At 68.1% G+C, this 458208-nt stretch carries 435 protein-coding genes, 3 tRNA genes and 4 pseudogenes (1 of these 442 only partly in view); 246 read left to right on the top strand and 196 right to left on the bottom strand.

Features of this window, described 5'->3' with window-relative positions; all coding sequences use genetic code 11:
* Together GPX89_RS05735 and GPX89_RS05740 are read left to right on the top strand one after the other, a co-directional pair.
* A protein-coding gene (locus GPX89_RS05735) for an ABC transporter ATP-binding protein (RefSeq protein ID WP_157355461.1) crosses the window boundary here: on the top strand, positions 1-934 show its 3' portion. Its footprint begins 89 nt before the window's first position; 934 of the gene's 1023 nt are visible here — the last part of the coding sequence; its start codon lies off the left edge, out of view; the stop codon is at positions 932-934.
* Entirely contained in the window at positions 931-1755 is an 825-nt protein-coding gene (locus GPX89_RS05740) for an ABC transporter permease (protein WP_157355462.1), read from the top strand. Before GPX89_RS05735 ends, GPX89_RS05740 begins: the two co-directional genes overlap by 4 nt.
* Positions 1756-1840: 85 nt before the next feature.
* Here GPX89_RS05740 and GPX89_RS05745 read toward each other — a convergent pair whose 3' ends face one another.
* Entirely contained in the window at positions 1841-2272 is a 432-nt protein-coding gene (locus tag GPX89_RS05745; RefSeq protein WP_157355463.1) for an I66 family serine proteinase inhibitor, read from the bottom strand.
* 257 nt (positions 2273-2529) lie between these two features.
* Between GPX89_RS05745 and GPX89_RS05750 the strand changes: the two genes are divergently transcribed.
* Positions 2530-3243, top strand: coding sequence for a Uma2 family endonuclease (locus tag GPX89_RS05750; protein ID WP_328601536.1), 714 nt, complete (start codon positions 2530-2532; stop codon positions 3241-3243).
* Positions 3244-3283: 40 nt separating this feature from the next.
* Here the strand turns inward: GPX89_RS05750 and GPX89_RS05755 are convergent, their stop codons facing one another.
* Both GPX89_RS05755 and yaaA read right to left on the bottom strand, forming a co-directional pair.
* On the bottom strand, positions 3284-3676 hold the full coding sequence (locus tag GPX89_RS05755; RefSeq protein ID WP_328601537.1) for an ankyrin repeat domain-containing protein: 393 nt from the start codon (positions 3674-3676) through the stop codon (positions 3284-3286).
* 74 nt (positions 3677-3750) lie between these two features.
* Complete coding sequence (gene yaaA / locus GPX89_RS05760) at positions 3751-4497, bottom strand: peroxide stress protein YaaA (RefSeq protein ID WP_328601538.1); 747 nt, start codon at positions 4495-4497, stop codon at positions 3751-3753.
* A 58-nt stretch (positions 4498-4555) separates the two neighbouring features.
* Here yaaA and GPX89_RS05765 point away from each other — a divergent pair, with 58 nt between their 5' ends.
* Positions 4556-6304, top strand: a complete 1749-nt coding sequence (locus tag GPX89_RS05765; protein WP_328601539.1) for a proline--tRNA ligase — start codon at positions 4556-4558, stop codon at positions 6302-6304.
* 57 nt (positions 6305-6361) lie between these two features.
* On the opposite strand, the gene GPX89_RS05770 is transcribed toward GPX89_RS05765, so the two are convergent.
* A complete protein-coding gene (locus GPX89_RS05770) occupies positions 6362-6565 on the bottom strand; it encodes a hypothetical protein (protein WP_157355466.1) in 204 nt (67 codons plus the stop codon).
* Complete coding sequence (locus tag GPX89_RS05775) at positions 6546-6710, bottom strand: hypothetical protein (RefSeq protein ID WP_198347267.1); 165 nt, start codon at positions 6708-6710, stop codon at positions 6546-6548. Before GPX89_RS05775 ends, GPX89_RS05770 begins: the two co-directional genes overlap by 20 nt.
* A 366-nt stretch (positions 6711-7076) precedes the next feature.
* Here GPX89_RS05775 and GPX89_RS05780 point away from each other — a divergent pair, with 366 nt between their 5' ends.
* The 3 genes from GPX89_RS05780 to GPX89_RS05790 all read left to right on the top strand — a co-directional run bounded on the left by GPX89_RS05780 (position 7077) and on the right by GPX89_RS05790 (position 8656).
* Positions 7077-7979, top strand: coding sequence for a DUF5753 domain-containing protein (locus tag GPX89_RS05780; RefSeq protein ID WP_157355470.1), 903 nt, complete (start codon positions 7077-7079; stop codon positions 7977-7979).
* Positions 7976-8167 (top strand): DUF397 domain-containing protein, encoded by a 192-nt coding sequence (locus GPX89_RS05785; RefSeq protein ID WP_157355472.1) that lies wholly within the window; start codon positions 7976-7978, stop codon positions 8165-8167. The genes GPX89_RS05780 and GPX89_RS05785 overlap by 4 nt, the downstream gene beginning before the upstream one ends.
* Positions 8168-8332: 165 nt before the next feature.
* On the top strand, positions 8333-8656 hold the full coding sequence (locus GPX89_RS05790; RefSeq protein ID WP_157355475.1) for a hypothetical protein: 324 nt from the start codon (positions 8333-8335) through the stop codon (positions 8654-8656).
* 156 nt (positions 8657-8812) lie between these two features.
* Here the strand turns inward: GPX89_RS05790 and GPX89_RS05795 are convergent, their stop codons facing one another.
* Complete coding sequence (locus GPX89_RS05795) at positions 8813-9256, bottom strand: hypothetical protein (RefSeq protein ID WP_157355477.1); 444 nt, start codon at positions 9254-9256, stop codon at positions 8813-8815.
* A gap of 328 nt (positions 9257-9584) precedes the next feature.
* Between GPX89_RS05795 and GPX89_RS05800 the strand changes: the two genes are divergently transcribed.
* Genes GPX89_RS05800 through GPX89_RS05810 form a run of 3 tightly spaced genes read left to right on the top strand, consistent with a single transcriptional unit; the run spans position 9585 to position 10469 of the window.
* A complete protein-coding gene (locus GPX89_RS05800; protein WP_157355479.1) occupies positions 9585-9782 on the top strand; it encodes a hypothetical protein in 198 nt (65 codons plus the stop codon).
* 16 nt (positions 9783-9798) lie between these two features.
* Entirely contained in the window at positions 9799-9969 is a 171-nt protein-coding gene (locus tag GPX89_RS05805; protein ID WP_157355481.1) for a hypothetical protein, read from the top strand.
* Positions 9966-10469, top strand: coding sequence for an Rv0361 family membrane protein (locus tag GPX89_RS05810; RefSeq protein ID WP_157355483.1), 504 nt, complete (start codon positions 9966-9968; stop codon positions 10467-10469). The genes GPX89_RS05805 and GPX89_RS05810 overlap by 4 nt, the downstream gene beginning before the upstream one ends.
* On the opposite strand, the gene GPX89_RS05815 is transcribed toward GPX89_RS05810, so the two are convergent.
* Positions 10466-11746, bottom strand: coding sequence for a DUF2786 domain-containing protein (locus GPX89_RS05815; protein WP_157355485.1), 1281 nt, complete (start codon positions 11744-11746; stop codon positions 10466-10468). The two genes, GPX89_RS05810 and GPX89_RS05815, sit on opposite strands and share 4 nt — an antisense overlap.
* Before the next feature lie 162 nt (positions 11747-11908).
* Here GPX89_RS05815 and GPX89_RS05820 point away from each other — a divergent pair, with 162 nt between their 5' ends.
* Both GPX89_RS05820 and GPX89_RS05825 read left to right on the top strand, forming a co-directional pair.
* Positions 11909-12343, top strand: a complete 435-nt coding sequence (locus tag GPX89_RS05820) for a VOC family protein (RefSeq protein ID WP_157355487.1) — start codon at positions 11909-11911, stop codon at positions 12341-12343.
* 73 nt (positions 12344-12416) lie between these two features.
* Positions 12417-13028 (top strand): HAD family hydrolase, encoded by a 612-nt coding sequence (locus GPX89_RS05825; protein ID WP_157355489.1) that lies wholly within the window; start codon positions 12417-12419, stop codon positions 13026-13028.
* Positions 13029-13091: 63 nt separating this feature from the next.
* On the opposite strand, the gene GPX89_RS05830 is transcribed toward GPX89_RS05825, so the two are convergent.
* The 4 genes from GPX89_RS05830 to GPX89_RS05845 form a co-directional block, all read right to left on the bottom strand.
* On the bottom strand, positions 13092-14630 hold the full coding sequence (locus GPX89_RS05830) for a three-helix bundle dimerization domain-containing protein (RefSeq protein ID WP_328601540.1): 1539 nt from the start codon (positions 14628-14630) through the stop codon (positions 13092-13094).
* Between the two features lie 92 nt (positions 14631-14722).
* Entirely contained in the window at positions 14723-15379 is a 657-nt protein-coding gene (locus GPX89_RS05835) for a Uma2 family endonuclease (protein WP_235946668.1), read from the bottom strand.
* A gap of 127 nt (positions 15380-15506) precedes the next feature.
* A complete protein-coding gene (locus GPX89_RS05840) occupies positions 15507-15941 on the bottom strand; it encodes a ferritin-like domain-containing protein (RefSeq protein WP_157355490.1) in 435 nt (144 codons plus the stop codon).
* Entirely contained in the window at positions 15938-16510 is a 573-nt protein-coding gene (locus GPX89_RS05845; RefSeq protein WP_328601541.1) for a hypothetical protein, read from the bottom strand. Before GPX89_RS05845 ends, GPX89_RS05840 begins: the two co-directional genes overlap by 4 nt.
* Positions 16511-16836: 326 nt before the next feature.
* Here GPX89_RS05845 and rimP point away from each other — a divergent pair, with 326 nt between their 5' ends.
* From rimP to GPX89_RS05880, 7 genes are all read left to right on the top strand, one after another.
* On the top strand, positions 16837-17451 hold the full coding sequence (gene rimP, locus GPX89_RS05850; protein ID WP_157355493.1) for a ribosome maturation factor RimP: 615 nt from the start codon (positions 16837-16839) through the stop codon (positions 17449-17451).
* Positions 17448-18497 carry a transcription termination factor NusA gene (nusA, locus tag GPX89_RS05855; protein WP_157355495.1) on the top strand — a complete coding sequence of 350 codons (1050 nt, stop codon included), beginning with the start codon at positions 17448-17450 and terminating at the stop codon, positions 18495-18497. Before rimP ends, nusA begins: the two co-directional genes overlap by 4 nt.
* A 236-nt stretch (positions 18498-18733) precedes the next feature.
* Positions 18734-18958, top strand: a complete 225-nt coding sequence (locus GPX89_RS05860; RefSeq protein WP_407939359.1) for a YlxR family protein — start codon at positions 18734-18736, stop codon at positions 18956-18958.
* Between the two features lie 108 nt (positions 18959-19066).
* Positions 19067-22168 carry a translation initiation factor IF-2 gene (infB, locus tag GPX89_RS05865; RefSeq protein WP_328601542.1) on the top strand — a complete coding sequence of 1034 codons (3102 nt, stop codon included), beginning with the start codon at positions 19067-19069 and terminating at the stop codon, positions 22166-22168.
* A gap of 112 nt (positions 22169-22280) precedes the next feature.
* Positions 22281-22571, top strand: coding sequence for a DUF503 domain-containing protein (locus tag GPX89_RS05870; RefSeq protein WP_033087658.1), 291 nt, complete (start codon positions 22281-22283; stop codon positions 22569-22571).
* Between the two features lie 90 nt (positions 22572-22661).
* Complete coding sequence (gene rbfA, locus GPX89_RS05875; RefSeq protein ID WP_157355499.1) at positions 22662-23111, top strand: 30S ribosome-binding factor RbfA; 450 nt, start codon at positions 22662-22664, stop codon at positions 23109-23111.
* Between the two features lie 6 nt (positions 23112-23117).
* Entirely contained in the window at positions 23118-24110 is a 993-nt protein-coding gene (locus tag GPX89_RS05880) for a DHH family phosphoesterase (protein ID WP_328601543.1), read from the top strand.
* Positions 24111-24339: 229 nt separating this feature from the next.
* Here GPX89_RS05880 and GPX89_RS05885 read toward each other — a convergent pair whose 3' ends face one another.
* Positions 24340-25902, bottom strand: a complete 1563-nt coding sequence (locus GPX89_RS05885) for a DUF4139 domain-containing protein (protein ID WP_157355500.1) — start codon at positions 25900-25902, stop codon at positions 24340-24342.
* Positions 25903-26477: 575 nt separating this feature from the next.
* Here GPX89_RS05885 and GPX89_RS05890 point away from each other — a divergent pair.
* Positions 26478-27914 carry an MATE family efflux transporter gene (locus GPX89_RS05890; protein WP_157355501.1) on the top strand — a complete coding sequence of 479 codons (1437 nt, stop codon included), beginning with the start codon at positions 26478-26480 and terminating at the stop codon, positions 27912-27914.
* A gap of 21 nt (positions 27915-27935) precedes the next feature.
* On the opposite strand, the gene GPX89_RS05895 is transcribed toward GPX89_RS05890, so the two are convergent.
* Complete coding sequence (locus GPX89_RS05895; RefSeq protein WP_157355504.1) at positions 27936-29081, bottom strand: Rieske 2Fe-2S domain-containing protein; 1146 nt, start codon at positions 29079-29081, stop codon at positions 27936-27938.
* Between the two features lie 85 nt (positions 29082-29166).
* Positions 29167-29682: a nucleotide exchange factor GrpE gene (gene grpE, locus GPX89_RS05900; RefSeq protein ID WP_157355505.1), complete on the bottom strand. Its 516-nt coding sequence runs from the start codon at positions 29680-29682 to the stop codon at positions 29167-29169.
* A gap of 49 nt (positions 29683-29731) precedes the next feature.
* Between grpE and GPX89_RS05905 the strand changes: the two genes are divergently transcribed.
* From GPX89_RS05905 to GPX89_RS05920, 4 genes are all read left to right on the top strand, one after another.
* The gene (locus tag GPX89_RS05905; RefSeq protein WP_157355507.1) at positions 29732-31411 is read left to right on the top strand and encodes an Hsp70 family protein; all 1680 of its coding nucleotides are present in this window, start codon (positions 29732-29734) and stop codon (positions 31409-31411) included.
* Between the two features lie 29 nt (positions 31412-31440).
* On the top strand, positions 31441-33912 hold the full coding sequence (locus GPX89_RS05910; protein ID WP_157355508.1) for a hypothetical protein: 2472 nt from the start codon (positions 31441-31443) through the stop codon (positions 33910-33912).
* 109 nt (positions 33913-34021) lie between these two features.
* The gene (locus GPX89_RS05915; RefSeq protein ID WP_328601544.1) at positions 34022-34978 is read left to right on the top strand and encodes a metallophosphoesterase family protein; all 957 of its coding nucleotides are present in this window, start codon (positions 34022-34024) and stop codon (positions 34976-34978) included.
* Between the two features lie 142 nt (positions 34979-35120).
* On the top strand, positions 35121-36536 hold the full coding sequence (locus GPX89_RS05920) for a family 1 glycosylhydrolase (protein WP_157355509.1): 1416 nt from the start codon (positions 35121-35123) through the stop codon (positions 36534-36536).
* A gap of 116 nt (positions 36537-36652) precedes the next feature.
* Here the strand turns inward: GPX89_RS05920 and GPX89_RS05925 are convergent, their stop codons facing one another.
* The 5 genes from GPX89_RS05925 to npt form a co-directional block, all read right to left on the bottom strand.
* Positions 36653-37546 (bottom strand): LysR family transcriptional regulator, encoded by an 894-nt coding sequence (locus GPX89_RS05925; protein WP_157355511.1) that lies wholly within the window; start codon positions 37544-37546, stop codon positions 36653-36655.
* Between the two features lie 134 nt (positions 37547-37680).
* A tRNA-Met gene (locus tag GPX89_RS05930) sits at positions 37681-37754 on the bottom strand.
* Positions 37755-37801: 47 nt separating this feature from the next.
* Positions 37802-38197: an ester cyclase gene (locus tag GPX89_RS05935; protein ID WP_157355513.1), complete on the bottom strand. Its 396-nt coding sequence runs from the start codon at positions 38195-38197 to the stop codon at positions 37802-37804.
* 103 nt (positions 38198-38300) lie between these two features.
* Complete coding sequence (gene truB / locus GPX89_RS05940) at positions 38301-39284, bottom strand: tRNA pseudouridine(55) synthase TruB (protein ID WP_157355515.1); 984 nt, start codon at positions 39282-39284, stop codon at positions 38301-38303.
* Positions 39284-39958, bottom strand: coding sequence for a 4'-phosphopantetheinyl transferase Npt (gene npt, locus GPX89_RS05945; RefSeq protein ID WP_328601655.1), 675 nt, complete (start codon positions 39956-39958; stop codon positions 39284-39286). The genes truB and npt overlap by 1 nt, the downstream gene beginning before the upstream one ends.
* Before the next feature lie 191 nt (positions 39959-40149).
* Here npt and GPX89_RS05950 point away from each other — a divergent pair, with 191 nt between their 5' ends.
* Entirely contained in the window at positions 40150-40503 is a 354-nt protein-coding gene (locus GPX89_RS05950) for a DUF2834 domain-containing protein (protein ID WP_157355517.1), read from the top strand.
* A 34-nt stretch (positions 40504-40537) separates the two neighbouring features.
* The gene (locus GPX89_RS05955; protein WP_157355518.1) at positions 40538-40999 is read left to right on the top strand and encodes a phage tail protein; all 462 of its coding nucleotides are present in this window, start codon (positions 40538-40540) and stop codon (positions 40997-40999) included.
* A gap of 3 nt (positions 41000-41002) precedes the next feature.
* Here GPX89_RS05955 and GPX89_RS05960 read toward each other — a convergent pair whose 3' ends face one another.
* A complete protein-coding gene (locus GPX89_RS05960) occupies positions 41003-42088 on the bottom strand; it encodes a hypothetical protein (protein WP_157355520.1) in 1086 nt (361 codons plus the stop codon).
* Between the two features lie 98 nt (positions 42089-42186).
* Between GPX89_RS05960 and GPX89_RS05965 the strand changes: the two genes are divergently transcribed.
* Positions 42187-42921 carry an SDR family oxidoreductase gene (locus GPX89_RS05965; protein WP_157355522.1) on the top strand — a complete coding sequence of 245 codons (735 nt, stop codon included), beginning with the start codon at positions 42187-42189 and terminating at the stop codon, positions 42919-42921.
* A gap of 100 nt (positions 42922-43021) precedes the next feature.
* Entirely contained in the window at positions 43022-43921 is a 900-nt protein-coding gene (locus GPX89_RS05970; protein WP_157355524.1) for an alpha/beta fold hydrolase, read from the top strand.
* Between the two features lie 3 nt (positions 43922-43924).
* Here GPX89_RS05970 and GPX89_RS05975 read toward each other — a convergent pair whose 3' ends face one another.
* Positions 43925-44692 carry a metal-dependent transcriptional regulator gene (locus GPX89_RS05975; RefSeq protein ID WP_328601545.1) on the bottom strand — a complete coding sequence of 256 codons (768 nt, stop codon included), beginning with the start codon at positions 44690-44692 and terminating at the stop codon, positions 43925-43927.
* Between the two features lie 186 nt (positions 44693-44878).
* Between GPX89_RS05975 and GPX89_RS05980 the strand changes: the two genes are divergently transcribed.
* The 4 genes from GPX89_RS05980 to GPX89_RS05995 all read left to right on the top strand — a co-directional run bounded on the left by GPX89_RS05980 (position 44879) and on the right by GPX89_RS05995 (position 50410).
* Entirely contained in the window at positions 44879-45838 is a 960-nt protein-coding gene (locus GPX89_RS05980; protein WP_328601546.1) for a bifunctional riboflavin kinase/FAD synthetase, read from the top strand.
* 173 nt (positions 45839-46011) lie between these two features.
* Complete coding sequence (gene rpsO, locus GPX89_RS05985) at positions 46012-46281, top strand: 30S ribosomal protein S15 (RefSeq protein WP_328601547.1); 270 nt, start codon at positions 46012-46014, stop codon at positions 46279-46281.
* Positions 46282-46722: 441 nt separating this feature from the next.
* On the top strand, positions 46723-48984 hold the full coding sequence (locus tag GPX89_RS05990; RefSeq protein ID WP_157355528.1) for a polyribonucleotide nucleotidyltransferase: 2262 nt from the start codon (positions 46723-46725) through the stop codon (positions 48982-48984).
* Positions 48985-49069: 85 nt separating this feature from the next.
* Positions 49070-50410, top strand: a complete 1341-nt coding sequence (locus GPX89_RS05995) for a M16 family metallopeptidase (RefSeq protein ID WP_157387086.1) — start codon at positions 49070-49072, stop codon at positions 50408-50410.
* 49 nt (positions 50411-50459) lie between these two features.
* Here GPX89_RS05995 and GPX89_RS06000 read toward each other — a convergent pair whose 3' ends face one another.
* Positions 50460-51875, bottom strand: a complete 1416-nt coding sequence (locus GPX89_RS06000) for a DHA2 family efflux MFS transporter permease subunit (RefSeq protein ID WP_198347268.1) — start codon at positions 51873-51875, stop codon at positions 50460-50462.
* A 193-nt stretch (positions 51876-52068) separates the two neighbouring features.
* Between GPX89_RS06000 and GPX89_RS06005 the strand changes: the two genes are divergently transcribed.
* The 3 genes from GPX89_RS06005 to GPX89_RS06015 all read left to right on the top strand — a co-directional run bounded on the left by GPX89_RS06005 (position 52069) and on the right by GPX89_RS06015 (position 55201).
* Positions 52069-52635 carry a TetR/AcrR family transcriptional regulator gene (locus GPX89_RS06005; RefSeq protein ID WP_328601548.1) on the top strand — a complete coding sequence of 189 codons (567 nt, stop codon included), beginning with the start codon at positions 52069-52071 and terminating at the stop codon, positions 52633-52635.
* Positions 52636-52750: 115 nt separating this feature from the next.
* Complete coding sequence (locus GPX89_RS45320) at positions 52751-54442, top strand: serine/threonine-protein kinase (RefSeq protein WP_198347269.1); 1692 nt, start codon at positions 52751-52753, stop codon at positions 54440-54442.
* A 78-nt stretch (positions 54443-54520) separates the two neighbouring features.
* On the top strand, positions 54521-55201 hold the full coding sequence (locus GPX89_RS06015; RefSeq protein WP_328601549.1) for a pyridoxamine 5'-phosphate oxidase family protein: 681 nt from the start codon (positions 54521-54523) through the stop codon (positions 55199-55201).
* A 2-nt stretch (positions 55202-55203) separates the two neighbouring features.
* Here the strand turns inward: GPX89_RS06015 and GPX89_RS06020 are convergent, their stop codons facing one another.
* Positions 55204-55650, bottom strand: coding sequence for an ArsR/SmtB family transcription factor (locus GPX89_RS06020; protein WP_157355532.1), 447 nt, complete (start codon positions 55648-55650; stop codon positions 55204-55206).
* 92 nt (positions 55651-55742) lie between these two features.
* Here GPX89_RS06020 and GPX89_RS06025 point away from each other — a divergent pair, with 92 nt between their 5' ends.
* Complete coding sequence (locus GPX89_RS06025; RefSeq protein WP_157355534.1) at positions 55743-56951, top strand: MFS transporter; 1209 nt, start codon at positions 55743-55745, stop codon at positions 56949-56951.
* A gap of 195 nt (positions 56952-57146) precedes the next feature.
* Positions 57147-58556 (top strand): pentapeptide repeat-containing protein, encoded by a 1410-nt coding sequence (locus tag GPX89_RS06030; RefSeq protein ID WP_328601550.1) that lies wholly within the window; start codon positions 57147-57149, stop codon positions 58554-58556.
* Positions 58557-58669: 113 nt separating this feature from the next.
* Here GPX89_RS06030 and GPX89_RS06035 read toward each other — a convergent pair whose 3' ends face one another.
* A complete protein-coding gene (locus GPX89_RS06035; RefSeq protein WP_198347270.1) occupies positions 58670-59446 on the bottom strand; it encodes a VOC family protein in 777 nt (258 codons plus the stop codon).
* 136 nt (positions 59447-59582) lie between these two features.
* Here GPX89_RS06035 and GPX89_RS06040 point away from each other — a divergent pair, with 136 nt between their 5' ends.
* On the top strand, positions 59583-60368 hold the full coding sequence (locus GPX89_RS06040) for a hypothetical protein (protein ID WP_157355538.1): 786 nt from the start codon (positions 59583-59585) through the stop codon (positions 60366-60368).
* Here GPX89_RS06040 and GPX89_RS06045 read toward each other — a convergent pair whose 3' ends face one another.
* Positions 60369-61022 (bottom strand): class I SAM-dependent methyltransferase, encoded by a 654-nt coding sequence (locus GPX89_RS06045; RefSeq protein ID WP_157355539.1) that lies wholly within the window; start codon positions 61020-61022, stop codon positions 60369-60371.
* A 106-nt stretch (positions 61023-61128) separates the two neighbouring features.
* On the opposite strand from GPX89_RS06045, the gene GPX89_RS06050 reads away from it, so the two are divergent.
* Positions 61129-62244, top strand: a complete 1116-nt coding sequence (locus GPX89_RS06050; protein WP_157355541.1) for an alcohol dehydrogenase catalytic domain-containing protein — start codon at positions 61129-61131, stop codon at positions 62242-62244.
* A 12-nt stretch (positions 62245-62256) separates the two neighbouring features.
* Here the strand turns inward: GPX89_RS06050 and GPX89_RS06055 are convergent, their stop codons facing one another.
* From GPX89_RS06055 to GPX89_RS06065, 3 genes are all read right to left on the bottom strand, one after another.
* Positions 62257-63093, bottom strand: a complete 837-nt coding sequence (locus GPX89_RS06055; RefSeq protein WP_157355543.1) for an SDR family oxidoreductase — start codon at positions 63091-63093, stop codon at positions 62257-62259.
* 100 nt (positions 63094-63193) lie between these two features.
* A complete protein-coding gene (locus GPX89_RS06060) occupies positions 63194-64594 on the bottom strand; it encodes a glycoside hydrolase family 27 protein (protein ID WP_157355545.1) in 1401 nt (466 codons plus the stop codon).
* An 88-nt stretch (positions 64595-64682) separates the two neighbouring features.
* Positions 64683-66707, bottom strand: a complete 2025-nt coding sequence (locus tag GPX89_RS06065; protein WP_157355547.1) for a WD40 repeat domain-containing serine/threonine protein kinase — start codon at positions 66705-66707, stop codon at positions 64683-64685.
* Positions 66708-66913: 206 nt separating this feature from the next.
* Here GPX89_RS06065 and dapB point away from each other — a divergent pair, with 206 nt between their 5' ends.
* Genes dapB through GPX89_RS06080 form a run of 3 tightly spaced genes read left to right on the top strand, consistent with a single transcriptional unit; the run spans position 66914 to position 68857 of the window.
* A complete protein-coding gene (gene dapB, locus GPX89_RS06070) occupies positions 66914-67669 on the top strand; it encodes a 4-hydroxy-tetrahydrodipicolinate reductase (protein WP_407939330.1) in 756 nt (251 codons plus the stop codon).
* Entirely contained in the window at positions 67666-68154 is a 489-nt protein-coding gene (locus GPX89_RS06075) for a hypothetical protein (RefSeq protein ID WP_328601551.1), read from the top strand. Before dapB ends, GPX89_RS06075 begins: the two co-directional genes overlap by 4 nt.
* A gap of 55 nt (positions 68155-68209) precedes the next feature.
* Positions 68210-68857 carry an SRPBCC family protein gene (locus tag GPX89_RS06080; RefSeq protein WP_157355549.1) on the top strand — a complete coding sequence of 216 codons (648 nt, stop codon included), beginning with the start codon at positions 68210-68212 and terminating at the stop codon, positions 68855-68857.
* Positions 68858-69212: 355 nt separating this feature from the next.
* On the opposite strand, the gene puuE is transcribed toward GPX89_RS06080, so the two are convergent.
* The 6 genes from puuE to GPX89_RS06110 form a co-directional block, all read right to left on the bottom strand.
* Positions 69213-70133, bottom strand: a complete 921-nt coding sequence (gene puuE, locus GPX89_RS06085; protein ID WP_198347271.1) for an allantoinase PuuE — start codon at positions 70131-70133, stop codon at positions 69213-69215.
* Positions 70130-71161 (bottom strand): allantoicase, encoded by a 1032-nt coding sequence (alc, locus tag GPX89_RS06090; protein ID WP_157355551.1) that lies wholly within the window; start codon positions 71159-71161, stop codon positions 70130-70132. Before alc ends, puuE begins: the two co-directional genes overlap by 4 nt.
* Complete coding sequence (locus GPX89_RS06095) at positions 71158-72372, bottom strand: DUF6986 family protein (RefSeq protein ID WP_328601552.1); 1215 nt, start codon at positions 72370-72372, stop codon at positions 71158-71160. Before GPX89_RS06095 ends, alc begins: the two co-directional genes overlap by 4 nt.
* The gene (locus tag GPX89_RS06100) at positions 72369-73115 is read right to left on the bottom strand and encodes an aspartate/glutamate racemase family protein (RefSeq protein ID WP_157355553.1); all 747 of its coding nucleotides are present in this window, start codon (positions 73113-73115) and stop codon (positions 72369-72371) included. Before GPX89_RS06100 ends, GPX89_RS06095 begins: the two co-directional genes overlap by 4 nt.
* A gap of 75 nt (positions 73116-73190) precedes the next feature.
* Positions 73191-73925, bottom strand: coding sequence for a GntR family transcriptional regulator (locus GPX89_RS06105; protein WP_407939331.1), 735 nt, complete (start codon positions 73923-73925; stop codon positions 73191-73193).
* A gap of 88 nt (positions 73926-74013) precedes the next feature.
* Positions 74014-74460: a MarR family winged helix-turn-helix transcriptional regulator gene (locus GPX89_RS06110; protein ID WP_328601553.1), complete on the bottom strand. Its 447-nt coding sequence runs from the start codon at positions 74458-74460 to the stop codon at positions 74014-74016.
* Between the two features lie 86 nt (positions 74461-74546).
* Here GPX89_RS06110 and GPX89_RS06115 point away from each other — a divergent pair, with 86 nt between their 5' ends.
* Genes GPX89_RS06115 through GPX89_RS06125 form a run of 3 tightly spaced genes read left to right on the top strand, consistent with a single transcriptional unit; the run spans position 74547 to position 76974 of the window.
* Positions 74547-76040, top strand: a complete 1494-nt coding sequence (locus tag GPX89_RS06115; protein ID WP_235946669.1) for a DHA2 family efflux MFS transporter permease subunit — start codon at positions 74547-74549, stop codon at positions 76038-76040.
* Positions 76037-76612, top strand: a complete 576-nt coding sequence (locus GPX89_RS06120) for a DUF6817 domain-containing protein (RefSeq protein ID WP_198347272.1) — start codon at positions 76037-76039, stop codon at positions 76610-76612. Before GPX89_RS06115 ends, GPX89_RS06120 begins: the two co-directional genes overlap by 4 nt.
* Positions 76609-76974: a hypothetical protein gene (locus GPX89_RS06125; protein WP_157355557.1), complete on the top strand. Its 366-nt coding sequence runs from the start codon at positions 76609-76611 to the stop codon at positions 76972-76974. Before GPX89_RS06120 ends, GPX89_RS06125 begins: the two co-directional genes overlap by 4 nt.
* Here the strand turns inward: GPX89_RS06125 and GPX89_RS06130 are convergent.
* Positions 76910-77530, bottom strand: a complete 621-nt coding sequence (locus GPX89_RS06130; protein WP_198347273.1) for a hypothetical protein — start codon at positions 77528-77530, stop codon at positions 76910-76912. The genes GPX89_RS06125 and GPX89_RS06130 overlap by 65 nt on opposite strands.
* Before the next feature lie 139 nt (positions 77531-77669).
* Here GPX89_RS06130 and GPX89_RS06135 point away from each other — a divergent pair, with 139 nt between their 5' ends.
* From GPX89_RS06135 to GPX89_RS06150, 4 genes are all read left to right on the top strand, one after another.
* Positions 77670-78155 (top strand): DnaJ family domain-containing protein, encoded by a 486-nt coding sequence (locus GPX89_RS06135; protein WP_157355559.1) that lies wholly within the window; start codon positions 77670-77672, stop codon positions 78153-78155.
* Positions 78156-78264: 109 nt separating this feature from the next.
* The gene (locus GPX89_RS06140) at positions 78265-78645 is read left to right on the top strand and encodes an HIT family protein (RefSeq protein ID WP_198347274.1); all 381 of its coding nucleotides are present in this window, start codon (positions 78265-78267) and stop codon (positions 78643-78645) included.
* Positions 78642-79661, top strand: a complete 1020-nt coding sequence (locus tag GPX89_RS06145; protein ID WP_198347275.1) for a hypothetical protein — start codon at positions 78642-78644, stop codon at positions 79659-79661. The genes GPX89_RS06140 and GPX89_RS06145 overlap by 4 nt, the downstream gene beginning before the upstream one ends.
* Positions 79662-79734: 73 nt before the next feature.
* A complete protein-coding gene (locus tag GPX89_RS06150) occupies positions 79735-80412 on the top strand; it encodes a hypothetical protein (RefSeq protein ID WP_328601554.1) in 678 nt (225 codons plus the stop codon).
* Here GPX89_RS06150 and GPX89_RS06155 read toward each other — a convergent pair.
* Together GPX89_RS06155 and GPX89_RS06160 are read right to left on the bottom strand one after the other, a co-directional pair.
* Positions 80381-80947: a GNAT family N-acetyltransferase gene (locus tag GPX89_RS06155; protein ID WP_157355564.1), complete on the bottom strand. Its 567-nt coding sequence runs from the start codon at positions 80945-80947 to the stop codon at positions 80381-80383. The genes GPX89_RS06150 and GPX89_RS06155 overlap by 32 nt on opposite strands.
* Before the next feature lie 14 nt (positions 80948-80961).
* A complete protein-coding gene (locus GPX89_RS06160; protein ID WP_235946670.1) occupies positions 80962-82311 on the bottom strand; it encodes an MFS transporter in 1350 nt (449 codons plus the stop codon).
* Between the two features lie 193 nt (positions 82312-82504).
* Here GPX89_RS06160 and GPX89_RS06165 point away from each other — a divergent pair, with 193 nt between their 5' ends.
* The 4 genes from GPX89_RS06165 to GPX89_RS06180 all read left to right on the top strand — a co-directional run bounded on the left by GPX89_RS06165 (position 82505) and on the right by GPX89_RS06180 (position 86062).
* Positions 82505-82957: a flavodoxin family protein gene (locus GPX89_RS06165; RefSeq protein WP_328601555.1), complete on the top strand. Its 453-nt coding sequence runs from the start codon at positions 82505-82507 to the stop codon at positions 82955-82957.
* A 105-nt stretch (positions 82958-83062) separates the two neighbouring features.
* Positions 83063-83743, top strand: coding sequence for a response regulator transcription factor (locus tag GPX89_RS06170; protein ID WP_328601556.1), 681 nt, complete (start codon positions 83063-83065; stop codon positions 83741-83743).
* A complete protein-coding gene (locus GPX89_RS06175) occupies positions 83740-85029 on the top strand; it encodes a sensor histidine kinase (RefSeq protein ID WP_157355569.1) in 1290 nt (429 codons plus the stop codon). Before GPX89_RS06170 ends, GPX89_RS06175 begins: the two co-directional genes overlap by 4 nt.
* Positions 85016-86062, top strand: a complete 1047-nt coding sequence (locus tag GPX89_RS06180; RefSeq protein ID WP_157355572.1) for a hypothetical protein — start codon at positions 85016-85018, stop codon at positions 86060-86062. Before GPX89_RS06175 ends, GPX89_RS06180 begins: the two co-directional genes overlap by 14 nt.
* 9 nt (positions 86063-86071) lie before the next feature.
* On the opposite strand, the gene GPX89_RS06185 is transcribed toward GPX89_RS06180, so the two are convergent.
* Positions 86072-86539: a hypothetical protein gene (locus GPX89_RS06185; protein WP_157355575.1), complete on the bottom strand. Its 468-nt coding sequence runs from the start codon at positions 86537-86539 to the stop codon at positions 86072-86074.
* Between the two features lie 147 nt (positions 86540-86686).
* On the opposite strand from GPX89_RS06185, the gene dapA reads away from it, so the two are divergent.
* Both dapA and GPX89_RS06195 read left to right on the top strand, forming a co-directional pair.
* Positions 86687-87595: a 4-hydroxy-tetrahydrodipicolinate synthase gene (dapA, locus tag GPX89_RS06190; protein ID WP_157355578.1), complete on the top strand. Its 909-nt coding sequence runs from the start codon at positions 86687-86689 to the stop codon at positions 87593-87595.
* Entirely contained in the window at positions 87592-89670 is a 2079-nt protein-coding gene (locus GPX89_RS06195; RefSeq protein ID WP_157355581.1) for a ribonuclease J, read from the top strand. The genes dapA and GPX89_RS06195 overlap by 4 nt, the downstream gene beginning before the upstream one ends.
* Before the next feature lie 291 nt (positions 89671-89961).
* Here the strand turns inward: GPX89_RS06195 and GPX89_RS06200 are convergent, their stop codons facing one another.
* Together GPX89_RS06200 and GPX89_RS06205 are read right to left on the bottom strand one after the other, a co-directional pair.
* Positions 89962-90522 (bottom strand): hypothetical protein, encoded by a 561-nt coding sequence (locus GPX89_RS06200; protein ID WP_157355584.1) that lies wholly within the window; start codon positions 90520-90522, stop codon positions 89962-89964.
* 22 nt (positions 90523-90544) lie between these two features.
* Positions 90545-90934 (bottom strand): DUF4189 domain-containing protein, encoded by a 390-nt coding sequence (locus tag GPX89_RS06205; protein WP_235946671.1) that lies wholly within the window; start codon positions 90932-90934, stop codon positions 90545-90547.
* 183 nt (positions 90935-91117) lie between these two features.
* Between GPX89_RS06205 and GPX89_RS06210 the strand changes: the two genes are divergently transcribed.
* The 3 genes from GPX89_RS06210 (at position 91118) to GPX89_RS06220 (ending at position 97573) form a co-directional block, all read left to right on the top strand.
* Positions 91118-91735 carry a TIGR03085 family metal-binding protein gene (locus tag GPX89_RS06210; RefSeq protein ID WP_157355587.1) on the top strand — a complete coding sequence of 206 codons (618 nt, stop codon included), beginning with the start codon at positions 91118-91120 and terminating at the stop codon, positions 91733-91735.
* Positions 91736-91861: 126 nt separating this feature from the next.
* Positions 91862-94729, top strand: a complete 2868-nt coding sequence (locus GPX89_RS06215; protein ID WP_157355590.1) for an AfsR/SARP family transcriptional regulator — start codon at positions 91862-91864, stop codon at positions 94727-94729.
* Positions 94730-94960: 231 nt separating this feature from the next.
* Complete coding sequence (locus GPX89_RS06220; RefSeq protein WP_157355593.1) at positions 94961-97573, top strand: DNA translocase FtsK; 2613 nt, start codon at positions 94961-94963, stop codon at positions 97571-97573.
* A gap of 15 nt (positions 97574-97588) precedes the next feature.
* Here the strand turns inward: GPX89_RS06220 and GPX89_RS45775 are convergent, their stop codons facing one another.
* From GPX89_RS45775 to GPX89_RS06235, 3 genes are all read right to left on the bottom strand, one after another.
* Positions 97589-98569, bottom strand: a complete 981-nt coding sequence (locus GPX89_RS45775) for a helix-turn-helix transcriptional regulator (protein ID WP_328601557.1) — start codon at positions 98567-98569, stop codon at positions 97589-97591.
* A gap of 404 nt (positions 98570-98973) precedes the next feature.
* Complete coding sequence (locus tag GPX89_RS43730) at positions 98974-99321, bottom strand: ABC transporter permease family protein (RefSeq protein ID WP_198347276.1); 348 nt, start codon at positions 99319-99321, stop codon at positions 98974-98976.
* A 55-nt stretch (positions 99322-99376) separates the two neighbouring features.
* Positions 99377-100255 (bottom strand): ABC transporter ATP-binding protein, encoded by an 879-nt coding sequence (locus tag GPX89_RS06235; RefSeq protein ID WP_157355596.1) that lies wholly within the window; start codon positions 100253-100255, stop codon positions 99377-99379.
* Between the two features lie 227 nt (positions 100256-100482).
* On the opposite strand from GPX89_RS06235, the gene GPX89_RS06240 reads away from it, so the two are divergent.
* Both GPX89_RS06240 and GPX89_RS06245 read left to right on the top strand, forming a co-directional pair.
* Positions 100483-101703 carry an acyl-CoA dehydrogenase family protein gene (locus GPX89_RS06240; protein ID WP_157355599.1) on the top strand — a complete coding sequence of 407 codons (1221 nt, stop codon included), beginning with the start codon at positions 100483-100485 and terminating at the stop codon, positions 101701-101703.
* A 110-nt stretch (positions 101704-101813) separates the two neighbouring features.
* The gene (locus tag GPX89_RS06245; protein WP_157355602.1) at positions 101814-102254 is read left to right on the top strand and encodes a hypothetical protein; all 441 of its coding nucleotides are present in this window, start codon (positions 101814-101816) and stop codon (positions 102252-102254) included.
* 161 nt (positions 102255-102415) lie between these two features.
* Here GPX89_RS06245 and GPX89_RS06250 read toward each other — a convergent pair whose 3' ends face one another.
* Together GPX89_RS06250 and GPX89_RS06255 are read right to left on the bottom strand one after the other, a co-directional pair.
* Entirely contained in the window at positions 102416-102922 is a 507-nt protein-coding gene (locus GPX89_RS06250) for a nuclear transport factor 2 family protein (protein ID WP_198347277.1), read from the bottom strand.
* 1 nt (position 102923) lies between these two features.
* Positions 102924-103784, bottom strand: a complete 861-nt coding sequence (locus GPX89_RS06255) for an alpha/beta fold hydrolase (RefSeq protein WP_157355605.1) — start codon at positions 103782-103784, stop codon at positions 102924-102926.
* Positions 103785-103873: 89 nt separating this feature from the next.
* Here GPX89_RS06255 and GPX89_RS06260 point away from each other — a divergent pair, with 89 nt between their 5' ends.
* Positions 103874-104890, top strand: coding sequence for a hypothetical protein (locus tag GPX89_RS06260; RefSeq protein WP_157355608.1), 1017 nt, complete (start codon positions 103874-103876; stop codon positions 104888-104890).
* Between the two features lies 1 nt (position 104891).
* Here the strand turns inward: GPX89_RS06260 and GPX89_RS06265 are convergent, their stop codons facing one another.
* Positions 104892-105779 (bottom strand): DUF5995 family protein, encoded by an 888-nt coding sequence (locus tag GPX89_RS06265; protein ID WP_157355611.1) that lies wholly within the window; start codon positions 105777-105779, stop codon positions 104892-104894.
* 59 nt (positions 105780-105838) lie between these two features.
* Positions 105839-106117, bottom strand: a complete 279-nt coding sequence (locus tag GPX89_RS06270) for an alpha/beta hydrolase domain-containing protein (protein ID WP_235946919.1) — start codon at positions 106115-106117, stop codon at positions 105839-105841.
* A gap of 180 nt (positions 106118-106297) precedes the next feature.
* Here GPX89_RS06270 and GPX89_RS06275 point away from each other — a divergent pair, with 180 nt between their 5' ends.
* Positions 106298-107278: an AraC family transcriptional regulator ligand-binding domain-containing protein gene (locus GPX89_RS06275; RefSeq protein ID WP_328601558.1), complete on the top strand. Its 981-nt coding sequence runs from the start codon at positions 106298-106300 to the stop codon at positions 107276-107278.
* A 37-nt stretch (positions 107279-107315) separates the two neighbouring features.
* Here the strand turns inward: GPX89_RS06275 and GPX89_RS06280 are convergent, their stop codons facing one another.
* Entirely contained in the window at positions 107316-108002 is a 687-nt protein-coding gene (locus GPX89_RS06280; RefSeq protein ID WP_157355617.1) for an AraC family transcriptional regulator ligand-binding domain-containing protein, read from the bottom strand.
* Between the two features lie 492 nt (positions 108003-108494).
* On the opposite strand from GPX89_RS06280, the gene GPX89_RS06285 reads away from it, so the two are divergent.
* Complete coding sequence (locus GPX89_RS06285; RefSeq protein ID WP_157355619.1) at positions 108495-109547, top strand: terpene synthase family protein; 1053 nt, start codon at positions 108495-108497, stop codon at positions 109545-109547.
* 49 nt (positions 109548-109596) lie between these two features.
* Positions 109597-110973: a cytochrome P450 gene (locus GPX89_RS06290; RefSeq protein ID WP_157355621.1), complete on the top strand. Its 1377-nt coding sequence runs from the start codon at positions 109597-109599 to the stop codon at positions 110971-110973.
* On the opposite strand, the gene GPX89_RS06295 is transcribed toward GPX89_RS06290, so the two are convergent.
* Positions 110964-112049, bottom strand: a complete 1086-nt coding sequence (locus tag GPX89_RS06295; protein WP_328601559.1) for a serine hydrolase domain-containing protein — start codon at positions 112047-112049, stop codon at positions 110964-110966. The two genes, GPX89_RS06290 and GPX89_RS06295, sit on opposite strands and share 10 nt — an antisense overlap.
* 218 nt (positions 112050-112267) lie before the next feature.
* Between GPX89_RS06295 and GPX89_RS06300 the strand changes: the two genes are divergently transcribed.
* Positions 112268-112828, top strand: coding sequence for a substrate-binding domain-containing protein (locus GPX89_RS06300; RefSeq protein ID WP_328601560.1), 561 nt, complete (start codon positions 112268-112270; stop codon positions 112826-112828).
* Between the two features lie 21 nt (positions 112829-112849).
* The gene (locus tag GPX89_RS06305) at positions 112850-113056 is read left to right on the top strand and encodes a hypothetical protein (protein WP_157355627.1); all 207 of its coding nucleotides are present in this window, start codon (positions 112850-112852) and stop codon (positions 113054-113056) included.
* A 37-nt stretch (positions 113057-113093) separates the two neighbouring features.
* Here the strand turns inward: GPX89_RS06305 and GPX89_RS06310 are convergent, their stop codons facing one another.
* The 3 genes from GPX89_RS06310 to GPX89_RS06320 form a co-directional block, all read right to left on the bottom strand.
* Positions 113094-113921, bottom strand: a complete 828-nt coding sequence (locus tag GPX89_RS06310) for a COG4705 family protein (RefSeq protein WP_328601561.1) — start codon at positions 113919-113921, stop codon at positions 113094-113096.
* A gap of 48 nt (positions 113922-113969) precedes the next feature.
* A complete protein-coding gene (locus GPX89_RS06315) occupies positions 113970-114626 on the bottom strand; it encodes a hypothetical protein (RefSeq protein ID WP_157355629.1) in 657 nt (218 codons plus the stop codon).
* 78 nt (positions 114627-114704) lie between these two features.
* Positions 114705-115097, bottom strand: a complete 393-nt coding sequence (locus GPX89_RS06320; protein ID WP_157355631.1) for a hypothetical protein — start codon at positions 115095-115097, stop codon at positions 114705-114707.
* 72 nt (positions 115098-115169) lie between these two features.
* Between GPX89_RS06320 and GPX89_RS06325 the strand changes: the two genes are divergently transcribed.
* Positions 115170-115322 (top strand): hypothetical protein, encoded by a 153-nt coding sequence (locus GPX89_RS06325; protein WP_157355633.1) that lies wholly within the window; start codon positions 115170-115172, stop codon positions 115320-115322.
* Between the two features lie 49 nt (positions 115323-115371).
* Here the strand turns inward: GPX89_RS06325 and GPX89_RS06330 are convergent, their stop codons facing one another.
* The 7 genes and pseudogenes from GPX89_RS06330 to GPX89_RS06360 all read right to left on the bottom strand — a co-directional run bounded on the left by GPX89_RS06330 (position 115372) and on the right by GPX89_RS06360 (position 119653).
* Positions 115372-115635, bottom strand: a complete 264-nt coding sequence (locus GPX89_RS06330) for a GlsB/YeaQ/YmgE family stress response membrane protein (RefSeq protein ID WP_157355635.1) — start codon at positions 115633-115635, stop codon at positions 115372-115374.
* A gap of 337 nt (positions 115636-115972) precedes the next feature.
* Positions 115973-116896 (bottom strand): annotated as a pseudogene (gene mtnK / locus GPX89_RS06335) (S-methyl-5-thioribose kinase); the annotation flags it as partial.
* Between the two features lie 73 nt (positions 116897-116969).
* On the bottom strand, positions 116970-117629 hold the full coding sequence (locus tag GPX89_RS06340) for an ABC transporter permease (RefSeq protein WP_235946673.1): 660 nt from the start codon (positions 117627-117629) through the stop codon (positions 116970-116972).
* Positions 117630-117815: 186 nt separating this feature from the next.
* Positions 117816-117891 (bottom strand) — tRNA-Arg (locus GPX89_RS06345).
* A 69-nt stretch (positions 117892-117960) separates the two neighbouring features.
* Positions 117961-118034: transfer RNA gene (locus tag GPX89_RS06350), tRNA-Leu, on the bottom strand.
* A gap of 285 nt (positions 118035-118319) precedes the next feature.
* Positions 118320-118844, bottom strand: coding sequence for a hypothetical protein (locus GPX89_RS44345; RefSeq protein ID WP_235946675.1), 525 nt, complete (start codon positions 118842-118844; stop codon positions 118320-118322).
* A gap of 107 nt (positions 118845-118951) precedes the next feature.
* A complete protein-coding gene (locus tag GPX89_RS06360) occupies positions 118952-119653 on the bottom strand; it encodes an SDR family NAD(P)-dependent oxidoreductase (protein ID WP_157355637.1) in 702 nt (233 codons plus the stop codon).
* Between the two features lie 86 nt (positions 119654-119739).
* Between GPX89_RS06360 and GPX89_RS06365 the strand changes: the two genes are divergently transcribed.
* Positions 119740-120579, top strand: a complete 840-nt coding sequence (locus GPX89_RS06365) for a helix-turn-helix transcriptional regulator (protein WP_157355639.1) — start codon at positions 119740-119742, stop codon at positions 120577-120579.
* Between the two features lie 185 nt (positions 120580-120764).
* Here the strand turns inward: GPX89_RS06365 and GPX89_RS06370 are convergent, their stop codons facing one another.
* Complete coding sequence (locus GPX89_RS06370; RefSeq protein WP_157355641.1) at positions 120765-121724, bottom strand: adenylate/guanylate cyclase domain-containing protein; 960 nt, start codon at positions 121722-121724, stop codon at positions 120765-120767.
* A 314-nt stretch (positions 121725-122038) separates the two neighbouring features.
* Here GPX89_RS06370 and GPX89_RS06375 point away from each other — a divergent pair, with 314 nt between their 5' ends.
* Together GPX89_RS06375 and GPX89_RS06380 are read left to right on the top strand one after the other, a co-directional pair.
* On the top strand, positions 122039-123214 hold the full coding sequence (locus tag GPX89_RS06375; protein ID WP_157355643.1) for a hypothetical protein: 1176 nt from the start codon (positions 122039-122041) through the stop codon (positions 123212-123214).
* A complete protein-coding gene (locus GPX89_RS06380; protein ID WP_157355645.1) occupies positions 123211-123561 on the top strand; it encodes a hypothetical protein in 351 nt (116 codons plus the stop codon). The genes GPX89_RS06375 and GPX89_RS06380 overlap by 4 nt, the downstream gene beginning before the upstream one ends.
* Here the strand turns inward: GPX89_RS06380 and GPX89_RS06385 are convergent.
* Positions 123509-124510, bottom strand: a complete 1002-nt coding sequence (locus GPX89_RS06385; RefSeq protein WP_157355647.1) for a Gfo/Idh/MocA family protein — start codon at positions 124508-124510, stop codon at positions 123509-123511. The two genes, GPX89_RS06380 and GPX89_RS06385, sit on opposite strands and share 53 nt — an antisense overlap.
* A 55-nt stretch (positions 124511-124565) precedes the next feature.
* Complete coding sequence (locus GPX89_RS06390; protein ID WP_157355649.1) at positions 124566-124826, bottom strand: hypothetical protein; 261 nt, start codon at positions 124824-124826, stop codon at positions 124566-124568.
* A 159-nt stretch (positions 124827-124985) separates the two neighbouring features.
* Between GPX89_RS06390 and GPX89_RS06395 the strand changes: the two genes are divergently transcribed.
* Together GPX89_RS06395 and GPX89_RS06400 are read left to right on the top strand one after the other, a co-directional pair.
* Positions 124986-126419, top strand: coding sequence for a glycosyltransferase 87 family protein (locus GPX89_RS06395; protein WP_157355651.1), 1434 nt, complete (start codon positions 124986-124988; stop codon positions 126417-126419).
* Complete coding sequence (locus GPX89_RS06400; protein WP_157355653.1) at positions 126374-126859, top strand: FKBP-type peptidyl-prolyl cis-trans isomerase; 486 nt, start codon at positions 126374-126376, stop codon at positions 126857-126859. The genes GPX89_RS06395 and GPX89_RS06400 overlap by 46 nt, the downstream gene beginning before the upstream one ends.
* Positions 126860-126885: 26 nt before the next feature.
* Here GPX89_RS06400 and GPX89_RS06405 read toward each other — a convergent pair whose 3' ends face one another.
* The 3 genes from GPX89_RS06405 to GPX89_RS06415 all read right to left on the bottom strand — a co-directional run bounded on the left by GPX89_RS06405 (position 126886) and on the right by GPX89_RS06415 (position 129213).
* Positions 126886-127317 (bottom strand): TIGR03668 family PPOX class F420-dependent oxidoreductase, encoded by a 432-nt coding sequence (locus GPX89_RS06405; RefSeq protein ID WP_328601562.1) that lies wholly within the window; start codon positions 127315-127317, stop codon positions 126886-126888.
* 67 nt (positions 127318-127384) lie between these two features.
* On the bottom strand, positions 127385-128545 hold the full coding sequence (locus GPX89_RS06410) for an asparaginase (RefSeq protein ID WP_157355655.1): 1161 nt from the start codon (positions 128543-128545) through the stop codon (positions 127385-127387).
* Positions 128546-128622: 77 nt separating this feature from the next.
* Positions 128623-129213, bottom strand: coding sequence for a TetR/AcrR family transcriptional regulator (locus GPX89_RS06415; protein WP_157355657.1), 591 nt, complete (start codon positions 129211-129213; stop codon positions 128623-128625).
* A 104-nt stretch (positions 129214-129317) separates the two neighbouring features.
* Between GPX89_RS06415 and GPX89_RS06420 the strand changes: the two genes are divergently transcribed.
* Complete coding sequence (locus GPX89_RS06420) at positions 129318-130442, top strand: Gfo/Idh/MocA family protein (RefSeq protein WP_157355659.1); 1125 nt, start codon at positions 129318-129320, stop codon at positions 130440-130442.
* Between the two features lie 80 nt (positions 130443-130522).
* Here the strand turns inward: GPX89_RS06420 and GPX89_RS06425 are convergent, their stop codons facing one another.
* Positions 130523-130807, bottom strand: a complete 285-nt coding sequence (locus GPX89_RS06425; RefSeq protein WP_157355661.1) for a YciI family protein — start codon at positions 130805-130807, stop codon at positions 130523-130525.
* A 48-nt stretch (positions 130808-130855) separates the two neighbouring features.
* Entirely contained in the window at positions 130856-131398 is a 543-nt protein-coding gene (locus tag GPX89_RS06430; RefSeq protein ID WP_157355663.1) for an amino-acid N-acetyltransferase, read from the bottom strand.
* Positions 131399-131518: 120 nt separating this feature from the next.
* On the opposite strand from GPX89_RS06430, the gene pgsA reads away from it, so the two are divergent.
* From pgsA to GPX89_RS06495, 14 genes are all read left to right on the top strand, one after another.
* Entirely contained in the window at positions 131519-132196 is a 678-nt protein-coding gene (pgsA, locus tag GPX89_RS06435) for a CDP-diacylglycerol--glycerol-3-phosphate 3-phosphatidyltransferase (RefSeq protein ID WP_407939332.1), read from the top strand.
* A 52-nt stretch (positions 132197-132248) separates the two neighbouring features.
* Complete coding sequence (locus GPX89_RS06440) at positions 132249-132743, top strand: CinA family protein (RefSeq protein ID WP_328601657.1); 495 nt, start codon at positions 132249-132251, stop codon at positions 132741-132743.
* Positions 132744-132824: 81 nt separating this feature from the next.
* On the top strand, positions 132825-133292 hold the full coding sequence (locus GPX89_RS06445) for a helix-turn-helix domain-containing protein (protein WP_157355665.1): 468 nt from the start codon (positions 132825-132827) through the stop codon (positions 133290-133292).
* Positions 133293-133480: 188 nt separating this feature from the next.
* Positions 133481-134317: a PspA/IM30 family protein gene (locus tag GPX89_RS06450; protein WP_157355667.1), complete on the top strand. Its 837-nt coding sequence runs from the start codon at positions 133481-133483 to the stop codon at positions 134315-134317.
* Between the two features lie 1032 nt (positions 134318-135349).
* Positions 135350-136255 carry a phage shock envelope stress response protein PspM gene (gene pspM / locus GPX89_RS06455; protein WP_328601563.1) on the top strand — a complete coding sequence of 302 codons (906 nt, stop codon included), beginning with the start codon at positions 135350-135352 and terminating at the stop codon, positions 136253-136255.
* A gap of 234 nt (positions 136256-136489) precedes the next feature.
* Positions 136490-136666, top strand: coding sequence for a hypothetical protein (locus GPX89_RS43735; RefSeq protein ID WP_198347279.1), 177 nt, complete (start codon positions 136490-136492; stop codon positions 136664-136666).
* Positions 136667-136734: 68 nt separating this feature from the next.
* A complete protein-coding gene (locus GPX89_RS06460; RefSeq protein WP_157355669.1) occupies positions 136735-137679 on the top strand; it encodes an NADP-dependent oxidoreductase in 945 nt (314 codons plus the stop codon).
* A gap of 123 nt (positions 137680-137802) precedes the next feature.
* Positions 137803-138963, top strand: a complete 1161-nt coding sequence (locus GPX89_RS06465; protein ID WP_157355671.1) for a sugar ABC transporter substrate-binding protein — start codon at positions 137803-137805, stop codon at positions 138961-138963.
* Positions 138964-138986: 23 nt separating this feature from the next.
* On the top strand, positions 138987-139760 hold the full coding sequence (locus GPX89_RS06470) for an ATP-binding cassette domain-containing protein (protein ID WP_157355673.1): 774 nt from the start codon (positions 138987-138989) through the stop codon (positions 139758-139760).
* Positions 139761-139797: 37 nt separating this feature from the next.
* Entirely contained in the window at positions 139798-141225 is a 1428-nt protein-coding gene (locus GPX89_RS06475) for a sugar ABC transporter permease (protein WP_157355675.1), read from the top strand.
* Positions 141226-141314: 89 nt separating this feature from the next.
* On the top strand, positions 141315-142466 hold the full coding sequence (locus tag GPX89_RS06480) for an ROK family transcriptional regulator (RefSeq protein WP_157355677.1): 1152 nt from the start codon (positions 141315-141317) through the stop codon (positions 142464-142466).
* Between the two features lie 14 nt (positions 142467-142480).
* Positions 142481-143194, top strand: a complete 714-nt coding sequence (locus tag GPX89_RS06485) for a PIG-L deacetylase family protein (protein ID WP_157355679.1) — start codon at positions 142481-142483, stop codon at positions 143192-143194.
* Between the two features lie 279 nt (positions 143195-143473).
* Positions 143474-144622 carry a glycosyltransferase gene (locus GPX89_RS06490; RefSeq protein ID WP_328601564.1) on the top strand — a complete coding sequence of 383 codons (1149 nt, stop codon included), beginning with the start codon at positions 143474-143476 and terminating at the stop codon, positions 144620-144622.
* A 34-nt stretch (positions 144623-144656) separates the two neighbouring features.
* Entirely contained in the window at positions 144657-144848 is a 192-nt protein-coding gene (locus tag GPX89_RS06495) for a DUF3046 domain-containing protein (RefSeq protein WP_328601565.1), read from the top strand.
* Between the two features lie 17 nt (positions 144849-144865).
* Here the strand turns inward: GPX89_RS06495 and GPX89_RS06500 are convergent, their stop codons facing one another.
* Complete coding sequence (locus tag GPX89_RS06500; RefSeq protein ID WP_328601566.1) at positions 144866-145387, bottom strand: CGNR zinc finger domain-containing protein; 522 nt, start codon at positions 145385-145387, stop codon at positions 144866-144868.
* 154 nt (positions 145388-145541) lie between these two features.
* Between GPX89_RS06500 and GPX89_RS06505 the strand changes: the two genes are divergently transcribed.
* From GPX89_RS06505 to GPX89_RS06515, 3 genes are all read left to right on the top strand, one after another.
* Positions 145542-145994, top strand: coding sequence for a VOC family protein (locus GPX89_RS06505; protein ID WP_157355685.1), 453 nt, complete (start codon positions 145542-145544; stop codon positions 145992-145994).
* A 73-nt stretch (positions 145995-146067) separates the two neighbouring features.
* Complete coding sequence (locus GPX89_RS06510) at positions 146068-146988, top strand: pyridoxamine 5'-phosphate oxidase family protein (protein ID WP_157355687.1); 921 nt, start codon at positions 146068-146070, stop codon at positions 146986-146988.
* A gap of 26 nt (positions 146989-147014) precedes the next feature.
* Complete coding sequence (locus GPX89_RS06515; protein WP_328601567.1) at positions 147015-147470, top strand: nuclear transport factor 2 family protein; 456 nt, start codon at positions 147015-147017, stop codon at positions 147468-147470.
* Positions 147471-147562: 92 nt separating this feature from the next.
* Here GPX89_RS06515 and GPX89_RS06520 read toward each other — a convergent pair whose 3' ends face one another.
* Positions 147563-148981, bottom strand: coding sequence for an MFS transporter (locus GPX89_RS06520; RefSeq protein ID WP_157355689.1), 1419 nt, complete (start codon positions 148979-148981; stop codon positions 147563-147565).
* Positions 148982-149076: 95 nt separating this feature from the next.
* On the opposite strand from GPX89_RS06520, the gene GPX89_RS06525 reads away from it, so the two are divergent.
* The 5 genes and pseudogenes from GPX89_RS06525 to GPX89_RS06545 all read left to right on the top strand — a co-directional run bounded on the left by GPX89_RS06525 (position 149077) and on the right by GPX89_RS06545 (position 154889).
* A complete protein-coding gene (locus GPX89_RS06525; protein WP_157355691.1) occupies positions 149077-150099 on the top strand; it encodes an Lrp/AsnC family transcriptional regulator in 1023 nt (340 codons plus the stop codon).
* Between the two features lie 171 nt (positions 150100-150270).
* On the top strand, positions 150271-151305 hold the full coding sequence (recA, locus tag GPX89_RS06530) for a recombinase RecA (protein ID WP_157355693.1): 1035 nt from the start codon (positions 150271-150273) through the stop codon (positions 151303-151305).
* Positions 151306-152745: 1440 nt separating this feature from the next.
* Positions 152746-153237: pseudogene (gene recX / locus GPX89_RS44350) on the top strand (recombination regulator RecX); the annotation flags it as partial.
* Between the two features lie 561 nt (positions 153238-153798).
* Entirely contained in the window at positions 153799-154437 is a 639-nt protein-coding gene (locus GPX89_RS06540) for a hypothetical protein (RefSeq protein ID WP_157355695.1), read from the top strand.
* Positions 154438-154466: 29 nt separating this feature from the next.
* Positions 154467-154889 carry a pyridoxamine 5'-phosphate oxidase family protein gene (locus GPX89_RS06545; RefSeq protein ID WP_157355697.1) on the top strand — a complete coding sequence of 141 codons (423 nt, stop codon included), beginning with the start codon at positions 154467-154469 and terminating at the stop codon, positions 154887-154889.
* Positions 154890-154896: 7 nt separating this feature from the next.
* Here the strand turns inward: GPX89_RS06545 and GPX89_RS06550 are convergent, their stop codons facing one another.
* Positions 154897-155424, bottom strand: a complete 528-nt coding sequence (locus tag GPX89_RS06550) for a DoxX family protein (RefSeq protein WP_157355699.1) — start codon at positions 155422-155424, stop codon at positions 154897-154899.
* Between the two features lie 192 nt (positions 155425-155616).
* On the opposite strand from GPX89_RS06550, the gene GPX89_RS06555 reads away from it, so the two are divergent.
* Both GPX89_RS06555 and GPX89_RS06560 read left to right on the top strand, forming a co-directional pair.
* The gene (locus GPX89_RS06555; protein WP_198347280.1) at positions 155617-156321 is read left to right on the top strand and encodes a hypothetical protein; all 705 of its coding nucleotides are present in this window, start codon (positions 155617-155619) and stop codon (positions 156319-156321) included.
* The gene (locus GPX89_RS06560; RefSeq protein ID WP_328601568.1) at positions 156318-157133 is read left to right on the top strand and encodes a phytanoyl-CoA dioxygenase family protein; all 816 of its coding nucleotides are present in this window, start codon (positions 156318-156320) and stop codon (positions 157131-157133) included. Before GPX89_RS06555 ends, GPX89_RS06560 begins: the two co-directional genes overlap by 4 nt.
* Positions 157134-157302: 169 nt before the next feature.
* On the opposite strand, the gene GPX89_RS06565 is transcribed toward GPX89_RS06560, so the two are convergent.
* The 5 genes from GPX89_RS06565 to GPX89_RS06585 form a co-directional block, all read right to left on the bottom strand.
* Complete coding sequence (locus tag GPX89_RS06565; RefSeq protein WP_157355701.1) at positions 157303-157587, bottom strand: hypothetical protein; 285 nt, start codon at positions 157585-157587, stop codon at positions 157303-157305.
* Positions 157588-157696: 109 nt separating this feature from the next.
* Entirely contained in the window at positions 157697-158596 is a 900-nt protein-coding gene (locus GPX89_RS06570) for an amino acid ABC transporter permease (RefSeq protein WP_157355703.1), read from the bottom strand.
* Positions 158593-159273, bottom strand: coding sequence for an amino acid ABC transporter permease (locus GPX89_RS06575; RefSeq protein ID WP_328601569.1), 681 nt, complete (start codon positions 159271-159273; stop codon positions 158593-158595). Before GPX89_RS06575 ends, GPX89_RS06570 begins: the two co-directional genes overlap by 4 nt.
* 70 nt (positions 159274-159343) lie before the next feature.
* A complete protein-coding gene (locus tag GPX89_RS06580; protein ID WP_157355705.1) occupies positions 159344-160177 on the bottom strand; it encodes a glutamate ABC transporter substrate-binding protein in 834 nt (277 codons plus the stop codon).
* 52 nt (positions 160178-160229) lie between these two features.
* Positions 160230-160958 carry an amino acid ABC transporter ATP-binding protein gene (locus tag GPX89_RS06585; RefSeq protein ID WP_157387112.1) on the bottom strand — a complete coding sequence of 243 codons (729 nt, stop codon included), beginning with the start codon at positions 160956-160958 and terminating at the stop codon, positions 160230-160232.
* A gap of 189 nt (positions 160959-161147) precedes the next feature.
* Here GPX89_RS06585 and miaB point away from each other — a divergent pair, with 189 nt between their 5' ends.
* Together miaB and GPX89_RS06595 are read left to right on the top strand one after the other, a co-directional pair.
* On the top strand, positions 161148-162674 hold the full coding sequence (gene miaB / locus GPX89_RS06590) for a tRNA (N6-isopentenyl adenosine(37)-C2)-methylthiotransferase MiaB (RefSeq protein WP_328601570.1): 1527 nt from the start codon (positions 161148-161150) through the stop codon (positions 162672-162674).
* A 580-nt stretch (positions 162675-163254) separates the two neighbouring features.
* Positions 163255-163836, top strand: coding sequence for an Rv2732c family membrane protein (locus GPX89_RS06595; protein WP_157387114.1), 582 nt, complete (start codon positions 163255-163257; stop codon positions 163834-163836).
* A gap of 73 nt (positions 163837-163909) precedes the next feature.
* On the opposite strand, the gene GPX89_RS06600 is transcribed toward GPX89_RS06595, so the two are convergent.
* A complete protein-coding gene (locus tag GPX89_RS06600) occupies positions 163910-165316 on the bottom strand; it encodes an MFS transporter (RefSeq protein ID WP_157355707.1) in 1407 nt (468 codons plus the stop codon).
* A 120-nt stretch (positions 165317-165436) separates the two neighbouring features.
* Here GPX89_RS06600 and GPX89_RS06605 point away from each other — a divergent pair, with 120 nt between their 5' ends.
* Entirely contained in the window at positions 165437-166444 is a 1008-nt protein-coding gene (locus GPX89_RS06605; RefSeq protein ID WP_157355709.1) for a GlxA family transcriptional regulator, read from the top strand.
* Between the two features lie 7 nt (positions 166445-166451).
* Here the strand turns inward: GPX89_RS06605 and GPX89_RS06610 are convergent, their stop codons facing one another.
* Together GPX89_RS06610 and GPX89_RS06615 are read right to left on the bottom strand one after the other, a co-directional pair.
* A complete protein-coding gene (locus tag GPX89_RS06610) occupies positions 166452-167237 on the bottom strand; it encodes a phosphatase (protein WP_157355711.1) in 786 nt (261 codons plus the stop codon).
* Between the two features lie 214 nt (positions 167238-167451).
* The gene (locus tag GPX89_RS06615; RefSeq protein WP_157355713.1) at positions 167452-168966 is read right to left on the bottom strand and encodes a DUF349 domain-containing protein; all 1515 of its coding nucleotides are present in this window, start codon (positions 168964-168966) and stop codon (positions 167452-167454) included.
* A gap of 176 nt (positions 168967-169142) precedes the next feature.
* Here GPX89_RS06615 and GPX89_RS06620 point away from each other — a divergent pair, with 176 nt between their 5' ends.
* From GPX89_RS06620 to dapF, 4 genes are all read left to right on the top strand, one after another.
* Positions 169143-169940: a class III extradiol ring-cleavage dioxygenase family protein gene (locus GPX89_RS06620; protein ID WP_328601571.1), complete on the top strand. Its 798-nt coding sequence runs from the start codon at positions 169143-169145 to the stop codon at positions 169938-169940.
* On the top strand, positions 169937-170851 hold the full coding sequence (gene miaA, locus GPX89_RS06625; RefSeq protein WP_407939333.1) for a tRNA (adenosine(37)-N6)-dimethylallyltransferase MiaA: 915 nt from the start codon (positions 169937-169939) through the stop codon (positions 170849-170851). Before GPX89_RS06620 ends, miaA begins: the two co-directional genes overlap by 4 nt.
* Positions 170852-171289: 438 nt before the next feature.
* Positions 171290-172120, top strand: coding sequence for a TrmH family RNA methyltransferase (locus GPX89_RS06630; protein ID WP_328601573.1), 831 nt, complete (start codon positions 171290-171292; stop codon positions 172118-172120).
* A gap of 23 nt (positions 172121-172143) precedes the next feature.
* The gene (gene dapF / locus GPX89_RS06635) at positions 172144-173037 is read left to right on the top strand and encodes a diaminopimelate epimerase (RefSeq protein WP_328601658.1); all 894 of its coding nucleotides are present in this window, start codon (positions 172144-172146) and stop codon (positions 173035-173037) included.
* Between the two features lie 156 nt (positions 173038-173193).
* Here dapF and GPX89_RS06640 read toward each other — a convergent pair whose 3' ends face one another.
* Complete coding sequence (locus tag GPX89_RS06640; protein WP_157355717.1) at positions 173194-174312, bottom strand: alkene reductase; 1119 nt, start codon at positions 174310-174312, stop codon at positions 173194-173196.
* Positions 174313-174372: 60 nt separating this feature from the next.
* On the opposite strand from GPX89_RS06640, the gene GPX89_RS06645 reads away from it, so the two are divergent.
* The 5 genes from GPX89_RS06645 to GPX89_RS06665 all read left to right on the top strand — a co-directional run bounded on the left by GPX89_RS06645 (position 174373) and on the right by GPX89_RS06665 (position 178942).
* Positions 174373-174762, top strand: coding sequence for a MerR family transcriptional regulator (locus GPX89_RS06645; RefSeq protein ID WP_157355719.1), 390 nt, complete (start codon positions 174373-174375; stop codon positions 174760-174762).
* 101 nt (positions 174763-174863) lie between these two features.
* Positions 174864-176360, top strand: a complete 1497-nt coding sequence (hflX, locus tag GPX89_RS06650; RefSeq protein WP_157355721.1) for a GTPase HflX — start codon at positions 174864-174866, stop codon at positions 176358-176360.
* 649 nt (positions 176361-177009) lie between these two features.
* Positions 177010-177885, top strand: a complete 876-nt coding sequence (locus GPX89_RS06655) for a helix-turn-helix domain-containing protein (protein ID WP_157355723.1) — start codon at positions 177010-177012, stop codon at positions 177883-177885.
* Positions 177882-178076, top strand: a complete 195-nt coding sequence (locus tag GPX89_RS06660; protein WP_157355725.1) for a DUF397 domain-containing protein — start codon at positions 177882-177884, stop codon at positions 178074-178076. Before GPX89_RS06655 ends, GPX89_RS06660 begins: the two co-directional genes overlap by 4 nt.
* A gap of 152 nt (positions 178077-178228) precedes the next feature.
* The gene (locus tag GPX89_RS06665) at positions 178229-178942 is read left to right on the top strand and encodes an LmeA family phospholipid-binding protein (protein WP_157355727.1); all 714 of its coding nucleotides are present in this window, start codon (positions 178229-178231) and stop codon (positions 178940-178942) included.
* A gap of 1 nt (position 178943) precedes the next feature.
* Here GPX89_RS06665 and GPX89_RS06670 read toward each other — a convergent pair whose 3' ends face one another.
* Genes GPX89_RS06670 through GPX89_RS06680 form a run of 3 tightly spaced genes read right to left on the bottom strand, consistent with a single transcriptional unit; the run spans position 178944 to position 181748 of the window.
* A complete protein-coding gene (locus GPX89_RS06670; protein ID WP_157355729.1) occupies positions 178944-179768 on the bottom strand; it encodes an acyl-CoA thioesterase in 825 nt (274 codons plus the stop codon).
* Between the two features lie 21 nt (positions 179769-179789).
* Positions 179790-180380: a TetR/AcrR family transcriptional regulator gene (locus GPX89_RS06675; RefSeq protein WP_328601574.1), complete on the bottom strand. Its 591-nt coding sequence runs from the start codon at positions 180378-180380 to the stop codon at positions 179790-179792.
* 57 nt (positions 180381-180437) lie between these two features.
* Positions 180438-181748, bottom strand: a complete 1311-nt coding sequence (locus tag GPX89_RS06680; RefSeq protein ID WP_157355733.1) for an oxygenase MpaB family protein — start codon at positions 181746-181748, stop codon at positions 180438-180440.
* 93 nt (positions 181749-181841) lie between these two features.
* Here GPX89_RS06680 and GPX89_RS06685 point away from each other — a divergent pair, with 93 nt between their 5' ends.
* Positions 181842-182426 (top strand): TetR/AcrR family transcriptional regulator, encoded by a 585-nt coding sequence (locus tag GPX89_RS06685; protein WP_157355735.1) that lies wholly within the window; start codon positions 181842-181844, stop codon positions 182424-182426.
* On the opposite strand, the gene GPX89_RS06690 is transcribed toward GPX89_RS06685, so the two are convergent.
* Entirely contained in the window at positions 182417-183910 is a 1494-nt protein-coding gene (locus GPX89_RS06690) for an alpha/beta hydrolase domain-containing protein (protein WP_235946676.1), read from the bottom strand. The two genes, GPX89_RS06685 and GPX89_RS06690, sit on opposite strands and share 10 nt — an antisense overlap.
* A 365-nt stretch (positions 183911-184275) precedes the next feature.
* On the opposite strand from GPX89_RS06690, the gene GPX89_RS06695 reads away from it, so the two are divergent.
* The 6 genes from GPX89_RS06695 to GPX89_RS06720 all read left to right on the top strand — a co-directional run bounded on the left by GPX89_RS06695 (position 184276) and on the right by GPX89_RS06720 (position 192444).
* Positions 184276-185673 carry a HEAT repeat domain-containing protein gene (locus tag GPX89_RS06695; protein ID WP_157355737.1) on the top strand — a complete coding sequence of 466 codons (1398 nt, stop codon included), beginning with the start codon at positions 184276-184278 and terminating at the stop codon, positions 185671-185673.
* A gap of 144 nt (positions 185674-185817) precedes the next feature.
* On the top strand, positions 185818-187074 hold the full coding sequence (locus GPX89_RS06700; RefSeq protein ID WP_157387118.1) for a helix-turn-helix domain-containing protein: 1257 nt from the start codon (positions 185818-185820) through the stop codon (positions 187072-187074).
* Between the two features lie 37 nt (positions 187075-187111).
* Positions 187112-188785, top strand: coding sequence for an AMP-binding protein (locus GPX89_RS06705; RefSeq protein ID WP_157355739.1), 1674 nt, complete (start codon positions 187112-187114; stop codon positions 188783-188785).
* Between the two features lie 71 nt (positions 188786-188856).
* Entirely contained in the window at positions 188857-189705 is an 849-nt protein-coding gene (locus GPX89_RS06710; RefSeq protein ID WP_235946678.1) for a lysophospholipid acyltransferase family protein, read from the top strand.
* A gap of 179 nt (positions 189706-189884) precedes the next feature.
* Complete coding sequence (locus tag GPX89_RS06715) at positions 189885-191030, top strand: acyl-CoA dehydrogenase family protein (RefSeq protein WP_328601575.1); 1146 nt, start codon at positions 189885-189887, stop codon at positions 191028-191030.
* Between the two features lie 478 nt (positions 191031-191508).
* Positions 191509-192444 (top strand): alpha/beta fold hydrolase, encoded by a 936-nt coding sequence (locus GPX89_RS06720; RefSeq protein WP_157355743.1) that lies wholly within the window; start codon positions 191509-191511, stop codon positions 192442-192444.
* Here GPX89_RS06720 and GPX89_RS06725 read toward each other — a convergent pair.
* Positions 192421-193203 (bottom strand): RNA ligase family protein, encoded by a 783-nt coding sequence (locus GPX89_RS06725; RefSeq protein ID WP_157355745.1) that lies wholly within the window; start codon positions 193201-193203, stop codon positions 192421-192423. The genes GPX89_RS06720 and GPX89_RS06725 overlap by 24 nt on opposite strands.
* Positions 193204-193320: 117 nt before the next feature.
* Here GPX89_RS06725 and GPX89_RS06730 point away from each other — a divergent pair, with 117 nt between their 5' ends.
* Positions 193321-193875: a PadR family transcriptional regulator gene (locus GPX89_RS06730; RefSeq protein ID WP_157355747.1), complete on the top strand. Its 555-nt coding sequence runs from the start codon at positions 193321-193323 to the stop codon at positions 193873-193875.
* A 395-nt stretch (positions 193876-194270) separates the two neighbouring features.
* Positions 194271-196052, top strand: coding sequence for a sulfatase (locus GPX89_RS06735; protein ID WP_157355749.1), 1782 nt, complete (start codon positions 194271-194273; stop codon positions 196050-196052).
* A gap of 138 nt (positions 196053-196190) precedes the next feature.
* On the opposite strand, the gene GPX89_RS06740 is transcribed toward GPX89_RS06735, so the two are convergent.
* Entirely contained in the window at positions 196191-196514 is a 324-nt protein-coding gene (locus GPX89_RS06740; protein WP_157355751.1) for a DUF202 domain-containing protein, read from the bottom strand.
* Positions 196511-196855, bottom strand: coding sequence for a YidH family protein (locus GPX89_RS06745; RefSeq protein WP_157355753.1), 345 nt, complete (start codon positions 196853-196855; stop codon positions 196511-196513). Before GPX89_RS06745 ends, GPX89_RS06740 begins: the two co-directional genes overlap by 4 nt.
* A 97-nt stretch (positions 196856-196952) precedes the next feature.
* On the opposite strand from GPX89_RS06745, the gene GPX89_RS06750 reads away from it, so the two are divergent.
* From GPX89_RS06750 to GPX89_RS06805, 12 genes are all read left to right on the top strand, one after another.
* Positions 196953-197927: a formylglycine-generating enzyme family protein gene (locus GPX89_RS06750; RefSeq protein WP_328601576.1), complete on the top strand. Its 975-nt coding sequence runs from the start codon at positions 196953-196955 to the stop codon at positions 197925-197927.
* A gap of 57 nt (positions 197928-197984) precedes the next feature.
* A complete protein-coding gene (locus GPX89_RS06755; protein ID WP_157355755.1) occupies positions 197985-198551 on the top strand; it encodes a PadR family transcriptional regulator in 567 nt (188 codons plus the stop codon).
* A 68-nt stretch (positions 198552-198619) separates the two neighbouring features.
* The gene (locus tag GPX89_RS06760) at positions 198620-200185 is read left to right on the top strand and encodes a sulfatase family protein (RefSeq protein WP_157355757.1); all 1566 of its coding nucleotides are present in this window, start codon (positions 198620-198622) and stop codon (positions 200183-200185) included.
* Between the two features lie 17 nt (positions 200186-200202).
* Entirely contained in the window at positions 200203-200493 is a 291-nt protein-coding gene (locus tag GPX89_RS06765; RefSeq protein ID WP_157355759.1) for a hypothetical protein, read from the top strand.
* 58 nt (positions 200494-200551) lie between these two features.
* On the top strand, positions 200552-201952 hold the full coding sequence (locus tag GPX89_RS06770; RefSeq protein ID WP_157355761.1) for an MFS transporter: 1401 nt from the start codon (positions 200552-200554) through the stop codon (positions 201950-201952).
* Positions 201949-204399 carry a beta-glucosidase H gene (locus tag GPX89_RS06775; protein ID WP_157355763.1) on the top strand — a complete coding sequence of 817 codons (2451 nt, stop codon included), beginning with the start codon at positions 201949-201951 and terminating at the stop codon, positions 204397-204399. The genes GPX89_RS06770 and GPX89_RS06775 overlap by 4 nt, the downstream gene beginning before the upstream one ends.
* Before the next feature lie 307 nt (positions 204400-204706).
* Positions 204707-205417, top strand: a complete 711-nt coding sequence (locus GPX89_RS06780; protein WP_157355765.1) for a hypothetical protein — start codon at positions 204707-204709, stop codon at positions 205415-205417.
* A 26-nt stretch (positions 205418-205443) separates the two neighbouring features.
* Positions 205444-206190: a hypothetical protein gene (locus GPX89_RS06785; protein WP_157355766.1), complete on the top strand. Its 747-nt coding sequence runs from the start codon at positions 205444-205446 to the stop codon at positions 206188-206190.
* Positions 206191-206313: 123 nt separating this feature from the next.
* On the top strand, positions 206314-206931 hold the full coding sequence (locus GPX89_RS06790) for a TetR family transcriptional regulator (RefSeq protein WP_198347281.1): 618 nt from the start codon (positions 206314-206316) through the stop codon (positions 206929-206931).
* Positions 206932-207263: 332 nt separating this feature from the next.
* Positions 207264-208181 (top strand): universal stress protein, encoded by a 918-nt coding sequence (locus GPX89_RS06795; protein WP_157355768.1) that lies wholly within the window; start codon positions 207264-207266, stop codon positions 208179-208181.
* 110 nt (positions 208182-208291) lie between these two features.
* A complete protein-coding gene (locus GPX89_RS06800; protein WP_157355769.1) occupies positions 208292-209632 on the top strand; it encodes a phosphoribosyltransferase family protein in 1341 nt (446 codons plus the stop codon).
* Positions 209629-210051, top strand: coding sequence for an archease (locus GPX89_RS06805; RefSeq protein ID WP_157355770.1), 423 nt, complete (start codon positions 209629-209631; stop codon positions 210049-210051). The genes GPX89_RS06800 and GPX89_RS06805 overlap by 4 nt, the downstream gene beginning before the upstream one ends.
* A gap of 24 nt (positions 210052-210075) precedes the next feature.
* Here GPX89_RS06805 and GPX89_RS06810 read toward each other — a convergent pair whose 3' ends face one another.
* Positions 210076-210459, bottom strand: a complete 384-nt coding sequence (locus GPX89_RS06810; RefSeq protein WP_157355771.1) for a hypothetical protein — start codon at positions 210457-210459, stop codon at positions 210076-210078.
* A 124-nt stretch (positions 210460-210583) separates the two neighbouring features.
* On the opposite strand from GPX89_RS06810, the gene GPX89_RS06815 reads away from it, so the two are divergent.
* The 5 genes from GPX89_RS06815 to GPX89_RS06835 all read left to right on the top strand — a co-directional run bounded on the left by GPX89_RS06815 (position 210584) and on the right by GPX89_RS06835 (position 216213).
* On the top strand, positions 210584-211090 hold the full coding sequence (locus GPX89_RS06815) for a DUF6069 family protein (RefSeq protein ID WP_157355772.1): 507 nt from the start codon (positions 210584-210586) through the stop codon (positions 211088-211090).
* Positions 211091-211278: 188 nt separating this feature from the next.
* On the top strand, positions 211279-213300 hold the full coding sequence (locus tag GPX89_RS06820; RefSeq protein WP_157355773.1) for a phosphocholine-specific phospholipase C: 2022 nt from the start codon (positions 211279-211281) through the stop codon (positions 213298-213300).
* A 45-nt stretch (positions 213301-213345) separates the two neighbouring features.
* The gene (locus GPX89_RS06825) at positions 213346-214338 is read left to right on the top strand and encodes a hypothetical protein (protein ID WP_157355774.1); all 993 of its coding nucleotides are present in this window, start codon (positions 213346-213348) and stop codon (positions 214336-214338) included.
* 5 nt (positions 214339-214343) lie between these two features.
* The gene (locus tag GPX89_RS06830; RefSeq protein WP_157355775.1) at positions 214344-215111 is read left to right on the top strand and encodes a lytic transglycosylase domain-containing protein; all 768 of its coding nucleotides are present in this window, start codon (positions 214344-214346) and stop codon (positions 215109-215111) included.
* Between the two features lie 139 nt (positions 215112-215250).
* A complete protein-coding gene (locus GPX89_RS06835; protein WP_157355776.1) occupies positions 215251-216213 on the top strand; it encodes an oxidoreductase in 963 nt (320 codons plus the stop codon).
* Between the two features lie 3 nt (positions 216214-216216).
* On the opposite strand, the gene GPX89_RS06840 is transcribed toward GPX89_RS06835, so the two are convergent.
* Positions 216217-217605, bottom strand: coding sequence for a DoxX family protein (locus tag GPX89_RS06840; protein WP_157355777.1), 1389 nt, complete (start codon positions 217603-217605; stop codon positions 216217-216219).
* Positions 217606-217856: 251 nt separating this feature from the next.
* Between GPX89_RS06840 and GPX89_RS06845 the strand changes: the two genes are divergently transcribed.
* The 3 genes from GPX89_RS06845 to GPX89_RS06855 are packed head-to-tail and all read left to right on the top strand — an operon-like array spanning position 217857 to position 249411.
* Positions 217857-219575, top strand: a complete 1719-nt coding sequence (locus tag GPX89_RS06845) for a fatty acyl-AMP ligase (RefSeq protein WP_157355778.1) — start codon at positions 217857-217859, stop codon at positions 219573-219575.
* Positions 219572-220894: a MupA/Atu3671 family FMN-dependent luciferase-like monooxygenase gene (locus GPX89_RS06850; protein WP_328601577.1), complete on the top strand. Its 1323-nt coding sequence runs from the start codon at positions 219572-219574 to the stop codon at positions 220892-220894. The genes GPX89_RS06845 and GPX89_RS06850 overlap by 4 nt, the downstream gene beginning before the upstream one ends.
* A 32-nt stretch (positions 220895-220926) precedes the next feature.
* Positions 220927-249411 (top strand): non-ribosomal peptide synthase/polyketide synthase, encoded by a 28485-nt coding sequence (locus GPX89_RS06855; protein WP_198347282.1) that lies wholly within the window; start codon positions 220927-220929, stop codon positions 249409-249411.
* A gap of 29 nt (positions 249412-249440) precedes the next feature.
* On the opposite strand, the gene GPX89_RS06860 is transcribed toward GPX89_RS06855, so the two are convergent.
* Positions 249441-250505 (bottom strand): cobalamin-independent methionine synthase II family protein, encoded by a 1065-nt coding sequence (locus tag GPX89_RS06860; protein ID WP_157355780.1) that lies wholly within the window; start codon positions 250503-250505, stop codon positions 249441-249443.
* A gap of 206 nt (positions 250506-250711) precedes the next feature.
* On the opposite strand from GPX89_RS06860, the gene GPX89_RS06865 reads away from it, so the two are divergent.
* The gene (locus GPX89_RS06865; protein ID WP_157355781.1) at positions 250712-251017 is read left to right on the top strand and encodes a hypothetical protein; all 306 of its coding nucleotides are present in this window, start codon (positions 250712-250714) and stop codon (positions 251015-251017) included.
* Here GPX89_RS06865 and GPX89_RS06870 read toward each other — a convergent pair.
* From GPX89_RS06870 to GPX89_RS06925, 13 genes and pseudogenes are all read right to left on the bottom strand, one after another.
* A pseudogene (locus GPX89_RS06870) lies at positions 250938-251701 on the bottom strand (RNA polymerase sigma factor); the annotation flags it as partial. The gene GPX89_RS06865 and the pseudogene GPX89_RS06870 sit on opposite strands and share 80 nt — an antisense overlap.
* Positions 251702-251780: 79 nt before the next feature.
* The gene (locus tag GPX89_RS06875) at positions 251781-252320 is read right to left on the bottom strand and encodes a YciI family protein (RefSeq protein ID WP_157355783.1); all 540 of its coding nucleotides are present in this window, start codon (positions 252318-252320) and stop codon (positions 251781-251783) included.
* 104 nt (positions 252321-252424) lie between these two features.
* Complete coding sequence (locus tag GPX89_RS06880; RefSeq protein ID WP_157355784.1) at positions 252425-252796, bottom strand: hypothetical protein; 372 nt, start codon at positions 252794-252796, stop codon at positions 252425-252427.
* A 202-nt stretch (positions 252797-252998) separates the two neighbouring features.
* Positions 252999-253334: a DUF732 domain-containing protein gene (locus GPX89_RS06885; RefSeq protein ID WP_157355785.1), complete on the bottom strand. Its 336-nt coding sequence runs from the start codon at positions 253332-253334 to the stop codon at positions 252999-253001.
* 35 nt (positions 253335-253369) lie between these two features.
* Entirely contained in the window at positions 253370-254461 is a 1092-nt protein-coding gene (locus tag GPX89_RS06890) for a glycosyltransferase (protein WP_157355786.1), read from the bottom strand.
* 66 nt (positions 254462-254527) lie between these two features.
* A complete protein-coding gene (locus tag GPX89_RS06895) occupies positions 254528-255466 on the bottom strand; it encodes an alpha/beta hydrolase (RefSeq protein ID WP_328601578.1) in 939 nt (312 codons plus the stop codon).
* Between the two features lie 14 nt (positions 255467-255480).
* The gene (locus GPX89_RS06900; RefSeq protein WP_157355788.1) at positions 255481-256380 is read right to left on the bottom strand and encodes a PIG-L deacetylase family protein; all 900 of its coding nucleotides are present in this window, start codon (positions 256378-256380) and stop codon (positions 255481-255483) included.
* A 239-nt stretch (positions 256381-256619) separates the two neighbouring features.
* Positions 256620-257651, bottom strand: coding sequence for a hypothetical protein (locus GPX89_RS06905; RefSeq protein WP_157355789.1), 1032 nt, complete (start codon positions 257649-257651; stop codon positions 256620-256622).
* The gene (locus tag GPX89_RS06910; RefSeq protein ID WP_157355790.1) at positions 257648-258007 is read right to left on the bottom strand and encodes a RidA family protein; all 360 of its coding nucleotides are present in this window, start codon (positions 258005-258007) and stop codon (positions 257648-257650) included. Before GPX89_RS06910 ends, GPX89_RS06905 begins: the two co-directional genes overlap by 4 nt.
* Positions 258004-259098 carry an alpha-hydroxy acid oxidase gene (locus tag GPX89_RS06915; RefSeq protein WP_328601579.1) on the bottom strand — a complete coding sequence of 365 codons (1095 nt, stop codon included), beginning with the start codon at positions 259096-259098 and terminating at the stop codon, positions 258004-258006. Before GPX89_RS06915 ends, GPX89_RS06910 begins: the two co-directional genes overlap by 4 nt.
* Positions 259095-259226, bottom strand: coding sequence for a hypothetical protein (locus tag GPX89_RS45325; RefSeq protein ID WP_268893248.1), 132 nt, complete (start codon positions 259224-259226; stop codon positions 259095-259097). Before GPX89_RS45325 ends, GPX89_RS06915 begins: the two co-directional genes overlap by 4 nt.
* Entirely contained in the window at positions 259223-260659 is a 1437-nt protein-coding gene (locus GPX89_RS06920) for an amino acid permease (protein WP_157355791.1), read from the bottom strand. The genes GPX89_RS45325 and GPX89_RS06920 overlap by 4 nt, the downstream gene beginning before the upstream one ends.
* 222 nt (positions 260660-260881) lie before the next feature.
* Complete coding sequence (locus GPX89_RS06925; protein ID WP_157355792.1) at positions 260882-262051, bottom strand: MFS transporter; 1170 nt, start codon at positions 262049-262051, stop codon at positions 260882-260884.
* A gap of 119 nt (positions 262052-262170) precedes the next feature.
* Between GPX89_RS06925 and GPX89_RS06930 the strand changes: the two genes are divergently transcribed.
* Entirely contained in the window at positions 262171-262752 is a 582-nt protein-coding gene (locus tag GPX89_RS06930) for a TetR/AcrR family transcriptional regulator (protein ID WP_157355793.1), read from the top strand.
* A gap of 3 nt (positions 262753-262755) precedes the next feature.
* Here GPX89_RS06930 and chrA read toward each other — a convergent pair whose 3' ends face one another.
* Positions 262756-263931: a chromate efflux transporter gene (gene chrA / locus GPX89_RS06935; RefSeq protein ID WP_328601580.1), complete on the bottom strand. Its 1176-nt coding sequence runs from the start codon at positions 263929-263931 to the stop codon at positions 262756-262758.
* Positions 263932-264526: 595 nt separating this feature from the next.
* On the opposite strand from chrA, the gene GPX89_RS06940 reads away from it, so the two are divergent.
* From GPX89_RS06940 to GPX89_RS06950, 3 genes are read left to right on the top strand one after another with little or no spacing between them, the layout of a single operon-like run.
* A complete protein-coding gene (locus GPX89_RS06940) occupies positions 264527-264850 on the top strand; it encodes a hypothetical protein (RefSeq protein WP_157355794.1) in 324 nt (107 codons plus the stop codon).
* Positions 264847-265263, top strand: coding sequence for a hypothetical protein (locus GPX89_RS06945; protein WP_157355795.1), 417 nt, complete (start codon positions 264847-264849; stop codon positions 265261-265263). Before GPX89_RS06940 ends, GPX89_RS06945 begins: the two co-directional genes overlap by 4 nt.
* Positions 265256-265840: a TetR/AcrR family transcriptional regulator gene (locus GPX89_RS06950; RefSeq protein ID WP_157355796.1), complete on the top strand. Its 585-nt coding sequence runs from the start codon at positions 265256-265258 to the stop codon at positions 265838-265840. The genes GPX89_RS06945 and GPX89_RS06950 overlap by 8 nt, the downstream gene beginning before the upstream one ends.
* Before the next feature lie 22 nt (positions 265841-265862).
* On the opposite strand, the gene GPX89_RS06955 is transcribed toward GPX89_RS06950, so the two are convergent.
* On the bottom strand, positions 265863-266717 hold the full coding sequence (locus GPX89_RS06955; protein WP_157355797.1) for a serine hydrolase: 855 nt from the start codon (positions 266715-266717) through the stop codon (positions 265863-265865).
* A gap of 234 nt (positions 266718-266951) precedes the next feature.
* On the opposite strand from GPX89_RS06955, the gene GPX89_RS06960 reads away from it, so the two are divergent.
* Positions 266952-267515, top strand: coding sequence for a hypothetical protein (locus GPX89_RS06960; RefSeq protein WP_157355798.1), 564 nt, complete (start codon positions 266952-266954; stop codon positions 267513-267515).
* A gap of 93 nt (positions 267516-267608) precedes the next feature.
* Here the strand turns inward: GPX89_RS06960 and GPX89_RS06965 are convergent, their stop codons facing one another.
* Positions 267609-268019, bottom strand: a complete 411-nt coding sequence (locus GPX89_RS06965) for a DoxX family protein (RefSeq protein ID WP_407939336.1) — start codon at positions 268017-268019, stop codon at positions 267609-267611.
* A 132-nt stretch (positions 268020-268151) separates the two neighbouring features.
* On the opposite strand from GPX89_RS06965, the gene GPX89_RS06970 reads away from it, so the two are divergent.
* Complete coding sequence (locus GPX89_RS06970) at positions 268152-268811, top strand: hypothetical protein (RefSeq protein ID WP_157355800.1); 660 nt, start codon at positions 268152-268154, stop codon at positions 268809-268811.
* Positions 268812-268883: 72 nt separating this feature from the next.
* The gene (locus tag GPX89_RS06975; RefSeq protein WP_157355801.1) at positions 268884-269540 is read left to right on the top strand and encodes a hypothetical protein; all 657 of its coding nucleotides are present in this window, start codon (positions 268884-268886) and stop codon (positions 269538-269540) included.
* Positions 269541-269544: 4 nt separating this feature from the next.
* On the opposite strand, the gene GPX89_RS06980 is transcribed toward GPX89_RS06975, so the two are convergent.
* Both GPX89_RS06980 and GPX89_RS06985 read right to left on the bottom strand, forming a co-directional pair.
* Positions 269545-270594: an NADP-dependent oxidoreductase gene (locus GPX89_RS06980; RefSeq protein ID WP_235946679.1), complete on the bottom strand. Its 1050-nt coding sequence runs from the start codon at positions 270592-270594 to the stop codon at positions 269545-269547.
* Positions 270595-270615: 21 nt separating this feature from the next.
* Positions 270616-271299 (bottom strand): TetR/AcrR family transcriptional regulator, encoded by a 684-nt coding sequence (locus GPX89_RS06985; protein WP_157355802.1) that lies wholly within the window; start codon positions 271297-271299, stop codon positions 270616-270618.
* A 111-nt stretch (positions 271300-271410) separates the two neighbouring features.
* Between GPX89_RS06985 and GPX89_RS06990 the strand changes: the two genes are divergently transcribed.
* A complete protein-coding gene (locus tag GPX89_RS06990) occupies positions 271411-272385 on the top strand; it encodes an oxygenase MpaB family protein (protein WP_157355803.1) in 975 nt (324 codons plus the stop codon).
* A 350-nt stretch (positions 272386-272735) separates the two neighbouring features.
* Positions 272736-273158, top strand: coding sequence for a hypothetical protein (locus GPX89_RS06995; protein ID WP_157355804.1), 423 nt, complete (start codon positions 272736-272738; stop codon positions 273156-273158).
* 88 nt (positions 273159-273246) lie between these two features.
* Here the strand turns inward: GPX89_RS06995 and GPX89_RS07000 are convergent, their stop codons facing one another.
* Positions 273247-273987, bottom strand: coding sequence for a DUF899 domain-containing protein (locus GPX89_RS07000; RefSeq protein ID WP_157355805.1), 741 nt, complete (start codon positions 273985-273987; stop codon positions 273247-273249).
* 108 nt (positions 273988-274095) lie between these two features.
* Between GPX89_RS07000 and GPX89_RS07005 the strand changes: the two genes are divergently transcribed.
* Complete coding sequence (locus tag GPX89_RS07005) at positions 274096-274995, top strand: RNA polymerase sigma-70 factor (protein ID WP_328601581.1); 900 nt, start codon at positions 274096-274098, stop codon at positions 274993-274995.
* A 63-nt stretch (positions 274996-275058) separates the two neighbouring features.
* Positions 275059-275799, top strand: a complete 741-nt coding sequence (locus GPX89_RS07010; protein ID WP_157355806.1) for an SDR family NAD(P)-dependent oxidoreductase — start codon at positions 275059-275061, stop codon at positions 275797-275799.
* A 57-nt stretch (positions 275800-275856) separates the two neighbouring features.
* Here the strand turns inward: GPX89_RS07010 and GPX89_RS07015 are convergent, their stop codons facing one another.
* From GPX89_RS07015 to GPX89_RS07055, 9 genes are all read right to left on the bottom strand, one after another.
* On the bottom strand, positions 275857-277071 hold the full coding sequence (locus GPX89_RS07015; protein WP_157355807.1) for a L,D-transpeptidase: 1215 nt from the start codon (positions 277069-277071) through the stop codon (positions 275857-275859).
* A gap of 161 nt (positions 277072-277232) precedes the next feature.
* Complete coding sequence (locus tag GPX89_RS07020) at positions 277233-278186, bottom strand: metallophosphoesterase family protein (RefSeq protein ID WP_157355808.1); 954 nt, start codon at positions 278184-278186, stop codon at positions 277233-277235.
* Positions 278183-278674 carry a cupredoxin domain-containing protein gene (locus tag GPX89_RS07025; protein ID WP_235946681.1) on the bottom strand — a complete coding sequence of 164 codons (492 nt, stop codon included), beginning with the start codon at positions 278672-278674 and terminating at the stop codon, positions 278183-278185. The genes GPX89_RS07020 and GPX89_RS07025 overlap by 4 nt, the downstream gene beginning before the upstream one ends.
* A gap of 115 nt (positions 278675-278789) precedes the next feature.
* Entirely contained in the window at positions 278790-279488 is a 699-nt protein-coding gene (locus GPX89_RS07030) for a Rieske (2Fe-2S) protein (RefSeq protein WP_328601582.1), read from the bottom strand.
* Entirely contained in the window at positions 279485-280057 is a 573-nt protein-coding gene (locus GPX89_RS07035; RefSeq protein ID WP_157355809.1) for an RNA polymerase sigma factor, read from the bottom strand. The genes GPX89_RS07030 and GPX89_RS07035 overlap by 4 nt, the downstream gene beginning before the upstream one ends.
* Positions 280058-280161: 104 nt before the next feature.
* Complete coding sequence (locus GPX89_RS07040) at positions 280162-281313, bottom strand: TDT family transporter (RefSeq protein ID WP_157355810.1); 1152 nt, start codon at positions 281311-281313, stop codon at positions 280162-280164.
* A 106-nt stretch (positions 281314-281419) separates the two neighbouring features.
* Complete coding sequence (locus GPX89_RS07045; RefSeq protein ID WP_157355811.1) at positions 281420-282382, bottom strand: alpha/beta fold hydrolase; 963 nt, start codon at positions 282380-282382, stop codon at positions 281420-281422.
* 99 nt (positions 282383-282481) lie between these two features.
* On the bottom strand, positions 282482-283054 hold the full coding sequence (locus GPX89_RS07050; RefSeq protein WP_157355812.1) for a DJ-1/PfpI family protein: 573 nt from the start codon (positions 283052-283054) through the stop codon (positions 282482-282484).
* A 56-nt stretch (positions 283055-283110) separates the two neighbouring features.
* The gene (locus GPX89_RS07055) at positions 283111-284550 is read right to left on the bottom strand and encodes an ABC1 kinase family protein (protein ID WP_157355813.1); all 1440 of its coding nucleotides are present in this window, start codon (positions 284548-284550) and stop codon (positions 283111-283113) included.
* Positions 284551-284722: 172 nt separating this feature from the next.
* Between GPX89_RS07055 and GPX89_RS07060 the strand changes: the two genes are divergently transcribed.
* Positions 284723-285499, top strand: a complete 777-nt coding sequence (locus GPX89_RS07060) for a GntR family transcriptional regulator (protein WP_157355814.1) — start codon at positions 284723-284725, stop codon at positions 285497-285499.
* A 44-nt stretch (positions 285500-285543) separates the two neighbouring features.
* Here GPX89_RS07060 and GPX89_RS07065 read toward each other — a convergent pair whose 3' ends face one another.
* The gene (locus tag GPX89_RS07065) at positions 285544-286596 is read right to left on the bottom strand and encodes a LacI family DNA-binding transcriptional regulator (protein WP_198347283.1); all 1053 of its coding nucleotides are present in this window, start codon (positions 286594-286596) and stop codon (positions 285544-285546) included.
* A 142-nt stretch (positions 286597-286738) separates the two neighbouring features.
* On the opposite strand from GPX89_RS07065, the gene GPX89_RS07070 reads away from it, so the two are divergent.
* Genes GPX89_RS07070 through GPX89_RS07080 form a run of 3 tightly spaced genes read left to right on the top strand, consistent with a single transcriptional unit; the run spans position 286739 to position 290442 of the window.
* Complete coding sequence (locus tag GPX89_RS07070) at positions 286739-288097, top strand: MFS transporter (RefSeq protein WP_198347284.1); 1359 nt, start codon at positions 286739-286741, stop codon at positions 288095-288097.
* Positions 288098-288101: 4 nt separating this feature from the next.
* Positions 288102-289706 carry a metallophosphoesterase family protein gene (locus GPX89_RS07075; protein ID WP_157355816.1) on the top strand — a complete coding sequence of 535 codons (1605 nt, stop codon included), beginning with the start codon at positions 288102-288104 and terminating at the stop codon, positions 289704-289706.
* 43 nt (positions 289707-289749) lie between these two features.
* Positions 289750-290442: a hypothetical protein gene (locus GPX89_RS07080; protein WP_157355817.1), complete on the top strand. Its 693-nt coding sequence runs from the start codon at positions 289750-289752 to the stop codon at positions 290440-290442.
* 141 nt (positions 290443-290583) lie between these two features.
* On the opposite strand, the gene GPX89_RS07085 is transcribed toward GPX89_RS07080, so the two are convergent.
* Entirely contained in the window at positions 290584-291579 is a 996-nt protein-coding gene (locus tag GPX89_RS07085) for an SDR family NAD(P)-dependent oxidoreductase (RefSeq protein ID WP_157355818.1), read from the bottom strand.
* A 91-nt stretch (positions 291580-291670) separates the two neighbouring features.
* Here GPX89_RS07085 and GPX89_RS07090 point away from each other — a divergent pair, with 91 nt between their 5' ends.
* Positions 291671-292582 carry an SDR family NAD(P)-dependent oxidoreductase gene (locus GPX89_RS07090; protein ID WP_157355819.1) on the top strand — a complete coding sequence of 304 codons (912 nt, stop codon included), beginning with the start codon at positions 291671-291673 and terminating at the stop codon, positions 292580-292582.
* Here the strand turns inward: GPX89_RS07090 and GPX89_RS07095 are convergent.
* Together GPX89_RS07095 and GPX89_RS44155 are read right to left on the bottom strand one after the other, a co-directional pair.
* Positions 292576-293835: a KasA/KasB family beta-ketoacyl-ACP synthase gene (locus GPX89_RS07095; RefSeq protein ID WP_328601583.1), complete on the bottom strand. Its 1260-nt coding sequence runs from the start codon at positions 293833-293835 to the stop codon at positions 292576-292578. The genes GPX89_RS07090 and GPX89_RS07095 overlap by 7 nt on opposite strands.
* A gap of 95 nt (positions 293836-293930) precedes the next feature.
* Entirely contained in the window at positions 293931-294083 is a 153-nt protein-coding gene (locus GPX89_RS44155) for a hypothetical protein (RefSeq protein ID WP_207710591.1), read from the bottom strand.
* Between the two features lie 153 nt (positions 294084-294236).
* On the opposite strand from GPX89_RS44155, the gene GPX89_RS07100 reads away from it, so the two are divergent.
* The 3 genes from GPX89_RS07100 (at position 294237) to GPX89_RS07110 (ending at position 297755) form a co-directional block, all read left to right on the top strand.
* Entirely contained in the window at positions 294237-295217 is a 981-nt protein-coding gene (locus tag GPX89_RS07100) for an oxidoreductase (protein WP_157355820.1), read from the top strand.
* Positions 295218-295467: 250 nt separating this feature from the next.
* Positions 295468-296904 carry an ABC1 kinase family protein gene (locus tag GPX89_RS07105; RefSeq protein WP_157355821.1) on the top strand — a complete coding sequence of 479 codons (1437 nt, stop codon included), beginning with the start codon at positions 295468-295470 and terminating at the stop codon, positions 296902-296904.
* A gap of 131 nt (positions 296905-297035) precedes the next feature.
* Positions 297036-297755 carry a hypothetical protein gene (locus tag GPX89_RS07110; RefSeq protein ID WP_157355822.1) on the top strand — a complete coding sequence of 240 codons (720 nt, stop codon included), beginning with the start codon at positions 297036-297038 and terminating at the stop codon, positions 297753-297755.
* A gap of 110 nt (positions 297756-297865) precedes the next feature.
* On the opposite strand, the gene GPX89_RS07115 is transcribed toward GPX89_RS07110, so the two are convergent.
* Positions 297866-298270 (bottom strand): VOC family protein, encoded by a 405-nt coding sequence (locus GPX89_RS07115; protein WP_157355823.1) that lies wholly within the window; start codon positions 298268-298270, stop codon positions 297866-297868.
* Positions 298271-298310: 40 nt separating this feature from the next.
* A complete protein-coding gene (locus tag GPX89_RS07120; RefSeq protein ID WP_157355824.1) occupies positions 298311-298823 on the bottom strand; it encodes a mycothiol transferase in 513 nt (170 codons plus the stop codon).
* A 157-nt stretch (positions 298824-298980) separates the two neighbouring features.
* On the opposite strand from GPX89_RS07120, the gene GPX89_RS07125 reads away from it, so the two are divergent.
* On the top strand, positions 298981-300231 hold the full coding sequence (locus GPX89_RS07125; RefSeq protein ID WP_157355825.1) for an MFS transporter: 1251 nt from the start codon (positions 298981-298983) through the stop codon (positions 300229-300231).
* Between the two features lie 53 nt (positions 300232-300284).
* The gene (locus tag GPX89_RS07130; RefSeq protein WP_157355826.1) at positions 300285-300737 is read left to right on the top strand and encodes a PNPOx family protein; all 453 of its coding nucleotides are present in this window, start codon (positions 300285-300287) and stop codon (positions 300735-300737) included.
* Here GPX89_RS07130 and GPX89_RS07135 read toward each other — a convergent pair.
* Positions 300727-301002 (bottom strand): YggT family protein, encoded by a 276-nt coding sequence (locus GPX89_RS07135; protein WP_157355827.1) that lies wholly within the window; start codon positions 301000-301002, stop codon positions 300727-300729. The genes GPX89_RS07130 and GPX89_RS07135 overlap by 11 nt on opposite strands.
* 172 nt (positions 301003-301174) lie before the next feature.
* Here GPX89_RS07135 and GPX89_RS07140 point away from each other — a divergent pair, with 172 nt between their 5' ends.
* Complete coding sequence (locus GPX89_RS07140; protein WP_157355828.1) at positions 301175-301429, top strand: hypothetical protein; 255 nt, start codon at positions 301175-301177, stop codon at positions 301427-301429.
* 24 nt (positions 301430-301453) lie between these two features.
* On the opposite strand, the gene GPX89_RS07145 is transcribed toward GPX89_RS07140, so the two are convergent.
* On the bottom strand, positions 301454-302491 hold the full coding sequence (locus GPX89_RS07145; protein ID WP_157355829.1) for a lysylphosphatidylglycerol synthase transmembrane domain-containing protein: 1038 nt from the start codon (positions 302489-302491) through the stop codon (positions 301454-301456).
* Between the two features lie 327 nt (positions 302492-302818).
* Here GPX89_RS07145 and GPX89_RS07150 point away from each other — a divergent pair, with 327 nt between their 5' ends.
* The 5 genes from GPX89_RS07150 (at position 302819) to GPX89_RS07170 (ending at position 307572) form a co-directional block, all read left to right on the top strand.
* Positions 302819-303757 (top strand): acyl-ACP desaturase, encoded by a 939-nt coding sequence (locus tag GPX89_RS07150; protein WP_407939337.1) that lies wholly within the window; start codon positions 302819-302821, stop codon positions 303755-303757.
* A gap of 119 nt (positions 303758-303876) precedes the next feature.
* Positions 303877-304185, top strand: coding sequence for a hypothetical protein (locus GPX89_RS07155; RefSeq protein ID WP_157355831.1), 309 nt, complete (start codon positions 303877-303879; stop codon positions 304183-304185).
* A gap of 136 nt (positions 304186-304321) precedes the next feature.
* Complete coding sequence (locus GPX89_RS07160; protein ID WP_157355832.1) at positions 304322-305989, top strand: alpha/beta hydrolase; 1668 nt, start codon at positions 304322-304324, stop codon at positions 305987-305989.
* Between the two features lie 291 nt (positions 305990-306280).
* Positions 306281-307000, top strand: a complete 720-nt coding sequence (locus GPX89_RS07165) for a hypothetical protein (RefSeq protein WP_157355833.1) — start codon at positions 306281-306283, stop codon at positions 306998-307000.
* A gap of 107 nt (positions 307001-307107) precedes the next feature.
* Positions 307108-307572 carry a DUF2231 domain-containing protein gene (locus GPX89_RS07170; protein WP_157355834.1) on the top strand — a complete coding sequence of 155 codons (465 nt, stop codon included), beginning with the start codon at positions 307108-307110 and terminating at the stop codon, positions 307570-307572.
* A 102-nt stretch (positions 307573-307674) separates the two neighbouring features.
* Here the strand turns inward: GPX89_RS07170 and lexA are convergent, their stop codons facing one another.
* A complete protein-coding gene (gene lexA, locus GPX89_RS07175; RefSeq protein ID WP_407939338.1) occupies positions 307675-308454 on the bottom strand; it encodes a transcriptional repressor LexA in 780 nt (259 codons plus the stop codon).
* A gap of 471 nt (positions 308455-308925) precedes the next feature.
* On the opposite strand from lexA, the gene GPX89_RS07180 reads away from it, so the two are divergent.
* The 3 genes from GPX89_RS07180 to nrdR all read left to right on the top strand — a co-directional run bounded on the left by GPX89_RS07180 (position 308926) and on the right by nrdR (position 311076).
* Positions 308926-309138, top strand: a complete 213-nt coding sequence (locus GPX89_RS07180; RefSeq protein ID WP_157355835.1) for a hypothetical protein — start codon at positions 308926-308928, stop codon at positions 309136-309138.
* Between the two features lie 127 nt (positions 309139-309265).
* Entirely contained in the window at positions 309266-310489 is a 1224-nt protein-coding gene (locus GPX89_RS07185; protein WP_157355836.1) for a hypothetical protein, read from the top strand.
* Between the two features lie 110 nt (positions 310490-310599).
* A complete protein-coding gene (nrdR, locus tag GPX89_RS07190; RefSeq protein WP_157355837.1) occupies positions 310600-311076 on the top strand; it encodes a transcriptional regulator NrdR in 477 nt (158 codons plus the stop codon).
* Positions 311077-311239: 163 nt separating this feature from the next.
* Here nrdR and hrpA read toward each other — a convergent pair whose 3' ends face one another.
* The gene (gene hrpA, locus GPX89_RS07195) at positions 311240-315655 is read right to left on the bottom strand and encodes an ATP-dependent RNA helicase HrpA (protein WP_157355838.1); all 4416 of its coding nucleotides are present in this window, start codon (positions 315653-315655) and stop codon (positions 311240-311242) included.
* Between the two features lie 138 nt (positions 315656-315793).
* Between hrpA and GPX89_RS07200 the strand changes: the two genes are divergently transcribed.
* Positions 315794-316423, top strand: a complete 630-nt coding sequence (locus GPX89_RS07200) for a Pr6Pr family membrane protein (protein ID WP_198347285.1) — start codon at positions 315794-315796, stop codon at positions 316421-316423.
* Here the strand turns inward: GPX89_RS07200 and GPX89_RS07205 are convergent.
* The 3 genes from GPX89_RS07205 to GPX89_RS07215 all read right to left on the bottom strand — a co-directional run bounded on the left by GPX89_RS07205 (position 316415) and on the right by GPX89_RS07215 (position 320145).
* Positions 316415-316900, bottom strand: a complete 486-nt coding sequence (locus GPX89_RS07205) for a GNAT family N-acetyltransferase (protein ID WP_235946683.1) — start codon at positions 316898-316900, stop codon at positions 316415-316417. The genes GPX89_RS07200 and GPX89_RS07205 overlap by 9 nt on opposite strands.
* A gap of 313 nt (positions 316901-317213) precedes the next feature.
* The gene (locus GPX89_RS07210; RefSeq protein WP_157355839.1) at positions 317214-318512 is read right to left on the bottom strand and encodes a DUF1003 domain-containing protein; all 1299 of its coding nucleotides are present in this window, start codon (positions 318510-318512) and stop codon (positions 317214-317216) included.
* Positions 318513-318627: 115 nt separating this feature from the next.
* Positions 318628-320145, bottom strand: coding sequence for an APC family permease (locus GPX89_RS07215; RefSeq protein ID WP_157355840.1), 1518 nt, complete (start codon positions 320143-320145; stop codon positions 318628-318630).
* A 265-nt stretch (positions 320146-320410) separates the two neighbouring features.
* Between GPX89_RS07215 and GPX89_RS07220 the strand changes: the two genes are divergently transcribed.
* The 4 genes from GPX89_RS07220 (at position 320411) to GPX89_RS07235 (ending at position 325610) form a co-directional block, all read left to right on the top strand.
* The gene (locus GPX89_RS07220) at positions 320411-321871 is read left to right on the top strand and encodes an APC family permease (RefSeq protein WP_157355841.1); all 1461 of its coding nucleotides are present in this window, start codon (positions 320411-320413) and stop codon (positions 321869-321871) included.
* A gap of 5 nt (positions 321872-321876) precedes the next feature.
* Positions 321877-322605: an IclR family transcriptional regulator gene (locus GPX89_RS07225; protein ID WP_157355842.1), complete on the top strand. Its 729-nt coding sequence runs from the start codon at positions 321877-321879 to the stop codon at positions 322603-322605.
* 131 nt (positions 322606-322736) lie between these two features.
* Entirely contained in the window at positions 322737-323777 is a 1041-nt protein-coding gene (locus tag GPX89_RS07230) for an ATP-binding protein (RefSeq protein WP_198347286.1), read from the top strand.
* Positions 323778-323780: 3 nt separating this feature from the next.
* Positions 323781-325610, top strand: coding sequence for a vWA domain-containing protein (locus tag GPX89_RS07235; RefSeq protein ID WP_157355844.1), 1830 nt, complete (start codon positions 323781-323783; stop codon positions 325608-325610).
* Positions 325611-325615: 5 nt separating this feature from the next.
* On the opposite strand, the gene GPX89_RS07240 is transcribed toward GPX89_RS07235, so the two are convergent.
* Positions 325616-325804, bottom strand: a complete 189-nt coding sequence (locus GPX89_RS07240) for a hypothetical protein (RefSeq protein ID WP_157355845.1) — start codon at positions 325802-325804, stop codon at positions 325616-325618.
* Between the two features lie 196 nt (positions 325805-326000).
* Here GPX89_RS07240 and GPX89_RS45330 point away from each other — a divergent pair, with 196 nt between their 5' ends.
* Together GPX89_RS45330 and GPX89_RS07250 are read left to right on the top strand one after the other, a co-directional pair.
* Positions 326001-326609, top strand: a complete 609-nt coding sequence (locus GPX89_RS45330; protein WP_157355846.1) for a DUF5134 domain-containing protein — start codon at positions 326001-326003, stop codon at positions 326607-326609.
* A 147-nt stretch (positions 326610-326756) separates the two neighbouring features.
* Positions 326757-327983, top strand: coding sequence for an aminotransferase family protein (locus GPX89_RS07250; RefSeq protein ID WP_157355847.1), 1227 nt, complete (start codon positions 326757-326759; stop codon positions 327981-327983).
* Between the two features lie 98 nt (positions 327984-328081).
* On the opposite strand, the gene GPX89_RS07255 is transcribed toward GPX89_RS07250, so the two are convergent.
* Positions 328082-329644, bottom strand: coding sequence for an MFS transporter (locus tag GPX89_RS07255; RefSeq protein WP_328601584.1), 1563 nt, complete (start codon positions 329642-329644; stop codon positions 328082-328084).
* A gap of 126 nt (positions 329645-329770) precedes the next feature.
* On the opposite strand from GPX89_RS07255, the gene GPX89_RS07260 reads away from it, so the two are divergent.
* Positions 329771-330136 carry a VOC family protein gene (locus tag GPX89_RS07260; RefSeq protein WP_157355848.1) on the top strand — a complete coding sequence of 122 codons (366 nt, stop codon included), beginning with the start codon at positions 329771-329773 and terminating at the stop codon, positions 330134-330136.
* A 27-nt stretch (positions 330137-330163) separates the two neighbouring features.
* Here GPX89_RS07260 and GPX89_RS07265 read toward each other — a convergent pair whose 3' ends face one another.
* The 4 genes from GPX89_RS07265 to GPX89_RS07280 form a co-directional block, all read right to left on the bottom strand.
* Positions 330164-330862, bottom strand: a complete 699-nt coding sequence (locus GPX89_RS07265) for a PhzF family phenazine biosynthesis protein (RefSeq protein WP_157355849.1) — start codon at positions 330860-330862, stop codon at positions 330164-330166.
* A 21-nt stretch (positions 330863-330883) separates the two neighbouring features.
* The gene (locus GPX89_RS07270; protein WP_157355850.1) at positions 330884-331633 is read right to left on the bottom strand and encodes an HNH endonuclease family protein; all 750 of its coding nucleotides are present in this window, start codon (positions 331631-331633) and stop codon (positions 330884-330886) included.
* Positions 331634-331767: 134 nt separating this feature from the next.
* Positions 331768-332307, bottom strand: a complete 540-nt coding sequence (locus tag GPX89_RS07275; protein WP_328601585.1) for a carboxymuconolactone decarboxylase family protein — start codon at positions 332305-332307, stop codon at positions 331768-331770.
* Positions 332308-332348: 41 nt separating this feature from the next.
* Positions 332349-332936, bottom strand: a complete 588-nt coding sequence (locus tag GPX89_RS07280; RefSeq protein ID WP_157355851.1) for a peroxiredoxin — start codon at positions 332934-332936, stop codon at positions 332349-332351.
* Between the two features lie 105 nt (positions 332937-333041).
* On the opposite strand from GPX89_RS07280, the gene GPX89_RS07285 reads away from it, so the two are divergent.
* From GPX89_RS07285 to GPX89_RS07300, 4 genes are all read left to right on the top strand, one after another.
* The gene (locus tag GPX89_RS07285; RefSeq protein WP_328601586.1) at positions 333042-333950 is read left to right on the top strand and encodes a LysR substrate-binding domain-containing protein; all 909 of its coding nucleotides are present in this window, start codon (positions 333042-333044) and stop codon (positions 333948-333950) included.
* A gap of 103 nt (positions 333951-334053) precedes the next feature.
* Complete coding sequence (locus GPX89_RS07290) at positions 334054-334830, top strand: MBL fold metallo-hydrolase (RefSeq protein ID WP_157355852.1); 777 nt, start codon at positions 334054-334056, stop codon at positions 334828-334830.
* Positions 334827-335285 (top strand): gamma-glutamylcyclotransferase family protein, encoded by a 459-nt coding sequence (locus tag GPX89_RS07295; RefSeq protein ID WP_157355853.1) that lies wholly within the window; start codon positions 334827-334829, stop codon positions 335283-335285. The genes GPX89_RS07290 and GPX89_RS07295 overlap by 4 nt, the downstream gene beginning before the upstream one ends.
* A gap of 34 nt (positions 335286-335319) precedes the next feature.
* A complete protein-coding gene (locus GPX89_RS07300; protein ID WP_157355854.1) occupies positions 335320-336915 on the top strand; it encodes an acyl-CoA synthetase in 1596 nt (531 codons plus the stop codon).
* On the opposite strand, the gene GPX89_RS07305 is transcribed toward GPX89_RS07300, so the two are convergent.
* From GPX89_RS07305 to GPX89_RS45335, 3 genes are all read right to left on the bottom strand, one after another.
* Positions 336916-337353, bottom strand: a complete 438-nt coding sequence (locus GPX89_RS07305) for an RpiB/LacA/LacB family sugar-phosphate isomerase (RefSeq protein ID WP_157355855.1) — start codon at positions 337351-337353, stop codon at positions 336916-336918. It abuts the gene before it with no gap.
* Positions 337354-337371: 18 nt separating this feature from the next.
* The gene (locus GPX89_RS07310; RefSeq protein WP_157355856.1) at positions 337372-338274 is read right to left on the bottom strand and encodes a hypothetical protein; all 903 of its coding nucleotides are present in this window, start codon (positions 338272-338274) and stop codon (positions 337372-337374) included.
* 172 nt (positions 338275-338446) lie between these two features.
* Entirely contained in the window at positions 338447-339031 is a 585-nt protein-coding gene (locus GPX89_RS45335; RefSeq protein ID WP_157355857.1) for a TetR/AcrR family transcriptional regulator, read from the bottom strand.
* Positions 339032-339165: 134 nt separating this feature from the next.
* On the opposite strand from GPX89_RS45335, the gene GPX89_RS07320 reads away from it, so the two are divergent.
* Complete coding sequence (locus GPX89_RS07320; RefSeq protein WP_157355858.1) at positions 339166-340203, top strand: beta-ketoacyl-ACP synthase 3; 1038 nt, start codon at positions 339166-339168, stop codon at positions 340201-340203.
* A 104-nt stretch (positions 340204-340307) separates the two neighbouring features.
* Here the strand turns inward: GPX89_RS07320 and speD are convergent, their stop codons facing one another.
* From speD to GPX89_RS07340, 4 genes are all read right to left on the bottom strand, one after another.
* The gene (speD, locus tag GPX89_RS07325) at positions 340308-341522 is read right to left on the bottom strand and encodes an adenosylmethionine decarboxylase (RefSeq protein ID WP_328601659.1); all 1215 of its coding nucleotides are present in this window, start codon (positions 341520-341522) and stop codon (positions 340308-340310) included.
* Positions 341523-341534: 12 nt separating this feature from the next.
* On the bottom strand, positions 341535-342635 hold the full coding sequence (locus GPX89_RS07330) for a type III PLP-dependent enzyme (protein WP_157387136.1): 1101 nt from the start codon (positions 342633-342635) through the stop codon (positions 341535-341537).
* 227 nt (positions 342636-342862) lie between these two features.
* Positions 342863-345373, bottom strand: a complete 2511-nt coding sequence (locus GPX89_RS07335) for a DEAD/DEAH box helicase (RefSeq protein ID WP_328601587.1) — start codon at positions 345371-345373, stop codon at positions 342863-342865.
* 113 nt (positions 345374-345486) lie between these two features.
* On the bottom strand, positions 345487-346440 hold the full coding sequence (locus GPX89_RS07340) for a proteasome assembly chaperone family protein (RefSeq protein WP_157355861.1): 954 nt from the start codon (positions 346438-346440) through the stop codon (positions 345487-345489).
* A gap of 181 nt (positions 346441-346621) precedes the next feature.
* Between GPX89_RS07340 and GPX89_RS07345 the strand changes: the two genes are divergently transcribed.
* The gene (locus tag GPX89_RS07345; RefSeq protein WP_328601588.1) at positions 346622-347332 is read left to right on the top strand and encodes a sensor domain-containing protein; all 711 of its coding nucleotides are present in this window, start codon (positions 346622-346624) and stop codon (positions 347330-347332) included.
* A 52-nt stretch (positions 347333-347384) separates the two neighbouring features.
* Here GPX89_RS07345 and GPX89_RS43740 read toward each other — a convergent pair whose 3' ends face one another.
* Both GPX89_RS43740 and GPX89_RS07355 read right to left on the bottom strand, forming a co-directional pair.
* A complete protein-coding gene (locus GPX89_RS43740; protein ID WP_198347287.1) occupies positions 347385-347945 on the bottom strand; it encodes a hypothetical protein in 561 nt (186 codons plus the stop codon).
* Between the two features lie 123 nt (positions 347946-348068).
* Positions 348069-349019, bottom strand: a complete 951-nt coding sequence (locus tag GPX89_RS07355; RefSeq protein WP_157355862.1) for a helix-turn-helix transcriptional regulator — start codon at positions 349017-349019, stop codon at positions 348069-348071.
* Between the two features lie 94 nt (positions 349020-349113).
* On the opposite strand from GPX89_RS07355, the gene GPX89_RS07360 reads away from it, so the two are divergent.
* Positions 349114-349527, top strand: coding sequence for a VOC family protein (locus tag GPX89_RS07360; RefSeq protein WP_157355863.1), 414 nt, complete (start codon positions 349114-349116; stop codon positions 349525-349527).
* On the opposite strand, the gene GPX89_RS07365 is transcribed toward GPX89_RS07360, so the two are convergent.
* Complete coding sequence (locus GPX89_RS07365) at positions 349524-349961, bottom strand: hypothetical protein (RefSeq protein WP_157355864.1); 438 nt, start codon at positions 349959-349961, stop codon at positions 349524-349526. The genes GPX89_RS07360 and GPX89_RS07365 overlap by 4 nt on opposite strands.
* Before the next feature lie 269 nt (positions 349962-350230).
* On the opposite strand from GPX89_RS07365, the gene GPX89_RS07370 reads away from it, so the two are divergent.
* On the top strand, positions 350231-351565 hold the full coding sequence (locus tag GPX89_RS07370; protein ID WP_157355865.1) for a DUF4192 domain-containing protein: 1335 nt from the start codon (positions 350231-350233) through the stop codon (positions 351563-351565).
* Between the two features lie 7 nt (positions 351566-351572).
* On the opposite strand, the gene galE is transcribed toward GPX89_RS07370, so the two are convergent.
* Together galE and GPX89_RS07380 are read right to left on the bottom strand one after the other, a co-directional pair.
* On the bottom strand, positions 351573-352556 hold the full coding sequence (gene galE, locus GPX89_RS07375; RefSeq protein WP_328601589.1) for a UDP-glucose 4-epimerase GalE: 984 nt from the start codon (positions 352554-352556) through the stop codon (positions 351573-351575).
* A gap of 3 nt (positions 352557-352559) precedes the next feature.
* Complete coding sequence (locus tag GPX89_RS07380) at positions 352560-353246, bottom strand: metal-dependent transcriptional regulator (protein WP_328601590.1); 687 nt, start codon at positions 353244-353246, stop codon at positions 352560-352562.
* A 219-nt stretch (positions 353247-353465) separates the two neighbouring features.
* Here GPX89_RS07380 and GPX89_RS07385 point away from each other — a divergent pair, with 219 nt between their 5' ends.
* The 7 genes from GPX89_RS07385 (at position 353466) to GPX89_RS07415 (ending at position 362508) form a co-directional block, all read left to right on the top strand.
* Positions 353466-354704, top strand: a complete 1239-nt coding sequence (locus GPX89_RS07385; RefSeq protein ID WP_157355866.1) for an acetoin utilization protein AcuC — start codon at positions 353466-353468, stop codon at positions 354702-354704.
* A 169-nt stretch (positions 354705-354873) separates the two neighbouring features.
* The gene (locus GPX89_RS07390) at positions 354874-357588 is read left to right on the top strand and encodes a bifunctional acetate--CoA ligase family protein/GNAT family N-acetyltransferase (RefSeq protein WP_407939361.1); all 2715 of its coding nucleotides are present in this window, start codon (positions 354874-354876) and stop codon (positions 357586-357588) included.
* Positions 357589-357685: 97 nt separating this feature from the next.
* Positions 357686-360448, top strand: coding sequence for a phosphoenolpyruvate carboxylase (ppc, locus tag GPX89_RS07395; protein ID WP_328601591.1), 2763 nt, complete (start codon positions 357686-357688; stop codon positions 360446-360448).
* A 130-nt stretch (positions 360449-360578) separates the two neighbouring features.
* Positions 360579-361049: a hypothetical protein gene (locus GPX89_RS07400; RefSeq protein ID WP_157355867.1), complete on the top strand. Its 471-nt coding sequence runs from the start codon at positions 360579-360581 to the stop codon at positions 361047-361049.
* A gap of 59 nt (positions 361050-361108) precedes the next feature.
* Positions 361109-361465, top strand: a complete 357-nt coding sequence (locus GPX89_RS07405) for an ArsR/SmtB family transcription factor (protein WP_157355868.1) — start codon at positions 361109-361111, stop codon at positions 361463-361465.
* Positions 361465-361908, top strand: coding sequence for an SRPBCC family protein (locus tag GPX89_RS07410; RefSeq protein ID WP_157387142.1), 444 nt, complete (start codon positions 361465-361467; stop codon positions 361906-361908). Before GPX89_RS07405 ends, GPX89_RS07410 begins: the two co-directional genes overlap by 1 nt.
* Positions 361909-361971: 63 nt before the next feature.
* Positions 361972-362508, top strand: coding sequence for an SRPBCC family protein (locus GPX89_RS07415; protein WP_157355869.1), 537 nt, complete (start codon positions 361972-361974; stop codon positions 362506-362508).
* Here the strand turns inward: GPX89_RS07415 and GPX89_RS07420 are convergent.
* Positions 362505-363956, bottom strand: coding sequence for an MDR family MFS transporter (locus GPX89_RS07420; RefSeq protein WP_157355870.1), 1452 nt, complete (start codon positions 363954-363956; stop codon positions 362505-362507). The two genes, GPX89_RS07415 and GPX89_RS07420, sit on opposite strands and share 4 nt — an antisense overlap.
* Before the next feature lie 139 nt (positions 363957-364095).
* Here GPX89_RS07420 and GPX89_RS07425 point away from each other — a divergent pair, with 139 nt between their 5' ends.
* Positions 364096-364671: a TetR/AcrR family transcriptional regulator gene (locus GPX89_RS07425; protein WP_328601592.1), complete on the top strand. Its 576-nt coding sequence runs from the start codon at positions 364096-364098 to the stop codon at positions 364669-364671.
* Here GPX89_RS07425 and GPX89_RS07430 read toward each other — a convergent pair.
* Positions 364661-365512: an SDR family oxidoreductase gene (locus tag GPX89_RS07430; RefSeq protein WP_157355871.1), complete on the bottom strand. Its 852-nt coding sequence runs from the start codon at positions 365510-365512 to the stop codon at positions 364661-364663. The genes GPX89_RS07425 and GPX89_RS07430 overlap by 11 nt on opposite strands.
* Positions 365513-365598: 86 nt before the next feature.
* Between GPX89_RS07430 and GPX89_RS45780 the strand changes: the two genes are divergently transcribed.
* Complete coding sequence (locus tag GPX89_RS45780) at positions 365599-366411, top strand: helix-turn-helix domain-containing protein (RefSeq protein WP_198347288.1); 813 nt, start codon at positions 365599-365601, stop codon at positions 366409-366411.
* Positions 366412-366582: 171 nt separating this feature from the next.
* Here GPX89_RS45780 and GPX89_RS07440 read toward each other — a convergent pair whose 3' ends face one another.
* A complete protein-coding gene (locus tag GPX89_RS07440) occupies positions 366583-366978 on the bottom strand; it encodes a winged helix-turn-helix transcriptional regulator (RefSeq protein ID WP_157355872.1) in 396 nt (131 codons plus the stop codon).
* A gap of 74 nt (positions 366979-367052) precedes the next feature.
* On the opposite strand from GPX89_RS07440, the gene GPX89_RS07445 reads away from it, so the two are divergent.
* Entirely contained in the window at positions 367053-367886 is an 834-nt protein-coding gene (locus tag GPX89_RS07445; RefSeq protein WP_157386476.1) for an SDR family NAD(P)-dependent oxidoreductase, read from the top strand.
* Here GPX89_RS07445 and GPX89_RS07450 read toward each other — a convergent pair.
* The 3 genes from GPX89_RS07450 to GPX89_RS07460 all read right to left on the bottom strand — a co-directional run bounded on the left by GPX89_RS07450 (position 367879) and on the right by GPX89_RS07460 (position 371418).
* On the bottom strand, positions 367879-368253 hold the full coding sequence (locus GPX89_RS07450; RefSeq protein WP_157386477.1) for a hypothetical protein: 375 nt from the start codon (positions 368251-368253) through the stop codon (positions 367879-367881). The genes GPX89_RS07445 and GPX89_RS07450 overlap by 8 nt on opposite strands.
* 283 nt (positions 368254-368536) lie before the next feature.
* On the bottom strand, positions 368537-369505 hold the full coding sequence (locus GPX89_RS07455) for a sigma-70 family RNA polymerase sigma factor (RefSeq protein ID WP_157386478.1): 969 nt from the start codon (positions 369503-369505) through the stop codon (positions 368537-368539).
* A 395-nt stretch (positions 369506-369900) separates the two neighbouring features.
* Positions 369901-371418, bottom strand: a complete 1518-nt coding sequence (locus GPX89_RS07460; protein ID WP_157386479.1) for a DUF7782 domain-containing protein — start codon at positions 371416-371418, stop codon at positions 369901-369903.
* Between the two features lie 202 nt (positions 371419-371620).
* Here GPX89_RS07460 and GPX89_RS07465 point away from each other — a divergent pair, with 202 nt between their 5' ends.
* The 7 genes from GPX89_RS07465 to GPX89_RS07495 all read left to right on the top strand — a co-directional run bounded on the left by GPX89_RS07465 (position 371621) and on the right by GPX89_RS07495 (position 376263).
* Positions 371621-371956, top strand: coding sequence for a DUF485 domain-containing protein (locus GPX89_RS07465; RefSeq protein WP_235946685.1), 336 nt, complete (start codon positions 371621-371623; stop codon positions 371954-371956).
* A complete protein-coding gene (locus GPX89_RS07470; protein ID WP_157386481.1) occupies positions 371956-373566 on the top strand; it encodes a solute symporter family protein in 1611 nt (536 codons plus the stop codon). Before GPX89_RS07465 ends, GPX89_RS07470 begins: the two co-directional genes overlap by 1 nt.
* A 232-nt stretch (positions 373567-373798) precedes the next feature.
* Positions 373799-374110 (top strand): hypothetical protein, encoded by a 312-nt coding sequence (locus GPX89_RS07475; protein WP_235946687.1) that lies wholly within the window; start codon positions 373799-373801, stop codon positions 374108-374110.
* Positions 374107-374871 carry a F0F1 ATP synthase subunit A gene (atpB, locus tag GPX89_RS07480; protein WP_157386483.1) on the top strand — a complete coding sequence of 255 codons (765 nt, stop codon included), beginning with the start codon at positions 374107-374109 and terminating at the stop codon, positions 374869-374871. Before GPX89_RS07475 ends, atpB begins: the two co-directional genes overlap by 4 nt.
* Before the next feature lie 50 nt (positions 374872-374921).
* Positions 374922-375179, top strand: a complete 258-nt coding sequence (locus tag GPX89_RS07485) for a F0F1 ATP synthase subunit C (RefSeq protein WP_040810042.1) — start codon at positions 374922-374924, stop codon at positions 375177-375179.
* 8 nt (positions 375180-375187) lie between these two features.
* Positions 375188-375694: a F0F1 ATP synthase subunit B gene (locus GPX89_RS07490; protein WP_157386484.1), complete on the top strand. Its 507-nt coding sequence runs from the start codon at positions 375188-375190 to the stop codon at positions 375692-375694.
* Complete coding sequence (locus tag GPX89_RS07495; protein WP_157386485.1) at positions 375691-376263, top strand: F0F1 ATP synthase subunit B family protein; 573 nt, start codon at positions 375691-375693, stop codon at positions 376261-376263. Before GPX89_RS07490 ends, GPX89_RS07495 begins: the two co-directional genes overlap by 4 nt.
* A 111-nt stretch (positions 376264-376374) precedes the next feature.
* Here GPX89_RS07495 and GPX89_RS07500 read toward each other — a convergent pair whose 3' ends face one another.
* Entirely contained in the window at positions 376375-377118 is a 744-nt protein-coding gene (locus tag GPX89_RS07500; protein ID WP_157386486.1) for a VOC family protein, read from the bottom strand.
* Positions 377119-377137: 19 nt separating this feature from the next.
* Positions 377138-378103 carry a GlxA family transcriptional regulator gene (locus GPX89_RS07505; RefSeq protein WP_328601593.1) on the bottom strand — a complete coding sequence of 322 codons (966 nt, stop codon included), beginning with the start codon at positions 378101-378103 and terminating at the stop codon, positions 377138-377140.
* A 434-nt stretch (positions 378104-378537) separates the two neighbouring features.
* Between GPX89_RS07505 and GPX89_RS07510 the strand changes: the two genes are divergently transcribed.
* Positions 378538-379830 carry an MFS transporter gene (locus GPX89_RS07510; RefSeq protein WP_328601661.1) on the top strand — a complete coding sequence of 431 codons (1293 nt, stop codon included), beginning with the start codon at positions 378538-378540 and terminating at the stop codon, positions 379828-379830.
* A 64-nt stretch (positions 379831-379894) separates the two neighbouring features.
* Here GPX89_RS07510 and GPX89_RS07515 read toward each other — a convergent pair whose 3' ends face one another.
* The gene (locus GPX89_RS07515; RefSeq protein ID WP_235946951.1) at positions 379895-380248 is read right to left on the bottom strand and encodes a DUF3099 domain-containing protein; all 354 of its coding nucleotides are present in this window, start codon (positions 380246-380248) and stop codon (positions 379895-379897) included.
* A gap of 185 nt (positions 380249-380433) precedes the next feature.
* Here GPX89_RS07515 and GPX89_RS07520 point away from each other — a divergent pair, with 185 nt between their 5' ends.
* Positions 380434-380667, top strand: a complete 234-nt coding sequence (locus GPX89_RS07520; RefSeq protein WP_033088556.1) for a DUF3039 domain-containing protein — start codon at positions 380434-380436, stop codon at positions 380665-380667.
* Here GPX89_RS07520 and GPX89_RS07525 read toward each other — a convergent pair whose 3' ends face one another.
* From GPX89_RS07525 to GPX89_RS07535, 4 genes are all read right to left on the bottom strand, one after another.
* On the bottom strand, positions 380668-381858 hold the full coding sequence (locus GPX89_RS07525; protein WP_157386489.1) for a site-specific integrase: 1191 nt from the start codon (positions 381856-381858) through the stop codon (positions 380668-380670).
* A gap of 196 nt (positions 381859-382054) precedes the next feature.
* Positions 382055-382312, bottom strand: a complete 258-nt coding sequence (locus GPX89_RS07530; protein ID WP_157386490.1) for a helix-turn-helix domain-containing protein — start codon at positions 382310-382312, stop codon at positions 382055-382057.
* Positions 382313-382813: 501 nt separating this feature from the next.
* On the bottom strand, positions 382814-383071 hold the full coding sequence (locus GPX89_RS43745; RefSeq protein ID WP_235946688.1) for a site-specific integrase: 258 nt from the start codon (positions 383069-383071) through the stop codon (positions 382814-382816).
* A gap of 17 nt (positions 383072-383088) precedes the next feature.
* Positions 383089-383727 carry a tyrosine-type recombinase/integrase gene (locus GPX89_RS07535; RefSeq protein WP_198347290.1) on the bottom strand — a complete coding sequence of 213 codons (639 nt, stop codon included), beginning with the start codon at positions 383725-383727 and terminating at the stop codon, positions 383089-383091.
* 201 nt (positions 383728-383928) lie between these two features.
* Here GPX89_RS07535 and GPX89_RS07540 point away from each other — a divergent pair, with 201 nt between their 5' ends.
* Together GPX89_RS07540 and GPX89_RS07545 are read left to right on the top strand one after the other, a co-directional pair.
* The gene (locus GPX89_RS07540) at positions 383929-384111 is read left to right on the top strand and encodes a hypothetical protein (RefSeq protein ID WP_157386491.1); all 183 of its coding nucleotides are present in this window, start codon (positions 383929-383931) and stop codon (positions 384109-384111) included.
* A gap of 278 nt (positions 384112-384389) precedes the next feature.
* On the top strand, positions 384390-384758 hold the full coding sequence (locus GPX89_RS07545) for a hypothetical protein (RefSeq protein ID WP_157386492.1): 369 nt from the start codon (positions 384390-384392) through the stop codon (positions 384756-384758).
* Positions 384759-384814: 56 nt separating this feature from the next.
* Here GPX89_RS07545 and GPX89_RS07550 read toward each other — a convergent pair whose 3' ends face one another.
* Positions 384815-385975, bottom strand: a complete 1161-nt coding sequence (locus GPX89_RS07550) for an IS110 family RNA-guided transposase (protein WP_157386493.1) — start codon at positions 385973-385975, stop codon at positions 384815-384817.
* 546 nt (positions 385976-386521) lie between these two features.
* On the opposite strand from GPX89_RS07550, the gene GPX89_RS07555 reads away from it, so the two are divergent.
* Positions 386522-386737 (top strand): hypothetical protein, encoded by a 216-nt coding sequence (locus GPX89_RS07555; RefSeq protein WP_157386494.1) that lies wholly within the window; start codon positions 386522-386524, stop codon positions 386735-386737.
* Between the two features lie 267 nt (positions 386738-387004).
* Here GPX89_RS07555 and GPX89_RS07560 read toward each other — a convergent pair whose 3' ends face one another.
* Entirely contained in the window at positions 387005-388066 is a 1062-nt protein-coding gene (locus tag GPX89_RS07560; protein WP_157386495.1) for a hypothetical protein, read from the bottom strand.
* Positions 388067-388237: 171 nt separating this feature from the next.
* Here GPX89_RS07560 and GPX89_RS07565 point away from each other — a divergent pair, with 171 nt between their 5' ends.
* Positions 388238-388540 (top strand): hypothetical protein, encoded by a 303-nt coding sequence (locus GPX89_RS07565; RefSeq protein ID WP_157386496.1) that lies wholly within the window; start codon positions 388238-388240, stop codon positions 388538-388540.
* 428 nt (positions 388541-388968) lie between these two features.
* On the opposite strand, the gene GPX89_RS07570 is transcribed toward GPX89_RS07565, so the two are convergent.
* From GPX89_RS07570 to GPX89_RS07580, 3 genes are all read right to left on the bottom strand, one after another.
* Positions 388969-389166 carry a hypothetical protein gene (locus GPX89_RS07570; protein ID WP_157386497.1) on the bottom strand — a complete coding sequence of 66 codons (198 nt, stop codon included), beginning with the start codon at positions 389164-389166 and terminating at the stop codon, positions 388969-388971.
* Between the two features lie 434 nt (positions 389167-389600).
* The gene (locus GPX89_RS07575; RefSeq protein ID WP_157386498.1) at positions 389601-389885 is read right to left on the bottom strand and encodes a hypothetical protein; all 285 of its coding nucleotides are present in this window, start codon (positions 389883-389885) and stop codon (positions 389601-389603) included.
* A gap of 587 nt (positions 389886-390472) precedes the next feature.
* A complete protein-coding gene (locus GPX89_RS07580) occupies positions 390473-391129 on the bottom strand; it encodes a DUF6630 family protein (protein ID WP_157386499.1) in 657 nt (218 codons plus the stop codon).
* Positions 391130-391441: 312 nt separating this feature from the next.
* On the opposite strand from GPX89_RS07580, the gene GPX89_RS07585 reads away from it, so the two are divergent.
* Entirely contained in the window at positions 391442-392161 is a 720-nt protein-coding gene (locus GPX89_RS07585) for a response regulator (protein WP_157386500.1), read from the top strand.
* A 317-nt stretch (positions 392162-392478) separates the two neighbouring features.
* On the opposite strand, the gene GPX89_RS45340 is transcribed toward GPX89_RS07585, so the two are convergent.
* Positions 392479-392610, bottom strand: a complete 132-nt coding sequence (locus GPX89_RS45340; protein WP_268893250.1) for a hypothetical protein — start codon at positions 392608-392610, stop codon at positions 392479-392481.
* A 228-nt stretch (positions 392611-392838) separates the two neighbouring features.
* On the opposite strand from GPX89_RS45340, the gene GPX89_RS07590 reads away from it, so the two are divergent.
* Entirely contained in the window at positions 392839-393117 is a 279-nt protein-coding gene (locus GPX89_RS07590) for a hypothetical protein (RefSeq protein ID WP_198347291.1), read from the top strand.
* On the opposite strand, the gene GPX89_RS07595 is transcribed toward GPX89_RS07590, so the two are convergent.
* The 3 genes from GPX89_RS07595 to GPX89_RS07605 form a co-directional block, all read right to left on the bottom strand.
* The gene (locus GPX89_RS07595; protein ID WP_157386501.1) at positions 393103-393246 is read right to left on the bottom strand and encodes a hypothetical protein; all 144 of its coding nucleotides are present in this window, start codon (positions 393244-393246) and stop codon (positions 393103-393105) included. The two genes, GPX89_RS07590 and GPX89_RS07595, sit on opposite strands and share 15 nt — an antisense overlap.
* Positions 393247-394067: 821 nt before the next feature.
* Positions 394068-394433, bottom strand: a complete 366-nt coding sequence (locus tag GPX89_RS07600) for a hypothetical protein (protein WP_157386502.1) — start codon at positions 394431-394433, stop codon at positions 394068-394070.
* Positions 394434-394562: 129 nt separating this feature from the next.
* Entirely contained in the window at positions 394563-395783 is a 1221-nt protein-coding gene (locus tag GPX89_RS07605) for a GAF domain-containing protein (protein ID WP_157386503.1), read from the bottom strand.
* Between the two features lie 120 nt (positions 395784-395903).
* On the opposite strand from GPX89_RS07605, the gene GPX89_RS07610 reads away from it, so the two are divergent.
* The 15 genes from GPX89_RS07610 (at position 395904) to GPX89_RS07680 (ending at position 409549) form a co-directional block, all read left to right on the top strand.
* Positions 395904-396680 carry a hypothetical protein gene (locus GPX89_RS07610; RefSeq protein WP_157386504.1) on the top strand — a complete coding sequence of 259 codons (777 nt, stop codon included), beginning with the start codon at positions 395904-395906 and terminating at the stop codon, positions 396678-396680.
* A 9-nt stretch (positions 396681-396689) separates the two neighbouring features.
* A complete protein-coding gene (locus tag GPX89_RS07615) occupies positions 396690-397058 on the top strand; it encodes a nuclear transport factor 2 family protein (protein ID WP_157386505.1) in 369 nt (122 codons plus the stop codon).
* Between the two features lie 14 nt (positions 397059-397072).
* Entirely contained in the window at positions 397073-398527 is a 1455-nt protein-coding gene (locus tag GPX89_RS07620; RefSeq protein WP_157386506.1) for a purine-cytosine permease family protein, read from the top strand.
* Positions 398528-398921: 394 nt separating this feature from the next.
* Positions 398922-400070 carry a hypothetical protein gene (locus tag GPX89_RS07625; RefSeq protein WP_157386507.1) on the top strand — a complete coding sequence of 383 codons (1149 nt, stop codon included), beginning with the start codon at positions 398922-398924 and terminating at the stop codon, positions 400068-400070.
* A gap of 24 nt (positions 400071-400094) precedes the next feature.
* A complete protein-coding gene (locus GPX89_RS07630) occupies positions 400095-400799 on the top strand; it encodes a hypothetical protein (RefSeq protein WP_157386508.1) in 705 nt (234 codons plus the stop codon).
* 93 nt (positions 400800-400892) lie between these two features.
* Positions 400893-402677, top strand: coding sequence for a BTAD domain-containing putative transcriptional regulator (locus GPX89_RS07635; RefSeq protein WP_157386509.1), 1785 nt, complete (start codon positions 400893-400895; stop codon positions 402675-402677).
* 889 nt (positions 402678-403566) lie between these two features.
* The gene (locus GPX89_RS07640; protein ID WP_157386510.1) at positions 403567-403944 is read left to right on the top strand and encodes a hypothetical protein; all 378 of its coding nucleotides are present in this window, start codon (positions 403567-403569) and stop codon (positions 403942-403944) included.
* 91 nt (positions 403945-404035) lie between these two features.
* The gene (locus GPX89_RS07645; protein WP_157386511.1) at positions 404036-405259 is read left to right on the top strand and encodes an AAA family ATPase; all 1224 of its coding nucleotides are present in this window, start codon (positions 404036-404038) and stop codon (positions 405257-405259) included.
* Positions 405260-405340: 81 nt separating this feature from the next.
* Entirely contained in the window at positions 405341-407047 is a 1707-nt protein-coding gene (locus GPX89_RS07650; protein ID WP_235946689.1) for a vWA domain-containing protein, read from the top strand.
* A 66-nt stretch (positions 407048-407113) separates the two neighbouring features.
* The gene (locus GPX89_RS07655) at positions 407114-407449 is read left to right on the top strand and encodes a hypothetical protein (protein ID WP_157386512.1); all 336 of its coding nucleotides are present in this window, start codon (positions 407114-407116) and stop codon (positions 407447-407449) included.
* Between the two features lie 91 nt (positions 407450-407540).
* The gene (locus GPX89_RS07660; RefSeq protein ID WP_157386513.1) at positions 407541-407822 is read left to right on the top strand and encodes a hypothetical protein; all 282 of its coding nucleotides are present in this window, start codon (positions 407541-407543) and stop codon (positions 407820-407822) included.
* 18 nt (positions 407823-407840) lie between these two features.
* On the top strand, positions 407841-408089 hold the full coding sequence (locus GPX89_RS07665; RefSeq protein WP_157386514.1) for a hypothetical protein: 249 nt from the start codon (positions 407841-407843) through the stop codon (positions 408087-408089).
* 65 nt (positions 408090-408154) lie between these two features.
* Positions 408155-408415 (top strand): hypothetical protein, encoded by a 261-nt coding sequence (locus tag GPX89_RS07670; protein ID WP_157386515.1) that lies wholly within the window; start codon positions 408155-408157, stop codon positions 408413-408415.
* A gap of 131 nt (positions 408416-408546) precedes the next feature.
* On the top strand, positions 408547-408933 hold the full coding sequence (locus GPX89_RS07675) for a restriction system modified-DNA reader domain-containing protein (protein ID WP_157386516.1): 387 nt from the start codon (positions 408547-408549) through the stop codon (positions 408931-408933).
* A 109-nt stretch (positions 408934-409042) separates the two neighbouring features.
* Positions 409043-409549, top strand: coding sequence for a hypothetical protein (locus tag GPX89_RS07680; protein ID WP_157386517.1), 507 nt, complete (start codon positions 409043-409045; stop codon positions 409547-409549).
* A 115-nt stretch (positions 409550-409664) separates the two neighbouring features.
* On the opposite strand, the gene GPX89_RS07685 is transcribed toward GPX89_RS07680, so the two are convergent.
* The 11 genes from GPX89_RS07685 to GPX89_RS07735 form a co-directional block, all read right to left on the bottom strand.
* Positions 409665-411089, bottom strand: coding sequence for a cutinase family protein (locus tag GPX89_RS07685; RefSeq protein ID WP_157386518.1), 1425 nt, complete (start codon positions 411087-411089; stop codon positions 409665-409667).
* A gap of 201 nt (positions 411090-411290) precedes the next feature.
* Positions 411291-412121 (bottom strand): MarR family transcriptional regulator, encoded by an 831-nt coding sequence (locus tag GPX89_RS07690; protein WP_157386519.1) that lies wholly within the window; start codon positions 412119-412121, stop codon positions 411291-411293.
* 295 nt (positions 412122-412416) lie between these two features.
* Positions 412417-412635, bottom strand: coding sequence for a hypothetical protein (locus GPX89_RS07695; RefSeq protein WP_157386520.1), 219 nt, complete (start codon positions 412633-412635; stop codon positions 412417-412419).
* 35 nt (positions 412636-412670) lie between these two features.
* Positions 412671-413675 carry a C40 family peptidase gene (locus GPX89_RS07700; protein ID WP_235946690.1) on the bottom strand — a complete coding sequence of 335 codons (1005 nt, stop codon included), beginning with the start codon at positions 413673-413675 and terminating at the stop codon, positions 412671-412673.
* Positions 413672-414655: a replication-relaxation family protein gene (locus GPX89_RS07705; protein ID WP_157386521.1), complete on the bottom strand. Its 984-nt coding sequence runs from the start codon at positions 414653-414655 to the stop codon at positions 413672-413674. Before GPX89_RS07705 ends, GPX89_RS07700 begins: the two co-directional genes overlap by 4 nt.
* A gap of 66 nt (positions 414656-414721) precedes the next feature.
* Positions 414722-417238, bottom strand: coding sequence for a type IV secretory system conjugative DNA transfer family protein (locus GPX89_RS07710; protein WP_235946691.1), 2517 nt, complete (start codon positions 417236-417238; stop codon positions 414722-414724).
* A complete protein-coding gene (locus GPX89_RS07715) occupies positions 417238-417552 on the bottom strand; it encodes a hypothetical protein (protein WP_157386522.1) in 315 nt (104 codons plus the stop codon). The genes GPX89_RS07710 and GPX89_RS07715 overlap by 1 nt, the downstream gene beginning before the upstream one ends.
* Positions 417552-420572, bottom strand: a complete 3021-nt coding sequence (locus GPX89_RS07720) for a PrgI family protein (protein WP_157386523.1) — start codon at positions 420570-420572, stop codon at positions 417552-417554. Before GPX89_RS07720 ends, GPX89_RS07715 begins: the two co-directional genes overlap by 1 nt.
* Entirely contained in the window at positions 420569-422398 is a 1830-nt protein-coding gene (locus GPX89_RS07725; RefSeq protein ID WP_157386524.1) for a hypothetical protein, read from the bottom strand. The genes GPX89_RS07720 and GPX89_RS07725 overlap by 4 nt, the downstream gene beginning before the upstream one ends.
* A 1-nt stretch (position 422399) precedes the next feature.
* Positions 422400-422774 (bottom strand): pilin, encoded by a 375-nt coding sequence (locus GPX89_RS07730; RefSeq protein WP_198347292.1) that lies wholly within the window; start codon positions 422772-422774, stop codon positions 422400-422402.
* On the bottom strand, positions 422765-423688 hold the full coding sequence (locus GPX89_RS07735; RefSeq protein ID WP_157386525.1) for a hypothetical protein: 924 nt from the start codon (positions 423686-423688) through the stop codon (positions 422765-422767). The genes GPX89_RS07730 and GPX89_RS07735 overlap by 10 nt, the downstream gene beginning before the upstream one ends.
* Before the next feature lie 435 nt (positions 423689-424123).
* Here GPX89_RS07735 and GPX89_RS07740 point away from each other — a divergent pair, with 435 nt between their 5' ends.
* Positions 424124-424771 carry a hypothetical protein gene (locus tag GPX89_RS07740; RefSeq protein ID WP_157386526.1) on the top strand — a complete coding sequence of 216 codons (648 nt, stop codon included), beginning with the start codon at positions 424124-424126 and terminating at the stop codon, positions 424769-424771.
* Between the two features lie 30 nt (positions 424772-424801).
* Positions 424802-425680, top strand: coding sequence for a TRM11 family SAM-dependent methyltransferase (locus GPX89_RS07745; RefSeq protein ID WP_157386527.1), 879 nt, complete (start codon positions 424802-424804; stop codon positions 425678-425680).
* A 366-nt stretch (positions 425681-426046) separates the two neighbouring features.
* Here GPX89_RS07745 and GPX89_RS07750 read toward each other — a convergent pair whose 3' ends face one another.
* From GPX89_RS07750 to GPX89_RS07790, 9 genes are all read right to left on the bottom strand, one after another.
* Entirely contained in the window at positions 426047-426919 is an 873-nt protein-coding gene (locus GPX89_RS07750) for a BKACE family enzyme (RefSeq protein WP_157386528.1), read from the bottom strand.
* Between the two features lie 49 nt (positions 426920-426968).
* Positions 426969-427832, bottom strand: coding sequence for a class I SAM-dependent methyltransferase (locus GPX89_RS07755; RefSeq protein WP_157386529.1), 864 nt, complete (start codon positions 427830-427832; stop codon positions 426969-426971).
* A 157-nt stretch (positions 427833-427989) separates the two neighbouring features.
* Positions 427990-429888 (bottom strand): hypothetical protein, encoded by a 1899-nt coding sequence (locus GPX89_RS07760; RefSeq protein ID WP_157386530.1) that lies wholly within the window; start codon positions 429886-429888, stop codon positions 427990-427992.
* Positions 429889-430413: 525 nt separating this feature from the next.
* The gene (locus GPX89_RS07765; RefSeq protein WP_328601594.1) at positions 430414-430746 is read right to left on the bottom strand and encodes a helix-turn-helix domain-containing protein; all 333 of its coding nucleotides are present in this window, start codon (positions 430744-430746) and stop codon (positions 430414-430416) included.
* Positions 430743-431762, bottom strand: coding sequence for a tyrosine-type recombinase/integrase (locus GPX89_RS07770; RefSeq protein WP_157387153.1), 1020 nt, complete (start codon positions 431760-431762; stop codon positions 430743-430745). Before GPX89_RS07770 ends, GPX89_RS07765 begins: the two co-directional genes overlap by 4 nt.
* Before the next feature lie 683 nt (positions 431763-432445).
* Positions 432446-432910: a hypothetical protein gene (locus tag GPX89_RS07775; RefSeq protein WP_198347293.1), complete on the bottom strand. Its 465-nt coding sequence runs from the start codon at positions 432908-432910 to the stop codon at positions 432446-432448.
* Positions 432903-433184 carry a hypothetical protein gene (locus GPX89_RS07780; protein WP_157386532.1) on the bottom strand — a complete coding sequence of 94 codons (282 nt, stop codon included), beginning with the start codon at positions 433182-433184 and terminating at the stop codon, positions 432903-432905. Before GPX89_RS07780 ends, GPX89_RS07775 begins: the two co-directional genes overlap by 8 nt.
* Positions 433185-433506: 322 nt before the next feature.
* The gene (locus tag GPX89_RS07785) at positions 433507-433869 is read right to left on the bottom strand and encodes a hypothetical protein (RefSeq protein ID WP_157386533.1); all 363 of its coding nucleotides are present in this window, start codon (positions 433867-433869) and stop codon (positions 433507-433509) included.
* On the bottom strand, positions 433869-434156 hold the full coding sequence (locus GPX89_RS07790; protein ID WP_235946693.1) for a hypothetical protein: 288 nt from the start codon (positions 434154-434156) through the stop codon (positions 433869-433871). The genes GPX89_RS07785 and GPX89_RS07790 overlap by 1 nt, the downstream gene beginning before the upstream one ends.
* 164 nt (positions 434157-434320) lie before the next feature.
* Between GPX89_RS07790 and GPX89_RS07795 the strand changes: the two genes are divergently transcribed.
* Entirely contained in the window at positions 434321-435202 is an 882-nt protein-coding gene (locus tag GPX89_RS07795) for a Scr1 family TA system antitoxin-like transcriptional regulator (RefSeq protein ID WP_157386534.1), read from the top strand.
* Complete coding sequence (locus GPX89_RS07800) at positions 435199-435597, top strand: DUF397 domain-containing protein (protein WP_157386535.1); 399 nt, start codon at positions 435199-435201, stop codon at positions 435595-435597. The genes GPX89_RS07795 and GPX89_RS07800 overlap by 4 nt, the downstream gene beginning before the upstream one ends.
* A gap of 536 nt (positions 435598-436133) precedes the next feature.
* Here GPX89_RS07800 and GPX89_RS07805 read toward each other — a convergent pair.
* Both GPX89_RS07805 and GPX89_RS07810 read right to left on the bottom strand, forming a co-directional pair.
* Complete coding sequence (locus tag GPX89_RS07805; RefSeq protein ID WP_157386536.1) at positions 436134-436709, bottom strand: flavin reductase family protein; 576 nt, start codon at positions 436707-436709, stop codon at positions 436134-436136.
* Complete coding sequence (locus GPX89_RS07810) at positions 436699-438021, bottom strand: helix-turn-helix domain-containing protein (RefSeq protein WP_157386537.1); 1323 nt, start codon at positions 438019-438021, stop codon at positions 436699-436701. Before GPX89_RS07810 ends, GPX89_RS07805 begins: the two co-directional genes overlap by 11 nt.
* 173 nt (positions 438022-438194) lie before the next feature.
* Here GPX89_RS07810 and GPX89_RS07815 point away from each other — a divergent pair, with 173 nt between their 5' ends.
* Genes GPX89_RS07815 through GPX89_RS07830 form a run of 4 tightly spaced genes read left to right on the top strand, consistent with a single transcriptional unit; the run spans position 438195 to position 440146 of the window.
* Positions 438195-438371 carry a hypothetical protein gene (locus GPX89_RS07815; protein WP_157386538.1) on the top strand — a complete coding sequence of 59 codons (177 nt, stop codon included), beginning with the start codon at positions 438195-438197 and terminating at the stop codon, positions 438369-438371.
* 2 nt (positions 438372-438373) lie between these two features.
* Positions 438374-438964 carry a Clp protease N-terminal domain-containing protein gene (locus GPX89_RS07820; RefSeq protein ID WP_157386539.1) on the top strand — a complete coding sequence of 197 codons (591 nt, stop codon included), beginning with the start codon at positions 438374-438376 and terminating at the stop codon, positions 438962-438964.
* Positions 438961-439632 carry a phytanoyl-CoA dioxygenase family protein gene (locus GPX89_RS07825; RefSeq protein ID WP_157386540.1) on the top strand — a complete coding sequence of 224 codons (672 nt, stop codon included), beginning with the start codon at positions 438961-438963 and terminating at the stop codon, positions 439630-439632. Before GPX89_RS07820 ends, GPX89_RS07825 begins: the two co-directional genes overlap by 4 nt.
* Positions 439633-439687: 55 nt before the next feature.
* Positions 439688-440146 (top strand): hypothetical protein, encoded by a 459-nt coding sequence (locus tag GPX89_RS07830; protein ID WP_157386541.1) that lies wholly within the window; start codon positions 439688-439690, stop codon positions 440144-440146.
* On the opposite strand, the gene GPX89_RS07835 is transcribed toward GPX89_RS07830, so the two are convergent.
* On the bottom strand, positions 440134-441411 hold the full coding sequence (locus GPX89_RS07835) for an MFS transporter (protein WP_157386542.1): 1278 nt from the start codon (positions 441409-441411) through the stop codon (positions 440134-440136). The two genes, GPX89_RS07830 and GPX89_RS07835, sit on opposite strands and share 13 nt — an antisense overlap.
* Positions 441412-441961: 550 nt before the next feature.
* On the opposite strand from GPX89_RS07835, the gene GPX89_RS07840 reads away from it, so the two are divergent.
* Positions 441962-442114, top strand: coding sequence for a hypothetical protein (locus tag GPX89_RS07840; RefSeq protein ID WP_157386543.1), 153 nt, complete (start codon positions 441962-441964; stop codon positions 442112-442114).
* Between the two features lie 66 nt (positions 442115-442180).
* Here GPX89_RS07840 and GPX89_RS07845 read toward each other — a convergent pair whose 3' ends face one another.
* On the bottom strand, positions 442181-443221 hold the full coding sequence (locus tag GPX89_RS07845; RefSeq protein WP_157386544.1) for an Lrp/AsnC family transcriptional regulator: 1041 nt from the start codon (positions 443219-443221) through the stop codon (positions 442181-442183).
* Between the two features lie 201 nt (positions 443222-443422).
* On the opposite strand from GPX89_RS07845, the gene GPX89_RS07850 reads away from it, so the two are divergent.
* From GPX89_RS07850 to GPX89_RS46195, 8 genes and pseudogenes are all read left to right on the top strand, one after another.
* A complete protein-coding gene (locus GPX89_RS07850) occupies positions 443423-444277 on the top strand; it encodes an SDR family NAD(P)-dependent oxidoreductase (RefSeq protein ID WP_157386545.1) in 855 nt (284 codons plus the stop codon).
* Positions 444278-444544: 267 nt separating this feature from the next.
* Positions 444545-445960, top strand: a complete 1416-nt coding sequence (locus GPX89_RS07855) for an MmgE/PrpD family protein (protein WP_157386546.1) — start codon at positions 444545-444547, stop codon at positions 445958-445960.
* A 13-nt stretch (positions 445961-445973) separates the two neighbouring features.
* Complete coding sequence (locus tag GPX89_RS07860) at positions 445974-446849, top strand: isocitrate lyase/PEP mutase family protein (RefSeq protein ID WP_328601595.1); 876 nt, start codon at positions 445974-445976, stop codon at positions 446847-446849.
* A gap of 6 nt (positions 446850-446855) precedes the next feature.
* Positions 446856-448103: a 3-isopropylmalate dehydratase large subunit gene (locus GPX89_RS07865; RefSeq protein WP_157386547.1), complete on the top strand. Its 1248-nt coding sequence runs from the start codon at positions 446856-446858 to the stop codon at positions 448101-448103.
* Positions 448104-448111: 8 nt separating this feature from the next.
* Positions 448112-448657, top strand: a complete 546-nt coding sequence (locus GPX89_RS07870; protein WP_328601662.1) for a LeuD/DmdB family oxidoreductase small subunit — start codon at positions 448112-448114, stop codon at positions 448655-448657.
* Positions 448658-448851: 194 nt separating this feature from the next.
* A complete protein-coding gene (locus GPX89_RS07875; RefSeq protein WP_157386549.1) occupies positions 448852-449442 on the top strand; it encodes a YbhB/YbcL family Raf kinase inhibitor-like protein in 591 nt (196 codons plus the stop codon).
* A gap of 120 nt (positions 449443-449562) precedes the next feature.
* The gene (locus GPX89_RS07880) at positions 449563-450981 is read left to right on the top strand and encodes an MFS transporter (protein ID WP_157386550.1); all 1419 of its coding nucleotides are present in this window, start codon (positions 449563-449565) and stop codon (positions 450979-450981) included.
* A gap of 103 nt (positions 450982-451084) precedes the next feature.
* Positions 451085-451327: pseudogene (locus GPX89_RS46195) on the top strand (hypothetical protein); the annotation flags it as partial.
* Here GPX89_RS46195 and GPX89_RS07890 read toward each other — a convergent pair.
* A complete protein-coding gene (locus tag GPX89_RS07890; protein WP_235946694.1) occupies positions 451239-451820 on the bottom strand; it encodes a helix-turn-helix domain-containing protein in 582 nt (193 codons plus the stop codon). The pseudogene GPX89_RS46195 and the gene GPX89_RS07890 overlap by 89 nt on opposite strands.
* Positions 451821-452485: 665 nt before the next feature.
* Between GPX89_RS07890 and GPX89_RS07895 the strand changes: the two genes are divergently transcribed.
* The gene (locus tag GPX89_RS07895; RefSeq protein ID WP_157386551.1) at positions 452486-453652 is read left to right on the top strand and encodes a PucR family transcriptional regulator; all 1167 of its coding nucleotides are present in this window, start codon (positions 452486-452488) and stop codon (positions 453650-453652) included.
* A 46-nt stretch (positions 453653-453698) separates the two neighbouring features.
* On the opposite strand, the gene GPX89_RS07900 is transcribed toward GPX89_RS07895, so the two are convergent.
* Positions 453699-454505, bottom strand: a complete 807-nt coding sequence (locus tag GPX89_RS07900; RefSeq protein ID WP_157386552.1) for a tyrosine-protein phosphatase — start codon at positions 454503-454505, stop codon at positions 453699-453701.
* Positions 454506-454903: 398 nt separating this feature from the next.
* Between GPX89_RS07900 and GPX89_RS07905 the strand changes: the two genes are divergently transcribed.
* From GPX89_RS07905 to GPX89_RS07915, 3 genes are all read left to right on the top strand, one after another.
* A complete protein-coding gene (locus GPX89_RS07905; protein WP_157386553.1) occupies positions 454904-455095 on the top strand; it encodes a CsbD family protein in 192 nt (63 codons plus the stop codon).
* A 209-nt stretch (positions 455096-455304) separates the two neighbouring features.
* Entirely contained in the window at positions 455305-455925 is a 621-nt protein-coding gene (locus GPX89_RS07910) for a DUF1269 domain-containing protein (protein ID WP_157386554.1), read from the top strand.
* Positions 455926-456328: 403 nt separating this feature from the next.
* Entirely contained in the window at positions 456329-458161 is a 1833-nt protein-coding gene (locus tag GPX89_RS07915) for an oleate hydratase (RefSeq protein WP_157386555.1), read from the top strand.
* Positions 458162-458208 lie beyond the last annotated feature (47 nt).

The raw sequence follows: 458208 nt of genomic DNA on the forward strand, positions 1-458208 counted from the left end.
GGCGCTGGACGGCCTGAGCTTCAGCATCGCCGCCGGCACCGTCTACGGCATGCTCGGCCCCAACGGGGCGGGCAAGTCCACCACCACCAAGATCTGCACCACCTTGTCGCGGGCCGACTCCGGCACCGCGCGGGTGGCCGGATTCGACGTCACCACCGACGCGGGCGCCATCCGGCATCGCATCGGCTACGTCTCGCAGGGCTCCGGAGCCGATCCCCGCCAGACCCCGTTCGAGAACCTGGTCATGGCCGCGCGCCTGCACGGCCTGTCCCGGCACGACGCGGTGCTGCGCGCCGACGGGCTGCTGGATCAGTTCCAGCTCACCGACGCGCGAAACCGCAAGGTGTCCAAGCTGTCCGGCGGCATGCGGCGCAAGCTCGACGTCGCCGTCGGGCTGGTGCACACCCCGTCGGTGCTGTTCCTGGACGAGCCGACCACCGGTCTGGACCCGCAGGCCCGCGCCGAAATGTGGTCGGAGATCCGGCGATTGGCTACCGAGGCGGCGCTGACGGTGGTGCTCACCACCCACTATCTGGAGGAGGCCGACGAGCTGGCCGACCGCCTGGTCATCATCGACCACGGGCGCGCGGTCATCGAAGGCACACCGGCGCAACTGAAGTCGACGCTGGACGGTGACACCCTCACCGTCGAGCTCATCAATCCCGATATCGCCGCGGTCCGCGCGGTCGGCGAGTCCATCCCCACCCTGCGCAAGGTCCTCGTCGAGCAGGACGGCCCGAACGGCAGACTCGTCGCCCGCACCGACGACCCGTCCGGAATCGTGGGCCGGGTGATCGCCGAATTCGACGCCGCCGGTATCGGTTTCGGCGCGGTGTCGATCTCGCACCCCTCGCTCGACGACGTGTACCTGCACTACGCGGGCCGTTCCTACAAAGCCGACAACCACCGCGACCGAGTGGAGGTGGCGGCATGACCGCGACCGTGACCTACGACCTGCCCCCCACCCGCGAAATCCCCACGGCCGGTTGGGCGGTGGCGGCCGGGCAGGTCTACCGCCGCTGGATGGTCAACACCCTGCGCGAATCGTGGGGCGTGTTCGCCGCCCTGCTGCAGCCCATCGTCTGGATCATGCTGTTCGGCCAGGTCTTCGAATCCGTCGGTGAGATACCGGGATTCGGTGCGGCCAACTACATCACCTTCCTGGCCCCCGGCGTGCTCATGATGACCGTGCTCTACTCGGGCGTCTGGGCGGGCACCGGCTACATCGAGGACATCGACAACGGCGTCATGAATCAGCTGCTCACCGCGCCGATCTCGCGCAGCGCGGTGGTCGCGGGCCAACTCGGCGTACAGCTCACCATCGGCCTGGTGCAGTCCGCCCTGGTCCTGCTGATCGGATTCGCCGGTGGCGCACGCTTTCCCGGCGGCGTGGTCGGCATCCTGCTCGCCCTCGCCGCGGCCACCCTGCTGGCGGCCATCTTCTGCGCGGGCTCGGTAGCCCTGGCCCTCATCTCCCGCAGCCAGATCGCCCTCATCGGCATGTCCCAACTCATCATCCTGCCCCTGACCTTCCTGTCCTCGGGCATGATGTCCCCCGCCCTGATGCCGGGCTGGGTACAAGGGATCTCGAAGTTCAACCCGGTCACCTGGGCGGTCGACATCGGCCGCGCCGGTCTGGCCGGCACCGCCGACGCGGCCTCGGTGGCAGCCCATCTCGGCTACCTGGCCGCGCTGGCGGCCCTTGCCTTCGCCTGGGCGCTCTCGGCCTTCCGCACCTACCAGCGCACGCAGTAACCCCGAACCCCGAAAGTCCGGCCCGAGTGACGATTTCGTCGACGGACCGGACTTCCGCGCTACCTCGGCAGAGCGTCCCGGGTTTCTAGTCGACGATCAGAGGTTCGAGCAGCCACAGCTGCGTGGGCAGGTACTGCGGCGGCATGGATCGGGTAGTGATCACGGGGCGCAACGAGATCGTGGAACCAGGGGCGTCGGGTTCGGTCACCGTCCAGACGAGGGATGGGTCGGAGACCGACGCGATGGTGTATGCATTCTGGGCTTCGCGATATTCGATCGTCCAGTCCTGGTCTTGCTCCTGAGCGATGGTGGCGAGGAGCTGCCCGTCCGTGACACCGGTGTACGGGTAGGCGCCGACCATGATGCTGGTCACCTTGTCGTCCACTTGCCTGAGTGTGCAATCGGTTATCGGCGCGCCGATACGGGCGAGCTGATAAGCCGGACGGACCGGGCTGACGCCGACCGCCGCGCCTCCCTGCACGCTGCTGATCTTATATATTCCCGAGTTGATTGCCATGATGCTTCCGATCCTCGAACGAGAACGAATAACACTGTGTCACTTGGGAAAACACTGCGACCAGTCAAGGATAGAGTTCGGATGCGCGGTGTCGCCGAGGATCCGAAAAGCAGACCGGGACGTCTGTGAGTCCACCATCTGGCGTCCCGCCTGCCTCTGACCCGTGGCGGGGATCCACGGTCCTACCGGGCCGTGGGTCCATCCGGTGACCATCTGGATTCGAACTCCCTGAGACGAGTTGAACGAACACTCAGGGGATGTCGATGAGCTGCGAACGTTGGGCCGAAGCGGGCGGTGTGCCCGGTAACATGACCGATATGCCGACCCCGCCTGTCGAGCGACCTGACCTGCCGGAGTACATGACTTGGGAAGAGCTCGAGCAGCTGCCCGACGAGATCGCCGGGGAGATCGAGCTCTGGGAAGGTCGTGTGGTTTGGGTTCGTAAAGGACCGGCCGAGCATCAGGAATACTCGGTGGAGTTCCGGAACTCGTTGCGCCGATGTGCGCGAGAGGACATGGCGGGCGAGCCGGACCGCTGTTGGAGATCAGCCGTCGAGACCAATGTCTTCTTCGGTGCTACGGGCAAATCCGACTTCGTGACACCGGATTTTCTCGTTTATCGCTGTCTCGAGCGCGAATACGAACTCATCCGCGCATCCGATGTACTGATCGCGGGTGAAGTGTTGTCGCCATCGAACACCGAGCAGGACATCGACGCTAAGCGAGCCAAGTACGCCGGTGGTGGGATCCCCTGGTACTGGGAGGTCACCCTCGGTCGGAATCCTCGTCGCATTGCGAGTGTTCGAGTCTTCGGACTCGAAACCGGGCACGGCAATTTGCCCGAAGGTGTGGCACCGCTGCATTCCACGAACTACCTGATCGCAGATGAATGGTTCAGCGACGTTCATGTCGGCATCGACTTCGACTTCCCCTTCCCGATCCACATCCCCTGGTCCGAGCTCGATTTCTGAACCCACCGAGTCGGACCCGGAGTGCGCGAGTCGGTTCAGTTCAGTGATCGAAGAGCTTCAAATACTTGCTCTGCCCGAACATTTCGGCGGCGTCGCGGGCGGAGGGGCTTCCTGCGTTCGGGTCCGCGCCCGCTGCCAGCAGAGCCGCGACGATCTCGTCCGAGCCCTTGAAGACGGCTCCCGAGAGCGGGGTCTGGCCCTTGTCGTTGCCGAAGTTGGGGTCCGCCTTGCGTTCCAGGAGGGCGTTCACGGCCTCCGGGTGGGAGTAGTAGGCGGCGAGCATGAGCAGGGTGTCGCCGTTGTCGTTGGTGAGGTTCACCGGGACCCCGGCGTCGACGTAGGCGCCGAGGGTTGCCGCATCGCCGTTGCGGGCCAGATCGAAGATCTTGCTCGCCAGCTCGAGCACTTCCGGGTCCAGATCGTTGGGTTCCACCAGGCCACTCTATCCAGGTGGGGCGTCGGAGCCGACCGTGGATTTCGTATATCTGGAGGATCGGGCACAGAACGTCAGGACGTGATGATCAGCAGTTCGGTCGGCGAGGCGATCTCGGTGCGCAGGCCGGACTTTTCGGCGAGCTTGGCCAGGCCGTCGATGGTCGAGGGTTCGGTCCGCGAGAGCACCAGCGCGCGTGCCAGCAGTCCCTTGTGATGCTTGTTGAAGTGGCTCACCACGGTTCGCTTGCCGTCGGGACGCTCGGTGAGCACGGTCGCGGTCACCGCGCCCGGGACCCGGCCCAGGTTCATGTAGGTGCCCGAGCGCAGGTCCACCACCAGCTGCCCGGCTGCCTCCTCGCGCAGCGCCTCGGGCAGCACCGGCTTCCACAACGACTGCAGGGTCGGCAGGCCCGGCAGCTTCGAGCCGCCCGAAAGCCGGTAGGCCGGAATCGGATCGCCCGCGCGGACCACCCCGAACAGCGCCGAGCCGATGCCCAGCCGCGCTTCGGCCTTGGCGCGCTGCGCCTTGGTGAAGCCGGGCGCGTCGAGCGCGTCGTAGAGCACTCCCGTATAGCGATCCAGCGCCGGGCGTGTCGCGGAGGTCCGCAGGGCGGCATTGCGCGCGATCTCCGCGTCAGCCCCCTTGCCGAGCCCGAGCGCGGCCCGCGCGGCGTCGCTGTCGGCGGCCAGCTCGATCACCTCGGTGACGAGTTTGTCCCGCACCGCGCTGAGCTGCGGCATCGACAGCGAATCCAGATCCAGGGGACCGCCCGAACCGCCGTCGGACTTGGTTTCTGAGGGAGGCAGCAGCACCAGCACGAGCCAACACGGTAATGCCTTCGCGGCATCGGATGAGCAGCGGCTACTGTGTTGAGCCGTGATCACCCGCCTCTCCCACCTGTTCCTGCGCACCCTGCGCGACGATCCCGCCGACGCCGAGGTGCCCAGCCACAAGCTGCTGGTGCGTGCCGGATACGTGCGTCGCATCGCGCCCGGCGTCTACTCGTGGCTGCCGCTCGGCCTGCGCACGCTGCGCAAGGTCGAGGAGGTCGTCCGGTCGGAAATGAACGCCATCGGGGCGCAGGAGATCTCGCTGCCGGCGCTGCTGCCGCGCGAACCCTACGAGGCCACCAAACGCTGGACCGAATACGGCGACGCGCTGTTCCGCCTCAAGGACCGCAAGGGCCAGGACTACCTGCTCGGCCCGACCCACGAGGAGCTGTTCGCGCTCACCGTGAAGGGCGAGTACAACTCGTACAAGGATCTGCCGGTCACGCTCTACCAGATCCAGACCAAGTACCGCGACGAAGGCCGTCCCCGCGCGGGCATCCTGCGCGGTCGCGAGTTCATCATGAAGGACTCGTACTCGTTCGACCTCGACGAGGACGGGCTGAAGAAGAGCTACAACGCCCACCGCGAGGCGTACCAGAAGATCTTCGACCGGCTCGGCGTGAAGTACGTCATCGTCGCCGCCACCTCCGGCGCGATGGGCGGTTCGGCGTCGGAGGAGTTCCTGGCCGACAGCCCCGTCGGCGAGGACACCTACGTCATCTGCCGCGAATCCGGTTACGCCGCGAACGTGGAGGCCGTGGTAACCGCCGCCCCGCCGGAGATCGCCATCGAGGGGCAGGCCGACGCCGTCGTCCACGACACCCCGAACACCCCCACCATCGACTCGCTGGTCGAGTGGGCCAACGGTGCCAACGTGCTGGGCCGCGAGGCCACCGCCGCCGACACCCTGAAGAACATCCTCGTCAAGCTGGTCTACCCGGACGGCAAGACCGAGATCCTCGGCGTCGGCATCCCCGGTGACCGCGAGGTCGACGAGAAGCGCCTCGGCGCGTCGGTCGAACCCGCCGAGGTGGAGCTGCTCGACGACGCCGACTTCAAGGCCAACCCCTTCCTGGTGAAGGGCTACATCGGCCCGAAGGCGCTGCAGGCCAACGGCGTTCGCTACCTGGTCGACCCGCGCGTGGTCTCCGGCACCAGCTGGATCACCGGCGCGGACGAGCCCGGCAAGCACTACGTCGGCCTGGTCGCGGGCCGCGACTTCACCCCCGACGGCACCATCGAGGCCGCCGAGGTCCGCGACGGCGACCCCTCGCCCGACGGCCGCGGCGTCCTGGAAGCCGCGCGCGGCATCGAGATCGGCCACATCTTCCAGCTCGGCCAGAAGTACACCGACGCCTTCGACGTCGACGTCCTCGGCGAGAACGGCAAGCCCGTCCGCCTCACCATGGGCTCCTACGGCGTCGGCGTCTCCCGCATGGTGGCCGTCCTCGCCGAACAGAAGCACGATGAGAAGGGCCTGCGCTGGCCCCGCGAGGTCGCCCCGTTCGACGTCCACGTCGTCATCGCCAACAAGGACGAGGGCGCTCGCGCCGGCGCGGAACAGGTTGCCGCCGAACTCGATTCCCTCGGCTTCGAGGTGCTGCTGGACGACCGCACCGCCTCCCCGGGCGTCAAGTTCAAGGACGCCGAACTGTTGGGCATGCCCTACATCGTCGTCGTAGGCCGCGGCTGGGCCGAAGGCAAGATCGAACTCCGCGACCGCTTCGCCGGAACCGCCGAGGAACTCCCGGCCGACACCGCCGTGGCTTCGGTGGCAGCCAAGATCCGCGGCTGACCACTCCCCACCGAAAGACCCAGTGGCGCATCACCTTCGGGTGGTGCGCCACTTCTTTCACCGCACCCCCTGATCCGGCCCCCAGATGTTCCACCCGAGCCCCGGCCCCCGGACCATCTCCCTGACGGCCTTCTCGTAGTACTTCTTCGCCTCGCACTCCTCGACGCACCCCAGATGCCGATCGAGCCCACCCTTCGCCTCCGAGAGCGTGGCGGGACGCCGATAGGGTGCCCGATGACGATCACGGATCGCACGTCCCACAGCCTGCCTCCTCCCAACTTCCCGGAAACCGAATAACCTTCGCCGACAGGGTCTTTTCCGGATCGGTCTTGATGATCTGCCCGGCCGCCATCTTCCGTTCACACAACGCGGTCAGGCAGTCGTGATGCAGCACAAGCGATTCCATCGCCTCGGAGCATGTCATCGTCGGTTCCCCATCGCGGACATCGCAACTCTCGAGTCGTTCGTACATGTCCACGTTCAATTCACCGCCGATGCCTACCCGTGCTTCTCTTATACCGACCGGTATTTCGAATATCTTCGACCAGAATGGCGGCGAAAGTTATCACCGATGTGCCGGTCAATAGTGTCAAAGCCCAAGCATCCCAGGTCATTTCGACTCCTGTTGCTTTCGGTTCGTTTCCCTCCTGACTAATCATGCACCCAAGCTCGCGCATCAATCCGTGTATGGCGCACAGTCCTGCCAAATAAGCTTGAGGTGCATGACCAACATGTGCGTAGAGAACACTCCCCAGATAGCGAGGCTAACGAAATGGCCGGTCTGACGGTCTCGCGCATGGATTTTGGAAACTTCATGAAATCTGTGCGATCGAAAGCGCCCCGCACCGCCTTGTCGGCGGCGGCGGCCCACCTCGATGTCACGCGATTTGTCTTGATGCGTATGGAGGAAGGCGCGCCAACTAGGCTCACCAAGCCGCAAATCAAGGATTTGCTCGGTTATTACCACGCTTCACCGGAGGATCAGGCCAAGGCCCTCGCGTTGCTCGAAGAGGTTCGGGCGCAGGACAATGCGGCCAAGGTGCAGGGAAACTCGAAGGGGTTCTGGAAGCCCTACAGTGACCAGGTCGCACCGAACTTCGAGAAGCTCCTCCGGCTCGAAGGAGTAGCAGACCAGATCATCACGTACCAACCAGTCATCGTGCCGGGCCTGCTGCAAACGTCCGACTACCGGCGGGAGATCATTCGAGTCACCTTGCCGCGCTTGTCGGCGGTGGATGTGGAACGGCGGGTCGAGCTCACCCAGAAGCGGCAAACCCGGTTGAACGATGCAGGGTTTCGACTGGAGGCGTTCATCTCCGAAGCGGTCTTGTGGAACAGGCCCGGACTGCCGGAGGTCATGTCGGCCCAACTGCGGTGGCTCGCCGAAGTCGGCGATCGCGACAATGTCGAGATCAGAGCGCTCCCGTTCGCCATCGGCCCGCACCCGGGGCTGGTCATTCAGCAGTTCATCATGGTCCACCTGCCCAAGGGGCCGAGCGGGATGACCTTGCCGCCGGTCGTGTACGCCGAGGGTGCCATCGGCAGCGTCCTTCACGAGAACCAGGAGGAGATCGACGAATATCGTGAAGCGATCGCCGGTCTGCGCGCTGTAGCGTTGTCCCCGGAGAGCACCAAGGACTTGCTGGTGCGAATCGCGAAGGAGCACAACGCATGAGGAAGCCGATTATTAGCGAGTGGTACAAGTCGAGCTTCTCCGATGCCGGTAAGGAGTGCATCGAGGTGCGCCACGACCCCGCCGTCACCCTGGTCCGCGACACGAAGGATCGCGGCCGGGGTCCGATCCTGTCTTTCCCCGCCGAGGCGTGGACCGCGTTCCTCGCCAGCGACGTCTGGCGACGCTGACGACCGGCACCTGCCCACCCTCATCGAGGGGCACATCAGCGAGGGGTTTTTGTCTGAATTGTCCCCTCCACTGTTGTGCCACTCGATGAAATTGCGAGTAATCGCGAAAGTAACGGGTGGGGATTTGCCACGATGTTCCTGGCAACACCAATCCAGGAGGTCGGAATGCTATCTGCGAAGCGGCTTGCTGTTAGCGCTGCCGTTGCCGCCACCGCGTCCGTGGGCTCTCTGCTCGTCGGCGCCGGCACGGCTCACGCTGATGATGTCCCGGTGTGGCAGGCCAATTGCCACGTCTACAACATCTTCAATACGGGCGGAATGTCCCTTTGTGAACTCGGTGCCTGGCATCAGGTGAAACTCACCTGCATCGCCTGGCCCGTCCCGTTCACCTACTGGAAGTACGGCCCCATCCAATACGGCCAAAACCAATCCTGGGCCAGCTGCGACTCCTACAACGCCTTGGTCAACGTAGAAGTCATCCAGGCATAGACCCGCTCACCTCGCGGCAGGTCAGCGGAACCGGGGAAGGCTCCGCTGGCCTGCCGCCGCCCCCGAACAGCCATGCCGACGACCATGCATCCTGGCATGCAAACGTCGAGAGGGCATGTGCTCGAATGCATTCTGGTGGCGGGGATCGTGGTCGGGTCAGATTCCCAGCAGGCGGGCGCGGGCTTGTTGGTGTTCTTCGTGGGTGATTTTGCCTGCGCGGTACAGGTGTTCCAGTTCGTCCAGGCGTCGTTCTGTGCTGGGTGCGGGATCGAATGTCGCGCTGTTGGCTATGCGGGCCTGCCATTGCAGGTCCGCGGTGAGGGGATCGATCCCGAGTTCGCGTGCCGCTCGATAGCGGCGGACCGCCGTGTAGATGCCGAAGCTGACGATCGCGACCATGACCAGCACGACCACGGCCAAAAAGATCTGACCGCCGACCGGAATGCCGGGCGACGGATCGCTCACGTGCGGAAGCCCCGTGTCACCGACTCCCTGACCCTCGAGCGTGCAGCCGAGCTTCTCCGCGAGCGCCTGCTGCACCTCGGGTGGGGGTGGAGGCTCACCGGCAGGCTGTTCAAAGTTGCAGATAGGAGCGGTCACCCTGCGCAGCATACTTTCAGCAATCTCATGGAGTTAGCGGGGCCCGCGGATCGCCGGAACGAGATTCGGGAAAGTCGTGGACGCAAAGCGAGATGAGCTCGCGGCCGTTCGGGTGCACGGCATCTCATCGGTGGCTTCGATCGACGCTATGAATCTCGAATTATTGTCTGCTAGAGCGATTTTCATTCCAGTGCGGTCCCGACTCGGGCGGCGACCACTCCCTATTCGAATGTGATGCGTCCCACTGTCGCCTTTCGTGACCGGTAAGCGGCATGCCAATCTGGCGATAGTTGCCGACTGTTTGCTGATGGGTTGATGGGAGAAAGCTTTGGGGAGGGCACAATACACCGCGGCGTCCTGCGTCGCGGTGGTGAGCGCTGCGGTGCTGGTCGGCGCTTTCACCGATGCTCTCACCGAGATCTACGGTGGCCGCAAACTCGCGACAGGCTGGCCCAGCTACAAAGCCACAATCAATGGCAGCACCGCCCAGGTGGTCTTCAAATACAACGACCTGGAGGAGGTATGAAATTCGTGCGGTCATCGTGTACACGCTGGTGAGTCTGCCGCTGACCGTCAGCGTGATTCGCGGTGAACATTTCGATCTGCGCTGGACCAGCATTCTCGGCTGGCTCATGACGGTCCTGACCATCACCTGCTGGAGCTGGATCATCGTCACGGCAGTCCGGGACCGTCTCAGGAGCAGGCATCGATGAGCACAACGGGCGAGAAAGCCACTGATAATCCGTCTGAAGAATCGGAATCCGCGACGAGTTCCCGGTACCTCGTCGTGGCGCTCATCGCCGCCGTGATCGCGGTGTTCGCGATCGTCGCCGCCCGGCACGGATCCGATAGTTCGGCACAGTCCACGGACGAGGCAGCCGTGACATACGCGGTTCAGACCGTCGTGACCGCCGCCAACACCGGCGACAAGAAGACACTCGCCGACCGTACTTGTGGCGATGTCGGGTTACGAATGACAGCGGGGGACCGCCAGGTTGTCGTCGCCGGTCGTAAGGCCGCCGATCCGGACGCTTCCGTTCCGGTGATCACGGTCCGGGATTTCCACTACACGACCATCACCGGCGACGTCGCCACCACGTACGGACGGGTCCTGGGCAAACTGGGCGCCGCAGCGGGCGCTGAGAAGATCGCCTACTTCGCCCTCGCCCGCACCGGCGATACCTGGAAGCTCTGCACCGCTGAAATCCGCTAGGAATCGAGGTGGGCGCGGTCGGCGGCGGCGCGGCCCGCGTGCCAGCCCTCGGCGTCGGGGACGGAGATGCGGGAGGTTTTCACGCTGGGGAAGTAGGTGTCGACGGCGGTGTCGACCCGGAGTTGGTGTGAGGCCAGGACCGGTAGCAGTCGTTCCGGCTCGGGCGCTTTCGCGATCGTCTCGGCATTGGCGCGGGTGAGTCGCTCTCCGATGCGGGTGGCGTAGGCGATGAGGAAGGACTTGCGGAACGGGCGGGTGCGGGCCGAGTCGCGGGCGTCGCCGGTGGCGATCATGGCGCGGGTCGCCTGCACCAGCAGAGAAGTGGTGAGCAGCTCGGCGGCGTCGAGGTCGGCTTCGTCGCCGACGAGGGAGACGAAACCCCATTCGGCGGAGAAGATCGCGCGGCAGCGGTTGGCGTTCGCGACGGCGTCGACCAGCAGGGCCTTCGCGTCGACGTACGGCGTATCCAGCCAAAGTCGGCGCGCGGCAGGCAGATCCGGTGCGGCCGCGTCGGCCTCGAGCAGGACGCGATCGATCGCGTACTTGGTCATCAGCTCCTGCGCTTTGGCCGACAGCACCTCGGCTTCCTCCGGGAACGAGGTGGATTCGGCCTTCGCGAGCAGTCCGCGAATCCGGCCCAGCGCCTTCTCGTCGACAGCATGGTGTGCGGTGCGCGCGGGTCGCGCCGTGCCCGGCAGCGGCCGGATGAGTTCCATTCGCGGCAGCTGGAACAGCAGTGCCAGCGCCTCGATCACCGCGCTCACCGCCTCCTCGGCGATCAACAGCTGCTTGCCCGCCCACTGCGCGAGATGCGGATTCGCCTGCGCCCACCAGATTTTCGCGCCCAACTCGTCGAGCTGGGCCCGCCACGTCTCGTCCACGGTGTCCGCAGCGAACTGTCCCATGTACGCGGCCATCAGATCGATCAGATACGCGACCGCGAACTCACCGACCCGACGTCGCGCGGCCTGATGAATATCGGCGGGCAGCCAGCCGCTCTCGAACGCCGTCGTAATCGCCTGCCGCCCGGCCAGATACGCGCCACTCTCCAACGCCGGAGTGAAGCCGTCCCCGGCCAGTGCCGCAGCGAATCGCCGCACCGCCCGCGCATCACCCTTGGCTGCCTCCAACGCGCCCGTCAGAATCGCGTACCCGATCTGTTCGGGATTCGCGTCCCCCTCACCCAGCGCGGCGCGCACGGAGTCGAACCCGCCGCCCGAGTCGCGCTCCTGCCGCGCCCGCTGCGCGGCCGCCCGATGCCGCCGGTTCTTCCCCATCTCACCTCCACCGATACCCGAAGCCTTGAACGATAGAGGAGCATCGGAAACCGTCGAGGTCACACCCGGCGGTCGCGCGATCCGGCATCATCGATCGGTCCGCGGCACCGCAAGCCCGTCGCACCTCCCGAATCGCGTTGACTGCGCGTCTACGGTGGAGCAATGGCAACGGTCAGGCAGATTCAGGTCACCTTCGACTGCGCGAACCCCGAACGCGTCGCCCGATTCTGGTGCGAGGTGCTCGGCTACGTCATCCCACCGCCACCGCCCGGCTTCGCCGACTGGAACGAATTCGACAACTCGCTCCCGCCCGAGCGTCAGGGCTCGGCCTTCGCGTGCATCGACCCCACCGGCGTGGGCCCGCGCCTGTTCTTCCAGCGCGTCCCCGAAGGCAAGGTCGTGAAGAACCGCGTCCACCTCGACGTCCGTGTCGGCACCGGCCTCGTCGGCGCCGAGCGGGTAGCCGCCCTCGAAGCCGAATGCGCACGGCTGCTGGCCCTCGGCGCGACTCGCGTCCAGTTGCTGACCGCCGACGGTTTCAACGAGTCCTGCCTCGTCATGCAGGACGTCGAGGGCAACGAATTCTGCCTCGACTGAGCTCGGGTGTGAGCGCGGCGATCTCACCTAAGCTGATGGGTGATTTGTCTGATTTCGACGTGAGGAGGACAGCGTGATCGCTGCGGTGGTGATCGATCTCGACGGGACCTTGATCGAATCGACCGGGCTGTGGCACGCGGCGCTGCGCGCTTGCCCGCCGACCGTGACCGGTGAGATCGCGATCCGTGACCGGTGTACCGATTACCTCGTCGAGCGGGCGGGGACGCTGCGTCCCGTGCCGGGCGCCGAGGCGTTGGTCCGCGTGATCGCCGGATACGTTCCGGTGGTCGTCGCCACCACCGCCCCGGCCAGGTACGCGGCCGCGTTGACCGACCACCTGCCCGCGCTGTTCGACGCGGTGTCCAGCATCGTCGTCGGCGACCCGGCCGACGGGCGGACGCCCGCCGAACTGCTGGAAACCGCTGTGGAGTCACTCGGCATGGCGCCGCACGAGGTTGTCGCGCTGCTCAACTCCAGCTCCGGACTGCTCGCCGCCGACGCCCTGGGAATGCGAGCCATGGCGCTCGCCGACCCGCACCACCCGCTCTCGCCCGAGGTGGCGTCGGCGGGCATCCCGATCAGCCCCGGGCCGCACCATGCCGCGGTATCGCTGCTGCGCCTGTTCCGGACCGAAGGCTCGATCCCGTTGCGCTGGAAGCTCATTCGACAACTGCTGCCCGTGTAGCCCCTGGGATCGGCACAACTCCCGCTTCGCCTCCCGGCCGGGGCGCGGCCGTGGATCGAGTCCTCAGTTGTAGGACTTCGCGACCCCGTCGAGGAGGCGCTCGAGGGTGTCGTAGTCGGGCGGGGTGACCTGGTTGACGAGGTTCACATCCACCGGGACCTGGTGTGCCGAGGTGACATTCGTGAACAGGCTCACGTCGGTGGGGCGGAAGCCGTGTTCGGCGGCCAGGCGCTGCAGGTCCGGGTCGGTGGTGAGCAGCTTGCCGATCTGGTCGCCCTTGTCGTTCAACGGCACCACCGTGTGCTGGGACATGACGGTCGGCTGCGGGTACATCAGAACCATGTCGGGCTTGAGCTGGTTGTGGACGGCCGCGTCCACGTACTGGGCCTCGTAGATCCAGGCCATCGGGACCGTGCCCATGCCGTTGGACAGGTAGTCCTTGAACGGACCGTCACTGCTGGACTCGGTGAAGCCCTGCCGGGTGAACAGGCGCGAAACCCGCGACACCGCATAGTCTTCGGCCTTCTCACCGCGCACGATGGTGTTGTCATTGGCGACGTAGGCCGTCACCGCCAGGTACATGGCCGCCGAGTTGGAGGTGCGCGGGTCGGTCGTGGACACCAGCACGTTCTTGGGCACCTGGTAGGTGGAATTGCCCTCGAGTTGATTCCACTGGACCCCCTTCTCGGCCAGCGAAAGATACTTCCCGACATCGAGGGTGGTCGTCGCGCCCGGCTGCACGATCCCGGCCTGGGTCAGCAGATCCGCGATCGGCTTGAACGTGGCGACAGCCATGGGGGAGGAGAACGGCACGTACTTCCCGCTCACCCCCGCCTGCCGCTGAATCCGTTCCGCGGCAGCCGAACTCGACGGGAACGCGAAGTCGTACTTCTTCAGATCCACCGAGGTGGCGATCTGCCGCGACCCGGCGGGCTCCACCTCCACCTTGAACCCGTGCTCGGCCAGCGCGTCGGCCACCTTCGGATCGTCGAAGAACGCCGACTTCTCCGAGCCGACCACGCCGCGCACCGTCGTCAACGCGGGCGCGGCCGCCGTGCCCGACGGCGAATCCGACGGCCACACCGCCACGGTCACCGCCACCGCGAGCACCCCGGCCACCCCGGCCGCCGCCACCCCCAGCGTCCGCTTGTTCTCCACCAGCCGCGCGGGCACGAACCGGCCGGCCACGGCCGCGAAGACGCTCGTGGTGTCCGCCGACCGCACATCGGGCGAATCATTCTCGCCGCCTTCGCCATTCGGCCGCGGCTGGTCGACAACAGTCGACTTCGCCAACTCGACCGTCGTCGCGCTCTGCTTGGCCCGCGTCGGATCCAACTCCCGCCGCGCAATCCGCTCGACGAGAATCGGTACGAACTCCCGCACCGAATGCCCCTCGAACCGCTTGCGCACCGCCCCCACCACGGCCTCCACCCGCTCCGCCGGGTGCGCCTCGCCATAGTCGTCGACCAGGCGATTCGTCACCTCGCGTAGCGCCTTCTCCTCCCGGGCAGCCTTCTCTCCGGGGGCAGCGTTCACCGCCACAGCATCTCCCTCGACCTCACACCGAATTCCGTTGCGCAGCAGCAGAATGCGAAACGCCACGCCGCCGAGACCCTATGCCCCGAGAGTGCCCGCCCATGATCGCCAACGCAAACGTCAAGTGCGCCTTCGGCGAATTCCTGGTGACGTCTGGCTCAGAACTCGAGTTCGGCCCAGGGGATGTGAATCGGGAACGGGTGGTCGGCGTCGATCCCGGTCGTCGAGCCCTGTTCCCATTCGCCGGCGAGGATGTAGTTGGAGGGGTGCAGAGGTGCCACGCCGGGCGGCAGTTGGCCGTGGCCGAACTCCAGAACATAGGCGCGGACACTTGCGATGCGGCGTGGATTCCGTCCGAGGGACACTTCCCAGTACCAGGGAATGCCTGCCCCCGCGTACCGTGCTTTCTTCGCCTCGATAATGCGTTCGGTATTCGAAGGGGACAGCACTTCGCCGGCGATGAGAACGTCAGCGGCGCGGATGTCCTGGTACTCCTGCTCGAGACAGCGATAGACGAGGAAATCCGGGTTGACGAAGTCGGCCTTTGTGGAAGCGCTGAAGAAGACACTGCATTCGATCGAAGCCCGCCAGCAGCGGTCGGTCTGCGCGGACATATCCTCGCGGGCGCATCGGCGCAGAGCTGCGCAGAATTGCATCGAATAGTCCTGATGTTCGGCCGGTCCGCGGCGCAACCATACGACCCGGCCTTCCCACAGCTCGATCTCTCCCGCGATTTCGTCCGGCAACTGCTCGAACTCCTCCCAGGTCATGAACTCTGGAAGATTCGCAGGACGGTCGACATCCGAGGTCGGCATGCCTGTCATGTTACCGAGACCACCGGTTGATTCCGCTCCCGCGCAACTGCCTGTCATCGGTTGTCCCCCGTCTGTGTATTCGGCTCGGGGGATATTCGAATCCGGCAGGGCACCGGATTGCTGTGGGTCAGGCTTTACCTGGGAATGCCACCGTTGCGGGATTCGTCCCGAGTATCGATTGCCAAGTGGCAAGGCGGACAGCGCATTCGGTGAGGGCATCGATGCCGGTGCGGCGGAGGTCGGGGGTGTCTGCGCGTTCGACGACCGAGCGCCAGGCGGCGGCGGTGTCGGATTCGACGGTCACCGCGAGCTTGGCGGCGGGGATCGGGTCGTTCACCTGGATGGGGGAGGTGTAGGCGGCGGCGGGCTCGGGAACCGTTGCGCCGGAAGCCTTCAGGGCGTCGATGGTGGCGTCGCGGCGGGCGCGGTGGGAGGCGGTGTACTCGGCGACGAGTTTGTCGCGGTCGTGGTTGGCGTAGGCGGCGATGACGCCGTAGGCGTAGACAGCGGCGTATTCGGCGCTCAACGCATCGATGAGTGCCTGCTGGTCGGTCGTGGTCATGCCAGGAGAACCCCCGCGTGGGTAGCGCAGGACGCGCTGATGGAAGAGAGGAGACCGGCTCGGTAGCCGGAGAGCTGAGCCGACAGGTCGGCGGCCGAGCGTTGGGACTGCTGAAGTTGGGTGCGCAGGGTGGCCACCGGGGGCGGGGGTACCGGCGCGGTCGGGGTGACCGGCGGGGTGCGGCGGCTGGGGGTGGTGCCGTCGCCGTAAACGCCTATGGCGCGGTCGATTTCGGTGCGCAGGGCATCGGCGTGCGCGGTGCGCTGGGTGGCGATGGTCTGCAGCGCGCCCGACTTGTCGGGGCTCGTCGCGATCGCGGCGGTCGCCGCGGCCGCGTCCGTGCGCGCCGAAGTCTCCAGCGCGATCAGCGGATCCGGAGCCGCGGGCTTGTCGTCCTTCGCACAGGCCGCGAGCGCGCCCACGGCAGCTACCGCCAGCGCGCCACCGCCGGCCAGCCGGAGCGCGGAGCGACGGTTCACGGCGGAGGCGGGAGGCGGGGTCGATCCGGGTGGGTCCTGGATCATGACATCGACGACACCGGCCGGTAGGCCGCTCTGACTGCTGGGCACGGCCTACATGGTGCCAGCCGTCGCCGATAGCTTGCTGCGTGAGGCCCCTCGGATAGGCGAAACCTCCGCCTTCGCTCCGGCCGTGCGCAGGGCAAATGATGGCTACGCCGCTGTGCTGATTAGGCTGTGATCTGGTACGACGGGAAACCGTCACGGGCGCGTCGCAGGTGGACACGCCGTCTGCACGACAGCGCCGACCATGCCGAACTCGAGCCAGTCGGCTGGTCCTTTACACTCTTTCAGCGCGTTACGCTAGACCTTCGGCACGGTATTTCGCCGAACCCCGACAACTCAACCCGTGACAACTGAACCAGGAGCCGCCCCACATGCCGATGCCGACCGAGGAAAGGGTGAGCCAGCTAGTAGCTGAGCTCGTCGAACGCCGAGGATTGGACCTCGAAGGCGTCGCGATTTCGGCTGCCGGTTCAGCGCAGGCCAAGGTCAAGGTCATCGTCGACAGCGACGGTTCCCCCGACCTGGACGCCGTCGCCGAGTTGAGCAACGAGATCTCGCAGGCCCTCGACGACGCCGGCGATTTCGGCGAGACCGCCTACCTGCTCGAGATCACCACCCCCGGCATCGACCGGCCCCTCACGCACCTGCGCCACTGGCAGCGCGCCCAGGGCCGCAAGGTGAAGATCGTGATGGCCCCCGGCGCCGAATCACCGGAGGGCAAATCCACGTTCGAGGCCCGGGTGGGCGTCGCCACCGACAGCGACATCGCCCTGGTCCTCGGCGGCAAGCGGAAGCCACACCGGGTGACGGTGCCGCTCGCCGATATCCAATCCGCCGTCGTGCAGGTGGAATTCAATCCACCCGGCGCGGCCGAACTGGAACTCGCAGGGGGAGTAGCACCGGGCCGTCCCCAGCCCGGCGCGCAGGAGGTATCCGAAGAATCCGACACCGCAGCAGCGTCCTTGACCGAAGGGATCGTGGAATGAACATCGAAATCGAAGCCCTGCGCGCGATAGTCGCCGACAAGGGGATCTCGATGGAGACCGTGATCTCCGCGATCGAGTCGGCGCTCCTCACCGCCTACCGGCACACCGAGGGCCACCAGCCCAACGCCCGCATCGACATCAACCAGAAAACCGGTGTCGTGCGCGTGATGGCCCGCGAAGTCGACGCCGACGGCAATGTCATCTCCGAATGGGACGACACCCCCGAGGGTTTCGGCCGCATCGCCGCCACCACCGCCCGCCAGGTCGTGCTGCAGCGGCTGCGTGACGCCGAGAACGAGAAGTCCTTCGGCGAGTTCTCCACGCACGAGGGCGATATCGTCGGCGGCGTCGTGCAGCGCGACGCCCGCATGAACGCCCGCGGCACCATCGTGGTCCGCATCGGTTCGGAAGCCAATGGGGCCGAGGGCGTCATCCCGCCCGCCGAGCAGGTGCCGGGCGAGACCTACGAGCACGGCGACCGCATCAAGTGCTACGTGGTCGGCGTCTCCCGCGGCCCGCGCGGCCCGCAGATCACTCTCTCGCGCACCCACCCGAATCTGGTGCGTCGCCTGTTCGCCCTCGAGGTCCCCGAGATCGCCGACGGCTCGGTGGAGATCGTGGCCGTGGCCCGCGAGGCCGGGCACCGCTCCAAGATCGCCGTGCGCTCCACCGTGCCCGGCGTCAACGCCAAGGGCGCGTGCATCGGCCCGATGGGCCAGCGCGTGCGCAACGTGATGAGCGAGCTGGCCGGCGAGAAGATCGACATCATCGACTACGCCGAGGATCCGGCCACCTTCGTCGGGAATGCGCTGTCCCCCTCGAAGGTTGTCTCCGTCACCATCGTCGACCCCGAGGCGCGTGCCGCACGGGTGGTGGTTCCGGACTTCCAGCTCTCCCTGGCCATCGGCAAGGAGGGGCAGAACGCCCGGCTGGCGGCCCGTCTCACCGGCTGGCGGATCGACATCCGCTCCGACGCCGCCCCCGACAACCAGGGCGGAGTCCGTCCGGCGGCGGCCGCGGGCGGCGGAGAGGCCCACCGGGGTTGATCTTGCCGGATCCATCCGGCCCGGTCCGTCCCGAGATTTGTGAAACAGACCCCGGGGATGACAGGTTGGTAACTTCCAAGGGGTACGGATGCGGAGATCGGGACGTGACAGCGGTAGAGTGGACGAAGGCTCAGCGCGAGTCATCGACTTCTCTGCGCGCCGAGCGGGTGTCAGCAAGATCAACACCCGTCCGGACCTGCATCGGATGTCGTAGACGCGAGCTGGCTGCCGATCTGATGCGGGTCGTGGCGCAACCAACTGCCGAGAGTGGGCAGACGGTTGTGGTCGTTCCGGATCCGCGGCGCAGACTTCCCGGACGGGGTGCGTGGATGCACCCCACTTCGGCTTGTCTGAGTCAAGCAGTTCGGCGTCGAGCAATCGGCAGAGCACTACGAGTGTCCGGACATCTGGATATCTCAGCCCTGGAGCATTACGTAGAGAACAGGCACGAGAACTCATGAGCACACCGTGAAGTCCCAGAAATGATCGGCCTTCGAAATTAGTCGAGGTCGTGCGCGCGTCCCGTCGTGAAACGGGCTGCCGCGCTCGACCTCTGAGTGAGGAGAGCAGTGGCAGGCAAGGCCCGCGTGCACGAGTTGGCTAAAGAACTCGGTGTCACGAGCAAAGAACTACTCGCGCGGCTCAAGGAGCAGGGCGAGTTCGTGAAGTCGGCGAGCTCGACGGTGGAAGCACCCGTCGCGCGTCGCCTGCGGGAGTCGCTCGCACCCAAGAGCGCCCCGTCGGGGAACGCCAAGCCGGCGTCCCCCAAGCCCAACGGTGACAGTGCCCCGCGTCCGGCCGCCAAGCCGGCCACCCCGGGCGCCGGTCCCCGTCCCGGCCCGCGGCCGACCCCGGCCCCGGCCCCCGCGCCGGCGGCTCCCGCCCCGGCCCCGCAGGTGGCTCCGGCCGCCCGCGCCGAGACCCCCGCGGCTCCGGCGTCCCGTCCGGCTCCGGCTCCGGGACCCAAGCCCGCCGCTCGCGAAAACGTCGCTCCCGCAGCGGCTTCCGCGTCGGCCACCCCCGCCGCCCCGGCCCCGTCGGCCCCGCGCACGGATGCTCCGCGTCCGGGTGCTCCGGCCCCGCGTCCGGCGCAGCAGCAGGGCGGCAGTGCCCCGGCTCAGCCGGGTTCCCCGCGTCCCGCCGGGCCCAAGCCGGGTCCGAAGGCGCCGCGGGTCGGCAACAACCCGTTCTCCTCGGCTCCCGAGCGTCCGGCGCCGCGTCCGGCTCCCCGTCCGGGGCAGCAGCAGGACCGCGGTCCGCGTCCGGGCGGCCAGCAGGGTGGACCCCGTCCGGGTCCGGCCCAGGGTGGCCCGCGTCCCGGCCCGCAGGGCGGTCCCCGTCCGGGCCAGGGTGGCCCGCGTCCGGGTCCCGGCCAGGGCGGTCCGCGTCCGGCTCCGGGTCAGGGCGGTCCGCGTCCGGCCGCGGCCGGTCAGGGCGGTCCCCGTCCCGGCGGTCCGCGTCCCAGCCCCGGTTCGATGCCGCCTCGGCCGAACCCGGGTGCTATGCCCGCTCGGGCCCAGCGTCCGGCCGGTGGTCCCGGCGGCGCGGGTCGTCCGGCGCGTCCGGGTGGCCCGGGCGCCGGTGGCGGTCGTCCCGGCGGCGGTGGCGGTGGCTACCGCGGTGGCGGCGCTCCGGGTGCCGGTCAGGGTGCGGGTGCCGGTGCCGGCGGTAACACCGGTGGTCCCGGTGGCTTCCGCGGTCGTCCCGGCGGCGGTGGCGGCGGTGGCCGTCCCGGTTCCGGTGGTGGTCGCGGCGGTGCCGCGGGTGCCTTCGGTCGTCCCGGTGGCGCGCCCCGCAAGGGTCGCAAGTCGAAGCGGGCGAAGCGCGCCGAGTACGAGAACCAGCAGGCGCCCATCGCCGGTGGCGTGCGGCTGCCGCGCGGCAACGGTGAGATCGTGCGTCTCGCCCGTGGCGCGTCGCTGTCCGACTTCGCCGAGAAGATCGGCGCCAACCCGGCCTCGCTGGTGCAGGCGCTGTTCAACCTCGGTGAGATGGTCACCGCTACCCAGTCGGTGAACGAGGAGACCCTCGAGCTGCTGGGTTCGGAGATGAACTACGTCGTGCACGTGGTCTCCCCGGAGGACGAGGACCGCGAGCTGCTGGCCAACTTCGACCTCACCTACGGCGAGGACGAGGGCGGCGAGGAAGACCTGCAGGTCCGCCCGCCGGTCGTGACCGTCATGGGTCACGTCGACCACGGTAAGACCCGACTGCTGGACACCATCCGTAAGGCCAACGTCCGTGAGGGCGAGGCCGGCGGTATCACCCAGCACATCGGCGCCTACCAGGTCGAGGCCGAGGTCAACGGCGAGCACCGCCTCATCACCTTCATCGACACCCCCGGTCACGAGGCGTTCACCGCCATGCGTGCCCGTGGTGCGAAGGCCACCGACATCGCGATCCTCGTGGTCGCGGCCGACGACGGCGTCATGCCGCAGACGGTGGAGGCCATCAACCACGCGCAGGCCGCGGACGTGCCGATCGTGGTGGCGGTCAACAAGATCGATAAGGAAGGCGCGAACCCGCAGAAGATTCGCCAGCAGCTGACCGAATACGGTCTGGTCGCCGAGGAATACGGTGGCGAGACCATGTTCGTGGACATCTCGGCGAAGCAGGGCACCAACATCGAGTCGCTGCTCGAGGCTGTCGTCCTGACCGCGGACGCGGCTCTGGACCTGCGGGCCAACCCGGACATGGACGCGCAGGGTGTGGCCATCGAGGCCCACCTCGACCGCGGCCGCGGCCCGGTGGCGACCGTGCTCATCCAGCGCGGCACCCTGCGGGTCGGCGACTCGATCGTGGCGGGCGACGCCTACGGTCGCGTGCGCCGCATGGTCGACGAGCACGGCGACGACGTTGAGGCGGCCCTGCCGTCGCGGCCCGTCCAGGTCATCGGTTTCACCTCGGTGCCGGGTGCAGGCGACAACCTGCTCGTGGTCGAGGAAGACCGCATCGCGCGTCAGATCGCCGACCGCCGCAACGCTCGCAAGCGCAACGCCCTGGCCGCGCGCAGCCGCAAGCGGATCTCCCTGGAAGATCTGGATGCCGCTCTGAAGGAGACCTCGGAGCTGAACCTGATCCTCAAGGGCGACAACTCCGGTACCGTCGAGGCCCTCGAAGAGGCGCTGCTCGGTATCGATGTCGGCGACGAGGTGCGTCTGCGCGTCATCGACCGCGGTGTCGGTGGCGTCACCGAGACCAACGTCAACCTGGCGTCGGCGTCGAACGCGATCATCATCGGCTTCAACGTCCGTGCCGAGGGCAAGGCGACCGAGCTGGCGAACCGCGAAGGCGTGGACATCCGCTACTACTCGGTCATCTACCAGGCGATCGACGAGATCGAGAAGGCCCTCAAGGGTCTGCTCAAGCCGATCTACGAGGAGCACGAGCTGGGCCGGGCGGAGATCCGCCAGATCTTCCGTTCCTCCAAGTTCGGCAACATCGCCGGTTGCTGGGTGCTCTCGGGCTCGGTCAAGCGCAACGCCAAGGCGCGCCTGATCCGCGACAACGTGGTGGTCGCCGAGACCACCATCCAGTCGCTGCGCCGCGAGAAGGACGACGTCACCGAGGTTCGCGAAGGCTACGAGTGCGGTATGACCGTGGGCTTCAACGACATCAAGGACGGCGACATCATCGAGGCCTACGAGCTGCGGGAGAAGCCGCGCGACTAGGAAGCAGTACACGACTCCGCCGGGCTCTCACGGGTCCGGCGGGGTTGTGCCCCTTCCCTTTCCGGGTAACCGTGCGCGCATTTCCCCGGGGCGCGTTCATATGACTGAAAAGATGTTCTTCGGAGCGCTCGAATTCGATATCTTGCTCGGTGATGTGCATTCACTGAAGGAGAAGCGCTCTGTCATCCGCCCGATCATCGCGGACCTGAAGAGGTTCGATGTGAGCGTGACCGAGGGCGGAGATCATGACCGTTATCGACGGACCATGCTCGGTGTGGCAATGGTCAGCTACGGCATGAATCACCTGACCGAGGTGCTGGACAAATGTGAAAGGCACGTCGCCAACCGTCCGGAGTTAGAGTTGCTGGCAGTACGCCGCCGCATCTTCGGACCCGAAGACTAGCTAGGCGCGGGAAGTTTTTCCTCTCCCGCAAGCAACAGCTTGCGGGAGAGGCAGAAAATTCTCCGCCAGGAGAAGTGAGGAGGGCTCGTCATGGCTGATCAAGCCCGGGCACGCCGACTCGCAAAGCGCATCTCTTCGATCGTGGCCACCGCGATCGAATACGAGATCAAGGATCCGCGACTGCGGTTCGTCACCATCACCGACGCCAAGGTGACCGGTGACCTGCGCGAAGCGACGATTTACTACACCGTGATGGGTGAGACCATCAACGCCGAACCCGATTACGCGGAGGCCGCGGCCGGTCTTAAGAAGGCCGCCGGGATCCTGCGTTCCAAGGTCGGCGCGGGCACCGGGGTGAAGTTCACCCCGACGCTGGCCTTCCAGCTCGACACCGTGCCCACCGCGGCGCGCGAGATGGAAGAACTGCTGTCCAAGGCGCGTGCCAGCGATGCGCGCGTGGCCCAGGTGGCCGTCGGCGCGAGCTACGCCGGTGACGCCGACCCATACAAGTCGGACGAGGACGAAGACGACGAAGCCTGACCCGCGGTGACCCCCGTCGATGTCACCCCCGCCGTCGAGATCCTCGATGCCGCGAAATCGGTGACGATTCTCTGCCACGTCCAGCCCGACGCCGACACGATAGGCAGCGGGCTGGCACTGGCGCAGGTGTTGCGTCGACGCGGGGTCCCCGTCGTCGTCTCCTTCGCCGAGCCGGCCGAACTGCCGGTCTCCATGCGCTCGCTGCCCGCCACCGACCTGCTCGTGCGAGCCGATCAGGTGCCGCGCGAGGTCGACGTCCTGGTGTCGGTGGACTGCGGCGCGGCCGGTCGCCTCGGCTCGCTGCGTGACCGATTGGACAGTGCCGCAAAGACTTTGGTCATCGACCATCACCGCTCGAACACCCGCTTCGGGCAGGTCAACGTCGTCGACGAGGCCGCCGAATCCACGGCCGGAGTCATCGCCCGCATCCTGGACGCCTGGGGCGAACCCATCGACCGCGATATCGCGCACTGCCTGTTCGCCGGATTGGTCACCGACACCGGCTCTTTCAAGTGGACCCGCCCCGGCTCCCACACCCTCGCCGAACGCCTGCTCGCCACCGGCATCGACGGCGCGGCCATCACCCGCACCCTCATGGACACCCACCCCTTCGCGTGGCTGCCCATGCTCTCCAAGGTGCTCGGTTCCGCCCAGCTCGTCCCCGACGCCGCGCACGGCGCGGGCCTGGTCTACGCGGTGGTCCGTCGCGAGGACACGGAATCCGTGCGCTCGGAAGAGGTCGAGAGCATCATCGACCTCATCCGCACCACCGCCGAGGCCCAAGTCGCGGCTGTCTTCAAGGAGTCGCGCTCCGAGGCCGAGCACTGGACGGTCTCCCTGCGCTCCCACGCCAACCATGACGGCACCCCCGGCGTCGACGTGGCCTGCGTAGCCACCGCCCTCGGCGGCGGCGGACACCGTTACGCCGCAGGCTATTCCACTACCGGCACCACCACGGACCTCCTCACCAACCTCCTCCGCACCCTCGGCTCACCCTGATCGTCGAGTGGCACAGCCTGGCAACCAATGCGGACAAATCCCTCCGAGATGTGCCACTCGATAGGGTTCGGCCTGTCTGCTCGCTGCGCGCACGGCAGCGGAGACCGGTTGTGCCGCAGATCGGGTCACTGTCGAGGCCGTGCGGAGTTGGGGCGGGGGATCGGTGCGGCGGCCGCCCGTCGAGGACGTCGGCGGGACGGCAATGCCGCGGCCGGTTGACCGCGCGGGGTCAGTCGGGCAGGCCGTAGACCCTGACGCCCTTGGGGGCCTCGACTCGGTAGCCGAGGGTGATGGTGGTTTCGGCCTGCGGGGCGAGTTGTTGTTTCCAGGTGAGGATTCCGAGGTCGTCGCGATCGGCGGGTTGGGGTTTCAGGACTGTCTCCTTGACCGTGACGGTGGTGTCGCGGGCGACCGGGAGGCGGTCCAGGACGGTGACGGTGGTGGGGCGGGCGCCGTGGTTGGTGACGGTGATGGTGTATTCCATTTCGACGCGGCGGGCCGAGCCGAGGGTGGCCTTGGAGGCGTTGCGGCGCACCAGTTCTCGCTCGACGCGGATGCGGTCGTCCACGCCGAGGGCGAGTTCGCGTTCTTCGCCCGGTGCCCAGATGCCGAGATCGGTGGCCCCGACGTATTCGCTGTCGTTGAAAAGGGACGCGCGGCCCTTGGGCAGGGTGTGCTCGGAGGTGTTGCGGGCGGTGGCGCGCAGGATCGCCTCGGGGGAGCGCAGTGGCGCGGTCACGTGATCGAGGTCGGCTTCGAGATCGAGCGCGGTGATCAGGGTGCGATGGTCGGAGCCGTCGGAGGTGATGGCGACCGCGCGTTGCGGAGAGTAGGTCGCGGCGGTGGCGCCGTGCTCGACGGTGGACTCGGCTTCGAGCCACGGAGGCGGCGGCGGGGGAGCGGGCGGAAGCGCGCCGGCGGGTGCGGCTGCGGCCAACGGCATTTCGGCGTCCGCCGCTCGTCTCGGGCCGCTCGCGCGCATCCGGCGTTTCGGCTCGGGTGCGGTGGTGCTGAGATACCAGGGGTCCAGTTCGGGCACGTCCAGGGCGACGGCCGGACGGGCGGTCGACAACTCGAGGCGGCATTCCGGCCAATCCTCGCCTGTCTGCTGGCTGACCAGGCCGAACCAGCGCAGGTTCAAGCCCTCGTCGTCGATCCGCAGGTCGTAGGTACTCGACCATTTCGCGCCGGTGACCACATACGACAGTTCCAGTTCAGCGGTCGCCGTGTGGGCGGCGTCAACGGTGATGATCGCGGCCCGGATGTCGGGGCGGTTCTTGCGGCCCAGGTCCGCCAGACGCCGTTCGAGCGCGTTCTTCTCGCGAATCTTGTCCTGCCGCAGGCGGGCTCGGTCGCGGCGTCCGGCGTGGACGGCGGCGTACTGGGCCTCGAGATTGTCGCCGAAGGCCACGACCCGCTCGTCCGAGGCTTTGGCCAGCTGCCCGGCGGACTTCTGCACCAGGCGCTGCAGGAATTCGATACGAGCATCCGCGGCCTGGTCCGCGTCGGCGAGCTCGGTCAGTGCGACGTCGGCTTCGTCTCTGAGTGCGGTGAGTTCGGCGACCTGCTCGTCGCTGGGTTCGGGCTGGCGTTCGGTGACGAGGTCGACGCCGAGCACCGTCGCCTCACCCCGACCGGCCACCCGGATCGAATCGCGCAGCAGTTCCAGCGGTAGGGGAGATACGCGAATGCGGTGTTCGCCCGCCTCCAATGTCGTTTTGCCGGACCGGGTGACCCGCGCCCGATCCGGATAGACCGTGACCGCCGCAATCGTTGTCTCGAGATCGACCATGCCGCCCAGCCTGCCCGACCGGCCTCGGAGAGTCGACGTGATTACGCGCGGCGCTCATCGTGTCGGGAGACCGCGCCGAGCCGACTGCCATGCTGTCCGACGGCAGAATAATGCAGACACGGACATATATTTGCCTAACTATGAATGGTGATCCGCGGCTGGCTACATAGAACGACGACAATGCGATTACAAGCCGACCAGGACGGCGGGTGTGGGAGTCCGCGGCGCGCAGGCAGCTATGCCACACCTCCTGACCGCGCGCCCGCCGCAGCCTGCTGACCAGCAGTCCGGCTCTGCGGTGGACGTATGGGGTGGCAGGCGGCGATCGTGCTCGAAACCTGTGCGGGCGCGGCGCGGTTGCGGGGTTGCCGGCGGCTGCGCTCGGGGCGGGTCCCGGTTTGCGGTCGACATATATTTGCCGCGCCGCCGATGCCGAGGTGGTGCTCGGCGGGGTCTGCCTGGTTGGCCTCTGGGTCGAAGGCGCAGGTGGTGAGGCATTTCGGGGTGGAGTGTGCGCGGCGGGCCGGGCGGCGCGGCTGGGTGGGAGTGTCGGGGCCGTGTGGGATGGTGAGCTGATGAGCAGCACCGAGGTTGTCGACGGCGGGGGCGAGGACCCCGGATCTCTGCGGAAGCCCGAGCGATTGGGCGAGTCCCGGGAGGCGTTGGCGGCGGCGCGTGGGGCCGAGGCGGCGGCGGCCGGGCCGCGGCGGATTCTGGGGATCGCGATTCCGACGCTCGGGGTGTTGGTCGCGGAGCCGATCTATCTGTTGTTCGATATGGCCGTGGTGGGGCGGCTGGGGGCGTTGGCGCTGGCCGGGCTGGCCGTGGGCGGTTTGATTCTGGCGCAGGTGAGTTCGCAGTTGACGTTCCTGAGTTACGGGACGACGGCGCGGGCCGCGCGGCGGCACGGGGCGGGGGACGAGCGGGGAGCGGTGATCGAGGGGGTGCAGGCCAGTTGGATCGCCGTCGGTGTCGGGTTCGCGATCGTGCTGCTGGTGCAGGTTTTCGCGGGGCCGGTGACCAGGGCCATCGCGGGCGGGGACGATATCGCGTCGGCGGCGGAGTCGTGGGTGCGGATCGCGTTGTTCGGAGTGCCGCTGATCCTGCTGTCGATGGCGGGGAACGGGTGGATGCGCGGGGTGCAGCAGACTCGGCGGCCGTTGTTGTATGTGCTTGCGGGGCTGGTGATTTCGGGGATCCTGTGTCCGACGCTGGTGCATGGGCTGCTGGGTGCGCCGCGTATGGGGTTGGAGGGGTCGGCGGTCGCGAATCTGGTGGGGCAGCTGATATCCGGCGGATTGTTCGTGAGCGCGCTGTGGCGGGCCAAGGTGCCGCTCGCGCCGCATATCCAGATCATGAAGGCGCAGTTGGTGCTCGGCCGGGATCTCATCGTGCGGAGTCTGGCGTTCCAGGCGTCGTTCGTGTCGGCGGCGGCGGTCGCCTCGCGATTCGGGGCGGCCTCGGTGGCGGCGCACCAGCTGGTGCTGCAGATCTGGAATTTCCTTGCCCTGACCCTGGATTCGCTCGCCATCGCCGCGCAGACTCTGGTGGGCGCCGCGCTGGGGGCCGGGAACGCCCGTGGCGCACAGGGTTTGGCACGCCGGATAACGGCCTGGTCAACGGTCTTCTCGGTGTTCCTGGCGGCGGTGTTCGCGGCCGGATACTCGGTGATTCCCCGATTGTTCACCACCGACCCGTCGGTACTGGACCGCACCCACGTGGTGTGGTGGTACTTCGTCGCCATGATCCCCGTCGCGGGCGTGGTCTTCGCCCTCGACGGCGTCCTGCTCGGCGCGGGCGACGCCGCCTTCCTCCGCAATGCCACCCTCGGCTCGGCCCTGATCGGCTTCCTCCCGCTGATCTGGCTCTCCCTCGCCTACGACTGGGGCATCGGCGGAATCTGGACCGGTTTGGTCGCTTTCATGCTGCTCCGTCTTTTCGCCGTGAGCTGGCGGGCGCTATCGGGACGCTGGGCCCAGGTCGGGGCCGAGGTGCCGGGGCGGATGTCGTAAACCGTCCCGGCGCACGGTGATTCAGTCGGCGGAGCCGTTGCCCTGTGCCGCAGCCTGTTTCGCGAGGTTCTCGGCGACTTCGGCTTGCCAGTTCTCATTGGCGTGGGTGGTGTCGACCTCGTATTCGAAGCGGTCGGTCATCTCCGGCTTGATGTCGGCGACATCGACGTAGAACTGTTCGTACCAGCGGCGGTGCTGGTAGACCGGGCCGTCCTCCTGGGTGAGCAGCGGATTGTCGATGCGGGTCTTGTGTTTCCAGATCTCGACGTCCTGCAGGAAGCCGGTGCCGAAGCTCTTGCCGAAGGCCCTGGCCAGGCGGTCGGACTTGTCCGGCGGCAGGCCCTTGATGCGCTGCACGCTCACGCCCCATTGCAGGACGAAGGAGTTGTGGGTGACGGGGTAGTGGCAGTTGATGAGCGCCACTTCGACGGTGTTGTCGCCGAAGTCGTTGTGCAGGTAGTTGATCATGTAGGACGGGCCGAAATACGAAGCCTCCGAACGCAGTAGCGACATCTCCTGCGAATAATTGGACTTCGCGTGAATGTCCGGGCGGCCCTTGGAGTGCAGGAACTGGGTCGCGACGTGCCCCTCGAACACATTCTTGAAATACACCGGGTACGCGAAGTGAATGTAGAAGAAGTGCGCCATATCGACGTTGTTGTCGATGATCTCGCGGCAGTGCGCGCCCTCGATGAGCAGGCTGTTCCAGTCCCAGTCGGTCCACTCGTCGGTCTCGATGCCCTCGATGTGGGGGATGGCGACCTCGGGCGGCGGCGGATTGCCCTCCGGATCGTTCCACACGAAGAACTGCCCGTTCTCCTCACACGTGATCCAGGACCTGGTGCGCGCCAACGGCGGAACACGCCGCGCATACGGAATGGCCGCGCACTTACCGTCCCCACGCCAGCGCCAATCATGGAAAGGGCAGGCGATATTGTCGTCCTTGACGCTGCCGTAGGACAGATCCGCCCCCATGTGGCGGCAATACCCGTCGAGGGCGTGCAACTCACCCTTACTGTCGGCCCAGATCACGAGTTTGGTGCCGAAGGCGTTGATGGAGTGGGGGTTTCCGTCCCGGAATGTCTCGGCGAGCCCGAGGCAGTGCCAGCCGCGGGCGAACCTCGTCATGGGCTCGCCGACATCGATGCTCCGGTAGTGCTGACTCATGTGCGTTCTCCGTGCTCGAGGGTCTACCGCCCGAGGCTAAGCACTGCCGCTTAATAGAACAAGTGTCAGTTTGGTGCGCCTCGGATCAGGCTCTGCGGTATCGGCGCACTACGACTTTCGCGGGGCGGATGGAACGGTCGCCGACGGTCAGGCCCGGCTGGATGACCGACTCGACGGTGCGGTCGGCGTCGGGGTCGTTGGTGTCGCAGATTTCGGCGGCCTCCATGACCTCCGGGTCGAAGGCCGCGCCGCGGAACGGGGTCACCAGTTGGCCGCCGCGTTCGGTGAGCATGCGCTCGACGCGGCGGCTGATGGCCTCGAAACCCGGGCGGTCGGCATCGGAATTGGAGGTGGAGGAGAACGTCTGCGCCAGGCCGTGCAGGGCGAACAGATCGCGGATCAGCGGCGCGTCGGCTTCGGCGCGCTCGTCGCGGATCTTGAGCTTGGCCTCGTCGGCTAGTCGCTCGATGGTGGCGGCCTGGCGGGCGATGACGCGGGCGAGGTCGTCGATGCGTTCGGTGATGCGGTCGAGACTCTGGGCGGGCACCTCTGGAGCCTTGGGTACCTCGGGAATCGTGGCCGCCGGGGCAGGATCGGTCATGCTCGAACGATAGCCCCAGCCGTCGGCGGTCACTGCTAGCATCGGCCCCATGGGGGTCTACGGAATCGATCTCGGCACAACGAATTCGGCAATTGCGGCAATTGACGCAGACGGCCGGCCCGAGGTGCTGGTCGGACTCAATGGCGAACCGACCGTTCCGTCTGTGGTGTTGTTCGCCTCCGCCAACGACCATGTGGTCGGCGAGGGCGCACGGCGGCAGGCACGCCTGGATCCCGACCACGTGTGCACGCTCGTGAAACGCCGCATGGGGGACGCGGAATGGCGTTTCGGCGCGCACGGGCAGCTGTGGTCCGCGCCCGCGGTGTCCTCGCTCATCCTCAAAAGCCTTGCCGCCGACGCCGAATTCGCCGGCGGCGAGCCGGTGCGCCGCGTGGTGATCACCGTGCCCGCCTACTTCGGCGACGAGGAACGCCGCGCCACCATGCAGGCCGGGACCTACGCCGGATTCGATGTGGCGGGCGTGCTGTCCGAACCCATCGCGGCGGCGCTGTCCTACGGCTTCGGGCGGCTCGACGGCGGCCTGCTCGACACCGGCCCGGCGCGCGAGACCGTGCTGGTCTACGACCTCGGCGGCGGCACCTTCGACGCCACCGTCATCGAACTGGCCGACCGCCGCATCTCGGTGCTGGCCGTGGAGGGCGACCATCAGCTCGGCGGCGCGGACTGGGATGAGCGGCTGGCGCTGCACCTGTCCCAGAAGTTCTGCGCGGCCAATCCGGATGCCGAAGACCCCCTGGACGATTCGGTCGGATCGCAGCTGCTGGTGCTGGCCGCCGAACAGGCCAAACACGATCTCACCGCGGCCGAGAGCACCGAGGTGGTGATCGCGCACGACGGCGCGCGGGCGATCATCGAGCTGACCCGCACCGAACTCGAGACCATGACCGCCTCGCTCATGCGCCGCACACTCGACCTGACCAAGGCGGTGCTGGCCGCCGCCGAGCAGCGCGGGGTGCGACGGGTGGATCGGCTGCTGCTGGTCGGCGGGTCCTCGCGGATGCCGATGGTGGCCGAGCAGCTGCACAAGGAATTCGGGCTGGCCGGGGAGCTGCGGGACCCGGATCTGTCGGTGGCGCGCGGGGCCGCGCTCTACGGCGAGAAGCTGGAGATGGAACGGCTGGTGGCCGCCGACCTGGTGACCCGCGGGCGACTACGCGATCACGCGGACCTCACCGAGGCCGATCCGGGTGATCTGGAGGCCGCGCTCGAGCGGGTGGCCGACTCCTTCGGGCAGCCGGTCGGCCTGGTGCGCCGCATGATCGAGATCCAGGTCGACACCGTGGTGTCGCGCGGATTCGGTGTGCTGGCGCTGGATCCGTTCAGCGGGCTGGCCGCCAGCTGGCTGGTGCACCGCAATCAGACGCTGCCCATCAAGGTGCGCCGCTCCTACGGCACGGTGCGCGCGGACCAGGATCAGATCGAGCTGACCATCGTCGAACAGCAGGGGCAGGCGGCCTCGACCCGGCCCGAGGACACGAAGGTCTTGGTGGAAGGCAGGATTCGCGATATCCCGCCGGGGTACCCGGAGGGGAGTGAAGTCCGGGTGACCTTCGAGATGGGATTCGACGGCGTGCTGCACGTCACCGCCTACCACGTGGACGCCGACATGCCGCTGACGCTGTCGGTGCAGACCGGCGCCACCCTGTCGCAGGCGGATGTCGAGCGCGAACTGGACCAGTTGCAGCGCACCCGCCGCCGCAACTCCTGACCCGCACCCGCCCGTACGATCGAAAACCGATGCACGCCTTCGACCCCAACGACTATCGCAAACGAGTGCTCGCCGCCGTGGAGCGCCGAGGCGGCATCGAGGAATCCGATGCCTTCGAGCTGTACGACATTCCGGTCGCCGAGGCGATGCGGCTCAGTGACGACGAGGTGGCGGCGCGGGTCGCCGAGGTGTGGGCGCTGTGGCAGAAGCTACGCGATCACCCCAAGTACCGGGTGCTGGCCGGGCTGCTGGTGGACGCGCACCGCGAGCTCTCGGAACCGTTGCTGCACACCGGTTCCCGGCTCGTCGAGGCCGACCGGGTGCGGGGGTTGCGGGAGCGCCGCGACGCTGAGCGCTACGAGATGCTCGACACCGCGATCGAACGACTCGTGCAGCGCCACGGCGGAATCCCCGCCGCCAAGATCCCCGGCCTCGAGGACATCGGCCGCCTGGGCGGGCTGACCAAGCCCGAGATCGCCGACCGCGTCCGCCGCCACCGGATCATCGACGAGGCTCCCGCCCCGTTCCCCGCGCCCGCCGCGTCGACCCTGAGTCCCGAACGCCGCCAGCAGATCCGCAAACTCCTGGCCGAATACGAGCGCCTCCTCCCCGGCGACCCGGTCCCCACGCTGCTGTCGCTGCTCGGCCTCGACTTCTCCGACGCCCACAACACCCCCGAAATCCGCCTGCGCGCCGAGGCCCTGCGCGCCCGCACCCGCGAACTCCCGCCCGGCCGCATCCGCGTCGTCCTCGACGAACTCCTCATCCACGTCGGCGACATCCTCGAACCCGGTGGCGAACTCGTCGACGCCTACCTGCTGGTCATCGTCGAAACCGTCACCGACACCCTGCGCCCCCAGGTCCGCGCCGCCGTCCTCGTCGAAGACCTCCTCGTCGCACCGGATTTCGAATACCTGCGCACCACCGCCATCACCGCCGGCCTGGACCTCCCCACCGCCGAACGCATCCTCATCGCCCTCGCCGACGAACTCGGCACCACCGTCGAGGGCCGCGAACACCTCGCCGCCCCGGCTCGCGGAACCACCGCATCTCCCCATCCCGCCCCGGGAACCATCGGCCGGCCGAGTCGATCCGACCATGACGCAACGGCTTCCGGCCGACGCCCCGCTCCCGACGCGACCGCGCCGAGTACCAGCGGGGGACATGCGACTTCCACGCCTGCGCAAAGCAGCTCCGGGACCGGCGGTTTCGGACCCGGCTCCGCGCGCGGGCGGCGCGGCTCGACCTCCTCGGATAGTGAACTGCCCGGCGGGTCAGGGAGCCGTGGCGCGGAGTTCGGTTCACCGAGCAGCGGTGGACAGCAAGCGGATTCGAGCGGTGCGGGTTCCGGTGCTCCCGCACCGGAACAGTGGCAGCAGACGCCCTATACGGGTGGTGTGTCGCCTACGGGTGAGGTGTCGCCGTCCCGGGTGGCGCGGCCGTGGGAGGCGGCGTTGAGTGCGGCGCGGGGAGAGTTGCGGCGGGGGCGGCCCAGGGCGGCGGCTGGTTTTGTCGCCGATGCGCGGCGAAGTGTGGGGGACGACGCGGCGGGGGCGCGGGCGGTGGGTGCGGTGGGGGAGGAGGTGGAGCGGGTGCTCGCCGAGGCGATGGTGCATTGGCGGGGCGCGGTGTCGTGTTGTGCGGCACGGCGGTTCGTGGAGGCGTTGGCGGTGCATCTGGAGTTCTTGGATCGGCGGGCCGCTGATGTGGCCAATCCGGATCCTCGGGGGGCGAGCCGGGAGTTGCTGATCGGGCGGGCGCGGGCGGCGGTGATCGAGGCGGGGCGGATGTTCGAGGCGTTGCCGAGTGATCCCGGGTTGCGGATGCAGGCGGTGCTGGCGGTGCTCGAGGTGTGTGCCGATCACGCGGCGGCGCGGGCGGCGCTGGCCGAGTTGCAGGTGGGGGCGCCCGGGGAGGTGACCGCGGGACGCAAGGACGACGGGACGGTGGTGATCACCTGGGTGCCGTCGGGGACGCCGCAGGTCGAGTACCGGGTCACGCGGTTGCTGGCCGACGGGTCGTGGCGGGTGGTGGGCCGTACCCGCGGTATCGCGCTCGAGGACGGCGGGGCGCTGACCGGGCCGGTGCCGGTGTACGGCGTGGTGGCGTCGGTGTCGGGGCGCGTCTCGGAAATGACCAGGTCCGACGGGAATTCGGTGGCGAGCGAACCCGACGGGGACGATGCCGAGCCCAGCGGCCTGCCGACCGTGCGCGGGCTGGCCGAGCACGGGGGCCTGCTGGTCTTCGTCTGGCCGACCGGCATCACCGAGGTGATGGTGGTGGCCCGCCCCGACGCACCGCCGGTGGATCCCGAGGATCCGCACGCGCGCCGCTGGAAGGTCACCAATATGCGCTACGAGATCGAGGGCGGTGTCCGCATCCCGGCCGAGATCCCGCGCCCGTGCCACGTGGCGGTGGCGTCGTGCCGCCGCGAGCCCTCCGGAACCCTCACGGTGGCGGCCGGATTCGCGCCGGGGGCCCGCATTCGCTGGGTGCGCTGAGCACGGTCACGCCGGGTGCGCTGATCATCGCCGCGATCCCGCATGGGAATCTGGTGGGGGCCGGTGCTGTTGCTGCGAGGACCGACCATGATCAGAGAGGCGGAACCGGGTGACTCCGAAGTTGATGGCGGTGAGCGACATCCATGTCGGTCATCAGGGCAACAAGCCGGTGGTCGAGGCGATCCATGTGGATTCCCCCGAGGACTGGCTGATCCTGGCCGGTGACGTCGGGGAGAAGACCGATGACATCCGCTGGGCCCTGGAGACCCTGCGCGGCCGCTTCGCCAAGGTCATCTGGGTGCCCGGCAACCACGAATTGTGGACCACCGCAAAGGATCCCGTGCAGATGCACGGTGCGGCCCGCTACGACTACCTGGTCTCGCTGTGCCGGGACCTGGACGTGCTCACCCCCGAGGACCCGTTCCCGGTGTGGCAGGGTGCGGGTGCGGAGCACTACGGCGGCGCGGTGACCCTCGCGCCCATGTTCATGCTCTACGACTACTCGTGGCTACCGGCGGGCGCGAAGACCAAGGCCGAGGGCCTGGCCATCGCCAAGGACCGCAATGTCGTGGCCACCGACGAATTCCTGCTCTCCGCCGAGCCGTATCTGACCCGTGACGCCTGGTGTCACGCCCGCGTCCAGTACACCCAGCGCCGCCTGGACGCTCTGCCCGCCGAGACGCCGCTGGTGCTGATCAACCACTGGCCGCTGGTCCGGCAGCCGGTCGACATGATGTGGTACCCGGAGTTCGCGCTGTGGTGCGGCACCGACCTCACCTCCGACTGGCACACCACCTACAACGTGGTCTGCGCGGTCTACGGCCACCTCCACATCCCGCGCACCACCTGGTACGACGGCGTCCGCTTCGAGGAGGTCTCCCTGGGTTACCCCCGCGAATGGCAGCGTCGCGGCCTGCCGGACAAGCTGCTGCGCCAGATCCTGCCGGTCCCCGACTACGGTGACGAGCTCAACGAGTGGGGCGGCCACTTCAAGATCACCCCGGAGATGCGGGAGGCGGGCCAGAAGATGAAGGAGGCCGCCGAACGCCGGCGCGGTCTGGCCTGATCCACGGCTCGCGAGCAGGCGGGATGGTCCGGATTAACAGAAATCGCCTCGTTTTGGACATGTGACCAGTAGAGTCTCCGGTGGCCGCCCGGCCGAGTGGCGCTGCGCCGCAACCCGAATCGCCCTGGGAGACTCCGCCGAGATGAGACGTACACGCATCCTGTGCTCGATATTGTCGGCACTGGCCATCGCTGCGAGCGGGGTCGCGGTGGTGAGCGCGTCGCCTCTGGATATCGCCGACGGGTCCGGCAGCTCCAGCGGGTCCGGATCGGGCAGCGGGACCGGGTCCGGCACGGGCAGTGCCAGCGGGTCCGGGACGGGCAGTTCGGGCGCGCCGACCAGTGTGCCCTCGCTCGGCCCGGACTTCCTATGGGGCGTGGCCATGGCCGGATTCCAGTCCGAAGGCCATGCGCCCGACAGCAATTGGAGCCGGTACGCGAATTCCGGGAAGGCGCACGACCCGTACCTGAATTCGGTCGACTTCTACGACCGGTATGCCGAGGACATCGATTTGGCGGCGGGTATGGGCTTGAAGGTGTACCGGCTCAGCATCGAATGGGCGCGGGTGCAGCCGCAGCCGAATACCTGGGACGAGAACGGCTTTCGCTTCTACGATCAGGTCATCGCGAAGATCCGTGCTGCGGGCATGCGCCCGATGCTGACTCTCGACCACTGGGTGATCCCCGGCTGGGAGGCCGATCGCGGCGGCTGGAAGAACCAGGGCATGGTCTCGGACTGGCTCACCAACATGCGCCGGGTCGTGGACCGCTACGCCTCCGACGACCCGCTGTGGGTGACCATCAACGAGCCGATGGGCTATGTCGCGCAATCGATCAAGATCGGTGACATCGGGCTGGGCGACGCGCTGCCCATGTTCGACCGGCTCGTGCAGGCGCACGACGGCATCTACGACTACATCCATCAGCGCCAGCCCGGCGCGAAGGTCACCAGCAATATCGCGCAGTATCCGATCGTGCAGGACCTGACCGACATGCTGTTCGCCGACCGCATCCGCGGCAAGCTCGACTACATCGGCGTCGACTTCTATTACGGCGCTTCGCTGACCCATCTGCCCGGCCCGGCCCTGCTCGGCGACGAACTGTGGAAGAACGCCATCGAACCCGAGGGCATCTACTACGACCTGCGCACCTACACCGAGAAGTTCCCCGGGCTGCCGATCTACGTGGTGGAGAACGGGCTTCCCACCGACAACGCGACCCCCCGTGCCGACGGCTACGACCGCGCCGACCACCTGCGCGACACCGTCTACTGGCTGCAGCGGGCCAAGGCCGACGGCATCGACGTGATGGGCTACAACTACTGGAGCCTCACCGACAACTACGAATGGGGCAGCTACGAACCCCGATTCGGCCTCTACACCGTCGACGTGAAGGGCGACCCCACCCTCACCCGCCGCCCGACCGACGCCGTCGCCGCCTTCAAAACCATCACCGCCCAGGGCGGTGTCCCCGCCGACTACCGCCCCACCCGCAAGCCCGCCCTCTGTTCCATCATCCTGCCGCTGGAGAGCTGCCTGCGCCCGGTGTCGGTGCCGTAGAACTGGTTCCGCGAGGCTCGGCCCGCCACGGGCGTCTGTCCTGGCATTGCCCTTGTCGCCGTATCCGGCCGGGCTCGGCCGGGCGTTGCGGCGTTCGGCCCGAGGGTGTGCGAGCCTCAGTCGGATGCCAGGCGCAGTCCGCCGGACAGGGCATCGACCATGGTGTGCAGCAGCGGATTCCGGGTATTGGTACGCCAGGCCGCGGCGTAGGTGATGACCAGGGGGCGGGGCTGCAGCGGCCGCCAGACCAGCCCGGGCGTCGAGGCGGTGCGTGCGGAGCCGACGCCGATCGCCTCGGGGCGCAGGGGGAGTAGCTGGAGCATTTGCGCGTGACTCATGGCGCTGTCGCTGAGCACCACCGCCGCGCCGCGCTCACGCAACTGCTCGAGCACCGAGTCGTGCACCTCGGGTGCGGCGTCACGGGCGAACATGATGAGTTCGTGGTCGCCGATGCGGGCCGGTTCGATCGAACCCGCTGCCGCGAGGGGATTCTCCCGCGACATGACGATGCCGAGCTCCTCGTCGGCGATCGGCGTGTAGGTGAGGTGCTCGGCCAGGCGCACCGGCAGGCGCAGCACCGCCAGATCCACCTCGTCGCGATCGAGCAGCCGCGCCTGATCGCCGGAGGTGCCGGTGGTGAGCGACACCTTCACCCCGGGCTGGCGCGCCTTCAACAGCGCCTCGATCCGCCCGGGCAGCCATTGCGGCGCACCGTTGACGATCCCCAGCCGGAACACCGCGTTCCCCGGCTGCGCCACCGCCCGTGTCTCGCGCACCGCGATCTCGGCCGCCTCCAGCACATTCCGCGCCGTCTTCAACAGCACCTCACCGGCCGCGGTCAGCTCCACCCCGTGATTCCCCCGAATCAGCAGTGGCCCGCCCACCTCGCGCTCGATGGTCCGGATCTGCTGGCTGAGCGTCGGAGTCGAGATGAACAACCGCTCCGCCGCCCGCCGAAAATGCAGCTCCTCCGCCACCGCCACGAAGTACCGCAACTGCCGCAATTCCACCCCTAGAACTGTAGGCGGCCCGGCCGCCCCCACCACAACCCCGCCGGTCACCTGCCCGGGTTGCGCTGGGATTTCAAGCCCGGCAACCGAATCCGTCGCGGCCCCGGGGAGGTCGTCCCCGGGGCCGCTGTCGGTAGCGGGGGCGGGATTCGAACCCGCGACCGTTGGCGTATGAGACCACTGCGCTGCCGAGCTGCGCTACCCCGCGTCGATGGGATTCGACGCTACGCCCGATGACCTTGGGGTTCCAGCGATTTATGCCCAGCCGGGGTGCGGGGAGGGCTGGGTGACGGTGGCCCAGCGTTCGGCTATACGGCGGCCCTGGAAGCGCCACAGGACGAAGCCCTGGAAGGTCATGGGTTGGCCGGTGGTGCGGTCGGTCCAGCACCAGATGTTGCGGCACATGACCTTGTCGCCCTCGGCGAGCATCTCGACGATGGTGACGTGGAGGTCCGGCAGCGCCTCGTACATGCCGAGCATCATCTTCTCGTCGCCGGTGAGGTCGGTGGGCTGACCGCCGGGGCCGTCGTGGTCGAGGAAGTCCGGGGTCATGTTGCGGTGGATGACCGCGGCATTGCGCCGGTTCACGAATTCCTCGAAGTGGTCGGCGACGAACTGCTTCATGGACTCGAGGGAGAGGTCGGTGGCCATGATCGCCTCCTCGGGCGGCTTGACGACCTTTCCATGGTGCTCTCGCCGGTGCCGCCGCGTAAGCGATTGGGCGGCACCGGGTCAGAGCAGGGGCAGTCCGGGGTCAGAGATTGGCGGGCCGGATCACCAGGATCGAGGAGGCGCGCTTGCCGGATTCCGTGATCAGGGCGATGGCGTGGCCCGCGGGGTCGACGGCCGCGTAGACGCCTTTCATACCAATCGGTTCCAACCATCGGCCGTTGCGGAGATCCCCGGCCTGGGCGTCGCTGATCTCGCGCACCGGGAAGGCGGTGCGCACGGCCGCGTCGATATCCAGGCTCAGCAGCGGCTCGTCGGCCTCGGCGGCCGCGGCCAGCTGATCCAGGGTGCGGGCGTGTTCGAGGGTGAACGGGCCCACCCGGGTGCGGCGCAGCGCGGTGAGATGGCCTCCGACACCCAGCTTTTCGCCGAGATCGCGAGCCAGAGCACGGATGTAGGTGCCCGAGGAGCATTCCACCTCGACGTCCAGATCCACGAACCGGGTTGTGCCGGTGTCGATATCGCGACGCGCCAGCACCTCGAAGCGGGTCACGGTGACGGGGCGGGCGGCCAGCTCCACCTCCTCGCCGGCGCGGGCGCGGGCGTAGGCGCGCTCACCATTGATCTTGATGGCGCTGACCGTGGCCGGCACCTGCTGGATGTCGCCGGTCAATTCGGTGATGCGCGCGGCGATCTCGGCGTCGGTGAGATGCCCGGCCGCCGTCGTGGCGGTCACCTCGCCCTCGGCGTCGTCGGTGATCGTGGACTGGCCCAGCCGGATCGTGGCGGTATACGCCTTGGTGGTCAGGATGAGCTGACCCAGCAGCTTGGTGGCGCGCTCCGCGCCCAGCACCAGCACGCCGGTGGCCATCGGGTCCAGGGTGCCCGCATGCCCGACCTTCTTGGTGCGCAACAGACCTCGGCACTTGGCGACCACATCGTGGCTGGTCCAGCCGCCGTCCTTGTCGACGATGAGCAGGCCGCCGAACGCGTCCACCCGCGGCGGCAGCTTCTCGCGACGCGGGCGATTCTCGCGCTCGGCCTGCGTGACACCCGATTCCGTCGCCATCAGCCCTCCACGATCGCGGTCAGGATGAGACCGTCGCTGATCAGCCAGCGGCCGTCGAACGAGGTCAGCGGCGCGCCGCCATCGGTCACCGGGCCGGGGACGAGCAGGTCGCTGTGGAAGGTGCCCGAGCCGCCGCCCGCGGACTCCTCGTCCACGGTGAAGGTGATGTGCGCGTCCTCGAAGCCCAGCCACTTGCCGGTCAGCGGGAACCACACCTTGTAGGTGGCTTCCTTGGCGCAGAACAGCAGTCGGTCCAGGTGCAGTCCGGTGCCGGGTCGCACGGTCGAGAGCCATTCGCGTTCGGGCGGCAGGCTCACCGAATCCAGCACGCCGTCCGGCAGCCGATCGTGCGGTTCGGCATCGATGCCGATGGAGCGGAAGCGCAGTTTGTGGCCGAGCGCGGCGGCCCGGTAGCCGTCGCAGTGGGTCAGGCTGCCGACGATGCCGCGCGGGAACACCGGTTCCCCGGTACCGCCCTTGCCGATCGCCACCGCGGGCTCGCCCAGCTGGGCCAGCGCCTGCCGGGCGCAGTAGCGCGCCCCGATGAAATCGCGCCGCCGCTTCTCCACCGAGCGGGCGATCAGATGTTCCTCGCCGGGGTGGGGTTTCAGGTCCTCCGGGTACGCCGTCAGCTCGGCCGCGGCCACTCCGTTGGGGAGAATTCTGCCGAGTATGCGCGCCGACTCCGTGTTCCCAGAGGGAACCTGATTCGCCGCGACTGCCCGCTCCTCGATGACCCGCCTCCTGCTCGCTCGTATAACTGCCGAATCGAGCCTACCGGGCACGCCGATTCGACTCGGGCGCTGAGCGGCCGGATACGGCAACCCATTGTGATACACCAATCGGTCTACTAGCTTCTGAGGGTATGTCCGACTCCCTTACAGACCAGTCCTGGCGGCGTCCGACCCTGATCGCGACCCTCATCGCCGCGTTCATCACTCAGAACTCGATCGCCCTGCCCTATGTGCGGCGCAACGGACCGAAGTCGGCGCTCGACTTCTTCGTCGGCGACATCTACAAGACGGTGCCCGGCCGCTTCGCCATGGTGGATCTCATCTTCGTGGTGATCGGCTTCCATGTCTGGGCCCTGGCCGAGGCCCGCCGCCTCGGCATCGTCCGCTGGTGGGCAGCGTCGTTCGTGCTCACATTCTCGGTCGGCATCGCCACGGCCATCCCCTTCTTCCTGCTGGCGCGCGATTTCACCGCGGAGCGTCGCTGACCGGTCCGACCGTGAGCGGAAGTTAGGGTTGCACATGACCTACGTCGTGGACTTCACCGATGTGTCGACCGTCGGACTGGAATCGTCGCCGGTCGCCGCGGCGCTCGCCGGACTGCGGGCCAACGAGGCCCGCTACTTCAAGAACAAATACGACCACGTCTTCACGGTCGAGCCCGCGAGTAAATCCAAGGCGACCATCGCCTGGGTGAGCGGAATCCTCGAGTCCGAACGCTCCATCGTCATCGCCTCCCCACCCCTCGAGGCCACCGAATTCGAGGTCGAAGGCATTCGAATGGCCTACGTCTTCTATCAGTCCGGCCTCTCGATCAACGTCATGTACACCCTCGCCGACGCCGGCAAACGCGCAGTCGGCTTCAAACTCTCCGACGGCATGGAAGTCCCCGAAGAACTCGCCTCCTTCAAATTCGCCCGCCAGAAGTCGAAACTCGCCGGCACCATCCGCGGCTCCTACTTCGTCATCAAGGGCGAGCACTGACCCTCACGGCAGAGACGGCCAAACGTCGGCCGCGATGCGTTCGGCGGCCCGGCAGGCCTGATCGCCGGTGTGGCTCGAATCGGCGGGCCAGTCGACGGCCAGCTCGATGACTTCGGTCAACGTCCGATCGAGATCGCCTGGCGGGTCCCCGATTTCGCGGTACCCGAGCCAGTGGTTCCAAGTTTTCCCGCGTGTCGAAGCGACGCAGGAAAACGCGGTGGGCATCGACGTGCGATAGACGGCGGTCGGTCGTCCGGCCATCGTGGTGATCGGCCGGTACAGCGAATCCCCGAGATTCCTGGTGAGCTCCAAGCGCACCCGGATCTGCACCGAGGGATTCGTCTCGCCGACCTCCACCGACCACTTACATGTATTCCGTGCCAGATCGAATCGGCGGGCACCGGTGAAGTCGAGCGCCGCCTGCACGGATTCTTGTGTGGCGTGGCTGCAAAGGTCAACGGAGGCAGCGGAATCCGCCGGATAGGTCAGGTGCCGGATCGGTCCCATCGCCAAGGTCCGGGCGGCCGCGTCGGCAACCTGCCCGGTGAGAACCGCAACGTTGACGCCGTCGGCGAGTCTGCCCGTGTTGTTGTCGAAGGCCGAGCCGATGGCTTGCCCGCTGATGGTGATGCCGGTGCCGTTGTCCCGGTAGAGCAGTTCGAGCGCGCCGGCGGCCTCGGCGACTCCCTCGATCTGGGACGGTCCCCACGCGTGGTGTATCGACCCCTCGTCTCTGAAGGTCAGGCCCTCCCGGCGGTAATGGGTGATGTCGAAATGGTCGCTCACGTTCATCCACAGGAGGACGGCCCCGTCATCGGTGTTCCGTAATCGGACGGCGAATTGGCAGGACCGCAGATCGAGCGGACGTATCTGAACATCGAAATTCGGGCCGACGACCGCGTCGGCCGTGGCGAAGCCGCACGGATCGATGGTCGCCATATCGCCGAAGCCGGCATTGTCTGTTGTCTCCGACTGTCCGCCGGACGTGGTCGAGGATCGGACGGACGCGACCGCCACAACCGCGGCCGTAACGACGGTAAGTGCGCCGATGAGTATCCAGATCTGCCGTTTCGAGCGACGGTCTGTCACGATTTCTCACCCTCTCACATGGGGTGTTAGGTCCAGGCTCATGTGCCTTCGTGCGCGCGTCGTGGACGGCGCTCACGGCCGCGGGTTTGCTGAATGGCATGACAGACAACGGATTTGTGGGGCAGGGGCGGCGTGCGGTGGTTGTGGGCGGGGGCTCCGGGATGGGGCAGGCGATTGCTGATTCGCTTTTGGGGGAAGGGTATGAGGTGGTCATCGTCGGGCGGTCGGAGCAGCGGCTGGGCGATGCGGTGCGGGAGCTCGGGGAAGGGAAGTTGAGTGCCGTCGCGGCGGATGTGGCCGATGAGGAGCAGGTGGCGTGGTTGTTCGAGACGGTGGGGACGGTCGATCATGTGATCACTACGGCGGGGGATCCGGGGGGTGCTTATGCGCCCATCGCCGAGTTCGATTTCGCTGCCGGTCGAGGCTTTCTGGAGACCAAGGTGGTCGGGTCGATGCTGCTGGCCAAGTACGCCCGGCTCACCCCGGGCGGCTCGATCACTTTCGTGTCGGGCATCGCCGCCTACCGTCCGGCGGCGGGCGGGGCCATGGTGGCGACGGCGAACGCGGCGCTCGAGGGCTTGGCGCGCGCCCTGGCGGTCGAGCTCGCGCCGACCCGGGCGAACGTGGTGTCACCGGGCTGGGTGGACACGGCGATCTGGGACAAGATGGCTTGGGACGACGTCGAAGCGCGGCAGCGGGCGATGGCCGAGAAACTTCCGGCGGGGCGCATCGGCAAGCCGGAAGATATTGCGGCGGCGGTGCTTTCGGTGATCCACAACCCGTTCATTACCGGCACGATCCTGCATGTGGACGGTGGGCACCGGCTCGTCTGAATTCCTCCCCACTTCAACGTATATCGCGTGGGGGGACTTGCCGCAAGACCCCGTAGCGGATCGATAATCGCTGGTCGTAGCGGTATACGGAAGGGGAATCATGGCGGAGCGGATGGCATTCGGGGTCGGTCCGGCGCGCATCGACATCGCGTATGAGGAATTCGGTGAGGCGGGCGATCCGCCGGTGCTGCTGATCATGGGCGGGGCAGCTCAGATGATCCACTGGCCCGAACCGTTCTGTGCCGCACTGGTCGAACGCGGGATGCGGGTGATCCGGTTTGACAGCCGCGATGCCGGACGGTCGACGCGCATATCGGACGCGCCGGAACCCGACGTCGCGGCGGCCATGGCCGGGGATGTGTCCTCGGCCGCCTACAACCTGTCGGACATGGCCGCCGACACCGTCGGACTGCTGGACGAGCTCGGCGTGGACAGCGCACATCTGGTCGGATTGTCCATGGGCGGAATGATCGGCCAGACCATCGCCATCGAATACCCGGACCGAGTGCGGTCGCTGACCTCCATGTGCTCCACGACGGGCGATCCCGCTGTGGGACAACCCAAACCGGGCCTGTTCGGGTCAGCGGAAGCGTGGCCCGAGGATCGGGAGACCTACATCGCCTGGCAGGTGCGCAATCTGCGGACGGTCGCCTCACCCGGCTTCGCGTTCGACGAAGCCGCCGTGGCCGACCGCGCGGGCCGCGCCTGGGACCGGGGCATCGATCAGCCCGCCATGATGCGCCACTTCCTGGCCGTGCTGGCCTCGGAGACCGATCGCACGCCCAAGCTGGCGACCTTGCGCGTGCCGACCCTGGTGATCCACGGGCTCGACGATCCGATGATCGACGTCAGCGGCGGCCGGGCCACCGCCGCCGCGATTCCGGGCGCCCGCCTGGTCACCTATCCGGGCCTCGGGCACAGCCTGCCGCCAGAGTTGTTCTCCGCGTTCGCCGATGAGATCGCCCACCTCGTGCTCGAGGCGGAGAAGAACCGCGCCTGAGCGCTAGTGCGCTTCGCTCAACCAGATGGCCTCGGCGGCGATGCTGCCGAGGTCGATGGTGCGCTCCTGCACCTGCACCGCGATGGTGCCCGCGAAGTCGCGGCGCTCCACCACCGCGATCGGGGTGTCCAAAGCGATGCCGAGCGAATCGAAGTAGCGCAGCATGGCCGGGTCCGAGTCGGAAATCCGTGCCACCCGGCCGGATTCACCGGCGTCGAAGTCGCTGAGCTGCCGCGCCGGGGGAGTGGGGACCGCACCGTCCACCGACGGGATCGGGTCGCCGTGCGGATCCCGGTCCGGGTGGCCGAGTTTGGCGTCGATGCGTTCCATCAACGTCTCCGACACCGCGTGCTCGAGCACCTCGGCCTCGTCGTGCACCTCGTCCCAGCCATAGCCGAGCTCGTTGACCAGGAAAGTCTCGATGAGCCGATGCCGGCGCACCATGGCGATGGCCGCGCGCCGGCCGTCTTCGGTGAGCGTGATGGACCCGTACCGCGCGTGCTCGACCAGCCCCTGGTCGGCGAGCTTGCGCACCGCCTCCGACACCGTCGACGCGGAAACCCCGATCTTCTCCGCCAGCAGCTTGGTCGACACCTTCTCCTGCGGCGACCATTCCTGCGCGGTCCAGATCACTTTCAGATAGTCCTGGGCCACCGACGACAACTCCGGCGCGAGGCTGGCCGGGCGGGTGGCGGTGGTCCCGTGAGGTTCGGAAGGTGCGGACGGATCGGCCAGCTCGCGGCGGGTAGCGATGTCACGTTTTCCGGGCACGTACTCGAGCTTAGGCACACCTGTCGAGGTTTCCCACATCGGCGCGCTCGCGGGCGCTACCGGCCCGTAGGGTCGCGTTCCGGGGTGATCGCGGACCGGTGAACGCACGGTGACGGGCGTGCTTCCGGCCGTGAAGTTCCGTACCGCCGAATATTGTGCGGGACGCCCTTTCAGTAGGCTTCCGGTGTGCAGAGATGGCGAAGCCTCGAGGAGATGCCCGCGGACTGGGGCCGATGTGTCCTCACCATCGGGGTATTCGACGGCGTCCACCGCGGTCATGCCCAGCTCATCAGCCGTGCGGTGAAATCCGCTGCGGTGCGCGGCGTTCCGTCGGTGCTCATGACCTTCGATCCGCACCCGCTGGACGTGGTGCGGCCCGGGTCGCATCCGTCGCAGCTGTCCACCCTGCATCGGCGCGCGGAACTGGTCGAGGAACTCGGCATCGACGTGTTCGTGGTGATGCCGTTCACCCGCGAGTTCATGAAGCTCACCCCCGAGGAGTACGTCCAGGAACTGCTGGTCGACCGGCTGCACGTGGCCGAGGTCGTGGTGGGCGACAACTTCACCTTCGGCCAGAAGGCCGCCGGCACCGTGGACACCATGCGCGAGCTGGGCCGCGAGTACGGCTTCGACGTCGACGGCGTGCAGCTGCTGGGCGAGCACGCGGTCACCTTCTCCTCCACCTACATTCGCGGCTGCCTGGGCGAGGGCGATGTGGCCGCGGCCGCCGAGGCGCTGGGCCGCCCGCACCGCGTCGAGGGCGTGGTCGTGCACGGCGACGGCCGCGGCAAGGGCCTGGGCTTCCCGACCGCCAACGTGGCCCCGACCATGCACGCCGCCATCCCCGCCGACGGCGTCTACGCGGGCTGGTTCACCGTGATCGAGCCCGGCGACCCGCTCGCGGGCACTCGTCACATGGCCGCGATCTCGGTCGGCACCAACCCGACCTTCGACGGCCGCAATCGCACGGTCGAGCCGCACATCCTCGATTTCGACGCCGATCTCTACGGCAGGCACGTGGCCGTGGACTTCGTCGAACAGCTGCGCGGCATGCGGAAGTTCGAGTCCATCGACGAGCTGGTCGAGGCCATCGGCAAGGACGTGGACCAGGCCCGCAAGGTGCTCGACGAGCAGACCGGCGAATAGGGCCCGCCGGGGCCGATTTCCGCTGGCCGGACCACTCCGGTAGGCTGGCTCGTCGGGTTTGCTGCGGTTCGCGGCGGCGCCCAGCCCAACCCTCGTATGGGGTTTCAGGGGCTCGCCCCTGAGAGTTCCGAGAGTTGGGTCATTCAGAGCGCGGACTGAAACAAGGAGATTCTGTGGCTCTCACCACCGAGCAGAAGCAGGCCATTCTGGCCGAGTACCGGATCCACCCGACCGACACCGGTTCCCCGGAGGCGCAGATCGCGCTGCTGTCGAAGCGGATCGCGGACCTCACCGAGCACCTGAAGACGCACAAGCACGACCACCACACCCGCCACGGTCTGCTGGCGCTGATCGGTCGTCGTCGTCGCCTGTCGAAGTACCTGCAGGCCAAGGACATCAACCGCTACCGCTCGCTGATCGAGCGCCTGGGCCTGCGTCGCTGATTTCGGAGACTTCGTTCTCTGCCAGCAACGTCGCAGACCCCTCGGCATGTGAGGTGACACACCTCGCACGCGGAGGTAGTTGACGAACCGGCCAATGAGGAGGCTTAGAATCTCCTCGTTGGCCTTTCGTATATGTGTCCGATTTCCCCACGAGGGGGAGGTCGAGACGTGTATACGCCAACAGGAGCCGTATGCACCCGCCGCGTGGCGTCGGTCTTCGGTAGTGGCTTTTCGGGGCGTAGCAAGAGGATGAACCCTGCGCGCCCGGAGGGCTTCGATCGATGACCGCCTCCGCGTCGCCGTATCCCAGGGGGGATAGGGCCGGGTGTGCGTGCCGCTGACCACGAGGGTCGGTGCACGCCCATGCCGGGTACGGCCGCGCCGGATCGCACGAGAGGAATGTGCGAACCCCGGCAAAGACGAGAGGTTGAGATAAAACACATGTCTGACACCCAGACCAGTTCCGCCGCCGAGGTCGAGCCCGGCGTTTTCGAGTCCGTCGCCCTGATCGACAACGGCGCGTTCGGAACTCGCACCATCCGTTTCGAGACCGGCCGGCTGGCCAAGCAGGCCGCGGGTTCCGTGGTCGCCTACCTCGATGACGAGACCATGCTGCTGTCGGCGACCACCGCCTCCAAGCAGCCCAAGGACCAGTTCGACTTCTTCCCGCTGACGGTGGACGTCGAGGAGCGCATGTACGCCGCGGGCCGCATCCCCGGCTCGTTCTTCCGCCGCGAGGGCCGCCCCTCCACCGACGCGATCCTGACCTGCCGCCTGATCGACCGGCCGCTGCGCCCGTCCTTCGTCGACGGCCTGCGCAACGAGATCCAGGTCGTGGTGACCGTCATGTCGCTGGATCCCAAGGACCTCTACGACGTGGTCGCGATCAACGCCGCCTCGGCGTCCACCCAGATCGCGGGCCTGCCCTTCTCCGGTCCGGTCGGCGGCGTGCGCGTCGCGCTGATCGAGGGCCAGTGGGTCGCGTTCCCGACCGTCGAGCAGCTCGAGGGCGCGGTCTTCGACATGGTCGTCGCCGGTCGTGTCGTCGAGGGTGACGTCGCGATCATGATGGTCGAGGCCGAGGCCACCGACAACGTGCTCGCCCTGATCGCCGACGGCGCTCCGGCTCCGACGGAAACCGTTGTGGCCGAGGGCCTCGAGGCCGCCAAGCCGTTCATCGCGCGGCTGTGCAAGGCGCAGGCCGACCTGGCTGCCCTGGCCGCCAAGCCGACCGAAGAGTTCCCGATCTTCCTGCCCTACCAGCAGGACGCCTACGACGCCGTCGAGGGCACCGCCAAGCGCGAGCTGAACGAGGCGCTGTCCATCGCGGGCAAGCAGGAGCGCGAGGAGCGCACCGACGAGATCAAGCTGGCCGTGCTCTCCGAGCTGGCCGAGTCCTTCGCCGGTCGCGAGAAGGAGCTGGGCGCTGCCTTCCGCTCGGTCACCAAGAAGCTGGTGCGCCAGCGCATCCTGACCGACAGCTTCCGCATCGACGGCCGTGGCCTGGCCGACATCCGCGCGCTGTCCGCCGAGGTCGCCGTGGTGCCCCGCGCCCACGGTTCGGCGCTGTTCGAGCGCGGCGAGACCCAGATCCTGGGTGTCACCACCCTGGACATGGTGAAGATGGCGCAGCAGGTCGACTCGCTCGGCCCGGAGACCTCCAAGCGCTACATGCACCACTACAACTTCCCGCCGTTCTCCACCGGTGAGACCGGCCGCGTGGGTTCGCCCAAGCGTCGCGAGATCGGCCACGGCGCGCTCGCCGAGCGTGCGCTGATGCCGGTGCTGCCCTCGCAGGAGGAGTTCCCCTACGCCATCCGTCAGGTCTCGGAGGCGTTGGGCTCCAACGGTTCCACCTCGATGGGTTCGGTCTGCGCCTCGACCCTGTCGCTGCTGAACGCCGGTGTGCCGCTGAAGGCTCCGGTCGCCGGTATCGCCATGGGCCTGGTGTCGGACACCGTGAAGAACGACAAGGGTGAGGACGAGGTCCGCTATGTGGCCCTCACCGACATCCTGGGCGCCGAGGATGCCTTCGGCGACATGGACTTCAAGGTCGCCGGCACCCGCGAGTTCGTCACCGCGCTGCAGCTGGACACCAAGCTCGACGGCATCCCGTCGCAGGTGCTGGCCGGTGCGCTGAACCAGGCCAAGGACGCCCGCTACACGATCCTGGATGTCATGGCCGAGGCCATCAACACCCCGGACGAGATGAGCCCCTACGCGCCTCGCGTCACCGCCATCAAGATCCCGGTCGACAAGATCGGCGAGGTGATCGGACCCAAGGGCAAGGTGATCAACCAGATCACCGAGGACACCGGCGCCAACATCTCCATCGAGGATGACGGCACCGTGTTCGTCGGTGCGACCGACGGCCCGTCGGCGCAGGCCGCGATCGACGCGATCAACGCGATCGCGAACCCGCAGCTGCCGAAGGTCGGCGAGCGCTTCCTGGGCACGGTCGTCAAGACCACCGCCTTCGGCGCGTTCGTGTCGCTGCTCCCGGGCCGCGACGGGCTGGTCCACATCTCGAAGCTGGGCAACGGCAAGCGCGTCGCCAAGGTCGAGGATGTGGTCAACGTGGGTGACAAGATCCGCGTCGAGATCGCCGACATCGACAACCGCGGCAAGATCTCGCTGGTGCCGATCGACGAGGATTCGGACAACTCCGAAGCCTCGGCTGCGGTCGAGGCCGCCGCAGAGTAATTATTTCTCTGTGACGAAGAAGCAGTCCGCGGTGCGCGCGGGTTCCGCGCGCACCGCGACAGACACCGCCCCCTTGCTCCGCAATCTGGAGCAGGGGGGTTCTGCACTCGTGGTGGCCCAGAACCAAGCGCCCGCAACCGATATCGGGGTGCGGCGCACCGTGCTGCCCGGCGGGCTACGCGTGGTCACCGAGCATGTGCCCGGTGTCCGGTCGGCGTCGATCGGCGTGTGGGTCGGGGTCGGCTCGCGCGACGAGGGCCCGACGGTCGCCGGCGCCGCGCACTTCCTCGAGCACCTGCTGTTCAAGGCCACGCCCACGCGCTCGGCGCTGGACATCGCGCAGGCCATGGACGCGGTCGGCGGTGAACTCAACGCCTTCACCGCCAAGGAACAGACCTGCTACTACGCGCACGTCATCGACGAGGATCTGCCGCTGGCGGTGGACCTGGTCACCGATGTGGTGCTCAACGGCCTGTGCCGGGCCGACGACGTGTCGGTGGAACGCCAAGTGGTGCTGGAGGAGATCTCCATGCGCGACGACGATCCCGAGGACATGGTCGGCGACGCGTTCCTGACCGCGCTGTTCGGTGACCATCCGATCGGGCGGCCGGTGATCGGCAGTGTCGAGACCATCGAGGACATGCAGGCCCATCAGCTGCGCTCGTTCCATCTGCGCCGCTACCGGCCCGACCGGATGGTGGTCGCGGTCGCGGGCAATATCGAGCACGAGCACGTGGTCGAGCTGGTGCACCGGGCGTTCGCGCACCGGCTGGAGACGGGCCGCGAGCCCGCGCCCCGGCGCGAGGGCAAGTTCCGCCCGCGCGGCAATCCGGAACTGCTGCGCATTCAGCGCGACAGCGAGCAGGCGCACCTGGTGTTCGGCACCCGGGCTTTCGGCCGGCATGAGGGCGAGAAGCGCTGGCCGCTGTCGGTGCTCAACACCGTGCTCGGCGGCGGGCTGAGTTCGCGGCTGTTCCAGCGCATCCGGGAGGAGCGCGGTCTGGCGTACTCGGTGTACTCGAGCGTCGACACCTTCGCCGACACCGGCGCGTTCTCGGTCTACATCGGCTGCCAGCCCGAAAACCTGGGCCACGTCGCGTCTTTGGCGCGCGGGGTGCTCGAAGAGGTGGCGGCCAACGGCATCACCGATGCGGAATGCGCCCGCGCGAAGGGTTCGCTGCGCGGTGGTCTGGTTCTCGGCCTCGAGGATTCCGGCTCCCGCATGAACCGCATCGGCCGCTCGGAGCTGAGCTACGGCAATCACCGCAGTGTCTCCGAAACCCTCGCTCGCATAGACGAAGTCACCACCGACGAGGTGTCGAAGATCGCGGCGAGCCTGCTCGCGCGGCCCTTCGGCGTGGCGGTGGCGGGCCCCTACCGGCGCACCCGGGACCTCCCGGCGGCGGTCCGTCGTCTCGTTCCCTGACGCCGTTCGGCCCCCGACCGTGATGGTCGGGGGCCGAACGGTGATCTCTCTAGTTGTGGCTGTTCGCGAATGCCTCGTTCGCGATGGTGGCCGCGTCCGTACCGTGTGCGGCCGAGTCCGCCACGGAGGTGGACCTCGTCAGCCACAGGCCCGTGAACACCGCGGTCGCCAAGGTGATCGCCCCGGCCGCGGCGAAGGCGCTGTCGAGGCCGTTCTCGAACGACGCGCCTCCCGATTGCCGGGCTCGGACGATCGCTCCCAGCACCGCCACGCCGAGCACCGCACCGATCTGCCGGGTGGTGCTGCTGATGCCCGAGGCGAGACCGCCCTCCTGCGGGCTGACCGCCTGGATGGCGGCTCCCGTCAGCGGTGACATGGTCAGCGCGAAGCCGATTCCGGCGATTGCCAGCCGCCACCACACGTTCTCGTAGCCGGTGTCGGCGTGCACCATGCCGAGCGCCAGCAGTCCCAGACCGGCCAACGCCAAGCCGATGGTGACCACGATCCGGAACCCGTAGCGGGCGGCGAGCCGTCCCGCGTACGGGCTGACGACCACCATGGCCAGCGAGGTGGGCAGGGTCTGCAGCCCGGCGCGCAGGATCGAGCTGCCCTGCACGTAGACGAAGAACTGCGAAAAGAAGAACGACGAGCCCATGAGCGCGAAACCCACCACGATCATGGCGGTGTTGGACACGGTGAACAGCCGCTGACCGAACAGTCGCAGCGGCAGCATCGGTGCGGGCCGCCGCGCTTCGACGGCGACGAAGGCGGCGAGCAGGATTACCGCGGCGGCGAAGCTGCCCAGGATCACGGGCGAGGTCCAACCGCGCGCGCCGCCTTCGATCAGCCCGTAGGTCAGCGTCCCCACTCCCGGAATCGACAGCACCGTCCCCGGGACGTCGATCGCGGGCGCGCTCGGATTGCGGGTCTCCTCCAGGCTGCGCAGCCCGACCAGCAGCAGGATCGCGCCGATGGGCAGATTCACCAGGAAGATGGCGGGCCAGCCGAAGACATCGGTCAGCACGCCGCCGGCCACCGGGCCCGCCGCCAGACCGATTCCGCTGAGTCCGGCCCACAGTCCGATCGCCTTGACGCGTTCCTGCGGAACGGGATACGCGGCGGCGAGCAGTGCCAGTGAGGCGGGGGCCAGCGCCGCGGCCCCGATGCCCTGCAGTACCCGGCCCGCGATCAGCCAGCCGAGCGAGGGCGCGAGGCTGCACACCAGTGACGCGGCGGTGAAGACCACCACGCCGGTCAGGTACACCCGCTTGCGTCCGAACCGGTCGGCGAGGATGCCGCCGGACAGCAGCAGCATGGCCACCAGCAGGACGTACGCGTCCACGATCCATTGCAGACCGGTCAGCTCGGTGTGCAGCCGGTGCTGCATGTCCGGCAGCGCGGCTCCGACGATCGTGTTGTCGAGCAGAACCATGAATTGGCCGAGGCAGGTCACCGTGAGCAGCACGGCCCGGTTCGATCGACTGCCTACGGCCGCATGCGATGTAGTCAGGGGATTCCTCTCAATCTTTGTTCGCGCCTGCCACGGTCCGCGCAGGTGGTGAAACCCTCCGACGACTAAAGCAGTCCGTGGCTGCGTTAAGTGAGAGTAGGGGACGCCGCTCGTAATCGCAAGCCCTGACTGCGTTAAGGTGGCCGACGTGAACGAGCAACAGCGAGCCCGGCGGCCCGGCGGGCGCAGCGCCCGCGTCGGCGCGGTAGTCCATCAGGCCGTCACCGACCTGATCGGTGAGCGCGGCTACGGCAACTTCACCGTCGGCGAGGTCGCGGCCCGGGCGGGGGTGGCCGACAGCAGCATCTACCGCCGGTGGGGCAGCCTGGAATCGCTGCTCGCCGATGTGGCACTCGCCCGCCTCAACGCGCGCTCGCCGATGCCCGACACCGGGACCCTGGCCGGTGACCTGCGCACCTACGCGGCCCAGGTGGCCCGCGAGATCACCGGACCCGACGGATTGGCGGTGGTGCGCCTGGCCGTCGCGCTGTCGGGCAACGGTCCGCAGGGGCTGGGGGCCGGTGACGATCTCCTCGCCGAACGGATGCGGCAACTGCAGTCCATGCTCGATCGCGCCCGCGACCGTGGCGAGGACCCACCCGACGCGCTGGACGTGCTGGACCACATCCTGGCCCCGATGTACATCCGCGTGTTGTTCGGCTTGGTTCCGCTCACTCCGGATTACATCGACGGGCTGGTCGACCGATTGCTGTGAGACGGAACGGTTTTCCCGTCTCGCCGACTGAGACGGCTACCCGACAGTAGCCGCGTACACCCTGTGGGGTATGCCGGTTTGTGGCTATGATCTCCTCGCCGGACGGGAGGGGATTGTGCTCAGACCAGGTGAGAACTTCGCCGGGTATGTCATCGAGCGTGAGCTGGGGCGCGGCGGGATGGGGTCCGTGTACTTGGCTCGGCACCCGCGGCTGCCGCGCTGGATCGCGTTGAAGGTGCTGAACTCGGAGTATCACGGGGACAGTGAGACTCACGCGCGGTTCGAGCGCGAGGCCGATCTGGCTGCGCGGCTGAATCATCCGGGCGTGGTGACCGTCTACGACCGCGGTGTCGAGGACGGGCGGCTGTGGATCGCCATGCAGTACGTCGACGGCGTCGAGGCCGAGGCGATGGGGGAGATGTCGCCCGAGCAGGCGGTGGAGATCGTCACCGCCACCGCGGACGCTCTCGACTACGCGCATCGGGTCGGGGTGCTGCATCGAGATGTCAAGCCCGCCAACATCATGCTGGCCCGGGAGACCCGCGAACAGCAGGCGGGGGTGCTGCTCACCGACTTCGGCATCGCGCGCTTACAGGAGGACACCGGGCGGCTCACCGGGTCCGGCTCGGTGATGGCGACACTGGCCTACGCCGCGCCCGAACAGCTGCAGAATCAGCCGGTCGGGCCGCGCTCGGATCAATATTCGCTGGCCTGCACGCTGTTTCGGCTGTTGACCGGGGTGCCGCTGTTCCCGGCGTCCGATCTCGGGGCCATCGTCAAGGCCCACCTGTACGACAAACCGCCACGGGCGGCCGGTATCCGGCCGGAGCTGCCCGCCGCGCTGGACGCGGTGCTGGCGCGGGCGCTGGCCAAGGATCCCGAGCAGCGATATCCGTCGTGCCTGGAATTCGCGGCGGCGGCCCGGCATGCGCTGACGGTCGGGGATCCGGTCGGGTCGGCGACCATCTCGATCCGGGACCAGACCTCGGAAAAGGCTGTGCGGAAGGCGAATCCGGTCGCGGCTCCTCGGCGGGGGACGGCGGCGGCGCGGCCGTCCCAGTCGGGGCCGCACCCCCAGCGCCGAGCTGCGCAGTCGTCGGTGGCGCTGCGCTCGGGGCGGCTGACCGATATACCGGCCCTGTTCGGCCCGCCGACCGACCGGCATCAGGCCGCGATGCTCGCCAGGTCGAATTCTTCGACGCCGGTACGGAAATGGCTCGTGGGGCTACGCACGGTGGTGTTGCTGGGCGCGTGTCTGGCGGCCGCGCTGGGGCTGGGGATCTTCTTGCTCACCCCGTCGGCCAATACCGCCAAGCCGAAGGCTCCCGCACCCGAGATCGCCGAGATCAGTGCGGCTTTCCCGGGATTGGTGCCGGTCCGGCCCGAACTGGGCTCGGGGTACGCGGCCGCGAGCTGCCGGGTGGTGGATCACGACACCAAGGACTTTCAGCCGCCGTGGGCCTTCGAGGGCTGGGCGGCCGCCTGGGACTGCCAGTACTCGGCCGATCACGAGGTCCGCGAATACATCGTGTTCGCCTACGGTTCCGGTGCGATGGCCAGGTCCGCGGTCAGTCGAATCCACCCCGCCGGAACCACCTTCGAGGATCTGATCTTCAAGGAGTACTGCGGCAAGAAGCAGTACACCAACCATCGCTTCGACGCCTACGCCGACATCCCCTCGACGGCCTTCGCCACCTCGTTCTTCGATGACCCCAACCGTGAGAAGTTCCTGCTTTACACCCGCGGCACCCCCAATGCTCCGGGCGGCATCGTCGACTGGTGGAAGTCGTTGCCGCTGACCCAGTAGTGATCATCGCCGCACAGTGCTGCATCCAGTACGTCCGTACTGTTAAGTTCGGTCGCAGGGGATGAGGAAGGGAGCGCTGTGTCGAATCGGTATGCGCGGATCGCCTTCTCGGAGGCGGCGCGGGAGCGTCAGAAGCTCGTCGGCAGCTACCGGGACTACGGTGCGCAACTCGAGAACGGGCGCGACGAGCCGCAGCCGTTGGAGCTGCGCGAGCGGGGTTTCGTGCGCGCCGCCGACTCGTTCTTCCTCGGCACCGCCACCCCGGACGGCTGGCCCTACATCCAGCATCGCGGCGGCCCAAAGGGTTTCGTGCAGGTCCTCGACGACCACACCCTCGCCTTCGCCGACCTGACCGGCAACGGCCAGTACGTCACCGTCGGCAATCTCACCGAGAACGACCGCGTGGCCTTGTTCTTCATCGACTATCCGCTGCGTGAACGCCTCAAGGTCTACGGCCGTGCCCGCATGGTCGAACGCGTCGACGACCCCGAGCTGGTCGATCGTGTCGCCGTCGCCTACAACGGCGCGATCAAGAAGATCACCGAGCGCGCGATCATCATCACGGTCGAGGCTTACAACTGGAACTGCGTGAAGTACATTCGTCCCCGCTTCACCAAGGAACGCCTCGACGAGGCCATCGCGCTCGAGCGCCGCACGGCCGCCGCGGAACAGCAGCGGCTGAGCGCCGAGATCGAGCAGTTGCGCCGCGAGAACGAGGTGCTGCGGGCGCGACTGGGGGTCGAGACCGCAGCGCCATAGGACTAGTGCGCAGCGTCCTGATCGTGTCGGAACTCTTCCGGGGTGACGTGTGGTGTGGAGCGTGATGTTGCCGCGAACTGGTCATTGCTGACGAACCGCTGTGGCATATGGGTTTCATCGTCCGTCGGGGTGGCGCTGTTGGCGGCGTCGTTCGCGGCGGTCAGGATCGCGTCGAAGAGGCCCGGGAGCGCGGCGTTCAGCTCTTCGGTGCGCAGGCGCAGGTGGGTGTTGCCGTCGATGGTCACCTTCTCGGTGACGCCGGCCTCGCGCAGGATCTTGAAATGGTGGGCGGCCGTGGACTTGCTGATGCCCTCGTAGGTCAGGCCGCAGCGCATCGGGGTGCCCGCGTTGGCGAGCCGCCGGACCACCTCGAGGCGAACCGGGTCCTGTAGTGCGCCGAGCACCGCGGGCAGCGGGGCCACCGCGGGCTTCGCGTCGGTGTCGGGCATGATCCACCTCACTCCGCATCTAGTTTGATAATCATCGAACCTGCCGTAGAGTCGGGTTCGATACAAATCAAACTTACCTGATGGAGGGTTCGATGGCATCGGCAACGGCAGTTGCGACTCGAGCCGAACAGGGCAGCCAGACCTGGGCGTACACGCTCATCCTCGCGGCCAGCGGCGTGGCGCTGGGTGTGTCCGGGGCGCCGGCGCCGCTGTACGGGATCTATCAGCAGAGCTGGCATTTCTCGCCGCTCACAACGACTTTCGTCTTCGCCGCCTACGCCGTGGCGGCACTGGGGGCGGTGCTGGTGTCCGGGCGCATCTCCGATGTGGTGGGGCGGAAGCCCGTGCTGCTCGGCGCGTTCGCGACCATGATCGTCGGGCTGGTGGTGTTCCTGCTGGCCGACAATGTGGCCATGCTGCTGCTGGCGCGGGCGCTGCACGGTGCGGCGGTCGGCGCGACCGTGGTGGCGGGGGCGGCGGCGCTGCTGGATCTGCGGCCGCAGCAGGGCGCGCGGTCGGGGCAGCTGTCCGGCGTCGCCTTCAATGTCGGTATGGCCGTGGCGATTCTGGGGTCGGCGGTGCTGGCGCAGTACGCGCCGCATCCGCTGCGCACGCCGTACGTGGTGATCACCGTGGTGTGCGCGCTGATCGCGGCGGGTGTGCTGGTGCTGCGCGAGCCGCACGGGGAGCGCAAGAAGCAGCGCATCACCATTGCGAAACCGGCTGTGCCGCAGGAGATCCGCAGTGACTTCTGGTTCTCGGCGCTGGGCGTGATGGCGGCCTGGTCGGTGCTGGGGGTGCTGCTGTCGCTGTATCCATCGCTGGCCTCGGCGAAGACCGGTATCCACAATCTGGTCTTCGGCGGCGCGGTGGTGGCCTCGACGGCGACCGCGGGCGCGCTGGCGCAGGCGGTGGCGGGCGGGATCCCGGCGCGGCGCGCGGCCATCGCCGGTGACATCGGCATGGCGATCGCCCTGGTGGTCACCATCCCGGCGCTGAACACCCACAACTGGGTGCTGGTGCTGCTGGCCGGATTCGCGCTGGGCGGTACGTTCGGGCTGGGCTTCGGCGGGTCGCTGCGGCACCTGTCCAATGTTGTGCCGCAACACAAGCGGGGCGAGACCATGTCGGCCTACTACCTGCTGGCCTACTCGGCCATGGCGATCCCGACGGTGGTCGCGGGCTGGGCTGCCACCACCTGGGGGCTGAGCGCGGTCTTCCCGTGGTTCGTGGTCGTGGTGGCGCTGGCCTGCCTGGGCGCGGCGGGAATCGGACTGCGCCGCAATGCCGAAGCTGCCTGATTCATCCCGAATAGCCTGATACTCGTCCGCCCAGTGACCGTGTGTCACCGGCCGGACGCGGCATTCGGGGCGAAACGGATTGCCGGACGCGGGCATTCGAGCGCGCGAAGTCCGGGTCGAATACCCGCATCCGATGCGTGACCGGGCCGGTATCGCTATCCTTCGGCTATGCGGCGGTGGAGGTTCGGTGGGGTGGTGAGCCGGACGGTACATCGGTCGGGTCTCATGGTGTCGGTGCTCGCGGCCGTGGCGGGCGGGCTCGCCATCGCGGGCCTGACCTGGTGGGGGCTGTGGCACTACCTCGGAGCCAAGGCCGAGACGCCGAATCAGCTGGACCTGACCCGGATTTCACTGGCGGTGGCGGCTGGCGTCGGCGGCGCGGTCGCCCTGGTGGTGGCATACCGGCGGCAGCGCGATACCGAGCGCGGGCGCTTCGCCGAGGTCTTCGGGGCCGCCGCCCGGCAGCTCGGCGATCCCGATGTGGCGGTGCGCATCGCCGGGGTCTACGCCATGGCCGGAGTGGCCGACGAGTTCTCGGCCCGCTGGCGGCGGCAGCAGTGCGTGGACGTGCTGTGCGGATATCTGCGGCTGCCGTATCAGCCGGAGGAGGGCGCGAGCCATCTGGTCTCGAAGTCGCAGCGCATCGAGGATCACGGGACCGCCGTGGAGCGGGTCTACACCTACCGGCAGAACGACCGGCAGGTGCGCGACACCATCGTCCGGGTGATCGCCGAGCACCTGCGGCCCTCGGCGGAAACCCGGTGGTGCGCCTGCGATTTCGACTTCTCCGACGCGGTGTTCGAGGACGCCGACTTCCGGTACACCGTCTTCGCGGGGCGCAATACCCGCTTCACCAACGCCATGTTCCTCAGCGGCCGCACGGTCAGCTTCGAGAAGTCGAGCTTCCTCGGCAAGCGAGTGACCTTCCGCGGGGCCATCTTCCGCAGCACCGCCAGTTTCGATCGGGCGGTCTTCGCACACACCGAGGTCGGGCGGGCCGACCACGATGCCACGGGGGTCACCTTCACCGAGGCCACCTTCGCCAGCGGTGTGACCTTCGAGGGGGCGCAGTTCCGGGGCGCGCGGACCGCGTTCACCCGCACCACCTTCGCGGGCGAACGGGTCAGCTTCGCCAATGCCGTCTTCGCCGCCGAACTGACCTCCTTCGAACGGGCGGTCTTCGACGGTGAGCGCGCGACCTTCACCGGGGCCGAATTCCGCGGCGCGCGAGTCACCTTCGCGGACTCCCGGTTCTACACCGATTCCGCCTCCTTCGACTGCGCGCAACTGGGCGCACAGGTGCGCTGGCGCACCGGCCGCACCCAGGAGGTCTCCTTCGCCCGCACCGAATACCACGGCAAGGTGTCCTTCGCCGATGCCGTCTTCTCCGGGCGGTCGGTGAATTTCGCCGGGGGAGACTTCTTCGGCGACATCTCCTTCCGGCGGGCCTCCTTCGACGCCCGCGCCATCAGCTTCGAAGCGCCCAAGGCGTGGGTCGGCGTCCACTTCGACTGGAATGCCAGCCCGAACACCAAGCCCGCCAACATCACCCCGACACCGTGGCCGCCTGCGCTGGCGGAACCGGCCAAGGACCCGGTCGCCTGACTTCCCCACTTCGGGGGCGCATCCGGCCGGAATCCACCTCTGGCGGGAGTGGATCCCGGTCGGGAAGCGCGCCGGAACGACGAGGGTGACCCGGGCCGGGATGACGAACCGGCCTACGCGGGCGGGATCGGCTTCAGCAGCGCGAAGGTCGCGCCGAACGGGTCGGCGAGAATGGCGAAACGGCCGACGGTCGGGATGTCCATCGCCGGCACGACGGCGGTCCCGGAGGCAGCGATGGCCGCCGCCACCCGGTCGTCGACGTCCTCGACTGCGAAATAGGGCAGCCAGTGCGCGGTCTCGCCCTCCTGCAGCGGTGCGATGCCGCCGAATTCCGCGGCCTGCTGATCGCCTTCGCCGGTGGACAGGATGGTGTACGGCATTTCCGGCATGCCGGAGTCGGCGGTGCGCCAGTCGAATACGGTCCGGTAGAACGCGGCGGCCGCCGCCGGGTCCGAGACGTGCAGTTCCACCCATACCAGCGCGCCGGGGGTGCCCGCGGCCTCGAAGCCCGCGAATTCGCCCGGCTGCCAGAGCGCGAACTGCGCGCCCAGCGGTCCGGTCAGGTTGGCCATGCGGCCCGCGCCCATCACATCGAAGGGCTCGGTGCGAATGGTGGCCCCGGCCTGCTCGGCGGCCTTGGCGGTGGCGTCGGCGTCGGGGGTCTGGAAGTACACCGTCCAGGCCGAGTTCGCCCCCGCCTCGGTGAGGGGTCCGAGGCCCGCGACGGTCTTGCCGTCGAGCTGGAACATGCCGTAGCCGCCGGTGTCGGGTCCGGCGGACTGGTAGGTCCAGCCGAACACGGCCGCGTAGAAGGCGGCGGCCGCGCCCGGCTCGGGGCTGCCGAGGTCGATCCAACTGGGCGCGCCCGTGACGAATTCGGTTGTGAGCACTGGAAATTCCTTTGCGGTTAGGGATTTCTCGCCGGAATGCCCCGGCGGTGTCCAGCATTCCACCGCGCGGGCGGGCAGCGGCTCGGATTGCCCGGTTGTCGTCGGGTGCGATAGCTTGCAGGTCGAGGTCGGGGTTGTGAAGGGGACGCACGGCGTGTGGGTTGTGGTCGGGGTGGCGGTGATCCTGCTGTCCGTGGCGGCCGTGGCCGGTGTGCGGGCGATCGCTCAGCAGAACCGTGCGATGGCGGATTTCAGTGGCCGTACACCGCGGGTCGGGGCGCGCCGGCGGGGAGTGATCTCGGCTCTGGCCGTCACCGGCTGGGTGCTGGTCTATGCCGCGGTGGCCTCGAATCTGCCGTTCCTGCACCATGACACCGTCGCGGGGCAGCCCGTCGCGGCGCCGCCGCAGCTGGTGCAGGCGGGCCAGCCCACCACGACCGCCGCGAAACCGCGGGCCGATCCCATGGCGGCGCTGAAGGTGGGCGACTGCGTCGAGGTGCCGATCGAGGCGGCCAAGGACGCCTCCGGCGCGCCGACCTGGCGGCCCGGCTCCCCGGAGCCCTCGGACTGCAATTCGGTGGACGCGAATTACCGTGTGCTGCAGATCGGGCCGGATCCGTGCAGCGATCCGCTCTACACGCTGGAGTCGGCCCCGCACGATCGGACCGGCAAGGTCCGCTATCACCTGTGTATGACCTTCGACTGGCGCACGGGCGTCTGCTACGACACCACGAACATGGATGTGCCGTCGAAGGTCGCCTGCGGCACGCCCGGCGAGCACATCGTGCAGGCCACCGCGGTGCTCGAGCACGACACCTCGGGTGCGGCCTGTCCGCGCGACGGCCGCGGAGCCGTGTGGGTGGTCTGGAGCAAACTCCAGCTCACCGTCTGCTTCCGCGGCAGCGACAATCCGGGGAAGTGATCAGCGGCTGCGGCCGACGGTGATGACGTCCGGGATCAGCCAGGAGGGGAGCGGGCGGGTGATCTTGCGCTGGTCGACGACCTCGAAACCGGCCTCCTCCAGCAGCTTCCGGGTCTCGCGCGGCGACGGCGCGTGCGCGGGGAACAGCGGGCTGCGGGTGAGCCGCTGAATCGGGCGCGAGGTCGGGCCGGAGGGATGCATGGTCGCGATCGCCACCAGGCCGCCGGGCACGAGCACCCGATGGAATTCGCGCAGCGCGACCGGATGATCGAAGAAGTGGAAGGCGCTGGTGGAGACCACCGCGTCCAGCTCGCCGTCGGTGAAGGGCAGGTGCTCGGCGGCGGCCTGCCGCCACTGCACCTCCGTGGAGCGGGCGCGGGCCTGGGCCAGCATGCCGGTGGAGGCGTCCACGCCGTACACCGCCTCCGGGCGCAGTTCGCGCTGGATGCGGGAGGTGAGAATGCCGGTGCCGCAACCGATATCGGCGATGCGGCGGGATTTCGCCCGGCGCAGTTCGGAGAGCACCTGATCCTGCGGGGGACGGTAGACGACCTGTTGCAGGGCGGCGGTGTCGTAGGCGCGGGCGACGTTTCCGAAGAACTGTGTCACCACGTGGTTGAAGGCGCGATTGCCGGTGGTCAGTGAGGTGCTCATGGGTGCTCCGATCGGGCGGCCTGTCCGTAACCCATCGAAGCAGATATCTAGCTGTCTGGGAAGGTTCGCCGCCGCCTCGGGTGCGAGTGGGAGTACCGTCTGGCCCATGAGGATTCGTGGGGCCGTGCTGGAGCGCATCGGAGCGGAGACGCCGTTCGCGGAGTCGAAGCCGATCACTATTTCCGAGCTGGAGCTGGGTGAACCCGCTCCCGGCGAGCTACTGGTGCGGATCGAGGCGGCCGGGCTGTGCCATTCGGATCTGTCGGTGGTCGACGGCAATCGGGTGCGGCCGGTGCCCATGCTGCTCGGGCACGAGGCGTCCGGGCGCGTCGAAGCGGTCGGGGCGGGCGAGACCGATATCCAGGTCGGGCAGCGCGTGATCATGACCTTCCTGCCGCGTTGCGGGGCGTGCGCGGGCTGCGCCACCGACGGACGCACACCCTGCGAACCCGGCAGCCTCGCCAACAATGCGGGCGAATTGCTTTCCGGCGGACGGCGATTGCTGCGCGACGGCGCGGAAGTCCACCACCACCTGGGTGTTTCGGCCTTCGCCACGCACGCGGTGGTGGACCGCCGCTCGGTGGTGCCGGTCGACGACGACGTGCCGCCGGAGGTGGCGGCCGTCCTCGGCTGCGCCGTCCTGACCGGCGGTGGGGCCCTGCTGAATTCGGCGAAGCCCGGCCCCACGGACCGCATCATGGTCGTCGGCCTCGGCGGCGTCGGCATGGCCGCCGTACTGGTCGCCGCCGCCCTGCGCGCAGGCACCGACCGCGAGGTCATCGCCGTCGACACCGTCCCCGAAAAGCTGAAGATCGCCACCGAACTGGGTGCGACCGCCGCCTATACCCCGCAGGAAATCGCCACCGAGAACATCCAGGCCGAATGCGTCATCGAGGCCGCAGGCAATATCCGAGCCTTCGAAACCGCCGTAGCCGCAACCGCCCCCGGCGGCACCACCGTCACCGTCGGCCTCCCCGCCCCCGACGCCCGCGCCTCCATCTCCCCCTTGGCCCTGGTCGCCCAGGGCCGAGCCATCATCGGCAGCTACCTGGGCTCCGCCGTCCCCTCCCGGGACATCCCCGAATTCGTCCGCATGTGGCGCGAGGGCAAACTCCCCGTCGAACGCCTCGTCTCCTCCCGCATCCGCCTCGAAGACATCAACGAGGCCATGGACGAACTGGCCGCAGGCCACGCCCTCCGCCAGGTAATCCTCTTCGACTGACCGCTTCGCTTCTCAGTCGCTCACATCCGTCGACAGCGCGAGATCCTTCTGGGCTTCCAGCTGCTCGAGCCGGTCGCGCAGCGCGGTTCCGATCTCACTGTAGGCATCACTGCCGAGCGTGAGCCGATGCGGCGCGATCGGCGCATCGGCGGTCTCGATGATCGCGGCCGCCATCTTCCCCGGATCACCGGGGATCGGAAACTCCCCGGCGGCCGCGGCCCGCCGCATCGCCCCCACCGGCGTCTGCTCATAGATCTCCAGCGGCTGCCCCGAAATCGCACTGCGCACCGCGAAATCCGTGCGCGCACTCCCCGGTTCGACCAGCGTCACCTGGATCCCGAACGGCGCCACCTCCGCCGTCACCGCCTCGAAGAACCCTTCGATCCCCCACTTGGTGGCGTGGTACAGGCTCAGATTCGGATACGCGATCTGCCCACCCATACTCGAGATCTGCATCAACCGCCCCCCGCCCTGCCCCCGCAGATGCGGAATCACCGCCCGCGCAACCTGAATCGACCCCACCAGATTGGTATCGATCTGCGCCCTGATCTGCGCATCGCTTACCTCCTCGGCTGCCCCGAACAACGCATACCCCGCATTACTCACCACCACGTCAACGCGCCCCGCCCTGGCGAACGCATCTCCCACAACCCGCCGCACCCCGGGCGTATCGGTGACATCGAGCTCCCACACCATCAACGCCGCCCCATACTCCGCGACGAGGTCATCCATCACCGCCCGCGTCCGCACGGTCGCACACACCCGATCCCCACGCCGCAACAGCTGTTCGGTCAACTCCCGCCCAAACCCGGTAGACGTCCCGGTAACGAACCACGTTCTCGAAGCCATGACCCCACCCTTCCCCGGCCCGCTGGCAGTTCCCTGGCAATATGAACGCATCCTCGACAGCCTGCAACTCCGAACCTGTTGAGGCTGTGGCTGGATCGGGTCAGGTCGGCTGGCAGGTGGGGGTGATCTTCAGCATGACCACGGCGTGGGCGGGGATGCCGGGCGCGGTGAGGGGGCCGTCCGTCGTGCGGGTGGTGTGGGTCCACAGGTCGCGGACCGTATAGCAGGAGTGCTGTTGCAGTCCGGCTGCGGCGGCTGTGGTTTCGATGGAGGTCGGGGTGTTGCCGAAATTGAACAAGGCGAGCGCGAGCGAGCCGTCGGCCAGCGGTTTACGCAGAATCCGGCGATCACCGTGCAGTCGGGTGGCCTGCACCACGGCCGGGTCCTGGTCCACGGCGATGACCTCGGTATTGGTCAGCAGTGCGCGGGTCTCCTCCGACATGGCGCGCACGTCGTTCCCGGCGATGAGCGGCGCGGCGAGCATGGCCCACAGGGCGAAATGCGAACGCTGCTCGTCGAGGGTGAGATTGCGGCCCGGGTCACGCAGCTCGGCGATGACCGCGGGGGAGATGTCGAAGGACGACTCGAGCTCGAGGACCTGCCTCGCATCGAGAGTGCCGCTCAGCGCGTCGGCGGAATATCCGGCCAGGTGAGCGCCGATGAAATCGGTGAGTTGCAGCCCGGCCACCAGCATGTCGGGATCGTTCCAGTAGCCCGGCCGGGATCGGGCGGCGAGCGGTTCGGCGGCGTCGAGCTGGTCGGTGACACCGAGAATCATTCCGGTGGAGGAGGATCCGGTTCGCGTATCGAGGATGTCGTTGTGCCACAGGGGGATCAGGTCGCCTGCGTTGCGGGTCATGTCGGAGACGGTGGACCAGTCGTAGTCGGCGGCGGCGTGGGTGTCGGCGGAGCTGTTGGGGTTGATGCTGTAGAGGATTCGGCGGCCGCTGTGGCGCAGGGCGTCTCGCATGGCGGTGAAGATCCGCACCTGTGATTCGAGGGTCGCGTCGGTGCGGCACCAATCGTATTTGAGGAGGTCCACGCCCCAATTCGCAAAGGTGCGGGCGTCGGCGGTCTCGTGGCCGAGGGAGGCGGTGGCGGGGGACTGTCCGCAGATGGCGTTGAAGGGGCTGGAATACAGGCCGAGAAACAGGCCCTGCCGGTGTGCGTAGTCGGCGAGTGCGGCGATGCCGTGGGGAAAGCGTTGCGGGTCCGTTTGCAGGTTTCCGTTGCCGTCGCGCACGGGCGCGGCCCATCCCGCATCCAGGTCGACGTAGCGGTAGCCCGCATCCCGCATTCCGGAGCTGACCATCGCGTCGATGACTTCATGGATGGTGTTCTCCGTCAACGCGATTCCGGAATTCCAGGAGTTCCAACCCATCGGCGCGGCGACCGACGCGAGGCCCGGATCCGGCTGCGTGTCGCGTCCCGCACAGCCCGCACCGCCGACAACCACCGCGAGCGCCACGACCAGCACGGACGACAGAACCCGCAATCGCACGTCGAGCGCCTCCTTCGGATCCCACTGAGCCCGGATATCGATCGGCTCATTGAACCCGGCTCCCGCCGCCGTCGAAGCGCGGGGTGAATCAGTGGGTGGCGCTCACATTCCAGAGACGAACGGTGCGGTCGTAGGAGGCGCTGGCGAGGAGGGTGCCGTCGGGACTGAAGCGCACGGCGGAGATTTGGTCGGTGTGGCCCTGGAGGGGCTGGCCGATTCTGGTGTGGGAGTTGACGTCCCAGAGGCGGACGGTTTTGTCCATGCCGCCGGAGGCTACGCGGGTGCCGTCGGGGGTGAAGCCGACGGAGAAGACGGTGCCCACGTGACCGATCAGGACGCCCGCGGGGAGGTGGGTGCGGACGTCCCAGAGGCGGACGGTGGTGTCGAGGCTGCCGGTGGCCAGCAGGGTGCCGTCGGGGCTGAAGGCGATGGAGACCACCTTGTCGACGTGCCCGGTGAGGTCGGTGGGGAGGTATCGGCGCGAGTTGACGTTCCAGAGTTTGACGGTGCTGCCGGTTCCGGAGCCGACTCCGGTGGCGACGAGGGCGCCGTCGGGGCTGAATGCCATGGCGGAGACCGCGATTCCGGTGTCGAGTTGCGGGCCGTCGAGCTGTTGGGTGCGAACGTTCCATAGTTGCGCACCGAGTCCGCCGGGGGCATTGCGGGCGACGGCCAGCAGCGTGCCGTCCGGGCTGAAGGCGGTGGCGTCGATGCTGGTGGCCGTGCCCGGGTCCAGTAGTCGTCCGTCGAGTTGGCGGGTATGGATGTCCCAGAGCTGGGTTGCCCAGTCGCCCCTGGCTCCGCCCGCGGTGGCGAGGAGGAGCCCGTCGGGGCTGAAGCTCAGCGACTGAACGGCGTGCCCGGTGTCGAGTGGTTCTCCGTCGGGTCGGCGGGAGCGAACGTCCCACAGCCGCACCGTGCGGTCCAGGCTTCCCGACGCGAGGGACGTGCCGTCGGGGCTGAACGCGAGCGCCCGGATCTGGTCGGTGTGGCCGGTGAGCACATCGTCGGAGGTCGCCGCCGATCCGCGGCCGGCCGGCCGATCGCCGGAGCCGACCAGGGCGATGACCCCGGTGACCGCGGCGGCCGTGACCGGGACTGCCACCGCGCCGCCGATCAGCAGGCGGCGGCGACTCATCAGCCGGTCACCGTGGCCGGGCTTCGGGACCACCGGCTTCGGTGCGGAAGCGGTCGGTCGTATCGGCGAGGTCGTCGCTCCCGCCGGGGCCTTCTCCGGCGTGGCGGTCGGCACCGACGTGACCCGTCGCCGCGCCCGCGCGGCCGTCCGCGCGGCGACCGCCTCCCGCGCCGCCGCGGCCAGATCGCCGCACGTCCGATAGCGTCCGTCCGGATTCTTGGCCATGGCGACGGCGATCACTTCATCGAGACCGGTCGGTAGATCACGTCGCCGCCCGCTGGCCGACGGCACCGGATCATTGAGATGCGCCGCGATCACCGCCGCCTGCCCGGTGCGCGGAAACGGCGGCTCCCCGGTCAGCAACTGATACAGCGTGCAGCCCAGCGAATAGATATCGGCCCGATGATCGGTCGGCGGCCGGTCGGTGAATCGCTCGGGAGCGGTATACGCGAGCGAGGCGAGCACCCCCGAGTGCGTCGCGGTGTCATCGAGCGTGCGGGCGATCCCGAAATCGGTGAGCAGCGCCCGTTCCCCGACCCGCAGATCGTGCTCGATGAGCAGGTTCGCCGGCTTGACGTCGCGATGCAGCACGCCCCTGCTGTGCGCGTAGTCCAGCGCGTGCGCCGCGTCGGTGATCAGCCGCAGCGTCTGCTCCACCGGCAGTCCCGCGCCCGCACCGGTCAGCAGCGAGGCCGCGTCGCCCCCGTCGATATGCCGCATGGCCAGCCACAATGCCGGATCCTCGGGCCCGCTGCGGTCGTAGACGGGAATGATATTGGGGTGATCGAGCTCGATGGCCAGCGCCGCCTCGCGATCGAACCGGATGCGCGCCTTGGCGTCGGCGGCGAAGGCGTCGTTGAGAACCTTCAGCGCGACAAAGCGATTCATGCGCGGATGCCGGGCCAGATACACCCCGCCCATGCCGCCGGAACCGAGCACCCGTTCGATGGTGTATCCGGCCAGAACCTCCCCCACGTGCAGCACCGGAACCTGTGGCCTTCCCCCTGGATCAACCCGCACCTCGGGAACCGGTGCGGGACAACGGAAATGTATCCCAGCCCCGGTCAGCGTGCTAGCCGATCGCCGGAACCCTCCCGCACTCCCCGACAGCCGTCGGATTCGGCGTTTCGCCGACCCGATAGGCTCGACCCATTCCAGATAGGGCTAGTGAAGGAGACCAGGTGACCACGAACCGGATCCGGGTGGGTGTGCTCGGGGCGCGCGGCAAGGTCGGGCAGGCGATCTGCGCGGGTGTCGAGGCGGCCGCGGATCTGGAGCTGGTGGCGCAGGTCGACAAGGACGACTCGCTGGAGGCGTTCACCGCCGCCGGGACCGAGGTGGTCGTCGACTTCACCCACCCCGACGTGGTGATGCCGAACCTGAAGTGGCTGGTGGAGAACGGGATTCACGCCGTCGTCGGCACCACCGGCTTCGACGCCGAGCGCCTCGACCAGGTGAAGGGCTGGCTGGCCGCCAAGCCCGAGGTCGGCGTGCTGATCGCCCCGAACTTCGCCATCGGCGCGGTGCTGTCCATGCGGTTCGCCGAGCAGGCGGCGCGCTTCTTCGACTCGGTCGAGGTCATCGAGCTGCATCACCCGAACAAGGCCGACGCCCCGTCGGGCACCGCCTTCCGCACCGCGAGCCTCATCGCCGCCGCGCGGGAGAAGGCCGGTGTGGGCCGCAGCCCCGACGCCACCAGCCAGGAGCTGGAGGGCGCGCGCGGCGCGGACGTGGACGGCGTGCGCGTGCACTCGATCCGCCTGGCGGGCCTGGTCGCCCACCAGGAGGTGCTGTTCGGCACCCAGGGCGAGACGCTGACCATCCGCCACGACTCCCTGGACCGCACCTCGTTCGTGCCGGGCGTGCTGCTCGGTGTCCGCAAGACCCCGCTGCGTCCCGGCCTGACCGTGGGCATCGACCCGCTGCTCGACCTGTGAGCGTCGACGACAACACTCGCGAGGTCTACAAGCGGGTCGGTTTCATCGCCGCCCTGGTGCTGATCCTCGGCTTCTACTTCGTGCTGCTGGGCCGCATCGCGGTCAGCCTGATCGCCTCGGGCAAGGTCGCGGCCGTGGTGCTGGGCGTCGGCGTGTTCATCCTGCCGCTGCTGGGCGTGTGGGTGGTCGCGACCAGTGTCCGCGCCGCCTTCGCGCATCAGCATCTGGCGAAGCGCATGCACGACGAGGGCGGTGAGCTGGATGTCTCGCAGCTGCCGCGCCGCGCGTCGGGCCGCATCGAGAAGGCCGCCGCGGACGAGCTTTTCGAGCAGGTCAAGCTGGAGTTCGAGGCCGATCCGGAGAACTGGCGCACCAACTACCGCGCCGCCCGCGCCTATGACTACGCCGGTGACCGCTCCCGCGCGCGCGAAATGATGAAGCGCGCAGTGGAATTGGAGCGCGGGGAGCGCGCGGGCAAACGATAGCCGGAACTTTCCCGCAAACCGGCCGGTAACTCTTAGCCGGAGTAAAGTCCGCCGGGTGAAGTTCATGGTGGGTTATGCGCTGGCTGTCGCCTGCGCGACGATGGGGTCACCCGCGGCGGGATCGGCTGTGGCGCGCGCGGATTCCGGTCCGTCCTGCGTCGAGTCCGACAACGGGTACAAGCTGGAATGGCAGGCCAGCTGGTCGGTCTACGAGGCCGAGCAGCAGAATCCGTCCGACGGGCGCGCGGTCACCGAGGTGGATCTGCCGGTCACCATCGGCGCCCCGCTCGACCACGTCTGGTCGGTATACACCGATGTCCGCAACGGCATCGGCCGCCACTCGTTCCTCAAGGACGTCATCGTCCACCGCACCTGCGACGAGGACGGCGTCCACACCACGGATTTCACCGCGCTGGAAGACATTCCGATGGGCCCGATCACCTTCCCCGGCCACACCCAGGCCGAGCAGCGCCTGCACCCGGACGAGCACTACTACACCGCCGACAGCTGGGACGTCCCGAATGTCACCACGCACCAGGTGATCACCTTCACCGACAACGGCGACGGCACCACCACCGTCAACGAGCACCTGACCTTCATCGCCGATCAAGCCCTGATCGACTTCAGCGCCGACAACGGCGTGGCCGCGCACCGCGCCTCGCAGGACGCGGTCAAGACCGACATCGAGAACGGCACGCTCTGAGGCGATTTCGCCCCGCACGGACGCAGATCGCGTCCCGCGCAGACAAATGCGGCCCGGAACCTCATGGTTCCGGGCCGCATTCGTGGTTGGCCGGTAGCGCCTCGATCCGCGCGCCAAGGAGGGTATCCCGGGCACCGATGACGGCGTGGATGCCCGGTCGAGAGGCGGCGCGTAGACGAGCTCCCGGCCTCCCCTTACCGGAGTGATCGCGCAATCACTCCGGGCCTCAGGGATTTCGGGACGATTGAACGGAAGTCCCCATCGTCCCCATCCGTCATCCCGGCATGCTTTTGGCCGGGATCCACACAGGCCACAGTGGATTCCGGCCCAAAGCGCCGGAATGACGGGCCGGGACTCAGGGTGCCGGGTGGACCGACTTCCAGTGCTCGGCGATGTCGATGCGCCGCGCCAGCCACACCTTCTCGTGCGACTGCACGTAGTCGAGGAAGCGCTCCAGCGACTTCGCGCGGGCCGGCTTGCCGATGATGCGGCAGTGCAGGCCGACCGACAGCATCTTCGGCGCACCCGCGGCACCCTCGGCGTAGAGCACGTCGAAGGCGTCCTTGAGGTAGGAGAAGAACTCCTCGCCATTGGCGAACCCGGCGGCGGAGGCGAAGCGCATGTCGTTGGTTTCCAACGTGTACGGCAGCACCAGCTGATCCTTGTCGCCGACCTTCACCCAGTAGGGCAGATCGTCGGCGTAGGAATCGGAGTCGTAGACGAATCCGCCGTGCTCCACGACCAGCTCGCGGGTGTTGGGCGAATCCTTGCCGGTGTACCAGCCCTTCGGCGCTTCACCGAACAGCTTGGTGATGATGCGCACGGCTTCTTCCATGTGCGCGCGCTCGGTCTCCTTGTCCACCTCTTGGTAGATGAACCAGCGCAGCCCGTGCGAGCAGATGTCGTAGCCCAGGCGCTTGAACGCCGCCACGGCCTCCGGATTGCGCTCGAGCGCCCGCGCCACACCGAAGATGGTGAGCGGGATGTCGCGCTGTTCGAACATCCGCAGGATCCGCCAGAGCCCGGCCCGCGAACCGTACTCGTACATGGTCTCGACACTCATGTGCCGGTTCTTGAAGGCCACGGCCGGAACGATGTCCGGGGTCAGGAACGTCTCGGAGCCCGGATCGCCGTCGAGCGGGGTGTTCTCGCCGCCCTCTTCGTAATTCAGCACGAAGTTGACGGCGATGTTCGCATCGCCGGGCCAGTGCGGGTGCGGCGGGTTGGGGCCGTAGCCCACCATGTCCCGCGGGTAGTTCAGGTCGAAATCGCTCATGCCAGTTCATTTTCCAGCTCGGCACGCAGACGCGTCCGGGCTTCGTCGGTCAGGGTGCCGAACAGTCGCAGGCGGGCCATGCCGCCATCGGGGTAGGCGTCGAAACGCACCCGCACGACCGCCTCGGCGGAATCGATGAGGAAGCGGTGCCGGGTGTCGGGCTGCAGCCGGGTCCGCGGCAGCAGCTCCACCTCGGAGCCGTCGGCGCGGATACCGGTCAGCGCGCCCGCGCCCGGGCTGTTGAACAGGAAGTAGGAGGTGTCGATCTCCGCGGCGGTGATGACGCCCTCGGCGGCCAGCTGCACCAGCACCCAGTCGTTGGTGGTCTTGTCACGACCGCGCGCGGTCTCCCAGCCGTCGCCCATGCTGGCGGCACGGCCGGGCATGAGGATGTTCTGGGGGTGCGAGAAGAAGATGTTCGAGCAGTCGGCGACCAGGCCGCCGTTCTCGATCGCGGCCAGGTCGAACGGGCCCGACTCCAGCCACGCCAGGTCCGGCTTGGCGACGCCGTGCACGCGCAGTCGCGCGATGCCGCCGTCGGGGAACATGCGCAGCCGCACGTGGGTCCAGCGCTTGGCCGAGTCCACGGCGAACGGGTTCTTCGAGTCGCCCGCGACCTTGGCGCGCTCCACGATGGTGGTCCAGCCCTGCGCGGCGACGAGTTCGTCGACCGACGGATTGCCTTCCACGGCAATGGCTTCCACGGTGATCTCGGGCGGGTAGTTGCCCTTGAACCAGGCGGTGTCCACGATCACGCCCTTGATCACGCCGGGCACGCCCAGGCGGATGATGGCGGAATCGCAGTCGTCCCCGGCCGGGTGAGCACCGTTCTCGCCGCGGCGGCGGCGGGTTTCCCAGCCGTCGTACTCCTGACCCTTGTGGCCGAAGGTCGCAGGCGAGTACGTGGCCGCCTGCGGGCGAATGAGGTTCTCCTTCTCGGCGAAGGATTCGTCATTGGCCCACAGCACGGCACCGCCCAGGGTGCGCACGGCCAGGTCGGGGAGCAGCGTGAAATCAGCGTCGCTCATAGCGCGGGGATCTTCCTTTCTCGCAGTTGGTGCAGCACGTCGACGGTGGCCTTGGGCGCGATGGCGGTGACGTCGGCGGGATCGAACGCGCCGCATTCCAATCCGCGCAGCACCACGGTGGCGAGCGCCTGCGCGGTGGCGGGCTCGTCCATGACCGCGCCGCCCTGGCGATCCAGGTAGCGGCCGATGCGCGGGGCGGCGACGCCCAGGCCCTCGCGGAAGAAGGCGAAGGTGGCCAGCCAGCGGGTGACCAGGTGGCCCGCGCCCATGTCCCAGCCCTGGTAGTAGCCGCGCTCGAGCGAGCGGGTGACCAGGCGGAAGTGTCGTGACACCGCAGCGCGCACCTCTTCGTCGGTGCCGATGGGCAGCACCTGGGTGGAGCCGTCGCACACCCACACGCCGGTGGTGGCGGCCGCGGCCTGCATGACGGCCTTGGCGTGGTCGGCGACCGGGTGCTCGAGCGACTGGAACTTCGGCGCGATGCCCAGTGCGGCGCTGTAATCGTAAGTGCCGTAGTGCAATCCGGTGCAGCGTCCCGCAGAGCGCTGGATCAGCTGCGACACCGGGGAGCTGCCGTCGGCGGCGATGATGGCCTGCGGGGACTCGATCTGCAGCTCGAACCGCAGCGACCCGGCGGGCAGACCGTGGGCGGCCTCGATGGCCTCGCACACCCGCACGGTCAGATCGGCCTGCTCGAGGTGGCGGATCTTGGGCACGGTGAACACGAAGCCCTCGGGCACGCCGCCCGCGCCCTCGAGGACCTTCTCCAGGGTGCGGATGGCGCGCGCCCACTCCAGGGTGGTCAGGCCCTTGGTGCGGATACCGCGCGAACGGACCTCGGCCGGAAGGGCTTTCAGCACCGCACCGGCGTTGAGGGCGGCGGCGTCCTCGATCTCGTCGCCGCGGGTGCCGTAGCCGTCCTCGAAATCGAAGCGCAGGTCCTGGATGGGCCGCTCGCGCAGGGTCTCGAAGACCCGCGCCACGACGTCTTCCCCGGCCAGCGCGACCAGCAGTTCGCGCTGTTTCTCGGCGAGTTCCAGTGCGGCCGAACCCCATTCGCGCGGGGTGTCGACGGAGGCGTCCGCGCCGGACACGTACGCGGTGTGAATCGGCTGGCCGGGCCGATCACCCGGGTAGAGCCGGGCCAGCTCCGAATCGACAGCCTGCAAACGGGATTCGATCCCGTTCAATGTCTCCGGTGGCAGCGTCACGCCTGCGCCTCCCTCTCCTCGATGCCGAAATCGGCGAGCAATCCCACGTACTTCTTCGGTAGTGGGGCCGCGAATTCCCCGCGGCCGGACTTACGCAACTTCATGGTGACCAGCGATTGCACGGTCAGCGTGGCGGCGGCGACGCCGTCGACCACGGGTACCCCGACCTCTTCGGTCAGGAATTCGCACAGATCCGCCATGCCCGCGCAGCCGAGCACGACGGCGTCGGAACCGTCGGCGGCCACCGCGTCGCGGCAGGCGTCGGCGATGGTCTCGCGGGCCTTGGGGTCCTCGAGCTCGAGCACCGGGATCTCGCACGCGTGCACGTCGGCGCAGAAGCGTTCCATGCCATAGCGTTCCGCCAGTTCCCAAGCCCGGCCCGCAGTGCGGCCCAGCGTGGTGACCACGCTGAACTTGCGGCCCAGATGGCTCGCGTACTGCATGGCCGCCTCGGCGATGCCGATCACCGGCCCGCGCGCCAGTTCCCGCGCGGCGTCCAGGCCCGGATCACCGAAGCAGGCGATCACATAGCCGTCCACGCCCTCGGCCTCGCCGCGCGCGATCTCGGCCAGCAGGCCGGGCACGGCCAGCGCCTCGTCGTAGTGGCTCTCGATGGAGACCGGGCCCATCGCGGGGTTGACGGCCTCGATCACCGTGCCGGGGGCCGCGACCAGACGCGCGCTGTCCCCGATGAGTGCCGTCATCGCGGCGGTGGTGTTGGGATTGATGACCCGGATCCGCATGGGTCCACGCTATCGAACAGAAATAGTTCCGGCGTTGCTGGAACCGTATATGTTCGAAAGCCCCTGGCTCAGGGGTTATATATCTTCTTCACCTGCGGGTTCGGCGAACAAACCGGTATCGGTGGGCAGGTGTTCCAGAACACCGTTCAGCCGTGAGTGATGCCCCTCGCTGGCCGCCAGCAACGCTTCAGCATCCCTGGCGAGGAAGGCTTGCAGCTGCTTGCTGTGGTCGGCGTGCAGCACCACCCGGTCCATGGTCGACACGTGCACCATGGGCTGCACGGGTTCGGTGATGTTCCAAGCGTATTCGAGCATGTGCACCACGCGCGGCATGCCCGACGGGCGCACCAGGGCGAGGTGGAAGTTGCGGGTCTCGCGGTGGTAGGCGACCGCGTTCTCGGTCAGCACCGCCTGCTCGAGGCGGGCGTGGATCTCGCGCAGCAGCTGATGGTCGGCCTCGGTGGCATTGTGCACGGCCGCGGCCATGGCCACCGACTCCAGGCGTTCGCGCACGACGTACAGCTCGCGCAGCTCGTCGGAGGTCAGCATGGTGACCTGGTAGCCGAAGTTGGGGCGGTGCTCGACCAGGCCCTCGCCGATCAGCGTCTGCAGCGACTCGCGCACCGGGATCGCGCTCACGGTGAAGGCGCGTGCGATCTCGCCCAGCGGCAGGCCGGTGCCCGGTGGCAGGTTTCCCTCCAGGATCATCCGGCGTAGTTCGCCGAGAATCTCCTGCTGGGAGTAGCCGCGGCGGGCGTCCAGAGGCGGGTTGAGCTGGGGCAGGCGGGGTAGGCGGGGGCGAGATGGCACGGGCTCAACCCTAGCCCTTCGCCGATCGGGTTCTTGCGCCGCGACTGGTTGGGGCCGATTGTGTGTCCGATTACGGAGGCCCTGTGGGTCAAATCTCGTCGGCGTCGTAGCCGAGGGCCTTGAGCGAAAGCCGGTGCAGGGTTTCGCGTTCCGCCGGGGTGAGGCGGGCGAGCAGGATGTCGGTCTGTTCGCGGATCTGCGCGTCGACCTCCTCGCGCAGTCGATTGCCCGCCGCAGTGATAGCCAAGCGGTATTTCCGGCGGTCCTCCGGATCGCGATTGCGGGTGACCAACCCGGCCTTCTCCAGGCTGTCGATGAGCCGGACGACCTCGCTGCGGTCGATCTCCATGGCATTGGCCATCTCCTGCTGGGAGATCTCGTTGCGCTCGGCGAGGTAGGTCAGCACCCAGTGCTCGCGCAGGCTCGTGTTCAGCCGGGTGTGCATGGCCTTGTGCAGTTTCCCGAGCGTGTAGGTCGGGTATCGCAGCAGGCCGGCGGGGTGGAAGACGGGTGCGTCGCTCGGTTCGTCGGTCACCTGCTGATTATATCTATTGTTGAGTTGCTCAATCATTGGTAGCCTCTGCGATTGAGTTGCTCATCAACTATTGAAGGAGAGGTCCGATGACGCAGATGCGTTCGGACACACAGACATCCGGCATCGGGGGAGTGCCCGTCGCCGCTCCCGCCCCCACCGCTTCCGACAAGATCCCCGCGCATGTCTGGCGAACCGCCGGGGTCGTGGTGTTCGGGGCCGTCATGGGCATGCTCGACACCTCGCTGGTGAACATCGGGCTGCGCACCATCGGCAACGATCTCGGGGCTTCGCTGGCCACCATCCAGTGGGTGGCCAGCGCTTATCTGCTCGCGCTCGGCGTCTCGCTGACCGTGTGCGGCTGGCTCGCCCGGCGGGTCGGCGTGACACGGCTGTGGCTGGGGGCGCTGGTCGCGTTCACCCTCACCTCGGTCGCCTGCGCCTTCGCGCCGACCGCGGGCTGGCTGATCGGCATGCGGGTCCTGCAGGGGCTCGCTGCCGGGCTGATGATTCCGGCCGGGCAGACCATCCTGGGGCAGGCGGCCGGGCCGCAGCGCATGGGCCGGGTCATGGGCGTGGTCGGGATCGCGGTGGTGGGTGCGCCCGCCATCGGGCCGACCATCGGCGGGCTCATGCTGGCGCATTGGAGCTGGGAGTGGTTGTTCCTGATCAACATTCCGTTCGGGCTGATCGGCTTGGCGCTGGGGCTGCGGTATCTGCCGGAGTCCAGTGGGATGCCGATGCAGCGGCTCGACGTGCTCGGGGTGGTGCTCGCGGGCGGCGGGGTGTCCGCGGTCGTCTACGGGCTGTCCGAGATCGGAACCACGGGGTCGGTGACCTCGCTGTCGGTGTGGCTACCCGTGGTGCTCGGGCTCGCCGGGCTGGCCGGATTCCTCACTCGCGCACTGCGCAGTGAGCGTCCGCTGCTGGACGTGCGGCTGTTCGCCATCCCCGGCTTCCGTGCCGCGACCACCGCCGGCTTCTTCGCCGGTGGCGCGATGTTCGGCGTGATGGTGCTGCTGCCTTTGTACTTCCAGGTGCTGCACGGCACCGGGCTCATCCGCACCGGCGTGGATCTGCTCAGCTACGGGGTCGGCGGAATCGTCATGCTGCCCTTGGGCGGTCGCCTGACCGACCGCTTCGGCGGCGGCCGGGTCGCGGTGGTCGGCAACCTCGCCATCGCGGCCGCGGTGCTGCCGCTGGCCTTCCTGCCCGCCGACGCGAACGGGATCCTCATCCAATTCCTGCTGTTCGTAGCCGGAATGGCGACCGGCGTCGGCGCCATGCCGCTGGTGTCCTCGGCCTACGCGGCGGTCCGCCGCGAGCAGCTGCCCGACGCGACGGCCTTCGTGAACATCATGCAGCGCGTCGGCGGCGCGGTCGGCGTGGCCCTGGCGGCCGTGATCCTCTCCCGCGCAGCGGCATTCGGCTGGTCCCCGGCCGCGGCCTACCACCTCGCGTTCGCGGCCCTGGCCGGACTCTCGCTGACGGCGTCGGCCGCCTCCCTCGTCCTGCGCAACCAACAGCGCCGGGCCTCGAGGCTTGCCGCCACCGGGGGTGCCGGAGCGACACTGGACAGGTGAACGATCCCGATTCCCTCGCAGCCCGCAGGACCCGCGTCGAGCGGTTCCTGCGGGATCGCGGCGCGGACACCATCGACCACCCCGGCGGCACCCTGCTGTCCCACCTCGGCCGAGTGGCCGACACCCTGGCGTCCTGGGGGCACGGCGCCGACCTTCAGCTCGCGGGTCTGGCCCACGCGGTCTACGGCACCGACGGTTTCGACCGATGGCTCGTCGAATTGCCCTATCGCGCAACGGTTGTCGACCTGGTCGGGAAGGACGCCGAGGGTCTCGTCTACGACTACGCGGCCTGCGATCGCGCCGCCGTCTACCCCCGGATCGACGCCACTCCCGTCCGGTTCCGCGACCGCTTCACGGGCCACGAATTCGAACCGGCCGCTGCGGACTTCCGCGCCTTCCTGGAACTCACCGTCGCCAACGAGCTCGACGTCATGGCCCACAACACCGACCTGGCGAACCGGCACGGCGCTGCCCTCTACGACCTGTTCACCCGCGTCCGTCCGCACCTGACCCCGGCCGCCTGGTCCGCCTGCCACGCCCAACTGGCCCACTACCCCCGCCCCGGCTCATGAACACCCGCCCCATGGTCTTCCGCCTGGCCTGGATCGGCTTGGCCGCCATCGGTATCGCGATCATCGTGTTCGGTCTCGTCACCTTGATCGCGCCCCCGAGCGGCGACCGGCTGCTCTGGCGGGCCGACTCGCTGGCGAACATCGGCCTCGGTCTGTTCGGCCTCCTGATCACCGTCTTCGCCTTTCGCGAACGCCGCCCCTGGGCATGGTGGGCACTCTGGTTCTATCCCGTCTTCTGGCTGACCCACCTCCTGTCGAACCTGCCCCCGGCCAAGGACCACATCCACCAGATCCTGTTCATCGCAATCTCCCTGGCCGCCCTGCTCGCCACCATCCCGTATCCGCTCCGGCCGAAACGGTGAGGGGCCATCGCCAGAGGTACCAGTCGTCGGGCGCGGGAACCGCACTGTTCCAGGCTGTTTCGAACTCCTCGGCGGGGATCTCCTGATCGGCCAGATCGGGATCCCAGAGGTCGATCGGCGGATTGAACAGGAAATCGTCGAGGCCGGTGCGGACCGATTCACCGGTGTCGCGGACCTCGACCTGGCGGGTGCGATACCCGTCGATGATCTCGGTCAGATAGTCGGCGGCCGGAACCCCGTCCTCGCCATCCCAGCGCCGTCGGGTGAACAGGAGCTCGCGATCCGCCATGACTCCGAAACCCGGCCGGGCGCGCTGGGAATCCCGCTGTGCGCGCAGGCTGTTGAGTGCGGAGTCGGTTCGGTCGTCGATATCGACCTCCTTCGAACCGAACCCCCGAAGCTTCGTCAACCGCTCCGGATCGACGATCACCGTTGTCTCGGCGAAGGTTTCGGCGATCTCGCGGGCCGAACGAGCGTGGATCGACCACCACAACCCACCCATGCCGTAGTCGTGGCATATCAGGAAGGGCTGCTTGGGTAGCTCGTGATCGGTCACGGCGGTCCAGCGTAGGTGGAATCCGTTTCTGCACCATCGAATCCGTACCGAACTCGGCGAAGAACCGCTCACCGTCGACAATCCCCGCGAAACCGCCGAAGCCCGCGAACAAGGGTAATGACGAGGTAAACTCGGAGTCATGACCGAGCGTAAACCGCCCGGCCTCTCCTATGAATCGTGGATCGACAAGCAGGTCCGCGAGGCAACCGAGCGGGGCGAATTCGACAACCTGCAGGGCGCGGGCAAACCCATCCCACCCGGGGCCGCCGACGAGAACTGGTGGCTCCGGAACTATCTGAAACGCGAGGGCGCCTCCGCCGACGCCCTCCTCCCCGAATCGATCGTGCTGCGCCGCGAACGCGAACGCATCCAGGAAACCGTCCGAGACCTGACCTCCGAGAACGAAGTCCGCGCCCTCGTCACCGACCTCAACGACCGCATAGTCCAATGGCTCCGCATGCCGTCGGGGCCGTATGTTCCCATCGCCCCGCTGAAGACCGACGATATCGTCGCTGCGTGGCGCTCGGACCGTGCGGCCGAGCGAGCCGCCCGCCCTCCGGCGCCGTCGGCCTCGCCCCGTCCGCGACTCGGCGAACGCCCGTGGTGGCGGCGGATTTTCAGCTAGCCATCAGCACGGTCGGTGGGATCGGGGGCCGAGCCGGTACTGTCGCGACGTGGGGAACGAATGTCTGATCTGTGAGAAGCATCGTGGGACGGGCCGTCTGGTCGGGCCGGTGATCTACGCCGACGAGTCGGTGGTGGTGACGCACCGTCCGCTCACCGAAGGGGTGCCGATGCCCGGGTACCTGTTCGTCGAAACCGTGCGTCATGCAGCGACCTTGGCTGATCTGAGCGATGCCGAAGGGGCTGCGGTCGGGTGGGCGGTCCGGCGGGCGGCGGAGGCGTTGCGCGCCGAATTGTCGCCCGAGTACGTCTTCTCGGCGATCACGGGCATCAGCGTCGCGCATTTCCATCAACATGTGTTCGTGCGCTTCCCCGGCACTCCCGATGATGTGCGCTGGTTCACCACCTGGAGCGAAGGGCCGTGCGTCGATGAAGCCGAGTTGGCTGCGCTGTGCGAACGGCTCGCCACGCATTTCACACCGGACGCATGACGGATATCGCTTCGATGTCGCCGACACAAGCCTGGATCGTCGCCGATGATTCGCCCGATCCCGCGACGCGGACCGAGCTCGGCAAGGTGCCCGTCCGTGTGCACGGGATCGGCGTGTACTACCGCCGCTTCTTCGACCCCGGCGACGACCACTTCGGTCGAATTCGCGCCGAGCACGAATTCCAATCGCTGACCGAGTCCACCAAGCCCGGGACCGCCCATCGCAGCGGGATCTACTTGACGCCCGTTACGCGTGTCGGTGATGAGTTGCGTTTTCGTCTGCTGCGCTGTTCCACGAACCTCTCGGGACCGACGGAGGGTTTTCGCGCGACCGACACGAGCATTGTCGAGGCGTTGAATCGTGCGGCCGCCACCATCTTTCGCGGACACGCGGAGCTCAATCATGTACTCGCGCAGATCTACCACAACACGCACGCCACGGTCGAGCGGAAGCAGGCGAAGGCCAAGATTTCCGCGCATGCCGACAAGACCAAGGACATGCCCGTCAACGGGATCATGGCCTTCTGCACCTTCTACGACGGGCTCGAGAAGCTGCAGCCCCTGAGCGAGGACCCTTTCGACTTCGGCGTGAAGGGTGTCAGCGGCCTGACCAGTCTTCGCTTCCGACTGAAGGATCCGGTCGAAGAGCGCGACCGGGCGGGGCTACCCGCGCAATTCAGTCTGACGCTGTATCCGGGCTCCGTCTTCTTCATGCCGCTGTCCACCAATCGCCTGTACACCCATGAGATCCGGCCCTCGATGCTGGAAGCCGAGTTGCTGCCGACCCGACTGGGGTATGTCGTGCGCTGCTCGAAAACCGAAGCCGTGCACAAGGATGATCGGACGTTCCTCGAGCGGGCGGGGGAATTGGTGGAACTGGAGCCGCCCACGCCGGAGGGCATGGACGAGCTGCGCAGGCTGTACGCCGAGGAGAACCGGACCTCCTCCTTCATCGACTACGGGGACCGTTTTCCCTTCAGCATGAACTCGGGGGACTACCTTGCGCCCCGAGCCTAGGATTTCGGACGAGATCGTCTCGTACGCTTTACCGTTCGAGGAGGACTTCTTCGCGGAGCTCTCCGAGTCAGCCGTGTTGGAGGACCTGGGAAAGGGTCGCAGAGGGGCCACGCTGACCAAGCCGGACGAGGCGGGTCTGGTCCCGCTCGTTCGTACCACCACCCGGTACGGCAGTCCGGCCCAACGCTTCCGGGCGGTGCACGACCGCCTGGCGCGACGGATTCGCGCGCTGGCGGAACTCCCTGCCGACTTCGACAATGCCCTCATCGAGCGCTATACGAACGCCTACGCCACCATGGGCAGTCACTCGGATCAAGCCCTCGATCTGGCCGACGAGTCCTTCATCGCCGTCTTCTCCTGCTATCGGAATCCCGAAACGGTTCCGTCGCGGAAGCTGATGGTCGAATCGAAGGAGTCCGGCGAGACGTTCGAGATTCCCTTGGCCCACAACGGGATCGTCGCGTTCTCCGTTGCTTCGAATCGGCGGCTGAAGCACAAGATCGTGTTGGACACGTCCGTCCCGGTGGCGGAGAACGAATGGCTCGGCGTGACCTTCCGGACGTCGAAGACCTTCCTCCGGTTCCACGAGGGACACCCGTACCTGCCGGACGGCGAGCGACTCGTACCGGCCGATGAAACTCAGCGGCGCGAGTTCTACCAGCTGCGTCGGCGCGAGAACAACGAGACGGAATTCGTCTACCCCGCACTGACGTACACCATCAGCGAAAGCGACCTGATGCCGCCCGCCTGACCTCGTAGATGATTTCGAGGCCGTCCACCTCGTCCCATTGCTCGCCGGTTTCGACGAAGCCGTAGTGCGAAACCAGTTGGCGCGAAGGGAGATTGCCGGGGCTGATGGTGGCTCGGACGACACTCACCGCGGGCTCGTCGGCGGCCCGGTCCAGCATGAATTCCAGTGCCGCGCGGGCGTAACCGCGGCGGCGGAAGGCCGGATCGACGGCGTATCCGACCTCGACCATGCCCGAGGCGTCGGGGAGGCCGTGGAAACCCGCCCTGCCCACCGCGCACCGAGCCTGCTCGTCCCAGATGACCCCGGTCACCCACTCGGCGCAGGCCGGTTCCCGCTCGACCTGGGCCGTGCGCAGCGACCACGTGTACCGCCACTCGGGACCCGCGAACATCCCCGTCAGCGGCACCGGGCTGGTCGCGTTCGCGGCGACCAGATCGCCCGCGGCGAGGGCCCGCAGGGTCGGGTGGTTCAGCTGCACGATGCGCACCCGCGGGAGCGGGCGATGGCCGGCTGCGGCGATCTGATCGTCGGACATAGGCCAAACCTGCCTCATGCCCCCGAACCGCGCACCGGAATTTCGACCGGGACCGGCTCATCGGCGCGGTCGGTCTCGGCTTCGGGGATCTCGGTGCCGTGCAGGGAGGTTCCCGCGGTCTCGCGCAGGTAGGCGCAGGCGATCAGGCCGATCAGCGAGGCGGCCACCATGTAGACGGCGGGGAAGAGGGTCCAACCGGTGTGCTCGATGACGGCCTCGTTGATCAGCGGGGCGGTGCCGCCGAAGGCGGCGGTGGAGACGTTGTAGCCCAGGGCGAATCCCGCGTAGCGCACGTGGGTGGGGAAGATGGCCGGGAAGGTCGAGCTGATGGTCGACAGCTGCGGCACGTACAGCAGCCCCAGGATGACGAAACCGAGGACCGCCCAGACGATTCCGCGACCCATCAGCCAGTACATCGGTACGGCGAACACGGTGAGACCGAGGAGCGAGACCAGCCACAGCGGGCGGCGGCCGACCCGGTCGGAGAGGCGGCCGAAGAACGGCAGCGACACCATCATCACCAGCTGACCGATCAACATCATTGCGGTGGTGGTGGATTCGCCCACGCCGAGGGTGTGTTGCAGATAGGTGGGCTGGTAGGTGAGCAGCGTGTAGTTGACCACGTTGAGGGCCACCACCAGGCCGATCAGGGTGAGCAGTTCGCGGCGATAGGTGGTGAGGACCTCGCGCAGCCCGGCCGGCGGCGTGCGCTCGCCCTCGCAGAGTTCGGTGAACACCGGGGATTCGTCGAGTTTGGCCCGCAGGTACCAACCGGTCAGACCCAGCGGAACGGCCAGCAGGAACGGAATCCGCCAGCCCCCGGCGTACATGGCGTCCGAGCCGAGCACCAGCTGGCAGGCCAGCACCACCGCCGACCCGCCCACGAACCCCGCGAGCGTGCCGAATTCGAGGAAGCTGCCCAGGAATCCGCGCTTGCGGTCCTGTGCGCATTCCGCGAGATAGGTTGCGGCGCCGCCGTATTCACCACCGGTGGAGAAACCCTGCACCACCCGCAGCGTGATCAGCAGGATCGGCGCGAGCACCCCCGCCGTGGCATGGGTCGGCAACAGCCCGATCGCGCCGGTGGCCACCGACATGAGCAGGATCGTGGTGGCCAGCACCGCTTTCCGGCCGATCCGGTCGCCCAGCGGACCCCACACCATCCCGCCCAGCGGCCGCAGCGCGAACGAGATCGCGAACCCCAGCATGGTGCCGAGCGTGCCCAGCTCGCCCGGGAAGAACGCGGACGTGAGATAACCGGCCGTGGCGGCGTACACCCCGTAGTCGAACCATTCGGTGGCATTGCCCATGGCGCTGGCGGCGACCGACCTCCGCAGCGGGAAGCCGGTCCTGGTCGATTCCATAGAATCTCGCATGGAAAAGATCGATACCCACGCTCACGATCCGCAAACGGCGGCGGTCCGGCACGGGCCCGCCGGCACCCGATGCCACCGGCGGTTAAACCATGATCGTGAACGTGGTCACAGGGCGCGTTCGCGACATCGTCCTTCCCCGCAATTCCCGGGCCGCGCCGCCCACCCCAATTAGGCTCGGGGAGTGCCGAAGCTGCTGATCATCCATCACACGCCCTCGCCGTTCATGCAGGAGATGTTCGAGGCGGTGCTGGCCGGGGCCACCGATCCCGAGATCGAAGGGGTCGAGGTGGTCCGGCGCGCGGCACTCGGCGTGACGGCGAGCGACGTGCTCGAGGCCGACGGCTATCTGCTGGGCACTCCGGCCAACCTCGGCTACATGAGCGGCGCCCTCAAGCACGCCTTCGACACCTTCTACTACCCGTGTCTGGACTCGACCCGAGGTCGGCCCTATGGCCTCTATATCCACGGCAATCAGGGAACCGAGGGCGCGGAGCGCAGTGTGGACGGCGCGACCACCGGGCTGGGGTGGGAGAAAGCGGCCGCGCCGGTGATCATTTCGGGCAAGCCCGAGAAGCAGGACATCGAGCGCTGCTGGGAGCTCGGGGCGACGGTGGCAGCCGGGCTCATGGGGTGATCGGGAGCTTCCCCCGAATTCTGGTGGCTGACACACCTGGTGGTCGGACCGTCATACTCGAGGGGATGTCCGTGAGGACGTCTCGAACGTGGAGTGTGGGAAGAGGTGACGGCCGCCTTGGAGGCGCAAGAGTTGGGGATTCGCCGGATCGGGCTGGTCGAGGACCATGAATCGGTGGCGATCGGTCTGTCGGCGATGTTGGCGCCGGAGGCCGATTTGGAGTTGGTGATCACGGCCGGGACCGTGGCCGAGTTGCTCGCGGCGGGGCCGCGATTGGATCTGGTGGTGCTGGATCTGCGGCTCGCGGACGGGTCCGCGCCCGAGGACAATGTGCGCGCGCTGCGGGCGCGCGGCATCGAGGTGCTGGTGTTCACCGGCGCCGACAACCCGTTCCTGGTGCGGGCCGCCGCCCGCGAGGGTGTGCTCGGCGTGGTGCGCAAGTCCGAGGACATGCCGACCGTGGTCGCGGCCGTGCGCCGGGCCGCGCACGGCGAGCAGGTCGTCACCACCGACTGGGCCGCCGCCATCGACGGCGACCCGCAGCTGTCGGACGTCGGGCTGAGCCCGCGCCAGCAGCAGGTGCTGCAGCTCTACGCCTCGGGGGAGAAGGCGTCGCGGGTGGCACGCATGACCGGGCTGTCCGAGCAGACGGTGAACGACTATCTGGGCCGCATCCGCCAGAAGTACGCCGACGCCGGCCGCCCGGCCCCCACCAAGACCGACCTCTACAAGCGGGCCGTCGAGGACGGGTGGCTGCCTGTCCCCGAACGGAATCCGCGGACATGACCGCCTCGGGCACCCTGGAATCCACGGCCACACCCCGGCCGCTGCCCTCGATCGCGGCCTTCGCGCAGCGGGTGCGCGGCACCCTCCTCATGAAAGAGGACCCGGCCACCGCCGCCTACGACCGCATCATGCGGCGGCTGGGCATCTCGATCGGCATCGCCGGGATGATCTTCGGCGGTTTCGAGCTGCCCGAGGTCGCCGAACAGGGCCGCTACGCGCCCATGTGGTGGACGGTGACCGCGCTGGTGCTGGCGTTCGGCTGGTATCCGGTGATCGGCGTGGTGGCCGCGGTGTCCGGGCCGCGCGCCATCCGGTTCGTATCCGGTTGCGCGGCGGTCAGTTTCCTGGCCGCGCTGGCCACGATCCCGTTCGGGCTGCACCTGCACACGATCGACGCCACCACGGTGTGGCCCTACCGGATGACCCCGCTCGCGGTGACCGCGGCCGTGCTGGCCTGGCAGACCCGGCTCACCGTCGGTTATCTGCTGGTCGCCGCGACGTCGGCCGCGGCGGCGTCGCTGTACACGGTGCCCGCGTTCACGACTCAATATGTGGCCGAGAACTTCCTGCGCGCGGTCGGACTCTCGGCCCTGTTCGTCTGGTGCGGCACCGCCGCCACCGGAGCCGCCGCCCGCGTGGACCGCGAATCCGCCATCGCCAGCCGCCGCGCCGCCGCCCAGGCCGCCGCGCAGTCCCGCGATCGTGAACGCGCCCGCTTCGCCGCGCTCACCCACGACGCGGTGCTCTCGACCCTGCTGGAAGCCTCGCGCGCCGGCACCGCCTCCGATGTGCTGCAACGCCAAGCCGAACGCACCCTCGAACAGCTCGACGAATACCGCGGCGAGGACCGCGATCCCGATCTGCTCGACGCCCGTTCGGCGGTGCTGTTCCTGAGAGCCGCCGTGCAGGAGATCAATCCGAGCGTCCGGTTCGCCACCCGCACCTGGCCCGGCTACGACGACCTGCGCATGCCCGTGCACTCGGCCAGCACCATCGCGGCCGCGCTCGCCGAGGCGGTGCGAAACAGCCTGCGCCACGCGGCCGTTCCGGGCCGGGAGGTGCGCCGCACGGTCACCGCCACGGTCAGCGCGGGCAGCATCCGCATCGCCTTCAGTGACAACGGCGCGGGTTTCGACCTCGCGGCCGTCTCCGCGGACCGCCTCGGCATCTCCATGAGCATCCTGGGTCGCATGCGCCAGCTCGCGGGCGGCTCGGCCTTCGTGGAATCCCAACCGGGAGAAGGCACCACCGTGACCCTGGTGTGGGGTGGCGATGGTTCCCGCTGACGAACGCCTGCTCGATCTGGATCCCCGCTTCGGGCTGCGCGATCTGCTCGGCCTGCGCGGCAGTGCCGCCTGGCTGTTCCTGCTGATCCTGGAAGCCGTCATCGCGCTGTACATGCTGCGCAACTTCGGGCACGCGCCCTTGTGGGCGGCCTTCGCCAGTCTCGTGCTCATGCTCAGCGCGGGCGCGCTGGTCACCGCGATCCCGGTCGATCCGCTGCCGATCCCGGTCGCCCTGTATGCGGCCGCCGCGCCGCCGCTCGCCACCGCGCTGACGGTGATCACCCCCGACCATGCCGTGAACGACACCGTCTGGTCGGCCTTCGCGTCCTCCTACGTGCTCGCGGTTCTGGTGCTGCGCGGGCGAATTCGCACGGCGTGGGTCGGCGTCACCGCCGTCGCGGCCGTGCTGGTCGTGATCGGGCTCATCGGCGGGCACCTGCGGCCCAGCACGCTGATCGGTTCGCTGGTGCCGATCGGCACCATCACCGCCATCTCCGTGTTCACCGCGGTGATGCGTCCCATGCAGCGGTCCCTGCGCGTCCTGCGCGAGGACGCCATGATGCGCGCGGCCGCCGAGGCGACCATGGCCGCGGCCGACAGCGAACGCACCCGCCAGCTCGCCCGTCTCGACCGGGTGGCGCGCCCGATCCTGGAACGCATCGCCGAGGGCGCGGAACTCACCGCCGCCGAACGCGAGGAATGCCGCCTGCTCGAGGCCGAACTCCGCGACGGTCTGCGCGCACCGCAACTGGTCACCGACGAACTCAGCGGTGCGGCCCGCGGCGCGCGTGGTCGCGGCGTGGAGGTCATCCTGCTCGACGACGGCGGTTTCGCGGGCGTCCCCGAATGGGTTCGCAAGCGCGTGATCGACGCCGCCACAAAGGAACTCGACGCCATCAATGCCGGGCGGATCACGGTCCGCGTGCTACCGCTGGGCCGTCACGTGCTGGCCACCGTCCTGGCGACCGGCCCGGACGAGGACCGCCGCACCGAGATCGACACCGACGGCAAGGTCACGGTCATCGCCGACTGACAGCGGCGGCTACGCGTCGGTGGTGCCGGTCGGAGGGGTGAAGCGGCCGGGGCCGCCCTTGCGCATCTGATCCCGCAGAGCGGACTGGACGGTTGTCGAAAGCCACGAGTTCAACGACTGCCCGCTCTGTGCGGCGGCCTCTTCGGCGCGCGACTTGATCTGCTCGACCAGGCGCAGCGTGACACGGCTGATGTCGCCGGTGACCTCCTCGAAGCTGGGGTGCTCCTCGGCGGCCGCGGACTTGCGGACATCGACGTGGGCGTCGGTGCCGTCGACCGAGACGTGGACCGTGCGGTCGGGCAGGGTGGCGCTCACCTCGGCGGCGAGCTCGGAGAGTGCGGCCAGCAACACCAGCCGCGCGGAATTCTCGGTCGCGGCGGCCAGGGCGGCGGCGGTGGCTTGGGTTTTCTCATCGCCCAGGGCCGCGGCGGCGATCAGGTTCTCGCGCAGCTGAGCGGTGTATTTGTTGAGATCCATGACACCAGTGTGGCGTCACCACTGACGTCATTCAAGGAAACTTTTGACGCCAGAATCGGGCGCTTGACACGAATCGCCATCGCAGCGGGCGCGGTTCGGGTATAACGGTGCAAATCCCGTTCCAGCGACGCTGTAGCCTTTCTGACTATGACGAACGGTGAATCGACGCGAACCGAGCTGCGCGCGTCCGGCACAGTAGGTGTCGCGATGGTGACCCCCTTTACCGCCGAAGGCAAGCTCGACGTCGATGCCGGTGTCGCGCTGGCCGCCCGCCTGATCGACGGCGGCGTCGATCTCCTCGCCATCTCCGGCACCACCGGCGAGTCGCCGACCACCACCGAGTCCGAGAAGTTCGATCTGCTGCGCGCCATCGTCGACGCGGTCGGTGACCGTGCCACCGTCATCGCGGGCACCGGTACCTACGACACCGCGCACAGCATCGAGCTCTCCCGCAACGCCCAGCGCGCGGGTGCGCACGGGTTGCTGGTCGTGACCCCGTATTACTCGAAGCCGAATCAGGACGGCCTGTTCGCGCACTTCACCGCGATCGCCGATGCGACCGATCTGCCGGTCACCCTCTACGACATTCCGCCGCGCTCGGTGGTGCCCATCGCCACCGACACCATTCGCCGCCTCGCCGAGCACCCGCGCATCGTCGCGGTCAAGGACGCCAAGGGCGACCTGGGCTCGGGCGCGGAACTCATCGCCGAGACCGGGCTGGCCTTCTACTCCGGTGACGACGTGCTCAACCTGCCGTGGCTGTCGGTGGGCGCGACCGGATTCATCAGCGTCATCGGCCATCTCGTGCCGGACCGCCTGCGGGCCCTGCTCGACGCCTACAACGCCGGTGACATGGTTCGCGCCCGCGAGATCAATGTCAGCATGCTTCCGCTCAATCGCGCCATGGCCCGTCTCGGCGGGGTCGCCATGACCAAGGGTGCGCTGCGGCTGCTCGGGACGGAGGCGGGCGAGCCACGATTGCCACAACTCATGCCGAGTAAGGATCAACTCGACGAGCTCGTGGTGGACCTGCACGCGGCGGGAGTCCTTGCATGAGCGAACCCATCGCACGCCGCCCCCGCCGTACCGCCAGCCGCGCCGCCGGCGCTCCGGCCCCGGCCCCCGAAACTCCCGTGCAGCCCGCCGTCCAGCCGGAATCCGCTGCTCCGGCTGTCGAATCGGTTGCCGTCCAGCCGGAATCGGTGACCATCCCGCCGGAAACCGCTGCGGCCGAACCGGTTCGGGAACGCAGCGGCCGCGGCCGCAACGGCTTGGCCGAGCGCGCCAAGGCCGCGCAGGACAAGCCCGCCGCCGAGGCCCCGCGCTCGCGTCAGGACGATTCCCGTTCGCGCGGTGACGATTCCCGTTCGCGCGGCGGTGACCGCAACCGTCGCGGCGGCGGCCGTGGCCGTCAGGGCGGCCGTGATCGTGACGCGGCCCCGGCCCCGCGCGATCCGCACGCCATGGGCACCCCGCCCAAGGCCCCCAAGGGCGGCCTGCGGGTGTTCGCGCTCGGCGGCATCGGCGAAATCGGCCGCAACATGACCGTTTTCGAGTATGACGGCAAGCTGCTCATCGTCGACTGCGGTGTGCTGTTCCCCGAGGACCAGCAGCCCGGCGTCGACCTGATCCTGCCCGACTTCGGTCCCATCGAGGACCGCATGGACGACATCGCCGCGGTGATCCTCACCCACGGTCACGAGGATCACATCGGCGCGGTGCCGTTCCTGCTGCGCCTGCGGCGCGACATTCCGGTCATCGGCGCGAAGTTCACGCTCGCGCTGGTGGCGGCCAAGTGCCGCGAGCACCGGCTGCAGCCGCACCTGGTCGAGGTCACCGAGGGTGAGCACACCACGCACGGGCCGTTCGGTTGCGAGTACTTCGCGGTCAACCACTCCATCCCGGACGCCATCGCGGTGGCCATCCGCACGCCCGCGGGCATCGCGCTGCACACCGGCGACATCAAGCTGGACCAGCTGCCGCTCGACGGCCGCCTCACCGACCTGGCCGGGTTCTCCCGCCTGGGCGACGAGGGCGTGGACCTGTTCCTGGTCGACTCCACCAATGCCGAGGTGCCCGGCTTCGTCACGCCCGAGCGTGAGATCGGGCCGGTGCTCGACAATGTGATCGGCAAGGCCAAGGGCCGGGTCATCGTGGCCTCCTTCGCTTCTCACGTGCACCGCATCCAGCAGGTGGTGGACGTGGCGCAGCGCTACGACCGCCGGGTGTGCTTCGTGGGCCGGTCCATGGTCCGCAATATGCAGATCGCGCAGGATCTCGGCTACCTGGATATTCCGGACGGCCTGGTGGTCGATCTGGATCAGGCCGCGAACCTGCCGGTGCACAAGCTGGTGCTGATCTCGACCGGTTCGCAGGGCGAGCCGCTCTCGGCGCTCTCGCGCATGGCGCGCGGTGACCACCGGCAGATCAACATCCGCCCCGATGATCTCGTGGTGCTGGCCTCCTCGCTGATCCCGGGCAACGAGAACGCGGTCTTCGCGGTCGTGAACGGCCTGGCCCGCCTGGGCGCGACCGTGGTCACCCAGCAGAACGCGAAAGTCCATGTCTCCGGCCACGCTTCGGCCGGTGAGCTGCTGTACCTCTACAACGCGGTGCGCCCCACCAACGCCATGCCCGTGCACGGCGAATGGCGGCACCTGCGCGCCAACGGCGCGCTCGCGGTGGCGACCGGCGTCCCCGAGGAGCGGGTCATCCTGGCCGAGAACGGCGTGGTGGTCGACCTGGTCGACGGCATCGCCTCCATCACCGGCCGCGTCCCGGTCGGCCAGGTCTACGTCGACGGCCTCTCCGTCGGCGACGTCGGCGAATCCACCCTCTCCGACCGCCTGGTCCTGGGCGAGGGCGGCTTCATCTCCATCAACGTCGCCATCGACTCGGCCACCGGCAAGGCTGTCAGCACCCCCGAGGTCACCGGCCGCGGCTTCTCCGACGACCCCGAAGCCCTCACCGGCGCACAGGAACTCGTCGAGAACGAACTCCACCGCCTGGCCGTCGAGGGCGTCACCGACACCCACCGCATCGCCCAGTCGGTGCGTCGCGTGGTCGGCCGCTGGGTCGCGGAGGTCTACCGCCGCCGCCCCATGATCGTCCCGACCGTCATCGGCGTGTAGCGGCCGAATCGCCTGCAGCACAAACGAACCCGCCCCGGCAGTTATCCAACTGCCGGGGCGGATTTGGTTTTGGAGGTATCGGCAGGTTCCAGCCCCCCACCGGTTCGGCAACGGCCTGGATCGCGGAGAGGGCGTGCCCAGGCCGACAGCCCAACTCACGTCCCAGCCCCCTCGAGACTCGGCCCGTGACGACCTCCCGGCGTGTCCCACGACACGAACGCCGAGTGGCACATCCTGGAGGGGATTTGTCTGAATTGCCTCCAGAATGTGCCACTCGGTGGGAAGGGCGGGTTATTTGTCCTGGCAGGCTGCGGAGTCGAGCTTGGCGGCCTTGACGATCGAGCAGGCGTAGTTGTGGTCGATTTTCCAGTCGTTGCCGTCGGCTACGAAGGAGACCGTCGCGTTCTGGACGGGCTTGCCGTCGATCGTCACGTCGGCGTCGGCCTTGAGCTTGCCGCCGGACGGGTCGCCCACGTTGGTGATCTTGATCTTGACGTTGTTGGCCTTGGCGGCGTCTACCAGCTTCTGGGCGAGCTGGGGGTCCAGGGCGGCGTCTTCGATCCAGTCGGTCTTGGTCTTGGAGTCGATGGACGGATCGAAGGCCTTGGTCACCTTGGCGTTCAGGTCGTCGACCGTGGGCTTGGGCAGGTCGGCCGCGGTGGTGGGCGCGGGGGCCGCACCGGTGACCTTGCCGCCGTCGTCGGTGCTGCCGTCGAACTTGCCGGCGGGCGCGGCGGCCGAGGTGGTGGTCGCGGCCTTGGTGGTGTCGTCGGACTTGCTGCAGGCCACCAGACCCAGGGCCGAGGTGGCCAGCATCAGCGCGGCAGTCGCGCGGAAGATGTTGTGCTTCAACGTAATTCTCTCCCCGTGTGGATTACAGCTGGTAGCCGGTGGTGCAGTTCCAGTGGATGATGGTGGCGTCACCGGAGTTCCGGTTCAGTGCCTGGTTCTTGGCCGCGACGCGCGAGGACGCCGCACCGAAGGTGTAGTAGCCGTCGCGGTTCGAGTACGCCACCGCGCCGCAGCCGTTGGCGAACTTCGCCACGATCTTGCAGTCGTTGTAGGTGCACGAGCTCATCGCGGCGTTCTGCGCCGAGGGGCTGTCGGAGTAGTCGTAGGAGTAGCCGATACGACCGGTGGACACCGACAGCGCGATCGCGCCGTAGTTGTAGTCCTGGTAGGCATTGGCCGGAGCCGCGGTCCCCGCCAGCAGGGAACCGGCGGCCGCGACCATCACGGCTGCGCCGCTGACGATCTTCTTCAATTTTTCGCCCTTCTAGTGCTTTCGGATCCACGACCCTATGGACCGAACGATCAAGCTACCGATACGGAAACGTAGACGCCAACCGGGTATCTGTGTTTTGTGATCGCCCACCGCGGGGTACGCGCGCGTGCGGGGAAAAGTGGTGCCGTGCATATTCGGATGAGCCGGACTAAGGTTCGCCTTATGAACTTGGCTCAACGCGAGCGTCAGGCCCTGGTCCAGGCCATGGACGAGGCCGGTCCGGACGCCCCCACCCTGTGCGGGGAATGGACGACCCGAGACCTGGCCGCGCACTTGATCGTTCGCGAGCGCCGCCCCGACGCCGCCCCCGGCATCCTGCTGAAGCCCTTCGCGCCCTACCTGGACCGCGTGCAGAGCAAGGTCGCCCAGCGGCCCTTCGCCCAGCTGCTCGACGAGGTGCGCAGCGGCCCGCCGTTCCTCCTGCGTCCGGTCGACGGCCTGATGAACACCACCGAGATGTTCGTCCACCATGAGGACGTGCGCCGCGGCGCTCCCGGCTGGGAACCGCGCACGCTTTCGGCCGCCGATGAGACCCAGCTCTGGAAGGTGCTGCAGGGCCTGGCGCGCATGGCCTATCGCAAATCGCCGGTTACTGTCGCGCTCTCCACGCCCGACGGCCGCCGCACCATCGCGCACAAGGCGGGCGATCGCACCGTGGTGCTGGTCGGTCCGCCCTCGGAGCTGCTGCTGCACGCCTTCGGCCGCAACGAGGTCCGACTCGAGGCCACCGGCGCCCCCGACGACGTCGCGCTGGTCCACGCCCTCGACCGCAGCGTCTGACGTCCCGGTACCTGGGACGGCCATACCGTCCGAGGTGGCAGGCGGCGTACCGGTCATGAAACGATCACGTGCGGAGCGGTAGCTTGCGTGATCGGCAGTGGTCCGCGTGTGATGAGGTGGTAGGCAATGTCTTGGCAACTGGCGGTTCTCGGACCGGTCGAGTTGACGGCAGATGGGGTGCCGATCCCCGCCATGCCACCCAAACAGCAGGCGGCGCTGGCCATGCTGGCCTGCGCGCGGGGCCGCACGGTCTCGGTCGAGGAGCTGGTCGACGGCATCTGGGGCGCGGACCGGCCCTCCTCGGCGGTGGGCGCGCTGCGCAACTACGCGTGGGCGCTGCGGAAACACCTTTCGACGCAGGGGAGCGTGCTGTTGTCCTCGGAGTCGAGGGGATACCGGCTCGACGGCCCGCTGGAACTGGATGTCGACGGCATCGAACGCCTGCGCGCCGAGGGGACCGAGGCCCGCGTCGGCGGCCGCCTCGAATTCGCCGACACCGCCCTGCGCACCGCGCTGGGCGCCTGGCGCGGTGATCCGCTCACCGGCGTGCCCGGCCCGTGGGCGGCCGCCGAACGGGCCCGGCTGCGGCGACTGCACCGGGTGCTGGAGGAGGACCTCATCGAGATCGCCGTGCAGCGCGGCGACTTCTCGCACGCCATGGCCGAACTGGAGGCGCTGATCACCGGCGACCCGCACAGCGAACGGCTGCGTGCGCTCATGATGACCGCGCTGTATCGGGCCGGCCGCCGCGCCGAGGCCCTCGACGAATATCAGCGCATTCGGAGGCTGCTGGTATCCGAGCAGGGCATCGAGCCCGGCCCGGTGCTGGCCGAACTGCACCGCCAGATCCTGTCCGACGAGGTGCCCACGGTGGAGGCGGCGACCGCCCCGATCGCGATGGTCGCGCCCCGCCCGGCCCAATTGCCGCCCGACGCGGCGGATTTCACCGGTCGGCAGGAGCAGGTGCACGAACTGTGCTCGGCGTTCGGCGGTGTCGCGCCGCCGCTGGTGGCGATCTGCGGCATGGGCGGGGTCGGCAAGACGGCGCTGGCTCTGCATGTGGCGCACCGGATTCGGAGCCGCTACCCGGACGGTCAGCTGTATGTGGACCTGTGCGGCGCGAGCGCCGCGCCCGCCGACCCGGAGCATGTGCTCGGCGCGTTCCTGCGGGCATTGGGCGTGGCGCAGAAGGAGATCCCGGTCGGCGTGGCCGAGCGCGCGGCGCTGTTCCGATCGGCCATCAGCGGCCGCCGCATGCTGATCGTGCTCGACAATGCCAGCGACGCGACCCAGGTCGCGCCGCTGCTGCCGGGCGAGCCCGAGTGCGCGGTGCTGGTGACCGCGCGCCGCCCGCTCACCGCGCTGCCGGGCGTGCGGTCCGCGGCGCTGCGGGTGCTGGAACCCGAAGAGGCCGTGGAGCTTTTCGCCCGCATCGTCGGCGCGGCACGGGTGGCCGCCGAACCCGAGGCGGTGCGCCGCATTGTCGAGTTGTGCGGGCTGCTGCCGATCGCGGTGCGGATCGTGGCCGCGCGGGTGGCGGCGCGCCCGCAGTGGACGGTGGTCTCCGAGGCCGAGCGCCTGGCCGCCGAACGCCACGACCTGGACCGGTTCCGGGTGGGGGAGCTGGCGCTGACGGCCGCCTTCCGTGCGGGCTACGACCAGTTGCCCGCCGAGGCCGCGCGGGCGTTCCGTCTGCTGGCGGTCGCCGATCTGCCGGATCTGTCGCTGGCCGCCACGGCCGCGGTGCTCGACACCATCGAGCCCGTCGCCGAGGACCTGTGCGAGGAGCTGGTCGACCGGGCGATGCTGGAGTCGGTGGGCCGCGGCCGCTACCACTATCACGACCTCATGCGCCTGTTCGCGCTCGGCCGTCCGGGGACCGATCCCGCGGCCGATGTCACCTCGCGCCTGCTGGACTTCTACCTGGCCACCATGAAAACGGTGCTGCGCGTGCGGCATCCGGGCCTGCGGATGCGGCTCGCGCCGACCGGTCACCCGGGCACCCGGCTCGCGGATCTGGAGGCGACCCGGGAATTCCTCACCGTCGAGCGCCGCAATCTGAACGCGCTCTACCGGTTGGCCATCGCGGGCACACCCCGGCATCGGGTGCTGGCCGCGGATCTCGCGCTGACCGTGGCCGAGACCGGGCTGGCCTGTGACGCCAGCATCGACCCGGCTCGCACTCTCGAGGAGCTGGCCCGGGCGATCGAGGCCGACGGGAATGTGGTCGCGGCCCGGCGCGCCCGGCTCGCGGTGGTCTTCGCGCTGCTCGGTGAGCTGGACGAGCCGGATCAGGCGACCGCGCACATCGATCGCCTGCTGGCCGAGGACGATCCGGACTCCGACGAGTGGGCCTCCGGGGCGGTTCACGCGTACGCCGGAATCCTCGCCCTGCACAATGGCGACCCGGCCCGCGCGGCCACGCATTTCGCCACCACGCTCACCATGGCCCGCCGCGCCGGCAGCCCCGAATGCGTCCGCGTCGCGTACTCGCTCTTGGCTCGGGCCTATTCGGCGGCGGGCCGCAATCGCGACTCCCTGGCCGCCGCGGCGCGCGCGGTCGTGGCCGACGACAAACCCGGTGTCCGCCGCCACATCGTGTGGGGCCTGATCGAGGCCGCCTGGGTGCTCAGCGCCGAGGGCGACTTCGACCGCGGCAGCCGCCTCTACGACACGGCCCTGTCCTTGTCGCGCGGATTCGGCAGCACCCGCATCGAATCCATCGTCCACGCCCGCGCGGCCCGCGCTCACCTGAACGCGGGCCACTTCGCCAAGGCCGCCGAGCATGCCGAGCGCGCCGAGGCCACCCGGGTCACAGTCGGAATGGGCGCTTTCTACACCCACAACCTCCTGGTCCGCTACACCGCACTGCGTCGCCTGGGCCGTGCCGTCGACGCCGCCGAGTGCTACCGCGCCGCCACCACCCAGATCCCCGACTTCGACGCCGCCCTCACCTCCTGGTCCGCCGCCCCCCAGGTCCCCGCGACCCGCTGACGCCCCCGGCACCCAAACGTCGAGTGGCACACCAGCAAGGGTTTTTGTCCGTTTTCCCTTCGCTGGTGTGCCACTCGACGTTCGTGTCAGGGGACATGCCGCGATGCCGCCGGGGATCTTCTGTGGCCGGTGAGACGCGGGTTTCCGCGTAGTGAGCGCCACATGTCCGATGTGGGTGGGTCGGGTGTTGCGGATGGTCCGGGTGGGGCACGAGCGGCTAGCCTGGGACGCATGGCAGGGAAGGCCCGCAGCGGAACGTCACGTACGAGAGCCGGGACTGCGCGGGGGCAGGCTCCTGCGCAGTCCCGGGCTCGCAGTCCGCGGACACCCGCGCGGGCGCGCAAGGCCCCGGCACGGAAGGCTCCGGCACGGCGACCGGTTCGGCGGCAGTCGAATACCGCGCCGCTGGCGGTGGTCCGGCGGGGAGTGACCAGTGCGTGGAACGTGACCGCGCGGGGGCTGGGAGCCACGACCCGGGCGATGAGCCGGGCGGGGGATATCGAGCACGGGCATCGGCGCGATGGAATCGCGCTGGGGCTGGTGGCTTTCGCCTTCATCATCGCGGCGGCGGTGTGGCTGTCGGCGGGCGGGCCGGTCGGGCACTGGGTGGATACCGCGGTGCGCTGGGTGGCCGGATCCGCCTCGGCGGGATTGCCGTTCGTGGCGGTGGGCATCGCGGTGGTGCTCATGCGCACCGAGCCGCATCCGGAGATCCGGCCCCGGCTGGTGCTGGGCGGGCTGCTGGCGGGGCTGCCGATTCTGGGGCTGTGGCACATGGCGGCGGGCGCGCCGACCGATGAGCACGGGCGCGAGCACGCCGCCGGATTCGTCGGGTATGTGGTGGGCGGGCCGCTGCAGGACGGGCTGAGCGCCTTCCTCGCGGTGCCATTGCTCATGCTGGCCATCGGTTTCGGTGTCCTGCTGCTCACCGGCACCCAGGTGCGCGACGTGCCCGCCCGCATGCGCGAGATCTTCGGCACCGATGCCGGGGGTGACGAATACGAGGGCTACTCCGAGGAACACGGCCTCTACGACCCGGACAACTATGACGCGGACGGCTTCCCGCTGCACCGCCCCGAAGTACGCAAACGCCGCGGCAAGTCCCCGTCGGAGAACTACCCGACCGACGAGTTCGGCGGGTCCGACGCCGTCACCGAGGTCATCGGCGAACCCCCGCTGCAGGACGCCAAGGACATCGCCGCGCCCGAGGAGAAGCCACGGAGTTCATCGGAGCGGGCCAAGCCGCGCAAGCCCGCTCCCAAGGTCGTCGACCAGACCCCGCCGCCGCCGGAACCCCAGCAGCTGGAGTTCGTCACCGACCGCGAGGTGGACGGCGACTACACGCTGCCGTCGCTGAACCTGCTCACCGACGGCGAGCCGCCCAAGAAGCGCAGTGCGGCCAACGAATCCATGATCGAGGCCATCACCGAGGTCCTGGTGCAGTTCAAGATCGACGCCGCGGTCACGGGTTTCGTGCGCGGCCCGACGGTCACCCGCTACGAGGTGGAGCTGGGCCCCGGCGTGAAGGTCGAGAAGATCACCGCGCTGGCCCGCAATATCGCCTACGCCGTGGCCACCGAGAACGTGCGCCTGCTGGCCCCGATCCCGGGCAAGTCGGCGGTCGGCATCGAGGTGCCCAACGCCGACCGCGAATTGGTGCGCCTGGCAGACGTTCTGAAGGCGCCGTCGACGCGCAACGACCACCATCCGCTGGTGATCGGCCTGGGCAAGAACATCGAGGGCGAATACCTCGCGGCGAACCTGGCCAAGATGCCGCACCTGCTGGTGGCCGGTTCCACCGGTTCGGGTAAGTCCAGCTTCGTCAACTCGATGCTGGTCTCGCTGCTGTGCCGCGCCACCCCCGAGGAGGTGCGCATGATCCTCATCGACCCGAAGATGGTGGAACTGACGCCCTACGAGGGCATTCCGCATCTGATCACGCCCATCATCACCCAGCCCAAGAAGGCCGCCGCCGCGCTGGCCTGGCTGGTGGAGGAGATGGAACAGCGCTATCAGGACATGCAGGCCAACAAGGTCCGCCACATCGACGACTTCAACCGGAAGGTGAAGTCCGGTCAGATCACCGCGCCGCTGGGCAGCGAAAGGGTGTACCGCCCTTACCCGTACATCCTGGCCATCGTGGACGAGCTCGCCGACCTCATGATGACCGCGCCCCGCGACGTCGAGGACGCCATCGTCCGCATCACCCAGAAGGCCCGTGCCGCGGGCATTCACCTGGTGCTGGCCACCCAGCGCCCGTCGGTGGATGTCGTGACCGGTCTGATCAAGACGAACGTCCCGTCCCGATTGGCCTTCGCCACGTCGTCGTTGACCGACTCCCGAGTCATCCTCGACCAGCCCGGCGCGGAGAAGCTGATCGGCATGGGCGACGGCTTGTTCCTCCCCATGGGTGCGAGCAAACCGACTCGTCTGCAGGGCGCGTTCATCTCCGACGAGGAGATCTCCGCCGTCGTCGATTTCGCCAAGACCCAGGCCGAACCCGACTACCAGGACGGCGTCACCGCCGCCAAGGCGGGCGAGAAGAAGGACGTCGATCCCGACATCGGCGACGACCTCGACCTGCTGGTGCAGGCCATCGAACTGGTGGTCACCTCCCAATTCGGTTCCACCTCGATGCTGCAGCGCAAACTCCGCGTCGGCTTCGCCAAGGCGGGCCGCCTCATGGACCTGATGGAAACCAGGGGAGTGGTGGGCCCGTCGGAAGGCTCCAAGGCCCGCGACGTTCTCATCAAACCCGACGAACTCGACGGCCTGCTATGGACCATCAAGGGCGGTGGCGGCGAGCCACCCGCCTCGGATGACGCGGAGTCCGAGGAGTTCTGAGTCTCCGGGCGTCCGTCAGTCTCGCAGCGTCCGGCTCGGCGGCACGCCGTATTCCTCCCGATACCATGCGGCGAACCGGGCCGGGTGGGTGAAACCCCAACGCGCGGCGATGGCTTCGACGGTCGCGCCCGCCGCGGGATCGGCCGCGCTGAGGTCGCGATGGGCGTTGGCGAGCCGGGCCCGCCGCAGATAGCCCAACGGCGTGGTGTCGAGGTGGCGGCGGAAACCGGCCTGTAAGGCCCGCGGACTCACCCGTGCCGCCGCGGCCATGCGCGCGAGGGTCAGCGGCTCAGCGGCGTGGGCGTCGATGAACTGTGCCGCGCGCCGCACGACCGCGGGTGCCATGTCCCCGGGCCCGGGCGTGTAGTCGGTGGTCATGGTGGAGTTGGGGAACGTGGTGAGCAATGCGGTGGCGGTCAACCGTTTCAGGCTGTCGAGCATCAGGGGGTCGATGGTCTCGGCGCCGGAGTCGATCAACCGGCGGTACAGGAAGGTGGAGGTGTCGGCCCACACCGGCTCGGTTCCCGGGAGCGCGGCCATGCCGTGGAATCGCAGCGGCCGAGCCGAGAGGTCGTATCGTCCGGCGGCCTGATCGGCGACGTCGGACAGGCGGATACGGACCAGGGCGTATGTCATGTCCTCCAGGCTGGTCGTCCAGTTCGAGTCCATCGGCGCCAGGAACATCCCGCCCGCGCCGAGCGTGAGTTGGTCCTTGCGCGTGGTCAGTTGGCCGCGGCCGCCGAGCATGACCGCGGCGAGCAGGCAGTCGGAGGCTTCGCCCTCCGCGTGGTAGCTGATGCCGGTGAAGCGCAGCAGGTCGGCGCCGAGCCCGTCGGCCGTCGACGACCGCACCTCGACCCGCACCCGCTCCGGCGACGTGACGCTGATTCGCGCCCGATGATCGATCACCAGCTCTTTGACCACGGCGACAGCCGGATCGGCTTCACCGGTACGGATTTCGGCACGCTCGACGGAAATGGTCACAGTGCCGACCACACAGCCTTTCCTTGCTTCCCCTCGGTGTCTGCCCGGACCGGTCACCGCGCCTTCGGACCCCTCGCGTCCAGGGTAGCCACATTCGGAAGCCGGTATCCGGAAAGCGCTCCATGTTCGCCCACGGCACAGCCGACCGCCGGTCGCGACCCGATACTGGTGGCACGGTCTTCACGAACAGCCCGGCGCAATGATGCGCCCGGCAACGCTGAAGCCGCGCGTAACCCCGCGGCACCCCTCGCCGCGGGGCTACCCCCTTGCTTCGCCTGGGGAGGAGGCGAATTCGATCGGCTGTGCGTCTGTCCGTGCCCTGACGCACCGCTACGTCGCATCCGCGCTGATTCAGCTCCTTTCAGCGCGGATGCGACTTTTTTCTGCGGCGGTGCCGGCCCGCGCCGGCTCGACGGTCAGTCCTCGCGGGCCGACGCCTGCCGGATGGTCAGACGGCCCTGGGTCTGCATGAGGGAGCGGCGGTTGAGCCTTTCGGCGATCACGACCGTGCCGTAGGCGGCGGCGGCCATGAGGGCCAGGGCGATGATCGGCTCCCACCAGGCGGCGGTTCCGGCGGCGAGGCGGGCGGGCATGGCCACCACCTCGCCCGCGCCCGGCCCGGTGACCGCGATGTCGATGGTTTCGGTTCGCCCGCTGAGGAATCCGGTGACGGTCAGCGAGACGATGATGGCGATCATGGTCACCGCGGTGGAGATCAGGAGATTGCGATCGCGCAGCTTCACCGCGATCTCCCGCCGCGCCACGATGCGCCACCGCCCGCCCGGTAGTGGATCGGGGCCAGGTCCAGGTGCCGCCCGCTCATGCCACGGCCTCCCGGTAGATGTCGGACACCGAGGACCGCACCGGCGCGAGCTCCCGGATCGACCCCTCCGCCAGGGCTTGGATGAGCAGTTCGTCGGTGGTCTCGTCCAGCAGTTCGAAAATCGCTGTCGTCCCGTCGATCTCGATCACCCGCACGCCCGCGAACTCGCGCAGCCACACCGGTTCGTGGTCGACCACCAGCCGATAGCGCGGCGTTCCCGATCGCGTGAGTTCCTCGGCCGAGCCCTGGGCGACCACCCGCCCGTCGGCGAGGATGATCAGCCGATCGCACAGCCGCTCCACCAGGTCCAGCTGGTGCGAGGAGAACAGAATCGGGATACCTTGCGCGGCATGCTCTTTCAGTAGCGCCGCCATGGTGTCGACCGCGACCGGGTCCAGTCCCGAGAACGGCTCGTCCAGTACCAGCGCGACCGGGTCCGAGATCAGCGCCGCCGCGATCTGCACCCGCTGCTGATTCCCGAGCGACAGCGATTCGAGTTTGTCCTTGCGCCGTCCGCCCAGTTCGAACCGGTCCAGCAGCTCCATGGCCCCCTCGAAGGCCGCCCGCGTGCTCATCCCGCGCAACCGCGCCAGATAGATGAGCTGATCCAGCACCGGCTGTTTGGGATACAGCCCCCGTTCCTCGGGCATGTACCCGAAACGCCGCCGATCCGCGGCCGTCACCGTGTGCCCGTTCCAGCGCACCTCACCGCCGTGGATTCCCAAGACCCCCATGATCATCCGCATGGTGGTGGTCTTCCCCGCCCCGTTCCCGCCGACGAACCCCGTCAGCGTCCCGTCGGGCACGACGAACGAGACATCGTCCACCGCCACCTTTTCCCCGAACCTGCGCATCAGTCGCGCTGCTTCCAGCATTGGCCCTCCCCTGTACCCGGTGCGACGGCTCGATATCGGGTCCGTCGTCAGCTGTCCTCCAGACGTTAGGCGGCGACTCGCGCTCAAAGCCCGGGCATTTCGCGCCGGACGGGCTTCGGCCCTGATCAGGGTCGTGCGACCGGTTGTCCGGACCGGACGATCGGAGCGCACTAGAACGTGTTCTATATTCGGGTGACAGTTCCGGCGAGCCCTCGGGAGTTCCGTACATGTACCAGTGGTCCGACGAAGACCTGATGTTCCGCGACGCTCTGCGCGGGTTCATCGACAAGGAGATCAAGCCCAACGTCGAGGCACTGGAAAGCGGTGCGCTGCCGCCCTTCGACATCATTCGCAAGCTGTACGCCACCTTCGGGCTGGACGAGATGGCGAGGGAAGGGCTGGAGAAGGCGATCGCCCGTGAGGAGAGCGGGACCACCGGTAAGTCCGGCGGTGGGTTCAGCGGGTCGGGGAGCATGGGGGTGATCCTCAACAGTGAGCTGGCGGGGGTCAGTCTCGGGCTGGTGGCCTCCATGGGGGTGAGCCTCGGGCTGACCGTGGGAACCATTCGCAGCCGCGGCACGCTCGCGCAGAAGAAGCGCTGGCTGCCGGAGCTGGTCACCTTCGAGAAGGTGGGGGCGTGGGCGATCACCGAACCCGATTCGGGCTCGGACGCTTTCGGCGGGATGAAGTCCTACGTCCGGCGCGACGGCGAGGACTACATCCTCAACGGCCGCAAGACCTTCATCACCAACGGTCCCTACGCCGATGTCACCGTCGTCTACGCCAAGCTGGACGAGCAGGACGACACCGATCGGCGCGACCGCAAGGTGCTGACCTTCGTGCTCGACAAGGGCATGCCGGGCTTCACCCAGTCCAAGCCGTTCAAGAAGATGGGCATGAACTCCTCGCCCACCGGCGAACTGTTCTTCGACAATGTCCGCATCACCCCCGACCGGCTGCTCGGCGAGACCGAGACCCCCGCGAAGGGCGATGGAAAGGACAGCGCCAAGGAGTCTTTCGCCGCCGAGCGCATCGGCATCGCCTCGCTGGCGCTGGGCATCATCAACGAATGCCACCGGCTCTCGGTCGACTACGCCAAGTCGCGCAAGCTGTGGGGCAAGGAGATCGCGCAGTTCCAGCTCATTCAGCTCAAGCTGGCCGAGATGGAGATCGCGCGGATCAATGTGCAGAACATGGTGTTCAACGCGATCGAGCGGACGGCCGCGGGGGAGAAGGTCTCGCTCGCCGAGGCGTCGGCCATGAAGCTGTACTCCTCGCGCGCCGCCACCGAGGTCGCCATGGAGGCGGTGCAGCTCTTCGGCGGGAACGGCTACATGGCCGAGTACAAGGTCGAGCAGCTCGCCCGGGATGCCAAGTCGCTGATGATCTACGCGGGCAGCAATGAAATTCAGGTCACCCATATCGCCAAGGGGCTGCTCGCCGGTTAGTCGTGGGGCTGCTCGCCGGATCAGTGGTGAATTCACTCCGCCCGAGACAGTGAAGCATTATCGTTTCTCATCGCTCACGGCTTTGCGTGGGCGATGAGAGGAGCACACCCATGAGCAACACCCGGCGGGCCGGCATCGGCGCGACCGCGATCGGCGCCGCGGCGGCTGTCGCGATGCTGACCGCACCCGACGCCAACGCCCTGGTCACCGACATCAGCGTGGCGAGCAGCAGTCAGTACTGCACCAACCAGCCGTACACCGTGACGGTCAATGTGACCGTCACGTCGTTCCTGTTCGATGTCGCCTTGAGCGACAACGACAGTCAGGTCGGCAGCGTGAAACCGCAGAACGGCGTGGCCACCTTCAACTGGACCCCGACCACCACGGGCACGCACACGCTGAAGGCGGTCCAGGAAGTGATCAGCAACAAGTCCACCAGCGTCACGGTCGTCGATTGCTCCGCGACCGGCGGTGGCTCCGGCTCCGCGGGCTCCGGCTCGTCGGCCTCCAACCCGTTGTCGGGTCTGCTCAGCAGCCTTTCGGCGCACTGAGGCCGAGCCTCTCGGGGGCACTGAGGCCGAGCCTCTCGGGGGCACTGAGGCCGAGCCTCTCGGGGGGCACTGAGGCCGAGCCTCTCGGGGGCACCAGGCAGCCAACCCTGCCGGGCACATCATGCTTGTTCGAAAGCCGTTGTGCCCGGCGGGATCGGTGCTCAGCCGCCGAAGAAGGTCTTCGGCTCGCCGAGGTACCAGGTGTTCTCGATGCGCATGCGGCTGATCAGCCAGCGCTCGCCGTCGCGCGTCAACTCCAGCACGTACGGGTTCTTCAACAGAGCAAAGGTCCCGTGATCGTCGGTCAGCAGGTGCTGGGCCTCGACGAGGGCGGTCATCCGCGCGGTGTCGCCGTCGATCTCGATGCGCGGGTTGGTGACCTGGTGGGTGGTGTCGACGCGGCCGGTGAACATGGCCAGGATGGTCGAGACGATGGTGTCGCGCCCGGTCATCACCGGCGGCTGGGCGCCCCAGCGCGCGGCGGCGGGCCGGAAGTCCAGTTCGGCGTCGGCGGTGAAGGCGGAGGCGAACAGCGCGGCGTCCTTGCGGTCCTGCCCGAGCGCGAATCGGTAGAGAGCGTCGGTGATCTCGGCCCGGTCGCGCAGTTCGGCGGTCACCGCGGCCGTATCGCCGGCGGGTGCGGATAGGGCGTGGTGCTTGACGCTCACGTCAATCTCCTTGTGGTGTGATGGTTTCGAGGAATTTCAGCGCGAGTTCGGCTATCTGATCCGGGGTTTCGGCGTGCGGATAGTGGCCCGAACCCTCGATCATCGCCACCGACCCGAGGCCCTTCGGCATGGCGGCGACGATCGCCTCGGCCTCGGCGCGCGGGTCCGGGAAATCGGGATCCTCGGTACCCATGATCACCAGAGCCGGGCAATCGATGTGCGGCAGTTGGGCTTCCGCGTCGGCGGGCGTCGACTTCATGGTCTCGAGGAAGTTCGCGAACCTCCCCGGCTCCCGCAGCTTCGCCGCCAGATCGCCCATGTACTCGTCGTAGTCGGGTGTGCCGAGCGGATAGGCCACATCCAGATAGCTCAGCCACAGCCCCAGACTGCGGAATATCGCCGTCCCGAGAATTCGCGGCTGCCCGCGGCGATACCGCGAAACCGTGAACAGCGCACCGAAATCCAGCAGCGGCTGGGTCCTGGTGAAAGGGTTGATCTCGATGACACCGCGCACCAGCTCGGGCGACATCGCCGCCGCGATGGTCGCCGCCCCGCCCGAAATGGAATGCCCGACGATCACGGCGGGCCCACCGAGGTGCCGGATCAGCCCGAGCAGATCCCCGGCGATATCGGTGCGTGAAATGGCCGCACTCCCGTCATGGGAGGTCCAGTTCATACTGGATTCGCCGTGCCCGCGCAGATCGGGCGTGGCCACCCGGTACCCGGCCCCGGCGAGCAGCGGGGCGAGGAACCGGAAGACCTGCCGGTGATCGCCCATCCCGTGCGACAGCACCACCAGCGGCCCGGCGCCTTCGACGTCGTAGGCGATCCGCCCGCCGTCAAGTTCCAAGAACTCGGTCATGGCACCGACCCTAGGATTCGGCATCGGCCCGGATCGGGGGCGATTCACGCCAACCTCGAGTCTTTCGACGCCACCGGTTGTCTGGCAGGGTGACCGAGGTGGTAGCCGCATCGTGGAAGATCCGCTGGCAGTTCGACCGCTACGACGACGAGCATCGGGTGGAGATGGGTGCCGTGGCGGTGCTTCCCGGCGTGCCCGCCCGCTTACTCGTCACCGAGGAGTGGACCTTCACGGGGCTGAAGTCGGATAACACTTTTCTGTACCTGACCGATGACAGCGTCGAGCGTGACTATCAGATCATGTTCAAGTACCCGATGACCGAGCCTCGGCGTCCGCGCATCGAACTCTTGCCCCGGGGCGGGGGCTTCGTGGCGCTGGTCAATACCTCCCGGGGTGTGAGCGCGCTGAATTTCGATGGTGCCGAGCCGATCTCGCACCGCATCGAAGGCGACACCGCGGTGCTGGACTTCGCTTCGGGGTTCGTCGACGGGCGGGCGGTGGTCATGGTGGCGGCCGACGGCTGGGACTCGGTCACCCTCGCGACACACGACCTCGAGACGGGTTGCGTGCTCGGCGGGCCGGAGGAGCTGCTCTTCGCCGACCGGAATCGGCAGGACTGGCGTGTGGGCCGCTGGCACGGCGCGCCGGTGGTCGGGCTGCTCGATCCGGAGGTCTTTCCGGGTTCGGCTGCCGCCCAATACTTCTCGCTGCTGGACCCGTGCACCTGCTGCGAGGCGGCGCTGCTGGCGGTCACCGATGTCGAGGAGCTGTCGCTGGTGGTGACTCGCGAGCACGGCGGGCTCGTCCAGTGCTATGCCGCGCCGATCACCGCCGACCCGGACACCGAACCGCAGCCCTACGGTGCGCCGATGACCGACGTGCCGGGAACGGTTCACGGTGCGCGGCCCGGGTACTGGCGTGCGCTCCCGGCGGTGGTGTTGTGGACCGACGCGGGAATCTCGTTGCGCGACCTGGCGACCGACCGCTGGATCTGCCACGTCCCGCTCGCGTCGAGGGTGCACGATGTGGCCATCACCTCCGACGGTGCGCTCGCCGCCATCACCGAGCACGGTCCGCGGTTGATCGAGATCGGACCCTGGCCCTGAATCAGAGCCCGTCGAGCCGGGCCAGGACGTCGAATGCCTGCTCGGCGGTCTGGTGCTCCCACTCGATCTCGGCGGTCGCAGCCGGTGCCAGTGCGGGATTCGCGAGGGCGAGGCCGTTGGCGAAGATGGTCGTATTGGCCCCGAGGTCGGCGGCGATCAGCATCGGCTTGGTGGCCACGCCCGCCCCGAGCACGCGGTCGAGGCCCTCGCCGACGAAGTAGAACCGCCACAGCGGGCCCATTTTCGCGCGGTAGATGCGGTCGGTGCGCTCGGTGATGTGGTCACCGGTCGCCGCGATACTGGCGACGATCTTGAAGTAGTCGCCCGCGTCGCCGGGTGTCGAGCCCGCCTCGGCGACCGCGCGGGGGAGATCCACGACGAGGTGGGCGTTGTAGCCGGCGATCGCGACGCGGGCGGGGGAGACGGCGCAGTCGGCGGCGAGCGCGAAATAGTTGGCCCAGTGCGGTTCCGGTGTGCCGCCGCTGAATTCGGCGTGCACGTTGTCGAGGAACCGCCGCAGCAGATCGAAACTGAGCCGATGCGCGTATTCGGGGTCGGCGAACGATCCCGGATCCCGCTGCAACGGCATCACCGCCTCGGCCTCCACGACATCGAGCCCCGTGGCGAACGAGCCGCGCCGATCCGCGTGCCGCTCGAGGATCTCGGTGATCCGGTGGTCCCGCGCCACCGCGTCCTCGAGCTTGGCGAGCCCGTCGCCGCCGAGGTCACCGGTATCGGACAGCCGTGCGATCTCATCGTTCTCGGCGGGCGACAGCGTCGGCGCGCAGCCTGTCTCCGTCGCCGGAGCGGCGAGCGCCGCCGCCGGCGTGACGACCGAAGCGGCGGCAACCGAGAGCGCGGCAACGGACCGCCAGAATGCATCGAGCACGATGGATTTCTAGCAGACCGCGGCTCGATATGCATGTCGGAGATCGATCGGCGTGTCGGCTACCGGGAGCCGATCGAGCGCATGAGACCGACCACGTCGGTCTCGGTCTGGAGCATGAGCACCGGCGCGTCCGAATCCGCGCGCACCCGCGTATCGCCGTCCAGTGCCTCGGGGTCGCCGAAGCCGGTCAGTGTGGCAGGGCGGCCCGGCCGCCCGTCGATCAGGTACGCGTCGTAGGGCGAGCCGTGCGGCGCAATGGCATTCACATAGGTCACGAGCGTGGCCGCCGATTGCGGCTGGGCGTTTTCGATTGTTCGTCCTGAAAATGATGAAGGCAGGTTTTATCCCGAAAAGTGGGGATGTCTAGCGTGTTTGACGCGGAATTTCGGACCAATTGGCGGATGTCGGCACCGCGTCACGCGGTATGTGACTAGGTTTTCCAGGGTCGTCGGTGAGTCTTGTGCGTGGCCGGAGGAGCCTTGGAGACCACATATCGCTTGTCCTTGCACCGGTTTGCCGTGTCGGAGTTGGCGGCGAACGGGCTCGAGGCCGAGTGGCTGCTAGCGGAGGCGGGGATTCCCGAGTGGACGCTGGAGGACGGGGACATCCAGGTCCCGAGTTCGGGATTCGCGCGGCTGTGGGAGGCGGCGGCGCGGGCGCTGGATGATCCGATCGTGCCGGTTCGACTCGGGTGCCGGTTCGCGCTGGGGGCGGGCGGGCTGTGCGACTACCTGTTCTCGACCTCGCCGACGATCGGTGAGGGGCTGGCCACCGTCGGGCCCTACATCAGCGATATCAGCACCAATCATCGGCTGTCCTTCGTCGAAGAGGACAACGGCGACATCAGATTCGGCTTCGAGATCATCGAAGGCGACGACACCGCACGCGATCTGACGCACCTGTGGGCGGTCGCCTCGCTGCTCGGGCGACCCCGCCGGGTGGCGGCCGGGCCGTTCGACGCGGTGCTGGTCCGGCTGCGGCAGCGGCCGCCGCGCAATCACACCGACATGTACGACCTGCTCGGCACCCGGGCCATCGAGTTCGGGGCCTCGGAAGATTCGATCACCTTCCGCGCAGCGGATATGGAAGTGCCGCTGACCACCGCCGATCCGGTGCTGCACGCGATTCTGGAGAAGGTGGCGGCCACTGTGCCACCGCCGCCCCCGCTGGCCAGCGCATGGGTGGATCACGTCGCCGGAGCCCTCGAGCAGGCGCTGGCCGCCGGGGACGCCACGCTCGACTCGGTCGCGCGGCGGCTGATGGTGAGCCGCCGGACCCTGCAGCGCAGGCTGACCGAGGCGGGCACCACCTGGCGGCAGGAACTGGACCGCGCGCGACTGGAACGGCTGCGCCGGGCCGACACCGCCGGGGCGCACCTGGGCCGCGCGCGCCAAGCCGAGATCCTGGGTTACGCGGGGCCGCAATCGATTCGCCGGGCCGCCCGGCGCTGGGAGTCGATCGCCGATCGCCGCGCCGTCGAGTTGCCCCTGCGGGCCTGAGGTCCCCTCCGCCTCGGGCACGTCCGGGCCGACCGGCTCAGCCACGCGCGGGTCCGCGTCCGAAGCGGTGGCGGGAGCGCCGCATCCGCAGCGACCCGTCGCTCTGGACCGAGTAGAGGCGCGCGAATCGCGGATTCGCCTGCGGCATGGGCGCATTCATCAGCTCGGTGTCGAGGAAAAGCACCGTGCGGCTGGAACCGAACGTGACATCGCGGACCCCGAGCACCACCGCGATGCCCTCGTAGACCGGATTGTCCTCGACGGTGACCTCGGCCCGCTTGACCGCCTGCCGCATCTGCAGTGCGTCGCGCTGCATGCCAACGAGCACGCCGATGTCGTGCTCGAGCGAGAAGCGCCGGATGTCGGCGGGCACCATGGAATCGTCACGCACCAGCTCCATCTCGTCGCCGTGCTGCTCGAGGGTGTGGCGGGCGAGCGAGCAGGACTGCTCGGCGAATCGGATCCCGATCTCGAAGGCCCGCCCGACGCTGGGCTGGCTCATGACCGCGAGTTCGAGCGCGTCGAGCATGGGCGGATGACAGGTCAGCCCCGCCATCAGGCCGAATCCGGGTTCGTCGCGAATGCCCCGCACGATATTGCGCATGACCGCGACCTGCTGCGCATAGGTGACCTCGCTGTCCGGATCGCGGAGCTGGCCGCCGCGAAGGTCGGTGCCGCGCAGGATGGCCGCCATCGACAGGCCGCGGCCCAGCGCGAAATCCACCAGGAGTGCCGTACTGAATACCGGGCGTCTTCGGAACTGCCGCTCGGTTGTGCTGTGGTCGATCACCGGAGCCCCACTGCTACCTCTGGTCTGTTGGTCCGTAGCCCCCCGGCGGATCGGGCGAGGGTCCGGATGCGCCGGCGGGCAGTCGGCGCACCCGGATCCCGCCTACAGCCTGGTGAACCAGACGCCGCACGGCGAGCACCTTTCGCGCCAAGCTGCCGCAGAACGTGCCATCGTGCGCCATGGGAGCAAACCTGGTCGGAAACCGGCTGCGGCGGGCCGGAAATCGATCATCGAATCCACCCGGGCTGGGGAAATCCGGGCTTTTCGGGCGTGTTGGCGTGTCCCAATTCCGACTGGTCGTGACCGGAAGCGCGCTGGCGAATCAAGGTTGGCAACCTTATAGTTAATTCACCGTTTCATTCGGTGACCACGTGTCGGCCCGGCTCGAAGTTCCGGCACGGCCCCCACTTTCGAATCGAGGCGTCCATGCCCTCATCCGACTTCTCCTGCGCTGTGCCGGAATTGGAGATCCTGCCGCCACCGGGGCACCCCATTCTCGCTCTGCCGGTGCGTGTGTCGCCGCACGCAGCCCGCCTCGAGGAGCTCATCCTCGACTGGGCCGATACCTACGAACTGCTCGAGACGGCGCGGCAGCGGGAACGATTGGCCGGCACCCATCTCGGCGAACTCATCGCTCGCACTTTCCCTTTCGTGCGCGAGGACCGCCTCGAACCATTGGCGGGGTGGTTCACGTGGGCCTTCGTCATCGACGACTGGTACGACGGTCCCGGCGGCGGCCTGCTCGACGGGCACGAGCGCCGGCTGTCGCAGGTGCTGGACGCGTTGCCGGTGGACGGGCGCCGACCGGCCACCCATCCGGCCGCGCTCGTGCGGCAACTCGCGGCGGTGTGGACGCGCATGGCCGATCGCCAAAGTGTGCAGTGGCGGCTGCGATTCGTCGACTGCATGGCGGCGTTCATGGAGTCCTTCGCCTACGAGGCCGTCAACAGGCGTGCGGAGACGACGCCCGGGGTGGTGTCCTATGCCCAGTTGCGCCGGCAGTCCGGCGGCATCACACCGTGTCTGTGTCTGCTGGAATATGCTGCGGGACTGGAGGTTCCGGGTCTGATCCGGCGTAGCGACCCGTTCCAGCGCATGTTCAACTGCGCCGCGGACGCGGTCGTGTGGGTCAACGATGTGGTGTCCCTGCGCAAGGAGCTGGCCATCGGCGAGGTCACCAACGGGGTGCTGGCGCTGGCCGCCGAACGGTGTTGCGGCCTGCAGGAGGCGGTTGCCGCGGCCTACGGGCGCGTCGCACGGGTCATCGACGAATTCCATACCGCCGAAGGGGAACTGGCCCGGTTGTGCATGGACTGGCGCGGGCTCGCCGACCGGGATCAACGCGCCGTGCGCAGCTTCGTGGACGGTATGAAGTGCTGGATGCGCGGCAATCTCGACTGGTCGCTGCATTCGGAGCGGTACCGGCAGGCCGACCCGCTGCGGCTGGGCACCGCACCGACGCTGCTGAATTCCGAATAGCCCGAGGGCATCCCGACCATCCCCCTGCCATTCCTCCAGGAGGCCGATCATGGCTGTCTTGTCACCCCGCGCGTCGCGCCCCGACTCACCCGTACCCGCGGCGCCGGGTGCGCTGCCGCTGCTCGGCCACAGCCTGGCCCTGCTCCGGGACCCCCTGCCGCTGCTGCTGTCGCTGCCCGGACACGGCGAGGTGGTCCGGCTGCGGCTGGGCGGCGGCGACTTCTACGCGGTGTGCACCCCCGAGCTGACACACGAATTACTGCACGACCCACGCACTTTCGACAAGGGCGGCTTCTTCTTCGACCGCCTGCGGGAGCTGACCGGGAACAATGTGGCGTCCTGCCCGCATGCCGAGCACGCCGCCCAGCGACGCCGGGTGCAGCCGATGTTCCGCCGGGACCGGATGCCGGGATACGGCCGGACCATCGTCGAACAGGCCGCCGCGGTGACCGACGGCTGGCGGGCCGGCACGGTGGTCGAGGTGTTCCCCGACATGCTGCGCATCGGCGCGGGCTGCGCCGCCGCCCTGGTGTTCGGTGCCGCATTCGGCCCGGAGGCGTTGGAGCGCACCATCTCCGACATCACCCGCTATGTCGAGGGCATCTTCACCCGCATGTTCCTGCCGCCGGTGCTCACCCGGATTCCCCTGCCCGCCAACCGTCGCTACGAGCAGGTGCGAAAGCGATTGCGCCACGCCGTCTCCGAGATGGTCGACGGCCATCGGCGCGCGGGCCACCCGGTCGGCGGCGACCTGCTGACCGCGCTGATGGAAGCGGATCCCGCCGCGGACGGACCGGATTCCCGCACGGGGCTGGTCGATCAGCTGACCCTGATGCTCATGGCCGGAACCGAATCCACCGCGACCACCGTCGCCTGGGCGCTGCACGAGCTCGCCCGCGACCCCGGCCTGCAGCGCCGTGTGCAGCACGAACTCGACGCCGTGATCGGGCCGGAGACACCGGTCCACGCGCACATCGAACACCTCGAACTGACCGGCCGGGTCCTGACCGAGACGCTGCGAAAGTACCCCGCCGCATGGCTGCTCAGCCGCGTCGCGACGAAAGACGCACTGCTGGGCGGTCACCGGATCCCGGCGGGCGCGGCGGTCGTCTTCAGCCCGTATCTGCAGCACCGTCACGCCGAACTCTTCCCCGACCCGGAACGGTTCGATCCCGGCCGCTGGCTACCGGGGGAGTCGCTTCCCATGATGCGAAAAGCCTTGATTCCCTTCGGTAGTGGGACACGCAAGTGCGCGGGCGACACCTTCGCCCTGACCGAGTCCGCTCTCGTGCTGGCCTCGATACTCACCCGATGGTCCGTGCACCCGGTGCCCGGCAGCCAGGTGCGGCTGGCGGCTTACGGGGCTCTGCAACCCGAAGGACTACGTCTCGGGCTGACGGCACGGTGCCCCGGGGCTCACGGGTAAAACGTGGGCAACATCCCTTTGACGAGAACCAGGGCTGATCCCTCGCCGGAGGGCACCGCGGCCAGATTGGTGACGACCACGATGCTGAGCCCGGAATCCGGGTCGTAGCCCATGAAGCTCATGAACCCGGGTAGCTGGCCGTCGTGGCCGAGCAGGTGCGGGCCGAATCGGACGATGCCGAGGCCGTAGGCCGCGGCGGCCGGGTTGGCCGGGTCGACGGGCGGGATGCTGTCGATCCTGATCTGCTGTGTTCTGGCGTCGAGCATCGTGCCGGTGGCGAGCGCCTTCACGTAGGTGGTCAGATCGCCGACCGTCGAGATCGCCGCGCCGGCCGTCCAGGCCCACGACGGGCTGGCGGTGGTCTGGTCGCTGGGTTTCAGCGTGCCCGCCAGTGCGGCGGCCTGCTGGTCGGGCGGCAGGGCGGCCGTATCGATGGTCTCGACATTGGTCCCGAAGGCGTAGCCCTGCGGATGCGGATCCGGAATCGCGGAGTCCGTCGCGACCGGGAACGAGGTGTGCTTCAAGCCGAGCGGTTCGAAGATGCGGGTCCGGAAGTTCTCGGCCATCGACATGTTCGTGACGTTCTCGATGACCAGCCCGAGCAGGACGGTGTTGGTGTTGCAGTACTCGAACCGTTCCCCGGGCGCGAAGTTCACCGGGTGCGAGAACGCGATCGCCAGCAGCTCCTCCGGTGTCCACACCTTCTGCGGGTCGGTGTCGAGTGTGGCGTTGAACTGCCGGTCGAAGGTGTAGCTGTACAGGCCGCTGCGCATATCGGCGAGCTCGGCGAGGGTGATCCGATCACCGTTCGGCACACCCGGCTGGTACTTGCCGATCGGATCGTCGAGGGAGAGCCTGCCCTCCTGGGCGAGCTGGAGCAGCACGGTGACGGTCATCGTCTTGGTATTGCTGCCGATGCGCCAGTGGTCGGCGGTCGACGGCGGCTTGTTCTCGCCGAGCGTGCCGGTGCCGAACGCGGCGGTCCAGTCGCCCTGCTTCGGCGATCGCACCGCCACCACCGCCCCCGGAATGACGTTGTCCTTCATCAATTTCTCGATGATCGGCCGCAAGGTCACCGCGTACCCCGGCTCCTCCGACCCGGTCGAATCCCCCGAAGATCCGCACCCCGTAGCGACCGCCAACCCCACGGCCACGACAACCGCCCCGATACTGCGCCGATATCCCATAACCCCTCCGTCCGATGAGCTGGAACGCGGTTATGCGGGGCATCAGCCTAACTCCATACCGACTGGTCGCGATTGAAAATGAGGACCATGTCGCCGCGGGGCGGCGCGTGGTGATCGACGAGGCCGAGGCCGAGGCCATGCGTGGTCTGGGCGCGTACCTGGCCAGACTCGGCCACACCCACGTCGCGATGGTGGTCGACTCCGGGCGGGCCGATACCGCGCCGCACGAGATCGTCGATGTCACAACGCTGTACAACAACGCGCGGCTGCGGATGCAGGGTCTGCGGGAGGGGCTGGGGGCGAACGCTCGGCTGACGGTCGTGTCCGGCGGTCACAACTCCATCGAGTCCGGTATCGCCGCCGCCGCGCTGGCCCTCGATCGCCGCGACCGCCCGACCGCGATCGCCGCCGGCGGCGATGTGCTCGCGTTCGGCGTCATCGAGGCGATGCGGCGGCGGGGCCTCACCCCGGGGCGCGACATCTCCGTCACCGGCTTCGACGACATCCCGGACGCGGAGAGCGCCGGGCTCACCACTGTGCGCCAACCGATTCGAGACAAGGGACGGCTCCTCGGCCGCATGCTCCTGGACCCGTCCTACACCGAGGACCGCGTCGTCCTGCCCACCGAACTGATCATTCGCTCCAGCACCGGTCCGGTGCGGAGCTGACGCTCGCACGAGGAGATCGACATGCATCCCATCGCCGGACATATCGCCGTCAAGGCGGTACGGGCACAGGCCAATTCGGCCCTGCCCGGCGCTCCGGTCCTACCCGATCCGCCGCACAAGGCCCGCCTGCGCAAACACGTCGCCGCATTCTTACGCGGCTCCGCCCAGCGCCGAACCCGCCTGGCCGACCGGCTCGACCCCCGCCTGGCCGAACCGATACCCTGCTGACTCTCAGATCTGCTCGGCCCGTTGGTCTTCGGCCACCTCACGCTGGCTTCCCGTCGGTGAAATGCTCGGGACCGGCGAGCGCCGCTTCCGACGCCGAACGGGTTGCCTGCGTCCTCGAGCGGGCCAGGACGGCGATGAGGGCGAGCATCGGGACGGTGACCGCCAGGGTCACCCAGCCGGTGCCCAGGCCGAGGCCGTCGGCGCGGGAGGATGCGAGCCAGTCGGTGATCGATGCGCCCAGGGGGCGGGTGATCACATAGGCCGACCAGAAGGCGGCGACCGCGCCGAGGCCGAGTCGGCGGTGGGCCAGGGCGGGGACGGCGATGGCTGCCGCGAACAGGAGGGCGGAGGGGCCGAAGCCGAGGTGCAGCTTTTCGGCGGTCAGGTCACCGGCGACGGTGCCCAGGGCGAAGGTGGTCAGGACCGTCGCCCAGTAGAAGGCTTCCCGGCGCGGGGTCGTAATGCTGTGCACCGAAAGGGTTTTCTCGCTGCGCTGCCACAGCCAGAAGATCGCGGCGAGCACGGCGGCGAACCCGAGGGTCGACAGCGGCAGCGGGATGCCGACGACGAAATCGATGATGTCGGCGACCATGGTGCCCACGATGCTGACCATCACCACCGCCGTCCAATACGTCCAGACGCGGTAGCGCGGACTGCGGAACTGGGCGACCAGGCTCGCGATCAGCAACAGCAGGCCGCCGCCGACCGCCAGCTCCGGCGGCAGGTGATTGACCAGGAAGTCGGAGAAGGTCTCGCCCATTCCGGTGGACAGCACCTTGATCACCCAGAACAGGGCGGTGATCTCGGGAACCTTGGACAGCAGCGGTCGCGCGGCCGAAACAGCAACGGGTGCAGGGTTTATCACGTCGCACAGCCTGGCAAGGCGGCGCTGAGAAACCGCTGTGAGCGCGGCTCAGGGCTGGACTGTCACGGCGACGTTCGTGCCGCCGAGCCCCTTCAGCGTGCCGGGCACCTCGAGCTGTACGTCGATGCCGGTGTCACCCGCGGTGTAATCGATCTTCGGGTCGGCCTGGAGCTGCACCTTCATGTGATAGGTCACCGAATGTCCCGGTTTCAGCGTGATCGACGGAATCACGGGGACCGAGAGGTAGTCCATTCCGGTCCCTTCCCGCACGAACGTCACCTGCTTCCAGGTGCCGGTGCTCGCGTCGAGCAACTGCATGACCCCTTGGGGACTCATCTTGGTCGGGCCCGTATCGCAGCCGCAGTGCTCCATCGAAACGACCACGCCCAGCGGCTGAGTGGCGTCGGTGCTCGACGGGTTGGTCAGCGTCAAGTCGAAGGGGATCGGATCACCGCCGAGCTTGATGCTGGTCGACCCCGGCACGACGAGCGTGACGTTCGCGCCGCCCCCCGATCCGGTGCTCTGACGCCCGGCCGCCGGTGTGGTGCTCCCCGGTGGCACGGTTGTCACCGATTGTGCGGCTGAGGGTTTCGCAGTGGCGGTGTCCGGATTGCAGCCCGCCAGTAGTGCGGTGGCCGCCGCGCAGCCCGCGATGGCGACCAGGCGTGTCGAAGTGTTGATGATGTCTCCCCCGAAAAGGGCCACCGCAGTGACCGACCCGCGAATCGACAGATAATCGCGGGCCCGGCAACTCCCGTTAATCCGGCTGACCCAGCCGGGCGGTCAGGACGATCGCTGGATGCGGAGGCGAGCCTCGGGCCAGGACAGCGGAAGATCGGCGGCGGTCGCGCTGGAATCGACGAAGTGGGGGTTGCCGAGCCGACCGGCCATGTCCTTCAACATCTCCGCGTGCACCCCGCTGTGCACGAACACTTCCATGGCGTCCTTGTCGGACCAGGCGGACAGCGTCCAGAACGTCTTGGTGAACACCTTCGCGTCCAACGTGTATCCGGCGCAGCCCGGCGCGGTCTTCAACTGGACGCGGATCTTCATGGTCCAGCGCAGGAAGCGGGGGATGTCCCGGTAGCGTTTCAGCGGCAGATTGCTGGTCAGCACGTGTAACTGGGCTCCGTCGGCGGGTGCGTAGACTCCGGCGGACCAGGGCAGAGCGGGCATCGACGGCCCCTTCCGATCGACGTGAGCGACCCCGGGCGTCCGGACACGGTCGCCAAAGCATCAGAATACCCAGTGCCCGTAGACCTTTGGCCGGAATCGGCCCGCAGCGCTCACCGAACCCTGACCGGCACAGCGACCCTCCGCGAGCTCGAGGTGACCGCGACCGTCGGGGAGCTGACCCTCCAACTCCCCGACGGCCCGATCGTCCTGCGCCGTACCCGCTGAGATTCGTTGTGCCACAGTGCCGTTTCCGGCACGGGTGGTCGACCGCCGGTCAGCGGCGGCCGGTTACCTTGCCGACGATGAAAAGCAGCAGGACCGCGCCGGCCAGGCAGGTGAGGAAGCTGAAGATCAGGCCGCCGCCCTGGACGTCGACGCCGACCAGCTTCAGCAGGAATCCGCCCAGCAGGCCGCCGACCACGCCGACGACGATATTGAGGATCACGCCCTGCTGGGCGTCGGTGCCCATGATCTTGCTGCCGATCCAACCGGCCAGGCCGCCGATGATGATCCAACCGAAAAAGCCGAGTGCGAGCATGGTGTCTCCTACCAGTCCGATACCGGTTATCGACGCCTATGGTCGCTCGTTCATCGGCGGGAATCGGACAATGACACGCCTTTCGGCCGAACCCGCGCATTCCGGTGACCGATTCGCCGACTGATTCAGGTCGGTGCAGGTGAGGGTGGGCTTGTGATACCGATGATGGTCGGATCAAAAGGTCCGTCACGAAATCGCATGTGAGGAATACAAGGTCACCATGGGTGGAGTTCTCGGCGTTCTCTTCAATTTGTTCGGTCAGGCGGCCGGCCTGGCGAGTGCGGGATCCGCGTACGCGAATACGCAGCACTAGGGGGAGCTCTACGTCGGCCCCTGGTCAGGGGCCGACGGTCGCATCCACCGCGGCGAGCCGCTCGGCGAGTGCGCGAATGTCCGCGGGGGAGTTCAGGGTGGTGCGGCGCAGGATCAGTTCGCGGCCGATGCGCAGGGCGTGACGGGCGGCGGTGGCGTCGGGGAGGGTGTCGAGGTCGGTGAGGTGGGCGAAGCCGATGATGCGGCGGATCAGTTCCGCGCCGGCGAAGCCGAGGGAGTCCTGCCAGACGCCGGTCAGGAAGCGGTCGAGGTAGCCGTCGTCGAAGAAGGTGTCGACGCGTCGCGGCCAGAGGCGGCGGAATTCGGATTCGAAAGCCGTCCAGGTGGATTCGAGTTGCATGCCGTGATCCCCGAGATCGCCGCGGGCGCGGGCGCGGGATTCGGCGGCGATCAGATTTCCCCAATACAGGCCGAGGTCGAATCCGATCGGGCCGACGAAAGAGAATTCGGGGTCGAAGACGCGCAACACCTCGGTGTCCTCACGGATACCGATCATGACGCTGCCGGTGTGCAGATCGCCGTGCAGTAATGCCTGGGCATGGGACATGAATCGATGGCGAAGGTCGGCGACTTCCGTGCGCAATTCGGCATCGGCGCGGAATTCGGCGGCGATATCGTCCAGGTCCGGATGCCAATGATTGTGTTCATGGTCGAGATACGGTTCGGACAGCACCACATCCTCGGTGATCTTGCACAGCTCGGGATTCACCGATTCCGCGAGCAGCGCTTTACGTTCCGCCGAGGACAGGCCGAAATCACTGGTGGCGAACGACAGTCGGGCCACGAAGACGCCGATCGCCGTCGAGGCCGCCCCGCAACCGCCGCCCTCGTTGAGCACCGTCCGCAACACCCGCAGATCCGACAGATCCTCCATGACCAGTACGTAGTTGGCCTCGTCATAGCCGTGGACGATGGGCACCGTGCGGTGAGCTCGCTCGCGCCGGAGATCGTGGCCGTTGAGTCCGACGCGTGCCGACGCGGAGGCGCGTGCCTACCCGGACTCAGCGTCGGCGCCGGAGTGGCGGCGTTCGCGGCGGTGCCGTCCGAGGTGACGGTGTTGCCCTGATCGGTGGATTGGGTTGCGAGGCGCCCGCGGACACATCGCCCTGCCCGATCCGCGCGGCCAGGATCATGCCGCCCACCGAGGCCGGCAACCCCGACCGCACGTACGCCAGCGACCGGTAGGCCCCCACCCGAATCCCCGCCAGCCGAGCGGCTTTCGGGTTCGCGCCGATCGCGTACAGCATCCGGCCCCACCGGGTGCGGGCCAGGAAGATCCAGGCCAGGACCGTCAGCACTGCGAAGACCAGCACCGACACCGGGATCCCGAAGACATTGCCGCGATCGATGGCCAGGAAGCCGGAGGTGAACCGGCCCGGCGCGGTCGCCCCGCCCGACATCGTCATCCCCGGCGAAATCGACTGCCCGTCAACGAGAATCAGCTTCACGCCCTGAATCACGAACATGGTGCCCAGTGTGGCCAGCATGTCGGGCACTTTCAGCAACACGATCAGCGCGGCATTACCGAGCCCGGCCAGCGCGCCCACGACCAGCACCACCAGAACGGCGATCGCCCCGAACTTGACGGTCACGGTGGAGGCGGTCGAACTGCCCGAGGTGCCATTGCTCGGACTGGAAGTGATCCACCCCGACCCCCGCATCGACCTCGGCTCGCCTGCGAGCGCTCGGTGTCGACCTCCCCGTCCGCGCCGGCAACCGGCCGACCCTCCTCGCCCGCATCGGCGACCCGGACAATCCGACCATCCTGCTCTGACCGCTCCCACACAGCGACCGGCCGAGCACGGCGTCTCCGGTGGCGTCCCACTGCGCCACCCTCCATCGAAAGGTGGTATGCCCGAAAGGATTCGAACCTTCGGCCTCCTGCTTCGTAGGCAGGCGCTCTCTCCGCTGAGCTACGGGCACTCGAACCCCGCACGGATGTCGGCGCTGACATCTACTCGGCACTGAGGTGCGCGGGGTTGGATAGGTCGGTTCCCTCGGTGAGATTCGAACTCACACTTGACGCCACCTGAAGACGCCGCCTCTACCGATTGGGCTACGAGGGAATGGGGTACGGAAATATGAAGAGGGCCGCGCTCCGGTCGGATGTCGGAGGCGGCCCTGGCGGGTCGGGGGTGCCGAGACCGCTAGGTGACGCTCCGAACGCCGAGACGGACGCGCAGAAGGCGGGCGAAGTCGAATGTGGAGGGGCGCTGGATCAGCACGGTCACGGGGTCCGCCTTTCTGTCGTCGGGTTGCGATGTCGCACAAACGGTAGCAATGCGGTCGGGCGGCAGTAAAACGATTTTCGGGGAAGGATCCCCGATCGGCGAATATCGGCTCGGGATGTTCTACGGCACAACGACTTCGGTGGAGGCGGGGAGGCTGGGGCGGTCGGTTCGGACGGTGAGGGAGACTCGGCCGGGGCCGGTTTCGGCGAGCACGATGGCTGGGGTCGAACGCTGGCCTGCGGGGATGAATTGAGTGACGGTGCCGGTTTGACCGGTGTCGAGGTTGCGCCAATCCACGACCGCGGTCACATCGCAGGCCAGCAGCTGCGGGCCCCATTCGCCTACTGGGGAAAAGCCCTGGGTGATACGCAATACGACGGAGTGGGTGGCTCCGGGTGCCTCGGAGTACTGGTAGAGGGGGCCGTCGAACGCTGTGCCTCCGGTGGACAGCATCCCCACGCACACGCCGTTGCCCAGGGTGAATACCGGGTTGAGGTTGAAGTCGTTCTTCGCGCAGGTGCGCGGGCCGACATTCGACCATCCGAGCTGGCAGGCGTCGCCCGGGTCGGCGGTGGCGGGCGCGGCGACCGCCAGCGCCGTGCCGATGAATGCGGCGGAGATCGCGGCTGGCAAAACGCTTTTCATCGTGCTCCCCTCATCGCGGACACTCGTTACCGGAAGTAACTGTCTCGATGGTAGCGAGCCGGATGCCGTCGGTGGTGAAACGGCGCGCCCTTATGCCATCGGACCCGTTACCACGGCAAGGGGCCCGAGGCGGCGAAATAGCCTCCGGTGGGGCCGTCCTGGGGGATCTGGGCCATGCGGACGATGATCTCGGCGCCCTGGTCGACGGTTTGGGTGCCGGTGTTGGCGTTGAGGTCGGTGGCGGTGTAGCCGGGTTCGACCGAGTTGATTCGCAGGTCGGGGAAGGCTTTCGCGTATTGGACGGTGACTCGGTTGAGGGCGGTCTTGGAGGAGGTGTAGGTGAGGCCGGGGTAGGTGTAGCCGACGGTGCCGGGGGTGGTGGCGCGGGTCATGGATGCCAGGGAGCTGCTGACATTGACGATGACCGGGGCGGCGGATTTGCGCAGGAAGGGCAGGAAGGCGTGGATTACGCGGACTACGCCGAAGACATTGGTGTCGAAGACCGTTCGCATCATGTCGGCGGTGACGTCCGCCAGGTCCATGGTGCCGTTGCGCTCCAGGTCGATGCCCGCGTTGTTGATCAGGACGTCGAGTCCGCCCTCGGCGTCGATGAGTTCCGCGGCGGCGGTGACCGAGGCGTCGTCGGTCACGTCCAATTGCACGGCGCGCGCGCCGATCTGTGCGGCGGCGAGGCGGCCGCGCTCGAGGTCACGGCTGCCGAGGTAGACGGTGTGCCCGGCCTCGACGAGTTGGCGGGCGGATTCGAATCCGAGGCCCTTGTTGGCCCCTGTGATGAGTGTCGTTGTCATAACCTCACATTCGCAGCGTGCGCGAAGATCAACCAGCCCCCTCTTCTTCCTGGGACCGCCGATACCAGGCAGGCAGAATGAAGCCCATGGGCACAGCGGAATTCGGAATAGCGGTTCGGCGCCGGCGCGATCAGGTCTCGCCCGACGCCGCCGGGTTGGCCGCGAACGGCGCGCGCCGCGCACCCGGACTGCGCCGCGAGGAACTGGCCCTGCTCGCCGGAATCTCGGTCGACTACATCACCCGGCTCGAACAGGGCCGGGCCTCCAATCCCTCACCGCAGGTGGTCGAGTCGCTGGCCCGCGCCCTGCGGTCGACGCCCGAGGAACGCGCCCACCTGTATCGGCTGGCCGGGCTGGCCCTCCCCGAATCCGGCACGGTGCCGACCGTCATCCCGCCCGCGGTCCAGCGCATGGTCGAGCACCTGATCGGCATCCCGGTCGCGGTCTTCGACGCCTCCTGGACACTGCTGCAAGCCAATCCGGCCTGCGAGGCCATCCTGGGCGACACCACCGCCTGGCACGGCAACGCCCGCAATCGCGTCTGGCGGCACTTCGTCACCCCCGGCTCGGTGGGCCGCTACACCCCCGACACTCTCGAATCCCTCGAAACCGCCCTGGTCTCCGACCTGCGCGCCGCCGGTACCCGCTACCCCGCCGATACCCGCCTACGCCAACTGATCACCGATGTCCGCACCCACAGCCCCCGCTTCGCCGAACTCTGGGAATCCGGCGTCGTCTCCGGTCACGACACCACCATCAAAACCATCGACCACCCCACCGTCGGCCCGCTGACCCTCGACTGCGCCGTCCTCACCGTCGCGGGCCCCGACCTCCGAATCATGATCGACACAGCCGAACCGGGCAGCGAGGACGCTCAGCGCCTTTCCCTGCTGACCGCTCTCGACACCCACACCACGGTCGGTTAGCGCGTTCCGAATTGCCCTGTGTGGCAATTCGCCGCGGAGCCTTACTGGTCACCGGCGCGGGAAGTCCCCTTTGTGGCGTGTTCTATGCCCTGTGGTTGCTCGGAGGGCGGATAGATTTGCTGTTCGGGCCCGGCGTGGGGTGGGGCCCGCCTAAACGGTTGCGGGGGTGGGGGAGTTGCCGGTGGTCATCGGCTCGGGCGCTTGCGTTCGCGCAGGACGTGGGAACGCAGGCGGGAGATGCCTTTGACTCGCACGCTGCGCAGGTGGCGGAGGGTGAAGTCGTTGTCGTTTTCCAGCGCCGCGGCGGCTCCGTCGTCGAGCAGCACCGTTCCGGGGCGGGCGATGCCGGTCAGGCGGGCGGCCACATTGACCACCGTGCCGTAGAGGTCGCCGAAGCGGGTGAGCACCGGGCCGTAGGCCATGCCGATCCGGATCTGCGGCATGTCCGGGATCGATTGCGCCGCACGGGTGATCGCGACATGCATGGCCAGTGCGATGCGCGCGCCGTCGTGGGCGTTCTCGGCGGCGAACATCACCTCGTCGCCGACGTTCTTGATCACCCAGCCGCCGTGGTCGGTGATCGCCTCGGTGGTGGTGGTCTCGAAGGCGTCGAGCAGGTCGGTCAGCTCGTCGAGGTCGAGGTGACGCGACAGGCGCGTGTAGCCGACCATGTCGGCGAAACCGACGAGCAATTGCCTTGTGGTGCCGTCGGATTCGGTCGAGCGCCCCAGCGCCGCGGCCAGATGCCGCCGCCAGGCGTACTCCTGCAGCCCGGTGAGCACCTCGATGGTGTGGTCGGTGGCCGCGCGGTTGGGCCGGATCAGATCCGCCTGCCATTCGGCCAGCCGCGCCATCGCCTGCCCGAGCGTGCGCGCCGCCGCGATCTGGCTCGGCTCACCGGCCCCCGCGATCGGATCCAGCGCCGTGAAGGCCCGCACCGCGGCGATGTCGGCGTCGGTGAAGGCCACGTCGTCATCACTGGCCGCGGCCGGAAAACCCAACGCCACCCACAACTTCCGGGCCCGCTCGACGGGTACCCCGGACAACTCGGCCACCTGTGTGCGGGTGTACCGCCGCGGCCCGCCCAGCAACGACTCTTCGACGCCCGCGCCGACCACCTCGGCCCGTTCCCCGGATTCGATCATCGCGCCAGTACAGCACGCGGGCCGGTCGATCGAACAGGCCGAGTTCACACAGAGTTGGCTGAGACAACAGCGGACGTCCGCTGTCGGAGGGCAAGACCGCCGCCCAGCTCGGCGCGCTCACCGCCTGGAACGCCGGAAACCCCGCCACCGAAGGGCGAATTCGCCAAACTGTGCAAGCCCTACTCCGACGCCGAGCCGGGCAAGCTCGCCTACGCGATCGAATACCGCCGCCACAACGGCCTGTGACCCGCACGCCGTCCGGGCCCGGCGCCGCGCCCGGACGGCTCCCGGTCTCGTGCAGGTAGGTTCGGGGCATGGGGAGTTCCAGCGGTGCGGTGCGCCGTGTGCAGAGATTCCGGGGACCGCTGGCGATCGTGCTCGGACTGCTGGTCGCGGTCGTGGTAGCGGCCCTGGTGCCGAGCTGGTGGTGTGGGCGCGATGCCGACGCGTGGTTCTACGGTGACGCCGCACGCGTGCGCGGTCTCGCCGAGGAACTGGTGGCCTTCGAAGCCGAGGACGATCACCGGCGCGCCAGCGGCGCGAGCGGCGTGCTCGACGGAATGTACGGACTGCTCGCACACCAGATGACCGCGCAGGGGCTCGCGCAAGTCGTGCTGGCCCACCCCGATTGGCGAGATCGCTACGCCCCCATCGCGACTCGCGCGGCGGCCAAGACCCTGCGCCCCGAACTCCGCGAGGCGTTCACCGCGGCCTGGCATGGCGAGGACGGGCTCACCGTCCTCGACGGCCCGCACGGGCACGCCTATCTCTCCTACCCGGCGCTCGCGCTCGGGATGGCGCGGCTGGTCGACCCGGCGTTCCCCGCCCAGCTCGCCGCCCAGCAGGACGCCCTGGTCGCCTCCTACGAGCGGCGACTGCTCGCCTCCCCGACCGCGCTGCTGGAAACCCTTCCGGGCGAGGCCTATCCGACCGATGTGGCCGCCGTCGCCGCCGCGATCGCGGTGCACGGCCGCGCGACCGGCGCCGATCACTCCGCGGTGCTCGCGCACTGGGCGCGGCAGGTGCGCGCGGGGCAGATCGATCGGGCCACCGGACTGGTGTGGCAGCGCGTGGGCGTCGACGGGCGGGCACACGACGCCCCGCGCGCCTCGGGCACCGGACTGGCCGCCTACTTCGCTGGATTCGCCGACCGCGGCATCGCCCGCGAACTGGCGTCCGGATTCTTCCGCCAGGAGCGAAACATCTTCGGGTTCAGCGCGATTCACGAGTACGGCAAGGGCTACGACGGCGCGGGCGACATCGACAGCGGCCCGGTCGTACTCGGCATCTCGGTCTCGGCGACCGCCTTCGCGCTGGCCCCGGCCCGCGCCTTCGGCCGCCGCGACATCTTCACCCGCGTGTACCGCACCGTCGACCTCACCGGCTCGCCACTGCGCAGCGGGAACCGCGTGCGCTTCGCGAACGGGGGAGCGATCGGCAATGCCCTGCTGCTCGCGTTCCTCACCTCGGGCCCGGAGTTGGCGCGATGAGACTGCTCCGGACCCCGCGAGTGCTCGCCGCCCGGCGGCTGTTGCGCATCCCGCTGATCCTGACCGTGCTGTACTTCGCCTTCCGCCTGATTCTGGCGGCACTGTCGGACCGGCACGGCTTCGGTTCCCCCGACGGCGTGAGCCTCGAATACCTGATCGTCGCCTTCGTCGTGATCGCGCTGCGCGTCGTGCTGCTGGCCCTCGTCCCCGGCTACCTCGCCTACCGCGCCGTGGCCTGGGCCATCAACCACGCACTGCGCGAGGACGATTCGTCGGAACCGCTCGAGTCCGATCTCAACTCGGCTGCCGCAACGGCAGTCCCGCCGCCCGATACACCGCATCGATGACGCTCATGTTCGCGACCGCCTCATCGGGCGTGGTGAGGACCGGCTCGCCCCGCAGCACCGCGCCCGCGAAGGCGTCCAGCTGATAGTCGTAGGAGGCGCGACGGCCGAAAGTCCGCAGGCGACGCCCGGATTCGGTGCGCATCGCGAGCACGTGCCCCAGCTGCGGCACCACCGGATTCAGGATCCGCAGCCGCCCGCGCTCCCCGACGACCGTGGCCGCGATGCGCACCAGATCCGACGACCACATCGAACACCGGATCCGCCCGGTGTGCCCGGACGGGAACCGCAACTCCGCCGACATGGCCCGGTCGATCCGCGGATCGCGCAGCTTGGCCTGCGCCGCAACGACTTCGGGCTCCTCACCGCCGAAGGTGCGCGCCATGTGCACGGCGTAGCAGCCCGCGTCCATGAGCGCCCCGCCCGCCAGCCCGTAGTCGTAGCGGATATCGGTGAACTTCGGCAGCGGAAAGCACAGTGCGGTCTCCACCCGCACCAGCTTGCCCAATTCCCCTGCGGCGATGATCTTCTCGACCGCACGCGTGAGCGGGTGATAGCGGTAATGGAACGCCTCCATCACCACCCGATCGGATTCGCCTGCCAGCGTGGCGATCTGCTGCGCCTCCTCGGCATCGGCGGTGAAGGGCTTCTCGCACAGCACGTGCTTGCCCGCCGCCACCGCGGCCCGGATCCAGCGCCCGTGCAGGCCGTTCGGCAGCGGTATGTAGACCGCGTCGAGATCGGGCGCCGCGACCAGCGCCTCGTAACTGTCGTACACCTGCCCGATGCCGTGTTTACGCGCGAACTCCTCGGCCCGTCCGCGATCCCGGGCCGCGACCGCCGCGACTTCGACCTCCGGGTTGCGGCCGGCCGGTCCGACCAGCGCCGTCGGCGCGATGGCGGCCGCACCCAGGATTCCGATGCGAAGCCGGGCGTGCGTATCGTCGTTCATCGGCCGACACTAACAGCCCCCGGCCGCTGTTGAATGCTGTTGGTTCGCACCAGGTTCAGCGGTGGTGTTCCTTCTCGCTCGAGGCGCGGAAGCGCTGGTGCTCGACGGCGATCCAGGCGAATCCGGTGGCCAGGCTGACCACGGTCGCGAGCACACCGAGCAGGCGCAGGCTGATACCGGCGTCGTTGTCGCCCATGGTCCACGCGAGCAGTGCGACACCGAGCAGCAGGAGCAGCGGCCCCGGCCAATCGACGCCGTCGAGAATCGTTTCGGGTGCTTCGGATTGGGTGACGGGAAGGGCGCGGCTGTCGGGCATCGTGAATCTCCCTCGGCTCTGTCATGGCGGCTCCCGATTCCGGAGTACCCGGGTGTGGCTGGAGGGAAACGAGGCGACCGGTGTGGTCGCCCGGCTCAGAATCGATGTGTCGCACCGCCATTACGTTGCGCGGCGGGAGGCGTTGGCTATCGTGGTCGAATGGTTGTGGGGGCTAATGAAAGTTCGCGGACGGTCGCCACCGGTGAACAGGGCGATATCGACCGCGATGCGGTGCTGCCCGGAGAACGTTCGGTCACCGACCGCATGCTGGTCGTGGGCGTCATCCTCGCCGTCGCCGCGGTGCTGTGGCACGTGTACGCGATTCCGATCGACAATCCCTTCTACGGGCTTTTCGCCAACGGCCTCGACCTGGAGGTCTATCGCGCGGGCGGCGCGGTCTTCCGTGACCGGACCGGTCTCTACGACGGACCCGTCGTGTTCGGCATGGAGTTCACCTATACCCCGTTCGCGGCCCTGGTCTTCGTTCCGCTCACCGTGATCACCCTGGTGCACGCCAAACTCCTGTGGGCGCTGGCGACCATGCTGGCGCTGGTCCTGCTCGCCGGGCGCTGCCTGCTGCTCCTGAACTACCGGAACACGCTGCGCACCTGGTCATTCGCGCTGCTGGCGGCCGTGATCTGCAGTGTGCTCGAACCGGTGCGGACCACCCTCTGGCTCGGGCAGATCAATGTCTTCCTGATCCTGCTGATCATCTGGGATCTCACCCGCCCGCCCTCGGCGCGACTGCGCGGCGTGGGTGTCGGCATCGCCGCCGGGATCAAGCTGACGCCCGCCCTGTTCCTGGTCTATCTCGCCTGCACCCGGCAGTGGCGCGGCCTGGGCGTCGCCACGGGAACCTTCGCGGCGACCATCGGACTCGGTTTCCTGCTGCGCCCCGACGACGCCTACTCGTATTGGCGTGGGCAGGTCACCTCCGCCGGTCGGGTCGGAGCCGTCGACTCCCCGGGCAACCAGTCCGTCAACGGCCTGCTCGCGCAGCTACTGCGGTTCTTCGACGTCGGGCGATACAGCTCCGATGCGGCCGGCTGGACGATCTACCAGCCGCCCACCTGGATGTGGCTGCTGGCCCTGATCCCGGTCCTCGCCCTCGGGCTCACCGCCGCGGTCCTGGCCCATCGAGCCGGCCGGGAGCTGCTCGCGGTCACGCTCGTCGGCATGACCTCGGCGTGCGCTTCGCCCTTCTCCTGGGGTCACCACTGGGTGTGGTTGATGCCGTTGGCGATTCTGGCCTGGCAGTACGCGCGCGAGGCCGAGAACCGCTGGGCGTGGCTCGCCCCGGCCGGGGTCTTCCTCATCGGCTTCAGCTGGTGGTGGACCTTCACCGACCGCCCGCCCATGGAGAACTCGCCGCACCCGATCGGCATCGGGCTGTTCATGATGCCGCGACCCGACAATTCGGTGTGGTTCGCCTACGTCACGGTGCCGATCTACGCGGGCTGCTTCGTGCTGGTGCAGCTGGTGACGAGCGCTGTGGTCATCAGGCGATACTGTGGCCCGGTACGAATTCCTCCGCGAAAGGCTCAACCATGTCGATTGCCGCTGACAAGGTCGTTTCCATCGAATACACCTTGACCGACGACGACGGCGAGGTGCTGGACACGTCCGTCGGCGACGCGCCGCTGGTCTACCTGCACGGCGCGGAGAACATCGTCGCCGGGCTCGAGCAGGCGCTGGAGGGCAAGAGCGCCGGGGACGAGATCGAGGTCGTCGTCGAGCCCGAGGACGGGTACGGCGAGTACCTGGCCGAACTGGTCAGCACCGTCGACCGCGACGCCTTCGAGGGTGTCGACGAGCTCGAGGTCGGCATGGAATTCCAGGCCGAGGCGCCCGACGGCGAGACCCAGATCGTCACCGTCGCCGCCGTCGACGGCAACGAGGTCACCATCGACGCCAACCACCCGCTGGCCGGCCTGCGCCTCAACTTCAAGGTCAAGGTCATCGACATTCGCGACGCCACCGAAGACGAGCTCGCCCACGGCCACCCGCACGGCGACGACGACCACGAGCACTGAGCTGACTCACCCCATATAGAGGTGTCTCACTCCGAGTAGGCCCAGCCTCGAATCGCCTCCACCTCGATCCGGATCACCGGACCGGTCGGGGGTACGGCTCGATACTGCGGATACTTGGCGGTGAGCCAGCCCAGGGGGTCGGCGAGAGCCGGTGCGGCGGTGAGGATTTCCGCTGTGCCGTCCAGGCGTGTCCACCACAGCCGGGTCCAGTCGTCGTCGTAGTGGTCGGCGAGCACCGAGACCCGCGGGTTCGACGCGATATTGCGGAGTCGGCGCAGATCAGTGGTGGATTTGGGCTTGTGGTCGATGGCGATGACCACGAGAAGCGGTGCGTCGGTGGGGGAGACGGCGAAGGTGACGGGCACCAGATGCGGCTGCCCGGTGGTGTCGGCGGTGCCGAGGCGGGCGACCCGCGCGGCACGAAACCTCGACAGAGCGGTGGCTGCGTCCGTTCGCACGCCATGAACGCTAGACCGCCGGTGACCGCGGGGCGCCGGCGGTCGAGTCCGCAGAGCTCGGGATCGCTCAGCAGTCGGCGAAGTCCTGCTGGACCTTGGCCGGGTCGGTGATGCCGTTCGCCAGCAACAACTGCACCAGAACACGGGACTTGGCCGGGTTCAGATACATGGCGGAGACGGTGCCCAGGTCGTCGTCGTTGAGTTCGGCATTGCGCACCACCGAGCCGGAACCGACGCGGCTGGAACGGACCACGACCACACCGCTCTTCGCGGCCTTGCTCAGCGCGTCCACCACGGCCTTCGAGGTATTGCCGTCGCCGACCCCGGCCAGCACCAGGCCCTTCGCGCCGTGGCCGAGCGCGTCGTTGACCTGGTCGGCGTTCATGCCCGCGTGCGAGTAGATGATGTCCACACGTGGCAGTGGTGTGCTGCCCGGCACCGGGAAGGTCAGCCGCGGCTGTTTGGGCAGCGGGGCCGTGAAGGTCACCGCGGCGGCGTCGACATGGCCGATCGGGCCGGAATTGGGTGAGACGAAGGTCTGCACGCTGGTGGTGTTGGTCTTGGTCACGTCGCTCGCGCCGTGAATGGTGTCGTTGAGCACGACCATGGTGCCGCGTCCAGCCGCCGCGGGGGAGGCCGCGACCTGAACGGCCGAGCGCAAATTGGCGGGCCCGTCGGCGCTCAACGCGGTGGAGGGACGCATCGAGCCGACCAGCACGACGGGCTTGTCGCTGGCCACGACATGATCCAGGAAGAACGCCGTCTCCTCGATGGTGTCGGTGCCGTGGGTGACCACCACGCCGTCGACCTCGTTCCGGGCGAACAGCTGGTTGATCCGGTCGGCCAGTTTCACCCAGACGTCGTCGTTCATGTCCTGGCTGCCGATATTGGAGATCTGCTCGGCGCTCAGCTTGGCGATCTTGTCGATGCCGGGAACCGCGTCGATCAGATCCTTTGCCGTGGCCTCGCCCGCGGTGTAGCCGACCGCCGAATTGGCATTGGCCTTGCCCGCGATGGTGCCGCCGGTGGCCAGAATCGCGATGCGCGGCTGGGTGCCGGGGGCCGGGGCCGCGGCGTCGTCGGTCTTGCCCGGGGCCGCCTGGGCGGAGGTCGCGGACGGGGTCGAGGCGCTGTTGGCGGAATCGCCGGAATTGCCACCGCATCCGGTGACCACGAGCGCCGCGCCGACCACGAGACCGGCGAGACGAAGAACGGATTTCCGCGGCATTGCGATGTCCTTTCGGGTCCTGTCGGTAATCGATCCTTCCCGAAAAACGAAATGGCAGTGCAGAGGCAAATGTCCCGCTACCTGGAATGCAGGCCCTCCAACACGATACGCAGATTGCGCTGCCATTGGTCGGGCGCGGCCCGGAGGCCGATGGTGCTCTCGGCGGTGGCGACCCCGGCCAAAAGGAAAGCCACGTCCTCCCAACTGGTATCGGAGCGCATGGTGCCGTTTGTCTGTGCCCGGCCGACCAATTCGCGCAGTCGTTCGCGGATGTCCCCGAGGCATCGCTCCAGATCGCAGCTGCCCGCTCCGCCCAGGGCGTCGTTCACGCCACAGCTTTCTTTTCGCAAATTGACGTACGCGGTCGCGAATTCGATGAATCCCAGCCAGGGGTCGGGGTTCGCGAGAGCCCGGTCGGCGGCGGCGATGGCCTCGTCGAGTACCTCTTCCAGCACCGCCTGCAACAGCGCCTCGAGTGAGGGCACTCGCCGATAGAACGTCCCCTTGCCCACGCCCGCCCGCTGCGCGACCTCCTGGGCGGTGACGTGCACGCCGGTTTCGGCGACGGCCGAGCGCGCCGCGGTGACCAGCCGCTCGAGATTGCGGCGCGCGTCGGCGCGGGGAGTCGGCCCGGATTCGCGGGCGAGCAGGCGGTCGACGGCGGTCATGACCTGGACTCTAACAAAAGTGGACTTTCGGAGTCCGCTTGGCTAGCGTCAAAAACGGACCACGAGAGTCCGTTTGTGAAAGATGCTGTGCGAAGGAGTGAACGATGTCCGACACCATCCGCGTGGGAATCATCGGCGCGAGCCCCGACCGGGGCTGGGCCTCCCGCGCCCACATCCCGGCCCTGAGCGCCCTGCCGGACTTCGAACTCACCGCCGTCGGCACCAGCCGCCGCGAGAGCGCCGATCGGGCGGCCCGCCTCTTCGGCGTCGACCACGCCTTCACCGACGCGCACGAGCTGGCGTCGCATCCGGAGGTCGATCTGGTCGTGATCACCGTGAAGGTCCCCGCCCACGCGGAACTGATCAGCGCCGCCCTGGCCGCGGGCAAGCACGTCTACTCCGAATGGCCGCTCACCCGAACGACTTCCGAGGCCGAGGCCCTGGTCGCCGCGACGGCCTCCGCGCCCGGCCATCACGTCGTGGGCCTGCAGGCCCGCTTCGCCCCGGCGGTGCTGCGCGCGCGTCAGCTGCTCGCCGAAGGCCATGTGGGCGAGCCGGTTTCGGCCACCGTCTACTCCTCGCGCGGCAAGGGCGCGGGCGGCCGCATCCCGCAGTGGGCGGCCTACACCCTGGAGCGCGAGAACGCCGCCGGACTCCTGGAAGTCGCGGGCGGCCACACCCTCGACCCGCTGCAATTCCTGCTCGGCGACCTCACCGAACTCTCGGCCGACCTGGCCATCCGCAACCCTCACAACACCGTGATCGAAACGGGCGAGCGGGTGCGCGTCACCAGCCCGGACCATCTCCTGCTGAACGCCCGCGTAGGCGCGCTGCCGGTCTCTGCCCACCTCCACGACGCCAAACTCACCAACGCCCACACCCGCATCGAGATCTCCGGCACCGAGGGCGATCTGGTTCTCGCCAACGACACCGCCTCCGGGGCGCCCGGCCTGCACGCGGGCGGCATCCAGATGAGCGACCTGAACCTGCTGGCCTCCCGCGGCGCGGGCGGCGCCTGGCAGGACCTGACCCCCGCCGATCCGGAGCCGATCGCGAGCCTGCCGGTCGAATCCCGCAACGTCGCAAGGCTTTACGCCCGCCTCGCCGAGGACATTCGCACCGGCGAGCACACCGTCCCGTCCTTCGAAACCGGTCTGCGCATGCACCGCGTCCTCGACGCCATCCGCCGCAGCGCCGAATCCGGTGCCCGCGAACCCCTCCCGGCCTGACCGGTATTCGACGACCTGACCGGCCTGCGACGACGAAGCCCCGCCCGATCGGACCGGGCGGGGCTTCGAGGTGGCGGTGCTCAGGAGGAGAAAGCGCCCATGGTCGGCACCCACTCCACGATGCGCTTGTCCGCGAGCAGGTTCTCGCGGGCGAAGGGATCGTTCTCGAAGAGCTTGGTCACGGCGTCGAGCGAGTCCTCCTGGACCAGGATGAGCGCGCCCGTGCCGTCCGGGTAGGGGCCGCTGGTGAGCACGGTGCCCTCGTCGACGAGGTTGTTGAGCCACGCGCGGTGGTCGGGGCGGTGGATGTCACGGCCGGGGGCCTCGGCGGCGGCATAGACATAGTGGACGGCGAAAACGGCCATGGGCGATCGCTCCCTGATCGAAGGTGTACGGAGTGCTGGGTCTAAAGGTCAGAGCGTCAACAGCATTCGGGTATTCCCGAGCGTGTTGGGCTTGACGTAGGACAGGTCCAGGAATTCGGCGACACCGGTGTCGTAGGACCGGCACATCTCGGCGTACACCTCGGCGGTCACCGGCGTGCCCTCGATCTCCGCGAAACCGTGCCGGGCGAAGAAGTCGACCTCGAAGGTCAGCACGAACAGCCGCTTCAACTGCAGCTCCCGCGCCACCGCGATGAGCTGCTCGACCAGCAGCCGCCCCGCGCCCGTGCCCTTGATATCGGGATGCACGGCGACCGTGCGCACCTCACCGAGGTCGGCCCACAGCACGTGCAGCGCGCCGCAGCCCAGGACCACCCCGTCGCGTTCGGCGACCCAGAATTCCTGCACCGCCTCGTACAGCGTCACCAGGTTCTTCTCGAGCAGGATCCGGCCGGCGTAGATGTCGATGAGCTTCTTGATCTCGGGCACATCGGAGGTTCGCGCTCGACGGACGACCGGCGCGATCGCCGCCTGCCCGTCGATGGATCCACCTTCATGTGCCCGTGTTGTCATGGGGTGCACAGTAGTCGGCCCACCTACCGATAGGCTTGTCGGTGTGTCACACATCCAGTCCCCCCGCATTCCGGCATGGCCCGGGAACCATGGCCGCCATGACGGCTGTTGGGGGCGCTGGTGACCGTGCAGCCTGAGGAACTCGAAGGTCGCTGGACCGACGCCGGTCCGGCGGCGGGACCCGGATATATATCTTCCCCGCGCGCGGAGGCCGTAGTGGAACCCGCGGCGGTGCCATTGATGAATATCGCCAATGTGCTGACCGTGCTGCGCATTCTGATCGTGCCGCTGTTCCTGATGGCGCTGTTCGCGAGCGGCGGGCACGACACCTCCTGGCGCTGGATCGCCGCCGGCCTGTTCGGCGTCGCCGCCATCACCGACCGCATCGACGGGCAGCTGGCGCGCAAGTACGGTCTGGTCACCGACTTCGGCAAGCTGATGGATCCGATCGCGGACAAGGCGCTGATCGGCGCCGCGCTGATCGGCCTGTCCATGCTGCACGATCTGCCGTGGTGGATCACCCTGGTCATCGTGGCCCGCGAACTCGGGATCACCCTGCTGCGGCTGGCCGTGGTCCGGCGCGGGGTCATTCCCGCGGGCCGGGGCGGCAAGCTCAAGACGCTGGTGCAGTCGGTCGCCATCGCCGTGCTGTTGCTGCCGCTCTCGGGCGGATTCGCTTCGGCCGGAATGGACTTGATGTACGTGGCGGTCGTGCTGACCGTCGTCACCGGCTTGGACTACGTCGTGCAAGCGGCCCGCCTCTGGTTCGGGTCGCCGGGCGGCAGTCGTGCCGCGTAGGGTCCGGCCCGACATCGAGGGCGCGCTGTCGCGGGTAGCGACCGCCGGACCCATCCCGCCCGACCCGCTCGTCACCTCCGCCCCCGCCGGTGAGCTGGTGGCCGCTCTGGTCGAGGCCGGGCAGACCGTGGCTACCGCCGAATCGCTGACCGCGGGTCTGCTCAGCGCCACCATCGCGGGAATTCCGGGCGCGAGCGCGGTGTTGCGGGGTGGACTGATCGTCTACGCCACCGACCTCAAACAATCCCTCGCGGGTGTGAGTGCGGACACGTTGGCCACCGATGGTCCGGTGGCCGCGAGCACCGCCGAACAGCTCGCGGTCGGGGCGCGCCGGCGCTGCGGATCGGACTGGGGAATCGGACTCACCGGGGTCGCCGGACCCGAACCTCAGGACGGACGACCGGTCGGCACGGTATTTCTTGGTATAGCGGGTCCACAGTCCACCGAGGTACTTCGGTTGAAGTTGTCGGGGGACCGGTGGACGATCAGGGTGGGCGCGGTTCGCGCCGCGGTCACCGAACTCGTCCGCTCCGTCAGGGGCGAGTGAAGGGGCCGGGAACGCGCGACCGACGTCGGACGTTGTCCAGTCAAACGCTGGGTCCGGCGAGACGAGTGTGAGGAGAACGAGATGACGCTGCTGCGAGAAGCGATCGGGGAAAGCCTGCGTCGTGCTCGGGTCACCCAGAGCCGGACACTGCGTGAGGTCTCCACCTCCGCGAGGGTGAGCCTGGGGTACCTGTCCGAGGTGGAACGGGGTCGCAAGGAGGCGTCCAGTGAACTGCTGGCCGCCATCTGCCAGGCCCTGGATGTGCCGCTGTCGCAGGTGCTCTTCGATGTGAGCGCCGCCATGGCCGACGCCGACCGGGCCACCTCCCTCGCGAGCGAGAAGGCCGCCGCGCTGGCGAACGAGAAGGCCACCGCGAGCCTGGCGACCGGCAAGGTCGCCGCCAAGACCGGCCTGGCCAAGGTCGCCGCGAAGGTCTCCCCGAAGGGCGGCGACGGCGAGATGGTGATGGCCGCCGACGGTACGTTCGGCCCCCGCATTGTGATTCCGGCCCCGAAGTCGGATCGTTTGGTGCTGGTGGCCGCCAAGTGATCGCTGTGCTCCGAAGCCGAAAGGGATAAATTCTCTGTAGGCTTCGTTCCGGAGACGTCGTCCTGTGGCCGAAGTCTCCGGAACGGCCGTTGCACAGCGGGTTATAGGGACAACAGGGGTGCGCGACGGTCGCGCACTACTTGTCGCGCTACGGGGCGCGGCACGTCATATGGAGGCGGGATCAATCGATGGCTAATCCGTTCGTGAAGGCCTGGAAGTACCTGATGGCCCTCTTCGACTCGAAGATCGAAGAGCATGCGGATCCGAAGGTTCAGATCCAGCAGGCCATCGAGGAAGCCCAGCGCCAGCATCAGGCCCTCTCGCAGCAGGCCGCGTCGGTGATCGGCAACCAGCGCCAGCTGGAGATGAAGCTCAACCGCCAGCTGGACGAGGTCGAGAAGCTCAATGCCAATGCGCGCCAGGCGGTTATGCTCGCCGACCAGGCCAGCGGCGCGGGCGACACCGAGAAGGCCATCCAGTACACCAATGCCGCAGAAGCTTTCGCCGCGCAGCTGGTGACCGCCGAGCAGTCCGTCGAGGACCTCAAGGTGCTCCACGACCAGTCGCTGCAGGCCGCCGCCCAGGCCAAGAAGGCCGTCGAGCAGAACGCCATGCTGCTGCAGCAGAAGGTCGCCGAGCGCACCAAGCTGCTGTCCCAGCTCGAGCAGGCCAAGATGCAGGAGCAGGTCTCGGCCTCCCTGCAGCAGATGGACTCCACCCTCTCCGCGCCCGGCGCGGTCCCCAGCCTGGACGCGGTGCGCGAGAAGATCGAACGCCGTTACGCCAACGCCCTCGGCGCGGCGGAGCTCGCGGGCAACTCGGTGCAGGGCCGCATGCTCGAGGTCCAGCAGGCCAGCGTCCAGATGGCCGGCCACAACCGCCTCGAGCAGATCCGCGCCTCCATGCGCGGCGACGCCCTCCCCGCCGGCGGCAATGCCGCCCAGCCCCAGATCCAGCAGCAGGGCCAGCCCGCCCAGCCTGCCACCCAGCCCAACTTCAACAAGGGCCAGGCCGCCCAGCAGTAACTGCTGCGCGAAAGGTAGTGCACGATGGGGAGATCGCGGTCCGACCACAGTCCCGCGACCTCCCCTGCGCGTTTCCTACGCCGATCCAAGACGAAAACCCCGGACCCCATCCCGGGCCTCCCGCCGGTCTTCCCTCCACTGGCAACTTCGCAGCCGTCGACAGTGCCCGACTCCCTCACCCCGGGAACCGCTTCCCTGCCGCCCGCCGGTACCGAACCCGGCCGAGGCTTTGCCCCCGAGCCCGTGAATGGACGACCCGGCTCCGATACGACCGTGCCGCAACGGAGTTCGACGTCCGCCGCGTCCCGGCCATCCTCGGGACCGATCGGTGCGCCCGTCAGCGAATCGGCTCGACCCACCAGGTTCCGGCGCAAGCGAGACGCTGCGGCTCCGGAATCCGTAACCCCGGCAGCGGCCGACAGAGCGGGCCACGCGGATACGTCCACCGCAGCGCCCTGGGACTGGGCTCCAGCCGAAGGCGCGACAGTACCGTTCTCGGCCGCAGCGCCCCGCGATTCGCGCCTCGGCCCGAATCAGGTTGTCGGTGCCCCCGGATATCTTGGCCCGATGGAATCGGAGCAGCCGCGGACAGCGGCGAATCAGACTTCCAGTGACAGGGCGCCGTCCCCGAGACACTCGCCGCCGCGGTCACCCTCGGTGGTCGGCCCGAGCGCGGCCGAGAACCAGACTTTCGATGCCGCTGGATATTCCGGCATTCCGTCGGCGACCCGCGCGACAACGTCGCGGTCCGCACCCCGCGATGCGCGTCCGGATGTGAGACAGGCCCCGGGTGCCGGCAGTTTCGACACGACACCGCCGGGTCACCCTCGGCCCTCGCGTGCGGCCGATACTACGCCCGGGGCCGGCGCTCACAGAGGCCGGACCGGTGGCGCGCCTGGTGATTTCGGTCGTCAGCCCGACGGTACGCGGCCGGTACTCGGGTCCGAAGCCGGTATGGCAGGTCCGTTGCCCTCGGAGGGCTACGGAAATCCTGGCCGGAACCGCGGCGCCGCGCCCGGATTCGGTAACCCTGTGAGGAATTCGGCATCCGGTTCGGCCGAGTCGATCGGTCGTGGGCGTGGCGGCAAGAAGCGGCGCAGGCGAGAGCGGGCGACCGAGGCGGTTCGGGAGGTGTTGGCGCCGACCGGGTTCGAGCCGGAGGAGTTGGCGCAGCGGCTGCCGGACACCTTGCGTGGGGTGGGGGAGCAGGCGTTGGTGGCGGTGCGGAAGTGGGCCGATCCTCGTGAGCGGGAACTGCGGAAGCGGCGGCGGGCCCGGCGGCGGAGTTTCCGGTTGGGAACGGCTTCGGGGCTGACCACGGCGGGAACCGTTGGGCTGGTGTTGATTTCCGCGCCCGCATGGGCCGTGGTGGTGGTCGGCGGCGGTGCCGTCGCACTGGTCACGGGCACCGCGGTGACCGCGAAGCGCTATCTGGAGATGCGCAAGGAGCCGCTGCCGCAGGCGACGTTCGTGCCCAGGAAGCTGCCGCCGATTCGGTCCGCCGCACGCGCCTCCATCGCCCGGCTCGTCAAGGCGGAGCGGGCGCTGCACGGATTGCATTCGCAGATAGCGCGTTCCGGACGACTGCCCGAGGACGATCTCGCCGACACCCTGGAGACGGCCGCGTCGGGTGCGGCCGCATTGCATGCGCTGGCGCAGGATGTGGTCGCGATGGAGCGCGCATCGGGGGCGTTGGGCGTGAATTCGCCGCTGGGCGAGCATGTTCGGGCCGTTTCCATCCGCCTGGACGGCGGGGTCGTCGAATACGAGGGCATGGTGGCCGCGGCGGCGCGGGTGCTCGCGGTGCCGGAGAGTGCGGCGGTGGCCGACGATCTGGGGTGGGCCATGGTCAATCTGCGGGATGCGGCCGATCGGCTCGACGGGTGGGCGCAGGCACTCACCGATCTCGCCGACCAGCGTTTTCGCGCGAATCCCTGAGCCGTCGGCCGGGTCTGGTTGCAGCTGTCGATCGGGTCCGGCTGCGTCGGGTCCCGGCGCAGGTCAGGGTGTTTCGACCTCGCGTGGCTCCGGAGGATAGCCCCGGCGGTCTCGGGGTGAACCCTGATTCTTCCCCGGATATCGCTGCTGACCTGGTGATTTTCTCAGGTGGGCGACGCAGTATGGATGGTGTCGGATCGCGCGGACGGCGGTTCGGAGACTTAGGAGGTTGGAATGTTCTGGAAGATCCTCGGCATCGTCGTCCTCGTGTGGATCGCGTTCGCGGTGCTCGGATGGCTGATCAAGGTGCTGTTCCCGCTCTTGCTGGTGAGCGCGGTCATCTTCGGTCTGTATGTGCTGTACAAGGCGGTGTCGGGTTCGAAGAACAAGTCGCCGTTGGGCAAGTACTGACGGATGCCCGAAAGGACCGCCCGCCCCGGATCGCCGGGGCGGGCGGTCTTTTTTCGTAGAATCGCCGCATGGCTACTGCTGTCGTCGCCACCGCCTACGGTGGACCGGAAGTCTTGTCGCTCGTCGAGGTCGAGGTGCCCGCACCGGGGCCGGGCCGGGTCACCATCGCGGTCCGCGCGGCCGGGGTGAATCCATTCGACTACAAGGTGTACAGCGGTGCGTTCGGCACCGATCCGAGCAAGCTGCCGATCCGGCCGGGCCTGGAGGTTTCGGGCGTGGTCACCGCGGTCGGCCCCGATGCGGTCGGTCCCGCCGGACCGATCTCGGTCGGAGACGAGGTGATCGCGCAGGTGTCGGGCGGTTACGCCTCGGCGGTGGACGCCGCGGCCGCGAGCGTGGTGCCCAAGCCCGCCGACGTGGAGTGGAAGCAGGCCGCGGGTCTGCTCAGTGTGGGCGGCACCGCCGTGCACATGCTGGTCGCGGCCGGCGTCGGCCCGGGGGACACCGTGCTGGTGCACGGCGCCGCCGGCAGTGTCGGCGCGCTGGCCGCGCAATTGGCGGTGGCGCGGGGCGCGCGGGTGATCGGCACGGCCTCGCCGGGCCGTCACGAACGGTTGCGCGCCTACGGCGTCGAGCCGGTCGCCTACGGGCCCGGGCTCGCCGATCGTGTGCGGGCGCTGGCTCCCAAGGGAATCGACGCCGCCCTCGACACCGTGGGCACGGATGAGGCGGTCGACGTCTCGCTGGCGCTGGTGCCCGACCGCAACCGGATCGCGTCCATCGTGGCCTTCGGCCGGGCCGCGGCCGACGGGTTCAAGGTGCTGGGGATGGGTCCGGGCGCCGACCCGGGCACCGAGATCCGCGGCAATGCGTGGCGCGAGCTGTTGCCGCTGCTGTCGGCGGGCAAGCTCGATCTCCCGATCGCCAAGACGTTTCCGCTGTCCGAGGCGTCGGCCGCGCACGAATTCGTGATGGACGGGCACGCCGGAGGCAAGGTGATCCTGCTGCCCTGAACCGGCGCAACCTATTTGGCGAAACGTCCCATATGACTGGCCCGCACGGCATATGTTGTTGCCCACAACATATGCCGTGTTGGTGGTCACACCCAGTGACCGCCGCCGTGAAAGGTCATCCTGATGAGGACGAAAAGCGCGCTCCCGCCGAAGAAGTCCGGACGCCGACGGGCCTGCGTCGCCGCTGCCCTGGCGTTGTCCGGCCTGCTCACCATTACCGCCTGCGGATCCAATTCCAGCTCCGGCGGCGGCAACTCCTCCTCGAACGCGCCAACGGGCAGTGGGGCCAATGGCACGGTCGGGGTCATCCTCCCCGAAACGGCCAGCTCGGCCCGCTGGGAGTCCTTCGACAAGCCGCTGCTGCAGAAGGCGTTGGGCGACGCGGGTTTCGCCGCCGACGTGCAGAACGCGCAGGGCGATAACCAGAAGTTCACCACCCTCGCCGACGGCATGATCGCCAAGGGCGTGAAGGTGCTGATCATCGCCTCGATCAACAGCGAGGTCGGTGGCGCGGTGGCCGCCAAGGCGCAGAAGGCCGGTATTCCGACCATCGACTACGACCGCCTCAACCTGGGCGGATCCTCCGACTACTACGTGTCCTTCGACAATGTGAAGGTCGGCGCACTGCAGGGCCAGGGCCTGGCCACCGCGTTGAAGGACAAGCCGGGCGCACAGGTCATCGAGATCGAGGGCGCGCCGACCGACAACAACGCCACCCTGTTCCATGACGGCCAGGAGACGGTGCTCAAGCCGCTCTACGACTCGGGCGCGCTGAAACTGGTGCGCAGCCAGGCCATCGACGACTGGAACAACCAGAAGGGCGGCACCACCTTCGAGCAGATCCTCACCGGCAACGGCGGCAAGGTCGACGGTGTGGTCGCGGCCAATGACGGCCTCGCCGGTGCGGTGATCACGGTGCTGAAGAAGAACGGCCTCAACGGCAAGGTGCCGGTGACCGGTCAGGACGCCACCGTCGACGGCCTCAAGTCGATTCTGCGCGGCGACCAGTACATGACGGTCTTCAAGCCCATCAAGGAAGAGGCCGATGCCGCCGCGAAGCTCGCCGTGGCGCTGGCCAAGGGCGACAAGGCGTCCGCGGATGCGCTGGCGGTGGGTGTGAGCAAGGACCCGAAGGGCAAGCGGGACGTGAAATCCGTCCTGCTGCAGCCGCAATTGATCACCAAGACCGAGGTCAAGCAGGTCATCGATGCCGGTTTCGTGAAGGCGGCCGATGTCTGCTCCGGTGACGTGAAGCAGGCCTGCACCGATCTGGGCATTTCCTGAGATAGATCCCGAGGGAAGAGAACATGAGTGAGCCGCTGCTCCAAATAACCGGGCTGAACAAGAGTTTCGGGCCGGTGCACGTGCTGCACGACGTGGACCTCACCGTGCCGGCGGGAGAGGTCACCGCACTCGTCGGAGACAATGGCGCGGGCAAATCCACGCTGGTGAAATGTGTTGCCGGAATCCACGCCGCCGACTCCGGCGAGGTGCGTTTCCGGGGTGAACCCGTCCACCTGCATGGCGCCAAGGACGCGGCGGCGCTCGGCATCGAGGTCGTCTATCAGGACCTGGCCCTGTGCGACAACCTCGACATCGTGGCCAATATGTTCCTCGGCCGGGAGCGCGGCAAGCCGTGGCTGCTGGACGAGGCGAGCATGGAGGAGGCGGCGCGGCGCACCCTGGCCTCGTTGGGGGTGCGCACCGTGAAGTCGGTGCGCACCCCGGTCGCAGCCCTCTCCGGCGGGCAGCGCCAGACCGTGGCGATCGCGAAAGCTGTGCTCTGGAACAGCAATCTGGTGATGCTGGACGAGCCGACCGCGGCGCTCGGCGTGGCGCAGACCCGGCAGGTGCTGGATCTGGTGCGCCGGCTGGCCGAGCAGGGGCTGGGGGTGGTGCTGATCAGCCACAACCTGGCCGACGTGTTCGAGGTCGCGGACCGGATCGCGGTGCTGTACCTGGGCCGGATGGCCGCGCAGGTGCGGACCGCCGATGTCACCACCGGCCAGGTGGTGGAGTTGATCACCGCCGGCCGCTCGGGCGATCTGGGCCTGGCCCGGCCCGAGGCCGTGGCGTTGTGAGAAGAGTTGTGGCGCTGTGAGCAAGGAATCCACTGACATGACCAATGTTTCGGAATCGACGGCCGCCGAATCGGGCACCGCCGTCACCGACTTCGGGATCGACACCACGACGCTGTCGACCCGAGAAGCCCTGCGCGACTACGCCGCCCGCCTACGCGGCGGCGAGATCGGTTCGCTACCCGCGATTCTCGGCCTGATCGCGCTGGTGGTGCTGTTCTCGCTGATGTCGGACGTGTTCTTCTCGCTCAACAACATCGCCAATCTGCTGGCGCAGGGCGCGGGCCAGACCATCATCGCCATCGGAATCGTGTTCGTGCTGTTGATCGGTGAGATCGATCTGTCGGCGGGCACGGCCTCCGGTGTCGCGGCCGCGGTGCTGGCCATGCACTACGTGGACAACGGGAACCTGTTGAACGGCATGGGGTCCACGGTGTTCTTCATCTTCATCGCGCTGCTGGTCTTGGCGGCGGTCCTCGCGGGACTGATGCGGATCTGGCCGGGTGTGGCGTTCTCGCTGGTCGGGATTCTGCTGACGGTGCTGGGGCTGCAGGCGAATCCGTGGATCGAGATGTTGTTCGCGGTCTGCGTGGGCGCGGCCATCGGTTCCATCACCGGGTTCCTGATCGCCAAGATCGGCATGCCGTCGTTCGTGGTGACGCTGGCCTTGTTCCTGGCCTGGCAGGGCGTGATCCTGCAGCTCATCGGCGAGGGCGGGGTGCTGGGCATCAGTTCCTCGAAGGTGCTCAACGAGGTGGCCAACGGGAATCTGTCCACGGTCGGAAGCTGGCTGCTGTGTGTGGTGGCGGCGGGCGGCTATGCCGGAGTCACGCTCGGCGGGCATTTCCTGCGCCGCAGGCGCGGGCTGGTCACCTCGCCCACCCCGCTGGTGGTCGCGAAGGTGTCGGCGCTGGTGGTGTTCGCGATCGTGGTGACCGCGCTGCTCACCGTCAACCGCTCGCCCAGCAAGCTGATCGTGATCTCCGGTGTGCCGTATGTGGTTCCGATCGTGCTGGTGCTGCTGGTGGCGGGCACCTACGTGCTGACCCGCACCACCTACGGCCGTCACATCTACGCGGTCGGCGGCAACGCGGAGGCCGCGCGACGCGCGGGCATCAACGTGACCCAGTTGCGGGCAAGCGTTTTCGTCATCAGCTCCTCGTGCGCCGCGGTCGGCGCGATCGTCTACTCCTCCAAGGTCGGTTCGGTCGATCCGCAGGCGGGCGGGCTCAACACCCTGCTGTTCGCGGTCGGCGCGGCGGTCATCGGCGGCACTTCGCTGTTCGGCGGCCGGGGCCGGGTGGCCGACGCCGTGATCGGTGGAGCGGTGCTGGCCGTGGTGTCCAATGGCCTTGGGCTGCTGCAGCAACCGGCCGCGGTGGTGTCCATCGTGACCGGCCTGGTGCTGCTGCTGGCCGCGACCGTGGACGCGCTGTCGCGACGTCGCGTGGCGGTCACGGGCCGGTAAGGCGAGGTGATCGCCCGGCCCGGTGATCGAAAGAGCTCGGGCCGTGGCGATTGCGGACGAAGGAGGCGCGCAATGGTAGAAACCGGTCCATGACCGTCGCCCGACCGGACGAGGTGCGCCGGTTCAACCGGTCCAGCCTCCTGCGGCTGCTGCACACCGGAGGCCCCGCCACCCGGGCGGTGCTGGCGACCGCGCTGGGGCTCAACCGATCCACCATCAAGATGCTCGTCGACGGCCTGACCGAGGACGGCGTGGTGGAGGAGAAGGTGCCGCGCCTGGCGCGCGGGGCCGGTCGGCCGTCGCTGCTGGTGCTGCCGCAACCGCAGGCGGCGGTGGTGCTGGCGGTGGATGTGCAGGTCGAGCACGCGGGTATCGCGCTGGTGGGTTTCGGTGGGCAGATCCTGGGGCGCAACAGCTGGAATCTGCGTGGGCGGCAACGGGAACCGGACGAGGTGATCACCCACGTCGCGGAGTCGGCGGCCGTGCTGGCGGCGGATCTGGATCTGAGTCCGGTGGCGGCGGGCGTGTGCGTGCCCGGGGTGGTGCGGCGGGCCGATGGGCTGGTGCACACCGCGGCGAATCTGTGCTGGGGTGAGGTGGCGCTGGGGCAGCGGCTGCGCACGGTGCTGAATCTTCCGGTCGTGGTCGGCAATGACGCCGAATTCGGTGCGCTCGCAGAGCATGTCCGCGGTGCGGGGCGGGGGTCCTCCGACGCGGTGTTCGTCTCCGCCGATGTCGGAGTCGGCGGCGGGATCATCGCCCAGGGCGCGCTGTTACGCGGCTCGGCGGGCTATCTCGGCGAGATCGGCCACATGACCGTGAACCCCGGCGGCCGAATGTGCCACTGCGGCAACGAGGGCTGCTGGGAGACCGAGGTCGGCGAGGCCGCCCTGTGCCGGGCCCTCGGCATGCCCGAGCACGGCCCCCGTGGCGCGATCGTCGCCGAACTGCGTGAGCTGCACGGTGATTGGGAGACTCAGCTGCGCGAATACCTCGACTGGCTGACCCTGGGCCTGGTCAATGTCGTCAATATTCTCGGCCCCGAACTGGTCGTGCTCGGCGACCTGTTCACGTCCCTGCCCGACGGCGCCATCGACCACGTCGCCGAGCAGGTGCGCCGCCGCAGCATGGTCAGTCGCGCCCTCGGCGGCGTGCGCATCGAAAAATCGAGGCTGGGAGCGGATTTGAAGCTGCTGGGGGCGGCCGAGGCGGCGTTCGAGGGCGTGCTCACCATGCTGTGAGGTTGAATGACCTCATGGAGCAGCTCCCCGAGGACTGGCAGCGCGGCATCGTCATCGTCGCGCATCCCGATGACATCGAATACGGTGCGGCGGCCGCCGTCGCGCGCTGGACGCGGCAGGGCAAGGACATTCGCTACGTGCTGGTCAGCAGCGGTGAGGCCGGGATCGCGGGGCTGTCGCCCGCCGAGGCGGGGCCGCTGCGGCAGGACGAGGAACGCGCCTCGGCCAAGATCGTCGGCGTCACCGAGGTGGAATTCCTCGGCCACCCGGACGGGCGCATCGAGGAATCCCTGGCCCTGCGCCGCGACCTGGCCGCCGCGATCCGCCGCCACCGCCCGGAAATGGTGGTGCTGTTCAACTTCGGCGACACCTGGGCCCGCGGTTACGCCAACTCCGCCGACCATCGCGCCGTCGGCCGCGCCGCCCTCGACGCCGTCTCCGACGCGGGCAACGAGTGGATCCACCCCGAGCTGGCCGACCTGCCCGCCTGGTCGGCCCGCTGGGCCGCGGTCTGTGGCGGCGCCGAAGGCAGCCACGCCCTCGACGTCACCGACACCTTCGACGTGGCGATCGAGTCCCTCACCGCCCACCGCCGCTACCTCGAGGCTCTCAGCTCGGACCCCGTCGAAGCGCAGGCGCGTGCCGTCCTCGAGATGACCACCGGCCCCAAGGAAGGTTTCGACGCCGCCCACGCGGTCGCCTTCGAGCTCTACTACTTCGCCGGTTGACCTACCGCCCATCGGAGGTCGTCGAGCCGCGGCCTACCGGTGGACCGCTGCGTTCTGACGTCCCGGCATGTTCGCGGCCCGGATCCGTATCGGCTGTGGTCCATCGAGGTTCGCCCGATACCGGGCGGAAAGCGCGCTGGAAGCACTGCGTCGACCGCGAAGGGTGCGCCGACACGGCAGGCGCGCCGACGGTCTCGGCGGCGGGCACCGCCGCCTACTTCGACGATGTCAAGGTCGGTAGGTGCCGAGAGCGTCGGCGGGGTGTGGCAGTCTGTCGGCGTGCGAGTAGCGGTGGTGGCCGGGCCTGATCCCGGGCATGCGTTTCCGGCGATTGCGTTGTGCGAGCGATTGCTGGCGGCCGGGGATGAACCGGTGCTGTTCACCAGTCCGCGCTGGTTCGACGCGGCGCGGGAGGCCGGGATCGGGGTGCGGCGGCTCAAGGGGCTCGCGCCCCGCGCACAGGATGACGATGACGACGCCGGGTCGAAGATTCATGAACGGGCCGCACACATTTCGACGGAGATCCTGCCCGATCTGAGTGCGATGCTGCCCGAACTGGTGGTGTCGGACGTGCTGACCGCCGGGGGCGGCATGGCCGCCGAGCGGTTGAAGCTGCCGTGGGTGGAGCTGTCGCCGCATCCGCTCTACCTGCCGTCGAAGGGGTTGCCGCCCATCGGAAGTGGGCTCGCGGCGGGGGAGGGCGTGCGCGGGCGCGCGCGGGATTCGGTGCTGCGCGGACTGACCTCGCGGGCCATTCGGCGCGGCGAGCTGCAACGCGAGCAGGCGCGGATGAGCGTCGGGCTGCCGCCGCAGGATCCGGGACCGACCGCTCGGCTCGTCGCGACCCTGCCCGCCCTCGAGGTCCCGCGACCGGACTGGCCGGACAACGCGCACCTGGTCGGCCCGCTGCTCTGGGAACCCACCGACCACATTCTGGAGCTGCCGCCCGGTGACGAACCCCTGGTGATGGTCGCCCCCTCGACCGCTCAGACCGGCACCGCGGGCCTGGCCGACATGGCGCTCGAGGCGCTGGAGGGCGCGGGCGTCCGCGTCGCCGTCTCCCTGCTCGACACCCCGCCCGCCGACCTGCCCGCCTGGGCCACAGCCGGTTTGGGCCGCCAGGACGAACTGCTGCGCCACACCTCGGTGGTCATCGGCGGCGGCGGCCACGGCCTGCTCGCCAAGACCCTGCTCGCGGGCGTGCCCATCGTCACCGTTCCCGGCGGCGGCGACCAGTGGGAACTGGCCAATCGCGCCGCCCGCCAAGGCAGTTCGATCCTGGTCCGCCCGGCCACCCCCGAAGCCCTCCGGGACGCGGTGAAACGCATCCTCGACGACCCCTCCTACACCGAGGCCGCCCGCTCCGCCGCCACCGGCATCGGGGTGGTCTCCGACCCCGTCGAGATCTGCCACGCCGCCGCCAGCTGAGGGGCGCGGTGCGGGGCGGGGTAGGCTCGCGGCCGTGCGGTTGACGGAGTTCCAGGAGCTGTTGCATACCGAGTTCGGGACGGCGCGCGGAGACGTGCTGTTGAAGGATCATGTGCTGCCGTCCATGGGGCGGACCGGCGCGCAGGCCATCGAGGCCGGGGTGGATCCCCGGGACGTCTGGCGCGCGCTGTGCGCGGAATTCGATGTGCCCAAGGCGCGTTGGTGAGCTAGCTCGTCGGTGGGCTAATCGGACCGGGTCTTCTTCGCGTAGTGGCGGGTCGCTTTGGCGCGGTTGCCGCAGGCGGCCATCGAATGCCAGCGGCGGGTGCCGTTCTTCGAGGTGTCCAGGAAGAAGAGGATGCAGTCGGGGTGGGCGCATTGTTTGATGCGGTCGGGGGTGCTCGCCAGCAGGTGGAGCAGGTTGTCGGCGGCCAGCCAGCCGGGGAGCTGGGCGGGGTCGCTCACCTCGGGTAGGGAGGCCGGGCCGTCGAGGGTGAGGGTGCGGCGGATGCGGCCCTGGGCCAGTACGGCATTGAGCTCGTCGGCGGTATCGCCCTCGACGGCGTGCAGGATCGCGTCCCGGGCGGTCGCCAGGGCGCGGCGGGTCGGCTCGTCGGCGGGGAGATCGAGGCCGTTGTCGGCCAGCCAGCGCCGGACGCCGGCCACATCGGCGAGCAGGTCCTGGCGGCCCTGTGCTGTCATCCAGCGGGTATTGAGCAGGTCCAGGGCGAGCGGTTCACCGAGGTGGGGGCGTGGATCGGGCACGCCTGAGGGTAACCGTCGCGCCGCTGGCATCGGGTCCACCACTCCTTTCTAACCTGCTAAATCAACTATAAGGGTTGACGGTGGGTGCTCCGCATCGCTAACTTCTAACCAGTCAAGCAAAATATGACGGTTAGATCATCCGAAGGGGTTCACCATGACCGCACCTGTTCTCGCCACCGGGCACATCGGCCTCAATGTCACCGACCTCGACCGGTCGGTCGCCTTCTACCGGCGGGCCCTCGGCTTCGAACAGCTCGGTGCGGGCGGCGACGGCGCGCAGCGCTTCGCCTTCCTCGGACGGGACGGCAAGCTGCAGGTCACCCTGTGGCAGCAGAGCGACGGCGAGTTCTCGGCGAAAACGCCGGGCCTGCACCACCTCTCGTTCCAGGTGGACGGCATCGACCAGGTGCGGGAGGTGGAATCGGTACTGAAGGAGCTGGAGGTCGCCTTCGCCCACGACGGTGTCGTCGCCCACGGCGAGGGCGCGGCCTCGGGCGGCATCTTCTTCATCGACCCCGACGGCATCCGGCTCGAGGTGTACGCGCCACGCGGCGCCGAGGACGCGCCCGCGCCGAGCGGCTCCGCGCCCACCTGCGGATTCTTCTGAGCCGGAATATCAGCGCGAACAGCGGAATTCGCAGGAGAGGGCCGCTTCGACGGGCGGCCCGATGGGAGCTCATATGAACGCGGTATCGGAAAGCCGCTCGGCGGCGGGCGGTGTCGCCTATCACCCGGGCGAGCTGGCGGTGCAGCGGCGGATGGGGCAGGACCACATCGCGCAGCGCGTCGGCCGGATGATCCGGGCCGATATTCCGGGCGCGGCGGCGGAATTCCTGGCCGAGCAGCCCATGATCGTGGTGGCTGCCGCCGATGACGCCGGGCGGATCTGGGCCAGCCAGCTGGTCGGCCCGCCCGGATTCGTGCACGCCTCGGGTGCGCGGGCCATCGAGGTGGAGGCGGTGCCGGTGGCCGGGGACCCGCTCGCCGAATCACTGCGCGGCACCCGGCATGTCGGCATGATCGCGCTGCAGCCCCAGCTGCGGCGCAGGATGCGGGTCAACGGGGTGATCGCGCCCGCCGCCCACGGGCTGCACATCGAGACCGAGCAGGTGTATTCGAACTGCCCGAAATACATCTCGCGGCGCGGGGTCGAGGAGTGGGTCACCGATGAGACACCGGTCGTCCGCCGGGCCTCCGAGCTGAATGCCGCTCAGCAACAGCTCATTTCCGGCGCCGACGCCTTCTTCGTCGCCTCCGCCGATGCCGACGGCAATGCCGACGCCTCCCATCGTGGCGGCAATCCCGGCTTCCTGCAGGTCCTTTCCCCGACCGAGCTGCGCTGGCCCGACTACCGCGGCAACTCCATGTTCATGACGCTCGGCAATATCGCGGCCGACCCGCACTGCGGGCTGCTGATCCCGGACTGGCGGACCGGCGTCACCCTGCAACTCACCGGCACCGCCGAAATAACCTGGGACGAAACCACGTTCACGGCCGGGTCCCAATGCTCCATCGACTTCACCCTCACCGAAGTCGTCGAGATCTCGGGTGCGACTCCGCTGCGCTGGAGCGAACCCGAACTCTTCCCCGCCAACCCCTGAAATCCCCGTCCCCGAAAGGTTCACACGTGCGTCCACCGCTTCCTCCCTTCGTCGATATGGAATCCGCGGAGGCCAAGGTCCGTGCCGCCGAAAACGCCTGGAACACCCGCGATCCCGAGACGGTCGCGCAGGCGTACACCGAAGATTGCGTCTGGCGCAATCGCGACGAGTTCATCACCGGCCACGCCGAGATCATCGACTTCCTGAAGCGCAAGTGGGCCAAGGAAAACGGCTACGCCCTGCGCAAGGAGCTCTGGGGCTTCCGGAACAACCGCATGGCCGTCCGCTTCCAATACGAATGGCACGACGACAACGGCCAGTGGTACCGCAGCTACGGCAACGAACTCTGGGAGTTCGCCCCCGACGGCCGCATGTCCCGCCGCGAAGCCAGCATCAACGACACCCCGATCCCCGAATCCCACCGCCGAATCTTCGGCCCCCGCGCCGCCGCAGAGCTCAACACTCCCCTTCCCCTGCAATAACAACAAGATCAGGGAGCTCTCACCGTGGTGAATTCGGGCGAATTCGTCGGTGAGAGCTCCCTGATCTTGGTCATCGCGCGGCCAAGGGTGGGTCAGGCGACGTGGGCGGGCTCCGGTGGGGTGGTGATCGGGCCGTTCGAGGCGGGGGCGGTGCGGGCGGATCGGGTGTAGAGGGCGAAGACCAGTGCGCCCGCGATGATTCCGGTGGCGCCGGCTGCGAAGGTCGCGGCGTTCAGGCCGTCCACGAAGCCGTGGCCGGATGGCTTGCCCGAGCCCGCGTTGCGGAAGACGGTGCCGAGCACGGCGACTCCCAGTGCCAGGCCCAGTTGGCGTGCGGTGTTGATCGCGCCCGCGGCGGTGCCGCTCTGGTGCGGCGGGACCGCGGCCATGCCCACCGCCACCAGCGGCGGGGCCATGACGCCGACGCCGACGCCGATCACCAGGTAGCCGGGAATTGTCGCGGTCCAGGAGGATCCGGTGTCGATGATGGTCAGCAGTGCGCTGCCCGCGCCGATCACCGCCAGGCCGCCGCCGATGGTCCACCTCGGCGCGACATCGTGCAGCAGCCTGCCGAAGACGCCCGAGGTCAGGAAGGCGCACACCGACATCGGCAACATGGACAGCCCGGCCCGCAGCGGGGTCAGGTGCAGGTACTGCTGCAGCCACAGCGACAGCAGCGGACTCGCGGAGAACGCGGCGAAACTCATTCCGGCGGCGGCGATCAGCGTGGCGGTGAATCCCGCGCTGCGCAGCAGGGGGAGCGGCAACATCGGTGCGGCGCTGCTGAATTCGACGGCGACGAACGCCGCCAGTGCGACCGCCCCGGCGATCAGCGCGACCGCCGCACCGCGATCGCCCCAGCCGTGCTCGCCCGCTCGGATCACGCCATAGGTCACCGCCGTCGCGGCGACGGTGAAGGTCAGCATGCCGCCGAAGTCCACCCGACGGTCCGCGCGCCGCGGCGACGGCCCGAAAGCGATGGCGGACAAGGCGATCGCCAGTACGGCGATCGGCAGGTTGACGAAGAAGATCCACCGCCACGACAGCAGATCGGTCAGCACGCCGCCCAGCACCACGCCGACACCGGCGGCCGCACCCGACACCGCGCCCCAGGCGCTGAACGCGATTCCGCGATCACGGCCGGTGTAGGTGGCGTGCAGCAGCGAGAGCGTCGTGGCCAGCATGGCCGCGCCGCCGATGCCCTGCGCGGCACGCGCCGCGACCAGGACGCCCGCCGATCCGGCCACGCCGCAGCCGAGGCTGGCGGCCGCGAACAGGGCCAGGCCGATCAGATAGGTCGGCTTCGCGCCGAACCGGTCGGCCAGCGAGCCGAGCATGAGCAGCAGGGCGGCCAGGGCCAGGGCGTAGCCGTCGATGACCCACTGCAATCCGGACAGGCCCGTGCCGAGATCGGCGGCGATGTCGGGTAGGGCGACGTTCACGATGGTGACGTCTATAAGGAGCATGAACGAGCCCAGGCAGGCCGCGAACAGGGGAAGCCATTTCCGCATGGGAACCTCCGGTGGAACGAGCGATTTCGTCTCCAAGCATGGGAGATACGCTTGTATCCACCTAGCTATCCGCCGGAGGGCGCTAGAATCCTCCTATGTTCGAGGAAGAGTTGGATGATTCCTCCGTTTTGGATGTGCTCGACAAGCAGATCGTGCACGGCCTGGTCACCGACGCGCGTATCCCGTTCGCGCGGCTGGGGGCGATCCTGGGCGTCTCCGAGCAGACCATTGCGCGGCGGTATCGATCGCTGATCGGGCGGGGGATCATTCACGTTGCGGGACAGGTGAATACCGTGCCGCTCGGCCAGCCCCGCTGGATCATGCGCATCACCTCCGAGCCCGCCAAGGCGGTGGCGCTGGCCGAATCCCTGGCCCGGGTACCGGAATTGAGCTGGGTGGCGCTGCTGACCACCGGGTTCGAGGTGATGTGCGTCGGCCGGACACGGTCGATGGATCGGCGGGATCAGTTGCTGCTGCGCATGATTCCGCGCGCGACGCCCGTGCTCGGGTTGAGCGTGTACGAGGTCATGCGGCAGTTCCCGTTCACCGAGGAATGGCCGCGCTACGGCCGATTGCTGACTCCCGCGCAGCTGGAGGAACTCGGACCGCGACCGCCCATGTGGGATCCGGCCGGACCGGAGGCCCCGGTCGCCCTGTCCCGCGAGGACGAGGCGATGCTGGCGATTCTGGCGCGCGACGGCCGCGCGCCGTACGCGCAACTGGCCGCCGCCACCGGATGGAGCGCGACGCGGGTGGCGCGGCGCATGAGCGAACTGATCGGCTCGGGGGTCCTCTACTTCGATCTCGACTTCGCCTTGGAACTCATGGGTTACACCTCGCGGGCGCTGTTGTGGATGCAGGTGAGCCCGGCGCACCTGGAGGCGGTGGGGATGGCGCTCGCGCAGTATCCCGAGACCGCGTATCTGGCCGCGATCACCGGACCCGCGAACCTGACGGCCTCGGTGGTCTGCCGGGACAACGCCCATCTGTATCGGTTCGTCACCGAGCGGCTGGGCGCGCTGCCGGGGATCAACAACATCGAGGTCTCACCCGCCTTGCGCATCTTCAAGCAGTCCCAGAGTTTGATCGATGCTCGCAAGATCGCGGTCGCGCCCTGAGGGGCATCGCGCTTGCCGAGGGTTTGCCACCAGGTCTTTCGCGTGTCGTTCAGCGCGTCGCTTGCGTCGAACATCTGTTCGTCTAAGCTCGTCGTCGGAACTTGTCGGTGCCTCCCTCTAACGTGGGCGCCAACCACAGCATGAGACACCCGTTGAGAAGGGGAACTGACGATGGCACCTCCCGCTTTCGATCGTGACAAGGCCCTCGATCTGGCGTTGGCGCAGATCGAGAAGAGCTTCGGCAAGGGCGCGCTGATGCGCCTGGGTGAGGAGGCGCGCCAGCCGATCTCGGTGATTCCCACCGGATCCATCGCGCTGGATGTCGCCCTCGGTATCGGCGGTCTGCCGCGCGGCCGCATCGTCGAGGTGTACGGCCCGGAATCCTCGGGTAAGACCACCGTCGCCCTGCACGCGGTCGCCAATGCGCAGGCCGCGGGCGGTGTCGCCGCCTTCATCGACGCCGAGCACGCGCTGGATCCCGACTACGCCCGCAAGCTGGGTGTCGACACCGACGCGCTGCTGGTCTCCCAGCCCGACACCGGTGAGCAGGCGCTCGAAATCGCCGACATGCTGGTGCGTTCCGGCGCCATCGACATCATCGTCATCGACTCCGTCGCCGCCCTGGTGCCGCGCGCCGAGATCGAGGGCGAGATGGGTGACAGCCACGTCGGTCTGCAGGCCCGCCTGATGAGCCAGGCGCTGCGCAAGATGACCTCGGCCCTGAACAATTCGGGCACCACCGCCATCTTCATCAACCAGCTGCGCGAGAAGATCGGCGTCATGTTCGGCTCGCCGGAGACCACCACCGGTGGTAAGGCGCTGAAGTTCTACGCCTCGGTCCGCCTGGATGTGCGCCGCATCGAGACGCTGAAGGACGGCTCCGACGCGGTCGGTAACCGCACCCGCGTGAAGGTCGTCAAGAACAAGGTCTCCCCGCCGTTCAAGCAGGCCGAGTTCGACATCCTCTACGGCGTCGGCATCTCCAAGGAGGGCTCGATCATCGACATGGGTGTCGAGCACGGCTTCATCCGCAAGTCCGGCTCCTGGTACACCTACGAGGGCGACCAGCTGGGCCAGGGCAAGGAGAACGCCCGCAAGTTCCTGCTCGAGAACACCGACGTCCGGGACGAGATCGAGAAGAAGATCAAGGAAAAGCTCGGCATCGGCGCGGACGTCACCGCCGACGAGGCTCCCGCCGACTTCTGATCGATGACCCCTCGGGAACCTGAAGGGCCCCGGCCTGACTCGCCGGGGCCCACCCCCCGCCTGGACGCGGTGGAACGCCTCCGCCGCCAACTCGCCGCGGCCGACGCCCGCGCCGCGAAGCGCTCATCCCGCACCTCGGCCCCCGGGACCCGGATTCCCGAGCCGAGTCACGACCTCTTCGGCCGCGACTCGGCCGACCCCTATACCTCCGCCGCAGGCACCTGGAACTACGGCCCGGCGCACCACGTCCCGGCCGATTCTGGCCCCGCGCAGCATTTTTCACCCGATACCGGCCACTCGACCTGGCACACGACCGAGCGGTCGGCCACCGCCGACTCCTCGCCGAGCGACCGCGGTACTGATCCGTCCTCCGACGACCCGTCGCCGAATTCATCCCGCCCCCAAAGCGGTTCGTCCACCGGGCGAGCCCACCCGCCGGGGCAGTGGCGAGAGGAAGCGCCCACTGCCCCCGGCGAGCGGGCGGGCGCTGGCGCGAATTCTGAAGATGCTCCGCGAGTCGAGAACCGGTCCGCGTCGAACGATCCAGGCATCGTGCCGATTTCGTCTGGAGCCACCAGGGTAGAGAAGCTTCGCGCCGCTCACGCCGCCCTGGCCGAGGCGACCGCCGCGGCGAAGAATGCGGAGAGCGCGTCGGACACCGAACGGCGTGGCCGTCGCGCGCCCCGCGGAGTGGGCTCGAGCGACCCGGAAATCAGCGAACCCCGCACCGAGCGCGGACGCAACGGGAGCCGCCGAGGCGGCGTCGATGCGGTTGCGCTGGAGGGATACCGGAGCATCGACCCGATCTCGCCCGGCGCCACCAAGGAAGAGAAGTTGCGGGCAGCGCGGGCGGCGCTGGCAGAAGCGACTGCGGCGGCTGCGGACTCCGGGCGGACTGCCGGGGGTCGGGGCGTGGAGTCGATCGGGCGTGAGGGCGCTCCGCGGGGCGGTGGGGCAGAGGTTCGGCGGTCCCCGGCGGGCAGGAGCGGGTTCGAGGAGCCCGGCGAAGACGTTGCAGGTGAGGGGGAGCGGCGTGGCAGCGGGGGAGTTGGGGCGGATTTCGCGGAGGGCGGGGATTGCGAATTCGAGGAAGGCGGTGCGAGGCGGCGGGGTGGTGCGTACACGGAGGGACGTACTCGGGGCCGGAGAGGGCGTCGCGGGGACTCGTCATCGGCTGGTGAGGGCGAGGCGGGACGCGGGGGAGTGGATGCCGGTGCGGCGGAGGGATATCCGGGCGACTATGGCGATGAGGGCGACGCCGGGGGGCGTCGACGCCGAGGGGGTCGGCGTGGGCGGGCGTACTCGGAAGAGCGCGCGTACTCGGACGGTTCGGGGTCCGGGGAGGACGGCGATGAGCCGGAGGAGCAGGGTGGCCGAGGGCGGCAGGGGCGTCGTCGGCGTGGGCGGCAGGCAGGGGAAGGGGCATCCGCTGCGGAGGGGATGGTCGGTGGGGGGACCGAGGCGCAGGCCAAGGATGTGTGTTTGCGGCTGTTGACGGATCGGGCTCGGAGTCGGGCCGAGTTGGCGGATCGGTTGGCGGAGAAGGGGTTCAACGCGGGGGTTGCGAAGCGGGTGTTGGATCGGCTGACCGAGGTCGGGTTGGTCGATGATGCGGAGTTCGCTCGGCAGTGGGTGCGGTCTCGGCATGTGTACGGGGGCAAGGGAAAGAAGGTCCTCGCCGAGGAGTTGCGGCGCAAGGGGATTGCTCCGGAGCATGCCGAGCCTGCGTTGGAGTCGGTGACGGCCGAGGACGAGAACGCTCGGGCGGCTGAACTGGTCCGGCGGAAATTGCCGTCACTGCCGTCGGATATGGATCGGGACAAGGCAGTTCGGCGTTTGGTCGCCATGCTCGCCCGCCGTGGCTACAACCCCGGCACCGCCTACGGCGTGGTGAGTGCCGAGGTCCCCCGGACGTCAGCGGCCGAGCGTGAACCCGTAGAGGCCGACGCCGCTCCGACCAGCGCACGCCCGGCCGCATCCCACCGCGAATCCCCTTCCACGGATGCCGATTCCGCTGCCGAATTGGTCCGCAAGAAGCTGCCCACCCTGTCCCCGACCGTTGACCGGGCCACCGCCACCCGCCGCCTGGTCGGCCTCCTTGCCCGCCGCGGCTACGACTCCGCCACCGCCTACCGCGTCGTCGCCGCCGAACTCGCCGACTTCCCGGCCCCCGACGACCAGCGTGGCGCATCATCCCGCGCTCCGCAGCCCGCCCGATCGAGCCGCGAGATGGCCTCCGGTGCGGGCGATTCCCGGGAACCCGACGAACCCGCCGACGCGGAACACGACCATGCCCGGGCCGCGGAACTGGTCCGCGCGAAGATCCGCACCCTGCCCGCCGGCTTGGACCGGGCGAAAGCGATGAACCGACTCGTCGGCCTGCTGGCCCGCCGAGGCTACAGCCAGTCCGTGGCATACGCGGTGGTCAAGGCCGAACTCGACTAGCGATCGTTCCGAACGTCACCCGTGGAATCGGCCTGACAGAATCGGGGTGTGGACGAGAGGATCGTGGCCGCACTCGAGGAGCTCGAGCGGGTATTTCGGAGGTATCCCCGGCGTCCGGTCCTCGAACGTTGTCCGCATTGCGGACCGCCGGTGCGAGTCGCGGACGTCGACCTCTATTGGCTGAGCATCAAACTCGGCAACACCGTCGGTGACGATGGCGATGTGAAGGCGTTGCTGCCGCTACTGTTCGAACGGCTGATCGGCACTCGCGAGTTGGATGCCGAGATCGTGCTCGGCAAGTTGGCTCAGCGGAATTGGCCGTCGGAGGAACAGTCGGCCATCGACAACCTTCTCGACCAGGTGTGGCGACAGTTGCTGGCCGAATTTCCTTCGTGTGTAGGGGGATTCGAGGATGTTTCCGGGTTCTTCGGGGCGACGGCCGCGGCGGGCCTGGCTCCGGATCGATTTCTCGCGGTCTGGGATGCCACGCCCGGCGAGGCGCCCGATCTCCACCTCGCCGAATTCGTGAACGCTGCCTCGATCTCTCGGCGACTCGTTCCCGCACTTCGATCCTGGATCGGACGGAACTCGGTGCGGGACAGGCTGTTGCGGGCTTATGAGCGGTGCCATGAGGATCGGGAGCTGGGGGATTTCTTCGCCCGGGCCTACGATGCGGCCTGGCTCTGATTGTCGGTGCCGCCGCGTAGCGTGGATGTATGGCATTGACATTGGAGGAACGACAGGAATTTCTGGCTCAACCACATATCGGTGCGCTGGCGGTGGCGGTGGGGGCCGGGCGTGCGCCACTCAATGTGCCCATCTGGTATCAGTATTCGCCCGGCGGTGAGTTGTGGATGGTGACCAGCGCGGGGTCGAAGAAGGTTCGGGCGTTGGAGGCCGCGGGGCGGTTCAGCATCATGGCGCAGGTTTTGACGCCGACGGTTCGGTACGTGACGGCGGAGGGGGCGATCTCCAGGATCGAAGCGGGTACCGATGAGATGGTGCGGGAGATGGCCGCCCGTTATCTACCGGCCGACAAGGTGGAGCCCTACCTGAAATACGCGGAGTCGCTGGGGGAGCAGGTCGCGGTGTTCATGCGGCCGGAGCAGTGGCTATCGGCCGATATGGGTTCGGTCTAGAACGCGCCTATCTCCACTTGAACGCCAGGGTGATCACCGCGGCCACCACGCCGAGCGTCAAGGCGGCCGCACCCCACAACACGCCCCGCCGTTCCCACGGCCGGCCGTGGTCGAGCGAGAATCGGCCCGGGCCCGCGATGGCCAGTGTGAACGCGACCGCGGCGATCATCAGGGCGCTCTCGGAGGCCATGAGCCCGTGATGCCAGGTCACGTTCGCCGCGTTGATCATCGTGCCGATCGCGACGGCCGCGCCCAGCGGGGTGAGCAGGCCGAGCAGCAGCAGGCTGCCTCCGGTCGTCTCGCACAGTCCGGCGAGAGTGCCGAAGAATTTGCCGGGGTGGTAGCCGAGTTTGTCGAAGCTCACGGTGGTCGGATGCCACCCCACCCCATGGAACCAGCCGAACAGTTTCTGGGTGCCGTGCATGAACATGAGCCCGCCGAAGAACACTCTCAACACCAGCAGTCCCACGTCGACGGCGGAATCGGTGCCTTCGGCTCGATCGGTGCTGTGTCCGTAGGTGACGTTGGTGGCCATGAGGTCCCACTCCGGTCGGATGTAGCGATCTTGCTTTCCCGCCCCACAGTGAAATACGAGTCACCACCCGAGCGGGTTCAACAAGATCCTTCTTCTCCGCGAATGCCCCGATCCGCAGAACCTACACCTGGGGGTCACGGGCGGTGTCTTTCGTCTCTAGGCCCTGCCCCGGCGCGGTGTCACCATCCTCCTATGCGGGTGTTCTCACCGGTCGCCGTCGCGGGCCTGACCGCCGCTGTCTACGCGATCTTCGTGCGTCCCAGGCTGATTCGCTGGGGCGCCACCGACGACGAAGTGGCGCGACCGTACCCGGGCGCGGACTTCATCCCCGACGGCAAGCGGGCCGCGACCATGGCGGTCACCATCGAGGCGCCGCCGCGCGAGGTCTGGCCGTGGCTGGTGCAAATGGGTTACGACCGGGCCGGATGGTATTCCTGGGACCACCTCGACAACGGCGGCAGGCACAGCGCGGACTGGATCCACCCGGAATGGCAGCTGCTCGAGGTCAGCGACTGGCTGACCGTCTGGTCGCCGCACGGCCCCGCCGACGCGTGGGAGGTGGTGGCGCTGGAACCGGAGCGTTTCCTGGGCCTGTACGGCGGCAGCGACCTGCGCGGCCGCCCGTTCCTGCGGGTGGAGGCCCGGCCGCACATCTACATCGAGGGCCTCTGGGGTTTCCTGCTGACCGAACTGCCCGGCGACCGCACCCGACTGGTCGTGAGCGGATATCAATCCGGCCGCCCTCGCCTGCTGTGGGCCCTCGGCGACTATTTCGTCTATCCGCCGATGCACTGGACGATGCAGACCCGGCAGTTCGCGAATATCGCCCGCCGCGCCGAGCGTGACCGGGCCCGGCGACCCTTCGGCCGACCCCGAACGCGGGAATCGGCGCGGTGAGTACGGCCCGGGAGCAGAGATTCATCCAGGACGGATTCATCCGCCTGGAGTCGGTCTTCTCCCGGGCGACTGCGCGACGCTGCGTGGAGATGCTCTGGCGCGACACCGGATGCGACCCCGACGACCCGGCGACGTGGACCAGACCTTTGGTGCGGCTACCGGGCCACGACATCGAGCCGTTCCGCACCATCGCCCGAATGCCGTTGCTGGAGCAGGCTTTCGACCGACTGGTCGGCCCGGGCCGTTGGATACCCGATTCCCGGCTCGGCCCCGTCCCCGTCCGTTTCCCGCACCCCGACCCTCCCCACGACGACTACTGGCACTTCGAAGGCAGCTATCTCCCCGGGGGCTGGAAAGGTCACTCGTTCACCAATTACCGCTCCCGGGCGCGCGGATTGTTCCTGTTCGTCTTGTTCACCGATGTCACCGATGTCGACGCGCCGACCCGGATGCGGGTCGGCTCGCATCGGGCCGTCCCCGCCTGTCTATACCGCTACGGCGAGGCGGGCATCGACGCCACCCGCATCGGCGAGACGGGAGTCCTCGAGGCCACCGCCGCCGCGCCGATCGCCTACGCCACCGGCCGCGCCGGCGACATCTACCTGTGCCACCCTTTCCTGATCCACGCCGCCCAGCGTCACCGCGGCACCACCCCGCGCTTCATGGCCACCCCCACCCTGAAACCCGCTGTGCCACTGGAGATCGACCGTCCCGACGGCGCGTACTCACCGGTCGAGATCGCCATCAGGATGGGTCTCCGAGAGCACCTCGAAGTGCGCGCAGACAGCACGGTGCCGCCCCCTCCGGCTTGACCTTCACGCATACGGCAATGCTCAGCGTCGGCGACGCAGATGGTCGCGGAGGAGATCCGGGCCCCCGGGTCGCGCTGCTCAACGCGCGCATCGCACGCCTGACCGAGCAGCGTGATCGACTCGAAACTCGAATGCCCTGGCCGGTGGACTGATTCGGCGCACGGCGGGCTCAGTGCAGCACGCCACCGGGGCGGCGATTGGCGAGGGCCCGGCGGGCATGGCGGTTGTCGGCGCGCCGGACGGCGCGGTGGGTGGCCATGCGCGGTGCGGACAGTGGGACCTGATCGGCCTGTCTGTCGCGGTGACGGCCGCGTAGCCGGGACAGGCCGTCGGAGAGATAAACCGCTCCGACGCCGGCGGCGAAGGCGGTGAGCCCGGCGAGCAGCGGGGCGAGGACGGTCGTCAAGAACAGCCCGAAGACGAATTCTCTTCGAGCGCTGTCGTCTTCGTTCATGATTTCCAGTATGCGAGCCGAAGTGACGACTTGTCCGCAGGTCGGGTGAGCATTCCCGGAATGCCCGGTCCCGGTTCGGGAGCGACGGCTCCCGAACCGGGACCTCGGCTCATTTCGTGCTCTGGGTGGGCAGGACCACGTCCATGCCCGGGGGAGCGGTGACGGTGCCGGCCGACACCACGGCCCGCGAGCCGCGCTTGCGGGTGCGCAGCCACTTCTCGACGCGCGTGGCGACCACGGTCAGCAGGTAGTTGAGCGTGATCATGATGGCCGCGATGACGATCAGCGACGGAATCGGATTGCGTTCCGCCGCACCGAGCTGGGTACCCGAGCGCACGACCTCCAGATAGGTGATCTGGTAGCCCAGCGCCGAGTCCTTCAACGCCACCACCATCTGCGAGATCAGCGCGGGCAGCATGGCCGTGATCGCCTGCGGCAGCAGGATCGACACCATCACCTGGGTCTTGCGCATGCCCAGCGCGACCGCCGCCTCGGCCTGTCCCTTGGGCAGCGCGCGGATACCCGACCGCACGATCTCGGCGATGACCGACGCGTTGTAGATGGTCAGCGCCGTCACCACGGCCCCCAGCGCCAGCTGCTCGGAGGGGAAGATCTGCTGCTGGCCGAACAGGTAGTACAGGAAGATCATCAGGACCAGCACGGGAATGGCCCGCGCGATCTCCACGACGAACCCCGCCACCCAGCGGACCACGCGATGATCCGACAGCCGCAGAACACCGAAGATCATGCCGAAGACCATGGCCAGCACGATCGACAGGAAGGCCGCCTCGAGGGTGCCGCGCAGGCCCTTCAGCAGATAGGTGTTCCAGATGTCCGGTTCCGTGAAGGGTTTCCACTTCTCGGCCGTGAACTGGTCCTTGTCGGCGAATCCCTTGTAGACGAACCACAGCACCGCCACCGCGATGATCACCGTGATCACCGAGTAGACGCGGTACCGCATCCGCGCGCGGGGTCCGGGCGCGTCGTAGAGAACGGACGCCGCGCTCATCGCTTCACCTCGAATCGTTTGGCCAGCCACCCGAAGAACAGGCCGGTGGGCAGCGTCAAGATGACGAATCCGAGCGCGAAGATCGCGCCGATGTTCAGCACCGCCGCCTCGTTCTCGTTCATGTCCCACATGAGCAACGCGGCCTCACCGACGCCGATGGCCGAGGCGACGGTCGAGTTCTTGGTCAGCGCGATGAACACACTGCCCAGCGGTGCGATGACGGCCCGGAATGCCTGCGGCAGCACCACATAGCGCAGGTTCTGCCCGAAGGTGAACCCGAGCGAGCGCCCGGCCTCGGACTGCCCGAACGGCACCGTATTGATGCCCGAGCGCAGTGACTCGCACACGAAAGCCGCGGTGTAGACGCTCAATCCGACGATCGCCCACCGAAAAGCGTTCTCGGTGAGGGTGTCCGGGCCTTCGGGCGCGAGCTTCAGCTTGAGCGTCGAGTACAGGCCGATCGAGCAGAACACCAGGATCAGCGTGAGCGGCGTATTGCGAATGATGTTGACGTACAACGTGCCGAGCCATCGCGCGATCGGGATCGGCGAGACTCGCATGGCCGCGACCAGGGTGCCGATGATCAGCGCGAACAACCCCGAGAACAGCGTCAGTTTGATGGTCACCCAGAACGAATCGAGCAGTTGGGTGTGATAGCGGGAGATCAAGTCGAACACGACTGCCCCATTCCTCCGATCGGAAAACGAAGCGCGCCGGGCGATTCATCACCCGGCGCGCGTCCGTGGATCAGTACCGGTCGACCTTGGGCGGCTCGGGAGCCTGGAAGCCGGTGGAGCCGAACTCCTTGTCCAGGGCCGCCTTCCACGCGCCGGAGGAGATCATGGCCTCGATCGCGTCATTGATCTTGTTGCGCGATTCGGTGTCGCCCTTCTTCACGCCGATGCCGTACTTCTCGGTGGTGAAGGTGTTGCCGACCACCTTCAGCGCACCCGGCGACTGCGCGGCGTAACCGCGCAGGATGATGTCGTCGGTGCTGACGGCGTCGACCGTGCCCGACTTCAGCGCCTCCACGCACAGCGAGTAGGTGTCATAGGTCAGCAGCTGCACCTCGTGCGCGTACTTGTCCTTGAGGTTCTGCGCCGGGGTGGAACCCTTGACCGAGCACAGCTTCTTGTTGCCGTTCAACGATTCCGGCCCGGTGATGTCGGTGTTGTCGGACCGCACCAGCAGTGACTGGCCGGTAATGAAATACGGCCCCGCGAAGTCGACCTTCTCCTTGCGCGCGTCGGTGATCGAGTAGGTCGCCACGACCATGTCGACCTGCCCGTTCTGGATCAGCGTCTCGCGCTGCGCCGACGGCGATTCCTTGAACGTGATGTTCTCCGGCTTCACGCCCAGCTTGTCGGCCACGTACTTGGCGACGTCGACGTCGAAACCGCTGTAGCTGCCGTCCTTGTTGAGCAGGCCCAGGCCCGGCTGGTCGAACTTGATGCCGACGGTGAGCTTGCCGTCGGCCGCGTGCTGGCTGGCGCTCTTGTTGCTGCCGCCGCCACACGCCGTGACGGCGAGCGCCAGGGCAGCCACTCCGGCGGCGATCCGGATTGCGTGGTTGATCCTCATCGAACGTCCTGTTCTCTCGTGGAGTGCGGGATGTCTTCCCTAGTGGAGTGGGTCAGTGGGAGAGGATCTTGCCCAGGAAGTCCTTGGCGCGATCCGATTTCGGCGCGGTGAAGAAGGTGTCCGGCGCGGTGTCCTCGACGATCTGCCCGTCGGCCATGAACAGCACCCGGTTGCCCGCCCGGCGCGCGAAACCCATCTCGTGGGTGACGACGAGCATGGTCATGCCGTCCTTGGCCAGCTGCACCATCACGTCGAGCACCTCGGAGACCATCTCCGGGTCGAGCGCGGAGGTCGGCTCGTCGAACAGCATGACCTTGGGGTCCATGGCGAGCGCGCGGGCGATCGCCACGCGCTGCTGCTGTCCGCCCGACAGCTGCGCCGGGTACTTGTCGGCCTGGTTGCCGATGCCGACCCGCTCGAGCAGTTCCTGTGCGCGGGCGCGGGCCTTGGTCTTGTCGATGCGGCGCACCTTCACCGGCGCGAGCATCACGTTCTCCAGAATCGTCTTGTGTGCGAACAGGTTGAACTGCTGGAACACCATGCCCACATCGGCGCGCAGCCTGGCCAGCGCCTTGCCCTCGTCGGGCAGCTTCACGCCATCGACAGCGATCTCACCGGAATCGATTGTTTCGAGCCGGTTGATGGTTCGACAGAGGGTCGACTTGCCGGAGCCCGAGGGTCCCACCACGATCACGACTTGCCCCTTGGGCACCTCGAGATTGATGTCACGCAATACGTGCAGCGAGCCGAAGTGCTTGTCCACATTCCGCATCGAGATCATCGGCGCGGAAGTGCTGATGGAATCGGCCACGTCGGTCATGACCAGTGACCCTATATATCTTGTGACCGAATTGCTTGTTTTTGGATTGTCGCCGTCTCACTGTGCCGCAACCGAGACGCCGGTCACGCTGGGGAGACGGTGTCCATGACGGGTTTATGACCTCCGCGAGTGACGCATTACCCTGGTTGGGTGAATTCCCCGGCCAAGACCTACGAGGTCCGCACCTTCGGCTGCCAGATGAACGTGCACGACTCCGAGCGCCTCTCGGGTCTGCTCGAGGACGCCGGATACGTCAAGGCAGTGGCCGGCGATACCGCTGACCTGGTCGTCTTCAATACCTGCGCGGTGCGCGAGAACGCCGACAACAAGCTGTACGGCACCCTCGGGCACCTCGCGCCCATCAAGGCCGCGCGCGAGGGCATGCAGATCGCCGTCGGCGGCTGCCTGGCCCAGAAGGACCGCGACACCGTGGTCAAGAAGGCCCCCTGGGTGGATGTGGTGTTCGGCACCCACAACATCGGCTCGCTGCCGGTGCTGCTGGAGCGGGCCCGCCACAATGAGGAGGCCCAGGTCGAGATCATCGAAGCGCTGGAAGCGTTTCCGTCGACCCTGCCCGCCAAGCGCGAGTCCGCCTACGCGGGCTGGGTGTCGATCTCGGTGGGCTGCAACAACACCTGCACCTTCTGCATCGTGCCGTCGCTACGCGGCAAGGAGGTCGACCGCCGCCCCGGTGACGTGCTCGCCGAGGTGCAGGCGCTGGTCGATCAGGGCGTGATGGAGGTGACGCTGCTCGGGCAGAACGTCAACTCCTATGGCGTCTCCTTCGCCGACCCGACCGAGGAGCGCGACCGCGGCGCGTTCGCGAAACTGCTGCGCGCCACCGGAAACATCGAGGGCCTCGAGCGCGTGCGCTTCACCTCCCCGCACCCGGCCGAGTTCACCGACGACGTCATCGAGGCCATGGCCGAGACCCCGAACGTGTGCCCGCAGCTGCACATGCCGCTGCAGTCCGGTTCGGACCGGGTGCTCAAGGCCATGCGCCGCTCCTACCGCAGCGCCAAGTTCCTGGGCATCATCGAGAAGGTGCGCGCGGCCATGCCGCACGCCGCCATCACCACCGACATCATCGTCGGCTTCCCCGGCGAGACCGAGGAGGACTTCCAGGCCACCCTGGACGTGGTGCGCCAGGCGCGCTTCACCAGCGCCTTCACCTTCCAGTACTCGATCCGCCCCGGCACTCCGGCCGCCACCATGCCCGACCAGCTGCCCAAGGCGGTCGTGCAGGAACGCTACGACCGGCTCATCGAACTGCAGGAGCAGATCTCCCTCGAAGGCAACCAGGCCCTGATCGGCTCCACGGTCGAACTCCTGGTCGCCGAGGGCGCGGGCAAGAAGAACGACAAGACCGCCCGCATGTCCGGCCGTGCCCGCGACGGCCGCCTCGTCCACTTCCGCCCGCCCCTGAACCCGGCCCCCGGCACCGAGATTCGCCCCGGCGACGTCATCACCATCGACGTCACCGGCGCGGCCCCCCACTACCTCATCGCCGACGCCGAGGTCCTGACCCACCGCCGCACCCGCGCCGGCGACGCCCACGAGGCAGGCATCACCCCCAAGACCGCCCCCATCGGCGTCGGCCTGGGCCTGCCCAGAATCGGCGCGCCGGTGCTCGCCGAGACCGCCGCAGCGGGTTGCGGTTCCGCCTGCGGCGACTGACTCCTCGTCATCGAACCCCGTCATTCCGGCGTGCTTTTGGCCGGAATCCACCCTGCCCGGTGTGGATCTCGGCCAAAAGCACGCCGGGATGGCGAGTGGGCTGTGCCGGGTTGGCGAGTGGGCTGTGCCGGGATGATGAGCGGCCGGCTGTCGGCCCGGTCGACACGGTCCGCGCCGATCCGGCCCGCGCTCGGCACGCATGCATGCGTCGAGTGGCGCATCATCGAGGGGAATTCGGGCAAATCCCCTTCATGGTGTGCCACTCGACGGCACCGGGGCGGGGTGGTGGTTTACTACGCGGCGTCATAGGGCAGGATGCGTTGGGGTACGTGCGGGAGGGATCGCCTGTGGGAGGTTCCGGGTCGCACGCCGCCGAGTAAGCAGGGCGGTGCGGGAGCGCTGTGCCGGCCTTCGAGAAACCATGGCGTGAGCGAGGATCGCGAGCGAGATGACCGAGCAGCAGCCCACCGGCCCGGACGAGCCTGCCGAGCGGCCGGAAGATCCGGAGCATGCGGAAGATGTAGCAGCGCAGGCAGAACCGACCGAGTCGGATGAGAACCCAGAGGCGAACGAGGAGAGCATGAAGGCCGCGGAGAACAGTCAGGACTTCGAGCAGTTCCGTTCGGACCTCGAGGCCGTCGAGCGCAAGATCGCGGGGGAGATCGACCCGGGTATGCGTGCCATGGTCGTCGCCGGGTCGGTGTTCGTGCTGCTGCTGTCGCTGGTGCTGCCGCACGCGGGCAAGACCCGCGGGTTCGACGTGCTGCTGTTCGACACCGTCGCCCAGGGTGATCACATCGGTCTGCCCTCGCGGGTCTTCGTGTGGTTCATGACGATTTTCGGCATCGGCTTCTCGCTGCTGGCGCTGATCACCCGCCGCTGGCTGCTGGCCTGGATCGCGGTGGCGGGCACGGCCATCGCCAGCGTGTTCGGTGTGCTGTCCATCTGGCATCGGCAGACGCCGGGCCTCGGCAACTACCACGGTGCGGGCCCGGCCATCGGCCTGATCGTCGCCACCATCGCCTGCATCGTGCTGACCTTCCACTGGATCCGGGTGGTGTGGGCCCGCACGAATCTGCACCTGGCCGCCGAGGAACAGCGCCGCCTGGCCGAGGCCAAGGCCGAGGAGCAGCAGCGCCGCCGGCTGTTCGGCGAGGACTGAGAAACGTCCGTGCAGGCCCGACGGCAACCGGATCAGGTTGCCGCCGGGCCTTTTTCGTAGCCGATGGGGGTGGTCAGGCTGCCGCGCGGTCCGGCCGGTAGGCGAGTCCGGCGACCATGGCGGCCAGACCGGCGGCGACCATGAAGATCCAGCCCGCGCGGAACTCGGTCATGGTGCGGGTGGCCGCGCCGCCGAGGACGGCGGTCAGGATGGCGACGCCCAGGGCCGAGCTGGTCTGGCGGGCCATCATCAAAGTGCCGGAGCCCAGCGAGATCTGGTCGGCGGGCAGCAGGGTCGAGGCCCCGAACAACGGTGGCTGGAGCAGGGCCGTGCTGGCTCCGGCCAGCAGCGCGCCCGGGATCATCACCACCGCGTACGAATCCGAGAAACCGGTGGCCAGCACCCACCAGGCGCAGCCCACGGCGATGGCGGCCCCGCCCAGCGCGGCCGAGGCGCGGGCGCCGAAACGGGCCACGAACCGGCCGTTGAACGGCGACAGCACCAGGCAGCTGATCGGCATGGCGGCGACCCCGAGGCTGGCCCGCAGCGTCGAGTAATGCCATTCCTCGGTCATGAACAGCGTGGCCTCCAGGATCATCGCGGCGAAGGCCAGGTAGTAGCAGAAGACGCCGAGGGTGGCGGTGCGGAACAGCTTGTGCCGCAGGATGACCGGGCTCACCACCGGATCGGGGTGACGGCGCACGTGCAGGACGAACAGGGCGGTCAGGGCGATGGCGACGAGCAGGCAGGCCAGTGTCGCGGGTGCGGCGTAACCCCAGTCGGTGGCCTGCACGAACACCGTGGTGAAGCCCGCGGTCGCACCGAGGATCAGGGTCGCGCCGAGCAGATCCAGTCGCCGGTCGGCGCGCTGCTGGATGTCGGGCAGCACTGTCAGTCCGAAGGCGAAGGCCACCACCGTGAACGGGACGTTGAGCAGGAAGATCCAGCGCCACCCCGCCTGCAGCAGCAGCCCGCCGATCACCGGTCCGCTCGCGCCGCCCGCCGCCGCGATGGCGGTCCAGATGCCCATGACGGTCGCGTGTTCGCGCTTGGGGAAGACCGGCAGCACCAGGCCGAGCCCGGTGGGGATGAGTAGGGCGGCGGCCGCGGCCTGTGCCACGCGGGCGACGATGAGGACCGTCAGGTTCGGGGCGAGGCCGCAGGCGATGGAGGCCAGGCCGAACAGCGCTATGCCGGTGAGGAATCCGCGTTTGCGGCCGGTGTCGTCGGCGAACCGACCGGCCGGAACCAGCAGGGCGGCCATGACGATCGTGTAGGCGTTCAACGTCCACGACACCGCGCCGGTCGAGGCGTTCCCGAAGGACTGCTGCAACGCCGGGAAGGCGACGATCACCGCGAACAGATCCAGGATGGCCAGGTACTGAGCGATTCCCGCGATGGCCAGCACCCGCCAACGACGCGGATCCGGTGTCGTATCCGATTGGGGGACTTGGATTGTGCGTTCGGTTGCCGTGGTCATATCCCGAGTCTGCGAAGCCGCGGCCCGATCCACGAGTGGCAGGAATGCCACACTGCGCTAGATTTCTGACACGAGGTCGCGCTAGGTTGGAGTTCGAAGACCTCGCCTCAGGGAGGAATCATGGAATCGAACGGTCCCGGCACGCTGGCCGTCGCCGTCGCGCCCGGCATGCCGATCTTCGAGGTGGCGATTCCGTACCAGGTCTTCTACGAGCCGCCCATCGGCGTCGACCCTGCCACCTGGTACGACTTCCAGCTCTGCGGCCCCCGTGACACCCACCACGCGACTCTGCGAGATCCCTTCGTGGCCTTGACCGATCACGATTACGACGACCTCGTGCGCGCCGACACCGTGATCGTCCCGTCCACGCCGAGCGTCCGCGAGGACCCGCCCGCCGACCTGGTCGAGGCCGTTCGCGCCGCCCACGAGCGGGGAGCCCGCATCGCCTCCCTGTGCACCGGCGCTTTCGTGCTGGCCGCCGCGGGACTGCTCGACGGCCGCCGCATGACCACCCACTGGCGGCATATCGCCGCGCTGCGCGCCCGCCACCCCCACCTCGACATCGACCCCGGCGTCCTCTACATCGACGACGGTCGCATCCTCACCAGCGCGGGCACCATGGCCGGAATGGATCTGTGCATCCACCTGATCCGCAAGGACCTCGGCTCCCAGGCCGCCAATGCCGCCGCCCGCTATCTGGTCGTCTCACCGCATCGCGCGGGCGGCCAGGCCCAATACCTGCGATCCCCGGTCCCCGACCAGCCCACCGACTCCGGCCTGGCCGCCACCCTCGAATGGGCGATGGCCAATCTCGAACGCCCCCTGACGGTTTCGGATCTGGCGGCCCACGCCAACCTCAGCGACCGCACGCTGGCCCGCCGCTTCCACGCCGAACTCGGCGGCACCCCGCTGCAATGGCTGCTGACCCAGCGCCTCATCAGAGCGCGGGAACTGCTGGAGCTCACCGATCTACCGGTCGACGTGGTCGCCGACCGCTGCGGCCTGGGCAGCCCCGCCAACCTCCGCGCCCACTTCAATCGCGAAGTGGGTCTGTCCCCGACCGAATACCGCCGCTCGCACCGCCCCACCCGCCACGAGGTCGTGACGGCCCCGGCCGAACTCAACTGAGCGGCAATCACTCTCGCCCGAGGATGTACTCCGCCAGCAGGTCGTACTGTTCGGCCTCGATCCCGTCGTCGAGCGGCACCGCCACCGCGACGGTTCCGATCTCCTCGCCCACGAACAACGCCGGATCATTGCAGTCCGCGAATCCGATCGCATCGATCCCCGCCTGCGCCGCGCCACCGCACCAACCATGATCGGCGACAACCAGATCCGGCATGGGCTCCCCGGCCTGCCGCAGCGCGTCCAGGGCCAACCCGATCGGCACCGCCGAATGGGTGTGGATCGCACCGCGCGTGGCCATCAGGTTGGCGACGCCCTGGAAGTGCTCGATCGTCAGCCGCTGAACCCCATAGTGGGTCTGGTCGTCCCAAACGGCTCCCGCCCCCGCCTCGACCACCGTCCCACCGGCGGCCGTCAATGCCCCGGCGAGCATTTGATACAGCCGAGTGAGCGTCTTGGGATGCCCGGTCGCGAACAACACCCGCTGCCGCTCCCGAATCGCCTTGTCGAACCGCGCCGCATACCGATCCAACGCCGCCGCAGTGCATTCCGGATCGATGGTGTCCGCCCCGCGCCGATGATTCCGCCGCGGATCGACCCCGACCTTCCGAATCATCAACTCGAAGATCGCATCCGCATCCCACCCCGCCCCGATATCCAACCCGAACAGATACCCCGGATCCCGCTGCGCCAGCCGCCAATAATGCGCGAGATTGTTCTCCCGGGGCGTAGCCACCCGCCCCGCCATCCCGCTCGCGATCAAATGCGCGACCAGCTCATCCCGACTAGGTGCCATACCCGCGAGCCTATCCGCGAACCCCAACCCTTGTGAATAACCTTGTGCAACAGCGGAATCCACGCCGACATCGATATCCCGGCATCGTGCCGTGTGTGCGGGTCGAGCGCACGTGTCGTTGTCGGATGCGGAGAAGTAGTCCGCGCTCACACAGGAAACCGGCCCGGCCTGTGGAGGCCGGGCCGGGGTGAATCTCGGTGTGGGTCGCGCGTACTCAGCGCTGGCTGACTGCGCCTTCGGCGGCTTCGGCCCATTCACGCCACTGCTTGGCCTGTTCGAGGGCCTTTTCGGCGTCTCGGGTCTTGCCGGCGGCCTGGGCCTTGGCGGCTTGTTCCTCGAATTGGGCTACGCGTTCGCGGAATTGGGCGGCGCGGGCCATGGCCTCGGGGTCGGTGCGGCGCCATTGGGCGTCGACGGCCTCGCGGACCTTCTTCTCGATGGTGCGCAGGCGCGACTCGAGATCGTGCATGCGCTCGCGGGGGACCTTGCCGATGGCGTCCCACTTCTCCTGCAGCTCGCGCAGGGCGTTGCGGGCGGCGTCGAGGTTGGACTCGGGGTTGATGTCCTCGTAGTGGCGCAGGAGTTCTTCCTTGGCGGCCGCGTTCTGTTCGAACTCGTGGTCGCGTTCGCTGGCCGCGGAGTTGCGGGCGGCGAAGAAGACGTCCTGGGCGGCCTTGAAGCGACGCCACAGCTGCTCGTCGGCCTCGCGGGGGGCGCGGCCGGCGGCCTTCCACTCGGTCAGCAGGTCGCGGAAGATGGCCGCGGTGCCCGACCAGTCGGTCGAGCCGGACAGTTCCTCGGCGCGCACGCAGAGTTCTTCCTTGCGGGTCTTCGCGGACGCGCGCTCGCGGTCGAGTTCGGCGAAGTGGGCCCCGCGACGGCGGTTGAAGGCCTCCCGGGCCTTGGAGAAGCGCCGCCACAGCGCGTCGTCGACCTTGCGGTCCACGCCGCGAATGGTCTTCCACTCGTCGAGGATCTCCCGCAGCCGGTCCCCGGCGACCTTCCACTGGGTGGAGTCCGAGGCGATCTGCTCGGCCTCCGCGGCCAGGGCTTCTTTGCGCTCGGTTTGCTCGTGCCGGGTGCGTTCCTTCTCCTCCTTGGCGTGCGCGGCCGCCTCGTCGGAGTGTTCGATGATGGCCCGCAGGCGGGTGTTCAGCCCGTCGATATCGCCGATGACCGCGGCCGTGGGCAATGTTTCGGCAAGCGCGGTGGCGGCGGCCTTGGTCTTGCGGGCGTCGGTGCCGGCGGCCAGGCGGGCCTCGAGCAGCGCGACCTCGGTGGCCAGATCGTCGAAGCGCCGGCCGAAGTGCGCGAGCCCCTCGGTGGCGTCACCGGCCTGCCAGGAGCCGATGACGCGTTCGCCGTCGGCGGTCTTGACCCAGGCGGTGCCGTCGTCGTCGACCCGGCCCCACTGGCTGGGGTCGCTCACCGACGGCACGACCACCGGATGCGGGTGCGGTGTCGCCGGGCCGGGCGCGGGCTTGACGGCGTGGGGTTTGGGGGATTCGGGTTTGCGACGCGGGCCGCCCGGGCGGGGTGCGGCGGCGTTCGCGGGAGACGGTTTGGTGCCTTCACCCGGCGTGGGCACTGCGTCGCTGTTCGAGGCGGGCACTGCGTCGCTGCCCGAAGTGGGCACTGCGTCGCTCGGGGTTGGCACTGCGGCGCCGGGCTTGGGCGTCGGGGTCGACTCCGAGTGGGTGGCCTTCTCGGTTCCGTTGTTGTCCGTCATTGCTCCTCGTCCCTGCCGCGCGTCACGGCTGCCTGGTTACGCCCTAGCTCATCGGTCTAACTGCATCCCATTCAACCAGGCTGAGATGGGAAATGCTGTCTTTGAGCCCGCTTCGGCGGCGCGGCGGTCCGGCCGGGGTGGGGCTGGTGAGGTGCGTTAGCGCTACGGTTGACGGCGTGTTCTGTGTTGCGTCGCTGGTTCCCTCGCCGCCCGTGCTGGTACCCGAACTCGAGGGTACCGCCGGTGCCCTCGGCGATGGTCCGGTGGCAACGCTGCGAGCTGCGGTGTTGCGGGCCGCGGGGGAGTTGGCGGCCCGCGCGTCGCGATGGATCGTGGTCGGCGTGGCGGAGCCGGAGGAGGTTTCCGGCGGCGCGGTAGCCGAGCGGGTGATCGGTTCGGACGCGGTGGGCACATTCCGGGGATACGGCGTGGATGTCCGAGTTGGTTTGACCGGTTCGATGGCCGAGCGTGTCGTCTACGACCCTGTCCTCGACATCGATCCGCTGCTGCCCCTCCCGGCCTTGATCGCGGGCTGGCTGCGCGAGCAGGTCGCGCCCGAGGCGGTCGCCGAGTGCCGCCTGATTTCGGCCGACGCCTCCGCCGACGAGTGCCTGACCTTCGGCCGATACCTGCGCACCGAACTCGACGCCGAGGCCGAACCGGTCGCGGTGCTGGTCGTCGGCGACGGTGCGGCAACCCTGTCCCTGAAGGCCCCGCGCTATCTCGACGAGCGCGCCGAGGGCGTGCAGGAAGTCATCGACCGTGCTCTCGGCGCGGGGGACCGGGAGGCGCTGGCCGCCCTGGACACCCACCTGCTCGCGGAACTGGATGTCGCGGGCCGTCCCGCCTACCAGGTGCTGGCCGGTCTGTTCGCCGTCGATCCGGTCGATCCCGAGGTCGAAACCCTCTATGCCGCAGCCCCGTTCGGCGTCGCCTACCACGTGAGCGTGTGGCGTCCGGGAGCCGCCGCGTGAGGCCCGTCGCCGTGGTCGGCCCGACCGCCACCGGAAAATCCGATCTGGCCCTGGAGCTGGCCGAACGCCTGCACGGCGAGATCGTCAATATCGACGCCATGCAGCTGTATCGCGGCATGGACATCGGCACCGCGAAACTGCCGGTCCCCGAACGCCGCGGCATCCCGCACCACCAGCTCGACGTGCTCGACGTCACCGAGACCGCCACCGTCGCCTCGTACCAGTCCGCCGCCCGCGCGGATGTCGAGGCCATCATGGCGCGCGGCCACACGCCGGTCATCGTCGGCGGCTCCATGATGTATGTGCAAGCGCTGCTGGACGATTGGGATTTCCCCGCCACCGATCCGGAGATCCGCGCGAAATGGGAAGCCGTGCTGGCCGATCGCGGCACGGTCGCGGTGCACGAGGCGTTGAAGCGGGCCGATCCGGTGGCCGCGCAGACGATTCTGCCCACCGACGGCCGCCGCATGGTGCGCGCGCTGGAGGTGGTCGAGCTGACCGGCAAGCCGTTCGCGGCCTCCGCGCCCCAGATCGGTGAACCACGCTGGGGCGCCTGCATTATCGGCGTCGATCGCGACACCGCCGAGCTGGATGCCCGCATCGAGTTGCGCACCGCGAAGATGTTCGAATCGGGTCTGGTCGAGGAGACCGAACGGCTCATCACCCAGGGCCTGCGCCACGGCCAAACCGCCCGTCGCGCCATCGGTTACGCCCAGGTCCTCGATTTCCTCGACGGCGAATACGACCTGGCCGAAGCCCGTGAGCGCACTTTCATCGGCACCCGCCGCTATGTCCGCCGCCAGCGCTCCTGGTTCCGCCGCGACCAGCGCGTGCACTGGGTGGACGGCGCGGACCCGCAACTGGCGGACACGGCTTCGGCCATTGCCGAGCGCGTGCCGGGTGACGGCTGACAAACCGTTCCGCACGCTGCGGGCGGGGGTTTCGACATGGCGAGCCCTGCCTGGCCGGCTCGGCCGTCGCGGCGGCATGCGATCGGCTCTCGGCGGCCGGTCGTGGGCGGCGTCCGAACGACCCGCCGGCACCGTGCGCCCGGTCGCGCGTCTCCCCGTCGCTCCGGCCTGCTCGTGGCCGGAATCGATTGTGCGAAGCGAGATCTCGGCCAAGAGCCCGCCGGATGGCGGCCCGGACCTGCGTCGACGCGCTCGGCCTGCCCGGGCGGTGGGGCACCGCGTGCCTGCGTGACCGAGCAAGGGCCTGATCCTGGGGCGGAGTGCCATCTTCGTGAGTGGCTGGGCGATGCCCCGCAGTGATCGAGTCGGACACTCCGCGACTCGGGGACACGCCAGATTCACGTCTGCGTTGTCGGGGGTTCGCGCTACGTTGCTGGGGTGACGGGCCGTGGGAGTACGCGGAATGCCTCGGTGGAGTTGTGGCGGGAATACCTGCGCAACAGGGCCAAACGGGTGCGGGACGGTCGATTCCTGGTGCCGGGCAGGCGCGCTATCACGCGGGCGGTCGAATGTCGTTGGCCGCTGGAGACGCTCGTCTACCGGCTGGGTGCGCCGGAGCCGCCGGATTGGGTGCGGCAGCTGCTCGAGACCAGTGGTGTGCCGGGCATGGGGCTGGTGCCGGAGGTGATGGCCGAGCTGGCCGAGCCCACCGAGGGGGTGCCGGAGCTGGTGGCGGTGGCGGTGACGCAGCGGCCCGAGCTGGAGGATTTCGCGCCCGGCACGCCCGAGGACCCGGCCACGGTGGTGGTCGTCGACCGGCCCGCGTCGGCGATCCGGCTCGGTGCGCTGATCCGCTCGGCGGTGGCGTTCGGCGCGGGCGGGGTGATCGTGACCGGTTCGGGGGTGGACCATTACGACCCGCAGAGCGTGCGGGCTTCCGACGGGGCGTTGTTCGCGGTCCCGGTGCTGCGGGCCTCGGGTCCGGCGCAGGTGGTCGCGTTCCGGGACCGGCAGCGGGCGCGCGGCATCGACACCCGCCTGATCGGCAGCGACGATCGCGGCGGTCTCGCCCTCGACGACGCCTCCTTCGAAGGCGGCACCGTCCTGGTCCTCGGTGACGAGTCCGAATCGCTCACCCCCGCCTGGCGGCAGGTGTGTGACGGGCTGGTCTGCATCCCGACCGACGGCACCCTCGGTTCGCCGTCAGCGGCCGCGGTGGCCCTCTACGAGATCTCGCGGCAACGCCGGGCACTACGCTGGGAGCCATGACGAGCGAGAACAGCGCCGCTGACATCGAATTCAGCAAGGGCCACGGCACCCAGAACGACTTCGTGGTGCTGCCCGACCCGGACGCTTGGCTCGAACTCACCGAATCCCGGGTCGCGGCCCTGTGCGATCGGCAGCGCGGGCTGGGCGCGGACGGGGTGCTGCGGGTGGCGCGCGCGGGGGCACTGCTCGAGAACGGCGTGCTGGCGCAGCTGCCCGAGGCGGTCAGCGCCGAGGACTGGTTCATGGACTACCGCAACGCGGACGGGTCGATCGCGGAGATGTGCGGCAACGGCGTGCGGGTGTTCGCGCACTACCTGGTCGCGAACGGGCTCGAGCAGCGCGACGAATTCGTGGTCGGGTCCCGGGCGGGCGCGCGTCCGGTGGTCGTGCACCACGCCGACCCCGTGCACGGTGAGGTGACCGTGGCCATGGGCAAGGTCAAGACCCTGGGCACCTCCACCGCCACCGTCGACGGCCGCGAATTCACCGGCCTCGGAATCGATGTCGGCAACCCCCACCTGGCCTGCGTCGACCCGAACCTCACCCCCGCCGCGCTCGCCGCCCTGAACCTCGAACGCCTGCCCGGCTTCGACCACACCCTGTTCCCGCACGGCGTGAACGTCGAGATCCTCACCGCCCTCGGCGTCGGCTCCGACGGCGAGAAGGGCGTCGACATGCGCGTCTACGAGCGCGGCGTCGGCGAAACCCGCTCCTGTGGAACCGGAACCGTGGCCGCCGCCGCGGCCGCTCTGGCCGCGGACGGCTTCGACCTGTCCTCCGACATCGGCCACATCAAGGTCCGCATCCCCGGCGGCGTCGTCACCGTCGGCATCGAGCACGGCTCCGCCTGGCTGCGCGGCCCGTCCGTGCTGGTCGCGACGGGCCGCCTCGCCGCCAAGTGGTGGCAGGACGCCTGATCGACCGCCGCGGCGGACCCAGCGCGAATCTGCGTGAGCCCAACTGCCCGGGCCCGTCGGCGCTGGTCGTGGCCGGGCTGCCGATCGAACGTCCTCGGATGACCGGCCGAGCGCGCCACGCGGACGGGAGTTCTTGCAGGTTGCGCCGCTGACCGGTCACGCCGCAGAGGTGGCGGTGGCGAGTTCGGCGGTGTCGAGTGTCGGGTAGTCGTTGTATCCCTCCGCGCCGCTGACGTACATCAACGGCGCGTCCCGGACCGGGTTGAGAGGTGCGCCGATGCGCAGGCGGTGGACCAGGTCCGGGTTGGCCAGGAATGCCCGGCCCAGGGAGATCAGGTCCGCGCCTGCGTCGAGGAGGGCTTCACCGGCGGCGCGGCCGCCGTCGGCGGGGAGGGGGAGGGTCCAGCCGAGGATGGGGTTGGCGATCAGGGTGTGCGGCCACAGTCGGCGAATCTGCTGGAAGAGGGGGTTTTCCGGGTCGGCGTAGACGAGGTGGAGGTAGGCGGGGGCGCGTTCGGCGAGGGCGGTGACCAGGGCCGGGTAGAGGTCGTCGGTGTCGTCTTCGGCGATGCCGTTGGCGGTTCCGGCGGGGGAGATGCGGATGCCGACCCGGTCCGGGCCGATGGCCGCGATCACGGCGTCGACCACCTCGAGGGTGAAGCGGATGCGGTTCTCGATGGACCCGCCGTAGGCGTCGGTGCGGTGGTTGGTGTTGCCCGCCAGGAACTGGTGCAGCAGATGGCCGTTGGCGCTGTGCACCTCCACGCCGTCGAATCCGGCGGCGATGGCGTTGCGGGCGGCCTGGGCGAAATCGGCGACGGTGTCGCGGATTTCCCGCTGGTTCAGCTCGTGCGGGGTGACCGATTCCTGGTGGCCGGACGGTGTGTGGATCCCCTCCGGCAGCGGAATCGGCGAGGGCGCGACCGGCGTCAGCCCGCTGTTGTCGGGATGCCCGGCCCGCCCGCCGTGCTGCAACTGCAGGAACATCCGCCCGCCCGCGGCGTGGACCGAGTCGGTAACCCGCCGCCATCCGGCGATGTGCGAATCGTTGTAGATGGCAGGGATATTCGGGTAGGTCTGCCCGACCCGGCTGGGCGTGGTGCCCTCGGCGATGATCAGCCCGGCTCCGGCGCGCTGCGTGTAGTGGGTCCGCATGAGCGCCGACGGGGTGCCGTCGGCCTCCGCGCGATTGCGGGTCACCGGCGCCATGACCAGCCGGTTCGGGAGTTCCAGCGCGCCGATCCGGCCGGTGGAGAAGAGGTCCGTGTTCGTCATGCCGGTAAGGTAAAACCTGACATTGATGTGAGGTGCAAGCCTCGGAACCCGGAGTGCCGCATGCGAATCGGTGAGCTGGCCAAACGCACCGGAGTGAGCGAACGCTCCCTGCGCTACTACGAGGAACAGGGCCTGCTCGTGCCCACCCGCACCCCCGGCGGCCAGCGCGACTACCCCGACCTGGCCGTCGACCGCGTCATCCACATCCAGGAACTCTTCGCCGCGGGCCTGAACAGCAAGCGGATCTACGAGATCCTCCCGTGCATGCGCGACACCGACGGCGGCGCGAACGAACGCGCCACGCCCGACCTCGTCGACCGTTTGGTCTCCGAACGCGACCGCATCGACCGCACCATCGCCGACCTCCTGCGCTCCCGCGAAGTCCTCGACGACGTCATCGCCCGCGCCGGCGAACGTTGGGGTTCTGGGGGCTTGGCCCCCGGTCTCTAATCTTCTGGGGGTGTGGGGGCTTGCCCCACCCGCCGGAGGCTCGAGTCGCCGCGAAATAACCGAATGCGGCTTCTCGTTGGGACGTGGGACTATGGAGGTGTATGAGTAAGCCAGAAACGTATGAGTTCACTCCCGCCGAAGACCTCGACGAGGAGTACGACGACGCCCCTGACGCCGGTAACAACGGCTGGTCGGCCGCGCCGACCGTCGGTGAGCAGCAGCTCGAGGAGCGTGCCGCACTGCGTCGTGTCGCGGGTCTGTCCACCGAACTCGAGGACATCACCGAGGTCGAGTACCGGCAGCTGCGCCTGGAGCGGGTGGTGCTGGTCGGCGTCTGGACCGAGGGCACGGCCGCGCAGTCCGACGCGAGCATGGCCGAGCTGGCCGCGCTCGCCGAGACCGCGGGTTCCGAGGTGCTCGACGCGCTGATCCAGCGCCGCGACAAGCCGGACAAGTCCACCTACCTCGGTTCCGGCAAGGCCGAGGAGCTGCGCGCCATCGTCCTCGAGACCGGCGCCGACACCGTCATCTGTGACGGTGAGCTCTCTCCCGCGCAGTTGACCGCGTTGGAGAAGGTCGTGAAGGTGAAGGTCATCGACCGCACCGCGCTGATCCTGGACATCTTCGCCCAGCACGCCACCTCGCGAGAGGGCAAGGCGCAGGTCTCGCTCGCGCAGATGGAGTACATGCTCCCGCGGCTGCGTGGTTGGGGTGAGTCCATGTCCCGGCAGGCCGGTGGTCGCGCCGGCAGCAATGGCGGTGTGGGTCTGCGTGGTCCCGGTGAGACGAAGATCGAAACCGACCGTCGTCGCATTCGCGAGCGTATGGCCAAGCTGCGCCGTGAGATCCGCGACATGAAGACCGCCCGCGACACCAAGCGCGCCAAGCGCTCGGCGAGCGGCATTCCGCAGGTCGCGATCGTCGGCTACACGAACGCGGGCAAGTCCTCGCTGATGAACGCGTTGACCGACGCCGGAATCCTGGTGCAGGACGCCCTGTTCGCCACCTTGGATCCGACCACCCGTCGCGCCGCCCTCGAGGACGGCCGCGAAGTGGTGTTCACCGACACCGTCGGTTTCGTCCGCCACTTGCCGACCCAGCTGGTCGAGGCGTTCCGCTCCACCTTGGAAGAGGTGACGGGCGCGGACCTGCTGCTGCACGTGGTCGACGGTTCGGACCCGCTGCCGGATCAGCAGATCAAGGCCGTCCGCGAGGTCATCACCGATGTCCTGAAGGAATCCAAGACCCCGGCCCCGCCGGAGTTCCTGGTGGTCAACAAGATCGACGCCCTGGATCCCCTGGAACTGACCCAGCTGCGCGGCTGGCTCCCCGACGCGGCCTTCGTCTCGGCCCGCACCGGCGAGGGCCTGGACCAACTCCGCGACCGCCTCGGCCAGATCCTCGGCGGCCTGGACGTAGAGGTGAGTGTCCTGCTCCCCTACACCCGCGGCGACCTGCTCGCCCGCATCCACGCCGACGGCAAGATCCTCTCCTCCGAACACGAGGAATCCGGCACCCGAGTCCGAGCCCGAGTCCCGAACTCCCTCGCCGGCCAGCTGGTCGAATACGCCAACGCCGGAGCCCCCGCCTCGGAATAGATCGTCGAGTGGCACATTATCGAGGGGATTTGCCCGAATTAGCCTCGATAATGTGCCACTCAACGTTTTCAGGGTGGGGGCCAGAGGTTCCAGGTGCCGGAGGCGGCTCGGCGGCGGGCGATCATTTCGAGGTGGGGGACAAGGGCTTTGAAGTAGCGTTTGGCTTCGCAGGTCCTTTCGCAGGTTCGGTGGGTTTCCAATCCTCGTCGAGCGACCTCGAGGTTTTGGACCGGGTAGTCGGGGACCTCGTGGCTGATCGCTTGCGCCACAGCTCAACTCCTCGTCTGCTGTCGCGACAAACGATGCCGACCGGATCGTTTGCGATGAGAATTTCCAGAACCCTTGATGTCTTCAAGAACACAGAACGCTGTCAGCGCTCCACCCATAACAGTCATAAGCGACAAAATCCACGCATCCCAAGGCATTGCGACTCCAGATGTCCTATCGGATCGAATGGCCCAGATGTGACACCTGAGCCGAAAACTGTTTTCGCTGAGCGCTCTCCATCAAGTAGACAGCCAAAGTCCTTGCTGGAGTAGGTCCTACGGACTTCTCGCTGAAATACAATGAATGTCCGCGACGGTCATGTCCGTGGCGGGCATCCCCCTGATAGCGAGGCTAAGAAATGACTGGATCGACGGTCTCTCGCATGGATTTCGGGAACTACATGCGCGGAGTACGAGAAAACGCACATCAGACACTGCTCGCGGCCGCGACGGGGCTGGAGGTATCGCGTCAGGTCATCATGCGTATGGAGGAGGGGAGCCCCACCAAGCTCACCACGCCGCTGATCGGACTGCTACTCGATCATTACGGCGCGTCGCCGGAGGTGTGCGAAGAGGCGCTACGGCTCTGGTCCGAGATTGTCAATCAGGACAAAGTGGCGAAAGCGCAAGGAAATTCAAAGGGTTTCTGGAAGGCGTACACCGACCAGTTGGCCCCGACCTTTCCTAAGTTTCTCCGCCTCGAAGGTGCCGCGAACCGGATCATCGCGCACCAGCCGGTGATCGTGCCCGGGCTCCTGCAGATCTCCGAGTATCGTCGCGCGATTATCCGGATTGATGAACCGGACCTCTCGCCCGTGAATGTCGAGCGCTTGCTGGAGCTCACGACCCGCCGACAAGCGCGGTTGACCGAGACCGGCTTTCGTCTGGAAGTGCTGATCTCGGAGGCGGTCCTGCGCCATTGCCCCGCGAGCCCGCCGGTCATGGCGGCTCAGCTGCGCTGGATCGCCGAGATCGGGGACCGTGAGAACGTCAGCATTCGCGTGATCCCGTTCGCGGTCGGCCCGCATCGAGGTCTCACGATCCAGCCCTTCACGCTTCTCGAATTTCCGAAGGCGTCGAGCGGAATCGCCTTGCCTTCAGTAGTTTTCGTCGAGGGTGCGATCGGGAGTCTCTACCACGAACGCGTCGAGGAGATCGACCAATATAGGGAAGCGATCGGGGCTATGCAGGCGGTAGCGTTGACGAAAACGGACACAAGAGACATGGTGCTCGCCCTCGCGAAGGAGTACGCCGCATGAAGAAGCTCCCGCAGACCGGCCAGTGGTACAAATCGAGCAGATCCGATGCCGCGAAGCAGTGCGTAGAGGTCTACCTCGGCGATGGGCGAGTCGGTGTCCGCGACTCCAAAGCTGGCCCTCGCGGCCCGGAACTCTGGTTCTCGGACGGGGATTGGCGGACCTTCCTCGCGAGTCGAGTCTGGGAGCGTTGAGCTCGGCCGCGAACTCCGCGAGCGTGTTCGACGTCGGCCGGGTATGGAGGGCATGTGGTGGGTGGGGGGAACGCGCGGCGGTTCTCGACCGGGTGGTCTGAATCTGCGCGGCGAATTCAGCATGATGGTGGGATGACCGAGCGGGTGAGCGCATGCGCACATTACTGATTCTGATCGTGATACTGGTGATCGCGGTGATCGCGGGGGACCGGGTGGCGGTGGTGATGGCGCAGAACGAGATCGGGCGCAAGATCGCTTCGGAGTACAACCTGCCGAATCAGCCCAGCGTCGCCATCGGGGGTTACCCGTTTCTGACGCAGGCGGTCGCCGGGAAGTACGGGCGCATCGACATCCGGATCGGTGACTGGAGCCAGAAGGACATGTCGGTGCGCGACCTCGACGTGGTCTTGAAGGACGTCTCCGCGTCGCTGGACGATCTGATCAACAACCGGACGTCGAACCTGGTCGCGTCCACCGCGACCGCGACGGCGGTGATTCCCTACGAGACCGTGCAGCGCTTCGCGCCCAAGGAGGTCGAATCGTTCTCGTTCGGCTCGGAGGGGTTGAGCGTCAAGGGGAAGTTCCCGGTCGCGGGTGTTCCGGTGCCCGCGACGGTCGTCGCCAGCGTCGCACCGACCGACTCCGGTATCGAGGTCACGCCGGAGTCGGTGCGGCCGGTGTCGGGCGGCCCCTCGATCCCGCTGTCGTTGCTGCGCCAGTCGCTCACCTTCACCGTGCCGCTGCAGCAGTTGCCGCTGGGTGCGAAGCTGACCGCGATCACACCGGCCTCGGACGGCCTGCACGTGACCGCCGAGGCTCCGAACGTGCGCTTCTCGAACCTGCCGAAACTGCCGCAGTCGCAGTAGGTCAGCCCTTGAAGTAGACCACCTGGTGGCTGGTGGCCAAGGGCGTGCCGTCGGCGGTCCACAGCTGAGCCGACTGGTCGAAGAAGCCATTGCCGAAGTGCTGGCCGCGGGCGGTGGCCAGCACGTAAGGGGTCGGGTCGGACGGGAATTGGCCCGCGTCGGTGTGGAAGTAGACGGTGAAGGAGACCGTGCCCGCGGGGACCATGCGGCCCAACCGGAGCATGACGCGCGGGAAGAAGATGTCGCACATGGCCGTCAGCGACAAATGGTCCAGCGTGCGGGCGGGCGTGTCACGGACCCACAGGGTGGTGGTGGAGGTCGGGGAGCCGTCGCTGTCGGCCTCGAAGGGAACGCCGCCCTCGACGAACCGCATCTCGTAATTGCCCAGCCAGGCCGGGAATTCGGGTGTCACCGCGGCCTCGACGGCTTCGGGGGCGGGTACCGCGGGCGGGGTGATCTCGGTGTCGGACCAGGTGTCGCGGCGCAGGGCGCACACCACGGTCGCGGTGGTGACCACGGCGTCGTGCTGGCTCATGGTCACGACCCAGTGCTGGGTGGTGTTGTTGGTCCGGACGGGATCCGCGTCGATGGTGAACTCGCCGTCGGCGACGGGACCGGCGTAGTTGACGGTGATCGAGAGCGGGCTGCCCGAGCAGCGCGGGTCGTCGAGGACGGCGCGCAGCATGGTCGCCGCCGTGATTCCGCCGAAGGGGCCGACCATGTTCGAGTATCCGGGCGAGGTCCGACCCAGGAAGCGGCCCTCACCCGCGGGGGTGAGGTCGGTGGCGAGGTCGAACGGATGCTCGAGGGCGGTGGTCGATCCCAAGACGGCTTCTCCTTCGAAGAGTTAGTTGGTGATGTACTGGCGCACAACGAGTTCCAGCTGTTCGGCGATCCGATCCAGTGGCTCGATACCGCGCTCGGCCCGGCACAGGGCAATGCTGCCTTCGACGGCGGCGACGATCAGGGTGGCGGTGCGCGCGGCCTCGGCTCGTCCCGCCCCGTGCTCGCCCAGGGAGTCGGCCAGCAACTCGGTCCACTGCCGGAAGGCTTGCGCCGCAGCGATTCTCGGCGCGTCCTCGCCCTCGGACAGATCCTCGACGGCCACCGCCAGCACCGGGCATCCGGCCCGGAAGTCGCTGTCCACCACGATCTTCCGCCACATCTGCAGGAAGGCGTGCAGCCCGTCGACGGGTCCCTTCTCGAGTTCGCGGGTGAGCAGCTTCGTGGCCAGCTCGCCCGCGAACGTGACGGCCTCGCTGGCGAGCTGGTTCTTGCCGCCCGGAAAGTAGTGATACGTCGACCCCAACGGCGCGTGCGCGTGCTTGGCCAGCTCGCGCACGCTGGTCGCGGCGAACCCCCGCCGCCGGATCATGTCGGCCGCACCTGCGACGAGCTTGCGGCGTGAGTCCGAGGACCCCGTAGATGCTCCGGCCACACGCACCTCCTCGTCTATAACAGTCGTCATAGCTTAGCGCGGAGGCCGGGTCGATGATCAGGAGGGGTAGGCGCGGGCGTCGGTGGTGTATTCGGGGTTGCCGTAGGTGGCCAGGCGCTTCTTGACGACGCGGATGGTGTGGATGTCGGTGAGCTTTCGCAGGGCCGGGCGCTGGGACGCGAGGGTCATGAAGAGGAAGCGCAGGATGACGAACGGGGCGGTGACGGCGACGCGGGCCGCGTCGGCGGCGGTGAGCGGCACGCTCATGGCGGCGGCGGCTTTGCGGTCGCCGCCACAGAAGCCGAGGAAGAAGGCTCGGCTCCAACTGTTTTCGACGGTGTCGGCGGCGCGGTCGAACCAGGTGTGGCCGGGGCGCAGGTAGGCGGTCATGGTCGAGCGGACCAGCTCGCCGCAGGTCGCGTCGTCGAAACCGTCGCGGAGCAGGGCGGCGCGGGCGTGGAAGACCTCGATGATGCCCTCCGCGGTGGTGGGCAGCAGTTCCTCGGGGAGGCCGAGCAGGAAGCAGCGGTAGCGGGCGAATTCGAGCATGGCGCGTTCGCGGGTACTGAACTCGCTGCGGCCGCGGCGGGTGGCGAGGACGGCGAGCAGGTAGTTGCCGATGAGCCCGGCCGGCATCTGGTCGATCTGCGGCACCGGGACGCCGTAGACGCTGGAGTCCCACTGCTGGGAGCGTTCGAGGGCGTTGTAGCGGACCATCGAATGCATCAGGCGGACCATGGCGGCGGCTTCGAAGCCCTCGCCGTGGCGTTCCAGTGCGCCGGGCAGGGTCGTCACCGTGAAGAAGCTCGCCGTCTCGTGGACGCGGTGGGCGGCGCGACGGCCGGACAGGGCTCCGGTCAATGCCATCGGCAGGGCGGCATAGGTATTGAGGAAGGTCGCCAGGAACGCGCCCCGGATGAGGAACGGGGACAGGAAGGCCGCGCCGATTCGCGAGTGTCGCGCGCCCTCCTCGACCAGGTCCATGTCCAGCCAGGCCGGGGCCGCCTCCATGGATTCGAGGAAGGCCCGCAGTTCGGCGGGGGCGTCGGCGACCGAGTCGATGCCCTCGCGGCAGGCCAGTCGCAGCATGGCGATCAGGCCCTTGACGCCGTAGCGCGGCACCAGGGCGGCGTACGGGTCGGCGACCACGTCGCCGAGCATCGTTGCGGTGTGCATCAATTCGACGATTCGCTCGTCGGTGAGTAGTGGCTCGCGCTCGGCCACCCACCCGGGCAGCGACGACTTGTCGGCGGGGTCGGCGGTGAATCGATAAGGGGTCGAGTCGAAGTCGATGCGGCCGTAGAGCTCGGGCTGCAATTTCCGCTGGCTGCGGACTCTTTCGGCGAGTTCCGGGTAGTGGAGCGTCATCGAACACCTCAACTTTCAACCTGTCAGTTAGAGACTGACAGGTTGTAAGTTAGACTGTCAAGGATGACGACGGCCCCGGGTACACGCAGGCGCATGAGCGCGGAGAACCGGCGCGAACAGATCCTCGACATCACCCACGCCATCGTCGACGCCGAGGGCTTCCACGCCGCCACCCCCAACCGGATCGCCGAGGCCGCGGGCATTACCCGCCCGGTGCTCTATCAGCAGTTCGGCGACCTCGCCGGGATCTTCGTCGCCCTCATCGACCGCGAAGCCGCCCGCGCGGCAACGCAATTCGCCGAGGCCATCCTCCAACCGCGCGAAACCGACGACCCCGACCCGTTCATCGGCGCCTTCGCCGGAGCGATCCGCGCCATCGACAGCCATCCCGCCACCTGGCGGCTGTTCCTGTTCCCGCCCGCGGGCGCGCCACCCGAACTGCACCGCCGCCTCGCCGAGTCCCAGGAAGCCGTCCGCGACTTCCTGGAACACGAACTGCTGCAAGCCTTTCCCCGCCTTCCCGACCCGGAGTACACGGCCAGGATCCTGCACGCCTCCGGCCGGGAACTGCTGCAGCTGCGCCTGACCGACCCCGCCAACGCCACCGTCGCCCGCCTCATCGCCCTGGTCCGGCACCTGCGAACCAATGTCCTTCCGGCGGAGGGTGATCAACCCTGATCGGCGACGGCCCGCTCGAGGTCCTCGGGTAGCAGGAAACGGCGGTCGACCAGTCGCTGGGCGGCGCGGCGAATCACGGTGGGGTCCGGCGGGTTCGAGTCCTCGTCCGCGAGGCGGCTGCCCACCAGTTCGTAGAGGACATCGGGCAGACCGTCGATGTGGGTGCGCGGGTTCCAGCCGGTGTAGGCGGCGACGCCCGCGGCGAGTGCGGGCAGACGGATGCCCGCGAGCTCGTTGCCGTCCTCGTCCACCTCCGAGACGAGAGCCACCAGTGGGTCACCGTATTCGAGTGGCCAGCGGGTGCTGTACGGGTCGATCACCGGGGTCCAGGGCAGGTACTCGGCGTCGGGCAGCGCGGCGTCGGGGAAGCGGGCACGGATATGTTCGAGGACCCGTTCGCGGGTGGCGGCGGTGCCGTCGGCGCGGCGGGGGACCTGGCTGGGCTCGGGGTCGCGTCCGTCGCAGACCCACTGCTCGAGTTGAATGAACAAGGCGCGCAGGACGAGCGCCGGATCGAGGTTGCTGGCCGGATTGGCCAGCGGCATGAGCTTTTTGAAGGGCGCCGCCGAGCCGAGGTGGTCGGTGCCGGAGATCAGGTGGGCGCGGGCGTCGGGGTCCTCGGGCAGGTCCTCGCCGGTGCGGGGATCCTGATGGATGAGTGCGGCGTCGCCACGCCAGTACTCCCAGGAGCTGTTGGTGAACATGACCTTCGGGGTGCCGCCGAGTGCGCGCTGGCGGGCCAGCAGCGCCGTAGTGTCCAGGGGCGCACCGTATTCGGGCGTCAGGGGATGGGTGAGCCCCGGCTGCCCGAAGCGGCGGTTGAACTCTCCGCGCCGCGCGCTGGCGATCTGGGCGAAGACACCGTCGAAAACCTGCGCGCCGGATTCGTCGACATTGAGTCCGTCGTACAGGAATTGCCGTAATGCCCTGCCGCACTGCGATATTCCGGTGGCGAAGACGTACTCGTGGTCTTGCCGCAGCCATGCGCCGAAGTCCCGCAACGCCAGCAGCCCGGTGCCGACGACCGGAGCGAACGCCGAACGATAGACCAGCTCGTAAAAATGGAAAGCCCGGAACCCGCCGTCGATCTCGAAGGTCGTCGGGCTGGTGAACCGCCACGCCGACCGAGCCACGACCTGCCGCGCTCCCATCGGGCTGGTGCGCACGGTCAACGTGGCGTCGAGATCCTCCACATCCACCGTCGGGTAATCGGTGAAACTGAACAGCGGCCCCGAGTCACTCAGCGCATGCTCGGCCTGATCGACATCCGGCCGAAACTCCACCCGCAGCCACCCCGGCTCCACCTCGGCCACCGGCGCACCGAGCCCCAACGCCCCCGTCTCCCGCGCCACATCCCACTGCCACCCGCAATAGGCGACAGTCCACCCCCGCCGCAACAAGAACGCATCATCAACCGCGGGCACCCCGAAGAAATCCATCAATGGAATCCCCGCCCCCGCATTGAACGGCACCCCGAACGTCATCCCCCGATTCGGCACCGAAACCAGCGCCCGCCCATTCCCTCCACTCACCGGCCGCAACAACCGCACATCAGCCTCGAACCGAACCAGCCCACCCCCATCCCGCGGCGCCACCCCAAGATCCACAATCCGCCCATTAGCAACATTCCCGGGCTCCACCCCGAACTCCGCCGTCCCCGTCACCCACTCATACGGCAAATTCCCATACGGCTCGACCGACCGAATAGTCAGGGCATCCAGCACATTCGCTCCTAGGCGGTGAACTCCACGTCTCTCCCGCCCGATTATTCACCGACCGCCGGAACGCCCCTATCCGCGCCCCGAAAACGCGTGGGCCTGCCGCCGGATCGGGTGTTGAATGGGAAATCATGGATGACAGGGGGATTCAACGTATTCCGGCGTCGGTGTATCGGCAGGGCGAGCCGGACGAGCATTGGGATGACTACGCGAATTGGGCTGCGGACAGCGATGATCCGCAGGTGCTGGAGACGTTGGTCGGCGCGTACTCGACCGAGTCGCGGCATTGCTGTCGCGTCGTGATCCATCGATCCCTCTACGCCGCTGCTCACGGGCCCTTGGCTGCCGTACTCGCCGAGCGTTGGTGGGATTCGCGGGATCCCTGGGAAGCGATGGTCGCGACCCGGGCCACCGGTGACGCCGAACGTCTCCGGACTCGGCTCGCCGATGAACGATCGGGCGTCGTGCTCGCCGCGATCGAAGGATTGGCCGCTCACGCCGCGGAGTCGGCGGAGATCGCAGTACTCGGCCGGATCGTCGCTCGTCCCGAACCGGATTGGCGCTGGTCTCGTGCCGCGGCGGCACGCAGGCTGCGCACGATCGGCGGATCGGATGCCGAAGCAGCGCTCCAGCAGCGGTTTCTCTCGCCGCTCGATCCACCCTGGCGCGACGATCCGAAATGGATCGCGGAGCATGGCCCAGCCGCGGTCCCGGAGCTCATCGCCCAACTCGGGGAACAGATCTGGCGGTGGGAGGGACCATATGTGCTGGGGGCCTTGCGTGTGACAGCGGCCGTGCCGACTATCTGTCGTCTCCTGCGGGACGATCCCAATTGGCTGGCGGGGATAGCCGCGCTCGGCAGGATCGGAGTGGTCGACAGCGTCGAAACCCTGATGGAGCCGGCGATTACAGGGAACGCCGAGGCCCGGGATCACAGTCTGCGCGCTCTGGTTCGGATCAGTCCTGGGTCAGCGGTGGCGGCCGCGCTGTTCGCGATCAACGACATCGAACCCGACGTGCGCGATCGGGCCGCCCGCATCCTGACCAGACACGGCGATCAGCGTGCGGTGCTAGCGCTGATCCGACTCTGCGACACCGCATTTGCCGAGGCCGCCGCAGGGGCGCTCGGCCGTATCGCGGACCCTCGGGCCGAGCCGACGTTATGGAAGTTGTTCTCCACCGGTACTCCTCGCGTCCGGGCAGCAGCCGGTCGTGCGCTGAGTCGGGTACCCGGTCCGCGCCGCTATCTCGATTACGGTGCCCGGCAGCGTGATCCGAGCCTCCGACTCGCCTATGTCCGGCTGCTGAGCCACCGTCCGGACTGGGAGACGCCCCATAGCCTCGAGCACTGGCTTCGGGACCCCGATCCCAAGGTTCGGGCCGTCACAGCGCATCTGATCGCCACCCTTGGCCTCGACACGCTGCGGGTGCCGCTCGACGCGCTGCTGAACGATCCCGATCCCCGGGTCCGCAGGGCGGCGGCGAGCGCGGGGCGGCGGCTCGACCACCGGCTCGATCCGCAGACCTGAGCTCGGACCGACAGGTTCAGTCCCACCCAGTCGGACTGGTCGACCGATTCTCGGCGTTCGACGTCGGGCCGTTGTCACTCTGATCGGATATCCCGTCAGAGTGGAGGGAGCGGTGTGATCGAGCCTGCGTCGAGAGCGGATCCGTTGCGGTTGGCCGAGTTGGGGGGCGATTCGGGTGCGGTGCTGCGGGTGGTCGCGTATTTCGATGAGTTCGCGGCGAATGCCGATACGGTGATTCGTGCGGTCGCGCTGTTCGCCGAATGCGTGGTCGGTGCTAGTTGGCCATCGGGCGTCGTGATTCGTTACGACGGGGCGGGGCGCTTGTTGCCTGCCACGGTGACGCCCGTCGATGCGGTCGGTGTGGAACCGGCGGTGTGGCTGGAGTGGCCGGCGGCGGGTGGTGCGGGTATGCCGGGGGCGGTGCATCCGCTCGGCGGGGTGGTGCTGGATCGGCTACGGCATTGCCTGCGGGTGGTGGAGGCGCGACATGCGGCGCGGTCGTTGCGGATGGATGATCCGGCGTTGCTGGAAGTGGTGCTGTCGGAGAAGGAACGGGTGCGGGCGATGCGGCTGCTCGGGCTGGATCCGGGGCGGGCCACACGGGTGCTCGCGGTCGCGGGGCCCGGGGCGGGGGAGGCGGTGCGGATCATCGGTGAATATGTGCCGATCGCGCGGCAGGCGGTGATCGGGGCGGCGACGGCGGTGCTGGTGCAGGATTTCGGGGCTTCGGTGGTGGATCGGGGGTTGTCGGATCGGTTGAATTCGGCTGTGGTGCGCGCGTTTCCGGCATCACAGGTGGGGGCGGGCGGGCCGTGGATCGGGATGGGGGAGCGGGGGGCAGCGGTGTCGGCGGCGGTGTCGTGGGGGCAGGCGCGGCGGGCGTTGCGGTTCGCGTCGTCGACGTGGCACGGGCGGCGGGTGATCGCGTTCGAGCGGTTGGGGTCGTTGGAGCTGCTGGCGGATATGCCGGTGCAGCGGCTGCTCGGGAATGCGGATGTGGTGCGGGTCAACGAGTTCGCGGCCAGCGAGGCGGGGGCGTTGGCGGTGGACACGGTGGAGGCGTTCTGCATGTTCGGGACCTTGCGGCGGACGGCGAACGAGCTGCATGTGCACCACAGCACGGTGGCGGCGCGGATCGCGCAGGTGGAGGCGGTCATGGGGTGGGACATGGGGGAGGCGCTGGATCGGTTCATGGCGACGCTGGTGTTGACGGTGCGGCGGATCGCGCTGTCCTCGGCCGACTACCTGATCGAGTTCCGTCAGCTGCTGCTCTGGCCGGTGAACGACGACGGCCTGATCGAAGGCGAGGACTCCTACCACTCGGGGCCGGTGACGATCCGCACGCTGTCGCGCGAGGAGTTGCCCAGGGAATACGTCGAACTCGTGTACCCGGCCGTCTGACAGCGGCGAGACTCGGCATATGGAAGGCGATTCGGACATGACGGACCTATCGGCAGCGCCGGTCGAGCGGCGCGCGGATATCGCGACGCTGTTGCTGGACCGGCTCGGTGACCAGCGACTCGGACTGCGCACCCGCGAGCGGGACTGGACGTGGGACGCGGTGGTGCGCGAGTCGGCCGCGCGCGCTGAACTGGCGCGGGAACTGCGGCGCGAGGGCCCCTTTCACATCGGAGTGTTGTTGGACAACGTGCCCGATTTCGTCTTCTGGCTGGGGGCCGCCGCACTGTCGGGCGCGACCGTGGCCGGTATCAATCCGACGCGCGGAAACACCCAGCTGGCCGCCGACATCCGCTATGTGGACTGCCAGCTGATCGTCACCGACGCGGCCGGAATGGGCCGCTTGCGGGCCCTGGAGCTGGATCTCGCACCCGACCGGTTCCTGCTCGTGGACGACCCGGCCTACCTCGACCGCGTCGCCGCGCACCGCACCGAGCCGGTCGCGCACGCGGGCCCGGAAGCCTTGCTGCTGTTGCTGTTCACCTCCGGCACCACGGGCACCTCCAAGGCGGTCAAGTGCACGCAGCGCCGCCTGGCGGCGATCGCCTATGGGGCGTCGGACAAGTTCGGTCACCTCCGCGCGGACGTCGACTACTGCTGCATGCCGTTGTTCCACGGCAACGCCATCATGGCGCTGTGGGCTCCCGCGCTGGCCAACGGCGCGACGGTCTGCCTGACCCCGAAGTTCTCCGCCTCCGGATTCCTCTCGGACGTCCGGTATTTCGGCGCGACCTTCTTCACCTATGTCGGCAAGGCCCTCGGCTACCTGCTGGCGACCCCGGAGGCTCCCGACGACGCCGACAACACCCTGGTCCGAGGGTTCGGCACCGAGGCGTCCGTGGCCGATCAGGCCGACTTCCGCCGCCGCTTCGGCGCGGAGCTGTTCGAGGGCTACGGCTCCAGCGAGGGTCCGGCCCTGGCGGCCCTCGACCCGCAGGCGCCGCCGTCCGCACTGGGCCGACCGGCGCATCCCGGTGTGGCCGTGGTGAATCCGGAGACCCTCAACGATTGCGCGCGAGCCGTGCTGGATGAATACGGTCGCGTCACCAATCCCGACGAAGCGGTCGGCGAGATGATCGACAAGGCGGGCGCGCTCGTCTTCGAAGGCTATTACAAAAACGATGCCGCGGATGCCGAGCGTTTGCGGAACGGCTGGTATTGGACCGGCGATCTCGGATATATCGACGAAGCGGGATTTCTCTATTTCGCCGGACGCAAAGGCGACTGGCTGCGCGTGGACGGCGAGAACACCTCCACGCTGTTGATCGAACAGGTGATTCGACGCCATCCCGCGGTCATCGCCGCCGCCGTCTACGGCGTGCCCGATCCACGCTCGGGCGATCAGGTGATGGCGGCCGTTGAGGTCGCCGACCCGGCCGTCTTCGAGGTGGCCGAGTTCGCCGAATTCCTCAGTGCCCAAGATGATCTCGGCAGCAAGGGCGCGCCCCGGCTGTTGCGGGTCTCGGCCGAGCTGCCGGTCACGGGATCGAACAAGGTGCTCAAACGCCAACTGCAGCAGCAGCGTTGGCACACCGACGAGCCGATCTACCGCTGGGCCGGTCGCGGCAAGCCGGAGTACGAGCCATTTACTGAAACAGACAAATTCCAACTGAAGGCGGAGTTCGCCACTTTCGGACGGGGGAACTTGTTCTAACCCTCGGTCTGTGACCTGCAAGAGCTTTCGTTACGATGCTGTTATCGCAGCTCTGGCAGGGAGGGTTTGTTTTGAATACGCAAGAAACGCTGAGCGACGGCGCACCGCTGCATGTCGATCTCACCGAGACCGATCGCCGCATCATCGATCTGCTCATCGCGCCGTCGCGCGCCTGGTTCAGCCCGCGCTTCTACGGCATGGAGAATTTCCCGCTCGAGGGCCCGGTGCTGCTCGTGGGCAATCACTCGCTCGCGGGCGGCACCGACGCGCCGCTGCTCGCGCACGAGATTCTCGTCCAACACGACCGGCTGGTGCGGGGGCTCGCCGAGAATGTGCTGATCGACGTACCGGGTCTGCGAGATGTGTTGCACCGCTGGGGAATCGTGCGCGGCAACCGCCGCAACTGCACCACGCTGCTGGAGAAGGGTGAGGCCGTCGCGGTGTTCCCGGGCGGCGGTCGCGAGGCCATGCGCGGCAAGGGGCAGAAGTACCAGTTGCTGTGGGAGGGCCGTACCGGCTTCGCCAAGATGGCGATCCAGACCGGCGCGCCCATCGTCCCGATCGCCATGGTCGGCGGTGACGACATCTACGACATCGTCTTCGACGGCGACCATCCGGTCATGCTGCCGCTGCGCAAGGCGGTCGAGGGTCTGGGCCTGCGCTCGAACCTGACCCCGCCGCTCATCCGCGGACTCGGCCCGACCCTGATCCCCAAGCCGGAACGCTTCTACTACGCGCTCGGAACGCCCATCGACGTCAGCCCATGGCGTGACGCCGAGGATCTCGACGAAGCCGCCGGCGAGCTTCAGGTCGTGGTGAAGAAGGCCCTCGAAGGTGAACTCGACTTCCTGCTGGCCGAGCGCGACCGTGACCGCGGTCGCAGCCTGCTGGGCCGCACCCTGGGCCGCTTCGGCCTGTGAGCCTCACTCTGACTTCTCGGTAGGTTTACCGAAGTTCAGGCTCTCCGTTCCGCGACGTCAATGGCGACTGTCGCAGTTCGGACCACTTTCTCGCCCCGCGAAGTTAACCTCCGTTCGACTTTCGAGTACCGTATTGGGCACCGGCGATGGTGCCGATGTGGTCACTGTAGGAGGTTGGCGTGGAGCGCACCCTTTTCGAACCCGAACACGAGCTGTTCCGGGAGTCGTTCCGTAAGTTTCTCGATCAGCATGTGGCTGCCCATCACGAGCAGTGGGAGCACGACGGCATCGTCGATCGCTCGGTCTGGCTCGAGGCCGGCAAGCAGGGATTCCTCGGCATGGCGGTGCCGGAGGAGTTCGGCGGCGGGGGTGTGAAGGATTTCCGGTACAACGCCATCGTGACCGAGGAGGTCACCAAGGGCATGTACTCCGGGCTGGGTTTCGGTCTGCACAATGACGTGATCGCGCCCTACCTGCTGGAACTGGCCAACGAGGAGCAGAAGCAGCGCTGGCTGCCCGGCTTCTGTTCCGGTGAGATCATCACCGCCATCGCCATGACCGAGCCCGGCACCGGCTCGGATCTGCAGGGCATCAAGACCCGCGCGGTGCGCGACGGCGACGACTGGATCCTCAACGGCTCCAAGACGTTCATCACCAACGGCATCAATGCCGACATCGTGATCGTGGTCGCCCAGACCGATCCGGCCAAGGGCGCGATGGGCTTCTCGCTGCTCGTGGTCGAGCGCGGCATGCCCGGTTTCGAACGCGGCCGCAACCTGGACAAGATCGGCCTCAAAGCGCAGGACACCGCGGAGCTGTCCTTCGCCGACGTCCGCGTCCCCGGCAAGAACCTGCTCGGCACCGAGGGGCAGGGCTTCATCCACCTGATGCAGAACCTCCCGCAAGAGCGCCTGTCCATCGCCGTCATGGCCGCCGCCGCCATGGAGGGCTGCCTGGACCTCACCTGCCAGTACGTCCGTGACCGCAAGGCGTTCGGCAAACCCATTGGCGCACAGCAGAACACGCGCTTCGTGCTGGCCGAGCTGGCCACCAAGACCACCGCGGTGCGCGTCTTCACCGACCGCTGCATCGAGCTGCTGAACCAGGAGAAGCTGACCGTCGAAGAGGCGGCCATGGCCAAGTGGTGGTCCACCGAGGAACAGCTCGACCTCATCACCAAGTGCCTGCAGCTGCACGGCGGCTACGGCTATATGCGCGAATACCCGATCGCCAAGGCCTACATGGACGCTCGCGTCCAGACCATCTACGGCGGCACCACCGAGATCATGAAGGAGATCATCGGCCGCAGCCTGAAACTCGCCTGACCGGAGGCGGTTCCCTAGCGACAGTTCGGACAGAGCGGAGCGACAGTTCGGACATAGCGGTCGGAAACTACAGTTCTTCTGTAGTCGACTGTGCCACCAGGTAATTTGTGGGTTGGACCGGTTGCGGTGCACCGTCTCCACGGCGTTTCCGGTCCTCTCGCGGCGTGCGTTCCAGCAAAACCCGCTGCAGACTCTTCGGGATCGGTGCACGGAGAAGGGCCGATGAGTCTTCTCGGCCGCACCGCCGCCGGTCTTTTCGCCGGGGGTGCGTGGATGTCGCACGATGGACCATGTCGCGCCCTCGGCTGCCCGTGAGGTGCGCGAAGCCTACGACGCTCGCGCGCGGCGGCCCACCCGCGTGCGATGCCCGCTCTCCTCCCGGTGAGTCCGGAATTTATATGTAACGCACGGTAGCGTAAATATTGATCAGCGTGACATGCTGTAGCGGCAAACTTGTGCCCCGAGAGGTGTGGTGTCAATGGCGACCCATGGATCCGTTCCCGAGCCCGCGGGAAATCCGGGCCGAATCAGCGCTTTTCACCGCGATGGATTGACTTTCCCCGTGGTCGATTCCGGCCCGATCGAGGGCGAGTCGGTGTTGTTGCTGCACGGCTGGCCCCAGGACTCCCGAAGCTGGAGCGAAGTCTCGGACCTGCTGAATCAGGCTGGGTTCCGGACGTTTTCGCCCGATCTGCGCGGTGCCAGCGCTACCGCGGCCCCGCGCTGGCGATGGCAGTACCGGCTCGACGAGCTGGCGGCGGACGTGCTGGCGATGATCGATCGGATCGGGCAGCCGGTGCACGTCGTCGGCCATGACTGGGGAGCGGCCGCGGCCTGGGCGACCGCGATCGTGGCGGGGGATCGGCTGCTCTCGCTGTCGGCGCTGTCGGTGCCGCATCCGGGCGCGTTCGCGCGGGCGATGCTCACCACCCGGCAAGGTTTGGCGTCGTGGTACATGTACTTGTTCCAGCTGCCGCTGATGCCCGAGATCGTGCTCCGGACAAAGCTTTTCGGACAGTTGTTGCGGAAGACGGGCCAGTCGGACTCGGTTTCGCGGCGCGATGCCGAGCGGGTGCGGGACCGGGTGATCGCACGCGGTGGGCTGCACTGGTATCGCGGCATGCCGTTCTCCGATCCGCGCATCGTGCGCGGCCGTGTCGCCGTCCCCGTATTACAGGTGTGGAGCGACGGCGACACGGCAATCCTCGAATCCGGCATCGAGCTGACAGCCCGCTATGCCGACGGTCCGTTCCGGCTCGAGGTGCTGCCGGGGGTATCGCACTGGATTCCCGAGGAAGCGCCCGAGGCGGTGTCCCGACTGCTCATCGAGCATTTTCGTGCGAACGGGCGAGGCGAAGAGCCACTGCCGCACGAGCTTTCGACGAGGTCGTCAGCGCCGACCCGACGGACGTAGGCGGCGCAGGGTGCGCTCGTAGTCCTCGACGCGCGCCTTGGCGATGACCGAACGATCCGGGCTGCGCAGCACGATGCCCTCGGGGCGGCCGCCCGCGCCGCCGTCGAGGGCGCTGCGGGTGGTGGGCAGCTCGGTGGCGAGGAAGTCCCGGGTGGCGGTCAGCTCGCCCGGCAGGTCCGCGCCGTCGAGGGTGAAAAGCCTTGGGGTGATCTCGATTCCGGCTACGCGTGCGGCGTCGAGCAGTTCGGGTTCGGGCAGGAAGTACTGGCCGCCGGATTCCCGCCAGGCCGAGATCCGGGCGACGGGCTGATCCAGGATCGCCTCGACGTCGCGCAGCTCGAGCACATCGAACAAGCGGTAGCCCACGCTCCGCTCACCGGTGTACTGGGTGCTCGCGGCGGTGACCTTGCCGCCGTACAGCTCGAGGAAGTACACCCGGACCCGATCCTCGACCGCGCTCAGCGACTCGGCGAGCTCGCGCAGCGCCGCGACGATCCCCAGCGCCGGGTTGGCGATGAGATCGCCGCGGGCGTGGAGCAGTTCCTCGCGGCTGCCCAGCAGCCAGCTGCCGTCGGGCAGCAGCACGATGCGCGCGTTGGTGCCGTCGATCTTCTCGGTACCGATCACCGGCCCGGTGAAGGCGGTCACCGTCTCGGTGAGGGACCCCTTCTCGCCCAGCTGGTGGTAGGTCTGGATGGACGGGTACTTGGTAGCGCTGTTGATCGCCTCCAGGTTCGCGGCGCGCACATCGAAATTCATCGTTGCATGGTGCTGGTCGCGGTTACCGGGCGTCCACGCATTTTCGGCCGCCCGGTACCCGCGCCGCGCACGGGTCATGGCGTCGGTGATAGCTGAGTGGGCACATAAGGTGGGGGCATGCTCGAAACCGTGATCCTCGGGATGCTGGCGCTGCGCCCGCTGTCCGGTTATGACCTCGGCAAGTGGATGGACGGCCCGGGCCGGTTCATCGGCTACCGGGTGACTCTGCCTCAGGTGTACCGGACGCTGGCCAAGATGGGAGAGCGGGGTTTGGTCGCCTTCCAGGTCGACCCGCGCGAAGGCAAACCCGATGCCAAGATCTACACGCTCACCACCGCGGGTAAGGCGGCGTTGCTGGAGTGGGCCCACTCGCCGTACGAGCCCGCCCCGCGTCCGATGGATCCCGACTTCATGTTGCGGTTCCTGTTGGGCGGCATGTTCGGTCGCGACATCGCCGTCGAGGTCCTGCGCGCCGAGCTCGACTACCGTCGCGAGCAGGTGCGCAACCCCACCCGGGTCGGCGAACTGTCCGCGGCTTTCGCGCCCATCGACGAGGTCGACCCGCAGTGGGCCGCACAGGTTCTCGCGGCCGGGCATGAACAAGGTCGTGCCTCCACGGCCGCCTACATCGGCTGGTTGGAGGTCACACTCGCGGATTTCGAGAACCGCTGACGAGCTCGGGCCGGGCGGTCGGGGTGGTCCTGGCACATCACAGAATCTCCACCGGCCGTCATTTCGCCTCGTCGTCGGCGACGCACCGGATGGTCGGGTGACGTTCGGGGCCTCGACGAAGGAGTACATCGATGGCGTCCGCGCCGTTCACCGCGAGGATCTTGTCCACGACCGTGGTGAAGTAGTCGACCGATTCCGAGATCGGCCGGTCGGAGTCGTAGTCGGGGCCGCCGCGATCGCGAGGGCGATACCGATCCGGTGCGGCATTCCCATGTGAAACTCCTCAGTCATATCTGTGTCAGCAGTCATCGGTGAGCCGAAGATGACGCTTGTTTGCGTCCGGTTGATATGTTCGAATGTACATATCGTAGACAGTCTCGGAAAGGACCTGCCCGATGCGCGCGATCATGGTCATGTTCGACAGTCTCAATCGGCACCTGCTACCGCCTTACGGCGCGGACTGGACGCACGCACCCAACTTCGCGCGGCTGGCCGAGCGCACCGCGACCTTCGACAACTGCTGGGCCGGATCCATGCCGTGTATGCCCGCCCGCCGCGAAATCCACACGGGCAGACACAATTTCCTGCATCGCAGCTGGGGGCCGCTGGAGCCGTTCGATGACTCCATGCCGGAATTGTTGAAGCGCGCGGGTGTTCACACGCATCTGGTTACCGATCACCCGCACTACTGGGAGGACGGCGGAGCCACCTATCACCCGCGTTACAGCAGTTTCGAGTTCTTTCGCGGCCAGGAGGGGGACCCGTGGAAGGCGCATGTCGCCGATCCGGCGAATCCGGCCGATCTCAAACGCATCCGGCGCGCGTCCTACCGGCAGGATCTGGTCAACCGGCAGTACATGGACACCGAGGAGCGGCATCCGCAAACTCTGACCTTCGACGCGGGCCTGGAATTCCTGCGCACCAACGCCGATCAGGACCGCTGGTTCCTGCAGATCGAGGGCTTCGACCCACACGAGCCGTTCTTCACCCACCAGCGGTACAAGGACCTCTACCCGCACGACTACGACGGCCCGCGCTTCGACTGGCCCGACTACAAGCCGGTGACCGAAACCGCGCAGCAGGTCCAGCACGCCCGCTACGAGTACGCCGCACTGCTGTCGATGTGCGACCACTCGCTGGGCCGGGTGCTCGACTTCATGGACGAGCGGGCGATGTGGAACGACACCATGCTCATCGTGTGCACCGACCACGGATTGCTGCTCGGTGAAAAGGACTGGTGGGGCAAGAGCATTCAGCCCTGGTTCAACGAACTCGTGCATCTGCCGCTGTTCGTGTGGGACCCGCGCCACGGCGTCACCGGCGAACGGCGCGAGTCCCTCGTCCAGACCATCGATCTCGCGCCGACACTGCTCGAATTCTTCGGCGTCGAACCCACCGCCGACATGCAGGGCAAGCCGCTACCGGTCGCCGCCGATGAATCGATCCACGACGGCGCGCTTTTCGGTATTTTCGGCGGGCACGTCAATGTCACCGACGGCCGCTACGTCTACATGCGCGCCCCGGCCTCACCCGAGAACACGCCGCTGGACGAATACACCCTGATGCCCACCCATATGAACAGCCGCTTCTCGACCGACGAACTCGCGAATATCGCACTGGCCGAGCCCTTCTCGTTCACCAAGGGTGTGCGCACCCTGCGGATCCCCGGCCGCACCTTCATCGACGCCTACCAGTTCGGCACCCTGCTGTTCGATCTGGAAACCGATCCGGAACAACGCAACCCGATCGTCGACGACTCGCAGGAACTCCGCATGGCCGGACTGCTCGCGGACCTGATGCGCGCGAATGACGCCCCGCCCGGGCAGTTCACCCGGCTCGGACTACCCGTGACCGGCCCGGTCGCCATGGAACACCTGCTGGTCCGCGCCCAGCGCGAACAAGCCGAACGGGCGGCCGAACCGCTGCCCCGTCCGGAGGACTTCCCCGACAGTCGCCTGTCGGTGGTCACGCCGATTCACGAACTGCTCGCCGACCGGGTCGCCGGAGACATACTGCGGCAACGACTTCCGATGCTCGCCGACACCGAGATGCTCCAGGTCTTCGGCACGGCCTCCCTGCTCGACCTGGCGGCGCTGGTCCGGCGGATCATCACCCCGGACCTGCTGCGCGCCGTCGCCGACGATCTGTCCGCCCTGGATGTCCCGGCGCCGCGCTGACCCGCTCCCGGTCTTCACACGCGCCTGCCGGGGTGTCGCTGTCTCGGTGGATATTCCGGCGGGCGGACGTTTGTGGAAGCGAACACCGGATCGGCGCTCGGATGCTGCGGAGCGAGTTGTCGGTCGGTCGCCTCGGCTTCAGTGCGTCATGACGGCCGACAGCGTGCACGCCGTCGTCGCGAGCGCGACCGTGCCGGCGGTAACCAGGAGGGGCACGGAGGTGTGGTGGATACCCCTGCGCAGCAAGCGATTGCGGTGCCAGCCGAGTATCGAGACCAAAAGCATGAGTGCCGCCGCCACCGCCGCCGAACCGGCGGCGGGCGCGTGGTCCGCGACCACGGCGGAGCGGGTGAGCAGGGCTGCGAGGGCGGCGCAGGAGGCGGCGGTGCGTCGCCAGGCGAGGGCGGTGCGCTCGGCGGCCAGTCCGGCGTCGCGGTCCCCGGTTCCGATCGGTTCGGTCACGACAGCACGACGGCCGCGGCGGCGAGCACGGAGATCACGGTCATGCCGGCTCCGAGGATCGGCGCAGGGCCCGGACCGGGCAGTGCCGCACCGGCTCGCATGGCGCGCTCCACCGCACACCAGCGGCGGTACGAGCCGATCGATAGGAGGAAGGCCATGGCGATGCAGACGAGCACGGCCGCGCGCAGCAGGCCCGCCGCGCCCAGCGGCTCCACGAGGGTGTGCACGGCGACGGCTCCGGCCAGCAGTCCGAGGGCAGTGCGGATCCAGGCCAGGAAGGTGCGTTCATTGGCGAGGGTGAATCGGTAGTCGATCGGTTCGGGGTGCTCGTCGGACTTCATCGCGATCACTTTCTTCGGTCAGCCGCCGTGAATTCAACCCCCCGCTATGTACCCTGGAACATAAGAGGGCAACGAGTCAAACCCGAGGAGGGTGACAGTGGACGACAACGAATCGAGGCCGCGCTGCTGCGCGCCGAGCCGGAGTGGGAGTGCGGTGGAGGCTTCCCCGGGCGTCGGTGGCGGGCAACGGTTACCGGTTGCCGCCGGTGCCGTCGACGTCACGGGCATGATCGGCTTGCCGGGCGGTGAATTCCTCATGGGCACCGAGGACGGTGCCGGTTATCCGAACGATGGCGAGGGGCCGGTGCGTCCGGTTCGTGTGAGCCCATTCCTGATCGACGCCTGCGCGGTTTCCAACGATCGTTTCGCGGCCTTCGTCGCGGCGACCGGCTACCGCACCGAGGCGGAGCGTCTGGGCTGGTCCTATGTCTTCGCGGGGTTCCTGACCGCCGCCCTGCGGCGCGCCGCCCCGCGTCCGGAACGCACGCCGTGGTGGTGCGGCGTGGACGGGGCGAGCTGGGATCACCCGGAAGGCCCCGGCAGCGATCTGGCCGAGCGCGGCGATCATCCGGTCGTCCACGTGTCCTGGAACGACGCCCGGGCGTACTGCGACTGGGCGGGCAAGCGGCTGCCGACCGAGGCCGAGTGGGAGTACGCGGCGCGGGGCGGCCTGGTGCAGGCGCGCTATCCGTGGGGCGACGAACTCGATCCCGGGGGTGAATACCGGTGCAATATCTGGCGCGGCACGTTCCCCGTCAAGAACACCGCCGCCGACGGCTACCGCGGCACCGCACCCGTGAACGCGTTCGCGCCCAACGGATTCGGCCTCTACAACACCTGCGGCAACGTATGGGAATGGTGCGCCGACCGGTGGGGTACCGGGCACGGCGCGGGACCGCTGGTGGATCCGGCGGGACCCGCGGCCGGCTCGGACCGGCTGATCCGCGGCGGTTCGCACATGTGCCACGACTCCTACTGCTTCCGCTACCGGGTCGCCGCCCGCTCGGCCAATTCTCCCGACTCCTCGGCGGGGCACACCGGTTTCCGATGCGCGTTCACGGTTGCTTCTTGACATCGTCCCTTCGATTGGGGATTGTGATTCGTATATTCCTAGGAACATAGGAGACCGATGCAGCTCGATTACGTGATCCTGGGCGCGCTGGCACTGGGCCGCTACTCCGGATACGACCTGCGCCGCTGGATGGAAGGCCCCGGCCGGTATATCGGCTACGGCGTGCAGCTACCGCAGATCTACCGCCGCCTGGGCAAGCTGGTCGAGCACGGCTGGGTGGAATTCGACATCGACCCACGCGAGGGCCGCCCCGACGCCAAGATCTACACGTTGACCGACGCGGGACGCGAGGTGCTGTTGGACTGGGCGCGTTCACCGTTCGAGCCGTCACCGCGGCCGAAGGATCCGGATTTCATGCTGCGCCTGATCTTCGCGGGCCAGTTGGATCGCGAGATCGCCATCGACATCGTCCGCACCGAGCTGGAATACCGCCGCAAACACGACAACCTCTCCGCGGCGACGCCGTTTCCCGCCGAATACGAGCCGCAGATCCCGGAGCTGGATCCGGAGTGGGCGCGCGAGATACAGACCATGGCACACGAACACGGGTATGCCTCCACCGCGAGTTATATCGCCTGGCTCGAGCTGACGCTCGCGCGACTGGAGGCCGGCCGCGCGAACTGAGCACGGTCGACGGGGGGATTGCTTTCCGACGGGGGTTGTCGGCCATATCTTTTCGAGGAACCGCACCCATGCGCATCATCTATGTCGATGTCGACACCTTGCGTGCCGATCACACCACCCCCTACGGCTACCACCGCCCGACCACACCGAATCTGCAACGGCTGGCCGACAAGTCGGTGGTCTTCGACCGCTACTACTGCTCGGATTCGCCGTGCATGCCCTCGCGCACCGCGCTCACCAGCGGACAGTTCGGCATCACCAATGGTGTGATCGGCCACTTCGGACCCGCCGCGCAGTTCCGCCTGGACGCCGGTCACGGTCCCGAGCCCGACCGGCCGCTGCTGGGTCAGCTGCTCCAGTTCGGCGGCTATCACACCGCCGCGGTGTCGGTGTTCGCCGAACGCCACCGCGCCTACTACTTCCACGGCAATTTCCGCGAATCCATTCGTGCGACACCGAATTGGGGTGACGAGGACGCCGCCGACGTCAACCGCGCCGCCATCGACTGGATTCGCCGCCACGCCGACCGGGACAACTGGTATCTGCATCTGACCTACTGGGAACCGCACACCAACTACACCCAGCCGGTCGAGTGGACCGACAAGATGGCGGAGTCGGGTCCGGTGCAAGAGTGGCCCGATGCCGAGACGATCGCCGCGCACGCCGAAATCTACGGTCCGCGAAGCGCTTTGGATCTCAACTATTCGCTCATGGGTGACGGGCGTTCGCCGGTGCCGCACAATATGCCCGACAACATCACCTCCCGCGCGGATTTCGAGCACCTGATCAACGGCTTCGACGGCGCGATCGCCTACTGGGACCATCACTTCGGTCAACTGGTGGCCACCCTCGAGCAGCTGGGCATCGCGGGGGAGACCGCGATCATCGTCAGCGCCGACCACGGAGAATCCTTCGGCGAGAACGGTTCCTACGCCGAACACGGCCTCGCCAACGAGCCCACCCACCGCCTGCCGCTGGTCTTCTACTGGCCCGGCGTCACCGACGACCTCCCGGCCGACGCGCGCCGCAATGACGCCCTGCTCTACAACATCGACTACGCACCGACCGTGTGCGAATTGCTCGGATTGCCGAAACCAGCAGGCTGGCAGGGGGAATCGTTCGCACCGGCGGTGCGTGGTGAATCCCTGGATTCCCGCGATTACCTGGTGCTGGGCCACGGCGCGCACACCTACCAGCGCGCTGTGCGCACTCGCGATCACCTCTACATCCGCACCTATCACCCCGGCGCCTTCCGCGCCGAATGGGAACAACTCTTCGACGTCACGAAGGACCCGTACCTCACCACGGATCTCCTGGACTCCGAACCCGAACTCGCCACCGCCATGCGAGCCCGTCTCGCCGAATGGCACTACACCTACGCCGGACACCCCGGCGCACTGCCGGATCCGATGCAGACCACCCTGCAGACCGGTCCCACCTACTACAACGACCCGGCCACCTACGCGCGCCACCTGCGCGAGACCGGCCGCGCCCACCTCGCCGACGACCTCGAGGCGCGCCTGACGACCGCGGCCGTGCCGGTCTCCTGGCACGCCCCCGACCGCCCCCGCACCGCGCAACTCGCCGCCCGCTGGGGCGAACTCGCCCGCGCCTTCGCGCAGCCGCGGCGCTGACAGCCGCGGAATCCGACATGACCCACGCCCGCGCGGTGCACCCACCGGACCTGTACCCGCCCGCCGTCGCGGTCTCCGTTTCCGCGGAGGGACGCAGCGGCGTGATGTCCGAGGCTCCGGTGCGGCCTGCACCCCGGCCCAGGGCGCTCACCGCCATCGGGAAGCTCACGCCGAGGCAGCGCTGGAACGCCGCGCGAGTGCCCATGGCCTCGCGTGGCGGATACGGGCGAGCCATCGGCCGCCGTCCCGAGACGTTCCCATACGACGAAAAGAACACCCATGCAGCAGTTTTCATTCAGGCCCGGTGAGGTTGCACCGTCCGGGTCGTTCGCGGACGCGGCACCGGCGGACGCCGGACCGTCCGCGATGGCCGATGCGGGCGGATCGATCGGCACGTCCGCCATGCCGGTTGCGGCCGCATCGCCCGGACCCGACGGACATGCCGACACGGACGTGCCCGCCGATACCGCGTCCCCGGGCGAGAACCGCCGCGCCTGGCGGCAGCTGGCGCTGCTGAGCGGGCTGATCAGTATGGACAACAGCGAGGGCGCGGTGATGTCCACGCTGTTTCCCGCGGTGCGGGCGGCGCTGGATCTGAAGCTGTCGGCGCTGGGAAACATGCTGGCGGTCAGCAAGATCCTGACCATGATCTTCGGCCCGATCTGGGTGGCCGTGGCGGTGCGATACGGGCGCAAGCGGATCCTGGTGGTGTTCTGCGGATTGTGGGGTGTGTGGTCGGTCGCGGCCGGGTGCTCGCAGAACTACGCGCAGCTGTTCGCGTTGTATTCGATTGCCGCCGTGGGCTTCGCGGCGGGTGGTCCGCTGATCAACGGCATCCTGTCGGACCTGTTCCCGGATCGGCGTCGAGGCCGTGCGGCGGGCTGGCTCTATGCCGGATTCGCGGTGACCGGCGCGATCCTCACGCCGCTGTTCGGTCAGCTCTCACGGGTCGAGAACGGCTGGCGTTATGGCTTTTTCATCGTCGGCGCGGTCACCATCGGCTGCGGTCTGCTGGTGTGGCGGTATTTCGTCGATCCGCGCATCGGAGCGGCCGACGGAGTGGCGCACGCACCGGTCGCCGCCACCCCCGGCCGCCGACAGGTGCTGGCGGCGTTGCGCTCCCGCACCCTGTGGGTGATCATGGCGCAGCGGGTCACCACCCCGCAGTTGGCCTTCCTGAGTTTCGGCGTCGTCTTCATGGTCGACGTCCGGCATTTCAGCACCGCACAGGCCGCACTGGTCAGCCCGGTCGCGATGCTCATGTACGTGGTCGGCACCGTGCTCGGCGGTTACGTCGGCGACCGCGCCGGCGCCCGGTTCCCCGGCGGCGGGCGCGTGGCGGTGTGGCAGGCGTCGGTGCTGGCATGGGCGGCGGCGACCGCCTTGGCCACCCAGATCCGATGGCCCTCGATCTGGGTGTACGCGATCATGTTCGCGATGGTGGGCCTGACGCAGGGTTTCGGCCCGGGCAGCAACCGCCCGATCCTGACCTCGGTGACCCGTCCCGAATTACGCAGTGCCGCCTTCTCTTTGCTCCTCAGTGCGGAGGCCCTGGGTTGGGCTGCCGGCACCGTGCTGATCGGCTACGCCGGCGACGCGTTCGGCCTGCGGGCGGCGGTGCTCTGGCTGGCCGTGGTGACCTCCCTGGCCAACGGACTGCTCATGACCCTCCTCTACCGGCCATACCGGCGCGAATCCGCCGCACTCACCGCCGAATTGGCCGCTGAGCGCGCCTGCGACGCCCCTACTGGAAAGCACACCGAATGACTGTCTCCGACACCACCACCGGATATTCGGCCATCGTCGAATCCGCGTTGGCCGCATTGGACCTCGACGACAAGGCAGCGTTGTTGGCGGGGCAGGACCTGTGGTCGCTGCGCGCGCTGCCCAAGATCGGGCTGCGCTCGCTGGTGATGTCCGACGGGCCGGTCGGAGTCCGGGGCGGCGGGTGGAGCGCGGACGATCCCTCGCTCACGCTGCCCAGTCCGACCGCGCTGGCCGCGACCTGGGATCCGGAGCTGGCGCGCCGCGCCGGGCAGGTGCTGGCCGCCGAGGCGCACCGCAAGGGCGTGCACATGCTGCTCGCGCCGACCATCAATCTGCATCGATCCCCGGTGGGCGGCAGGCATTTCGAGGCGTACTCGGAGGACCCGCTGCTCACCGCCGCCATCGGCGCGGGCTATGTGACCGGTGTGCAGGAATGCGGCGTCGCGGCGACCATCAAGCATTTCGTCGCCAATGACGCCGAGACCCAGCGCTTCACCGTGAACAACGAGGTCTCCGAACGCGCGTTGCGAGAGTTGTATCTCGCGCCGTTCGAGGAGATCATCGCGACCGCGCGGCCGTGGGCCCTGATGTCGGCCTACAACGGAGTAAACGGCGTCACCATGACCGAAAACGGTGCCCTGCAAGTCGATCTGCTGCGCCGGGAATGGGGCTACGACGGCGTCGTGGTCTCGGACTGGCTCGCCGCGCGCGACACCGTCGGCGCGGTGGTGGGCGGTACCGATATCGCCATGCCCGGTCCCTACACGGTGTTCGGCGCGGCACTCGCGCTGGCCGTGCGGGAGGGGCGGGTGGCCGAGGCGACGGTGGACGACGCCGTTCGCCGGGTGCTGCTGCTGGCAGCGCGGTTGGGGCTGCTCGATGGCGCCGAGCCCGCGGTTGCTGGTGCGGCGCGACCCACGCCGCCGGACGGCATCGAGACCGCGCGGGAGCTGGCTGCCCGTTCGATGGTGCTGCTGCGCAACGAGAACCGGGTGCTTCCGCTGTCGGACCGGGTCGGCTCGATAGCGTTGATCGGCAGTGCGGCCCGGGACGCGCGAGTGCTCGGGGGCGGATCGGCGACGGTGTTCCCAGCCCGGGTGGTGTCACCGCTGGACGGACTGCGCGCCGCACTGCCGGAAGGTGTGGTGACCTACACGGTCGGCGCCGACCCCAACCAGGGGCTCGAGCTCGCCGGCGGCGGGTTCGACCTGCGGGCGATCCTCCGCGATGCGGAGGGCTGGGTGCTTGCCGAACAGCCGCTGACTGTCGCCCGGGTGCGCTGGACGGACAATGCGCTACCTGGCGGAGCGGACTACGACGCGGTGGCGTCGGTGGAGATCGTCGGCACCTTCACCCCGCGCGAATCCGGTCCGCACGAATTCGGCCTCGGCGGCCTCGGCGCGTTCCGGCTCGCCGTCGCCGATCGGGAGTTGTTCGACGGCGTGCACGAATTGCCCGAGCATGCAGATCCTTTCGAGGCGCTCACCGGCCCGCCGACTCCGCACGGTTCGGTGATGCTGACCGCCGGTGAACCGGTGCCGGTCAGTCTGTTGAACACCACGCCGCAGGGCGCGATCGGCCCGATCCGGGGCATCAGCTTCACGCTGGCCATGCGCGAACCGCGCCTCGACGACGACACCCTGATCGAGGAAGCCGTCGCCGCCGCTGCCGTCGCCGATATCGCGGTCGTCGTGGTCGCGACCACGACCGCGCAGGAGAGTGAGGGCTTCGACCGCGCCGATCTGCGACTGCCGGGTCGGCAGGATGAACTCGTGACCCGGGTCGCCGCCGTCAATCCGCGCACCGTGGTGGTGGTCAACAGCGGATCACCGGTCGAGATGCCTTGGCGGGACGAGGTTTCCGCGATCCTGCTGAGCTGGTTCCCGGGCCAGGAGGGCGGTGCCGCATTGGCGGACGTGCTGCTGGGCCGCACCGAACCCGGCGGTCGGCTGCCGACCACCTGGCCCGTCCGGCTGGCCGACGCGCCGGTCCGCGAGGTGACCCCCGAAGACGGTGTATTGCGTTATGACGAAGGAATTTTCATCGGATACCGAGCCTGGCAGCGGCACGATATCGCACCGGCCTACCCGTTCGGTCACGGACTCGGCTATACCGATTGGCATTACGAGTCCATCGAGACATCCGACCGCACAGTGCGAATCAGATTGCGCAATACCGGATCTCGGCCCGGTCGGGAAGTCGTTCAAATCTATCTCGCACCGTCCGAACCCGATGATCGTCGACCACGAAACTGGCTGGCCGATTTCACCGTGGCAGCCGCGGAACCCGGCGAGACAACCGAACTCACCCTGACATTGCCCGACCGCGCCTTCCGGATCTGGGACGAGACCAGCGGCGCATGGCAATTCGTACCCGGCCGCTACCGGGTGCACGCCGGGCGCAGCAATACCGATCTGAGGATATCCGCCGTGACCGACATCGTCTGAGCCTCTCATAGCGCGAAAGACCAACCCGCCGAACGCATCAGCGTCGGCGGGCAGTCTGCGTTGTGCGTGTATTTCGCGACGGAAATCGATTGAAAAAGCCTCGAGAAAACGCTGGCAGAACGAGCGTTAAGTCGGCTAGTGTCTCAAATCACGAAGACGGCGGATCGTAATGACGGTCACAAGCCGAGGCCTCAGTGCCGGAACGTGATTCGCGCTTCGTAGCCGATTCCCGCACTCGCGGGCCCAGTCATCGACCGACGGTCTCCCCCTGCGAACCGCGGCCGGTGCGTGAGATGAGGAAACACGCATGAACATTCGCCTCGCAACCCTGACCACGGCCGTCGTGGCCGCCGGCGTCGTCGGAGCCGCCGCCACCGCCACCGCGGCCCCGGAAACCGCGCCACCGGCCGTCGGCTACCACTCCGACCTCGACGGCAATGCTGTGGTCACGACGCTCACCGACGGCAGCTTCGCATTGTCGGGGGACCGGCAGTCGGTCGCGATCCGTGACATCGCGGGCAGGACCATCGAGAGCCTGCCGCTGTCCTTCACCCTCGACGGCCAGCACCTGCCGCTGGTGCAACAGATCGCCGATGACGGCCGCACTTTGCGCCTGCTGCCGGATCTCACCACGCTGGACCGCACCGCGCTGAAGCCGGTCGCGTCGCCGGTGGAGAACCAGCTGGCCATGAACGACCTCATCAACTCCGTCAGCCTGGGCACCTCGATCGGCAGCCTCATCGGCACCGCCATCGGCGCGGTCGCGGGAATCGGCGTCGGTGTCGCGGTGGCCGGCGCCTCCTGTCTGGCGCTGAGCCTGGGCTGCGTGATCACCGCGCTGCCGATCATCAGCTTGGTCGCCGCGGCCGGCGGTCTGGCCGGACTGGTTCTCGGCGGCGGTCCGACCGCCATCGCCGCCGCTCTGACGTACTTCTCCGTCATGCAGGCCGCGCCCGGCACCAGCAAGTACGCGCCGTACGTGCAGGGCAGGACCGGCGACCCGGCCCCCGCGAACTGACCGCGACAACCAGCAGGGATAACGGAATGAAGCTTCGCACAACAGCTTTCGCGGCACTGACCGCGGCGGGCGCGATGACGATCGCTGCGGCTCCCGCCCATGCCGACGAGGGCCCGGGAGTGCGCTATCGCGCGGGCGTGGTGGGTGACTCGGCGGTCACCGTGCTCGACGACGGCACTTTCGCGCTCGCCCCGGATGCGGGATCGGTACTCGTCCGTGATGCCGGTGGCAACCAAATCCTGTCATTGCCTTTGACTTTCGATCTGGACGGGACCCCGCACCCGATTCTGCAACAGATCAGCGCCGACGGTCACCGCCTGGCGCTGACCCCGGATACCGGCCTGCGCCCGGTGGCTTCTCCCATGGAGAACCAGAAGGCGCTCGACGAATTCGCCGGGAACATGAGCACCGGCACCCTGGTCGGCACCGTCGGCGGATTCGTGGTCGGCGCGGTGGTCGGCGCGGCGATCGGGCTGGGCTCCTGCCTGATCGTCGGCCCCGGCTGCCTGGCCACCGCCCCGGCCGCCATCATGGCCTTCGCGGGCGGCGGCATGCTGGTGGGCACCCTCGGGCTGGGCGGCGCGGCGCTGGTCAACGGGGCGTGGAAATACCTCACCACCCTGCAGGCCGCGCCGGGGCAGAGCGCCTACGCGGACAAGGACGGCCTGCTGGTGCCGGACGGCACCGATGTCCCGAACGCCAACCTGCGTATCCCGCCGCTCCCGCTCAAGCCGCTGATCAGCGGTTCCTCCAGCGGCTCCGGCCACCACTGACCGGCTGACGCGATGCCCGTCCCGCGGCCCCGACAGCCGCGGGACGGGCGGCGCGCTCAGCCCGTGCACCGCGCTATTGTCGCCTCCGGCACCGAAAACGGTGGGGGAGCAGAGGAGGGCGCGGTGGCGCGGACATTGGTCGCGGACAAGGCCGGTCGGGCAGCGCGCGAGCGGATCCTGCGTGCGGCACTGGAGACCTTCGCCGAACGCGGTTACGCCGCGAGCTCACTGACGGCTGTGGCCAAGCGCGCCGGACTCTCCGCCCCCGGGGTGCTGCACCATTTTTCCGACAAGCGCTCGCTGCTGGCCGCGGTGCTCGAGGAACACGGGCAGAAGGACCGCGAAACCGGTGATCGCACAGTCGAATTCGCCGACCTCGACTTACCGGCGGCCCTGGACCTGATCGTCGACCAGGTCGAGGCCAACCTCGCGCACCGCGACGTCATACGGCTGGCCCACCTGTGCGCGCTCGCCCCCGGCGAGGACGCGCAGGTGGCGGCGGACTGGTCCAAGGCTCGGCTGCAACGCCTGCGCGCCGACATCGTCGCCTTCGCCGACCGGGCGCGCGCCCGTGGTGAAATCTCCGCCGACACCGACCTGGACGCCACCGCCGCGGTGATCGTCGCGGCCTTCCTCGGCCTGGAACATCAGTGGCTCGTCGATGAATCCTTCGACATGGTCGCGGGCATGCGTGCCTTCACCAGGTTGCTCGCCACGCGGATCGGACGGTCCGGCGCTTGAGCCACCATGCCGGAGGCCATGATTCACCCCGCTCCGGAACCAATACCGTCGATGACGAGTCCGGCCGTGACGAGCGGACCGCCCACCCGCCTGCCGGGGCTGAGGTTCGGGCTTCGTCGCAGCCCCTCTCGCTGGATCAGGGCGAGGATCTCCGGCGAGTTTCAGCCGCCCGGTCGGCGCGCCGGACCGGATCACGGCGCCCGGAAACGGGCCGAGTGCCCCGGTTCTTGTGACCTTCGGCCGCGCCGGGCGCACGCGGGTCTCGGCAATGCTGGGTGTTGTCGCGGTCATGGGCATGACCTGGCCGCCGAGACCGGGAAAGGGAGACGATGATGGCCGAACAAGTTTTCGCGCACGCGCCGGACGCGCCGATCGTGGTGGCGGTGGACGGCTCGGCGACGGCCGGTCTGGCCGTGGCCTGGGCCGCCGCCGAGGCCGCGCTGCACGGGCGCAGGCTGCATATCGTCATCTCCCAGGCCTTCCAGTTCGCTTATGGCCCGGTGCCTTTCATCACCGAAGAAGTGGTCGAGCAGTTGCAGGAGGCCGGTGATGAGATCGTGGCCGACGCGGTGCGCATCGCACGCGACACCGTGCCCGGTGACCAGCTCACGATCAGCACCGAGGTGATCTTCGAGCCGATCATTCCCAGCCTGATCGAACGTTCGCGGCAGGCCCACACGCTGGTGGTCGGCAGTCGTGGTCGCGGTGCGTTCCGGCGCGCGGTGCTCGGTTCGGTGAGTTCGGCGATGGTCCAGCACGCGCACTGCCCGGTCGCGGTGATCCACACCATGTCCGGGACCGACGCGGTGTCCGCGCGCAAGCCCGTGCTCGTCGGGGTCGACGGCAGCGCCAACAGTGTGCCCGCCCTCGAGCTCGCCTTCGAGGAGGCGTCCCTGCGCAAGGTCGGGCTCGTCGCGCTGCACTCGTGGAGCGATGTCACCGGCACCGAACCGGCCCCGGTCGGGTGGGAATCGGTGCGGGACAGCGAAGAAGCGCTGCTGACCGAGAGCCTGGCCGGTTACGGCGAACGCTATCCCGATGTGCCGGTTCGCCGTGTCCTGGTCCGCGATCGGCCCGCGCGCTCACTGTTGACCGAATCGGAGAACGCGCAATTGGTGGTCGTCGGCAGTCATGGCCGCGGCGGCTTCGCGGGCATGCTGCTCGGCTCCACCAGCGCAGCACTGGTGCAGTCGGTGGAATGCCCGATCGTCATCGCCCGGACATCGGCGACCGGCCGCGCCGACAGCTGACCGATCGACCTGCCCGAGGGACCAAGGGCCTTCGCGTCGGCGACCAGTGGATCTGCCCTCGGGTGTCCGACGCTGTGACGCTGGAATGACCGGTCGTCCAGGAGGTTTCGATGGTGTTCGTGGATCGTGCCGAGGCGGGGCGTCGCCTGGCTCAGCGTTTGGTGATGCTGCGCGGTGAGGATGTCGTCGTGCTGGGGCTGCCACGCGGTGGCGTCCCGGTCGCGTACGAGGTCGCGCGAGCGCTCGACGCACCGCTGGATGTTCTGGTGGTGCGCAAACTCGGTGTGCCCTATCAGCCGGAGCTGGCCTTCGGCGCCATCGGCGAGGACGGGGTCCGGGTGGTCAATCAGTTCGTGGTGAGCCGCATCGGGGCCTCCGATGAGGAATTGGCACAGGTGGAGCGATCCGAGCGCGCGGAATTGGACCGTCGCGCCGCCCGTTTCCGTGCCGGCCGCCCGCGCCTCCCGCTGACCGGCCGGACGGTGGTGATCGTCGATGACGGGGTCGCGACCGGCGCCACCGCCCGCGCCGCCTGCCGGGTGGCCCGTGCGCAGGGTGCGGCGCGAGTGGTGCTGGCGGTACCGGTGGCGGCCCCGGAGGCGCTGCACGCGGTGGAGCGCGAAGCCGACGAAGTGATCTGCCTCGAACAGCCGATGTTCTTCTCCGCGGTCGGCCAGTGGTACTACCGCTTCGGGCAGACCACCGACGACGAGGTGGTCGAGCTGCTCGATCACGCCGCGGCGCGGGCGCCGCTGCCGCAATCGGCTCCGGCCGCCGATCCGCCGCTGCGCGACGACGAGGTGCGGGTGCGGGCCGGGAAGGTCGAGCTGGCAGGGCATCTCACCGTTCCGGAGAATCCGGTGGGCATGGTGGTGTTCGTGCACGGCAGCGGCAGCAGCCGTCACAGCCCCCGCAACCGCTATGTCGCCGCGGTATTGCAGCGGGCCGGGCTGGGCACGCTGCTGTTCGATCTGCTCACCACGGCAGAGGAATTGGACCGCGCCAATGTATTCGACATCGATCTGCTGGCCGGGCGACTGGTCGAGGTCACCGCGTGGCTGACCCGTCAGGAACACGTCGCGGGCCTGCCGATCGGGTACTTCGGCGCCAGCACCGGCGCGGCGGCCGCCCTGTGCGCCGCGGCCGACCCGCGCGTGCGGGTGGACGCGGTGGTGTCGCGCGGCGGGCGACCCGATCTGGCGGGTCCCGCCCTGGCCGCGGTCCGCGCGCCGACCCTGCTGATCGTCGGCGGCCACGACTATGTGGTGCTGGATCTGAATCGTCAAGCGGCCAAGGCGATGTCGTGCGAGACTGCACTGGTGGAAGTCCCGGGCGCGACGCATCTGTTCGAGGAACCCGGCACCCTGCGCCGGGCCGCGGAACTGGCCCGCGACTGGTTCATCACCCGCCTGCACGACGTGGCCGCGACCGCATCGGCGGAGCCGCGGTGACCGCCCCGGAAGCCGGATACCGGTACATCCCGCGCCCCGACGACCTGTGCGTCGAGGCGTGGGCTCCCACGCGTGAACGCTGCCTGGTCCAGGTGATCGACGCGGTGGTGGACAGTTTCATCCAGCGCCCGCGGCCCGAGCCCAGCGAGACGATCGAGTGGGTCATGCCGCGCGACCGCGCAGAGAACCTGATGGGCACCCTGCTCGAGGCGGTCGACCACCAGATGGAGGTCTACTCCCGCATCCCGGTCACGACGACCGTCGAGCGGCTCGACAGTGGCTGGCGTGTCCGCTTCGAGCTGGCGGATCTGGATCGCACCACGCTGTGCGGCGCGGTGCCGACGGCGGTCACGTTGCACGACATCCGAATTCAGTCCGAACGCGACCGCTGGCACTGCGTGGTATCCGTCGATTCCTGACCCGGGGTCCGGTCGACCCGGGGGTCAGCCGAGCTGGATCGTGCGCTCGTGCGTGTCGACGGCCTTGCGCAGCCGGGCGCGCGAGAGTTCGTGATCGCCGCATTCGCAATGGGCCGAGAGCACATCGTCGGTGTAGCGATCGCCGTCGAGCAGGTCGACGAAGCGGATGTGGCGGCGGTCGGCGTGGTGAGCCTCGTCGATGTAGTCGCGGCGGCCGTGCGCGTGCGGCCCGATCAGCGACTCGTACACCGCACCCGCCGCGGTGTCGAAAACCGTTGCGACATGGTGGCTTCGACCGCAGCGGACGCGCACCAGCGCGTGGTCGTCGCGATCGTCGCGCAGGTCGTCCAGAGCGCGCCGGGCGGCGAGTCGCCGTTCGGATGGGCTGAGATCGGTTGGATTGCTCATCGATTCCTCCGTCGTTCTGATCGCCTCGGTGTGCGGATGGGCCAAGTCTCCACGGGGCGCACAGACCGGCAGAAGGGTCGCAAGTCGCACATCGAAGGGCCGGACGGCGGGTACCTTTCCTGGTATGAGCGACTTCGAAGAGTTCGGTCGCGATCTGCCGTACCAGCCGCCCGCGGAGCCGCAGCATGCGCCGCCGGGGTACACCCCGGCGCCGAGAGTGCGCGTGGGTCGGCTGTGGGCCGGGGGTATCGGGACCGCGGTCGTGATGGCCCTGCTCGTCGTCGTCGCCATCCTGCTGGTCCGAGGGGTCTTCGGAATTCCCGTGCTGGCGCCCGCGCGGGAAGGCGCGTACGGCACCGCCAACACGACCACCTACGCGCTGGGCGCGGCCGGAATCACCCTGCTGGCCACCGGACTGCTGCATCTCCTGCTGGAGTTCATGCCCAGCCCCCTCACGTTCTTCTATTGGATCACGGCGTTGTCCACCGCGGCGGCGGTGATCCTGCCGTTCACCGTCTCCGCCGAGCGCAGCGCCCAGATCGCCACGGCCGCCATCAATCTCATCGCGGGCGTGTGCCTGATCAGTGTGCTCGGCTCGGTCGCGCCGGGATCGATGCGACGCCCGGTGTGAGCGTCGCGGCACCGCGAGTGCTGTTCGATACGGGGACAACGCTTCCAGGTTGAAGCAAAACAGCTGGTTAACGGACCATTCATCTGTAGCAGTACAAGGTTTACCTCGCGGCCAGGATCGGGCCGGGAACAGGTCACGCTGCGGTGTAACCGTTTTGGCGATCTTCGTCGGAACGGGAGTTACAGGTCTTGTCGCCATTGAATCGCCGCGGGTTTCTCGGTGCCTCCGCCGCGGCGGCCGCCGGTGTGGTCACCGGCGGCGCGTTGCGGTCCGCGGTGGCCAATGCCGCCACCGGCACCATCGCGGACGCCAAACACGTGGTGATCCTGATGCAGGAAAACCGTTCGTTCGACCATTATTTCGGGACGCTGAAGGGCGTGCGCGGGTTCGGGGATCGCGCGACGATCCAGATCGCGGGCGGCAACAGCGTGTTCAACCAGCCCAATGGCACTGGGCGGCAATACCCGTGGGCGCTGAGCAGCTCGGGCGGTGAGACCGCGGCGCAGTGCGAGGACGACCTGCCGCACGCCTGGGCCGATCAGCACGCCGCCTGGAACAACGGGCACCTCGACGCGTGGGTGGCGGCCAAGGGCAATGTGCGCACCATGGGATACCTGGCGCGCAAGGACATTCCGTTCCACTACGCGCTGGCCGACAACTGGACCATCGGCGACTCCTATTTCTGTTCGGTGCTCAGCGCGACCGGGCCCAACCGCACCTACCACTGGAGCGGCTGGATCGATCCGGCCGGCACCGCCGGCGGACCCGCCAGCGACGGCGGCGACGAATCCGGGCTGAGCTGGCAGACCTACGCGGAGGCGCTGCAGAACGCGGGCGTCAGCTGGAAGCTGTACCAGAACGCGGCGGACAACTACGGCGACAACGCACTCGCGTATTTCAAGCAGTTCGTGAACGCCGCGCCCGGCAGCCCGCTGGCCGTCAACGGGATGGGCTCGGTGCCCGCGACCACCGGCAAGACCCCCGACGACATCGTGGCCGCCATCAAGGCCGATGTCGTCGGCGGCACGCTGCCGCAGGTGTCGTGGGTGGTGCCGGACCAGGGCTCCTCCGAGCACCCGGACGCCCCGCCGAACGACGGTGCGCACTTCGTGCACAACGTGATCAACGCGCTCAACGCCGATCCGAACGTCTTCAACTCGACGGTGCTGATCCTCAACTACGACGAGAACGACGGGCTGTTCGACCATGTGCCGCCGCCGATTCCGCCCGCGGGCACGGCCGACGAGTTCATCAACGGGGTGCCGATCGGCCTCGGCTTCCGGGTGCCGCTGATCGTGATCTCGCCGTGGACCCGGGGCGGCTGGGTGAGTTCCGAAGTGTTCGACCACACTTCGGTCCTGCGTTTTCTCGAGACCTGGACCGCCGCGCTCGGCAAGAAGGCCACCTGCCCGAACATCAGCGCGTGGCGGCGCTCGGTCTGCGGCGATCTGACCGGCATGTTCAATTTCGCCTCCCCGGTCACCGGGCTGCCGACGCTGCCGGACACCTCCACGGTGATCGGGCCGACAACCTGTTCGGCGCAGCACAATCCGTCGCCGACCTCGAACGCGCTGCCCGCTCCGGAGTCCGGCACCCGCCCGGCTCGCGCGCTGCCGTATCAGCCCAACGCCTACCTCGATCACTTCACCTTCGGTGCGGCGGGCGAGGCTCGGGCCTGGATCAATTTCGCCAATGTCGGCGCGCCCGCGACCCGCGCGGTGCATTTCGCGACTTACGCCAACGCTTTTCGCTCCGGCGGGCCCTGGCAGTACACGGTCGGGGCGGGCGGCAATGCCAGCGATTTCTACGAGGTGGGCACCGGATACGGCAATGGCGCCTACGACCTGACGGTGGTCGGGCCCAACCGGTTCCTGCGCCGCTTCCAGGGCAATGTCACCAAGGCGGGCAAGACGGTCGCGGTCGCCTCCTCGTATTCCAACGCGCCCAATACCGGAAAGTTGGCGATCTGGTTCGCCATGACCAATTCCGGCACCTCCTCGGTCACCTTCACCATCAAGGCCAACCAGTACCGGACCGACGGGCCGTGGACCTACACGGTGGCGGCGGGCAAGACGGTCAGCGACTACTTCAACGCCATTGCCTACAACCACGGTTGGTACGACTTCACCATCACGGTCAGCTCGGATTCGGGCTGGTCGCAACGATTCACCGGGCACCTCGAGAACGGCACGGCCAGCGTCAGCGGCTGAGGCGGATCTCGCGAAACTCATTCAGGGAACAGAAAGCACCATCTCGTGGAACCAACGGACAGCAAAGACCTCGGCCGGACCGATTCGGACGCGGCGCCTTTCATCGTCAAGCCCAAGCTCAACCTCACCCGGCACCTGCCGCGCGCCATGGCCATGACCGCGCTGCTGACCCTCACGGTCGCGACCGTGGTCGCGGCGGAATCGCGCGGCGACGACCGGGTCGCCGATATCAAGGCGTCGTCCTCGAGCGCCGAAGACCATACGGCGCTGCTGGATTCGACCTCGGTGAGCGATATCGCCGACACCTCGGACACCCCCACCGACCAGCCCGTCCCCGGCGACGGGTCGACCGACACCGCCACCGCGGTCGACGACGGCGGCGACGGCGGATCGACGGCCGCCGACACCACCACCACGGACAGCCCGGTGACGACCACCGACACGCCGGTCACGACCACCACCGACACCACCACCGCCGCGCCCGGGGCCAGCCTCGATATCAGTGTGAGCGCGAATCTTTCGGTGGATCCGGGCTCGCTCGCCAATGCGGTGGACTCGGCGATCCCGACGACGGATCCGGGCACCGTCACCGTCACCCCGGCCACCACGGACACCACCACTCCGCCGGCGACGCCGGGCCCGACGACGACCACCCCGGTCGTCACGACGACGCCCGCGCCGACCACAACTCCCGCCCCCGCGACGGCCACCACGACGCCCGCGCCGACCACGACCGCGCCGGTCGTCGCGACCACGGTGCCCGCCACCACCACGAACCACTGCGCGCTGCCCCCGGCCGTCCCGGCCCAGCAGCCGCTCGCCTCGCACATCACCCTCCCGCCCGCGGCCCCGCACCCGATCGCCCCGGTCGTGACCACCCCGCCCAAGGCACCGGCCCCCGCGCCCAAGCCGTCGGTGGCCGCACCGAAACCGACCGCGACACAACCGAAGTCGACCGCGACCCAGCCCAAGCCGTCCACGGTGGCGGTCGCGCCGACCACCGCCGCGCCCGCCCCCGCGCCGCACGCGTGCGGGTAGACCGGATGCGAACCCACGGCCGGGGCCCGGAGTCGGTGCGTCTGGCCCTGCTGGCCTCGGCCGTCGTGGTGACGGTCGCGGGCTGCGGGACCGACCGCACCCCCGACCCCGCCGCGCCGGGCACCGGCGGCCCGGTTCCCGTGGTCCGCCTGGACGCGGTCGAACACAAACTCGACCAACTCCACGACTGGGCGCTCCCGCGTTCCACCAAATACGCCATCCCGCTGCGCGCCCTGCAGTCCTACGGCTACGCCACGGTCGTCATGGCCAAGGCCCAGCCGAACTGCCACCTCGGCTGGACCACCCTGGCCGGAATCGCCCGCGTGGAAAGCAATCACGCCCGTTTCGGCGGCGCGACCATCGCCACCGACGGCTCGGTGCGCCCGGTGATCCGCGGCGTCCCGCTCAACGGCACGGCGGGCAACGCCACCATCCTCGACCCCGCCCACCGCTCCAGCAGCACGGTCTACGCCCGAGCCATGGGCCCGTTCCAGTTCATCCCCGACACCTGGAACCACTGGGGCATCCGCGCCGACGCCGACTACCAGGCGTTGTCTCACGCCCTGGAATCGGCCAAACCCGTTGCCACAACGGCCCTCTCGGGCAGCCCCGACAATATCGACGACGCCGCCCTCGCGGCCGGTCGCTATCTCTGCGCGTCCGGCGGCGACCTGTCCACCCCGTCCGGCTGGCGCCGAGCCATCCTGGCCTACAACCACTCCACCACCTACGTAGACCAGGTCCGCACCGCCGCCACCGGGTACGACGCCTGACACCCACCACGATCAGGGAGCTCTCACCGCGGAAATTCATCCGGTTTCCCTCGGTGGGAGCTCCCTGATCTTGTATTCGGGGGCGGGTAGGGTTCGTCCGGACGGCTGGGCACCACATCGGAAACGGGAGTGGGGCGGCATGCGGAACACGCTCGAGGAAGAGGTCGATGTTTCGGGGCTTTTCGGGCCGGCGGCGGTGGGGGCCGTGGCGGTGCGGAATCGGTTCGCCATGGCTCCGTTGTCGCGGTATGCGGCGCGGAGCGGGGTGCCCGCACCGGAGTTGGGGGAGTTCTATCGGCGGCGGGCCGCGGGCGGGGTGGGGCTGATCATCAGCGAGGGGATCGCGGTGGGGGAGGGCGGCGGTGCGGACGGGTCGGGGGTGGCGGGGATTCAGGAGGGGCGCGCCGAGGCGGGGTGGCGGGAGATCGTGGCGGCCGTGCATACCGAGGGGGTGCCGATCTTCGCGCAGCTGATGCACGGCGGGGCGGGGGTGGTGGAGAGCGAGCGGACCGTGGCGGATTATGTGGCGGCGGCGGGGCAGGCGCGGCGGGCGGGGTTCGACGGGATCGAAATCCATGGGGCGCACGGGATGTTGCCCGCGCGGGCGGGGTTCGTGGCGGAGCTGGTGGGGGCGGTCGCGGAGGCGGTCGGGCCCGCGGTTCCGATCGGTTATCGGTTCTCGCAGTGGGAGGTCGGCCGGTACGACGAGCGGATGGCGCGAACACCGGCCGCGCTGGAGGCGGTGCTGCGGCCGCTGGTGGAGGCCGGGGTGGCGGTGTTCCATCCGTCGACGCGGCGGTTCGACGAGCCGGAGTTCCCGGAGTTGGGCGGGGCCGGTGGGGAGTTGGGCCTGGCGGGGTGGACGAAGGTGCTGACGGGGCGGCCCGTGATCACGGTGGGGTCGATCGGGTTGTCGAAGGTGGGGGAGGCCGCGATGTCGTTACGGCCGTTGGTGCGCCGGTTCGAACGGGGCGAGTTCGACATCGCCGCGGTCGGGCGGGCGGTGCTGGCGAATCCGGACTTCGTGGAGCTGGTCCGGGACGGGCGGACCGGCGAGCTCGTGCCCTACGACGAGGACAAGCACAAGAGCACGCTGGAGTGACCCTCAGCGGATCAGCTTGCCGGTGTCGGGATACTCCTGGATCCAGTGGAACGCGGGTCCGCGCAGCGGGAATGCGGTGGGGTCGAGGCGGTGCAGCGCGACGGTGACCGGTCGCCCGTCGAGGTCGCCGCGCAGCGTGAGCCGGTCGGGCTCGGGCCGCTCGTAGGCGAAGGTGAAGGTGAAGGGCGGCAATTGGCTCGGCCGGGCCTGCTCGGTGGCCGCGGGGCTGGACAGGGTGAGGGTGTCGGGTCCGGTGTCCACGACCGCGGCGGCGGGGACGATCGAGTCGTCCATCTTCTGCACCGCCGCCTTTCGGGTATCGAAAACCACTCGCCGCCACCGGGTCTCGTCGGTGGTGAGCGGCGGCAGCGCGGTGCCCTCCAGACTGAACTCGGTGACGTCCCAGATGCCGTACAGCGGCGGTTCGGCGACGCCGTCGCCCTGCGTGCGGTAGCCCTCCCACGCCATGCGCACGCCCCCGAGCAGCACCCAGAGGCCGAGCACGGCGGTGACCACCGCGACGATCCGATTGGCCCGTCCGCAGCGGAACAGATCCGGCTGGGTGGCCGGCGCCGAATACCGTTCCAACACCAGCATATTCGCCAGTCGCCGGGCCTGCGGGGCCAGCACGAACAGGCACATCAGCACGAGGTGGAAGGACAGCAGCTTGACCGGCACGTCGAAGGTCATGTTCAGCACGAACACCTGCAGCAGGCTCACCAGGCTCAGCAGCGCCCCGGCGGTCGCGGTGCGCGGCACGAACAGCAGCAGTCCGCCGAGGATTTCGGCTGCGCCCAACAGCATTTCGTAGACCGGCGCGGACCCGACCTGATTCCACAGCACCCCGGTCGGGCTGAAGTCGCCGTAGGGCTGCAGCAGGGTGATCAGGGTGGGCCGGGGCATCTGCAGCGGAATCACCTTGGCCGTCCCGTAGATCAGCATCTGCCCGCCCAGGCAGAGCCGGAGGAAGGCCAGGAACCACGCGTGCAGCCGAGGATAGGAGCCGCGCCGCCGATCCAGCGCCGACCAGGCGACGGTGAGGGCGACCGCGGCGGCGAACACGCAGAACACCAGGATCCACAGCGGCGCCTGATCGCCGCTGTAGGACTTGCGCAGCGGCGCCACCTCGACGCCGAAGACATGCGTGCTGATCGCGCGCACGAAGTCGTCGATCGAGTCCATCTGCCCGCCGACCGCCTGGGCGGCCAGCAGCGGGAACAGGGGTCCGGCGAACACCAGCAAGATCTGCGCGAACAGCAGGCACAGCAACCCGAAGTAGGCCACACTGAATCGGAATGCGATCCGCGTCAATGGCTTCCACCGCGGCGGAGCGATATCGGTGGCGGCGCTGCGGTCTTCGCGATCGAGAACTTCGGTGGCGACGCTCGACATCTGGACTTCCACCTTCCCGCGCGAGCAGAGGGGCGCACATCGACCGGCGACGATGATGCCATTGGACCCGAACAGCGGCGGCGGCCGACACGCGATGGTTTGCGTGAATGTTGCCGAGTGGCCTCCGGAGCACCAAGATGGGGCCTGGACTGTTCGTTCAGCTGCTCTTTCGTCTAGCCGCAGCCGCGACGCGGCCGTTGACCACGGTCGTCTCGCGACGGCGGCCCCAGGATCCGACAGGAGCCGGGCGTATGCAGAGATTGCGGAGGAACTCGCAGGACCGCTGGGATACCGGCGCCCGCACCCTGGTCGACGTCCTGTCGGCGCGGGTGCTGGAGACCCCGCATCGGACGGCCTACCGCTTCGTCGAACGCCGGACCGACGACGACCTCTTCGACTACCAGCGGCTGTGGGAGCGGGTCGCGGGACTGGCCGAGCGGATCATCGAGGAGACCTCCGTCGGCGACCGGGTCACCCTGCTCTGCCCGCCCGGCCCGGATTTCGTGTGCGCGTTCTTCGCCTGCATGACCACGCGCAGAATCGCAGTGCCGGTTCATCTTCCGATGTCGGAGCAGCAGATCGCGACGCTGCGGGCCATCCTGCACGACAGCGGCGCGACCGCGGCGATCGCACCCCTGTCGACGGTGCCGGTCGACGGCGGCCGCCTCGGCGGCGGCATCCGGATCATCGACAGCGAGGGCGCGGGCCGGGTCCTGGGTTTCGAACCGCTGCCCGAATCGCTGCCCGACGGCGAGGACATCGCCTTCCTGCAGTACACCTCGGGCTCGACCGGGGTGCCCAAGGGCGTCATGGTCCGCCACCGCAACCTGATGGAGAACCTCGGCGTACTGCAGTCGAAATATCAACTCACAACGCACAATTCGATCGCCTCCTGGTTACCGCCCTACCACGACATGGGTTTGATCCAGGGCGCGCTGCTGCCGATGTTCGTCGGCTTCCCCAGCACCCTCATGTCACCCATGACCTTCCTGCGCGACCCGCTGAGCTGGCTGCGCGTGATCGCCGAGACCGAGCACGCCGTCGCGGGCGGCCCCAATCTCGCCTACGGCCTGTGCGCCAAGCGCGTCTCGCCCGAGGCCGCGGCGGAGCTGGACCTGAGCGGCTGGGACATCGCCTTCGTCGGCGCGGAACCGGTCGATCCGGCCACGCTGCGCCGGTTCGCGGACTCCTTCGCGGTGAGCGGCTTCCGCGCGAGCAGCTTCGCGCCCATGTACGGGCTGGCCGAATCGACCCTGTACGTCAACGGCGGTGCGCGCGGCGCGGGTGCGCGCTCGCGGCACTTCTCCGCCGCCGATCTGGAGAACGGTGTCGCCATCGCCAAACCCGCGGGACGGGAACTGATCTCGGTCGGACCGGTCGGCCCGGACGTGGCCGTGGTGGACCGCGAGGCCCGGACCCGCTGCGCCGAGAACTGGATCGGCGAGATCTGGTTGCGCGGCGGGAGCATCACCGCGGGCTACTGGGAGAAGCCCGACGAGACGGCCCGCGCCTTCGGCGCGACCCTCGAGGGCGAGGACGGCACGCCGTATCTGCGCACCGGCGATCTCGGATTCGTCTGCGAGGGGCAGCTCTACATCTCCGGGCGCATCAAGGAGCTCATGATCGTCCACGGCCGCAATATCTTTCCCCAGGACATCGAGCGCACCATCATCGGCGGCCATCCGGCGCTGCGGCCCGGCGGCTGCGCGGTCTTCGCGGCCCAGATCGACAATCAGGACCGGGTGATGGTCGTGCAGGAACTCGACGACACCGCGGCCGCCGAGGTCGACACCGCGGCACTGGAGGACTCGATCCGCGACATCGTCAGCCGCGAGCACGCCATCAGCGTGCACCGGGTGGTGTTCGTCGGCAAGGGTGAGGTGCCCAAGACCACCAGCGGCAAGATCCAGCGCCGTCGGCTGCGTGAAACCTATTCGTCCACAACGGCATTCGAGGAGAGCGTGCTGTGAGTACATCGTCCGAGAGTGCGACCGTGCTGGACTTCTTCGTGGAATGGGCCGCCGATCGGCTCGAGCGCGATTCGGTGGATCCGTACTCCCCGCTCACCTCGCTGGGCCTGGACTCGGTGAAGGCCGCCGAACTGATGACCATCCTCGAGGACCGATACGACACCGAGATCACCGCCGAGGACATCTTCGACGGTCTCTGCCTGGCCGATGTCGCCGAAATGGCCACCGGGCGGCGCGGAAACGGGCACACACCCGCGCACCCGCGCGGTGGCGGCGGTTCCGGGCCGCGCGAGCTGGAATTCAGTCTGCTGTTCTTCTCCAGCGACGCCCAGCGCCGCGACGCGGACCGCTATCACCTGCTGCTCGAGAGCGCCCGCTTCGCCGACGCGCACGGGCTCGCCGCGATCTGGCTGCCCGAGCGCCACTTCCACACCTTCGGCGGCCTCTACCCGAACCCATCGGTGCTCGGCGCGGCGCTGGCCGCCGTCACCGAGCGGGTGCGCATCCGGGCGGGCAGCGTGGTGCTGCCGCTGCACAATCCGATCCGGGTCGCCGAGGACTGGTCGGCCGTCGACAACCTCTCCCACGGCCGCGTCGACCTGGCCTTCGCCACCGGCTGGAACGCCGACGACTTCGTGCTGGCCCCCGGCAACTACGCCGACCGCGTGGAGCTCACCCGCTCCGGCATCGAGACCGTGCGGCGGCTGTGGCGCGGCGACTCGGTCACCCTGCCCAACGGCGCCGGGGAGCAGCGTGAGGTGCGGATCTTCCCGGCCCCGGTGCAGGCCGCGCTGCCGACCTGGCTCACCTGCAGCGGCGGGATCGAGCGCTTCGAGATGGCCGGGGCGCTCGGGGTGAATGTGCTGACCGCCTTGCTGTTCCAGGAGGTGGACGAGCTGGCCGAGAAGCTGGCCGCCTACCGCGCCGCCCGCGCGCAGCACGGCCACGACCCCGACGCGGGCACGGTCACCGTCATGCTGCACACCTTCCTCGGCGGCGACGAGGCGACGGTCCGCCGGACCGTGGAGGGCCCGTTCAAGCGCTACCTCGAGGATTCGGTGGACCTGTGGCGGCGCGGCTCGGACGCGCTCGAGAGCCTGGACGCCAAGACCCGGGTCAAGGTGCTGGACTTCGCCTTCGAACGCTACTACCGCAACAACGGCCTGTTCGGCACCCCGGATTCGACGGCCGCCATGGCGGCCCGGCTGCGCGCGGCCGGAGTGGACGAGATCGCCTGCCTCATCGACTTCGGCATCCCCGACACCGAGGTACTGGCCGGGCTCGACTCGCTGGCGAAGCTGAAGGCCGCGGTTCACTGATTCTCCACTCGTCTCGAGAGCAGGAGCAGAATTTGACCGGATCCAGTTCGGTTCCGTTTCCGTTGTCCGCTGCGCAGCAAGGCATTTGGTACGCACAACAACTGACCGGGCCGAACCCGATCACCAATGCCCTGAGCATCGATCTGCGCGGGGACCTGGACGTCGAACTGCTGATGACCTCGTTCTGGCGGGTGGCCGGCGAGTTCGGGGCCGCGCGGCTGCGGGTGATCGAGACCGACCACGGCCCGATGCAGGCGGTGGACCGGCCGCTGGACGAGCCGAACCGGGTGCTGGACCTGCGGTCGGAGCCGGATCCGGTGGCGGCGGCCGAGGATTGGATGCACGCCGAGTACGGCCGCCCGATCGATCTGCAGCGGGACCGGTTGATCGCGACCGCCGTGCTGCGGGTGGGGGAGCGGCGCTGGTTCTGGTACCTGCGCGCCCACCACATCGCCATGGACGGGCTCGCCGCCATGACCCTGCTGAACCGGGTCGGCGAGCTCTACAGCGCCGCGGTCGAGCATCGCGAACCGCCGCAGGCCAAGATCCAGGGCCTGGCCGATCTGGTCGCCGCGGACGAGAAGTACCGGGCCTCAGCGCGTTTCGAGACCGACCGCGAATTCTGGCAGCATCAGCTCGACCAGCTGCCCGCCCCCGTCAGCCTCGCCGGGCGGAGCGCGCAGGCCGACGCGCACCCTATCTCGGTGAGCGGGGTGCTGCCCGACGAGACCGCCGAGCTGCTCGCCACCGTCGTCAAGGCGAGCTCCACGAACCCCGCTGTGCCGTATCTGGCCGCCTTCGGAATGTTCCTGGGCCGCATGACCGATGGCGACGACATCGTGCTGAGCCTGCCGGTGTCCGCGCGCGTCACCACCGCGGCGCTGCGGTCGGGCGGCATGCTGGCCAATACGCTGCCGCTGCGGATCACGATGGATCGGCGCGGCACCGTCGGCGACCTGATCGAGGCGACGCAGCGGCAACTGATCGAGGTCCTGCGCCGGCAGCGGTACCGGCAGGAGGACATGTTCCGCGACATCGGCCGGCTCACACCCCAGACCCAGGTCTTCGGGCCCTACGTGGACCTGATGATGTTCGACACCACCATCGTGCTGGGTCCGATCGCGGGACAGCTGCGGGTGCTGACGCCGGGACTGGTCTCGGACCTGTCGGTGAGCGTCTACACCGGTGCGGGCGCGGTCGAGGGCACCACCGCGACCCGCGTTGACTTCGTGGCCAATCACGACCTCTACACGCCCGAAGAGCTTGCGCGCCACCATGATCGGTTCCTGCGGTTCTTCGAGGAGTTCGTCGCGGTGCTGGCCGCCGATCTCGCCACGCCCCTGCGTGAGCTCGACCTGCTCGAGGCCGCGGAGCGCGAGCGCGTGCTGCGGGAATGGAACGATACCGCCGCGCCGATCGACGAGACCGCCACCCTGATGGAGATCTTCCGGCGGCAGGCCGCGGCCACGCCCGACGCCGTCGCCGTCGTGGACGGCTCCGATCACCTCACCTACGCGGAACTCGACGCGCGGGCGCGGAGTCTGGCCTCGCTCCTGGCCGCCCGGGGAGCCGGGCCGGAAACCCTGGTGGCCCTGGCGCTTCCGAAGGGCATCCCGCTGATCACCGCGCTGCTCGCGGTGCTCGACACCGGCGCGGCCTACGTACCGCTGGACCCCACCTCGCCGCCCGAGCGGATCGCCCACATCCTCGCCGACGCCGCGCCCACCCTGGTCCTGGTGGACGAGGGCACCGCCGAACTCGTCGCCGCGAGCGAGGTGCCGCGACTGCGCGTCGACATCACGGACTCCAACGGCCCCGACCTACTCGACCCGACCGACCGGTCGGCGCGGCCGGGCAATGTCGCCTACGTCATCTACACCTCCGGCACCACCGGAAAACCCAAGGGCGTCGCGGTCACCCACGCCAATGCCGTCTCACTGTTCCAGAGCACCCAGCCGTGGTGCCGATTCGGCCCCGAGGACGTCTGGACCTGGTGCCACTCACAGGCTTTCGACTTCTCGGTCTGGGAGATCTGGGGCGCGCTGCTGTACGGCGGACGCGTCGTCGTGGTGCCCCGCGAGATCGCCTACGCACCGGCCGAGCTGTGGGATCTCATTCTCGAGCAGGGCGTGACGATCCTCAACCAGACCCCGTCGGCCTGCTACGCGCTGATCGAATCCCGCCGCGCCACCGCCACGGACGGGTCCGCGCTGCGCATGGTCGTCTTCGGCGGTGAAGCCCTGGATCCCACGCGTTTACAGCGCTGGCCGGTGCTCGAACGCCCGGACCCGCCGCGGCTGGTCAATATGTACGGCATCACCGAGACCACCGTGCACGTCACCGAACAGCCGCTCGCACCACAGCATTGGCGCGGCGAGCCCGGTCTCAGCCCGATCGGCGTCCCGCTGGCCAATCTGCGTGTGTACGTGCTGGATTCGTGGTTGCGTCCGGTGCCGGTCGGTGTCGCGGGCGAGCTGTATGTGGCGGGTAACCAGGTCGCGCGCGGGTATCTGGCCCGTCCGGCGCTGACCGGTGCGCGATTCGTCGCCGACCCGTTCGACCCGCACGGCGGCCGCCTCTACCGCAGCGGCGATGTGGTGCGCTGGACCGAGGCCGGTGTCCTCGAGTATCTGGGCCGCGCCGACGAGCAGGTCAAGATCCGCGGCTACCGCATCGAACTCGGCGAGATCGAATCCCTGCTCGCGGGCCAGGACTGCGTGGCCGGGGCGGTCGTCACCACCCACACCGTCGAGCCCGTCACGCCCGCCGCGCCGCCGTCGACCCAGCTGGTCGCCTACCTGGTCCCGGACCCGCACACCGCCCCGGTCGCCGCGAAATGCCTGGAGCTGCAGCGCGAGGGCGTGATCGCGGCCTCGGAGCTGCACGAGTTGCCCAACGGCATGCCGGTGGTCGGCCGCAACCGCTCGAATATCGAGTTCCTCTACGAGGAGATCTTCGAGACCGAGGAATACTGCCACGGCGGCGTGACGATTCCCGAGCACGGCTGCATCGTCGACATCGGCGCGCACATCGGCATGTTCTCCCTCTATGCCAAGCGGAAATCGCCGGGGGTCAGGCTCTTCGCGGTCGAGCCCATGCCCGAACTGCAGCGCTACTACCGGGCCAACGCGGCGCTGCACGACCTGGACGCCACCCTGGTGCCGTACGCGATCGGCGCGGCGGCCGCCACCGATACCTTCACCTACTATCCGGAGATGTCGGTGCTGTCGGGTCGCGGGACCGACAGCCGCGAACAGCGCGACATCCTGCAGTCCTTCCTCCACACCGAATACCACGCGGAGACACAGGATCTCGGTGACGGGCTCGTGGATCAGCTGATCGCCGACCGCCTCGACTGCGTCCAGGTCGACGTCTCGGTCCGGACGCTGTCGCACATCGTCGACGAGTTCGGGATCGACCGCATCGATCTGCTCAAGCTCGACGTCGAGGGCAGCGAACTCGACGCGCTGCACGGCATCGAGGCGCGCCACTGGCCGCTCATCGACCGCATGGTGATCGAGGTCAACGATGTCGAGGACCGGCTGGCGCGCATCGAGAACCTGCTGGCCGACCACGGATTCGAGGCCGAGGCGCGGGTCTCGCCGAATGTGATGGGCACCGACCTGCACATCGTCTACGCCGTCCGCGCCGCACTGCGCACCGCACCCGGCGAGGCCGGACAGGCCGCGCCGGAGCTGCTGGTGCCGGACGAGAAGTGGAGTGCGCCAACGGCCCTCGGTGCGCTGTTGCGGGCGCGCCTGGGGGAGGCGCTGCCCGGTTACATGGTCCCCGACGTGATGATGGTGCTCGACGCCCTGCCCCTGACGGTCAACGGCAAGGTGGACAAGGCGGCACTGCCGGAACCGGTGGTGGCCCGTGCGACCTACCGCGCCCCCGCGACACCGGTGGAGGAGGTCGTGGCGACGGTCTACGCCGAGGTGCTCGGGGTGGACCGGGTCGGCGTCGACGACGACTTCTTCGCGCTGGGCGGCAATTCGCTGTCGGCCACGCGGCTGGCGGCCCGATTGTCGGAGGGCGTCGGTGTGCCCGTGGCGGTCCGGGATGTCTTCGAGGCCGCGGCCGTCGGGGCCCTGGCCGACCTGCTGACGACCCGGCTTTCGGATCCCGCGGTCGTGGCGGAGGGGCCGCGACTGCGACCGCGGATGCGCCCGGAACGGGTGCCGCTGTCCTTCGCGCAGCAGCGGATGTGGTTCGTGAACCGCTTCGATCCGGACTCGGTCGCCTACAACATCCCGATGGTGATCCGCCTGTCGGGGCCGCTCGACACCGCGGCCCTGGCGGCGGCGGTGTGGGATGTGCTGGCCCGCCACGAGGTGCTGCGCACCCGATACCCGGACGTCGACGGCGTGCCCCACCAGGTCACGGTGCCGATCGACGAACTCGGCGAGTCGGCGGACGTGGACCTCACGCCGATCACGGTGGACGACGCCGGGCCGGTGACGGCCGCGCTGGTGTCGGCGGGATTCGATGTGGCCGAGCGGGCTCCGCTGCGTGCGCGGCTGCTCTCGACGAGCTCCACCGAGTTCGTGCTGCTGCTGGTGGTGCACCACATCAATGCCGACGGATTCTCCATGGCTCCGCTCGCGCGCGACCTGGCGGCCGCGTACGTGTCCAGGCACGATGGGCGGCAACCGAATTGGCGGCCGCTGCCGGTGCAGTACGCCGACTACGCCCTGTGGCAGCGGGAACTGGCGGGCACGGCCGCCGACCCGGAATCGTTGCACGCCCGCCAGCTCGACTACTGGTCCGGGCAACTGGCCGAACTGCCCGAGGTCGTCGAGCTGCCGTCGGATCGCCCCCGCCCGCCGATCGCCTCGCATCGGGGTGCGACCCACAGCTTCGTCCTCACACGCCCGGTGGTGGAGGGACTGCGGACGCTGGCCCACGCACGCGGCGCGACGGTGTTCATGGTCTTCCACGCGGCGCTGGCGGTGGTGCTCGCACGATTGTCCGGCAGCACCGATATCGCGGTGGGCTCGCCGGTGGCCGGACGTGGGGCCGCCGAATTGGACGAGCTGATCGGCATGTTCGTCAATACCGTCGTGCTGCGGACCCGGGTGGACGAGTCGATGCCGTTCACCGAGCTGCTGTCCGCGGTCCGCGGGACCGACCTGGATGCCTTCGCGCACGCGGACGTGCCGTTCGAGCAGGTCGTGGAGCGGCTGGATCCGCCGCGCAGCCGGGCGCACCACCCGCTGTTCCAGGTGATGCTCGCCTTCCACAATCTGGATCAGGCCCGGCTCGAACTGCCGGACGTGGTGGTGACCGCCTCCGGCGCCGACACCGGTATCGAACGCTTCGACCTGACCTTCACCCTCACCGACACCCCCGACCGGGACGGCGCGATCCCGGTCGATCTCGGTTATGCGACAGACCTTTTCGATCCGGCGACCGTCGCGGCCCTGGCGGGTCGCCTGCAACGGGTCCTGAAAGCGATCACCGCCGACCCCACGATCCTGGTACGCGACATCGATGTCCTGACCGCACCCGAACGGGATCGGCTGATCCGCGAGTGGGGCCGCAACGGCGACCCCGAGCGGCCCGGCGTCGTGACCCTGCCCGCACTGCTGGCCGAGGCAATCGCTGCGAACCCCGACGGTGACGCGGTGATCGACGGTGATCGACGGCTGTCCTACCGCGAACTCGACGAGCATTCGGACCGACTCGCACGTCATCTGATCGGACTCGGTGTCTGTTCGGAATCGGTGGTCGCCATCGGCGTGCCGAGGTCGCTGGAGTGGGTGCTCGCCGTGTGGGCCATTGCCAAGACCGGTGCGGCCTTCGTGTCGGTGGATCCGGCACATCCGGCGGAGCGGAATGCCTACGTGTGCGCCGATGCGGGTGTGTGCGTGGGCATCACGACCGCGCAGTCTGCCGGTGCGCTGCCGCAGAATGGGACCTCGTGGCTGGTGCTCGACGTCGACTCTCGTCATTCCGGGCTGCTCGTTGCCGGAATCCGCGATGCCGGTGTGGCTCCGGGCCGACAGCGCGCCGGGACCTCGGACGGGGCACCTACCGGGATGCGGGACGGGACTTCGGCCCGCCCGCTCGGTGTCGCATATCTCGTGTATACGTCCGGTTCAACGGGTCGGCCCAAGGGCGTGGAAGTGACCCACACCGGCCTTGCCGCACTGGTCTCCGACCTGGTCGAGCGGTGCGCGGTCGACACCGGCTCCCGCGTCCTGGCCGTGGCGGCACGGACCTTCGACGCTGCCGTCCTGGAGTTCCTGCTGGCGGTGTCGGGTGGGGCGGCGCTCGAGGTCGCGCCACCGGATGCGTATGGGGGGCAACCCCTGTGGGAGTTGATGCGCGCCCAACGTGTCACCCACGCGTTCCTCACGCCGCCGGTGGCCGCTTCCATGGACCCGGACGGGCTGGACGATCTGCGGATCCTGCTCACCGGCGGGGATCGGTGTTCGACGCGGTTGGTGACCCGGTGGGCGGGCACCGATGCCGCCGGTATCCGCCGGGTGCACAACCTCTACGGTCCGGCCGAGGCCACGATCTGGGTGACCGGCTCGGAGTTGGTGCCGGACGGGCAGATCGGGATCGGCCTGCCGATCGCGGGCATGAGCGTGGCCGTGCTGGACGCGTGGCTGCGTCCGGTGCCGAGGGGCGTGGTCGGTGAGCTGTACGTGTCGGGTTCCGGTGTGGCACGGGGCTATCGGGGTCGGGCCGGGCTCACGGCCGCCCGATTCGTCGCCGACCCGTTCGGTGCGCCGGGACAGCGGCTCTACCGCACCGGCGACCTGGTGCGCTGGACCGAATCCGGCTCCGGCAGCGCCGCACTGGAATTCGTGGGCCGCTCCGATTTCCAGGTGAAGGTGCGCGGTCAGCGGCTGGAACTCGGCGAGGTCGAGTCGGCCCTGTGCGAGATGGACGGGATCGAACAGGCCGTCGCGGTCGTCCACGCAGCGGATGCCGGGGCGCGGGTTGTCGGTTACGTCGTGCCCCGGCCGGGCGTGACGATCGATCCCGAGCAGGTCCGGCGATTCGTGTCCGAACGGCTGCCCGCCTACATGGTGCCCGACGCGGTGATGGTGCTCGACGAGCTGCCCATGACCGCGACCGGGAAGATCGATCGCCGCGCCCTGCCGGAACCCGTTCTCGCACAGCAGGAATTCCGTGCGCCGTCGACGCCGGTCGAGGAGATCGTGGCCGGGGTGTTCGCCGAGGTTCTCGGACTGGCTCGGGTGGGTGCCGACGACGACTTCTTCGCGCTCGGCGGCGATTCGATCGTCTCGATCCAGGTGGTCTCCCGAGCCCGTGCGCAAGGAGTGGTGTTCGGGCCGCGAGACGTCTTCGAGCAGCGAACCCCGGCACGGTTGGCGCGCAGCGCGCAGTTCGTGGGCGAGACCGCCGGGGGATCGGCCGAACTGCCCGGCGGCGGAGTCGGGGAGCTGCCGCTCCTGCCGGTGGCGCGATGGATGCTGGACTGGGGCGCGGGATTCGAGCGCTTCGAACAGCACATGGTGGTTCCGGTGCCCGCCGGTGTCGACGAACCCGGAGTGCTCTCGGCGGTGGCGGCGCTGCTGGACCGTCACGACATGCTGCGATCCCGATTGCGCCGCACCGAGTCGGGGGAGTGGTCCGCGGTGGTGGACCCGGCCGACACGGTCGTGGCCGCTACGGTGTTCCACCGCTGTGCACCCGGGGCCGATCTCGGTGACGAGGCGAATGCCGCTGCCGCACAGTTGGATCCGCTCGCCGGGGCGATGATCCGGTTCGTGTGGCGGCCCGGGCACGGTGATTCGCCCGGCCGGTTGCTCGTGGTGGCGCATCACCTGGTGGTCGACGGTGTCTCCTGGCGGGTGCTGGTTCCCGATCTGCAGTCGGCGTTCGAGCAGATCGCGGCGGGCGGCCAACCGGTCCTCGCGCCCGTCGGGACCTCGATGCGGCGATGGGCGCACGGGCTGCGGGACGCGGCCGCCGACCCGGCCCGGATCGATGAGCTGCCACTGTGGCGGTCGATGGCGTCGGGCGTTGACCCGCACTGGGGTGGAAGGGATCTGGACCCGCGGCGCGATACCGCCGCGACGGTCGAGGAAGTGCGCGTCGAGCTGCCGGAGTCGGTGACGCGCGGGCTGCTGTCCCAGGTTCCGGCCGCATTCCACGGCGAGGTCAATGACGGCCTGCTGGCCGGGTTGGCCATGGCGATCCGGGCTTGGCGTGGTCGCCGCGGTGTCGACGAGCCGTCGGTTCTGGTCCGGCTCGAGGGTCACGGTCGTGAGGAGCAGGTGGTTCCGGGCGCGGACCTGTCGCGGACGGTCGGCTGGTTCACGTCGATGTTCCCGGTGCGCTTCGACCTGGCCGGAATCGACGCCGAGGATGTCGGGGCTGCGGTCTTCTCGGTGAAGGAGACGTTGCGGTCGATCCCTGACAAGGGCATCGGGTACGGAATGCTGCGGTACTCGAATGAGGAGACCGCGTCCTCGTTGCCGCGGGAGATGCCGGGGCGGATCGGTTTCAACTACCTCGGTCGCATCTCGGCCGCCGCCGCCGAGGCGAGCGGAATGCGCGGCGAGGCAGCGGAATTCACCGTCGCCCCTGATCCGCGTATGCCGGTGACGCTGGCGGTGGACATCACCGCGATCGTGATCGACGATCGGCTGCAGGCCCGGCTCCGCTTCCCGAACACCCTGCTCGATCGCACCGAGGTCGACGAGCTGGCCCAGCTGTGGACCCGGGCGCTCACCGCCATCACCGAGCATGCCGAAACTCCCGGCGCGGGCGGGCATTCCCCGTCCGACTTCGACCTGGTGGACCTGACCGGATCCGATGTCGCCGCGCTCGACCGCGCCTACCCGTCCCTGACCGACGTGTGGCCGCTGACCCCGCTGCAGGCCGGGTTGCTGTTCCACACCGGCCTCGGCGATGCCGCCGCGCAGGACGCCTATGTGGCACAGCTGATTCTGCGGCTGACGGGACACCTCGACGTGGACCGCCTCCGTGCCGCGGCACGCGGGCTGCTGGACCGGCATCAGGTGCTGCGGACGGCGTTCGCGACCGCCGGCAGCGGAACGAGTGTCGCCGTCCTGCGAGACAATGTCGAATTGCCCTGGGAAGTCTTCGATCTCACCGATTGTCCGAACCCCGAAGCTCGGCTGCAGGAGCTCGCGGCCGAGACGAAGGCCCGCCGTTTCGATCCGGCGGCGGCACCGCTGCTGCGGTTCGCGGTGGCCGAACTGGGCGTCGACGAGTGGGCGCTGATCCTGACCAACCACCACGTGATCCTCGACGGCTGGTCCTACCCCCTGCTGGTCACCGACCTGTTCACCCACTACGCCGAAGACACCGGCGTTCCGGCCGGCGCGTATCGAGACTTCCTGGCATGGTTGGCAACTCGTGATCGGGACGCCGCGGCCGCGGCGTGGTCCCGGGCTCTCGAGGGTGCCGAACCCGCCCTGCTCGCCCCGGGCGCGAAGACCGAAACCGGTGCGGTGGCCGAGGAATGGCTCACCGTCGACCCGCTCGCCACCCGCGAGCTCGCAGCCGCGGCGGCCACGGCCGGAGTGACCGTGCACACCGTGCTGCAGTCGATGTGGGCGATCATGCTGGCGCAGTGGACCGGTCGCACCGACGTGATCTTCGGCGGCACCGTCTCCGGCCGCCCCGCCGAACTGCCCGACGCCGAACGCACCGTCGGCCTGTTCATCAACACCGTGCCGACCCGCGTGCGGCTGGACCCCGCCGAGACCGTCGCGCAGCTGTGGGCCCGCATCCATCGCGAACAAGCCGCACTGCTCGACCACCAGCACCTCGGCCTGCCGGACATCCACGCGCTCGCCGGCGCGGATCGCCTCTTCGACACCGTCATGGTGCTCGAGTCCTATCCCCTGGACGCACAGGGCATCCGGCAGCTCACCGGGCGTGCCGCGCTCGAGGTCACCGGGGTGAACGCCACCGATTCCACCCACTACCCACTGACCTGCAGCGTCACCGTCCAGGACGGCATGCGTATCCGGTTGCAGTACCGGCCCGATGTGCTCGACGCCGCGACGGTCGCCGCGTTCGGGCAACGGCTGCACCGAGTTCTGCGCACCCTCACCACCGAGCCCGCCACACCCGTCCGCGACATCGAGGCCCTGTCCGATGCCGAACGGCAGCAGCTGCTGCGCCGGGGACGCGGCAGCGTCCTGGATCTGGAGGCCGTCGGATGGGAGGGCAGGCCGACGCTGCCGCAGCTGCTGGCCGCCGCGGTGTCCGCGAATCCCGACGGCTGCGCGGTGGCGGACGGGCAGCGGCGAGTCACCTACCGTGAGCTCGACGCGCGCTCGGATCAGCTGGCCCGCCACCTGATTCGGTCCGGCGTCGCACCCGGATCGGTGGTGGCGGTCGGCGTGCCGCGCTCGCTGGAATGGGTGCTGGCGGTCTGGGCCGTCACCAAGACGGGCGCGGCGTTCCTCTCCTTGGACCCCGGACATCCGCTCGAGCGCAACCAGTTCATGTGCACTGATTCCGCTGTGCGGCTCGGCATTACGACCGACCGGCACGTCGAGGCGCTCCCGCGAGACGGCATGTCCTGGCTACTGCTCGACGCCGCCCCGGACACCGACCTCGACGCTCCAAACGACACGCCTCGTCATTCCGGCACGCTGTTGGCTGGATTCCAGCACGGAGGGGTGTATCCCGGCCACGAACATGCCGGGATGACGAGGGAGCCTGCTCAGATGGCGGGAGGGGCGGCTGTCCGCCTGCCGGACGTCGCGTATGTCGTCTATACCTCGGGCTCTACGGGTCGTCCGAAGGGAGTCGAGGTCACCCATGCCGGTCTGGCCGGGGTGTGCGGCGCGCAGCGGCGGCGCTTCGGGGTGGGGCCGGATTCCCGCGTGCTGACCGTGGCCGCCCGCACCTTCGACGCGGCGATCTTCGAAATGCTGCTGGCCGTGTCGGGAGCCGCGACCCTGGTCGTGTCGCCGCCGGATGTGTATGGCGGGCAGCAACTCTCCGCGTTGATGCGGGCCGAACGGGTCAGCCACGCTGTGCTCACGCCGACCGTCGCCGCGGGCATGGATTCCTCCGGGCTCGACGATCTGGCAGTCCTGACCGTCGCGGGCGAGGCGTGCCCGGCCGGATTGGTGGGGCGGTGGGCGGGCACCGATGTCGCCGGGCGTCGCCGGGTGCACAACCTGTACGGCCCGGCCGAGGCGACCATCTGGGTCACCGGCACCACCGAATTGGTTGCGGGAGAGCCGATCACGATGGGCTCGGTCATCGGCGGCATGTCCGCGCTGGTGCTGGACGCCTGGTTGCGGCCGGTGCCGGTGGGCGTGGTCGGTGAGCTGTACGTGTCGGGTCCCGGTGTGGCACGCGGCTATCGGGGCCGGGCGGGGCTGACGGCGGCGCGCTTCGTCGCCGACCCGTTCGGTGCGCCGGGTGAGCTGTTGTATCGGACCGGCGACCTGGTGCGCTGGAGCGCCGGTGAACCCGGTGCGGACAGTGCCGAATTGGAGTTCGTCGGCCGCTCCGATTCCCAGGTGAAGGTGCGCGGGCAGCGGCTGGAGCTCGGCGAGATCGAGTCCGCCCTGTGCGCGCTGGCGGGGATCGAGCAGGCCGTCGTCCTGGTGCGCGATTCCGGTCGCGGTGCGCGCCTGGCCGCCTACGTGGTCGCCACGCCGGGCCACGCGGTCGATCCGGGACGGGTGCGGCGGGCCTTGGGACAGCGGTTGCCGGGCTACCTGGTGCCGGACGCGGTGATGGCCCTGGACGCCCTGCCCTTGACGCTGAACGGCAAGCTGAACAAGGCCGAGCTGCCCGAACCCGTCACCGCCCGAGCCGAATACCGGGCCCCGTCGACGCCCGCGGAGAAGCTGGTGGCGGCGGTCTTCGCCGAAGTGCTCGAGCTGGATCGCCTCGGCGTCGATGACGACTTCTTCGCGCTGGGCGGCAATTCGCTCTCGGCGACGCGACTGGCGGCCCGGCTGTCCGACCGCCTGGGCACCTCGGTGAGTGTGCGGGAGGTGTTCGAGGCGTCAGCGGTCGGCGCGCTGGCCGCGCGTCTGGGCCGGTCCGACTCGGCCGCGCCGGGACCGCGCTTGCGGCCGTGGCCGCGTCCGGAGCGGGTGCCGTTGTCATTCGCGCAGCAGCGCATGTGGTTCGTCAACAGGTTCGCTCCGGAATCGGCGGCCTACTGTATTCCCCTGGTGCTGCGGCTGTCCGGCGCGCTGGATGTCGCCGCGCTGCGGGCGGCGATCCTGGATGTGCTCGCCCGCCACGAGGTGCTGCGGACCCGGTACCCGGACGTGGACGGGGTGCCCTACCAGGTGGTGGTGCCGCTCACCGAGCTCGATGCTGCCGCCGACGTGGATCTCACGCCACGGCCGGTGGCCGCGGGCGATCTGCCGGACGCGGTGGCCTCCGTGGTGTCGGCCGGTTTCGATGTGGCCGAGCGGATTCCCGTGCGCGCCAGGATGTTCTCGACCGGTGCCGCCGACTTCGTCCTGGTCATGGCCGTTCATCATATCGGTGCGGACGGTTTCTCGATGGCTCCGCTGGCCCGCGATCTCGCGGCGGCCTACGCGGCCAGGAGCACCGGCGGGCAACCGGATTGGTCCCCGCTGCCCGTGCAGTATGCGGATTACGCGCTGTGGCAACGGGAGCTGCTGGGATCGGCGGAGGATCCGGACTCGTTGCTCGCCCGGCAAGCCGGGTACTGGACGAGCCAATTGAGTGATCTGCCAGAGGTATTGGAGCTGCCGTCGGATCGACCGCGTCCGGCCACGGCATCTCACCGGGGTGCCACCCACCAGTTCACGGTGGACCCCGCCACCGCGTCCGGGCTGATGGAACTGGCGGCCGACGCGGGTGTCACCACCTTCATGGTGTTCCATGCGGCCCTGGCGGTGCTGCTGTCGCGGATGTCGGGCAGCACCGACATCGCCATCGGCACACCGGTTTCCGGGCGTGGCTCCGCCTTGCTCGACGATCTGGTCGGTATGTTCGTCAATACGGTCGTGTTGCGCACCCGGGTGGACGAGTCGGTGTCGTTCGCCGACTTCCTGGCACGCGTCCGTGCGGTCGATCTCGATGCGTTCGCGCAGGCGGAGATTCCGTTCGAGCAGGTGGTGGAGGCGTTGGATCCGCCGCGCAGCCAGGCGCATCATCCGCTGTTCCAGGTCATGCTCGCCTTCCACAATCTGGACCCGGCGGCCGTCACGCTGCCCGGTCTCGCGGTCACCCCCTCGGGCGCCGACACCGGGGTCGAACGCTTCGACCTGACCATCACCCTCGCGGACACTCCCGACACGCACGGCGCGATGCCGGTCGATTTCAGCTATGCCACCGACCTTTTCGACCCGGACACGATCGCCGGGCTGGCCGAACGACTGAACCGACTGCTGCGGGCCGTGGTCGCCGAACCCGCTCGTCCGATGCGTCATCTCGACATCCTGTCGGCCCCGGAACGGCAGCGCCTCCACGCCTGGAGCGAGGCGGGCGCCCCCGACCTCGACGGCCTCGTCCCCTTCGCCGCCGGCGTGACACTGCCGGATCTGCTGGCCGCCGCGGTGGCCGCGAATCCGGACGGTGACGCGGTCGTGGACGGTGATCGCCGAATCTCCTACCGCGACCTCGACGAACGCTCGAATCAGCTGGCACGATCGCTGATCGGCCATGGCGTCGGCCTGGAATCGGTGGTCGCCATCGCGTTGCCGCGTGCGCTGGAGTGGGTGCTCGCGGTCTGGGCGGTCACCAAGACCGGAGCCGGGTTCCTGTCGCTGGATCCGGCGCACCCGCTCGATCGAAACCAGTTCATGTGCGTTGATTCCGGTGTGCGGCTGGGCATTACGGCCGAGCGGTTTGCTCAGGCGCTGCCGCAGGACGGGATGTCTTGGCTGCTGCTCGACGCCCACCTCGATGCGTCTCTCGACGCGGGTGAGCCTGCGGGGATGATCGGGGGAGCGGCTGTCCGCTCACTCGGTGTCGCCTATGTCGTCTACACCTCCGGTTCCACGGGCCGCCCCAAGGGCGTCGCGGTCACCCACGCGGGGCTGGCGGCGGTCGCGGCGGCACAGACGCGCGACTATGCGGTCACCGCCGACTCCCGGGTCCTGGGCGTGGCCGCACGCACTTTCGACGCGTCCATGCTCGAAATCCTGCTCGCCGTCCCCGTGGGCGCGGCCCTGGTTCTCGCCCCGGCCGATGCCTACGGTGGTCCGGCGCTGACCGCGCTGCTGCGGGAACAGCGCATCACCCACGCCTTCCTGACCCCGTCGGTGGTCGCCTCGCTCGATCCCGAAGGGCTCGACGACCTGCGCGCCCTGACCGTGGGCGGCGAAGGCTACTCACCGCGCCTGGTGACGCGCTGGTCGCGGACCGACGCGAGGAACGCACGCCGCTTCTTCAATACGTACGGTCCGACCGAGACCACCATCATCACGATGATCAGTCGTGAACTGCGCGATGGTGATCCGCTCGAACTGGGCACGGGCATCCCGGGAATGGGCGTGCTGGTGCTGGATGCGTGGTTGCGGCCGGTGTCGGTGGGTGTGGTCGGCGAGCTGTATCTCTCCGGTGCGGGCCTGGCACGGGGATACCGAGGCCGCCCGGGCCTGACGGCCGGGCGCTTCGTCGCGAATCCCCATGGTGGACCGGGAGAGCGGCTCTATCGCACCGGTGACCTGGTGCGGTGGACCGAGTCCGCCTCGGGTGCGGGTGCCCTGATGTTCGTGGGCCGCTCCGACTTCCAGGTGAAGGTGCGCGGACAACGCCTCGAACCGGGCGAGGTCGAGACCGCGCTGTGCGAGCTGGACGGAATCCAGCAGGCCGTCGTGGTCGTGCACTCGGCCGGCGGCACCGCCGATTCGGCGGTCCGGCTGGTGGGTTACGTCGCCGCGCGGACCGGGCACGTGGTCGATCCCGAGGCGATCCGAACGGCGGTGAGTGAGCGCCTGCCGGGCTACATGGTGCCCGACCTCGTCATGGTGCTCGACGAACTGCCGTTGACCGCGACCGGGAAGGTCGATCGGCGGGCGCTGCCGGAACCGGTCTTCGCGGCACCCGAGTTCCGTGGACCCTCGACACCGCTCGAAGGAATCGTGGCCGGGGTGTTCGCCGAGGTCCTCGGGCTGGACCGGGTCGGCGTCGACGACGACTTCTTCGCCCTCGGCGGCGATTCGATCGTCTCGATCCAGGTGGTGTCCAAGGCACGCGCACAGGGTGTTTCCTTCGGTCCGCGCGATGTCTTCGAACAGCGGACCCCGGCGCGGCTGGCGGCCTGCGCACAGACGGTCGCGGCCGGGTCCGGCGGGCGGGTGGCCGAATTGCCCGGCAGCGGCGTCGGCGCGCTGCCGCTGCCGCCGGTGGCGCGGTGGATGGTGGAGTGGGGCAGGGGCTTCGACCGATTCGATCAGCATGTGGCGCTGCGCCTGCCCGACGGCGTGGACGAGGCGGGCCTGGTCCTGGCGATCGGTGCGCTGCTGGATCGGCACGACATGCTGCGATCGCGGTTGCGGTGCAGCGAGACCGGGGAATGGTCGATGGAGGTCGCCCCGGAGGGCGGTGTCGACGCCGCGTGGCTACTGCACCGGCGGCCTCTGGAGCCTGGCCTCGACGTCGACAGCGCGGCCGGTCGGGAGACGGTGACCGGAATCGCCGCCGCGGAACTGGATTCGGCACTGGACTGGCTGGATCCGCAGGGCGGGGCGATGGCGCAGTTCGTCTGGCTCGACCCCTCGGACGAGGTGCCGGGATGGCTGCTCGTGGTGGCGCACCACCTGGTGGTCGACGGCGTCTCGTGGCGGATCCTGGTGCCCGATCTGCTGTCGGCGCTCGGCCGGATCGCGGCGGGCACCGTACCGGTCCTCGAGCCGGTGGGAACCTCGATGCGGCGCTGGGCGCACGGTCTGGTCGACGCGGCCGCCGAGCCGATCCGGGTGGGGGAGTTGGACTTCTGGCGGTCGATGGTCGCCGGTGCGGACCCGGTGGTGGGCGGGCGGGAGCTGGATCCCTGCCTCGACACCGCCGCCGCGCTCCAGCAGGTCGAGCTGCGGCTGCCGGAAACGGTGACCCACGCCCTGCTCTCGCGGGTGCCCGCGCTGTTCCACGGCGGAGTGAACGACGGGCTGCTGGCGGGATTGGCGCTGGCGGTGCGGATCTGGCGCGCGCGACGTGGAATCGACGAGTCGCAGGTCTTGATCCGCCTGGAAGGCCACGGTCGGGAGGAACAGGTGGTCCCCGGCGCGGATCTGTCGCGGACGGTGGGTTGGTTCACGTCGATGTTCCCGGTGCGGTTCGATCTGAGCGGGATCGACGCCGGAGATGTTGCGGCTGCGGTGTTTTCGGTGAAGGAGACATTGCGGTCGATTCCGGACAAGGGCATCGGGTACGGGTTGCTGCGGTACTTGAACGAGGAGACCGCGTCCTCGTTGCCGCGAGAGATGCCGGGCCGCATCGGATTCAACTACCTGGGCCGGATCTCGAGCGCCGACGCCGGTACGGACGGCCCGCACGGTGGCCTGGGCGAGCTGGCCGCCGCACCGGACCCGGCCATGCCCGTGACGGTGGCGATCGACATCAGTGCGATCGTGATCGAAGACCGGTTGCAGGCCGTCCTCCGCTTCCCCCGGACACTGCTCGATCCCGCCGAGGTCGAAGAGCTGGCCGAGCTGTGGTCGCGGGCGTTGACCGATATCGCCGACCACACCGAAATCCCCGGCGCGGGTGGGCATTCCCCGTCGGACTTCGAACTCGTACCCTTGACTGCCTCCGACATCACCGACCTGGAGCGTGCCTACCCAGCGCTGAGCGACGTGTGGCCGGTGACTCCCTTGCAGGCCGGTCTGCTGTTCCACGCCCATCTGGCCGACGCCCAGGCCGAGACGGATGCCTATGTGGCCCAGCTGGTCCTGCACCTGTCGGGTCGAATGGACTCGTCCCGATTGCGCGATGCCGCCGCAACGGTAGTGCGACGACACGAAGGACTGCGTACCGCCTTCACGACCACCGGCGGCGGTGTTCAGGTGGCGGTCGTCGGAGAGGTCGAATCATCCTGGCGGGTAGTCGATCTCACCGGGCAGTCGAATCCGGAAGCCGCGCTCGACGAGCTCGCGGCAACAGAGAAGGCGGCGCCCTTCGACCTCGCCGCGGCACCGCTGCTGCGATTCACCCTCGCCCGGCTCGAATCCGAGAGCTGGGCGCTGATCCTCACGAATCACCACGTCATCCTGGACGGCTGGTCCTACCCGCTCCTGGTGACCGAACTGTTCGCCGAGTACGCGGGCAAGGGCTCCGGCCGCCCCGCCGGGTCGTATCGGGATTACCTGGCGTGGTTGACAACTCGCGACCACCAGGCGGCGCTGCACGCCTGGGCCGAGGCCCTCGACGGCGTCGAACCGACCCTGATCGCCGGTGACTCCGGCATCGGCATCGGGACGGTCGCCGAACAATCGATCACGCTCGCCGAGTCCGGCACCCGGGCGCTGATCGACGCGGCCGCCGCGGCCGGGGTGACGGCCAATACCGTCCTGCAATCGGCGTGGGCGATGCTGATGGCCCAGCACACCGGCCACACCGATGTGGTGTTCGGTGCGACGGTCTCCGGGCGGCCCGGCGAACTGCCCGATGCCGCACACACGATCGGCCTGTTCATCAATACGATTCCGACCCGGGTCCGGCTGAACCCCGCCGAGACCGTCGGCGAGTTGTGGACGCGCATCCATGCCGAACAGGCGGCCCTGCTCGAACACCACCACGTCGGACTGCGGGACATCCACGCCCACACCGGGTCCGACAACCTCTTCGACACCCTGATGGTGCTCGAGTCCTACCCCGTCGACATGAACGACATCGAACACGCCGTCGGCGACGGAAACCTCGCCATCACCCGGGTCGACGCCGCCGACGCCACCCACTACCCGCTGTCCTGCACCGCGATGCTGCGCGACACCCTGGGCATCCGCCTGCAATACCGGGCCGACCTGTTCGACGCGGCGACCATCGCGACCCTCGGCGAGCAACTGCTACACCTGCTGCTGGAAATCGCGCACGACCCCACCGCGCAGGTGCGGATGATCGGACAGGATGAGTCCGCACCTTCCGCCCGTCATTCAGGCGTGCTCATGGCCGGAATCCATTCCGATGGGTTGGCGGGGGAGACGTCCGGCGACGCACTCGGCACAGTATTGCTGGCCGATGTGCTGAAGTCGGCGGTGGCCGCCAATCCGGACGGGGACGCGGTTATCGACGGGGATTGTCCGATCACCTACCGCGAACTCGATCGGCGCTCGAATCGACTGGCGCGCTTGCTGATCGGACGCGGCGTCGGCCCCGAATCGGTCGTGGCGATCGGGCTGCCCCGGTCGGCGGACTGGGTGCTGGCGGTGTGGGCGGTCGCCAAGACCGGGGCGGCGTTCGTCTCGGTCGATCCGGCGCATCCGCACGAGCGGAACCGCTTCGTGTGCACCGACTCCGGTGCGGGCTGGCTGCTGACCCGCGACGATCTCGGGCTCGAGGTGGCCGGGATGGAGACGGTTCGGCTCGATGAGCCGGAGGCGGCCGCTCTTGCCGCGACGGCCGTGACGGATTCGGAGCGGCGTGCCCGCCCGCATCCCGCGCACCTGGCCTACGTGGTGTACACCTCCGGTTCGACCGGACAGCCGAAGGGCGTGGAGGTTTCGCACCTCGGCCTGGCGGCGCTGGTGGTCGACCACGTCCGGCGCTGCGCGGTCGATCCGCGCTCCCGGGTGCTCTCGGTCGCCGCGCGCGGCTTCGACGCGGCGATTCTGGAACTGCTGCTGGCGGCGTCCGGATGCGCCGCACTGGTGGTCGCTCCGCCGGATGTCTATGGCGGGCAACCGCTGCGGGACCTGTTGCGGGACCAGCGGGTGAGCCACGCCTTCCTGACTCCGGCCGTGGCCATGTCCCTCGACAGCGCGGGGCTCGACGAGCTGCGGGTGGTGCTCACCGGCGGCGATCGCTGTGGGCCACAGCTGGTTTCGCGGTGGGCGGGCACCGACCTCGCCGGGCAGCGTCGCGTGCACAATCTGTACGGTCCGGCCGAGGCGACCATCTGGGTGACCGGGGCGCGGCTGCGACCGGAGCAGCCGATCGGGATCGGCGCTCCGATCGCGGGTATGGCGGTGGCGGTGCTGGATCCGTGGCTGCGGCCCGTGCCCGTCGGCGTGGTCGGCGAACTCTATGTCGCCGGTCCCGGTGTGGCGCGCGGGTATCGGGGCCGGGCGGGCCTGACGGCGGAACGGTTCGTCGCCGATCCCTTCGGGGCCGCCGGGGAGCGGCTGTATCGCACCGGTGACCTGGTGCGGGTGAGTGTGGACGAATCCGGCTCGAGCACGGTGGAATTCGTGGGGCGCTCCGACTTCCAGGTCAAGGTGCGCGGTCAGCGGCTGGAACTGGGCGAGATCGAGGCCGCCCTGTGCGAGCCGGCGGGAATCGAGCAGGCCGTCGTGGTCGTGCACGCGCCGGAGTCGGGCACCGCCGGTCGGCTGGTCGGCTATGTATCCGTGGCCGAGGGCCATTCGGTGGACGCGGACCAGGTCCGGCAGTTCGTCGGCGAACGGCTGCCCGCCTACATGGTGCCCGACGTGGTGATGGTGCTCGACGAGCTGCCGTTGACCGCGACCGGCAAGATCGATCGCCGTGCGCTCCCGGAACCGGTCTTCCCGCGGCACGAGTTCCGGGCACCGTCGACGCCGGTCGAGAAGATCCTCGCGGGCGTGTTCGCGGAGGTCCTCGGACTGGAGCGCGTCGGCACGGACGACGACTTCTTCGCGCTCGGCGGCGATTCCATCGTTTCGATCCAGCTGGTGACCAAGGCGCGAGCCCAGGGCGTGGTCTTCGGTCCCCGCGATGTGTTCGAACAGCGCACCCCGGCCCGGCTGGCGGCCCGTGCGCGGCTCGCCGACGGTACGACGGCCGAGCTCGCGGAGCTGCCCGGCGGAGGGGTCGGCGAGTTCCCGCTGCTGCCGGTGGCGCGGTGGATGGTGGAGTGGGGCAAGGGATTCCAGCGCTTCGACCAGCACGTGGTGTTGCGCCTGCCCGCGGGCGTCGATGCCGAGCGCACGGCGGCGGCGCTGCGCACCGTCCTGGACCACCACGACATGCTGCGCTCCCGGCTGCACCGCGACGAGCCCGGGGAATGGTCGATCGTGGTGGCCCCGCCCGGCGGCGTCGAGGTCGCCGACGTGCTGCACCGGCGCGCGATCGACGCCGATCCCGACAGTGTGGCCGGACTGCGCGCCGTCGCCGATATCGCGTCGGCCGAACTCGATTCGGCACTGGGCCGCCTGAATCCGCAGGGCGGCACGATGATCCAGTGCGTCCTGCTCGAACCCGAAGGCGGACAGCCGGGCTGGCTGCTGCTGGTCGCGCACCACCTGGTCATCGACGGCGTGTCCTGGCGGATCCTGGTGCCCGATCTGCTGTCGGCGCTCGACCGGCTCGCGGCGGGATCCGCCCCGGTCCTCGCCCCGGTCGGGACCTCGATGCGCCGCTGGGCACACGGACTCGTCGCCGCGGCCGCCGAACCGGACCGCAGGGCAGAGCTGCCGCTGTGGCAGTCGATGGCCGCCGGTACCGATCCGGTCCTCGGCGGCCGCGAACTGGACCCGGCGATCGATACCGCCGCCACCCTCGACCAGGTCCGGGTCGACCTGCCCGAGACGGTGACCCGCGCCTTGGTCACCAGTGTCCCGGCGGCGTTCCACGGCGGGGTGAACGACGGCCTGCTGGCCGGTCTGGCCGTGGCCGTGCGGATCTGGCGGTCCCGGCGCGGCCTCGACGGCGACTCGGTGCTGATCCGCCTGGAGGGCCACGGACGCGAGGAACAGGCGGTGCCCGGCGCGGATCTGTCGCGCACCGTCGGGTGGTTCACTTCGATGTTCCCGGTCCGATTCGACCTGAGCGGACTCGATTCCGATGACCTCGGTGCGCGGGCGCTGGCGGCGGCGGTGTTCACGGTCAAGGAGACTTTGCGCTCGATCCCCGACAAGGGTCTCGGCTACGGCATGCTGCGCTACCTCGATCCGGAGACCGCCGCGGCCCTGCCGGACCGCATGCCGGGCCGGATCGGCTTCAACTACCTGGGCCGGGTCGCGGGCACCGGCGGAATCGACGGTGGGCTGGGCGAATTGGCGGTTCCCGTCGACCCCGAGATGCCGGTGACGGTGGCCTTGGACGTCAGCGCCCTGGTGACCGACGACCGCATGCACGCCACCTTCCGCTACCCGCGCACCCTGCTCGCCGCCGCGGACGTCGAGGAAGTGGCGGGCTTGTGGACCGACGCGGTGACCGCACTCGCCGCGCTCGCCGAAACCCCCGGCGCGGGCGGACATTCACCCTCGGATTTCGAGCTGGTGACGCTGACCCGGCCGGAGGTCGCGGCGCTCGACCGTGCCTACCCGTCGCTGTCGGACGTCTGGCCGGTGACCCCGCTGCAGGCCGGACTGCTGTTCCACGCCCACCTCGCCGACAGCGCCGACGGCATCGATGTGTATGCCGCGCAGGTGGTTCTGCGGATGTCCGGCCCGCTGGATCCGGAGCGATTGCGGGCCGCCGCGACGGCGCTGGTGGAGCGGAACGCCGGTCTGCGCACCGCGTTCACGACCACCGGCGGCGGCGTCAGCGTCGCTGTCGTCTGCGAGAACCTCGAAGTGCCCTGGCGTGTAGTCGATCTGACCGACCGACCCGACGCGGAGTCGGCCGTGGCGGAGCTGGCCGCGGCCGACAAGGCCGAACGGTTCGACCTCACCGCCGCCCCGCTGCTGCGCTTCACCCTCGCCGAGCTGGCCGCCGACCGGTGGGCGCTGATCCTCACCGACCACCACGTCATCCTCGACGGCTGGTCCTGGCCGCTGCTGGTCACCGACCTGTTCACCCGCTACGCCGACGGCCTCGACACCGGTGTGGCGGTGGATTCGTACCGGGACTTCCTGGCGTGGTCGGCGACCCGCGATCGCGACGCGGCGCGCACGGCCTGGTCCGACGCACTGTCCGGCGTCGAACCGACCCTGATCGCCGATCCCGCCGCGACCGCCGCCGCCGCGGTGGTGGACCACTCGCTGGTGATCGACGAGGCGGGAACCCGGGACCTGCTCGCCACGGCGGCCGCCGCCGGCGTCACGCTGAACACGGTGCTGCAGTCGGCCTGGGCGATGATCGTGGCGCAGCTGACCGGCCGCACCGACGTCGTGTTCGGCACCACGGTCTCCGGGCGGCCCGCCGAGGTCCCCGGGGCCGACCGCACGATCGGGTTGTTCATCAACACGATTCCCACCCGAGTCCGGCTCGACCCCGCCGAAACCGTGGGCGGACTGTGGACGCGCCTGCACGCCGAGCAGGCCGCCCTGCTCGACCATCACCACCTCGGCTTGACCGACATCCAGGCGCTCACCGGCAACGACACCCTGTTCGACACCGCCATGGTGCTCGAGTCCTATCCCGTCGACGTGCGCAACATCCAGCGCGTCAGCGGCCACGGCAGCCTCGAACTGACCGGCGTGACCGGCGCCGACTCCACCCATTACCCCTTGTCCTGCACCGTGATCCAGCAGGACACGCTCCGTATCCGGCTGCAGTACCAGCCGGATCTGGTCGCCGCCCGAACGGTCGCGGCACTGGCCGAGCGGCTGCGGGTCGTGCTGGCGTCCCTCTCCGGGGCCCCGGACCTGACGATGCGGGAGGTCGCGATTCTCCCCGCCGCGGAAAGCGCCGCGCTGCTGGCGGATTGGGGACGCAACGATTCGGCCGATCTGCTCGACGGCTCCGAACTCGGCGCGCCGCTGCCGATCCTGCTGGCCACGGCGGCGGCCATGCGCCCGGACGGGGAAGCCGTCGTGGAGGGCGACCGCCGGATCACCTACCGGGAGCTCGACGAGCGCTCGAATCGACTGGCGCGCTACCTCATCGAGCAGGGGGCGGGGCCCGAAGCAGTCGTGGCCATCGGGTTGTCGCGGTCGCTCGAGTGGGTGCTGGCCGTGTGGGCCATCACCAAGACCGGCGCCGCGTTCCTGACCGTCGATCCCGCGCACCCGCTCGACCGCAACCGGTTCGTGTGCGCCGACTCCGCGGTGCGCGTGGGGATCACGGTCGCCCGCCGGCGCGCGACGCTGCCCGGAGACGACGTGCGATGGCTGGTCCTCGACGACGCGGAGCCGATGGCCGCGATCGATCGATGCCCGGCCGGTGCGGTGACCGAGGCGGAACGCAGTCGGCCGGTGCGGCGCGACAATATCGCCTACGTGATCTACACCTCCGGCTCGACGGGCCGTCCCAAGGGCGTCGCGGTCAGTCACGCGGGTCTCGCCACGCTGGCCGCCGCACACCGCCGCGCCTACGCGGTCGAGGCCGAATCGCGCGTCCTGGGCGTCGGCGCACGGACATTCGACGTCGCGATGCTCGAACTGCTGCTCGCCGTCTCGGCGGGCGCGGTGCTGGTGATCACCCCCGATGACGTGTACGGCGGCAGCGTGCTCACCGAGCTCCTGCGCGAGCAGCGCATCACCCACGCGTGGCTGACGCCCTCGGTGGCGGCGTCCCTGGACCCCGCGGGGCTCGACGATCTGCGGGTGATGTGGGTCGGCGGTGAACATTTCGCGCCGCAGCTGGTCGCGCGCTGGTCGCGCACCGATGCCGCGGGCGCGCGCCGGTTCTTCAATTCCTACGGGCCGACCGAGGCCACGATCATCACCTCGGTCAGCCCGGAACTGCGGGCGGGCGAACCCATTACGCTCGGGTCCGGAATCGCGGGGCTGCACCTGACGGTGCTGGACGCGTGGCTGCGGCCGGTGCCCGAGGGCGTGGTGGGCGAGCTGTATGTGGCCGGACCCGGTGTGGCGCGCGGCTATCGGGGGCGCGCCGGATTGACCGCGAGCCGGTTCGTGGCCGATCCCTTCGGCACGCCCGGGCAGCGGCTCTACCGGACCGGTGATCTGGTGCGCTGGGTGACCGGCGAATCCGGTTCGGGCACACCGCTACTGGTGTATATGGGCCGGTCCGACTTCCAGGTCAAGGTGCGCGGGCAGCGACTGGAACTCGGCGAAGTCGAAGCGGCCCTGTGCGAGGTCGACGGCGTCGGCCAGGCGGTGGTTCTGCATCGCACAGGTGAAAACGGTTCCGCCGGTGCGCGACTGGTGGGCTACGTCGTCGGTTCCGCACTGGATCCGGTGGAGGTCAAGCGCGCCGTCGGAGAGCGGCTGCCCAGGTTCATGGTGCCCGACGCGATTCTCGTGCTCGATGCGCTGCCGTTGAACAGCAGCGGCAAGATCGATCGGAAAGCCCTGCCGGAACCCGTGTTCAGCGGCGAGGATTTCCGGGAACCGGCCACCCCGACCGAGCGGATCGTGGCGCGGGTCTTCGCCGACGTCCTCGGGCTCGAGCGGGTCGGCGCCGACGACGACTTCTTCGCCGTCGGCGGAAACTCGTTGTCGGCCACCCGATTGTCGGCGCGACTGGCGGACGCGGTCGGCGTGCCGGTCGCCGTGCGGGACGTGTTCGAAGCCTCGGCCGTCGCGGAGCTGGCGGGCGTGCTCGACGCGCGGGGCGCCGACGCGGCATCGACCGGACCGCGGTTGGAGCCGAAGGCGCGTCCGGAACGCGTGCCGCTGTCGTTCGCGCAGCAGCGCATGTGGTTCGTGAACCGGTTCGCCCCGGAGTCGGTGTCCTACAGCATCCCGCTGGTACTGCGGTTGTCGGGCACGCTGGACGCCGAGGCGCTCGCGGCGGCGATCCTGGACGTGCTGGCCCGCCACGAGGTCCTGCGCACCCGATACCCGGATGTGGACGGCGTGCCCTACCAGGTGGTGGTGCCGGTCGCCGAGCTGGCGGCGACGCTGGACAGCGATCTGGCGCCCCGGGTGGTGGACGAACCGAAGACCGCCGACGCCGTGGCCGACGTGGTCTCGACGGGATTCGATGTGGCCGAGCGGATTCCGCTGCGGGTGCGGCTGCTCTCCACCGGCCCCGACGAGTACGTCCTGGTGATGGTCGTGCACCACATCAATGCCGACGGATTCTCGCTGGCGCCGCTCGCCCGCGATCTGGCGGCGGCGTACGCGGCCAGAAGCGCCGGGCGGCAACCGCAATGGACGCCGCTGCCGGTGCAGTACGCCGATTACGCCCTCTGGCAGCGGGAACTGCTCGGCTCGGCCGATGAGCCGGAATCGCTGCCGGCCCGGCAACTGGGGTACTGGCGCGATCAGCTCGCCGGCCTGCCCGAGGTGCTGGAACTGCCGACCGATCGACCCCGACCGGCCGTGGCCTCGCATCGCGGCGCGACCTATGGATTCACCGTGGAACCGGCGGTGGTATCCGGGCTGCAACGGGTGGCGCAGTCGTCCGGGGTGACCATGTTCATGGTCTTCCACGCCGCGCTGGCCCTGCTGCTGTCGAGGCTGTCCGGCAGCTCGGATATCGCGGTCGGCACACCGGTTTCGGGCCGCGGGTCGGCGCTGCTGGACGATCTGGTGGGCATGTTCGTCAACACGGTCGTGTTGCGGACCCGGGTGGACGAGTCGGTGTCGTTCGCCGACTTCCTGGCTGGGGTGCGGGCGGTGGATCTGGATGCGTTCGCGCGGGCGGAGATTCCGTTCGAGCAGGTGGTGGAGGCGTTGGATCCGCCGCGCAGCCAGGCGCATCATCCGCTGTTCCAGGTCATGCTCGGGTTCCACAATCTCGACGAGGTGCACGTCGAGCTGCCCGGGGTCGCGGTGTCCACCTCCGGCGCCGATATCGGGGTCGAACGTTTCGACCTGACCCTGACCCTCACCGACACACCCGATGAACGAGGCGCGATTCCGGTCGGAATGAGCTACGCCACCGACCTTTTCGACGCCGCCACCATCGCGCGGCTGTCCCAAAGGCTGGGCCGCGTGCTGGCCGCCGTCGCCGAGAACCCGTCGATTCCGGTGCGCGACATCGATGTGCTGTCCGCGCGGGAACGCGAGCGGGTCCTGCGCGAATGGGGCCGGGTCGACCGCGTCGAGCCCGCCGCGGTTGTCACACTGCCGGACTTGCTGGCCGCCGCGGTGGCCGCGAATCCGGACGGTGACGCGGTCATCGACGGTGCGCGCCGGATCTCCTACCGCGAACTCGACGAACGCTCGAACCGGCTGGCGCACCGGCTGATCGAGCAGGGCGCGAGGCCGGAAACGGTGGTCGCGATCGCGCTGCCTCGCACACTGGAATGGGTGCTCGCGGTCTGGGCGATCACCAAGACCGGAGCCGGATTCCTGTCCCTGGATCCGGCGCATCCGCTCGATCGCAACCAGTTCATGTGTATCGATTCCGGTGTGCTGCTGGGTATTACGGTCGAGCGCTACGCCGAGGCGCTGCCGCGGGACGGCATGTCCTGGCTGCTGCTCGACTCTCAGAGCGACAAATCCCTCGGATACACAGGGAAGGTCGAGAGGGCAGCTGTGCGCCCGCTCGGTGTGGCGTATGTCGTCTACACCTCCGGTTCGACGGGAGTGCCCAAGGGAGTCACGGTCACCCACGCCGGATTGGCGGCGGTCGCCGCGGCTCAGCAGCGCGACTACGCGGTCACCGCGGAAGCCCGGGTATTGGGCGTAGCCGCACGCGTTTTCGATGCGTCGATGCTCGAGCTTCTGCTCGCGGTCCCAGTCGGTGCGGCCCTGGTTCTCGCCCCGGCCGATGCCTACGGTGGTCCGGCGCTGACCGCGCTGCTGCGGGAACAGCGCATCAGCCACGCCTTCCTGACCCCGTCGGTGGTGGCCTCACTCGATCCCGAAGGGCTCGACGACCTGCGCGTGCTGACCGTGGGTGGCGAAGGCTACTCACCGCGCCTGGTGACGCGCTGGTCGCGCACCGACGCGCGAAACGAGCGCCGCTTCTTCAATACGTATGGTCCGACCGAGACCACGATCATCACGATGATCAGTCGCGAACTCTGCGATGGGGATCCGCTCGAACTCGGCACCGGCATCGACGGTATCGGTGTGCTGGTGCTGGATGCGTGGTTGCGGCCGGTGCCGGTGGGTGTGGTCGGCGAGCTGTATCTCTCCGGTGCGGGTCTGGCGCGGGGATACCGGGATCGAGCGGGGCTGACGGCAGCGCGCTTCGTGGCGAATCCCGTTGGCGCGCCGGGGGAGCGGCTCTATCGCACGGGCGACCTGGTGCGGTGGACGGAGTCGGCTTCCGGCTCGGGTGCCCTGATGTTCGTGGGCCGCTCCGACTTCCAGGTGAAGGTGCGCGGACAACGCCTCGAACTCGGCGAGGTCGAGGCGGCCTTGACCGCGACGGCGGGCATCGCGGAGGCGGTGGCGGTCGTCGCGGACGAGGGCGAAAGCTCCGGGACCGCAACCCGATTGGTGAGCTACGTCGTACCCGAGGCGGGTTCGGTGGTCGACCCGGCGCACATTCGCCGGTCGGTGGCCGAACGCCTCCCGGGATACATGGTGCCCGACGTGGTGATGGTCCTCGACGAACTGCCTTTGACCCCCACCGGGAAGATCGATCGCCGCGCACTGCCGGCGGCCGAGTCCGCGCCCCGGCGGTTCCGATCCCCGGGCACCCGACTCGAACAACTCGTCGCCGACGTGTTCGCCGAAGTGCTCGGCGTCGAAAAGGTCGGCGCCGACGACGATTTCTTCGCCCTCGGCGGCACTTCGCTCACCGCGGTGCAGGTCGTCTCGCTGGTGCGCGCTCGCGGTGGCGGCCGGCTGCAATTCGGGCAGCTGTTCTCCGACGCCACCCCGGCCGCGCTCGCCCGCACCCTGGAGAACGGGTCACAGCACCTGGACATCTCACTGGGTGTGCTGACCCCCTTGCGGTCCTCGGGCACCCGGCCTCCGCTGATCTGCGTCCATCCCGGCGGTGGCCTCGCCTGGGTCTACGGCTCGCTGGTGGCACAACTGGATCCCGACCGGCCCGTCTACGGGCTCCAGGATCCCTACATCGTCGCCGACGAGCCCCGATCGGAATCCGTTGCGGCCTACGCGGATCGCTACGTCCGCGAAATCCTCGACCGCTTCCCCGGCGCCACCTACAACCTGCTGGGCTGGTCGCTGGGCGGCCAGATCGCCCACGCCATGGCCGTGCGGCTACAGGAACTCGGCCACTCGGTCGGTCTGCTGGCCTTGGTCGACGCCATTCCGGAGAACGTCGTCCACGAGACCCGCGAACCGACGCAACAGGACGTCGCGGCCTCGGTCGCCCGCATCCTGGGCGGCTGGCAGGACGCCCTGAACCTGGACGAGATCCCCGAGATCGACGATCTCGACGAGTTCTACGCTCTGCTCGCCGACCGCATCGGTGGCACCGGAATGCTCACGCCCCAACAGGTTCAGCGGGTCCTCGAGAGCTTCTCCCACCCGCTGCCGTACCGGCCCGGCCGCTTCACCGGTGACGCCCTGCTCTTCACCGCCGCCCGCGAATCCGGCCGCTCCCGCCTCGCCGACACCTGGCGTCCCTACATCACCGGCCGCATCGACCAGATCTCCACCGACGAATGGCACACGGGCATGCTCAACCCCGACAATGCCCGCCACCTCGCCCCCTTCCTGAAATCCCGCCTCACCGACCGCTGAGCTCGGCGGGGCGGGATTCCAGGTCGGCGCTAGAGGCCGAGCTGGGTGGAGGCGGCGGCGGTGCCTTCGACGCGCGCCCGGATCTTGGCGAAGGCGGTGTCACGGGAGGTGGAGACGTCGTCGCCGAAAGGAGAGAAGCCGCAGTCGTCGCAGGTGCCGAGGCGGTCGACGGGGATATGGCGGGCCGCGGTGAGGATGCGGTCGCGGACCTGCTCGGGGGTCTCCACGACGGGGTCGATCGGGTCGATGACACCGATGAAAACGCGTGCGTCCGAAGGCAAGTGGTCGGCGATCAGGCGAAGCACGCGGTCGGGGTCGGATTCGCTGGCCAGCTGTACGTAGAAGGTGCCGGCGTGCATGGTGAACAGCTTCGGAAGCAAGTCCGCGTAGTCGATGTCGAGACTGTGGGTCGAGTCCTGGTCGCCGCCGGGGCAGGTATGGATGCCGATGCGCCGGCGCTCCTGCGGGGAGAAGCGGTCCAGCACACGGTTGTTCAACTCGACGAACGAATCCAGCACGCCGCCGGACGGATCGAGCTTGAGGGACAGGCGGCCCTCGGTGAAGTCGAGCTGGACCGAATGCGCGCCCGCGTCGAGCGCGCGGCGGATATCGGCCTCCGCGTTGTCGACCAGGTCGGAGAGGAACTGCTCGCGTGAGTATCCGGCGATTCCGTCGGCGGGATAGAGCAGGCTCAGCGCCGACGCCGCGATGACCGCCTGTTTGACCGGCACCGTCGCGTACTTCTGGGCGGCGGCGAGATAGGACTCGGCGAAGGCGCCGTAGCGGAACGGCCCCGCCGTGAGCGTCGGCAGCTGCCGAATGTGGCCGTCCGCGAAGGGAATCACCACGCCCTCTGGACTCAGATTCGTCGCGCCGGCGAGCGGGTAGGTCGCGAAACTCGGTTTGCTCTGCTCACCGTCGGTGACGACGGGTGACCCGAGCGACTCCAGCTGCCCGATGGTCTCGCGCACCGCGGTGTCGTAGAGCTCGGCGAGGGCATCGTCGTCGATGCGCCCGGCGGCGTGTTCCTGAATACCGTTCAGCAGCTGTGCGGGTCGCGGAATGCTTCCGATGGGTTCGGTTGGCAACGGCATGAGCGTTCTCCCCTCGGTGTTCTGCAGGCATGGCAGAGCACGGGTACCGATCAAGTGAGTGCTGATGACTGCGAAATCGCCGCGACCTTGAAAGCGTAGCAACCAAACGGGATTCGCTGTCCGAGATCACCGAACCGAATCACTCGATACGCATGACACCCGTGGACTGCGCCGGCCCACTGAGATAGGACGTACCCGCCCCGCCGATGATCGCGCTGGCTGCCTCGGCGGCCGTCGCCGCGGCTGCCGCCACCGTCGCCGAACTCACGCTGGGTCTCGGCATGATCGTCGGATTCCGGACCCACTACGTCGCGGCGGCAATGACATTGGTACTGACCACCTTCGCCCTCGCCATGGCGACCTCGGTCGGCATCGGCTCCATGCTGTCCTACGCCGTCCCGTTCCTGGTCGCCGCGGCCGCGACGATCGAGGTCACCGGCCCCGGCCGAGGCTCGACTCTCCCAGCGACTCGGCGCGAGCGCGCAGGAACTCCCGTTCCGGGCCATTCGTAGTGAGGGCGATGGCCCGCTCGTAGGCCGCGGCCGCCTCGGCCTCGCGGCCCAGGCGGCGGAGCAGATCGGCACGGATGGCGTGGAACAGATGGTGGTCCTCCAGTGGGAGGGTCACCAATTCTGCGAGAGCTGTTGCGGGGCCGGAGACTTCGGCCAGGGCCACCGCGCGGTTGAGCAGCACCATCGGGTTGGGGGTCAGAGCCGCGAGCTGGTCGTAGAGGGCGAGGATCTGGGGCCAGTCGGTGGCGGCTGCGGTGCGGGCATCGGTGTGGACGGCCTGAATGGCGGCCTGGATCTGGTAGGGGCCGGGGTGATTTCGGCGTAGGCACTCGCGGACCAGGGCGTGGCCCTCGGCGATCAGCGCCGCGTCCCAGCGGGTGCGGTCCCGAACGGGGAGCGGGATCAGCTCGCCATCCGCGGAAGTGCGTGCGGCGCGGCGTGATTCGGTGAGGATCAGCAGCGCGAGCAGGCCCTCGGCCTCGGGCTCGTCGGGCATGAGTTCGGCGAGCACCCGGGCCCGGGCGGATCGCCTCGGCGCACAGCTCCGTCCGGGTCAGTCGGTCTCCCGCGGTGGCGGTGTAGCCCTCGGTGAAGATCAGGTAGATGACCCGCCGGCACGGCGTCCAGGCGCTCGGGCAGATCGGCGTCGGCGGGAACCCGGTAGGGGATGCGGGCGTCGCGGATCAGGCTGGCCACGGCACGACCGTAGTGCGCGGTGAAGACCGCTTCGACGGCCGCCACATCGACAGCGCCCGAGGCCATCTCAGCGGTCCTGTATCGGCCGGACCTCGATGGGCAGGCCGATGACGACCGCCATTCGCTTGCCCCAGTCCAGGGCCTCGTCGAGATCGGCGGCCTCGAGCACGGTGAATCCGCCGATGTGCTCCTTGCTCTCGGCGTACGGCCCGTCGGTGACCAGCACCTCCGAACCGTGCGCCCGCAGCGTCCGCACGGCCGAAACCGCGTCGCCGCCCAGCAGAACCGAGTTCTGCCAGGGCAGCGGCGCGGTGAGGGTGCGGGAGGCGACGAACTTCTCCGCCTTGTCCAGCACCTCGGTGAAGGGGCTGTCGGTCTGGTGCGGCCAGAACCCGTGGAAATCCTGATAGGTGCGCCGACCGAACAGCAGGGCACTGTGCGCGTGCGCGGCCATGTGCGCGCCCACGACCCGCCCCTGCACCGGATCGGCGTAGCGATGCGCCCATCCGCCGCCGGTGAATCCGCCCCGCGTGTCCTCGTCGGCCCGGCCCGGCGCCTGCATGACGCCGTCGAGAGTGAGGTTGACGACCGCGACGATCCTGCCCATGTTCGCTCCTTGGATGTGCCCGGCCGGATCGCCGGGTTCATCCTCTACACGAACGGGCTACCGCGAATACGACACCGCGAGCCGAATCATGTCGAACGCGGCCCTCAGACCTCGAGGCTCTCCTCGATGTCCTTGAGCCGATGCCGGGCCAGCGCCAGATTTCCGCGCGCCCGGTCCAGCGCGACATACAGGAACAGCCCTCGCGAGCGCCGCCCCCGCAGCGGGCGCACCAGGTGGTACTGGTTGGTGAGCGAGATGAGGATGTCCTCGATCTCCTCGTTGAGCCCGAGCTGCTCCATGGTGCGCAATTTCGCCCGCACCACCTCGGTATTGCCGGCGGCCGCGATCTCCATATCGAGAGTCTTGGTACCGCCCAGCATGCCCAGCGGCATACCGCTGCCATAGTCGACGACGGCGGCACCGAGCGCGCCGTCCAGCATCATCATGTCCTTGAGTGCAACTTCCAAGTCCGCCATGGAATGTCCTCTCCTGCGCCGTGACGGGTTCTCGCGAGCGGTGACGCTACGCCCGCCCGGCCGGCGCGGTACGAGGTTTGCTGAACAATTCCGCAAGGTATGCAATTAACAAGTTACGCAATCAGATAGGAGAGATCATCGGTGAAAAAACTGCGGGCGCCGCCCGATCCGGCAGCGCCCGCAAGCTTCCTACGACACCGGCTCAGCCGCACAGGCTCCCGGCGGCCGTGGCCGCGTCGAGGAACAGCAGGGCCTCCTCCTTCTCGGCCGCCCCACCCGGAAGCTGTTCGGACAGCTGCTCCTTGGTGATGCCCGACGCGAGCGCGGTGCAATCGGTCTTGCCGACATCGATCGCCGCCAGCTGCTGATCCTGGTCCTGCAGTAGCTCACCGTGCGCCTGCAGGTAGCTCACGAACACCTGTTCCTGTGCCGTGAGCGCCCGCTCCGCCCCGGCCACCCCGGTAGCCGCCCCCACCAGCAACGCCACCCCTGCGGCCATCACTCCGAAACCCGAAGCGAGACGGCTGTTTTTACCCACGAACTCTCCTTCAACATCGATTGAACCCGCGCAGCCTACCCCGCGAGCGCCACCAACTTCGTTGCAATGTCATCGATGCTCGGCATGGCCGCCATCTCGGCGGCGACCTCGCGGGCGGCGACGGCCAGGTTCGCGTCGTTGATCAGCCGCGTGATGTGGCCGGCGCCGATGCGGCGGGGCGGGACCGCCAGGCCGCAGCCGCGGGCGTCGATCAGCTGGGCGTTCCAGCCGCGGTCGCCGGTGTCGGGGGTGAGAATCTGGGGGAGACCGGCGCCGAGGGCGGCGTACACCGAGCCCGCGCCACCGTGATTGATCATGGCGGTGCAGGTGCGCAGGGCCTCGCTCAGCACGGTCCAGCCGACGGTGCGGATATTGGCGGGCAGGGCCGGATGGCGGGTGACCCCCTGATCCGGCCGCACGATGACGAACTCCGCGTCCACCTCGGGGGCCGCGCGCAGCACCGAGGTGAGGAACGGGGTCGCGCGGTCACCCAGCATGGTGCTGCGCGTGACCAGGATTCGCGGTCGGTCGGCGGGAGCGGTCAGCCACTCGGGCATGGGCGGGCCCGGAGTGGAGAAGGGCACATACCGCATGGGCCAGCCCGGAATCGAGACGATGCTGGGCGGGGCGATGCTCAGGGCCGCGGCGTCGCGCACCCCCGGCGCGCCCAGCCGCTCGAGCAGCCGAGCGCACACCAGCTCACCGTGATCGAGGCCGATATTGTGCAGCACCGCAGGGATTTTCCGGCGATCGCCCGCGATGGCCGCGACCGCCGCGAAGGGCTCGTGCACGATCAGGTCCGGCGCGAACCGCTCGACCAGCGCCGACACCCGCGCAGCCATCCGATCGTTCACCGATTCGAAGACCCGTGCCGCGACCGCCGGATCCGCCGACCCGGCGATCGCATTGCGGGCGGCGATGGGATGCAACGCCAAGGCCCGGATCGGAACCCGCACACTCATCGGATCCGCGACGGTCACCATCGGCAACCGCTCACCCAACACGGTCACCACCTCGTCCCCCGACCCGAACACCACCTCGTGCCCGGCCGCCCGCAGCCGCAGGGCCAGCGGCAGCATCGGGAAGGCGTGGCCGATCAGCGGGGTGGCGACGAACAACACTCGCACCCTGAAACTCGCTTTCTCCCCGACGATTTCGACTCGATGACGTACTGATGACTTCGGCTCGAGGACTCAAGGACTCAAGGCGGCGGCGAGCACCGGCCAGGCGGTGGCGAGATGGTCGCGCCAGTAGGGCCAGCTGTGGGTGCCCGCCGGGGTGAGGTCGTAGGTGGCGGGGATGCCCAGGGTCCGCAGGTTTTCGCGCAGCAGGTCGGTGCACAGGCGGGTGCCGAATTCGATTGCGCCGCCCTCGAATACGACATCCGGGAGGTCGGGGGTCGTCGCGTTCTCGTGCTCGCCGGGGAGGCCCGACGCGGCGTAGAGGTAGAGGGACTTGCCGGTGAGGCGGTCGGCGTGGGTGAGCACATCGTGTGCGGCCCAGTCGGAGTCGGTTGACGGTCCCCACATGGCGTCCGGGTCCGAACCGTCGGTGCCGACGATGTAGCGCAGTTCGGCTTGGCCGATCGCGTCGGAGGTGTTGAAGCATCCGCTCAGCGCGGCCACGCCCGCGTAGAGGTCGCCCGACCGTTCGGCGAGCATCATGGCGGCCTGCGCGCCCATGGAGATGCCGAGGACGGCGTTGCGGCCGTTGCCGTCGAATCGGGTGTTCAGCAGCGGCGGCAGTTCCCGGGTGAGCAGGGTCTCCCACTTCTGGTGTCCGCGAACGGGATCGTCGCGCTGCCAATCGGTGTAGTAGCTGCCCGCGCCGCCCACCGGGAGCACCACGTTCACGTTCTTGTCGGCGAAGAATTCGACCGCGCCGCCCTGGAAGGTCCAGTCGTTCTGGTCCGGGCGGGCGGAGTCGATGCCTTCGAGGAGATAGACGGTCGGTCGTGGCGCGTCGCGGTGCCGCGGGAGCAGGACATCGACCTGCACGGTGCCCGCCATGGCGGGGGAGCGGACGAACACCTGCAGCCAGCGATCGGTGACGCGGACGATGTGGTCTATGCGCGCGGCACTCTCGGCCCGGGCGGCCGGTGCGCCGATCATCGTGGCGAACACGAGCGCCACTGTCGCGATCCATCTCATGGCGTCCCCGTCGCGTTCGGCTGGAAGCGCCAGATGGGTTCGCCGCCGCGCACCGCGTGCGCCCGCCTCAGGATCTCCCGCACCCCGGATTCACCGCCGAGAGCCTTTGTCTGCGTGCGATATTCGCCGACGGCTCGCAGCTTGAGCCCTTCGACCGAGCCGACCGGAAACGCCGACATGCTCCACGATCCACGCCCGACCGGGACCTCGGCCAACGCGGTCGCGTCCGGTCCCCGCGCCAGCAGCGACATCGCTTCCAGCTCGACGCCGGTGCGCGGGCTCGCCCATCCGGGCGCGGACCGGTACGGGAAGGGGCGCAACCGGGAGACGGGATGGCGGCGGCGATTATGCTCCGACATCGCGTTGAAGTCCTCGTAGAACAGGATTCGCGCACCGGGCCCCGGGTCGGCTCGGTCTCGGACGGTCCACAGCGCACCCACCGCGACGATCACGTGATCCACGTGGTTGCCGATGCCCAGCGGGGCCAGCACGACCGTGTCACCGGAATCCAGCAATCGCGCGATCGCGCGCCGAACGGTCTCGGCATACGCTCCCCGCGCCAGATCCTCGGAGGTCCGGAACAACGACAGCGGACCGCGCGGCGGCGGATCCCGGAACAGCCGTTCGAACAAACCCAGCCGCCTGGGCCGCGCCCCGAGCACCGACAGCGCCCGATCGTCCTCACCCACCCGAGACGCGTAGTCCGAGAACGCTTTCTGCCGCCTCCCACCCTCGGCAGCGGTCCCCGCCGCAGAGAAGACCGTGAGCACCTCGACCACTTGTCCCCGACCCGCCCGGGCCGCGATCAACCCGCCCACCGACAGCACCGCGTCATCGAAATGGGGCGACACCACGACCAGGCGATTCGCGGCCTCGAGTATCGGGGAAAGCTCCATCGATCACACTCCTCTCGCTGAGCGAGAGGGGCCGAGCCGGTTCCAGCCGCACAGTGAACAACTTTCACCCTAACCGAACTCCCCCTTGCGGAACCGCCTCTGCCCACAAGCGCGCTGGTCTTCGTATGCCAAGGCGCTAAGGCGACAACTGATCACGCGACGGTTGGGGTAACTCCCCGGGCACCCCCAAATCGGTTCGCCACCCAACCGCCGGCACGGGTTGCCAAATGTGACGGCTCTCAGCCGTCCGCTGAAGGCCCGGAGAGGCGGGGGAGCTCGAGGATGGTGGTCACCAGCATGGTGTGGTCCTCGAGGCGGCGGCGCACGATCCAGCCGAGGTCGGCGAAGGCCTGCTCGTATTCGTGCCGCGTCCACAGGCGCACTCCGGTGACCGCGTGATAGATCTCGTAGGTGGGAGAGAACCACGGCTGCTGGGTCCACGAGGGGGCTTCGAGCAGGTAGCCGTCACCGATCACCAGCCGTCGCAGGTTGGGGAACCAGTCCATCCAGCCGCGCAGGACCGCGGCGATACCGTCACCGTCACTGGCCAATTGGTGCAGCAGGAAGAAGGACATGGCGGTGGTGACGGTGTCGCGATCGACCTCGGCCAGCCAGGCCGGTGGCGTCGGTTCGGGCTGGACCGAGCCCGCCAGCAGGGTGATGCGTTCCCCGAGGCCGCGCGCGTCGAGTTCCGCGGTGGCCGCGGCGATCACGCCGTCCTCGATGTCCACGCCGAGGAAGCGCTCCCGTTCGGCGATCCCGGCCAGCGCCGTCACCCGACCGGCGTCCGCGCAGCCGAGATCGATGGTGCAGCCGGGTTCTCCGGTCGCGATGGCATGCCCGATGGCCTCGAAGATCTCCGGCCGCCGCCGTGCGATATCGGTGCAGCCCCGGGCCACCTCCCCGGGTTCGGTGGCGGCGGGAATGTATTCGCGATGCGGACTGTCCGACAGCTGCCGGAAGGTGGGCTCCCAGCCGCGCACCGCGACCCGCACGAAGCCGCGGTTCTTGCCGACGTCGTGCCCGGTGTGGGTGAGCTGGTAGCGGTGCCCGCGCCGGACGAGGAATCCGGCGCGCACCAGCCCCTCGGCGACGGTGTGCTGAATGCCGGTGGTGGGCGCGATGGTGTTGCCGCCCAGCAGGGTGGTCCACCACCCCCAGTCGTCGGCGGCGACGATGAGCTGGCCGGCGGTCTGGCCCTCGATGACGTCTCGAATCGTGAAATCACCGATGGCGGAGTGCGGATGGACGAGCGGGGTGACTGCGGTCATGATCGATCTTCCTGAGCGGTGGCGACGGCGATCGCCTGGATTTCGATGAGCAGCCCGTCGATGGGCAGGGTGGTGACGGTGGTGATCCGCGCCGGTGCGGCCGTCGGGAAGTAGGTGCGGAAGGCGGTGTTCCAGGCCGGGAACCAGCGGCGGTCCGAGAGATAGCAGTCCAGTCGCAGCACCCGGTCGCGGCTGCTGCCCGCCGCGCGCAGGGCGGCGTCGAGCTGACGGAACACCTCCTCGGCCTGGCCTTCGAAGGTGTCGGCGAGAACGGTCAGGGTGTCGGGGTCGAGGGCGGCCAGGCCGGAGGTGAAGACCAGGCCGGAAGCGCTGCGGGCCGAGGGGAACGCGCTCATGCGGCCCGCTGGATCCGGGAGCGATCGATCGCGGCGATCGAGGGCGTACCGGCCAGGATCATCAGGGTGCGCAGTTCCTCGGTGAGCAACTCCAGCACCCGATCCACCCCGGCCTGTCCGGCCGCGGCCAGCCCGTAGATGGCGGCGCGGCCGATGATCACCGCGTCCGCGCCCAGCGCCAGCGCCAGGAACACATCGCTGCCGGTGCGAATGCCGCTGTCCAGCAGGATGGGCACCTCCGGGCCGACGGCCGCGCGGATGGCGGGCAGCATGTCCAGGCTGGCCGGAGCCGGATCCACCTGCCGCCCACCGTGATTGGACACCACCAGCGCGCTCGCGCCGATGGCCAGCGCCCGTTCGGCGGTGGCGGGGGTGAGCACGCCCTTGGCGATCCAGGGCAGGCCGAACCCGGTGGCGGCGATGGCCAGCTCGGCCCAATCCCACACCATGCCGCCGCGTTTGAGCAGCTGCCCGAACACCTCCGCCACCCCGGGCGCACCGTCCGCGCCGGTCAGATTGCCCGCGAAATGCCGCTGGTCCGGGTCGAAGCGGTTGGCCATATTGCGGGTGCGGAAACCGCCGACCGGGCAGTCCAGGGTGACGCACAGCGCCTCGTAGCCCAGCCGGGCCGCCCGCTCGGCCACCATGGCCGCGTGCCCGAAGGGATGGACCTGCGCGATGCGGGCGGCCTCCGGCGCGGCCGCCCGCACCCGCTGATAGGAGAAACTACCCGCCTCCGGCACGACGGACAGCGCTCCCCGGGCCTGCGCGGCCCGGGCCACGGCCGGATGCCCCTCGGCGTGGAACAGTGCGTCACCACCGAACGGCGCGGTGAGAATCGGTGTCGCCAAGGGCATTCCGAGAAACTCGGTGCGAGTGGAGGGCGCGCCCACCCCGCTCATCGGCGCGGGCAGGATCCGCCACCGATCGAACGCCGCCCGGTTCTCCCGCAGCGTGATCTCCTTACCCGCCCCGCCCTCCACGAAATCCAGCACCTCGGCGGGCAGGGCGGCCGCGGCGGCGCGATGGATCTCGTCCAGCGTGCCGAAGTCGACGCGAGTGGGATAGAAGCTGTCCAGTTGCGCGGTCACGCGGCACCTCCGGCGGGAACGGTGGACGGGGCGGGTGTCTCCGGCAGATCGGGTGCGGCGCGGTGGAGCTCATCGGAGCCACCGAAATCGACGTGGGCAAGATTGCGGCTGTCCGGCTGAGCGGTCACGCCACACCTCCCGCGGGCAGAGCGGCGGTGTCGGGCAGGGCGGCGTCAGGGGCAGCGGGCGTCGGCGACATCGCGGGCTCGGACGGAGTCGTTGCCGAGGCTTCCAGCACCGAGGTTGCGTGGCGGCGGCCGTAGAAGAGGTACAGCGCCAGTCCGGCAGCACTCCAGATCACGAAACGCAGCCAGGTCAGCGCCTCGAATGTGGTTGCCAGCCAGATACATCCGGCGATGGCGCAGACGGCCACGGCGGGCAGGAACGGGACCCGGAAGGGGCGCGGGCGGTCGGGGGCGGTGCGGCGCAGGAGCAGCACGCCCAGGGCCACGATCACGAAGGCGAACAGCGCGCCGATATTGACCAGTTCGGCCACCGTGCCGATGGGCAACAGCCCCGCGACCACGGCGACGACCGCGCCCAGCAGCAGGCTCAGCCGTACCGGGGTGCCCCGGGAGCCGGTGTGACACAGCGCCTTCGGGACCATGCCGTCGCGGGCCATCGCGAACACCAGCCGGGTCGGGCCGTAGCAGACCATGAGCAGGCCCTTGGTCAGCGCGATCACCGAGGCGACCAGGATGACCTTGCCGATCCATCCGGCCCCCACCGCCGCCAGCGCGGTCGCCACCGGCGCGGCATTGCCGAGGGTGGAATACGGTGCGACACCGGTCAATACGGCGCTCACGGCCACATACAGGCCGGTGGCGATGACGACCGAGCCGATGATGCCCCAGGGCAGATCACGGCGCGGATCGCGGGTCTCCTCGGCGGAGGTGGCGACGACGTCGAAACCGAGGTAGGCGAAGAAGGCCAGCGCCGCCCCGGCGGCGATGCCGTGCACGCCGAACGGCAGGAACGGTGACCAGTTTCCGGGATGCAGATGCGGTGCGCCGACCGCGACCACGAGAATGAGAACGCCGATGGTCAGGGCCACCAGAGTTTTCACCACGACGGCGGTGAGTTTGACCTCCAGCACCAGGACGCTGACCAGTACGGCGACAATCAGGACCGCGGGCAGATTGATGACGCCGCCGTCGCTCGGCCCGGCGGAAATCGCTTTGGGCAGCGTCACTCCGAACAGTGAATTCAGGGTCGCTCCGAACAATCCGGACCAGCCGATGGCGATGGCCGAAGCCGCCACCGCGTATTCGAGCAGCAGATTCCAGCCGACCAGGAACGCGGGCACCTCGCCGAGCGTGCCGCGGGTGTAGGTGTAGGCGCTGCCGGACTGCGGTGTCATGGAGGCGAGTTCGCTGTAGCACAGCGCCACCAGCGCGCAGATGGCCCCGGCCAGCACGAACGACAGGACGATGGCCGGACCCGCCTTGGTCGCGGCGGCGACGCCGGTGGTGACGAAGATGCCCGCGCCGACGATGGTGCCGACCCCCATGGCGATGAGATCCACACGACCGAGACTGCGGGTGAGTGTTTGTGTTGCCATTGCTGGAATCCATTCGGAGAGAATGTCTTTGAAGCTGATGTATTCCAGTGAAATGGTTGGAGTTTATGTGCCGGTGAACTCGCGTAACGACTTCGTTTCGTTGAATTCGGATGTGGCGATTCTGAAATTGTCGGCGGGCGTGCGTAATTGCGCGCGTTCGGCAATTGGCGCGCGGAAATAACGGTGGGTGTTTTCAGTTTTCGAATATGACGGTCGGTGAAATTATGCGGTTGTCGAGATCTGCTGAGCGGGAAGGGAGTCCGCGGCGCGCGCCGTTGCGCGCCGGCGGACGACTGTGGTGGCCGTGGCCGCCAGGACGAGGACGGCCGCGGCCGCGAGCACGGCGTCGCGCATGGACGCGACCGTGGCGATGGCCCCGAGCGCGAGCGTCGAGACGGCGGCGCACGCGTAGGCCACGCCCGCGAAGCGGGATGCGGACCGGGCATGCTGGTCGGGAGGTGTTGTGGCGCTGACGATCCGGAGCCCGGCGCGATAGGCGAGGCCCTGTCCGCAGCCGGCCACCGCGCCCGCGCACAACAACAGCGCCAGGTTCGGTATCCAGGACACGGCCGCGCCCAGCGCGACACCGGCGATGATGATCCACTGTGCCGAAACCGGCTCGGCGGCAAGTCTGTTCGGCGGTATCGCGCGCTGCGCCAGCCAGGCGGTCACCAGGTAGAGCGTCACCGGCAGGGCCAATATCGCGAGGTTCGTGGTGCCCAGCAGTTCCGCGCCGTAACTCGGCAGCAGTGCGACCACCAGACCCGCGGACACCCACGCGGCAATTCCACTGAGGTATCCGACGATCGGCGGCTCGAAGGCGGTCGGCGCGGGCGCGCCGGTCCGGCCCTGGGAAGCCGGTCGGACCGCTCGGTCACCGAGGACCGCCACGGCGACCACCGCGAGCAGCGCGGCATGCGCGAGGTACACCGTCACCCCGGGCGCGGGCAGGTACTGCGCGACGACCGCGGCCGCGATCGTCCCCAGCGCCGAGCCCAGCACGGTCGCGACCGCCATGGCCGTGCGCCCGCCTTCGCCCTTGCGCTCGAGGATCAATCCGGCCAGTGATCCGGTCACCAGCCCCACCGACACTCCGGCGCAGACCCGCGCCACGACCACCGGCCACGGCGAATGCGCCACGGCCATGGCCGCATCCGCGGCGACGCCGAATCCGCTGCCCGCGCCGATGCGCCACCACCAGGACCGCCGTGAGGGCGGCGTGCCCAGCAGCGACAGCGTGGGGGTGAGCGCGAACAGGTAGGCGGCGAAGATCGCCGTGATGAGCAGCGGCGCGAGCGTCCAGGCGTGCCGGTAGTACGGCATCATCCCGGTCGCCATGTTCGGCTGCGCCATGATCAGCACCAGCAACGCACCCGGCGCGGCTGTCCGCATCGCGGCCTCCTAAGTGAGGAGATCTTCTCTGTTAGAGAATACGAAACTGAGAAGAACTTCTCTACTCGAGTGCCGCGCGACGATCATGACCGCTGTTCGCGCAGGATGGAGGCGTGCCCGTGAACACCCGCAGTGACGCCCAGCGCAGCCGAGTGCTGCTGGTCGACGCGGTCCAGAGCCTGTTGCGCACCGGCCGGATCGGTTTCTCCATCCCCGAGCTCGCCACCGAGGCGGGCGTGGGAGTCGCGACCGCCTACCGGCATTTCCCGACCCCGCAGGACGCGCTGCAGGCCTTCCATCGCCGGGCCATCGAGCAACTGGTCGACGCGCTCGCCGCGGTCGACGCCGGGCCCGACCCGGTCGACCGCTTCCACCGCTGCTGCCGCACCTGGGTGGACCAGGCCGCGCAGTGGGGCCCCGCGGTCCGCTACATCCGCAGCTCGAAGGGCTTCATCGAACGCCTCACCGCCGGAGACGAATCCATCACCGCCCTGCACGACATGCTGGCCGGGGTGTTGAACTCGCTTGCCCTGCAAGGCAAGACCACCGAGTACGACCTCACCTACGCGGTGCTGCTGTGGATCACCATCTTCGACGAACGCGTCGTCTACGACCTCACCGAACACCGCGGCTGGACCAACGCCGAGGTGACCGATCACCTCACCCGCGCGGTCGCCGGAGCCCTCGGCATCACGGTCTGACGGCTAGCCGACGGGCCACCCCGCCACCGCGGCCGCCAGCCCCAGCAGCCCGGCCCCGAGCAGTGCGCTCACCACCGCGCGCCGCGCGGCCAGCAGCCACGCCGCGGCCGCCCCCAGCACCGCGAACTGCCAAAGGTGGTGCAGTGCAAGCGTGAGCGGGATCGCGGACCCGGCGATCGCCCCGATGACCGCCGGTCCCGCCCCGGTGAGGAACGCCTGCACCCGCCGATCGGCCCGCAGCCGGTCGAAGTGGCGGCCGCCCGCCAGCACGAACACGAACGAGGGCGCGAAGGCGATCGCGGCGGCCAGCAATCCGCCCGGCACGCCCGCCGCGGCGTAGCCGACCACCGCCACCGTCTGCACCACCGGTCCCGGCGTGATCTGGCCCAGCGCAACGGCATCGAGGAACTGGCCGTCGGTCATCCAGTGGTAGTGGCCGACGGCGTCGGCATGCATGAGCGGAATGATCACGAAGCCGCCGCCGTACGACAGCGCGCCCACCTTGAACGCCACCCACGCCAGCGCGGCCAGGCCCCCGGCGGTGATCCCGGACGCCGAGGCGAGCGGCACGGCGGCCACGGGACGGCTGGGCAACCCGACCCGGATCGCCACCTCCAGCAGGCCCGTCCCGATCAGGACCAGCACCAGCCACGGCCCGAGCGGGGCCGCGGCGGCGAGACCCAGTGCGGCATAGGCGATCCAGCGCAGCCGGGCCGCCCGCAGCGTCCCGGCGCGCGCCCAGCTCGCGGGGATCAGCCCGACGGCGGCGTGCACCGCCACCGCGGCCACCGCGGCCCCCGCCCCGGCGGCGGCGCCGTGCACCCACCTCGGGCTGTCGGCCGCCAGGAACACCGCGGCCAGCACCAGGATCAGCGCCAACCCCGGTGCGATGAAACACAATCCGCCGACCATCGCCCCGGCCGTACCGCGCAACCGCCACGCCGTGTAGATCGCCAGCTGCGTCGACGCCGGTCCGGGCAGCAGGTTGGTCGCGGCGATGCCGTCCTCGAACTCGGTCGCGCCGATCCATCCCCGCCGCTCGACGCACAGCTCCCGCAACAGCGCGATGTGCGCGGGCGGCCCACCGAAGCCCAGGCACCCGATGCGCCCCCACTCGCGGGCGATGGTCCGCAGCGTCACCGGCCGGGCGGCAGCCGACTGCGATGCCGAATCGCCCACGCCGTGCCCCTTCTCTCGAATCGAACGTCGAAACCGACGGCTGACCCTAACCGCACCGCACGCGTATCGCCCGACACGGTGTCGAGACACCTTCCTGCCTGCCGCTTGCCCACTCGCGTCCTGGCTGAGGCTCGGCCATGCCGCCGGCGGATGAGGCGCGGTCCGGATCGCCGAACAGGCGGGATTCGACGCGGTCGAACTGCATTTCGGCCACAACTATCTGGTCAGCTCGTTGCTGAGCCCGCTGATGCCGCTTCCGACCGCGCGCCCCGCGCTCGCGCCGAGCAAGCTGTTCAGCCCGTTGGCCGGCTCGCTGATCCACCGCCTGGACACCGCCGACACCGTGACGGCGACCCGGTAACCCGCCCGAGCGGCCACCCGGAGACTGTTCGGCGCTCGACGGATTGCCCGCTCGGTTCGAACGCGCACGACAGCGTGGCCCCGAGGGGATCGCGAGCGGTGGCAGCCCGGGGCGGCGGCCGAGCGGCCGCCGCGTGTGCGATCTCCGTCGGCACCTTGGAAACCATACGAGCGTATGACACACTGAGCTCTGAAATAGTCAGTCCAACGTACATTCGTATGAGGGGTGGGCGAGATGTTCCGAGTGTTCGAACTGCTGGGGCTCTTGGCTCCGGCGGCCGGGGCGGCGCTGGCGGTGTACTACCGGCGCCGCCTCGGCGGGGCTTTTCCGTACGCGGTGGCCGCCGCGGTGATCGCGCTGGGCGGATCGGCCGTGGCCCTGATCTCCGAGCGCACCCTGTGGCTCGGCGGGGACGCCGAGGGCATGAGCGAGCACCTGGAAGTCGGTGCCGCCCTGCGGAATCTGCTGCTGATCGTGGCCTGGGTGCTGCTGCTGGTCGCCATCGCCCGGCATCGGCGCACGGCGGACTCCGAGGCGGGGACGGCGGTGCGGCGATGAACGGGGCGACGCTGTTCGGCGCGAGCGAGATCGCGGTCGCGGCGCTCGCCGTGGGCACCATGATCTTCGGCCTGTCACTGGCCCGACGGCATCCCGCGGCGGGTTGGTCGAGTGTGGCGGGAGCGTGCGCGTGGCTGCTCGCCGAGGGGGCGTTCCGGATCCAGTCCTCGCTGATCATGCCCCGGCTCGCCGGCCACGAGCACGAATCGGCCCGCCTGATCGTCGGCATGCTCGGCGAGGCGGTGTATTTCGGGCTCGGCGGCATCGGCATACTGCTGTTGTTCCTGGCCGCCGTGGCCGACCGCGCCCCGAACTCGGATCAGCGTCCCGAACCGGTCGCGCTGGCGGGCAAGCTGGCCGGACAGGCGTGGCGCTACTACTCCGCACGCAATCAGAGAGGACGCCGTGGCTGACCGTCGCCCCGCCGAAACCACCGACCGGCGTGGTCAATTGCTGGAACGCCTCGCCGACGCCATCGCCGAGACCGGCATCGAGGGCGTCAGCATTCGCGATCTCGCCGCGCGGGCCGGGGTTTCCATCGGCACGGTGCAGTACCACTTCCCGACCAAGACCGAATTGCTGCTCGCCGCCTGGCATCACGTGCGCGCCCAGGCCGCGGAGCGGTTCCTGCGTTCGGGTGTGGCCGAGTTCCCGCCACGAGATCAGCTGCTCAGCCTCACCGAGCTGCTGCTCCCGCCCACACCCGACGATCGGCTGACCCGGGTGTGGCTGGCCCTGGTCGCGCGGGCCGCGCACGACCAGCAGATCGCCGCCCTGCACCGCGAGCAGTGGCGCGAGACCGAGGACCTGCTGACCCGGGTGCTGACCCGGTCCGCGCCCGCGCGCGAGGCCGAATCCCGGGACGCCGCAACCGAACTGCTGGCCATGCTCGACGGCCTGGCCATCGCCGTGGTCACCGAACCGGATCGGGTCTCGCCCGAACACGCCCGCCGCCTCGCCCGTAATCGAGTGCGGCAGTGGCTGGATTGAGCGACGGCGACGGCTCGGCGCGCTACTTCAGCACCGCGTGTAGTAGCTGCACCCCGGCCGTGAGCGCCGTGCCCGCCGCCGCCCAGCTGGTGCCCGCGGGCTGGGTGGACAGCACCACCACGGCGTAGCGGTACGGCTGATCGGGGGAGGGACCGACCAGGCCGGTGGTGTCGAGGGTGGTCGAGGTGTACAGGTCCATCCAGCCCTGTTTGACCGCCCAGCTCGCGCCGGTCAGCGCGTCGGGGATGCCGAAGTACTGGTCGGTGCCGTCGGCGGCGGTCTGGGAGGTGTTGTGCAGCGCGCCGAGGATCAGATCGCGGGCCGAGGCCGGGATCTCCGTGGTGATGTAGTGGAAGACCGACACGACATCGCGTGGCGTGGTCTGGGTTTCGCCCCACTGGGCGATATCGTCGGGCGCGGTGGTGGCGGTCAGGCCGATGTCGCGCACCGTGCGGTCGATGATGGCGTCGTTGCCGCCGTTGTCCCACAACACGTCGGCGATGTCGTCGTCGCTGGTCGAGAGCATCTGGGTGATCTGGTCCGCGGTATCGGAATCCGGCTGCCAGTTCTGGCTTTTCAGCGTGTCCAGCGCGATGAGCAGCTTGACCACCGAGGCGGTGTAGAACTGCTGGTCGGCATTGAGGCTGGCGATCGGCGTACCGGTGGTGGTGTCCACCACGTCGATGCCGACGCTGGTGCCGGGCGAGGCGGCCTGGATGGCGGCCTGCATCTGCTGGGCGATGGCCGTGACCGAGATGGGATGCGGGGCAATGAGCGTCGTCGTGGGCGGCGGTGTCTCGGGTATCTGGCCGAGACCGGCCTGATCCTTTGATGTGGCCAGGGCGCGCGGGGCGCCCAGGACTGCCAAGGAGATCACGGCGACGAAACTGCCGGCCGCGATCCAAGTCCACCGAGCGTGCGGTGAGCGGGCCTGAATCGGGGTCATAGTTCAATACATCGACACGAACCTCGAGACATTTCCACCTGAACGCTGTCAATTTCCTGTTAACTGCGGATCGATCTGATTGCGGTTCGGAATCGGTTCGGACCAGCTATTTTGTCGCGAACTAAGATCACTGGTGGGTCGGGCTTCATCCCGATGGAGACAGTGATGGGTACTAGCGGTGAGATTCTCCGAAAAGCCCTCATAAAATGCCTCGCCCCCCTCGGTTTCGGGGTGCTGGTCCTGGCTGTCCCGGTGCTGGCCCACGCCGGCGCGGACTACGGCAACGGTTGTGTTCTGTTCTCCGACAACACATCAGCAACTGTGGACTCTTTGCGGTTCAGATGTAACCCCGCGCAGCTGAACGCGATCTACCGGGATGCCCCGCGCGGGGACGTCCCGATCGGCGCGAAGGACGGCTGGGTCGCCTCGCCCCGCGAGATGCAGTCCTGGACGCCGCTGGTCTGGATCGGCAAGGACTTCTACACCGGTCCCGCGGGCGGGTATCTGCTCAACCGGCTCACCGCCGGGATCGAGGCGTGGCCCGCGAACGTCTTCGCCGGTCCCTCGGTCGTGGACGGCGGCCCCGCCTGGATCCTCGACTACGCGCCCTCACCGACCCCGCAGCTCTACGACGAGATCCGCGAGGTCACCCCGGGCGTTTGGTTCGGCTACTCGTGGATGCGCCAGGGCGGCGGCTTCGCCGAACAGCTGAGCTTCATCCTCGCCTGACCCGGTCGGCGCCACTCCTCAGGGCGTGTACGCAGCGGCACTCGAATGTGCTGCTGACCAATCCGATTCGTGAATCGTGACCGCTGCGGTCGATCACCGCGCGGTGCGGTAGACCTTGCGCGCGGTCGTCACCAGCGGGATCTGCAGCGGGAGGCGCAGCAGGGCACCGATTTTCAGCGGCATGGGCTTGTCGCTGTTCCACCACTCGTAGGCCATCTGCAGGTTGCCTGGGAAGACGGCGAGGAAGACCAGCACGGCGAGGCGGGCGCCGAGGCCGCGAGTGCGGGGGACCGCCAGCAGTGCGCCCGCGGTCAGTTCGGCCGCGCCCGAAACCTGGGTGTAGGTACGGGGTTTGCCGGGCAACTGGGGTGGTATCAACGCGTCGAACGGCTTCGGGGCGACGAAATGGAGAGTGCCCATGCCGAGCAGCAGGCCCGACAGGGCCAGAGCACGGGGTCGGGCGCCGGTGCGGCCGGACGGATCTGCTGCCATGCGCTGCAGCATAACTGGTCGGTATGTATTGTCCGACCGGTCCCGAGTTTCCGCGTTTCTGCCCGGTGTGTCGTCGTGGTTGATGGCCGATCGCCAAGTGGTAACGCACAATTAGGCTGCTATCCGGCTCGAGCAGGGGAAGTTATGAAGGCGCACAAAGGGCTTGCCGTGGCCCTGTTGGTCGTGGGATTGATCGCGGGTTGCTCGAAGGAAGAGGCCAAGCATCCGGCCAACGCCCCGGCGCAGGAGGTGGGTCCACAGCCCGCGCCCAAGGAGAAGGCCGGCACGATCCCGGTGGGCCCGGGGCCGCAGGGCACCTACACCGTGGCCGCCCAGCCCGCACCCGGCAGCTGCCACTACCGCTACACCTCCGACAAACAGCCGCTGCCCGACTCGAACTGCACCCCGGGCGCGACGAATCCCAAAGTGAGCGCGGCGAATCTGGCCGACACCATCTGTAAATCGGGGTACACGACCTCGATTCGGCCCAACACCACGATCACCAATCCGGAGAAGGCCGCCAACATCAAGTCCTACGGCTACAACGGCGACCCGCGCGATGCCGAATACGACCACCTGATCTCGCTGGAGCTGGGCGGCGATCCCAATGACCCGCGCAATATCTGGGTCGAACCGCCGTCACCCGGTCACCAGAACGGCAACGGGCCCAACAATCCCAAGGACGGCGTCGAGTCCAAGCTGCACACCCTGGTCTGCAGCGGCAAGGTCGCGCTGCTCGACGCCCAGGTCGCCATCGCCACCGACTGGACCACCGCGCTCGCCAAGGTCGGCTTCCCCAGCTGACGGGCGCGCCGCGCTCGGCGTGGCGGGCGGAAAGGCCCTCGGGACCGGTGCCCGCGGGCCTACCATCGAGCGATGTCAACGCCGCAGGACGGCTCGACGATGATCGAGGGCCGGGTCGTGCACAAGGTGAACAACGCGCTGCGCATCACCTTCAACGCAGGGCCCGGTGATCCGCTGGCGGTCGGCGTGCAGGGTGCGGGCAACGGGCTGGGTGCGAAGGCGGCCATCCTGTTCGGATTCAAGAACGGCGGCACCGGCAAGCACCGCATCACCTACGCGGACGGGTCCGTGGTGTGGGTGGAGTCCCGCGACTCCGCACCCACCGTGCTCAGCCGCGGGGACGGAACCGCGCTGGGCACCATCCAGCGCGCCGACACCTCCACGGCCGTCGGGTCCACGGCGGGAACGCTTTTCCACTTCGTGCCCGATCCCGACGAACCCCGCACGCCCGAGCTGTTCCGCATGCTGGTGCTCGACCGCATGGGCGCGGAGACCGGCCGGCTCGACGTGGTGCGCACGGCCGGCGGCTGGACCGTGCGCCGTCTCGTCGGCGACCTCTACGACGAATCCTTCTGGTGGGATCGGGCGGGCCAGCCGCTGCCCATCCCGATCCTGGGCACCCGGCTGTGGCTGAAACACCCGCTCGACTCGGTGGAGCGGGACGTCCTGCTGGGTGCCTGCGTCGACATCACCCTGGGACTGCGGCCCTATGTCGCCGCCATGAAATAGGGCCTCAGTCCGCCACTTTGATGACCAGCTTGCCCAGGTTCTTGCCGGTGAGCAGGCCCTGGAACGCTTCCACCGTGTGATCGAGGCCGTCCACGACGTCTTCGAGGTAGACCAGCTTGCCCTCGGCGATCCACTGCGCCGCGGCCGGATAGAACTCACCGGCCTGATCCCAGAAGTCGGACACGATGAAGCCGCGCACGGTCATGCTCTTGCGCAGGATGTTCGACATGAACAGCGGCAGGCGGTCCGGGCCGGGCGGGAGGTCGGTGTCGTTGTAGTTGGCGATCAAGCCGCACACCGGGATTCGGGCGAACTGGTTGAGGCGGGGGAGGACGGCGTCGAACACCGCGCCGCCGACATTCTCGAAGTAGACGTCGATGCCGTCCGGGGTGGCGGCGGCCAGTTGTTCGGCGAAATCCGGTGCGCGATGGTCGATGGCGGCGTCGAAACCGAATCGCTCCCGCAGCAAGGCCACCTTCTGCGGGCCGCCCGCGATGCCGACCGCCCGCGCGCCCTTGATCTTCGCGAGCTGACCGACGGTCGCGCCGACCGGACCGGTGGCCGCGGCGACCACCACGGTCTCACCCGGCTGCGGGCGGCCGATCGTGAGCAGGCCGGTGTAGGCGGTCATGCCGGGCATGCCGAGCACCCCGAGCGCGGTGGTCAGCGGCGCGGCATTCGGATCCAGCTTGCGCAGGGCGCGGACGCTCTCGACCGAATGCGTCTGCCAGCCGCCGTAGCCGAGCACGATATCGCCGGGGCTCAGGGCGGGATCGGTGGATTCCAGGACGCGGGAGACGGTCGCGCCGCACATGGTGCCGTCGACCTCCACGGGTGCGGCGTAGGAGGGAGCGTCGCTCATGCGGCCGCGCATGTACGGGTCCAGCGACAGATACAGCGTCTGCAGCAGTGCCTCGCCCGGTTTCGGCGGCTCCAGCTCGACGGTCTCGGTGCGGAAATTCTCCTGCTGCGGCATGCCGATCGGGCGCGAGGCCAGGACTATGCGGGTGGACTTCATCGTCGGTACGACCTTTCGATGGGCGAATCCCTCCATTCTGGACATTGTGGACCGGGGTCAGGAGTGTTCCGCTCGCCAGGTGTCGAAACTCGTCATGATGTGGTGGCGGACCGTCGCCCAGTCCGGGACCAGGCTCGAGGCCGCGGGGACCGAGGCGGTGAGCAGGACGCCCGCGATGGTGATGACGGTCAGGCGCATCCAGTCCCGCGCTCCCGGGCGGTCGGCGAGACCGCCGAGCACGCCCCGGGCGACCGCGAAGACGGTGGCCTCGAGGTGCTCGACGAGATGCGCCACGGTGGCCGTCATTTCGGGGTCGGTGCGGGCGGCGGCCAGGAATTCGAAGCCGACGCTCACCGGTGCGACCTGCGCCAGCGTCCACAGCTCGTCGACCAGCACGCCGACGCGTTCTCGGTCGGAACCCTCGATGGTGGAATAGGTTTCGACGACCGCCTGGGCGGTGATATCCGCGACCCGGCGGATCGCGGCGTCCAGCAGTTCGGCGCGGGTCGGGTAGTAGTGTTGCACCGCGCCCTGGCTCACCCCGGCGCGTTCGGCGACCCCGCGCGTGGTGGTGGCGGCGTGCCCGTTCTCTATCAGGCTGGCGATGGTGGCGTCGAGAATCGCGACCCGGGTGTCCTCCCGCTGCTCGGCCCGGCTGCGGGCCTTCGGCGGCTCGTCCGGGTCGGCCTTCGCGGGCCCATCTGCTCTGTCGCGCTTGCTTTTTCCCGTCGTGACCGGCACGGCCCCACGATACCGTTCGTGCAACGAACAAGTCGGCCGACTTGTCAAGTCGTGCGACTGATCAATACGCTTGTCCCACAGCCGATATGGAACACGACGAGGTGATCTTCCATGGCATCCCAGGACATCCGCATCTGGCGGCGCGGCCCGGCCCCCACCCCCGCGACCCCCGCCGACCCCGGCTACTTCGGCCCCGGCTCCCAAGTCTGGCGGGTGCTCCTGCACCCCGCCGTCACCCCCTTCCTGGCCCCCGTGACCGCCCTGCTCGAACTGCCCCACATCGGCATGCAAGCGGTCATCCTCGACCACGACCCCCTGGCCGTCACCAGCCGCACCCACCGCGCGATGAGCCCGATCATGGCCGTCCGCCGCGCCCAGCGCACCGTCGGCGTCCCCGTCCCGATCATCCTGGGCGACAAGCCCACCGCCGACCGCATCGCCGCCCACCTGCGCCGCTACCACCGTCCCATGACCGGCACCATCCCCGGCACCGCCGAACCCTACGCCGCCGCAGGCCCCGAACTGGTCCTCTTCGCCCACGTCACGATCATGCAAGCGGCCCTGCTGGTCTACGAGCACTTCGCCTACGAGGGCCTGCGCCGCCCAGCGCGGCTGACCCCCGCCGACCGCGACCAGTTCTGGCTGGAAGCAAAACAATTCGGCATCCTGATGGGCGCGAACCCCGACGAAATCCCCACCACCTGCCACCAGGTGGCCACCTACTACGCCTCGATCTCCCACCGCTACGGCGTCATCGAATCCTTCGGCCCCGACCTGGCCGTTACCCCGGTCCTGTCCCTGCTACGCGGCTTCGGTCCCGCCCAACTCCCCCAACTGGCCCCACTCCTCTTGTCCGCCTTGCTGACTCCCCAACTAATGGCCACCCTCCCCCGCCCGGCCCGCCGCAACCTCGGCATCCCCACCTTCCTCGACCCCCTCCTCAACCTCTCCCTCCGCCTGACCCGCCCCACCCTGCGCGCCTTCACCATCCACCGCTTCGCCACCGCCCTCGAACTCCGCATCAGCGGCCCCGACGCCGCATCCCTCTCCGCCCACGCCCGCCGATTGCAGGCCGCCGTCGCATAGAAGAATGCCGGCCCATCCCCGGCCGACCGACGAGCGAAATATTTCTGCCATTACCGATATAGTCAAACTATGGGAACTGAGGGAAAAGGTCAGACGAAGCCACTGAAGACCACCATGTCGACGTTGTCGACCACGCGTGAACGTTTGGCTGACCTCGCACAACCCGAGGAAACGGTCGATCAGACTCTCAACCGGCTGATGGACGTCTACCAGTCGGTTCGCTCTCGTGCCCGCACGGCTTGGGAGACGCGCAAAGCCGCTGCCCAAGCAGATCCTCAGGCTTGGGCAGCCGGGGCGCACCTAGCTGACATGCTGACCGACCGCGCCGCCGCGCGGCGGGCGGCCCGAGGGTGACCAATACGGGCTATGTCCTCGACGACACTGTTCTTCACGCTTATGCGCACGGTTCCTTGACCACGACCAGCCTCATCGTCCATCTCACCGAACGTGACGTTCGTATCGCCATCCCCGCTCTCGCATTGTCTGCCAGCAAAGCGCGTTTGAACGAGGATCAACGCGAAAGCCTCGATGGCGTGATCGACAACAACGGGCTGATCGAGCTGGCAGGCTTGACTACGCTCGCCGACACCAATGAGTTGGCCGACATTCTCGCCGCGACCGATCACCTTGATATCGCTGCTGCGCAGATGATTTCGGTGGCCCGTCACTTCGACTGGGAGATCATCACCCACGACCGTGGCCGGTGGCGGCAAATCGAAGAAGCGCTTCCCTGGCCGATCGATCTCGTCGAACTGAGCAACGAAGGTCCCTGACTTCCACCCACCGCCTGGACTACATGCGTTGCGGTACCAGAACTTCGAGAAGTCCTGTGCCGCAATGCATGCTCGTAAGTGGAGGTGGTCAGGGGGAGGGTGGGAGTGGGGGGTTCCAGGTGTCGGCGGGGGAGGGTGGGGAGTCGGGGTATTCGTCGTGGCGGTGCCACCAGGCGTAGGGCGGGGATTGGGGGTAGTCGGGTGGGGAGTCTTCCCAGGTTTCCTGGCGGCCGAGGGCGGTGATGTCGAGGAGGGTCCAGGTGTTGCCGAGGGCGGAATCGCCTCGGGTGGTGAGGAAGTAGGTGCGGAAGATCTGGGAGTCGACTCGGATGAAGGCGTTGGTGCCGTGCCATTCGTCGACGCCGAAGTCGGTGTCGAAGGTGTCGGTGATGGTGTACCAGGGCATGGTCCAGTCCATGCGCTTCTTCAGGCGGGCTATGTCGGGTTGAGGGGCGCGGGAGGCGAAGACGAAGGTGGTGGAGCGGGCGTTCACGTGGGCGAGGTTGCCTATGTGGTCGGCCATCATGGAGCAGCCGAAGCACGCTTTGCCGAGGTCGACGCCGGCGGTGCCCTCGGGGGCGCCGTGCACGCCCGGGTCGAAGAAGGCGCGGTAGACGATCAGCTGGCGACGGCCTTCGAACAGGTCGAGGAGGGTCATGCGGCCTTCGGGGCCTTCGAAGGTGTACTGCTTTTCGACGGGGAGCCAGGGCATTCGGCGGCGCTGCGCGGCCAGCGCGTCCTGCGCGCGGGTCAGTTCCTTTTCCTTGACGAGCAGCCGCTCCCACTCGTCCTGCCACTCCTGCGCTGTCACAATCCTCGGTGCTGTCATCGGAATGTCCCATGGTGATTGTGGTTCAGTGGATCCGGATATCTCTCAGCTCAGCACTGGCGGAAACCGCAGTCAACCGAGCCGAGGAGCGAGTGAACGGGAGTGTCGGTGGAGGTGCACGCCGAAGGGCGCGATGCGGTGAGCGCGTTCGCGGAGTATCGGAAACTGCTGTTCACGGTGGCCTACGAGATGCTCGGGTCGGCCGCCGACGCCGAGGACGTGGTGCAGGAGACCTGGTTGCGGTGGTCGACGGTCGATCTCGCCACGGTGCAGGACGCGCGCGCCTATCTCGTGCGGATCGTCAGCCGTCAGGCGTTGAACCGGTTGCGGACACTGGGGCGGCGCAAGGAGACCTACGTCGGGCCCTGGTTGCCGGAACCCCTGTTGACCGCACCGGATGTGGCCGAGGATGTCGAGCTGGCCGACCGGGTCTCCACGGCAATGCTTTTGGTGCTCGAAACCCTCGCGCCGACAGAGCGGGCGGTCTTCGTGCTGCGGGAGGTGTTCGACCTGGGATACGACGAGATCGCGGCGGCGGTCGACAAGACTCCGGCGGCCGTGCGCCAGATCGCGCATCGGGCGCGGCAGCATGTCGAGGCCCGCCGTCCGCGGTCCGTGGCCACCGCCGCCCAGACGCGGGCCGCGGCCGAATCGTTCCGGCGCGCACTCGAAACCGGCGATCTGCAGGGCCTGCTGGACGTGCTCGCACCCGAGGTGGTGCTGACCGGCGACGGCGGCGGCATCAAACAGGCCGCGCTGCGCCCGATCACCGGCGCGGACAAGGTGGTTCGTTTCATTCTCGGCGGATCCGCGAAGAACCGGGCCCTGCTCACCATCGACGAGATCTCGATCAACGGCCGCCCGGCGCTGGTCTTCCGGCTCGACGGCGAGATCGACGGCGTCATGACCTTCGATGTCGAGGGCGAGCGCATCCACGCCCTGAACTTCGTCCGCAACCCGCACAAGCTGACGCGCGTCGAATCCGAAACCGCGCTCGCGCTGCGCTGATTCGCGCGATGTGAGGCCGGTCACCCACTGTCACAGGCGGTGACCGGGCGGGGTCTTGTGGGCATGACGAACACAGCACAGACAGCCCTCATCACCGGAGCCAACAAGGGACTCGGCCTCGAAGCGGCCCGGCGGCTCGGGGAACAAGGCTGGACGGTCTTCCTCGGCTCGCGCGACGAAGCCAGGGGACAGACGGCCGCGGACAAGCTGACGGCCGAGGGAATGACCGTGATCATGGTTCCCCTCGACGTGACCTCCGACGAATCGGTCACCGCCGCAGCACGCCTGGTCGGCGAGCACACCGATCGGCTCGACGTCCTGATCAACAATGCCGGTGCGCCGGGCGGGGCCGTCCCGCCCGCCGACGCGACCGTCGCCGACCTCCACGCCGTCTACGACACCAACGTCTACGGCCCGGTCCGCGTCACCCACGCATTCCTGCCGCTGCTGCAAGCCGCCGAGAATCCGCGCGTGGTGATGGTCTCCAGCGCGGCCGGCTCGTTCGCCGTCATCACCGACCCCGACCAGCCGGTCTCGAAAATGCACGAGCTGGCCTACAGCTCGTCGAAGGCGGCGCTGAACATGATCACCGTCCGCTACGCCCAGGCGCTGCCGCACATCAAGTTCAATGTCGCCACCCCCGGCGAGGTCGCCAATCGTAAGTTCGCCGCCACCGATATGAACCATCACACCGGTCAGCTGACCGTGACCGAGGGCACCGATTCGATCCTGCGCCTGGCCACCCTGGACGCCGACGGCCCGTCGGGCATCTTCATCGACCGCCTCGGGCCCGTCGCCTGGTGACCCCGAAAACACGCTGGGCCGCAACCGAAGTCGCGGCCCAGGGTTCGAGTGCTACCGCTAGGCGCTACCGGCCACCCACTGATCCCAGCTGAGCGTCCAGTCGCCGTTCTGCCACACCTCGAGCGGCGCGCCGCCGGTGTTGTGCACCTCCACCACGTCGCCGGGGTTCGCGAAGTTGAAGAACCACTGCGCGTTCTCGGCATTGAGATTGAGGCAGCCGTGCGAGGTGTCGGTATTGCCCTGCGCCCACACCGTGGAATCCAGTTCGTGCAGGTAGATGCCGTCGGTGCTGATGCGGGTGGCCCAGCTGATGGCCTCCTTGTAGCCCAGCCGCGAATTCACCGGCAGGCCGTAGGTCGAGGAGTCCATGATCACCGGATTGGCCTTGTCCATGACCGTGTAGGTCCCGGGCATGGTCCAGAACGTGAATGTCTTGCCGGCGATGGTCTCGCTGCCGCCGCGCCCCATGGAGGTGGGCATGGTGCGGATCAGCTGACCGTTCTCGAACACCTGCACCTGATGGGTGTTGTCGTCGGCGATCGACACGTGCGAGGGCCCGATCACGAAGTTGGCCTTCGAGTCCTCCTGGCCGAAGAGCCCGTTGCCGACCTCGACGCCGTAGATGTTGGCCGCCACGCTCACCTTGGTGCCGGTCTTCCAGTACTCCTTGGGCCGCCAGTGCGCATTGCGGTTGTCCATCCAGTACCAGGCCCCGTCCACCGGCGGATCCGTGGTGACCACCAGCCGCTTCTGCGCCGCGGCCCGGTCGGTGATGTCCTCGTCGAAGTGCGCGACGATGACCATGCCCACGCCGTAGCTGTTGCCGTCGACGATGGCCTGCCCGCCGGTGGTGTTCAGGTACACCTTGGTCTGGTTCTTGGGTGCGATGGTCGTGAAGGTGGAGGTGACCGGACCCGTGGGACCGGTCACCTCCATACCGGACGCCTTCAGCGTGTAGGTCCGGCTGTAGCCCAGTTGATCGTTGGGCTTCCACGCCGTCTTGTCCGGCGTGAAGGTGCCCGGGATGACCTTGCCGTCCTCATTGGTGAGGCTGACGTCGGTCAGCACGCCGCTGGTGGTGCTCACCTCGACCGGGGCGGACGGATCCACCTTGTCCGTGCCCTGTGCCGGGGTGAGGGTGATGGACTGCGCGGCCGGGGTCCGCGGACCCACCTTCCCGCTCGGGAGATTGGACGAGCAGGCCGCCAGTATCAGTACCAGCGCGATCAACGCGCTCGCTGCGGCGTTCGCCCGAAAACGGCGGGGTGGCATGGCTTCCCTCCTGTAATCGCCGTGCGCCGCACTGCTGCACAGCATCTTCTTACTGCCCAGCGTAGTAGATTACCCTGCGTTTTCGATCTTCCAGACCCAGGTCATGCTGTCGAAATGACAACGATGTGAGACACACACCGCGACATGCCGATCGGCTGTTGTCATTTCAGCGTTTGTTCTTTGATAGCGAGCTGCTGTTGACCCTTTTGATACGTGACTTCGCGAATCCCCAGGGCCTCGTGCAACTTGCCCGCGGGCAGCGTCACCGGCTTGGGTGCGGGCCCGTCGCCGGGTTTGGGCAGGGGATAGGCGGTGGTGGTGCCGCTGTAGAAGGTGACATTGCCCTCGGTCTTCGTGAACAGTTGGTGCACATGGCCGTTGAGGCAGGTCACCGACGAGAAGCGCTTCATGTAACTGAGCGCTTGGGTGGCATCGTCTGTGCCCCAGCCCCATTGGGGGTACATGGCGAACAGCGGGATGTGGCTGAACACGATGATCGGTGTGTCGCTGGACAATCCGGCCACGTCCTTCTGGACGAAGTCGAGCTGGTCCTGTCCGAGATGTCCGAGATCCTTGAGGTTCAAGGTGTTGACCAGTCCGATCACGTGCACGCCCGCGATGTCGAAGCTGTACCAGCCGTCACCGCGCGTGCCGTTACCGAAGACCGACCGGTATCGCGAGCCGCCGTCGTCACTCGAATCGTGTTCTCCCGGAACGGTGAACACGTGCGGCGTCTTGAACCCCTGCATCATCTGCTTGACCTGATCGAACTGCTCCTGGGTCGCCAGATGCGTGAGATCGCCGGTGTGAATGATGAAGTCGGGTTCGTACCCCAGCGAATTCACCTGGGAGACGGCCTCGGCGAAGGTGTCGGTCACGCTGGTGTTCGCCGTGCCGGTGAAGCCGATATGACTGTCACTGACCTGCGCGAACCGCAGCGTGGGCCGCTCGGGCGCGGCCGCGGCGGTGCCCGCCACGTGCGAGACCACCTCCCCGCCGACCACCGCCAGGCCCACCGCCGCCCCGAACCACGCGCTGTGGCGCATGAGCTGGCGGCGGGTCATCTGCTGCGGATCGTGCGAGGCTTCGTCGTCGAAGCGGTCGTACGTGCTCATTGCGTCACCACCACGGTCGCGTGCATGAACGGATGAATCGAGCAGACATAGGCGAAGCTGCCCGCCTTGGTGAAGGTGAAGGTGTACGTCGCGTTGTTGCCCAGCGTCGGCGAACGGAACGCGCCGTCGGTGGCGACCACCGTGTGCGGTTCCTCGTCCTTGTTGGTCCAGGTGACCGTGGTGCCGACCTTGACGGTCAGCGAGCTGGGCCCGAAGGCGAAATTGTCGATGTTGACAGCATTCGGGCCGGCCGGTGCCGCCGCGGCGGCGGACGAGCTCGGCATGGACATGCCGGGCATACCGGTCGGCCCGCTGCCGTCCGGCGCCATGCCGGGCGTTGCGGTGCCGGAAGCGAAGGTGATTCCGGGGGCGGCGTTGTCAGGGGCTTTGCCGCCGCCGTTGGAGCTGCACGCACTGGCCGTCAGCAGGGATGCCGCGGCGATCGTGACGGCGACGGCCATGCGCCGCCGGCTGCGGGTAGGTCTCATGAGGGTCCGGGCCTCCATCCGGGATGGGTCCGTTCGCTGCTGCGAACCGGTCATCCATAGATAGGGGCGGGGGTTACACGAGGCGGAAACCGCTGTGCGCGTGCGCTATCGAGTTCTAGGCGGGTTCGGTGGGCGCGTAAACCTCGATGGTGCCGTTGTTTTCGCGGACCTGGACGGTGGGCAGTGGCGCGGGCGCCACCTTCAGTTGATGTGTGACCACCTCGCCCTCGATCGAGAAGGAGGTGGAGTGGCACGGGCAGCGCAGCCGTTCGGCGGGCGCGTCCAGCCACAGCTTGCAGCCCTGATGCGTGCAGACGCCGGAAACCGCGACCGGATTCCCCTTGTCGCGGCGCACGAATCCGTTCACCGTGCCCACATCGAAGGCGATCGTCGACCCCTCGGCCAGATCCGTGGACCGCGCGATCGGCAGCCACGCACCGGTATTCGGCGACAGCGGCTGCTGCTGCGCGGCCGGCGGGGAGGCCGGTTGCCCGGAACCGATGAGGGTGCGGTCCACCACCGCGCCGACCGTCGCGGCCGCCGCGGCGGCAGAGGTGCCGATCAGCAGATTGCGGCGGCGGTAGCCGGTGCCGTGGCGTGCGTCCGGTTCGGGCTCCTCGTCCATCTCGGCGGCCAGCTTGCGCTGCAGGCTGCTCAGGAAGTCCTCGCTGGGGGCGTCGCTGCCCATGCGCGCGGCGCGCAGCTCGATGGCCGTGCGCATCTCCTCGGCCTCGACGTCGTCGGGCCGGAAGCCCGTGGACTTCTTTCCGGCCAATAGTTCGTCGACGAACCGCCGCACTTCCCGCCCGCTCACCGTGCACCTCCCTCGTTCAGCTGGGACGCCATCTGCAACGCCCGATGCTGCAACACTTTCGCATTGGCCACCGTCACACCCATGCTCTGCGCCGCCTCCTTGACCGAAAGGCCCTGCAGGAAGCGCAGTTCCAGAATGGCCCGGTAGCGGTCCGGCAGTTCGGCCAGCACCGCCTTGGCGCGACCCTCGGCCCCGGAGTCCGGGAGCTGCTCCGGCGGATCGTCGGCGATATCGCCCTCGATCGCGGTGATCTCCCGGCCCATGCGCGCCTTCCAGTGCGCGGCCAGCACCGTGCGCGCGGTGGCGCGCAGGTAGGCCCGCACCTCGGGGGCGCTGGCGGTGATGCGCAGCGGTTTGAGCGCTGCCATGAACACCTCGGCGGTCAGATCCTCGGCGTCGGGCTTATTGCCGACCTTGCCGAACATCAACGCGTACACCCAGGTGACATTGTCGCGGTACACCGCTTCCCAACTGGCGTAGCTGTCACCGGCCACCAGCCGCAACTCCCGACCCGAGCTCGTACTCGTGGCAGGCCGCGTCCGGCGCTCGGATTCCGCTCCTCGCACCATGAACCGCTGCTTTCCGTCTGCACCGCCGACGCGTGTTCACGCCTGTCAGTAGATAGCGAACGGGGTTACAGCGCGGACGTTTCGGCGGTTTCGGGCACGGTGTGTCACTTCTGGTGGACGGGACGGAGCAGGTTCCCGCGGATCACGCCGTGCACGGTCCTGGCGGCGACCACGGCCCAGGCGGCGACCAGCAGGGCGTAGAGGGCCACCGCGGTGATGGCGAACAGATCGGCGCCGGTGTGCTGGAACAGGGCGGTGCTGCCGGTGACACAGCAGCCGACGGGGAAGGTGAAGCCCCACCAGGTCAGGTTGAACGGCATCGACTCGCGGGCGTGCCAGGTGACCGCGACGGCCAGCGCCAGCCACAGCATGGCGAATCCCCAGGTGGGAATCCCGAACAGCAGCGAGAACACCTGCATCCCGGCGGCTTCGCTCTTGTTCAGCACGGTGGGGGCGACATTGGCCAGCGATCCGGCCGCGGTGACGCCCTGCCCCAGCGGACCCAGCACCAGCCACACGGTGGCGACCATCCCGACCGGAGGCAGACCGTGGTGCAGCAGCCGTGACCAGATCAGGGTGGTGGTGACGAAGGCGGCGATCAGGCTCAGCCCGAACATGGCCAGGCAGGCCACGAACATGGTCAGCCGAGCTTGCCCGGCGGGGGTGTAAGGCACCAGCAGAGCACCCAGGGCAGCCGACACCATGGGCGGCACCACCGGCATCAGCCAGCCACCGAAAGCCGAATCGGGATCGAAGTTGTGCCGGGTGATCATCCGGTAGGGAATGCCGGCCGCGGTCAGCAAACCGATCACGGTGCCGACCGACCACAACACCCAATCGACAGTCAGTGCGGCGGTCAGCCCGATGACGTCCTTGCCGAGCATCAGGGTTCCCGCCCCCACGGTCAGCAACGCCATGGGCAGCGCCCCATAGAACTGCATCATGACCGGATGCATCCCGTGTCCCCGTGCCTCCTCGGGATACCGCCGCCAATGCATCACCCACGCCCCGACCAACACGATCAGAATCACCGAGGCCAACCCCCACACCCCGGTGGCGACGCCTCGCAGCCCGGGAAATCGCACGGGCAGGGTGGCGGCCGCATTGGCGATGATCCCGGTCCCCATCACCACGGCGAACCAGTTGGGAGCCAGATGCCGCAGCGGCTCCCGCCCCTCACCCCGCGCCGCCGCGGTTTTGCTCACGCGGACGGCAACAGGGGCATCGGCACTTCTGCGGAAGGTCATCGTGGTCATGCATCAACCCTCGCCGACCAGCGTTTCCCCCGGTAGAACCCATAATCCAATGGATCCATAGACCGGTTCTATGTCCCTGCTCGATCGGCGAGCGGACGGTAGCCGGCTACTGGGCGATGAATTTGCGGAGGCTGGCGAGAACGTAGTCGGTGTTCTCGTCGAGGACCCAGTGGTCCGCGCCGGGGACGACATCGGTGGTCACGTTGGTCGCGACCCGGCCCATCATGGTGCCGACGCCGGCGCCGATGCTGTCCTGCCCACCGAGGCCCAGCACCGGAACGGCCAGTTTGCCGTCCTTGGCGATCATGGCGTCGATCGCCTTGTCGCCGGTCGGCTTCTGGCGGTAGTACTCGAGTCCAGCATGCGTGCGCCCCGGCTTGCTGAAGGCCGCGATGTAGGCGTCGCTCTCCGCTTTGTCGATCGCGCCGCCCTTCGCCTCCTTGTAGAACGAGCCGTAGAAGGCGGATTCCTTACCGGCGATCAACTGTTCGGCGAGTTGGTCTTTGGCTCCGAGCGCCATCCAGTCGAACCAGAGGTAATCGGGCTTCTCGAGCGCGAACTTCCCGTAGTCACTGCTCGGCGCGGCCTCCATGATCGCCAAATGCCCCAGATCCGAACGGTATTCGTCCGCGTAGGCCAGTCCGATCTCCCCGCCCCAGTCGTGCGCGAACAAATCGAACTTCCCCAGATTCAACTTCTGCGCGACCGCATGCACATCGGTGGCGACATTCAGCGCCTGATAGCCCTCGTCCGACTTGGCGAACCCGGAATCCCCCATCCCGCGCAGATCGATCGCCACTACCGTGTGATCCCTCGCCAGGTCCGGAGCCAACTTCGACCAGGCCCGCCACGTTTCCGGCCAGCCGTGCAGCAATACGATCCCGGGTCCCTGCCCGCCGACCACGTAATGCACACTCACGCCATCGTTGTCGACGGTGCCGTCATGAAACCCGGGCAAGGGCTCCGCCGCGGCCGACTGCGACGACGAACACCCAGTAGCCAGCGTGGCCGCCATGCCCAGCGCGGCGGCGAGCGGTACGAGTCTTCCCAGAAACGCGTTGAAGCGCATAGTTTTCGAACCTCTGTCCAGTGACTGCCGTAGTGGAGACCCCTGTCACGATCCCCGTACCGCTGGCAACTCACTGGCAGTGCCGTCGACGCGGTTCGGCTACTCCGCTGGTGCCGGTGGGGCGGCCTTGCGGAGGACTTCGAGGAAGGCTCGCATCCACTGGGGGTGGTCGGGCCAGGCTCGGCCGGTGACGAGGTTGCCGTCGATGTGGTCGGGGCTGTCGATCCAGGTCGCGCCGGCGGCAACGACATCCGGTTCCAGGGCGGGGTAGCTGCTGGAGGTGCGGTCGCGGAGGACGCCCGCGGCGGCGAGGATGAGAGGGCCGTGGCAGAGGGCACCGATCGGCTTGTCGGATTCGGCGAAGTGCTGGACTATGCGGCGGCAGTCCTGGTCCGTGCGCAGGTATTCCGGGGCTCGGCCGCCGGGGATGATCAAGGCCGCGTACCGGGTCGGGTCGACCTCGGTGAAGGCGAGGTCGGAAGGCCAGGTGCGGCCGAGTTTTTCGGTGTAGGTGTCGAAGCCCTCGGTGAAGTCGTGGACCACGAATTGGAGTTGTTTGCGGGTGGGGGCCGCGATGTCGACCTCGTAGCCCTCTTCCAGCAGGCGCTGGTAGGGGTACATGACCTCGAGGTCTTCGGCGGCGTCACCGGTGATCAAGAGCACCTTCGTCATGGCGCACCTCCCAGGAAATCGTATCGGGATGGGCTGTGCGCCAAGGCGGTTTCGGGTCAGCCGACGATGGAGGCCCGGCGATCCGGGGGGACCGCGCGCAGGTGGCGGACCACCGCCAGGTCCGGGGGCTGGGCGTGGCTTGCGTCGTAGCGTTCGAAGACCGCGGCCAGTTCCGGTGACCAGCGGGCGAATTCGGCGCGAATGGGCCCTTCGGTCTCGAGCTGGCACACCACACCCAGCGCGGTCAGGAAGCAGCGGGCGAAGGGGGTGAAGTAGGCGGGCATGTCGAGCTGGCGGTGCACGTTCGACAGCCGGGGAGCCAGGACCGAGCGGACGTGGCCGCGCAGCCAGGCGGTGGTGAGATGGAAGGTGGGCACGGTGAGCGGTTCGCCGACGGTGTCCAGGCCCTCGGCCAGCGCCGCCACGTCGTAGCTGCGCCCGGGCCGCACGAACCCGTGCCGCCGCACCGCGGCGTCCAATTCCGGTATGCCCCCGTTGAACGCGGCATCCATCAGCTCGCCCACCAGATCCTCGAACCCCGGGGGCGGCCAGGGCGTGCAGGCCCCGAAATCCACCACGCCCAGCCGCCCGTCGGGGAGCACCCGGAAATTGCCCGGGTGCGGATCGCAGTACAGCAGCCCGGTGCGCGACCAGGTGGACAGCAGGAATCGGATGATGAGCATGCCGACTCGACTGCGCTCCTCGGGCGCGCCCGATTCGATGATGCGGGAAACCGGTGTGCCGGTGAGCCATTCGGTGACGATCAGGTCCCCGCGCTGGATGAGCACGTCGGGCACCACGAAGTCGGGGTCGCCGGCGTAGGCGGCGGCGAAGCGGCGCTGGTGGGCGGCCTCGGCGGCGTAGTCGAGCTCCTCGGCGACGCAGGTGCACACGGCCTCGGTCAGCGCGGGCACGTCGGCGCCGGGCGCGAACACGGTGGCCAGCACCGAGATCCGCCGCAGCTGTTCGAGATCGGCGAGCACCGCCTGGTGCGCGCCCGGATACATCACCTTGACCGCGACCTGGCGGCCATCGCGCCATACCGCGCGATGCACCTGCCCGATCGAGGCGGCCGCCGCGCGCCGGTCGTCGAATTCGGTGAAGTGCCGCCGCCAGTTCTCGCCCAAGCCCGCGGCCATGGCCTCGTGCACGGTAGCGGGCAGCATGGTCGGCGCCGCATCCTGCAGCTGGGCCAATGCGGTCCGATAGGGGGAGGCGATCTCCGACGGTAGCGCGAGTTCGTAGAGCGAGAGCAGCTGCCCGAGTTTGGTGGCGCAGCCCTTCAATTCGCCGAGCACCTCGAAAATGTGCTGGGCGGTGCGCATTTGAATGTCGCGGTTGACCTCGGCGGCCGAGCGCCCCAGCGCCCGCTTGCCGACCCCGGCGGCCTGGCGGCCGGCGAATGCGACTGGGAGACTGGCGATTCTGGCATTGCGGGCCGCGGCGCGCACCGGCGGCTTGCCCCCGTCGCCCCCACCGATTCGCCGAATCGCCATTGCTCACCTCATCGTGTGCGCGGCAGACACACCCAGAACGTCTCCCTCCCGAGGATACGTGACGACCGTCATGCCGATTTCGGCCGCCAGCCTGGGCGTATGCACGTGCAGTTTCGCACAGGAAAGTCTAAACTGTCTGGGACGTATCCGAAAGTTGTCGAAAGGTGACAGGATGGGTGCCCAGACGGTCGTCGCCGATGTCGCGGACGAGCTCGCTCGCCGCGTCGCGACCGGGGAGTACGCGCCCGGCGATCTGATGCCGTCGGTCCGCCAGGTCGCCGACGAGTTCGATATGAACCGGGCCACCGCGCAATTGGTGCTGGGCCGCCTCGAGTCCTACGGCTTCGTGGACGCCCATCGGGGTCGCGGATTCACGGTCCGCGATGTGCGCAGCGCGGGCGGCGTGGACGTGTATCGGCGACTGTTCCGGTTGTCCATGCCCGCGCCCGAGGTGGCGGCGGAGATGTTCGGCAATATCGTGGCGGCCGAGCGGTCGATCGTGCTGGAGGCGTTGCTCGATTACACCGGCGCCGAGCGCGGCATCGACGCGGCGGTGCTGACCGCGGCGGTCGACGAACTCGAAACCTGCGCCCGCGGCGCCGAACCCGATCACGCCCGCATGCTCGAGCTCGAGGTGGCCCTGGTGCGCCTGGTGCTCACCGATCTCGGCCACACCATGCAGCGCGCGGTGCTGAACTCGGTGGGGGAGATGCTGTTCGAGGTGCCCGAGGCGGTGGAGGCGTACTTCGCGGTCTCCGCCGATCTGCACGTGCTGGTGTGGCGGGCGCTGCTGGCGGTCTGGGAGTCCGAGGGCGGTCCCTCGCCGGCGCAGCTGGCCTTGTTCGAGGACCTGTTCGCCATGTACCACGAGAAGGTGCTGGCCCGATTCGACGAATTGCTCGGTCTCGACGCCGGTTCCGAGGAGCAGCCGCACAGCGCGACGGCCTGAAGTCGGCTGGGTCACATGCCGATCGACGATCTGTCTCAGGCAATTTAGGTTCGGGCGTCTCTTGTCTTTTGGTTTTTCCGGGCGGCGGGTGTGGCCGTGGACTTTCGTACCCGAAGCTCCACCGGGACAACGATGTTCGTCTGTTCGGCCTGCCGTCCGGCGAGGGAGTCGATGAGCAGGGTCGCGGCGTGCTCGCCGATGCTGCGGCGGTCGACGGCGATGGTGGTGAGGGCGGGGGAGAGGGTGGCCGAGGTGGGGAGATCGTCGTGGCCGATGACCGAGATGTCCTCGGGGATGGACAGCCCCAGATCGGCGGCGGCGAGATAGACGGTGTGGGCGATGTAGTCGCTGTTGGTGATGAAGGCGGTCGGGCGGGTGGCGGGGGAGTGCTCGAGGGCGGCGCGGATGGCGGTGCGGGCGGCGTCGGCGGAGAGCTCTGTGGTGACGGTGGCGGCGGTGAACCCCAGTTCGGCGGCGAGACGCCGGAAGTGCTCGAGCCGTTCGGGATCCGGCGACTTGTCGGTGGGCGCCACCACCATGGCCAGGTGCCGGTGTCCCAGCTCGAGCAGGTGCTGGACGGCCAGATCCACCGAGGTCTCCTGGTCGGAGCGAACGCTCATGGTGGACGGCCCGGGTGCTGCCGTGTCCAACAGCACGACAGGGCGTTTGTAGGTCGAGAACCGCTCCCGCGCTTGGTGATCGGTGCCGATGGGTGCGATGGCGAACCCGTCGATGGCGCGGTGCTGGAAGGCGTCGAGCAGATGCGCTTCCCGGGTGGGGTCGTACCGCGAGGAGCCGATCATGACCTCGTAGCCCGCCCGGGCGCAGGTCTCATCGAACCCGTCGATCACATCCAGGAAGTGCGGATTGCGCAGATTGCGGATGAGCAGCCCCAGCACCCGGGTGCGGCTGGTGCGCAGGGCGACCGCCGAAGCGTTGGGTCGATACCCCAGTTCCGTGGCGCGGTCGAGGATTCGGCGCCGCAGCTCCTCCCCGACGCCGGGCCGGCCCGACAGCGCGAGGCTGACCGCGGAGACCGAGACGCCGAGTGAGGCCGCGACATCGCGTTGAGTGATCGGTTCCCGCGCAGCTGGCACGAACGACACCCTAGCGAACACGATCTGAACGCCGATGATCATGGCCTGAACAATCGATGGACTTTGCCGCGATACTCTTCGGCGAGGCGACTACCTCTGCTAAAACGATTGAGTAATCAGCTCCGACCCGGAAGGGAGCATCGTGGCCCGCGATGCCTTCTCAGTTCTCGACTCCGCCGAATTGACCGCCTTCCACCGCAAGGTGACGGTGTTGTCGGCCGCCGGAATGTTCCTCGACGGCTACGACATCACCGTCATCGCGGTGGCGCTGCCGACCGTCACCAAGCAATGGCACATGTCCAGCTTCATGACCGGAGCGGTCTCGGCCGCCGCGGTCATCGGAATGTTCGTGGGCGCACTGGTCTTCGGCCGGCTCACCGACCGGCTGGGCCGCAAGAAGATGTACCTGGTCAACCTGATCGGGTTCGTGGTGCTGGCCCTACTGGCCGCCCTCGCCCAGGACGCCTGGCAGCTGCTGGCCGCCCGCTTCCTGCTCGGCCTCGCGCTCGGCGCGGACTACACCATCTCGACCTCGCTGCTGGCCGAATACGCGCCCGCCCGCCGCCGCGGCACCCTCATGACCCGGCTCGGCGCGACCTGGTTCGTCGGCGCGGCAACGACTTACGTGCTCGCACTGCTGCTGTTGCCGCTGGGCAATGTCATGTGGCGGGTGATGCTGGTGCTGGGCGCGGTGTTCGCGCTGATCGTGCTGTGGATGCGGCGCAGCATTCCCGAGTCGCCGCGCTGGCTGGCCGCGCAGGGACGCGAGGACGAGGCCCGCGCGGTGCTGACCGAGCTGGGCGACACGACCGCGGTGGTAACCGAAACGCCCGCATCCGAGACGGTTTCACCGTGGCGCGCGCTGCTCACCCTGCCGCTGGTGCGGTTCACCTTCTTCTGCTGCGGCTTCTGGTTCATGTACACGATGTCCTATTACGGCATCACGCTCTACACGCCGACCATCCTCGAGCAGGTCACCACCGGCACCCGGGGCACCTACACCGGATCGCTGATCATCGCGCTGGTCGGTGTGGCCGGAGCGGTCGCCGGTGTGCTGCTGGTCGACCGGGTGGGCCGCCGCCCGCTGCTGATCACCGGATTCATCGGCATGTTCCTGGCCCTGACCACGCTCGCCCTGTGGCAGAACCCGGGCCTGACGGGTCTGGTCGTGCTGCTCGGCGCGGCGGTGCTGTTCGCCAACTCCGGGCCCGGGATCGTGAACCTGGTCTACCCGAGCGAGGTCTTCCCGACCCCGGTGCGCGCTACCGCCAATGGCCTGGCCACCGCCGTATCCCGCATCGGCGCGATCATCGGCACCCTGTGGCTGCCCACCCTCATCTCGAAATGGGGCCTGCACCATGTGCTCTGGCTCTTCGTGGGCGCCAGCGTGATCGGTCTGGCGATCGCGGTGGGGTTGGCCCCGGAGACCAAGGGCCGCACCCTCGAGGAGCTCTCCGCGGCCCACACCCGCCGTCCCGAAACCGTGGCGGTGAAGGGCTGATCACGTGACTTCCGACGAATTCACCCTCGCTCCAGCGGTTTCCGGCTCCTACAGCGCGCTGACGCGCGGCCCCGGCGAACCACACCTGGAACGCGCCGATCTCGCGCCCGGCCGCTCGGCCGGGCCCGGCCCCCGGCTGGCGCGGTTCGTCCAGATGACGGACTTCCAGATCGCCGATCCCTTCTCCCCGGGTCGGCTGACCTTCCTGCACCACCTGGCCGGACGGCCCGGCTGGGAATACATGTTCCCGGCCTACCGCCCGCAGGAACCGCTCATCCTGCAGGCCGTCGAGGCAGCCGTCCGCTCGGTCCGCGAGATCGGCGGCATCGCACCGGATTTCGTCGTCACCACCGGCGACAGCATCGACAGCGCGCAGGCCAACGAGCTGACGGCCCTGCTGGCCCTGCTCGACGGCGGCACCGAGCTGGACCCGAACTTCGGCGTCACCGACACCGGATGGCATCCGGCGCAGGCGATCTCGGCGGAGTTCTACAGCCCCGAGCCGGAATCCCGCGACGTGTACAAGAAGCGGGGATTCCCGGATGTCCCCGGCCTGCTGGCCGCCGCGAGCCGCCCGTTCGTCACCGAGGGCCTGGGTGTGCCGTGGCTGGGCTGTTTCGGCAACCACGACTGCCTGGTCCAGGGTCGCGCCCCGCTGACGCCGGAGTTCCAGGCGCTGGTGACCGGGGACCGGCAGCCGATCGCGCTGGGCATGGAACCGCCCGACGACCCGATGGAGCGGTATCTCGCCGATCCCACCGCGCTCTCCCGCGGTCCGTCCCAGCCGATCTCGCCGCGCGCCGATCGCCGGGTGATCGGCCCGGCCGAATACGTGCGCGCCCACCTGGACAGCCCGACCCAGCCGCCCGGCCACGGCTTCACCGAGCAGAACCTCGCCGACGGCACCACCTACTACTGCTACGACGCGGTCCCGGGCCTGCGCATGATCGTGCTGGACTCCACCCATCCGGCCGGTCACGTCACCGGCAGTATCGGTGCCCGGCAACGTGATTGGCTCATCGAGCGACTGGCCGAGGTGCATTCGTCCTATCTGGGCGAGGACGGCGTCGAGGTTCGGACCGGCAACACCGACCGGGTCGTCGTGCTCGCCTCGCACCACGGGCTGACCATGATGAACAACACCACCGAGAACGCCGCCGACGACGAACAGCGTTACCACGCAGCCGATCTCGAAGCCCTCGTGCACCGGTTCGGCAATGTGGTGCTCTGGCTCGCCGGGCACGAGCACCGCAATTCCGTGGTCGCCCACCCCCGAGCGGGCGGCGGCTTCTGGCACGTCCTCACCTCCGGCCTGTGCGAATGGCCCGCCCAGACCCGCTCCCTGGAAATCTCACTACCCGAACCGGATTCGACCGGTCACCTGCTCGCCATCCGCTCGACCATGATCGATCACGCGGCCCCGGCCGTCCCGGGCCCCGATCTGGACCTGTGGGACCTGGCCGCCTGGCATCGCGAATTGTCCTACAACGAACCGACCCGCGTCGGCGGCCCGCATTCCGCGGGCACCCCCGCCGACCGCAACGCCGACCTCCTCGTCCCCATCAGCCCCGCGCTCGCCGCCGCGCTGCGCGCCGTTGTCGACGCCTGAACAACCGGCACCGGCCGGATCTCACCCGTGTAGAAGGTATTTCATGTTTTCGCTTCGCCGAGCCGTGCTGCGTACCGCCGCCCCGGCTTTCGTCCTCGCCGCCGTGACCGCCGCCGTCGGCATCGGACCCGCGTCCGCCGCTTCCACGCCCGCGCCGACGGATGCGACCGCCACCCAGTACGGCTCGCTCGGCCTGTGGATGCTCCAGTCCAACGGCCAGATCGCCGACTGGCTGGGCCAGCAGTATCAGGGCAAGACCATGTACGAGCCCATCGACGTCGTCTTCGTCGACCAGACCTCGACCACGGCCGCGGCCGCGACCACCAGGCTGACCGACGATCTCGCCGCGGGCGGATTCCCGGCGCGGTTCGGGCACAGCACCGGATACCAGGGCCGCATCGACGGTCAGCTGTTCGCGCAGCAGCCCGCCGACGGCGGCGATTCCGCGTTCTCCGACGGGTCGGCTCTCGAGACCAATGACCACGGCCGGGTTTTCGGCCCGGCGCCGCTGCCGGGCGGCGGATTCGTCTGGACGGCAGCGTTCAGCCGGGAGTCGGTCGGCTTCTTCACCCACAACTACGCGTCGTTCGCGCAGGCGCGCGCGGACGTGCGTTCCGGGCTGCTGGGCAGCGGGGCAACCGATCTGGGCACGGTCGCCCTCGGCAATACCGCGAACACGGCGACCACCACGACCGGTGACCACGACGGCAATGCCGTGGTACTCGGGCTGCAGTGAGCCGCTCGGCCGGGAGGCGATCAGCCCCCGGCCACCATGGCGGCGGTGACCAGCGCGGTGATGACGGTGATCGCCATGAAGACCAGGATCACCCGGGCGCTACGGGTCGGTGGTTCGGCGGGCGGCTGATCGCTCATCGGGTTATCTCCTCAGCGGAATCGGTGGTGCTGGAGGGTCATCGTATTCGGGAGGCTCCCAATACGTTTGGAGTCCACGACGTTGGGGCATTATCTCGGCCGCTTCCCTGGCCACGCCGAGGAAACCGGGGTGGTCGATAACGAACCGCGCCACCCGCTCGACCTCGGGTCCGCTGACCGCCCGCATGAGGGCGCGGCTGGTACGGGGGAAGGCCCGCGTCAGCCGGTAGGCCAGCCACGATTCCCACCGCAACGGCAGCACGGCGCGATTGCGTTCCACGGCTTCGACGATCCGCCGGCCCGCCTTGTCCGGATGCATGCCGATCAGGCTCATGCCCTTGACCACGATCTGGCGGGCGATGGCGACCTGCTCGGCGCTGAGCGTGGACAGGGTCGCGGTGGCCGCCAGATTGGTGGCGATCAACCCCGGGCACACCACCGTCACCCCGATGCGCTCGGAAGCCAGTTCGGTGCGCAGGGTTTCGCTGAAATGCTTCACCCCGGCGGAGGCGAAGGCGTACGGGGTGCCCATCCGGATCGGGGCGAACGCGGCCATGGAGGAGATGTTGACCAGGTGCCCGCCGCGCCCGCGCGCGGCCATCTGCGCGCCGAACAGCCTGCAGCCGTGCACGATCGCGGTGAGGTTGACGTCGGCGATGCGGTGCAGGTCGGCGGGCCGGATGTCGAAGAACGGCCCGCCGACCACGATTCCGGCATTGTTGACCACCACGTCCGGAACCCCGTGCGCGGATCGGACATAGTCGGCGAATGCCTCGAGCGCCAGCGGGTCGCCGACATCGAGGGCGTAGGGGAAGGCCGAGCCCCCGGCCGAATGGATCAGCGACACCGTGTCTTTCGCGGTCGCGAAGTTGATGTCGGCGACCACCACCTCCGCACCGCGCGCGGCCAGCGCCTTGGCGGTACCGCGGCCGATCCCGCTGCCCGCCCCGGTCACCACCGCGAGCTCGGGGTGGAAGGATTTCTGTGTCAGGCGCCGCATTCCGCTCCTCGGATGGCGAGACTGAAGTGTACACTGTCTGGGACAGTAGCGCCAGCCGGGCAGCCGCAGCGGAAACAGGGGATAACCACTCATGACGGGCTTCGAGAACGAGGTTGTCGTCGTTACCGGCGCCGGCGGCGGCATCGGCCGCGCGGTGGCACAGCGCTTCGCGCGCGAGCGCGCCGCGGTCGTCGTCGCCGACCTGGACAAGGATCGCGCGGTCCAGACCGTCGAGAGCATCGAGGAATTCGGCGGCGACGCCACCCCGTTCGCGGTGGACGTGGCCGACGCGCGGGCCATGGAGAGCTTCGCCGATGATGTGCACGCCGAGTTCGGCGCCCCGAAGGTGCTGGTCAACAATGCCGGATACACCACGGCCGGACCATTTCTCGAACACACCCTCGAGGAATGGGATCGCCTGATGGGCGTGAACGTGTGGGGACTCGTCCACGGCTGCACCTACTTCGGGCGGCAGATGGTCGACTCCGGACGCGGCGGCCGCGTCATCAATGTGACCTCGGTGGCCGCCTTCACACCGATCCCGCTCAGCGCCCCCTACTGCGCGACCGAGGCCGCCGCCCAAATGCTCACCGAGGGCCTGCGATTGGAGTTCGCCGGGACCGGCGTGGGCGTCACCGCCGTGTGCCCGGCCCTGGTGCATACCGGAATCTACGAGAACGACGACGCCGACGCCGAGGACACCGCCGCGGCGGCGCGAACGTTGAGCGTCGCCGCGCTGGCCCAGCGCTATGTCGTGCACGGCCCGGAAAGCATCGCCCGCACCATCGTTCGTGTGGCCGCCCGCAATCCCGCGGTGGTGCCCACGCGCATCGAGGCCCGCGCCCTGTACCTGGCCACCCGGGTGTCACCGGGCGGCGCACGCCTGGCGGCGCGGGTGCTCGAGCCGGAGAAGCTCACCGGCCTGCGCGCCCGCGTCACCCGCCGCGGCGTGCTGACCCGCATCGACGACTATCTGGCCCGCAAACTCGAGCCGGGTCAGTAGCGGCCGAAGAGCACCGCCGCATTGTGCCCGCCGAAGCCGAACGAATTGTTCAGCGCGAATTCGACTTCGGTGTGGCGCGGCTTGGTGTGCACCACGTCGAGATCCACCTCGGGGTCCTGATTCTCGAGGTTCAGGGTCGGGGGAATCACCTGATCGCGCAGGGTCAGCACCGAGATGATGGCCTCGAGCGCGCCGACCGCGCCCACCGAATGCCCCAGCGCGGACTTGGGCGCGTATACGGACGGATGGCTGCCCACCGCCGCGGCAATACCCTTGGCCTCGGCCAGGTCTCCGATGCTGGTGCCGGTGGCGTGCGCGTTCACGTGATCCACCTCCGAGGCGCCGACTCCGGCGGATTCGAGGGCGCGGCGCATGGCGCGGGCACAGCCCAGACCTTCGGGATCGGGGGCGACCATGTGGTACCCGTCGGCGGTGAGACCCGCGCCGAGCAGCCGCGCCAGCGGTTTTGCCCCGCGGGCCAGCGCGTGCTCCTCGGACTCGACCAGCAGCAGCGCGGCGGCCTCGCCGAAGACGAAGCCGTCCCGGTCGCGGTCGAAGGGCCGGGACGCGCGCTCCGGCTCGTCGAGGCGGGTGCTGAGGGCGCGCGCCATGGAGAATCCGGCAATGGCAACGGGATTGATGTAGCCCTCCACACCGCCCGCCACGATCATGTCGGCCTCGCCGAGCACGATGGAGCGCCAGGCGTGCACCAGCGCCTCATTCCCGGACGCGCACGCCGAGACCGGCGTGACCAGGCTCGCCCGCGCCCCGAGCTCCAGCCCGACCACGCCCGAGACGCCATTGGGCATGGACATGGGCACCGCGAACGGCGACACCTTGCGATAGCCGTGATCGCGCATCGCGTCATTGGCGTCGACGATGGTGTCCGCGCCGCCCAGCCCGGTGCCGATGCACACGCCCAGCCGATCCTTGTCGACCTCGGGGCTACCGGCGGTGGCCCACAGGCGTTTTCCCATCACATACGACATTTGCTGCACGTAACACATGCGGCGTTTCTTGATGCGGTCGAGTTCGTCGGTCGGGTCCGCCGCGAGTTTGCCGCCGATGGTGACGGGCAGCCCGAGCTTGGTGATTTCCGGATCCGTGAGCGTGCCGATGCCACTGGCTCCCGATAGCAGGCCCTGCCAGGTGCCTTCGGTATCGGGGGCGATCGAGGTGGTCATTTCCACCGCGGTTACTACCACATTGCGGAATCCGCCGTTGCGGGTTGAGAATTCTGCGAGGCTATTCACTTTTCGTATCCTTTTCGACCAATTTTCATGTCCTGCAGAGAGTTCACGAGCGCTTGCGAGGCTAGCCCGAGAAGCACGGCGGGGCAGGGCGACACTCAGATGCGTGCCGCCAAACCCTTGATGCCCAAGGACGGAAAGGGTTTGACGAACGGAATCCTGGAGAATGTGCCATTGAGTTGCAGGGCATCCCAGACCTTGTGCGCCAGGAACGGGAATTCGCGGTCGTACGGAAAAGCCGCCTCCGGCAAGTACCACGTTGTCCAGCCGCGCAGAACCGCTGCCGCGATGCCCGCGGCGATCGCGATCCCTGAATTGTCTCAGACAGAATCGGGTCCGGGGCCTTTCGTGCCAAGGTCGGGTACATTGTCTCAGACGGAAATTCGAGCGAGGAGAACGACCGCATGACCGAGGCGCTGCCCGACCGGCCCACGGTGGCGAACCCGCCGCTGTTCGCCCGCCGCTGGACCACCGACGACATCCCGGACCAGACCGGCAAGACCGCCATCGTCACCGGAGCCAACAGCGGACTCGGCCTGCGCACCGCGGAAGCCCTGGCCGCCAAGGGCGCTCACGTGATGATGGCCTGCCGCAACGAGATCAAGGCCGCCGCCGCGCTCGAGCAGGTCAGCGCCGGCGCCGCCGGCCCCAAACCCGAAGTGCTGCCGCTGGATCTGGCCGACCTGACCTCCATCCGCCGCGCCGCCGACCACCTCGATGTGCGTGGCACCCCGATCGACATCCTGGTCAACAACGCGGGCGTGATGGCGCTGCCGCGGAACCAGCGCACCGCCGACGGTTTCGACGCCCAGTTCGGCACCAACCACCTGGGCCACTACGCCTTGACCGGACTCCTGCTACCCGTGCTGCTGCGCGCCCCCGAGCCGCGCGTGGTCACGGTGTCCTCGATCGCCGCCTGGGGCGGGCTGATCAACTGGCTCGACCCGAATTGGCGTGTCGTGTATGTGCGCTGGCTGGCCTACAGCCAATCCAAGCTCGCCAACCTGCTGTTCACCGCCGAACTCCAGCGCCGCGCGACCGCCGCCGGTACCCGGCTCACCGCGGTCGCCGCCCATCCGGGCTTGTCGGCCACCAACCTCTACGACTCCGATGCCGAACAGGGTGTCGGCGGCCGCCTCGCGGCACTGCAGCAGCGCCTGCTGTTCTCCCTCGCCCAATCCGATACCCTGGGCGCGCTGCCGCAGCTCTACGCCGCCACCACCCCGAACCTCGCCGGAAACTCCTATGTCGGACCGGCTTTCGAGGCTTTCGGCTATCCGCGGCGCACCTTGCGCAACCCGATCGCCTACAGCCGCTTCGAGGCTCGGCGCCTGTGGGAGCTCAGCGCGAAACTCACCGGCATCGACTACGAGTGGCACGGCTAGCCGAGCTCCGCACGCGCTACGCGGCGAGCGAAAGACTCGGCAGGGGAATGGTTCCCAGTCGCTCGGCGGAGTGCAGGTCGGCCCGGCTGTCGGCCGCGGGGGAGGGGCGCCTGACCTGGGGCCGCCGCAGGGAGGCGAACCGCTCACCGGCTGTCCGGTGGTGCCGGTGGGCGGATAGCCCGGATCGCTCGCCGTCCGTTCGTTCTCCTGGCAGACTGCAACGCGGCGGCAAACAGTGGGGTGTGTGGCGATGGTGGATATCGATTCTGTCGAAACCGGCAAGGTGATCCGGTTTCCCGGGCGAACTCGGGCCGAGACCGGAATGCCGCCGACCACCCGCCTCGGGCGCGACGCGAAGCTCGCCGCGGTGCCCGTCGCCTATGCCGGACGCTGGGTGGCCGGGCGCGGGCGGCGGCTCATGGGCCGCTCCGCCGCCGAGGTCGAACTCGATATCCAGCTGCGCACCGCCGAGCACCTCGTCGACGTACTGGGCGAATTGCGTGGGTGCGTGGCCAAACTCGGGCAGCTGGCCGGACTGTTCCGGTCGGCCATACCGCTCGAATTCGCCGACACGGCCGGTCAGGTCCTGAGCCGGTTGCAGGATTCGGCCCCGCCCATGATGCCGGCGCTGGTCCACCAGGCCCTCGAGCGGAGCTTCGGACCACAGTGGCGGACGCTGTTCCTGGAATTCCAGGAGCGTCCGGCCGCGGCGGCCTCCCTGGGCCAGGTGCACCGCGCGGTATGGCACGACGGCCGGCCGGTCGCGGTGAAGGTGATGTATCCGGGAGCGCGCGAGGCGGTCGCCGCGGATCTGCGGCAGTTGCGAAGCGTGTCCGGCGTGCTGGGCGTGCTCATGCCGGGCGCGGATGTGGACGCGTTGATCGCCATGGTGTGCGCCATGGTCGGCGATGAACTGGACTACCGCCGCGAAGCCCACTACCAGCAGCGTTGCGCCGACGCCTTCGCCGAGGATCCGGACTTCCTGGTGCCCGCGGTGATCGAGGTGGCCGACGAGGTGCTCATCAGCGACTGGGTCGAGGGCCGGCCGCTGACCCGGCTCGTCGATTCGGGGGAGCGGGAGGAGATCAGCCGGGTCGGCCGCCAGGTGTTCCGGATGCTCGAGGTGATGGGCCGACGCTGCGACGTGCTCTACGCCGACGCGCATCCGGGCAACTTCTTCGTACTGCCCGACGGCCGCATCGCCGCGGTCGACTTCGGCGCGTGCGACAGCTACCCGGAGGACTTCATCACCCTGCTCATCGAGATCGGCGACGCGGTCTTCCACGGCACCCCGGCCGACCTCGAGGCCACGCTGCGCCGATACGGATTCGTCGCGGCCGGAAAGGAATTCGATGTCGAGGAGCTGATCCGGATCATCGAGCCGTTCAAGGAGATCCCGCTACAGCCCGACTTCCGGATGAGCAACACCTGGCTGCGCGAACAGGTCACCGCCATCGCCGAGATCCGCCTGTCGAATGTGTTCCGGCAGATGACATTGCCGCCGCACCTCACCGCCTTCGCCCGAAAGGTCGCGACCTGCATCGGCCTGCTGTGCCTGTTCGAGACCGAGCACATGTCCAAGGAACTGCTGGCGTTCTGGCCGGAAGTGGCGGCGGCGCTGTGGCGGAACGAACGCCCGGTCGAATCCGGTTCCTGCCGGATAACCAGAACCGGTACGCGGTTGTGATGCGACCGACAAATTCCACTCCGACGGCGTTACTGCCCGAGTCTGTGAGTTGCTCCATAACCGATTGCTTCGTTGTGCGGCAACCTGTTTGATCGGCAACTGTTTGCTTTTCATGTCATGAGAGGGGGGTCATGGCTCACCGCCGTACCACCAAGCTGATCAACCGCACCGTTGCCGCCGGAGCGCTGCCGGTAGCCGTCGCCGTCATGTGCGCGGGTGTCGCCTCGGCGGCCCCGACCGAACCGGTCACCGCCGCACGCACCATGACGATCGAGGGCCACGCCGTCACCCTCGTCGACGATCACACCCTGACCATCGACGGTCACACCCTCGCGATCGATTCCCAGTACGCCGTCACCATGGACGGCCACCCGGTGACCTTCCGGGCCGCCGATGTGTCGTGGCCGGTGGCCGCCGCGGTCGACGCCCAGGGCCCGGACGCGGGCAAGATCGGAACCGGCGCGCTGGCCGGTGCGGGCATCGGTGGGGCGGTGGCCGGGATTCCGGCCGCGGTTCTCGGCGCGATCCCGGGCGGCGTGGTCGGTGGCGTGGTCGGCGCGGGCGCGGGCTTCCTGGTCGGCATCGGGGCGGTGGCCGCGGGCGTGTTCATCAGCTCCATGGCCGGCTGCCTGACCGGCTGCGTCATCGACGCCCCGATCTTCCTCGCCGGTCTCGCGGCCGAAGCCGCGACCGCCGCGCCCGCCATCGCGATCGGCGCGGTGATCGGTGTCGCCATCGGCGCGGCGATCGGCGCGGGCCTGGTCGGCCTCCCCGCCGCGGGCGTGGGTGCCCTGGTGGGCGCGGGCATCGGCGCCGGAGTCGGCGCCGCCGCGCCGCAAGCGATTCCCTGATCGACCGCTTCAGTCGCGGCCCCTCACACCTTCGGGCATTTTGTCTGGGACAGCAACCGCAAGGTCTGGTGTTCCCTTGTGGCGGAACGCATCCTGCCCGCCGGGGGCGCTCAGGACGGGTAGACGGCGATCTCGATGAGGTTGCCGTCGAGGTCGCGGCAATAGTGCGACACCATCTCGCCGAGTGCGCCCACCTTCACCACGGGGCCTTCGAGGATCGTGACTCCGCACGCGGCCAGATGCTCGGCGACCTCTTCGGGAGAGGCGGTGGTGATGAAGCAGAGGTCCTGCGCCCCAGCGGCTTCGGTGGCACCGGTGGTCCACGCGGGATCGGTCTCCAGGGCTCCGACAGGGCGCAGATTGATCTTCTGATTGCCGAATCGGAGCGCGGTGCGCCCGGCCGGGCCGAACTTCTCGACGGTCATGCCGAGGACTCGGGCATACCAGTCGGCCGTGGCCGGGACATCGTGACAGTTGATCACCACATGATCGAAACGCTCTACGGAGAAGCCCATTTCGGCATTCTCCGCCCGGTCATGTGCAAGATCAACAACCTCACCGCCGGCGCAGGAGCACCCCGCGAACGAAGGCGGCCTGGCCCGCATGCTGGATGTCGTCGTCGATGACGCTGATCAGGCGGACACCGAGGGTGACCGGCGGATCCCAGCGGGTGTCCACGATGCGGGGCAGGTCGGCGTCGACCAGTGCGGAAACATACTCGACCGACTGGGCGTGCACGGCGTCGAAGTAGCCCAGCAACAGTTCGGCCGGAACACCGTTCAGCGCGGCCACATCCGCGGCGGTGTGGCCATATCCGGTCGCGGCGTCGTCGAGGGGCAGCTCGAAGCGCTTGGCCCAGCCCTGGGCCGTCCACACCTGTTCGAGGCCCGCCACCTCCGCGACATGATCGTCCTGCACTCGGGTCAGATGCCAGATGAGCCAGGCGATCGAGTTGGCGCCCTCGTCCAACCGCACGCCCAGCTCCTGCGTCGTCAGCCCGGCCACCGCGCCGTGGACGTTCTCCTTGATCCGACCGAATGCGTCCACCAGCAAGTCAGCGCTCGTCATGCCTCCATCCAAGCACCCGGCACCGACACGTATTCCCGGATCATCCGCGACACAACTCCCGGTTGTGGCTCGCCGGGCGATCGGTTGTTTGATCCCGCCACCGAGATTTTGCTTCGATCTCGCGGACGAACGGCGACGAGGTGCGAGGCGGGCGAGTATGGCGGACAGGCGGTCATTGGGACGCGGATTCGCGTGGTTGTGGACCGCGTTCGCGGTGAGCACGGCGGGCACCTGGCTGGCCTTCGACGCCGTCCCGCTGATCGCGGTGCTGGTCCTGCACGTGGGCCCGGAACAGGTGTCGCTGCTGGCCGCCGCCGGGCTGGCGGTGGGTGCGGCGCTCGCGGTGCCGCTGGGGCCGTGGATGGAGTTCCGGCGCAAGCGGCCGGTACTGATCGCCACCGACATGGCACGATTCGCGGTGGTGCTCAGCGTGCCGTTGACCTTCGCCATGGGGGTGCTGAGTTTCGCGCAGCTGCTGGTGGTGTCGGTAGTTGTCGCGGCTGCGGACATCGCGTTCAAGGCAGCCTCCGGCGCGTATTTGAAAACCCTTGTGGCTAAGGAGGATCTGCTCACCGCGAACGGCCGGTTCGAATCGACCATGTGGACCGCGTCCGTGCTCGGCCCGCCCCTCGGAGGCGCGGCCATCGGAATCTTCGGACCGGTGGTGACCGTCGCGGCGAACGCGGTCAGTTTCCTGTTGTCGGCGTTGGGGATTCGCGCGATCGGCGGCGGTGAGGCACGGCCCGAGCAGCGATCGTCCGGAGGATTCCGCAAGGGCGAGTTGATCGAAGGCTGGCGCTACATCCTGTCCCACCCGTCGCTGCGGCCACTGTTCTTCAATACGGTCCTGGTGAACTCGCTGATCATGGCGACCGCACCGCTGCTGGCCATCATCATGCTGCGCGAACTCGGTTTCGCGCCTTGGCAATACGGCTTCGCCTTCGGCCTGCCGTGCCTCGGCGGGCTGATCGGCTCCCGGCTGGCCAGGCCGCTGGCCGACCGATTCGGTCAGCGCACAGTGCTCCTGACGGCCGGAATCCTGCGGTGCTGCTGGTCCTTCGCGCTGTCGTTCATCGGTACCGGCCTGGGCGGTCTGCTGCTGGTCATCGTGGTGGAGTTCGGCCTCATCACGTCCTGTGGCATCTTCAACCCGATCCACGCCACCTTCCGCCTGCAGAACACCCCGTCCGACCGCACCACGCGGGTGCTCTCCGCTTGGTCGATCACCAGCAATGCGAGCACGGCGGCAATGACGGCGGTATGGGGCCTGCTCGCGGCATTCACCAGCCCGCGCCTGGCGATCGGTCTGGCGGGGCTGCTCATCCTCGCGACCGCTCTTCTGTTGCGACCCAACAGATTCCCCGCTCCCGTATCCATCGAGCCGGTCCCCGCCGCGAATCCGGGCTGATCTCAGGGAAAGACCTGATGTGGAGCCCGGCCCGCAGTGGTTGCGTTGAGAGTATGACCGCCACCACCACGCCACCCACCGTTCCCGGCTACGTCAACGTCATAGTAAAAGCCCTGCTCCGCTCCCCATTTCACCGCATCATGAGCAAGCGCACCATGCTGCTCACCTTCACCGGCCGCAAAACCGGCAACCGCTACACCGCGGTAGTCCGCTACTTCCCCGAAGGCGACACCCTCACCTGCTACACGGACAGCAAGTGGTGGAAGAATCTGCGCGGGGGAGCGCCGGTGGAGATGCTCATCGCCGGCCGAACCGTCACCGGCCTCGCCACCCCGATCACGGACCGCACGGCTGTCGCCGCGAGCCTGGGGGCATTCCTAACCGAAATGCCCGGAGATTCAAAGTATTACGGAGTTCGCAACCGAGACGACGGGCTCCCGGACCCCGATGACATCATTGCTGCCGCGCATTACACAACCATGGTACGTATTCAGCTCACAAACTGACCGCCACCTCCCGCAAGATCAACACAGCGATGAACACCACCGTGAATGCAAGATCAATCTGAATCCCCCCGACCCGAATCGGCTTGAGCACCCGCCGAACGGGCGCGATCACCGGCTCGGTCATCCGATGCACGATTTCCCGAGGCCGCCGAATCCCCTGCGGGTTATCGCTCAAGGTCATGATCCAATCCAGCACCAGCCGAGCGATCAGCACCAACATGAACAAGGTCAGGACCAGCCCGATCAGGCTCCCGACAACCGACATGGCGAACTCCTTCGCAATAGCCGCCCTTACGCTGATCAACGCTGCGCGAGCGCCGAAAGTGCCCCTCATCGTCGACCATGATCGCCATGTTCCACAGCGGGCTCGCCGAAGCCGTGCGAGAATCTGGGCTGCTGTTTGCCAGGCTCACCCCGAGATCGCACAAGGAGTCGAAGTGAGCAAGAAGTATTGGGTCGGCCTACCCGTGGCCGTTTTCGCGATGGCCCCGGTCGTGGGTGCTGTCGCCGCCGCTCCGGCCGAGGCCGCCGTCTCGACCTACACCTGCAACGCGCAGACCTGGGAGGGTGAGACCCTGCCGACCCTCACCATCGAGGCGAAGTGGTCGAAGCGTCAGGCCATGGGTGAAGCACAGACCACCTGGCGTGGAGTCGCCAAGTACTCCACCATCGACTGCAAGTTGAACGGCTGATTCCGATCCGGTCGCGCCGCGCGATCAGATGGCGCGGCGGTGGTTCAGATAGGCGAATGAGGCGAGGCCCAGGGGGATCTGGCACCAGAAGGTGAGTAGCCGGAAACCCAGGGCCGCGCCGACCGCCACCCCGGCGGTCAGGCCCGCTACGGCGGTGAGGCCGGCGGCGATGGTGATCTCCTTGGTCGCCATGCCATTGGGGGAAGGCAGCAGGGGCGCCAGCGCCACTGTCACCAGCTCGACCACGAAGGTGTCGGGCAGGCTGAGATTCGCGCCGACCGCGTGCAATACCGCCCACAGGGCGACCACCATGAGCAGCGGCTGCAGCAGCGCGCAGATCCACAACGCGGCCGCGCGGCGGGGATGGACCGCGGTCGCCGCCACGGACTTCCAGGCCGTCTTCGCATCCGAACGAGCCTCGCGCATGCGGGTCGGGAGGTGACGCCAACCGCCCCGGGCTTGGAGCCGGCCGCGCAGGGCTACGCCGATCGCGACTACGAGGGCGACGGTGGCGATCACGGCGATGAACATGATTCCCGCTGTGCGCCATGGATTCTCGCCGACCAGGTGATGCCACCAGCCCGCGGCGCGGGCCCCCAGATCGTGCCAGGGCGGCTGTGCGCCGTTGCGGCTCATCAGGCTCGGGGCCGCCAGGACGGCGATCACCACCAGGGGCACCCGCACCATCAGTGCGGCGAATCCCATCAGCGCCATCGAGGCGAGGGCGCCGGGATGGCTGAGTCCGGTCCGGCGCAGGAAGCGCAGGCGCAGCAGCAGCGATGCGGCGGGGACCAGGCCGATGGCGGGCACCGCGAGCTGCAGCGCGAACAACTGCCGGGCCGACGTGTCCGCCGGTATCGAACCCCGCAGCATGAAAACCGAGGTGGGCCAGAGCGCGAGAGTCGCCAGCGCGGCCACCAGCAGCCAGCGCGGATCGGCTCCCATGAGGGCGTGGACTCCGGTCAGCACCGCGTCCCGCTGCCAGATCGCCGCGGCGGCCACCAGAGCGGTGCACGCGACGGTGGGTAGTGCCTTTCTCGCAGCTGCGGGAACGGCCGCCATCTGCCCTCCTTGGAACTCGCAGACGTTTTCCCCGGTGAATCGCGCACGCGCAGATCGACATTAACGCGATCGGAGACGTGCGCGCACGCGTTGCCCGAATAATCGTATGGGGGCTCGGCGTGCGAAAACGGGATTGCCGGGATCATTGAACACGATTCGAAGATCGAAATCGAACGGTGCGCGGTTCAGCGGCCCGGCCGAACGGTCGTCTTGCAAGAGCTGCCCGGCAATTCATGGGATAACCAGGTAGGCTCGCGGGCGGAGATCGGCAGGGACAGGCCGAGATCGAGACAAGTCGTAGAGCAGGGACACGACATGGCGAAATCCATGACTCCGAAAGCACTGCTGGCCGAGCTCGAACCAGTGGCGGAAGCGAATCTGAACCGGCATCTATCGCTGGCGAAGGAGTGGCACCCCCACGACTACGTGCCCTGGGATGAGGGCCGCAATTTCGCGGTCATGGGCGGAACCGACTGGGAGCCGGGACAATCCAGGCTCGGTGAGGTGGCGCGCGCCGCCATGATCACCAACCTGCTCACCGAGGACAACCTGCCCTCCTATCACCGCCTCATCTCCGACGCGTTCTCCCGCGACGGCGCCTGGCGCAACTGGGTGGACCGCTGGACCGCCGAGGAGAACCGGCACGGCATCGTCCTGCGCGACTATCTCGTCGTCACCCGCGGCGTCGACCCCGTCGCCCTCGAACAGGCCCGCATGGCGTGTATGTCCCTGGGGGTCGACGACCCGACCGGCACCGGCGACCACGCCGTGCTGCACGGCGTCGCGTACGTGACCTTCCAGGAACTGGCCACCCGGGTCTCGCACCGCAATACCGGCAAGGCTTGCGGTGATCCCATCGCCGATCGCATGCTCACCCGCATCGCCGCGGACGAGAACCTGCACATGGTCTTCTACCGCAATATCTGCGGCGCCACCCTGGACCTGGTCCCGGACGACGCGCTGGAAGCCATCACCGCGGTGATCGAGAACTTCCGCATGCCCGGGGCGGGGATGCCGGACTTCCGGCGCAACAGCGTGCTCATCGCGAAACACGGGATCTACGATCTGCGGCAGCACCTCGACGAGGTGATCCTGCCGGTGCTGCGGAAATGGAACATCTTCGAGCGCACCGACTTCACCGCTCGCGGCGAGCAGCTGCGTGAGCATCTGGCCGCGTTCCTCGAGAAGCTCGGCAAGGATGTCGTCCGGTTCGAGGAACAACGCGCCCGTGCGCTGGCTCGCGACGCCGCCCGCGCGGGGCGCTGACCGGAGGTACCGCGCCGAAATGTGAACAGCCACTGCGCTGTCCACATCCTGGACTTCTCGCCCTGCCGCTCGATCCCGCCCCGGTTAGGGTGTGGACCACATACGTCAGGGGGAAAGACATGACTGAAATGCTTCGCGCCGACATAGCGGCGCTGCGGATCATGGCCGCGGGCATCCGCAACGAGGCCGACGCCATCGCTTCGATCGATCCGGTGGCACATCTCGCCCAGGTGGCCCAAGCCATGCCCAACTCCGCCACCGGGGCGGCCGCGTCGACGCTCGCGGAACCGTTGTTGACCGCGTTGGGGCGGATGACCACTCAGCTGAATGCCCTGGCGGATACGACGGACCACGCCACTGCCACATACGAGGACGCCGAGCAGGCGTTGAAAACCCAACTCGACACGTACTTGCACACCACCTCCTGAAGCTGGCTTCCCGGCGTAGACGCCCGATTTGCCGGGTTCCCAGCCGCGCCCTTGCGTTGAGTGGCACACCAGCGAGGGGGAAACGGACAAAAGTCCTCGCTGGTGTGCCACTCAACGGAGGGGAGGGGGTAGGTGGATGCGGAGCGTGGCGCGGGTCGTCGGGTGGGATGCGGGGGTGGCCGGGGTGGCGGGTGTGGCTGTGGGGGAGGTTGATACGGCGTTCGGTGGGGCGATGGGCCGGGTTGGTCGATTGGTTGGGGAGGCGATCGGTGGGTGGCAGGGGGCGGCGGGGACTGCCGGGGAACTACGAGCGCTGGAGTCGCAGTGGGAGGCTGAGCACGTCGGGGCGGCGCTGCTGGATATCGCCGAGGCGTTGACGGAGGTGGCGGCGCTCGAGCGGGTGTGTGGGCTGGTGCGGGAGATCGAGGGGCAAGCGGTGGTTGCCGGGTGCCGGGTCGCGGACGACGGGGTGGTCACGCCGCCGCGGTCGGAGACTGGGAACGCGGTGCTGGACTTGATCTTTCAGGGTGGGTTCGATGCGCGGGCGCGGGAGTTGGAGGCGCGGCTGGCGCCGTTGCTGGAGGTGGCGGACGAGACCGATGCGCGGGCGGGAGCGCGGTTGAGCGCTGTCGCGGGGGCGCTCGAGGCGATGAACGCGGATCCGGGCGGCGGGAGGGTGAGTACGCGCGTCGCCGGGATCCTCGAGGGCACCACGATGTTGCCGGAGGATCCGAAAGCGCTGAACACGCTGTGGAATTCGCTCTCGCCGGCCGATCAGGACGCGCTGTTCGCGTTCGATCCGATGGTTGGCTCACGTGACGGAATCCCGGCCCTGGTTCGGGATCATTACAACCGGATCGCGCTCGGGCGATTGCGGGACGCGGCCGTGGCCGACGGCAGGCGGTTGGACGCCGAGCACTCCGACTGGCAGCACGGCGAGAACGCGCCGGACACCGCCGACGGATGGAATGCGGTCCGGCGGTGGAAGGCCGCACGGGAGGAGGTGCGGACGCGGATCGCCGGGTATGACGCGCTGGCGGAGCAGATCGGGGCGCCGGGGTCGGAGCGGCTGTTGTTGCTGGTCGATGATCGCGGCCACGGGGTGGTCGCGCTGAACAATCCGGATACGGCCGCCAATGTGGCGACCTTCGTGCCGGGCACGGGCTCACCACTGACCGATATCGGGGTGGGACTGCGGCGTTGCCGGGCGCTGCTCGGGGCGGCCGAGCGCGCGGATCCGGCGGCTCGGACCTCGGTGATCGCCTGGTACGGGTACGACGCTCCGCCGGACCTGTGGGACGCCATGGGGGACAGCCGGGCTCGCGACGGCGCGGCCGCGCTGGACCGGTTCGAGTCCGGACTGCGGGCCACGCACGCGGGACCGCGGTCGTACAACACGGTGGTCGGGCACAGCTACGGGAGCACGCTGATCGGGGCGGCGGCGTCCGGAGCTAACTCGCTGGCGGCCGATGCGGTGGTGTTCGCGGGGAGTCCGGGGGTGGATGTCGACGATGTTTCGCAATTACGGCTCGAGGGTATTCCTGCGGGCCGCAACGGTGCACATGTGTTTGCCACCGCCGACCCCGCCGATCCGGTGCCCAGGGTCGGGCAGTTTTTACACGGGGTCGATCCGGTGGATCGCGAATTTCGCGCAACGGTTTTCACATCTTCGGAGGCCACTATCGACCTTCCGATCCTGCGCACCTTGCCCGTTGATGTGTTCGCGCACGGAAACTATTGGGAGCCTGGCAATCCAGGGCTCGCGACACAGGGGGAAATCATCGCGGGGCGCGCTCCGCGCTGACGCCGATCGAGCCATTCGTTGCGCGGTGATAGCCGTTACCGCTGGTTGCGGGTTTGTAGCGGGCATTGCCGAACCGGTACCCTGGACGGCCGACCAAACAGGTTTGAAACGGTCGGGTTCATGCTAGGGTTCCGTGAAGTTGGAGCGGGAAGTCGGAGATAAATGCGCACTGAGAACATCAATAGGAAGTTCAAACTGCATGACGAGCGCAGGATTGCCGCCCAACTTCCAGAGCAACTTCTCGGTTTAGATGTCGTCGGTTTTGGGAAGTTAGAAGAGTTTCCGGGTGAGTTGCTGAACTCCTTCGGGGAATTCGCCAACGGTTCGGTGGCCCCGCGCACGCGCATCTACCGGAACGCGCAGCCCAACCTCATCGACGCCTGGCTGCTCGAACTGCTGCGCGGCGCTCACATCGGTGATCGCTTCTACCTGCGCACCGGGCTCGAGTACTTCCCCTGGGCCGACTGCCGGGTCCTGGACCACCGCTGGCTGGAATCGCTGCGCCGGGTGATGGGCACCAACCAGGGATACATTGCGCACGACAAGAATTCGGCCGTCATGACCATCGGCACCCAGTACGAGGTGCTCGGTTTCGTCGCCGGTTCCGGATCGGCCGGCGAGGCCGAGGTCGCGCCCGCGCCCGTCGAAGAGGTTCCGACCCGCCGCATCGTCACCGCTCCCGCCGCATCGCCCGAGCCGCAGCCGTCCGCGGCGCTGAGCGGTGACCTGCGAGCCCGCCGGCTGGCCGCGCTCTCCGCCGACGGTCAGGCCGCTGCCGCGACCGCGACGCCGGGTGCGGCGCTGGCGTCCATGCCCGATCTCCCGGCGACCCCGTCGTCGGAAACCGCGTCGGCGCCGCAGGTGATCGATGCCGAACCCGCCCCTCCCGCGGAAGCCGAACCCGCCCCGGAGACCGCTCCCGCCGAACCGGCCGAGCAGTCCACGGCGCCCGCCGATGACGCGCCCACCCAGTATCTGACCAGAATCGTGGTGCCCACCGACGCCGACTGATCCGGCCGAACTCGCCGAATCGACCCGGGACGCGACCGAACCATCGACGGTCGGCATACGTTGTACTGATACGCCGGGCTTTTCGCCGAGTTCGAAAGAGCCGATACATGTCGACAATCAATGGGCTGCCCGCCCATGTCCTTTTGGTGCACGTGATCGTCGTGCTGATCCCGCTGACCGCGGGTCTGCTGATCCTGTGCGCACTCTGGCCCGCGGCGCGCGCCCGGCTGATCTGGCCGACGGCCGCGCTGGCGGCCGGAGTGACCGTGCTGACGCCGGTGACGGTGTTCGCGGGGGAGTGGTTCCAGAAGCAACTGGGATTCCCGCCCGTGGTCGACCAGCACGCACGGCTCGGGCATCAGATGCTGTACTTCGTTGCGCCGCTGCTCGTTTCGGCCGCGCTGCTGGTGTTCGCGCACATGCGTCAAGGGCGCGGGAAGCCGGCGGGCCGGGCCGTGGTGGCGGTGATCGCGCTGATCGCGATCGCGGCGGGCGGGGCGGCCGCGTGGCAGACCTATCGGGTCGGGGATTCAGGGGCGCACGCGGTGTGGAACGGCGTGCTCAACCACTGACCGACCATCGCGCACGACCGAGGGTCGTGCGCGGGGTACGACTGTCGTGACCCGGCGGCCGGTCTGCGGGGCGGTCACCGGGTCACGGCAGTGCGGGCACGGTCAGATCTTGCGAATGACCGTGACGACCTTGCCGAGGATCTGGGCGTCATTGCCCGGAATCGGCTCGAACAGGGGGTTGTGCGGCATCAGCCACACCTGGGAACCGGTGCGCTTGAACGTCTTCACGGTGGCCTCGCCGTCGATCATGGCGGCCACGATGTCCCCGTTGTCGGCCACGTTCTGCTGACGGACGACCACCCAGTCGCCGTCGCAGATGGCCGCGTCGATCATGGACTGGCCGACGACCTTCAGCAGGAACAGCGAGCCCTCGCCGACCAGTTCGCGCGGCAGCGGGAAGACGTCCTCCACCGCCTGCTCGGCCAGGATCGGGCCACCGGCGGCGATCCGGCCGAGGACCGGGACGTAGGTCGGGATCGGGTGCTCGTCGGAGGACGCGATATCCGCGGCCCGCGCGCCGGAATCGACCGCACGCAGCTTGGATACGCCCGCGGTCGCGCGCAGCGCCGTCTCGTCCAGGCCCCGGACATCCACGGCGCGTGGACGATTGGGGTCGCGGCGTAGATAGCCCTTGCGCTCGAGCGCGCGGAGCTGGTGCGCCACCGAGGAAGTCGAGGTGAGGCCGACGGCGTCGCCGATTTCGCGGATGCTGGGCGGGTAGCCGCGGTCGCTCACCGAGGTGCGGATGACCTCCAGCACCTTGCGCTGGCGCACGGTCAGATCCGCGCCGGTGCCGGACGGCTCGGCGGAGGAGTCTCCTGAGAGGTCTCCCGAAAGACCAAGGGGTCCGTTGTCACCTTCCGCGCCGCCGTGTTCGCTCACCGCCGCCGTCCTCCGTTCACTGCTGTCGCTCACCGGAATTCGTTCCCGGAGCCGCTCGCGCCCCTCGATGTTCGAGGATTTCGGGCGTCCGGGTAACTCGTGTCTCGACTGTAGTCCGTGTGACGCGAGTGATCAAACATCTGTTCGACGCGAGTCGTGGAAATCAGTGACATTGTCGGTGGGCCGTGGTAGAAATTCGAACATCAGTTCTTCGAACACATGATCGAGTCAGTTGTCCAGCATCATTCGGTCCGCCCTAACTTGGAGGTTTCTTCGATGCGCGCAGCGGTCAGTGAAATCGACACTCTCGGAAGCGATCTCGGATTCGACAGCATCCCGTGGGAGCTGCGCTCCGATCGGCCGCCGGTCCGCCTCGCGGCCGTGGCGTCACGTCCCACCGCTGATCGCCGACCCTGTCGGGTGCAGCCCCGGGCCGCCGTTCGAGCACGCGTTCGACGCGACCATGTCGTTGTGCGACACGCGGCCGGACGCGCCCGGGGCCTGCATCCGCTCGATCGGGTGCAGCGCGCGCAGACCGGTTTCGCCGCGCTCGCCGTCACCGCGCTGGTGAGCGCGCTCGCGGTCGCCGGATTGATCGGCCTGGCCCAATTGCGTTCGGGCGACTTCGATTCGCAGACCACGCCGCCGCCCGCCGTGCAGATGGCCCCCGAACCCGCGCGCTAGCGATCCGGGGTTCGCGCGATAGCGATCCACGGCCACGGTATCGGCCGAAAATGTAGATTGAAAACTGAAACGCGTTGCTACCGTCCCCCTGACTGTGACAGAGGCTACACACGCGACAGGGGGCGTAATGCCGAAAGTACAAGGGTTGATCCGGCTGGCCGGAGTCCTCACCTGCCTGACCATCGGGCTGGTGACGGCACCGGCCGCACACGCGGAATCCGCCTACGCGGCCTATCTGGATCTGCCGTCGGTCAATGGTGAGGGCGCGAGCGGCGGCGGATTGAATCCCGCGCTGCCCCTGGATCCGGACACCTTGCGCGGCGCGCTCGACGAGGCACGCGCCGCCGGCATCGCGCCGCGGCACTACGCCACACTGCTGCACCAGTATTGGCTGTCGGTGGCCACCCGCAACGCCGACATCGATCTGGCCACCTGGGATCCCGCGCTCGGTGTCGCGGCCAATACCCGCACCTTCACCCAGGTCTACGTGAACTACCTGCGGCTGAACAACGCTCACCCCGACTACTGGTGGACGGGCTTGGCCGGTCTGGCCGGCGGGTCGTTCGCCTCGGGCTTCTTCGACATGGGTGATGTCTCCTCGATCATCAGTGTGCCGGGACTGCATCAGGTCGGCAGTACGGTCGCGGACCTGCTGCGGGGCACCCCGTCGCAATTGCTCGACGCCCTGCCCGCCGACGTCCGAACCCTCGGCACCGAGGGCGAGCGGCTCACCGCCGATGATCTGGCTTGGTACCAGACCCGGTTGATGATCATGCAGAAGCACATCTTCATCGACCAGGTCCCCATGCACGAGGCCTATGCGGCCGACGGCCTGGCCGGGGTCGAGGAGATGTACCGGGCCGGGGTGCTCGACGACAACGCCATCACCGCCTGGCGGGAGATCGCCGCCGGAACCCAGGACGGCCTGGCCGACGCCGCACTGCGCATGACCGACCGTGAGCAGAATCAGATCATCGCCGACCAGTGGGATGTCACCGCGCGCGGTCGCGGGGCCATGGGCCGGGTCATGACCTACGTGAGCACCATCGCGGGGAAAGCGGCCGTGCCCGGCGTGCGCGCGCCCGGCGTCTTCGCACCGGTCACCGTCGCCGTCGGCGCCATGTCGCTGCGCGCTCCGCTGCCCGATTTCGACTGGGCCGACCGCGACACGCGGTGGAACTACATCACCCACGACCTGTTGCCGCGCTATCTGGAACTGTGCGCGAACCCGGCCGTCGCGAGACCGATTCTGGCCGTGCCCTTCTCGACCATGCTCGACAACGGCCGCCTGGTCCGGCGGCTGCCCGATCTGCTCGGTGACATGACCGCGCAATGGCAGCTGACCACCTGATTTCGGCCGCGTGACACGGGCGGACGTCGCGGACCTCGTTTGCCACGGTATCCTCGAGATTGCTTAAGGTTTTCAGTCAATCGAACCCAGGCATCGACGAAGGATCCCGGATGCATTGCCCGTATTGTCGTCATCCCGATTCGAGGGTGGTCGACTCACGTGAAGCCGAGGAAGGCACCGCCATCAGGAGGCGGCGTGCCTGTCCGGAGTGTGGGCGCCGGTTCACCACTGTCGAAACCGCGATTCTGTCGGTGGTGAAGCGCAGCGGCGTCACCGAACCGTTCAGCCGCGAAAAGGTCATCCGCGGTGTCAGCCGCGCCTGCCAGGGCCGCGAGGTCGACTCCGACGCCCTCAACCTGCTCGCCCAGCAGGTCGAGGATGCCGTGCGCGCCAAGGGTTCCCCCGAGGTCCCCAGTCACGAAGTCGGCCTGGCCATCCTCGGCCCGCTCCGCGACCTCGACGAGGTCGCCTACCTCCGCTTCGCCTCGGTCTACCGATCCTTCAGCTCCGCTGAGGATTTCGAACGCGAGATCGCCGAAATGCGCCAACACCGCGCCGAAAAATCCATAGCCGCCGCCACCAAGTAACTCCCGCCCATACTCGACGATCGTGTCCCCGGACACGCCGGGAGGACGACGCGGCCGAGAATCGGGGAGGCTGGAAGGTGAGGCCGGGCTCCCAACCCGGCCAGCCCCTCTCCCTGATCCAGGCGTCTTTTGTCTTTTGGTTCTTCGGGTTTGACGCGGTGGCTCAGCGCGGCGGCTGAGGTGGGCGGCGGGCCGCGTCGATGGCCTTCTCGATCCGCTTGGCCGAGACCGCGTACGGCGTCCCGAGCTGCTGCGCAAACAGGCTGACCCGGAATTCCTCGATCATCCACCAGAGTTCGAGGATGTCCCGGCCACCCCGCCGGTTCTCCGGCAGCCCGGCGAGCAGACGGTCGTACGCCGCGTGGACGCGATCCAGTTCGGCCATACCCGCGCGATCACGGTTCGCAGCCGCGGGCAGGGCCTCGAGGCGCAGGCGTGCGGCTTCGAGATACCGGGGGAGCTCTCGCAAACGGGCGCTGCCCCATTCGGAGATGAAGCCGGGGAAGATCAGCTCGTCGAGCTGATGAGTGACGTCGTCAGTGGCGTCAGGATCACGAGACTCGGCGAGGGCGGCGCGCAGTCGGTGCGCCTCGGCGAGAACCGGAACGACGGAGCGGACGATATTCGCAACGGCCGTAGTGAATTTCGGCCGCACCTTCTCGACGAGCGCCTGGAACTGCTCGGGGCTGCGAACCGGCCCACCGTTGGCGGCGATGAGCTCATCGGCCGCGCAGGCCCGGCAGTCCTCGACCAGCGCGTCGAGGGACCCGTACGGATTCTGGCTCAGCGCAAGGCGATCGGTCGGCGGCAGACCCGCCGTCACGGCGCGGGTGTTCGTGGTGATCGTGCCCAGCAGCAGGGCGCGGGTGCCGGTGCGCATGGCCGTGGCCTGTGCCGCCGGTGAACTGAGCACGCGCACGGCGACACCGTCGGATTCGGCGACCAGGGCCGGGTAGCCGGTGATGGTCTGCCCGCCGACCTCGCGCTTCACCGCCGACGGCAGCGTACCCAGCGACTCCGAGGTCCACACCGTGGCGGGCGCGCGCTCGGCGGCGGTATTGGCCCGAGCCACCGACCTCGAAACCTGATCGGCCAGCTTGGTTTTCAGTTCCGCCAGGCTCTTGCTGCGGGCCACGATCTCACCGGCGGGGTTGACCGCGGCGAAGGTCATGCGCAGATGGTCGGGTAGCCCGGCGGGATCCAGGTGCCCGGGGGTAATGGTCACCGAGCCCAGCTGGGACAGCTCCCGTGCCAGCCCCGTGCGCAGCGGCTCGGCGCGCGGGGTGAGCCGGTCCAGCGCGGCCTTGGCGAAGTCCGGCGCCGGAACGACGGTGCGGCGCAACTGCTTCGGCAGCGTCTTGATGAACGCCGAGGCCAGTTCCTCGCGCATGCCGGGCACCAGCCAGTCGAAGCCGACCGAGCGCACGTGCGCCAGCTGGGCGATCGGAATGTGCACGGTCACACCGTCATCGGCCTGCCCGGGCTCGAATTGGTAAGTGAGCGGGAAGGTCAGCTCACCTTGACGCCAGCTGTCCGGGTAGGCGGTCGGATCCAGGACCGCCGCATCCTCGTTCACCACGGTGGAGGCGGTGAAGTCCAGCAGGTTGGTGTCGGTGCGCTGCGCCTTGCGCCACCAGCTGTCGAAATGCCGCACCGACACGATGTCCGGCGGAATCCGCTTGTCGTAGAAGTCGAACAGCACCTGATCGTCGACCAGGATGTCGCGTCGCCGCGCCCGATGCTCGAGATCGGCGACGTCCTCGAGCAGTTCCCGGTTGCGCGCGAAGAACTCGTGCTTGGTCTGCCACTCGCCCTGCACCAGCGCATGCCGGATGAACAGCTCCCGCGACAACTCCGGATCGATCCGCCCGAAGTCCACGCGCCGCTGCGTCACCAGCGGAATTCCGTACAGCGTGACCCGTTCGTACGCCGCGGCCGCCCCCCGCTTCGCCGACCAATGCGGCTCGGAGTAGGTCCGTTTCACCAGATCGCCCGCGAGCCGCTCGGCCCACTCGGGTTCGATCCGCGCCGCCGTCCGCCCCCACAACCGCGAGGTCTCGACGAGCTCCGCGGCCATCACCCAGCGCGGCGGCTTCTTCGCCAGTGACGACCCTGGGAAGATCATGAACTTGGCATTGCGAGCCCCGAGGAACTCCCGAGTCTCCGCCTCCCGCACACCGATATGCGAGAGCATGCCCGCGAGCAGCGCCTGATGAATCCCCGTCACATCCCAGGGCAGCGAATCATGGTCCAGCCCAGCCTTGGCCGCCAGCGATTCCGCCAGACCCGAACGCCCGCCAGAGGCGCCCGATCCGGCTCCGGCGCCCGCGACCCGTCCGGCTGCCGCGGCGGAACCCGCGCTGCGCCGCGCGGCCGTGCCGCCGTGATCGGCTCCCGAACCGGCGTCATTCGCGGCCTCCGTGCCGCCGCGTCCTCTGCCAGAGGTCGTGCCGCGGCCGGAGTTCGTCTGTGTGCCATCATCATTGGTGCGAGAGCCGCCCCTACCGCGCCGATTTCGTGCGGTTCGGTCGCCTGTTCCGGCTGCTTCGCGGTGATCGCTGGACTCGACGCCATCGGTATGCCCGGCATTTCCGCCGCCGGTCCTGCCCCGGCGGTTGCGGCCATCTCTCCTCACGCTTCCGTCGTCGCCGGAAGTCGCCGCGGTGCGGTCGAATTGGGCGTCGGAGCCTTCGGTGTTCCAGCCGAGGCCGCGGGTGATGGTGCGGAGTTGGCCGTGGAGGTCCTGCCATTCGCGGATGCGGAGGTAGTGGAGGAACTCGTCGCGGCACAGGCGGCGGAACTGGTTGGAGGACAGGGCGTTGCGCTGTTCTCGCAGGTAGTCCCACAGGCGCAGGTAGGACAGGAAGTCGGAGCCCTCGATGGTGAAGCGGGCGTGTTTGGTGTCGGCGGCCTGCTGGTGTTCGACGGGGCGTTCGCGGACGTCCTGGATGGACAGGGCGGCCACGATGATGAGGACCTCGGCCAGGCAGCCGCCGCGGTTGGCCTCGACGAGCATGCGGGCCATGCGGGGATCGACCGGGATCTGCGCCATTTCGCGGCCGATGGGGGTCAGGACCAGTCCGGCGTCCGGGATGTCCTGGCGGCGGCCGGTTTCCGCGTCGGCACGGCCGAGCGCACCCAGCTCCTCGAGCAGTGCGATGCCGTCGCGGATGGCGCGGCTGTCGGGGGCCTCGACGAACGGGAAGCTCTCGATGTCGCCCAGGCCGAGCGCGGTCATCTGCAGGATGACGGCGGCCAGATTGGTACGCAGGATCTCCGGTTCGGTGAACTGCGGCCGGGATTCGAAGTCGTCCTCGGAGTAGAGCCGGATCGCGATGCCGTCCGCGACACGGCCGCATCGACCCGAACGCTGCCGCGCCGAGGCCTGCGAGATCGACTCGATGGGCAGCCGCTGCACCTTGGTGCGCATCGAGTAGCGCGAAATGCGGGCCGTGCCGGGGTCGATGACGTACCGGATGCCGGGCACGGTCAGCGAGGTCTCGGCCACGTTGGTGGCCAGCACCACGCGCCGCCCGGTGTGCGACTCGAACACCTTGTGCTGCTCGGCCGCCGAGAGCCGCGCGTACAGCGGCAGGATCTCGGTGCGCGGCAGGCGCATATCGCGCAGCGAGTCGGCGGTGTCGCGGATCTCGCGCTCACCGGACAGGAAGACCAGGATGTCGCCGTCGCCCTCGGCCTGCAGCTCGCGCACCGCGTCGCCGATGGCGTCGGTGGGGTCGCGGTCGACGATCTCGGTGTCCTCATCGTCGGGATCCTCCGAGGTGACCGGAATCTCCAGCGACAGTGGGCGATAGCGGACCTCGACCGGATATGACCGGCCCGACACCTCGACAATCGGTGCGGGCGTGCCCTTCTCGTCGCTGAAGTGCCGGGCGAACAGTTCCGGGTCGATGGTCGCCGAGGTGATGACGATCTTGAGGTCGGGCCGCTTGGGCAGCAGCTGCTTCAGATACCCCATCAGGAAGTCGATATTGAGGCTGCGTTCGTGCGCCTCGTCGATGATGATCGTGTCGTAGCGGCGCAGCAGCCGGTCGCGCTGGATCTCGGCCAGCAGGATGCCGTCGGTCATCAGCTTGACCAGGGTGCGGTCCGACGCCTGATCGGTGAAGCGGACCGTATAGCCGACCACGTCGCCCAGTTCGGTGCCGAGTTCCTCGGCGATGCGCTCGGCGACCGTGCGCGCGGCCAGTCGCCGCGGCTGGGTGTGGCCGATGGTGCCGCGGATCCCGCGGCCGAGTTCCAGGCAGATCTTGGGTAGCTGGGTGGTCTTGCCCGAGCCGGTCTCACCGGCCACGATCACGACCTGGTTCTCCGCGATGGCCTTGGCGATGTCGTCGCGGCGCGCGGAGACGGGCAGCTGTTCGGGATACCGGATGGTGGGCACGGCGGCCCGGCGGGTCTCGACCCGGCGCGCGGCGGCGTCGATGTCGGCTTCGAGGTCGGTGAGATCGCCGCCGCGGGCCTTGTCGAGTCGGCGACGCAGTCGATGTTCGTCGCGGATCGAGAGATCGGCCAGGCGGGAACGAAGCTCGCGAGAGGTGGCGGCGGTCCTGGTCATTGCACCGTCAACGATAGCGAAGAGTCGGTCCGGGCCGGTCGGCGCGGTGTCCGGCGACCCGAAACGGTGATTGCCGTAAGGATGCTCGAATCGGCGTATTGTCCGCATTTCCGCCGTCCGGCATGCGAATATCGGGGAATGAACGGCGTTGCGGTACATCCGCTGTGGGGTCGGTTGCTCCTGTTGGCGGTCGCGGTCCTGGATATCGCGGCAGCCGTGTGGACCGCCACCCACCTGGCGGCCGGCGGGACCATCGGAAACTTCTTCAGCTACTTCACGATCCAATCGAACCTGATCGTCATCGCGGTCTGGATCGGTATCGCACTGTTCGATCCGCAGGGCGAGCGCTGGCAGCTCGCTCGCTGTGCGGCCACGCTCTACATCCTCATCACCGGTGTCGTCTACACGGTGCTGCTGCAGAAGGTCGCCGTCGGCATCATGTACCCCTGGACCAATGACGTGTTGCACCGGGTGACCCCGCTGGTCGCGCTCGCCGACTGGTTGCTGGTACCGGCCGCGCTGGGCATCAGTGTCCGGCTGATCGGCTGGCTGCTCGCCTATCCGCTCGTCTACGGCGTGTACACACTGATCCGCGGACCGATCGTCGACTGGTATCCCTACCCGTTCATCGATCCGCGCGGTCAGGGCTACGGCCCGATGGCGATCGGACTGGTGTTCCTGGTGATCGCGTTCGTGATCCTCGCGGTCGCCGTCATCACCCTCGGCGCGATGGCGAGCCGGTGGCGCGCACGCCGCGCGTCAGCCTAGCGCCAGGGTCATGAACACACTGTGCGGATCTTCGCGGTAGTCCGAGAAGGGCCCGCACTGCTCGAACCCGTATCGCTCGTACAGCCGCACCGCCGGCAGATAGAACTCTGACGCCCCGGTCTCCAGGCTCAATCGCTCGAACCCGCGCGCCCGCGCCTCATCGATGAGGTGCCGCAACACCTGTGATGCCACCCCGCGCCCCCGGAAACCCGCCGCGGTCCGCATCGACTTGATCTCTCCGTGCGTCGGATCCAGTTCCTTCAGCGCCCCGCACCCCGCCAGCCGGTCGCCCTCCCACGCCGACCAGAAGGTGATGTCCGGTTTCCGCAGCCCGTCCAAGTCCAGCGCGTGCATGCTCTCCTCCGGCGAGTTTGCCAGCATTTCCGCCACATGGGCCTCGAGCAGCCCGATCACCTCGGCCCCGGTGAGATCGTCGATCACGATGCGCATGCGGCCCAGGCTATCGCCCGAGATCATCGCGGTAATCCACTGACCGACCGCGCCAACCGGCCGACCTCCCGTGCCCTTCCCGCCGTAGCCGTCGGCGTTCGGCGCGCACAGCGGTGACACTCGTTGTGGCCGGACGGGTTTCGGGAGCACTTCGCGGTACCCGGTTCGACTGTTCGGAACGTCGTGGGGCGAACCGCAACGTGCACTTTCCGAGGGTGCCAGCGCGGGGCGTCGGATACGTGCACGGCGCACCGAAGCACTGAAAGACGGCCCGGTGACCGCAAGGCGCCGGGCCGTTGCCAATTCTCCGGATCCGATTCCCCGGCCGCAGCGGGACTCCCTAGCTGCCGCGCAGGACCTGGAAGCCCGCCCGCGCCACCACGCCCGGAATGCGCCGGGCGGCCTGCAGGTGCCGCATGCGCGCGGTCTCGGGCAGCTCCTCCCAGGGCAGCGGCTCGGCGTCGTCGACGTCCTCGGGGTCGATGGTGCGGCGGGCGACGCGATCGGCGATCCAGCGCCGGTATTCCAGGCGGGCCAGCGCGCGCACCTCCTCGTCGTCGAGGTCGGCGCTCAGCGCCGGGTCGACGGTGGGCACCATGAAACAGCCGATGGCGGCGAGGTTTTCGCCTATGCGACGCGCCTGCGCCCGGTGCTTCTCACGCGCCCGATCGGTCAGGTCCTCCCAGCGGCGCAGGGCGGCGGCCTCCGGCGGAACCTCGCCGGTGGTCATGGCCGCGTGCACACGGGCCTGGTGGTCGAGGCGTTCGCGGGTGTCGTGCACCGCCTGGCCGAGCAGCTCGGTGACCTGCCGGGTGACGTACCCGGTGAGGCTGTCGAGCACGCGGTCCTGCGCGTCCAGGCGCGCCTTCATGCGCCGGCACTCGTGCAGGATGGCTTCGGCGTCGAGGAAGGTCTGCTGTGAGCGGCGATCTCCGGTGCGGCCCAGCACATCCTGGCCGACCATGATCACGATCATGAACACCAGCTGGGCCAGCGTCGACAGGAAGGACATGAACGCGAACGGGTACGGGTCGATGGTCTGAATCCCGGTCTCGGCCAGCAGGATCCACACCGCCTGCGAGCCCAGCGCCAGATAGAACCCCCACACGCTGCCGAGCTTCACGGTCAGCCAGGCCGCGATCCGGCCGTTGACGCCGATCGCCTGGTCGGCGGCCTGCGGCGGGTGCTGCACCCGGTGGCGTTCGATCCATGGGTGTTCGCTGGTGTCGAGCAGGCTCAGCCCGCGGCTGAGCACCCGGTCCTGCCGGTCCAGATGCGCCTGCAGATCGGCGACCTGATGGAAGATCGCCTCGGCGTTCTCGTAGGTCTGCACGGCCCGGCGGTCGGCCGCTCCGCTGAGCACCCGCTGCCCGACCAGGATGACCAGGCACAACACCAGCTGCGTGACATTGTTCAGAAACAGCAGGAACGGAAAGGGATACGGGTCGGCGTGCCGCAGCGGCCCCCAGGTGGCCAGCGCCATGTAGACGGTGAACGCCAGCAGCGCCGTGTACAGCGCGGGCATCGAGCCCACCCATCTGGTCAGCACCGCCGCCACGGCATCGTTCACCCCGACCCGTTCGTCGGCGATCGATACCGGATTCGCGCGCCGTTGCCGGATCCGGCTGTCGATGCTCACGTCGTAGGTCCCTCCAACCCGCAGTCCTGTGGCCGCCCACTGTAGTTCGGGTTCGCGGGAATGCCGAAAGGGCCATTCCGGGAGAGGAGTACCGGAATGGCCCTGTCACAGGGAGTCAGCGTTCGTGTGTTTCCTCCAGGACGGTGCGGCCCACGAGGGCGTAGCGGTCGGGGGAGCGGCGCTTGAGATATTCGGCGAAACCGAAGCCGCCCAGGGCGATCGCGGCGACGAGCCACGGGGTCGCCTTCAGCACCAGGGAATCCGATTCGGAGCCCGCGGCGGTACCCATATTGAGGACCAGCAGCAGCACCACACCGATCACGGCGAGCCCGCCGACCAGCGGGGCGACGAAAGTCTTGAACCAGTGCCGGGTTTCGGGGTGGTTGGTGCGGAAGTAGGACCACACCGCGAAGGAGCACGCGGCCTGGACCACCAGGATGGCCATGGTGCCCAGGATCGCCAGCAGCGTGTAAGTGCCCGCGTAGGGATCTTTTCCGGCGATGCCGAAACCGGCCACCAGCGCGATGGCGACAACCGTCTGCACCAGACCCGCGATGTGCGGCGAACCGTGCTTGGGGTGGGTGCGTCCGACCGTCCGCTTGAGGACCGGGAACACGCCCTCACGTCCGAGCGCGTAGAGGTAGCGCGCCGCGCAGTTGTGGAAAGCCATGCCACAGGCCAGCGAACCGGTCATCATGAGCCACTGCATGGCGCTCACCGCCCAGTGCCCGACATAGGTCTGGGTGGGGTGGAAGAAGACGTCCATCGGATTGTCGGAGCCGGCCAGCGCGGCCGATTCGTCGAGGCCGTTGCCGGACATGGCCATCCACGAAACGAACACGTAGAACACACCCACGCCCAGCACCGCGATCATGGTGGCCTTGGGGATGATCCGCTTGGGATCGCGCGACTCCTCGCCGTACATGGCCGTCGATTCGAACCCGACCCACGACCAGAACGCGAAGAACAATCCCAGCCCCGCCGACGGCCCGGTGAACGCGTTGACCGGGTTCAAGGGCGCGAACGAGAACCCGTGCGGCCCACCGCCGTGCAGGGCCACCGCGACACCCATGACCGCCAGCACCAGACATTCGGTGCCGAGCAGCACCACCAGGAACTTCTCGGCAACGGCCACCCCGAACCAGGTGCCCATGGCATTGATCGCCAGCATGACGATCGCGAACACCCACCACGGCACGTGCCAACCGAACTGTGCCGAAACGGTATTCGCGCCGAAGCTGGAGAAGATCCCGACCAGCGAACCCTCGAACACCATGTAGGCGAAGGTCGCCAGCAGCCCCGACGCCAGACCGGCCGAGCGGCCCAGCCCGAAGGAGATGAAACCGTAGAACGCGCCGGTCGCGGTGATGTGCTTGCTCATGGTGGTGAAGCCCACCGAGAACACCGCCAGCACCACCATGGCGATCAGAAACGCGGCGGGCGTGCCCTTCCCGGTCCCCGCTGAGATCATGAACGGCACGTTCCCGGTCATGGCGGTGATGGGCGCGGCCGTGGCGATGGCCATGAACACGACGCCGAGCAAACCGACGGCATTGGCTTTCAACCGATGTACGCCGTCGGGCGGATCGGTGGCGGTGGGTGCGGCGGTGGCGCGGTCGATCTGCTGCGTCATGGATCCGTCTCTCTACTGCGCCCGCCCCCGAATCCCCGGGTGGCGGGTTCATTTCCAATGCAGCGGAACGGTAGGGGCGGTCTGTAACGGCGGCGGGCGTGCGACGGTGACCGTCGGCGAGAAAGCCGCGAGAGTTTTCTCTCGCCTCGTGACAAGCCGCTGTTACCGGCGTTTACGTCCGCGCAATACCGATCGGCGACGCTGTGGGCGACAGGCGTCGGCGACGCCGTGGCAACTTGTGTGAGCAAGAGAAAGGCGTGCGCGGATGAGAGCGGCCCCGTCGAGCCCACCCCCGGTGGCCGACCGGTCGCCCCTGCGCGGATTGACCCGGCGCGAACTGCCTTTCGTCCCGGTGTTCGCGCAATCGGTGGCGGCCATCGCGCCGTCGGGAACCGCGATGGTCACCCCGGCCTTTGTCATCGGCGCCACCGGCGGCGGGGCGAGCGTGGCCGTGTTCCTGGCCGCGGCACTGCTGGCGTGGGCGGTGGCGCTGGTGATCCGGCCGATGGCGCAGCGCCTGGCGGTGACCGGCGGGCTGTACACCTATGTGGCCAAGGGGCTCGGCCCCGGTGTCGCGGTGCCGGTGGGCTGGTCGGCGATCGTCGGCTACGCCAGCGTGAGCGTGTCCGGGCTGATCTCGGTCGGCATCTACCTGGATCAGATCGCGGTCACCGCGGGCCTGGCCGGATTCGGCGGCACCGCGACGATCGTGGGGCTGCTGCTGATCGCGGCGGTGGTGGCGGCGGTGCTCATGGTGCGCGGCATCCGCCTGTCCGCCTCGGCGACACTGCTGGTGGAATGCGTCTCGGTGGTGACGGTGCTGGCGCTCATGGGTTATCTGCTGACCCGCGGCGCGCCCGCCGCGCACGCCTTCGAATGGCACGGCGGCACCGGCACTCTCGCCATGAGCGCGGTCGTGGCGTTCAGCGCCTTCGTCGGATTCGAGAGCGCGACAACCTTGTCCGCCGAGGCGTATCGGCCGTTCCGCTCGGTGCCCAGGACCCTGGTCTGGACACCGGTCGCCGCGGCCGTCATCTACCTGATCGCGGTCGCCGCGCAGGCGGTGGCCCTGGCCGTCGCGCCGCCGGGCACGGCCGCGAGCTCGACACCGGTCACCGACATTCTGCTGCAGGACAATTCGCGATTCCTCGGCGCGGTCCTGGACCTCGGCGTGGCGGCCTCGTTCTTCGCCTGCACGGTCGCTTCGATCAACGCGCTGGTGCGGGTGCTGTTCACCATGGGCCGCGAGGGCATCGCGCCCACGGCGGTCGGGCGCGCGCACCCGCGGTTCCGCACACCCGCGCCCGCCATCCTGTTCGCGGTGGGCGCGGTGACCGCCTGCGCGGTGTGGTACCTGCTCTCGGGAGCCGAACCGCAGGACGGGATCCGGAGCTTCCTGACCCTGAGCGCCCTGGGCTACCTGGGCTCCTACCTGCCCGCCTGCCTGGCAACACCGGCGCTGCTGCGGCGCATCGGTGAGTCCAGTCGTGTCGTGGCGGTCCTCGGCTCGGTGACCGCGCTGCTGCTCGGAGTGCTCATGGTCGCCGCGGCCGTCTCGGCCCGCAGCGACAATGTCACCGTGGTGATCGCCTACGCCGCCGTCATGGCCGCCGCCATCGCCTACACCGTCGCGCTGCGCCTGCGCGCGCCGGATCGCTTGCGCGGCATCGGCATCTACGACGAGCCGCGGCCCGAAGACCTGCTGCCGACCGTGACCTTCCGGTAGCCGCGATGAAGGATGCCCGCCGCACCAATACCGTCTCCAACTCCATCGCCATCCTCGAGGCGGTCGCCGACTGCGGCGTCGGGGTCACCGCCAAGGAGATCGCCGAACGTCTCGGCATCGCCCCGGCCACCGCCTACCGCCTGCTCAATTCCCTGGTCGCCGACGAATACCTGGTGCGCACCGCCGACCTGCGCGGGTTCGCCCTCGGTGCGCGGCTGCGCGGTTTCGCCGCCGCGATCAATGTGCCGCCGGTCTCCACCGCCGCCCGCGCCCTGCTCGACGAGTTCCGCGCCTCCACCCGATTCGCCGTGCACCTGATGAACTTCCGCCCCGCCGCCGTGCAGGTGCTCAGCGAGGATCCCGACCATCCGCTGCCGGGCGAGCGGGAACTGTCGCGCCACCTGCACGCCTCCGCCGCGGGCAAGCTGCTGCTCGCCTCCCGCACCGAATGGCGCACGCTGGTGGCGCATCCGGTGCGCATCGCGGCCCGCACCAAGGTCGACCACGCCGCCCTCGCCGGGGATCTGCAGGCGGTGCGCGACACCGGATATGCCAGGGCCGCAGACGAATTGGTGCCCGGCATCGCGTGCCTGGCGCTGCCCATCTACAACGGCACCGGCACCCTCGAGGGCGCGCTGTGCCTCACCGGCCCGAGCAATCGCCTGCCCGCCTTGGAAACCCACCGTGATCCGGCCCGCGATTGCGCGGCCCGGCTCGGCCCGCTGCTGTACTGATCACGATCGCTTCCGGTCCACCGTCACGAAAAATCGATGGCCGCCACCGGGTGTCCGCTCCTAACCTGGGACGACCGCCTCGGCTACGGGCGGTATCGACTCGAAAGGACCAATTGGAAGCGACTGTCACGGTGACTCCGGATCAGTTACCGGAGCTGCTGCTGCACGTCGCGGTCGTGCGTCCGGTATTCCTGTGGGGAGCGCCCGGAATCGGAAAGAGCTCGCTGGTGCGGGCCTTCGCCGACGCGCTCGGACTCGAATGCGTCACCTTGCTCGGCACCCAGCTGGCACCCGAAGACCTCATTGGGGTGCCGCAGATCGTGGACAACCGCAGCCGGTTCGCGCCGCCGGAGATGATCGCGCGGGAACAGCCGTACTGCCTGTTCCTCGACGAACTCAATGCCGCGCCCGCCGAAGTCCAGAAATCCTTCTACTCCCTGATTCTCGATCGGCGCGTGGGCAACTACGAACTGCCCGCCGGATCGGTTGTCATCGGGGCCGGTAACCGCGCCACCGACAACGCCCTCGCCCGGCCCATGGCCTCGGCGCTGGTCAACCGCATGGTGCACGTGCACCTGCGCGCGGACGTGGACGACTGGCTGAAGTGGGCCAGCAGCAACGACATTCATCCCCGGGTGATCGAGTACATCATGCAGCGCCCCGACCACCTGTGGTCGCAGCCGCCCAAGACCGAACAACCGTTCTCGACCCCGCGCGGCTGGCACATGCTCTCCGACGCCCTGCACTCCTACGGCGAGGACCTCGACGACACCGTGCTGTGGGTGCTCGCGTCCGGAATCCTCACCACCGCACACGCTTCCGGCTTCCGCGCCTTCCTGAAGACAGTGCGCCACGCCTTCGATCTGGAGGCCGTCATCAAGGGTGACTCGGCCTGGCCGCGCAATCCCGCCGACCGCGACCTGCTGTACTTCCTGTCCGAGGCGTTCCGGGCCCGGCTGATCAAGGAACTCCCGGAATCCAGAGACCACGCCTCGCCCGGTGTGAAGCGATTCTCGATGCGTGCCAAGACCATGCTCACCGAGCTGGCCGAGATCTCCGTGGAATGCGCGCAATTGGTGATCGCCTCCGACGACAACGGGCTGCCCGTGCTGCCGTCGTGGTTTCTGGTCGAAGTGACCCGCGATCTGCCGCGACTGGCGGCCCGGAGATAGCCCATGGCCGGACGCTCGAATCGTAAGCGCGGCAGGGTGGTCGACCCGTGGCAGGAACACCGCGACAACGGGTGGAAGCAGGTGGCCGACCATGCCATCTTCCGCCGGATTCGCAATGGGCTCGCCGACGCCGACGGACATCTGCCCGATGACGTGTGGGCGATCATCTCGCCATCCGGCACGCTGTTCTACAACGCGAAGCGCCGTGCCACTGCCGACGAATGGGCCTGGGTTTTCGCGCATTTGCTGCTGCATGCCGGATTCGGCCACCTCGATCCGCGCGGCGTGCCGGAGCATTCCGTCGAGCCGAACGTGTTCGCGCGCACATGGCTCAACCCGCCGAGTCAACCGCATCCGGTCTATCGTGCCGTCTGCTGTGTGTTGGTCGATCAGTACCTGCGGTCGCTGAAGATCGGCTGTCCGCCGATCGATCTGCCGCCCGCACCCGGCAGCACCGATGAACGGGCGCTGGCGGAACGATGGCGGCAGACCAGTGTTCCGGATCTGTACCGGCGTAGCGAGTATCCCGATTTCTTCATCGGCACCGCGAAGGAGGCCGAGATCCGGGATCATCGATCGGCCTTCGCGATCGGTATCGGTGACGCCGCCCGCGATGCGCTCGAAACAGCCGGACGCGACGTCACCCGCGGGCAAGCGCAGACCCTGCGAGTCTGGGACCGCGCCCTCAACTGGTTCGTCTCCGCGTATCCGTTGCTGGGTGCGCTGGCCGCCGGGATGAAGATCGTCGCCGAGGCGGATGTGGCTCGCGGCTGGGACATTTCGATCGCGGCGGTCAATGCCGAGGCCGCCGAGATCTACATCAATCCGCTCGTCACGCTCTCGGGCGAGGAGTGGAAATTCGTTCTCGCGCACGAGATGCTGCACGCCGCCCTACGGCACGGTGAGCGCGCGGGCTGGCGTGATCACTACCTGTTCAATGTCGCCTGTGACTATGTGGTCAACGGCTGGCTCGTCGAGATGGGGGTCGGGCAACTGCCCGAGGGTCTGCTCTACGACCCGCAGCTGAAAGGTCTTTCCGCCGAACAGGTCTACGACCGAATCTCCACCGATCTGCGTCGGCTGCGCAAGATCGCCACCGTGCGCGGTCGTGGCAAGGGCGACATCCTCGGTGAGCCGCTGCCGCACGGCAATACCCCGGGCCGCTACCTGGACCTGGACGAGTACTACCGCAACGCCATGAGCACCGGATTGGCCTATCACCTGTCCAGCGGCCGGGGCCTGCTCCCCGCCGGACTGGAACAGGCGATCCGCGCCCTCGACCAGCCCCCGCTGCCCTGGGATGCCCAACTGGCGCAATGGTTCGACGAGCACATCCCGGCGGTGGAGAAGCGCCGCAGCTACGCCCGCGCCTCACGGCGTCAGTCCTCGACACCCGACATCCCGCGCCCGGCGTGGGTGCGGCCGGAGGAATCGGTGCGGCTGCCCACGTTCGGCGTCGTGCTGGACACCTCGGGCTCGATGTCGGTCGAACTCATGGGAAAGGGGTTGGGCGCGATCGCTTCCTACGCCATGGCCCGCGACGTGTCGCGCGCCCGGGTGATCTACTGCGACGCGGCCGCCCACGACGCGGGCTATCTGCCCGTGGACGAGATCGCCTCCGGTGTCCGCGTGCGCGGTCGCGGCGGCACCGTGCTGCAGCCGGGCATCCGCCTGCTCGAACGCGCCGACGACTTCCCGCCCGACGGCCCGATCCTGGTCATCACCGACGGCATGATCGACGTCCTGCGCATCCGCCACGAACACGCCTACCTGATTCCCGCCGGTGCGTCGCTGCCGTTCCGCCCCCACGGACCGGTCTTTCGAATTCGCTGATCCGGTCAGCGCTTCCGGCCGCGCTCGGCGACGCTGGCCTCGAGCGCGCTGAGCCGGGCGTCGAACCCGCGCATCTCCTGCAGGATGCCCTTCATGGCCTCGGTCATCTGCTCGACCGAATGGCGGAGCAGGTTCAGGTTCGCTCGTAGGTCGGCTATGGGGTCGATCGCTTCGGCGTTCGGGCGCGGGCGCATGGGGGCACTCCTCTGTTCATTCGTACGCGTGGAAACCGTCCCAGACGACCACCCCCGAGTGAATCGGCCGGTCTATCGGTCACCCAGTGGCGGTGCCGGGGCGGGGGATTCGGCAGTGCAAGGGCGGGAGCATTCGGCGGCCCCGGTGTCACCATGGAGATGGGAGGCCGGTCGCCGCGGTGAGAGGTGGTGGGGTGTGGCGGTGTTCGTCGAGCAGTACGGGGTGCTGCGATGGAGCGCGGTGATCGCCTTCTGCCTGGCCGCCGCCCTGGTGGTCGCGCGGTTGGGGCAGGGCCGGTTGTGGGTGAGCGCGGATCGGGAGTCCGATGCCGCGCATCTGGTGATGTGTCTGGTCATGTTGGGAATGCTGGTGTTTCCGACGGCCGTCGACCCGCACGCGGTGCGCGGGGTGCTGACGGCCATGGTGGTGGTGTACACCCTGGTGCTGGGAGAGCGAATGCTGCGGTGGCGCAGCGGGATCGCGGACGTCGACGGCAGGGGAGGGCCGGCAGGCGCGTTCGTGTATCACGTGGTGGCGGCCGCGGCCATGTTGTATGCGATGAGCGGGCACGGGTCGCACGGGCACGCGATGTCCGGGCACGGGGGGCCCGCGCCCGAGCCGATGCTGGCGCTCGCGGCGCTGTTCGCGGCCGACGCGTCGCTGATGGTCGTGCCCTGGTTGCGGCACCGGTTGCCACGAGTGTTCCCGCACCCGATGGGGTCGGCCGGAACGCTGGCCGTCGTGCCGCACGTGGTGATGGATCTTGGTACCGCCTACATGCTGCTCGCCGTCGCGGTCGCCTGATCCCGGGGCCCGTTCGACCTGATCACCGTCGTTCTGGTGAGATGGTGAGGGTAAGGCGTACTTCCGCATTCGCTCCAGCCATGCGCCGGATCGAGGACGGCTGCGCCGACTGCGTTTTTTGGTAACCGGGTGAGAGAGGTGCGCTGGATGGGTTCGCTGTGGCATGGCTTCGCCGATATGGGTGCGGTCGAGCGTGACGGGGCCTTCGTGGTTGCCCGTGGCGAGGGCGCGTACATCTGGGACGAGGGTGGCACGCAGTACCTGGACGCCACCGGTGGCCTGTGGTTCGCGAATGTCGGTCACGGCCGGCGCGAGATCGCCGAGGCGGTGGCCGCGCAGCTGACCCAGGTCGCGCACTACTCCAACTTCGGTGACCTGGTCTCCCCGGTGACCCGTGATCTGGCCGAGCGGCTCTCGGCGCTGGCCCCGGTGCCCGGCAGCAAGGTCTTCTTCACCTCCGGCGGCTCCGACGGCGTCGACACCGCCGCCAAACTGGCGCGGCGCTACTGGCAGGAGATGGGCCGCCCCGAGAAGACCATCCTGGTCGGCCGTCAGAAGGCGTATCACGGCATGCACGTCGGCGGCACCTCGCTGGCCGGCATTCCGGTCAACGGCGAGGGCTACACCGGCGTCTTCATGCCCGACACCCGCACCATCGAATGGGATCAGGCCAAGGCGCTGACCGCTCTCATCGAGGAGCTCGGCGCGGACCGGATCGCCGCCTTCTTCGCCGAGCCCATCATCGGCGCGGGCGGTGTCTACCTGCCGCCCGAGGGCTACCTGACCGAGGTCCGCAAGATCTGCCGCGACAACGACATCCTCTTCGTCGCCGACGAGGTCGTCACCGGCTTCGGCCGCATCGGCGGATCCTGGTTCGCCTCCTCGCGTTTCGGCCTCGAACCCGACCTCATGACCACCGCCAAGGGCCTCACCTCCGGCTACGTCCCCATGGGCGCGGTCTTCATCGCGCCCCACATCGCCGAGCCCTTCTTCTCCGGCGGCACCTGGTGGCGTCACGGCTACACCTACGGCGGCCACGCCGGCGCGGCCGCCGCGGCCATGGCCAACCTCGACATCTTCGAGCGCGAGAACCTGCTCGACGCCAGCAAGAACCTCGAATCCCTGCTGCATGAGCACTTCTCGCCGCTGGCCGACCACCCCCGCGTCGCCGAGGTCCGCAGCGGCCTGGGCGCGGTCGCCGCCGTCCAGCTCGCCGACCCGGCCGAAGCCCTCCCGTTCGTGAAAACCCTGCGCGTCCACGGCGTCTCGACCCGCGCCGCGGGCCAGGGCGCTCTCCAGATCTCCCCGTCCTTCGTCATCACCGAGGCGCAGGTCGCCGAAATGGCGGATCGCTTCAGCCGCGCCCTGGGCTGACCGAGCGCGACCTTCGTCATCCCGGCATGCTGTGGACCGGATCCGCGGCAGCCGCAATGGCTTCCGGGCGAGCGCGGGCCGGGATGACGGGATGGAGCTCAGTCGTGGCCGTGGCTGCCGGATAGCTCTCCGGCGGGTACGTGGCGCAGCCGGGCCACGGCCAGCACTCCGACCGCGATGGCCCCGACCGCCGCCACTCCGGCGGTGATGTGGACGCCGTGGATGAAGGCCGCACGGGCAGCCGCCAGCACGGCGGTACCCACATCGTGCGGCAGCGTCGTCGCGACCTGCACCGCCTCGCCGAGGGTTTCGCGGACCGAATCCGCACCCGGCAGCTGCTGTGGGAGCGAGTCGGAGAGGTCGGCGCGGTAGATCGCCAAGCTGATGCTGCCCAGGATCGAGATACCCAGTGCGCCACCGAGTTCCGCGCCGGTCTCCGAGACTCCCGACGCGGCTCCGGCCTGCTCCGGCGGGGCCGAGCCCACGATGAGCTCGGTGGTGATGCCGAAGACCGGGGCCAGACCCAGGGCGATGAGCAGGGAAGCGATCACCGCGAGCAGCGGGCCACCGTCGACCGAGAGACGGGTGAGCATGAGCAATCCGAGTGCGGCCAGGATCATTCCGCCGCCGATCAGATAGGCGGGGCGGACGGCGCGCACGAGGTGCGGGGCGGCCTGCGAACCGACGATGAAGCCGACGCTGGACGGGGCCATGGCGGCACCGGCCTGCATCGGCGTCAGATCCAGCACCAGCTGGAAGTACTGGGCCACGAACAGGAAATAGCCGAACGCCACGAAAATGGCGATCACATTGATGCCCAACGAGGTTCGAAACGCGCCGAGCCGGAACAGGCTCAGGTCCAGCATCGGGTCGGGGCGAGTGCGCTGACGGCGCACGAACAGCGCGCCCGCCGTCAGACCGACGGCGACTGCGATGAGCGGCAGCGTGCCCACACCGTCCTGGGCGACCTGCTTCATGGCCAGCACCAGCGAGATCATGGTGACCACACTCAGTGCGGCGCTGATCAAGTCGAGCCGCCCGGCCTCGGGGTCGCGGAACTCCGGCAGCACCCGGGGACCGAGGATCAACAGCAGCACCATGACCGGGACGGCCAGCAGGAACACCGAGCCCCACCAGAAATGTTCCAGCAGCACACCACCCAGCAGCGGGCCCACCACGCCACCGGCGGAGAACGCGCTCACCCAGGTGCCCACGGCCAGCGAACGCTGGCGGGGATCGCGAAACATGTTGAAGATCAACGACAGTGTCGAGGGCGCGATGGTCGCCCCGGCGATGCCCAGCAGCGCCCGGCACCCGATCAGGAATTCGGCGGTGGGGGAGAAGGCCGCGACGACCGACACGACCCCGAACAGCGCCCCGCCCAGCAGGAGCAATCGCCGGCGCCCGATGCGGTCGCCCAGCGTGCCCATGGTGATGAGCAGACCCGCCAGCATGAACCCGTAGACATCGATGATCCACAGCAACTGCGTGCTGCTCGGATGCAGCGTCTCGCTGATCTGCGGCACGGCCAGGTGCAGCACCGTCAGGTCCATGGCGTACACCAGGCAGGCCAGCGCCAGCACCCCGAGACCGATCCATTCGCGTCGCCCCGCCCGGTCGGACCGCTCGGGGGCAGCCGGTTGCACGACGCTGGAGTCCACGGCGAACGATCCTTTCGAAAGTGGGTGAGCCTGGGCCGATGACGACGGCCGGAGCTCCACCCTCTCATCGCCCACCGGCGGACGCGCAACCGAATTTTCGTCCGCTACCCGCGGTAAGCTGCGGAAATGGCTGAGTTCGAGAGCTATCGGGCAAATCTGGAGGTGGCCGACCTCACGCCCACGGTCGACTTCCTGCGCGATGTTCTGGGCTTCACGGTCGAGGTGAACGAGCCCGCGATGGGATTGGCGCTGGTCCGCCGCGACCGTGTCGGGCTGGGCATCGTCCGCACGCCGAATCCCGCCGTCAACGAGACGACCGCCGGGTACGTCGGCGTGGCGGATGTCGATGGGCTTCATGCTCACTGCGTGTCACGCAAGGCCGATATCGTTACCGGCCTCACCGAACATCCTTGGGGCCTGCGTGATTTCGTGCTGCGCATTCCCGGCGGCCACCGGATCGCGTTCGGGCAGCGAATCGGCCCGGCCGAATGATCGACCGGGCCGGGCGGGTGAGCGGAGCTAGACGACGATCGGGTGGTCGGCGACCACACGCCCGCCGACGCGGGCCCACCCGTCGGAATCCCATTCGGTGAAGATCTGCGAGCCCTCGCCCTGGGTGATGTTCAAACCGCGGGTGAGCAGCGCGGTGAGGCGGATGGCCGCCGCGCCGGTGGCCTGATCCTCGGGAACTCCCATGGCGGGTGCGAACATTCGCGCCCGCACCGCGCCGCGCGGCTCGTCGGTCCAGCCCCAGCAGTAGTGCTTGCCCTCGGGGAAGTCGGCCGGGTCCAGGGTGGCGATCGCGGCGGCGTCCTCGAACTGGTGGAATTCGAAGTTCGGCGCCCACTCGGCGCGGGCCCGCGCCCAGGTGATGCCGTCGGTGGTGGCGACCTCGACCGGTCCGGCGGGCACGTCGATGATCTTCACCGGATGCCGCTGATCATTGAGCCACCAGGCGGTGCCGACGCTGGGATGCCCGGCGAAGGGCAGTTCCACCTTCGGGGTGTAGATGCGCATCTTCACGCGCTCGGTCGCCGGGTCCGGGTCGTGGACCACCACGGTCTCGCTGAAGCCGACCCGCGCCGCGAGCGCCTGATGGTCGGCGTTCTCCACCGCGGAGTACCTGGCGATGCCGAGGGGATTGCCGAAACGCCCGGCCGGGTCGGTGAACACGCGCACGACTTCGATTTGAGCGCCATCGCTTTCCGGAACGGTCATGGCAAGCGAGCTTACCCACAGTTATCCATTCGCGGGAGGCCCGCAAGTGTCGAGCATGTCACTCAGGGCGCTGCGCTCGGTGGGCTGCACGGTCAATCCCCAGCGCGATTTCACGCTCACCCACCGGCGCGCGTAGTCGCACCAGTAGCTCTGGCGCGGCTTCCACTGATCCGGTGTCTTGGAACCCTTGTCCTGGTTGGCCTGCTTCTGCACCGCCAGCAGATTGCCCACATCGTTGGCGAACGCCTCGCGCTGTCCGGGATTCCACTGCGAGGCGCCCGAGCGCCAGGCGTCGCCGAGCGCCACCACGTGGTCGATCTCGATCTGCGAGGCTTTGAAACGGTCGTAGGGCAGCCGCTCCCCGGTATACGGATCGACGAGCGTCCCGGCCAGCACCAGGCACGAATTGCTGTCTCCCAGACGCGTTTCGGTGAGATCGCGCTTCATCACGTCCTCGCGTGCGGTGCAGCCGTCGCGCAGCACCACCTCGCCGCCGCGCCCCGACCAGCCCGGCCCGAAGGAATTGCGCTGATAGGACTCCCAATTGCGGTTCCACGCGACGGTGAGCCGATCGAGTCCCGTGCGCGCCTGCGCGGGATCGAGCAGCCGGGTGCCGTCGGGATCCCCGGTGGGCGGAGCGTCCGCGCGCGGCTGCTCGTGCCGGTTCAGGTACAGCGCCGTGCCGCCCGCGGCGACCGCGACGAGGATGACCGAAGTGGCGAAGAGCCTGCGCCAACGACGCCGGGCGGTGGTCCGGGAGCGCAAGGGCATGCGGGGGAGTCTAGGGCGGCAATTCCGGCGATCCGGTCATTGTTGCCGACCGGTGACCCGATCGCAGCAATCTGTTGGCAAATGAGAAAGGGGCCGTACACCTCGCGGTGTGCGGCCCCTCTCGCGAGAGTCGATCAGACCCCGGCGGTCGCCAGCGCCTCGGTCGAGGTCACGGCCTGGCCGACGCCAGCCACGATCGCCGCCGCGCGCAGCGCCTCGAAGATCACCTCGCGCGACACGCCCGCCTCACGCAGCGTGTGCTCGTGCGCCTCCAGGCAGTGCCCGCAGCCGTTGATCGAGGAGACCGCGAACGACCACAGCTCGAAATCGACCTTGTCCACACCGGGATTGCCGATGATCTGCATGCGCAGTCCCGCCCGCAGATCGTCGTAGCGGCCCCCGAGGAACGCCTTGCCGCGGTAGAACACATTGTTCATACCCATGATCGACGCGGCGCCCAGCGCGGCGTCGTACGCCTCGGCCGACAGCGCGTCGGCGGCCTCCTCGGCGATCTCACGCAGCGTGGTGGCCGAGCGGGTGGCCGCGGCCGTCGCCAGCAGGGTGCCCCAGAGCTGCTGCTCGGTGAGCACGGTGGTGCGCGCCAGCGAGGACAGGTTGAGCTTCAGATCCTTGGCGTACTCGGGTAGCGAGTTCTTCAGATTGTCGATGGTCACGATGAAATCCCTTGGTGCCTCGGGCGGAGCTGTCGGATGCCTTAAACGGAAGCGGTCATGAGCTCGCCGGCCTGGATGGTCGGGTCGCCCTTCTTCCAGTTGCAGGCACACAGCTCGTCGGACTGCAGGGCGTCGAGCACGCGCAGCACCTCGTCGACATTGCGGCCCACCGAACCCGCGGTGACCGACACGAACTGGATCTCGTTGTTCGGGTCGACGATGAAGGTCGCGCGGTCGGCGACGCCGTCGGCGTTGAGAACGCCGGTGGCGGCGGCCAGTTCGCGCTTGAGGTCGCTCAGCATGGGGAAGGGGAGGGTCTTGAGATCCTCGTGCTGGGCGCGCCACTGGAAGTGCACGAACTCGTTGTCGACCGACGCGCCGAGCACCTGCGCGTCGCGGTCGGCGAACTCGTCGTTCAGCTTGCCGAACGCGGCGATCTCGGTGGGGCAGACGAAGGTGAAGTCCTTGGGCCAGAAGAAGATGATGCGCCACTTGCCCGTGTAGTCGTCGCTCGAGATCTGGGTGAAGTAGTCGTCGGGCTGCTGAGCGTTCACCTTCGAGAGATCACCGCCGATGACAGCCTTCAGGTTGTAGGCGGGGAACTGGTCGCCGATGGTCAGCAGGGTCATGCGCGCTCTCCTCATATGTTGTCGTGCCGATTGTGTCGAGACGTATATATGATTTCCGAACTGCGGTGAGAGGTAAACGTGATCGGTCGCACTAGACTGATAGGCGTGACTGATCAGACTTATCAGCCCACCCTGTCACAGCTGCGTGCGTTCGTGGCCATCGCGGAATACCGGCACTTCGGCACCGCGGCGACCCGGCTCGGCGTGAGCCAGCCAACGTTATCGCAGGCCCTGGCATCACTGGAAAACGGACTGGGGCTGCAGCTGATCGAGCGCAGCACGCGGCGGGTGCTGGTCACCGCCGACGGCAAACGGCTACTGCCGCAAGCCATTGCCACCCTCGAGGCCGCTGACCGATTTGTCGCCTCCGCGGCGGGGCTCGAGCTCGGCGGCGCCCTGCGCCTGGGCATCATCCCGACCGTGGCCCCCTACGTCCTGCCCATGCTGCTGCCCGAATTGCGCAGGCGAATGCCCACTTTGGTGCCGCACGTCATCGAGGATCAGACCGCGCGGCTGCTCGACGGCCTGCGCTCGGGCGTCCTCGACGTGGCCCTGCTCGCACTGCCCGCCGACGCGACCGGGCTGGTCGAGATACCGCTCTACACCGAGGAGTTCGTGCTGGTGCTGCCGCGCGGGCACGCCCTGGCCGGGCGCGCGAATCTGCGCCCCGCCGACCTGGACGCGCTGCCGCTGCTGCTCCTCGACGAAGGCCACTGCCTGCGCGATCAGACCCTGGACCTGTGCCGTGCGAGCGAGGCCCAGCCGGGCGCGGTCGGCGACACCCGCGCCGCCTCGCTGGCCACCGTGGTGCAGTGCGTCGCGGGCGATCTCGGGGTCACCCTGATTCCGGCCATGGCGGTGGCCGCCGAAACCTCGCGCGGCACATTGGACATCGCCACCTTCGCCGCGCCCGCACCGGGCCGCACGGTCGGGCTGGCCTTCCGCTCCTCCACCGCGCGCGGCGACGACTACGACCTGCTCGCCGAGATCATTCGCGAGTGCCGTCCGCAGTGACCTGGACGACGCCTCGAGAGTTGGTAACCCTGCCAAGGGTGGCGGACAAAACCGACAACCTGCGCGGTTGCGCCGTCTCAGACCGTCTGAAACGCTCTGGTCCATGCGGATTCACCACCTGAACTGCGGCACCATGGGATTCGGCCTGATCGACCACTGCCTGCTCATCGAGACCCGCGACGCGCTCGTCCTCGTCGACACCGGGTTCGGGCTCGAGGCCGTGCGACAGCCCGCGAAGATGATCGGTGCCAGCCGTTTCCTGATGGGAGTGAAGCCGACCGAGGCCGAGACCGCGGTGCGCCAGATCCAGCGGCTGGGCTACGACCCGCGCGATGTCCGCCACATCATCCTCACCCACCTCGATCTCGACCACTCGGGCGGGCTGTCGGACTTCCCCGAGGCCACCGTGCACGTCCACGGACCCGAATTCCGGGCCGCCACCGCCACTCCCACGCTCTCGGAGCGCTTGCGGTATCGGGCGGCGCAGTGGGCGCACGGACCCAAGTGGATGGTGAACGAGGTCGAGGGCGCCGAAGAGTGGTTCGGGTTCACCGCGGTGCGGGACCTGCCGGGGCTGCCGCCGGAGATCCTGGTGGTGCCGCTGGCCGGGCACACTCGCGGGCATGCGGGGGTGGCGATCGATCACGGCAACGGGTGGCTGCTGCACGCGGGCGATTCGTTCTTCGTCGAGTCCGCCATTCATCCCGAGGAACCGTTCACGCCGTTCTGGTGGAAGGTCTACGAGACCGGTGCCATCGTCGGCGACGCCTACCGGACAAACCAGCGGCGGCTGCGTGAGCTGCGCAAGCAGCACGGGAACGAGATCACCATCATCAACTCACACGACGCGGGGATCTTCGCACGTACAGTCGGCAGATGACCGACCGGTGGGCACGGAAAATCCCGTCTGCGAGTGATCCGCTTTTCGTTTACGGGACCCTGCGGTTCGGTGAGGTGCTGACCGAATTGATCGGGCGGGTACCGGAAATAGAGCCCGCGCGACTGCTCGGTCGCCGGGCGGCGGCGCTGCCCGGCCGGGTGTATCCCGGGCTGGTGTACGCGACGGGCAGCGTCACCGATGGTTTCCTGCTCACCGGGCTGACCGTCGGCGAGTGGCTTGTCCTCGACGCCTTCGAGGACGACGAATACGATCTGCTGCCGGTCTGCGTCGAGGCGGGGGATCGGGCCGGGTACGCGTGGACCTATGCCTGGACCGCCGAGGTCGAGGAGCGGGATTGGTCGGCGTCGGCCTTCGCCGTCGAGCAGCTGCCTCGTTACCTGGGGAAATGCGCTGCGTGGCGGGCGAATTTGGTCCTGCTCAGCGAGACTGTATGACGCGGGACACATTTGTGCGGTAGAAGTTGGTCGCATGGATGCAGAGGGCACTGATCTAACGGTGGCGGGCGCGCGGTCGCAGGCGCTCGGAGATCTCCTGCGGCGCAGCGCCGCCCGGGTTCCGGACAAGACCGCGCTGGTGTGGCGGGAGCGGCGCGAGAGCTACGCCGAGCTGGACGCGGCGGTGAACCGGGTCGCGCACAGCCTGGCCGATCGCGGTGTGGCGCAGGGCGATCGGGTCGCGATCTACTCGCACAACTGCCGCGAGTTCGTGCTGGCCTACTTCGCGCTGGCGCGGCTGGGCGCGATCTCGGTGCCGATCAATTTCATGCTCACCGCCGACGAGGTGGCGTTCATCCTCGAGCATTCCGGCGCCGTCGCGCTGATCACCGAGGACACGCTGGCCGGTGCGGCCGAGGCGGCGGTGAAACAGCTGGGCGACAGCGAGATCCGGCTGTTCGGCTGGATCGGGCTGAACGGGCTGCCCGCCGGGCCCGGGTGGGAGGACGTGAGCGGCTGGGAAACCCACGCCGACGCCTCCGCACCCGAGGTCCTCGTCGGAGACGACGACCCCATCCAGATCATGTACACCTCCGGCACCGAATCCCGCCCCAAGGGCGCGGTGCTCTCCAGCCGGGCCTTGATCGCCCAGTACACGAGCGTCGTCGTCGACGGCCGGATGAGCGCCGCCGACATCGAAGTCCACGCGCTGCCGCTCTACCACTGCGCCCAACTGCACTGCTTCCTCACCCCCGACCTGTGGCTCGGCGCGACCAGCATCCTGCTGCAGGGCCCGGACCCGGCCACCATCCTGCGCACCATCGAAACCGAACGCGCCACCAAGCTCTTCTGCCCGCCCACCGTCTGGGTCTCCCTGCTGCGCCACCCCGATTTCGACAGCTACGACCTGTCCTCACTGCGCAAGGGCTACTACGGGGCGAGCATCATGCCCGTCGAAGTCCTGCTGGAACTCTCCGAGCGACTACCCGGCGTCGGGCTCACCAACTTCTACGGCCAAACCGAACTCGCCCCGCTGGCAACGGTTCTAGCCCCCGAAGACCAGCTCACCAAGCCCGGCTCCGCGGGCCGCCCCGCCCTCAACGTCGAAACCCGCGTGGTCGACGACGACGATGTGCCCGTCGGCATCGGCGAGATCGGCGAAATCGTCCACCGCTCGCCCCAAGCCATGCTCGGCTACTGGAACGATCCCGCCAAGACCGCGGAAGCCTTCCGCAACGGCTGGTTCCACAGTGGCGACCTCGGCGTCCTCGACGCCGACGGCTACCTCACCGTCGTAGACCGCAAAAAGGACATGATCAAGACCGGCGGCGAGAACGTGGCCAGCCGCGAAGTCGAAGAGGTCCTCTACGAACACCCCGACATCTCCGAGGCCGCCGTGGTCGGCATCCCCCACTCGCACTGGATAGAAGCGGTGACCGCAATCGTGGTGGCCCGCACCGGAACCGACCCCGACGCGATCTCCGTCATCGCCCACTGCAAGCAGCGCCTGGCGGGCTACAAGGTCCCCAAGTACGTGACCTTCGTCGAATCCCTCCCCAAGAACCCCAGCGGCAAGATCCTCAAACGCGAACTGCGCACGCAGCACGCCCATCTCGCCGCCGAAGCCTGATCATTCGATCCGATCCACGTGCGCGATATTCGCGCGATCGCCGGGGTCCGCACTCGGGGCCCCGGCGAACCAGGCATCCAGAATCTCGCCGAGCTGCGCGCGTGAAGTCAACCGCAGACTCAACGCCAGCACGTTCGCGTCGTTCCACTTCCGCGCCCCCTCAGCGGTATACGCGTCCACACACAGCGCTGCCCGAACCCCCGGCACCTTGTTCGCCGCGATCGACGCCCCGGTCCCGGTCCAACAGCACACGACAGCCTGATCCGCCCGCCCATCCGCCACATCCCGCGCCGCGGCCTCACTGGCCCACGCCCAGTCGTCGCGTTCCTCCGGATCCAGCGCCCCGTGCACGATCACCTCGTGCCCGCGCCCCCGCAACTCCTCGACCACATCCCCGGCCACCCCGGTGTCCTCGTCGGCGGCTACCGAAATCCTCATGAGTGCAGTCTGGCGTTCTCAGGAGAAAACGTCGGTGATGGTCTCCGCGGTGGTGGCCCGCCGCAGCCACTGGTCGAGAGTGTCCGCGTCACCGCAACTTTCGATGCGTTCTCGGATCTCGGGAGTGATTTCGAAACGTCGAACGCCCAGGACCGCCATCAAGCCATGTACCAGACCTTCTTCGAGCCCACGCTCTCGGCCTTCCTCCCTGCCCTGCGCCACCAGGTTCCGAAACAGCTCGCTCGTGTACTCGCGGTGCGGTGCCGTGGTCATCAATGCCTCCAGGGAAGATTTGGCCGCATCGTTCAGCTTGCCGTGCACAAAGTCCACGTAAATCCTAGCGCGCTCGGACAGAGCACTGTCCCGACTGCCGATGGCGCTGTCGTGCCAGGTCAGCAACGCATCGAAGATCCGGGTGCGGTCGGATCGGTCTTGGTGTGCGATCGCCGACAGCACGGCGAGTTCCGGTAGGCGAACAGCAGTCTCCGGATCCGTGACAACCGGAACCTGGCTCGGTCCGAGGACCAACGGTTGCACGGAAGAGAGTCCGAAGCCCAGGTCGATTGGTTCGGATGCCCATGCTGCGGTCACGCCGTCGATCACCAAGACCAACAGCACTACTGGACAACGTAGCCGCGCTCGGAGGGTCGCCTTGTACACCGGCCAACTCCACTGTTTGGCGGGATCTGGGCGCAGCTGAACCTCGACCACGATCGCGGCCACCTTCCGGGTACCGGTGGACAGGATTACAACGCGGTCGGCGCGATATTCGGTCGGCTTGGTGTCGGTAAGGTCGGCGCTCGCGGTCTCTGCATGCTCGTAATCGGGAAGTTTCACGCCGAGCGAGGCCGACAGGCTGGCGGCGAGTTCGGGTTCGTTTTCGAAGAGCTCCAGCAGCTGCTCATGTAGCTGAGAGGGCATGCTTCGACGCTAATCCGGCGCTCAATCCTGTTGGTGGGTAGCAGTTTTCCTGTCTGAATGGCGGCGTTGCGACACGCGTAACTGTTCTGTGGCTATCGTCAGGCGAACGGTAGGGCGGGTGGAACTCGGATGTCGTTCTCCTGCAATGGAGTTGAGCGGTCCGTTGGGCCGCTCAACCGCGATCGGGGAGGTGGTGGCGAAGCAGGAAGGTGAGCTGGGTGCCCGCGTCGGTGAAGGGGAGCACGGATTTGAGGGCGCGGCTCTGGACGATGGCGCCCTCGATCACCGAGAGGGTGAAGCCGGACAGGGAGCAGGCGGTGGCGCGCTCGATGCCCGCCTCGACCATGCCGTCGGCGAGGCGGGCGGTCCACTCGGAGAAGGCCTGGCCGGCGGCGGACTGCAGGGTCTGGTCGGTTTCGTCGAGGGCGGCGGCCATCATGAACGAGCCCGCGCGGAAATCGCTGGTTTCGAGCTGGCCGCGCCAGAAGGCGAGCAGTTCGTCCACCCAGCCGGGCAGCGACGGGGCGATCGGGAGGGCGTCGGCCATGCGGCTCACGTGTGAGTAGACCATGCGCGACACCAGTCGCGCCGCGGTCGCCACCAACTCCCCCTTGCCGGAAGGGAAGTGCTGGTAGAGCGAGTTTCTGGAGGCATTGCTGCGCTTGAGCAACTCGTTGAGACCGGCCGCGTGCACCCCGTGTTCCTGGACGGTGGTGATCGTGCTCGCGATCAATCGGGCGCGCGGTCCCGCCGTCATGCAAATCCCTCCAGACTCGTGCAAAACTCTCGAGAACCTTGTGTGAACCGATCGGTCCATGTTAAACCTTACCCATGTGAACCGATCGGTACACACCGTTAGAAGTTTCTGGCGAAAAAGAGGAAATTCCGCGCATGCCAGCTCAGATCGCCACCGCCACCCCGGTCGCCCACGCCGCGTTGCTCGGCCTGGGCGTCTACCGGCCACGCCGCGTGGTCCCCAATGCCGAGATCGTCGACCGCATCGACAGCTCCGACGAATGGATCCGGACCCGGTCGGGGATCGAGGCCCGCCACTGGGCCGACGCCGACGAGACCATCGTCAGCATGAGCACCGCCGCCGCCCGGGACGCGCTCGAGGCCGCGGGTGTCACCGCGCAGCAGATCGACGCGGTCGTCCTGGCCACCTCCTCGCAGATGGTGCTCGGCCCCTCGGCCGGCGCGGTGGTCGCGACCGAGCTCGGCATGCACGACACCGCCGCGTTCGACGTCTCGGCCGGGTGCGCGGGCTTCTGCTACGCGCTGGCCAACGCCGCCAACCTGGTGCGCGCCGGGCAGGCCCGCCACGTGCTGGTGATCGGCGTCGAGCGGCTCTCGGACCTGCTCGACCAGGACGACCGCACCTGCGCGTTCATCTTCGCCGACGGCGCGGGCGCGGTCGTGGTGGGCGCCGCCGAGGAAGAGGGCATCGGCCCGGTCGCGTGGGGTTCGGACGGCAGCCAGACCGCGGCGATCAAGCAGGACAAGGACTTCCAGCAGTACTTCGCGGAGGTCGCCGAGGCCGAGGCCACCGGCGGCCACGCCGAGCGGCCCTACATCCGGATGAACGGGGCCGCGGTATTCCGCTGGGCCGTCACCTTCCTGGAGAAGGCCTGCCGCGACGCCCTCGACCAGGCGGGCGTGACGGTCGAGGATCTGGACGCCTTCGTGCCGCACCAGGCCAACGGCCGCATCACCGACGCGCTGCTGCGCGCCCTGCACATGCCCGAAAGTATCGCTGTCGCAAGGGATATCGCGCAGACCGGCAACACCAGCGCGGCGTCCATCCCGATGGCGATGGAACAGCTGCTGCGCTCGGGGGAGTCCAAGCCCGGTGACACCGCGCTGCTGCTCGGCTTCGGCGCGGGCCTCGCCTACGCCGGACAGGTCGTGCGGCTGCCCGCTATTTCTTGATCTTCAGGGTCGGCGGACAACGAAATCCGTCGTCCCGGACAACGAAAAACGAAGCGCCCCGCACACAGAGGTGTGCGGGGCGCTTCGGTACAGCGGGGAATCGACTAGACGTTCACGCCCACACGCAGCGCGTGCGGCTCGATCGCGCCGCGGACCAGGGCCTGCGCGTCGATGGTCTCGGCCTTGTAGGGCAGCGTCGCCAGCGTCTCGGTCATCTTGGCCACCGGATCCGCGATCGCCTTCGGGGTGCCGAAGATGAAGGTCCACTCGTGCTCGTCGCTCACGTACGGAACGACGGTCTCGAACAGGTTGTGGAACCGGGTCCACGAGCGCTTCAGCGTCTCGTTGCGCCACATGGTCTGACAGCCGGCCTGCGCGGCGAGCACGCCGCCCTCGGCCAGCAGGGCCTTGCAGCGGTTGAGGAAGTCGTCCTCGTAGAGGCGGTTGTGCTGCGCGTCCTCGACCCGCTCGTCGGGCAGGTCGATGCAGATCATGTCGTAGCGGGTGCCCGCCGCCTCCGCGTTGGCCAGGAAGTCCCAGCCGTCGGCGTAGTGCACCTTGATCGGGCCCTCGTGCGCGACCGCCGCGGCCAGATCGGTCTCGGTGTAGCCGTAGGGGAGGTGCTTCGCGCACAGCTCCACCTCCAGCTGGTCGATGTCGACGTGGTCGACGAGCGAAGCGCCCGCGGCCACCGACATCTGCGAGGCGACGCCCTCACCGGAACCGATGATCAGCACCTTGTCCATCTTCTCGGCCAGCGCGTACCCCGGGACCAGCATGGCCTCGTGGTAGGTGAGCTGCGAGAACTCGGTGGACTGGCGGTCGTCGTCGGAGAACAGGGAGATGCCCTGCTCGGTCCGCGCGATCACCATGTGCTGGAACGGGGTGTTGGTGTCGACGATGGTTTCCGTCGTGTTCCACACCCGGGTCAGACCCTCGCCCACCGGCTCGTGGATCCGGCGGGCGGTGTGGCCGCGCTGGATGACCTCGATGTTGACCGAACCCGGAGCCAGCTCCTGCTGCAGCAGCTCCACGGCCTTGGTGGCGCCGGAACCGATGCTGCCGCAAGTGAATACGTCGACGAAGATGTCGCCGGACTCAGGGTAGGTGTGGATCGAGGCGTGCGACTCGGCCAGAAGGGCCAGGATGGTGACACCCTGCGGCTCGAACTTCTTGCTCACGACATCGCAGATGGTCACGCCCGCGGCGACCAACGATTTTCGAAGCGCGGTTTCGAGTCGTTCGAGGTCGTCGCAGAGGTTGGCGTCGACACCACCGAACTCGGCCAGCACGTGCCAGCCGGTGAATTCTGCCGTGATCATGGCTAAAACTCACTCTCGCTCAGCGCCAGTGACATGAACAGTCAAAGGCGGAAAACCGTTGAAGGACACCGACGAATAGCTCGCCGTATAGGCGCCGGTTTCGAGGATCCGGACGGGATCACCGGCTCGCAACGTGGTCGGAAGGAGGACACGCGTGCGTTGATAGAGTACATCGTCGCCGTCACACGTAGGACCGGCTACGACAGCTTCGTCCTTCGGATCCGTGTCCCGATCGGTTTGGAATCGGTAGGCGATGTACTCGTTCTCGGTCTCGGCCATGCCGTTGTAGCGGCCGATATCGAGGTATACCCAGCGCCGCCCGTCCGGCGCCACGCGAACATTCACCACTTCGGCGTGGATGACACCGGTATTGCCCACCAGGGCGCGACCGGGTTCCACGACGAGCGCGGTGTGTTCCGGGAGGTAGCGGCTCGCCGCGTCGGCGATGGCCGCGCCCAGCTCCGCGAGTCCGGGAGCCGGATCGGCATACGAAATCGGAAGTCCCCCACCGATATTCACCGCCGTGACCGGAATGTCCTTGACCGCCAACGCTTCCGCGATGGCACCGGCCTGCTCGATCCCGATGCCCCAGGCCTTCGGGTCCAGCTGCTGCGAGCCGACGTGGAAGTAGGGGCCGACGACCTGCAGGCCCAGATCGTGCGCCCGCACCAGCAGCCGCTTGGCCTCGCCCGGCGCGCAGCCGAACTTGGTCCCGAACGGTGTCTGCGACTGCGGGGCCGAGGACAGGAACCGGCACTCCACCTCGGAGCCGGGGGCGTGCTCGGCGATGCGCTCGAGATCGTCCTCGGTGTCGAAGGCGTAGCGCCGCACGCCGGCCGCGTAGGCGGTGGCGATCTGGGAGGCCTTCTTGATCGGATTGCCGTAGCACATGACGGCCGGATCGACGCCCTGCGCGAGGCAGAGTTCGATCTCACCGACGCTGGCGACGTCGAACTCCGCGCCCTCGTCGTTCAGCAGCCGGATGATCTCCGGCACGGGACTCGCCTTGACGGCGAAGCGAATTCGTGCCGCAGGTAGGGCGGCGTGCAGTGCGCGGTAGTTCGCGCGGACCTTGTCGAGGTCGATGACCAGACAGGGCGACTCGGGCAGGTTTCGACCGGGCAATCTAAGGGAACTCTTTTCTGTCGGCCAGGGCGGCGGGGACTCAGGCAACCTGCGCGACAATACACGCGTCGAGCCTCGAAAAACGAACCGGTGGACGATCGATTACGTCACTCTAACGCCGGGATTCGTTCACGTGCCCCGTGCGACGTCTTACGAGAGTGTGACCCCCGACCGTCGCGCGGCGCCGCGGCTATCACCGCAGACCGGACCGGTCAGCCCGCGGTGACCGAAACCTCGTCGAAGACCACTTCGCCCGCCGCGTCCGATTCGGCCAGATCCACGATGGCATTGAGGGACCAGCCGTGGTCGCCATTGGGGTCGTCGAGCACCTGGCGGACATCCCAGAATCCCGGTCGCTGCTCGACCCGGAACAGCTGCGGGCCACGGGCGTTCGGACCGGTCCCGATGGTCTCGTATTCGTCGAAGTAGGGGCCGAGCTCGCCTTCCCAGTCCAGCTCGTCGCCCATCTCGGCCAGCGCGTCCCAGCGTTGCAGCGCCGCCAGCTCCACGCGCCGGAACATGGCGTTGCGCACCAGCACTCGGAAGGCGCGCTCGTTGGCGGAGATCGGCCGCACCGTCTCCGCGCCGAACGCGACCTGCTGTTCGTCGGATTCGGCGCCGGGATTGGTGAGCTGCTCCCACTCGTCGAGCAGGCTGGAGTCGACTTGGCGAATGAGCTCGCCGAGCCATTCGGTGATGTCGTCGAGTTCCTCGGTGCGGGCCTGCTCGGGCACGGTGCGCCGCAGCGCGCGGTAGGCGTCGGCGAGGTAGCGCAGCACCACGCCCTCGGAGCGCGCCAGCTCATAGCCGGACACCAGTTCGGCGAAGGTCATGGACCGCTCGACCATCTCGCGCACCACCGATTTCGGCGACGGCTCGAACTCCGACACCCACGGGTGCCCGGCCTTGTAGGTCTCGAAGGCGGGCTCGATCAGCTCGGCGGCCAGCGGCTTGGGCCAGGTGACCTCTTCGAGGAGTTCCATGCGCTCCTCGTACTCGATGCCGTCGGCCTTCATCTCCGCGACCGCCTCGCCGCGCGCCTTGTGCTGCTGGGCCATGAGCAGCTGGCGCGGATCCTCGAGGGTCGACTCGATGAGCGAGATCACGTCGAGGGTGTAGGTCGGCGACTCCTTGTCGAGCAGTTCCAGCGCCGCCAGCGCGAAGGGAGAGAGGGGCTGATCGAGCGCGAAGTCGCGCTGCAGGTCGACCATGAGCCGGGCGTGGCGTCCGTACTGGTCGGGTTCGTCGAGCTGCTGCACCACGCCCGCGTCGCGCAGCGCCCGGTAGAGCCGGATCGCCTTGAGGATGTGCTTGCGCTGGGCCGCGCGCGGCTCGTGGTTCTCCTCCAGCAGATGCCGCATGGCGTAGAAGCAATTGCCTTTGCGCGCAATCACATTCAGCAGCATGGCGTTGGTGACGTTGAACCGCGACTGCATAGGTTCGGGCGAGGCCGCCACCAGCCGGTCGAAGGTCTCCTCCGACCACGACACGAAACCCTCGGGCGGCTTCTTCTTCTGGACCTTCTTGAGCTTCTTGGGATCGTCGCCGGCCTTGGCGATCAGCCGCGCGTTCTCCACCTCGTGCTCGGGGGCCTGCACCACGACCGTGCCCAGGGTGTCGTAGCCCGCGCGCCCGGCCCGCCCGGAGATCTGATGGAACTCGCGGGCATTGAGCCGCCGGGTGCGCACGCCGTCGTATTTGGTGAGTCCGGTCAGCAGCACCGTGCGGATCGGCACATTGATGCCAACGCCGAGAGTGTCGGTGCCGCAGACCACTTTGAGCAGCCCGTCCTGGGCCAGCTTCTCGACCAGTCGCCGATATTTGGGCAGCATGCCCGCGTGGTGCACGCCGATGCCGTGGCGGATGAACCGCGACAGCGTCTTGCCGAAACCGGTGGCGAAACGGAATTCGCCGATGGCCGCGGCGATGGAGTCCTTGTCGGCCTTGGACGAGATGTTCACGCTCATCAGCGCCTGCGCCCGCTCCATGGCGGCGGCCTGGGTGAAGTGCACGACGTAGACCGGCGCGAGGCTGGTGGTCACCAGATCCTCGAGAGTCTCGGTGATCGGGGTCCGCACGTACGAGAAGCTCAGCGGCACCGGCCGTTCCGAACCCGACACGATCGCGGTTTCGCGCCCGGTGCGCCTGGTCAGGTCCTCGGCGAAGAAGTCGACCTCGCCGAGCGTGGCCGACATGAGCAGGAACTGCGCGTTGGGCAGTTCGATGAGCGGCACCTGCCACGCCCAGCCGCGATCGGGGTCGGCGTAGTAGTGGAACTCGTCCATGATCACCTGGCCGACCTTGGCCGCCGCGCCCTCGCGCAGCGCCAGATTGGCGAGGATCTCCGCGGTCGCGCAGATGATGGGCGCGTCCGGGTTGACCGCCGCGTCGCCGGTGACCATGCCGACGCGGTCGGCCCCGAAGATCTCGCACAGGGCGAAGAACTTCTCGCTGACCAGCGCCTTGATCGGTGCGGTGTAGTAGCTGCGCTCGCCCTTGTTGAGCGCGGCGAAATGCGCGCCCAGGGCGACCAGCGACTTGCCGGATCCGGTCGGCGTGTTGAGGATGACGTTCGACCCGGTGACCAGTTCCAGCAGCGCCTCCTCCTGCGCCGGGTAGAGGTTCAGCCCCTCACCGGCGGCCCAGTCGGCGAATGTCTCGTACAGCCAATCCGGATCCACGTCGGGTACGGCACGGTCGGGAACCAGTTCGGACAGCTGCACGTCGAGCAACGTTACCGGTCGACCCGCCGAAACCCGGCAACGACCACTGGATGACACCGTCGGCGTAGCCGCCCTTGATCCCGCGCACGGCCGGAGCGAATGCGGAGGTGCGCCTACCGCAGCGGCGGGTTCTCCGGCCCGTCGCCGTCGCCGAACCCGGCCTGCTCGGCCAGGAAGCGCTCGAATTCCGCGCCCAGCTCGTCGCCGGTGGGCAGTTCCTGATCGCTGGCCAGCAGCGAGGACTGGCGTTCCTGCGCGGTGACGAAGCTGTCGTACTGACGCTCGAGCGCCTGCACCACGGTCTCCACCTCGGAGTTGCCCGCGATGTGCTCGTTGACCTGTTCGCGCACCCGCGCGGCGGCGTCGGTCAGCGCGGCCAGGGGTAGCTCGAGCCCCGCGTTCTCGGCCACGTTCTCCAGCAGCGTCTGCGCGGCCTCGGGGTAGGCGGTCTGGGTCAGGTAGTGCGGCACGTGCACCGAGAAACCGACCGACTCGTGGCCGTGCTGGGCCATGCGGAATTCCAGCAGCGAGGACGCGCTGCCGGGCACCTGCAGCTCACCCGGCCAGCGCTGGTGATCGCCGATCAGATCGGAATCCGAGGCGTGGGCGGTGACGCCGAGCGGGCGGGTGTGCGGAATGGCCATGGGAATGGCCGAGAGTCCGATGGTGCGGCGCACGCCGAGCTGTTCGGCCAGCAGGCGCACCGCGGTGACGAACTTCTCCCAGCGCAGATCCGGTTCCAGCCCGGCCAGCAGCAGGAAGGGCGTGCCCGCGGTGTCCTTGAGCGCCCACAGGCTCAGCTCCGGCTCGGTGTAGTCGGAGAAGTGATCGGTCTTGAAGGTCATGAGCGGACGTCGCGAGCGGTAGTCGAGCAACTCGTCCATGTCGAACGAGGCGACCAGTTCGTGCTCGAGACTCTCCTTGAGATGCGTGGTGGCCAGGCGCACCGCGTGCCCCGCGTCGGTGAAGCCCTCGAGACCGTGCACCAGAACCGGACCCGCGCCATCGTCGGACGACAACTGCGGAGCCGGGAATTCCAGCTCGTACATTCGCGACTCGTAGTCCATCGCGTGCTCCTTCCTGCGTGGCCCACTCTCGCGACCATCCACATTGTCCCTCATGGGCATGACAGGTGTGCACCACCCGCACCAGGGGTGCAACACGCCGACGGGTGACACACATTCCCGACGTGCCGGTACGCGGCGTGGCAATCGGTGTGAACAGCCGATTTTCGGCATAGTGGACGAGGTGACCGTGCCCTTCCGAACCCCCTCGCGCAGCTGCTACCGCAGGTCCGTCGGCACGGTAGGGGTCGCGTTATCGGGAGTTCTGCTCGCCGCGTGCGGAACCACGGTCTCCGGTCATCCGACGGCGGCGCGCAATCCGGTCACCCCCATCGTGAGTGTCGACGGTCTCACCAAGCTCCTGCCGGATCCGTCGCAGTTCCCCACCCGCTACACGGCGCTCGTGCTCCCCGCCGACACCGCGAAACAGGCGGCCGACGATCTGAACGGCTATCTGCCCGGGGCGCAGGTGGATCCGAGCGCCTGCGCGCCGGAGACACCCACCGCGGGGCCGGTCGCCGCGGTCGGCAACGACGACACCACCCGCGCCACCCTCACCGTGGTGCTCACCCGATCCACGCAACCGCTGTCGACACTGCGAAATCAGTTGCAGGGCTGCGGCACCGTGCGACTCGGGCATTCGGGGGCCACCTCGGTCGTGACCACCCAGCTGGATCCGCCGCCGCCCGCCAATGCCGACGACTCGCTCGCCATCAAGCGCACGGTCGGCGCCGAGAACAGCCGGACCGGCCTGACCCGCACCATGCAGTCACTGGTCGGTCAGATCGGCGATGTGCGAATCAATGTGACGTACATGACCTCCGGGACCGCCTCGGACAGCGAGGCGCTCGACGCCCTGTTCACCACGGCGCTGCGCAAGGTTCGCAAGGGCTGAGTATCCCGGGGGAGGGAGCCGACCCCCGCCGTGTTCCGGCTCCCGGGCCCGATCAGCAGACGGGCAGCGGCGTCGAGGACCCCGCGGAACCGCTTCCGCCCGAACCCGATCCGGCCGAGCCGCTGCCGCCCGACCCGGTGCCCGACCCGCTGCCCGCGGAGCCGCTGCCGCCCGAGCCGGTGCCCGAGGAACCGCCGCTGGAGGAACCGGGGATGAACGAGGAGATCGGCGGGCAGGTCCCGCCCTTGCCCACCACGTAGACGGTGGAGGTGCTGGAGAGCCCCTGCCGCGCGGTGAGGTTGTAGGTGCCGTCGGTGTCGGGGTGCCAGGGCATGTTCGCGGCGGCGCCGTCACCGTAGGAGGTCGGGGTGATGGTGCCGAGCAGGGTGCCGTTGACCAGGAAATCGACCGGGGCCAGTTCGTCGGTGCCCGAGAGCGAGACCTGGATGCTGCAGCCGTTGGCGACCGAGCAGGTCTTGTCGCTGGTGAGTCCGGCGACGCTGATTCCGGCGATCGACGCGGTGGCCGGACCGGCCAGCATCGATCCGGCCACGAGGGCGAGCGCGGTGGCCGCACCCGCACCGGCTGCGGCTCGGTGGAGCTGAATTCTCATGGGGAAATCCTTTCGGCGCTTTGAAGGGGTGCGCCGGGCGGAGATTAACAGTGAAATACTAATGATTCACATGAAATCGGCACTGCTGCAGCATGATTCGTTTATCGCATGACCGGGAAGCGGTTACTCTCCGGTAAATCGGTAGCGCCGCACCAATTCCGCGCCCAGCCGGGCGAGTTCGGCGCGCACCGACTCCGGTTCGACCACCTCCACGGCCGCGCCCCAGCCCGCCAGCTGCTGGGCGATCATGAGCGGTGTCGGCGCGGTGATCCGGGCGCGGACCCGGCCGTCACCGGTCGGGCCGTCCAGGATGCAGTGCCGCCCCTGCTGTTTGCGCAGCACCGGCGCGAGCGTCGCGGTGATCAGCACGGTCGCCGACAGCGAGGAGCGATGCCGCTCGACCTCCTCCACCACCTCCGACCAGGCCGTGGACAGATCGAAATCCTCCGGGCGGTGGGCGATCTCGTCGGTGGTCTCGACGGTCGCGATCCGATCCACCCGGAAGGTCCGCTGCCCGTTCTCGGTTCCGGCCACCAGGTACCAGGTGCCGTCCTTGTCCACCAGGCCCCAGGGATCGACCAGGCGCCGGGTCCGCTGCCCGGCGCGTTCGTAGCCGAGCCGGATCTTGCGGCGGCGCACCACCGCTCGCTGCAGCTCGTCCACCAGGGCGGGCGGGCGTTCATCCGATTCGCCCCAGCGCGCCGGGTCCACGACGATCGCGCCCGCCGCCGCCTCGGCCTCGAGCCGGAACGGTTGCGGCAAGGCGCGCAACAGTTTCCGCAGCGCCGACTTGGTTTCCGAACTCGCGGTGGCCACCGGGCCCAGCAGCAGGAACAGCGCTCGGGCCTCGGTGGCGGTGAGCCCGCTCAGGTCCGTGCGCGCGCCGCCGACCAGGGCCCAGCCGCCGCCGCGTCCCGGCTGCGGATAGACCGGAATCCCGGCCGCCGACAGCGCGTCGAGGTCGCGGCGCGCGGTCGCCACCGAGACCTCGAGTTCGGCCGCGACCTGGGCGGCCGTGACCCGGCCCCGGGTCTGCATGAACAGCAGGGTCGCCACCAATCGATCCGCGCGCATGCCTGAGATTCTGCCCGTCAAAGTGCTCATTCGGTGAGCACTTTGACTGTGATGATGGATTCATACCGACCACCACCCGATGAGGAGAACGACCATGCTGCGTGGAATGGCTACCGTCAACTACTTCGCCGACGATCTCGAGGCCGCCAAGGACTGGTACAGCGAATTGCTCGGCGTCGCACCGTACTTCACCGTGCCGGGCGGCTACTACGAGTTCCGCATCGGCGACTACCAGGCCGAACTCGGGATCATCAACCGCAAGTTCGCGCCCTCGCACCCGGACGTGCCCGGTGGCCAGATCGTGAACTGGCATGTCGACGATGTGGCGGCGACCTTCGCGCGGCTGCTCGAACTCGGGGCCACGGTGTACGAGCCGATCATCGAACGCGGTGAGGGGACCGGATTCGTGACCGCCTCGGTGGTGGACCCGTTCGGCAATGTGCTGGGCATCATGTCCAACCCGCACTACCTCGAGATCCTCGCGAAGGGCCGTCCCGAACAGTCCTAGCTCGTGGAGCCCGACGAGCCCGTGGGCAGCAGGCCCGAGGAGCCGGTGCCGCCGGTGGACGGTGCCGGCGCGGTCAGGGTGTAGCCGATCGAGGCGGTCGAGCTGTCCTGTGCGGCGCTGATCGTGTAGGTGCCGTAATCCTGCGGCACCCAGGTGACCTGCGCGGTCGCGAAGCTGGGGTCCCAGCTGTCGTTGACCGGAACGGCGTAGCCGATGACGGTGCCGTTCACGGACACGGTCACCTGGTCCAGGCGGTTGTCGCCGATCAGCCGGACCCGCACGTAGCACGCCTTGCCCGGCGCGCACTGCTGGCTGTCCGACACATTGTCCACGCGGACCTGGCTGGTGTCGGCGCTCGCGGTCGGGGCCAGCAGCGCGGGCACCGCCGCCGCGGTCAGCGCGGCCGCCGCGGCGGTGAATGTCGTGCTCTTCATTGCACGCGATACTCCTTCCGGCACTTCGGATGACGAGTGCCGAGCCGGACTGTAACAGCGAGAACCCGGCTTTTCGGGCAAAATGAAATGAATCCATTTCAAGTGGGGTGTGCACGATAACAACTGCCACCGACAGTGGCGGCCCGCGGCGACCGAAGCCGCGCCGAATACTCCACAGCGCGCCGGACGGCCGCGAAAGATCCACAGGCCCAGTGAAACTCCAGGTCGGGCTCGGGAGCCGGTCGGCGTCTCGGCGCAGGCTCGATCGCATGACAGCCCCACTCGAACCCACGCCTCCCGACTCCTCCGCGCCCGGCTGCGACCCTCGCGGCCTGTCCGGCCGACCGCCGCTGGCCGATACGCCTGCCGGAGACATCGACCCGTTCGAATCCACGCAGGCCGAACCTCGGGAGGTCCGCGAACCCACCAGGCGGATCGAGTCCCGGCGACCCCTGCCACCTCCGTCCCCGGCGAACTCGGCCGGGGGCTGCGAGGATCCGCCGTCGGAGGAGCCCGAGGAGCCCGAGCCGCGGCTGCGGTCGCCCGGCGATCTGATCGCCGCGGTACCGGCCATGCTCGGGTTCATGCCCGCGCAGTCGCTGGTGGTGATCGTGCTGGCGGCCGACCCGCGAGCACCGGGCGTCCTCGCCGTCGAGATGGTGGCCCGGATGGATCTGGACGGTCCGGGCCGAGCCGCGACCGGCATCCTGGTCGATCAGGTCGCGGGCATCTGCGTGCGGCACCGGGCGGTGGCGGCGCTGGCGCTCATCGTCGACGACCGAGCGACGGAGCCGGAGCGCAGACACCGCGGTGTCCATGGACGCAGGCATCGCGATCTCGTTGCGGCCCTGGAACATCGGCTCCACGCCGACGCCGTGCCGCTCACGGGTGCGTGGGCGGTCCGTGCCATCGGTGCGGGACTGCCGTGGTGGAGTCTGTCCGAGTCCTCCTCGCGAGGACCGCAACCCGACCCGGCCACCTCGATGGTGACAATGCGGCACGTGCTCGACGGGCGGCCACTGCGCGGATCCCGCAAGGAGCTGACCGATCTGCTGGCCGTCGACCAGGTGCTGTGCGCCGCGACGTCGGCTGCCATGGAGATCGCGGTCGTCGCCGCGTCCCAGCGGTCGGCGCGCCTGGTGCGGCACTGCGATCCGAAGGCACAGTTGCGGTTCGAGCTGTGCCGGGTGCTGCGATACGTGGAACTGGTCGAGTCCGGCGCTCGGCTGACGCCTGGTCAGCTGGCCGAGGTGTCGGTGGCCCTGCGCGACAAGTCCCTGCGCGACATCATGTTCGGGCTCGCGCCCGGCACCCGCGCGGACAGCGCCGAGGCGACATGGCTGCAATTGGCGCGGGCGCTGCCGGATCCGGATCGCGCCGAAGCGGCCGCGCTGCTGGGCTATTGCGCCTACGTGCGCGGCGACGGACCGCTCGCGGGTGTGGCACTGGACGCCGCGCTGTCAGCGGATCCGGAGCATCGGATGGCGAATCTGCTCGAATACGGCCTGCGCTTCGGAATGCACCCGGAACGGCTGCGCGAGATCGCCGAGTCCGGCCGCGAGGCCGCCGCCGGACTCGGCGTCGACCTCGGGCCGGAGCGATGAAGCGCGGTCAGCGGCGCGCGGAGTGCGCGCGATCGCCCAGGGAACGCAGGAAATCCCAGGCGTCGGAGACGATCTCGTCGAGATCGGTGTGCTCGGGCCGCCAGCCGAGTTCGGCGATGGCCTTCTCGGAGGAGGCCACCAGCACGGCCGGGTCGCCGGCGCGGCGCGGGGCGTCCACCTTGTTGATCGGCAGGCCGGTCACCCGCTCGCACGCCGAGATGACCTCGCGCACCGAGAAACCGGTGCCGCTGCCCAGATTGAAGATGCGATGCGTCCCCGGCTGCGACTGGGCCAGCGCCTGCAGATGCGCCTGGGCCAGATCGCGGATGTGGATGTAGTCGCGCACCGCGGTGCCGTCCGGCGTCGGGTAGTCGGTGCCGAACACCGAGATGGACTCGCGCTGACCCAGCGCGGTCTGCAACACCAGGGGGATGAGATGGGTTTCCACCACACGGTTCTCGCCGAGCCCGGCGTACGCGCCGGCCACATTGAAGTAGCGCAGGCTGGTCGCGGCCAGCCCGTGCGCGGCGGCGTAGGAGGTGATGGCGTAGTCGATGGACAGCTTCGACGCGCCGTAGGGGTTGGTCGGCTGCTTGGGGGCGTCCTCGACGATCGGCACCTGCTCGGGCTCGCCGTAGACGGCCGCCGTGGAGGAGAAGACCAGGCGCGGGGTGCCCGCGGCGCGCATCGCCTCGAGCAGCGCCAGGGTCTTGACCACATTGCCGTGCCAGTACTTCTCCGGCGCCACCACCGACTCGCCGACCAGCGACTGGGCCGCGAAATGCAGCACGCCGTCGAAGGATTCGGCGGCGATGAGCTCGACGCCCGCCGTGGCGATATCGCCCTCGACGAACTTGGCCCCGGCCGGGACGCCGTCGGCATTGCCGGTGGACAGATCGTCGACGACCACGACCTCGTGGCCGTCCTCGAGCAGAACCTGCGCGCAGACGCCACCGACGTAGCCGGCGCCTCCGGTAACCAGAAGCTTCACGTATCAGACCAACTTCACCTGGACGGCGTGCGCCATCTCGTCGGACAGTTCGAATCCCTCATGACCGGGCACCGAGATGACCACCGCGCCCGGCTTGGTCTCCACGGTGACGCGCGCGTCGGGGACGACGCCGGCCTCGCGGAGCTGGTTGATGGTCTCCGGATCGGTCTGGATGTGCTCGGACAGCCGGCGCACCACGACCGCCTGCGCCTGCCCGTTGGGCAGATCGCTGAGCCGGACCAGCTTCTCCTCGGCGCCGGAACCGGGCACGATGCCCAGCTCGTCCAGACCGGGAATGGGGTTGCCGTAGGGGGAGGTGGTGGGGTGGTTGAGCACCTCGACCAGGCGCCGCTCGACCTCCTCGCTCATCACGTGCTCCCAGCGGCACGCCTCGGCGTGGACGTTCTCCCACTCCAGTCCGATGATGTCGACCAGCAACCGCTCGGCCAACCGGTGCTTGCGCATCACGGCGACGGCCATCGAGCGGCCCTTCTCGGTCAGTTCGAGGTGGCGATCACCGGCGACGGTGAGCAGCCCGTCGCGCTCCATGCGCGCGACCGTCTGGCTGACGGTCGGGCCGCTCTGCTCGAGGCGCTCCGCGATGCGGGCGCGCAGCGGCGTGACACCTTCTTCCTCGAGGTCGTAAATGGTACGGAGGTACATCTCCGTGGTGTCGACCAGATCTTTCACCTGTTAAACCCCTTCGTCGGCACGAATTCTACCCATGCGCGGCGGCTGCACCGGGCGACAGCTTATTTCGCGAACGCACTGTCAACACCCAGGAGGGACTGCGTGTTCCCTGCGTGTTTCCGGAACGGACAAAGCCGAGCGGCATCCTGCCATCCCGGTACGACAGCATTGCGGTGGCTAAAGCTTACGAACCCCCGCCGACGCATTAGCGTGGCAGGTATGTCTGGCCTAGCTGGTGGCGACGGAACCGTTGTCTGGACCGATAGATTCCTCGACTACACCTGGACCCCGGAGCACCCCATGCGCCCGGCCCGGCTGGAATTCACGATGGCCCTCGCGCAGGGGCTCGGACTGCTCGACGGGGTGGAGCGGCTCACACCGAGCGCGGCCGGGGAATCGGATCTGCTGCGGGTGCACACCCACGACTACATCGAGGCGGTCAAGCACGCTCAGCAGCCGCCCGGCCCGACACCCACCGATCCGCCCTACGGTCTGGGCTCGGCCGACAATCCGGTGTTCCCGCACATGCACGAGGCGGCGTCGGTGATCGTGGGCGGCACCCTGGCCGCCGCCCGGGAGATCGCGGCCGGGCGCACCCGGCGCGCGGTGAGCATCGGCGGTGGCATGCATCACGCCATGCCGGCCTCGGCAGCGGGGTTCTGTGTGTACAACGATGTAGCGGTGGCCATTTCGTGGTTGCTGGACAACGGTTTCGACCGCATCGCCTACATCGACGTGGACGTGCACCACGGCGACGGCGTGCAGCGCGTGTTCTACGGGGACCCGCGCGTGCTGACCGTGTCCATCCACCAGCACCCGGCGACGCTGTGGCCCAATACCGGATGGCCCGAGGAGACCGGCGCGGGCAAGGCCGAGGGCACCGCGATCAACCTGCCGATCATGCCCGGCACCCGGGATCCGCTGTGGCTGCGCGGTTTCCACGCCGTGGTGCCCGGCGCGCTGGCGGCGTTCCGGCCGCAGATCGTGATCAGCCAGTGCGGTGTCGACACCCATCGCGAGGATCCGCTCGCGGATCTCGAACTGAGCGTGGACGGCCAGCGCGCGGCCTTCCTGGCCATGCGTGAGCTGGCGGACCTGTATGCCGAGGGGCGCTGGCTCGCGGTCGGGGGCGGCGGCTACGGCTTGATCCGCGTGGTGCCGCGCGCCTGGACGCACCTGCTGGCCACGGCATTGGACCGCACCATCGACCCGGCCACCGCGACCCCGCCGGAATGGCGTGAGCGCGTGGGCGAATACGCGCCCATGGTGGCCGCGCCCGAGACCATGGGCGACGGCGCGGACACCTCCTACGCGCGCTGGGACGGCCCCGGCGGCGGCCGCGACACCGGTGACGAGCGTGCCGACCGCGCCCGCCGCGCCCTCGATATTTCCGTATTGGCAACGCGCCGGGCGAGTTTCGGCCTGCTCGGCCTGGATCCGGAGGATCCCCGTGACTGACCCCGCCGATCAGACCTCGTCATCCGGGAACGGCAGTGCGCCCCGCGGCGATACGCCCGGGGTCGCCGGTTCCCGCCCGACGCCCGAGTCCGCCCCGGGCGGGGCCGCTCGGTCGGGCGCGGGCGGAACGGCTGACCGGTCCGACTCGGTTGCGGGCCAGGGCGGTTCGGTGGTGCCCGGGGTCGCTGCCGCCGCCTCGACTCCGCCGCTGCCGCCCGATACGCCCGGCACTCCGGTGAATCCGCCTCCGCCGCCGGAACACTGGTTCGCCGACGTGCTGGCCTCCGACGGCGGCGTGGTGCGGCTGCGGCCCATCACGCCCGCGGATGCGGAGGCACTGGAGCGTTTCCACGAGCGGCTGTCGGATCGCACCCGCTATCTGCGGTACTTCGGGCCCTACCCGCGCATGACGCCGAAGGACCTGTATCGCACCACGCACGTGGACTATCGGGATCGGGTCGGGCTGGTGACCGAGCTCGGCGACGAGATCATCGCGGTCGGCCGCTACGAGTTCCTGGCCGATCGGCCCGGGCCGCGCGCCGCGGAGGTGGCGTTCGTGGTGGCCGACGGCCATCAGGGCCGCGGGCTGGGTTCGATCCTGCTCGAGCATTTGAACGGCGCGGCGGCCGAGAACGATATCGAGACCTTCGTGGCCGAGGTGCTGGCCGAGAACAACGCCATGGTGCAGGTGTTCCGCGACGCCGGATATCAGGTGCAGCGCAGCCGGGACGGGTCGGTGCTGCACCTGGAGTTCGCCATCGACCCCACCGAGGCGCTGCTGTCGGTGCGGGACTCGCGGGAACGGGCCTCGGAGGCGCGCAGCGTCGGAAACCTGTTGTCGCCCAAGTCCATCGCGGTGATCGGCGCGACGCCCTCGACCAGCCGGGTCGGCGGCGCGGTGCTGGCCAACCTGCTGTCCGGGGCGTACCAGGGTCCGGTGTTCCCGGTGAACCGCCATCGCACCGCGGTGCGCGGGGTGCGCGCCTATCCGACGGTCCGCGACATCCCCGACGAGGTCGACCTGGCGGTGATCGCGGTGCCCGCCGCCGAGATCGGTTCGGTGCTCGACGATTGCATGGCCAAGGGCGTCAAGGGCCTGGTGGTGCTGACCGCCGGATTCTCCGAATCCGGTCCGCGCGGCTACGAGGCCGAGCGGGAACTGGTCGACGCGGCCCGGGCGCACGGCATGCGGGTGGTGGGTCCGAGCGCGCTCGGCATCGCCAATACCGATCCGTCGATCGCCCTGAACGCGACGCTCGCGCCGGTGCTGCCCGGGCGCGGGCGGATCGGATTCTTCTGCCAGTCCGGACCTTTGGGCGCGGCCATCCTGGGTGAGGCCGCGGCGCGCCAGCTCGGCCTGTCCACCTTCGTGTCCGCGGGCAATCGCGCCGACGTGTCCGGCAACGACCTGATGCAGTACTGGGACAGCGATCCCGACACCGACGTGGTGCTGCTGTATCTCGAGACCTTCGGCAATCCGCGCAAGTTCTCCCGCATCGCGCGCCGGGTGGCGCACACCAAACCCATTGTGGCGGTGAACAGCGGCCGCAATGTGGGGCGCATGGACGGGGACCGGGACCTGGACCGATCGCTGGTGCGCAACTTGTTCGCGCAGGCCGGGATCATCCAGGTCGACTCCATCACCGAGCTTTTCGACTGCGCCATGCTGCTGGCCTACCAGCCGCTGCCCGCGGGCCCGCGGCTCGCGGTGATCGGCAACAGCGCCGCGCTGAGCTGGCTGGCCGTGGACGCGGCCCGCGGCGAGGGCCTCGAGATCGAGGAGCCCATCGATCTGGGTCCGCTGGCGGGCCCGGCCGACTATCTGACCTCGGTCGCCGCGGCCGTGAGCGATCCGGCGGTGGACGCGGTCATCGTGATCTACTCGCCGCCGGTGCCCGCGGCCGTCGCCTCCTTCGCCGAGGCGATCCGCTCGGGCGCCCAATCCGATCCGGACACACCGGTGCTCACCACCTTCGTCGCCGACCAGGGCATGCCGAACCTGCTCGCCACGCGTGGACTCGGCGGCATTCTCGAGCGCGGGTCCATCCCCTCCTTCGGTGATCCGGAGCGCGCGGCGCGGGCGCTGGCGCGGGTGCGGCGTTATGCCGACTGGCGCACCCGGCCGCTCTCGCCGATCGCCCGGCCCGGCGGCGTCGACACGACGCGGGCCCGGGAACTGGTGGCGCAGTGGATGTCCGACGACCCGCACTGGCTGACCGACCTGCAGGCCGCGGAACTGCTGGGCTGCTACGGGATCGCGGTGGTGGAGTTCCGGGACGTGAGCGACGCCGACGCCGCCGTGGCCGCCGCCGAGGAGCTGGGGTATCCGGTCGCGGCCAAGGCGACCGGTGAGATCTGGCGCAACCGGCCCGATCTCACCGGCGTCCGCCTGGATCTGTGGCATCCCGACGAGGTGCGGCGGGCCTTCACCGATCTGGCCGAGATCTCCGGCAATCCGGTGCACATCCAGCGCATGGCCACCAAGGGCGTGGGCTGCACCTTCCGGGCACAGGACGACCCGTCCTTCGGCTCGGTCATCAGCTTCGGCCTGTCGGGCACCATCATCGATCTGCTCGGCGACCGGGTGTACCGGGCGCTGCCGCTGACCGAGGCGGAGTCGGCCGAACTCATCGACGCGCCGCGCGCGGCCCCGCTGCTGTCGGGCAGCGTCGGCGGGCGCGATATCGGCAAGCCGGTGGACAAGGACGCGCTGGCCGAACTGGCGCAACGAATCTCGCGGCTCTGCGACGACCTGCCGGAGGTGCGAGAGTTGCAGTGCGAGCCGGTACTGGCCTCGCCGGAAGGCGCGGCGGTGCTGTACGGACGAGTGCGGATCGGGCCGGAACCCAACAGGTTCGACATCGGTCCGCGCCGAATGGGTTGAGCTCCACAGCTCGAACAACCGGCACGACACAGCTCGAGCGGCCGTCACGACACGGTCCGGGACAGCAGAAGCGACAACGCTTCGGAGAGGTGAACGAGTGCAGTCACACCAGATCGAGACGGCGACCGCGCCGCTGCGCGACGACATCCGCTTCCTCGGCGGAATCCTCGGCGACACCATTCGCGATCACGAGGGCGCGCAGATCTTCGACCTGATCGAGCGGGTCCGGGTGGAGGCGTTCAAGGTGCGCCGCTCCGAGGTCGAGCGCAGCGCCGTGGCGGACATGCTGCGCGACATCGACACTCGCACGGCCATTCACGTGATCCGGGCCTTCAGCCACTTCCTGCTGCTGGCCAATCTGGCCGAGGATCTGCAGCGCGATCGGCGGCGCGCGGTGCACGTCGCGGCGGGGGAGCCGCCGCAGGACTCCAGCCTGGCGGCCACCTACCGCAAGCTCGACGCGATCGGGCCGACCGGGGACACGGTCGCCGATCTGCTCACCGACGCCCTGGTCTCGCCGGTCATCACCGCGCATCCGACCGAGACCCGGCGGCGCACCATCTTCGACGTGCAGGGCCACATCACCGAGCTCATGCGGCAGCGGGGCCGCTACAACCGCTACGAGCCGGAGTTCGCCGAGCTCGAGGTCGACATCCGCCGCCAGGTGCTGCAGCTGTGGCGTGCCGCGTTGATCCGGTTGGCGCGCTTGCGGATCCAGGACGAGATCGAGGTCGGGCTGCGGTACTACGACCTGACGCTGTTCGATGTCATTCCGCGCATCAACGATCAGGTGCGCGCGGCGCTGCGTTCGCGCTGGCCGGGGCACGCGCTGCTGCGGCGTCCGATCCTGCGGCCGGGTTCCTGGATCGGCGGCGACCGCGACGGCAATCCGTTCGTGACCGCCGAGGTGGTGCATCGCGCCACCCACCGGGCGGGTGCGGTGGCGTTCGACCGGTATCTGAAATCCCTGGTGGAACTGGAGAAGACGCTGTCGCAGTCGGCGCGGCTGGTGCCGGTGACCCCGGAGCTCGCGGCCATCGCCGACGCGGGCTACGACGATTCGCCGCAGCGCGCGGACGAGCCGTATCGCCGTGCGATCCGCGGGATCCGGGCGCGGCTGAGCGCCACGGCCTGCCGGTCGCTGGGCGAGATCCCCACCGACGGAATCGACGTCGGCGCGACGCCCTACGAAGGACCGCAGGGGCTGCTGGCCGACCTGAACGCGGTCGACGCGTCCATGCGCGCCTCCGGCGACGGGCTGCTGGCCGACGACCAGCTGGCCGCGCTGCGTGCCGCCGTGGAGACCTTCGGCTTCCACCTGCAGGGCCTGGACATGCGCCAGAACTCCGAATCCCATGAGCAGGTGGTGGCCGAGCTGTTCGCTTGGGCCGGAGTGCATTCCGACTACGCCTCGCTCGACGAGGCCGCGCGCGTGGAGCTGCTCTCGGCGGAGCTGACCACCCGCCGGCCGTTGGTCGGGTCCAACGCCCGGCTCAGCGAGCTGGCCGCCAAGGAGCTCGCGGTGGTGCGCGCGGCCAAGACCGCGCTCGACGATCTGGGCCCGGATACCGTGCCCAACTACATCATCAGCATGTGCACCTCGGTCAGCGACATGCTCGAGGCGGCCCTGCTGTTGAAGGAGGCGGGCATTCTCGATCCGGGCGACGCGGACACCCCGCCGTCGAGCCCGGTCGGCGTGGTGCCCCTGTTCGAGACCATCGACGACCTGCGCCACGGGGCCGAGATCCTCTCCGCCGCCCTGGAAGTGCCCGCCTATCAGCGGCTGGTGGCCGCGCGCGGCATGCAGCAGGAGGTCATGCTCGGCTACTCCGACTCCAACAAGGACGGCGGGTACCTGGCCGCGAACTGGGCGCTGTACCGCGCCGAGCAGAACCTGGTGGACGTGGCCCGCAAGACCGGAATTCGCTTGCGGCTCTTCCACGGTCGCGGCGGCACCGTGGGTCGCGGCGGCGGTCGCAGCTACGACGCCATCCTGGCCCAGCCGGCCGGGGCGGTGCGCGGTTCGCTGCGGCTGACCGAGCAGGGCGAGGTCATCTCCACCAAGTACGCCGACCCGAGCACGGCCTACCGCAATCTGGAGGCGTTGGTCGCGGGCACCCTGGAATCCACCCTGCTCGATGTCGAGGGCTTGGGCGCGGAGGCCGAGCCCGCGTACGAATTGCTCGACGAGCTGGCCGAATCGGCGCGAGTCGCGTACTCGAAGCTCGTCCACGAGACGCCCGGCTTCGTCGACTACTTCCGTGCGTCCACCCCGATCGCCGAGGTCGCGGACCTCAACCTCGGCTCCCGCCCGGCCTCGCGCAAACCCACCAACTCCGTCTACGACCTGCGCGCGATCCCGTGGGTCATGGCCTGGAGCCAGTCCCGGGTGATGCTGCCCGGCTGGTACGGCACCGGCACCGCCTTCGAGCAGTGGATCGGTGACGATCCGGCCCGCCTGGCCACCCTCTCGGACCTCTACCGCCGCTGGCCGTTCTTCCAGACGGTGCTGTCCAACCTGGCCCAGGTGATGGCCAAGGCCGATATGGACATCGCCGCCGCCTACGCCGACCTGGTCCCCGACAAGGCGTTGCGCGACAAGGTCTTCGGCATGATCTGCGACGAGTACTCCCGCACGGTCCGCATGCACGCCGCCATCACCGGCACCGACGAACTCCTCGCCGACAACCCGGCCCTGGCCGAATCGATCCACAACCGCTTCCCGTACCTGGAACCCCTCAACCAACTCCAAGTCGAGCTGCTGCGCCGCCGCCGCGCGGGCGACACCTCCGAACTCGTGGAGCGCGGCATCCTGCTCACCATGAACGGCCTGGCCACCGCCTTGCGAAATTCCGGCTAGCCCCCGCACCCACAATCCTTCTGCCCCAGGAAGATGGGGCAGCAGGGATGTGTGGAATGCAACTCTTTCGCATCATGCGGAAGTTAGTGTTCGGCGACCTCACAGTCGGGGTGTCGAACAGGAGTTCCAGATGAGTTCAAGCAGCATGTTGCGTCGTCGAATCGGTTGGGGTGCATCGAGTTTGATGGCCGCTGTCGCCATGGTCGGGTGGGGCACCGCCGCCGCGTCCGTCCCACAGAGCTATGTGGCGCTACAGGTCCCGGCGCCCGCCGGTGGTTTCGTGGTGGGCACGTCGACGGAGGTCCATGCGAGCGTCCTGGGCACGGGGATGCCCTTCCTCCCGAACATGCAGGTCACTTTCACCGACAACGGCACCTGCTTCGATTCGATGTACCCGCTGAATGTGGACGAGAGCGACGTGCGGGCCACCTGGACCCCGACGACCCCCGGTATCCACACCCTGACCGTGACGCAGGGCGGCGGCTCGGCCACGCAAACGGTCACGGTCGCGGCGGCGCCCGCCGGAACCAAGGTCCCGACCCCGTCGACCCCCGGCTGCGGCGGCAGTGGCAGTGCGGGTTCCGGCAGCTTCGGATCCTGAATTGCGTAGGTGAAGTCCTACGGTTGACAGGTAGGTAAAATCCTACCTATCCTTGGGTCATGCCCTACCGCTTGAAGTCCGGAACCGCTGATCGGGTGTTCGGGGCGCTGGCCAATCCGACGCGGCGCGACATCCTCGAGTTGTTGCTCGAGGGGGAGCAGTCGGTGCAGGTGATCGCCGAGCGCTTCGATATGGCGCGGCCCAGCGTCTCGGAGCATTTGAAGGTGCTGCGGGACGCTGGGCTGGTGGCGGAGGAGAAGCGGGGGCGGCAGCGGTTCTATCGCGTGGAGCCGGATCCGTTGCACGACTTGCAGTCCTGGCTCGATCCGTTCGAACGGTTCTGGCGGGCCCGGCTGCGTGACCTGGGTGCGGTACTGGATGCCATGCCCGATGATCCCGAGGAGAAGGACCGATGATGACCGACGATCTCACCACGATCGAACTCGACCACTTCTATCCGCATCCGCCGGAGAAGGTGTGGCGGGCGCTGACCACCCCGGAGCTCATGGGGCAGTGGATGATGCGGCCGATCGGCTTCGAGCCGGTGGTGGGCAATGTGTTCGAGATGAAGACCCAGCCCATGCCGGGCCAGAACTTCTCCGGCGAGATCCGCGGCGAGGTGCTGGAAGTCGTTGCGCCACAGCTGCTCAGCATCACCTGGAGTGACGCGCGGGCCGAGCGTCCGAGTGGTTGGGTGATCAGCTGGGCGCTGCGGCCGGAAGGGGGCGGCACCCGGATCATGTTCAGCCACAGTGGCTTCGATCCGGACGATCCGATCGCGCAGCGCACCCGCGGCATCATGGGCAAGGGCTGGGGGAGCATGCTCGGCAACCTGGAGGCGGTCATCGCCGCGGCGTAGCCGATTGACGCGGCCCCTCTGCCGACCTATCGTCTGAGACAGTAGGTCGAACGAGGTGGTCCCATGTTGTCCCGTCTGACGCGACGTCCCGCCGAACTCGTGCACACCGCGACCGAGACCGGTGTCCGCGACGAGCTGTCGCTGTTCGTCGCCGCCCCGCCCGAGGCGCTGTGGGATCTCGTCTCCGATGTCACCCAGATGAGCCGTTGGAGCCCGGAAAACCGTGGCGCGCAATGGCTGAGCCCGATCTCCGAACCGGTGCCCGGGGCCTGGTTCCTCGGCTTCAACCGCATCGGCCCGGTCCCGTGGGTCACCCCCTGCGAGGTGACGATCGTCGATCCGCCCCGCCATTTCGAATTCCGCGTCCACCTCATCGGCACCAGCTGGGGCTACCTGCTCGAGCCCGCCGAGGGCGGCACGGTCGTCACCGAATACCGCGAATGGCCCTATGCCGCACCGCTTCTGAAGCTGCTGCGGCTCTCGGGCCCGATCGGCCGCCCCCGTGACAATCTCGCCCTGGACGGGCTGTACCGCTCCATGTATCGCCTCAAGGCGCTCGCGGAAGCGGCACAGCCCGGTCCGGTGTATCGAGACCATTAGCGCTGCGGCACCGGCACTTCGGCCCGGGGTGCGGGCGCGGCGGGCGGACCCGCCTGGCGCAGCGGCACTTCGACGAGGAACAGGGCCGCGATCAGCGCGACCGCGCACAGCCCCGTCGACCAGGTGAAGATGCTGTCGATCCCGGCCGTCACGCCCGCGAGATGCTCGTGCCCGTGCACCTGCCGGTTGAACAGCGCCCCGAACAGTGCGACGCCGAAGGATCCGCCCAGCGTCCGGAACAGCGTCTGCACTCCCGATGCCGCGCCGATGTCCTTCATCTCCACGCTGTTCTGCGCGATGAGCACGGTCATCTGCATGACGAATCCCAGGCCCGCGCCCAGCATTGCCATGTACACGCCCGCGGTGAACCGGCTGGTGTCGGCGCCCATGGTGGCCAGCGCGACGCTGCCCGCGGTGAGCAGCGCCCCGCCCGCGATCGGAAACACCTTGTACCGGCCGGTTTTGCTCATGATCCGTCCCGCGAGCTGCGAGACCACGATGATCGGCACCATCATGGGCAGCAGCAACAGCCCGGAGTTCGACGCCGAGGCGCCCTGCACGGTCTGCTGGAACAGCGGCAGGAAGCTGGTCGCGCCGAACATGGCCGCGCCCACCATGACCGAGACCACCGAGATGAGCGCGAAGTTGCGGTTGGCGAACAGGCTCAGCGGAATGATCGGCTCGGGCGCGCGGGTCTGCGACCACAGGAACGCGGGCAGTCCGACCGCCGCGATCGCGATCACGGTGAGCACCTGCGGTGAACCCCAGGCGTATTGGCTGCCGCCCCAGGTCGCGAGGAGCACGAGGGCGGAGATGGTGACGGTCAGCAGGGCCGCGCCCGGAAAGTCGATCTTGGCTCCGGGCCGCCGCGCGGTCAGGTGCAGGGTGGCCTGGCACCACACGAAGGCGACCAGCCCCAGCGGCAGGTTCAGATAGAACGCCCAGCGCCAGCCGAGGTGATCGGTCACGAAGCCGCCGACCAGCGGCCCGCCGATGGTCGCCAGCGCCATGACCGAGGCGGTCATGCCCATGTATTTGGCGCGTTCGCGCGGCGGGATCAGCTCGCCGATGATGGCGAACGCGCCCGCGGCCAGCCCGCCCGCGCCGATGCCCTGCAGCACGCGGAAACCGATGAGCTGATCCATGTTCTGCGCGGCCCCGGACAGTCCGGAGCCGACCAGGAAGATCGCGATGGAGGCCAGGAAGTTGTTCTTGCGGCCGAACAGGTCGCCGAGTTTGGCCCAGATGGGTGTGGATGCGGCCGTGGCCAGGGTGTATGCGGACACCACCCAGGACAGCCGGTCGAGGCCGCCGAGTTCGCGAACGATCGTCGGCATGGCGGTGCCGACGATCATGTTGTCGAGCATGCCCAGCAGCATCGCCAGCATCACGCCCAACAGGATCCAGCGCACAGTGCGCGGCGCCTGAGCTGTGGTTGTCGAGGTCATAGCGGTCCCTCCCTTCATGCGTCGGAAGTCTGATTCGGACGGCCGAGCGGCGTCCGCGATCCAGAAAACCATAACGACTAAAGAAATTCAACCGATAAGAAAATTGCATGACTTAGGTAACTCTGAGTAAGGTGGGATCGTGACCGGACTCCGAGAGCGAAAGAAGGCCCAGACCCGCAAGGCCCTCGCCGACGCGGCCCTGCGGCTGTTCCTGGAACGCGGCTACGACGCGGTCAGCGTCAAAGAAGTGGCCGAGGCCGCCGACGTTTCGGTGCCCACGCTCTTCGCGCACTTCCCGGACGGGAAGGAATCACTGGTCTTCGACCTGGACGCCGACCGGGAGGCCGCCATGGTCGCCGCGGTCCGCGACCGCGCCCCGGGCACGACCGTGCTCGAGGGCCTGCGCGACGCCTTCCTCGCCTTCCCGCGCCCCCCGGCGGAGGAAGGCGAGATGCGGGATTTCACGCGCCTGATCGAGGAAACCCCCGCGCTGTCCAGCTATTTCCGCAAGATGTGGGGGCGGCACGAGGGTGCGCTGGCCCGAGCCATCGCCGAGGATCTGGGCCGCGCGCCCGACGATGTGGCCGTGGTGTCGTTGGCGCACTTCGTCTTCGGCGCGCTCGAGGTCGCCCGCCGGGGCGAGGATCCGGCGGGCGACCTCGAGCGCATCTTCGAACTGCTCGAAAACGGTTGGGGTGCGATCGTCAGGCCGTGAAGGCCGCCAGGTGATCGCGCACCCAGTCCGCGTAGGTGCGCGGTGCGCGGCCGGTGACGCGCTCGACGTCGCGGGTGACGGTGGAGTTCCCGCCATTGCGGACGAATCTGTTGCCCGCCGACGCGCGCTCGGCGAACCCTTCGGTCCGGCCCGCCGCGACCATTGCCGCCCGCACCTGGTCGAGCGGAATCTCGCTGACCTCGAGCGGACGTCCCAGCGCCTCGCTCAGGATCGCCGCCTGCTCGGGCACCGAGATGGCCTGCGGCCCGGTGGGTTCGTAGATGCGGCCCGCGTGTTCGTCGGAGAGCAGGGCTTCGACGGCCACCGCGGCGACATCGCGCGGATCGACGACACCCTGTGCGCCGGTTCCCGTCATATTGGGCACCGGCTGCCCGGCCTTGATGGGCGCGGCCCAGCTCAGGGTGTTCGAGGCGAAGGAACTCGGCCGCAGGATCGTCCACGCCGCTCCGCTCTCGCTGATCGCCTTCTCCCCGGGCATGTGCCAGGTGGTGAACGGTCCCAGCAGGGTGTCGCCGGTGCCGATGGCCGAGAGTTTCACCAGACGGGGGACACCCGCGTCACGCGCGGCGGCGATCAGCGCGGTATCGGTGTCGCTCGTTTCGATCGAGACCTGCCCGACCAGGAACGCGGCCTGCGCGCCGTCGAAGGCCGCGGCCATGGATTCGGGATCCAGGTAGTCGCCCCGAACCACCTCCACCCCTTCGGGCAGCCGCGCCGCTTCCGGATTCCGCGTCACCGCACGTACTTTCACACCCCGCTCGGCCAACTGCCGGACGACTTCACTGCCGATGGTGCCCGTGGCACCGGTGATTACGATCATGTCCTCAACCCTGCCGACCGGGGTGCCTGTGGCTATAGGAAAAACCGGCACGGTCACGGCCGCCGATCCGGCCTAGAGTTGATCGGGTGACCACCGCGCAAACCCTGACTCCCGTCGTGAACGCCGAGGACCTCGAGCAGTTGCTGTCCCCGCCCGAGGCGCTGCGTCCGTGGATCACCGAAATCGCGCACATCCCGACCGTGACTCGCGGCTCGATGGCCTTCACCCACATCCCGCAGACGCTCACCTCGATCGTGCTGCGCCGGGAAGCCTCCGGCCGCCGGGACGCGCTGGTGGTGGGTCCGCGGACCCGCGCCACCTACGCCAACCCGGACAAGAACGCCGGATGCACCCGAATCCGCCTGGCCCCCGGTGCGTCCCAGTCCTTGCTCGGCATACCGGCCGCCGCGCTCACCGACCGGGTGGTCCTGCTGTCGGAACTGCCCGGACCCGCCGCCGATCTCGCGCAGGCCCTGCTCGAACTCGACCCCGACGACGTGACGCCGTTCCTGGAAGCCGAACTGCCGCACCGCCTCTCCGAGGACGCGGTTCGCCGTGATCACCGCCGCCTGCTGGATTCCGCCGTCGCCGCGATGGGTCCGGGCACGCCGTTGACCGACGTGGCCACCACCCTCGCGGTCAGTGAGCGCCAGCTCCGCAACCTGTTCACCGCCGGAATCGGCGTGTCTCCCAAGCACTACGCGCGCATCGCCCGGGTCCGTCAGGTGCTGGCCGCCGCCGGCAATACTCCGTGGTCCCATGTCGCCATGGCCTCGGGCTATTACGACCAATCGCACATGACCGCCGACTTCCGCTCCCTCATGGGCGTTCCGCCGACCGCCTACTTCCGTGGTGACATTCCGACGCCGACTCCGTGCCAGTCCCTGACCCGGATCTGACCGGCAGCGCGTGTCGTTCCACGATAACGGCCGGTGCGGCGGCAGCACACGGCCGGGCATGAACAGCAGCGGGGCGCTGATGGATGGGTTCCCCGCCACCGCGGGATCGCAGACCGCGCACGGCACGCCGACCCCCGCCCCGGCCGAGGCGACCTGCGGCGGAGGCGGCCGCTAGCCCGAGCGCGCGGCGGTGATCTCGTCGCCGTGCACGACCGCCCAGTCGGCCAGCGCCGACAGCGGGCGCAGCAGTGAGCGACCCAGCGGGGTGAGCGCGTATTCCACGGTCGGGGGCAGCGTGGGAAACACCGTGCGCGTGATCAATCCGTCGGTTTCCAGTGAACGCAGGGTGCGCGTGAGCATTCGCTGGCTGATGCCCTCGATCGCGCGGTGCAGCTCGTTGAAGTGATATGGGTGGCGGCCGAGCAGGACGAGCAGTAGCACGCTCCACTTGTCGCCCACCCGGCGCAGCACATCGGTGACCGGGCAGGCTTCGTGTTCGGCCGCGGGCACCGGGCTCGGCAGTTCGGTGGCCAGCATCGAGGGCACATCCGTGTGCGTATCCGACATGGAAGTGCCTTCTTTCGCCGCTTCCGAACGGTCTCCAGGATCGAGGTGTTCATCTCGAGAGTAATGGAGGAACCATGACGAGAACCGTTGTCGTCAGCGGCGGTACGGACGGGATGGGCCGGGCGTTCGCGCTGGAGCGGCTCGCGCGCGGCGACACCGTCGTCGCGATCGGGAGCAACGCCGCGAAAGGGGAGTCGTTGGCGGCGGCGGCCGGTCCCCATGCCGAGCGGCTGCGCTTCCTGCGCGCCGATCTGAGCTCGACGGCCGAGGCCGAACGCGTGATCGGCGAGATCGGTGAGCACCACGCCGCTCTCGACGCGCTGGTGTTGTTCGCCAATCGGATCAGCCCGCGCCGCGTCGAGACCGCGGAGGGGCTGGAGCACACTTTCGCGCTGTACTACCTGAGCCGGTACCTGTTGTCGCACAGGCTGACTCCGCTGCTCGAACGCGGCACCGATCCGGTGATCGTGAGCGTGGCCGGAGTCGGTGTCACCAAAGGCGCGATCAGCTGGGATGATCCGCAGCTGACCCGCGACTACGGCGCTGTGCGCGCCCAGCTCCAGGCCGGTCGGGCCGCCGATCTGCTCGGCGTCGACTACGCCGAAAGGTTCGGCGCGACCGTCCGGTTCGTGCACTATCACCCCGGCTTCACCCGCAGCGGCGATCTGTCTCCGCTGAACCCGGTGGCGCGCACCCTCATCCGGCTGCTGGCCCGGCTGCGGGCGCGCCCGATAGGGGAGTCGATCGCGCCGATCCACGACTTCCTCGACCACCCGCCGACGCGGCCGCTCACCGCGATCGACCGCGGCCGTGCCCTGCCGTTGTCGCTGCCCACCCTCGACCCCGGGAATGCCCGGCGGCTCGCCGCGCTCACCGAGGAACTGCTGGCGGCCCGGACGGTCAGATGAGGGCGGGGAGGGGCTGGGTTTCGGTCGCGGGATAGACGGATTCGATGACGGCGGTGAGGCGGATGCGGGAGTCGCCGAGGCGGCCGGTGAAGACGCGGCGGCCCGCGGAGGCGTCACGGTCGTCGGTGGCATCGGTCAGGTCGAGGGCGCGGGCCCACGCCAGCAGATGCGTGTTCGATTCGGCGGCAGCGAGATCGGGGTGGACGGTGCCGCAGAATTCGGCGTCGGTGCCGGTGGCGTCCAGGCGCGCGCGGCAGTCCCACATCCAGCTCACCGGGGGTAGCGATGCGCCGCTGACCTCACTCGCGTAGGAGTTCACCAACTGCGACAGGGTGTCGATGGCAACCATCGTCAGCGAATCGGTCACACGGGCCAGATTCCCATCCCCGAGAGCCGGTGGGCGGCAACCTCACTCACGCCCGCGTGTCGGAGCGTGAATTATCCGACATAGGACACAAATGCGCCGGTCGACTCTGCTCGCCCGGAGGGGGACGTACGGGGGAGCGGAATCGACCGGCGTGAATCGGGCCAGCGCCTCGAAGATGGCCCGACGTTGGGGGGTGGAGCCGTGCAGGGGGTTTCGGCTCCACCCGGGTGCGAACTAGCTTGCGGTGTACCTCCGGAACCAGCTTGCTGCGCTTATCCGGGAACTAGCTGGCGTAGGCGCGCAGGCGGTCGGCACGCTCGCCCTTGCGGAGCTTGGACATGACCTCGCGCTCGATCTGGCGGACGCGCTCCCGGGACAGGCCGAAGAGCTTGCCGATCTGGTCGAGGGTGCGGGGCTGGCCGTCGTCGAGGCCGTAGCGCAGGCGGATGACCTGCTGTTCGCGCTCGTCGAGCGTGGCCAGGACGCTGCGCACGTCGCGGTGCAGCAGTCCGGCGATGACCGCGGACTCGGCGGAGGTGGCCTCGGAGTCCTCGATGAAATCGCCCAGCGGAGCCTCTTCGTCATTGCCCACCGGCATGTCCAGCGATACCGGGTCGCGGCTGTGGTCGAGCAGATCGGCGATCTTGTCGACCGGGATGCCGGACTCACGCGACAGTTCCGCGTCGGTGGCCTCGCGGCCGAGCTGCTGGTGCAGTTCGCGCTTGATGCGGGCCAGCTTGTTCACCTGCTCGACCAGATGGACGGGGAGGCGGATGGTGCGGGACTGATCGGCCATGCCGCGCGTGATGGCCTGCCGGATCCACCAGGTGGCGTAGGTCGAGAACTTGAAGCCCTTGGTGTAGTCGAACTTCTCCATCGCGCGGATCAGGCCCAGGTTGCCTTCCTGGATCAGGTCCAGCAGCGGCATGCCGCGGCCGGTGTACCGCTTGGCGAGGGAGACCACGAGGCGGAGGTTCGCTTCGAGCAGATGCTGGCGGGCGGCCTGACCCTCGCGGACGAGGATCGCGAGATCCTTCTTCTTCGCCGCGGACAGTCGCTTGCCCTCTTCCAGCAGGTGCTGAGCATAGAGGCCCGCCTCGATGCGCTTGGCCAGCTCGACCTCGTCGGCCGCCGTCAGCAGCGCCGTCTTACCGATCCCGTTCAGGTACACGCGTACCAGGTCGGCGGCGGGGCTTGCGGCGTCGAGGTCTTGTTCGCTGGTGCGCACGTCAGTGGTGGCGGGGCTTGTCATGACTTGCCTCCTGTCGGTGGTGTCTCGCTCCGTTCAACGGACCCGACTACAGGAAAGTTCCCCGGCGGACCACCGGTAAACCGTGCTTGAGCTGCGGTTTTTACGGCGCACGTCTGAGAAGTTCCTGAGAAGCGCGTATCCTGTGGAACTCGCGCTCCCCGGCGGAGGGCTCTCGGTGTCCGGGTGGTTGCCACCGCCGGACTCGAACTTCCTGACGCGACAAGCGAATACGTGCCACGCACGTGTGAACGGGCCTTGCCCGGGCGTCGAAATTCGAGCAAGGCTTCAAACGATCCGCAGGTCGCCCGCATTCCCGGGGCGTGCCGCATCGATACGCGGGCGACATGCGATCGTGACGGACCTCACCGCCGCTCAGCGGGCGGTTTCGGGAGTTCTCAGCGCGGGTGGACCAGGCCGTGGCGGACCAGACCGGCCACCACGCTCATGGCCGCGGTCTCGAATTCGGGGGTCGCGGCGTCGCCGGTGTCGGAGAACGCCAGCAGCTCGACGAGCTCGCGCAGCGGCAGGCCGTCGGGGCGCATGCCGGCCAGTAGCGCGGCGGTCGGGTCGTCGACCTCGTGCTGCCAGCGCGGCCCGTCGCCGCGGTGCAGGCGGGCGACGACCTGGTTCCAGCCTTCCTCGCCGGGGAGGTAGACGCGCTCGAGCGCGGTGGCCGGATCGACCTCGTAGCGGGAGTCGAGGATGAGGTCGTTGTCGGCGGCCGCGGCGCGCAGCCAGGCCGAGCGCTCGAAGTAGGCCAGCGCCTCGGGGCCCAGCGGGTCGTCGAAGCCGTGCGTGAGGTCCTCGGCGAGCAGTTCGGTCGGGCCGTCGATGGCGCGCAGATAGACGAAGCCGAATCCGATGCCCTCGACCTCGGATTCGCGGAAGGCGTCGAGCCAGCGTTCGGCGCGGGCCTGGGCCGCGCCCTCGCGCGGGTCCAGTCCGGCGTCGCGCAGCCAGGTTCCGACATAGAGGGCGGGATCGGCGATGTCGCGCTGCACGATCCAAGCGTCGATGCCGTGCTCGGGCAGCCAGCTCGCGACGCGGCTGCGCCAGTCCTGGCCCTCGATATGCACCCAGGAGGCGAGCAGGGCCGCGGTGCCGCCGGGGTTCAGCAGGTCCGGAATTCCGGAGATGACCAGTTCGCTCGCGCCGTCGAGATGCAGGCCCGAGTCGCGGTAGGTGTGTTCGACCCGGGCCGGACCGACCACGAACGGGGGATTGGCCACCACCTGGTCGAAGCGGCGGCCCGCCACGGGCTCGAACCAGGAACCTTGCAGCAGTTCGATATCCAGGTTGTTGAGGGCGGCGGTGGCCTCGGCCAGCCAGAGGGCGCGCACGTTGAGGTCGGTGCCGGTGACGGTGCGCCCGTAGGAGGCGGCGTGCACGGCCTGGACGCCGCAGCCGGTGCCGAGGTCCAGGACGGTGCCGACGCGGCGGGTCGGGGTGGCGCGCAGCAGGGACAGCGACGCCTGGCCGACGCCGAGCACGTGATCGGTGTCGAGGCTGCGGCGGCGCATGGAGTCGTCGAGGTCGGAGAGCACCCAGCGGGTGCCCGCGCCCAGATCCAGGGGGCGCAGGTCCAGGGCCGCGCGGATCTCGTCGCCGTCGCGTTCGAGCAGGCCCGCGGCGACGGCGCGGTCGATGCCGACGGGCGAGAGCGCCGCGGCCGCTTCGGGTTCGGTGACCGGGTCGCCGAGCAGGAGCAGACGGACCAGGATGCCGAGTTCGCCGAGGCCGGCGGCGGCGCGGCGGACGGGGACGGGTTCGCCGCGACCCAGGGCGGCGTGGGCGGCGTCGCCTAGCGCCTCGAGGAGGGTGTCCGCGTCGTAGCGGACGCGGGTCAGGGCCGCGCGCAGGTCGGGGGCGAGGTCGGCGAGCAGGGACGAGGTGGTCGTCTGATTCGTCGGCATGAGCAGGAACTCTGCCACCGCAACGATCGGGCATCCGGCAGCGGCCCCCGGGATGAAGAGGCAACCGGTTGGTAGCTGGCGGTCGGCGGCGATGAATTTCGGCTCACTTATCCATGAATTCGCGATCTCACCTGCGGTTATTCGCCCCGTACACAACGATATCGGTTGCTACTGTGACCTGGATCACCAGGAGGTATCGCAGTTGACAACTGAAACCCAGACCGGCGGACCGAATCCCGATTGGTCGCAGGTCTACGACACTCCCGAGTTCCAGCGCCTGCGTTCTCGCTTCCGGCGCTTCGTCTTCCCGATGACCGCCCTGTTCCTGGCGTGGTACGCGCTGTACGTGCTGCTGGCCGACTACGCCCACCACTTCATGTCGCAGAAGGTGATCGGCAACATCACCGTCGGGCTGGTCTTCGGCCTGCTGCAGTTCCTTTCGACCTTCGTCATCACCGGCCTGTACGTGCGCTACGCCGACCGGACCCTGGACCCGATGGCCGAGGAGATCCGCGCCGAACTGGAAGGACAGGCGTGATGAACGTCTATATGGCCGCGGCCGTCGAAGGCAGCCGACCGGGACTCAATATCACCATCTTCGCGATCTTCGTGGCCATCACGCTGGGCATCGTGGTGTGGGCCAGCCGCGACAACCGCACGGCCGCCGACTATTACGCGGCCGGGCGCGCGTTCTCCGGAGCGCAGAACGGCATCGCCATCTCGGGTGACTACCTGTCGGCGGCCAGCTTCCTCGGTATCGCCGGGGCCATCGCGGTGTACGGGTACGACGGCTTCCTCTATTCCATCGGGTTCCTGGTGGCCTGGCTGGTGGCGTTGCTGCTGGTCGCCGAGTTGCTGCGTAATACGGGCAAGTTCACCCTCGGGGACGTGCTGGCCTTCCGGATGCGGCAGCGGCCGGTGCGGGCCGCGGCCGCCACCTCGACGCTGGCGGTGAGCCTGTTCTATCTGCTGGCGCAGATGGCGGGCGCGGGTGTGCTGATCTCGCTGCTGCTGGGCGTGTCCACTTCGGCGGGACAGAATCTGGTGATCGCCGTCGTCGGCGCGATCATGATCGTCTACGTGCTGGTGGGCGGTATGAAGGGCACCACCTGGGTGCAGATCGTGAAGGCGGTGCTGCTGATCGGTGCGGCCGCGGCCATGACCGTGTGGGTGCTGGGGCGCTACGACTTCAATCTGTCCAGCGTGCTGGCCGACGCGGTGAACCACGGCGGCAAGACCGGCGCGAAGCTGCTGGAGCCGGGCTTCCGCTACGGCAAGAACGGGACGACCAAGCTCGACTTCCTCTCTCTGGCACTGGCTCTGGTGCTCGGCACAGCCGGGTTGCCGCATGTGCTGATGCGCTTCTACACGGTGCCGACGGCCAAGGACGCGCGGCGCTCGGTGGTCTGGGCGATCGGGTTGATCGGGGTCTTCTATCTGTTCACCCTGGTGCTCGGCTATGGCGCGGGCGCGCTGGTGGGACCGGAGAAGATCGCCAAGGCGCCCGGCAAGGAGAACGCGGCCGCGCCGCTGCTGGCCCTCGAACTGGGCGGGCCGGTACTGATGGGATTCGTTGCGGCGGTGGCATTCGCGACGATTCTGGCCGTGGTCGCGGGGCTGACCATCACCGCGTCGGCCTCCTTCGCGCACGATGTGTACGCCAATGTGCTCAGGCGCGGGAAGGGTGACGGCTCGGGTGAGGTCCGGGTCGCGCGGATCACCGCGGTGGTGATCGGGGCGCTGGCGATCGTGGGCGGCATTCTGGCAAAGAATCAGAACGTGGCGTTCCTGGTGGCGCTGGCGTTCGCGGTGGCCGCTTCGGCAAACCTACCGACCATCTTGTACTCGTTGTTCTGGCGGCGCTTCAATACCGCGGGCGCGCTCTGGAGCATCTACGGCGGGCTGGCCGTCACCCTCGTGTTGATCGTGTTCTCACCGGCGGTCTCCGGAGCGCCCACGGCCATGATCAAATCCCATGACTTTCACTGGTTCCCGCTCTCGAACCCCGGGCTGGTGTCCATCCCGGTTTCGTTCGCTCTGGGCTGGCTGGGAACCGTCTTGTCGAGGGAACGTGACGGCGCCAAGTATGTCGAGATGCAAGTGAGGTCGCTGACCGGCGTCGGAGCCGAAAAGGCTGTGCAGCACTGAGGTCCGAATAAAGTGGCGGAAAGTTCGCTGAAAGGGGTTTCGGAATTTCAAGATCAACAATTTGAAGATCAAAAATACTGCCCCGCAACGTGGTTGGGCTGTGTATGCTACTGATCATGCACGGCCCCACTACGAGGTGGGATGACGGCGAGGCGGTGTCGTATTGGACCTCAACAGGCTCCGGATGCGCAGAGCGACTGCTATTGCAATCGCTTTCGGCATACTGGCATTGATGGTCACAGGAGCGTTGGATCGATTGTTGCTGGGCGTATTCGTCAGCACCGGTCTGATGCTCGGCTGGGTTAATGCCCGGCTCACATGGATGGCTATTGTTCGAATCACCGATGCGGAAACTCCCAGCAAACAAAAGCTGGCGTTGTCCTCGGCGTCCCGTCTGATCATTTTGACCGGGTTGTCGATTCTGGTGGCCTTCCTGACTCGGCCCTACGGTGTCGGAATCTTCTTCGGGCTGGCCCTGTTCCAATTGATCCTCGTCCTGCACACCGTTCTGCCCGAGGTGAAAGGGCTCCGACAGCAATCATGAGCATTTCCACTTTGCTTGCCGCCGAGGACTCCTCGGGGGACTCCAAGATCCATGTCGGCGACCATGCCCAGGCGCACCTGTGGGGCATGACCTTCAACGTGGACACCATCGTGTCCACCGGGGTCGCCGCGCTGATCGTGCTGGGCCTGTCGTTCTACCTGCGAGCCAAGATCACCTCGGGCGTGCCCAACGGGGTGCAGCTGTTCTTCGAGACCATCACGGTCCAGATGCGCAATCAGGTGGAGACGGCGATCGGCATGAAGATCGCGCCGTTCGTGCTGCCGCTGGCGGTCACGCTGTTCACCTTCATCCTGTTGTCGAACTGGTTGTCGGTGCTGCCCCTGCAGTACGGCTCCGGCGAATTGATCGCGCCGCCGGCGTCCGATTTCAACTTCACGCTCTCGCTCGCGCTGTTCGTATTCCTGCTCTACCACGCCGCCGGTGCCTACCGGCGCGGCCCGGGCGGGCACATCAAGCAGTTGCTCAAGGGTCACACCGGCTGGGGCCCCATGGTGCTCATCAATGTGGTCGAGGAAATCGCCAAGCCGCTGTCGCTGTCCTTGCGACTTTTCGGCAACATGTTCGCGGGCGGCGTCATGGTTTCGGTGATCACGTTGTTCCCGTTCTGGATCAGCTGGGGTCCGAATGCCATCTGGAAGATCTTCGACCTGTTCGTCGGAGCCATTCAGGCATTCATCTTCGCCCTGCTGACCATCCTGTACTTCAGCCAGTCGATGTCGCTGGAGAGTGAACACCACTGAACGACTCCAGTCGTTCTGTGTGGCAACCTTTTTGCAAAAGGAAGTGAAAAATGGCAGACCCAGCAACCGCGAGTATCGTCCAGGGCGCTCTCATCGGCGGCGGCATCATCCTGGCGGGCGGTGCCATCGGCGCGGGTATCGGTGACGGTCTCGCCGGCGCGGCGTTGATCAATGGCGTCACCCGGCAGCCGGAGGCCGAAGGCCGCTTGCGCGTCAACTTCTTCCTGACCGTCGGTCTGGTCGAAGCGGCGTACTTCATCAATCTAGCGTTCATGGCATTGTTCGTATTCGCTACTCCAGGTAAGTAGACGTCATCATGTCTCCCAGAACGGATGTCGAGGCCGCGGGGAACTTCCTGGTTCCCAACGGCACCTTCTTCGCCGAGTTATTGATCTTCCTGATCGTGCTCGCGGTCATCTGGTTCTTCGTGGTTCCACCCATACGAAAAGTGTTGGCGGAGCGGGAGGCACGCGTCGAGGTCACGACGGCCACCGCCAAGGAGGCGAGCGAAACGTTCGCCGAAGCCGAGGCGCGCTACGAATCAGCACTCGAGAAGGCCCGCCAGGAGGCGGCCGACATCCGTAACCAGGCGCGGGCGCAGGGGCGGGCCATTCTCGAGGAAATGCGTGGCGAGGCGCAGAAAGAGGCCGACCAGATCGTGGCCGAGTCCACGGCGCACCTGCGCGCCGAGGCCGACCAGGTGGCCGCCGAACTACGCGAAGCCGTCGAACCGCTCGCCCAGAACCTGGCCGGCCGGGTCCTGGGTAGCAACGATCGTGCCCGGACCAGCGCGGGCCAGCAGAGAGGACGGGGGTCTGCATGATCCTCACCGATACCCATCTCGCCGAGGGTATTTACAACATCACCTTCGACTGGCCCGTGTTCTTCAGCCAGCTATTCGGGTTCGTGGTCATCGTGTGGTTCTTCGTGAAATACGTTGTGCCGCCGGTGAAGAAGATCATGAACAACGCCCAGGCCCAGATTCGGCGGCAGCTCGAGGAGAGCGACGCGGCCGCCGAACGACTGGCCTCCGCCAAGGCCGCCTACGACAATGCCGTGGCCGAGGCCCAGGCCGAACTCGAGCGTATGCGCGAGGAGGCCCGCGCCGACGCCGACCGCATCATCATCCAGATGCGCGAGGCGGCGGCGGCCGAGGTGGAGCGGGTCCGCAAGCAAGGCCGCGATCAGATTCTGCAGTACCGCAGGCAGATGATTCGCGACCTGGAAACCGATCTGGCCGCGGCCATGCTGGCCCTCACCGAGGAGAAGGTGCGCGAGCAGCTCGGGTCCCCGCAGCAGCGGGCCGACAGCATCGACAAGTTCCTCGAGGACCTGGAGGCACTGGCCAACTCCGGCGAGGCGCGGCGTCAGCCGCAAACCGAGCGGAAATAACCAACTCTCGGTGGAATAACCAACTCTCGGTGGCTCTCAGGGGTTTCCCCTGAAACCCCGGAACAACCTCGAAACCCCGGACCACGTCCGGGGTTTCGAGGTTGTTCGGGGTCAGGCCGGTTTGCGTCCGGTCAGGCAGTAGGGCTGGCCGGTCGGATCGGCCATGACCATCCAGTTCGCGCCGCGTTCCACGCGCCGTGCGCCCAGCTTCTCGTGCCAGGCCGCGGTGGCCTCGAAATCCGTGCAGGCGAGATCGGGATGTGCTGAGGTGGGCCGGTTTTCGCCGAGGCGCTGCAGCAGCAGATCGAGGGGGAGGTCCGGGCGGGGGGACAGCCGGGAGAACTCCGGCAGGCTGCCGGGCCGCCACGCCCAGCCGGTCAGATCGGTCCAGAAGCGCGCCTCCCGCGCGTAATCGCTGTCGCCGATGTCCAGGCAGATCTGGTCGAGGCGGCTGCGGTCGCCGGAGGGCCCCACGACGGTGGGGGCGAGCGGGCCCGCGGTGTCGTGGAAAGGCGTGAAGCAGAACGTCATTCCGGCGGGGGAGCGCAGTACCGCGTAGCCGATGTGCTCGGTGAGGACATTGTCCTCGGCCAGCGTCGCGCCGAGGGCGACGGCCCGATCGGTGGCCGCGGAGACGTCGTCCACGTCGAGGTCCAGGTGCACGCGGGCCGGGCCGCCGATGGCCTGCATCTTGACCGTGGCCGCACCGGATTCCGGTAGGAGCGTGACGAATTCGTCGTGGTCGCCGCGGCGCGGGGACAAGGTGGTGCCGGTGACAGCGGTCCAGAACTCGGCGGCGCTGTCGAATTGTGCGGCGGGACGGTCCAGGAAGGCCCACACCCAGCGAATCGTCATGCTGTCTCCAGAGTCTCGGTCATGCTGTCTCCAGGGTCTCGCGCTTGCGGAAGGTCTTGCGGTAGGCCAGCGGGGGCACGCCCAGCTCCAGGCGCATGTGGTGACGCAAGGACGCGGAGGTGCCCATGCCCGCGGCGCGCGCCACCTCGTCGATGGGCAGGTCGGTGGTCTCGAGCAGGTGCCGGGCGTGCCGGACACGCTGCTGCAGGATCCACGCCCCCGGCGCCATCCCGGTCTCGGCCTTGAACCGGCGGGTGAAGGTGCGCACGCTCATATGAGCATGCGCGGCAAGGGAGTTCAGGTCCAGCTCTCGATCGAGATGATGCAGCGCCCAGCGGCGTGTCGGCGCGGTGCCGTCGCTGCCCGCCTCGGGCACCTGCCGCTCGATGAACTGCGACTGCCCGCCCTCCCGCCACGGCGGCACCACGCAGTAGCGGGCCGCGCCATTGGCGACCGCACTGCCGTGATCGGTGCGGATCAGATGCAGGCACAGATCGATGCCCGCGGCCAATCCCGCTGAGGACCAGACGTTTCCGTCCTGGATGAACAACTGATTCTCATCGAGCAGGACGTTCGGATAGAGCGCGCGGAACCGATCCGCGAATTGCCAGTGCGTGGTCGCACGCCGACCGTCCAGAATGCCCGCCGCGCCCAATACGAACGCGCCGGTGCAGATCGACACGATCCGCGCGTCGGACCGAATGGTGGCCAGCGCCGCCGCCAACTCCGGCGGCAGCTGTCCGTCGGTGCGCGGGGCGGGAATTCGGGTACCCGGCACGATCACGGTATCGGCGCGTGCGAGCAGCTCGGGCCCGCATTCGGGAATGACGGTGTAACCGCCGGTGGCGACGACACCGCCGCTGCCGAGACCACAGGTCCGCACTTCATAGAGCGGGTTCCCGTCCGCATCGACCGCCGAGCCCAACACGATCGGCGGAATCGCCATATCGAATCCGACCGTCGGCTCCAGCACGAGCACGGCCACTACATGTGGTGTGGGCGGGGTCGGTTGCCGGTCGACAGTGGGGACGCTCTCTGCCTCGATCCCCTCGCGGACTCGATCCGCCCGCGAGTCGCGGATTTCGGCCGAACGCCTACCGGCACGGCGTGGCGGCCTGAGATGGGCACTACCCGGAGAACGTTCTTCGGGACGCTTGGGTGGCATGACCTTCCCTCCGCCGGTGGCTGAATCTTGACGCATTGTGGCATTCAGGCCACTCGCTCGGAAAGGGCTTTTCCGTCAGGCTCGATCGCGTGAGTGAACTGACCGACGATCTCGAACGGGAATCCGCCGAACGCGCAACCGCATTGACGGCGGCGGGCGACCCGCCGACCGCGGAGCCGACGCCACGTCGGCGGTCGGCGGACAGGCTGGGGGAGGAGGGCGCGGTCACCACACCCAACTCGTCGGCAGCTGACGTGTCGGCCGGTCGGTCTCGGTCTTCACGCCCGGTCGCGCGTCGGGGACCGCATCCGGCATGGAGTGTGGCGGTCGTCGGATTCATCGCGCTGATCGGTGCGGCCGGGTTCCGGTCGGTGCCCAGCGTGCTCATGGATCCGCTACACGAGGAATTCGGCTGGTCACATGGCCTCATCGGAGCGGCGGTTTCGGTGAATGTGCTGCTGTACGGTCTGATCTCGCCGTTCGCGGCGGCACTCATGGACCGGTTCGGGATTCGCCGCGTGGTGGCGTGCGCGTTGGTGCTGATCGCGGCGGGCAGCGGCCTGACCGTGTTCATGACGCGGCCGTGGCAGCTCATGGCGACCTGGGGCGTCCTCGTCGGTGTGGGCGTGGGGTCGATGTCCATGCCGTTCGTGGCCACCATCACCGGCCGCTGGTTCGTGCGGCACCGGGGTCTGGTCACCGGTGTACTCACCGCCGCGGGCGCGACCGGGCAGTTGGTATTCCTGCCTCTCATTGCCGCACTGGCCCACGATCACGGCTGGCGCACACCGTCTCTGGTGGTGTCGGTAGTCGCGCTGGCGGTAGTGCCGTTGGTGCTGCTGTTCATTCGCGATTTCCCCAGCGATGTCGGCGTCCGGGCCTACGGAGCCGAATCCGACAGCGCGGCGGGCGTGCGCACCTCGGTCCCCGGCAGTGCCGCACGTGCGATCACGGTTCTGGCGACCGTTGCCCGCAAGCCCGTGTTCTGGCTGCTGGCAGGGGGATTCGCCATCTGCGGCGCATCCACCAACGGCCTGATCGGCACGCATTTCGTGAGTGCCGCGCACGATCACGGCATGCCCGCCACCACCGCGGCCGGATTGCTCGCCACCGTCGGCCTTTTCGACGTCGCGGGCACCATCGCCTCCGGTTGGCTCACCGACCGATTCGACTCGCGCTACCTGCTGGTGACCTACTACACCCTGCGCGGCACATCACTGTTGTGGCTGCCTATCCTGCTCGGTCCGGACGTGCACCCGACCACTTGGGCGTTCATCATCTTCTACGGCCTGGACTGGATCGCCACCGTCCCGCCGACCGTGGCCCTGTGCCGCGAGAACTTCGGCGCGGACGGGCCGATCGCCTTCGGCTGGGTCTTCGCCTCGCACCAGGTCGGCGCGGCTCTGGCCGCCTTCGGCGCGGGCGTCATCCGCGACGTGCAGGGCAGCTACACCATGGCCTGGTTCATCGCGGGCGGCTTGTGCGCGCTGGCGGCGATCTTCTCGGCGAGCATCCGCCGCCCGAAGACCGAGTTGGCGGCTGCTTAGCCCAGCGGGCTCCCCCTGTGCGTGGGGTTTCAGGGGTTTGCCCCTGAGAGTTTCGAGAGCCGAGTTATCCGTCGATGGCCTTGTGGTTACCGGATTCCAAGGCGGTCTGATCGCGCCGCCCGTCCCACCGGCTGGGTTCGTCCTTGCTGCGGGGCGGGCGGTCGTTGGCGATGAGCACCGCGATCCACGGCAGTGGAATCGAGACTCCGATGATCAGCAGCGACAGCCACCAGCTGTGCCAGATGCTGTAGGCGACCGCCGCGCCGATCAGGCAGGGAATGCGGAACGACATGATGGCGATGTAACGCCGAACCCGCGCGCGATGCTGATCCTCGAGTGATGTCGACGCCTCGGTGATGAGCGCCGGATGCTGCTTCTGCTCGCCCGGGAAGTAGCCCTGCGACGCCCGCGGTGGCATCGGGATCGAACCGGCGGGATGGAATTCGACGTCGGGGCGATCCTCGCCGCTGGTGCCGTCGGCCTGGGATTCGCCGTCACGCTGCATACCCCCGAGTCTTCCACTACACCGCGTCGGATGCACACGCCCGCCCCCGTCACGGGCTTGCGGTGATCGCTCGAGCGCATCCTGGCATCATGGACGTCGTGAGCACAGACACCCTGGTCCGTCCGGACGAGACGGTCGACGAATCGACCGACAACGACACTCCCAAGGTCTTCCACTATGTGAAGAAGAACAAGATCGCGGAGAGCGCCGTCATGGGCACCCACGTGGTCGCCCTCTGCGGCGAGGTCTTCCCGGTCACCCGCTCCGCCAAGCCCGGCTCCCCAGTCTGCCCGGACTGCAAGCGCATCTACGAGATGATGAAGAAAGATTAGCTATTTCCGCTGGTCAGGGCGTTGCGGACTGCTGGAACGGGCCGGAAATCGTACGTTTGGTGTAACTTTGGCCGGATCCAGTAGTTCCATGACCGCGGCGTTGTCGACTGCCACCATGCGGCGAATGCCCTGGTGGATGTAGTGCCGCTGGGCCATCGACTTGTTGCCGTCCAGATGCCCCAGCTGAGCGCTGGCGCGTTCATCGTCACCCGTCGCCGTGGCGACGTGGGTGGCCACCGTGTCTCGAAGGTCCGACAAGCGGAATGTCTTGAACTCACTCCGATTTCGCACGGCATAGACGGCCATGCGGGCGTTGGACACGCTTACCCATGACCCTGCGGCGCTCCTGGGGCCCTGAAGGATCGGCAGGGTATCGACGGCGGGCGATACTTTTTCCTTCTCGGAATCCAGCTCGGTTGCGAGCCAGTCGGGGAGCACCAGTCTGTACTCGTTGCCGCTCTTCCTCCCAGGATTCCGATACGGGCCGATATTCGCCTTGCATCTGACGGTGGCGCAGACGTGAAGCACGGACCTAGTGACGCCATCGAAGTCCTCCTTGGTGACGTCGCACCACCGCGCTGCCAACCCTTCGCCTGGCCGCATCCCCGTACCGAGAAGTAGGAGGTACAGCATCCGGAGGTAGCGGCTCTCGCCGCGACCCTCGTCCAGCCAATTTTCGATGCTGCGCAGGACGCCGCGTTGCTCGAAAGGAGTCAGCGGTCGGGGCTTTGCGCCGTCGCTGGACGGTCGAGGTACATATGGCATCGGGTTTGCGGCGGGTTCGATGCCCTTGCGTAGCACCGCTAGTTTGAAGGCTGAGCAAAGCTGGCGATGTTGGTGGTAGGCGGTGCTGGGTGCGCTGTCCGCCACCTCGTCGAGAAAGTCAGCAATCCATGCCGCGTCGGCGGCCTCGGCGATGCTGAGGCTTCCCATCTCCGTATCGAGTTTGAACGCGTCGGGGTTGTTACTGCGCTTCGCATTCTTCGCCGGTGGGTAGATATGGCAGCGATAATTGGTATAAGTGTCCTCGGACATTTTTCCGGCCTCCACCTTAGCCTTGTACTGCGCATCCAGCTCAGCAAAGACCTTGCTCATCTTGTCGGTGGGGGAGAACTGCGTCCTGTGACCACGACGTCGACGTTTCGAGCCCTTCTGCACGTTCTTTTTGAAGTTTGACTCCCAATCGTCCATACATTCTCGGCGGGTCTTGCCGCTGCCGCTGGTTCGAACGTATTCACCGCTGTGTGACCGATGGCGGACCTGATTGAGCCTCCATATACCGTCCGATCCTTTGGTTGGAACGAGCCTATCCTTCGGTGGCATAGCGCCGGGCTCCAACGGCACCTGGGCCATGGATTACTCCTTAGAGACGTTTGTCGGTTCCTGCTCAGGCAGCATTGCGGTAATCGCCGGATTGCTCTTGCGTGGTGCTGCCTCGGACTGGCAGTGCCTGCTCCCAGGCGAGCAGGTCGCTCAGCTTGTACCTGCGAAAGCGGCCGATTTTCGCGAAGCGGGGACCCTTTCCAAGTGATGCCCAGTTCGCCAGCGTCTTCGGAGGTATTTTCAGCCTCTCGGCAACCTCCTCAGTGCTCATCCAGCAGTCAAAATTTTGGAGGCGTTCGAAATTCTGTTCCGGGTCGGACATGGCCGTATCCTTTTGGTCGGGTGCATGATCGGATAGGTCCCGTTGCGATACAACGGGATACGGAATATGGACCCTCCGTTGCGGTGGTTGGGTCAAGCGCCTCGTCCAGGGAATGCGCTCTTCGACTGTGTGCACCCCGTACTGGCCGCAAAGTTCCCGAAAATCACCCCTCGGGGTGGTCACAATTGGATATCTGGGGTATTGCCGCTATCGCGCAGATGTCCGAAAGGTCGACGAACACCGTTCAGGTGAAGACACGTTTGTTGCAGGTGCGTCTCATTCGTCTGGGCGCGCTCCACCGACGTCCGGATGGATCTGCCGAGCTGGTGCTTGGGTGAAACCTGGCCGGGTCTGGCCTGTCCCTGCACCGCTCTGGGCATGCCACGCCCGTGCGTCGGCCTCTCTCACCGGAGATCACGGCGCATGGGGCAAAGGAAACCCGCAGACGTCCGAATCACCCTTTCGTGAGCACCAATCTCGGCAATGCAAGATGTTGAGATGTCATGTGGCTGAGGCCATGAAGGCGGCGAGGATGTAGTTGGGGTGGCGGTCGAGGTTGGTGCGGGCGCGGTCGTAGCGCATGGTGGTGCGGGGGTCGGCGTGGCGGGCGGCGATCTGGACGTCGCGCAGGTCGACTCCGGCGTCGAGCATGGTAGTGACGAAGGTGTGGCGCAGCATGTGGGGATGCATACGCGGTAGCCGGACCACCGCGACGTCCGCCAGCCGCCTCAAGCGGCGGGTGGCGCAATGTCGGTCCATCCGCCTTCCTCGCAGGTTCAGCAATATCGCCCCTGTACTCGGCCGTCGACGGCGCGGTCCATCGCACGCCCGACCGCGGGCGGCAACGGAATCAGCGCGATCTTCGAACCCTTGCCGAGGGCATGCAGGACGCGGTGGCCGTGTTCCTCACCAAGGTCGGTCACATCGCAGCGGCATGCCTCGCTGATGCGCAGTCCGAGGAGTCCGAGCATGGCGACCAGCGCGAAGTCCGTGGGGTTGTCTGAGTCTCGGGACGCAACCAGCAGGGCCTCGAACTGTAGGTGTGAAAGTCCCAGTGTCGGAGACTCGTTCGACACGCGCGGCCGGCGAACATACTCGGCGGGCGAGTGCTCGAGCAGGCCGTCGATCACGCAGGTGCGGTAGAACCCCGCCACTACAGCCAGGCGGCGGGCGATGGTGGCGGGCTTGAAGTGGCGCGTCTCTCGCATCCACAGCGAATAGTGCTCGACCTCGGTCGGTGTCACCGCCAAGGGGGTCAGTTCTCGCTCGGTGCACCACGAAAAGTACAGGCGCAGATCCGATCTCGTATGGACGCGCGAGACGACGGAGAATCGTGCCAGGTAGGCGAGCGACGCAAGCCGCAGGACGAGATCATCACCAGCGAACGAGACATCCAGGTCGGAGGAAGTACTCATCCCTCACGATGGCCCTGGATGGGCAACTCACCGAAACCAGACACGAACCGCAGAGCGCATGCCTCGCGGCCACGGCAGAACGTCCTGCATTAACCAGCCGAGTGCCGGACGCTTGTCCGGAGTAATTCATTGCCATATTTGATCGTTCGTCCAGCGATACCCTTCGAGGTACGACAGGCAGTCAACTCCGGAAGGAGTGTCATGGCAGAGACGAAACCCGTCCCGGAGAGCCCGGATCCCAAGGCCACGCAAGCAGAGACGGCTGCGCCCAGCCTCGAACCGCCCGAGCCGCGCGCACCGGACGCGCAGAGATTTTCCGACTTCTCCGAGCAGCTTGAGGTCATGCACGGGGATGCGCATTTGGGCATCGGCAATGACGGCTGAGTAGCGCAACCTCCGCTCATGGCTCCATGTCGCGCTGACTCAAGCGGCCAGCGCGAAGATCAAGCGGCCGAAGCGATCTGAGGTCGGCGGAACATCCTGCATCGCCGATTTCAGCCGTTCCGAAGTTTCGTGATCCGCTGGGCCGCTACCGACGAGGCACCGACGCGCACGGACTGTCCAGTTTCGAACGGCCACTTACGATTTCGGCATAGTTGGGTACGTAGTCATGAGATCATCTCACATGGTCGGCATCGGGCCGACCGGGAGGAGGCAACACCGTGTCCGATGAGCAGGCCACCCCAGAAACAACCGATGTGGGGATCATTCCGGCCACTGTGGATTCGAACCTTGTGCCGATCACTGCCAGGTTCGACGGAATTTTTGGCATGGGCTATATAGATATATCCGTCAAGAGCGCATCTGTGCAGATCGACCCGTCCGCCACTCCCGAGGCTGCTGCCGTAGATGTTATCCCGGCCGACGAGGTCAAGGCCGAGGACGTGGGCGCGCTGAGCCTGCGTTACGTGAACGGCGTTCCGTCGCTGGTCGTCAGCGGAGGAGCGGTCATCCCGACCGCGCTCGCTGTGGTCGACCCGCAGGGAACCGAAGTCGCCGCCTACGGAGTGACGGCCGTGTCGGCGAAGTGATCAAGCCGAGCACCGCTCGGTCCGCGCGAACGTCCGCTTTTGGCTCCCCCTCTATGTCAACCCCTCGGAGTGGGGTTGGGGTTAGCCTGGAATGTGGGTCCGGGATGTGGCTTGTCCGAAGGATCGGTGTGCGGGTTGGAACCGGTCGCGCTGGAGTCAGTAGTCGTTCCCGATTGCCCTCCCGGGCCTGTTAATTCACGGCGTTGCTGGTCGGCGAGCATCCGTGTGTAGATGACGTTGGAGAGTCGGCGTTTGAGTGCGCGCAGGGCTTCCATCGAGGTCTTGCCGCCGGTCTTGCGCAGATCGTAGTAGACGCGCCCGGGTGTGGGGTTTCGTAGTTGAACGATGGCCATGATGTGCAGAACGCGATTGATCTTGCGGTTGCCGGCGCGGGAGAGGCGGTGGCGTTGCTGCTCGCCCGAGGACGCGTCCAGGGGTGCGGTGCCGTTCCAGGACGCGAACCGGTCCCGGTCACGGAATCGATGGATGTCGCCGGTGTCGGCCAAAAGCCTTGCCGCTGAGGATGGTCCGATGCCGTGCAGGCCCATCAGTGTGGATCCGCGGTCGAGGACGAGCTGGCGCAGTTCTTTGTCCGCGGCGCGGGTATTGCGGTCGATGGTCTCCAATTCCTCGATCATTTCCTCGACCAGCCGCCGCCGGACCCGCGACGCGGCGTCGTGCGGGGTGACCTCGGCGATCAACGCGCGGGCCTGTCGAGCGGTGAGGAACACCTTGGCGCCACCGGGAATCAGCTCGAGCAGCAGCCGGTGAATCCGACACAGGATCGCGGTGTGAGCGCGGCCGAGTTCGTCGCGGCGGCCGGCGAGCATGCCCAGGGCCACCAGGTCCGGATCGGCTTCGACGCGCCGCAATCCCGGCGCGTGTAAGGCGGCCAGCGCGACCGAATGGGCATCGACCGGGTCGGTCTTGCGGCCGTTACCGGTGGCGAACACCCGGACCTGCGCCGAAAGCTTCGTCGGCACGTCGATCACCGTCTCGCCGTCGTGGACCAGCCGGTGTGCCAGGTGGCGTCCGATGCCGTTGCATCCCTCGACCGCCCATACCCGATCGGCGAATCGTCTTCCGGCGGTGAGCATTTCCGTGAAGCCCGCATTGTCGGTGGCGTATCGGCCGGTGACCAGAACGCGCCCGGTCGGGTCGACGGCTTCGATGGTGGCCGAGCGTTTGTGCGGATCCATCCCGATGATGACCCTCATCATCCCTCCCGTGCTCGCTGACTTCGTTGGTGTCCGTGCGGGAGGGCACCGCTAGTACGAGCATGGGGCAGACCCCTCTTCAGCCACTCCCTGCACGGTGACCGGTGGGAGGCAAGCCAAAAGAGAGCCACACCAATCCAGACGGTGGGCAGCCGCATAAGAGGAGCATCCCACCGGGCACCTGGACCCGATCCTGGCCGGGATCCGATCCTGACACCAGTGTCTTACTAGCCGCATACCTCGCGACTCGAACTGGCCAGGCGGCCTAGCTGAAGATCAACGCCCCGAGATCATCTCGGGGCCTTCGTCGTACCGGGAACGTCCGCAACTGCCGGGTTCCTCTACCGCTGTCGCGTGCTGGCTCCCGGCACAGCCGCGGCAGCGGCCTCACCAGTGACTGCTGTGAAGGAGATCACTACGCGGCTCGCGGAGAGAGATGGGTCATCGGTGGGCGCTATGACGAAATACCGAGTCCCGCGGATTCGATAGTTGCTGTGAGTTGTCTACGACAGCGAAGATGCCCCTCCGAAGAAAGCTGGGATCGATATGCGCGCACTACTGGCCACCGCCGCCATCGCCGGAACTCTCACCGCCGGAGCGGTGATCACCGGTACCGGTACCGCTGCGGCAACACCGCCCCCGCCCTCGCCGCAGTGCGCGATCGTCTCCTACCCCCTGGTCTTTCTGATCGAGGCCACCGGCGGCGCGTCGAGCCCGTTGCTGCCGCTGGCTAATTCCCTACAGGCCGCGGTCTGCTCCTGACCAGACCGGCAACACCGCCGATATCCGGAAAGGCCATCAATACCGGAGGCGCACCGCGCGATCGGAATCCTTGACAGCGTGCGCGGTGAGTTCGGCTGGGGAAACGCACTATTCTAGCTGCGAGTCGTGCGGTTCGAAACGGCCAAACGGTCGGCCCTGAAGATCGTTGGGGCCGACCGTTTTCGATCTTCCGGCTGATGCGCCGGACCGACCGCGGGTGCGCGCTCATGCCGAGTTTGGTGCGTTTGCTGTCGGTGTCGTCGGTGGTCAGGATTCAGGTTTCTCCGATGGCAGTTGGAAGCTCCGGGCGATGAACAGACTCCGGCCGGTCCAGTCCAGTTCCTCGGCACTGAGGTTGGGGTCGCGGGTGGTCAGCAGTTCTTTCGCTCGTTGGGTGAGCACCAGATCGCCTTTCGGTGTGAGCCCGAAGTCGTCGATGAACGCGGTGCCGGTGATCCACATGCCGTACAGCTCTGGGATGTCCAACTCCTGCGGGTCCTCGACGTAGTCTTCGATCGAGGTGGTGGCAGGCACGAACTCGAAACCGGTCATGCCACTGTCCCGCAAGGCATCAGCTAGCGGAATGGTGACCGCGTAGGTTCCCAAAGACGTGATGATTTCGCTGCGCACCGAGTACACGAAGTCCAGTTCCAACATCCGCCCGTGCTCCTCGTCGCGGTAATTGCCCGATACGGCGGGAGCTTCGGGGCTGATCTCGAAGTACGTCTTGTCGTTGCGGGCCCAGTCGGGTTTGGGGCCGTACCACACTTGAGGCGAACCGCTGACAAGGACGTGGCCCCAGCTTCCGACTATCTCCCAGTAGCCGTCCTCCAATGTCATGGCGTCGATGCCGCCCATTGGTGCAGCCGGTTTTCCGGCGTCGGGTCCGCTGCGCAGCCAACGCACCTCCCTGGCGTTGTTGAAGCCGAGGCTGAGTCTGGCTCGAAAGGGACCTGCTCCAGATTCGGGCGCACGGTAGGCAGGGTGCTCGGGCGACAGGGCTGCGTCCATGAGGAAATGCAGTTCTATCAACCCTGACGTGGAGTTTTCCCGCGGCCCCTCGGTGATACGGAGGACCTCGCTATCGGGCAGCGCGAGCTTGGCCAGCTCCTTGAGAAACGTGTAGTCCCGAGCTGGTTGCGGGGGAAACCGGGAAGCGTGGCGGGAAATGGCGCGATAAACAAGTACCGCAGCGGACTCGCGGTCCATCCCGCCGTCGGCCATGGCGTCGATCACCGACTCCGCGGCGCAACCGCGCTGGATGCTTTCCTCGAGCCATGACGCCCATTCGGGAGCTAGCGCCCTAGGCGATTGCACCGGATCGCTCATAAGTGAAACGTACCGTACGGATTCTTACGGGCCTCGGGTGTTGCAGCCACCAGTCGGAATACCACGCTGCCATGCCGCTTACAAGGTCGTTCGGACGACACGGGTGCGGCCGGTCGAATCACCATCGTGCCGAGTTAAGTGCGTCGGAGCTACCCCGTCATGATGACGCGCATGACCGAATGGAACCTGGACGTATCCCTCACCGAGCTGCGCAGAGCGTTCAACTTGCTACTGGATCATGTCGAGGCGGCCACCGAGGGCGACGTCGTCCGATTGGACGAGGACTACTTCTGGTCGATCCCGCAGGACGAGCTGTACGTCGTCGATAGAGTTCCGTCCAACCTGACGATCGGTCAGCTCTCGTGGTCATGGCAGCATCTGACAGACCTACTTGCCGACGCGGATCAGGCGATTGGACACCACTTGGTCTGGCTTGCAGAGGTTCTACGTGCTGTTGGCCAGAAGACGCACTGAAATGCCGCTGACAAGTCTGTTCGGACCGGAGAAGGCCGGTCGAACACGCTGACATGCCGCTGACCGAACCGGCCAGCGCGGGTGCGTGGAAGATCAACGGGCAGAGCGCCGTACGCCGCCAGCAGTGCGCGCTCATGCCGAGGGCCGCGTGTTCATAGACACCGCAAAAGAGTTCGGGCGCGCAGCGGTTGCCAGCCATCAGGATGGGTACGCCCTACATGGGCCGAATTGTCGCGCACGGTGTGTGGCCAGCGGAGCGCTCCGGGCGACTCCGCGGGCACCCCCGGCCGTTACGTGTCATGAGGTCCAGCGGGTTGCGAGAACGCCCTTCCCCAGGTCCCCGTCTCGCAGCCCGCCGTTCTGTCCGCCGGTGCGGTCCTTACAGTGTGCTCCACCTCACGACGACCGGCTACGAAGACTTCATCGAACTATCCCCAGCCACGGCGTTGACGTTGGCGCTCCAACGCGGCCAGGGTCACCGACTCCGCCATGACCACGTACTCCCGGGCGTGCCGCGCGTACTCCGCAGCAGCCCTAGACGATTGACGCGCCCGTAGGGACATAGCGCGGGCCTGCTCGAGAACCGCGCGGGCATGAGCCACATGATCGACGAATGCCTTATCCACCCTATTGATGGTGCGCGCCCGGACCGTTCGGCACGAGATGCGAATCGTGGGTCAGGCGGTGTCTACCGACCCACCTGATTAGGGTCGGAGGTCACTACCGCCGCACTCACGTCCAGCACGACGCTTGACTGATCGAATGGCAGGTAGGAATCGAGGCCCGCAATGGAGGACGTCGAACGTAAGGTCCACGATGCCGCGTACCGGATTCGGTGGTCCCCGGCCGAAAGACAGTTCGTCGCACGCTGTGACCGCTATCCCGGAATGAGCCATGGATCCGACTGGCCCTTGGACGCCGTCCATGGGCTTCAGGAGAAAATCCGCCAATTCCTCATAGTCGAGTCCAACTGACCTGGTCCGCAAAACGCGCTGTACTGCCGCTTACAAGGCCGTTCGGAGTGGCCCTGGTGCCTGGTGGCTCGACACCGGCTGCCCCACTAGTCCTTCGGTTTTCGATCGGCCCGGTGCGACAAACGCTCGGTGAAGGTGTCCGTCCAGGCAGCGGACTCCGATTCCTCCGCAGATCGGGACGTGTGCCGTCCAGCGCTCAGACTCCCCGCGCGTCCGCCCTGCTTTGCCCCGCCGGGCCGGGCCTGGAGCGCCAGGATCCGCACACCCCAGGAGACGTATGCCTCCACGCTCATCCCCGCACACTCGGCAGCATCGCTGAGCGTGAGCCAGTCATCCTCGCCCACCGTCACCACAATGTCCCTGCTCGCCATACCAAACAACCGTAGACCTGGTGGTCCGCGGTCGCCCGGCAGCGAGCCCCGAATATCCGCTCTTGCCGCTGATCGCTCGGTTCGGGACGGCCGCGGTACCCCGCCGGAGAACGCACTGAACTGGCACCCGAGTGTCACCCGCGCGCGGTTGAAGCCCACGGGCAGAGATCATCTCGGGCAGACTTCCTCGTATGAGTGCTGATGGCGTAGACGTCAGGTTCCTACTTGACAACCTGTGTGTCGAACTGGGTTTTTGTCTGCCATTAGATGAAAAGAGCAGGTTGTGTGCATCGCCGCCTACGGACGTCGACTCGTTTACCGATGCAGTCTTCGTTGCCGAGGGCATGGATCCACACGCGGACAAGCTTCTTCGTGAGTTGGTCCGCCAGAAGGTGATGCGCGCGTTCCAACACAGATAGAGCGAGCTCACGGCTACAAGAAGACCGAAACTGGTCCACATCGAACGCGCTATCCTGCCGCGAGCCGCGCTGACCGAACCGGCCAGCGCGGGGCGTCGGAAGATCAACTGGCCGTGACGATCCGACGTCGGCGGACCGTCCGTTATAGCCGAGGACCGAGCAGACGGGCTATCCGATCTTGGGTATGGGTTCGATATCGTTGGAGGTTCGGAGGACCTCAGCGTCCGCCCGCTCTACAGGGATGAAACCCAGTGCCATCGAGTCAGCTTCGGTGTTGATTCCGACCAGCACGGCCCCAGCGGCGCGGCTGTGCTTGCCGAGCAATTCGAAGAATCGGTCGCCGGTCTCCATCGCCACTTCGTAGTCCTGTGCCGCCGCCTCGAACCACTCCCACGACATCCCCTCCGGATAGGAGCGCAATCTCTCCAGGCCATCGCGGATTTCCCTCGGGTCTGCTTTCCAGTCGGCACACATCAACAGCCCTAGGGACAGCAGCGCGGAGAGCAATCCCTTCAACGTCTCGAAGCCGAACTGGTAGGGCTCGATATCATCCAGTTCGATGGCACCGAGATCGAGGACGGTGAGTTCCAAATCTTCATCCTGAAGCAGGTCCCTCACGTCGACCTCATCGAATTGAGCTCGCAGACTCAATGCCGGTACCCATCGCAAGTACTCGGCCAGTGACGGTTCATCTGGCGCCACGAGTGCCGCGATGCTGATCAGGCCGCGGCACCGGGACTTCCAGTCCGAATTGCCCGCGTCGAACACATCCCATGGCTGCCGCCACACCGCATCATCGCTATCGACCGGATCTTGTACCGCCACAGCTCTGACTCTCTTCCACCCACCGCGCGCCAAGCAAGCGATGATCCATGAACCCGACAAGGCGACCAGGTGTCACGGCCGATTTGACGCAGCACGACACCATCAAACACACCATAATGCCGCTGATCGCTCGGTTCAGGACGGCCGTCGGCACCCAGCCGTCGAATGCGCTGATCTCCAGACGGTGGTGCGCGACCTTGGACCCCGTGACAATCGCTTGACGCCGCTGTGGGCCCTTACGTGGCGAAAGTCCTCACCGTCGGTGTCCTTCGGGCGCTACACGGAACCTGCCGGGCGGCGCATCGTGAAGTGATGACTTCCCACCCCCATCCCCTCTCACGCCCGGACCGGCCGCCGCCTTCACGGCGGCACCCGGTGCGCGTGGTCCTCATCGACCGCGACCGGGTCGTCCGCGACGCCATCGCGGATCTGCTCGAACTCGACCCCGCCGTGTCCGTCGTCGGCGAGGCCGACACCCGCGCCCGCGCCCAAGCCCTGCTGCCCGGCCTCAAACCCGACGTGGTGATCCTCGACCCCCGACTGCCCGACGGCGACGGGCTCGAGATCTGCCGAAACCTGCACACCGCCAACGCCGCGACCCGCTGCCTGATCCTGAGCGCCGACATCGAACCCGAAGCGATGCTCGCCGCCGTGGACGCCGGAGCCGCCGGATACATGATCAAAGACCTGACCGAACTCGCCCTCGCCGACGCGGTCAAAGCCCTCGCCGCCGGACAATCACGCCTCGACAGCCACGCCACCCCGGTCCTGATGCATGCGCTGCGCCGCCACAACCAAGGCGACCACAGCCCGCTGGCCGCGTTGACGACCATGGAGATGACGATCATGCTGCTGCTGGCCGAGGGCCTGAGCAACCGGCAGATCGCCAACCGACTGTTCTTCAGCGAGAACACCATCCGCAACTACGTCACCCACATCACCCGCAAACTCGGCGTCAACACCCGCACCGAAGCCGCCCAGCACGCCACCGGCCTACGGGAAGCCACAACCGTGACCGGTAACGAGAAATAGGCAGAGCCACAACGAAACCCAGAACGCACTACGTTGCCGCGAGGCACGCTGACCGACGCGGCCAGCGCGGGGCGTCGCAAATCAACGGGCAGGACGCCATACGGCCGCCGCCAGTGAGAGAGTGCCGATGGGCGCGCATTACCAGGCTCCGCAAGGGCACTCCTCCGTCGCGTCGCTCCGCGATGTCTACGGCACCCTTGACGCCTTCCTTCCGCTGAAGGGCCGCCTGTATGAGGAAGCAGGGGAACAAGGGGTCGCCGAGGCTCGGCTCGCTGTGCCGGCTCGAACAGCGCGGCTAGCGAGTGTTCGCGGGGGCGTTAATCTTCCTCGGCTTCCTGGCTGACACCGCTGAGGAGATCGTTCAAGTTCTTCTTGACGATCTCATTGGTGTTTATCAGGGCACTAACCGCATCGTTTCCCGAGGTGGGGTTCTGATCTGCTTCAGCCATCTTCGTCTCCTCGCCGTGTCGATCGTTCCGGATCGAACTGTATCGCTGGACGGATGCTCATGTTTTGCAATGGATTCCTGCGGACGAACATCGTGAATTCTGCGTTGCAGCGCCTTCCCAAAGGCAGCATGGAGGCAGCGGGACGGCCGAGATGTCACAGTACGACAGTCGGCAGCCAGGCGCGGTTCGTGCAAAGCGATGTCGGCCGCGATCCCTATCGTTGAGTTCATGACCGATATCGCGCCTCTGGCAGCCTCCACACGGGCTCGCTTCGGTGACCCAGGTGTGCACGCGATCGTGCGCACCGGCCGCACGGTGCACGCGGTCACCCTCGGTGAGTGGGTGGGCGAGGAAGAAGTCCCGGAACTGCTGTGCCACACCGGGGTCGCGGGCTGGTCTCCGGCCGCGCTGCAGCCGACCCGTGAACCGATCACGTGCGCGCACTGCCTGCGTAAGACCGGCGGAGCCGCTGGTCCGTCGAGCCAGTTGCCCCTATTCGGCGAGTAGCTGTAGCTGGCGGGCGGCGAGGATGCGGGCGCGCCGGCGGATCGAGGGATGACCGTAGGTCCGGTACAGCAGCATGCGCAGCCGCGCCCAATCCCAGCGCTCGGCAACGGTTTCCAGGGTTGGCCACATCGGTGACACGCTCACCTCTGCTTGGCCGCGAACGCTCTGCTGCCGGTTCCCGAAGCCAGACACGAATCGCAGAGCACATGGCTCACCGCCACGGCAAACGTCCTCCAGTCGATGACCGTGTCTATCGGGCCTGCCGCGGCATCGTGGCGAGGCATGGCGGTCCGGATTGATAGATTGCCGTGAATTAGCTATTGAGGGCTTGTGCTGGCGGAGCTCACCGCAGTCGCATCATCGTTAGGAGTGGGTGGATGCGAAGCAGTTCGATGGTCTGGATGGTGGTCGCCGCGGTCGCGGCCACGACAGTTGGCTGCACGGCCGACCGCTCCCCGGCGGTCGCGACAGCAACACCGATTGCCTCGACCTGCGACGACACGCGGCACTACCCCGACAGGCCACCGCCATCGTCAGGACCCCGCCCCGAACAGCCTCCGGTTACGGTGGTCGACCCGCCGACCGACGGAGAACTCCTGATCGGAAAGTGGTTGGCGCCCGTACGCCCCAGTCCGATTGAGTTCAAACCCGACGGAACTACTTCCCCGAACAGCGCGGTCCGGTGGCAATGGGTCTCAAACGAAAGCGTCCCAAGATATTCCGGCCAGCGTGAACCCAAGCAGCCGATTATCGAGCTCATCGCCCCGCAATTTCCTACCGAGAGCTTTTTCGAAGTGTGTTTCCCTGACCGCACCACACTGCAGCTCGCAGTCCTCAGCGGCTTTGGACTGCCAGTTCGCTACACCCGCCAGTAGTACCGCTACCCAGTCTCTCTACTGCGTCACCGTCGGTGGCGGGGTCTGGCAGCCTGGTTGGGTTTGCTGCTGTTGTTAGGGGAGCAGGTGTAGGTGGTTGGTCCAGTCACCGTTGTATTCGGGATCGTGCCGGTAGACACTGAGGGCGAGGTACAGCGCGGTGCGCAGGGCTTTCTCGCGTTCGTGGGCTTCGATCCATTGGGGCGAGCTGTTGTTGACGTCGCCGAAGATGGCTTGGACCTCGGTGAAGTCGTTGCAGGCCTGCCTGTAGAGGTCCAGCAGAATGTACTTGGCCTGTCTTTCGGTGAACTGGCGCATGCCGTTCTCGGCGGCTGCACTAATCGCTTCGTGCGCTGCCCGGGCGTCGGCCTCGAGTCGGTCATCGAGGAATGCCTCGGCTTCGGCCGGAAGCGGTGAACCTGTGGAGATATGCAGGCGCATGGTGATCACCTTCGTTGTCGGCGCGAAAGTGCTCTCGAGTCCACGGTAGTTGTTCGGTCCAGCCGGACTGAATCGCAATTCAAGGATAAGACCGGGCAGGTACGCGGCCGGGGATCTTCGGGCTTTCGGTCATTGAGCGGTCGGCTCGCATGACATGTCGTGACAGAGGCTGCAGTTCGTCACTGGAGGGATCGGTTTCGAGGAGATCGGGGTGACTTCGAGGAGGGCTTGGGGTCGTTCGCCGTCGGCGATGCGGTTCCAGCGGGCGTGGAGCGTGATCCACGCATCGTCAGAGGTGAACCGGACGCGAGCCCGGGTATCGGCGGTGCGGCGGATGTTGGTGGCGAGTTCGTAGCAAGTGGTTGCGGCCAGCATTTGGCTGGCGTTGTCGAGTTGGGGGTTGTGGTGACGCCATCCGGCCAGCGGGCTGCCGGGTTCGGTGAGCCATTCGTGGATAAAGCCGGTTTTGAGGTCTGCCAGGCCGAGGGCGTGCCCGGCTGGAATTGGCATGGCGCGCAGGGCCAGTGAGCTGACGTCGGGGATGGCGCGGGTTTGGTCGTCGGTGATGTCGCAGACGATGGCTCGTATGGTGCGGTCGGGGCCCGTGCCGCGGGCATGGGCGGCGATGTGGAGTTGGTGGGCGTTGCCGTCTTCGTAGATTTTGGTCGCGGTGCCTGCCCACCGGTCGACGGGGTCGTCCAGGTTGAACAGGGAGAAGAAGCCCAGTCGGTCGCTGAAGTTGTGGAAGCCTGCCAGCATTTCGGGCACGGTATGCGAGGCGGGAGTGTCGAGATAGGACAGCCGTAGCAAGTATTGGGCTGGGGGTGTGCTGGTTGCGATGCCTGCGGCGCTCCATTCCACGGAGCCGATTTTCGGGATCTCCGGGATGGGGCCGTGGCGTGGGCCGGTCCACAGGGCGACAGCGTTGACTGAACCGGTCGGGCCGAGGACGGGGACGGCGATCGTGCGCATCGGCTGCCCTTCGGAGGCGGTGAAGCGCTCGGTCTGGGCGGCACCGGAGGCGGTGCACGTCTTGATCAGGCGGGTCACGCTGGGAACGGCTGTGGCGAGCCGTCCGATGCTGGAGTGGTTGAGCCGGGTGAAGGCTCGGGGAGTTCGACCGTCGAGGACGGTCGAGGGTTGGCCGGGGTCGCAGAGGGTTTCTACGACGACCCACTTGTCGCGTGGTTGAGACGCGCCTTGGCGGGGCTGGGTCCGATGCCAGAGGGCCGGGCCGTCGGCTGTGCTGATGGCGGGTTCGTCAGCTTGGGAGACGACCAGCGGATCCACATCGAAGGCCAGCGGGACCGTCTCGTGCGATTCGAAATCCGGGTTGTCGTAGATGTCCATGGAGTCGATGCTGGCGCGGTGGCCAGTCTGCTCGCGACGCCGCAAAGGCGCGGCTACGCCGCGTTATAGTCTCGTGGAGTCGCGTTTGCCGGAATTTGAACCTCACCGATGAGGAACCTGATGCCGACGATTGCGTTGAAGTCACTGCTGCAGGCTCGTCACATGCACGGGTACAGCGAGTTCGTGGCCGAATACCGCCGCCACGCCAAGGCGCTGGAGCTGCCGGTGATGCCCGAGCCCCCAACCAAAGCTCACTACTACAAGTGGGTCGCCGGCCAGGTGAAGGGGCTGCCTCGGGGTCCGCATTGCCTGGTGTTGGAGCACATGTTCCCGGGATGGACCGTCGAGCGTTTGTTCGCGCCGTCCGATTTCGGCATCGCGCGGGTCGACGAGCCGTCCGAGGAACTCGTCCCGGGCCTTTCGGCAATGGTATTGAGTGGGTTGTGGGTCACCGTCTACCGCGTCGAGGACGTCGGGTGCCATGTCGATCTCACCCGGCTCACCGCGGTGTCCGGCCATCGGGTCACGGGCCAGAACTGGCCGCCGGAGCCGCGGTGCGAGAAGGGGCATGCCGGGTACCGCAACGAGATCGAGGCCGAGGTGTCGCAGCGGCATCTGATCGGACGCTGGCGAAACCGAAGGGACAGTTACTACTTCGGGACAGTGCACCTTGCGGTGCTGCCGGGGGAAACGATCCTCGATGGCTTCTACACCGCGAATGCCGCGGATGTGGCGGTGGCGGCAGAGCCGTGGAAATGGATGCGCATCAGTGAATCCGAGGTCGGTGAGGCGGATCTGGGAAAGCTGCAGATGAAGGCACCGGAGCAGGTCTACGCTCTGGTCCAGGAACGATCACGTCTGGACCCACCGCTCGGCCTGGCCGACATAACGGAGTGAGGATCGACGATGCTGACCGAGGACACTGCGCGCCGGGTGATCGACACCTACTTCCGGGCCTGGGAGACACAGGATCCCGCACTGATCGTCACCATCTTCACTGAGAACGCCACCTACGCCGAGCGCGCCTTCGAAGAACCTCACCGCGGCCGCACCGGGATCGCCGCCTACTGGAAAGACAAGGTCGTAGGGGATGAATCCGATATCCGGTGTCGGCTGCTGAGCTTGTATCTCGACGGGCAGACCGCCATCGCCGAATGGGAAGCCGAGTTCGCCGACCTCGGTGTCCGCAAGCTCATGCGCGAAGTCGCGATCCTTGAGTTCGACGGCGACAAGATCGCTTCGCTGCGCGAGTACTGGCAGACGAAGAACCTCTAACCCCGACCGCAGCGATGAGCTTCCACCGCGAGGACTCGCCGGGGTATCGATCACGGGAAAGCTTGTACGGCAGTCGGATTGCGGCGGTCGAGCCCGGCGGCGTAGATGCCATCCCGCTGTCGGTCCGGCATGGTCGGCCCACGCAGATGTTCCGTACGTGGATTTCACCGAACCTCCAATTCGCGACGGTGTTCGTCGGTGTCCTGGCGGTCGCGGCATTCGGGTTGAGCTTCTGGCAGGCCACGGCGGTGATCCTGCTCGGGAACGCCACCGGCGCGGCGATGCACGGGGTGCTCGCGGCACAGGGGCCGCGGTTCGGCCTCACTCAGATGGTGCTCGGGCGGGTGCCGTTCGGATACCGGGGCAATGTGTTGCCCGCAGGGCTCAACAGCCTGACCAGTGTGGGATGGTTCGCGGTCGGCAGCATCAGCGCGGCACTGGCGCTGAACACATTGACCAGGTTGCCGAAACCAGGGTGCCTGCTGATCGCGGTGGTGGTTCAAGTCGCCGTTGCGTTTCTGGGACACAATCTGATTCAGGCGTTCGAGCGCTACGCCTTCCCCGTGCTCGCCAGCGTGTTCACGATCGCTACGGTTGTCATCCTCTCCCGAGCCACCCACCTCAGCGACACCAGTCCCAGAGGTGCGACTGGTGGCTTTCTGCTTACCTTCGCGACCTGCTGGAGCTATACCGCTGGATGGAGCCCCACGGCCAGCGACTACACCCGGTATCTCCCCGTGAACGTCGACCACCGCAAGGTTGTGTTGTGGTGTGGGCTTGGTGTTTTCGTACCCTGCAGTCTCCTCGAGATTGCAGGGGCGGCATCAGCATGTGCGGGCAGCGATGCCCTGGGCGATCCCACGGGGTCGTTCACTGATCAGCTGCCCGCGCCGGTCGCGGCGGCCACATTGCTTGCCATAGCGGTTGGGGCGATTGCGGGCGGGGCGATGAATGTGTACTCCGGCGCGATCTCTGTGCTCACACTCGGGATACGTTGGGGGTCGGGGTATCGACGAGCCTTGTCCGCTTTGGTATTCGGGATAACGGGGTCGGCACTGGCCTACGTCGGCCTCACAGCCGAATCCGAGCGCTACCAAGCCTTCTTGCTGCTGATCGCCTACTGGGTGGCGCCATGGCTCGGCGTCGTGCTGCTCGACCTGTATCTGCGCCGAGGACAGTCTGATTCGGCGGATTCACGGGTGGTGCGTCTGGCCTTCGATCCTGGACACCGCAATTGGGCCGGTTCGATTTCGATGGGGATCGGTTTGGTGTTGTCGGTATGGCTGTTCTCGAACCAGGAACTCTACGTCGGGCTTGTGCCGCAACGGGTTCCGGCCGTCGGCGACCTCACCCCCGAAGTGGGATTCACCATCGCCACCGCGATCTACGCCCTGCTGGGACAGCGGATAGCTGGGGACCCCAGCCTCGCCAAGATGCCGCAGGCACCCGGAACCGATCACCCGAACTGAACCGACAGGTCGCGACGCCCGCGACAGCGGTCCCTCGACAAATCAGAAACTGTACTGTTGCGAGCGTCACATTCTAGGGGTTATCGTGATGCTGTCAGTAACGAGCAACCTGCAAGCTATTCAACCGTTGTGGGCTCCGAACTGAACGAAGAGACTTTTCGGCCTCCCAATGCCGCCGACTTGGTGGCGGGAGAGCTTCCAGGGCCTGTGTGGACAGCCCCTGATGGCGCGAAGGTTCCCGGATCGGGGAACCGATGTGAACGCGCAATTCACCGATCATCTCGCACAATTCCGACCGCCAATCGACGGCGCAATCGCTTGCACACCAGAGCCTTAACCTCGGTGTTGTGCGCGCGTATCCCGTAACGGCGGGCGAACGCTGGAGGAGTTTGTCATGACCTGGTTTCTGAATCGGCACTCGCACTCACCGGTCGCGGCAGCGTTGCGTGCAGCCATGGACGAGAGTGTCAATCATGGTGCGGCAGTGGGGATGTGGGTGGTGTGGCTGCGATCCGGGCGTGCGCTGGCCTGTGATTGGTGCCCGCGCCTGGATATCGAAGCGCCCGTGGCGATCTGCGCCGACGCCGATACGGCGGTGGTCGTCGCGATCGCACCGCAACGCCTGGCGCACCCGGTCACCAGCCGGGCACAGGTGGCCGGGGAATACCTGGAGACCAAGGGCTTTCGCGTCGAGGTTGTGCATGTTCGCGCGTTGCACGAAGGCGCACTGTGGATCTCGCTGCGTGGCGGAGTGGGCGGGGTCGTGCCCGCGCAGCGGATCTCCGCCCGGTGCCCGAGGCTGCTCTTCCCCGGTGCTGCGCTGATGTCGTCGCGCTCGGCAGCAGCAGCGTGCGTCCTCCTCGCGGCAATGCTGTTCGCCGCTCCGGCTCCCGCCGCACCGCCTCCGGGACAGCCCGGACTGATCACGACCCCGAATTCGGGAGGACAGGCCGGTGTCACCGCGCCACCGCGTGCCCTCGCCCCTGCCGCCCCGGCGGACTCGGTCGATGATCAGCCAGCTCGCACAGTGGTGCCTGCGGAGTCGGCGTCGTATCCGCAGACGGCACAGGCGATCTCGGCAAGTCCGCAGCCTTCGGTACCGCATGCGCCCGGACGGACCGCCTCGCCGTCGTCGGGCGGGGGAGCGACCGCATTCGGTCAGGACATCGCTGCGGTTTCCGATGTGGTGCGGTTCGGTTCGGCGGAGTTGCGGCGCCCGGATTGGATGCCCGCGTCGATCGCTGACCGCGAACGCGACTGGAACGCCTTCCTGGCCGCCCGCGTCGCTGCTGCCGCCGACCAGGCGGGACTGACCAACCCGGCCGTCGACGCCGCACTCGGTACCGGCGGGGACGAGCAGGCCCCGCTGCCGCAGGAACTGGTGCTCGCGCAGATGGTCGCCGCTGATCCGACGACGCTGGTGCCCGCGATCACCCACGAGACCGATGCCGTGATCAGTGCGGCGGACGCAGAGGTCCCTGACCTAGCCGCGCCGGTCGCCGATGTGCTCGGCGCACTGGCGACTGCGCAACCGCCGGCCTGAGACGCGAGAAGGAGCTGACCCGCGATGAACGAGATCCCCCTCGAGGAGAACCGGGAACCCGAGGAGATTCTCCTCGACGCTCCCGAGGCACAGACTGAGACGGCGCAAGGGCCGCTGCAGCAATGGCTACGAACTCACACCGAGACCTCGGACGAGGACGCCGACGCCGAGGCCCCGCCCGATCTGCCTCGGCCGCGTCGATGGAGGGGAGTGGCGGGTGGGGCGTGCGCGCTGGTGCTCGCTGCGGCGGCGATCACCACCGTCGCTCCGCACCCGCACCCATCGACCGCATCCGAGTCGACGGTGGCGTCCCCTAGGGTGAGCGATCATCCGGTGGAGTTGGTGACTGGAACCTCCAGCGGCTGTGCGCATTCGGCGACTGAGCAACAGATTCTCGCCGTGGCGCGCGGTGCGGTGCCGGTGCGCGACGGAGGGCAGGCGATTGCAGTGTTCGAAGCCGCCTACTACCGAGATCGCGACGGTGGGCGAGCACGGGCGCTGGTAGCGGAGTCGGCGGCAGTCGCGGACGCGCCCGCGATCCAGGCCGGAATCGATTCGATCCCGGTCGGGACCACCTATTGCGCGCGCATCCGCCGTCTAGACCTCGGCTTGTATGGCGTCGAGATCCATGAAGTTCGCCCCGGGGAGCCGGAATCGATATGGCGGCAACAGATCGCGACGAGCGATCGCGACGGGCACACGCTGATCACTGCGATCACGCAACTGTGAACCGGGACTCGGCCAAACCGATCCGACCAGCAGCAAATCACTAAATCGCACAACACGTTACGACTCCAGTGGGTCGAAAGGATGGTGGTGGCAATGTTGATCGCAATAGCAGGGTTGCACCCGTCGGCCGGGGCGAGCACGACTGCGCTGTTGCTGGCCGCCGCCTGGCCCACCGGGCAGCCGGTGATTGTGGTGGAAGCCGACCCGCGTGGCGGGAAGCTCGCGCGCCGCTGCGGCGGCGACCCTGCCCGAGGCGTAGCCAGCCTCACCGCGGCGGCCGGCAAGTCCGGGGTGCGCGGGCTGGGCGACCTCGCCGACCACCTGCAATGGCACCCCGTCGGGGTCGCCTACCTGGCCGCACCCGAGCGTCCCGGCAATCTCGCCTGGCTGAGTGCGCCGAGTGGATTCGACCTCGCCGGTCTGGCCCGCACGGGTGGGCCGACCGGGGAGCTGGTCGTGGTCGCCGACTGCGGTCTCGTCTCCCAGGACTCCAGTACCGCAGCGCTATTCGACGGGGCCGATGTGCTGCTCGTCGTCGCCGATCAGCATCGACCGGCGAGCGTGCTCGCCGCGCACACGCGAGAGCTGGCGGCCCGCTTCCCCCGGATGGCGATCGTGCTGACCGGCCCGCGCTCGATTCCCGCCACCTTCAGCCCCGAGCTGGACGCTGCGGTCATCGGGTGGCTGCCGCCACCGGCAGCGACCGGGCCGACATCGAACAACGGCGGGGCTGATGCCAGCGAGGTCGGTACGTACGTCCGTGCCCTCGCCGCAGCCGTCTGCACTCGGGCAGCCGAAGACCGCTCCGGCTGCGCTACCGACGACCAACTGCGACCGCGGCGGCGTGGCCCGCTCCGTCGACCCATCCGCTCGGCAGCGCCGACGGTGTACGCGATCAGTGCCCGTGGCAGCTTCGCCCATAGCCGGTCTCGGCTCGCTACCGCTTCGGCGACGCCACTACCTGCGGTGCCCGCGCTCGCGGGCCCTCTGCCGCAGCCCGCCGCTGTGCCCGAGACCGACTTTAGTCCGGTGCCCGAGCCCGCTCACGCTTCCGGCGCCCCGCATACATCTGAATTCGCCCCGGCGGCCCAATGCCTCCACGTGCGACTGTTCGGGCCGCTGCGTGTGATGTGGCGGCCCCGGCAGGGCATCGCTGGTCAAGCTGGCTCGGAGGCGGTCACCGAAGTCGAAATCACCGCGCGGCTGCAGCCCCGCAGCCGTGAACTACTGGTGCTGCTGGCGATCCACCCGCACGGCCTGACGCGCGCCCAGCTCGTCGATGCCCTGTGGGGGCCGCGCCCTCCGGCCCGGCCGGGCAACGCCGTCTGCACCACCCTGGCCCGCCTGCGCAACACCCTCGCCGACATCACCGGCGACACCGGGCAACCGCTGCTGGACACCAGCTCAGGTCGCCTACGGCTCAACCCGGCCGCAGTCCACAGCGATTACGCCGAGTTCACCAACGCCGCCATGCGCCGCCGCCACAGCGGCGACGACGACGAACGCCGCCGCGCCTGCGCGCGCGTCCTCGAACTCGCCGCCTCCGGCCCGCTGGCCGCGGACCTCGACGTCGAATTCCTCGACCCCATTCGAGAAAGTGTGCGCCGCGACGCCATTGCCAGCGTCGGCATCCTGATTCGATCTCACACCGGAAAAGACCCGAGTGCCGCGTTGCGTCTGCTCGAATCCGCGATCGATATCGACCCACACAATGAGAACTTTTACCGCGACATGCTGAGACTGTATTTCGAACTCGGAGAGCACTACGTTATCGGCAATACAGTGAACCTCCTCACCAGCCGCCTGGCGCAAATAGGTGAGAAACCAAGCAAAACTATACGAGCACTCGCTCGACAGCTCGACGAAAAGGCTTCCTGAGTTTACCGCCGGAGCATCTTCGTCGCTCACGGACTACGCCAAAGACAGGCTTGTAAACACCTGACATCGCCGAAGCGGTAAACGACTGTCGGGGTGATATGGGCCTCACGTGCGGCTGGTCCTGGCCGACGATATGGACAACAATTCACGCATGCCATTATTGCCCGCCCGCCGCGACGGAATCGGGGATCGAAACCATTCGCAAACCCGACTCTTCGCCGCAAATAAGAAGGTAGGTACTCCAACCTCGGAACCTCGCCATATATGGCCATTCCAGAACTTGGAGAGTGCCCCCAAAGCGGTTACTCTGCGAGCGGGTACCCGCTCGCGATCCTCCGATTCCGATGCGATGCCGAGGCCGCGTCGGTTCGGCAGAACCGGCTGTGACCGTTCCATGTGTCAGTCCGTGTTGCACTCGGTGTGCCATTCGGTGTTGCGACTGAGTCGCAACACCCCGCCGCCGGTATATGGCCCGGTCGGCGCCGGTATCTTCGCGGGACGGCCGCCCAGGGTCCTACCCCTGGCAGGAACAAAGACACATGCGGGCGGGTGGTGGCCCGGTGATTCGGGCCCGGCCTCAGCGCTCTGCTGACCCTTGTCGTTCCCCTTGTGCACGTTCTTGCATTAGTGGATTCTTTTGATTTCAAATTCCCATTTCACCGGCCGGCCGCCTCTCGGCATTCCTTGAATCCGGTGCGCATTTCGGCAAATTATTGCCCTGACCTGGTCTTTTGTTGCTGAAATTCGATCTGAAATTCGGGCAAAAGGAGTTGTGTGGCGTTCGAAATCGAGCTAATTTCGGTGCGATCGTTGAATTGAACGAATTCCCCAACTGCAATTCCGACCCGGCCCGCACCGTGTCCGAATATTCCAAACGGAGGCGATTCAAATGACCACCGACACCACCGCGAACACCGGCGAACTGTTTGTTGCGCTGATCAGTTTCGTACCGCCCGCCAGCGCCCGCGACGCCGGTCAATTCGCGCCGTTCGACACCATTGACGCCGCGCGCCAGTGGGCGGACGAACAATTGCGTGCCGACGTCGGCCGATCAGGTTCGGCGTGGAACTTCCGCGCCGACGTCGCCCGGGTGACCCGCGCGGATTTCGATGCCGACACGTGGGGCGTGGACAACGACAACACCGCCACCCGCGCCACGTGGAACGTCGAAACCGCAACGGTCGTGTGGCAGGACAACGGCCCGTTCGAATTCGGCGATTGGTCCGACGAATTCGAATACGACGAATGCGACGACAGCGACATGTGACCGCCCGCGCGCCGGGGGCCACCCGCCCCCGGCGCGCACCCACCGCCCCGCCCCTGCCACCCGTTCGTTTCGTCTGTGAAGGAGTTTTCCCATGACCGCCCCGGCCCCCATTTCCGCCCCGGCCCCCGCCGCCGCTGCCAGTACCGCCCCGGCCCCCGTGACGGCGGGCGCGCGGTTGGGCAATGGCGAATTGCGCCGCATGGTGGCGCGCGTGCTGGCCGATGAACCGGCCACCGAATTCAGCCCCCGCGACATTTCCAACCGCACCGGCGGCCGGTCGTCCGGCGCGATCGGCAACGCGTTGGATGTCCTGGTCGCCGCCGGGCACGCCGACCGCACCCAGGACAAACCGCGCCGCTACCGCGCCAACGCCGACACCGCCGCCGCTGCCGGTACCGCCCCGACCCCCGCCACCCCGCCCGCCCCCGCCGCCCCGCGCCGCCGCAAAACCGCGCCCGCAACCCCCGCAACCGCCGCCGCACCCACCCCGGCGGTCCCCGTTCCGGCCCCGGCCGGTGCCCCGGTGACGCGCCCGAACGGGCAGTTGTACCACCCGCGCACGCTGGCGGGACTGCCCGACGTGGAAGTGCTGGCGCGCATGCGTACCGCCGGGGTGCCGGTGCTGTTGTACGGGCCGCCCGGAACCGGCAAGACGTCGTTGATCGAGGCCGCCTACCCCGACCTTTTCACCGTGCAGGGCGACGGGGACACCACGGTCGCCGATTTCGTGGGCGAGTACACCCAAACCCCGGACGGCCGTTTCGAATTCGTGCACGGCCCGTTGGTGCGCGCCATGCGCGCGGGGGCGGTGCTGTTCATCGACGACGCCACCCTGATCCCGCCGTCGGTGCTGGCCGTGGTGTACCCCGCCATGGACGGCCGCCGCGAGATCGTCGTGAAAGCCAACGGCGGGGAAGTGGTGACCGCCGCGCCCGGATTCTTCGTCGTCGCCGGGCACAACCCCGGCGTGCACGGCGCGATCCTGTCCGACGCGCTGGCATCCCGGTTCGCCTTCCAGGTCGAGGTGAGCTCGGACTACGAACTGGCCGAATCGCTGGGCGTGGATTCCCGCGCCGTGCGGGTGGCGCGCGCCCTCGCGACCCGGGTCAGCAAGGGCGAGATCGGGTGGGCTCCCCAACTGCGCGAACTGTTGGCGTTCGCGAAAATCGCTGCCGCCGTGGACATTCCGACGGCCGCCGCGAACATGATCGGCACCGCCCCGGAAGACGATCGGGCCATCGTCGCCGCCCAGGTCGGCACCACGTTCGGGCGCGCGTTCGCGCCGCTGGCGCTGGGCACCCGCATCCGCCCCTGACACCGCCCCGGTGCCCCGGTCGACCACCGGCCGGGGCACCGGGTGACCCCCTACCGAAACCCCGGCCCGAAGGAGCACGCCATGCCCGCGCCGCACATCGCTACCGCCGCCCCGACCACCCCCGCGCCCGTCCCGGCCGTACCCGCCGGGGCAGGGTGGGCGGCCCTGTCTGCTGCCATGACCGCCCAAACCCCGCCGATCGCTGCCCGCCGTGACCTGTCGGTCACCATCGCGCCCGGCGCGGCCGGGGGCGGGCTGGCGTTCTTCGTGCCCGCGCACGCCGCGATCGAGATCAACGGCGCGCACCTGGGCATCGACCCCGCCACCGCCCGCCCCGCCCGGGTGTCCGACCGCTACCGGTACGCGCCCACCTGGGGCTCGCTGGTGCACGAGTGCGCGCACGCCGCCCACACCCGCTGGAACCGCGCAGCGTGCACGGACCCGGAGGTCGTGGCGGCGGCGCTGCTGTTGGAGGAGTCGCGGATCGAGGCCGCCCAGTTGCGCCGCCGCCCCGAAGACCGGCACTGGTTGCGGGCCTCGACCCGCGCCCTGGTCTTCGCCGACACCGGAGGCTGGGACGCCACCCTCAGCGCGCCGCCCACCTGCTACGCCGCCGCCCACCACGCCGCGCTGCTGCTGGCCCGCGTGGACGCCGGGGTCCTCGACCCGACCGAGACCACCAGCGCCGCCGCCGCGATCGAGACCATTCTCGGGCGCGCCCTGCTGCGGCAACTGCGCACCCTCTGGCGCGTCGCGCACCGCCTGTCCGACACCAACACCCACGGCATGCTCGAGCTCGCGCGCCGCTGGTTCGCGCTGGTCGGCCCCGACCCGCACGCCACCCCCGTCCCCGGTTCCCCACTGGGCCGCGCGGTGGCCGGGACTCTGCGCGATATCGCGAAATCGGTTGCCGACCAACCTATCCCGGCCGATCCCGACGACGTGGCCGAGCGTGTCGCCGCTGCCCGTGACGCCGAAGATCGCGACAGTGACCGGGCGGGCGCGATCGCGGGCAAAGTGTTCGACCCCAACGAGTCCCGGGCGCGCTGGAGCGCCACCCGCGCCCCGCGCGCGAACGAGCGGACCGCCGCGCGGGTACTGGCGCGCGGGTTGAACACCGCCAGCGCACGCGAGCGCGCGGTCACCAAGACCGCCTCGGCGCTGCCGCCGGGGCGGGTACGGATGCGGGCGGTCGTGGCGCGCGAAGCCCAGCGCGCGGCCGGGGCGGTACCGACCGCCGAGCCGTTCACGCGCACCACCCGCAGCGCGGTTCCGGTGCCGCCCTTGCGAATCGGCATCGCGTGCGACGTGTCCGGGTCCATGCGCCGCTACACCGGCGAGGTGGCCTCGGCCGCCTGGATCCTCGCCCAGGCCGCGAATCTGGCTGTGATGCCCGCCGCCACGGCCACGGTCACCTTCGGCAGCGTCGTCATCCCGGTCACCTACCCCGCCGCCGCCCCGGCCAAGGTCACCGAATTCACCGCCTCCGGCAGTTGGGAGGCCATCGACACCGCCCTCGACGCCCTCGACGGCGCGCTGGGATTGTCCAAGCGCGAGAACACGCGCCTGCTGGTGATCATCTCCGACGGCCGGTTCGAGCCCGAACCCCGCGCCGCCGCCCAGAAACGCCTCGACCGGCTGCGCGCCAGCGGGTGCGCGGTGCTCTGGCTGGCCACCGGCCTCGCCCCGCTGCCGCTGGACGGGGCGACCGTGCACACCCTCACCGACCCCGCCGCCACCGCCGACAAGATCGCCCGCGCCGCCACCGCCGCAGTCCGCACCGCCTGACACCCCACCCCCGCCCCGCCCGGGGGCGGGGGACCGACTATCGAAACCACCTGGGAGACAACAGCAATGAAACGCAACCCCGCCCCGTCCGCCCCCGTTGCGACTGCGCCCGGCCCCATCGCGCTGGCCATGGTCTACCTCGCCAAGAACTTCACCACCGGCGCTGCGTTCGTCATCTACGGCCCGGCCCCCGACACTGCGGGCGCTGTGTACACCGTGGCACATATCAGCGCCACCGCGACCGGGACCGCCGCCCCGATCGTGTGCCAGGTCCCCCGCGACGATCTCGCCGGGTACGCCGCCGGGGCCGTCCGCATTCTGCGCACACGCCACCCCGACACCGAGGTGATCGTCTGCACGAACACCGCCCCCTGGCCCCTGTCTGCCGCCCTGCCCCGCTAACCGGCCCCGGGTCCGGCACAACCACACCCCGCCGGACCCCCGTCCCTCATCTGCCCACGTTCACCCCGAAATGCCCAAGGAGGCAACAGCAATGACCGACCACGCCACCGCACACACGAACCAGCTGCCCGCCGCCAGTACCGGCGATCTGGCCTTGTGCCCGATCCGCGTCGGCGACCAGATCACCGCCACCCGTGACCCTTCCGTGCACGGGCAGGTCACCTATGTCAGCGACTATCCCGACGCCCTGATCGAGTGCCTGGTCCAACTGCCCGACGGCCAGAAATTCTTCGCGCCGCCGTGGCTGCTGCGCCCCGTCGACGGCGACCAGGACGCCTTCACCACGCAGATCGAGGCACTGGTCGCCGCGTAGCGGGTCACCGCCGCCCGCGTGCTGGACGGCAAACGCCAGCGCGCCTTGACCATCTCCCGGCAGGCAGCTCAGACACTGGCCACGCTCATCGACGACCTCGAACACCACCGGATTCCCAGCGAGCTCCAGTTCGGTGACGAGTTCACCGATCTCGAAGACCTGCTGCGCGAAGCCGAAGAGTTCCAATCCGAGGCCATCGCCCTCGAACTGATCAACCCGCCCGACCAGCCCCAGCCCGGCGGCCCTGACACCCCGCCCGCCCCGTAACCAGCAACACCCCACCGTCCTACCCGAACCCAATCCCGCCCGCCCACGACACTGAGGAGCCCGTCGTGAACAACTTGCCCACCAACTGGAAGCGCCTCGACACCGATCCCCCGCTCGACCAGCCCGTCGAGGTCATCTGCGACACCTGCGGCACAGTCGGAACCTTCCGGGTCAACCGCGCCCGGTTCGCCGCCTGGTCTGCGCGCCGCATGCTGTTGCAAGACGCCTTCGCGCACCTGTCGGGCCCCGACCGCGAGTTCATCAAGACCCGCATCTGCCCGAGCTGCTGGACGAAAACCTTCGGCCCCAACCCGTTCACCACCTGAACCCGATACCGGTGTCCCCGAGCCGATCTCCGGGACACCGGCACCGGCGGCCCCGGGACGTCGGTCCAGGGCGCGGAGCCGAACCGCCCATCATCCCCCTTTCCGTTCGATCGCCTTGCAAGGAGACGACCATGCACGAGATCGTGACCGCACGTCTGGACGAGTCCTACACCCACATGCTGACCGGGCAACGGGTCACCCGTGAACGCCGGTTCGCCTTCGAAGTCGTCGCGCCACCGGACTGCAACCACCACAACGGCGACACCATCTGCACCGACTGCGCACCCGGATGGCAGCAGGACTACGAATTCGCAGACCCGTTCCCATTCCCCCGCGTCCGCCGCGTCACCGTCGCCGAACTCCTCGCCGCTGGACAACTCACCGCCGGAACGACATTGGAGATGGACAACAACACCGCCACCACAGCGACGATCACCGACACCGGCGGGCTCATGCTCGCCGACGGACGAGTCTTCGACAACCCCTCCGCCGCCGCCAACGCCGCCCTCAACCCATAACCCGAACACAACTCGCGGCGCCGAGTCTCCGCGGCCCCCGGTCACATGACCTCACCCCGTGCAGACTCGGCCGGCGAGCCCCTCCCCGTCGAGAGAAAGGCCCGCGTCGATGACGCGCTATGAAATCGGAGCACACGTGGTCGCTGATGACCTGAAGACCGGAGATCTGTTCGGCGAGGACCGCATCGAGGCGATCGCCGAACATGCCGACGCCGCAGACTATGTCGAGGCGCTCACGATCACCCTCGCCGGTGGCGGCTCGTTCACCGCCGACACGTTCGAAGAAGTTGTTGTGCCGCACCGGCACACGGTCACCGTGACCGTCGCCGCCCACCTCGGGCTGCGTTTCGAGTTCGCCTGCCACAGTGTCTCGGGTGAATGCCGCCGTTCGTGTGCACGCTGCAATGCCTCGGCCGCGCGGTGCCGGTGCCCCGACCCGCAGCCCCGCGCGGGCGCGTGCCGGTTGATCACCCGCTGCAACAGCAAAGACGTCGCCGCGCTGCTGGTGGCCTACGACGGCGACCCGGCTCCGGTGCGGTCCGGGCCGGTTATGCTCTACCCGACCCCGGACGGCGTGGGCTGCCTGTGGCGCTACCCGGACCAGCACACCGACTGACAACCCAAGAACGGCAAGCGCACCCCGAAGAGCGGTGTGGGGGAACAAAACTCGAGTCTTGTTCCCCCACACCGCTCTTCGTCGTAGGCTGCCCGGCGGGTTGGCTACCGGGTCCCTACTTGGCGTGGTCGAGCTGAGTGCCGATCCAGTCCAGGACAGCGGGCAGCGTGGAGTCGTAGCCGCTCTGGTGCACGCCGGAGAGGTAGAACTTGGCGGCGTCGTTGCCTTGGCGTGCGAGATCGGTGAGGGTGCTGCTGGTGTCGGGGTTGTCGGTCAACGCCGAGGCCAGCGAGGAGCCCGAGCCACTGGTGCCGGTGAGCGCCGAAGCGGCGGTCGCAGCGAGATCGGCGGCGACGGGCACCATGCCCACGAGATCGATCCCCGCGCTGAGAAGGTCACCCGCGGCGAGCTTCTCGGTCGCACGCCACGCGATCTCTTGGGCGGTGCCGATGTCGGTGGCGACCCGGTGCAGGTCGGTGCGTGCCAGGATTCGGACGATCTGTGCCGCGATAGCGGTGGTGCCGGAGGTGTCCATCGGCGCGGCGAGTTCGAGTGCGCGGGCGACGAGATCGAGGTCGGCTTGGTCGGCGAGGTCCACCAGCGGGGCGAAGCTGCTGTTGATCTCCCCCGACAGCCGATGCGCTTCGGGAATGTTGCCCGCCACGACCGCGCCCGGGAGCGCGGCGAGGTCACCGAACAGAGTCGGCAGGCCGGAGGCGAATTGGGCGAGACCGCTGGCCACGACCACGACCTGGCGGGTGATGCTCGCGGCGTCGAGGCCACCGCCGGTGGTGGTGCTCGCGGCGGGCGAGGAGTCGGTGCCCTCACCGGTGAAGGCTTTGCCCAGGGCTGTCCATGCCGGCGAGGTCTGCGGCGAGGTCGCGCAATACAGGTCACCTGCCGCGCACACGGTCCGGACCCGCTCTGCGAGTGACCCGAAGCCGCCGCTGCGGGGACCGGCGACTCCTTGCCCGTCGGTGTTGCCGCCGAGCTGGGCGGTGGCGGGGTCACGGCGCGGGTCGGCGATCAATGCCACGGCGGCCACCTGCGAGGCCGACACGGCACCGGAGCCGGTGCCGATCGCGGAGGCGACGTCACCGGCGACGTCGGCGCCCTGGGAGTAGCCCGCGAGCACCACCTGCGTGCCGGGGCACAGCCCGGACAGTGCCGCTGAGAGGTTCTGCACGCCTGCGGATTCCGAGCTGGCGTACGGCGCGGGCGTGGCGGGGTAGGGCAGATAGCGGACCTCGATATCGCCGCCGTAGCGGCCTGCCAGTCCGTTGCCCAGGGTGGCCAGCAGCCCAACGGGTTGGGCGGGGTTGGCGGTGGCGCTGGTTTCGCCGGTGCCGGGGACCAGGATCGCGGTCACCGGCGCGCACCCGCTCGGGTTGGCGGCGGCGGTACCCGCCCCGACCATCGTGGCCGTAGCGGCGGTCAGGACCGCCGCAGCGGCCACAGCAGCCGTCACGCGGGGCCGGGTGGCGCTGCGGTGGGGGGAATCGGTGGTGGGGACGCGGGAGGGGTGGCGGGAGCGGTTCATGGGCGGGCCTCCGGAGGCAGTCAACGGGCGCGCGGCGCGGTTGGTGGCCGTGCACCCGGTACTGGCGGCCTCGAGGCCGAAAATCCCACTCGATCACGAAAATTATTGCGCTGCTTCACCCGACGAGTTCGGCAGCGGGTGTTCTGGGGCGCGACAATGGCCGGTACGCGCGGGGTGCGTACCGGCCGTGGAGATGTCGGGTCAGGCTTGGGTGTGTGGGGCCGCTTCCTGGGCTTGCTGCTTGGCCTGGTCGGGGTGGAGGCGGAACTTGTTGGGGCGTTCGCAGGTGTATTCGGCGACGAATTTGCCGACCAGTGCGAAGCAGGCGTTGTAGACCGCGCCGGAGGACTTGCCGCCCAACGCCTTCGCGATCTGGCCGGGGGTGAACTCCTCGGTCGGGTTCTCGCGCAGGTAGTCTTCGACCTTGCCCCGCAGGACCCCCGCCTGCGATTCGCGCGGCTGACGCTTGGGCGGCTGCCCGCAGGTCGGGCACACACCGTTCACCAACGTCGGGGTCGTTGTCCCGGGCGTCGAATCACCTTCGCCCGCTGGGGTTTCGGCGTCCGCGACGACAGCCTCGCCTTCGGTGGAGTCCGGGGCCTGGGGGGCGGGCGCGGGCGTGTCGGAGGGGCTGTCGGTGGCGGGCTGTGGGTCCGCTGCCGCCGTGTCGCTGGGTGAATCGGGCGCGGTGGCGGTGTCGCCGGTGGCCGCGTCGGTGGCGGGCACGGGTTCGGCCGGGGTGGGTTCGGCAGCGGGCTGGGGGTCGGGTTCGGTTGTGGTGGTGCCGGTTTCGGTCGGGGCGTGCTGGTCGGCGATGCGCCAGCGGAATCCGTTGCGGTCGTCGCCGTTGTTGGCGCGCACGATCAGCCCGTCAGCTGCCCACTGGTTGAGAATCTTGCGGACGGCGGTTTTCGGCTGGGATGCCGCGTGGCCCAATTCGATTGCGCTGGCACCGGGTGCGGCGGCCAATGCCTGCCACAGTGCGTTCTCCTGGTCGGTGCGGGTGTCGGCGGGGGTGGTGGGGTTGGACATGACAGGTTCCCTTCGTGATTGCGGAGCAGTGCAATGGGTTTGGTCATGTCCCGGCCGGGACGGTTACCCGTCGGTTGCGCTACCGATGTGTGCGGGGTTCCCCCTACATGGACGCTCCGTACCCGCGACCATGTCAAGCGGAATCGCCAAACAAGACACATGTCTTGTGTGATTGCCCGGATTCGCGCACCAACCGCCCGCCGCCGACAACGCCACAGAACCGCCGCCGGAATCGAAATCGGCTTGTGCAGAAGCAGTTACGGACCGATCGAAGTGACGCGCGGCGGGGGTGGGTTCACTGGTCGTGTTCCCAGGGCAGTGGTTGGCAGAACAGGTGATCGAGTTGCCATTGCCAGGCGCAGTCGGGGCACATGGTCGCATCGTGCGTGCAGTGCTCGACAGTAGCCAGAGGAATTTCGACTTCGTCGATGCAGGGCTCGAACGTTTTGGCTCCGGGCGGCAGGTAGCTGCAGTCCGCGAGCGCGTGCACGGTCTTGGGGGGTCGCTTCGCCATCGGTCACGCCTTTCGCGAGTTGGGGGATTGTGCGGTCACTGAGCCGGATTCGCGGCAGCGGCGGCGGGCGGGTGCAGTGGGGAGGTCGCGCCGTAGTAGTCGTCGCCGGAGTAGTGCAGATCCTGGACCTGCACCGGGACTCCGAAGGTCGGTGCGTTGACGATCTTCCCGGCTCCCAGATAGAGGCCGACGTGATGAATGTCGGTGTCGGTGCCGTAGAACACGAGATCGCCAGGGCGCAAAGAGTTTTCGGGAATTGGTGGCCCGGCGTGGAATTGGTCGGCGGCGGTGCGGGGCAGGGTGACACCGGCGCGCGCGTAGGCGGCTTTGGTCAGCCCGGAGCAGTCCCAGCCGCCGCTGACCTCGGGGCCGTCACCTCCCCACACGTAGGGTTGACCGAGCTGCGAGCAGGCGAACGCGAGCACCACCGAGGCGGGGTCGCTTCCGGGGAGTGTCCCGCAATCGCCTCCGCCGCTGGGGGTTTGGCTGCGGTAGTGGGCGGCCTGGTCGAGGACTTCGTTGACGTACCAGTCGGCGTGGTTGTAGGTGAAGATCGCCGCGTGCATGTCGCCGGGTGCGCCGGAGTCGCACAGGTAGTACGCGGCGGCGTAGATCGCGTCCGACGGGTTGTAGCGCGAGGGCGGGGTGACACCCCCGGCAGGAAGCGGGTGGTGGGCGGCGACGGAGTCGAAGGTCGGTGCCAGGAACTGCATCGGTCCACCGGCTCCGGCGAAGTTCTCTCCGGAGCTGACCCCGGGCATGTCGGCTCGGCCGTGGTTGGTTTCGACTTTGCCGATGCCGGCGAGCACCGACCAGTCCAGTCCGGGGCAGACTTGCGCGGCCTTTTGGTAGAGCACGAGCATGGTGGCCGGGATGTCGGACACCGCTTCGGGGCTCGGTGCCGAACCTGATCCGGGCGCGCTCACACCCAGCTGGGGTTTGTGGTCGAAGACGACGACGGTGGTGACGACCGAAGCGATCACGACCGAGGTGAAGACCACGCTCGCGCAGCCCGCCGCGAGCACCCGCCCGAACATCATCGGTCTCCCGTCTCGGGCGGACGTGGTGGCGGTGGGGTGAGGATGGCGTGGCGGCTCGTCGGCGGGACCGGCACGGTGGCGGGCACCGGGGTGCGGTGCGGCCACGCAGCCGCCAGTTGCGCGAGCGTGACGCGTTGCCCGCCGGTGGACTCCAAAGGTAGCCAGAGGCGTTCGGCCGGGCTCGCTGTGCGGTGGTGGGAGGCCAGCTCGGCAGCAGCGGTGGCGACCGGCACCAAGTCCGGGTCGGCGAGCCCAGTGCGGTTGTGGCGCACCTGTTTTCGCATCGCTTCCTCGCGGGCCAGGGTGGGGGTCCACAGCAGGATCGGGGTGATGACCGCACTGGTGCGTGCCAGCTCGGCGTAGCCGGTCAGCTTCGCCGTGACCGTGGACAAGGTCATGGTGCCCAGGTCGAATTCGAGGAAGAAGTCCAGAGTCGTTGCCGCCGAGGTGAATCGGCCGTACCCGTCTGGGCGGGCGAGATCACCCCACAGCGCGTGGCAGCGGTACTGCGACCACCAGGCCAGCAGGCTCGTTGCGGGGTCACACGCCAGCGCGGTGAACCAGTCGTTGACGCCGAGAGTGTGGGCCAGGTGCAGGCTGTGAGCGATGCCCAGTGCCCGGTCGGGCCGGTAGCCGAGTTCGCGGATCTCGATTCCGGCTTCGGCGGCCAGCACCGCGGCTCCGGCGGGGGCCAGAACCCAATGCGCGGGCGCGGACCCGACCACCAGCAACGGCCGGAAGGAATCGAGGACACCTTCGCAGCGCAGCCGCTTGAGGCGTCGGCGCGCGGCCGAGCCGGTGCCGAACCCGAGTGCTGTGAGCTGGTGGGTGGTCAGGACGCGGTGCTCGTGGCACATGCGCAGGATCCAGCGGTCGCGCTCGGTCAGGCACACCGCCAGCCGCGCGTGCTGGCGCGCCAACGCCGGGGAGGTGGGGACAAGACCGCGCAACGAACGTTGGCGGGCTGGACGAGCAATCATCACAGCCTCCTACTGGGTGAAGGAAAGCCTCAGCGGCACAAAGGAACCGAGGAGCCGTGGGCGCGGTCAACGCAAGCGGGGATCACCCTCGCCGAGCTCGGCGACGGGCATTTCCGGGGTGGGTCGACTCTGGACCGGTTGAGTCCGTGCGCGGGCAGCGCGTCGGATCTCGGCGGAGCGCCCTGGAGTGGGGTCCGCCAGCGCCCTCGTGGTGAAGGTGAACGGGGGTGCCTGCTGGCCGCTGACGAGGACGCGGGCGGCGGCGTGATGCACATCGAGGTGGGTCAGGTCGTGCTCGGACAGCCACGGGCTGGTGTGGCGGGCCAGGTCGCGGGCGTCCTCGGGTGAGGCGGAGAAGATCACTTTGTTGCGGGCGTTGGCCGAGATTCCCTCGCGCAACTCCCGCGAGAGCTGCCCCAAGTTCTGATGCGCCAGCGTCAGCGAACAGCGCAGGCCGCGGGCCTCGGCGAGCATGTCTTCCACAGGTGTGGACAAGTTGAGGAAGTTCTGGGCTTCGTCGAGCACCAGGGACGCGTCGGCGCGTTCACTGGTCGGTGTGGTGCTTCGCGCGGTGACCGCTTGCCAGGTGCGGGCTACCAGCAGCGATCCCATGAGCCGGGTGGTGTCGTCGCCGAGGGAGCCCTTGGGTAGGCGGGCCAGGCAGATGCCGCCGTTGTCGAGGACCTCGGTGAGGTCGACGGTGGACTCGCCGGCCGCGATCGCGGCGCGCACGAACGGCCGCAAAAGGACCGTGCGCAGCTTGTTGAGCAGCGGGCCGACCACTTGAGCGCGGGCAGCGTCGGACAACTCGGCATACGCGTTCCAGAACCCGCGCAGCACCGGATCGTCCACGTCGCGGGTGACGCGGTCGAGGTTGGCTTCCCCGGTCAGCAGCCGCGCGAGATCGACCAGGGTGACCGTGCCCGGCCGCGCGCACAAGGTCCGCAATCCGGCCCGCAGGAGGTCGTCGGTGCGCGGCCCCCACCAGCGGGCGTAGATGCGGGAGAAGATCGTGGCCAGGTTCTCCACAGCCAAGTCCAAGCCCTCGACGGTGGTGTCGAGGGGGTTGATGCACGGCGGGCGAGCGGTGGAGTCGGCGTCGAACAGTACGACCTTGTCCGCCAACCGTTTTGGCAGGCGAGTGAGGATGTCGGTGACGAGGTCGCCTTTGGGGTCGATGACGACTTGACCGCGTCCGGCCTCGGCGTCGGCGAGGATCCAATGCGCGAGCAGGGTGGATTTGCCGACGCCGGTCGCGCCGAGGATGTGGGTGTGGTGTCGGGCATCGGCCACCGCGAGCGCCACAGGGCGGCCGGTGCCGGAATCGGCGAGCCCGAGCGGTTTGGTGTGCGGACCGTCGATGGGGATGGCGGTGTCGGGGGCCAGGGTGCGTGCGCCCGCGCGGGGCAGGCCGGGCACGACCACGGTTTCGCCAGGCAGGTGCGCGATTCCGGCCAGTTCCGGGACCGACAGCAGATCCCCGCGCCCCAGCCAGCGCCCGGTCAGTGCGGCAACGGGTCGCCACCAGACGCGGCGGCGGTGATAGAAGTTGAGATCGGTGCACGAGGCGAACACCGCTGCCGCCGCGTGCGCGCGGCCCCGCGCGACCGCGCGGGCCCGGCGGCGCTGCGCGTGGTCGGCGTCGGCGGGCAGCTGCACGGCGGCGGCGTAGCGGATCAGCGTTTCCCAGTGCCCGCCACGGGTTTTGGTGATCGCTGCCCGGGTCTGGGTGGTGTCCTGCATCCGCGAGAAGCGGTCCTGCGCTCCCGGTTGTCGTGCGCGCGGTGAGCGGGCGGTGGAGCCTGGGCTGAACAGATCGAGTACCTCGACCGCCAGGCTTGAGGTGATCCGAACGAGCGCGGTGAGGATTCCGCCACGGTGCCCGGCGAGCACTCTGCGCACCCGGTGTCCGGTGATCGGGCGCGCGAGGATCTGCACGCACACGCTTTCTCCGAGGGCGAGATCGGTGGCGGCGGTGAGGATGTCGCGGGCGATGTCGATGCTGTCGTAGTCGGTGCGGATCGGAAACGATTCGGCGCGCCCCAACCGCAGCCGACCCACGACCAGCACCCGCCGAGATCCCTTCGTGCAGGCGGGAAGTGGGAGCGTGGCGTATTCGAGGGTGCGGGTGCGTGCTCCCGGCCACGCCGAGGCCGCCGCGCGTTCGACCAACCCCGGTGGGACGCTGGCCGGTACCCACACAGCGAGGGTGATGCCGTCCTCGCCGGTGACCCGATACTCGAAGCTCAGATGCGGCTGCCCCAACAGCAGCCGCTTCCACGCCGGACGCAGCAACCCGACCAGATGCGACCAGAACGCCTGCGCCGCATGAGCATCCATGGTCGGCGGGCACAACACCACGACCTGCCTCGCATCACGCGCCAGGCGCTCCCGCCGACCCCACCGCGCGACGGCGGCAAGGAGCAGACTCGCGGCCACGACGGCGACCACGACGGTCGCGGTGGTGGTGCCCGCCGCGAGCTCACTGGTGAGGCGGTCCAGCAGCCGGTGCGGGGGCAGCACTAGCCGCTCGATCCGATCCGGCACCGGCATCTGCAGCGTGGGGGTGACGGGGGCGGTCATCACGGCCTGCCTTGCGGGCGGCGGCGAGTGCCGCAGCGGTGCCGGTGCGCGCCGACCCCGTCGCGCCCGTAGAACAGATGTGCCCGGACGTCGCCGGAGACGACCTCCGGCGCGAGGTGCCCTACATGCCAGCAGTCGTCGCTGTGGAAGCGGCACTGGTAGGCGTGCAGCGCGGATCCGGGGTAGCGGCCTCGCGCATACTTGCGGGCGGTCTTGCGGCTGGCGAATCCTGCTTTGCCGCAGTGCTCACACATCCCGAGAAACCCGGTAGCGACCCGGTATTCGCGCGGGGCCTCGTGCGCCGGGGGCGTCATCACGCGGCCTCGGGCAGATCGAGGAACACATCGGTGTCCTCGTCGACACCGGTGGTGGTCTCGTTGGGGGCGAGGTCGTCCGGAGTGCCGGCGGGCTCGCCGGGCAGCTCGATGCCGAGGTCGTCGAGATCCTCGCCGGTGGCGAACTGCGGAGAAGTGGTGATCAAGCTGTCTTCGAAATCCGAAGCCAGCGAAGCGAACACGGTACGGTCGGTGCCGACCGCGAGCAGGCCCTGGCCGCGATCGGCGGCGAGCAGGAACCCGCGCTCACCATCGGAGAGCGCGAACGCCGCCGCGATCTCGTCGATGGCTTGGGGAGCCTGACGCAACAAGACCTGGGTGGCGGAGTTGGCCACGATCGCCTTACCCAGCTCCGTGGCCAGCACATCGGCGCAGTCCTGAGTCGCCACCGTCAGCCCGGCCCAGTGCTTGCGGAAGCTCTTGGCGGCACGGAACAGGAACTCCCCGCCCGCCTGCTGGCTCAGCATCCACCACGCCTCGTCCACCACGACCAGGCGCGGCCGTCGCAGGCCCGGGTTGGCCACCCGCCGCCAGGTCGCATCCAGCGCCAGCAGAGTACCGAGGGTCTTCAACTCGTCGGGCAGCTCGCGCAGGGAGAACACCACGAACGCGCCCTCGGGGGCGGTGGTGGTCTCGCCGTCGATCAGCCCGGCGAACGCGCCGTCGTGGACGAACGGCGAAAGCGCCTGCGCCAGCTCGGTACCGACGCTGGAGCCGCACACGCGCAGCTGCTCGGCCAGCACCGCCAGGGTCGGGGCCGGACGGGTCCAGGTCGAGGGGTCCTCGGTGATTCCGGCGGCGGCGTAGGTGGCGATCAACGCGGTATCGAGCACCGCCCGCTGGGCCGGGGACTGTTCACCGATCAGTACCCGGATCATGGTGTGCAGGAACAGCTTGCGGCGCGTGAGGGCGTCGGCCGGGGCGCTGCGGCGGCCGTCGGGACGGGTGTGCAATTCGAGATCGAACGGGTTCAATCGCACGCCCGCCGCCCCGAGCTGCAGATACGTTCCGCGAACCGCGTCGGCCAGGGGGCGGTATTCGTCTTCGGGGTCGATGACGATGGCCTCGATGCCGCGCATCAGCGACCGCAAGACCTCGGATTTGACGAAATAGCTCTTACCGGAGCCGCTTCGGCCCAGCACGACCATGTTGTGGTTGTGGATGTCCTCGGCGAACCGATCCCAGAACACCAACCCCGAGGCGGCGTCGCGGCCGTAGAGCACGCCTTGCGGGCGGTGTGCGGTGACCGGATCGGCGACCGGCAACTGTGGGGAGGTGAACGGGAACGCCGCGGCGAGCGCGTCGGTGTCGAAGGTGCGACCCACCTTCACCGGGTCCAGGCCCAGCGGAAGCGTCGCGGTCCACGCGGCCACCGCGCGGTAGGTGAGGTGGCTGGTGTCCACGAGCAGGCTCGCCGCCAGGGCGCGCACCGCGGCGACTTCTTCGGCCAGTTCGGTTTCCGAGCTCGCGTGCACGCTCAGGTAGAGCCCGACCCGGAACAGGCGTCCCTCGCCGCGGGCCACCCGCGAGGAGAGATCGGCGGCGTCCTCGGCGGCCACCTCGAGCACGTCATCGGCCAGCAGCCCGTACGAGGCGTTGTGGCGCCGCGAGGACTCGAGGCGGGCTTGCTGGCGGCGCAGCCGGTTGGCGGCGGTGACCGGGTCGATCGGGTCGATGTGCAGTGACAGGTCCACGCGCCCGGGGTGCGCGAGCAGCGGAGCGAGCCAACCGCCGGCGACCTCGCGCGGGTAGCCGGTGACCGCGAGAGTCGCTACCCAGTCCGAGCCGACCTCGACATGGCGGGCACCCACACCCAGCGACTGCGGCGCGAACCGTGACGACGTTCCGAACCGGATGCGCCCCAACAGCTTCCGGCGACGCCGCTCGGCGACGACCACACCCGGCGTTTCCTTCGGGTCGGCAACGGTGGTGGCGGTGTCGGTGGTGCTGGCTGTGGTGATGACGGCGTCGGGGGCGGCGATGTCGGCCGAATGCGGGACCAGGCTGCCAGGGTTAGTGGATGAGGCCAGGATCGCGGTCGCCTGGGCGTCATCGAGAGCGGTGACAGCGACACCGAGCGGATTCAGCAGGTCGGTGGCCTCGGCGACACGGCGCAGCAGCCGGGTCTCAGCCGCGCGGCGCGCGGCGGCCGACACCTCCCGGGCAGCGCGCCGACCACTCGGCAGCAGCGCGGCGGCCAGTGTGCGCGCCGACGGCCCGGCCAGGCCGGGGCTTGCGGCGGTGACATTGTGGTGGGGTTCGCGCCACACCAGCAGCACCTGCCGGTGCAGCAGATCCTCGGTGACCGCGAGCTCGGTCAAGAATCGAGCGTGATCGGTGGCAGCCTCGGCCAGCTCCGGCGACATGTCAGCGGCGGCCGACTGCAACGTGGTGATGCGGCCGGTCAAGTCCAGGCGGGTGGAGCGGATGAGAATCTGCACCGGCTGACGCAGCGAATGCAGCCAGCCACCCAGCTGGGCGACGAGTGCGGCCTGCTCCTCGAGGGTGCGCAAGGCGAGGTTGATGGTGGAAGCGACCGCCACCGCCGCCACGCCATCAGTGCCGAGGTCGACGATGCCGACTTCCCCGGCCGTGCTGATCTGCTGGGGCAGGTGTGCGGTGCTGGTTGTGATCGGTTGCTGGGCTGAGGATTTGGGTTCGCTGGTGGCGTGGGTGGTCAGCCAGCGCGGGGCCGCGGTGAGTCCGTGTGGGGCGGCGACGAGGCGGTGCGGGCGTACTCGGTGGCGGACTGCGGCGACCACCAGCTGGTCACCGGAGAGGCCGTCGCGGCTGGTCAGCACCAGGCCGGTCATCAGCGCACCGATCGGAACCGCTGCGGCGGCGAACACCGGCGGTGCGACCAGGGTGCGGGTGAACAGCCACGCCGCGTACAAGGCGAGCGCGGTGACGGCGAGTATGGCGAGCTGGCGGGCGGTGAACGGACCGATCAGCTTGTCGCGGCGATCGACATCGGCGGGGATGCGGGCGGAGATGCTCATTTCGAACCTTTTCCTGGGGTACGGCGGGGATTACGGCGGCGGACAGGGAGATCGGGTAGCGGCAGATGCAGCTGCCGCCCGGCCGAACCGGACACACGCGCGGGTGGCGGGGTCGCGGTGCGTGACGGTGGAGGTGTCGGCGTGCGTGGTGGTGAGCTACGCCGGACCTCGATCGGCAGCGGGTACTGGCCGCTGCGCGTCGGGCGGACCTTCGCGTACGGGTCCGGTGGAGTAAGCGCGGAGACGCTGTAGTCGAAGGCCAGCTGTTTGGGTTGCGGGCTCCGGGTGCCCGGAAGCGGCCTCGCAACCGGAGGCGTCGGCGGCGCAACGGGTTTGGGCACGCGCTGCACCGGGATGGGCAGCTGGTACTGGCCGTTTCGGCCCAGCACGGGAGTGGGGCCGAGGTTGACGCCGCCGTGGAACTGCGGCAGCGGCAACATCAACTGCTGGCCCTGGGGCGCGGCGACCGGGATCGACGCGGCATGCGGGATCCGAGGCTGGGGCGGGGGCGGCGGTACGACCCGGTGCACCCCTTGCAGCGGGAGCATCAGCTGGCCGCTCCGGGTGGCGCGCACCTTCGCGTACGGATCCGGTGGCAGCTTCGGGCCGCCGCTGGGCTTGGGTTTGGGAGGCGCGACGGCCGCGGACTTGCCGACGCTCTTGAGCAGACCCAGGGTCTTGTACATGACGAAGCTGCGCGCCAGTGAGGCCACCATGCCGCGGCCGTTGCCGATCTTGAGTACTGACAGCAGCCAGAATGGGATCTTGAGCAGCAGCAGCGCCATCGCGTCGGCGACGATGATGGAGGGCAGCCCGTTGGGAGTGATGCCGAACCAGCTCCAGTTCTCGGCTAGGAAGACCCGCAGACCGACGACCAGCACCAGCGATTGCACGACTTGGATGGCCAGGCAGGCGCTGAAGGCGCGCCACCACCAGCGGGCGATCCCGTCGAGGCCGGGCAGGGCGTGGCACATCATCGCCAGCGGGGCCGCCGCGACGAGCACGACCGTGATCACCAGCCGGATCACCCACGTGATCAGCAGCAGCGTCAACACCACGATCAGGGCCAGCACGAGCAAGGTCGTGAACAGACTGTCGACGCTGCCCGCACCGACTTTCATCAGCGAGCGGAAAGCCGCTGCTGCGGAATCGGGGTCGACGCCGTCTCCGGCGACCGCGATGGTCAGGCCGTTGGCGAATTGAATCGCCTTGGTGGCCAGCAGCATGCTCATCGCGCCCGCGAGGAACCCCATGACCAGCCGAGGCAGCAGCTCGCGCCACCCCCACCGGGTTTGCAGGGTCTCATGCAGCATGAGCAGCACGCCCACGGCCATGACCACGAGCCCGTATGTGGCCACCATCAGCTGCCACGACGAGGACCACAACGCCCCCAGACGTGGCAGTTGGCTGGGTTCGGGCGTGGTCAGCAAGTGCTTGGACAGCAGTTCGAGGATCGGGTTGAACGCCGAGGCGACCAGGCGGGAGAAGAACCCGTCGATCGCGCCCGCGACACACGCGGCGATGTCGGAGACGCCGCAATCGGATTCCTGCGAACCACCGCCGGAAGGCGACGGGCTGTAGGGGCGCTGGGGCGGGGTCGCCGGGGCCGGTACCCCGCTGGTGGCAGGCGGAGTCACCGTCGCGGGTGGGGGTGCCGTCGCGGGTGGGGTCGGTGTGGTCAGTGTCGGCGGGGCCGGGGTTGGTGTGGCGGGTTGCGCGCTGCCGATTGCGTTGCCGCACAGCAGGATCGCCGCCAGCGCGAGCGCCACGACCAGCGCCCGCTTCGCGGTCGGTGGTGCGATACCGGCCCGGTGTCGGGGGGCCATCTCAGGCGCCCACGATCGACTTGAGCACGCCGACCACGACCGGTGCCAGCATCGCCAGCGCGTACCCGAGGCACGCGGCCCGCAGTGCGACCTTGGCGCGTTCGACCTCGCCCGGGTCGCCGGAGCTGATCAGGTAGCGGGTGCCGCCGATGGTCAGGCACACCGTGGCGATCAGCGCGAGAATCCCGATCAGCCAGTTGCGCAGGTTGTTGAGTACGGTCTCGAAGGAGTCGGCCACGGCCAGGACCGTCACCGCCTCGGCGCTGGCTGCGCCTGCCGCGGCGAGGACCACGGTGCCCGCGGCGAGGGCGACCGCTGTGCGGGCCAGGACGCGTCGAGTTCGGGGTGTGGTGTGGGGGGAGTGGGCTAGGCGCATCGCTTGACCTCCGGGTGAGTCGGATGCGCGCAGACCTGCGAAGGTCTCGCGCACCCGGTACTGGTGCCCGGAGACCCGGAAATCCCAGTGGCCGGCGAAACTTTCTTCTCAGTGGCGAGCGCGAACGCTGCAGAATCGAGTGCGGCGGCCTCGACGATGCTGGTGTGGCCGGACTCGGTCTCGCCGATCCGCTGCCGCAGCCATGTTCCGAGACGTGCCTCTGCACGCTTGCGCCGGATGACCAGCCAGTTGTTGGAGTTTGCTTGCTCGGACTTGCAACTGCGCAATGAACGCCTGCCCAGGCGGGTATCAGCAATCAGCGCGGCATCCTTGGCATCGATCACGCCCTCGACGACTGCCAGCGCCAGCAACGTCTCCAGATCTCCGTCAGTGCGCTGCGCGGGTATACCCGCTTCCTGGCGGGGGATCGGAGCCGTGGTGATCGCCTCGGCTTCTTCCCACGCGCGTCCGCCCCGGTAGGCAGCCCAGCGCAGCGCACACCACACGCGGGTTGCGCGCAGGTTGATCCGCGGGATCTCTTCCACGAACCCGGCCAGCACGGCGGCTTCGGCTTCGGCACGTTCACCATCGATCCGGATCGCCAGCCGCGCGGCGGTCGCGGCCAGCATCGGCATCGCCAGCCCCGCGCAGACGAGCACCGCCTCGTCGCCCTGGCGGCGGGCCCAGGCGACCAACCACTGCCACACCACATCGACGTCCATCACCTCGAAGGACACCGAGGTGTCGAGCAACAAATGCGCCAGCCGCCCCCACGTCACCGGCGACTCCGGCAACGCGGCGGCGGCCTCGGCGCTCAGCGGCACCACGTCCTCGGCGATGCGGTCCAGACGCGCGATCACCGCCGACAGCGGAAGACGCGGATCCCTCGCATAAACACGGTCGCGAGAATTCATGAGAACCAACTCCTTGCATGGATGGAAATCGGGAAATCCGACCCAGCAAGGACAGCAAGACGAATACGCGAGAAATATGCGGAAAGTACACGAACCGCATTCGGAAAGCACACGGAAAGTACACGAACCCTCGACGGCAGGGCGGATTCACGCACGAGAAAGCCCGCTTAGTCGACCACCTGAGAAATCCCTCTACCAGGGGTTGTGTGTACATCGTGGATGTTTGGCGACGCTAACGACTGCTCGCACCGCGACGGACGTCGAATCTCGAGAAAAACTCCAAAAATAGTTAGCGCGAATCTTCCTCGACCGCACGCATTGCCTTGAGTCGAAATCTGAGAAGAAAATTGATTCGAGACTGTGGATGGATTTTCTTGGTTTAGGGACGCAGTACCGGGTGCAGGAGTATTCCGTCCTCACGAAGGGCCCTCACCCATGAACGAATCCCGCCCCGCCCTCGCTGCTGCCGTTCCGGCGTCGATCTGGGCCTGCGGCCCCGCCGACTTCCCCGACCCAGAGCAACTGTGGCCGACCGCAATACTGCGCCGCGCAGTCACCGAATTCAGCCGCCACAACGCGCGAGTGCAGCTGCTGGCCGCCGCGCGCCGCCACCAGCTCGCCGCCCGCCGCGCCGTCACCGACCTCGCCGGCATCGGCCGCGAGGTCACCACGGCCACCATGGACTTGCCGGCCGCCCGCGGCGAGGCCGACCTCGTCATCGCCAGCCTGCTCCCCGACCCCGCACACCCCTACAGTCCCGACACCTTCACTCACCTCGCCTTCGCCGCCGCCGACCAGCTGCGCGGCGGCGGGATCCTGGCCGTGCTCACCCGCTGCACGCACACCCCCGCCGGAATCCTCGACGACCCGACCGGCCCGGTCGTGAGCGCCGCGCAAGCCGCCGACCTGCTCTACCTCGCCCACGTCGTGGCCGCCCCCATCCGCGACGACGCCATCGCCACACCCGAGCGTGCCGAACACGGCGAGCGCGAACCCCGCCACGCGGTGGTCCACACCGACCTGACCGTCTTCCTGCGGCCCGACGACCAGCACTTGCCCGCAGCACTCGACTCCGCCGCATAACCCGCCAGCCACCCGCTCGGAAGGATCGCCATGAACGCACTCCCCATCCCCGCGTCCGGCCCCGAACCCGCCCTGCCGGTATCGGTGTGGGCCACCGGACAACACGCCCCCGCCACACAACGACGGGGCCGCTACCACCCCGACGGCACCGCCCACCCCGCCAAAATGCTGCCCGCCGTCGCGGCCCACGCCATCACCCACTACACCCAGCCCGGCGACCTGGTCATGGACCCGATGTGCGGCACCGGCACCACCCTCGTCGAAGCCCTGCACCTCGGCCGCCGCGCACTCGGCTGCGAATACGAAGCCCGCTGGGCGGCCATCGCCCGCACCAACATCGACCTCGCCCGCACCGCCGGATGCGACCAGAGCGCCACCGTGTACTCCGGCGACGCCCGCCGCCTCGATGCCGTCCTTCCGGCCGAGCACCTCGGCATGGTGGATCTGGTGATCACATCCCCGCCCTACGGCGATTCCACCCACGGCCATGTCAAGACCAAACCCGGTGAAGGCGTGCAGAAGCGCAACCACCGCTACGGCCCTGTGCTCGACCGCGGGCAACTCGCCAACGTCGGCCTAGGGAGACTGCTGTCGGGATTCACGCGCATCCTCGCCGCCAGCGCGGCCTACGTGCGCCCCGGCGGGCACATCGTCATCACCGCCCGCCCGTGGCGGCAGCACACCGAGTTGATCGATCTGCCCGCGCACATCATCACCTGCGCCACGTTGGCGGGGCTCGAACCGATCGAGCGCTGCGTCGCGCTGCTTGGGCGCCTGGCTGATGGCGAGTTCATCGCGCGCTCGAGCGTTTTCCAACGCGATTTCGTGGTCAAGAAGCGCCAGGCGGGCCTTCCTACCCACCTCATCACGCATGAAGACGTCTTGGTGCTCCGCAAAACGATCGGCTGAAATCAGGCCGGGCACAGTTCATTTCGGCTGTGCCCGACTCGTTCGCCCCCGGCATGCATGGCAGGCCGGGGGCAGTACATGCCCGGCATCGGTGCGGGTAGTACCCCGGGTGCGCTATCGCACGGCGATGACACGGGTTCGCCGTTTCCCAGCAACGATTACGTGCTGGCCTGCGGGCAGATGAGCGCTGTTCGGGACAACGACCACCTCGATCTCCGGTCGGGCGGTCGCGCGGGTGAGCGCGGCTACCGCCTGCGCGTCATCGTGGGAGGCGAGATAAGTTCCCCCCCCCAACTGGCGGAGTCGGATATCTAGTGCACCGGAATAGCTGGCCTGTTTCGTTATTCAGTACTGCTAGACGGCTTGCTAGCCCCAGAGAGCGGCCATGGCATCGTCCACGCCAGCCGCAGGGCGACCATGCTGCGCGCCGAGATCGGCCGCGCGCGCCACTAGCTGCTCGTTGGTCGGGCGTTCTTGTCCGGCGTAATCCTCGAGACCGACTCGGACATGTCCACCCGCCCGCAGGGCTGCCTCGGCCAACCCTGACCCGAGTACGTCTCCTTGCGGTACCCCGACCATCCAGGGAAGTCCCGTGCCGCTGATCATTTCGACATAGGCGTTCAGACTGGCCTGTGTCGGCGGCAAGCCGAAAAGTGCCGACGGACCGCCGAAATACAATTGGATCTTCGTCCGCTTCGGCAGTCGACCCGCGTTGTGGTGCGCGAGGGTGAGCATGAGGAAACCGGGCTCGAAGATCGATACATGCAATGGTAGGTCGACCTCACGGCACCACTGGAACACGTGATCGACGTCGGCGGCAGAGTTGCCGAAGACGGGCACGGCCGTCGGTCCGTCGGGACCATCGAACGCCAGTGACAGACAGCCTGCATCGGCAGTGGCCATGGTCAGTGCGCCGCGCTGATGAAGTTCCACGATGTGCGAGAAGCGATCGGTAATCGCGCGCGTGCGCTCGCCCGAGGTTGTGGGGTGTATCAGCACGCCGGGCCTGGTCTGCCAGACGCGCCTCCACGCCGCTTCATAGGGATCGGCCGAATGCGCGCTCGGCTCACCGACATTCGGTTCGTCGTTGTGGTTGTGCACGATCGTTGCACCAGCGTCGATACAGGCGAGGGCCGTCGTGACGATCTCGTCGACCGTGCGTGGCACGTTCGGATTTGTGTCCCTTGGTGTCGATCCATTGATGGCCGCTTCGATCACCAACGGTTTACCTGAACTCATTCGCCCCCCGATATCCCTCACGTCTGCCCAAGTATCGCTTGAAGAGTTCTCAGCGGCTCGCCCGTAGTATGCGGCTGGCGCGCAGCGCGCGGGGTGGCTGGCCCTCGAATTCCGCCGGGTTGTCGAGATATCCGGAAATGAGTTCGGTGGCGGAGTGGTCTTCGACGGTGGTGAAGCCGAGCGCGCGCAACTGTGCGGCGATGTCATCGGGTGTGTAGTAGCTGAACCAGGGTTCGCCGGCAGCTGCCACTCGTTGTGCGCGTTCCTTCAGTTGCGCACGGTCCTCGTCGGTGTCGCCCGGCTGCAGGTAGTCGAAGATCACCTCGACCGGTTCGGATTGCTCAGTGATGTACTCGAGCGTGGCACGAGCGGCGTCCGGGGTCAGGTAATAGACGACGCCGAGCCACACGAACACGGCCGGATCCGTTCTGCTGAATCCCGCGGATTCCAATCTTTCCGCCAGTGTGTCGGTTTCGAAGTCGACCGGTACGAAGGTCAAGCTCTCGGGTCGGTCGATGCCGGAGTCGGTGAGGCGTCGGCGTTTCCACGCCTGGGTCGCGGGATGGTCGACCTCGAATACGCACAGGCCCGGATGCGGGTTGCGGTAGGCGAAGGTGTCCAGGCCCGCGCCGAGGAACACGACCTGCCGCACGCCGGTCGTGACCGCCTCGGCCACACGATCTTCGGCGAAGCGGGCGCGGGCAGCGAAGAACAGTCGGCGCGGCCGAAAGTGCGCGCCGCTCCCGGGACGATCCTCGGTGGGCTCGCCCAAGGCGGACAGCTCGTCGGCGGTGATCCCGAGTAGACGTGACGCCAGCGGATCGGTGAGAATCCTTGGTTGGTCAGCGATTTGGTGATAAGCACGCGCCTGGGCGGTCAAGAGTGCTGTCTGGCTGGGCCCCTCGTTATCCATGATCAAGAACCTACTCATGAGCGCCGCGCATGCACCGTGAACTCAGCCACACCACATACTCCCGGACCATGTTCGGCATCCGAGGACTCATCAGATTGCCTGCGGCAATAACGATTAGGGATGCACGCAGTGACGGGGCGTTCTGTGGCAACGACGTTCAGTGGGTGGTTCGCCGGTGCACGAGTGCGGCGTAGTTGGCCCAGGAAGCGCCTGAACGGTCGACCCAGCCGTCTGCGGCGGATGTGCTGATGCCGAGGAGGTCGGCGATGACGGCGGCGGGTAGTTGGGTAGCGATGTCGAGAAGGGCGGCCTGGCGACCTGGTCGGGATTGGATGCCGATCCTGCTGAGGCGGCGGCCGAGATGGCCCGGGCTCATGGGGCGGGCAGGGTCGGTGCCGGAGGGGAACAGCCAGGTGGACTCGTCACTTCGGCCGAAGACCGTGCGGCAGGTCCGGGTCCGGAGGTGCTCATCGAGAAGCACGGCGACGGGTTCGGGCAGCTTCAAAGGCACTGTGCCGAACCGGATGTAGGTGTCGGTACTGGAAATGGTGATGTCCGCGGCGGTCAGGCGGACGATGTTCGTGGCGGGTTGGGCGTAGAGCAGCGTGAACAGTCCGGCGACACGGTCTTTGGCTGCAATGGTGTGGTCGTCGAGAAGCTGGCGGGCGAGCGCCCACCGCCGCTCGGCGTCGAGTGGGTTTGTCTGGCTTGCCTGTTGGTATTTGGGGACCTGGAGCGGGTGGGCGTAGCGCTTGGCGACCGACCAATGGACGAAGTCTCGGATTCGATAGTGGGTGCTGGGGCCGTCGGCGATCCAGCGGTCGATATCGGCTTGTCGACAGGTGGCCAGGGTCTGGTTTTGCTGGTCCAGCCAGCCGAGGAAGGTGATCGCAGCTCGCAGGCTCACGCGGATCGCGTCCACCTGGTTGTGCTCGGCGAACTCGCCGCGCAGTTTGCGGCGCAGCCGAGCAAGGTGATGCCAGGTGACGAAGCGGCGCAGCAGGTTTCGCCGCTCTGGGTTGTCGACGGCGGCCAGTGTCTTGTCGATCCAGGCTTGCAGGTTGGCGAGGTGTTCATCGCGCGGTGCGAGCAGTCCCGCGCTCACCAGGATCGCCCGTAGATGTCGGCTGGACTTACGGGGAAGCCGCGCGTCGATGGCGTCGTGGGTGAGAGGGCAAGCGCCGGTAATGATGTCGGTCAGGGTGCGGCTGGCGGCGGATTCTGCGAGCCAGCGCAGTGTGGAGGCAGGCGAACCGGTGGTGAACAGAACCTGGTGCAAGGCAGCCAGTTCGGTGCGGTCCACCGCGCTGGAGTGGTGCACGAGCTCGTCGAGTCGCCGGGCGAGGGCGCAGCGGGGGCAGAGCTCGCGGTGATAGAGCCGTTCGACGCTGCCGCATCCGGTGCAGGCGCGAAACGAGAGGGGATCCTTCTCGTAGCAGGTGTGGCACAGACGCCCGTCGGGAACGCGGGCCGCGATCTGAAGCGTCTTGCCGCAGCGTGCGCAGGGCCATTTCCGCGCCGCGCAGGTCTCGCAGACGGGTCGCCCGGCGGCGACCCCCAGGCAGACGGCGTGGCGACCGCACTTGCCGCAGGTGGCCGTCGGGCGGCGGAAGCAGTTGCCGCAGAGACGTTCCTCGCCTCGACGCCGAATTATGAACCGCTGTTCGTGGCATCGCGTGCACTCTTCATGCAGCAGCGCTATGCGCCGATAGCAGCTCTGACACAACGGTTTTCCGTCGGCGGTGCGGGCAACGGTGTGGCGATCCCGGCCACAATGCGCGCAGAGCTTCGTAGGCCGGGCCCGCTTGTGACAGGACCCGCAGACGCGCTGGCCGTCAAGAATATTCGTGAGTGCGACGTCGCGGTGACAGACCGGGCAGAGCGGGACGACGATCCGGCGCGCGCCGACGCGCCGCAATTCGGTGATCAGCCGGATCAGGTGTGTCGAGCCGTGCACCGCGTCGCCGGTCAGCAGAGTCGGTCGGTCTTGCAGCTCCCATGCCAGGTTCAGCAGGTGGCGCGGTGCTGTGGTGACCTTGGCGATGGCCGCGGTCATGGCCTCGTGATCCATGTCCGGCTCGAGGGCTCGTAGCGACCCGGTGAGCAGGGCAACGGGGTCGACGCCTCGGCCGGGACGGCAACGTTCACACACCCGGCGACCCTGGCGGTCGCGGGAGACGAGTCGGCGGACGGCAGCGCAACCGGCGCAGGACCCGGTGGCGACTCGTCGTTTCTGCTTGCACGACTCGCAGATTCGGGAGCCCTCCGCACGCGCGGTGAGGGCACGTGCTCGGCCGCAGTCGGGACAGCGTGGTGCGATCACGTGTGAGGCCCCGGCCTCCATCAGGGCATGGATGAACTGGTCGACGGCGACGGGACCGTCGGGTCTGCCGCAGGTCAGCAGATCCGGTTGCGTGTGCAGGGCTTGGACCACGAGCAGCAGCTTGGATCGCCTCGACGCTGCCGCGTGTGCTGCCGACAGGACAGTCTGTGGCGGCAACGTCGGCTCGATCTGGGCGACCAGGTCGATCAGCTGTTCTTCCAAGGGCGCAAGGTGATCCATCGCCGAAACTCGCTCGAGTCAGCGGGTGATCCGGGCCGGTTTCGGCCGGAAGGAGCCCACCCCGGTGTCGGTGCCCTTGCTGGCCCCGACGGTCTTGCGTGACCGGGGTGCCGAGTCGGCCGCGATCGGTTCGATCAAGTCATCCATCGAGCAATCCAGAATGTCGAGCAGTGCGACCAGAATCTTCAAACTCAGCCGTTCAGGGCGCTCGGCGACAAGACGATAGACCTGGCTCGGTGACAGGTCGATCCCGCGCTCGGCCAGCAACGGCCGCAGTGCCGAGGTCGAGAACATCTCCCGGGTCGCCATCACCTGCCGCAGATTCCAGCGATAGTCCAATTTGGCCGTCACGTCCGAGATCCTTCCTTGGCGAAGACCCGGTCCAGGGTCGCCCGCAGCATCGAGTTCATGAAATCACCACTGACGGTGGTGTAAACCGCTGTGGTGGAGGAAAATTCATGTCCGGCTGCCGCTTGGACGAACTTCGGATCGGCTCCATCCTCGATGAGATGCGAGACCCACGAATGTCGAAGACAATGCGGCGTCAGCTCTTTCGGCAGGCCCAGCGCGTCCCGGTATCGACCGAACCGGTCGTTGATCTCCGCCGGCCGCAGGCGGCCCGAGCGCTCGGTCAGCCAGACCGCCGGATGCTCCGGCACTCGGAAGCGCGGCCGGATATTGACCAGGTAATCGTCGATCACCGGAACGATCCACGGCATCGTCGTGGGGACCTCTCGCCGCTTCGGCGGTGATCCTCGGCTGCGTTTGCCGTAGCGGACCTGCAGCATCCCGTATCTGCCCAGTTCCCGAGCGTGAGGATTGCGGTAGAAGTCGACGGTGTCCATGCGTGATGCCTCGGTGCGACGAAGGCCCCAGGCGTAGATCGTCTTGAACAGCGTCGCATCCCGATAGGCGGTCAACGCGCCCTTGCGGCCCGAGCGCTCCGCGCGATCGACCTGATCGTCGGCATAGTCGAAGAACCGCTGTAACTCCTCGCGGGTGAACGGCCGTCGACCGGGTGAACCTTCATACTCGAGCAAGTGGGTGAGGGTGTTCCATTCCTGCACGATCTGGACCGGATGAGTCCCGAATCGCTTCTCACACTCGGACTCCCACCCGTACGCCCTATGCGTCAGGTAGTCGCCGAAACCCCGGATCACACTCTGATAGCCGCGGATGGTCGATTCGGCCAAGCCGAGTTCTCCGACCAGATGCGACATCCACTCGTCGAAGTGCGCGGCGGTCCAGTTCCACGGGTACTCGTTGCTGTAGGAGGCGAATCGGCGCACCAATTGCACATGCGCACGAATTGTCTTGGGCTGCAACAGGCGTCCTCCTCGCTGCTGGTGTTCCCAGCCGCGCAGCATTGCCTCGACGACTGCTTCCTCGGGGTGCAGGAAGGACACGCCATCGACCAGTTCGAGATGTGCAGTCCCGGGCCCATGGAAGTCTTCGGCCACGCCCATCCTCCAACCGTCTGATGCGCAGATATTGCATCAGACGCGAATGCGAATGTAAACGGGCAGGTCAATGGGGCTATCTTCGAGGACTATCGAAGATGAGGATTGTGCTAGATGACCTGCGCACCAAGGACTCCGGACCGCATCTGATGCAATTCCGGACAGTCAGCGATATCCCTGCTCCTCGGCCCAGCTTCGGATCGGTCCACCCACCGATTCCGGTGTTGCGCCTTCGGGAATGCGGTGGCGGTTGATGTAGCCGACAGCGGTCGGCGGTGTCGCGGTCAGGGACTTACGGCGAGGCAACATACGGTAACCGATCCTCCGTACGAGAGCGGCGATCGAGCAGGGATGGGTTTGCTTGCCGGTCAAGGCAAGTGGAGTTCGGTCGCCGTCACGACCAGGCACGTCTCGTGAGGGTGATCCTCGTGCAGCTCGTGCAAGGTCTCGGCGCGCGCCGGGGTGAGCTCCAATAGCTCCACCCGACACAAGAACTCGGCGAGCGGGCCATCGGCGGGAACGAACATGTGAGAAAGCGGGGGTACGGGCGCAGACATAGCGGGCTCCGTCGCTAGAGCATGCGGGAAGGGCTACAGAGTGGTCGCGCGCAGAACGGCGGCGGCGACGTCTCGGATCGGTGGCCGCGACGGGCCGTGGGGGACCGTGATCCAGCTTCGGCGGCGCACGCCGGGCGTCGGCAGCGCGAGCGCCGAGGGCGACAGGACCGCAACCGCCCCACAGCGAACCAGCGAGACCGACAGCCCGCGCGTATCCGCGCCGTTAGGCAGCCCCTCGGTGACGAACACCCGCAACACGGGGCCGACGCTATACACCGGCGCGCGCCCCGGCCATCCGAGCAGCGTCGCCGCCTTCGCTGCCAGCGCTCGGGGAATGATGAGCCCTGCCGTGGCCGGACCTATCGCTGCCCAGATCTCGCCGCGGGCCGGAGCGCGGTACGCCTCAAGGTCGAACTGCGACTGATACAGCTGACACCGCTGCGCGATCATCCGGTCCGCCAGCACCAGCTCGCGCTCGCCGATCACCATCTCAGACATGGGAGGTCTGGCCTTTCACCCGAGAGTGCGCGGCACGCTTGGGGACGACAGCGGCGGTCGATTTGCCTGCATCACGTCTCCGGGCCGCCATCACGGCACGTGAGGAGGTGGTGCTGACACCCTCATGCGCGAGCCGGGCCAGAATGCGCTCGATCGGAACCGAATCCTCCGCCGCTTCCGAGGGCATGGGGTTGAGCGCGGTGTAGGACACCAGCGCCCACACCAAGACCCCTCCCACACTTACGCCGGTCAGGAATATCACGAGCGAAACCATCACAATCCTCCCTTTGCGGAACTACTTCGAAAACAAAGCGGACCGGCCCCTATCGGGCCGGTCCGCGTGGTCAAAGACGTCTCAGAGCGGTAGGGGTCGTTGATCAGACCGCGCCCGGCGCTCGTCGGGCGCGACCCGTCCCCCCACAGCCACGAGCAGGGCAGCTTCGGCATCCCCGGCATGACGTGGTCGTCAACGGTCACCACCAGTGCCAGCCCGATGGTCGACAGCTCGGCCGCAACGTCCGAGACTTGCTGCTGACCTCCCTGAAAATCCAGGATCAGCGGGCCGAACTCCACGTGAAGATGCACTATCGCGGGCGTCATCGACTGCCGCCCAGCCCAGGCCGGAACGGGATCATGCGTCCCGGCGTGCAGTGGCGCGGCCATCGCCCAAGCGGGTCGAGGGTCCAAACGTCGACGTGGTGGCGGACGACGTTCATCCAGCCCGTCATGTGCAGCGCCGAAGGCACCAGCAGAGCGGTAATGCCGGACAGCTCGAAGCTGGCGAAAAGCGAGGCGAAATTGCCATCGGACTCGGCGGCCAGGACGCCGCGCAACTCGAATCCGAGGCGTTCGGCAAGGTCGCAGAGACGCTGAGTTTCAACAGCTTCGACGTGTTCGGACTTGTCCGTCCGAAGCAGCGCATACGCGCATGGTCGCCGCTGACTTGCCGCGCCGGTCATCAGATGCCCCCGCCCAGAGACCTGGGTGCCGGTACCGCTTGAGCGTCGAGCGGGCGGAAATCGAGCATCACTTTGCCGACGGCTTCACACGGCGGGAGCCCCAGCATTGCGGCAAGGACTGTCAACCCAGCGACGGCTTCCGCCAGCTGAATCGCCGCCACCGCCTGCTCGGTGGTGATTGTGCGACCGGGCAGCCAAGACACCACCCATCCGCCATGCCCAACTGACCGAGCCGAATGCGTCGTTTGGTCGCTGTTGATCAGTGCCCTAAGCGACTGAATGGCCATGCCAACCACCTCTTCCGCGACGCGCCCCCGGGCGATGTCGACATCGGAATTGTGTTCTGTAGCACATTAGAATCTATTCCTGTAACTGTTACAGACGCAACGATCAATTGGGGCCAGATCGCACATTTGTTGCAGTACTGTGCAGGACAACGAAAGGAGTAGCTATGCCTCCTGTGTCACCGGCTGTCGCAAGTTGGGAGCTGTCTCTTCGGCTGCGCCAGCGACGTGAGCAACTGGGAATCGATGTGCAAACGATCGTCAAGGAAGCTGGGCTATCACGGGGTTACTGGGTCCTGATCGAAGGGGATCGCAGGATCCCTGCGGAAGACAAGTTGAAGACCCTGATCGAGGTGCTCGAATTTGAGGCCGATGAAGCTGCGGAACTATTCCTGCTCCGCGCCGCTGCGAAGGAGCGTGGGTGGTGGGGTAGGTACTCGGCGCTGTTCGGGCCTGAGCTCCTCCGTTACTACGGAATGGAGCACGGCGCCCAGCGAATCCGGACATACGAAAGCGTGCTTATCCCAGGTTTGCTTCAGTGTGAGGAGTACGTCCGAGCCCTCATGACTGCCGGCGTCGCGACCGTCTTGCCGGTCGAGGTCGAGCAACGCGTTGAAGTGCGGATGCGGCGCCAGCTACGCCTCGTGGAGGAGGATCCTTTGCAGCTGTCCGCCATCATCGGAGAAGCCGCGCTGGTTCAGCAAATTGGCGGCCCCCAGATCCTGCACCGGCAGCTCCAGCATCTGGTCGATGTTATCGAGCGGCACCCGGACACCATCGACATGCGGATTATCCCGTTTACGGCTACCGAACGAGTCATATTCAGCGGTGCGACATTCCACCTGATCGATTTCGCAAATCCACGGCTGCCAACACTGGCCTGGCACGAGACAACGGTGACCGGTGAGATTCTCGAGGATCGCGACACTGAGACCAGGGTGCGAGATCTAGGGGTCATCTACGACAGAGCGGTAAGCAAGGTGCTGAGTCGCGAGGCCAGCTTGGACAGGGTGAAGGCCATCATGCGTGGGATAGAGTCGGTGATATGAGCAGGTCGCTTTACGGACGTACAGGCTGGTTCAAGTCCACCCGGTCGTCCGAGACCCAAACGTGTGTCGAGGTTCGATTTGACGAGACGGATGTGCTTGTCCGCGACAGCAAGTACCTGCGACAATCTGCTAACGAACCAGATCAGCAGCCCATCATCAGGGTGCCTAAATCCTGCTGGAACGGGTTCCTTCAGCTGGCGCTCAGTAAGGGTTCTGGGGCTGTTGCCCTCAGCCAGGTCGGCCACGACGTTCTGACCGTCGTTGTGATGTTGGGGGGCGGCGTGACGGTCACCAGCAGCGGTCAGCAAGTGGAGCTGCGTTTTACCGAGGCCGAATGGGATTCGTTTGTTGTGGGGATCCTGGAAGATGAGTTCATCTGCGCGACTGCGTCTTGATGCGGTCGCTGCAACGGAATCGCGCCTAGTGTGCTCGATCGTAGGGTTCTGATAGCCGCCGGAACAGTTGTGACACAACGGTTCCGGCTGGTATTGGACGAGTCTTAGGATAGCTGTAGCTCGTACAGGGCCACCTGCGCGACGTGCGGCCGGTCATCTTTCAGCCGGAACTCGGATCGCGTTGTGTGTGCCAATCGCGGTCGACGGCCGGGATAACCACCGTGGATGACCACCATGTTCTCTGCGGTCCTCGACGGTTGCCGAGGTGGATCCGAGCATGACGCCCGGAGCGGCCGAGGTATTGCGTGCGGTCCGGGCTTTCGATCCGGTGCCGAGCCCTGAACAGTTCGATGAGGTGCTCGCGTTCCTCGCGCTGCCGATGCTCAGCGGTGTCGTTGGGGTCGGAGCTGGCACATATCGCGGCCGGAGCCTCTGCCGAGGACGTGCTTAGACGGCTTGGAACGCCTAGCCGACGCTGCCCCCCTCGAGTCGACGAGGCCGACCTCGACGACCGGTACTGATCGGCACCCGAATGTTCAGTAGTAAGGGATCGACGTGAATTCGTCTGCTGTTGAGGTGAACTGGTTCCCTGTTTGCTGCATCACCGGGTGCGGAGAACCGCTAGGCGTGCCGTCCGCCGCCATGTAGGCAGGATTGAACCAAACGCGTTCTGTCTGCCCGATGATGATTCCGTGGTCGCCACCGAGATCTAGGCGAGCGACCGTGCGGCAGGCCATCCACCCGATTCCGGTCAGGAGGACCGGGCCGAACTCGGATATCTGGTGATCGAGCTCGAGTCCACTCGCCGTCAACTTCTCAGCAGGACTTGGCACCGGGAAACGGGAATAGCGGGCGCCGAGTTTCCATACCCCTTCAAGCTGGTCAATGACCGGAACCGACACAGTGAATCCGCTTGCTTCTTGCAACGTTTGATACGTCGACCACTGCTTGTATACCGCGAGCGCTACTTGCTGGGGTTGGGTAGAGACCGAGGTGAGATTAGACACCGGAATGAGGTTCGCGACCTTCTCGGCACTCACAGTGCCGATCAGGTAGGCGATGCGGGGCGCAAGTAGGCGATGTGCCCGCGTGATCGGATTCTCACTGGCCATAGAGTTCCTTCATCGGAGCGAAGTCTCGCACAGCTTCCCTCAGTGCCTGACGATCCGGTGTGGACGCCATGCGGTGAAGGTCCGTTGCGACGGAGTTCAGCGCGACCTTAACCTGCGGGATGCGTTGTCCGGCTGGAATTTTCAGGACTGGTTGCAGAAGTACCAGCGCGGCATCAGCGCCTTCGAGGTGCAACTCCGCCCGCGCCAGTGTCACTTGCGCGAGCGCCAATGTCGCAGACCAGGTCTGTGTCGACTTGGGGGAGTACAGGTGGGCCACGCTTTCGGCCGACGACTTTGCGCGCTGCCATTCGCCAAGCTGCGCGTAGGTCGTCGCGTCGTAGTAGTGCTGGCGAGCCAACGAGAACGCGAACACCGGCCCCAAATCCGTCAGGCTGTCGCTCGCTGGCAGTTTGTCGCGTTGACGACGGGCTGTGTCCATCGCGTCGATCGCACCGCGGCGGTTGCCCATCTGCGAGTGGGCGCGCGCAACCAGCCCCGACATCCGAACGTGTGAAATGCCCTGAATCTGACCAGCTTTCTCAGCTTCGGCAAGAACACCGTCGGGTGGCCCCCACCATGAAGCGATCATCGCGCGTGTGCACGACACCCAGTTCTCCAAGGGGCGATGCCCAGCGAGCTTCGCGAACGCGGCGGCCGAATCGGTCTGGATTATTGCCGCGTGGGGCTCAGCCAAGTCGTGCGATACCGACGCGAGCAGGGTGCAGGTGGCCGCGAGCAGAACGTACAGATGCTGAAGGTCAGTCAGCCGGCCGGCGTGATGGACTGCTGCAGCCGCTCGATCACGCAAGATGGTCAGCTCGAGGAAGATTCGATCCAGATCTGGGCATAACACGTAGTCCGTGGCGAGTCGGTGCAGCGTCTCGGCACACTCGCTCACCATGCCTGGATCGACCGCAGGCCGGTCGATTGTGTTGGTCAGCACCGCCGATTCGCGAGCAGCTCCCAACACCGCACCTCGTAAGCCTGTAGTCGTGATCCCTCCTATTCCCAATCCGAGCAGCATGGCTCGACGATTCGTTGGGTCACCTCCTAGTTCGAGGGCGGGCTCCAGATCGGACTGTTCTTGTGTCAGTTCCTGTTCGAACCGGGCACGCGCTGAGGGGTCAGCTTCGGAGAGAGCCTTGTCGAGCAGCCGCCTACTCGACGCGCGTATCTGCGTCGTCCGCCCGGATTCCCAGTTCGGCACCGTCTTCGGTGTGATGTCCACGCATTTGGCGAACTCTCCAGGGCTCATCTTCAGCGCTGCGCGGAGCGCGCGAATTTCGCGTGCTGTCCAGTCGACCTGAACCATAGGCCCGCTCCCCTGCAATTGGCCGCTGTGCAGGGGAAATTACCTGAAATTCCCTGCTTTGGGCCTGTAATTCCCTGGATCCGGAAGTCCAGGCTGTAAGCACACCGAGCATCCGAAGCCTTCGGCCTCGGGTGCCGGGTACCCACGACTTGCGAACCCGAAGGGCACCCGACATGGGAATCATCCTCGCGACAACCCTTTGCGCGCTACTGCTGTTCGTCGCCGCCGCAGCTGGCCGCGTCGTCGATTCGATACGGCACGCTCGCGCCAAGCTCACCGTTCCCGACATCGAAGAAGGACTCAACGCCGAACCGTCACGCACATACACCCCAACCGGCAGGGGGCAGTGAGCATGGGGTTGCTGCCTTCCGCCGTTGGGTTCCTTCGCACTGATGTGTCGGGGCCGAATCAGGCGCAGGACGAGTTGCGAATCCGTCAGGCCGCCAACCGGACTGGCTACGATCTGCGCAAAACGATCGTGTTCAGCGAGCGCACCAAGGATCGGGTGCATCGCCTCCGCGTGGCGATTGACCGGCTCGACGTCGAGGCGGTCATCGTTCCCACAGTTGAGCACTTCGATGGCGGCGACATTCCGGACGAGATTCGAGAGATGGCAGGGGTGCTCATCCTCAACCCCGAGGTGAAGTACCTGCGCCAACCGCGCGCTGTCGCCCTCGCCAATGCCACTGTCGCTGTGACTCCCGAGGTTATGGCGCTGCTGAACTCGGCTGCTGAGATCGCGGTGGCGGCTGGGAGCGGAGGCGTCGGTGTCGATCATCTGCTGCTGGCCATGCTGCGTAATCCCGATGGGACTGCAGAAGCTCTCCGCCAAATGGACCTCGCCGCAGATGTATTCGGCCAGCGCCTGGCCCACTTGGCGACCCTCGGCCCTGCCCCTCACCGCGCATACTGCGCAGCCACGAAATCAGGTGAATCGCAATGAACCAGACGACGAGCCTGTTCGCGGATCGTGGCTACCTCGCACCCACCCAGTGGGCCACCGGCCAGGCCGCGCGAGCGCTGACGCACTACCTCGGGTCCGTGTACAGCCCTAACCGCACCACCTTGATCAGCAATCCACACATACGTGAGGCGTGGGCGCGTGACTTGGTCCAGACCCCCGCGCTGATCAATCGGGTCGCCGGAATGATTGGGCCCGAGTCCGGGGTCGACCAGTCGTTCCTCGTGATCAAATGGCCCGGCGATCAGACAGTGGTGCCGATGCATCAGGACGGCTTGAGCGTCGATTACGAGCTGGATCCGCTGCAGTCAGTGTCTAGCTGGCTGTCGATCAGTGATGCACCCGCCGCCGCTGGCGCCTTGCAGTTTGCGCTCGGATCGCACCGCTGGGGGTACCTTCCGCACGGCTTCGACGAGACCGGCGCGCTCACAGCACACGGCGATCAGCGGCTGACGGACTGCGAATTCTCAACGGTGCCAACGACTGTTGGCGAAGTGCTGCTGTTCGACACCCGGCTACTTCATCGTTCCGGGTCGAACTCGACGGGCCGTCCACGAATCGGGCTGAACGTCGTCTACGCCCGCCGAAGCGCGTATCTGCGTGGCTCGGCCGCCACCAGAGAGGGCTGGCAGCCCATCAGGCTTCCGTAACCAAACCGGTTGCGGGAGAACCCTATTCACCACATTTCTGGTAGGGAGAAACACAATGTCGGCACTCACCATCTCACCGGCACTCGCCGCCGTCATTCCCGACGACCCCGAGACCATGGTGCGGGTACTCGAGGGCGAAGGCCCCGGCACGCCGCGCCGCGGCAACAAGAGCCTGTTCGCCAAGTCCGAGTGCACCTACTACTGCCGTACCGCGAAGATCGCCGCAGCGGTGATCGACGCGTTGCGCGACTCCGACGAGCGGCTGCGATCACGGCCCGAGGAACTCATGCTGTGGGACTGGCAGCACACCTGGTTCCGGCCCGAACGCGGCAGCGAAACCGGCGCGGGCTGGGTGGTGCTGGGCGTGGTCTGGTACGACCCGGAGTTCTACACCGAGCGACGCGGCGCGTACCTGTCGAGAATGCACACCCTGATCTATGACCGGCTCGACCTGACCGTCGACGACGTCGAGGTCACCCACTATCTGGTCGACCCCGAATCTCAGGCTGCCTGACCGGTCGAATCCGTGCGGGTGGTGGAGGCAGCGGCCTCCACCACCCGCACGCTGCGTGTCCGAGGGGCGCGCGCCGCAGCGGCGGTGATCGCCCAGGCCGTGACCGCGACGACCGCCAGCGCGGTACCGCCCAGGATGAATCCGCGGGCGGGCGCGGGCGCGATCAGCGCCGGAATGATCGCCATGCCCGCCGTCCCTGCCGACCGCATGACGGTGTGGTTGATCGTGACCAGCCGTAGGCGGGCCGGTCGAGGATGCGCGGCGAGCTGGGCACCGAGGGTGATCGAGATGAATGGGGTTACGAACCCGGACAGGGCGGCGAACATCAGCACCAGCGCGAGATTGTGGGCTGCGCCGGTCGCCATCATGAGCACGCCGGCGGTGGCCCATGCCAGGCAGAACCGTGGCAGGAAGACAGTGGCCGGGCGGATCCGCGAAGCGGTCAGGTTCCCGACGAGCGAGGCCAGCCCGGTGGCGGTGAGAACCCACCCGTAGGCCGCAGGTCCCGCCCCGATCTGGTGCGCCAGCAGCAACGGCAGCCCGATCGCGGGAAGCGCGTTCAGAAACAGCCCGGCGGCGTGGACGGCGAAGGCCACTCCGAGGGCGGGTTGTTGTCGGATGAGCCGCCGTGCTGACGCAGTCGGCGCTCCTGCGGTCGCTGGTGCGCCGGTCGTCGCCGACGAGGCGACAGCTGGCTGAGCCGACGCCAAGTACAGCAGGGCGACCACGGATACCGTGAATGTCATGGCGTCGGCCAGGAACAGGGCCGAGATTGGTATGAGCAAGAGCAGCACTCCCGCGAGCGCAGGGCCTGCGACGCGGGCAATGCGGCCATTGAGGTCCATTGCCGCGACCAATGCGTGCCGCTCGTCCTCGTCGACTAGATCAGGCGTGAGCGCGCTGAGGGATGGATCGAAGATCGCCGCCAACGCCCCGAGCGCTGCGGCGGTGCACAGCATCGCGGAGGTGCCGCCAGCGTTCCACAGCAGTGGCATCGCGGCTACGAGCAACGCGCGAACGCAGTCGATCGCGGCGAGGATTCGGAAGGTTGCGCAGCGTTGTAGCAGGCGTACACCGAAGGCTCCGATCAGGATGAACGGGACACTCTCCGCGATAGCGACGGCGCCCATGGCGACCGGGCCGGAGCGTTCCAACGCGATCCACATGATCGCCAGCGCATAGAACCTGTCGCCAAGGATCGACAGCAGCTGCGCCGACCAGATCGCCAGGATGCGGGGGCGGCGTAGCAGCGTCAGCAACGGCACAGCGCCGCACAGTAGTCGATTGGCTCCTGGTTGTCGGCGTGCCGCCCATGCGGCGTTGTGTCGGCGAGACTGACAACTCGTGATGGTCTGCTGGTGTGCCCAAGGACGGTCACCCCCTTGCGCCGAGAGTGCCGGTTTCTCGACGATCTTAACCGCGAAGCTCGCTAGGCTGCCTGAGTGACTTTGGTCGAAACCGGCCCGCGCGTAATCGTTTACGCCCTCGGCGGCACCATCGCCATGTCCACGACGAGCAGCGGGGCGTCGAGCCCACGCTCTCAGCAACTGACCTCATCGCGGCCGTGCCTGGTCTAGCCGACGTGGGCGTTACTGTCGATATCGAGGACTTTCGCCGGTTACCAGGGGACCACTGGGGTTCCTCGTCGAGGGTCGGCCTCGGTTCGTCAACCCCCTCACCGATCGCACCGTCATCCCCACAAACTCGCCAACGACGTACGCGTCGCAGTAATACCCAGCGTTCTGGGGGACGACGGAACCCGGAAGTGCAGGCGGCTCAGCAGCGGATCTCTGATCTGTTGCGCTGCTACGGAATGTGGCTGCGCAACTGGGGTTGATCGGAGCGGCGCTGCTGGTGAGTCCGAGAGTCGTGATCCGCGATGTGGATCTGCTGGAATCCGGCGCCGCCGCGACGTCGAGTTCGTTGTTCTGGACGGGCTATTGCTTGCTCGTCGAGTCTGGTGAGTGATGTCGGGACCGCACGGCACTGCGAACACTCCGGGTGATGCCTCACGTGAACGCCGGAGGAAACTGCTCACTCGTGCTCGTCGAGTAGTCCCCATGGGTTGACGGGTACAACGTCGATGGCATGCCCGTCGCTGTCCAAGAGTCGGCCCCACGACTTCACCGCCTGGAGCACTAGACGCTGATCGACCACGACGACGTCGGACTGAGTTCGGCGCACGCGTTCGAGAACGTCGTAGAGATCGGGGATCGTATGGACCTGAGACATCACCATCATGTTCGCTACCCCGACGGTGGACATGCAGATTCGCGTCTCGGGCCATCCTGCGATCTCAAGCCCGACCTGAGTGACGCGATTGTGTGGCACCGATAGCCACAGCACGTACTGGGCCGACCAACCGCCTTGCCGCCGCGCGAAATCGGTTCGGAAACCGATCATTCCGCGGCGGATCAGCGAATCGAGTTGACGGCGAACGAGGTGTTCGGAGGTCCCCAGCTCACGTGCCAAGTCCCGGTAGCGGGCTCGGCCGTCGTGTTGCAGTGCCAGAAATAGTGCTTCGTCGGCGGGTTCGAACGTCCGGTTGCGGACGGTGCGGTCGTTGGAGTGGGCGCGATCTTCCACTGACTGCTTCTGAAGGGCGTCGATCGCGCCCAGGTGCCAATGCACGCCGCTGTACCACTCGATGCCCACATGGGCTTGTGCACGGGCTATGCCGGGAACTGAAGGCAGATGTTCGGACAGCAATCGGCCCAGGGTCGGCATGTCACGGGCGAGCAGGATCGTTTGCAGGTCGAATCCGCCGTCGGTGTAGTAGACGCTGATGACTTGCGGTATTCGGGCCAAGCGGTGGGCGACCTCCGGGATCTGGCCGGGGACCGCGCGCACCTCATAGATGGCGCCCACGAGGTCGAGATGCGGACCTGGCACCGACGAGACCCATGCACGCCCGGACTCCGAAAGTCGCTGCCAGCGGCGCGAAGCCGTTGCTGCGGATATACCCAGAACCGGCCCTAGCTTCTCGAAGCTGATGCGCGGGTTGGCGTGCAACCCGTCCAGTAACAGCACATCGATTTCGTCGACCCCGCGACCGGCGGATCGCATGTCGGTCATGTAATGCCTTCCTATCGAGCAGTCTCGTCGCAGCAATGAGCGCCCGGATGTGCCGTCTGTTTCCCGCGTCAGCGATCGCACCTTTGTAGACATTCAACGCCCGACACTGCATTCGTCCGTGTTTCCGGCGATTTGCTCGCTGGTCACGCGTCAGTTGTCACCATGTCAGCGATCCGAACACCTCGACCAGGAGACGTCAACATGCCTCGATCCGCGTTGGATGGACTGACCGTACTGATCACCGGCGCCGCCGATGGTATCGGCGCCGCTACGGCCCGACAGCTCATCGCGCAAGGTGCGCGAGTGGCACTGGTGGATCGTGATGCCCACCGACTGCACGTCACCGCCGCGGACCTTGGGCAGGCCGCACTACCTATCGTTGCCGACGTTACCGACGTCGCCTCTATCCAGGAGGCGCTGGCCCAGACCGTACAGACGTTCGGCGGCATCCACGCGGTCATAGCCAATGCCGGGATCATGCCTACACCCACCCTCGCACACCAAATCCAGGCGGCCGATGCCGAGAAGGTGATGGCCGTGAATGTTCTCGGTGTGATGAACACCGTCTCTGCGTCGGTGCCGTATCTGCTCGATGGTGGCTACATTCTGGTCACTGCGTCATTGGCGGCCCTGATCCCAGTTCCTGCAGGCGGCCTCTACACAGCCAGCAAACACGCCGTCTACGGGTACGCCCGCACGTTACGGATGGAGCTGGCGCATCTCGGGATCAACGTAGGGACAGCGTTTCTGGGCACTGTTGTCACCAGTATGTCCCAAGGCGTCCTGGGCAGTGCGCCCACCAAACCGTACTGGGACAGTTTGCCTCGGTTCTTGAAGGTTGGTATCCCCGTCGATTCCGCGGCGCGCGCGATGGTGCGCGGCATCGGGCGCCGCTCGACCTGGGTCGCGGCTCCGTCGTGGGTCTACCTGCCGTTGCTGCTGACCTACGGATGGAGCCGACCCCTCGAACGGGTGGCGGTTCGAAACTCTGCGCTGCGCACGCTCACGCAATGGACACCAGCCGTTGCAGTCGTCGACCCTGCAGAACGAGGCTGACACCGTCAGGCAGTGGTCGTCGGCTCATTCCGGAGCCAGGTCACGACGATGATCGATCGGCCCAGCAAGCGATCCAGGGCAGCGGCCTCCCGGTGGCCCCGGCGGGCGACTCATATCCGAGCCACCCGCCTGTCTCTGTCCGCAGGGCCTGTCGATTTCCCGCACACGCGACCAGGGCGGTGCCACAATCCTGTTTTCGGTCTGAGCCCCGTTTGCACTTTCCCGCAATTTCGCGGTCGGGGTAGTTGCGGCATGTTCACTGAAGGCATGAGCGAATCGACTACCCCAGAGGTGACGGTGCCGTTGGCCCGGTGGGTCGAGCAGCTGTCCCCCGACACGATCCCCGACCGAGTTCAAACTCGCGCAAAGCACCTGCTTCTCGATGGTGTGGCCTGCGCGCTCGTCGGTGCGCAGCTGCCATGGTCGCGTGTTGCGACACGATCGGTGCTGGCGCTGGAAGGATCCGGCGACGCGGTGGTGATCGGGACGGGCAGCACGACCTCCGCACCGGCCGCGGTCCTGTTGAACAGCACCTACGTGCAAGGTTTCGAGCTCGACGATTTCCACCCGCTGGCGCCCCTGCACAGCAACTCGCTGATTCTGCCGACTCTGCTGGCCACGGCCCAGCATACGGGCAGAGTCTCCGGCGCCGATGCGTTGACCGCGGCAGTCGCAGGCTTCGAAGTCGGTCCGCGCGTGGGACTTTCGCTGCACGGCTCGCAGATGCTGTCCCGGGGCTGGCACAGCGGACCCGTGTTCGGGACCCACACAGCAGCGATGGTTACTGGAAAGTTGCGTGGGCTGGGTGTGGATCAGCTCGAAGATGCCCTCGGTATGGCCGGCACCCAATCAGCGGGCCTGATGGCCGCGCAGTACGAGGCGATGTCCAAGCGGATGCAGCACGGCTTCGCGGCCCGCAACGGCTACTATGCGGCCGGGCTGGCCGCTGGTGGTTACACCGGCATCAAGAAGGTGTTCGACCGCCCCTACGGCGGCTACCTTGCAGTGTTCGGTGAAGGCCATGATCCCGACCCCGCCCAGGTCATCGCCGGGCTCGGCGAGGGCTGGCACACCGAATTCATCATGGTCAAGTCCTATGCCGCCCAGGGCGGTCTGCACGGCACCATCCAGGCAGCGCTGGAACTGCGCGCCGAGCACGATATTGACCCGACAACGGTCTCTCACATCGAGATTCGAGTGGGGCACACCGTCTATCACCATGGATGGTGGGAGCCACAGCGGCCTCTGACCAGCATCGGCGCGCAGATGAATCTGGGCTATGTCGCCGCGGTCGCGCTGCTCGACGGGCAGGTGCTGCCGCCCCAGTTCACCGACGCTCGCCTCGACGCAGATGACGTGTGGGAGTTGCTGGGCAAAGTCGAAGTCAAGCTCGACGAGGAAATCCAGAACGGACCTGTGGCAGAGCGTTTCGCCACCGACCTGAGCATCACCCTCGCTGATGGCACCGTCCTGCACAAGCGGATCACCCAGCCCCACGGCGGTCCCAACGACCCCGTCACCAACGAGGACCTCATCGCGAAGTATCGGTCGTTGGTCGGGCCTCTCATCGAGCCCGCCCGCCTCGACGCCATCCAGGACGTGGTCTTGGAGCTGGACACTGCGCCCGATCTCACCGAATTGGTCAACCTACTCGCCGCGCCGGTCGCCGGCGCACTGGATTGAACGGAAAAGCCCTGTGACGCCACAGCATCTACGTCAACGACTGCGCGAGGCCATCGCCGCCGCAGATGTCGTCGTCGCCCCTGGAGTATTCGACGGGATCTCCGCACACCTGGTACAGCGGCTGGGCTTCAGCGCCGCGTACATGACCGGTGCGGGGGTCGCGGCCTCTGGGTTCGGCCTGCCCGATATCGGGTTGGTGACCCAGACCGAGATGGTCGAGCGGGCTCGCATGCTCGTCGACGTCTTGACGGAAACGCCTCTGATCGCTGACGCGGACACCGGCTACGGCGCACCGTTGAACGTGGTACGCACCGTGCAGCAATACGAAGCCGCCGGAGTGTCCGCGATCCAGCTCGAAGATCAGGCATTCCCGAAGAAGTGCGGGCACCTGCCGGACAAGGAACTGGTCCCCACCGGTGAGTTCCTCACCAAGCTCACTGCCGCTCTCGACGCGCGCACCGACCCCGGACTTGTCGTGATCGCGCGCACCGACGCGCGCGGTCCGCTGGGGATCGACGCGGCCATCGAACGCGCTAACGCTTACGCCGACGCCGGTGCCGACGTCATTTTCGTGGAGGCACCCCAGGGCGCTGAGGAAATCGCCCGCATCGCCGCGGAAGTCAAAGCGCCGCTGCTGATCAATCTGGTGATCGGCGGGCTGACCCCGATCGAATCGAGCGAGCGGCTCAAAGAACTGGGCTACGCGATCGCCATCCACCCCTCCCTGCCCTTGGGTGTCGCTGCCTTCTCCATGCTGACCAGCCTGGCAGAACTCGCTGGCACAGATCCCTCCCCGCTGATGCCCTCCAAGCCTGCCGAGTTCTTCAACCTCGTCGGGCTGGCCGAGTGGTCCGACATCGGCGACCGCTACCGTATCGAAGGAGCCTGAAATCCCATGGGCATGACCATGATCGAGAACCTGCTCGCACGCAAAGCGGGTGTCAAACAGGTACGCCCCGGCGACTTGGTCACCGTCGAGGTGGACATGTGCGTCATGATCGACTTGCAGTTCGCGACACTGTGGATCCCACCTTCACGTATCCACGACCCCGACAAGGTCGCAGTGATCATGGACCACGCGGTGCCCGCCCCGTCACTCAAGGACGCAGAAGGCGGCCTCAAAGCGCGAAAGTTCGTCTCCGACTTCGGGATTGAGAAATTCTTCGACGTCGGCCGCCACGGCATCTGCCACCAGGTGATCGCCGAGAACGGGCTTGCCCGCCCCGGTGAGGTCCTCGCCTGCACCGACTCCCACACCTGTGCCGGCGGCGCCTACAACACCGCCGCACGTGGTATGGGCCCCGCGGAGGTCTACTCCATCCTGTGCACCGGCTCCACCTGGTACCAGGTCGCCCCGACCATCCGCTACGAGTTGACCGGGACGCTGCCGACTGGCATCAGCGGCAAGGATGTCTTCCTGCACATCGCCGATACTTACGGCAACGCGACCAACCAGAATCTTGAGTTCGGTGGCCCCGGATTGAGCAGCGTCCCGCTCAACGACCGGCGAACCATCGCCACCCAGGCTGCCGAGATCTCCGCCGACTTCGCCACTTTCGGGGTCGACGACGTGCTTGCGCGGTTCCTGGCCGAGCGCGGCGTCGAGGACTACCAGCCCGCCGATGCCGACCCGGACGCTCAGTATCTAGACGTGCGCACGATCGACCTTTCCGAGCTCGAACCGTATGTCGCACGCCCCGGCACCGTCGCCCACAACGGCGTGCCGGTCTCGAAAATCGAACACCGCAAAGTCGATCAGGCGTTCATCGGCTCGTGCGCGAACGGCCAGCTCGACGATCTGCGTATCGCCGCCGATATTCTGCGCGGCCAGACCGTCGCCCCCGGCACTCGGCTACTGGTCACTCCGGCCTCCCAGCAGGTCTACCGCGACGCCATGCGGCTGGGTTACCTACAAGACATTGCGGATGCGGGCGGTGTGGTCACAAACTCCACCTGTGGCGCCTGTTTCGGCTACCACATGGGCGTCATCGGGTCCGGCGAGGTCTGCCTGACCTCGAGCACCCGCAACTTCACCGGCCGTATGGGCAGCACCGAGGCCGAGATCTACATGGCTTCCCCGGCCACCGTCGCCGCTTCCGCCATCACCGGCTACATCACCGATCCCCGGAGCGTCACCGCATGAACACCACCATCACTGGCCGCGTTTGGGTCTTCGGCGACTCGATCGACACCGACGCACTCTACCCGGCCTTCGCCATGAAACTCGAGATCCCCGAAGCCGCCAAGAGCATCTTCTACCAAATCCGGCCCGGCTGGACCGATCTCGTGAAGCCCGGCGATATCGTTATCGCCGGACGAAACTTCGGAGTCGGCTCGTCACGGCCGGTAGCGCAGCTGTTTCGCCACCTCGGCGTGGCCGCGCTCATCGCCGAGGAGTTCAACTCGCTGTTCTTCCGCAACGCGATCAACGCCGGACTGCCCGCATTGACCGCGCCCGGTGTCACCGAACTGTTCGAGGACGGCGATATCGGCAGCTTCGACATCAGCACCGGGCAGTACCGCAACGAAACCAGCGACGTGTCCGGTCGGACCGCGCCACTCCCCCCGATGATCCAGGAAATCCTTTCCAGCGGCGGTGTTCTGGCTCGTCTGGCCGAACAGGGCTACCTGCCCATCGAACTGCTCGATGTGCTGCGCTCGGGCGCAATCCCGGTCGACAGCAGCACCAACGCCTGAATTAGCCGACATCGACGGCGAACCCTGTGCGATCCGCCCACGCCCGATAGCGCGGCGCCGCGGTTCCGAGCTCGATCCACCGCTGCCTCACAAGCAATTCGTGTGTGCCGCAGCGACTTTGCTTCGAGCACCACGCGTATGGGTTCGTCGGCAGGTCGCACCTGTCAACAAGCCCCGACCCACACGGAGTTCCCATGGCCAAACACCTGATTGCCCGCCTACTACGACCGGTCCGTGCCGGCATCGACTCCACCGCCTGGTACCACCCTGCCGTCCAGCAGGCACCCGAGACGATTGCCCTGACCAGCAGTGCCTTCACCGACGGCGAGGCGATCCCCGTGCGTTACGCAGGAGTCGGTGTGGGCGACAACATCTCGCCACCACTGAATTGGAGCGGCGTTCCCACCAATGCCGCCGAGCTCGTCCTTGTCATTGAGGACCCCGACGTGCCACTGCCGCGCCCGATCGTGCACGGCGTAGTCACCGGCATAAACCCCCGTAGCACCGCACTGCCTGAAGGAGCCATCAATATCGGTCCCACCCAAGTGGCCCATGAAGACTCCTCGATCGCGATGACGATCGGTACCGGGGCGTTTCGGCGCCGCGGATACGCCGGACCACGGCCGATCCCGGGGCACGGCCCGCACCGCTATGTCTTTCAGCTCTTCGCCCTCGACCGTGTCACAGGGCTCGGTGAGGGCGCCACGCTCGGCAGGGTCATGTCCGCGATCGACGGCCACGTCCTTGCACGTGGCAAGGCTATCGGCATCTACGAACGCGCCTGACCGGCCACCGCACCAGCAGCATTACTCCGTCGTGTCGGCACACCTCGAATAGGTGCGTCCCGTAGTCGTTCAGATCGGGACACCGTGGGTAGCGCGCCGATCCCTTTCCAGTGAGATCCAGTGACAGAGAACCTGACACCGCCCACGGCGGACGTGCAGTCGGCCCTGCACGCCCTCGACCGTATCGACGTAACACCCTGGCATCGCCGAGTCGTGGCACTGGTGGGGATCGGCTCGTTTTTCAACTTCTACGAAATCGCAGTCGGCACACTGATGTTGCCGCTGCTACCCACGGAATGGAATCTCAGCTCCTCGTGGAAAGCGGCAATTGTCGCCGCGCCCTTCGCCGGTGAATTTCTGGGCGCACTGCTGTTGACGCCACTGGCAGACCGGTTCGGCCGTCGGAGAATGTTCCAGATCAACCTGATCAGCTACGCGGTGTTGTCGTTGCTGTGCGCTACCGCCGATAACGAAACCAGCATGGTGGTGGTGCGTCTGCTGGTCGGAATAGGGCTGGGCGCCGAACTGGCGTTGGTCGACAGCTATCTCACCGAATTGCTGCCCTCGCGCCACCGCGGCAGGCTCATGGCCTGGTCGTATGCCTTTGGCATGCTCGCGGTCCCAGTGGCCGACATCTTCGCCACCGCACTTCCACACCAGATCGCAGGCATCGACAGTTGGCGATGGATGCTTGTCAGTGCCTCATTGGGCGCGGGGTTGGTGTGGGTTATGCGCCAAGGGCTGCCCGAATCGCCGCGGTGGCTTGCCACCCGGGGCCGCGACGACGAAGCCGTGCGCATCATCAGCGACATCCTTGCCAAGGCCGACCCGCTCCGCGGCGATGCTACGAAAAGCGCGCCCACAGAACGAGGATGGGTTCCGGCGTTCGGTCGTGGGGAACTGCGGCGACGGATCACCCTCGTGGGGCTGATGGAAATGTTGGGGACTGTCGGTGTCTACGGGTTTTCCTCGATCGCGCCGCTCGCGATTCTGGCTAAAGGCATCGACCTGGTGGATTCCCTTGCCTATTCGGCGTTGTCTGCTCTCGGATTTCCCCTCGGCCCGGCGGTGCTGGTGCTGCTCTCGGACAGGGTTCAACGACGAACCCTCGTCATCGTGACTGCGGTAGCGGTCGCTGTGGCAGGGTTCGCGTTCGGACTCGCCCACCAGCCCGAGCTGATTGTGTTATTCGGCTTCCTCACCGGGCTCAGTGCCAGTATCCATGGCACCGTCGCACGCGCCTACGGGGCAGAGCTATTTCCCACGCACATGCGCAGCACGCTGGTCGGCTCGCCGCCGGGGACAAGGTGGTCGCGCAACTGCTCGACAGCAAACCCGTCGACTTCCACCTCGTCGACCAGACCGACGCCACGGCGGGGCTGCGCTCGGGCCGCTACTACTTCGTGGTGTCGATTCCCCGAGATTTCAGCCGCACCATCGCCGGGATCTCCCAGCCCACCGCGACCCCGGCCCGTATCGAGGTCACCTACAACGACAACAACACCATCATGGCTTCGACCACCGGCGCCCGGATCATGACCTCGATCGAGAACGCCGTCCGCAAGAGCCTCGCCACCCAAGCCGCCACCACCGTGCTCGCCGGTGTCGACTCCGCGGGAACCGGGCTGCGCGCGCCGCCGACGGCGCGAACAAACTGTATGCGGGCACCAACCAACTCGCCACCGGCGCTGACACTCTGGCCACCGGCCTGTCCGGGCAACTCGTGCCGGGCGTCGGCGCCGCGGCCGCGGGCGCCGGGCAGCTCGCCTCGGGTGCCAACGATCTGGCCGGTGGACTCACCGGTCTGCAGAACGGCACCGCCACCCTCGGTGGCGGCGCCCAACAGCCTCGCGGGCCGACGGCGTCGCCAGCACCGTGGAGATGACAACGAAACGTGAATGATCGTCGATGCCGGTGATCAGCTTGCAGGAGCGGTCGTCGGCCAAGGGCACACCACCGACGATGTCGAGCTGCCACAGATGCATCGGTTCCTGCCGCTGCCAACGTCGATATACCCGTTTATGTTGCTGGACTTGTTGATTCACCAACCCGTTGCGGACCAGGATCCGGTGTATGGTTGCTCGCGCCGGCGCCGGGATATCGTGGCGCCTGGCCAGCTCGTAACTGATCCTGCGGGCACCCCAGCGTGGATGCTCCTGCCGCAGTTGGCAAATCAGCGCCTCGACATCGGTAGCGACGCGAGCCGGGCTGGTCCGCGGTCGCCGTGACCGATCCGCCAACCCCGCTATGCCCTCCTGCCGGAACCGGTTACGCCAGGTGTCCAGGGACTGCCGCGACGTTCCGAACCGGGCCGCGACCTCACCGATCGGGGAGCCGCCCAAGACTTCACACACCGCCCGATAGCGGTATTCCACCATCGCCCGCTGATCCACGCCGATCCCGTTCGCGCCATCGCCAAAGCCGGACCGAACAACACCACCGATGAGGCCGACACGTCAAGCGTCACTCGATAACAATCGGTCAAGGGTGTCGTGAGCCCTCACATCGACACGAAAAGCCAATGCCGGTGGCCGAAAGGCAACGGGAACCCCCCACGGAGATCGCCGGCCCCTCCGCTGGTGCGTCGTGGATAACCGGCCGGATACCGGACCGAGTGTCCGGACCCGAAAGGGTGCTGACGCGGGCCAGGTGAGCCTGTGAGGAACCGATGACAACGACACCCGAACCGACGGACAAGTTGGACACCGACACGGTGAACGGACCGAAGCGTCGCGCCAGCGCTCAACCTCGGCGCCTTCGGCGATCACGATCTCGAACTCTGCGCTCGGTGGTTCCTGCCGACTGCTCCCACGGCGTGGAGGATCCTTGGGTTCGTCGTTGTCGGCCATTTCGTAGGTTTGCCCACCGAGCATGATCAACGCACTGAAGTGCCGAATCGATGGTGTGTTGTCACGGCCCGCGGCGTTTTTCTCGTGCGGGGTGTCGACACGACGTCCGGCTGACCAGGCCGGGTGGGAAGGTTCTGTTACGTTCCGATTCGTCACCCCGTAGACGTTCTGCAGTGCGTGGAAGGATGAAATCCTTGGCGGACCGACAGGCGCGGGTCATGTTGGCGGAGTTGCGGGCTGCCGCGCACCGGCTCGTCGACACCATCGATCCGTCCGACGTGGAGTCCGTCGAGGCGGTCGACCTGAGAGCCGCTGATTTCCTGATAAGCGCCCATCTGCACATCGATCTGTTGTTCGCGTTGTTCATCGATGGCACGGATCCCTCCGACACCGCTCTGGCTCCCATTGTCGCTGCGGCGCGTGCAGCGGTGCGGGATGGACGCACGTTGGAAGATCTGCTCGACATCCGCTCGAGCGCTGTCGAATACGTGTGGAACCGATTGGCCGATGCGGCGAACGAACCGACTCGGCGGCTGATGTTCGACCATGCGCCGGCGTTGTCGCGCTACAGCGCGATCGTGGCCACCCGCATCGCTGTCGCCTGCGCCGACTTCACCGCGTTCCCGGCCTGGGAACAACTCGAACGTCGCCACGAGCTGGTCGATGCCCTGTTGACCGGCAGCTACAACGTTGGCATGCATGCCGATCCTCGGGTCCGCGTCGCCGAGGGCTATCTCGTCGTGGTCGCCTGCGCCGCTGACCCGACTCCGCTCACGGTGAGCAATCTGCGCCAGCGTTTCCCGCACACGGCGGCTGCTCTGGTGCGTGCCGATGTCGGCGGCTGGACGGCACTGTTGCCCCTCGGCCGCGATGTCTCCGCCGAGGCCGCGATCGACGATCTCGATCGGCGAGTGCACGCGGTCCGTGACACGCTGCCGCGGTTCTGGCTCGGCGTGGCGGCAGGCCCGGTGGCCGGGCTGCCGGAGGCGTTCGTGGAAGCACGTACCGTCGCCGAGCTGTGTCGCGCCCTCGACGTCGGTGAGATCGTCTGCCGCCGTGAGCGATTCATGCTCGAGTATGCGATCGCCACCGACCCCCAGACCCGTACCCGACTGGCGCACCTGGTCGACTCGCTCGACGACCAGCCGATACTGACCGAGACCTATGACATGTTCGCCCGCAACAACTATGCGCTCAACCCGACGGCCGAGGCATTGCACATCCACCGCAACACGGTCACCTACCGGCTGTCTCGGATCGCCGATCTCACCGGATACGATCCGCAAAACCCTACCGAGGCAATCACGTTGACCGCCGCTCGGGTCGCGCGCCTGCTACAAGCGGACGCCACCACGAACTGATCTCACCCATGAACGTCTCATTCGCGCCCGGGGAGTGAACTTCTCCTCAGGACAGCATTTTCGCCTGTAGTGCGGCGACGTCGGCGTCGGTGAGTTTCAGGCCGTTTCGGACGTAGTTGTCGAAGCTGCCGTAGCTTTGGTCCGCCTGATCGAACGCGGCGTCCAGCGCGGTCGCCACGACTCCGTTGGCGGTGTCGCCGGGAGCCGCATCGCGGTAGTAGTTGGATAGCAGGAAGTCGTAGTAGACGGTCTGGCGGTCGACGCCCAGAACGGTCAGCAATACGGCGGTGGTCCAGCCGGTACGGTCCTTGCCCGAGCTGCAGTGATAGAGGACGGTGCCGGCGGTGGTGTCGATGATGTCGTGCAGGATCGCCGCGAATCCCTCGTTCGCGCCGGGTGTGGTGATGAAGGCTCGGTACAGGTCGGGCCCCGCGTTCTGGGCGGACGCGATTACCTCCGGCGAGGCTTGGCCCACGACATCCACATTGCGGTAGGCGGCCCCCGCCGCCACGCGGTCCGGGGCCTTGGCGATCTCGGATCGCAGGCGCAGGTCGTCGTCGAATTTCAGATCATGGCCGGTGAGGTACGCCAAGGCCGGGTCGCTGGCTGTGGACAATTCACCCGAGCGGTAGACCAGGCCGGTCCGGACCTGCCGACCATCGACGGTGCGATAACCACCCACGTCACGCGCGTTCTCGACGCCGGGTAGGGGTAGCGCACGCTCGTCGACACCGACGACGACCGCGGAGGTCCGCGTGGGCGGTCCGACCCGAGCATCGGTTCCGCCGGAACAACCGGTCACCGCGGCGACCGTCGTGCATGCCAGCACGAGGAATAGTCGACGAGAGTTCATGTCCTGCCTCCTTGGTCGGTTCACCGGTGATTTCAAATCGCGTAATGCATTACCTGCCTAATATCTCTCGACTGGCATCAGTGCACCATTGGAAATCTAACGGAAAATCCCTCGCATATTTCTCGATTGTGACAGCAGCCTGCAAAATGGTCACCTGACCGGGGTGTTTGCCGTGTCGGCGAGTCGTGGAAATTGATCGATTGGAGAATTTTACCCGTCGTGATTTTCGACACCGAGGTTCTGTCCAGCTCGAGTTTTCGTCAAAACAACAGCCCGCATCGACTATATTTTGTCATTTTGGAGAATGTCAGAGAACGGCTTGCTGATATTAATTCCGGCCGGTAGCTTCGTTTGAGTAATTGATTTTCCGATCCCATCGCTACAACGGAGGTTTCGAAATGTCGCTCCAAGACAAGCTCAAAGGCAAGGCCGAGCAGGTGAAGAGCAAAGCCGAGGAAGCGCGCGGCAAGGCAAAGACCAGGGCCGAGGAAGCAGAAGTCAAGCGCGATCACCTCGAAGCAGGATTGAAAGACGCCGCGAACACGGCCAAGAAAACCATTGAGGACGTGACCGGGGGACCTCGGAAGTAGTCGGCCACAGAACACGGAGTGGAATCCCAAACCCCACACTGTCCACCCTCGTCCGAGACCGATCCTGGAGATCGGTTCGACCGTTCCACAAAGTGATTGCAGGCACGGTTCAGCGCTGAATACGTGCTGGAAATGCTATCGCCCACTGCGATCATTTCCGTGTGCAGACATGTTCCCCATTCGGTTCGACCTTATTGACGGAGGCAGAAATGGAAGAGAATACGGCGCTCATTACCTTCGCCGACGACAGCAGGATCAATGCAGGGATCAACGCCATCGAGCTGGCAGCCACCAATGGCAACCTCGAGCTCCGTTCCGCCGCTGTGCTGAGCCGGACCCCGGACGGGCGGTTCGAGCTTCGCGACGGCGCTGATGATTTCGAGGGCTTGGCGACTGTCGGAGGCGGCCTGGCCGGATCACTGGTCGGGGTGCTCGGCGGCCCGCTGGGGGTGCTACTCGGCGGGAGTCTGGGAGCGCTGACCGGCGGTGTTGGCGATGCAGCGCGCGCCGACGAGTCGGACGGCGCAATCGAGTTGTTCTCCCGGTATGTCCAGCCCGGGCGGACCGCGCTGCTCATCGAGTTGGTCGAGTACACACCCGAAGTCCTCGACCGGGCGATAGCGGACCTGGGCGGATGGGTCTACCGCGAACCCACCGTGGTGGTCGAGGCCGAACTGCAAGCGGCCGACGAGGCCGCGCGGGCCGCTGAGAAGGAAGCCCGCAAGAAGCTGCGTGAACAGCACAAGCAAGAGTTCCGCGAGAAGCGTGAACAGCACAAGCAGGCCTTCCGTGAGAAGAAGGAGAAGCTCGCAAGCAGTTTCAGGGCATAGGCATCGTCGCAACGCGCGCGTAGTCGACCATCGAACTGAGTATGAACTCGGCGCCCTCGACCTCCCGGACTGTGGACCACGGCGTTGTGGTGCGCCGGGAGGTCGAGGCGGGTGTTCTGGCCCTGTGTCGAGCAAGGCCAGGCAGGGCGTCTGCGGGATGGATCGATGGGGTGGTGCCGGTCCGTTGTCGCTCGGCCTCGGCCGTTCTCTTGCCCGGAGCGGCCTATCGGAGCAGCATCCGAACCACGAGTTGATTTGCAGCAACATCGCCTCTCGGCCGAATCGCGACCGAACTGACCGCTAACGATGCGGTTCTGCAACGGCTTTGCTGCAACGCGAGAAAAAGAACAGCCATCTAGCGACTATCTAGTTACATATCCGTCGACACTGTCAGGAGACCTGTATGTATCGATCCAACGGAAACTTCGAGGCGTTCGCCCGGCCACCGAAGCGCGAGTGGCCGGGCGACCGCAAGGTGCACCTGGTCGGCGGTGGTCTCGCGGGTCTGGCGGCAGCCGTGTTCCTCATACGCGACGGCGGGGTCACGGGCAAGGCGATCACCGTCTACGAGGAGCTGACGATCCCCGGCGGCAGCTGCGACGGCCTGCTCGACGAGCACAAAGGCTTCATCATCCGCGGCGGACGCGAAATGGAAGCCCATTTCGAGACACTCTGGGACCTGTTCCGCTCGGTACCGTCGTTGAACACCCCGGACGCCTCGGTGCTCGACGAGATGTACTGGATCCACAAAGCCGACCCGTCCACCAATCCCAACCGCGCGATCCACGATCGCGGTCAGCGCATCGAGAAGATGAGCGATCTCACTCTCACGCCGCGGGCGGTCCAGGAGATTCTGCACCTCGCGCTCACCCGGGAAGAGGACCTCGACGACAAGCGCATCGACGAATTCTTCGGCGAGGAGTTCTTCGCGTCGAACTTCTGGCTCTACTGGGCGACCATGTTCGCGTTCGAGCCGTGGGCCTCGGCGATGGAGATGCGCCGCTACCTGCTGCGCTTCGTGCACCACATCGCTGCCCTCGCCGATCTGAGTTCGCTGCGGTTCGCGCAGTACAACCAATACGAATCGCTGATCGAACCGCTCGTCGCGCATCTGCGATCCGAAGGCGTCGTGTTCCGCAACGCGACCCAGGTGCTCGATGTCCTGGTCACCGACGCCGGCGGCCGCAAGACCGTGACCGAGCTCGAGTTGCTGGTCGGGGCCACCACCGGCGGCACCGCTGGCGAAGCCGCCGCTTCGGCCGGACTCGGCAACGACGGTACGACCGAGAAAGTCGCCGTCGCCCCGGAGGACCTCGTCATCATCACGAACGGATCGATCACCGAGAGCTCGACCTTCGGCGACAACGACACCCCCGCACCCGTGGTCACCGACCGCGGCGGCGCCTGGAAACTCTGGAAGACGATGGCCACCCGCGACCGTGCGTTCGGCTATCCGGAGAAGTTCAGCGAGAACATCCCCGAGGCGAACTGGACCATCTCGGCGACGGTCACACTGACCGACGACAAGATCGCGCCCTACATCGAAAAGATCACCGGGCGGGACCCGCGCGGCGGCAAGATCATCACCGGCGGCCCCTGCAGCATCAAGGACTCGAGCTGGCTCTACGGGTTCACCATGAGCCGCCAGCCGCATTTCGCCGCGCAGGACCCCGCCCGGCAGCTCGTGGTGTGGCTCTACGGCTTGTTCTCCGACAAACCGGGCGACTACGTGAAGAAGACGATCCGCGAATGCACGGGCGCCGAACTGACCGCTGAATGGCTGTACCACATCGGTGTGCCGGTCGACCAAATCGATGACCTGGCCCGCAATTCGGCGAATACGGTGCCGTGCAACATGCCCTACATCTCGTCGTACTTCATGCCGCGCGCGCTCGGCGACCGGCCGAAGGTGGTCCCGGACGGATCGCAGAACCTGGCATTCATCGGCAACTTCGCCGAGACCGAACGCGACACCGTCTTCACCACCGAGTACTCGGTACGCACTGCCATGGAGGCCGTGTACACGCTGCTGGACGTCGACCGGGCGGTCCCGGAGGTCTTCGGTTCGTCCTTCGATGTGCGGGTCCTGCTGCAGGCGTTGTACTACCTCAACGATCGAAAGCCGCTCAGCGAGATCCCGTTGCCCTTCGGCGGCAAACTGATCGAGAAGGCGGCACTGAAGAAGATCGAAGGCACCTACCTCGACCAGCTGCTGCAGCAGGCCGACCTCATCTGAGCCATCGACCGACGACCGACCGCAGCCGGGCCAGATTCCCGCCACCC

It is taken from the genome of Nocardia terrae, assembly GCF_009760405.1.
Lineage (GTDB): Bacteria > Actinomycetota > Actinomycetes > Mycobacteriales > Mycobacteriaceae > Nocardia > Nocardia terrae.

Coding starts and splice junctions, on each gene's coding strand:
- GPX89_RS05740 (WP_157355462.1), top strand. CDS start 931: ATGACCGCGACCGTGACCTACGACCTGCCCCCCACCCGCGAAATCCCC.
- GPX89_RS05745 (WP_157355463.1), bottom strand. CDS start 2,272: ATGGCAATCAACTCGGGAATATATAAGATCAGCAGCGTGCAGGGAGGC.
- GPX89_RS05750 (WP_328601536.1), top strand. CDS start 2,530: ATGTCGATGAGCTGCGAACGTTGGGCCGAAGCGGGCGGTGTGCCCGGT.
- GPX89_RS05775 (WP_198347267.1), bottom strand. CDS start 6,710: ATGGAATCGCTTGTGCTGCATCACGACTGCCTGACCGCGTTGTGTGAA.
- GPX89_RS05780 (WP_157355470.1), top strand. CDS start 7,077: ATGGCCGGTCTGACGGTCTCGCGCATGGATTTTGGAAACTTCATGAAA.
- GPX89_RS05785 (WP_157355472.1), top strand. CDS start 7,976: ATGAGGAAGCCGATTATTAGCGAGTGGTACAAGTCGAGCTTCTCCGAT.
- GPX89_RS05790 (WP_157355475.1), top strand. CDS start 8,333: ATGCTATCTGCGAAGCGGCTTGCTGTTAGCGCTGCCGTTGCCGCCACC.
- GPX89_RS05810 (WP_157355483.1), top strand. CDS start 9,966: ATGAGCACAACGGGCGAGAAAGCCACTGATAATCCGTCTGAAGAATCG.
- GPX89_RS05815 (WP_157355485.1), bottom strand. CDS start 11,746: ATGGGGAAGAACCGGCGGCATCGGGCGGCCGCGCAGCGGGCGCGGCAG.
- GPX89_RS05820 (WP_157355487.1), top strand. CDS start 11,909: ATGGCAACGGTCAGGCAGATTCAGGTCACCTTCGACTGCGCGAACCCC.
- GPX89_RS05835 (WP_235946668.1), bottom strand. CDS start 15,379: ATGCCGACCTCGGATGTCGACCGTCCTGCGAATCTTCCAGAGTTCATG.
- GPX89_RS05840 (WP_157355490.1), bottom strand. CDS start 15,941: ATGACCACGACCGACCAGCAGGCACTCATCGATGCGTTGAGCGCCGAA.
- rimP (WP_157355493.1), top strand. CDS start 16,837: ATGCCGATGCCGACCGAGGAAAGGGTGAGCCAGCTAGTAGCTGAGCTC.
- nusA (WP_157355495.1), top strand. CDS start 17,448: ATGAACATCGAAATCGAAGCCCTGCGCGCGATAGTCGCCGACAAGGGG.
- GPX89_RS05860 (WP_407939359.1), top strand. CDS start 18,734: ATGCGGGTCGTGGCGCAACCAACTGCCGAGAGTGGGCAGACGGTTGTG.
- GPX89_RS05870 (WP_033087658.1), top strand. CDS start 22,281: ATGTTCTTCGGAGCGCTCGAATTCGATATCTTGCTCGGTGATGTGCAT.
- rbfA (WP_157355499.1), top strand. CDS start 22,662: ATGGCTGATCAAGCCCGGGCACGCCGACTCGCAAAGCGCATCTCTTCG.
- GPX89_RS05885 (WP_157355500.1), bottom strand. CDS start 25,902: ATGGTCGATCTCGAGACAACGATTGCGGCGGTCACGGTCTATCCGGAT.
- GPX89_RS05890 (WP_157355501.1), top strand. CDS start 26,478: ATGAGCAGCACCGAGGTTGTCGACGGCGGGGGCGAGGACCCCGGATCT.
- GPX89_RS05895 (WP_157355504.1), bottom strand. CDS start 29,081: ATGAGTCAGCACTACCGGAGCATCGATGTCGGCGAGCCCATGACGAGG.
- grpE (WP_157355505.1), bottom strand. CDS start 29,682: ATGACCGATCCTGCCCCGGCGGCCACGATTCCCGAGGTACCCAAGGCT.
- GPX89_RS05905 (WP_157355507.1), top strand. CDS start 29,732: ATGGGGGTCTACGGAATCGATCTCGGCACAACGAATTCGGCAATTGCG.
- GPX89_RS05910 (WP_157355508.1), top strand. CDS start 31,441: ATGCACGCCTTCGACCCCAACGACTATCGCAAACGAGTGCTCGCCGCC.
- GPX89_RS05920 (WP_157355509.1), top strand. CDS start 35,121: ATGAGACGTACACGCATCCTGTGCTCGATATTGTCGGCACTGGCCATC.
- GPX89_RS05935 (WP_157355513.1), bottom strand. CDS start 38,197: ATGGCCACCGACCTCTCCCTCGAGTCCATGAAGCAGTTCGTCGCCGAC.
- truB (WP_157355515.1), bottom strand. CDS start 39,284: ATGGCGACGGAATCGGGTGTCACGCAGGCCGAGCGCGAGAATCGCCCG.
- GPX89_RS05950 (WP_157355517.1), top strand. CDS start 40,150: ATGTCCGACTCCCTTACAGACCAGTCCTGGCGGCGTCCGACCCTGATC.
- GPX89_RS05955 (WP_157355518.1), top strand. CDS start 40,538: ATGACCTACGTCGTGGACTTCACCGATGTGTCGACCGTCGGACTGGAA.
- GPX89_RS05965 (WP_157355522.1), top strand. CDS start 42,187: ATGACAGACAACGGATTTGTGGGGCAGGGGCGGCGTGCGGTGGTTGTG.
- GPX89_RS05970 (WP_157355524.1), top strand. CDS start 43,022: ATGGCGGAGCGGATGGCATTCGGGGTCGGTCCGGCGCGCATCGACATC.
- GPX89_RS05990 (WP_157355528.1), top strand. CDS start 46,723: ATGTCTGACACCCAGACCAGTTCCGCCGCCGAGGTCGAGCCCGGCGTT.
- GPX89_RS06020 (WP_157355532.1), bottom strand. CDS start 55,650: ATGCCCGACACCGACGCGAAGCCCGCGGTGGCCCCGCTGCCCGCGGTG.
- GPX89_RS06025 (WP_157355534.1), top strand. CDS start 55,743: ATGGCATCGGCAACGGCAGTTGCGACTCGAGCCGAACAGGGCAGCCAG.
- GPX89_RS06045 (WP_157355539.1), bottom strand. CDS start 61,022: ATGAGCACCTCACTGACCACCGGCAATCGCGCCTTCAACCACGTGGTG.
- GPX89_RS06050 (WP_157355541.1), top strand. CDS start 61,129: ATGAGGATTCGTGGGGCCGTGCTGGAGCGCATCGGAGCGGAGACGCCG.
- GPX89_RS06055 (WP_157355543.1), bottom strand. CDS start 63,093: ATGGCTTCGAGAACGTGGTTCGTTACCGGGACGTCTACCGGGTTTGGG.
- puuE (WP_198347271.1), bottom strand. CDS start 70,133: ATGAGCGATTTCGACCTGAACTACCCGCGGGACATGGTGGGCTACGGC.
- alc (WP_157355551.1), bottom strand. CDS start 71,161: ATGAGCGACGCTGATTTCACGCTGCTCCCCGACCTGGCCGTGCGCACC.
- GPX89_RS06100 (WP_157355553.1), bottom strand. CDS start 73,115: ATGCGGATCCGGGTCATCAATCCCAACACCACCGCCGCGATGACGGCA.
- GPX89_RS06115 (WP_235946669.1), top strand. CDS start 74,547: ATGACGCAGATGCGTTCGGACACACAGACATCCGGCATCGGGGGAGTG.
- GPX89_RS06125 (WP_157355557.1), top strand. CDS start 76,609: ATGAACACCCGCCCCATGGTCTTCCGCCTGGCCTGGATCGGCTTGGCC.
- GPX89_RS06135 (WP_157355559.1), top strand. CDS start 77,670: ATGACCGAGCGTAAACCGCCCGGCCTCTCCTATGAATCGTGGATCGAC.
- GPX89_RS06145 (WP_198347275.1), top strand. CDS start 78,642: ATGACGGATATCGCTTCGATGTCGCCGACACAAGCCTGGATCGTCGCC.
- GPX89_RS06155 (WP_157355564.1), bottom strand. CDS start 80,947: ATGTCCGACGATCAGATCGCCGCAGCCGGCCATCGCCCGCTCCCGCGG.
- GPX89_RS06160 (WP_235946670.1), bottom strand. CDS start 82,311: ATGGAATCGACCAGGACCGGCTTCCCGCTGCGGAGGTCGGTCGCCGCC.
- GPX89_RS06175 (WP_157355569.1), top strand. CDS start 83,740: ATGACCGCCTCGGGCACCCTGGAATCCACGGCCACACCCCGGCCGCTG.
- GPX89_RS06180 (WP_157355572.1), top strand. CDS start 85,016: ATGGTTCCCGCTGACGAACGCCTGCTCGATCTGGATCCCCGCTTCGGG.
- GPX89_RS06185 (WP_157355575.1), bottom strand. CDS start 86,539: ATGGATCTCAACAAATACACCGCTCAGCTGCGCGAGAACCTGATCGCC.
- dapA (WP_157355578.1), top strand. CDS start 86,687: ATGACGAACGGTGAATCGACGCGAACCGAGCTGCGCGCGTCCGGCACA.
- GPX89_RS06195 (WP_157355581.1), top strand. CDS start 87,592: ATGAGCGAACCCATCGCACGCCGCCCCCGCCGTACCGCCAGCCGCGCC.
- GPX89_RS06210 (WP_157355587.1), top strand. CDS start 91,118: ATGAACTTGGCTCAACGCGAGCGTCAGGCCCTGGTCCAGGCCATGGAC.
- GPX89_RS06215 (WP_157355590.1), top strand. CDS start 91,862: ATGTCTTGGCAACTGGCGGTTCTCGGACCGGTCGAGTTGACGGCAGAT.
- GPX89_RS06220 (WP_157355593.1), top strand. CDS start 94,961: ATGGCAGGGAAGGCCCGCAGCGGAACGTCACGTACGAGAGCCGGGACT.
- GPX89_RS06235 (WP_157355596.1), bottom strand. CDS start 100,255: ATGCTGGAAGCAGCGCGACTGATGCGCAGGTTCGGGGAAAAGGTGGCG.
- GPX89_RS06240 (WP_157355599.1), top strand. CDS start 100,483: ATGTACCAGTGGTCCGACGAAGACCTGATGTTCCGCGACGCTCTGCGC.
- GPX89_RS06245 (WP_157355602.1), top strand. CDS start 101,814: ATGAGCAACACCCGGCGGGCCGGCATCGGCGCGACCGCGATCGGCGCC.
- GPX89_RS06255 (WP_157355605.1), bottom strand. CDS start 103,784: ATGACCGAGTTCTTGGAACTTGACGGCGGGCGGATCGCCTACGACGTC.
- GPX89_RS06285 (WP_157355619.1), top strand. CDS start 108,495: ATGCCCTCATCCGACTTCTCCTGCGCTGTGCCGGAATTGGAGATCCTG.
- GPX89_RS06290 (WP_157355621.1), top strand. CDS start 109,597: ATGGCTGTCTTGTCACCCCGCGCGTCGCGCCCCGACTCACCCGTACCC.
- GPX89_RS06305 (WP_157355627.1), top strand. CDS start 112,850: ATGCATCCCATCGCCGGACATATCGCCGTCAAGGCGGTACGGGCACAG.
- GPX89_RS06320 (WP_157355631.1), bottom strand. CDS start 115,097: ATGCCCGCTCTGCCCTGGTCCGCCGGAGTCTACGCACCCGCCGACGGA.
- GPX89_RS06330 (WP_157355635.1), bottom strand. CDS start 115,635: ATGCTCGCACTCGGCTTTTTCGGTTGGATCATCATCGGCGGCCTGGCC.
- GPX89_RS06340 (WP_235946673.1), bottom strand. CDS start 117,629: ATGCGGGGGTCGGGGTGGATCACTTCCAGTCCGAGCAATGGCACCTCG.
- GPX89_RS44345 (WP_235946675.1), bottom strand. CDS start 118,844: ATGAAAAGCGTTTTGCCAGCCGCGATCTCCGCCGCATTCATCGGCACG.
- GPX89_RS06360 (WP_157355637.1), bottom strand. CDS start 119,653: ATGACAACGACACTCATCACAGGGGCCAACAAGGGCCTCGGATTCGAA.
- GPX89_RS06365 (WP_157355639.1), top strand. CDS start 119,740: ATGGGCACAGCGGAATTCGGAATAGCGGTTCGGCGCCGGCGCGATCAG.
- GPX89_RS06370 (WP_157355641.1), bottom strand. CDS start 121,724: ATGATCGAATCCGGGGAACGGGCCGAGGTGGTCGGCGCGGGCGTCGAA.
- GPX89_RS06375 (WP_157355643.1), top strand. CDS start 122,039: ATGGGGAGTTCCAGCGGTGCGGTGCGCCGTGTGCAGAGATTCCGGGGA.
- GPX89_RS06380 (WP_157355645.1), top strand. CDS start 123,211: ATGAGACTGCTCCGGACCCCGCGAGTGCTCGCCGCCCGGCGGCTGTTG.
- GPX89_RS06385 (WP_157355647.1), bottom strand. CDS start 124,510: ATGAACGACGATACGCACGCCCGGCTTCGCATCGGAATCCTGGGTGCG.
- GPX89_RS06390 (WP_157355649.1), bottom strand. CDS start 124,826: ATGCCCGACAGCCGCGCCCTTCCCGTCACCCAATCCGAAGCACCCGAA.
- GPX89_RS06395 (WP_157355651.1), top strand. CDS start 124,986: ATGGTTGTGGGGGCTAATGAAAGTTCGCGGACGGTCGCCACCGGTGAA.
- GPX89_RS06400 (WP_157355653.1), top strand. CDS start 126,374: ATGTCGATTGCCGCTGACAAGGTCGTTTCCATCGAATACACCTTGACC.
- GPX89_RS06410 (WP_157355655.1), bottom strand. CDS start 128,545: ATGCCGCGGAAATCCGTTCTTCGTCTCGCCGGTCTCGTGGTCGGCGCG.
- GPX89_RS06415 (WP_157355657.1), bottom strand. CDS start 129,213: ATGACCGCCGTCGACCGCCTGCTCGCCCGCGAATCCGGGCCGACTCCC.
- GPX89_RS06420 (WP_157355659.1), top strand. CDS start 129,318: ATGTCCGACACCATCCGCGTGGGAATCATCGGCGCGAGCCCCGACCGG.
- GPX89_RS06425 (WP_157355661.1), bottom strand. CDS start 130,807: ATGGCCGTTTTCGCCGTCCACTATGTCTATGCCGCCGCCGAGGCCCCC.
- GPX89_RS06430 (WP_157355663.1), bottom strand. CDS start 131,398: ATGACAACACGGGCACATGAAGGTGGATCCATCGACGGGCAGGCGGCG.
- GPX89_RS06445 (WP_157355665.1), top strand. CDS start 132,825: ATGACGCTGCTGCGAGAAGCGATCGGGGAAAGCCTGCGTCGTGCTCGG.
- GPX89_RS06450 (WP_157355667.1), top strand. CDS start 133,481: ATGGCTAATCCGTTCGTGAAGGCCTGGAAGTACCTGATGGCCCTCTTC.
- GPX89_RS43735 (WP_198347279.1), top strand. CDS start 136,490: ATGTTCTGGAAGATCCTCGGCATCGTCGTCCTCGTGTGGATCGCGTTC.
- GPX89_RS06460 (WP_157355669.1), top strand. CDS start 136,735: ATGGCTACTGCTGTCGTCGCCACCGCCTACGGTGGACCGGAAGTCTTG.
- GPX89_RS06465 (WP_157355671.1), top strand. CDS start 137,803: ATGAGGACGAAAAGCGCGCTCCCGCCGAAGAAGTCCGGACGCCGACGG.
- GPX89_RS06470 (WP_157355673.1), top strand. CDS start 138,987: ATGAGTGAGCCGCTGCTCCAAATAACCGGGCTGAACAAGAGTTTCGGG.
- GPX89_RS06475 (WP_157355675.1), top strand. CDS start 139,798: ATGACCAATGTTTCGGAATCGACGGCCGCCGAATCGGGCACCGCCGTC.
- GPX89_RS06480 (WP_157355677.1), top strand. CDS start 141,315: ATGACCGTCGCCCGACCGGACGAGGTGCGCCGGTTCAACCGGTCCAGC.
- GPX89_RS06485 (WP_157355679.1), top strand. CDS start 142,481: ATGGAGCAGCTCCCCGAGGACTGGCAGCGCGGCATCGTCATCGTCGCG.
- GPX89_RS06505 (WP_157355685.1), top strand. CDS start 145,542: ATGACCGCACCTGTTCTCGCCACCGGGCACATCGGCCTCAATGTCACC.
- GPX89_RS06510 (WP_157355687.1), top strand. CDS start 146,068: ATGAACGCGGTATCGGAAAGCCGCTCGGCGGCGGGCGGTGTCGCCTAT.
- GPX89_RS06520 (WP_157355689.1), bottom strand. CDS start 148,981: ATGCGGAAATGGCTTCCCCTGTTCGCGGCCTGCCTGGGCTCGTTCATG.
- GPX89_RS06525 (WP_157355691.1), top strand. CDS start 149,077: ATGTTCGAGGAAGAGTTGGATGATTCCTCCGTTTTGGATGTGCTCGAC.
- recA (WP_157355693.1), top strand. CDS start 150,271: ATGGCACCTCCCGCTTTCGATCGTGACAAGGCCCTCGATCTGGCGTTG.
- GPX89_RS06545 (WP_157355697.1), top strand. CDS start 154,467: ATGGCATTGACATTGGAGGAACGACAGGAATTTCTGGCTCAACCACAT.
- GPX89_RS06550 (WP_157355699.1), bottom strand. CDS start 155,424: ATGGCCACCAACGTCACCTACGGACACAGCACCGATCGAGCCGAAGGC.
- GPX89_RS06555 (WP_198347280.1), top strand. CDS start 155,617: ATGCGGGTGTTCTCACCGGTCGCCGTCGCGGGCCTGACCGCCGCTGTC.
- GPX89_RS06565 (WP_157355701.1), bottom strand. CDS start 157,587: ATGAACGAAGACGACAGCGCTCGAAGAGAATTCGTCTTCGGGCTGTTC.
- GPX89_RS06570 (WP_157355703.1), bottom strand. CDS start 158,596: ATGAGCGCGGCGTCCGTTCTCTACGACGCGCCCGGACCCCGCGCGCGG.
- GPX89_RS06580 (WP_157355705.1), bottom strand. CDS start 160,177: ATGAGGATCAACCACGCAATCCGGATCGCCGCCGGAGTGGCTGCCCTG.
- GPX89_RS06585 (WP_157387112.1), bottom strand. CDS start 160,958: ATGATCTCGATGCGGAATGTGGACAAGCACTTCGGCTCGCTGCACGTA.
- GPX89_RS06595 (WP_157387114.1), top strand. CDS start 163,255: ATGAAGGCCGCGGAGAACAGTCAGGACTTCGAGCAGTTCCGTTCGGAC.
- GPX89_RS06600 (WP_157355707.1), bottom strand. CDS start 165,316: ATGACCACGGCAACCGAACGCACAATCCAAGTCCCCCAATCGGATACG.
- GPX89_RS06605 (WP_157355709.1), top strand. CDS start 165,437: ATGGAATCGAACGGTCCCGGCACGCTGGCCGTCGCCGTCGCGCCCGGC.
- GPX89_RS06610 (WP_157355711.1), bottom strand. CDS start 167,237: ATGGCACCTAGTCGGGATGAGCTGGTCGCGCATTTGATCGCGAGCGGG.
- GPX89_RS06615 (WP_157355713.1), bottom strand. CDS start 168,966: ATGACGGACAACAACGGAACCGAGAAGGCCACCCACTCGGAGTCGACC.
- GPX89_RS06640 (WP_157355717.1), bottom strand. CDS start 174,312: ATGACGAACACGGACCTCTTCTCCACCGGCCGGATCGGCGCGCTGGAA.
- GPX89_RS06645 (WP_157355719.1), top strand. CDS start 174,373: ATGCGAATCGGTGAGCTGGCCAAACGCACCGGAGTGAGCGAACGCTCC.
- hflX (WP_157355721.1), top strand. CDS start 174,864: ATGAGTAAGCCAGAAACGTATGAGTTCACTCCCGCCGAAGACCTCGAC.
- GPX89_RS06655 (WP_157355723.1), top strand. CDS start 177,010: ATGGATTTCGGGAACTACATGCGCGGAGTACGAGAAAACGCACATCAG.
- GPX89_RS06660 (WP_157355725.1), top strand. CDS start 177,882: ATGAAGAAGCTCCCGCAGACCGGCCAGTGGTACAAATCGAGCAGATCC.
- GPX89_RS06665 (WP_157355727.1), top strand. CDS start 178,229: ATGCGCACATTACTGATTCTGATCGTGATACTGGTGATCGCGGTGATC.
- GPX89_RS06680 (WP_157355733.1), bottom strand. CDS start 181,748: ATGACGCTCCACTACCCGGAACTCGCCGAAAGAGTCCGCAGCCAGCGG.
- GPX89_RS06685 (WP_157355735.1), top strand. CDS start 181,842: ATGAGCGCGGAGAACCGGCGCGAACAGATCCTCGACATCACCCACGCC.
- GPX89_RS06690 (WP_235946676.1), bottom strand. CDS start 183,910: ATGACGTTCGGGGTGCCGTTCAATGCGGGGGCGGGGATTCCATTGATG.
- GPX89_RS06695 (WP_157355737.1), top strand. CDS start 184,276: ATGGATGACAGGGGGATTCAACGTATTCCGGCGTCGGTGTATCGGCAG.
- GPX89_RS06705 (WP_157355739.1), top strand. CDS start 187,112: ATGACGGACCTATCGGCAGCGCCGGTCGAGCGGCGCGCGGATATCGCG.
- GPX89_RS06720 (WP_157355743.1), top strand. CDS start 191,509: ATGGCGACCCATGGATCCGTTCCCGAGCCCGCGGGAAATCCGGGCCGA.
- GPX89_RS06725 (WP_157355745.1), bottom strand. CDS start 193,203: ATGAATTTCGATGTGCGCGCCGCGAACCTGGAGGCGATCAACAGCGCT.
- GPX89_RS06730 (WP_157355747.1), top strand. CDS start 193,321: ATGCTCGAAACCGTGATCCTCGGGATGCTGGCGCTGCGCCCGCTGTCC.
- GPX89_RS06735 (WP_157355749.1), top strand. CDS start 194,271: ATGCGCGCGATCATGGTCATGTTCGACAGTCTCAATCGGCACCTGCTA.
- GPX89_RS06745 (WP_157355753.1), bottom strand. CDS start 196,855: ATGAAGTCCGACGAGCACCCCGAACCGATCGACTACCGATTCACCCTC.
- GPX89_RS06755 (WP_157355755.1), top strand. CDS start 197,985: ATGCAGCTCGATTACGTGATCCTGGGCGCGCTGGCACTGGGCCGCTAC.
- GPX89_RS06760 (WP_157355757.1), top strand. CDS start 198,620: ATGCGCATCATCTATGTCGATGTCGACACCTTGCGTGCCGATCACACC.
- GPX89_RS06765 (WP_157355759.1), top strand. CDS start 200,203: ATGACCCACGCCCGCGCGGTGCACCCACCGGACCTGTACCCGCCCGCC.
- GPX89_RS06770 (WP_157355761.1), top strand. CDS start 200,552: ATGGCCGATGCGGGCGGATCGATCGGCACGTCCGCCATGCCGGTTGCG.
- GPX89_RS06775 (WP_157355763.1), top strand. CDS start 201,949: ATGACTGTCTCCGACACCACCACCGGATATTCGGCCATCGTCGAATCC.
- GPX89_RS06780 (WP_157355765.1), top strand. CDS start 204,707: ATGAACATTCGCCTCGCAACCCTGACCACGGCCGTCGTGGCCGCCGGC.
- GPX89_RS06785 (WP_157355766.1), top strand. CDS start 205,444: ATGAAGCTTCGCACAACAGCTTTCGCGGCACTGACCGCGGCGGGCGCG.
- GPX89_RS06795 (WP_157355768.1), top strand. CDS start 207,264: ATGGCCGAACAAGTTTTCGCGCACGCGCCGGACGCGCCGATCGTGGTG.
- GPX89_RS06800 (WP_157355769.1), top strand. CDS start 208,292: ATGGTGTTCGTGGATCGTGCCGAGGCGGGGCGTCGCCTGGCTCAGCGT.
- GPX89_RS06810 (WP_157355771.1), bottom strand. CDS start 210,459: ATGAGCAATCCAACCGATCTCAGCCCATCCGAACGGCGACTCGCCGCC.
- GPX89_RS06815 (WP_157355772.1), top strand. CDS start 210,584: ATGAGCGACTTCGAAGAGTTCGGTCGCGATCTGCCGTACCAGCCGCCC.
- GPX89_RS06830 (WP_157355775.1), top strand. CDS start 214,344: ATGCGAACCCACGGCCGGGGCCCGGAGTCGGTGCGTCTGGCCCTGCTG.
- GPX89_RS06835 (WP_157355776.1), top strand. CDS start 215,251: ATGCGGAACACGCTCGAGGAAGAGGTCGATGTTTCGGGGCTTTTCGGG.
- GPX89_RS06840 (WP_157355777.1), bottom strand. CDS start 217,605: ATGTCGAGCGTCGCCACCGAAGTTCTCGATCGCGAAGACCGCAGCGCC.
- GPX89_RS06845 (WP_157355778.1), top strand. CDS start 217,857: ATGCAGAGATTGCGGAGGAACTCGCAGGACCGCTGGGATACCGGCGCC.
- GPX89_RS06860 (WP_157355780.1), bottom strand. CDS start 250,505: ATGCCGTTGCCAACCGAACCCATCGGAAGCATTCCGCGACCCGCACAG.
- GPX89_RS06865 (WP_157355781.1), top strand. CDS start 250,712: ATGATCGCGCTGGCTGCCTCGGCGGCCGTCGCCGCGGCTGCCGCCACC.
- GPX89_RS06875 (WP_157355783.1), bottom strand. CDS start 252,320: ATGGGCAGGATCGTCGCGGTCGTCAACCTCACTCTCGACGGCGTCATG.
- GPX89_RS06880 (WP_157355784.1), bottom strand. CDS start 252,796: ATGGCGGACTTGGAAGTTGCACTCAAGGACATGATGATGCTGGACGGC.
- GPX89_RS06900 (WP_157355788.1), bottom strand. CDS start 256,380: ATGGAGCTTTCCCCGATACTCGAGGCCGCGAATCGCCTGGTCGTGGTG.
- GPX89_RS06905 (WP_157355789.1), bottom strand. CDS start 257,651: ATGACCGCAGTCACCCCGCTCGTCCATCCGCACTCCGCCATCGGTGAT.
- GPX89_RS06910 (WP_157355790.1), bottom strand. CDS start 258,007: ATGAGCGCGTTCCCCTCGGCCCGCAGCGCTTCCGGCCTGGTCTTCACC.
- GPX89_RS06920 (WP_157355791.1), bottom strand. CDS start 260,659: ATGGCAACACAAACACTCACCCGCAGTCTCGGTCGTGTGGATCTCATC.
- GPX89_RS06925 (WP_157355792.1), bottom strand. CDS start 262,051: ATGCGGACAGCCGCGCCGGGTGCGTTGCTGGTGCTGATCATGGCGCAG.
- GPX89_RS06940 (WP_157355794.1), top strand. CDS start 264,527: ATGTTCCGAGTGTTCGAACTGCTGGGGCTCTTGGCTCCGGCGGCCGGG.
- GPX89_RS06945 (WP_157355795.1), top strand. CDS start 264,847: ATGAACGGGGCGACGCTGTTCGGCGCGAGCGAGATCGCGGTCGCGGCG.
- GPX89_RS06960 (WP_157355798.1), top strand. CDS start 266,952: ATGGGTACTAGCGGTGAGATTCTCCGAAAAGCCCTCATAAAATGCCTC.
- GPX89_RS06965 (WP_407939336.1), bottom strand. CDS start 268,019: ATGCTGCAGCGCATGGCAGCAGATCCGTCCGGCCGCACCGGCGCCCGA.
- GPX89_RS06970 (WP_157355800.1), top strand. CDS start 268,152: ATGAAGGCGCACAAAGGGCTTGCCGTGGCCCTGTTGGTCGTGGGATTG.
- GPX89_RS06975 (WP_157355801.1), top strand. CDS start 268,884: ATGTCAACGCCGCAGGACGGCTCGACGATGATCGAGGGCCGGGTCGTG.
- GPX89_RS06980 (WP_235946679.1), bottom strand. CDS start 270,594: ATGGAGGGATTCGCCCATCGAAAGGTCGTACCGACGATGAAGTCCACC.
- GPX89_RS06990 (WP_157355803.1), top strand. CDS start 271,411: ATGGCATCCCAGGACATCCGCATCTGGCGGCGCGGCCCGGCCCCCACC.
- GPX89_RS07000 (WP_157355805.1), bottom strand. CDS start 273,987: ATGACAGCACCGAGGATTGTGACAGCGCAGGAGTGGCAGGACGAGTGG.
- GPX89_RS07010 (WP_157355806.1), top strand. CDS start 275,059: ATGACGAACACAGCACAGACAGCCCTCATCACCGGAGCCAACAAGGGA.
- GPX89_RS07015 (WP_157355807.1), bottom strand. CDS start 277,071: ATGCCACCCCGCCGTTTTCGGGCGAACGCCGCAGCGAGCGCGTTGATC.
- GPX89_RS07020 (WP_157355808.1), bottom strand. CDS start 278,186: ATGAGCACGTACGACCGCTTCGACGACGAAGCCTCGCACGATCCGCAG.
- GPX89_RS07025 (WP_235946681.1), bottom strand. CDS start 278,674: ATGAGACCTACCCGCAGCCGGCGGCGCATGGCCGTCGCCGTCACGATC.
- GPX89_RS07035 (WP_157355809.1), bottom strand. CDS start 280,057: ATGGTGCGAGGAGCGGAATCCGAGCGCCGGACGCGGCCTGCCACGAGT.
- GPX89_RS07040 (WP_157355810.1), bottom strand. CDS start 281,313: ATGACCACGATGACCTTCCGCAGAAGTGCCGATGCCCCTGTTGCCGTC.
- GPX89_RS07045 (WP_157355811.1), bottom strand. CDS start 282,382: ATGCGCTTCAACGCGTTTCTGGGAAGACTCGTACCGCTCGCCGCCGCG.
- GPX89_RS07050 (WP_157355812.1), bottom strand. CDS start 283,054: ATGACGAAGGTGCTCTTGATCACCGGTGACGCCGCCGAAGACCTCGAG.
- GPX89_RS07055 (WP_157355813.1), bottom strand. CDS start 284,550: ATGGCGATTCGGCGAATCGGTGGGGGCGACGGGGGCAAGCCGCCGGTG.
- GPX89_RS07060 (WP_157355814.1), top strand. CDS start 284,723: ATGGGTGCCCAGACGGTCGTCGCCGATGTCGCGGACGAGCTCGCTCGC.
- GPX89_RS07080 (WP_157355817.1), top strand. CDS start 289,750: ATGTTTTCGCTTCGCCGAGCCGTGCTGCGTACCGCCGCCCCGGCTTTC.
- GPX89_RS07085 (WP_157355818.1), bottom strand. CDS start 291,579: ATGCGGCGCCTGACACAGAAATCCTTCCACCCCGAGCTCGCGGTGGTG.
- GPX89_RS07090 (WP_157355819.1), top strand. CDS start 291,671: ATGACGGGCTTCGAGAACGAGGTTGTCGTCGTTACCGGCGCCGGCGGC.
- GPX89_RS07100 (WP_157355820.1), top strand. CDS start 294,237: ATGACCGAGGCGCTGCCCGACCGGCCCACGGTGGCGAACCCGCCGCTG.
- GPX89_RS07105 (WP_157355821.1), top strand. CDS start 295,468: ATGGTGGATATCGATTCTGTCGAAACCGGCAAGGTGATCCGGTTTCCC.
- GPX89_RS07110 (WP_157355822.1), top strand. CDS start 297,036: ATGGCTCACCGCCGTACCACCAAGCTGATCAACCGCACCGTTGCCGCC.
- GPX89_RS07115 (WP_157355823.1), bottom strand. CDS start 298,270: ATGGGCTTCTCCGTAGAGCGTTTCGATCATGTGGTGATCAACTGTCAC.
- GPX89_RS07120 (WP_157355824.1), bottom strand. CDS start 298,823: ATGACGAGCGCTGACTTGCTGGTGGACGCATTCGGTCGGATCAAGGAG.
- GPX89_RS07125 (WP_157355825.1), top strand. CDS start 298,981: ATGGCGGACAGGCGGTCATTGGGACGCGGATTCGCGTGGTTGTGGACC.
- GPX89_RS07130 (WP_157355826.1), top strand. CDS start 300,285: ATGACCGCCACCACCACGCCACCCACCGTTCCCGGCTACGTCAACGTC.
- GPX89_RS07135 (WP_157355827.1), bottom strand. CDS start 301,002: ATGTCGGTTGTCGGGAGCCTGATCGGGCTGGTCCTGACCTTGTTCATG.
- GPX89_RS07145 (WP_157355829.1), bottom strand. CDS start 302,491: ATGGCGGCCGTTCCCGCAGCTGCGAGAAAGGCACTACCCACCGTCGCG.
- GPX89_RS07150 (WP_407939337.1), top strand. CDS start 302,819: ATGACTCCGAAAGCACTGCTGGCCGAGCTCGAACCAGTGGCGGAAGCG.
- GPX89_RS07155 (WP_157355831.1), top strand. CDS start 303,877: ATGACTGAAATGCTTCGCGCCGACATAGCGGCGCTGCGGATCATGGCC.
- GPX89_RS07160 (WP_157355832.1), top strand. CDS start 304,322: ATGCGGAGCGTGGCGCGGGTCGTCGGGTGGGATGCGGGGGTGGCCGGG.
- GPX89_RS07170 (WP_157355834.1), top strand. CDS start 307,108: ATGTCGACAATCAATGGGCTGCCCGCCCATGTCCTTTTGGTGCACGTG.
- GPX89_RS07185 (WP_157355836.1), top strand. CDS start 309,266: ATGCCGAAAGTACAAGGGTTGATCCGGCTGGCCGGAGTCCTCACCTGC.
- nrdR (WP_157355837.1), top strand. CDS start 310,600: ATGCATTGCCCGTATTGTCGTCATCCCGATTCGAGGGTGGTCGACTCA.
- hrpA (WP_157355838.1), bottom strand. CDS start 315,655: ATGACCAGGACCGCCGCCACCTCTCGCGAGCTTCGTTCCCGCCTGGCC.
- GPX89_RS07200 (WP_198347285.1), top strand. CDS start 315,794: ATGAACGGCGTTGCGGTACATCCGCTGTGGGGTCGGTTGCTCCTGTTG.
- GPX89_RS07205 (WP_235946683.1), bottom strand. CDS start 316,900: ATGATCTCGGGCGATAGCCTGGGCCGCATGCGCATCGTGATCGACGAT.
- GPX89_RS07215 (WP_157355840.1), bottom strand. CDS start 320,145: ATGACGCAGCAGATCGACCGCGCCACCGCCGCACCCACCGCCACCGAT.
- GPX89_RS07220 (WP_157355841.1), top strand. CDS start 320,411: ATGAGAGCGGCCCCGTCGAGCCCACCCCCGGTGGCCGACCGGTCGCCC.
- GPX89_RS07225 (WP_157355842.1), top strand. CDS start 321,877: ATGAAGGATGCCCGCCGCACCAATACCGTCTCCAACTCCATCGCCATC.
- GPX89_RS07235 (WP_157355844.1), top strand. CDS start 323,781: ATGGCCGGACGCTCGAATCGTAAGCGCGGCAGGGTGGTCGACCCGTGG.
- GPX89_RS07240 (WP_157355845.1), bottom strand. CDS start 325,804: ATGCGCCCGCGCCCGAACGCCGAAGCGATCGACCCCATAGCCGACCTA.
- GPX89_RS07250 (WP_157355847.1), top strand. CDS start 326,757: ATGGGTTCGCTGTGGCATGGCTTCGCCGATATGGGTGCGGTCGAGCGT.
- GPX89_RS07260 (WP_157355848.1), top strand. CDS start 329,771: ATGGCTGAGTTCGAGAGCTATCGGGCAAATCTGGAGGTGGCCGACCTC.
- GPX89_RS07265 (WP_157355849.1), bottom strand. CDS start 330,862: ATGACCGTTCCGGAAAGCGATGGCGCTCAAATCGAAGTCGTGCGCGTG.
- GPX89_RS07270 (WP_157355850.1), bottom strand. CDS start 331,633: ATGCCCTTGCGCTCCCGGACCACCGCCCGGCGTCGTTGGCGCAGGCTC.
- GPX89_RS07280 (WP_157355851.1), bottom strand. CDS start 332,936: ATGACCCTGCTGACCATCGGCGACCAGTTCCCCGCCTACAACCTGAAG.
- GPX89_RS07290 (WP_157355852.1), top strand. CDS start 334,054: ATGCGGATTCACCACCTGAACTGCGGCACCATGGGATTCGGCCTGATC.
- GPX89_RS07295 (WP_157355853.1), top strand. CDS start 334,827: ATGACCGACCGGTGGGCACGGAAAATCCCGTCTGCGAGTGATCCGCTT.
- GPX89_RS07300 (WP_157355854.1), top strand. CDS start 335,320: ATGGATGCAGAGGGCACTGATCTAACGGTGGCGGGCGCGCGGTCGCAG.
- GPX89_RS07305 (WP_157355855.1), bottom strand. CDS start 337,353: ATGAGGATTTCGGTAGCCGCCGACGAGGACACCGGGGTGGCCGGGGAT.
- GPX89_RS07310 (WP_157355856.1), bottom strand. CDS start 338,274: ATGCCCTCTCAGCTACATGAGCAGCTGCTGGAGCTCTTCGAAAACGAA.
- GPX89_RS45335 (WP_157355857.1), bottom strand. CDS start 339,031: ATGACGGCGGGACCGCGCGCCCGATTGATCGCGAGCACGATCACCACC.
- GPX89_RS07320 (WP_157355858.1), top strand. CDS start 339,166: ATGCCAGCTCAGATCGCCACCGCCACCCCGGTCGCCCACGCCGCGTTG.
- GPX89_RS07340 (WP_157355861.1), bottom strand. CDS start 346,440: ATGGACTACGAGTCGCGAATGTACGAGCTGGAATTCCCGGCTCCGCAG.
- GPX89_RS43740 (WP_198347287.1), bottom strand. CDS start 347,945: ATGAGAATTCAGCTCCACCGAGCCGCAGCCGGTGCGGGTGCGGCCACC.
- GPX89_RS07355 (WP_157355862.1), bottom strand. CDS start 349,019: ATGCGCGCGGATCGATTGGTGGCGACCCTGCTGTTCATGCAGACCCGG.
- GPX89_RS07360 (WP_157355863.1), top strand. CDS start 349,114: ATGCTGCGTGGAATGGCTACCGTCAACTACTTCGCCGACGATCTCGAG.
- GPX89_RS07365 (WP_157355864.1), bottom strand. CDS start 349,961: ATGAAGAGCACGACATTCACCGCCGCGGCGGCCGCGCTGACCGCGGCG.
- GPX89_RS07370 (WP_157355865.1), top strand. CDS start 350,231: ATGACAGCCCCACTCGAACCCACGCCTCCCGACTCCTCCGCGCCCGGC.
- GPX89_RS07385 (WP_157355866.1), top strand. CDS start 353,466: ATGTCTGGCCTAGCTGGTGGCGACGGAACCGTTGTCTGGACCGATAGA.
- GPX89_RS07400 (WP_157355867.1), top strand. CDS start 360,579: ATGAGTTCAAGCAGCATGTTGCGTCGTCGAATCGGTTGGGGTGCATCG.
- GPX89_RS07405 (WP_157355868.1), top strand. CDS start 361,109: ATGCCCTACCGCTTGAAGTCCGGAACCGCTGATCGGGTGTTCGGGGCG.
- GPX89_RS07410 (WP_157387142.1), top strand. CDS start 361,465: ATGACCGACGATCTCACCACGATCGAACTCGACCACTTCTATCCGCAT.
- GPX89_RS07415 (WP_157355869.1), top strand. CDS start 361,972: ATGTTGTCCCGTCTGACGCGACGTCCCGCCGAACTCGTGCACACCGCG.
- GPX89_RS07420 (WP_157355870.1), bottom strand. CDS start 363,956: ATGACCTCGACAACCACAGCTCAGGCGCCGCGCACTGTGCGCTGGATC.
- GPX89_RS07430 (WP_157355871.1), bottom strand. CDS start 365,512: ATGATCGTAATCACCGGTGCCACGGGCACCATCGGCAGTGAAGTCGTC.
- GPX89_RS07440 (WP_157355872.1), bottom strand. CDS start 366,978: ATGTCGGATACGCACACGGATGTGCCCTCGATGCTGGCCACCGAACTG.
- GPX89_RS07445 (WP_157386476.1), top strand. CDS start 367,053: ATGACGAGAACCGTTGTCGTCAGCGGCGGTACGGACGGGATGGGCCGG.
- GPX89_RS07455 (WP_157386478.1), bottom strand. CDS start 369,505: ATGACAAGCCCCGCCACCACTGACGTGCGCACCAGCGAACAAGACCTC.
- GPX89_RS07460 (WP_157386479.1), bottom strand. CDS start 371,418: ATGCCGACGAATCAGACGACCACCTCGTCCCTGCTCGCCGACCTCGCC.
- GPX89_RS07470 (WP_157386481.1), top strand. CDS start 371,956: ATGAACGTCTATATGGCCGCGGCCGTCGAAGGCAGCCGACCGGGACTC.
- GPX89_RS07475 (WP_235946687.1), top strand. CDS start 373,799: ATGGTCACAGGAGCGTTGGATCGATTGTTGCTGGGCGTATTCGTCAGC.
- atpB (WP_157386483.1), top strand. CDS start 374,107: ATGAGCATTTCCACTTTGCTTGCCGCCGAGGACTCCTCGGGGGACTCC.
- GPX89_RS07485 (WP_040810042.1), top strand. CDS start 374,922: ATGGCAGACCCAGCAACCGCGAGTATCGTCCAGGGCGCTCTCATCGGC.
- GPX89_RS07490 (WP_157386484.1), top strand. CDS start 375,188: ATGTCTCCCAGAACGGATGTCGAGGCCGCGGGGAACTTCCTGGTTCCC.
- GPX89_RS07495 (WP_157386485.1), top strand. CDS start 375,691: ATGATCCTCACCGATACCCATCTCGCCGAGGGTATTTACAACATCACC.
- GPX89_RS07500 (WP_157386486.1), bottom strand. CDS start 377,118: ATGACGATTCGCTGGGTGTGGGCCTTCCTGGACCGTCCCGCCGCACAA.
- GPX89_RS07515 (WP_235946951.1), bottom strand. CDS start 380,248: ATGCCACCGCGGGCGTCGCAGGGCTACTTCCCGGGCGAGCAGAAGCAG.
- GPX89_RS07525 (WP_157386489.1), bottom strand. CDS start 381,858: ATGGACGATTGGGAGTCAAACTTCAAAAAGAACGTGCAGAAGGGCTCG.
- GPX89_RS07530 (WP_157386490.1), bottom strand. CDS start 382,312: ATGTCCGACCCGGAACAGAATTTCGAACGCCTCCAAAATTTTGACTGC.
- GPX89_RS43745 (WP_235946688.1), bottom strand. CDS start 383,071: ATGGACCGACATTGCGCCACCCGCCGCTTGAGGCGGCTGGCGGACGTC.
- GPX89_RS07535 (WP_198347290.1), bottom strand. CDS start 383,727: ATGAGTACTTCCTCCGACCTGGATGTCTCGTTCGCTGGTGATGATCTC.
- GPX89_RS07540 (WP_157386491.1), top strand. CDS start 383,929: ATGGCAGAGACGAAACCCGTCCCGGAGAGCCCGGATCCCAAGGCCACG.
- GPX89_RS07550 (WP_157386493.1), bottom strand. CDS start 385,975: ATGAGGGTCATCATCGGGATGGATCCGCACAAACGCTCGGCCACCATC.
- GPX89_RS07555 (WP_157386494.1), top strand. CDS start 386,522: ATGCGCGCACTACTGGCCACCGCCGCCATCGCCGGAACTCTCACCGCC.
- GPX89_RS07560 (WP_157386495.1), bottom strand. CDS start 388,066: ATGAGCGATCCGGTGCAATCGCCTAGGGCGCTAGCTCCCGAATGGGCG.
- GPX89_RS07565 (WP_157386496.1), top strand. CDS start 388,238: ATGACCGAATGGAACCTGGACGTATCCCTCACCGAGCTGCGCAGAGCG.
- GPX89_RS07575 (WP_157386498.1), bottom strand. CDS start 389,885: ATGGCGAGCAGGGACATTGTGGTGACGGTGGGCGAGGATGACTGGCTC.
- GPX89_RS07585 (WP_157386500.1), top strand. CDS start 391,442: ATGACTTCCCACCCCCATCCCCTCTCACGCCCGGACCGGCCGCCGCCT.
- GPX89_RS45340 (WP_268893250.1), bottom strand. CDS start 392,610: ATGGCTGAAGCAGATCAGAACCCCACCTCGGGAAACGATGCGGTTAGT.
- GPX89_RS07590 (WP_198347291.1), top strand. CDS start 392,839: ATGACCGATATCGCGCCTCTGGCAGCCTCCACACGGGCTCGCTTCGGT.
- GPX89_RS07595 (WP_157386501.1), bottom strand. CDS start 393,246: ATGTGGCCAACCCTGGAAACCGTTGCCGAGCGCTGGGATTGGGCGCGG.
- GPX89_RS07600 (WP_157386502.1), bottom strand. CDS start 394,433: ATGCGCCTGCATATCTCCACAGGTTCACCGCTTCCGGCCGAAGCCGAG.
- GPX89_RS07605 (WP_157386503.1), bottom strand. CDS start 395,783: ATGGACATCTACGACAACCCGGATTTCGAATCGCACGAGACGGTCCCG.
- GPX89_RS07610 (WP_157386504.1), top strand. CDS start 395,904: ATGCCGACGATTGCGTTGAAGTCACTGCTGCAGGCTCGTCACATGCAC.
- GPX89_RS07615 (WP_157386505.1), top strand. CDS start 396,690: ATGCTGACCGAGGACACTGCGCGCCGGGTGATCGACACCTACTTCCGG.
- GPX89_RS07620 (WP_157386506.1), top strand. CDS start 397,073: ATGAGCTTCCACCGCGAGGACTCGCCGGGGTATCGATCACGGGAAAGC.
- GPX89_RS07625 (WP_157386507.1), top strand. CDS start 398,922: ATGACCTGGTTTCTGAATCGGCACTCGCACTCACCGGTCGCGGCAGCG.
- GPX89_RS07630 (WP_157386508.1), top strand. CDS start 400,095: ATGAACGAGATCCCCCTCGAGGAGAACCGGGAACCCGAGGAGATTCTC.
- GPX89_RS07635 (WP_157386509.1), top strand. CDS start 400,893: ATGTTGATCGCAATAGCAGGGTTGCACCCGTCGGCCGGGGCGAGCACG.
- GPX89_RS07640 (WP_157386510.1), top strand. CDS start 403,567: ATGACCACCGACACCACCGCGAACACCGGCGAACTGTTTGTTGCGCTG.
- GPX89_RS07645 (WP_157386511.1), top strand. CDS start 404,036: ATGACCGCCCCGGCCCCCATTTCCGCCCCGGCCCCCGCCGCCGCTGCC.
- GPX89_RS07650 (WP_235946689.1), top strand. CDS start 405,341: ATGCCCGCGCCGCACATCGCTACCGCCGCCCCGACCACCCCCGCGCCC.
- GPX89_RS07655 (WP_157386512.1), top strand. CDS start 407,114: ATGAAACGCAACCCCGCCCCGTCCGCCCCCGTTGCGACTGCGCCCGGC.
- GPX89_RS07660 (WP_157386513.1), top strand. CDS start 407,541: ATGACCGACCACGCCACCGCACACACGAACCAGCTGCCCGCCGCCAGT.
- GPX89_RS07675 (WP_157386516.1), top strand. CDS start 408,547: ATGCACGAGATCGTGACCGCACGTCTGGACGAGTCCTACACCCACATG.
- GPX89_RS07680 (WP_157386517.1), top strand. CDS start 409,043: ATGACGCGCTATGAAATCGGAGCACACGTGGTCGCTGATGACCTGAAG.
- GPX89_RS07685 (WP_157386518.1), bottom strand. CDS start 411,089: ATGAACCGCTCCCGCCACCCCTCCCGCGTCCCCACCACCGATTCCCCC.
- GPX89_RS07690 (WP_157386519.1), bottom strand. CDS start 412,121: ATGTCCAACCCCACCACCCCCGCCGACACCCGCACCGACCAGGAGAAC.
- GPX89_RS07695 (WP_157386520.1), bottom strand. CDS start 412,635: ATGGCGAAGCGACCCCCCAAGACCGTGCACGCGCTCGCGGACTGCAGC.
- GPX89_RS07700 (WP_235946690.1), bottom strand. CDS start 413,675: ATGATGTTCGGGCGGGTGCTCGCGGCGGGCTGCGCGAGCGTGGTCTTC.
- GPX89_RS07705 (WP_157386521.1), bottom strand. CDS start 414,655: ATGATTGCTCGTCCAGCCCGCCAACGTTCGTTGCGCGGTCTTGTCCCC.
- GPX89_RS07710 (WP_235946691.1), bottom strand. CDS start 417,238: ATGACCGCCCCCGTCACCCCCACGCTGCAGATGCCGGTGCCGGATCGG.
- GPX89_RS07715 (WP_157386522.1), bottom strand. CDS start 417,552: ATGACGCCCCCGGCGCACGAGGCCCCGCGCGAATACCGGGTCGCTACC.
- GPX89_RS07720 (WP_157386523.1), bottom strand. CDS start 420,572: ATGAGCATCTCCGCCCGCATCCCCGCCGATGTCGATCGCCGCGACAAG.
- GPX89_RS07725 (WP_157386524.1), bottom strand. CDS start 422,398: ATGGCCCCCCGACACCGGGCCGGTATCGCACCACCGACCGCGAAGCGG.
- GPX89_RS07730 (WP_198347292.1), bottom strand. CDS start 422,774: ATGCGCCTAGCCCACTCCCCCCACACCACACCCCGAACTCGACGCGTC.
- GPX89_RS07735 (WP_157386525.1), bottom strand. CDS start 423,688: ATGAATTCTCGCGACCGTGTTTATGCGAGGGATCCGCGTCTTCCGCTG.
- GPX89_RS07740 (WP_157386526.1), top strand. CDS start 424,124: ATGAACGAATCCCGCCCCGCCCTCGCTGCTGCCGTTCCGGCGTCGATC.
- GPX89_RS07745 (WP_157386527.1), top strand. CDS start 424,802: ATGAACGCACTCCCCATCCCCGCGTCCGGCCCCGAACCCGCCCTGCCG.
- GPX89_RS07750 (WP_157386528.1), bottom strand. CDS start 426,919: ATGAGTTCAGGTAAACCGTTGGTGATCGAAGCGGCCATCAATGGATCG.
- GPX89_RS07755 (WP_157386529.1), bottom strand. CDS start 427,832: ATGGATAACGAGGGGCCCAGCCAGACAGCACTCTTGACCGCCCAGGCG.
- GPX89_RS07760 (WP_157386530.1), bottom strand. CDS start 429,888: ATGACCGCGGCCATCGCCAAGGTCACCACAGCACCGCGCCACCTGCTG.
- GPX89_RS07770 (WP_157387153.1), bottom strand. CDS start 431,762: ATGCTGCGCGGCTGGGAACACCAGCAGCGAGGAGGACGCCTGTTGCAG.
- GPX89_RS07775 (WP_198347293.1), bottom strand. CDS start 432,910: ATGTCTGAGATGGTGATCGGCGAGCGCGAGCTGGTGCTGGCGGACCGG.
- GPX89_RS07780 (WP_157386532.1), bottom strand. CDS start 433,184: ATGGTTTCGCTCGTGATATTCCTGACCGGCGTAAGTGTGGGAGGGGTC.
- GPX89_RS07785 (WP_157386533.1), bottom strand. CDS start 433,869: ATGACCGGCGCGGCAAGTCAGCGGCGACCATGCGCGTATGCGCTGCTT.
- GPX89_RS07790 (WP_235946693.1), bottom strand. CDS start 434,156: ATGGCCATTCAGTCGCTTAGGGCACTGATCAACAGCGACCAAACGACG.
- GPX89_RS07795 (WP_157386534.1), top strand. CDS start 434,321: ATGCCTCCTGTGTCACCGGCTGTCGCAAGTTGGGAGCTGTCTCTTCGG.
- GPX89_RS07800 (WP_157386535.1), top strand. CDS start 435,199: ATGAGCAGGTCGCTTTACGGACGTACAGGCTGGTTCAAGTCCACCCGG.
- GPX89_RS07805 (WP_157386536.1), bottom strand. CDS start 436,709: ATGGCCAGTGAGAATCCGATCACGCGGGCACATCGCCTACTTGCGCCC.
- GPX89_RS07810 (WP_157386537.1), bottom strand. CDS start 438,021: ATGGTTCAGGTCGACTGGACAGCACGCGAAATTCGCGCGCTCCGCGCA.
- GPX89_RS07815 (WP_157386538.1), top strand. CDS start 438,195: ATGGGAATCATCCTCGCGACAACCCTTTGCGCGCTACTGCTGTTCGTC.
- GPX89_RS07820 (WP_157386539.1), top strand. CDS start 438,374: ATGGGGTTGCTGCCTTCCGCCGTTGGGTTCCTTCGCACTGATGTGTCG.
- GPX89_RS07825 (WP_157386540.1), top strand. CDS start 438,961: ATGAACCAGACGACGAGCCTGTTCGCGGATCGTGGCTACCTCGCACCC.
- GPX89_RS07830 (WP_157386541.1), top strand. CDS start 439,688: ATGTCGGCACTCACCATCTCACCGGCACTCGCCGCCGTCATTCCCGAC.
- GPX89_RS07845 (WP_157386544.1), bottom strand. CDS start 443,221: ATGACCGACATGCGATCCGCCGGTCGCGGGGTCGACGAAATCGATGTG.
- GPX89_RS07850 (WP_157386545.1), top strand. CDS start 443,423: ATGCCTCGATCCGCGTTGGATGGACTGACCGTACTGATCACCGGCGCC.
- GPX89_RS07855 (WP_157386546.1), top strand. CDS start 444,545: ATGAGCGAATCGACTACCCCAGAGGTGACGGTGCCGTTGGCCCGGTGG.
- GPX89_RS07865 (WP_157386547.1), top strand. CDS start 446,856: ATGGGCATGACCATGATCGAGAACCTGCTCGCACGCAAAGCGGGTGTC.
- GPX89_RS07875 (WP_157386549.1), top strand. CDS start 448,852: ATGGCCAAACACCTGATTGCCCGCCTACTACGACCGGTCCGTGCCGGC.
- GPX89_RS07890 (WP_235946694.1), bottom strand. CDS start 451,820: ATGGTGGAATACCGCTATCGGGCGGTGTGTGAAGTCTTGGGCGGCTCC.
- GPX89_RS07900 (WP_157386552.1), bottom strand. CDS start 454,505: ATGAACTCTCGTCGACTATTCCTCGTGCTGGCATGCACGACGGTCGCC.
- GPX89_RS07905 (WP_157386553.1), top strand. CDS start 454,904: ATGTCGCTCCAAGACAAGCTCAAAGGCAAGGCCGAGCAGGTGAAGAGC.
- GPX89_RS07910 (WP_157386554.1), top strand. CDS start 455,305: ATGGAAGAGAATACGGCGCTCATTACCTTCGCCGACGACAGCAGGATC.
- GPX89_RS07915 (WP_157386555.1), top strand. CDS start 456,329: ATGTATCGATCCAACGGAAACTTCGAGGCGTTCGCCCGGCCACCGAAG.